The sequence below is a fragment of the Corynebacterium camporealensis genome (genome assembly GCF_000980815.1).
Lineage (GTDB): Bacteria > Actinomycetota > Actinomycetes > Mycobacteriales > Mycobacteriaceae > Corynebacterium > Corynebacterium camporealense.
Genome location: NZ_CP011311.1, coordinates 1 through 456363, shown reverse-complemented (window position 1 = coordinate 456363; position 456363 = coordinate 1). Strand labels below are relative to the sequence as shown.

Genomic DNA, 456363 nt, shown 5'->3' with positions numbered 1-456363 from the left:
TCCTCACCATCGACTTCGCCCTCCACCACGGGCCTGCCTCCCACTGGGCCACCCACACTCGTCCCGGCGACCAGATCCACGTCATCGCCCCCACGCTTAACGACGACTCCGGATCCGGCATCGAATTTAATCCCGGCAACGCGCATACCGCACACCTCTATGGCGATGACACTGCGCTTCCCGCCATCGCGCAGATACTCACTGAATGGCCCGCAGGCCTGCGCGGCACCGTGCATCTCGACCTGCCTGACCCCGCTGACCGCCAGGAGCTACTCCGCCCCGCAGGCGTCGACATCCACTGGCCGGACCGCACCGGCCCGGCGGGCACCGCGCTTATCGATGCACTCGCGACGCAACTGGGGCAGACCCCAACTGCGGCGGACACCACCGAGGATTCTGGCCCCGGTACGTTTTGGGAAACGCCGAACTACTCCTCCTTAGGGGAGGAATTGGACAGCCCGACCACCGCCGAGGGTGAGTATTGGTGGATTGCGGGGGAGGCGGGCATCGTTAAGCAGATGCGCCGAATGTTGGTCCGCGACGCTGGCATCCCGCGAGCGCAGGTGTCATTTATGGGGTATTGGAAACGCGGATTTGCTGAGGGAAGCTAGAAAAACCGGTAGCCTAGTAGGTTGAATCATTTTCTAGATTTAGGAGAACTATGTCGAAGATTATCTGGACTCGTACTGACGAAGCCCCACTGCTGGCCACCTACTCTTTCAAGCCGGTCGTGGAGGCTTTTGCTTCCACCGCAGGCATCGATGTCGAAACCAGCGACATCTCGGTTGCCGCACGTATCGCCGCTCAGTTCCCAGAGCGTCTGACCGCAGAGCAGAAGGTCGACGACCACCTCGCTGAGCTGGGCAAGCTGGCTAAGACTCCGGAAGCTAACATCATCAAGCTGCCGAACATCTCTGCATCCCTGGTGCAGCTGAAGAAGGCTATTGCCGAGCTGCAGGAAGCTGGCTACGACCTGCCGGATTACCCAGATAACCCGACCTCCGATGAGGAAAAGGACATCCAGGCTCGCTACGACGCCGTCAAGGGTTCTGCTGTGAACCCGGTTCTGCGTGAGGGCAACTCCGACCGTCGTGCACCGGAAGCGGTCAAGAACTTCGTGAAGAAGAACCCGCACACCATGGGCGAGTGGTCTTCTGATTCCAAGACCAACGTCGCCACCATGGCTGACAACGACTTCCGCCACAACGAGAAGTCCGTCATCATTCCGGAAGAAGACACCCTGAGCATCAAGCTGGTCACCGCCGATGGCGAGCAGACCCTGCTCGAGGAGCTGCCGGTTTTGAAGGACGAAGTTGTCGACGGCACCTTCATGTCCGCTAAGGCCCTGGATTCCTTCCTGCGTGATGCTGTTGCTCGCGCTAAGGAAGAAGGCGTGCTCTTCTCCGCTCACCTGAAGGCCACCATGATGAAGGTCTCCGACCCAATTCTCTTCGGCCACGTGGTGCGCGCTTACTTCGCTGACGTCTACGACAAGTACGGCGACGAGCTGCTCGAGGCTGGCCTGAACGGCGAGAACGGCCTGGGCGCAATTTACGACGGCCTGTCTTCCCTGTCCAATGGCGACGAGATCAAGGCTGCCTTCGACAAGGCTCTGGAAGAGGGCCCGGACCTGGCTATGGTTAATTCCCACAAGGGCATTACCAACTTGCACGTGCCTTCCGATGTCATCATCGACGCCTCCATGCCAGCCATGATCCGTACTTCTGGCCACATGTGGAACAAGAACGACGAGGAGCAGGACACCCTCGCCGTCATTCCGGATTCCTCCTACGCAGGCGTCTACCAGGCGGTTATCGAGGACTGCAAGGCCAACGGCGCCTACGACCCAACCACCATGGGTACCGTGCCGAACGTTGGTCTGATGGCACAGAAGGCTGAGGAGTACGGCTCCCACAACAAGACCTTCAAGATTCCGGCTGCAGGCACCGTTGAGGTCCGCAACTCCGCTGGCGAGGTTCTCATCTCCCACGAGGTTGAGGCTGGCGATATCTGGCGCGCATGCCAGACCAAGGACGCCCCGATCCAGGACTGGGTCAAGCTGGCGGTTACCCGTTCCCGCATTTCCGGCATGCCTGCTATTTTCTGGCTGGACCCGGAGCGCGCACACGACCGCAACCTGACCGAGCTGGTTAAGAAGTACCTCAAGGACCACGACACCGAGGGTCTGGACATCACCATTGCTTCCCCGGTTGAGGCAACCAAGACCTCCGTCGAGCGCATCCGCCGCGGCGAGGACACCATCTCCGTGACCGGTAACGTGCTGCGTGACTACAACACCGACCTGTTCCCGATTCTGGAGCTGGGCACTTCTGCAAAGATGCTGTCTGTTGTTCCGCTGATGGCAGGCGGCGGCCTGTTCGAGACCGGTGCGGGCGGTTCTGCTCCGAAGCACGTTCAGCAGGTGCAGGAAGAAAACCACCTGCGTTGGGACTCCCTGGGTGAGTTCCTGGCGCTGGCTGAGTCCTTCCGCCACGAGAACCAGTCCAACGGCAACGAGAAGGCCGGCGTGCTGGCTGCTGCTCTGGACCGTGCTACCGAGCGCCTGCTGGGCGAGGGCAAGTCCCCGTCCCGTAAGGTCGGCGAGATCGACAACCGTGGTTCCCACTTCTACCTCACCACCTTCTGGGCTGAGGAGCTGGCAAACCAGACCGACGATGCTGAGCTGGCTGAGCAGTTCAAGGAGATCTCCGCCGCTCTGAACGAGAACGCCGATGAGATTGCACAGGCACTTATCGACGTCCAGGGCTCCCCAGCCGACTTGGGCGGCTACTACTGGCCAAACGAGGAGAAGACTTCCTCGGTGATGCGCCCGGTCGCTAAGTACAACGAGATCCTGGAGAAGCTGCAGAAGTAATCTTGTAACTTCTCACTTCTGGCCCCGACCTTTGTGGTCGGGGCCATCTTGGTTTTCGAACTTGGTTAGGGTGGCGAGTATGGAGCTTATTAAGTTTGGACATTCGACCATCGCGATGCAGGCCCCAGAGGGCCGCATCCTCATCGACCCGGGCAGCGCCACCGACAGCGCGTGCTTGCAAGATGCCGATGCCGTCTTGCTCACCCACATCCACCCTGACCACTTTGACGTCGACGCCGTGAAGGCTAGCGGACTGCCGGTCTGGGGACCGCAGGACGTCGCCGACAAGCTTGGCGAGACGAAGGGTGACTGCACCGTCGTGGAAAGCGGCGACGAGTTTGAGGTGCTGGGCCTGCGCATTCGCGCCGTGGGCGGGCGCCACCACCCCATTCACCCGGAGGTGCCCCGTCCGGTGAATCTTGGCTATTTGGCCGAGGGCGTGCTGCACCCGGGCGATGAGTTCATCACCGAGCTGCCGGGTGAGGTGCGCACACTGTTGCTGCCGATTGCCGGTCCGTGGGCACGCAGCACCGAAGCTGCCGACTACGCCCGTGAGCTGTCGCCGGAGATGGTCGTACCGATTCACGATGCCGTCCTATCGGAGTTCGGGCAGAACTTCACCGACAACGTGCTGGGCAACAAGCTGGCGCTGCCGGGCTACTTCCGCCCGGAGCTGGGCCAGCCTTTCGAGGCCAAGTAAACAAAACTACCTGTAGGCACGCTGAAGGGGCGCGCGAGGCGCCTCAACTGCGTGCTTGGGGTGTCGATTTAACCGTCCGGCGGGTCCGTTGACTGGTTCCGCGAGACGTAGTCGTGCGGAACGGGTACGGGTGGGTCGCCGGTGGAGGAACGGCCGACGAAGATGGGGCGGCCGCCGCGGGGTGGTATCCAGGCGACTCGGCCGTTGATGCGGGTCATGCGGCCGCGGACCTGGGGGATGTCGACGTCGTCTTCGTTGGCACCGTTATGGTGCGGACACAGCGGGATGAGGTTGGAGATATTCGTCTCCCCTCCCCCGTCCCAGGATTTCAAGTGGTGGAACTGACACTGGGAGGCGGGTACGCGGCAGCCGGGCCAGGCGCAGTGCGGGAATTCGGCCATGAGCATCGCGCGTTGCTTTTCGTTGGCGAAGCGCTGGAAACGATAGAGGTCGACGGGGCCGTCCTCGCGGCCGATGAGCGTGACCAAGCCCTGGTCGAGGAAGGCGCGCTCGATGAGTTCGGTGCCGGTCATGGTGGCGCCGTTGGTCAGCTCCGCGCGGATGTCGGTGTTGTCGCCGCGCAGGAGGCGGCAGTAATCGGCAAGTCCGAGCACGGCCATGACAGACGGGGTGGTGCGGGCGGTGGGGTTGTCGCCGAAGTAGCTTTGGATGAAGCTCTCGGCGGGTTTCTGCTGGTCGATTTGCTGGAAGATATCGGTGAGATCGGCGGAGTTGCCGGTAACGCGGAAGGTGGCCAGGCCGTTGTCGTGCTGAGTGATATTCGCCTTCTCGGTGGGTTCGCGCTTGGGCCTGAGTTCGCGGAGGCGGCGGCGCGCGAGGGAGGCGCGGTTGGCATCGTCAGCTGTGCAGAGTTCGATGCGCAGGTTCCAGGCGTCGAGCTGGTTCTTGATGCGTCCGACGAAGCGTTCAATCTCGCGCAGCACGGTCAGCGCGAGACCGCGGGCGCGGGCCATGCGCACGGCGGTGTCCTGCTTGCGGGTGTATTTGGTGGGGCCGAAGTAGATGAAATAGAAGTCGAGGAGTTCGGCGGCATCGGCAGGCGTGCTGCCCATGGTGGTGAGGTCGTCGGCAGACATGCCTTCGCACTCGGCGACGAGGTCGATGCCTCGGCCGAGTTCTGCGAAGTAAGTCTGTAAGCACATGACTCACACGCTAAGAAACCGCGCAAGTACCGACAAGAGAAAATCTTCGAAATCAGCCAAATCTGTGGATAACTGACGCCATTGAGTCAAAACTGCGAGTTATCCACAGGCGAAAATCGGATTCTGTGGCGTGAAAAGGGCTAATCGTGTAGAAGGCCTTGGAGCCTTTTGAGGCGCTGGAGGCTGGGGCCGTCGAGGCCGGCGAGGTGAACTGTCTTGCCCTTGGCATCGAATTTGCGAGTGATGGAATCCAGGGTGGCAACAGTCGAGGCGTCCCAGATTTCGGCACCGCTTAAGTCGATGACAATCTCGTCAGCAGTATCGAGGTAGTCGAATTGGTAGACCAGGTCGTTGGACGAGGCCCAGAAGAGTTGGCCGCGCACAAAGTAGGTGCGCGGGGAATCCGAGTCGGACTTGGTGACGGTGACCAGGTGGGCGACGCGGCGGGCGAACATGAGCGAGGCGGTGACCACGCCGAGGACAACGCCGATGGCGAGGTTGCCCGTGCCCAGGGTGCCGACCATGGTGACAAACATGACGATGGTCTCCGACAGCGGCATCACACGCAGGGTGCGCGGGTTGAGCGAATGCCAGTCGATGGTGGCAAGAGATACCGCGATGAGCACGGCGGCGAGGGCTGCCATGGGGATGTGGCCGACGACATCGCTAAGCAGCAGCACGAGGATGAGGAGGAAGAGGCCGGATAGCAGCGTCGATAAGCGGGTGCGGGCGCGGGATTCGCGGACGTTGATCATGGTCTGGCCGATGACGGCGCAGCCACCCATGCCGCCGAAGAGACCGGCGACGATGTTGGCGATGCCTTGACCGTAGGCTTCGCGGGTTTTGTTGGAGTGGACGTCGGTGATGTCATCGACAAGCTTGGCGGTCATGAGTGATTCCATGAGGCCGACGACGGCGAAGGACAGGGCGTAGGGGGCGATGATTTCTAGGGTTTCGAGGGTGAGCGGGACATCGGGAAGCAGGAGCGCGGGAAGGGTCGAGGGCAGCTCGCCCATGTCGGCGACGGTGGGGACGCCGGCGTTGGTGAAGTAACTAACCACGGTGACCGCGATGACGGCGATGAGCGGGGCGGGGATGGCAGTGGTGAGCTTTGGCCATGCGAGCATGATGACGATGCCGAGCAAGGCTAGTGGGTAGACCGCCCAGGGGACGCCGATGAGGTGGGTGAGCTGGGCGAAAAAGACGAGTAGGGAGAGGGCGTTGATAAAGCCCAGCATGACCGAGCGGGGAATGAAGCGTTGCAGCTTTGCGATGCCCACCGCCCCCAGCAGCAGCTGCAGCGCCCCACCGAGCAGGACGGTGGCGATGAGGTACTCGACGCCGTGGTTGGCGACGACGGGTGCGACAACGAGCGCGATGGCGCCGGTGGCAGCGGAAATGAGGGCGGGGCGGCCGCCGCAGAAAGAGGTGACGACGGCGAGGATGACGGAGGTGTAGAGGCCGACGGCGGGGCTAACACCGGCGAGGATGGAAAAGGCGATGGCCTCCGGGATGAGGGCTAGGCCGACGACCAGGCCGGCGAGGACCTCCGTGCGCAGGCGCTGGAAAGAAGAAAAGGCGTGCGCTAGGGAGGCCCAGGTGCCGGTGGGCGCTGGCTGCTGTGTCATAGAGCCATATCTTAAGCCTTGGTGTTAGCCGGCGTTGCGCAGGGCGGTGGCCAGGCCGTTCATGGTGACCTGGATGGTCTTGGAGACCAAGAATTGGTCGTCGCCGCCGCGGTAACGGCGCAGCAGCTCAAGCTGGATGGCATTGAGCGGGAGCAGGTAGGGGTAGCGACGGCGCAGGGAGCGGGCCTGGCGCTGATTTTCGGAGACGAGGTCCTTATTGCCGGTAATGCGCAGGTAGACGTCGCGAGTGAGCTCGAATTCGCTGGCGATGAGGTTGTAGATGCGATCGGCAATCTCGGGGTCGTCGACGAGGTTGGCATACAGGCGGGCGAGGTTGATTTCGGCCTTGGCCATGACCTGAGCCATGTTGGAGAGCACGGAGCGGAAGAAGGGCCAGGAGGTGTAGAGATCCTGGAGTTCGGCCCAGCGGTCGTCGGGGTTGTCGGCGGCGTCGACCCAGCGGGAGACGGCGGATCCGACGCCGAACCAGCCGGGGATGTTGGTGCGCGACTGCGACCAGGACAGCACCCAAGGGATGGCGCGCAGGTCGGAAATGGCGGTGGTCTGCTTGCGGGCTGCGGGGCGGGAGCCGAGGTTGAGGTCGCCGATTTCGTGCAGCGGGGTGGACTGGGTGAAGTACTCGATAAAACCGGGGTCTTCGATGAGTTCGGCGTAGCGGCGGCCAGACTCGGCGGCGAGTTCGCGCATGATGGCATAGGCGCGGTCAGGGTCGGCGATGGGCTCGGTATCCAGCAGGGATGCCTCGAGTGCGCCGGAGACGAAGGCTTCGAGGTGGCGGCGGGCGGTTTCGGGGGCGCCGTACTTGGCGGAGATGACTTCGCCTTGTTCGGTGATGCGGACCGAGCCGCTGACGGCACCCTTAGGCTGGGCGAGGATGGCGTCGTAGGTGGGGCCGCCGCCGCGGCCGACGGCGCCGCCGCGACCGTGGGAGAGGCGCAGTTCGATGTTGTGGGTGGTGCAGAGATCGACGAGGGCGAGTTCGGCATCGTAAAGCGCCCAGTTTGCCTGGAGGTAGCCTCCGTCTTTATTGGAATCGGAGTAGCCGAGCATGACTTCCTGGATGTCGCCGCGGCGGCGCAGATGTTCGCGATACAGCGGCAGGGCCCAGAGCTTGTCCAGGATGCCAGCACCAGCCTGGAGATCGTCGATGGTCTCAAATAGCGGGACGATGTCCATGTCCTGCAGGCCGACTTCCTTGAGCAGAATCATCGGCTCGAGCAGGTCGGAGGCGGCACCGGTCATGGCGACGATGCAGTGCGAGATAGCGCGCGGGCCGAATTCTTGGACGGCGGCTGCGGCGGCACGGAAGATGCCGAGCTCCTTGGTGGTGATTTCGCTGAACTGCTCCTCAGCGCCTGGGAACAGCAGCGGGCGTGGGGTGGATAGTTCGCTGGTGAGCAGCTCAACTTTGGCGTCTTCGGACAGCTCGGCGTAGTTCTCGCTAAGCCCCGCGGCGCGGAAGATTTCGGTGAGAACGGTTTCGAAAGATTCGGAGTTCTGGCGCAGGTCGAGGGTGTAGAGGTGGAAGCCGAAGGTCGTCACAGCAGAACGGATGCGGGCCAGCCGGTCGTCGGCGATGATGTCGTCGTTGTTGCCGCGCAGGGAGCGGTCGATGACATCCAGGTCGCGGAGGAAATCCTCCGGAGCAGCATAGGGTTCAACGGATGCCTCGGAGCGCGGGTCCTCGACGCGAGCGAGGGTCGCGCGCATGCGGGCGCGGATACCGTAGATGGCGCGACGGTAGGGCTCGTCGACGCGGGATTCCCAGTCGTTGTGGGCGGCATCGGCAAGCGCGAGCAGCTCCGTGGAGCAGGAAGAATAGCGGTCGGAGAGCGATAGCTCGCGCTCTAATTCGCCGAGCTCGTCGACGTAGAAGCTCAGCACCGTAATGGCGGCCTGGCGGGTGGCATAGCCCAAGGTGTCAGCGTTGACATAAGGGTTGCCATCGTGGTCGCCGCCGATCCAGGAGCCGGGCCTGACGACGGGAGCATCGGGAAGCTGCAGGCCAAAGGTTTCACGCAGGCCGTGGCGGACGGCGCGGTTGAGGGCAGGAACCTGGTCGAGCAGGGACTTTTTGTAATAACGCAGGCCGACATCGACCTCGTCTTCGAGGGTCGGGCGGGCGATGCGAATGAGCGCGGTCTGCCACAGCAGGGTCATGCGCAGGTACATTTCGCGTTCGATGTCTTCGAGGTTGCCGCCGCGGTGGACTTCGACAAGCAGTTCCTTGATGCGGGTCTGGGTGTCGAAGACGGTGCGGCGGCGGGTCTCGGTGGGATGGGCGGTCAGCACCGGGGCGACATGGGCGCCGCGGACGACCTGGGCGGCATCGGCAGGCGAGACGCCCTCGTCGCGCAGCTTGGCAAAAGTCTTGCGCAGCGACACCGGGGCGTCAGTGGACTCATCATCGAGGTCCTCCGCCAAATTTGCCAACAATGCAAAGTAACTAAAAGAACGCGCAACGAGATTGGTCTTAGTGATGTCCAGATCGCGGAAAATCGCCATGAGATCTTCGGGCTGGGCGTCGCCGTGGGCTACATCGAAAGCCATCCGGCGGGTGGATTCGACCAGCTCAAAGACTTCTTCGCCTTCCTGCTGAGCGATGACCCGACCCAGCACGCGGCCGAGCAGGCGGATATCTTCACGAACTTGATCCGGAGCAGCTGACACGTCGATGCCCTTTCCATAGCGAGTTTTGCGGAATTAACTCACCAATGTATCCCATATCACTTTCCTGCGGATGGTTCTTAATACAATGGATACGCACTCTGAAAGGATTTTCTCTATGACCCCTCCCTCTCAAGGCCCTGGACGCGGCGGCGCACTGGCCGCGTTGATTATTTCCATCGTGTTGCTCGTTGCGGCCATCGGCGTCGCGTTGTGGGTGTTCCTCTCCCCCGGCGGCGGTGACGACATCGCCCAGCCGCTGACCCAAGACGAGGTCACCACAGAAAACGCAGCAGAAACCACTGAGGAAACGACCGAGGAGGCCACGGAGGAAGAAACCGAAGAACCAGAGCGCGTCACCGAAACTGTCACGGAAGAAGCCGAGCGTGACGACGACTTCAGCGCCCACCCGGGCCTAAGCGCTGCGGGCTGGGACTTTACCCCCGGCACCCGCTGTAGCGGATCCGAAACCTTGCTCTATGCCGGCACCGGTGGCGACGGCACCGTGACCGTCTGCCAGGATGGCTCGGGCAACATGACCTACCGCGGCCAGATGTTCGGCGGCGACTACTCCACTGGCGTTTCTGCCGGCGGTTCCAATCCTGCCGCGGGCCGCTACGTCGTCCCAGCGGATCCTGCGACCATCATCATCGATGGTGGAACCCTGCGCGTCACCCAGGGCGGATCGACGCTGAATCAGGCAAGCTTCTCCGACTACTACAACAGAGGTTAGCCAGCGCCTAACCTCCGGGGCCATAACGAAATCTATTGACCGCTCTGTCTAATTTTATTCACTCTCCACGCTGGGGTTTTGAGTGAAGTAGATCGAGTTACATACCGCTTGGTCTAGTGTTGCGGAGCATGACGACGAAATACGACAACTCCGCATCCGAAAACTGGTCCCTCGCTACTCGCACGCTGCACGCTGGTCAGAACCTCGACGGTTCGACCAACGCCCGCAACGTCCCGATTTACCAGACCACCTCCTACGTCTTCGATTCCGCTGAGCACGCCGCCGCGCGCTTCAACCTGTCGGACCCGGGCCCGATTTACACCCGCCTGACCAACCCGACCCAGGACGCACTCGAGGCACGTCTGGCATCCGTCGAAGGTGGCGTGGCCGCCGTGGCTTTCGCATCGGGCCAGGCTGCTGAGACCGCAGCGATTTTGAACCTCGCCGCAGCTGGCGACCACATTGTGACCTCCCCGCGCCTCTACGGCGGCACCACTACCCTGTTCACCGTCACCCTGCAGCGCCTGGGCATCGAGGTCTCCCTGGTGGAGAACCCGGATGACCCGCAGTCCTGGGCGGACGCGGTGCGCCCGAACACCAAGGCTTTCTACGGTGAGACCTTTGGCAACCCGGTCGCTGACGTGCTCGACATCCCGGCTATCGCGGAGGTCGCTCACACCAACCAGGTTCCGCTGATTGTGGATAACACCATCGCTACTGCTGCCCTGGCCCGTCCGCTGGAGCTGGGCGCAGACATCGTGGTTGTTTCCACCACCAAGTTCTACTCCGGCAACGGCTCGGCTGTGGGCGGCGCAATTATCGATGGCGGCACCTTCGACTGGACCGTCGAGCGCGACGGCAAGCCAGTCTTCCCGTACTTCACCACCCCGGATGCCGCCTACCACGGTCTGGTCTACGCCGACCTGGGCGCCCCAGCCTTCGCGCTGAAGGCTCGCGCGGGCCTGCTGCGTGACACCGGTGCTGCGATTGCCCCGTTTAACGCCTGGATTACCCTGTCGGGACTGGAGACGTTGACCCTGCGCATCGCAAAGCATAATGAAAATGCTCAGGCTGTCGCGGAATTCCTGGAAGGCCACGACAAGGTCGCCAAGGTCAACTACGCGGGGCTGGATTCTTCGCCCTACAAGGAGACCAAGGAGAAGCTCGGTTACGACTACACCGGCTCGGTGCTGTCTTTCGACATCAAGGGCGGCAAGGACGAGGCCTGGGCATTTATCGATGCCCTTAAGCTGCACTCCAACCTCGCCAACATCGGCGATACCCGCTCCCTGGTCGTGCACCCGGCAACCACCACTCACTCCCAGTCGGATGAGGAGGGCCTGCGTGTGGCCGGCATTAACCAGGCAACCATCCGCCTGTCGGTGGGTCTGGAAGATATCAACGACATCATCGCCGACCTCGAAACTGGCTTCGCAGCCGTCTAAATAACCCATGATTCCGGATTTGGTTGAGGCAGGCACGCTGGGCCGGGTGGGCATCGGCAGCTATAGCACCGAAGCAGGCGTCACCATTGACGATGCTGAGATTGCCTACCAGCGCTGGGGCAGTTTTGCTGGCGATGCCCACGGCAACAACAACATCCTGCTCATCGAACATGCCCTCACCGGTGATTCCAACGTCGCCGACTGGTGGGGCGACCTGGTCGGCCCGGGCAAGGCGCTCGATACCAACCACTGGTGCGTGATAGCCACGAATGCCCTGGGCGGCTGCGGTGGTTCGACAGGACCTTCTTCTCCTCATCCGGATGGCGGGCGCTGGGGTTCGCGTTTCCCGGCGCTCTCGATTCGCGACCTCGTCCACGCCGAGCACGCATTCCTGAACAAGCTGGGCATTTCCCGCGTCCATGCCGTTATCGGCGGTTCCATGGGCGGTGCGCGCACCTTGGAATGGACGCTGCTGTATCCGGATGCCCTCGACGCGGCGTGCGTGATCGCCGTATCCGCCCGTGCGTCTGGCTGGCAGATCGGAATTCAGACCGCGCAGATTTCTGCGATTGAACGCGATCCTTTCTGGCACGGCGGCAACTACTACGCCACGGACAAAGTGCCTGCCGACGGCCTTGCCGCCGCCCGCCGCATCGCGCACCTGACCTACCGCGGTGAGCTCGAAATCGACGAACGCTTTGGCACCCAACCCCAACGCGGCGAGAACCCACTGGGGCCTTACCGCGACGACAACCAGCGCTTCGCCGTGAATTCCTACCTGGATTATCAGGCCAGCAAACTCATTGAGCGTTTCGACGCCGGCTCCTACGTCGCCATGACCGAGGCTCTTAACCGCCACGACATCGGCCGCGACCGCGGCGGACTCAACAAGGCGCTTGCCAGCTCACAGGTCCCCACCATGGTCGTCGGCGTGGATACCGATATCCTCTACCCCTACCACCAGCAAGAACACCTCTCTCGCAATCTTGGCAACCTGCTGGCGATGGCCAAGGTCGTCTCCCCTGTCGGCCACGACGCCTTCCTCACCGAGTCCCGGCAAATGGATCGCGTCCTGCGTAACTTCCTGAGACTCTCCTCCCCCGACGGCCCCGCGCCGGAGCCGCTGGAAAGCGAGTACTACATCTAACTTCCCAGGGCGTCGACGGAGTAAGCCAGGAAGACCATCAGTCCGCCGAGGGCGGCGGTGTAGATGGCGTCGAAACTGCGGGAACGCACGGCAAGGATGCCGACGCGGCTGGAGTCACAGGTCAGGCGCACAACGGATAGCCATAGCAGCGACAGGCCTAAGACGAAGGCGGCACGGCGCCAGTGGTTGGTGATTGCGAAAAAGCCCGAGGCAGCTACGCCGATAACCACGAGTGCGATGGCCACCCACTGCACCGCTGGTGACAGCGGTGACGCCGGCAGATCAACGTCGTGCGGATTGGATAGCTGGGCGCGCATTTAAGCTTCGGCGGCCATCTTCTCGGCGGTTTCAACCACGTTGTAGACCAGGAAGGCGCGGGTCAGCGGGCCGACACCACCTGGGTTCGGGGAAACGTAGCCGGCTTTGTCCCAGACGTCTTCGGCGACATCGCCAGCCAGCTTGCCGTCCACGCGGGAAACGCCGACGTCGAGGATGGCAGCGCCTTCTTTGACCATGTCAGCGGTGAGCATGTGGGGCTTGCCAGCGGCGGCGATGATGACATCGGCCGCGCGGGTTTCGGCAGCCAGGTCCTTGGTGCCGGTGTGGCACAGCGTCACGGTGGAGTTTTCGCTGCGGCGGGTGAGCATCAGGCCAATCGGGCGACCGACGGTGACGCCGCGGCCGATGACGACAACCTTCGCGCCATCAAGTTCGACGTTGTAGCGGCGCAGCAACGAGATGCAGCCATTCGGGGTACACGGCAGCGGAGCTTCCTCATTGAGCACGAGCTTGCCCAGGTTCACCGGGTGCAGACCATCGGCGTCCTTGGCCGGGTCGATCTTTTCCAGAATGCGATTTTCATCCAGGTGCTTCGGCAGGGGCAGCTGCACGATGTAGCCGGTGCAGGCGTCGTCGTGGTTGAGCTCATCGATCACTGCTTCCAGCTCTTCCTGGCTGATATCCCCCGGCAGGTCCTTGCGGATGGAGTTGATGCCGAGCTGCTCACAATCGCGGTGCTTCATCTTCACATAGGAATGCGAACCCGGATCATCGCCCACCAGCACGGTTGCCAGGCCCGGAGTAATCCCTTGTTCTTTGAGCTTTTCTACGCGCTTGCTCAAATCCTCGAAAATTTCATCGCGGTACATCTTGCCATCTAGTTTGGTTGCGCTCATGGCCTCCATCCTAGACTTATGCACATGAGCAAGCTGCACATCGTCTTCGATAATCCTGTGATCCCCACCAACACCGGCAACGCGATTCGCACCGCCGCGGTGACGGGGGCGAGCCTGCACCTAATTGAGCCGCTGGGATTCAACTTCGACGACAAGCACTTAAAGCGCGCCGGCCTGGACTACCATGACTTGGCTGACCTGCAGATTCACTCTGATTTCGACGCCTGCATGAATGCGCTTCCCGATGCCCGCGTCTTCGCCTTTACCACCCAAGCCACCACCTGGTTCACCGACGTTGAATACCAGGAAGGCGATGTGCTCCTCTTTGGCACCGAACCGACCGGCCTGCCGGAAGAACACCGTAATCACCCGCGAGTCACGCAGGAAGTCCGCATCCCCATGGTCCCGGCGCGCCGCTCGATGAACCTGTCTAATTGCGCCTCCACCGCCGTGTACGAAGCATGGCGCCAGCTAGGGTTCGACGGTGCGGTCTAAATCACAAAATTTAGACTAGACAAACCCACCTTTGGTAAGCGTAACCTAAGCTTAAAATAGTTTCGCTGTTAAAGAAGGTGGTTGCTCGTGACCGTCACCAGCCAATCCGCCGCGACCCTCCCCATCGGGTGCACGGTTACCTTGGGCCCGCAGTGCCTCAACTGCGACGCCTCCCTCGCAGTTCGCCTTGGTGAGCTGGGCATTCGCCCCGGCGCGACCCTGACTTTCGGCCCGCGCGTGGCCGGTGGGGCACGCCTGGTGTCGGTGAGCGGGTGCAAGTACGCCATCGATAAGCACACGCTCAATTCCATCGCGGTGTAGACATGAGTGCACCATCCTGCCATGGCGATCCTGGGGGTTCGCTCGCGCCTGCCGATGCCCACATCGTCGCCCTCGTCGGCGCCCCCAACTCCGGCAAATCCACACTTTTTAACGCACTGACCGGCGCCCGCGCGCAGACCGGCAACTGGCCCGGTACCACCGTCGAGGTCAGCCGCGGTGCCCTGCGCACCGAGCATGCCACCTACGACCTCATCGATTTCCCGGGCACTTATTCTCTCGATCCGCTGAGTCCGGATGAAGAATTAACCCGCAACATGCTCATCGATTGCCCCGCATGTGAGCGCCCTGACGTGGTCATCGTCGTCATTGATGCCACGGCTGTTGCCCGCGGGCTCAACGTCGCCCTCCAGCTCGCCGAGCACCCTTATCGCCTGGCCATTGCCCTGACCAAGACTGATGTTGCGGCCAAGCAAGGGGTCACCGTGGATGCCGCAATGCTTGCCGATGCCACCAGCATCCCCACCTTCGTCATCAACGGCCGCCACCGCCAGGGCCTGGACGAACTGCGCGATTACCTCCAGCATGCCCTGTGTTCCGAGCCGGTCGTGTTGCGGGAAGACACCTCGCTCGAAACCCGCTTTGCTGACCTCGATGCCGCGGCGAAGGCGTGCGTGCACCAGGTGGAGTCCAAGCCGACGCTGAGCCAACGCCTTGACTCCGTAGCCCTGCATCCGGTTGCCGGTCCCCTGCTGTTTATGGCCGTGATGTGGGTGGTCTTCCAGATCACCACCACCGTCGCAGCACCCTTGCAGGACGGACTCGAAGCGCTTGTCAGCGGACCGCTAAGCGATGCCGCCCGCTCCGTGATCACCCAACCACTGCTGCAAGGGCTCATCGTCGACGGGCTCATCGGCGGTGTGGGCATGGTGCTCACCTTCGCCCCGCTGATGGCATTGATGTTTGCCTGCCTGGCCTTTTTGGAAGACTCCGGCTACATGGCCCGGGCCGCCGTCGTCACCGACCGCGTCATGCGCGCCATCGGATTACCGGGCAAGGCATTTATCCCGATTGTCGTGGGCTTTGGCTGCAACGTGCCTGCCATTTCCGCCACGCGCGTGCTGGGCAATCGCCACCACCGCATCATGACCGCGTTGCTCATCCCCTTCGCGTCCTGCTCGGCGCGCCTGGTGGTCTTCGTGATGCTGGCCTCGACTTTCTTCCCCGAGCACGCCGGCAGCGTCGTTTTCGCCATGTACGTCATCTCCATTGCCCTACTCGTGGGCGTCGGACTGATTCTGCGTAAAACGCTCTGGCGCGCCATCCCCCAAGAACCCCTGGTCATCGATCTTCCGACCTACCAACTGCCCACCGCGCGACTGACCGCCGCGGTCACCTGGACCCGCCTGAAAGGCTTCTTGCACACTGCCGGCGGCATCATTGTTGCCACCGTGGTCGCCGTGTGGTTGCTCATGGCGGTGCCGGCCGGGGCATCGTCAGGTATGAACCCGGAACCCGAGGACTCCGCCTTCGGTGCAATCTCGTCGACCATCGCGCCGGTCTTCGCCCCAGCAGGCTTCGACTCCTGGTCGCTAACCGGCCCGCTGCTGACCGGATTCGTCGCGAAGGAAGCACTGATTTCCACCTGGGCACAGACCTATGCCGTCGACGATGTCACCGACGCCGAACCCGACGAGCAAGCCTCCAGCCCGCTTAGCGAACACGTCCGCGCCGACTTCGAACAGGCCTCCGACGGCCACCCGCTCGCCGCGGTGTGGGCCTACATGCTGTTTCTGCTCGCCTACACCCCGTGCGTGGCCACCCTGGCTGCCCAAAGACGCGAAATCGGCTGGCGCTGGACGATGTTCGGCTTCAGCATCCAACTAGCCTCCGCCTGGGTGCTCGCCGTGGCCGCCTTCCAAATCCTGAAGGTGTTCCTCTAATGAATCCTCTCGCCGCGGTTCGCTCCGCCATCACCCAGGGCGCGACTTCCCGGGCACAGCTTGCCGATGCCACCGGCCTCGAACCCGGCACCATCACCCTCATCCTCGAGCATTTGCAGACCACGGGTGAGTTGGACGTCGAAAAGCTCGGCGGCTGCCCCAGCACCGGCTGCGGTTCTTGTGCACTCTCCTCGCACTGCGCTGGACCAACGCGTGGGCCGGTGCTGCTTAGTCTGCGACGGCGTTAAGTTCGGGCAGGTCACGCTGGCGGAGGTGCTGGAGGAGGTCGTCGGCGTCATCGGCAAGCAAATTTCTGCCCATCATGCCCACTGGACCCGTAACCAACTCAAAGCGGACTGATGCCAAGCCCAACAACTGGTCGATGGGGCCTTCCTTGTAGGTCAGCTCCTGAATGTGGCTGGTCTCGATGACGGCCACGCGGCGGCTCAAGCGACCATCGTGGGTAATGGCAATCTCCGGCAACAGCGTAACTGCCTGCTGCGCGCGGTCAATCGGGCTTGCCCACCACGCTTTGCGCGGGGAGGTGTACGTCGGCTGGGTATGGCCCTCCGGTTGGGCATAGGCCTCAATCTCTTCCGCAGTCAGCGGGCTGACCAGCTCGTAGACGCGCATCGCTTGTTCCCTATTACCGACCGGCAAAATACGCGTCGACCCCGACTGCTTGTCCGTCGCACTGCCATAACCTGCGACGTTGACGCGGACTTCGTACCATCCGGCCATACGCCACAACAACGGCTGAGTGACCTCCACGGCATGGATGCGCTCCAGGCGAATGCTTTGGCGACGCCTATCCGCCAGACCATAAGCAATATTGAGTACCCTATCGCCGCTGTCATTGGTATCGACGTTTGCGTTATAACGCCAAGAGGCATTCACACGTCCCCACACCGCGGGAACCGAACCGACTAAGAACGCAATCATCGCCGAAGCGCCCAGGGGGCTCCACCAGAAGAACGCGAACAATGCGATGACCAGGAATGTCGTAAAACGCAACGCCTCCGACGCCAGCGTCCGCGTGGTCGGAATCGGCGACACAACTTCCTGCGGCTGGCTCGCACGCGGTGCTTCTTCTACTGCTTCGACGCCGGTTTCCTGCTCGATGTCTTCTGCTGCATCCCCTTCTCCGCTTTGGTGCTCGACGTTGACGTCGAGCGGCGCGGTAGGTTCACCCGCCACGCGCTTGAGGATGTCGCGGCGAAGTTGTTCAGCGTCGTCTTTGCGCAGGTAGGCGACCTCAATGGAAGAGGAATTGCCGCCGGCGGTTTCGACGCGGACGGCGGCGAGGCCGAAGATGCGGGCGATAAGAGGCTCGACGACATCGACAGCTTGCGTGCGGTCATAACGAGCCGTGCGCAATTGCGTGGAGATGAGGCCGCGGCGCAGCGAGAGTTCTTCATCGCTCAGCATGTAACCCATGCGCCGCCACCACAGGCCAGAGACCCACCAGATGAGCAGGCACACCACGACGAAAATGCCCAGGCCAATGAGTGTTCCCCAGATGGCTTGGGAGTTGCCGCTGAAAAAGTGCGCGATATCCGACAGTGCCTGCAGGTTGAGATTAACCACCAGGACTGCGAGCAAGGCCAAGATGACTGACCAGAACTGCAGCAGCGGGGTGAGGCGATGAACGCGATGGTATTCGTTCACAGACCGCTCATCCTCTCCCGGGCCTGTTCTGCCAGGCGTTCGCGCAGCGCATCAGCCTCTTCGGCGGGCAAGCCGGGGACTGATGCATCCGTGCCTGCCGATGCCGTATGCAACTCCACCGTCTTCAACCCAAAAGACCGCTCAATCGGGCCGGCCTGCACATCGACGAACTGGATACGGCCATAAGGAATCACAGTAAAGCTATGCCACAGCTTGCCGCGGGTAATCAGCAGCTCATCGGAGGTTTCCAGCCAACCGGTATTGCGCACCTGCGCCGGAATGAGCCAGACCAGCCACAAGCTATACGCCACGAACACACCGGTGGCGATATACCACCAGTTACCCCACAAAAACACCGCGCCCAGACTCAGCGCGATGAGGATAACCATAAAGATCAGATTAGAGATATAGCGCGCGGGCACCAGCTTCGGCGAGACCGGGTTCATATCGGCAGCGGTTTTCATGCGCTTAGCCTAACATCCGTTCTTCCTTGCGCTCGACGTGTAGAAATCTACGCGAACGCGTTAAAATATAAACATGCTGCTGCAGAATCCTTTCGCCACACTCGCGCCGACGGGCGTGGATTCTGCTGTGCTCAGCGTGCTTGCTGGTGCCGATAATGTCTTCACTCCACGTGAGGTGCATTTCCTTGCACCTAGCGATGCATCCTTGAGTGCTATCCGCAATGCCTTAGTCCGCCTGCGAGATACCGGTATTGTCATTGAGCATTCCATCGGCCGCAGCCTGGGGTATTCACTCAATACCGAACACATCCTTGCACCCGTAGTCCGGGAGATTAGCCGTGCCCGCGAGGTTCTGCTGAACAACATCACCGCAGCCATCAATGCATGGCACCGGGAAGTTACCTGTATTCTGTTTGGTTCCGCAGCCCGCAATGACATGCACACCGATAGCGATATCGATCTGCTCTTCCTCGTACCTGAAGCTGATGATTCCTTCGAAGAGCAACTGAGCTCCTTATGCGAGGCCATCCACTCCTGGTGTGGAAACGAGGTCAATCCTTTAGTCTTGGACTACGACCACGTCGCTGACTCGCCAGTCCTGCACGAAATCTGGCGAGATGGCATAGCTTTGGTCGGGGATAAACAACTACTCAATGAGCTTTCCAGCGATTAGCGGAAGTCGCGGGAGCCGCGGGAGAGCCACTCGCCCATGACCAGGGGTTCGAGTTTGTCGGCGGTGACGGTCACGGCGCCGGAGGCATTGCTGACGATGCCGCGCACAATCAGCGCTTTCGCCGTGCGGGCAAGCACTTTCTGTCGTTCCCACAGCCCGGGGGAAATCATGATGTTGCTTAAGCCTGTTTCATCTTCCATGCCTAAAAAGATGACGCCGGCGGCAGTCTGCGGGCGCTGGCGGTGCGTGACGATGCCCGCCACCCGCACCCGGGTGCCATCTGCCACCTCGCGGAGGTTGGCGGAGGTGAGCACGTGGGCATCGGCAAGCTGTGCGCGCACGGTTTGGATGGGCTGCAGATCCGGGGTCACACCGGTGCTGGCGACATCGGCAGCCATGAGCTCAAACGCGGACATACCCGGCAGGGCGGGTGCGGAAATGGCAGAAAGTCCAGGTAGCATGTCTTCTTTTTCGGTTGCGGCCACACCGGCCTGCCAGAGAGCCTGACGCCTATCGATGCCAAAACAACTCAGCGCACCCGCACTCGCCAGAGCCTCAACGTGCTCGACGGATAGGTCAGCCCGGCGCGCGAGATCGGGAACGCCCTTGTAAGGCGCGTTCGCTTCGACGCGTTCGGCGGCTTTGTCCCCTAACCCTTTGATGAGGTTCAGCCCCATGCGGATGCGCTGAGAGTCGAGGCAGCGAGCTTCTTTGCCGGAGGCGTTGACATCGACAGGCAATATCTCGATGCCGTGGCGGCGGGCGTCCTGGATAAGCGACTGCGGGGAGTAAAAGCCCATCGGCTGCGCACGGAGCAGACCGACGCAGAATTGTGCCGGGTAGTGATATTTAAACCAGGCAGAAAAATACACCAACGAGGCAAAAGACTGCGCGTGGGATTCCGGGAAACCGTAAGCGGCGAAGGCGACGATTTTCTGCCATAGGCTATCGGCAACCGGGCCGGTGATGTTGTTGGTGCTGGCCAGCCCGTCGTAGAAGCGCTGTTTGAGCGCGGCCATACGTTGCGGGGAGCGTTTCGAGCCCATCGCGCGGCGCAGGTCGTCGGCTTCCGCGCCGGTGAACCCGGCAGCTTCCACGGCAACCTGCATGAGTTGTTCCTGAAACAGCGGGATGCCCAGCGTCTTGGCCAGGGGCTTTTCTAGCACCGGGTGGTCGTACGTAACGGCCTCTTCCCCATTGCGGCGGCGCAGGTACGGATGCACGGAACCGCCCTGGATGGGGCCGGGGCGAATAAGTGCCACTTCGACGACGAGGTCGAAGAAGCACTGCGGGCGCAGACGCGGCAGGGTGGCCAACTGCGCGCGGGATTCGACCTGGAAAACACCAACCGCATCGGCACGACAGAGCATGTCGTAGACCGGCTTTTCATGCAGGTCGAGCTCCCAAAGGTTGATCTTTTCGCCAGTGGTTTCTTCCACCAGATCTTGCATGTGATGGAGCGCTTCGAGCATGCCCAGACCGAGCAGGTCGAATTTCACCAGACCCGCCGCAGCGCAGTCGTCTTTGTCCCATTGCAGAACACTGCGGCTGTCCATCCGCGCCCACTCGATGGGCACGACATCAGCAATCGGACGGTCACACAACACCATGCCGCCGGAGTGAATGCCTAAGTGACGCGGCTGGCCGAGGAACTGTGTGGCAAGCTCGTCGACGTCCTCCGGCGGTGCATCCACACCCTTAGCCCAGGCATCGGCGGTGCCTTGGGGATAGCCGAGGGCGCGGGCGGCATCGCGAAGCGCACCTTTGCGCCGATACGTAATCACATTCGCGACCAAGGCAGCGCGCTGGCGGCCGTGGGTACGGTAGACGTACTGGATGACCTCCTCGCGGCGGCCGGATTCGATGTCGATGTCAATATCGGGCGGGCCTTCCCTATCGGGTGAGAGGAAGCGCTCGAACAGCAGGTTGGCGGAGACTGGTTCGGCATTCGTGATACCGAGGGCGAAACAGACCACGGAGTTCGCTGCCGAACCGCGACCTTGGCACAAGATGTTTTCGCGCTTACAGAAATCCACCAGGTCACAGACGATGAGGAAGTAGCCGGGAAAGCCGAGCTTTTCAATGACGTCGAGTTCGTGTCGGATTTGTGTTCGGGCTTTCTCCCACAGTTCGGCTGTTCGGCTGGCGTAGCGGTCTTTAGCGCGCTGCCAAGTCAGCTCGCGCAGAAAGCTCATTTCGGTATGGCCTTCGGGTACGGGAAACCCGGGCAGGTTGGGTGCTAATGCTTCCCAGGTAAAAGAGCATTCTTTGACGATGTTGACCGTCTCCGCGATGAGTTCGGGCCGGTTGGGCAGCAGTTTTTCCATCTGTTCGCCCGAGCGCAGCCAGCCAGCGCCCATGGGGTGGAGCCGCGGGGCGGCCTGGTCGAGGGATTGTCTCTCAGCCAGGGAGTGCTTGGCAGCAGCCAGTCGTGCGCCCTCTTTGGTGGCTGCGGCAGGCCGGGCGCTGACGATGGCGCGGAGGTTGTTGTATTTATCCAGCTCAGCGTGCCTGTCGGCATCCTGGGGTGTCATCGTGCAGTCGTATTCTAAAACCATGCTGTCTATTTTTATTCTTTCGAGCATGTTATCGATTTCGTCTAGCCACTCCCACCCGAGCACGAAAAGGCAATGGTCTTGCAGGTAGTCCAGAATCTCATCGAGCGGCGGGTAGAGAACCTCACCTTTTTCACCGGCATCCATGCGGGCTTTGGAGATAAGCCGCGAAAGGCGTCGGTAGCCTTCCGGGGTGCACGCAAGGACGGTCAGTGGGGCGTGCGGGAGGGTAAGTTCCGCGCCGAATACGGCGGGCATGCCAATCTTTGCGGCAGCTTCCGCGAACTTCATTAGCCCATAGAATCCATCGCGGTCTACCAGGGCTAATCCTTCCAATCCGAGCTCTGCGGCGCGGGCGACGAGGTCTTCTGGGTCCGAGGCGCCGTCGAGGAAGCTAAAAGAGGATACGGCGTGCAATTCCGCGAAGGGAACGCGGCCGCGTTGGTAGCTGGTCTGCTCCGGCGCGCTGGACTGGTGGTTAACCGGCACAGGTTCAGGCCCCGGCCGCGAGGATAAGATGCGCTCGAGCCTGGACCACGGGAGTGCCGCGCCGCCATGAAACCTCATGGAGACATCCTATGGTCGAATATCTGTTCTATTCAAATGGCGAAGTGCAATCGGGGCCACTAGACAAAGCTGTTCAATGGTTGTTAGATTGTTTGACAATATTCACCGACTTCGACCACACAGAAGGGACTGCCCATGCAGATCCGCCGCGTACTGGCTGCTTCCGCTGCTACCGCTCTTGCCGCTACTGGCCTGGTTGCTTGCTCCAACGACGAGGAAGCCACCACCGAGGGCGCCTCTGAGGACTCCACCATCGTTATCGGCACCACCGATGCCAACATGGAAGAGTGGTCCGTCTTCCAGGACCTGGCCGAAGAAAATGGCTACGACATTGAACTGGAGAACTTCTCCGACTACAACACCCCGAACCAGGCTCTGAACGAAGGCGAGCTGGACGCTAACAAGTTCCAGCACCTGAAGTTCCTGGCAGAGTTCAACCAGGGCAACGGCACCGACCTGGTTCCGCTGGCCTCCACTGAGATCTACCCGCTGGCTCTGTACTGGCAGGATCACGACTCCCTCGATGGCATTGAGGGCGAAGAGGTCGCCATCCCGAACGACTCCACCAACCAGGGCCGCGCTATCAACCTGCTGGTCCAGGAAGGCCTGGTCACTCTGACCGAAGAGGGCATGCTGACCCCGACCCCGGCTGACATCGATGAAGAGGCCTCCAAGGTTTCTGTCCGCCCAGTGGATGCTGCACAGACCCCGTCCGCATACGGCGAGGGCGCACCGGCAGTGATCAACAACTCCTTCCTGGAGCGCACCGGCATCGACCCGCAGTCCGCTGTGGCACAGGATGACCCGGACTCCGAAGAGGCAGAGCCGTACATCAACGTTTGGGCTGTGCGTGCCGACGACGTCGACAACGAGACCCTGAACGCTCTGGCTGACCTGTGGAAGGACCCGGCTGTTGAGGAAGCTGTCATGCGTTCCTCCGGTGACACCGCCGTCGCCGTCGACCGTCCGCGCGAGGAGCTGCAGGAGATTCTGGACCGCCTCGAAGAGGAACTGTCCTAAACTTCATCTAGGTTTACCCCGCACCCCGTCGAGGTACTCGGCGGGGTTTTGCCCTGTTTCAACATATTCAAAGGACTTCACGTGACCCAGCACATTGGCACACGGATTGAGTTCCGCAATATCTCCAAGGTCTTTAAAAACAACAAGACCGAAACCAAAGCGCTTGACGATGTCACCTTGACCGTCGAGCCCGGAGACATCATCGGCATTATTGGTTACTCTGGCGCCGGTAAGTCGACGCTGGTTCGCCTCATCAACGGCCTGGACACCCCGACCGAGGGCGAGCTGCTTCTCGATGGCACCAACATCGTCGGCATGTCCGAAAAGCAGCTGCGTGGCATTCGCCGCAACATCGGCATGATTTTCCAGCAGTTCAACCTGTTTAGCTCGCGCACCACTGCGGGCAACGTGGAGTACCCGCTGCGTCTGCAGGGCATGGGCAAGGCAGAACGCCAGAAGCGCGTGCAGGAACTGCTCGACTTCGTCGGCCTGGGCGATAAGGGCAAAAATTACCCGGAGCAACTTTCCGGTGGCCAGAAACAACGCGTGGGCATTGCCCGTGCGTTGGCCACGAATCCTTCGCTCTTGCTTGCCGACGAAGCCACCTCCGCCCTGGATCCAACCACCACCCAGGAAGTCCTCGACGTGCTGCGCCGCGTCAACCAAGAACTCGGCCTGACCATTGTGGTCATTACCCACGAGATGGAAGTTGTCCGCTCGATTGCCAACAAGGTCGCCGTCATGGAATCTGGCCGCGTGGTCGAGGCCGGTAGCGTCTACGAGGTCTTTTCCAACCCGCAGACCGCCGTGGCGCAGAAGTTCGTGGCGACTTCGCTGCGCAACACCCCAGACGTTGTAGAGGCCGACGATCTGCTCGCACACGAGGGCCGGTTGTTTACCGTCAACCTCACCGAGCACTCCGGATTCTTTGAAGCTGCCTCCAAGCTTTCCGATGCCGGCATCAACATCGCCGTCGTCCACGGCGGTATTACCACCTTGCAAAAGCACTCCTTTGGCAAGCTCACCGTGCGCCTCAACGGCCCGGATGAGTACATCGATGAGTTCTATCAGAGCCTTTCTCGCACCACTGACATTGAGGAGATCCGCCGATGAACGTCACCTATCAGGCACAAGCCGATTGGGATCGCCTAGGCGATACCCTGCTCGAAGCCGTTGCCGATACCCTCATCATGGTCTCTATCACCATGGTGATCGCCGGCCTACTCGGCCTCGCACTCGGCATTTTGCTCTACACCACCCGCCCCGGCGGCATCCTCCAGAACAAGCCGGTCTACCTGCTGATTAACGTCGCAGTGAACTTCGTCCGCCCGATTCCGTTCATCATCTTGCTGGCGTTTGCACAGCCACTGACCGTGGCCGTGATGGGCGGATCGATTGGCCGTAATCCGGCGACTTTCGTGATGTGTATTGCCGCCACCTTCGCCGTGGCCCGCATCGTGGAGCAAAACCTCGTTGCCATCGACCCCGGCGTTATCGAAGCCGCCCGCGCGATGGGCGCAAGCCCGTGGAAGATCATCACCACCGTCATCGTGCCGGAAGCTCTCGGCCCGCTGGTGCTCGGCTACACCTTCCTGTTTATCGGTGTCGTCGATATGTCCGCGATGGCCGGCTACGTCGGCGGCGGTGGCCTGGGTGACTTCGCCATCGTCTACGGCTACCGCGCCTTCGAGTGGGAAGTCACCGTCGTGGCCACGCTTATCATCATCGTGCTGGTCCAGGCCGCACAGTTCTTCGGCAACTGGCTCTCGGCAAAGATTATGCGCCGCTAGCCACCCACACCTGCGAGGTCTTCGGCTCATCTCCACACGACGAGACCACCCCGTCGACCTCGCGGCGCTGTAGGGCCACTTCCCAGGTACGCCCATCGGGATGCGCCACATGCACCGGCCCCTCGCCCGGGTCACTGACTTCAAGTTCGCCGTATCCCAACTTCTCGCCCGCTGTCAGCAGACGGCGGGCGATTTCTAATTCCGCCACCTGCTCCCGCGGTGTCAGCAGCCCGCTGCCGCGATTCGCCGGAAAGAACATCTTCCCCTCGCGCGCTTTTGTCACCAACTCGCGCGCGGCCTCCTGATTAAGCCGGCCAAAAGAGTATCCCCAGGGCAGCAACAACAACGCCGGTGCAAAGCGATGGCCTTTCATATGCGAAGTCTCCCACACCATCGACCCCGGAAACTGCTCATCCAAATAGGCTGCTAGCGGGCGCCCCTTCAGCGCGCAGCACGCATCGCGTTTGGCATGCGTGCAGACTAGGACCAAGGGGTCATCGATAAGCTTTGCCCCATTGCGCCCCGGCGCGGTTAGGTCTAAATCGAGGATGTCCTCGGGGGCATCGAGAAGCACTAGCTCTGTGACCTGCTCCTTGGCCCACACCAGATAACAGCGGTGCAGCTTGCCGATGCGCCGTCCCGCCCGACCCGGATGCCGAATCAACTGCAAACCAGCCACACCTTTAAGCTTTGTGCGCAGCTTGTCAGTGAGTTCTGCGCCGAAAGTATCGCCGTCGAGAATATCGCGGGACCAGCCACCAGCGGATTCAAACAGGACGTATACCGATTCCTGCTTCGCCGTTCCCGGCAGTGGTTCAACGGCAATATCTGAACAGCGAGTATCAGTCATGACTGTTACTTTAACAACGATATGTCACCAACCGGGTGCCCTCATTGGGGCTGGGCAGACAAACCTAATATTCTAGAAAATGATGCATGTTTCCGCTTTACGCTTTACCACAGCTGTGCTTGCCGCAGCTGTCCTTAGCGTAAGCTGCGCCAGCAGCGCGGATAATGCCGATCCGAAGCTGTCTACTTTAGATATCGAAGCCGAGAGCCCCGCCGTAACACCCGAATCCACCGCCGCGGGCATCATGCCTTTAGGTGCGGCGAATAAGGAAATGAAAACCCAGCGCCCACCTGCCCCGGCGCAGCTGGTCGTCACGGATGTCCGCGTGGGCAAGCATCCTGGTTTCGAGCGCGTCGTTTTCGAATTCGCCGGCAACGGCACCCCTGGCTGGTTCGTCGACTACACCGATACCCCATCCCAACTCGGCTCCGGCAACGCCATCGAGTTCGACGGCACCACCGCTTTGAATGTCAACATCGATGGCACGACCTATCCTTTCGAGCTCAACATCCCCGACCCACACATTGGCGTCACTGAGGGAACCGGCGACATGATCACCGAAGTCATCCCGACTGGCACGTTTGAAGGCCGCAGCCAATTCGTCGTCGGGCTGAACAGCCCGCACCCCTACTCCGTGCAGGTCCTACGCGGACCTTCCCGCCTAGTCATCGACGTCCTCGAGTCCTCCTAGGAATACTCCGCTTCGATGTGCCATTGGCCGTGTGTCCAGGCCAGTAGCCAGGCTTTCTGGTTCGCGCCGACTACTTGGAGGCGTGCCACACGGTTGTTGTGAGGTGTCCACCAGCCTTCATCGGCAGGCCAAGGTCCCGCCCACGCTTCCACCGCCTGCAGATCTTGGCGTACCTGCACCCACGCCGGGTCCGCGGACAACAAGGCCTCGGCCGTGACGAACACGGCGTGCCCGGTGGCGTCGTGGATATCGGCGGTGCCCTGCCCCAATAGCGCCGGCAGCGGTGCAGGAATCTGGCCTTCCCACGCCTGCCCGGCCTCCGCGGGCTCGCCGTAGGGCACCAACGCGATCCGTTCTGCCACACCGCGCCCGCCGCGCAGCCTGGGCTGCAGCACCTTATCGATACCCAACTGCGACTGCACGCGCTCAATCACCTGCTGTGCCGCATTATCCTCCCCGCCCCACAGGCCCGCGCCCTGCGGAGCGGCAACCTCCACTGGCTCCAAACGCAACCGGATGATGCAGGCTGCCTCGCGACGCTGCCGCAACCACCCATCGAGCTGCCAGCGCACCCGGTCCGCAGTCGCACGCTCCGTCAGCGCCTCCCGCGTGCGCCACACACGCTCGATCCACTCACCACTGCTGAGTTCTGCGGCCACGCGCAGACGCAAACACGACAATCCGGCCGCAGACAACCGCTGATGCAAGCGCGCGGCCAACTGCCGCGCACCAAAGGCTGCGGCATCCACGCGGTCGATTTCCTCTTCGACCTCCACCGCTAAATCCGGGCGCGCCAACTCCGGTGCCACGCGCCTATCCGGTTTCGCCCGCGCAATCTCGTGTGCGCGCAGACCGGGCTGGCCAAAACGCGTCGTCACCTGCCCCACCGACAAGTCCGCCACATCCCCTAGCGTTCGCACACCGAGCTGCTGGAGTTTGTCCACCACCGCCACATCGCAGCCCAAAGCGACCTCCGCGGACAACGCATTGACGGGCTGCGGTGCTAAAAACTCCCGCGACCCACCCCGCGGCACGACCGCACCCCACTCCTGCGCACGCGCAGCAATCAACGCGGTGGCAATCTCATCGGCCACGCCCAGTTGGGAGTTGAGGTTGCGGGTGGCGGTGGCATCGATAAGCATTTCTAGCGCTACGTCCTCGCTGCCGTGGAAGCGCCCGGCTGCCGCAGCATCGACGATGACCAACCCGGGACGTAAAACCTCCACTGCAGAAGCCACCGCATCCAGGCCGTCGGCAACTTCGCTAAAAAGGGCACCGTCGTGGTCGGGGTTGGCATCGATAAGCTGCAGCTGCGGACATAGTGCCTGGGCCTGACGCACGCGCATGCCCCGGCGTACGCCGACCTGACGGGCAGCGCTATTGCAGACTGCAATCTGGTGCTGACTGGCCACCGCCGCAGGGCCGTCCAGCTGCGCGGCTTGAATCGGCCAATCCGGGAACCACAATGCTGCGACCCTCATACCGCAGCCAGCCTTCGGCGCGCACCGCAGGTAATGGTGCCGCGGGCATCGCGATGCCCCTTCGACCGCACGCGCACCGCAATATCGAGACCCGTAATCCGGCCGGTGCCGCGCCCGATGCCGCGGTAGGTGTGCACGGCGGCATCGATAGCTGTGGGCGTTCCCGGCAGGCGCGGGCCCACGCTGAGCACGCAGGCCTGCCCGCCGCGCAGCTTGGCCAGGATGGGTCGAGCGCGCATCGGCGATAACTCGCCTGCCGGGCCATGCAGGACGACTAAGTCCAGCCCTTCAGCCAGCACGGTGGCTACCTGCCAGGGATCCGGGCCCGGATCGGGGACAGCAACGACCTTAGAGACATCCCCTGAATCGGCTATATGTGCGAATGAGAGCAGCGGCCAGCCAACCACGCCGACGTGTCCGCCGCGCGCGCTAAGATGAGCTATGAGTTCAGCAACAAACATCGGACAGGGTGCGCACTGGATAGCCTGGTGGCGCGGCAAACCCCCAGTTGGCAGCAGGTTATCGAGCGGGGTGAAGGTCTCCACGACCTCCTCTTCGGCCACCTCGGGAGCAGTTTCCATCGCCTGCATGCGCGCCCGCAACGTGGCCACGGTATCAGCCTTGGAACCACCCGCCACCGCCTGCAGTGTCCGAACATCTGTTTGAATCATGGGTTTTAGTATGGCCCTGTTTTCGCGCAAGCGCAACATGGTAGCGTTACCGGCATGAACAACCCTGTGGCCCATATGCGCGAACACCTCACCCCCATCCCCACTCCCCTCTGGGTCCGGCTGGGCACCTCCATTTTGTTCGGCGCGGCAGTTGCAGCATTAGCCAGCAGGCTGAGCTTGCCGATGGCCATCGGTTCCGCCCTGCTCTTCCTCACCGCTGGCTTCGTGCTGGTTTTTGCCGACCCCTACCGCCGGGAGATGCGCGAGTTTGCCGATCGCCACAACGTCACGATGCTGCCTACTATTGGCCAGTTGGTTCCGCTGATGTTGTTGTGGTTCGTCGTTATGTGCGCGCCGCTGTTTACCCTTCCCGCGTGGGGTGCGCTCATTGTGTGGGCGGTGGTCTTCGGCGTGAGCTTCTTTGTCTTCCCCCACGTGGATGGCAGCCGAAAATTGGCGTTTGCATAAGAGCTCTAGGGCCGAAATCTGTGGATAACTGCGGTAGAAATCGGCCGATCAATAGTTGGTGCGGACCAGAATTCCACAGATTTTAGGCTGTTCGTAGATTTTCTCTTGTGGGGGTTGCGCTTTTCTTTTTAGCGTGAAGGCATGAGCTTACAGACATACCTTCGCGAACTCGGCACCGGAATCTCCATGGTCGCCGAGTGCAAGGGCATGTCTGAGCACGATTTGGCTGAACTGGGCGCGGACCCGCAAACGGCTGAGGGCATGTTGCATCTGTACAAGGTGTATTTCGGCCAGACTGCCTATACCCGCAAACAGCGCACCGCCCGGACCGCGGCACGGGGTCATACTCTGGTGACGTTGCAGGTCATTGAAAAGTACGTCGGCCGCATCAAGCACCAGGTGGCGGCGTGGGACCTGCGTATCTTGTTGTGCAATACTGCCGCGGCGCGGATTCCGGCGGTAGCGCGGAAGAAGATTCGAGAAATTCAGCCGCCCAAGAGTCCCGATCCGGGCGTGCGCATTACCCGCCGCAAGGACGGCAACCACACGATGTCGATTACCGATAGCTCCATGGCCATTGCCGATATGGCCGGCCAGCTCAAGAACCACGACAAGGATCCGCTGCAAGCTATTCGCGATATCTTCCAAGGCACCGCGGCTGGTCCCGCCCCGCAGGTGCGCACCAATGTGGTGATTCGCCTCGACCAGCTCGACCGCATCATCAACGGCGATGGTGAAGAAATCCAGCTTGAGCTCACCAATGGTGCGACGATGTCCGGTGCGGAGCTGGTGCAGCGCACGCTTTCCGATATCGGGCTTATCACCCTCATCCACCCTTATGCCGGGCCAGTCAATCTCTATAACTGCGAGCGCTTTGCTTCCACCAAGCAGCGCGAGATGCTTTCTGCCGAGCACCCGACATGTGCATGGCCTGGCTGCCACGCCCCGGCGGAGAACTGCCAGTTCCACCACCTAGACCGCTACCAAGATGGCGGGCCGACGAACCCGGCCAACATGGTGCCGTTATGTGGCTATCACAACGCCGCCAACGACGATGACCCCACCAAACCAACGGGCAAGGGCAGAATGGCGCGCATCGATGGCCGCGTGGCCTGGCTTCCACCCTGGGCCGGACCGCCACGGTTTAGCCCCAGCCCGGCGTATCCGGACGACAAGCGCCCTGATACATCGAATAAGGAAAAGGCGCCGCCAGATGGCGACGCCTCAACCTAGGAGACTTACTCCCACTCAATGGTTCCCGGTGGCTTGGAGGTCACGTCCAATACGACGCGATTGACCTCTGCCACCTCATTGGTGATCCTTGTCGAAATCTTCTCCAGCACCTCATAAGGAATGCGGGTCCAGTCAGCCGTCATGGCGTCCTCGGAGGACACTGGGCGCAAGACGATCGGGTGACCGTAGGTACGGCCGTCGCCTTGAACACCGACGGAGCGGACATCGGCAAGCAGAACGACTGGGCACTGCCAGATCTCATCGTCCAGACCAGCCTTGGTCAGCTCGGTACGGGCGATAAGATCGGCTGCACGCAGAGTCTCCAGGCGATCTTCGGTAACTTCACCGATGATGCGGATGCCCAGGCCCGGGCCCGGGAAGGGCTGGCGGCCCACGATTTCTTCGGGCAAACCCAGCTCGCGGCCCACGGCGCGAACTTCGTCCTTGAACAGCAGGCGGAGTGGCTCGACGAGTTCGAATTCGACATCGTCAGGCAAGCCACCGACGTTATGGTGGCTCTTGATGTTGGCAGCGCCATCGCCACCACCGGATTCCACCACGTCTGGATACAAGGTGCCCTGGACCAGGAAGGCGGTGTCTTCGCCAGCGAGTGCGCGGTCGACGGCGCGCTCAAAGGAGCGGATGAACTCTGCACCGATAGCCTTGCGCTTGGCTTCTGGTTCGCTAATGCCTTCGAGCTTGGACAGGAAGGCTTCGCGCTCATCGGCAGTAATCAGCTTCGCACCGGTCGAGGCGACGAAGTCCTTTTCCACCTGCTCGCGCTCCCCGGCGCGCAGCAGGCCGTGGTCGACGAAGACACAGGTCAAGCGATCACCAATGGCGCGCTGGACCAGCGCTGCAGCAACCGCGGAGTCCACGCCACCGGACAGACCACAAATCGCGCGGCCTTCGTCACCGATCTGGGTTTGGATATCGGCGATAAGTTGCTCAGCGATGTTATCGGCAGTCCAGTTCTGCTCCAGACCAGCGATCTCGGTGAGGAAGCGAGTAAGCACTTCCTGGCCATGCGGGGAGTGCAATACCTCCGGGTGGTACTGCACGCCAGCCATCTTCTTAGCCGGGCACTCCATGGCGGCCACCGGAGCACCGGCCGTGGAGGCAGTGACCTCGAAGCCTTCTGGTGCAGCTGAAACAGCATCGCCATGCGACATCCACACTTTGTGGGTCTGCTCAAAGCCCTTGTGCAGCACGCCGCCTTCCACATTGAGGTCGGTGCGACCGTACTCTCGCTCACCGGTCGAGGACACGGTGCCGCCCAGGGCGTGGTTCATAGCCTGGAAGCCGTAGCAAATGCCAAAGACTGGAACACCGAGCTCGAGTAGTTCTGGCTGCAGCGCCGGAGCACCATCGGCGTAGACGGAGGAGGGACCACCAGACAGAATCAATGCGGCCGGATTTTTGGCCTTAATGTCCTCAATCGAGGCGGAGTTCGGGACAACTTCAGAGTAGATCTTTGCCTCGCGCACACGCCGCGCAATCAGCTGCGCGTACTGGGCGCCAAAGTCCACTACAAGTACGGGATTAGGCGTTGTCTTAATCTCGGTCTTAGTCACGTCCATTAGCTTATCGCACCGCCAATCCGACCTTTTGGAAGGTCTTTAAGTCGGTATAACCGCACTTGGCCATGGCACGACGCAGGCCACCGGCCAGGTTGGACTGGCCGAAAGGATCCGACGACGGTCCGTGCAGGAGCAGCTCTAGGTGCAGATCTTCTTCCGCGCCGTCGAACTGGGCGAAACCACGCGGGAAGCGTGGGTGGCCAGCAGTTGCTGGCCAGTACCAGCCCTTGCCACCTGCTTCGGCTGCGGCAGCCAACAGGGGGCCGAGCACGGCGGCATCGGCACCGCAGCCAATGACCTTGGCGATATCGCCGGAGTTGCGCAGTTCGCCATCGGCCAGGATGTGCACGTAGCGGCCACCGGTTTCGTCCAGGTAGTCGCGGCGGGCAGCGGCGGCATCGGCAATTGCGGTCGCCAGTGGCACATCGATGCCGACGGTCTCCGGATTGGTGTTCACGCCACCGCCAACGATGACACCTGCGGCACCGGTACGCATCAGGTGCAGCGCGGTGGTGTAATCGGCCACGCCACCCGCAATGACTGGGACCTCGAGGGAACCGATGAATTCCTTCAAGTTGAGCGGCTCGCCACCGGTGGCGACGTGCTCAGCAGAAATCAGGGTGCCCTGGATGAACAAGATTTCTGCACCTGCCTCGATGACCTTCGGGGCGACCTCGCGCGCATTTTGCGGCGAAACACGCACGCCGACGGTCACGCCGGAGTCGCGGACTTGGGCGATGCGTTCGGCGAGTAAGGCATCGTTAAGCGGTGCTGCATGCAGGCGCTGGATGACGGAATTGTCGCCGGCGGCTTCGCGGATTTCTGCCAAGGCGGCGTCGAGATCCTCATGGCGGCCCCACAGGCCCTCAGCGTTGATCACGCCCAGGCCGCCCTGCTTGCCCATCTCGATGACGAATTCTGGAGTGGCCAACGCGTCGGTCGGGTGGGAGACGAAAGGCAGGTCGAAGGTGTAGGCGTCGATATGCCAGGTGGTGTCCACGTCCTGGGAGGAGCGGGTACGGCGGGTCGGGACCAGGGAAATCTGGTCTAAGTCGAAGGTACGGCGCGCCTCGCGGCCGATACCAATTTCTACAAAGTCACGCATGACTGCTCCTTAGCGGTAGTTCGGCGCCTCGAGGGTCTGCTGCAGGTGGTGCGGGTGGGATTCCTTCAGGCCAGCAGCGGTAATGCGCACGAAGCGCTTGGTCTTGAGCTCCTCCAGGTTGGCCGAGCCGGTATACCCCATCGATGCGCGCAGGCCGCCGATGATCTGGTGGGTAATGGAATCGATTTCGCCGCGGTAAGGAACCTTGCCTTCCACGCCTTCTGGGACGAGCTTGTCTTCGCTCTTGACGTCTGCCTGGAAGTAACGGTCCTTGGAGTAGGAGCGCTTCTCGCCAGACAGGCCACGGCCCTGCATAGCGCCCATGGAACCCATGCCGCGGTAGCGCTTGTACTGCTTGCCGCCGACGACGACGATGTCGCCTGGAGCTTCCTTGGTGCCGGCGAACATGGAGCCGAGCATGACGGTGTCAGCACCTGCGGCCAGGGCCTTAGCGATGTCGCCGGAGTACTGCATGCCACCATCGCCGATGATTGGCACACCAGCAGGTCCTGCGACGGCGGCGGCTTCCATAATGGCGGTGATCTGCGGAGCGCCCACACCGGCAACGACGCGGGTAGTACAGATAGAACCTGGGCCGATACCGACCTTGATGGCGTCCGCACCAGCATCGATCATGGCCTTGGCAGCCTCGCGGGTAGCCAGGTTGCCGCCGATGACATCGACCTTGTCTCCGAAGTCGCGCTTAATGCGGGAGACCATGTCGAGCACGCGGTTGTTGTGTGCGTGGGCGGAGTCGACAACCAGGGCGTCCACGTCGGCATCGACAAGCAATGCTGCACGCTCATAGGATTCTTCGCCGGTGCCGATGCCTGCGGCAACCAGCAGGCGGCCGGAGGCATCCTTGGAGGCGTTCGGGAACTGCTCAGTCTTGACGAAGTCCTTGACGGTAATCAGGCCGACCAGCTTGTTGTCGTCATCAACAATGGGGAGCTTTTCTACCTTGTTGGCTGATAGCAGCGGCAGGGCTTCTTCCTTGGTCACGCCCTCCTTGGCCACTACCAGCGGCATCGGGGTCATGATCTCGGAGACCTTGCGGTCGAAATCCGGCTCAAAGCGCATATCGCGGTTGGTGCAAATACCAACCAGGGTGCCGTTGTTGTCCACGACCGGCAGGCCAGAAATACGGAAACGAGCGCACAGGGCATCAACTTCCGCGATGGTCATATCCGGCGACGCGGTAATCGGGTCGGTGACCATACCGGATTCGGAGCGCTTCACGATTTCCACCTGCTCCGCCTGCGCCTCCGCCGACAGATTGCGGTGCAGCACGCCGATACCACCCTGGCGCGCCATGGCCACTGCCATACGTGCCTCAGTGACAGTATCCATAGCTGCCGATGCCAGCGGAATACCGAGGCGAATATTACGGGTGAACTGCGCCGAGGTATCTACTTCCGAGGGAATGATGTTCGATTCCGCAGGCAGCAACAACACATCATCAAAGGTCAAACCATTTAGTAGGACCTTCTGTGGGTCATCTCCGCCAGTTGGGATGTGATTAGCACTCATGGGTTCTCCTTCAAGGACCAAAGGGGTCGCACTTATGCTCAAATCGTAGTGCCCCAATTACCCATTTTCCTAGCCAGCCCGCGTGTGGGGTGGGAAATTGCCATGAAGGTAGAGAGGCAATAGGCTCGCAGGCGTGAACTTTTTCGCCAATATGCCCCGCGATCCTTTCGCCGACGACCCCAACGACCCTGCGTCCTTCCTCGAAGAAGAAGAGCAGGCCGTCCCGCTGACCGCGGAGGAACGTCAGGCAGTCATGCAGGACCTGGCGCTCATCCAAGAGTTCGCCCGAGTACTAGGCCCGCGCGGTTTCGACGGCATCGTGTTTTTCTGCGAAGACTGCGAGGACAACCACTTCTACGAGTGGGACATCATGGTCGCCAACATGCACGCCACGTTGAATAACCAGCTCGCCCCCGTCCACGAGCCCGGCGCTGAGCCTGACCCGATGCGTTACGTCCCGTGGGAGTATGCCGCTGGTTTCTTGGATGGTTTGAACTCCCGCTAACAACTTACGGTAGTTGTTGCATAAAAATCGCCCGGCCTCCTGGTGGAAGCCTGGGCGATGATTTAGTTTTGCGGTTCTGGTGACGGTTCCGCCGTGGGCAATTCGGTGGGTTCCTCGTCCTCTCCCCAATCCGGCAGCGGGATAAGCGGCTCGCGGGTGGTTTCGGTGACCGTGACCGTTTCGCGCTCGGTGACGTGCACGGTGGTTGTCTCCGTCTCCGGGGCCGGGGTGTCGGTGACCGTGGCAGTTTCGGTTTCTGGAACCGGTGCTGGCGCTGGACGCTCAGAGGTTGGCTCCGGGGTGCGGGTCGGCTTGTCGCTAGAACGCGAGCCGTCCATGATGCGGCGGGCCTCGGCCAGCAGGGCACGCGTGCCGTCCATATCCCCTTCGGCGGCACGGGATTCCATCTCATCCAAGGTGGAAGCCAGCTCGACGTTGGCTTTGTCGTTGCCAAACATCTGCTGGTTGAGCCCGTACAGCGGCGAGCCTGGCTTGGCGTCCATGATGACCGCACCGGAACCGGCGATAAGCAAGGTGGCAGCAGCCGCACCAATGAGGCCATGCATGATCGGGCGCGGGCGACGGCGACGCCGTCCAGTAGGCAGCGCAATGACATTGTCCGCACCTTCGATGCGCGGAGCCGGGGGCATCTGCTTTTCGACGTCATCACGCAACTCCAGCAGCGCCCCTGCCAACGGGTCTTCACCGTGGCTGGGGTCGTTGCCCTGGGAAAGCTCGGTCAAAAAAGCATCATCGTCCAGCAGAGGCTGCAAAAACTCTTGAGCATCGCCGCTGGGGCGGGAATTCTTATCCTGTGCCATGGCCTACTCCTTTCCTCGAATCCGGTCTCTATTCAGGTTGCTGCGCAGCGAGTTTCTTACGCAGTTGCGCGAGTGCGCGGTGTTGGGCAACGCGAACAGCTCCCGGGGTGGAGGCGACTACCTCTGCGGTTTCTTCAGCGGTCAAGCCGACGAAAACGCGCAGGATAACGATGTCTCGTGCCTTATCACTTAACGTATCGAGCAAAGCCCTGACTCTGTTACTTCCATCCTGTTCAAGAGCTGAATCTTCCGGATTATCGTCACGGGCGACAGTCTCCGGCATGTCTTCGGTCGGGCTGGAGTGATCTCGACCCATGGCGCGGTGCGCATCGGTGACTTTGTTGAAAGCAATGCCGTAGACGTAGGCCATGAAGGGGCGACCCGTATCGCGGTAGGAGAAAATCGACGTCGAAAGCGCGAGACAAATCTCTTGGGCGACATCTTCCGCAGTAGGTTGGCGATACCCGCCGATACGCGCACGGCAATACCGCAGCACCTGCGGATATACCAGCTTGAGGATGTCTTGGAGTGCGCGCCTATCGCCGTCGACAGCTAGCGGAACCAGGTCCGCTAGTTCCTGTTCGGCATCGCTCACTGCAGTTTTCCTTCACTACATCGGGGTAGGGGTTTATGCACAGCTATTGTTACACACCGGTGCATACAACCCTATTTTCGGCGTTAAAGAGAAAGTTCATAAATAGTTCACTTTCTGAATTTTTCCAGGTAAACGCCGGCGCACACGGGGCCAGGCACGCTAGGGCACCGAAATGTCAACAGTTAGTAACTTAAAGTTTACCGAGGCGGCGCACACTACGAACGTTGTTATCGGATACTTGTTCCACCTAAGGAGTTACGTTCGTGTCTCTGCCGCATTTGCTTCCTGGCCCCAATGCTGATTTTTGGGAATGGCAGCTACAAGGTGCTTGCCGAGGAGAAAACTCAGACGTCTTCTACCACCCCGACGGAGAACGCGGCCGCGCCCGCATCCGCCGCGAAAACCGCGCGAAGGCCATCTGCAACCAGTGCCCCGTTCTCGAGCTGTGCCGCGAGCACGCCCTCGAATCCGCGGAGCCTTATGGCGTCTGGGGCGGCATGAGCGAATCCGAGCGTGTCGCTGCACTGCGCTCGCGTCGCAAGGCACGCGTAAAAGCGTAGAAACGTACAACGTTTCTACGGGGGGGTATGAGCGTCAACGCTCCTACAAGTCCCATCGGAATCTGCTGCTTTAGTTGGCAGACGCATACTTCGCTAGGTGGTGACCCGTGACTGACTCGGGGTGGGTAGTCAGTTCTTCCGGGGTACACGCTGCCACCAGCTGGCCGCCGTCGCTGCCCGCGCCTGGGTCTAAGTCGATGATGTGATCTGCATGGGCAATGACCGCCAGGTGGTGTTCGACGCAGATGACGGTCGTGCCTCCCTCGACCAGGGAGTCGAGCAAAGCCAGCAGCTTATCGATGTCCGCCAGGTGCAGCCCCGTTGTCGGCTCATCGAGTACCAGGATGTCGGCTGAGGGTTTCTTTTCTGCCATGTGCACAGCCAGCTTGAGGCGTTGACGCTCGCCACCAGACAGCGTGTTGAGTGCTTGGCCAAGTGGGAGATAGCCGAGTCCGACGGAGACGAGGATGTCGCAGATGCGCTTAGCGGGATTAATGCGGTTCTCGCGGCAGAAGGTGCCTGCCTGTTCGGCAGGCAGGTCCAACAGGTCGGCGATGTTGAGGTCACCGAGGGTGTAGGTGAGGACCTCCGCGGAAAAGCGGCGGCCTTCGCAGACCTCGCAGGTGACATCGACGCCAGACAGGGCGCCGAGGTCGACGTGGACGGATCCTGCGCCGTTGCAGTTGGGGCAGGCTCCTTCGGAGTTGGCCGAAAAGAGTGCGGGTTTGACGTCGTTGGCTTTGGCGAAGGCTTTGCGGATGGAGTCGAAGGCGCCGGTGTAGGTTGCGGGGTTGGATCGCCTCGAGCCGCGGATAGTGGATTGGTCGACGATGAGGACGCGATCGGCAATATCGTCGGGCAGGCAGGATAGCAGGGAGGATTTGCCGGAACCAGCCACGCCGGTAATGGCGCTAAGGACGCCTGAGGGGACGTCGACGTCGATGCCGCGGAGGTTGTTGGCGCGGGCATCACGAATCGGAAGTGTGCCGGTGGCGCTGCGCGAGGTCGTGTTCAGCGCGACGCGGTCGTGGAGGTGACGCGAGGTCAGCGTATCGGCGTCGGCGAAGTCGGAGGCGGGTCCGGCGAAGACGACCTCGCCGCCATGCGGGCCGGCGCCGGGTCCGATGTCGACGATGTAATCGGCAATCGCGATGGTCTGCGGTTTGTGTTCCACGACGAGTACGGTGTTGCCCTTGTCGCGCAGGCGCAGCAACAGGTCGTTCATCTTGTCGATGTCGTGTGGATGCAGGCCGGAGGTGGGCTCGTCGAAGACGTAGGTGACATCGGAAAGCGCGGAACCAAGGTGGCGGATCATGCGGGTGCGCTGGGCCTCACCGCCCGAAAGCGTGCCCGCGGGTCGGTTGAGGCTCAAATAGCCCAAGCCGACTTCGATGGCGTTGTTCACGGAGGCGGCGAGGTGGGCGGCTGCGGGATGGTTGATGCCGGATAGCCAGGTGGCGACATCGACAAGTTCCATATCGCACACGTCTGCAATAGAGGCACCGTTGAGGTAGGACTCGCGGGCGTGCTGGGCTAAGCGGGTGCCGCCGCAGTCGGGGCAGTCGATGAAGACGACAGCGCGTCCGACGAAGGCCTGCATGTGCTTTTGCAGACTCTCGATGGGGCGCGACAACACGTTGTTGCGCAGGCGCGCCACGAGCGCCCCTGGTAGGAAGCGTTAATACCGTTGACTTTGACCTTGACGTCATCGAGGTAGAGCAGGTCGTGGAGTTGGTCATCGGTGAAATCTTGGATGGGCACGTCCGCCGGGTACAGCCCGGATTCGGCGTAGGCTTTCCACATCCAGGAGTCGACTTTCATGCCGGGGTAGATGATGGCGCCATCGTTAAGCGAAAGCGAGTAGTCGAGCAGCTGGTGGGTATCAATATCGGAGACCTGGCCGGTGCCTTCACAGCGCGGGCACATACCGCCGGTGCGGCTAAAGCGGCGGACTTCCTTGGTGCCGTTGACCTCGATGGCACCTTGGCCCGAGGCGGAAGGCACGTTGAAGGAATAGGCCGCGGGACCGCCAGCAGAAGGCTCAGCCAAGCGGGAGAAGAGAATGCGCAACCCGCCGGTGATATCTGCGGCGGTGCCGAAGGTGGAACGGCTATTGGGCGCCAAAGGTTCTTGACCGACCACAATGGCAGCAGTCAGCCCGGAAAGCTGTTCAACATCCGGGCGCGGTGGGGATTGCATGAAACCCTGCACGAAACCGGGATAAGTCTCATTGACCAGCGAGGACTTGCCTGAACCAGACACGCCGGTAAAGACGGTGAGCTGGCGTTTGGGAATATCGACGGAAATACCGCGCAGGTTGTTCTCGTGCGCGCCGCGCACCTGGATGAACTCAGCAGTTGTCATCCATCTGATACTACTAATCCCTCCGCCACCAAGTTGGTGACGAAGGGATGTCGTAGCGGAAAAATTAGTGCTGGTGGCCAGCCGGCTCTTCGGTCTCGGCAGGCTTTTCCACCACGGAGGCTTCCGTGGTCAGCACCATGCGAGCCACAGAGGTGGCATTAACCACTGCGGAGTGGGTGACCTTCACCGGGTCAATGATGCCGTTGTCCAGCAGGTTGCCGTATTCCAAGGTGGAGGCGTTGAAGCCCTCACCGTTAGGCAGGTCAGCGATACGGGAGACGACAACGGAGCCATCCAGGCCAGCGTTGTGCGCAATCCAGTAGGCCGGGCGGGTCAGTGCGCGGGCCACAGACAGCACGCCGGTCTGGGCCTCGCCCGTAAACGACTCCGCGTACTTTTCCAGCTCGCGAGAAATCTGGACCAGCACGGAACCACCGCCAGCGATGACGCCTTCTTCGACCGCAGCGCGTGCGGCGTTGATGGCATCTTCGACGCGCAGCTTGCGCTCGTTGACCTCGGTCTCGGTAGCAGCGCCAACGCGGATAACCGCCACGCCACCAGAGAGCTTCGCCAGGCGCTCTTCGAGCTTTTCCTTATCCCAGGTGGAATCGGTGCGCTCGATTTCGCGGCGCAGCTGCTCGCGACGCTCCTCGACGGCCTCAGCAGTACCGGCACCATCAACGATGACGGTATCTTCCTTGGTCACAGTCACGCGACGTGCCGAACCCAGAACCTCCAGGCCGACCTCGTTGAGGTTGACGCCGACCTCCGGGTCCACGACGGCGGCACCGGTGACAACCGCCAGGTCATCCATAAAGCCCTTGCGGCGCTCACCGAAGTACGGTGCCTTGACCGCAGCAATCTTGAGCACCTTGCGGATGGAGTTGACCACGAGTGCCTGCAGCGGCTCGCCCTCGACGTCTTCAGCAATAATCAGCGTCGGACGGTTGGACTCAGCGATCTTCTCCAGCAAAGGCAGGAAGTCTGGCAGGGAGGAGATTTTGTTGCGTACCAGCAGGATGGCGGCATCGTCAAGCTCTGCGTGGTTGGTCTCTTCCTCGGTGGCAAAGTAAGGCGACAGGTAGCCCTTGTCGAAGGAAATACCCTCGGTGACATCGACAGCCGAGTCGATGGTCTGGGACTCCTCGACGGTGACCACACCGTCCTTGCCGACCTTCTCCATTGCGCCAGCGACCATCTCGCCGACCTCGGAATCGCGGGAAGACACGGTCGCCACCTGGGCAATCTCCGATGCGGAGTTCACCGGGGTCGCGCGCTTCTTCAGCTCCTCAACGACCTTTTCAGCAGCCGCTGCGATACCGCGGTTGAGCTCGACCGGGTTAGCACCGGCAGCAACGTTGCGCAGGCCTTCAAAAATCAGCGCCTGTGCCAGCAGGGTTGCAGTCGTGGTGCCGTCGCCAGCAATGTCGTTGGTCTTGACGGCTACGGACTTCACCAGCTGTGCGCCGAGGTTCTCGAAAGGCTCGTCAACATCGATATCGCGAGCAATGGTCACGCCATCGTTGGTCACGGTCGGGCCACCAAAGGCCTTCGACAGGACCACGTTGCGGCCGCGTGGGCCCAGGGTGACCTTGACGGCATCGGCAAGCGTGTCCACGCCGCGCTGGATGCCTTCGCGGGCCTCCTGATCAAATGCAATCAGCTTTGGCATAGGTTGGCCTACTTCTCGACGACTGCGAGCAGGTCACGAGCCGACAGCAGCAGGTACTCCTGTCCGTCGTACTTCAGCTCAGTACCGCCGTACTTGGAAAAGACCACGGTGTCGCCTTCGTTGACGCCCACCGGGATAACCTCGCCCTTGTCGTTGGTACGACCCGGGCCCACTGCAACGACGGTAGCTTCCTGCGGCTTTTCCTTAGCGGAATCCGGGATAACCAGGCCGGAAGCGGTAGTTGCTTCAGCCTCGATGATCTGCACGAGGACCTTGTCCTCCAGTGGCTTGATGTTTGCCATGATGTTTCCTCCGTCTAATTCATAGGGTGCATGCGTTTATCGCACGCGTGTGCCGGTTGCGGATGTCCAGCACAGCCGTCGTCGCGGGTGAACAACTGTGGGTCAAACAACCTGACTAGCACTCTACCCCCGAGACTGCTAACCCTTCAACAACGCGCCACGCACAGTCAGTACGCCCTCCGCGAACAGCGCAGTTCCACCCACAACTGCGCAATTAAAGAGGTGTTGGCTAGGCCTGCTTGTCGGAGTTGCGCACCGCGTTGTGCCAGAGTTCGTATTCTTCTGGGTAGTCCTCGCGGTAGTTGTTCAGCGCGCGAATGCCGTGCTCGACTGCGGCGATGACGGTCTCGATGTCGTCGTTACCTTCCGCGTCGACGAAAATGACCGGACCGGAAATCGCGCGAATCGGGTCCTGGAGGAAAGACGCATTGCCGGTATCAGCGGCGTTGCGGGCCAGTGAGGCCACCGGGTTCGGTTCTGCACCCTCAGCCTTGGCTTCCGGATTAAACAGTGCAGCATAAGTGCTGCCGTCTTCTTGGAAGACCACCGAGACACGGTCTTCTTTGTCCCCTCCAAGAAACTCCTGGGCGTGATCGAGTTCGAACTCAATCTGGCGGCGGGTCAGGTCAGGGTTTACGAGGAATCCAGCGGTCATGGCGCTCCTTGGACGAACCAACAATAGTCGTCCACACCATATAACCGCCCCCACTACCTCGCATCTGGAGAAAGGCGAATTCTAGGTAAACAGCGTCACGAAACTACGTGACGCTGTTTACCTAAGCGACACTGGTGACCAGAGGGGTTTCGACCTCGAGTTGGGTGTCCGTGCCGACGCTCAAGTCGGAGGGCTGGGCTCCTTCGTGGATGAGCTGGGCAGCCAGGGCGGCAATCATGACGCCGTTGTCGGTACAGAGCTTAAAACGTGGGACACGCAGTTCGACGCCGGCGGCTTCGCAACGCTGCGCGGCAAGCTCGCGCAGGCGGGCGTTCGCGGCCACACCACCGCCGAGCAGGAGGGTCTTGGCACCGGTGTCTTCGCAGGCGCGCAGGGCCTTGGCGGTAAGCACGTCGGCGACGGCTTCTTGGAAGGAGGCACAGACGTCCTCGACGGAGATGACGCGGCCTTCCTTCTCGGCACGTTCGACGTAACGAGCCACGGAGGTCTTCAGACCGGAGAACGAAAAGTCGTGGCGGTGTGGGCCGCGCAGGTCCTCCGCACGCGACATGCCGCGCGGGAAATCGATGGTGGGCTCACCGCGGGCAGCCAACTTATCGATGACCGGCCCACCCGGATAGCCAAGACCGAGCAGGCGGGAGACTTTGTCATAGGCTTCGCCGGCGGCATCGTCAAGCGTGGAACCCAACTCCCGCATCGGCTTGCCGACAGCCTGGACCTCGAGCAACTGGGTATGACCGCCGGAGACGAGCAGCGCGATGGAATGCGGCAGCTCCTCGCCCTCGAGATTCGCCACGGCAACGTGACCGCCGAGGTGATTGACGCCGTAGAAAGGAACGTCCCAGGCAGCGGCGTAAGCCTTGGCGGCGGAAGCACCAACCAGCAGCGCGCCGGCGAGACCCGGGCCCACAGTGGCAGCAACGGCATCAGGCTTGTCGATGCCCGCTTCCTTCAACGCAGCATCCATCACCTGCGGCATGGCTTCAAGGTGCGCACGCGAAGCGATCTCGGGAACGACGCCGCCGAAGCGGGCGTGCTCCTGCATGGAGGAGGCGACGGAGTCGGCGAGGATGCGGGTGGTGCCGTCATCGGAAAGCTCGACGATGCCAACGCCGGTCTCATCGCAGGAGGACTCGATACCGAGGATGATCATGAGTTGTTCCTTTCGCTGCTGCGCGGGCGGATCATGGCGTGAGCATCAGCGCCAGAAGGCTGATAGTAATTGCGACGGATGCCTTGCTTGCTAAAGCCGTAGGCCTCATACAGGGCAATGGCGGGTTCGTTGCCGACGCGGACTTCCAAATAGACCGGGGCCTTTTCTAAATCCGCGATGTGGATGATGTTGTCCATCATCATCCGGGCTACGCCACGACGTTGGGCTGCGGGGTCGACACCGATGGTATGAATTTCGTATTCCGGGTCATCAGCGGGGCCTAGCCTGCCGATGCCCGCATACCCCAGCAACGTACCAGCCTCGGCAACCTCGCCTTTATCATCTTCCACGCCCAAGTAGAAGTTAAAACGACCGGCCATTTCTTGGCAGAAGATTTTCTCCGACCACGGGGTTTCGCCGGGAAAGAGTACTTCTTCTAATTCGGCGCAGCGGGCAGCGTCGTCGAAGGTGAGCTCGCGTAGCTTCACAGCTCCACCTTCGGAATCGCCGGCGACTGCGGGCGGGCCTTTGGCTCCTTTGCGTCCGGGCGGCGCAGGTACAACGGCACGAGTGGTTCCGGGGTGGAATCCAAATCAGCGACGGCGACGAGCCCTGCTGGGCGCGGGTTCGCGGCCTGACGAGGAAGGTCGGCTAATTCGACAGGCAGTCGCGCTGCCAAGGCATCTGGAATGATGATGCGGTTGACCTCAGCGGATAGTTGCTCTGGGGCGATGACCTCAGGGCCGAAGGTGCGCTCCGCACCGTCGTAGACCGCAAAGTAGACCTCCTTGCGGCGGGCATCGCTGGTCACCAGTAGCTTTTCGCTGGGGAATTCTGCGGCAATAGCATGCGCAATCGCATCGTGTGAGCACACCCCGTGTACCGGGATGCCGAGTGCCTGGCCTAAGGCCTGCGCCGATGCCATGCCGACGCGCAAGCCGGTAAAAGGTCCCGGGCCACAGCCTACGACGATGGCGTCGAGGTTGTTGAAGTTTAAGGAGGCATCGGAAAGCAGTGCTTGCACCGTCGGCACAAGCTGTTCGTTGTGGGCGCGGGTATCAGCGATGATGCGCTCAGTGACCGCGCCGGTGTTGGTATCGACGATGCCGGTGACCAGGTCAGTGGTCGCGGTGTCGATGGCCAGCACGCGCATTTAGCCCACCAGCTTCCAGGTGTTGTGCTCACCGCGCTGGAAGGTCAGCGGCTGGTTACCCTGCAGCATCGGCACACCAGTGGTGTCCTGGCCCTGCTGCTCCATGAACTGCATCTGCAGGCCAATCATCTCGCAGACCTCAACCTCGTTCGGGTTCAGCTCCTCAACGTAGAGAGAACCAGTGGTCGGGCCAAACGCAATGGCATAAGAGTCACCTTCCGGAACCGCACCATTTTCCAAGGAGAACTCCTCCGGGTTCAGGGCGCTCGCGCTGAGATCCTCTTCGGTGGTGCCCGAGCAGACAAAGCCGATGGCCTGGTAATCAGGGCCGTAGACATCCATCGGGACCAGAATCATGTTGTCCAGATTGCCCGGCGCCGACTCCAGCGTATTGCTGAGGTTGCCCTCGAGGTTGTTGTCCTCGCGCATCATCGACGAGGCGACCAGCACCATCATCACCACCGCAAACGCAGCAATGACAAGAGCAACAAAATTACGCGCGGCCTTAGTCATGGTTCTCCTTATAGACAATTGCTCACAGGGATCTAACTTTCCCGATGCTACCCGCGTGTTGGGGGAACCCCCAACACGCGCAAAGAGAAGGAACGCTAGCCGACCCAGTTCCAGGTGATAACGCGCGCGTCCTCGGAGCTGGCGTCTTCGGCTTCGCGGTCGATTGTCACCGCAAGATAGGTATCGGAGAGTTCTTCGGCTAGGCCTCTTCCCCACTCAGCGACGACGACGGCCTTGTCGAGGTCGGTATCGAGATCGAGGGCGTCGAGTTCGCCGAGTGGGTCGCCGCTGCCGGATTCGTCGATGAGCCGGTAGGCATCCACATGCACCAGGGCGGGGCCGCCGCAGAGGGAGCGGTGTTCGCGGGCGATGACGAAGGTCGGCGAGGTTACTCGGCCTTTGACCTGCATGCCGCGGGCCAGGCCCTGGGTGAAGGTGGTCTTGCCGGCGCCCAAGGGTCCGTCGAGGATGACGACATCGCCAGGCTCGAGCGCAGCACCTAGCTGGGCGGCAAAGTCATGGGTGTCTGTGACGGTGGGCAGTTCGATGCGTCCGGAGCGGGCGAAACTATCCTGCAAGGTCGACGCCTCCTTCGTAGACGCAGCGGCTGCGACCGCCGGGCAGGCAGAGTACCTCGTAGTCGATGGTGCCAAGTGCATCGGCAAGTTCGGTAGCGCTCATTCCGCCTTCGCCGAATAGGATGGCTTCGTCGCCGGCGACGACGTTGTAGGGGTTCTCGCCCAGGTCAACCAGAATTTGGTCCATGCAGACGCGACCAACTTGCGGGTAAAGCTTGCCGCCGATACCGACCTGGAGTTTGTCCTGGGCACTGCGGGGGACACCGTCGGCGTAACCGGCGGCAATGACGGCGAGTTGGCCGTCGTGTTCTGCTTCCCAGGTCAAGCCGTAGCTGGCAGCTTCGCCGGCCTGGATGGGCTTGACGTTGCTAACCGTCGAAGCCCAGGTCATGGCCGGGCGCAGGTCCGCACCACTATTGACCGGGTCCAAGCCGTAGCAGGCAATGCCAACGCGGACCTGTTCAAAGTGGGAGGAAGGACGCGCCAAAGCACCCGGGGAATTGGCCAGATGGTTAATCGGGCAGTCCAGGCCACACTCGCGGGCGGTGTCGATGGCGCGGCGGAAGGTGCGCTCTTGGGCATCGTTAAGCGGATGCTCCGGCTCATCGGCGCAGGCAAAGTGCGACATTAAACCAAGCACGGTGATGTGTGGGGCATCGGCAAGCAAGTGGAAAGTCTCGCGCCACTGCTCTTCATCGACGCCGGAGCGGTGCATGCCAGTTTCGACCTTGACGTAGACGCGGACCGGGGACTCGGCGGCGACGAGGGCCTGGGCGTGCTCGAGGGAAGGAATGCCGATGTCGATGTTGGACGCCAACGCGTCAGTGAGATCCTGGTTGGGATCCCACATCCAGCCCAGAATGGGCAGGTCGATGCCGCTGCGTCGTAAAGCAACGGCTTCTTCTACGGTGGCCACGCCGAGGGCATCTGCCCCAGCTTTAGCCATGATCGGCGCAACTTTCAGCGCCCCGTGGCCATAAGCATCAGCTTTGACCACGCACATCAGGTTGACCTGCGGACCCACCATGTCCTTGAGGACTTTCACGTTGTGGGAAATCGCATCCAGGTCAATTCTTGTTCGCAACATGGGCACTATTGTGCCACTGGCGTCAACAAGTAAAGCCCTCGCCTCCTCAAAATGAGGCGACGAGGGCGAAAAATTTATTCGACCGTAACCGACTTGGCCAGGTTACGTGGCTGGTCGACGTCGTAACCCTTGGACTCGGCGACGTGGCAGGCGAAAATCTGCAGCGGAACCGTCGCGAGCAGCGGCTGCATCAGCGTCGGCGACTGCGGAACGCGAATGACGTGGTTGGCGTAATCCTCCACGGCGTCGTCGCCTTCCTCGGCAATGACGATGGTGATCGCACCGCGGGCGCGAATCTCCTGGATATTGGACACGACCTTGGAGTGCAGCACGTCGCGACCGCGCGGGGACGGCACGATAACGAAGACCGGCTGGCCTTCCTCAATCAGTGCAATCGGGCCGTGCTTGAGCTCACCTGCGGCAAAGCCCTCGGCGTGCAGGTAGGCGATTTCCTTCAGCTTCAGCGCGCCCTCGAGTGCGACCGGGAAGCCAACGTGGCGGCCCAGGAAGAGCACGGACTCGGCGTCCTGCATGTTCTTCGCCAGGGTGGCGACCTGGTCGGTGTTGTCGATGACCTGCTGAATCTTATCTGGCATGTTGCGCAGCTCAGCCAGGATGGCCTCGACCTCATCGGCGAACTTGTTGCCGCGCAGCTGTGCCAGGTACAGGCCCAGCAGGTAGGTCGCAGTGATCTGCGCCAGGAATGCCTTGGTGGAGGCCACAGCGATTTCCGGACCGGCGTGGGTGTAGAGCGCCGCATCGGATTCACGCGGAATGGACGAGCCCTGGGTGTTGCAAATAGCAATGACCTTCGCGCCCTGCTGGCGGGCGTGGCGCACGGCCATGAGCGTATCCATGGTCTCGCCGGACTGGGACAGTGCGACGACCAAGGTCTTTTCATTCACGATCGGGTCGCGGTAACGGAACTCGTGGGCGAGCTCGACCTCGGTCGGGATACGGCACCAGTGCTCGATGGCATAGCGCGCCACGTGACCGGCATAAGCCGCAGTACCGCAAGCGATGACGATGATCTTGTCAATCGACTTCAGCAGCGATTCTTCAATGCGCAGCTCATCGAGAGTCAGCTTGCCCTGCTCGTCGAAACGACCCATCAGGGTATCGCGCACAGCGGCTGGCTGGTCGTTGATTTCTTTTTCCATAAAGGAGTTGTAGCCGCCCTTTTCAGCAGCAGCTGCATCCCACTTGATCTCAAATGGCTTGCCCTCGGCCGGGTTGCCCTCGTAGTCGGTGATGGATACCTCATCAGCGGTGATGGTCACGACCTGGTCGTTTTCCATCTCCACGGCGGACTTGGTGTAGTCGATGAAGCCCGACACGTCCGAGCCGAGGAAGTTCTCGCCCTCGCCCAGGCCAATGACCAGTGGCGAGTCGCGGCGTGCAGCCACGATGCGGTCTGCCTGCTCGGCATGGATGGCCAGCAGGGTAAACGCACCTTCGAAACGCTGCGCGGTCAACTGCATCGCGCGGGTGAGGTCACCTTCTGCTTCGTTGTGGAAAACGTCGCCCAGCAGGGTCGCTGCAACCTCAGTATCGGTTTCAGAGATGAAGTTGTAGCCCTTGGACACCAGTTCCGATTTCAGCTCAGCGAAGTTTTCAATAATGCCGTTGTGCACCACGGCCAGCTTGCCGCTATCCACCACGTGCGGGTGAGCGTTCAGGTCGGTGGGTCCACCGTGGGTTGCCCAGCGGGTATGGCCGATACCCAGCACCGAATCCGGCAGGGGGCGCGCAGCGATTTCTGCATCCAGCGCAGAGACCTTACCTGCCTTTTTGCGCCATTCAATCTTGTCGTCGGCATACATAGCCACGCCAGCAGAATCATAGCCGCGGTACTCGAGGCGACGAAGGCCCTCTAAAACAACATCCAGAGCGTAGTAGTCACGGCCGCTTCCAGGCTGACCTACATATCCAACAATTCCACACATAGCGCATTAGTTTAACAGGCACGACGCCCTCTACATGTCCTGGCGGCTAGTGAGGTGGTCAAGCTCGCATTGCTTGCCGATGCCGACTTGCTCACCCCGTCTTCCCCGGAGCGCGGTTACTTTCAGATATTCTGGTAGTCGTGTCTGCGAATTTGAATAAGCATTTAGGAACGTTGTCCAAGCGCGGCCCGCACCGCGTACTTGTCGGTGACCTGGATTATGCCGGTGTTCATGGCAAGGTTTATACCCCTGCGGAGGGCGAAGGCCTACCCGCAGTGGCCTTTGGCCATGACTGGATTAAGAAGGTCAAGGATTACCACGCCACCCTGCGCCACCTGGCTAGCTGGGGCATTGTCGTGGTGGCTCCGGATACCGAAACCGGTTTCTTCCCGAACCACCGCAACTTAGCTGCCGATATGGAATCTGCCCTGCAGATCGCCGCGGGCGTCAAGCTCGGCGCGGGCAACATCACTGTCTCGGCTAAGCGCCTGGGCATGGTGGGCCACGGCATGGGCGGCGGCGCTGCCGTGCTGGCTTCCGTGGATAACTCCAAGGTCCGCGCAGTTGCCGCGCTTTACCCCGCCTCCACCGCACCGTCGGCGACGAAGGCTGCCCGCCACTTAGACGTTCCCGGCCTGGTCATTGGCTCTTCCCGCACCGATATCTTCGGCGCTGGCAACCCTGCCAAGCTGGCTTATAACTGGAAGGGCAAGGTCGCCTACCGCGAAGTCGACAAGGGCACCCAGCAGGGCTTTACCGAAGACACCTTGAAGAAGCTCGCCATTGGTGTCGGCGCTTTCCAGGGCGGCCCGACTGAAACCGCCCGCGGCCTGCTGACCGGCTTCCTGCTGCACCAGCTGACTAGCGAAAACAAGTACGACGACTTCTCCGCACCTGATGCTGAAGGCAAGAAGTTCGAAAGCTTAACCGGCGAAGACCTCGCCGAAGCCGCCGGCGTTACCCGCGACGACTAGTCACTTACTTCAACTTATTTTCGTCGCAGCACCGACTGCACCTGCCTCGACCCGCTTCTGCGGGCCGGGGCAGTATTCATATCCGCACCATTAATCCGCCGGCGATCCGTAGCACTCTCCCGCGACGCTGCATGCGGTGCCATGCCTGACGATGCCTGCCTCCCCGGCACCGCACCTTCCCGGCGCGCTTGTTCCGTTGCCTTTTCCGCGGACTTTTCTAGCTCGTCTTGGGCTTTAGCTAGTGCTTTTTCAAATTGCAGCAGCCGCTGCGCAGTACGCTCACGAAACCCGCGTGCGAAATCTTCAAATTCTGCAGCCACTACCACTGCCCTGCCTTCCGAGCTCGATTCTTATCCTCTTCCTGGTTTTCTTCTGGCGCCGGTTCAGCCGGCGGTTCTGGCGCTGGCGGCGGTGGTGCTGGTGCCTCAGCCGGTGCTACCGGAGCAGGCTCAGGCGCAGGAGCCTGCGCCTGCACCGCCTCCATCTTCTTCGGTGGCGGATCAGGTTCAGGCACCTTATCTAAGTCCACCGGCGGCCCCGGCTTCACCGGTTCCTCTGGCTCCGGAGCAGGTTCTGGTTCCGTCTTCGGTTCCGGCTTAGGCTCTGGCTCATCAGCTGGTTCTTCCGGTGGGCATGGCTCTGGCGGAATTGCGCCTTCCAGGCACTCCAGTGCTGCTACCGCAAGCGCACCCAAACCAATAAGTGCTACACCAGCACCCACAGCACCTAAGCAACCGCAACAAGACACCTCCGGCTCACACTCAGCCGGTGGCACCGGTTCCGGACACGGCTCCTCAGAAACCGGCTCGGGCTCTGGTTCTGGCCTCTCTGGTGGGCAAGGCTCTTCCACGACAGGAGGCACCGCTGGAGGTGGAGTCTGTTCCTCCGGTGGACAGGGGTCCGGCGCGTCCGCCGGAACAGTCGGAGGTGGCGTCGGTTTTGGTTTCTCCGGCGGGCAGGGGTCCGGCGTATCCGCCGGAACCGTAGGAGCTGGAGCCGGTACCGTGGGCGGAACCGTTGGAGGAGGTGAAACTGGTGGTGGCGTCGGCTTCGCTGGTGGAGCCGGGGTTGTCGGCGGAACCTCGGGTTTCGCCGGCGGGGGTGTTGGCTTTACTGGCTCAGGTGGGCAGTCGGCGGGTTGGGTTGGTGGTTCTGGCTTCTTACCGGTGGGAGCAGGTGGTTCTTCCTGGCAGTCGACGGGTTTGGGTGGTTCGGGGCAGGCTGCGGGTTTAGTGGGTGCGGGGCACTCGCCGTCGGCAGGTTCGGGTGCTTCAGGTGGAAGTTCGCGGTTGCAGACTTCCTCGCAGCGGCGCTCGAATTCGGCGTAGCAGGCGTCGAGAGCTTCGTCGCGCTCATGGCAGGTGTTCATGATGTGACTGTTGGCCTCATCGATGAGGCGGCCGCCGATCATGGAGATGATCGGTTTGATGAACATGCCCAGTGGGTGGCGCGATAGCACCATAGTCAGCACGCTAAGCAGCGGGGTGATTGCGTTGATGATTTCGCCGAGGGCGGATTCGGATACACCGACGACGTCGTCGATAGCGCAGGCGCATTCCTCGGCAGATTGGCTGAGGTGGTCCGCGTCGCGGCGATTTTGTTCGTGGTCTTCTTGGACGCGTGACAAGCGCTCTTCTAAGGCGCCATTGCCCACGAGCATGCTGGTGCCGGCAAGGACATCGCTAAGCCCGGGCCCGCCGCGGGAGGGACGACGTCGGCCCACGGCATTGTTGGTGTGATTGACCAGGTCGGCGGAGTTGATGCCGTCGGCGGCACCGATGAGCTGACCCAGGGTGTTCATGGGCATACTGGGGCCGGGATAGTGTCCGCCGCTGGAAAGCTGGAATTGGGCGACTGCCCGGGAGTAATCGTTGAACAGGCTGGAGGTTACCGGGCTCATTGGACCCCGCCTTCCTGCCACCGGGAAGAAAGGTTGCGGGAGTGGGCCGAATCGACGTCGTCAAGCGTGGTGACCTGCGCTAAGGCAGACTGGGCGGTGGATTGTAGGTTGCCGATGCGCCAGGCACCGCGCTCGTGCAGCTGCGCCAGCATGGACTGGATGCGTTGGCCGTGACCAGCGAAATCCCGGCCCGCCGAGGACACCGGGAAGGCAGGCAGCTGTGCGTTGTGTGCCTGTTGTTGCTCGCCCGCACCATCGATGGCGTTGCATAACAGCCGACGCGCGGCGGCTATATCGACAAATATTTCGGACACGTCGAATCCCCCTTTGAAGGAAAGAACCAAAAGTTGCTCACCCATATTGGACTGAGCAAATCACCAATCGGTTCCCGGAAACGTGAAAATTTTTCCGGACCTGCAAAGAGGGATTGACTAAAAAGTGAGTTTATACTGCGGCAACGATGGCAGCGAGCTTGCCTGCTACCTTGCGGGCTTGTTCCTCGCTGGCAGCTTCGACCATGACGCGGAAGAGCTCCTCGGTACCCGATGGGCGCAGCAGGACGCGGCCGGTATCGCCCAGCTCTGCTTCCGCTTCCTGAATTCCATTCTTGACCTCGTCGGAGTCCATGATGATGGACTTGTCGGAGACCGGCACGTTGATAAGTACCTGCGGCAGGACGGTCATGACGGAAGCCAGTTCCTTCAGGGACTTGCCGCTCTTGGCCATGCGTGCCATCAACGACAGGCCGGTGAGGGTGCCGTCGCCGGTGGTGCAGTCATCGGGAAGCACGATGTGCCCGGACTGCTCACCGCCGAGGGAGAAGTCGCCGCGGTTGAGCTCTTCGAGGACGTAACGGTCGCCCACGCCAGTGACGCGGACGTCGATGCCTTGTTCATCCATCGCGAGCTTCAGGCCCAGGTTGGACATGACGGTGGCCACCAGGGTGTTGAAGCGCAGGTCGGATTCTTCCTTCATCGCGACTGCGAGAATCGCCATGATTTGGTCGCCGTCGACGACGTTGCCTTCGGCATCGACAGCCAGGCAGCGATCGGCGTCGCCATCGTGGGCAAGGCCTAAGTCCGCGCCGTGCTCAACGACAGCTTCCTGCGTCTTTTCGATGTGGGTGGAACCGCAGTCTTCGTTGATGTTGAAGGCATTGGGCTTGTGGTGGATGGCGATGACCTCAGCGCCTGCTGCTTCGTAGGCGCCGGGAGCAACTTTTGACGCTGCACCGTTCGCGGCATCCACCACGACCTTAATTCCGGAAAGATCCGCAGTCACGGCCTCAGCGAGGTGCTTGAGGTAGCGCTCGCGGCCATCGGGAGCTTCAGAGATAATGCGGCCGAGCTTGGTGCCGGTCGGACCATCCTCGGTGAGTTCTTCCATGGCGGCCTGGATTTCGTCTTCCACGGTATCGGGCAGCTTGCGGCCGCCAGCGGAGAAGAACTTGATGCCATTGTCTGGCATCGGGTTGTGGGAGGCCGAAATCATCACGCCTAAGTCGGCGCCGTAGTCGTCGGTAAGAAATGCAATCGCCGGGGTCGGCAGCACGCCCACTCGCAGCACATCGACGCCGCGGGAGGAGAGGCCAGAGGCAATCGCAGCGTCCAACATCTCACCGGAAACGCGCGGGTCACGGCCGATAATCGCGAGGGGCCGACGCTCATAAGACTCACGCTGGGAGGTCAGCACCTGCGCGGCCGCTTGGCCCAAGCGCAGGGCGAGGATAGGAGTGAGTTTCTTGTTCGCGAGACCGCGAACGCCGTCAGTTCCAAATAGTCGGGTCATGGAAACATTATGCACTCTAGCCCCACTAGTGCGCACGTTTCTCAGCGGAAGTTGTCTGCCCCCCAAATACCAATAGGGCTATAGGTTTCCGGTAGGGTTAAAGGGTCCATTTGCTGAATTAACAATTCATCTCGTATCACAACCTAGTGAGGAAAACGACCGTGACCACTGATCACGCGCCTGATCCTGATCCGAGAAAGAGATCCCCGAAGCGCTCTTTCTCCAAAACTATTTCCCGGGCTCGCAATATTCACCCGGCTTTGATTCCCGGTATCACCGTGGAGGACACCAAGGCTAAATTCCCTACAAAACAAGGGTGTTTTGGTCGTTGCCCTCATCGTCACGCTGGCAGTGCTGGCCTGGGCCATTATTGCCCCAGACAACCTGGCGGAAACCGGTACCAACTTACAGTCCTGGGTGGTGGTCAACTTCGGTTGGCTGTTTACCTCCATCATGTTGGCCTGCCTGATCTTCTTGTTGGCAATTGCGATTTTGCCCACCGGCAAGATTCGCCTCGGCGCTGATGATTCCGCCCCAGATTTCTCCCGAGCATCCTGGATTTCCATGCTCTTTGCTGCGGGTCTGGGTATCGCGCTGGTTTTCTACGGCCCCATGGAGCCACTCACCCACTTCCTGACTCCACCGCCCTATGAAACCGTCGAGGCTGCAACACAGGACGCCGTCGTTCCAGCCATCGTGCAGGGCATGCTCCACCAGGCAACCCTGCCGTGGACCGTCTACGCCTTAGTGGGTGGCTCACTTGCCTATGCTGCTTATCGACGCGGCCGCCTCCCGCTCATCTCTTCCCTGTTTGAACCAGTGGTTACCAATGCCAATAACCGCATCGCTGGCAAGATCATCGATGTCTTCGCCGTGCTGGTGACCTTGTTTGGTACCGCGACCTCTCTGGGTATTGGTGCGCTGCAGATTCGTACCGGCACCTCGATCGTCACCGGCCGTCCGCTGGAGGGCAACGGCATCATCGTGGTCATCATCTCCGTGCTGACCGTGCTGTTCATCATCTCGGCGATGACGGGTATTCAAAAAGGCATCCGCATGATGTCGAACCTGAACCTCGGCCTGGTCATTGGCCTGGCAGGTTTCGTGCTGATTACCGGTCCGACGCTCTACCTGCTGGACCTGGTTCCAGCTTCCATCATGCAGTTCTTCGATCGCTTCATTGACATGATGTCGATTGCACCTTCCCAGGGCCCAGTTGAGGAAGAATTCGCCCTGGCCTGGACCATTTTGTTCTGGGCATGGTGGATTTCTTGGTCGCCGTTCGTCGGCATGTTCATCGCGAAGATTTCTCGCGGTCGCACCATCCGCGAGTACGTCGCCGTGATTCTGCTGGTTCCAACCTCGCTGACCACCGTGTGGTTCGTCATCTTTGGTGGCACCGCCGCTAAGTCTGAGCTGGATGGCAACCCCATTCCGATTGAGGGCTCTGGTGAAAACGTCATGTTCGACTTGCTGGGCTACCTGCCGCTGTCGGGCTTTACCAACATCGTGGTGCTCATCACGATTGTCATCTTCTTCAACACTGCCGCTGACTCCGCGACCAACGTGATGGGCTCGATGTCTCAGTCTGGTCGTCCGGTTCCGTCCACCCCGATGGTCATTATTTGGGGTTCTGCACTGGGCGCTATCTCGCTCTTCCTGCTGCTGGCTGGTGGCGAAGACACCTTGAGCGGCCTGCAGTCCATCATGGTTTCGGCTTCCCTGCCATTTACCATCATCCTGATCGGCATCATGTACTGCTGGGCCAAGGACCTCGCCCGCGACCCGGTCATCCTGCGCCAGAACTTTGCGACGGCCGCTATCGACCAAGGCGTGCGCCGCGGCCTGGACGAGCACAACGGCAACTTCATCTTCGGTGCCGACCCGGTGCCGCAATCCCAGGGTGCCGGTGCCGAGTTCGAAAAGGACGATCCGAACTTGTCCGAGTGGTACACCGAAGTTGCCTCTGAGGAATATCTCAGCGAGCAAGCCAAGGAACGCGACAAGCAAGAAAAGGAACGCGAGACTTTTAAAGAAAGCCTCGATGCCGACGGTCACGCGCAACCTGTCTCCGAGGCTGATGAGTCTGCACCACCAGAGCAGACCGACACCCCTGAGAAGAACTAGCTGTCACCACAGGGCATAGCAAAAGCCGCTGTCCTCCGGAAGGAGGTACAGCGGCTTTGATGCTTGATAAAGCGAAAGATTAACGCTTGGAGTACTGCGGGGCACGACGTGCCTTGTGCAGACCAGCCTTCTTACGCTCGACGGCACGGGCGTCACGGGTGAGCAGTCCAGCCTTCTTCAGGGCGGAGCGGTCAGCCGGGTTGTAGACGTTCAGTGCACGTGCGATAGCCAGACGCAGGGCGCCTGCCTGACCGGTCGGGCCACCACCGTTAACGGTGACCTTCAGGTCGAACTGGTTCTCGCGCTCCAGCAGGGTCAGCGGAGTGAGGATGTCCTGCTGGTGCAGCTTGTTCGGGAAGTACTCAGCCAGGGTGCGGCCGTTGACGATGATGTCGCCGGAGCCTGCAACCATGCGGACGCGAGCGACTGCGCGCTTACGACGACCGATGGTCTGGATCGGACCCTCGTGGACCGGTGCCTGAGCCTCTGCCTCAACCTCAGCGTCTGCGGACGGTGCCACGGAGTCGCCGATGGTGTTGGTGAATTCCTCGGTAGCGGCGGTTGCTGCAGCGATGTCGGCAGCGTCGGCTACGTTGTTGTCGATGTTCTGCTCGCTCATTACTGTGCCACCTGCTTAAACTCGAAGGTTTCCGGCTTCTGGCCGGCGTAAGGGTGCTCCTCGCCTGCGAAGACATGCAGCTTCTTAGCGGAGGAACGGGACAGCTTGTTGTGCGGCATCATGCCGGTGACTGCCTCTTCAACAACGCGGACCGGGTTGGCGTCCAGGGACTGACCCAGGGTCATGGACTTCAGGCCGCCCGGGTAACCGGAGTGGCGGTAGCGCATCTCGCGCTCACGCTTGTTGGAAGAAATGTGGATCTTGTCAGCGTTGATGATGATGACGTGGTCACCGCAATCAACGTTCGGTGCATACTGTGGCTTGTGCTTGCCGCGCAGCAGGTCTGCCACGGTGGAAGCAAGCTTGCCCAGCACCACGTCGGTAGCGTCGATGACGTACCACTTGCGGGTGATGTCACCGCTCTTTGGGTGGAAAGTAGACAAAATGACTCCTTGAAAGTCTGTCTCGGGACTGCCGGCCATCGCTAAGTATCCATTCCCTTGAAACCACAGCGGCCGGTGGAGACCTGTGGCAAGTTCTTCAGCCAGCGGATTTACTCCCGCTCAGCTGAGCGAACACATAGGCCACCTATCCTAGTGGCTTTTGCTACCAGCTCCAAAACGCCGAAATCGCCCGGGAGCGTCGCCCTGCCCTCCCGAGCACGGGTAGGACTGTAGGCCCCGAACGATTCCAACGATGATTTCCTTATGGCGTCGCTGAGTGCGCTTTAGCGCACTCAGCCCCAGGAGGCGGCAGCGCGGCGGTTGACGTCACTCATGGCGTCGTTGCCCTGGCTGACGGTATTGGAGATGGTGGCCAGGACGGTGTTGAGCTCTGCGGCGGCGTTGTCCCACTTAGCCTGGGCCTGTGCATACGCTGCGGCGGATTCGCCTTCCCAGGTAGACACCATCGGGTTGATGGTGGCCTTCAGGTCGCCGAGCAGGCCGTTGATGCGGCCGGAGGTGGAGTTGATGTCAGCGGCAGCTGCAGAGATGGCACCGAATTCATACTTGATTGCAGACATGATTCCTTGTCTTTCCTTATCGTGAGTCGGATTCGCTTTCCCGCGAATCTGGTGAGTGAGTTAGGGAATTGTGGTTTAGAGTGCGAGACCCGCGCCGCCGACGTTGGAGAAGGCTTGTGCGTTCTCAGCTTCGACGTGGTCGAAGTTGCGGGCGTTGCTGCGGATGTTGTCGGAGATGGAAGCCAGTGCCTCGCGCAGCTGCTGTGCGGAGGTGTTGTAGCGCTGCATCAGGTTGTCGAAGGAGACCTGTGCGTTGCCCTGCCAGTTACCGCGTACGGAATCGACCACGCCCTGCAGGCGGGTCAGCTCACCTTGAACTTCGTCATTGGTGGAGTCAACGCGGCCGGCGGTTGCGACCATTACATCGGCTTCGGTCTTGAAAAGCTGAGTCATAGAAATGCCCCTCCTTGGGCAGTAAGTAGAAAGAGTGTGTTTCCCCCGAAAAAGCACCGTTGTGCTTTCTCACCCTTATTGGACTGAAGTTTTCACCGATCGGTTCCCGAAAGTTCCAAACTTTTTCTAGTCTTTGTCTTCTTCTTTAGCTTCGCCCTGCTGAGAGACCCTTTCGAGGCTGTCAACAGCCATGCGGCAAGCAGCGTTTTGTGGAGTCGTTGGTTCCACGCGCGTATGGCAACCGACTGAAAGTTGCTCATCGTCATCAACCCACGTGGTCCAGGTGACCACGGATTCATCACCCTTCGGCTTTTCGCTGTAGCGCAGCTTCCCTGCTTCTTCTTCGGCACCGTGAAGTTCGTCGTCTTTGTCGACTTCTGATTTGATCTCGGCAAACAAGGCATCGGCAGGCACGTTGTAGAGCGGGTCCGCAGCTAACAGCACGCGCAAATTCGGATCCCCACCGGTTGCGGTAATCAGCCCATCGTCGATGCTCGTGCGAAACCCTGCGGGCAGAGTCACTCTGAGCCCTTCGACTTCGATGTCGGAAGTCTCCGCGGGTTTGTTTGGTGCTTGTTCAGGGTCTTGTTCTGATGATTCTGGGCGCTCCTCGCTGACGGCAGCCAAGGAGGAATCCGTGGCAGCCGCAGTATCGCCGTCGTTGCGCATGGCCCACCAGGACACGCCCACTACTGCCAGGATGACCGCAGCGATGATCACGTGGAAAGGATCAATCCAGGACACGCTGCGCAGCACACGTTGCTTGAGTGGTGGTTCGCGCAAGGCATGAGCGGGGCCAGGCTCGTGGGCATCGGAAAGCTCGGTGCTCGCGGCAGTGTGCAGTGGTGGGTTGTCGGCTGCGTCGACAACAGGAGTAACCGCTGTGGTGGGCGGCGTTTCGGTGTCGACGGCACTTGCTGTTGCCACTGGTTGTTGGGCAGTCACGCTGACGCCTGCGGCAGAAAGCTGGCGTTCCAGGATGGTGACGGCTTCGATGGAGGCTTCAGTGACGGAGGGGTCGGCGATGACTTCGGCGTCGACATCGGGCCAGTTCTCGCCGCAGATTTTCTCGGCCTGTTGGATGGTGTCTTCGAGCGCCCATCCTTCGACGATGCCGGTGCCGGGCAGGTCATAACGGTAGACGGTTTCGGGACCTTCGAAGACGGTCGCGGCATCGAGAACGGTAATGGTCACAGTGGTCATGGTTATGCGTCCTTGTCTTCTTCGTTGTCGGCGTTGTCTTCGTTTTCCACGTCGCTGTCATGGATTGCGACCTGCACCAGTCCTTGGGAGCTACCGCGCAGGCTGTAGTGCGCACGTCCCGGTGGTTGTGGTGTGGGTTTGATGCCGAAGATGGCGCCTTCTTCCCTATCGGCGTCATGCAGAAGGACGGCGGGTTGGCCGTCGCGCAGTGCCGAGAGGAATTGGCCGTAGAGGGCCCGACCGATGCCACCGGATTTACGGGCGGCGATAACATGCATGCCGATATCGCGTGCATGCGGCATCAATTCCACCAGCGGGGCTAGTGCCATGTCGTTGACCAGTTCCAGGTCGTCGATGACGATGTAGATTTCTGGGCCTTCCCACCAGCTGCGCGCTGCTAGTTCGGCAGCGGTGATATCGGGGCCAGGAAGACGGGAGCGCAGCGTGTGCGCGGTGTCGTTGAGTGCGGATTGCGTCGCTGACGATGTCGCCGCATAGGCCGCCACCATCTCTTCATCCAGAGTGCCCAGGTGGGCACGCCTTTCGTCGATGACCACCAAACGGGCTTCGTCGCGCGGAAGCGCGCTGATCCCAGCCATGATGGTGGCCAGGGTGTTGGACTTGCCCGAACCTTGGGAGCCCACGCAGACCACGTGCGGGTCAGTCGCGGGATTCCAGGCGACTGCATCCAAGTCCGGGCCGCCGATACCAAGGGCGATGCCTTCGTCGACCGCCGGGACGGTGTTGAGCACGGCCGGGATCATCTTCAGAGCCGGAACTGGCTCAGCATTCGCGTGCAAGGAACAGATGTGGGCTAAGTCCTGGTTGGATGTGTGCGCGATGGCAAGCACCTCAGCATCTTGGTTCAAACCGGCACCGGGGCGGGCGGGAAGTTTGAGTTGGGCTTTGCGGTCGATAAGCGAGTCCATTGCTTCGCCGAGGCGTAGTTCGAGGCGCTGGGAAATCAGGTCACGAATGGCAGGCCGCAGTGCCGTCCAACGTGGAGTGGTGATGATGACGTGGATTCCGGCAGAAGGACCATCGGCAACCAAATCGGCGATGGGTTCGGCCAAGTCTTCGAACTCAGCACTCGTAGTTCCGATATGGTGCCAGCCGTCAATGAGCAGGAAGGTCGCACGCGCTTCGGGGCGGCGGATAAATCCGGCGATTTCATCGACAATGCGGCGAATCTTTTCTGCTTCCCCGCGTCCGGCAACACCGGCCACGTGTGGGAGTCGTTCCAGCGTGGACAGCTGACCGCCGCCGAGATCGATGGCGTAGAAACGCACGTCATCGGGACTGCAGGTCGCGGCCAAGCTGGCGGTGAGGGTGCGCAGCGCACCGGACTTACCGGACTGCGGTCCGCCACAGATAGCCAGGTGACCACCCGAGGAATTCAGGTCGAGAATCAATGGGTCCTGGCGTTGCCGGTAGGGGCGGTCAATCAAGGCGATGGCGGCGTTGAGGCCGTGGAGTTTATCCATCACTGGTGCGACCACGGTCGGTAGTTCGACGACGTCAGGTAGTGGTGGCAACCAAATTTGGTGTGCAGATTGTTCACGCAGCTGGGCTGTGCTGGCTGCGGCGGCCACGACGGCATCGAGAAGCGTGGTGGAATGATCCAGCTCCACCGCGGGACCTTCTTCAGTGGTGCGGGTGGACCAGCTGTTGAAGATTTCCACGCGGCGGCTGCTGTGCCCGCTGGCAGTTGCGCCAACCCGGCGCGCGAGTGGTCCGGAGACGTAGCTAGCCTGCATGCGCACGAGTTCTTCGGCATCGGTTTTTAAGTAACCCGAGCCAGGTTTCGCGGGCAGATGATAGGCATCGGTCACGCCGAGAACCTGCCGGGATTCGCCCGCGGAGAAGGTCTTGAGACCAATGCGGTAGGACAAGTGCGAGTCCAATCCGCGCAGACGGCCTTCCTCCAGGCGTTGGGAGGCAAGCAGGAGATGGACGTGGAGAGAGCGACCCAGACGACCAACGGCCACGAAGAGTTCGGCGAAGTCGGGGTGCTGGCCAAGTAGTTCGGAGAACTCATCGACCACGATGACCAGCGCGGGTAAGGGGCCGAAGTCCGCCACGGCATCGGCATCAGCGTTGAAGTCACCGACGTTGGCGAAGTTGCCTGCCTTGCGCAGTAGTTCCTGGCGGCGGTTCATCTCACCAGAAATGGCATCGCACATGCGCTCCACGAGGGGAGCTTCGTCTTCGAGGTTCGTAATCACCGCGGCGGTATGCGGGAGCGATTCGCAGCCTAAGAAGGTCGCGCCACCTTTGAAGTCAACGAGTACGAGGTTGAGTTCATCCGGGCTGTGGGTGGCCACCAGGGAGGTCACCAAGCTCCTGAGTAGCTCAGACTTGCCTGAACCCGTTGCCCCGATGCACAAGCCGTGCGGGCCCATGCCGCCGTGGGCGGATTCCTTCAAATCCAACATGACGGGTTGGCCGGAAGGCTCAATGCCGATGGGCACCCGGAGGCGTTCTTCGGGGCTGCGGCCGGGCCACATGGTGGCATCGGAAAGCTCTGCAATATCGCGGTAACCAAGCAGGCCCAACAGGTCGGAGCCAACGCGGCTGCGGGTGGCCTGTTCTTCGGGGCGGCGGAAACTGGCCAGGGAACGCGCCAGCAACACCGCGGAAGCCTCATCTAGTTCGTCGACCGCGCCTAAGGATTCCTCTCCGGCCGCAGTGACCACATGCAGGCCTTCCTCCGCACGCAGGCACAATCCTTCCTGCTCAGCACGGATGCCCAGCGCTGAGTTGGGTTGGGAGCCGACATCGATAATCGTGGTCACCGTCGGGTCATCGAGGAACTCCTCCACGCCGGTGGTAGGCACGTTATCGACAATGATGATGCGAAAGCGCGCCTTGTCCGGTTCCCGGGCATGCGGCAACCATTTCAGCCACTCCCAGCTTTTACCGATGGCCTCCACCCCGACGGTTTCGGGGCCATGGGCGACGGTGAGCTGGGCGACCATGGCGCGGGCTAGTTCCCGGGCACCATCGCCAGTAATGCCCAGAAAGCGAAAGGCTTGCAACTGAATAATCACGGGCATATCCGGCAGCGTGCCCACGGCATTGATGACCTGACGCAAACTGACCGCACACACCGGGTCGAGGTCTTCTGCGGCACCGGAATCGGGCACCTGCACCGGGGTGCACAACGCCGCAGGCCCCGTACCGACGCGGACTTCCAAGGCATCCGGGTCCTCCCCGGCGCGCTCCCACATCCGCTCACTGCCCACCAAGGCGGCAACCTCCCCGGGCGGTGGATTGCGGTATTCCTCGTGTTCGCGCTGGCGCTGGCCATGTTCCAAAGCCTTGGCACGCAGGGCCTTTAAGTGCCGCACGTAGGTCCGCCGGGTTTCATCCGGGTCCTCGCTGCTGGATTGCGGGTTGAACATCATAAATACGCTGGCCAGCATCATCAGCGGAAACAGCAACATCATTGGGCTGATCTGCCGATCCGGGCCCGCACCCAGCACCAACAGTGCCACCATGCCAACCATGGCCACCACCATGACGATGGGCAGAACCAACCGAATCAACGGCACCGGCTGCGGACGCGCGGCTTCTGGTACCGGTTCTGCCTCCAAGCTTGCAGTCGGCAATGGCGGTGCTGGCACCCGCTGACTGTGCACGCGCGGGCTAACAACGCGTTGTGAATCTAGCCCCAGCATGGGCATACCTCCCCGAATCTTCCCCGCAGCGCCCCACCGGCCCCCTGCCGGAAGTTTCCCCGCGCCGCGGTGGACACGTAGCCACAAGTAAGCCACAATGAACCACATTGGGCAAGGGGGACAGCCCAACAACCAACACTATTTTCGGGGGAAAATTCACCATGACCGCGGCTTTTGCCACCCATAGCATCCGTTTAACATTTCGTTTCCACGTCGGTGATTACTACAAAGAAGCCGACCTGGCCTTACCTGCTACCTCCAGCATCGGTGAATTACTCGGCGAGGTCATGGACTTACTCTCGGTGCCCAGCCTGACCAAGACCTGGAAGGTCACCACGGTTGGCGGGCGAGCTATCGATATGACTACCCCGCTCCATCAAACTGGCCTGCAAGAAGCCAGCATCCTCATTCTGCGCCCGGAAGAACCCACCCCGGCACCGGTGATCCGCGATGCTGCTGAAGCATTAGCTCACGATGCCGCCGAAGCACACCTGGGCCAATTACCCACCTGGTGGTCCATTGCGGGCATGGCCGGGCTTATCGTGCTGGCCTGCGCTTTCTTGCCTCCCGTGGGTGCCGTGGCTGCAGCGACCTTTGCCTGCCTGTTACTGGCCCTGTGGCGTAGCCACGCCGCCTACACCTGCCTGTTCCTCTTGGGCTGCACGGTCTCGGGTTGGCTGGCAGTAGGGCCCACGCTTGACGATGTCCCCCTAGCCACCGCCGCTTCCATCAGCTGCCTAGTCACGGGCACGGTCGCACTCCATCTCACGCAGCGCTCCACACCCCGGATTACCGCCACCGCACTCACACTGGTCGCACTCACTATTCCCGCCGCCCTAGGTTTCTTCCTGCCCGGCCCTGGCACGCAAGACTCCCCCGGCATCGCCGCGGCCGCACTCACCCTTGCCACCCTGGTCATCCTGCTAGCCACTGCACCAGGTTTAAGCACTCGACTTGCCGGACTCAAAGTTCCGCAGCTTCCCACCGCCGGCCAGGACCTGGCAGTCTCCGATAGCACCCAACCCGACGTGGATGACCGCGCCCGGCGCGCCGGGTGCATCTACGACGGCATCTGCCTGGGCATGGCCGCTGTCGGTAGCGCCGCCGTATTCCTCCTGGCACTGACTGGTACCGCCGACCCGGGCTCCCCACTCGCCACTCTGGTGGGCACCGCCCATGCGGGAACCGGCTTTGCGTTTGCCCTTATCGTGGCCCTGACCGGCGCCGTCATCCTGCACGCCGGGCGCCAGGGACGTGCTTATGCCAGCATCGCGCTGATGTGCTTAGCGATGGCCTGCTGCCTCGCCCTATGCCTACTTGCCGCACTCACCTGGTCTAGCACTTCCGATCCCGGATTCGGTACCTGGGCCATGGCACTTATCGCCTTCGCCATCCTCGCCGCGATCATCAGCCTGCCCCTGTGGGCACGCTTTATCCCACAGTGGGAACCCACCACCATCGTCTGGTGCGAACGCCTCGAAGCACTCGCCATCGCCGCCTGTCTGCCACTAAGTGCCCACCTGGCAGGCATCTTCCTGCTGATTCGGGGGCTGGGCTAATGCGTCGACACCTCGCACTAGGTCTGACAACCACTGCTCTACTCGTCTGTACGCCCGTAATTTCACATGCCACCGAACCGGATACTGAGTGTGCCATCGGCAAGCGCAGCAGCACCGGACCACAACCGACCTCTGAGCAACGCGAATACCGCGAACGCTTGCACTCGCTTGCAACCGGTAAGGACGTCAAAGTCGCAGTCATTGATACCGGCGTTGCTCAGCATGAACAACTACGCAAGCTGGAAGGTGGTGCCGACTTTGTCACGCCTGACGATGCCGACCCACACTTCGATTGCGATGTCCACGGGACCGTGGTCGCCGGCATCATCGGCAGCAAAGACCTAGGTCTTGCACCTGATGCGCAGCTGCGCTCGATTCGCCAATCCAGCGCCCACTATCGGCAGCCAGACAACGAAGAGGAAGAAGCCATCGCTGGTGCCGGTTCTGTGGCGACCTTGGCCGATGCCATTCACGACGCCGTTGACCATGACGCTGACATCATTAACGTCTCGGTGGTCTCCTGTGTGCCGCAGGAACTTAACGATGCCGTCGACCTCTCCCCTCTCCATCACGCCGCAGGGCGTGCCGAAGATAAAGGGGCACTGATCGTTGCTGCCTCCGGCAATGCCGCCGAAGCTGGTTGCCAAGCCAGTGACATCGTCTACCCGGCCGCGCTCGACACGGTGCTCGCAGTGGGTGCGATGGCTAATGACTACGACCTAGCGGAGTATTCGATTTCCGCCGACGGCGTGGTTGCACCCGGACATGTTCCATTGGGATTAAGTCCCCAAGGCTGGGCCACTGCGAAATCTATGCCTCAAGGTGCTGGCCACGAAGACGCCGAATTCCATGGCACGTCTTTTGCCGCACCCATCGTCAGCGGAACCTCGGCAATACTTGCCGAGCGTCATCCCGATGCCAGCCCAGCCGAACTGCGCGAATTATTGTTATCCGCTGCCGAACCCGGCCACGGTGTCATCGATCCGCTGGCAACGCTTAGCCATCAACCAGCAGACTATGCCGTCGAAGAAGAGGCACTGCAACTGCGTCCCGCCGTTCAAGAATCCAACGTCGCTCGCCACCGGGCGGGAATTATCGCAGCAGGCTGCGCAGTGCTGTTGGGACTAGCGGCTATCTGGCGCGGCCTGCGCCGTCGCTAGGCGCGGTGCCGAAAGCACCGACTCTGCCGAGCAGCGAAGGTGCTTACCCGTCGCTGCTTGGCGCGGCTAGTGCGCGGGCTCGTGCGAGTTCGCTGCCTTCGGGAAGTAGTCGCACGATGGACCACGGTGCTTCGGCGCCGATGCCGGTGCCCAGCGCTTCAAGTACCAATGGATCGGGGACGCTATGACGCTGGCCGGTAGCGGAGACGACATGGTAGCCGTGACCAGTGTCCACTCCGACGCCGCCTTCGTCGAGGCCACCGAAACGATCGGCAACGCTGTCGCCGGACAGTTCGACAGTGCCGCCTTGGGGTGCAACCAGGGTGGGTCGGCCTTCGGAATCGCCGCAGAGCCAGCCTTCGTCTTCGCTCAGGAAATCCAGTGGCTGTTCTGGCAGGTGGAAGTTGGCGGTGGCATCGGAAAGCGCTGCTACTTCCTTCGGGTCAGCGGTGGTGGATTTGGCACCGTAGCCGCGCAGCATCTCAGTTTGGGATTCGGTGACTTCGACGACACCGTCGCTGCTGCGGGCCCAGAGGCCTTGACCGGTATCGATGATGTCGGGTGCTTCACCGGGGAAGCTGAACTGTGGGAGTTCCTCGATGGTGTTGAGAAGTTCGACCGGCAGTGGCCAGACGGGAGTGTCTTCTTCGACCCCGAGTCCGCGGCGCAGGACGCGGCCTTGGGTGCTGGTGGCCTCCGGAAGTAGAATGCGCCCTTCACCGCTGAGCAACCATTGCTTGTCGTCTGCCTCGACGACCGCGCCGCGGGTATCGCCCAGGAGGTCCTGGGGTGGGTCGGCAAGCACGATTACTTCACCTTCATCGATGACTTCGTCGCTAATACCGCTGGTGCTGTTGCCTTCGGGGTTGTCTTCGGTGCCAGCAAAGCAGGCTGCCCATTGGGTGTCGGGTTGGCCAGGTTCGGGTGCGAGGAAGCCGGGTGCATCTTCGATGCCGAGTGGGAATCCTAGTTGGGATTGCGCGAGGTGCTCATCACCGATTTCTGCAGCAGGTGCGGTATCCCCAGCGATGATGCGGGCGGAGCTGAGGTTGGACACGGGGTGGTAGGAGTCGTCGACAAGCACGAAGAGCTGGCCCTGGGCCGAGCGCACGATGGGTGCTTCGCCGGGACGTGGATTCGGCTGCAACCAGGCGAGCAGGCCGGCGCCCAGGCCCACGAGAACGACGGCAACGATGCCAATGAGCAGGGCCCGGCTGCGTTTGGCCAGTGGGTCATGAATCATGCGAATATCGCCGAAGACCAGACCATGTTCGACGCGGCGAACGAGAAACTTATGCCCGGTTACCTGTGCTTTTGTCGTTGGCAGCGCACGCGCCATGGATCCCCCTTGAAGTTGGTGTTTCCGTACCCCCTACGGAAACTGCTGCGCACAGACTATGACACGTCGTCAGGCTTCGCCACTGGAGAGCGCTTATCGCGGGTAACTTCCGCGCGGGCGGCTAAGTCTTTGTCATCCGGGTAGTCGACGGCAACAAGGCTCAGACCGTTAGCTGGAGCAACCGGGATTTGGGAAGAGCGCTGGGTTTCTTGCAGCATGGCAGCAGCGAAGTCGACGTCACGGCGACCTTCGCCCACGCGGGCGCAGCACCCGACCAGGGAGCGGACCATGGACCAGCAGAAGGCATCGGCGACGACGTGGGCTTCATACAGCTGTGGCTCGGTGGGAGTGGAGATGTCCCGCCACTCGAACTCCTCGAGGTCGCGCACGGTGGTGGCATTCGGCTTGGCTTTGCAGAAACCAGCGAAATCATGAAGGCCCACCAAAGTGGTGGCGGCTTCTTGTAATTTGTTGACATCCAGTGGCTTGGGCCAGTGCGCGGTATCGCGTACGCGGGTGGGCAGTGGTCCTGCCGGGTGGGTGCTGAGCCGGTAGATGTAGTGGCGTCGTAAAGCAGAAAAGCGGGCGTCGAAGCCTTCGGGGGCGTAGTCGACGTGGTGGACGCGGACATCGTCAGGCAGCATGCGTCCTAAGCGGCGGACCAAGCGGGTGGGATCGCCATCGATAGAGCGCTGATTGAGCCCTTCCGAATCAATGTCGAAGTGGGCGACCTGCCCGGCGGCATGCACGCCAGCATCCGTGCGGCCAGCAACAGTAAGTTCAATGGGCTGGCGCAGGATGAGGCTTAAGTTGTCCTCCAGGACCTGTTGAACCGTGCGCAGGTCACCTTTCTGGCGGGCCCAACCGTGAAAGTCAGTGCCGTCATAGGCCAAGTCGAGTCGCAGGCGCACGGTATCAGTCATGGGCGTTGATTTTACCTTTCGGTGTGGTGGTTATTGGTGTGGGTAAGGCGAAACCCCGCCCCTTCCACGTGGGAAGGAACGGGGTTTCGAAAAGTCGGGAGAGTTACTCCGGGGAAGTTTTTACTTCTCCTCGGTGGACTCTTCCTTGGACTCTTCTGCAGCGGTTTCCTCAGCCGGGGTCTCCTCGGCCTTTTCTTCCTCTGCAGCCTTGGAGGCAGCAGCGCGGGTTGCGCGGTTAGCCTCAGCGGTAACGGTCTCCTCGGTCACCAGGGAAATCTGGGACATCGGAGCGTTGTCGCCGGTACGGTTGTCCAGCTTGATGATGCGGGTGTAGCCACCATCGCGGTTAGCGAACTGCGGGCCCAGCTCCTCGAACAGGTGCGCAACAACATCCTTGTGCGGGATGAGCTTCAGCACTGCGCGACGGTCAGCCAGGGAGCCGGACTTCGCCTTGGTGATGATCTTCTCGGCGTAAGGACGAAGCATCTTCGCCTTAGCGTCGGTGGTCTTGATAGCGCCGTGCTCGAACAGGTTAACGGCCAGGTTGCTCAGCAGGTGACGCTGCTGAGCCGCGGAGCCGCCGAGACGGGCACCCTTCTTAGGGGTTGGCATTATGTACTCCTCGTGTACGGGTAAAAGGTGAGCGCGCGGGATGAATAAACATTCCCGCTATTCACAGGTGCTTAATTACTCAGAATCTTCTGCAGCCGGGTCCTTGAAGTCACCGGTTTCTGCGTCATAACCCTCGAGCTGGGTTGGGTCGAAGTCCTCAGGGGTGTCCTTGAGAGCCAGGCCCAGGTTAGCCAGCTTGATCTTTACCTCGTTGATCGACTTCTGGCCGAAGTTACGGATATCCAGCAGGTCGGATTCGGTGCACTCAGCAAGCTCACCGACGGTGTGGATTTCCTGACGCTTCAGGCAGTTGTAGGAACGAACGGAGAAGTTCAGGTCCTCGATCTGCATGCCGTAAGCAGCGATGTACTCGGTCTCCTGCGGAGACGGGCCAATCTCGATGCCCTCGGATGCAGTGTTCAGCTCACGCGCCAAGCCGAAGAGTTCGACCAGGGTGCCGCCGGCAGAAGCCAGGGCATCGCGAGCAGAAATCGAGTTCTTGGTCTCAACGTCGATGATCAGCTTGTCAAAGTCGGTGCGCTGCTCAACACGAGTTGCCTCGACCTTGTAAGAGACCTTGAGCACCGGGGAGTAGATCTGGTCGACCGGGATGCGGCCGATTTCCCCGGAGGTTGGTGCAGCCGGCACGTAGCCACGGCCGCGCTCAACGACGAGCTCCATATCCAGCTTTGCGGTGTCGTTCAAAGAGCAGATGTACAGATCCGGGTTGTGGATCTCTACGCCTGCTGGCGGCTGGATGTCACCAGCGGTAACAACACCCGGGCCTTCCTTGTTCAAGTACATAACCACCGGCTCGTCAGAGTCGGAGGAAAGAACCAGTCCCTTGATGTTGAGGATGATCTCGGAGACATCCTCCTTCACACCGTTGATGGTGGTGAACTCGTGGAGTACACCATCGATCTTGACGGAAGTCACTGCGGCGCCCGGGATGGACGACAGCAGGGTGCGACGCAGGGAGTTACCGAGGGTGTAACCGAAGCCCGGCTCGAGCGGTTCGATGACGAACTTCGAACGAGACGAGTCGATAAACTCCTCAGTAAGCTGAGGGCGCTGGGAAATGAGCATTGAAATTCTCCTTTTCGGCGACCGCTATATGACGCCGGTAGAGGGTTATAAGTGAAGTAGGAAATAAATCCAGGCTGTAGCACGCGACCGTAAGGCCGCATGCAAGGCCGGTTTACTTCGAGTAAAGCTCGACGATGAGCTGCTCCTGCAGCGGAACGTCGATCTGAGCGCGCTCGGGCAGCTGGTGCACGAGGATGCGCAGGGTGGACGGAACGACCTGCAGCCATGCCGGAACGTTGGCATCGACGAGGCGATCCTGTGCCTCTTCGAACCATTCCATCTTCTGGGAACGCTCACGGACATCGATGATGTCGTACTGGGTGACCTTGTAGGAAGGAACGTTGATCTTCTTGCCGTTCACGGTGAAGTGACCGTGGGACACCAGCTGGCGAGCCTGACGACGGGTGCGTGCCAGACCTGCGCGGTAGACCACGTTGTCGAGGCGGGACTCCAGCAGGACGACCAGGTTGTCACCGGTCTTGCCCGGCAGGCGGTTAGCCTCGGCGTAGTAACGACGGAACTGACGCTCCAGCACACCGTAGGTGTACTTTGCCTTCTGCTTCTCCTGGAGCTGCAGCAGGTACTCAGATTCCTTGATGCGGTTGCGGCCAGCCTGTCCCGGAGGGTACGGGCGGCGCTCAAATGCCATGTCGCCGCCGACCAGGTCAACGCGCAGACGGCGGGATACGCGGGTAGCGGGGCCAGTATAACGAGCCATTTTCTTACCTCTTTCTTTCCCTAGACCTTGCGGCGCTTGGTCGGACGGCAGCCGTTGTGCGGCTGAGGGGTGGCATCCGTAATCGAGGAAACCTCGAGGCCTGCAGCCTGCAGGGAACGGATGGCGGTCTCGCGGCCGGAGCCCGGACCCTTGACGAATACGTCAACCTTCTTCATGCCATGATCCATTGCCTTGCGAGCAGCGTTCTCAGCAGCCATCTGCGCAGCGAACGGAGTGGACTTGCGGGAACCCTTGAAGCCGACGTGGCCGGAGGATGCCCAGGAGATAACAGCACCGGACGGGTCGGTGATCGACACGATGGTGTTGTTGAAGGTGGACTTGATGTATGCGTGGCCCTGGGCCACATTCTTCTTTACGACGCGGCGTCCAGAACGACGCGCGCCGGAGCGAGTCTTTGGAGGCATAGGTTACTTCTTCTTTCCTGCGATCGTCTTCTTCGGACCCTTACGCGTACGAGCGTTGGTCTTGGTGCGCTGGCCACGGACTGGCAGGCCACGGCGGTGGCGCAGACCCTGGTAGCAGCCGATTTCAATCTTGCGGCGGATGTCAGCCTGAACCTGGCGGCGGAGGTCACCCTCGACCTTCCAGGTAGCTTCAATCACGTCACGCAGCGCCGACAGCTGGGAATCGTCCAGGTTGTCGGTGCGCAGGTCAGGAGAAATGCCAGTCTTTTCCAGCAGTTCCTTGGCACGGGTCGGCCCGATGCCATAGATGTAGGTGAGAGCGACCTCCATGCGCTTGTTGCGCGGGAGGTCAACACCAGCTAGACGTGCCATGTGGCGTGTCCTTTCGGGTTGTTACGGTGGTTTTCTCCCTATCCGTCCCGCGCCATGCAGCGCTTCGCCCGGACCGAGCCGGATCATTGGGCTACTTAGTAGCACGGGCTCAGGCCACCGTTGCCTGAGGTGGGAAGGGCACGCAGAGGTGCCCCTGGGTAAGGAGGCTTACAGTGTTTACTTGTAGCGGTAGACGATGCGTCCGCGGGTCAGGTCGTAAGGAGACAGCTCTACGACAACGCGGTCCTCTGGGAGGATGCGAATGTAGTGCTGACGCATCTTGCCCGAGATGTGAGCAAGTACCTTGTGTCCGTTGTCCAACTCGACACGGAACATTGCGTTTGGCAGGGGTTCGATAATACGACCCTCGACCTCGATTGCGCCTTCCTTAGCCATAACCTCTACTTTTCTGGTGACAGACAAGTTCTTGTCACCTGCATGTTGGGAGTCTACTGCGCGGTGATACAGCGTCTTTTGTCGACTCTATATACACCGCCGTCCAAGCATACGCTGCACAAGGCATTTTTCCAAACTGATCACGAAAAAATCCCCGTCCCACTCCGTGTTGCTCACGGGGTGGAAGCGGGGATGCGATAAGTGCGCCCTATCTGGGATTAGTAGATGTAGACCTTGTCGCCGATGTTCAGGTGAGCGAAGTAGCGCTCTGCAGCACCGCCTGGCAGGCGGACACAGCCGGCGGAATCATATGCCGGGTCACCCATGTGGAAAGCGTGACCGTTGTTGGTGAAGTACACCGCGTAAGGCATCGGAGCGTTGTTGAACTCGTAGGAGATTTCATCCTTGACCTTGCGGGTGACGGTGAAGGTACCGCGCGGGGTGCGCTCGGTCGGGTTGTTGCGGCCCGGTGCCATGGACGGGGAAACGTAGGTGACGGTGCCGCGGCCATCCTGCAGCCAGGTGCGACGGCCATCGATGTCCACGCACACCTTCGCATCAGCTGGGCAGGAGCCCGTGTCGAAGTTTCGTGCACGGCGGTCAGCCTCAGCACGCTGTGCAGCCTGCTGTGCGCGGGCGCGCTCAGCGTTAGCGCGCTCTGCGTTAGCGCGAGCAGCAGCGTCACGGGCAGCACGCTCTTCTGCCTTTTTCTCCTGAACCAGGCCAGGGAAGACAACGTTGAGCAGGTTGTCGATGTGCGGCTGAATGGTCTTCGCTGCAGCCGGATTCAGCTTCTGCAGCTCACGCAGCACGTCGTTGCGAGCGTTCCAAGCCTGGTCGCGGGTGTTACCGAAGAATTCTTCTACCTGAGCGCGAGCCTGGTTGACCCGAGAATCAACCTGGGACTGGATGTCAGACGACATGCGCTCGAAGTTCGGCATTTCTTGAGCAGATGCGGACTGGGACGAAGCCAGCGGGGCTGCAATCAGGGTAATCGCAGCCACCATTGCGATGAGAGCACGACGCATTTTCAGCGACGCGGAAGATAGGGTGAACTTAAGCATGCACAAAAGTATAGACCCTTGGCTCTTAAGTGCCTACTTAAGACGAAAACTTTTTCTCAGCTTAGTAACGCGGTGTGAGAATACGCGGGCCATCAGCGGTGGCTGCCACGGTGTGCTCCCAGTGCGAGGCCCAGGAACCATCGATGGTCACGACGGTCCAGTCATCCCCTAAGGTGCGGTTATCCTCAGTGCCCAGCGCCAGCATCGGCTCAATGGCTAATACAGAGCCTTCTTGAATCTTCGGGCCCTTGCCCGGCTTGCCTTCATTCGGCAGGAACGGATCCATGTGCATCTCGCGGCCAATGCCGTGGCCACCAAAGCCGTCGACGATAAACAGGTCAACACCGAACTTTTCTTCGGCCCGGTCAGTGGCTTCTTCGAGTGCCCAGGAGACATCGGTAAGTTTATTGCCCGGCACCATGGCCTTGAGGCCTTCCATGAGGACCCACTCGGCGGCATCGTTAAGCGATTGCACCTCCGGGGCCAACTGCCCCACGCCGAAGGACCACGCACTGTCCCCTACCCAGCCATCGAGCGTGGCACCACAGTCGATGGACACCAGATCGCCCTCTTTGAGGACGACCTTCTTGCTGGGGATGCCGTGGACGATAACGTCGTTAACCGAGGAGCAAATAGAGCCCGGGAAACCCTGGTATCCCTTGAACGTCGGGACGGCGCCGTTGGAACGGATGAATTCTTCAGCCACCGCGTCCAACTCCAGGGTAGATACGCCAGACGCCGCAGCAGCGCGGACTTCTTGCAAAGCCTTGCCGACGATTTCGCCAGCGGCCTGCATAGCGTCTAGTTCACCCGGAGTACGAGCAGGGATGCGCTTGCTGCGGCGTCGAAACACCATTGGGCCTACTTACCCATAGCTTCGAGGGCACGAGCGTTGATCTCTTCAACCTCGCCCTCAGCCTTCACGCTGATGATTTGGTCACCGTAGTGCTGGATGAGCGGGAAGGTCTCATCGCGGTACACGCCCAGGCGGGTACGGATGGTCTCTTCGTTGTCATCGGCACGGCCACGGGCCAGCATGCGCTCAACGACGACGTCTTCAGAGACCTCGAAGTTCAGCACGCCGTCCAGCTTGAGGCCCTTCTTCTCCAGCAGGTCGGTGAGAATCTCAGCCTGCTCGACGGTACGCGGGAAGCCATCCAGCAGGAAGCCTTCTGCGGCATCGTCTTCGTTCAGGCGGTCTTCGACCATGCGAGCGGTGACGTCGGTAGGAACCAGCTTGCCGGCATCGATGTAGGACTTAGCTTCCTTGCCGAGCGGGGTGCCTTCGCCAATGTTGGCGCGGAAGAGATCGCCGGTAGAGATGTGCGGGATGTTCAGCTTCTCGCTGAGGATTGCTGCCTGAGTGCCCTTGCCAGCACCGGGAGGGCCGAGGAGTACGTAACGCATTACTTGAGGAGTCCTTCGTAGTTGGATTGCAGAAGCTGGGACTCAATCTGTTTGACCGTAGTCAAGGCGACCGAGACCATAATCAGGATTGCGGTACCACCGAATGCAGCGGTACCACCCGCAGAGGAATTACCGACGCCAAGATCCAGCAGGATGTTCGGCAAAATGGCAATAGTTGCGAGGTAGATAGAGCCCACGAACAGCAGTCGGTTCATCACGAAGCCGAGGTACTGCGCGGTCGGGCGGCCCGGGCGGATGCCTGGGATAAATCCACCATACTTCTTCATGTTATCTGCCTGCTCGGCCGGGTCGTACTGAACCGATACATAGAAGTAGGAGAAGAAAATGGTGAGCAGGAAGTAAGCCAGGATGTACTGCCAGGACGATGGCGACTGCAGGTGTGCAATCACGTTGCGCTGCCACCAGTTATCGGGAGTTTCGAAGGTATTCGAGTTCACGATCTGGGTGATCAGCACCGGCATGTAAATCAGCGAGGAGGCGAAGATGACCGGGATAACGCCTGCCTGGTTGACCTTCAGCGGCAGGTAGGTCGAGGAGCCACCGTACTGGCGACGGCCGACCATACGCTTGGCGTACTGGACCGGGATGCGGCGCTGGCCCTGCTCGATGAAGGTAATACCGATAACCAGAGCAATCAGGCCGGCGACGACCATGGCGAAGACCAGACCGCCGTTGTTCTGGAGGATGTTCGCACCATCGGTTGGAATACGGGTCGCAATACCGGCGAAGATCATCAGGGACATGCCGTTGCCGACGCCCTTTTCCGTGATGAGCTCGCCCATCCACATCACCAGGATGGCACCGGAGGTCATGGTGACCACCAGGATGATAAGCGTGAAGATGTTGCGGTCCGGGTCAAGAACCTCGACGCCCTGGCCCAGCAGCTGCTGGCGGTCTGCCAGTGCCACGATGCCTGCGGACTGCAGCAGCGCCAGCGCGAGAGTCAGGTAGCGCGTGTACTGCGTCATCTTCGCCTGGCCGGACTGGCCTTCCTTCTTCAATTGCTCGAAGTGCGGAATGACCACGGTCAGCAGCTGCACGATAATCGATGCCGTAATGTACGGCATGATGCCGATGGCGAAGATAGACAACTGCAGCAGCGCACCACCTGAGAACAGGTTGATGACGGAGTACAGGTTGCCCGACTCTTCGGTCAAGGTGCGCAGACGCCCAGCGATCGACGCGTAATCGACGCCTGGCGACGGAATTTGCGCGCCGATACGGTACGCAATGATCATCAACAGCGTGAAGATGATCTTTTTGCGCAGATCGGCGTCCTTGAAAGCCTGAATAATGGCGGACACTATATATTCCTCCTGACCTACCTGCGAAAAAAGCGCGCAGAAAGGCCACAATCATTTACCCTCCAGCGGGCCCTAACAGAACCCGCCGAGGAAACGGAACAAGTTTGACCTCACTACCCTATCAGCACCGCACAAGATATAAACACTCGACGGCGTTTAGCGTTCATAATAGTTTCGCCATGAAGTGCACTACGTTACAACTAAGTTGCCAATAGCTGTCAGTAAGCTGTATGTACTAGCGGAATAATGCAATTTCCCTGTGAGGGCATAAGAAAACCCCCGTCCATTGAACGGGGGTTTGTCTCGTGAGGCTACCTAGTCATTACTTGGTAGCGGTGGTGGAACCACCGGCGGCCTCAATCTTCTCCACTGCAGACTTGGAGAACTTGTCGGCAGTGACGTTCAGCTTGACGCTGATCTCGCCATTGCCCAGCACCTTAACTGGCTGCTTTGCGCGAACCAGGCCAGCATTCACGATGTCAGCCACGGTGATGTCGCCGCCATCCGGGAATGCCTTGTTCAGGTCGGATACGTTGACGACCTGGTAGGTGATCTTGTTCGGGTTCTTGAAGCCGCGCAGCTTCGGCAGACGCATGTGAATTGGCATCTGGCCGCCCTCGAATGCAGCCGGGACCTGCTTACGAGCCCGGGTGCCCTTGGTACCGCGACCGGCGGTCTTACCCTTGGATGCCTCACCGCGACCAACGCGGGTCTTCGGCTTGTTGGCGCCTGCGCTTGGGCGCAGGTCGTGCAACTTGATGATGTCAGCCATGGTTTACTCCCCTGCCACTTCTTCGACGGTGACCAGGTGACGCACCTTCTGAACCATGCCGCGCACGATCGGGGTGTCCTGCTTGATAACGGACTGACCGATGCGCTTGAGGCCGAGAGCCTCAATGTTGGCGCGGTGGTTCGGCTTGGTGCCCACAAGGCCCTTTACCTGAGTAATCTTCAGAGCCATTGCTTATGCCTCCTGACCTGCGCGCTTGCGCAGCATACGGGCCGGGGTGACCTCTTCGAGAGACTTGCCGCGACGTGCAGCAACCTCTTCAGGGCGAACCAGCTGCTTGAGGCCGTCCACGGTTGCGCGGACGACGTTGAGTGCGTTGTCGGAGCCCAGCGACTTCGACAGGATGTCCTGCACACCAGCGCATTCGAGCACCGGACGAGCAGCGCCACCGGCGATAACACCGGTACCAGGTGCAGCCGGCTTCAGCATCACGATGCCAGCGGCGTCGCGACCCTCGACCGGGTGGGTGATGGTGCCGGCAATCATCGGGACGCGGAAGAAGTTCTTGCGAGCTTCCTCGGCACCCTTCTGGATGGCAGCCGGGACTTCCTTGGCCTTGCCGTAGCCGACGCCGACCATGCCCTGGCCGTCGCCGACGACGACGAGAGCGGTGAAGGACATGTTGCGGCCACCCTTGACGGTCTTGGAGACACGGTTAATGGTGACTACGCGCTCGATGTACTTGTCGCGCTCGTTGTCATGGTTGTTGCGGCGATCGTTACGACGATCGTTGCGGCGGTTACCGCCCTTGTTCTCGGCGGAGCGTCCGCCGTCACGCTGTTCACGGTCCGACATTAGGCGTTCCTTCCGTTGATGTTTCCGTTTGCGTTAATCATTAGAACTGCAGACCACCTTCGCGTGCGGCGTCTGCCAGAGCGGCAACGCGACCGTGGTACTTGTAGCCAGCGCGGTCGAAGACGACCTTTTCGATGCCAGCAGCCTTAGCGCGCTCGGCGATGAGCTCGCCGACCTTGGCAGCCTTGGCCTTCTTGTCGCCCTCTACTGCACGCACGTCAGCTTCCATGGAGGAAGCAGCGACCAGGGTGTGGCCGGCCAGGTCGTCGATGACCTGGACGTGCATGTGGCGAGAGGAGCGGTGCAGTACCAGGCGTGGTGCCTCTGGGGTGCCACGCAGGGTCTTACGGATACGGAAGTGACGGCGTGCGCGTGCTTCGCGACGACGGGACGAGATGTCCTTGCCGATTGGATTGCGCTTGGTGTTTTCAGTGTTTGCCATTGCTTACTTACCCGTCTTTCCGACCTTGCGACGGATCTGCTCGCCTTCGTAACGAATGCCCTTGCCCTTGTAAGGATCGTCCTTACGCAGACGGCGGATGTTAGCGGCGACCTGTCCGACGGCCTGCTTGTCAATACCAGTGATAGAAAGCTTGGTTGCGCCATCAACGGCGAAAGTGATGCCTTCCGGAGCCTTGATCAGGATCGGATGCGAGTAACCCAGGCTGAATTCCAGGTCCTGACCCTTCAGCTGCACACGGTAGCCCACACCGAAGATTTCCATCTTGATGGTGAAGCCCTCGGTCACGCCCTGAACTGCGTTGTTGAGCAGGGAGCGGGACAGACCGTGCAGTGCGCGGTGCTTGCGGTGGTCGTCCGGACGGGAAACCGTCAGAACGCCGTCTTCCACAGCAGCGGTGATCGGCTGCGGAACGTCAACGGTCTGGGAACCCTTCGGGCCCTTGACGTCGACGACCTGGCCGTTGATGTTGATTTCGACGCCGTTAGGTACGGCGATCGGTGCTAAACCGACTCGAGACATGTGTCAAACCTCCCTTTACCAGACGTAGGCGAGAACTTCTCCGCCTACGCCCTTCTCCTGAGCCTGACGATCGGTCAGCAGACCGTGGGACGTGGAGATGATAGCCACGCCCAGGCCGCCCAGAACCTTCGGCAGGTTGGTGGACTTTGCGTACACACGCAGACCCGGCTTAGACACGCGACGCAGACCGGACAGGGAGCGCTCACGGTTGTTGTACTTAAGCTCGAGAGACAGCTCGTGGCCCTCGACGGAGTAGTCAGCGATGTAGCCTTCCTGCTTCAGGATCTCAGCAATGTTTGCCTTGATCTTGGAGGTCGGCATCGACACGACGTCATGGTGCGCATGGTTTGCATTGCGCACGCGCGACAGCATGTCGGCAATAGGATCAGTCATGGTCATATGAAGTGACCGTTACCTTTCTCGTTGCGGTTCCCTCACAAACTCGAAGTTTGCCCACCAAAGCGTTTTCCGTGTGATTTCGGGCTACTGACGCTCCCTGCGGTCAGTACCGCAAGGCGCTCGCCACCCTTTGATGCATACGACGGTCCGCTATTTAAGGCGGGGGGCCTACAACAAAGTAGTTGTTCAATTCTTGCTCGGCTTGGCGCAAAGCTACAGGATAAAGGCAGTTTTAAGGCGCAAAAGCCCGCCACTGCGTCATTCCTGCGCAGCTTGCAATCAAGTCCGACGTTCCACATTACGTGCTTCACCCCCATTAACACAACCCGCGACCGGGACTTTTCTTTTCTCACCCGCATGCCGATTCGCGCCCTCACCACTGCGAAAGGTCTAATGCAGTGCTTGGCGACGATGCACATCCCTTTTCCCCTGCACAGGGGTTGTGGAATGGGCCACTTAGCCAGGTATTATGTCGTTATGACTACCCCTACAGATGTATCTCGGACCAACCCAAAGGCCAACGAGTTCGATAACCCCCAGGTAGGCCGCCGCGTCAAGTCTGCGGCGGGCCTGGGAGGCGTACTGCACGCTATGGAGCATGCAGCACCCAACCGCGCCATGCTGCCCCTGGTCAACCTCAACAAGGACAGCGGTGTGGACTGCCCAGGCTGTGCCTGGCCAGAACCGCCGGTCGGTGAGCAGGGCATCGTCGAGTTCTGCGAGAACGGCGCTAAGGCTATCGCCCAGGAGACTACTCCCAAGCGCGTCAGCCGCGAGTTCTTCGCCAACACCACCGTCGAACAGATGCGTGAGATGACCGACTACGAACTGGACCAGCTGGGACGTCTGCAGGAGCCGATGCTCTATGACCGCTCCACTGGCGATGGCAAGTATCACCCTATCTCCTGGGATGAGGCCTTCCGCATTATCTCTGAAGAGATTAAGGCAACCGAGCCCAACCGCAACGTGCTCTACACCTCCGGTACTGCCGTCAACGAGTCTGCATTCTCCTTCGGTGTGTTGGGCCGCCGCATCGGCACCAACAATCTGCCGGACTGCGCGAACCTGTGCCACGATTCCACCGGTGTCGCACTGGCAAAGGTCGTCGGCGTCGGTAAGGGCTCTGCCACCATGCAGGACCTCTACAACACCGACCTGGTGATCTCCGTGGGCCAGAACCCCGGCACCAACCACCCGCGCGCGCTCGGTGCTTTCGAGCGCATGAAGGACAACGGCGGCAAGCTGGTGGCCATCAACCCGCTGCCAGAAACCGGCCTGATGAAGTTCCGCGATCCGCAGGACCCGAAGGGCATGCTGGGTATCTCCAAGAAGCTGGCCGACCAGTACGTCCAGGTCCGCCTCGATGGCGACCGCGCGCTCTTCCAGCAGATCAACCGCGAGGTCATCCGCCGCGATCTGCTGGATCATTCCTTCCTGGAGCGCTTCTGCTCCAACGTGGATGAGACCATCGAGTACCTCAACTCCCTGGACCCGGCCCTGCTGGAACGTGGCTCCGGTATCCCGCAGTCCGAAGTCAACGCCATTGTCGACCGCGTGGAGAAGGCCGAAAACGTCATCCTAGCTTGGACTCTTGGTGTTACCCAGCACAAGAATGCAGTGCAGACCATCCAAGAGATGATGAACTTCCTGCTGCTGACTGGCAACATCGGCAAGCCTGGCGCCGGCTCCTTCCCGTTCCGTGGCCACTCCAACGTGCAGGGCGACCGCACCATGGGCATCTCCGAGAAGATGCCGGAGCCGTTTCTGGCCAAGATGGAGGAAGAATTTGGCTTCGACGTTCCACGTGAGCACGGCTACTCCTCCGTGGAAGCAGCTGCAGCACTACGCGACGGCGACGTGGACGTCTTCATCTCCCTAGGCGGTAACTTCATCCGAGCACTGAGTGATACCACCGCCTGTGAAGACGGCATGGCACGCACCAAGCTGTCGGCACACATGCTGACCAAGCTCAACAACACTTGCGCGTGGCCAGGCGAGCGCGGTCTGATTCTGCCGGTGCGTTCCCGTACGGACTATGACCCGCAGGCGTCCGGCCCACAGAAAGTCTCGGTTGAGGCATCGGATTCCACCGTGTCTTCTTCCAAGCCATCGCGAAAGGCCAACCAGGACTTGGACCTCAAGTCTGAGGTCGACATCATCTGCTCCATTGGTCGCGAGACCTTCGGAGATGACTTCTGGCAGCCGATGATTGACAACTACGACGTCATCCGCGACCACATTGAAGCTGTTATCCCAGGCTTTGAGAACTACAACGAGCGCCTGGAACGCCCACGCGGTTTCATGCTCCCGCACGCTGCTCGTGAGCGCATCTTCAACACCGATAACGGCAAGGCACAGCTGACCATCAACGACACCGCTGTCATTGAGCTGGACGACGACCAGCTGCTGCTGTCCTCGGTGCGCGCACACGACCAGTACAACACCATCTCCTACGGACTGAATGACCGCTACCGTGGTGTTCGTGGCGGCCGTCGTGTCCTGTTTATCTCCCCCGCTGACCTGAAGAAGCGTGGTCTGAAGGACGGCGACATCGTCGATGTTGTCTCCGTCTACGACAACGAAGAGCGTCGTGCTCCGAACTTCCGCTTGGTGGAGTACAACACCGCTCGCGATTGCGTCACCGGCTACTTCCCGGAGCTCAACGTGTTGGTTCCCCTGTCCCAGCATGCTGACGGCTCCCACACCCCGGTGTCTAAGTCCCTCGTAGTTCACTTGGAGCCGCAGGGCCGCAACGCCAACGACCTCTAAGCTGTCAGGTCGCTTTCGCCCCCACTCGGTGCCTGCGCACCGGGCGGGGGCGCTGGTGTATCTAGCAGCGCCCTTCCTGCGACTAGAGTGGGTGCACATGAGCGAAAATACTGAGAACCAAGACCCCATCCAGACTGCCCACGAGTGGCTCGTGGAAGCTGCGGAAATCCTGGGCCTGGATAAGAAGGAAGCCACGGCCCTTACCCGTGAGCTGCTCGATCTCACCAAGGACGTCGCCCATAACCGCTCCCGTCCTGCTGCCCCGCTGACCTCTTATCTGGTCGGTTTGGCTTCCCAGGATTGTGAGGAGGCCAAGGCGAACATCGCTAAGCTGCAGGAGCGCATCCAGTAGTGGCAGGACGCGCAACCTCTAACTTCCCGGTCACCCGGGTGCGCCTGGACGATGACGGCAACCTCACCCAGGTTGATACTCGCGCTGATTCTGTTGCAGGTGAAGAGCCTTTAGAAATCCGCGTGGGCGACCAAACAATTGCCACCACGATGCGCACCCCGGGCAACGATATCGAGCTTGCCCACGGCTTTTTATACTCCGAAGGCCACATCAGCTCCGCGGAAGACATCACGACCGCCCGCTACTGCGCCGGTGCCACCGTCGATGGGCTCAACACCTATAACCTGCTGGACATTCAGCTAGCCAAGAAAAACGTCATTGGGCTGCAGGACTTGCGCTTAAGCTTGACGACGTCCGCCTGTGGCGTCTGCGGCACCTCCTCCATTGAGGAGATGAAACTGCGCCTGCCACACTCATTGCCGGAAGTCCCCGTCGACCCACAGCTGGTCGCCACCTTGCCAGAAAAGCTCCGCAAGGAACAAAAGCTCTTCCGCAAGACTGGCGGCATTCACGCCGCAGGTGCTTTCCGTCGCGATGGCACATCCGTGGTGATCCGCGAGGACATCGGCAGGCATAACGCAGCCGACAAAGTCATCGGCCACCTCCTGCTGGAAGGCATGCTGCCTGCCCACGACCTCATCCTCGTAATGAGCTCTCGCGCCTCCTTTGAGCTCGTACAGAAAGCCGCCATGGCTGGCTTCCCCACGCTTATCGCTGTTTCCGCCGCGTCTTCCCTCGCCGTAGAAACCGCCCGCGCCACCGGCATGGGCTTGGTCGGCTTTGCCCGCGGCGATCGCTTCAACCTCTACTCCGGCGAACTACAACGCTGAGAAAACCCGGTTCCTCACCACGAAAGGTGAGGTAACCGGGTTTAGTCATTAAAAGTAAGATGCTTAGTCGCGGTAGACGTCCTGGCCCTTGTTGAGGTAGGCGTAGACGCCACCGATGAGGAAGCCGCCACCGACCAGGTTGCCCAACCAAACCAGGGTCCAGTTGAGGGCCACGTTGCCGACAGTCATCGCGGAGGTCAGCGGATCCGAGGCGAAGAAGGTCAGGGTGAACAAGCAGAAGTTCGCAATAACGTGCTCGAGCCCCATGCCAACGAAGGCTGCGATGATCGGCAGAATCACGAAGAACTTGGACACGACGTCCTTGGCAAAGACCGCACCGACGACGGCCATGTTGACCACAAAGTTAGCCAGGATGGCCTCGACGAACATGCCGCCTGGTTCCTTGGTCAGCTTGCCTTCCGACAGCGTGGAAATCAGGTGGGTGGGATCCATACCGCCGAGCTTGGCGGACATGCCCATCGCTGCAGCAAAGAGGATGCAGCCGACCAGGTTAAATACCGTGGTGACCAGCAGAAGCCACAAGCCCTTACCCCAGCCGACGTGCTTATTGATAGCGCCGTAGACGACGTACATCATGTTGCCGGTAGCCAGCTCCGCGCCGAGCAGAATGATGGCAAACAGACCCAAGCCGAAGAGCAGGGCGAAGACAACAGAGCCCAAGCCCGGGAAGAGTTCTTCCACCGCCTGACCAACCACGCCGGCGAATGCCGTGCCGATAGTCAGATACACACCGGCCAAGATCGAACGGGTAGCAAAGCGACCAAAGGATTGGTCGAGCAGAGCGACTTTCTTATTAATGGCGCCCGCAGCTGCTTCGTTCAGCGACATAGCATCATCCCTCCAGCTTAAGTTAAGAATTCCTCCATAACACTACTTCGCGCCCTAGTTCCTGAGCAACGAACAGGGGCACCCAAGCCAAATCAAAATGAAGAGCACCTGCCCACTCATTCCTGCGCCTTCGCCCATAGCACGCGACTATTAATAACCGTTTTACTTTTTCAGCGAATGTAATCTGGTTTACTTAACGCAACCTGTCATGACGAAGGTTGAGTACACAAGGACGACCATGCACACGAAGAATTTCCGGCTATATCTGTTTTCTGACGTGATAGCTCAGATCTGCGGAGTGGCGGCAGGAATAGCGGTGCCGATTGTGGCGTTCAGATTTTCCGGCAGCATAACGCTAGCTGGTGTGCTGGGAACCATTAGTGGTCTGGCGGCGCTACTCGGCGGAATCATTGGCGGTGCAGCCGCTGACAAATACAACCGCAAGCCCGTAATCATGGGCGCCAATGTGGTGGCGGCGCTATGCAATCTGGGCTTAGCCTTCGTAGTTGTTCAAGGTGAAGCTACATTTAGCGCGGGGGCTTTTGCCACATTGCTGGGCTTATCGATGTTCGCCCACTCCATCGGCCAAGCCAGCGCCAATCCCTCGCTGCCCCAATTGGTTGCCGCAGAAGACATAGCCACCGCGCAGGGCTTTATCCAGGCCCGCATGCAGTTCGCAGGGCTTATTGGCCGTTCATCGGTGGCGTGCTGTTGGATATCGCTGCCGCATTCCCCTTCGTCGTGCTTGCGGCAGGTAGTGCATTAACAGCCGCCTTCTACATCTTCATTGATGCAGAGCTCAATCCACCAACACGTTCCAGCACCACCATCATCCGCACGACGGCAGAGGGACTGAGTTTGGTAGCGCGTTCTCGGATGCTGCGGCGACTGATCGTGATGCAGATGGGTTCCAACTGTGCAATTAACGGCGCGCTGTTTCTCACAATCCTGTCACTGGAGGCAAGTGGATACGCGGGCTGGATCATCGGTCTGGCACGCACGGCCATCGGAGCCATCGGTATTGCCGGTGCACTCACCACACGCTTTTTCCAGAAGACTTTTTCTTTTGCCGCATTGCAGGTCGGTACGACTTTGTGGATTACGCTCTGCATTACGGTCGCAGCGCTGACTGAGGCCACACTCTGGATGGTGATCCCACTCGGCCTGTCTGTACTGACCGCACCCGCGGCCGGGGCAGTCATCTTTGCCACACTGCACGAACTCATCGCCGAAGAAGCTTTCGGCCGTGTCACCACTATTCAAAACACACTGGTTACGTCGATTTCGGCAATGTGGGATACTCCGCTGGGTGCCATTGGTCACCGCTGGACGTTAGCCCAGGGCCTATGGGCATGTGCTGGCATTGGCGCACTCAGTGTCATCCCTGCCTTGCTATTCGTCCGCGAAGTCAACAATCAACAAGGCCGTTAAAACACCAAAATCCCGACCTCAGTGAGGTCGGGATTAAAGCTTAAGTAGCTTTACTTGAACGGGAAACCCAGCTCGCGCAGGAGCTTGCGGCCCTCGTCGTCGTTGGTTGCGGTGGTCACCACGGTGATGTCCATACCACGCGGGCGATCCATCTTGTCGATGTCGATCTCGTAGAACATGGACTGCTCGGACAGACCGAAGGTGTAGTTGCCGTGGCCGTCGAATTGCTGGTCGGACAGGCCGCGGAAGTCACGAATACGCGGCAGTGCGATGGTCAGCAGGCGGTCCAGGAACTCCCACATGCGGTCGCCACGCAGGGTGACGCGGGCGCCGATCGGCATGCCCTCACGCAGCTTGAAGTTTGCGATGGACTTCTTAGCGCGACGCAGCTGCGGCTTCTGACCGGTGATAGCGGTCAGGTCAGCAACAGCGCCGTTGATCAGCTTGGAGTCACGTGCAGCTTCGCCAACACCCATGTTGACGACAACCTTGGTAACGCCCGGGATCTGCATGACGTTGTCGTAGTTGAACTCGTCAGCCAGGGTCTTCTTGATCTCTTCGCGGTAACGAGCCTTCAGGCGGGGGGTGTAATTCTCGCTCATTTTTAGATGTCCTTCCCGTTGCTACGCGCGATACGGACCTTCTTGCCGTTTTCGTCGAAACGGTAGCCCACGCGGGTCGGGTTGCCCTCGGAGTCAACAATCGCAACGTTGGACACGTGGATCGGAGCTTCCTGGGTTACGATGCCGCCGGACTCAGCGCCACGCTCCGGCGCGGAGTTAGCAACATGCTTCTTGATGCGGTTAACGCCCTCAACGAGGACCTTGTCGCGGGACGGGTATGCTTCGATGACCTTGCCCTTCGCGCCCTTATCCGGACCCGAAATGACGATCACCATATCTCCCTTATGAATCTTCATAAGACTAGATCACCTCCGGTGCGAGAGAAACGATCTTCATGAACTTCTTGTCACGAAGCTCGCGAGCAACCGGGCCGAAGATACGGGTACCACGCGGCTCGTTGTCGCCCTTGAGAATGACAGCTGCATTCTCGTCGAAGCGGATGTAAGAACCGTCTGGACGACGGGTTTCCTTCTTGGCGCGAACGATGACAGCCTTAACGACGTCGCCTTCCTTCACGTTGCCGCCTGGGACGGCTTCCTTCACGGTGGCGACGACAACGTCACCGATGCCAGCGAAGCGTCGGACGGAGCCGCCGAGAACGCGGATGACCAGGATTTCCCGGGCACCAGAGTTGTCGGCGACGCGCAGACGCGATTCTTGCTGAATCACTATGGGTCTCCTGACCTGGATTATGTGCGTCAAGATTTCCGGCCTTGACACACGCGGTCTACTTGCTTTGCAGCATAAGGTTCAGCAACGAACATGAGTCGAGGGGTCTCGGCGCGGGGTTCGGAAACGCACCACCGGCCGACCGGCCTTATGCAACCCAAGCATTCAACCACATTCTGGCCGCTAAAACCAAATTTCCCTCCAGTCACACAAACTTCCCGCCACTCGCACCCCGACATGCATGACACAATTCACAAAAATAGGTTCAGCGCAGGTAAGCCTTACCTAAATGAACGCGGACTGGCACCGCCACCTCTAAAGTAAGCCTAACCTCACTCAATTACTGCTACGGTTGCCGCCATGCCGAAACCATTAAACAAATCGCACTTAGTGGGCAGTGGTGAGACACCTGCCGATTTTCTGTCCGCAGTGCAGGAAGCAAGCACCTGTGCAGCACAGCACCTTTATGCTGATTCACCACCCTGCCAGGACTTTCAGGATGCCATTGCAGCGCTTCACGATGTCGACTTCCGCCAACCCTGCAGTTCGTTCTCCGACTGCTTAAGCGAACTGGAAGAGTTGTGGCTTAAACAAGCGGTGTTCTATCACCACCCGCGCTACATCTCGCATCTCAACTGCCAGGTTGCTATTCCAGCTGTTGCTGCTGAGGTCCTCGCGAGTTCACTCAACACTGCCGTGGAGTCCTGGGACCAAGCAGGGCCTGCCGCAGCCATCGAGCAAAAGCTCATTCGTTGGGCAGCAGACCTGGTCGGTTTCGGTCAGAGTGCACAAGGTGTCTTTACCACCGGTGGTACTCAATCAAACCTGCAAGCGCTTACCGTTGCCCGCAACCAGGCCCTGCAGGAGCTTCAAGCTCAGGGCTATTCCCACTTCGAAGCCTTAAGCAAACTTCGCATTCTGTGCACACCGAGTGCGCACTACTCCATCGCCCGTGGCGTCGAGCTACTGGGATTAAGCCCCGACAGCATCGTCGAGATTTCCGAGGACTTCCACGGACAGATGCGTCCGTTGTCGCTGGAAGCTTCCTTGCGAGAAGTATGCCGGGCGGGGAAATACCCCGCCGCGGTTATCTGTACCGCTGGAAGTACCGATCGCGGCAGCATCGATCCGCTAAGCGAAGTCATCGATATCGCACACCATCACGACGTGCCCGTCCACGTCGATGCCGCCTACGGCGGTGCCGGCCTGTTGGGCCCGGAATCCGCATCGTTGTTCTACGACATCGAAAAGGCGGACAGCGTCACCCTGGATTTCCATAAAGGCTTCTACCAGCCAGTGGCCTGTTCCTGCGTGCTCTTTGCCGAAGGCCAGCGACTTGAACACATCCGATGGAATGCCAGCTACCTCAACCCAGCTGAGTCTTCTCGGCCCAACCTCGCGGATATCTCACTGCAAACCACCCGCCGCTTTGACGCGCTCAAGCTCTGGGTCACGCTGCGCACCATAGGTCAAGAACGCATCGGTGCGTCCTTCGATACCTGCTGCGCGTTGGCCCGGCGCGCAGCTGCCCTTGTCGACGACTTCCCCAAACTTCAACTGTGGGAAACCCCGCAACTGAGCACTGTCTTGTTCGAACTCCAGGCAACAGAGTCCGCCGACTCCCCACATCCCGCTGAGTATTACCGCATCCGCGATGAGCTCTTTGACTCAGGTCAGGCCGCAGTGGCGGTGACTGAAATACACGGCACTCCACTGTTCAAGTTCACAATTCTCGACCCGACTCTTCGTGATGAAGACATCCAGGCCGTGCTCAATGCCATCGTTCGTGCTCACTCGGAGGCGTTGATTCGTACTCGCTAACTTGCGAATCCGCCCTCACCTCTTGCTGACGCACACCTCTTTAATCTCCAACGAAAGGACTTTTCCGTGTCTGATTCTTCTTCTTCTTCTGCTGCTGCATCACACTCATCGATGCCTACCTTCGACATCGTCGGAGTAGGTGTCGGCCCCTTCAACCTGGGGATGGCTGCGCTGTGTCAGCCCTTAGTAGAATCCGGGGAGCTTAGTGTGGCGTTCTTTGAGCAGCGCTCAGGGTTCATCTGGCATCCCGGGATGTTGCTTCCAGAAGCCACTATCCAGGTGCCCTTCATGGCCGACCTGGTCACCATGGCTGATCCAACCAGTCGCTATAGCTTCCTGAACTATCTCAAACAGTCGGGGCGAATTCACCAGTTCTACATCCGGGAGGACTTCTACCCGCTGCGTAGAGAGTATTCCGACTACTGCACCTGGGTGGCAGGGCAGTTAGACAGTGTGCATTTTGATTCCCGTGTGAAGGCAGTGCGCCCGAATCCGGAAGGCGATACGCCATGGCTTGTCGATGTCACCGGACACGGCACCATCGCTGCCCGCCACGTGGTCAGTGGTGTCGGCACAACGCCCTTCGTACCGGAGGAGCTGCATCCCGCACTCGATGCCGAGGGAGTTATCCACTCCGCAGACTATCTGCACAACAAAGAATGGTTGGCCAAGCAGGCATCGATAAGCATCGTTGGCTCCGGGCAGTCCGCCGCGGAAATCTATGCCGACCTACTTTGCACCACCGAAGCCCACGTGGATTGGTTTACTCGCTCCGAGCGCTTCTTCCCTATGGAATACACCAAGTTGACCTTGGAGATGACCTCGCCGGAGTACGCCTCTTACTTTCGTCGCTTGCCGGAGGCGAAGCGCGATGAGCTCAACCGCAACCAGCGCAACTTATATAAAGGCATCTCCGGTGAGACCATCAATGCCATCTATGACTTGCTCTACCGTTTGAGTTTGGATGGCACATCCCGCACCACTCTGCGAGCAGGAGTCAGTGCTGCCTGTGCACCCAACGAGCAGGCAACGGATAGCTCCACTGGTCGGCACCGGTTGCGCTTACATCACGCGGAGACCGACACCAGCGCAGTACATGCGACTGACGCGGTCATCCTGTGTACCGGTTATAAGGCGCCACAGATGCCGCAGTTTTTGGAGCCTTGCAGCGAGTTCATCGCAAAGGATGCCACCGGTCGGATGGACGTCGGTGAGCACTTCCAGGTAGATGCAGACAACACTCTCTTTGTGCTTAATGCTGATGAGCACGTCCACTCGCTCAACGCTCCGGACCTGGGCATGGGACCGTGGCGCAACTCGATCATCCTGCGCGAGATTTGTGGCCGGGAGGTTTACCCGGTGGAAAAGAACATCGCTTTCCAGACGTTTGGGGGTTTCTAAATGCACACGATTACTACTCACCGCGGTCAATTCCATCTGCGTCCGGTCCATCCGCTTGCCGATGCCGCACTGCTCACCAGCTGGCTGACCTCCGTGCACGCAAAGTTCTGGGACAGTCTCGATGCCACTGAGGAGTCCGTGGCGCAGGAGTACCAGCGCATCGCTAACAGCGCCGATGAGGATGCGTGGATCATCGAACGCGACAGCACTCCGCTGGCCCTAGTGGAAACCTACAACCCCGCACGTGTACTGCTGCGCGAGCACGTCCCGCACCAGGATGGCGACATTGGCATGCATGTCCTTCTTGCCCAACCTCCAGCGCACCCAGAGCACGGGCTTTCCGATGCCCTCTTCGCCACCGTCATCTCCTGGCTTGTCGATGTCCGCGGTTTCACGCGTATCCTCGTTGAACCCGATACAAGCAACGACAAGATTCTGGCGAAGAATGCCCGCGCTGGTTTCCGGGATTATCCAGGACTCGAGGCTGCGGACCTGGGTACCAAGACCGCACGCGTGCAGTACTGCACCCCAGACGCTTTCGCGTGCTCCGAACTAGGCGCGCTGGCAGTTCCCACCGCCACGTCATCAACTGCACCTGCAACTGCTGCAACCGATGGCCACCTGCAGGTCGCTTATCTGCAACGCGCGAATCGCGAAATCTTGGCGAAGATGCTGCGTGAATTCCACCACGAAAGGTTACTGCCAGCTACCAGATTGGGCCCGGCCCAGTACTTGATTGAGCTGGGTGGCTACGAATTTACGTTCTTAGCGCATACCCACTACCTCGAGCATCTGAGCATCGACGTCGATTCGCTCTGTGCCCGTGGGTATGCGGATTTGCCCGGAATCGGTGAAGTTATTGCTGCCGCCGCACCAGAACTTGGAATCCCCGCGCACTTCCTGCACGACTACTTAGAAGAAATCTCTGCCACAGTCACCGCGCGTGCGCGCGTTCTCGCGATGCCTCGTCTCAGCAGCTCCACTCTCGCTGAGACCTTGGCTACCGAAACTGATACACCACACCAGCAAGCCAACGCATTCCAGTTGTGCGAGTCCGCCATGTATGAAGGACATCCTGGCTTTGTCGCAAATGCTGGTCGCGGTGGTTTCAGCGAAGTCGATGCTCGTCGCTATGCACCAGAGATGGGGCGTTCTACCTGCCTGGAATGGGTCGCCGCCCGACGAGACAAACTCACCAGTGCTGCTGTAGAAGACTTGGATCTAGAAGAGTTCCTCAACCAGCAAGCACCGCAGGACTGGAAGGAGCGTCTTCGCGCACGCGATATTGATCCCGCGGATTACCTGCCGCTTCCCGTGCATCCTTGGCAGTGGCAGATGCGCGTTGCCACGAACTTCGCCGATAGCTTCCTCAACGGCGACCTTATTCACCTAGGCACCGATACTGCGGTTATGCATCCGCAGCAGTCACTGCGTACCTTCTTTAACCTCAGCGATCCCGCCGCACCCTATGTGAAGACCGCAGCATCGGTACGCAACATGGGATTCCTGCGTGGGTTGAGCCCAAAGTACATGTCCACTACCCCAGCGATTAATGAGTGGTTGCAGGACACTCTCGGAAACGACGCTGACTTCCACAACCACAACGTGCGTTTGCTCCCTGAGATTGCCGCGGTGGGTTTCCAAGGCGATATCTACCACTCGAGTTTGCACAGTGGAGCTTCCTCTGACGACCAGCACACGAAGATGCTTTCCGCGCTCTGGCGTTCTTCGCCATTAGAGAAACTAGAGCCAGGCAAAGCGGCGATGACCTTGGCTGCAGTCTTGCACGTCGATCCCGCTGGGAAACCTTTGGTAGGTGAGCTCATTGCGCGTTCGGGGCATAGTGCTGCCGACTGGCTGCGTGCACTGTTGGATGTGTACTTCCGCCCGGCAATCCGCGCTCTGGCCGGTTTCGACATTGTCTTTATGCCGCACTCAGAGAACGTGATTGTGGAACTCACCGAGTGCCTACCCACCGGCTCCTGGTTCAAGGACTTAGGTGAGGAAGTCGCCGTGGTCAACGCACAACGCGAGGTGCCGGAAGCCTTCGCCCGCATCCAAGCTGACGATGGCTCCTTCGACCTCGAACAGCGGGCGCTGTCCCTGCATACCGACATCATCGATGGCGTTTTGCGCCACCTGGCTGCGCTCATGGATGACCACGACATCCTGCCAGAAGAAGAATTCTGGTTGGCTACTCGCGCCTGCATTGAAGACTACGAGGCTGAGTATCCTTCCGGCCTTCCTCTCCTGGCCGAGGACTTCCAGCACTCTTGTCTGAATCGTCTACAGCTGCGCAATCCCCACGGGATGGTGGACCTAGGTGATCAGAACTCTTCGCTGATGATCGCCGGTCGCATCGCGAATCCACTAGTGCAAGTGTCACCACAGGCAGCTCAAACACCCGTCATGGCTGCCCAGAGGTAGACCTAGTGATGTAAATGACCAGGTAACCAGGAATCTGCTGCACACATCCTCGTTAGTATGGACATATGCAGATTCTTGTCTCCGGCGAAGGCCTCGTCGATCTCGTGCCCACCGCTTCTGGCGAACTTTCCGATCTGACTCCCTCTTTGGGTGGCGGTCCCTTCAATGTGGCTGTTGCCGCTGCACGTTTGGGTGCGCAGGTCGGTTTCCAGTCGCGACTGTCCACTGATGCCTTTGGTGATGCATTGGTCAAGCGCCTCGAGGACGAAGGTGTCGATACCTCCCTGGTACAGCGGGGTGACGAACCGACGACGTTGGCGGTTGCTTCGCTTGATGAGGGTGGCTCAGCAACCTACTCCTTCTATAACGAAGGCACCGCAGATCGCCTGGTGGAGCTAGTAGCTAACGATGCCCGCGTGGCCTACTTTGGCACCTTGTCCCTCGCCATGGAGCCAGGTGCCTCCCGCTACGCGGAGGTGCTGCACACCATGGCCAAGAATGGCTCGCTCATTGCAGTTGACCCGAACATCCGCCCGGATACTGATACCGCTGAGCACCGTGAGTTTCTGCAGGCATTGCTTGACGATGTCACCATCCTCAAAGTCTCGAACGCCGAAGCAGAGTTCCTCGGCGTGGAGTCCCTGAAGAAGGTGCCCGTCGTCGTGACCACCCACGGTGCGCACGGCCTCAGCGTCCGTGCGGGAACGACGGAACTCGACGTACCGCCGGTCAAGGTCGATATCGCGGACACCATCGGTGCCGGCGATGCCGTGATGGCAGCGCTTTTGACCAAGATTGCCGAGCGCAACTTTGACGCCGCAGACCTAGAACAGCTCAGCGCGTATGACTGGCACGAGATTCTCGAATTCGCGGCATCGACAGCCGCGCTGACTATTGCGCGTACTGGCGCTGATGCCCCGCGCCGCGCGGAGGTCGATGAACTGCTCTAACGCAGCCTTTGGGGACTACACTAAACCAAGTTCATCCCCAAAGCGTTAGGAGCCACCATGCAACCAGCCGCCTACCCCAACCGCTCTTTAGTGCTGCACGGCGTGCTGTTCGTTCTGGTGTTTTTGTCCTTCGTACTGCCCGTACTGGCAGGCACTTCCGCACTGTTGCCGGTATGGCTATCCGGCGGGCTGTGCATCATCTTGAGCATCCTCGCCATAGTGGATGCCTCCCGCGGCTTCTTCGCACCTAAGCAGCAACTCCAGCGCAGCCTGCGTGGCCTGTCTGGCATTGGCGCCATCGCGCAGATCATCGGCTGGGCGCTGTGGCTCTACATCTTCGGCAACGTCGAATCCGTCGGCACGGTCCCCTACCGTGTCGGTACCTTCTTCCTGTCCATGGCCACGGTGCTTTCCCTGTTTGTCACCATCATTTCGGCCATGGATGGCCGCCGCCGCTAGCGCGCATCGACAAGCGCGCATCGACAGTCGATGCGCGTTAAAAACGAGAAAGGCTCGTAACCACCCTGAGCGGGTAGGTTACGAGCCTTTCCTATCGGCTGTGGAGAGCCTTCAGCTCTCTCTTACTTGGCCTTCTCTACGATCTCAACGAGACGGTAGAACTTGTCCTTGGAAAGAGGACGGGTCTCAGCAATGCGAACGCGGTCGCCGATGCCGGCGGTCTCGTTCTCATCGTGCGCCTTAACCTTCTTGTTGGAGCGCATGATCTTGCCGTACAGGGCGTGCTGCTTGCGGTCTTCGAGCTCGACAACGATGGTCTTAGCCATCTTGTCGGAGACAACGTAGCCGATGCGAGTCTTGCGTGCGCCCTTGACCTTCTCCTTCTTAGGAGTTGGAGCCTTGCTTGCTTCTGCCATGATTAAGCCTCATCTCCTGGGTTGGTAGAAAGACCGAGCTCACGCTCGCGCAGCACGGTGTAGATGCGAGCAATGTCGCGCTTCACGGTGCCGATGCGGCGGTTGTTGGTCAGCTGACCGGTGGCCTTCTGGAAGCGCAGGTTGAAAAGTTCTTCCTTGGCGCTGCTCAGACGGTCTTCCAGTTCAGCCTTGTCGAGCTCGCGGAACTCGTGAGCGGGGGTACCGGTTGCCATTAGAACTGGTCCTCCTTCTTGATGATACGAACCTTGCAAGGAAGCTTCTGGCCAGCGCGGCGCAGAGCCTCAATTGCAGTGGCTTCGTTAGGGTAGCTCATCTCGAAAAGAACGCGGCCTGGCTTCACATTGGCCACCCACTTCTCGACCGGGCCCTTACCGGAACCCATACGCACGCCGAGCGGCTTCTGGGTCAGCGGACGGTCCGGGAAGATGTTGATCCACACCTTGCCACCGCGCTTGACGTGGCGGTTGATGGCAATACGTGCGGCCTCAATCTGACGGTTGGTGACGTAAGCCGGCTCGAGAGCCTGGATGGCGTAGTCACCGAAGTTGATGCGGTTACCGCCCTTGGAGACACCGCTACGGTTCGGGCGGTGCTGGCGACGGTACTTAACGCGCTTAGGAATCAGCATGGATTAGCCCTCCTGCTTCTGCTGTGCGCGCTGACGACGCTGGCCGCCACGACGCGGACGACCACCACGGTCGCCGCGGCCACGGCCCTGCGACGGAGCGTTCAGTTCGGACTCGCGTACGCCACCGACGACGTCACCCTTGTAGATCCACACCTTGACGCCAATGCGGCCGAAGGTGGTGTGGGCCTCTGCGGTGCCGTAGTCGATCTCTGCGCGCAGGGTGTGCAGCGGAACGCGACCCTCGTGGTAGCGCTCGTTGCGGGACATCTCGGCGCCGCCCAGACGACCGGACAGCAGGATCTTGATGCCTTTGACCTGCGGCTGACGCATTGCAGACTGGATAGCCTTGCGCATAGCGCGGCGGAAAGCAACGCGGTTGACCAGCTGCTCAGCTATGTTCTGAGCAACCAGGGTGGCGTTAGCGTCGACCTGCTTGACCTCGAGGATGTTGAGGGCGACCATCTTGCCGGTGAGCTTTTCCAGCGCACGGCGGATGCGGTCGGCCTCAGCACCGCGGCGGCCAATCACGATGCCCGGACGGGCGGTGTGAATGTCAACGCGGACGCGGTCACGGGTGCGCTCGATGACAACGTCGGCGATGCCGGCGCGCTCGAGACCCGTTTCCAGGTACTTACGAATCTTGATGTCTTCGGCTACGTAGTTCGCGTAGTCCTTATCGGCGAACCAGTGGGTCTTCCAGTCGGAAGTGATGCCCAAACGTAGGCCGTGAGGATGGATCTTCTGGCCCATTACTTGGCCCCTTCCTGCTGGCTCTCGACCACCACGGTGATGTGGCTGGTGCGCTTACGAATCATGAATGCACGGCCCTGTGCGCGCGGCTGGAAACGACGCATGGTCGGACCCTCGTTGGCGTATGCCTCGGAGATGACCAGGGTGCGCGGATCCAGGCCGAAGTTGTTCTCGGCGTTAGCAGCTGCGGAAGCAACTACCTTAGCGACTGGCTTAGCAGCGCCCTGCGGGGCGTACTTCAGGATGGCCAGGGCTTCGCTGACGGACTTACCGCGTACCAGGTCGATGACGCGGCGTGCCTTCATCGGGGTGACGCGAACGTAGCGGGCCGTGGCGGATGCGGAGGTGATGGTTTCACTCATCGCTTATCGACGTCCCTTCTTGTCGTCCTTGACGTGACCCTTAAAGGTCTTGGTTGGTGCAAACTCACCGAGCTTGTGGCCGACCATGGAGTCCTCGACAAAGACCGGTACATGCTTGCGACCGTCGTGGACGGCGAAGGTGTGACCGATGAAGTCGGGCAGAATGGTCGAACGGCGAGACCAGGTCTTGATGACCTGCTTGGTGCCTTTCTCGTTCTGAGCATCCACCTTGTTGAGGAGGTGCTCATCGACGAACGGGCCCTTCTTAAGGCTGCGTGGCATTGTTTACCTCCTCTTAGCGCTTCTTGTTCGGGCGACGACGGCGCACGATCATGTTGTTCGAGTAACGGTTCGGGTTGCGGGTACGACCCTCCTTGGTGCCCCATGGGGACACTGGGTGGCGGCCACCCGAGGTCTTACCCTCACCACCACCGTGCGGGTGGTCGACCGGGTTCATGACAACACCGCGGACGGTCGGGCGAACGCCCTTCCAGCGCATACGGCCTGCCTTGCCCCAACGGATGTTCATCTGGTCAGCATTGCCGACCTCACCGACGGTAGCGCGGCAACGGATATCAACGCGGCGGATTTCGGAGGACGGCATACGCAGGATGGCGTACTTGCCTTCCTTACCCAGCAGCTGGATGGAAGCACCAGCGGAGCGAGCCAGCTTAGCGCCAGCGCCCGGCTTGAGCTCCACAGCGTGGATGGTGGTACCGGTCGGGATGTTACGCAGCGGCAGGTTGTTGCCAACCTTGATATCTGCGTTAGCACCGGACTCGACCTCGGTACCCTGCTTCAGGCCCTTCGGAGCAATGATGTAGCGCTTCTCGCCGTCTGCGTAGTGCAGCAGTGCGATGTTTGCGGTGCGGTTCGGGTCGTACTCGATGTGAGCGACCTTTGCCGGGATGCCGTCCTTGTCGTTACGACGGAAGTCGATCAGACGGTAACGGCGCTTGTGGCCACCGCCGATGTGGCGGGTGGTGATGTGGCCGTGGTTGTTACGACCACCGGTCTTGCTCAGCGGGCGCAGCAGGGACTTCTCCGGAGTCGAGCGAGTGATTTCCTCGAACTCGGAAACGGAGGATGCGCGGCGACCCGGAGTTGTCGGCTTGTATTTACGAATAGCCATAATTCTTCCTTACTTCGTCTCCGTCTTAGGCCTGTGCGCCAAAGACGTCGATGGAGTCGCTGCCTTCACGGAGCGTCACGTAGGCGCGCTTGGTGGACTTACGCTGGCCGTAACCGGTGCGGGTGCGCTTACGCTTACCTGCACGGTTAACGGTGTTAACGGAGTCGACCTTCACGCCGAAGATCTGCTCTACGGCATCTTTGATCTGGGACTTGTTGGAGTCGGTGGAGACGTAGAACGTGTAGACGTTCTGCTCCATCAGACCGTAGGACTTCTCGGAAACGACCGGTGCGAGAACGATGTCGCGCGGGTTTGCGATCTTAGCCATTACTTCTCCTCCTTCGCCTCATCGTTAGCGCCCTGAGCGCGGGTGATGAAGCTGTGCAGTGCCTCCACAGAGAACACAACGTCGTCGGAGTACAGAACGTCGTAGGTGTTCAGCTGGCCGGCATCGAGCACGTGGACGTTCGGCAGGTTGTTGGCGCTGCGACGAGCATTGATGTCTTCGCGGCCGACAACGAGCAGGACGTTCTTGCGCTCGGTGATGTTCTCGATGAAGGACTTTGCAGCCTTCGTCGACGGGGTCTGGCCAGGAACCAGTTCCTCGATGACGTGGATGCGCTCGTTGCGAGCACGATCAGACAGTGCACCGAAGAGAGCAGCCTTGATCATCTTCTTAGGGGTGCGCTGTGCGTAGCTGCGCGGAACCGGACCGTGGACGGTGCCACCACCGGTGTAGTGCGGTGCGCGGATGGAGCCCTGGCGTGCGCGGCCGGTGCCCTTCTGACGGAAAGGCTTACGGCCACCGCCGCGGACTTCACCGCGGGTCTTGGTCTTGTGGGTGCCCTGGCGAGCGCCTGCGAGCTGAGCGTTAACAACCTGGTGCATCAGGGCTACCGATGCCTCGGTGTCAAAGATCTCAGCAGGCAGCTCGACGGAGCCGTTGGTCTTACCCTCAGCGGTAAGGACGTCTAGCTTGAGGTTGCTCATGCGTGTGCACCGCCCTTCACTGCGGTCTTGACGGTGACGAGTCCGCCGCGTGCACCTGGGATAGCACCCTTGATGAGCAGCAGGTTGGACTCGGCATCGATCTTCTGAATCTTCAGGTTCTGGGTGGTCACGCGGTCCTGGCCCATGCGGCCAGCCATGCGCTTACCCTTGAAGACGCGACCCGGGGTAGCAGCGCCGCCGATACCGCCGACGCGGCGGTGAGCAGCCTGGTTACCGTGGGCAGCGCCCTGGCCAGCGAAGCCGTGGCGCTTCATAGCACCAGCGTAGCCGTGGCCCTTGGAGGTACCGGTGACGTCAACGAAGGTGATGCCCTCGAAGATGTCGACCTTAACTTCCTGGCCGACCTCGTATGCGGAGGTGTCGTCCATGCGGATTTCGGCTACGTAGCGACGCGGGGTCACGCCGGCCTTCTTGAAGTGACCGGAAGCAGGCTTGTTTGCCTTGCGGGGGTCGATGTCGCCAAAGGCGATCTGGATGGCGTTGTAGCCATCGGTTTCTGCGGTGCGAATCTGGGTGACAACGCACGGCCCAGCTTCGACGACGGTAACCGGTACAACGCGGTTGTCCTCGTCGAAGACCTGGGTCATGCCGAGCTTCTTGCCCAGAATGCCCTTGATCTCGTTTTCACTCATTATTAGTTCTCCACCAAAGTTCTAATCGTCGATCACTGAATGTTCACGTCGACACTTGCCGGAAGATCGATGCGCATGAGAGCGTCAACGGTCTTCGGAGTCGGGTCGAGAATGTCGATGAGGCGCTTATGAGTGCGCATCTCGAAGTGCTCGCGAGAGTCCTTGTACTTGTGCGGAGAACGAATAACTGCGTACACGTTCTTCTCGGTTGGGAGCGGCACAGGACCAACTACACGGGCACCGGTACGGGTAACGGTTTCGACGATCTTCTTTGCGGAAGCGTCGATTGCCTCGTGGTCGTAGGCCTTCAGCCGAATGCGGATTTTTTGTCCCGCCACGCTTATCCTCTTCCTCGCTTCCCCACTTTCACATTCCCGGCGTATCCGGGGCGTGAAGCGGTGGGAATTGCTTCTCGATTTCTCTATAACGTTGTCCGGGCTTGAGGCCTGGCACAACGCCAGTTGTCTGACTGTCATGACGACCAAGAGATGCGACTGGCAAACCAGATGCAGTGCTCTCGACGGGGTACAAGACCCGTAAGTCAAAGTTTCGAAAGAGGACGGTGTTCACGCATTACACGTTTTGGAACACTCTTCGTACAAGCTTTGCTTTAGCAGAGCTTGTACGTCCTATTCGTACTGCCGCTGTTTATTTGCCATGCCCCTTCTCCGGTCTTCATCTCGGGATGTCTCTACTCAAACGCGGACCTAGCCCGATCAGAAGGCCTTCTCATCCAGCTTGCTTCCGTAAGGGAAGTTCGCGGACTGCGAAGGTGTCATGTTCGCTTTACCAGCAACAACGCGACTTCATCTGAGCCTTGCGACCCGGATGTCATCCCGTTGCTGTGTTAAAGCAACCCTTGTATTTAAGCACGTAACGAGCTGTTTTCCAAACTTCTGCTTTAACAGTGGGCAAAATCACAAGCGTCAATCCAGGTTACGTTTCGGAATCAATCTAGATCTGGCCCGGCAGAATCTGTGGAATAGGCCTAATCTCGTTGTTATGCCGCTCGTGCGGCAGCAACCGTTGCAAACATTTTGTGGAGAAAGGTGGCCGTTATGGCTAACAACAACGAGAAGAACAACACCCCGGCTGTCAACGAGGAGCAGGCTGTACCGGCGCGCGAGGTCAACGAGAACCTCGAGACCGAGTTCGGTACCACCACCATTGATGACGCTGTTGTCTCCAAGATCGCTGGCGTTGCTGCCCGCGAGGTTTCCGGTGTTGCTGCCCTGGGTGGCGGCGGCGCTCGCATGATTGGTTCCATCCGTGAGTCCTTCGGCGCTTCCGAGGACGTTCGCCAGGGCGTGTCCGTCACCGTTGCTGAGGGTGCTGCTTCCATCGAGATCGCCATCATCGCTGAGTACGGCGTTGCTATCCACGAGCTGGCTGAGGCTATCCGCCGCAACATCATGAACGCTGTTGAGCGCATGACCGGCCTGACCGTCACCCGCGTCGACGTTGTTGTTCACGACGTGAAACTGCCGCACGAAGACGCTGAGGAAGACTCCACCGACAACCAGGCTGCTCTGAACCAGGGCCAGAACTAAAACATGGCGAACTCCCGAGCCCGCTTCGAGCTCGCGCAGGATACGGCGCGCGCTATTGCCGCTGCGGCTACGGCCGTGCCGGGGGTAGCCCAGTTGAACGGTGGTCGCTACGGCGAGAATGCCCTTCTCTACGCCGGCCACCGAGTCGTTGGCCTCAAACGCCCCAACCCGCGCGATGACTCGCACCTGCAGGTGTTCTTCGACTTAGACCTCGACGCAGACGTTCCTGTGTTTGAGGCAGCCAAGAACGTTCAGAAGGCAGCCATGCGGGAGTGTGCAGAGCTCAAGCGTGTCGATGCCCACTGTGTCGACGCCGTCGTCAGCTCCGCTCCCGGAAGCAACTAAGGAAGCACAATGAAGAACTACACAACTTTGGGAATCATCGCCGGTTTGGTGCTGGCGTTCTTCCTCAGCCTGGGCTGGTGGCCGGTACTGCTGGCAGTGCTGTTTGCCGCTATCGGCGGTGTCATTGGCGCGCATTACGATGGCCGCATTGACCTGATGGCGGTGTGGAATGGTCTCATCGGCAAGGAGAAGGGGCGAGGCTAATGGCAGACTCGCCCAACTCCGGTGCCCCAGCGCCCAAACCTGATGCTGACGCCGTACGTGTTGTACCGGTCGCAGATCCGAAGGACAAGGGCCAAAACCGTTTCTCACTGCGGACTTTTGAGCACCTCGTCGGCGCTGCCATCAACACCGTTCCCGGCACTACTCCACTGGATGCGAAGCTCGCGGGCCTGGCAGGCCGTGGTTTCCCACGCCTGGTAGTCCAGACTGACCCGGACCGGCAGGTCGTTGCTGTCGATGCCACCATCGCCGTCATTTGGCCTTCCCCGGTCACCGGCGTTGCTGAAGCAACTCGCAGCGCTATCTCCGAAGCCATCCGGGAGCAGACCGGCTATACAACCACTCGCGTCAACGTCAACGTTGGTGCTGCCGTCCCCGGTGAGCGCGTCTCAGCTACTGCTGTCGATGCCCGCCCGGACATCACTGCCTGGACCCCGCCGAGCAAGGACTTCCGAGTTCGCGCACCGCAGACCAAACAGGGTGTTCGCGTGCGCAACATCGATAGCACTCCTTTCCCCCGTGAGGCGTGGACTCCGGATACTCCGCAACCGCAGCCTCTGCGTCAGATCGACCGTGGCAAGGAACCACACGTTCGCAGCATCGACTCTGAACCCCGGGAGATGCCCGAGGTACCGATTCGTACCGCACCGGAACAGCCACTGCGCAAAGTCCCGGACCCCGCACCCGAACAAGTTTGGGAACCACGTACTCCGGAACCAGCAATGCTGCGCCCGTGTGGTGACGTCATCCCCGCGGCACCACAGCGTCGCGTGAGCACCCCACCACCAGTGCCGGTGCGTTCCGTACGTGCACCACAGCCGCGACCACTTGCCGATTTCCAGGTCATTCCGGCAAATCCACATCCCACGCGCGTAACGATTCCGCGACCGGAGCCACTGCGCGCCATCACCATTCAGCCCTACTTAGGAGGTAGCCATGGATAAACCAACTGGTTTCGGGCAAACGCCCCAGGCTGCACCGGCCGTACGCGGCTGGAGCGTGTTTCTCGGAATACTGCTCATCGCACTCGGTGTTGTCGGTGCGCGTGAGACCTGGGTCGTAGCCTCTGATACGAACGCCGGCTCTTGGTTCCAGCCCTTCTTCGATGTCATGGCCAATGACAACGTGGAGACCTGGATGGTCTGGGCTGGTGTCGCTGCCATCATCGTTGGCCTGATTCTGCTCATCGCGGTGTTCAAGCCGCGCCGCAAGACCCACACCCAGATCGAATCCGACAAGGCATCGATGTGGACCCGCTCCGTCGACATCGCCCGTCGCTCCTCGGCAATTGCTCGCGATGTCCCCGGTGTTGCCGGTGCTAGCACCCAGGCAGTCGGCCCGAAGGTCACCGTGACCGTCGAAGGCGATGTGGACGATGCTGAACTCAAGCAGCGCGTGGAAGACTCCGTTAACCACGCACTATCTGAGGCCGCCAACAACCCGCAGGTCTCCGTGAAGGTTCAACCACAGCAGGAGGTGGGCACCGGTGTCTAGAGCACTTTCTGTCATCGACCGCATCATCTTGTTCCTACTGTCGGTCATCCTCATCGCACTAGGCCTGTGGCCAATCCTCATTCACTTTGAGGTGGGCTTCGCCCAGGACTTGGCTGAATGGGTCGACCACGACGTCTGGGCCGGGGTTCCGGAACAGTCCTGGTGGGTTTGGGCCTTAGGTATTGGCTCTGCAGTCTGCATCATCTTAGGTATGTGGTGGGTTGTCGCTAACTTGCGTCAGCGCCGCTTCAACAAGGTGCATTCTGAGGCTTCTAACGATGAAGGCGCCATCGATACCCAAATGGCTGCTGTCTCCAGCGCCATTGCCGAAAGCATCGAGAATCACTCCGGCGTGGAGAAGGTTCAGCGCCAAGTCGCCTACCAGCGCAAGCGCCCCACGATTACCTACACGATTACTGCAAGTCCCGACCTGCCGTACTCCCGGCTGGAAGAGCTTGCCGAAACCAACGAGGAAGACTTCCGCGCCGCCTTCCCGGATGCGGATGTCGATACCGTGTACAAGCTGCACTATTCCAAGGTGCGCGCCTCTAGCGTGTAGCCGGCGCCGCCTCGGCTACGAGGACTTCCTCAACTGCCGCAAAGGTGCGCTTCTCGCCGCCCTTGAGCGCGACCACCAGGTCCGCGCCAGGGCGGCATTGTTCTATCTGCTCCCATGCAAAGACCTCATGCACCAGCTCCCGCCGCAACTGACGGAAGTAGTGCAACCGGTGGTCTAGCAGGAACAATCCATCCGCCACACGAATGATCAGGGCCCTATCTCCTATCGCCTTCTTCTTTAGCCCCTCCGGCGATCCCGCATCAGCCAAACGCGTTAACGAACGAACAACGCCCAGCCGGTGTTCAAAGCCTTCAGCATCAGTAATCACCAACGTCCTTCCCGGACCAGTGGGGCGCAACGACAAGTACTCCCACACCACCGGTTGCCGCTGCCCATCAGGACCCGGGCGCCGCACGATAACGTGCGAGTCATCGATAGTGACGCGTTGCTTCTCCCCCGCGAGCAACCAGCGACCCACGACACGACCACTGTCGTCCATCGGCAGCAACGGCGGATGCGTATACGACATCGCCTCTAACGCAGCACGAGTTTGTTCATCAGGGCTTCCCCACCCAATGCCCTGATTAGCCAGCATCGCCACAATGGTGCCGAGCTCTAAGTCCGGCTGACCTTCCCAGGCGTCGCGCAGCGCGGCCAGAGTCTTATCGATACGAGTGGGATCCTGCATAGCCCCCAACACTAGTAGACGGCGTCGCCGAGGCTGCGCCTAGCCATAGCGCTCCCTTGGGTGTCCTTTTGCCCCGCGTACCTGGCTGCCGCCCGCGGAAATTGGGGGAAACGTGTTGGAAAAGGACAGGCTGCCCTCAACGGACGACCCCAAAACGAACTTAGGCACAGAAAAAGCCTCTTCCCAGTGGGAAGAGGCTGATTCTAATTAAGCTCTACTGAGCGTGTCACTTACTTGATGACCTTGGTAACACGGCCAGCGCCGACGGTGCGGGAGCCCTCGCGGATAGCGAAGCGCAGGCCCTCGTCCATAGCGACCGGCTGGATGAGCTCAACGGACATGTCGACGTTGTCGCCAGGCATGACCATCTCAACGCCGTCCGGCAGCTTCACGACACCGGTAACGTCGGTGGTGCGGAAGTAGAACTGCGGGCGGTAGTTGTCCATGAACGGGGTGTGGCGGCCGCCCTCTTCCTTCTTCAGGACGTAGACGGAACCCTCGAACTGGGTGTGCGGGGTGTAAGCGCCCGGCTTGATGCAAACCTGGCCACGCTCAACCTCTTCACGCTTGGTACCACGCAGAAGCAGACCACAGTTGTCGCCAGCCTCGGTGTAGTCCATCATCTTGCGGAACATCTCGATACCGGTAACGGTGGTGGACATGGACTTGTCCTTGATACCGATGATCTCAATGTCCTCGTTAACCTCGAGGCGACCACGCTCAACACGGCCGGTAACAACGGTACCGCGGCCGGTAATGGTGAAGATGTCCTCGATCGGCATCAGGAACGGCTTGTCGGTCTCGCGCTCCGGATCCGGGATGGAATCGTCGCAAGCCTGCATCAGGTCGACAACAGACTGTACCCACTTCTCGTCGCCCTCAAGAGCCTTCAGAGCGGAGATGTGAACGATCGGAGCTTCCTCGTCGAACTCCTGCTCAGCCAGCAGCTCGCGGATCTCCATCTCGACCAGCTCGATGATTTCCTCATCGTCAACCATGTCGCACTTGTTCAGTGCAACCAGGATGTAAGGAACGCCAACCTGGCGAGCCAGCAGAACGTGCTCACGGGTCTGCGGCATCGGGCCATCGGTTGCAGCAACAACCAGGATAGCGCCGTCCATCTGAGCAGCACCGGTAATCATGTTCTTGATGTAGTCGGCGTGGCCCGGAGCGTCAACGTGTGCGTAGTGGCGCTTCGGGGTGGAGTACTCCACGTGGGAGATGTTAATGGTAATACCGCGCTCCTTCTCCTCCGGAGCCTTGTCGATCATGTCGAACGCGAATGCGGTGTTCTCCTCAGGGTACTGGTCAGCCAGAACCTTGGTGATCGCTGCGGTGGTGGTGGTCTTGCCGTGGTCGACGTGTCCGATGGTGCCGATGTTCACATGCGGCTTCGAACGCTCGAACTTCTCCTTTGCCACTGTATGTCCTCCTGGACTATATGGTGGCTACGACCTTCGCAGCCACGTGGTTGACAGTTGTCATTGGCACCCGACCTCTTATTAGGGCCAAAGCGCTAATGACGCTTTCTTTACGTGCCAGTTACACGATCCTAGAGTTCCGCCGCAGTTTTTTCAAACTGCCTAAATGGGAGGTAACCCCCGCGAAAACTCGCGGTCGTTGCCCCTCTACAAGAAACTAAGAAAGGATCTAGGGAGGGTAACGGCCAGCTCAACACTTCGTAGTAACTAGCAGACGAAATGCTCAGCTAGACCGCTACCCAAAGCGTGTCCTGCGGTGCAGGTGCGCCCACTGGCGGGGACGCACCGACCTTACAGGATTAGCGTGTGGTGATAAGCGTTAGCTCTTAGCGCCGGTGCGCTCTTCGATGATCTCCTGAGCCACGGAGGACGGAACCTCAGCGTAGGAGTCGAAGACCATGGTGAAGTTTGCACGGCCGGCGGTGGCGGAACGCAGGTCACCAATGTAGCCGAACATCTCGGACAGCGGGACCTTAGCCTTGACGACCTTAGCGCCGGAGCGGTCTTCCATTGCGAAGACCTGGCCACGACGGGAGCTGATGTCACCGTTAACGGTGCCCATGTACTCCTCAGGGGTAACAACCTCAACGGCCATGACCGGCTCCAGCAGGACCGGCTTAGCCTTAGCAACAGCTTCCTTCAGCAGCTGGGAACCAGCCAGCTTGAAGGCCATCTCGGAGGAGTCGACGTCGTGGTAAGCGCCGTCCTCGAGGGTTGCCTTGATGTTGACCAGCGGGAAGCCAGCCAGGTAACCGTACTGCATTGCGTCCTGGATACCAGCGTCGACAGACGGGATGTACTCCTTCGGAACGCGGCCACCGGTGACCTCGTTCTCGAACTTGTAGGAAGCGGACTCGCCCTCTTCCAGGGTCTCCGGGTCCGGGTTGTACGGCTCGATGGTGCAAATGATCTTTGCGAACTGGCCGGAACCACCGGTCTGCTTCTTGTGGGTGTAGTCCAGGGACTCGACCTTCTTGCGGATGGTCTCGCGGTAAGCAACCTGCGGGTTACCGATGTTTGCCTCGACCTTGAACTCGCGCTTCATGCGGTCAACCAGCACGTCGAGGTGCAGCTCGCCCATGCCGCCGATAACGGTCTGGCCGGTCTCTTCGTCCAGCTCGACGGTGAAGGTCGGGTCCTCGGCAGCCAGCTTCTGAATAGCGGTACCCAGCTTCTCCTGGTCGGCCTTGGTCTTCGGCTCGATGGAGACCTTGATAACCGGATCCGGGAAGTCCATGGACTCGAGGATGATCGGGTTGTCCTTGTCACACAGGGTGTCACCGGTGGTGGATTCCTTCAGACCAATGACGGCGTAGATGTTGCCGGCGTCAGCCTGCTCAACCGGGTTCTCCTTGTTGGCGTGCATCTGGAACAGCTTGCCGATGCGCTCCTTCTTGCCCTTGGTCGAGTTGAGTACCTCGGTGCCCGGGGTGACCTGGCCGGAGTACACACGGACGAAGTTCAGCTGGCCGAAGAACGGGTGAGCTGCAATCTTGAAGGAGAGCGCGGAGAACGGGGACTCTACGGAAGGCTTACGGGTCAGCTGGGTGTCTTCCTCACCAACAGCGTGGCCGATAACCTCGCCGACGTCCAGCGGGGTCGGCAGGAAGTCAACGACAGCGTCCAGCAGCGGCTGGACACCCTTGTTGCGGTATGCGGTACCGCACAGAACTGGGTAAACCTCGGAGTTGATGGTCAGCTTACGGATGCCGGCCTTCAGCTCCTCGATGGTCAGCTCTTCGCCGCCGAAGTACTTTTCCATGAGCTCTTCGTCGGATTCAGCAACGGTCTCGACGAGCTGCTCACGGTACTGCTCTGCCTTCTCCTGCAGGTCAGCCGGGATCTCCTCGATGGTCGGCTCAGCGCCAACCTCAACCTTGCCGCGCCAGGTGATGGCCTGCATGTTCAGCAGGTCGACAACACCGTCGAAGTCATCCTCAGCGCCGATCGGCAGCTGCATAACCAACGGCTTAGCGCCCAGGCGGTCGATGATGGTCTGAACGGTGAAGTAGAAGTCAGCGCCCAGCTTGTCCATCTTGTTCACGAAGCAGATACGCGGAACGTCGTACTTTGCAGCCTGACGCCACACCTGCTCGGACTGCGGCTCCACGCCTTCCTTGCCGTCGAAGACAGCAACTGCGCCGTCGAGCACGCGCAGGGAGCGCTCCACCTCAACGGTGAAGTCAACGTGACCCGGGGTGTCGATGATGTTGATCTGGTTGTTGTTCCAGAAGCAGGTCACGGCAGCGGACGTAATGGTGATGCCGCGCTCCTTCTCCTGCTCCATCCAGTCAGTGGTCGAGCCACCGTCGTGGGTCTCGCCGACCTTGCGGTTGATACCGGTGTAGTACAGGATGCGCTCGGTCGTGGTGGTCTTACCAGCATCGATGTGGGCCATGATGCCGATGTTGCGGACCTTCTTCAGGTCCTTAAGCACTTGTTGTGCCACAGTATTACCCCAACTTAGTTAGTCGTCGACACTGCTCAGCTGTTGGGAGCAGATGCCTTTTATGGATATGTCTCGTACAATTTTGCCACTACTGGGCCGTTTTGGCAGCACCGCAGCCACGAAGTGGCACCGGGAGCTACTCTATAGCCGAATTTCTTCCCTTACAACCCTTTGCGCTGTGATTATGGCAGCTTAAAGGTCATAAAAATAGCCCGCACAACGCATCAGTTTGCCTCCTTGCGGCCCGTAACCGAGGTTACGAGCAGGAAGCAGACGTTCTATATGTCGTTGCACGGGCCATCGGCATAAGCCTGAACTACCAGCGGTAGTGGGCGAAGGCGCGGTTGGCCTCGGCCATCTTGTGGGTGTCTTCGCGACGCTTCACGGAAGCGCCGAGACCGTTGGAAGCATCCAGGATCTCGTTAGCGAGACGCTCAATCATGGTGTTCTCGCGGCGCTGGCGGGTAAAGGTAACCAGCCAACGCAGGGCGAGGGTGTTAGCGCGGCCCGGGCGAACCTCGACCGGGACCTGGTAGGTAGCGCCACCCACGCGGCGGGAACGAACCTCAAGATCCGGGCGGATGTTGCCCAGAGCCTTCTCGAGGGTGCCAACCGGATCGGTGCCGGTCTTCTCGCGGCACTGTTCCAGTGCGCCGTAGACGATACGCTCAGCGGTGGACTTCTTGCCGTCCAGCAGGACCTTGTTCACGAGCATGGTGACCTGCTCGGAACCGTAAACCGGGTCCTTAACTACTGGACGCTTTGGAGCAGCATTCTTACGCATTTTTGATTACTGTCCCTTCTTTGCGCCGTAACGGGAACGAGCCTGCTTGCGGTCCTTCACACCCTGGGTATCCAGAGCGCCACGGATGATCTTGTAACGAACACCCGGAAGGTCCTTCACACGGCCGCCGCGAACGAGCACCATGGAGTGCTCCTGCAGGTTGTGGCCCTCGCCTGGAATGTAGGCGGAAACCTCGATGCCGGAGGTCAGGCGCACACGGGCGACCTTACGGAGTGCAGAGTTCGGCTTCTTCGGAGTGGTGGTGTACACGCGGGTGCACACGCCGCGACGCTGAGGGGAACCCTTCAGCGCTGCGGTGGCGACCTTAGCGCGCTTCGAGTGGCGGCCCTTGCGGACCAGCTGCTGAATAGTTGGCATTACCAGTCTTTCTTTATGACTTCTTGAGAGTGGCTGGGGCTAAAGACGCTCAAACATGCAAAAATGGGGACTCTTTTCCGGGGTCCTGCCGCATGTCCAGAACGTCGAAACAACCAGCCGGTTCTTTCCGTTCAGACTTTTCGCTCAAGATAAGCGAAACCTCTAACACCCTAACACCACACACCACAGATTAAGAAATCGCGCGTGTCGCAAGCGACTAAAACCTGCTTTTACGTGCTACGCAGGCTTGTTCGCATCAGCAAAGCGGTAGTACTCACTGTTGCGCAATTTGCTTGCTGCAGCATCATCAACCACCACTGTTGCGTGCTGGTGGAGCTGCAGTACCGAACCCGGGCAAAACGCTGACAATGGCCCTTCGGCCAGCGCGGCCACGGCACCAGCTTTACCTTCGCCCGTTGCTAGCAACAGCAAGTGCCGGGCCCGCTGAATGGTTCCCAGCCCCTGGGTCAGCACGTGGCGCGGGACATCCTCTTCGCCACCAAAGAAGCGGGCATTATCTGTCACCGTCTGCGGGTGCAGCGTCTTAATGCGCGTGACAGAACTGAGCGAACTGCCCGGCTCATTAAAGCCAATATGGCCATTCGTACCAACACCCAGAATCTGCACGTCTACTCCACCGGCATTAGTAATCGCCTGCTCATAGTCCTCACCGGCAGCTCGGTAATCCGTATTCGTGCCATCCGGGCTGTGCACCTCGGCATCTGGAATATCAATATGGCTGGTCAGTTCGCGGCGAATTGTGGAGTAGTAGGACTGCTCGTGTTCACGCGGCAGGCCCCAGTATTCATCCAGCAAGAATGCTTTGCATTCCGCGAAAGAGAGCCCTGCCTCACGATGTCTGCGAATCAACTCCTGGTACGTCGGATTCGGCGTGGAACCTGTGGCCAGTCCCAGCGTCTTTCCTGCGCGCACATAATCTTCCAGAATGTCTGCTGCCTGCTGTGCCACCGCTGCCGCATCCGGGCGAATCAAAATCTCCATGTCAATCCTCTCTGCTTAATTCTCTTCCAGCACTAATCACTCTGCGCACCCGCAGTTGCTCATCCAGGCCCACTAAGTTCGCACGCTTTCCGATGCCCACCTCACCCAGCGTGGCTGCCTGATGCCACCCGGCATCGTAAAGCACGCGCGCTGCCGTAGTAGAGGTAAAGCGGACTGCTTCAGACAGACCGTGGCGCCTGGCAAAGCGAGCGAACTGCTCTGCCAGAGTGGACGTACCACCGGCAATCGAGCCGCTATCCACGCGCGCGACGCCATCGGTGACCTGCACGCGCAGGTGGCCAAGTTTGTACTCGCCGTCGCTTACGCCGGCTGCTTCCATCGCATCGGTAATCGCAAATGCGCGTCCGGAATACGCCATGTCGACGGTGCCGTCGGCTAGGTGCACGCCATCAGCAATCAATTCGATGTAGGCCTCCCCCGCCTTCGCCGCGTTGAGCAGCGCTGCGACCGCGCCTGGCTCGCGATGATGGACCGGGGGCATTGCATTAAACAGGTGCGTTGCCGTCACCGTCACCCCGCGCTCACGGGCCTGCGCGATCACCGACGCAGTCAGTTCATAATCAGCGGTCGTATGTCCGAGGCCGGCAATAATGTTGTGATGGGCGCACAAATCCAGAAGCTCTGGTACGGCTGCCGTTTCTGGTGCAAATGTGATCGCACGAAGGTGTCCACCTGCGACATCAATGACGGAGGCAAACAACTCCGGGTCGCCCTCCACGATGCGGGAGGGGTCCTGCGCCCCGCACTTGCCCGCATTCACAAACGGGCCTTCCATATGGATACCTGCAATGTCGCCGGACTCCGCTAGCTGCGCCAGAATTGCTGCTTGCTCGCACAGCTCAGCACGGTTTCCGGAGACCAACGATGCCAACAACGTCGTCGTTCCGTGGGCACGGTGGAAATCTGCCGCCTGTCGGCATTCCTCCAACGTCCCGGAGGGAAATGCACCTAAGTTTCCGCCATGGTTATGCAAGTCCACAAAGCCCGGCACCCAGGTGAGCTCCTCGTCAGTACCTGACGACGCCCCCGACTCAACCTCGGCAATGTACTCACCATCGATGCGTACCCGACCAGTGAACTCGCCATCTGGTCCCACAAAGCGTCCGCGCAGCTCACTGATTTGTTCTGCAGCAGCAACGTTCATGGCGACCATCCTTTTCTTGCCATCAAGGCTTTCATACCCACTATGCACTATCACTCATCATACGTCTATCGTTTAACACAAAAGACCTGTTTGCAGCGCACATATGATGTATTATCAGCCACATAATAGGTGTTCTACCTTCCCCTCAATACTGCCAGGAGATCGCATGCCTGCCACTCTTTCTTTCGATATAGGCGGAACCAAAATCGCTTATGGATGGGTGGATGATGCAGTACCCACTGAAGTCTTTGGCGAGGGGCGACTTCCCTCCCAACCGCCAGGTTCTACCGTCGCAGAACAACTGCATGTGGCATTAGAGCTTGCTCTTGCTGATGCTGATACTGCTCCAACTCGCATCGCTATTGGCGCACCGGGGATCGTCCTTGCGCCCCAAGGCGACATTGTGTCCGCTGGCCCCACGGTGCCTGGCTGGGCAGGAACGGACTTGCGTGCCATCGTCGCCAAGCACAGTGATGCCCCAGTGGCCTGCCACAACGATGTGCGCATGTGGGCCTGGGGCGAGCATCATCTTGGTGCCGGGCAGCAACTTTCTGGGCGCGTGCTGTATCTCGCATTAGGCACTGGCGTAGGCGGCGCAATTGTCGACGACGGAGAAATCATCGGTGGTCCCACTGGAAGTGCTGGCGAGTTTTCAGAACTGGTCACTGCAGACTTTCGCGGATACGCCGATCGTGCCGAAAACATCGCCGCAGGCCCATCGCTTGCCCGCTATTACGCCGTGTTGAGCAGAGAACCTGATTCCCACCAGATCCCGTGGACCTCGCCGGCCGCCTGTCCTGTCGATCTTCCGGAAGTCATTCACCGCTATCGCGATGGCGATGAACTCGCCCGCAACATCATCGACGGAAACCTCTACGGCTTAGGGCGTACGTTAGGTGGCCTCGTCAGCGCTTTTGATATTTCCGGGATCGTGCTGGGCGGCGGTGTCTGCGGTATTGGAACACTCATTACTGATCCCCTGCGCCGCGGCATTAAGGATGCCGCTCTTGCCCCTAATCGCGATATCCCTGTGTTGGACAGCGCACTGAGCGGTAACGCCCAGCTCATTGCTGGCGCGTCCTATGCACGTGAACACGCCCTTTAATAACTGGAAAGGAATTCCCCATGACTTTTGATTTTCACGCCACCACGCTGGAGGACAAGCGTGCGGAGCTCATCGAGATTATTCGTGGCCAGCTCATTGTTTCTTGCCAAGCCGCAGACGGTCATGCACTGCGTGATACTCACGCGCTGACCAAAATTGCTCGTGCCTGCGTCGACGGTGGTGCACCCGCGATTCGCTGTGGTGGCTACGGCGGTGTCGAAGATATCTCTTCTATTGCCCAGGAGTGTAACGTTCCGGTCTTTGGATTGACCAAAGAAGGCGATACCGGTGTCTACATCACGCCCACCAAAGAATCGGTCAAGGCCGTTATCGCAGCAGGAGCTGCTGTCGTGTGCGCTGATGCTACATCGCGCCCGCGTCCGGATGGGTCTACCTTCGCCGATTTGGTAGGAGTCGCCCACGCTGAAGGCTCTCTTATTATGGCCGATTGCGCCACCCCGGAAGATATCGCGAATGCGCATGAAGCTGGTGCAGATCTGCTGTCTACGACCTTGGCCGGATACACCCCTGACCGCGAGAAGACGACGGGCCCTGATTTTGATTGCCTGCGCGAGGGCCGCACGCTCGTCGGGGAGGACGCATTCTTGATCGGCGAAGGCCGATTCCATACCCCTGCTGATGTTGCTCACGGACGCCTGGCAGGTGCCGACGCAATTATTGCCGGAACCGCGATTACTGACCCAGGCTTTATTACTGCCCAGTTTGCGTCGCTGCTGCGTTAGGCTTCGTTGGCTTTGATAGCTCGGCGCAGCGGCTCGTAGTGCTGATCGACAAGGCGGCGGTACTCTTCGACGTCGCCGCGTCCCAATGCTTCGACGATGTCAGCGTGGGTATCGATGGTGGCTTCGATATCGCCGGGCATCGCCACTTTGAGCTGCGGGACGACCTCCATGTGGATCTCCCAGAACGCATCAGAGAACTCCCGCAGCAGCGGATTGGAGACATTCTCCAACAACGCCTGGTGGAAGCGCCGATCTTCTTCTAAGAAGGGCCTGCCCGCACGGCCGGCCGCGCGCATTTCACCAACGATGCCTTCGAGTTCTTGCGTATCTGCTTCGTTCCACTGCTGCGCTAATTCTTCGGCCACGCTGTAATCAATCGTGCTACGCACATCGACGACATGCTCCAGCATGGGCAGTGAATCAGCGGAGCTCAGCATGATGCGCAATACCATGCCGCGCACCAACGGCGACAGCGACATCTTCGAGACATAAGTGCCGTGGCCATGGCGGACTTCCACGATGTCAAGCGAGCTCAAAGTGCGCATTGCCTCGCGAATAGAGGTACGAGAGAACCCGAGCTCGTCACACAAAACAGCCTCGCTCGGCAGGATATCGCCTGCACTGAGGTGGTTGCTGCGGATATATTCGATAATCCCTTCTTGTGCCTGAGTAGCAGCGCTACTGGTCTGCGGCATCGCGTCCTCCTCCGTAGCGAACTGTAAAGACAACAGCCCGCAGAATGTTTCTAACAGATAACATCATACTTCAGACCAATACATGGCCTAATCGCTTTAGCCGATAACTAGATCGAGGAAGATCGTGTTTTACCTACACCCCGAATTGCATGCCAATGTCACTGCCCCGAAACAGACGACGTGGGATGTGGAATCCTTACGCGCAGAGGGCGAAGAAATTTTTGCTTCTGCAGCAGATGACAGTGACAACTCGTTGCTGAGCGTTGCTGAAGCACGCGGGATAACGCTGCGCATCTTCACGCCCCCTTCAGCCACCCCGACGACTCCGGTGATGATTGCTCCACACGGCGGCGGTTACGTGGCCGGCAAAGCTATCTACGACGACGCTCGTAATACTGAATTAGCGCAACGACATGAGGTCATCGTGGTCTCGCCCGACTACCGCTTAGCACCGGAACACCCCTTCCCCGCCGGCAAGGAGGACGTGGCCGCCGCCTTTGAATGGGCAGCTAAGCACTATCCGGATGCGCCGTTACTTGGTTACGGCGACTCCGCGGGTTCCGGTTTGTTGTACACCGCACTCGTGGACTTTCTTTCTGTGCCCGGACGGTCGATTGCCGGAGCGGTCTTCCTGGAACCCTGTCTGGATCCCACCCTGGATACGTCGTCCATGTACAGCTTCGCCGAAGGACCTATCTGGACGCGCCGAGCTGCTGAGCATGCCTGGCGCGCGTACTGCGGTAGCACCTCACCGGAGGAGGTGTACCCGCCCGCATCCGAAGCAGTAGCTCGCATCCATGCTGCCGCGAATTCATTGCCAGCGTGGTACGTGGTGGTCAATCCCGTCGATCCGCTGCGTGACGAGGGCATCGATTTCGCCTTGAATGCAGTCGATGCTGGAGTGAATTGCCAATTGCACATGTGGGAAGGCACGTTCCACGGTTCCCTGGATTACCCCATCGATAGCCAGCAAGAGCGACAGGCAAGCATCGGACGCTTCCTGCGCAACGCAGTTGCAGATCACTCTGCGAAGTAGCTGAGTGTCATTAACCCCAAGCGGGGGCAGGAACACTAAAACATGATTCCTCCCACACCCGAGGATTCATTCTCCCTGCGCAGAACGTTGACCGAAGATCTGACTCTTAGAGGCGCTACCTGCAGTTTCACCTGTAGGTAGCGCCTGTTTTCACATGCGTAACAACGACAAAAAGACACATCTCTACCCTTTTTGTTCATCGTTTCCTCCCCTCTAGTGGGGCTAAATTTCTCAAACGGGGTTCAGCATCAGACGTCATACCTATATCCTGAAGATGAATCACACGACTACCCCCAGTGTGATTCAGGCAATAACAGCATCGACGTTTCCCGGGAGGACCCCATGTTGCACTACTCAGTAAGCGGGTGCCCGGGTAAGCCTGTGCTCGTCTTCCTCCACGGCGTAAGCAACTCCAATCTGTGGTGGGCAACATTAACCCGCCAGTTGGAAGACGACTTCCATGTTTTTGCCCTTGACTCTCTCGGACACGGACAATCCCGCCGCTTTGAATCCACTGAACTCAGCGATCCCTTCGGCGCCTCTGTTGCTGCAGCAGCCGAGGCCGTGGACTACATCCACCACATCACCGATCAGTCCGCTGTATTGGTAGGTCATTCCATGGGCGGTGCAATCGCCACAGTGCTGGGTGCTAAGCATCCTGAGCTGGTACGCGGACTTCTGCTGGCAGATCCCGCCTGGCTCAGCGCCGCGCAACGTCGGGCTTATGCCGATGGCGTTACCGCTGCATTGGAGCGTACGGATCGCTGGGCTACTGACCCCGCCACCGCAATCGTGGATAACTCCACGCTGCGCTCGGAGTGGAGCAAGCAAGAACAGATTGGCTGGGTCTGGGGACAGGCCAATGTGGATCTCAACTTGATTGCCACGGGCATCGTTAGCTTTTCCGATGAATGGACTGACCTGGTTTCTCAGTTGCGAGTCCCAGCGCGCATCATCACCAGCGACGGGCCAGATTGTTTGGTGCGCCAAAGCGGCATCGACAAGCTTGTTGCGCTAGGCAACCCACTGCTGAGCGGACGTTTATTGCCGGGTGGAACACACTCCATCGTTCCCGAATTTCTCCCTGAATTCCTCTCAGAGCTAAAGGAGTTTGTTGCCAAAGCTCCTTTCAGCCTGGAGGCATAACTAGATAGCCCCTAATTGGTGCATCCGCGACGGCGGGCCGCACCGCACGACCCCTGTGAAAGAGGTACTGAAAATGAAGAACGCAAAGCGCGGGTTGACCGCCGTCGTTGCTGCGATGGCTTTGACCCTCACCGCCTGCTCCGGTGGTTCTGATTCCGGCGACGCCGCTTCCGGTGGCGAAGGCGGCGGCAAAGGCGAACTGCACCTGGGCGTGGCGTACGAAACCACTAACTACCACCCGTCTGAGACTTCTTCTGCTCTCGCACTGGGCACCAACTGGCATGTGATGGAAGGTCTGTACGAGTTCAACATGAACGACTACTCCACCTACCCGGCACTTGCTGCTGGTGAACCAACAGAGGTCTCCGACACCGAACTCGAAATCGCCCTGCGCGACGGTGCGAAGTTCTCCGATGGCACTGATGTCACCGTGGACGACGTGGTTTCTTCCTTCGACCGCGCTATGGAAGACGGCAACCTGTATGCCACCATGCTGGACTTTATCGACTCGGTGGAAGCTAAGGATGACAACACCATCACTATCAAGCTGGACCAGCCTTTCTCCTTGGTGGAAAACCGCTTGGCCGTGGTCAAGATTGTTCCGGAATCCGCAAGTGATGAGGACCTTACCCACCAGCCGATCGGCACTGGCCCTTACGCTTATGAGTCCATCACTGACTCCCAGATCACCGCGATTCCTAACGAGCACTACAACGGTGAGTACCCAGCTGGTGCTTCCAAGCTGGTCTGGGACGTCATCAAGGATGACACCGCACGTAACACCGCCGCTAGCGCCGACGAGATTGACGTGATGGAGGCTGTTCCGGCTGAGTCCGTTGACATGCTGGCTGCCGCCAACATGACCGTCGATGAAGTCGATGGCTTCAACCTGCCGTTCCTGCTGTTTAACACTCAGAAGGAACCGTTCAACGACCCGAAGGTTCGCCAGGCATTCTTCTACGCCATCGATACCGAGAAGTTGATTTCCAACAACATGGACGGCAAGGCCAAGCCTGCTAAGTCCTTCCTGCCGGAGTCGCACCCGAACTTCCACGAGGCGTCCACGGTCTACAACTACGACCCGGAGAAGGCTAAAGAACTGCTGGACGAAGCTGGCGTCGATGACCTGTCCATCACTCTGGTCAACACCGACCACCCGTGGATTGAGAGCCTGGCTCCGCAGATTCAAAACGATCTGAAGGAAGTTGGCATCGACACTGCTTTGCAGTCTGAGGCTTCGGCTTCGTTGTACTCCAACCATCTGGATGTAGACGACCCAACCTTCGACGTTGCTCTGGCACCGGGCGATCCTTCCGTCTTCGGTAACGACCCGGCCCTGCTAATCAACTGGTGGTACGGCGACAACGTCTGGACTCAAAAGCGCAGCTTCTGGCAGGAGTCTGACCCGGAGGCTTACCAAGAGCTCAACGACATCGTTCAGGAAGCAACCACCCTGGAAGGTGACGAGCAGCAGCAGAAGTGGAACGAAGCTCTAGACCTGCTGTCTGAAGAGGTCCCGATCTACCCGCTGTTCCACCGCACCATGATTACCGCTTACAACGCCGATAAGGTCTCCGACTTCAAGTCCATCGGAACCACCGGCCTGTGGGCTGTCCCGGCGCAAGTCAGCGAATAAGACTCAGCGCCCCCGCATTCTGCAAGCCACCGTCGCTGGCTTGCCCGCCGCGCCGGAGCCTGTCGCCACACAGCAGGTTCCGGCCCGGTACACCCCAAAGATTTCAGCTCTCGTTACGCCGCATACCGGCGCGACGCGCAGCCTTCATAACTAAATCAATTCTTGTTGTCCTCATACAGGAGCGCGTTCCCGATGAACAATCTAATCCGACTAATCGGCCGCAGGATTATCGCTCTTCCCATCATGGTCGTGGGTGTGACTTTCCTGGTCTTTGTGCTGATGTCATTGTCCCCCATCGATCCCGCGTATTCAGCTCTGGGTGACTCCGCTACTCCGGAACAGCTAGAAGCCTACCGCGTGGAAAACGGTCTTTATGACCCCTGGATCGTCCAGTTCGGTAGCTATCTGGCTGGCATGCTCCAAGGCGATTTGGGTACCTACGGTCAAAATGGCGCCTCCGTGGCAGAGAAGGTCTTTGCGGCCCTCCCGGTCACGTTGGAATTGACCTTCATGGGCCTGATTATCGCAGTCATCTTCGCTTTCCCACTCGGTGTGCTTGCTGCGTTGTACCGCGACAAGTGGGTCGACCAGCTGATTCGCGTTATCTCCGTTATCTGCATCGCGATGCCTTCTTTCTGGCTCGCTATCCTGCTGGTCCTGGTATTCCTGGGCAAGCTGCCCGTGGCAGGAGCACTGCCTTCCCCGACTGAAGATTTCGCCGGTTGGGCAGCTCGTATGTTCTTGCCTGCAGTTGCCTTGGCTGTTCCAGTTATTGGTCAGCTCACCCGCGTGGTACGTACGTCCATGGTGGAAGAACTCGACCGCGACTACGTCCGCACTGCACTTGGTGCGGGTATTCCAAAGACCACCGTGATTGCCCGCAATGTGTTGCGCAACGCGCTGATTACTCCAGTGACTGTGCTGGGTCTGCGCGTTGGTTACCTCATGGGTGGCGCGGTCGTTATTGAGATCATCTTCTCCCTGCCGGGTATGGGCCGTGTGCTTATCGACGGCATCTCCTTCAACTGGGTCACCGTGGTGCAGGGCGCAACTCTCGTGGTTGCCATCGCCTTCATCATTGTCAACATCATCGTTGATCTGCTCTACATCCTGATCAACCCACGCATTAGGGCGGTCTAGTCATGCGTAAAAATCTTGCTACCAAGCTTTCCGATCCCAACACCACCCATCGCTTTAAGGGGTGGAAGCAGATGCGCCTGGGTTCCAAGATCTCGCTCGTCGTGTTGGTCCTGGTTGCACTCAGCGCCATCTTCGCTCCCCTGCTTGCACCTCACGATCCAACGTTCATCGACATCAAGGGCCAGCCGCCCAGCGGTGAATATCTCTTCGGTACCGACAACCTGGGTCGCGACGTGTTGTCCCGACTGCTCTACGGCGGTCGTTACTCCCTGGCAGTCGGCATTCTTGCCACACTGACTGCACTCTTCTTCGGTGCTCTCTTTGGCTCCCTAGCCGCGGTATCGCGCAAGTCGGTCTCTGAGGTCATCATGCGCATCATGGACGTCGTCATGTCCGTGCCAGGCATCGCCCTGGTTGCGGTTGCAGTCGTCGTCTTCCGCGACCCGAACCGCCCGGGCTTCATGCTCGGCGTGATTATCTTCTCCATTGCCTTCGTCTACATCCCGCAGCTGACTCGTATCGTGCGCGCAAACGTGCTTTCTGAGTACGGCGAGGATTACGTCAACGCAGTGGTCGTCTCCGGTGCTCGTGCACCGTGGATTCTGGTCAAGCACGTTGCTCGCAACTGTGCAGCACCCGTCCTGGTGTTTGCTACCGTGCTGGTCGCCGACGCCATCATCCTCGAGGCATCCCTGACCTTTATTGGCGCAGGTCTGCAAGAGCCGGTTCCTACGTGGGGTAATATCCTGTCTTCCGCACAGCAAGGCGTGCTGCGCGGCGAATGGTGGCAGGCACTGTTCCCTGGCCTGATGATCATGATTACCGTGCTCTGCCTCAACATCTTGTCCGAGGGCATTACCGACGCCATGGTCGCTGCACCGAAGGGCCCCTCCTTCGACGACCACGATGTCGATGCTGCCCGTGAGGCCGACAAGCTGCTGGTTGACCCGGTTCGTGCATACGCCGTACAGCGTGAGTCCCTCGAAGAGAAACTCGCCGCGTTGCGGGAGGTTGAGGAGAAACGACAAGACCGCTTCTCCCCTGCCCCGAATACAACGCCACTGCTCGAGGTCAAAGACCTCTGCATCAAGTTCCCACGCCACGGTGACGTCAACGTCGTAGACCATGTGTCCTTCTCTGTCGCTGCCGGCGAGACCATGGGCCTGGTGGGTGAGTCTGGTTGTGGTAAGTCCATTACCTCGCTTGCTGTGATGGGCCTGCTGGATCCTTCCGCCGACATCAGCGGTGAGATTATCTACCAGGGCCAGGATCTGCTCAAGATGCGCGCTGAAGAGCGCCAGAAGCTGCTGGGCAATGAAATCTCGATGGTCTACCAGGACGCGCTGTCGGCGTTGAACCCATCGATGTTGATTCGCACCCAGATGAAGCAGCTAACCTCCCGCGGCGGTACCCGCAGCACTGAGGAACTGCTTGAGTTGGTCGGTCTGGACCCGAAGCGCACGCTCGAGTCCTACCCACACGAGCTCTCTGGTGGTCAGCGTCAGCGCGTGCTCATCGCTATGGCTCTAACCCGTGACCCACAGCTGGTCATCGCCGACGAGCCGACCACTGCACTGGATGTGACCGTGCAAAAGCAGGTCATCGAACTCATCAAGGAACTCCAGCAGAAGCTGGGCTTTGCGATGGTGTTCGTCTCCCACGACCTGGCACTGGTTGCTGAGGTCGCCTACTCCATCACCGTGATGTACGCCGGTCAGGTCATCGAGCAGGGTTCCACCAAGGAACTGCTCACCGACCCGCAGCACGAATACACCCGCGGTCTGCTGGGTGCAGTTCTCTCCATCGAATCCGGTCACGGCAAACTCCATCAGGTACCAGGTGCTGTGCCGTCGCCCGCGGACTTCCCCGACGGCGACCGCTTCGCACCTCGTTCCTCGCACCCGTCGGTGGGTCTGCAAACCCGCCCTGTGATGCGCGAAGTACCTGGCACCATGCACGTCTACGCAGACCTTCCCGACGAGTTGCACTACGCAGCCCGCAAGGAAGCTGCAGGCGAGCTCGACGGCCCACAGCTCAGCGACGCCGAGTACGCCGCAATGGGAAAGGAAAAGTAAATGAGCACTCCTTTGAAAGCTAGTTCCGAGCCCATCATTGAGCTCCGGGACGTCAAGGTACACTTCAAGTCCCGTACCGGCCCCATCTTCAAGCCGAATTGGGTCAAGGCAGTCAACGGCGTGAACCTCAAGCTCCACCAAGGCGAGACCATCGGTCTGGTGGGCGAGTCCGGTTGTGGCAAGTCCACCACCGCAAACGTGATGTGTGGTCTGCAGACACCCACCGATGGTCAGGTCTTCTTCAAAGGCGAAGAGGTCACCAAGCGCACCCCGGCTCACCGCCGCAAGATGGGCCGTGTGGTCTCCGTGGTCTTCCAGGACCCCTCGACCGCATTGAATGCCCGCATGGCCGTTCGCGAACAACTAATCGACCCACTCAACGTGCACAAGGTTGGTACTCCGCAGGAGCGTCAAGAACGCGTCATGGAGCTCATCGGCTTAGTCGGTCTTCCTACCTCCGCACTCGATGCCCTGCCGGGCCAGCTTTCTGGTGGCCAGCGCCAGCGCGTCGCTATCGCCCGTGCTCTCGCTCTCAAACCCGATGTCATCATCGCCGATGAGCCAACCTCGGCACTCGATGTCTCTGTGCGCGCGCAGATTCTGAATCTGCTGACCGAGCTCAAAGCGAAGCTGGGGCTGTCGATGGTCTTTATCTCCCACGACATCCAAACGGTGCGCTACATCTCCGACCGCATCACCGTGATGTACAAGGGCGAAGTCCGCGAAGATGGTCCAGCTGCTGAAGTCTTTGCCAACCCAAAGGACGACTACACCCGCAAGCTGTTGGGTGCTGCTCCATCCCTGTTGCACCCAAATCTTTAAAACTGTGAGCGTGTCAACGCTCGTCATCTGGAAAGGATGAGCATGTCTATCCCTACCCAGGGAGTTGTCCCACCCGTCGTCATTGCCCGTCACCCTGACGGCACTCTGGATTCAGAGTCATACGCCAAGAACCTGCAGCGGCTTATCGATGCCGGCGTGCACGGCCTTTTCATCCTCGGTTCCTCCGGCGAAGGTGCATTTGCCACCAATACCGAGCGCGAACAGATCATCTCCGAGACCATGGACGTCGTCGATGGTCGTCTACCCGTGCTGGTTGGTTGCATCGATACCCAGACGGCTCGCGTGATTGAGCAGGTCAAGGTTGCAGAACGCTACGGCGCTGATGGCGTCGTGGTTACCGCTCCCTTCTACGCATTAGGTGGAATGGCACAGGTCGAAAACCACTTCCGTGCCATCCACGAAGCCAGTGAACTACCCGTCTTCGCCTACGACATTCCCGTCTGCGTGCACACCAAGTTGCCAGTAGAGATGCTGGTGCGCTTGGGTAGCGAAGGCGTTCTCGCTGGTGTGAAGGACTCCTCGGGCGACGATGTGTCCTTCCGCAACCTCGTGCTGGCTAATCGCGCAGCCGGTCATCCGCTAGCGCTATTTACCGGCCATGAAGTTGTTGTCGATGGCGCCTACCTGGCAGGTGCCGATGGCTGCGTGCCAGGTCTCGGCAACGTCGACCCGCACGCTTACGTACGCCAATGGGCTGCCTTCCAGGCTGGCGACTGGGATACCGTCCGCGAGGAACAAGACCGACTGGCCGACCTCATGTTGGTCGCACGCCTGGCAACATCTGTCGCCGGCTTCGGTTGCGGCGTAGGCGGCTTCAAGACTGCCCTGCAGCTGCTCGGTGTCTTTGAGTCCAATACGATGCCAGCCCCAGTTACTGCGCTTAATGCACAAGAAACTGAGGCTGTACGACAGGTTCTTAAAGCCAATGAACTGCTCTAACTAGCTCAGTATTCATCAGCGACAGGACCCGAAGGCCCGGTCACATATTTACGTGGCTGGGTCTTCGTCCCATTTCCACACAAATTCTGCATCGACGGCGAGGGTGTCGAAGTATTCTTTCTCCTGCTCTTCCCAGGTCTCAAACCACTCGTCGTAGTCGGGGTCGCGCTTGATGGCGCGGGCGCGGCGTTCATCGCGCGGGCCGTCGATTTTTACGGTGATCACTGCGCCGCGTTCCTTGGCGGCTTCGATGTTGTCGTCGGTGACGGTGCCCACGCCCTCGACGACGAGGCTGTCACGCACATCGAGGCTGGCCCAGTCGCCAGGGGCACCAGCTTCCCAGTTCCACCGCCAGTAACCGGGGTTCATCCCGCGCAGCACTTGCTCGTGCACCATGCGGGAGCCTTCTTGCAAGCCATACCAGCCAGGATAAAACTCATCGAGGTGAACTACGCGCCACCCCGTTCTTTCAGCTAAAACACTGGCTGCGAGCGTCTTGCCCGCACCAGACGGTCCGTCAATTAATACGGTTACCGGTTGCATGGGCCGTTTTCGCGAAGCGACGGCCCTTTCAATGTCATTAAGTAGGCGGTCTAAATCACTATCTACAGTCATAATCCAAAGAATCTCCAGGAATCAGTAACCACCGAAACTACCACCGGCACGGCTGCGAGTCCCACCACTACCACCATAACTAGGTAGTCCTTGCGCACAAGTGTCGATGATCGAGCCCACGTTCGCTGGCGCGTCCCAACGCGCGCAAAGCCACGAGCTTCCATTGCGGTGGCTAGTTTTCCGCCGCGCCGTAGGGCGAGAACCAGGAGGGCAAAGGCCATCGTCGCTAAGCGTTTGATGCGTCCCTCATCCGCCAGGCCGCGTGCCCTACGGGCTAGCGAAAGCGTTTCCCAGTCGTTTTGGAGCATCGCAAACATGCGCACCGCTGCAACGGCACCCAGTACGAATCGCGGCGGTAAGCGCAGAATCTGGCACAGCGCATCGCCGATCTCCGTTGCCTCCATATCGCGTGCCAGCACAATCATCGGCAGCGCAACGGCGAGCACACGCAGGGTAATCGCAATGGCTAGCTCGACGGAGTTCTCACTAATCGTGATTGCCCACCAGGAGAAGTAGATTTCTCCACCCGGGTCTCCGTAGAGCAACATCGACACACCCGATAGCGCCGCCAGGACGAAGAGGAACCAACCCCGGCGCAACAAGTCCGCGGCACCCACCAGCGGCGCGAACACCGCCACAATGACCAAAGCGACCGCTGCTGACACCCAGTCGACCGATAGCAGCAGCGGTGTGGCAAAGACGGCCATCGCGAAAATGCGCGTTACCGGGTTTACGCCGGCTAAGAGGTTTACTCGCGTGTTAGCCATTGGACACCTCCACGCGGTAGTCCCCCAGTGCTGCGATAAATTGCGGGTCGTGGGTCACCGAGGCGATGGTGGTGCCAGAATCGGCAAGCTCGCGCAACAGACGCACCAACTCGGCAAAGGTTTCCGGGTCCTGGCCGTAGGTGGGTTCATCGAGAAGCAACACCTCCGGGGTGGCGACAAGTGCCGCGGCGACAGACAATCGGCGCTTCTCCCCACCCGACAAGGTAAAAGGATTAGCGTCAGCGACGTGTTCTAAGCGCATCGAAGCCAAAAGCCTATCGATGCCCGCGTGCTCCTCATCCACGCCCATCACCCGGGCACCAATCTCCATTTCCTCGCGCACGTTGCGCGCAATGAAACTGTGCTCCGGATTTTGAAAGACAAAGCCAATGCGGGTGGCCAAATCCTTCGACGACCATTGATGGGGCGCACCCTTGACCGACCCGCGAATATCAGCTGCTACCTGCACCTTTCCCTTGCGTGGTTTAAGCAAACCACCCATGGTCATCAACCATGTGGACTTGCCCACGCCATTCGGCCCAGTAATCACCGTCGAGGCACCGCGCGGCAACACATAGTTTCGTGGTGGTCCCCAACGGGTCAATAGGTCCTGAGACGCAAGAGCCGGAGTCTGGTGTCCGTTTCCAATGTCTTTTCGCGCCGACGGTAACTGCGGCACGGGACGGGTCGCGAGGACATCGGCGACGGGGCCTTCGCTGACGATGGTGCCCTGTTCCAGACAAAGGGCGCGGTCGAGGACGTGCTCCCAGGGCTGCGCGTTATGCTCGACGACGATGAGTGTCGCGCCGGTGTCAGCGACGATGCGGTCGACAGCGTCGATGACAGACGCAGCTCCCGCGGGGTCGAGGTTGGCGGTGGGTTCATCGAGAAGCAGCACGCCTGCGCCCATGGCGATAACACCGGCAAGTGCCAGGCGCTGTTTCTGGCCACCAGACAGCCGGTCCGTGGGGTGGTCCAGTCCTACCTCGAGGCCAACAAGGTCCACAGCGTGGTGGACGCGGCGCCAGATCTCGTCGCGTTCGATGCCGAGGTTCTCGCAACCAAAAGCAACGTCGTCGCCGACACGACCGTAGACAACCTGCGAGTCGGGGTCTTGGAGGACCAAGCCGACGGGGACGTCGCGGCCGGGTTGCTGGGTGTCGCCGTAGGCATCATAAAGCATGATGCTTCCGGACTGCTGGCCTTCATCGTCGCCGCCGAGAACTCCTGCAATAGCGGAGACCAGCGTCGATTTGCCAGAACCAGAATCGCCGCACAGCAGCACCCGTTCACCGGGCTGAATATCGAAATCAATGTCCTGCAGCGCAGCAGTGCTGCGGCTTGCGTGCTTCCAACCATAACCCCGGGCGCGAATGCCCGTGGCCGCCACTTAACGTGCCTCCCGGCCTACCGCGAAGCGATCCAGCACGCCGGTGCGTGCCAAAGCTTGGACCAGGAAGTAGCCTACGATGCCGGCGATGACGATACCCGAAATCGAGGTCGCGATGAGGTAGTAGATGTTGAACTCCAGGGAGCGTGCCAGGTTGCCGGAGGTAAACAGCTCGAGGATGAAGGCACCTACGCCCGCACCCAACCCGGCGAGTGCAGCAACACCAAGGTTGAAACGCTTGTAGAGGAAAATCGCGAAAATGATTTCCGCGCCTAGCCCCTGGGCCAGACCGGAGTAAAGCGTGCCGATGCCCCACTGCGAGCCGAGTGCTGCCGAGACAGATGCTGCAAGCGTTTCGACGTAGATGGCCGCACCCGGCTTGCGGATGACAAGGCCACCAATGACACCGGCAATGAGCCAGCCACCAGTAGCAATGCCACCAAAGCCAGGGGTGAGCGAATCCATGGCGAGGAACCATGCGTAGCCAACAGAATTCCAAACCAGGAACAGCAGGCCGCAGGCCACGCCCAACACGGAGGCCACCACGATGTCGATGACGCGCCACGACAGCGTGCGCTGCGGTTTAACAGAAGCGGTGGCAGGGGATGAAGATACAGAGGTACCCAAAATTTCTATCCTTCCTATCGCCGGTATTACCCGGATCAGGTTCGACGGTTCTACAGGCGGTCTCGTCTGTAGTCTCAGCCCCCAGCGCGGGAGCACCCGTTAGATTGCCGCTTCAGCATAGCAAAATCCCCGTTCTATACCCCTTAACAGGGCCAGAACGGGGATTTTCGCGTTTACCGCTTTAGAACGGGAAGTCCTCATCCAGCGGGACGGAGGCGCCGGTGAACTCGGCAAAGCCGTCATCGCCGTAGATGGAATCGCCGTAAGTCGGGATGGAGTACGCAGCGTTGCGTGCGGCCTCGGTCGGCTTGACGGAGATGTTGCGGTAACGAGAGATACCGGTACCAGCCGGGATCAACTTACCGATAATCACGTTCTCCTTCAGACCGATGAGCTTATCGGAGCGCTTGTTGATAGCCGCGTCGGTAAGCACACGCGTGGTCTCCTGGAAGGAGGCTGCGGACAGCCAGGACTCGGTAGCCAGGGAGGCCTTGGTAATACCCATGATCTCCGAGCGCAGCTGAGCCGGCTCGCCACCTTCGGCAACCTGTGCGGCGTTGATCTGCTTGGCCTCAGAAAGGTCAACCAGGGTACCCGGCAGGAACTCAGTGGAACCTGCATCGATGACGGTACCGCGACGCAGCATCTGGCGGATGATGATCTCGATGTGCTTGTCGTGGATGGCCACACCCTGGGTGCGGTACACGGCCTGCACTTCGTCGATCAGGTGCTTTTCGACGCCACGGCGGCCCAGCACCTCCAGCACATCGTGCGGGTCGGCAGCACCGCGCATGAGGCGCTCGCCGGTCTCCACGTGGTCACCATCGCGCAGGGAGCGCTCGATCATGGCCTCTGGGTTGGACTCCATCGGGCGGCGGACCTGAGCCAGGCCCTGACGCTTCGACAGCTTCTCGTAGACAACATCGTCGGAGCCGTCATCCGGGTGGATGGTCAGGGTCCAGAAGTTGCCCTCGTCGGACAGGGACACGGTGCCGTCGACAGAAGCGATCGGTGCGCGGTTCTTCGGGTTACGAGCCTCAAACAGCTCCTGAACACGCGGCAGACCACCAGTAATGTCGCCACCGACACCACCCTGGTGGAAGGTACGCATGGTCAGCTGGGTACCCGGCTCACCAATCGACTGTGCAGCGACGATGCCGACTGCCTCGCCGATGTCGACCAGCTGACCAGAAGCCATGGACTTGCCGTAGCACTTAGCGCAGACACCAGCCGGGGTCTGGCAAGTCAGTACGGAACGGACCTTCAGGTCGGTAACGCCAGCGTCCAGCAGCTTGTCGGTGAGTTCCTCGGTGAGGTCCTCGCCAGCAGCGGCGATGACGTTGCCCTCGTCGTCCTTGACGTCGGAAGCGATGACGCGGCCGGAAGCGGAGGTCTCCCACAGCTCGTGCAGGGTAGCCTTGCCGCCTTCGACAGCCGGAGCCTCGCCGATCGGGACGCGCACGCCCTGGCGGGTGCCACAGTCCTCTTCGCGGACGATGACGTCCTGGGCCACGTCCACCAGACGACGGGTGAGGTAACCCGAGTCGGCGGTACGCAGTGCGGTATCGGCCAGGCCCTTACGGGAACCGTGGGAGTTGTTGAAGTACTCCAGCACGGACAGGCCTTCACGGAAGGAGGTCTTAATCGGACGGGTGATGTAATCGCCGTGCGAGTTCACCACCATGCCCTTCATACCGGCCAGGGTCCAGATCTGACGCATGTTACCGGCAGCACCGGACTTCACGATCATCGGAATTGGGTTGTCGTCCGGGTACATATCCTCGACCGCGTTACCCACGGTGTCGGTTGCATCCTTCCACAGCTCAACCAGACGGTCGTAGCGCTCGCGCTCGGTCAGAGCACCCTGCTCCCAGTACTTGCGCTCGATGCGCTCTGCTTCCTTCTCGTAGGACTCGAGCACCTCGGTCTTGTTCGGCAGAACCAGCACGTCGGACATGGTAATCGTCACGCCGGAACGGGTTGCCCAGTAGAAGCCAGCGTCCTTCATCTTGTCCAGGACCTGAGCCACAGTGATCATCGGGTACTTGGCTGCAAGGTCGTTAATGACATCGCCCAGCAGTACCGAGTTAGCCACGCCGCCCTTACGGACCATGACGCCCTCGAGGTACGGGTAGTTCCACGGCAGCAGATCGTTGAACATGATGCGACCCAGGGTGGTCTCTGCCAGCCAGGCATCGCCCTTGTTCCAGCCATCCGGGAAGAGCTCGTTTTCGATCTCTGCCGGCGGGCGCAGGTGGGAGATGCGGACCTTGATCGGAGCCTGCAGGCCGAGCACACCGCGGTCGCGAGCCATGATGGCCTCGGCGTAGGAGGAGTACACACCCTGTGCCGGACCGTTCTCGTCGGCCTCGCGGTAGCGACCCTCGCCACCGATCTCGTCCTCGGACTTGTCCATGGTCAGGTAGTACAGACCGGTGACCATATCCAGACGCGGCATGGCCAGCGGCTTACCGGAAGCCGGGGACAGAATGTTGTTGGAAGCCAGCATCAGCACGCGGGCCTCAGCCTGAGCCTCAGCGGACAGCGGCAGGTGAACTGCCATCTGGTCGCCGTCGAAGTCAGCGTTGAACGCCTCACAAGCCAGCGGGTGCAGCTGAATAGCCTTACCCTCGACCAGCTTCGGCTCGAAGGCCTGGATACCCAGACGGTGCAGGGTAGGTGCACGGTTGAGCATCACTGGGTGCTCAGCAATGGCCTCTTCCAGAACGTCCCACACCTCGGAGCGCTGACGCTCCACCATGCGCTTCGCGGACTTGATGTTCTGTGCGTAGTCGTTTTCGACCAGGCGCTTCATGACGAACGGCTTAAACAGCTCGAGAGCCATCAGCTTCGGCAGACCACACTCATGCAGCTTCAGCTGCGGACCGACAATAATAACCGAACGGCCGGAGTAGTCCACACGCTTACCCAGCAGGTTCTGGCGGAAGCGGCCCTGCTTACCCTTCAGCAGGTCAGACAGGGACTTCAGCGGACGGTTGCCCGGACCGGTGACCGGGCGGCCGCGACGACCGTTGTCGAAGAGCGCGTCCACAGACTCCTGCAGCATGCGCTTCTCGTTGTTCACGATGATCTCTGGTGCACCCAGGTCGATCATGCGCTTCAGACGGTTGTTGCGGTTAATCACACGACGGTAAAGATCGTTCAGGTCGGAGGTAGCGAAGCGGCCACCGTCAAGCTGAACCATCGGGCGCAGCTCCGGCGGGATCACCGGGATTGCGTCCAGAACCATGCCTGCCGGGTCGTTGCCGGAGCGCAGGAAGGCTGCAACAACCTTCAGGCGCTTCAGCGCACGCATCTTCTTCTGGCCCTTGCCGTTGTTGATGACCTCGCGCAGGGACTCAGCCTCTGCCTCGAGATCGAAGTTACGGATCAGGGTCTGGATAGCCTCAGCACCCATGCCGCCGGTGAAGTAATCCTCGTAGCGGTCGACCAGCTCGTCGTAGATGGTCTCGTCGATGATCATCTGCTTCGGAGCCAGCTTGATGAAGGTATTCCAGATCTCATCCAGGCGTGCGACCTCGCGCTCGCCGCGCTCACGGATGTGCTGCATTTCCTTTTCAGCAGCGTTCTTGATCTTCTTACGAGCATCAGCCTTGGCGCCTTCAGCCTCCAGCTCAGCCAGATCTTCTTCCAGCTTGGCGGCACGCTCAGCAATTTCTGCCTCGGTGTCGTCTTCTACGTCCTTCTTCTCCAGCAGCATTTCTGCTTCCAGAGTGGACTGGTCCTGGTGGCGAGCCTCTTCATCCACAGAGGTGATGATGTTGGCTGCGAAGTAGATGATGCGCTCCAGATCCTTCGGAGCGAGATCCAGCAGGTAGCCCAGGCGGGACGGAACGCCCTTGAAGTACCAGATGTGGGTTACCGGAGCGGCCAGTTCAATGTGGCCCATGCGCTCACGGCGCACCTTGGACTTGGTCACCTCGACGCCACAGCGCTCACAGATGATGCCCTTGTAACGCACACGCTTGTACTTACCGCAGGAGCACTCCCAGTCGCGGGTAGGACCGAAGATGCGCTCGCAGAACAGGCCGTCCTTCTCCGGCTTGAGCGTGCGGTAGTTGATGGTCTCTGGCTTTTTGACTTCGCCCTTGGACCAACGACGAATGTCGTCGGCGGTGGCCAGACCGATGCGGAGCTCGTCGAAGAGGTTTACGTCGAACACGTAAATTCTCCCTTTCATCCTCGAATACGAGGAATTGATGGCTTTTAAGATTTATACGGTTAACGCCCGCCGCCAGCCGGTAGGGCCGGCGGGGACCGAAATGTCATTTCGCGGTACTAGGCGATGTCAGCCGAGGAACCCTCGTCGCGGGACAGGTTAATGCCCAGCGACGGGCTGTCCATGTCGTCCTCATCGGAACCGGACAGCTCCATCGGAGTGCCGTCGGTGGAGAGAACCTCCACGTTCAGGCACAGCGACTGCAGCTCCTTGAGCAACACCTTGAAGGACTCCGGAATGCCCGGATCCGGGATGTTGTCGCCCTTGACGATTGCCTCGTAGACCTTCACACGACCAACCACGTCATCGGACTTGATGGTCAGCAGCTCCTGCAGGGTGTAGGCAGCGCCGTAAGCCTGCATTGCCCACACCTCCATCTCGCCGAAGCGCTGGCCACCGAACTGGGCCTTACCACCCAGCGGCTGCTGGGTAATCATGGAGTAAGGGCCGGTGGAACGGGCGTGAATCTTCTCGTCGACCAGGTGGTGCAGCTTCAGCATGTACATGTAGCCAACCGAAACTGGGTACATGTACGGCTCGCCGGAGCGACCATCGAAAAGCTTTGCCTTGCCGTCGCCGTCGACCAGCACGTCGCCGTCGCGGTTCGGGCGGGAGGAAGCCAGCAGGCGGCCGACCTCTTCGTTGGAGGCACCGTCGAAGACCGGGGTGGCGGTCAGCGAGTCCGCTGGGACATCGTAAAGCTCTTCCGGCAGGGTCTTGAGCAGCTCTTCGTTAGCCGGATCGTCCACGTCGACCTTCCAGCCAGCGTGAGCCAGCCAGCCAAGGTGAACCTCGAGCACCTGGCCGATGTTCATACGACGCGGCACACCGTGGGTGTTCAAGATGATGTCGACCGGGGTGCCATCCTCCATGAACGGCATGTCCTCAGGCGGCAGGATCTTGCCGACAACACCCTTGTTGCCGTGGCGACCTGCCAGCTTGTCGCCGTCCTGGATCTTGCGTTTCTGGGCAACGTAGACACGAATCATCTCGTTGACACCAGGTGCCAGATCGTCGTCTTCCTCGCGGGAGAAGCGGGCAACGCCAATGACCTTGCCGACCTCACCGTGCGGAACCTTCATGGAGGTATCGCGGACCTCGCGAGCCTTCTCACCAAAGATGGCGCGCAGCAGGCGCTCTTCCGGAGTCAGCTCGGTCTCGCCCTTCGGGGTGACCTTACCGACCAGGATGTCGCCCGGGCGAACATCTGCACCGATGCGCACGATGCCGCGCTCATCCAGGTCAGACAGGACATCTTCGGAGACGTTCGGGATCTCGCGGGTGATCTCCTCCGGGCCCAGCTTGGTGTCACGAGCATCAATCTCGTGCTCCTCGATGTGGACAGAGGTCAGAATGTCCTCTTCCACAATGCGCTGGTTGAGGATGATGGCGTCCTCGTAGTTGTGGCCTTCCCACGGCATGAACGCAACCAGCAGGTTGCGGCCCAGCGACATTTCGCCGTTGTGGGTACCCGGGCCATCGGCAAGCACCTGGCCTGCTTCAACACGGTCACCAATGGACACCAGTGGGGTCTGGTTGTAGTTGGTGCCCTGGTTGGTGCGCTCGAACTTGCGCAGCATGTAGGTATCGCGCTGGCCCTCGTCGTCCATGATGGTGATGAGGTCAGCGGTGACGTTTTCCACGACACCAGCCTTCGGGGTGATGACCAGGTCGCCTGCGTCGTAAGCAGCGCGCTGCTCCATACCGGTGCCCACGAAAGGAGCCTCGGAGCGAACCAGCGGGACAGCCTGACGCTGCATGTTGGCACCCATCAGTGCACGGTTAGCATCGTCGTGCTCCAGGAACGGAATCATGGCGGTTGCCACAGAGACCATCTGGCGCGGGGAGACGTCGACGTAGTCCACGCCGGAAGCCTCGGTCACGCCGATGTCGCCGTCCTTCAGACGGACCTCGATGCGGTCGCCGATGATGTTGCCCTCAGCGTCCTGCTCGACCTCAGCCTGCGCAATTGCGAAGCGATCCTCTTCATCAGCGGTCAGGTACTCGACCTGGTCGGTGACCTTACCGTCGACAACCTTGCGGTACGGGGTCTCGATGAAGCCGAAGGAGTTCACGCGTGCGTAGGAGGCCAGGGAGCCGATCAGGCCAATGTTCGGACCCTCAGGGGTCTCAATCGGGCACATACGGCCGTAGTGGGAAGCGTGAACGTCGCGGACCTCAATGCCGGCGCGGTCACGGGTCAGACCACCCGGGCCCAGCGCGGACAGGCGGCGCTTGTGGGTCAGGCCCGACAGGGAGTTGTTGTGGTCCATAAACTGCGACAGCTGCGAGGTACCGAAGAACTCGCGGATGGCAGCAGAAACCGGGCGCACGTTAATCAGGGAGGTCGGGGTAATCGACTCAGCGTCCTGAGTGGTCATGCGCTCACGAACCACGCGCTCCATGCGGGACAGGCCGACGCGCACCTGGTTCTGGATCAGCTCGCCCACGGTGCGCAGACGACGGTTACCGAAGTGGTCGATGTCGTCGGTGTTGATGGAAATGGTCTCACCGTTCGGAGCCTGCATCTCGCGCTCACCGACGTGCAGACGCACCAGGTACTCGAGGGTGACGGCAATGTCTTCCTCGGTCAGGGTCATCAGACCATCGTGATCGCCGCCCAGGCCCAGCTTGCGGTTGACCTTGTAACGGCCGACCTTAGCCAGGTCGTAGCGCTTTGCGCGGAAGAAGGAGTTGTCCAGCAGGGACTGTGCGAGCTCGCGGGTCGGCTGCTCGCCTGGGCGCTGCTTGCGGTAAATCTCCAGCAGTGCCTCGTCGGTGTTCGACACACCGTCGGACTCCAGGGTGGACATCATCAGCTCGGAGAAGCCGAAACGCTCACGGATCTTCTCCTCGGACCAGCCCAGTGCCTTCAGCAGCACGGTCACTGGCTGACGACGCTTGCGGTCGATACGGACACCCACGGTGTCGCGCTTATCGACGTCAAACTCCAACCATGCACCACGCGACGGAATCACCTTCACGGAGTGCAGCGGGCGCTCCGTGGACTTGTCGATGGTCTGGTCGAAGTACACACCCGGGGAGCGCACCAGCTGGGACACGACGACACGCTCGGTGCCGTTCACGATGAACGTGCCCTTGTCCGTCATCAGCGGGAAATCGCCAATGAAGACGGTCTGGGACTTAATCTCCTTGGTGTCGTTGTTAATGAACTCCGCCGTCACGTACAACGGCGCGGAGTAGTTAATGTCCTTTTCCTTGCACTCGTCGACCGTGTTCTTGGTCGGCTCAAAGCGCGGCTCGGACAGGGACAATGACATGTTGCCCGAGTAGTCCTGAATCGGCGACAGCTCTTCGAGGATGTCCTCGAGGCCGCTGGTTACGCGCGCGTCTTCGCCGCGCTCGGCCTGCTGCTTTTCACGCCACTCCGGCGTGCCGACGAGCCACGAAAAAGAGTCAAGTTGTAGATCGAGGAGGCCCGGTAGAGCGATAGGCTCGCTAATCTTCGCGAACGAGTATCGCTTCGGGGCTCCAGGGATATTGGCCACTGACTTGGTCTGGCGGGAGACTGCCAAGATGGGTCCTTCCAGCACCTCACGCGGATTGCTTCCTCGCCCTGGCCGACGAGGCGCAAAACCGCTGGTAATTTTAGCATTCGGTCTGCTGTGGAATACCTGGGTTCAGAAAGCACAAAATCACCTTGTCAAGTGAGGTTTTGCCATCACCTACTCGAAAGGCTAAATGTGCACCGAAGATCCAGATTCCAGCGCAAAGAAACAGCCTATACTAAACCAGCTGGCATGTAAAGGTGCGCGCAACCCACCCCTGGTGTTGCAGCGCATTTCGGGGGAATCATCTACGTGGTTCCGCAAAGCGCTTCCCCAGCGCTTTGTTCCAAGGGCAGCCTACCATCATCCTCGCGATATTCCGCAAGTGGACGCGTGCCTATTTGCTCACAGGCACACTATTTCCCTTACGATGGGAGCCCTTAGGGCGCTTACCCTGGGACTTCTTGCCACCAAAAGCTCCAAATGCACCCAGCAAACCAATCAGAATCAGGATGGCGCCGACGATAATCGCGACCCAGCGTGCAATATTTGCCGCTACTGGATTGTGGAATTCATCGGCCTGCGCCAGCAGCTCCGCGCGCTCTTCCTCACTGGTGGCACCCTCAAAGACGAAAGCACGCTCCTTTCCGACGCCCGCCCGGTCACCGTAGTAATCATCAATCGCGACCTCTAGACCGACAATCATGCCGGTCTCCTGGTCCACGAAGTAGTCACGCGTGCCCGAGTGGTACAGATAGCCCTGCTCGGTCTCGCCTTCTTCTTCGCCTTCCAGCTGCGTCGTCGTACCCAGCGCGGAGTACAACGTCGCCACGTTCACCGGCTCAATTTCCTGGTGGTAGCGGTAGACCGTACGGCCCTCGATGTCCATTTCTTCCTGGAAGACCGCATCGCGCGCCTGGCGCAGCGTCGGGTCAAAGACCGGGTACGTGGTCTGCTCGGCATCGGCCGGGAACTTCATCCAGTAGCCCTCAATCGGGACTTCATCGCTCGGGCTGGCAATCGTGTGGCTCAAATTCGCCGGCGTGACCGCCTCACCGGTCAGACGATCCATGGAATAGGTCCACACCTTTGCCGAAGCCAAATCCTCCAGTCCCTCGCCCTGTCCGCGCATCGTCGACTCACCCACACGAATAGTCGCATTGTCCTCATCCGCCGGATTCTGGACATCCATGTGCAGCTGATAAGTCAGCGGGCCCTCATAAGGCTCCTCACCTTCCTCACTCAAAATGCGCGCGTGCCCCGACTCGTCGTGCAGCGTCCACGTCGACTTCTCCAAATCCAACGGCATACGCGCGTTGTAGTTCAGAAAAGCCGGCGCCACGATACCTGCAGCCACCAAGGCAACACCGAGGCCGAGCAGGAGCACAGAGAAAATACGGGACTTGGGCAACATGAGGCCTTATTCTACAGCCCGAATCCTTCCAAACCTGCAGCCACCGCCCCGCGCGTACTGCAGTGTTACGGCCGCAGCTCACACCCCTCCTGCACATCCCCACACCTGGAAACCCACACCACTCCGACCAGAAGACATCACTCTGACCAGCACTAACGCACCATGCTTATCGATGCCCACTCATACAACCCGACTACCCCACCGAATCGAAGCCAAAATTCGGCCGAATCAGCGCCAAAATGACTCCAGAACCCCACACCTAATCCCCGAGACCATTGGATGAATATGTCTGCTACATCAGACATGTACATTCGAACCCGAAAACGGGAAAATCCCGCTGCACCGAAACGGTGAGCGGGATTTGAAGTCCAAGTGAAATTACTTGAGCTCGACGGAAGCGCCAGCCTCTTCCAGCTTGGTCTTAGCAGCCTCAGCGTCATCCTTGGATGCGCCCTCGACGATAGCCTTAGGAGCGGACTCAACCAGTTCCTTAGCTTCCTTCAGACCCAGGCCGGAGACGATCTCGCGGACAGCCTTGATGACGCCGATCTTCTTAGCGCCAGCGTCGGTCAGAACGACGTCGAACTCGGTCTTCTCTTCCTCAGCAGCGCCGCCCTCAGCCGGAGCGCCAGCAGCAACGGCAGCAACCGGAGCAGCAGCCTCAACGTCGAAGACCTCTTCGAATTCCTTAACGAACTCAGAGAGCTCGATGAGGGTCATTTCCTTGAAAGCTTCAATGAGCTCGTCCTTGGTGAGCTTAGCCATGATGGCCATCCTTTCTGTGCGGAACCTTTGCGGTTCCAAGTTGTTGGTTTGTGTGTGGGCGCAACCCGTCTGGGTTTACGCGAAATTAAGCTTCTGCTTCCTTCTTGTCCTGCAGCGCAACAGCGGTGCGGACCATCTTGGTAGCAGGGGCGTTGAATACAGCCGCAGCCTTTGCCATAGAACCCTTCATGGCACCAGCCAGCTTCGCGAGAGTGGTCTCGCGGTTGTCCAGCTTGGCGATGGCTTCAACCTGTTCAGCGGTCAGTGCGCCGCCGTCCATGTAGCCACCCTTGACGACGAATGCGTCATTGTCATCAGCGAACTTCTTGATGACCTTTGCTGCATCCACTGCCTCGCCCTTGATGAACGCAATTGCGGTCGGGCCAGTCAGCTGCTCGTCAAGACCTTCGATGCCAGCTTCCGCGGCAGCGATCTTGAAGAGGGTGTTCTTGGCGACGGAGTAATCAACATCGAAACCCAGCTCGTTACGCAGTTCCTGCAGCTGAGCAACAGTCAGGCCACGGTACTCGGTCAGAACGACAGAGTTGGCGTCAGCCAGCTTTTCCTTCAGTGCTGCAAGGTCTGCAGTGTTCTTTGGGTTTGCCATGTGATTCTCGCCTCCTTCCAAAACATCTCTAAATGATTCCGCGGGGCTTGTCTTGGCATCCACGATGCGCAAACAACAAAAGCCCCGTGCAAGAGCACGAGGCGCACAAATCTTTTCAAAGATTAAGGTGCAACAAGCGTCTCCTGCGTGGGCCGCCCCATTACGGGGACCTTCGATTCAGGCGTTGACCTGAATGACCGACGGTCTTCGGTGAAACTTGAGCTCGGCCAGCCGGGCTGACCGTTCAAACTTCGCTAGTTACCCTACACTGCACTTCCACATACGCCAAAACGCTTGCCGAGCAACTTAGTTACTCCAAGCTTGTACGGCACCAGCATGGCCGGTGAGCACCGTAAATACGATGACCACCAGTGCGCCAATCACGCCGAGTACTCGCAAGATGATGCACAGTGCACGGTTATCGACGAACCTGCGCAGCAGCATGTCGCCAAAGAAAGCACCGAGCATGACCAGCTCGCCGCCGAGCATGAAGTTGGCATAGAGCAAGTGGTCGGCCAGCGGACCCGGGCTGGACTCACTGAGCCCTTGCATCGCCAACAGCTCCTCGCCACTACTGCGGGAGACAATGGTGGCAATGAAGCCGATGACGCCACTGACTGCGGTGAGGATCTGGAAGCCCCGGGAGGTGGAGCGCAGTGCCCACCAGATGATGAGAAGGGCAGCTACTGGAGCAAAGGCAACTGCGAAGTGGACGAACATGGGGTGGGCTGGAATGCCAGCAATCGTTGTGAACATTCTTGAAGTATGCGCCTCGCATTTGCGCTGTTAAACGAAGTACATCCTTGCCTAATCACCACCCGACCTGGTCTTTTTCCATCCTCACAGCAACCTAACGGCTAGTGTCCAAGAAACTAGTGATCCCCACCCAGCCAACCTGGGTTATTTGCCAGCTCATTGCGGGCATTTGTCCACCCCAAAATTGGCTTTTTCACGCAGGCCGGCACATAAATCGCTACTATTGGACTAATGACTACGCAGCGTATCTTCGACCGGGATAATCCACCCATCGGCAATACTCCGCTCATGCGTCTGGATGCGATTAATCCCCGCGATGACCTTTCCTTTTACGTCAAACTCGAGCAGTTCAACCTTGGCGGTTCTGCAAAAGACCGCACCGCCCGTGCCCTGTTAGAAGATGCCATCGCCAACGGTGACATCGAATCGGGATCGACTTTGATTGAGTCATCGTCAGGCAATTTGGGCATGGCACTTGCCCGACTGGCCCCGCTGCACGGCATGCACTTTCACTGCGTCGTTGACCCGCGCGTGAACGAGTCCACCGTCGCGACCATGCGTGCCTACGGTGCCGAGGTCGAAATGCTCGACCACCCGGATCCTGAGACCGGCGATTGGCTCACGGCTCGCCGCTCCCGCGTGCAAGAGCTTCTCGATGCCATCCCCAACTCCCACAACCTGGATCAGTACTCCAACCAGGCCGCATTCCAGGCCCATTCCGAGGGCACGATGACCGAGATTCTGGAGCAGCTCGGCTTCGCTCCCTCCCACCTGTTAGTTGCCATGAGTACGACCGGCACGCTGGGTGGATGCGTCCGCAAGCTGGACAGCGTCGACGCCCATACGAAAACCATCGGCGTGGATGCGGAAGGCTCCGTCCTCTTCGGCGGCACCCGCGGCACTCGCCTCCTGCCTGGTTATGGCGCTGGTGTGGTCACCGATCTGTCCACCCAATTCGAACCCGACGGCATCGAGCGCGTACCGGACCTCGACGCCGTCATCGCCGCCCGCCGCCTCGCCCGCACCGAGGGCCTATTGCCCGGTGCATCCGGTGGCGCCGTCATCGCTGCCTTCCAGCGCATGGCCCCTGAACTTCCCGAAGGTGCCCAGGTCGTCGCCGTGCTTCACGATGCCGGCCAGCCCTACCTCAACACCATCTACAACGACGACTGGGTCACCGAACACTTCCCTATTGACCAGGATGAGCTGCACGCCCGACTAGAAAATCCCTCTCATGACTAACACCCGCATAGCGATTATTGGCGGTGGTCCACGCGGCCTCTGGGCCGTCGAAGAACTCATCAATCGCGCCACTCGCCCGGTGGATATCACCGTCTTCGACCCCTACCCCGCCGGGGCGGGCGCAGTATATCGCCCTGACCAGCCGCACTGTTGGCGCCTCAACGTCGCCAGCAGCATCGTGAAGACTCACCTGGGCAGCTTCAACGACTGGCGGCGCGACCAGGGCATCGACAGCACCGATCCCTTCCCGCCGCGCGCACAGGTTGGCGAGTTCCTCATCGATAGCTGGCACGCCGCCATCCAGCGCGCCCCAGATAGCATCAGCGTGCGCCACCTGCCCCGCACCGTCGCTACAGTTACCCGCGAGAACGACGAATTCCTCGTCGATGACCAGCCCTTCGACCACGTCCTGCTGTGCACCGGTCACGACCATGACCACCCCGGCGCATTGCATCGCGAGCCCAGCGAAGTGCCCGTCACCGGTCTTTATTTCGGCGCGCACCTGCCGCGTAATCCCCGCCGCATCGGCGTGCGCGGCGCCTCGCTGACCTTCATCGATGTCTGCTTGCGCTACGGCGAAACCGCCGAGGTTATCTACCCCGTTACCCGCAGCGGCCGCTTCATGGAGGTCAAACCCGACCCCGCGCGACCTGGCCCGGAGTTCTCGGAGGAACTGCACGAGCGCGCCTACAACGCCGTCAACGATGCCGAGCTGCGAGCAGTGCTTATCGATGCCGCACTCACCCTCGGTGACTTCCACACCGACGACCTGAGCGCCGTCCTCGATGGCAGCGACTTCTCCGGCGATAGTGTCGGCGAACTACGGCATTCCCTCCAGATTGCCGAAGGCACTGCCCCACTCAATCCCGCCGCAGCCATCGGCGCGGCTTTCCGCGGGCTGTTCTCCAACTTCGTGCAACGCCACGTCGACCACGGCATCGTGCCAGGTTTCCGCGAGCTTTCCCGCACGCTGGAACGCGTCGCCTTCGGACCACCACCAGTCACGGCACGCAGGATGCTGGAATTTATCGACGCCGGCACCATCCAACTCGACTACTTCACCTCGCCTGAGACCATCGAAGCGTGGCAGAGCGGCGACAACAGCGCCCCGGAGATTGACCTGCTTATCGATGCCACCATCGCCCCGCAAGGCAAACCCGCACCATTTCAGGACGTGCCCGGTACCGTCGCTATTGGCCGCATGAACGAAATCGAACTGCCCGGGCATGACTCGCTCAGCAGAAAAGACCACGACCAAATCCCGCAGTGGGCGGAGAAAGTAGCCAACCCATGACCGACAAGATTTTGCCGATTCACGGAACCGTTCCTCTCGCCGCGCGCTGGGAGCCCTGGATGCAAGAGCTACTCAGCAATCCAGAGCAGGTCCGCGCGCTCACCCAGGAGTTCGGCTCCCCAGTTAACGTCCTGGATGCCTCACCGCTGCCGCGTAACGCCGCAGAGCTTATCGATGCCGGCACCTCCCGCGGCGTCAACACCAAAGTCTTCTTTGCTCGCAAAGCAAACAAGGCACTGACCTTCGTTGATGCTGCACGCACCGCAGGACATGGCATTGATGTCGCGAGCCGCGACGAGCTTCTCCAGGTCCTCGATGCCGGCGTGGAACCCGAGCGCATCATCGTCAGCGCTGCCATCAAAACCGACGAACTCCTTCGCATCGCATTGGACGCCGGCGTGGTGATTTCGTGTGATTCCCGCGCGGAGCTAGAACGCATTGGGCGCTTGAATTCCTCCTCCCTGCGCGACGGCATGCCGTCGCGCGCCCGCCTCGCGCCGCGACTAGCCCCCGATCCATCAAAGCTGCCGCCTACGCGTTTTGGTGAGCTGCTCGGTCAGTGGAAGGACGCGCAGTGGCCAGAAGGTGTTGAGGCTGTGGGCGTGCATGTGCATTTGCACGGTTATGCGGAAGCGGATCGTCGTCTAGCACTGGGCGAAGCAATTTCCTTGGTCGACCACCTGCGTGCGCAGGGCCAGCCGACGAAGTTCATTGATATCGGCGGTGGTGTGCCGATGAGTTACCTGGAAGATCCCGCGCAGTGGGAGCACTACCAAAAGCGCATCCAAGCACAGCGTGACGGCACCGGTGAACCGTTTACGTGGAAGTCTGACCCACTGAGCAATACCTATCCCTTCTGGCAGACTCCGACGCGCGGTGAGTGGTTGGGCCAGCTTCTCGATGGCGATACTCCCGAGCACGGCACCACCAAGGAAGCGCTCAGGCAGCGCGATATTGCGCTGCACCTGGAACCTGGGCGCAGCCTGCTCGATGGCTGCGGCATAATCCTGACCGAGGTGTCTTTCCTTAAGTCACGCTCCGACGGGCTGCCGTTGATTGGTGTGGCGATGAATCGCACGCAATGCCGCACTGCAGCGGATGACTTGCTGCTGGACCCTGCGCTCGTGCCGACCGCAGGTGATGTGGAACGTGAGCCGCGCACCGGTTTCATGGTCGGTGCCTACTGCATCGAAGATGAGGTCATTTTGCGTCGCAAGCTCGATTTCCCGGACGGCGTCGCGGTCGGCGATACGATTGCCATTCCGAATACCGCGGGCTACTTCATGCACATCCTGGAATCGGCCTCGCATCAGATTCCGTTGGCGAAGAATATCCGTCGGAATTCGGCGCAGGAATGGGTACTCGACGCCATCGATGTTCGTTAGTTAGAGCGGTTCGTGGTCTAGGGTGTACGCACCCAGGGACTGATACTCATCTTGGGGTTCGCACTCCTGCATCTCGGCATCTGGTCCGAAGAGGGAGAGGAATTCCTCGGCGATGTCTTCGGCTTCCTCGTGGTTCTGTGCGCTGTTACCGCTCACGTATCCGACGGCTTTGTCGCCTTCTAAGACTTCGCATTGAACGGTAAATGTACCGATATCATCCCGACCCTCGTCGTCGGCAGCAACGTCGCCAGTAGCGGCTGGCGACGGCGCTGGTGCGGCGGTCTCTTCCGCGTCTTCCCCGCAAGCTGCCAGACCGAAAGGCAGCGCTAGGGAGAGCAGTGCGCTAGCGAGCGTCTTGGTTGTCTTCATGTCGGCTCCTTGGACTTGATGGGAGCCAGTATAACTACGGGCGCATGCCTTCGAGATACTTTCTGGTGATGTGCAGCTGCACCCGGCGGGCTGCCCAGGGGGCTAGTTTTGCTGGCCACCAGGCGTGACGGGAGAAGGCGCAGCACTTACCCATGACGCGGCCGTCATCGTGAAGCTCAACGATGAAGGCCTCTTCCCCGCACTCAACGTGGCCGGGCAGGGTGCCGTAAACGAGCACCGCACGGTTGTTGGTGCGCTCGCGTTGCAGGATAAGACACGGCGAAAGCGTCGGACCAAAGCGCAGCATGACAGCATCCTCACGCTGTGGGTGCGGGCTGACCTCCACTCCAGCGCGGGCGTGGGCGCGGAAGCTGAAGAGGTTATCGGCTGCCGCCTCAAAAGTTGCCTTGCCATGTCCCAGGAGCAGGGATTCGTTGGTGTGCTGCCAGGTTTTCAAGGGGGCATCGGAAAGCTTCAGGCTCGCACCGCGCAGATGCGCAGGATAAGTAAGGCACATAGCCCAAAATTGTAGCGGGCATAAAACGCCGAAAACCCACCCCGCAGGATGGGTTAGCGCTGGATGTAATTAGTCCAGGTAGTTCTTCTGCACCGAACCGTCGACCGGGATGCCCGGGCCGGAGGTGGTGGAGATGGTAGCGCGCTTGATGTAAACGCCCTTTGCGGATGCCGGCTTCAGGCGCTGGATCTCGTCCATGAGTGCGCCGTAATTCTCAGCCAGCTTCTCAGCGTCGAAGGAAGCCTTGCCGATGATGGCGTGCAGGTTAGCAGCCTTGTCAACGCGGAAGGAGATCTTGCCGCCCTTGACCTCGCCGATAGCCTTAGCAACGTCAGCGGTGACGGTGCCGGTCTTCGGGTTCGGCATCAGACCACGCGGGCCCAGGACGCGAGCAACGCGGCCGACCTTAGCCATCTGGTCCGGGGTAGCGATAGCAACGTCGAAGTCGATGTTGCCAGCGTTGATAGCCTCGAGCAGCTCCTCGGTGCCAGCGATGTCTGCGCCAGCTTCCTTAGCAGCGGTAGCCTTCTCGCCCTCAGCGAAGACAGCAACGCGAACGTCCTTACCGGTGCCGTTCGGCAGGGAGACGGTGCCGCGAACCAGCTGGTCAGCCTTGCGCGGGTCAACGCCCAGGCGGAAGACGACGTCAACGGTGGCGTCGAAGTTCTTGGAGGAGGTCTCCTTGGCCAGCTTGACGGCCTCGATCGGGCGGTACTGGCGGGACTTGTCCACCAGCTCAGCAGCGGCCTTGTAAGCCTTAGACTTGGTGCTCATTATGCAATTCCTTTACTCGAATTGGTGTGGTCAATCGGGCCGAAGCGGGCCCTACCACGCGCCAGGGATTATCCCTGGAGCGATGTAATTTTACTTAGCCGGGATACCTTCAACGGTGATGCCCATGGAGCGAGCGGTACCAGCGATAGCGCGGGCGCCGTTGTCGATGTCACGAGCGTTGAGGTCCTCGAACTTGGTCTGTGCAATCTCCTTGCACTGATCCCAGGTCACGGAGCCGACCTTGTCGGTGTGCGGGACGCCGGAGCCCTTCTGGATACCAGCGGCCTTCAGCAGCAGCTTGGCAGCCGGCGGAGTCTTCAGCTTGAAATCGAAGGAGCGATCCTCGTAAACGGTGATCTCAACCGGCACGACGTTGCCGCGCTGGTTTTCGGTAGCGGCGTTGTAAGCCTTGCAGAATTCCATGATGTTGACGCCGTGGGCACCCAGTGCCGGGCCAACCGGAGGTGCCGGGTTAGCAGCGCCTGCCTCGATCTGCAGCTTGATGAAGCCAGTTACCTTCTTCTTCGGAGCCATCGAATTACCTCAATTCCTGTGGTACCGGGTCACTGCCACGATGAATAACAGTGCCCGTCCGGATGCCCTGTTGCAGGCCACCGGGGGATTTACGTTTGTACATGTGTGCACGAAAAAGGCGCACGGCGTTCCAGTCTAGAACACCGTGCGCCTTAGATCCAAATCCTCACGCCGCGGCAAATTCGCAGCGTGTGTTGGAAAAATGCCTTAGGAAATGCGCTCGATCTCGGTCGGGGACAGCTCCACCGGGGTCTCGCGGCCGAAGATGGACACCAGGCCCTGCATCTTGCCGGTTTCCGGGTCGATTTCGGAAATAGTAGCGGACACCGATGCCAGCGGGCCGGACAGGATGGTGACAGCCTCGCCGACCTCGTAGTCGTGTGCGTAAGCCTTCTTCAGCTCCTTCTCCGGCATGGAGACAACCTGCTCGCCTTCGTCCTTGTTGGCGGCAGCCTCGCCCTTGGAGGCAGCGGTGTCGTTCGGGAGCAGGAACTTGGCGACGTCGCGAATCTTCACCGGGGTTGCATTACCCTCGTTGCCCACGAACGAGGTCACGCCTGGGGTATCGCGGACGACGGACCATGCGGCATCGTTAAGCTCCATGCGCACCAGGACGTAGCCCGGCAGCAGCTTCTTCTTGACGAGCTTCTTCTTGCCGTCCTTGTTGGCCTCGAGAACCTGCTCAATCGGAACGACCACGTCGAAGATGGAGTCTTCCACCTCGAGGGTCTGGGCACGCATGTCCAGGTTGGTCTTCACCTTGTTCTCGTAACCGGAGTAGCACTGAATGATGTACCACTGGCCCGGCAGCTTCTTCAGCTCACGCACGTACTCGCGCAGACGCTTGCGGTACTCCGCATCCGGGTCAGTCTCTTCAGCAGCTGCCAGAGCCTCTTCCGGGTTTGCCGGGGCTTCTTCTGCGGCAGCCTCTGCCGGTACGTCCTCGGCATCCTCTGCTGCGGACTCATCCGCCGCGGTCTGGGCAGCATCGCCTTCGGCGTCGGCTACGGCTTCTGCGGCCTGGTCCTGGACGCTGCCGATCAGCTCGGCCTCCACCGAAGTCTCTACGGTTTCGACGTTCTTCTCGTCGCTCATGGTTTACTCCATCTTCTCGTGGGGCTCGTCGGGTGTTTACCCGCCAGCCTAAGGCAAAAAGTATCCCGCCGTTTCCTGTGCGGAAACCGGCGGGATGAAAGACTTATAGGTTTGTATCCTACTAAGGAGTGAGCACCTGCTCAACTCCCAGGCCGACCAGCGTGTCGACGCCCCATACCAGGGCGGTCATGATGATCAGGAATGCGAAGGTCACCAGGGTGTACTGCACCATCTCCTTCGGAGTTGGCCAGACCACCTTCTTCATCTCGGTGGCGACCTCACCCGGGAAGGCGCCTACGCCGCCGCCGGGGCTCTCCTCGGATTGTGCGCGGGTATCGCGCTTCGCCTCGTAGGCCTGCGACGTGGTGGTATCCGCAGCTCCCGAAAGCTGGCGCTTACCAGTAGGACGCGGTGCGCCTGCCTGTTCATCGCTCACGGCGGTTGTCCTCCTTGGAGACTGAACGCTGAAGGCCATATAAGCCTGCTTAACTTTGACAACTCTAGCAAAGGTCAAGACAAACAAAAAGCCGACCACACGAAGTGGCCGGCCTATTTTGCAGGGGCGACAGGACTCGAACCTGCAACCTACGGTTTTGGAGACCGTTGCGCTACCAATTGCGCCACGCCCCTCTACACCTGGAAACCCTACCAAAGCAGGATGTCCTTGTAGCGATGGCGAGAATTGAACTCGCGACACAGCGATTATGAGTCGCTTGCTCTACCACTGAGCTACACCGCCATATTCACTTCTCAGAAACAAATGTCCTGAGACATGAATGGAGCCCCCTGACAGAATCGAACTGTCGACCTTTTCCTTACCATGGAAACGCTCTGCCGACTGAGCTAAGGGGGCATATCCTCGCCGTAGAACTCAACAATATTTCGTTGTGCTCTCCGTTGCGGACTTCAAAAGAGTAACCCGACTTAAGCTACGAACACAAATCGCCAGCGTATCGCATATTTTCATACACCATGATTGCACGCTTAAACCTACCTTCTTTGTGCAGCTGCCACAGTCAGCACCTCGCCACTCCCCGAGTGTCCATTTGCTCCGCGTTTCACCCCAAAACCTCGCCCGGATCCCAGGAACGCGCGCGAATACGACAAGCTGCCCCGAAAGCAACCCGAGCCACTCTCCTAGGTGTCCATTTGCTCCGCGTTTCACCCCAAAACCTCGCTCGGACCCCAGGAACGCGCGCGAATACGACAAGCTGCCCGGAAAGCAACCCAGTGCCCCACCCCACACACAGGCCCGAACAACCCGTAGAAGACACCAACGCAGTGAAGAGTTAAAACCAAAAAGAACACCCCACGGATTTCCGTGGGGTGTTGGTGGTGCCAGGTAGAAGATTCGAACTTCTGAAGGCAATGCCGGCGGATTTACAGTCCGCTCCCTTTGGCCGCTCGGGCAACCTGGCATGCACTCTGTGGTGCGAGAAGTAACTCTACTACACGCGTCCCCTTCGGGGGCAAATCGGCAGGTTAACCGACTCTTTGCACGGTGTAGTCAGCAAGCTGGTGCAGCGCGCACGTCGCAGCATTCTGAGGCAGGGTGTGCAGTTCAGCATCCACTGCATCGAGGTACTGCTGTACGACTGCCATGGCCTTAGCACGGCCATTGGAAGCATGGAGAAGCTCCAGTGCGCGGCCGACATCGGCATCGGACGTCAGCGGGCCAGTCAACAGGGCGCGCAGCTCCTCACCTACTTCGTTGTCCTCTTCCAACGCATAGAGCACCGGCAGAGTGAAGACACCTTCACGCAGGTCAGTACCCGGGGTCTTACCGGAATCACCCGGGTCGGAGAAGATGTCGATAATGTCGTCAACAATCTGGAAAATCATGCCCACATAGGAACCAATGCGCTTCAAAGCCACAGCATGTTCCGGGCTAGCGCCAGCGTGATAAGCGCCCAAGTAGGACGACGACGCAATCAGCACCGCAGTCTTTTCCTTGATAACCGCCAGGTAATGCTCCACTGGGTTGGCCTCGCCGGCGCCTTCGGTCTCACGCATCTGTCCGGTGACCAGCTCTTCGAAGGTCTCCGCGAAGTGCGAAACGGTATGCGTATCGAGCTCACTCATCAACCTCGATGCGTGAGCCAGCAACGCATCGCCGGCCAAAATGGCGACGGAATTGTTCCAGCGGGAGTTCGCCGATTCCACGCCGCGACGGCGGTCAGCTTCGTCCATGACGTCGTCGTGATACAAGGTGGCAACGTGGACCATTTCCACGGAAGCAGCAGCCTTAATAACGTTGGCGTTGTAAGGGTCAGTGCCGTATTCCGAGGCCAACAGTGCCATCACGGGGCGGAATCGCTTGCCACCCGCGGCGACTAGGTGTTGAGCTTTGTCGTAGACAAATGCTTCACCGCGGTTAATTTCGGTTTGCAGCAATTCCTCAACCGCCGCCACGCCTTCGTGCACGCGAGCGTTGAGCTGCGAGTTGCCCAAGTCGACGGAGTTGTCGCCGTTGCTCATGAAAAGAAGGTCCTTGCTCCTAGTTACCTGATAATCCTTTACTAACCTAGTCCACTACCTAGGGGGAAACATAGTCGAGGCGGCTTAATCTGCAACAATGGTCGACATGCCCAAGCTTTTCGATGTCGCCGTCGTCGGCGCCGGGCCTTCCGGCTCAGCCGCTGCCATCCATGCCGCCCGCGCTGGCTGGGAGGTCGCACTTATCGATGCCGCCGAGTTCCCCCGCGACAAGACCTGCGGCGATGGCCTCACCCCACGCGCCATGCACCAGCTGGATCTGCTGGGCATCAAGGTCAATCCGACCTACCGCAACCAGGGCTTGAAACTGCACGGCTACGGCGGTTCTGTTACCGCACCGTGGCCTGATACTTACCCCAGCACCGAAGGCACCGCCCTGCCGCGCACGCTTTTCGATGCCCAACTCCGCCAAGCAGCCCTCGACCACGGCGTCACGGCCATCCACGGGTCCGCCGCCAAACCAGAGCTTGACGGCAATCGCCTCACCAGCTTCCAAGTCGGCGACGACACCATCCAGGCGAAGTGGACGATTGTCGCCGATGGTGTGCGCTCCACCTTCGGCAAGCAGCTCGGCCGCACGTGGCACCAAGGCGAGGTCTTTGGCATCGCCGCACGTAGCTACGCTGATTCCACCCACGCCAGCGAGCCGTGGATGCATTCGCACGTGGAGCTTAACGATGAATCCGGCACCGTCCAACCCGGCTACGGCTGGATATTCCCCCTCGGTGAGGAACTCGGTCAGGTCAACATCGGCCTCGGCGCCCTGTCGACATCGCAGCGCCCCGCCCGCATCAACACCAAAAAGCTTCTGCAACACTACGCCGCGCAACAGCGCGAGGCATGGGGCCTCGGCGAGATTGAAAAGGTCGCCTCTGCCCTACTCCCGATGGGCGGTGCGGTGTCCAACGTGGCGGGTGCGAACTGGATGCTCATTGGCGATGCCGCTGCGTGTGTCAACCCCCTCAACGGTGAAGGCATCGACTACGGCCTGGAAACCGCACAGCTAGCCGTGGAGATGCTCGACGAGCGCGACTTCACCCTGCTGTGGCCAGAAACCTTGCGGGCCCACTACGGCGAAGCTTTCCTGCTTGCGCGCACCGCGGCACGCCTGCTGACCTATCCACAGTTCCTGCCTTTCGCAGGTCCAGTCGCACTGCGCGGCCCAGTCGGCAAGGCACTCATGCCTGCTGCAGCTCGTCTGATGGGCAATCTGATTACTGACGACGACCGCGACCTCATTGCCCGTGCCTGGCGCCTCACCGGCCAAGGCGTGGCCAAGATACGCCGCGATACTCCCCTCTGGAGCCCGGTGAAAGCTGAATAAGCTTTCGTCCCTTTGACGAAGCCGGAGGTTTACTCCTCCGGTTTCGTCGCGGAATGCATGGCCACAATGCCGAAGGTGAGATTCTGCCAGCCTGCGCCGGTCCAGCCGTTGCGGTTAATGGCGGCGGCGAGTTCTTCTTGTTCAGGCCAGGCGCGGATGGATTCTGCCAAGTACACGTAGGCATCTGGGTTCGACGAGACCAGCTTGGCCACTGGTGGCAGCAGGCGGGTCAGATACTCCTTATAGAGGGTGCCGAAGATCGGCACGACTGGCTTGGAGAATTCTGCCACGGTGAGACGACCGCCCGGCTTGGTGACGCGGGACATTTCGCGCAGGCCGAGTTCGAAGTCGTGGATATTGCGCAGGCCATAAGATATGGTCACCGCGTCAAAGGTGTTGTCAGCGAAGGGTAGTTGCATGCCGTCGCCAGCAACTTTGGGGACGTCGCGGTCGCGGCCGGCGGCGAGCATGCCGCGGGAGAAATCGCAGGCTACACACCAGGCACCTGACTTGGCGAGCTCCACAGTGGACACCGCGGTACCCGCGGCGAGGTCGAGGACTTTCTCGCCGGGCTGCAGATTCAGGCGCTCGCGGGTGCGGCGACGCCAGCGGGCGTCTTGCCCGAAAGCGAGCACGGTATTGGTGATGTCGTACTTCTCGCCCACCGCGTCAAACATGCGCGCGACGTCGAGGGGCTGTTTATCCAGATCTGCCTTAGACACTTGGCCTAGTTTAGGCCACGCGGGCGCCAAGAGCACGCGCCGCCCAGCGCGGCAGCTCCGGGCGCTGTCCCAGAATCGTCAGCGGGACGCGACGAGTGTCTTCCAAGACTTCCTCGTAGTAGCCCAGTAGCTGCTCACAGAGTGCGGTCCAGGTCTTCGAGGAAATGGACTCGCGGGCGTTTGCGCGCAGCTCGTCGTGGATTTCTGGGTTGAGAAGTGCGTCGACGGCGTTGGGAAGGTCTTCGATGAAGGTCTCGACATCGAGAAGCAGGCCGTTGTAGCCCTCCTCGATGAGATCAACCGGGCCACCGGCACGCGGACCAATGGTCGGCACTCCGGAGGCTTGGGCTTCCTGAATGGCCTGGCAGAAGGTCTCGAATTCGCCAGCGTGGACGAAGAGGTCAAGGCTGGCATAGGCCTCAGCGAGTTCGGTGCCGTTGAGGGCGCCGACGAAGATGGCATCGGGAAGCTGTGCTTCCAGCAGCGGACGCTCCGGACCGTCACCGACGATGACCAGCTGGATATCCTCGCGGCCATTGAGTGCGGAGAGCCGGTGCACGCCCTTCTCAGCAGCCAGGCGGCCCACGAAGCCGACAGCCTTGCGCCCCTCGGTAATGCCCCAGGACTTACGGAGCTTCTCAGAACGGCGGCTGGGGTTGAAGCGCTCGGCATCGACGCCGCGGCCCCAGTGGCGGACGTTTTTGATGTTGTGTTTTTCCAGGTCCGCGATGGTCAGCGAAGACGGAGCGAGGGTCATCTGGCAGGCATTGTGGATGGTGCGCAGCCACTCCCACACGCCATAGGCCAGCGCGGAGGCGTGGTACTTGGTGGCGAATCCAGCGACGTCGGTCTGGTAGAGCGCAACCGCGGGGATGCGCTGTTGGCGAGCAGAGAAGGCACCCGCCGCACCCAAAACGAAGGGGCTAGCCAGGTGCACGATGTCCGGTTTGAACTCGCGCAGTGCAGCATCGACAGCGCGGGTGGGCACGCCCACCGGAAGGGAGTCGACGAGGGGGACTTTGACCGTCGGCACGCGCACGATTTTGAAACCGAGGTAGTCCGGGATTTCTTCTTGCTTTTCGCGGGCACCCGGCGCGATGACGATCGCGTCGTGCCCGGTGGCGTGCAGGTGCTCGAGCACGCGCAGGACGGAATTGGTGACACCGTTGACGTTGGGAAGGAAGGACTCAGCCACAATCGCAACTCGCATGGTCCCTATCATTCCCCATCTCTTGGTACTTCTCGATGAAGCCTATCCGAACTTTCGGTTAACTTTTCCTTATCGGCAGGTTTACCCTGCTGCTTTCGGCCTACTCGGCCCACCAGCCACCACGCGCCGACGGCAATCAGCGTGGCCACGGCAGCACTGGAGAGCGCCGGAATCACCGATAAGGTCCATTCGCGTCCCTCCACCTTAACTAAGTCCGGGTCATCGGCGGCATAGATCACCCACACCTGCTGGCCCTCGCCTAATCCGGTCGGATACAGCAGACCGGTTTGGGGTGAGTGGTACACCCCGTCGGCATCCTGGAAGTCGACGTTGGTGCGGCTCCAGCTGACATCGGTCACCGTCGCCAGGGCACGCGCGGGTTCGCGGTCGATGGCGCGGTCATTGAGGAAAGGACCTAACACCATGGCGACAGCCCCCAGCATGGCAGCGGCGTAGAGCACCAAAATCAATTGGTACAAACGCCGCCTTAAAATCGCTGGGGTAATTCGCCGCATTAGCTGCCTACCTTGGTCGCGATCTCTTGATGCAGCTCGCGCAGGCTCTTACGAGTGGTGTGTGCTTCCACCACGGTGATGCCGGTGGAATATTCCTTCAGTTCTGCCAAAACGTCGAGCAGTTCCTGCGGAGTGTCGGCGCTGCGGTAGTCCGCACCGTAGGCATCGGCAAGCTTTTCGATGTCCACCTCACACGGCGTGCCAAAAGCCTGCTCAAAGGATGCGCGCAAGGAAGGCTGACCCTGCTCGAGCAGCTCGAAAATACCGCCACCGTTGTCATTGGCGACCACGATGGTGAGATTTTCCGGTCGCCTCTGGTCCTGTGGGATGAGCAGGGAGGATGCATCGTGGTAGAAGGTGACATCGCCAAGCAATGCAATGGTGCGGGGCGCGCGCCAGTCTGCCGCGTGCAGGGACTGGTTGGCCAGGGCCACGCCAATGGCCTGCGCGATGGTGCCATCGATGCCGGCTGCACCGCGCGGGGCAAAGGTATCGACGCCATCAAAAGGCAGACCAATCAGGGAAGCATCGCGCACCGGGTTGGAGGCACCCAGCACTAACGTGTCGCCGACGGCCAAGGTATCGCCCACGGCGGCTGCGGCATGCAGGCCGGTAAAGCCGTGCTCGTCGTTGTCGAGGGTCTCGCGCACGGCCTCCGCAGCCATATCGGAAGCGCCCTGGCAAATCTTCATCCAGTCACTGGTGGGCTCACCGCTGGTTTTCACGGTGGTGCCCAAGGTGGCGTGCTCACCGCGCGGGTTGGTGAAGTCCGGGGTCTGGGACAGCACAATCAGGTCAATGTCCGGGTCATTAATGAGCGCCAACACCCCGCGGTGCAGGGTCGGATGACCCACGACGATGACCTGCTCGACCTTCGTGTTGACCACGTAGTCATTGGCGCTGACCTGCGCCTTGCGGAAGATGTGTGCCGCTGCCGGATGGACCGGGTAATAGGGTGCGGGCGCACTGGGTTCCGCGATGGTCGGCACGTCTTCAAGTCCTGGCACGGGCCACGCCTCATCACCGGCAATAACCAGGGTGTTCTTCTCCAGGTCTACGGCGACCTCACCGTGGTTGGAGGCTGCCGGCAGCTTCGCCTTGCGCTGAAAGCTTTCGGACGGGGTGCTGGGCAATTCGTCGTCGACCAGCGGGGTATCGAAAGCAACGTTGATGTGGATCTGGGAATCGGTGGCCAGGCGCTGCGCCATAGCCAAAATGTCATCGCCGCTAGTGACCTGGGTAGTCGGGGCGAAATCCCCGAAAATGCCCTGCTGGTCGATGGTCTGGGAGGCACCCGTGCCGACCATACGTTCTGGGCGATCCGCGCTAATGACCGCCAGCGGGGTATGCGAGTGCGCTGCTTCCACCATGGCCGGCAATGCGTTGGCCACGGCGGTACCAGAGGTCATCACCACGCCGACTGCGCGGCGCTGCACCCGGGCCATACCCAAAGCACAGAAGGCGGCGCTGCGCTCATCGATACGCGTATGCACCCGGATGTCCTCACGCGCCAGCAGCGCTAAGGACAGCGGCGCATTGCGGGATCCGGGGCAGATAATTACGTCGTTGAGGTGGCGGGCGAGCTGTGCGGCCACGGCCTCGGCCAGCTTCATCGATTCATTCATGCTGACCGATCTTACTAAGTGAAATTAGACGGCTGGACTCGGTTCGTTCTCACCTAAGAGATCGTTGAAGAAGCCCTCGACATCGAAGCCGCCACCTTCGCCCTGATCCGGCTGGTACTGCTCCGGAATCTCGGTCGGAATGTTATCCGGCAGCAGGTCGCGGACATCATTGGCCGACTCGGTGGTGGTCTCGGTTTCGGTGACCGTGGTCGGAACCTCAGTCGTCTCGGTCAGAGTCGTCGGCTCCTGCTCGGCCTCTTCCGCGTCATTCGCAGCAGAACGCCATAGGAAGAACAGCACACCAATAGCCAGCAACGCCAGGACCGCGAGTGCTGCCAGCACACCGGTCATGCCGTTCTTGCCCGAACCGCCACCCTGCGGTGCGGAGTAACTCGACGGCACCGGCTCGTACTGCTCGTCCTGCTGATATCCCTGGTTGTATCCGTTCTGCGGATACCCACCCTGCTGGTAACCGCCTTGCTGATAATTCTGGTTGTAACCGGGCTGGTTAAAGCCACCCTGCTGAGAACCACCTTCGCCGGGGAAGTACTGGCGCGGGCGGTCGTCACCTGCGCCGTTGCCCTCGACGCGCCCGATGTGCCGGGTCTGGTCAGCGTCGTAGTTGTTGTCGCCGCGACCCGGGCGGCCGTTGTTGCCGTAGTTATTGCTCATGCAACCAGAGATACCGCATTTTGCTGGAAGATTACAGCGAGCGCGCGTGAAGCGCCCTGCCAGTCGGGGTATCGGTGGTGGCCAATTCAGCTGGTGTGGCATCGGCAATAACCTTGCCGCCATTGGCACCGGCACCCGGCCCCATCTCAATCACCCGGTCCGCACCAGCGATGACAAAGGGGGCGTGCTCAACGACGATGACGGACTGGCCGGCATCGGCAAGCTTGTGCAATTCCGCAGTCAACAACTCCACGTCCGCCGGGTGCAGACCCGTCGTCGGCTCATCCAGCAAGTAGACCGTATGACCCCTGCGCGCGTTGCGGGAACGCTGCAGCTCCGTGGCGAGCTTAATGCGCTGGGCCTCGCCACCAGATAGCTCCGGTGCGCCCTGGCCCAAACGCAAATAGCCCAAACCGATGGCCTGCAGTGTTTCAATCGCGCGGTAAATCTTCGGCTCATCAGCAAAGACCTCTGCGGCCTCATCCACGGTGAGCTCCAAAATATCTGCCACCGTGTAGCCATTCCAGGTGACCTCTAAAGTCTCATCGTTGTAGCGACGCCCCTTACAATCCGGGCACTGTGTATACGAGCCCGGCAAAAAGACCAGCTCGACTTCGATCTGTCCCGCACCACCACAGGTCGGGCACTGACCTTGTTTGACGTTGTAAGAAAAGCGCGAGACCTTCCAGCCGCGTTCCTTCGCCTCAGCCGTACCCGCAAACAGCTTGCGCACACCATCAAACAACCCGGTATAGGTCGCCAACGTCGACCGCGGCGTACGACCAATCGGCTTCTGCGTAATCTGCACGACGCGCTTGACCGCATCCAGGCCATCCACGCTTCTCACCGTGTGGCCGGATTCCTCGGCCGCACCAGAAGTTTCGGAAGATTCCGAAGAGTCGTCTGCGTCGGTAACAGCAGTCGCCGACTCACGCAGCACATCTGCGAGCACCGTGGACACCAGCGTGGACTTACCGGAACCGGATACGCCTGCCACGGCGGTGAACTGGCCCAGGCCGAAGCTTACGTCGAGGTTCTGGAGGCTACGGATATTGATGTCGTGCAGGGTGAGCTCGCCGTGGGCTTCTCGGGCGGAATCATTAAGCTCCAGCTCGCGGCTCGCCAGGGCTGCACCGGTGGGGTTGTCAGTATCGGTGTACTTCCCCAACGGTCCTGAGTAGAGCACCTGACCGCCGCCCTCGCCGGCGCGGGGGCCGACATCGACAAGCCAATCTGCTTGGGCGACTAAGTCCATGTCGTGTTCGACCAAGAGCACGGAGTTGCCCTCATCGATAAAGCGGCGGCAGATATCGATGACCGCGGCACGCTCCTGCGGGTGCAGACCAGCAGAAGGCTCATCCAGAACGTAAGCGACACCAAACAAACCAGTGCGCAGCTGCGCAGCCAAGCGCACGCGCTGTAATTCACCCGCCGACAAGGTGCCGGCCGGACGATCCAGGCTCAAATGTCCTAAGCCCAACTCCAAAGCGGACGACAACGTCGGCACAATCTGTTTGAGCAACAACGCTTCCGCAGACGTCTCATCGTCCTGGGCGTTCTGCTGCTTGACCAGTACCGAATGGAGTTCGTCGAGGGGGAGTTTGCCGAGGGCATCGATAGGCAGCCCCGCGTAGGTTACCGCCAAAGCCTTGGTATTCAGGCGGCGGCCATCGCAGGTCTCACACGCACGGGATTCCATGTACTGCAGGGTGCGGCGGCGCAAGCTTTCCGATTCCGTCTCCCGCAACGTCTTATTCAAATAACTAGCAACTGAGCGCCACGTGCCCTCGTAATTTCGCTGAATCTGGTCCGCACCACGCAGCGGCTTCACCGTGACCACGGGACGCTCTTCCGTAAAGAGAATCCAGTCGCGGTCTTCCTGGGACAGCTCCTGCCAGGGCGAATCCAAGTCGTAGCCGAGAGTCTGCAAAATATCGTGGAAGTTCTTACCGGCCCACGCACCCGGCCAGGCGGCAATCGCGCCTTCTTCAATCGACAGCGTCGGGTCCGGCACCATAGAGGCTTCCGTCGGCTCATGGACCACACCAGTGCCCTGACAATCCGGGCACATGCCTTCCGGCGTATTGGGCGAGAAAGAATCCGAGTACAACCCGTCTGGATTATCCCCGGCGCGCGAATACAACAGGCGCACCGTATTCGACATCGACGACAGCGTGCCCACGGTGGAGCGCGCCCCACCCCCACTTGTCGATTGCTGCAACGCCACCGTCGGCGGCAAACCCGCAATCTCTTCTACCTGCGGGTCGACTGCCGAACCAATCAACCGTCGCGCAAAAGGTGCCACCGACTCCAAGTAGCGACGCTGGCCTTCACCATGAATGGTGCCAAAAGCCAACGAGGACTTACCCGAGCCGGACACACCCGTTACTGCCACCAACTGCCCACGCGGAATCGACACATCCACGTGCCGCAGATTGTGCAGGTGCGCATCACGAACGGTGATCATATCTGAAGTAGCCATACCCACCAGGGTAACTACTCCACGCGACCACCCTTATCCGCACGACGCTGTTCCTCCAACAACTGCCGCGTCTTACGCACATCCTTGGTCAGAGACACCAGCCACACGATGATGCCCACCACCACAGCCAGGAACAACAACACCAACATCAGCTCATAAGGGCCCATACTTCACTCCCGTCAGTCGTCTTACTTGGCCAAGCACACCACCTTCATATAAGGCAGTAATTACTTCTCTCACAAATATACAGGTTGCATTATGGTTACGCAGCTGCTTAACGATGCCGCCCCCGCCCAGGGGCCGCACACCCCTTAACTAAGCAGGGTCCCTAACCAGCCGACGAGCCAGCACCACCACGAAAGGCAACGGGAAAAGGGTGTTCACAAGCACTTTCAGCCAGGTCTCCACATCCTCTAACCCCAGCGCCGACTCCAACCCGATAGCCGGTGCGACAACTTCAGTAAACCCCCACACGATCGCCTGAGAGGCAAGCCACAGGCCCAGCAGGTACAAGATAAACCAACGCGACAACATAGGGTCAGCTTCCAACAGCAAGAAGATACTAATGTCTTCTTTTTATATTTATCCTAGGCGAATGACAATAGGTGTACGTGAAAACTCCTACCCCATCACTCAACTTAAATAGTGCCCACGGCCGGGTTGAGAGCAGGAAATTTAATCAGAAACGAGCTGGCCATTGCTGATAGACTTAGCGGTCTATTATCAACAATCTGCACAGTCTATGAAGCGAGGCAGAAATACATGACTCAGCACACCGCATCTATTGCTCTCGTGGGACTTGGCCCGCGTGGCGTATCGACGTTAGAACGGCTTATCGCTTACCTCAATAGTGCTACTGAACACCCAGATCAGTTAGAGCTGCACCTTATTGATGACGCTCAACACGGTGGCGGCAAGATTTGGGATATTAACCAGACCAAGGTGTTGTGCATGAACACTTTCGCCCACGGCATGACTTTGTTCTCTGAGCCCGGTGCGACAGTTAATGCCCCTGTGGTTGAAGGCCCCACTATTTACGAATGGGTTCAGTTGCTCCTGGACCGAACTGACAATATTGCGCAGCCGAAACTCGATTACGTCGCTGACCACCCATTAGATAAGGGTGTAGTGGACGAGTTCGGTCGTCACTACCTCGAATCGGTACGTCCGGAGTCTTATCCCCTGCGTGCTCTATACGGCCATTATCTACAGTGGTTTTTCCGGTCGATTCTGTCCGATGTTCCGGAGTGGGTCGAGGTCACAGAACACTTTGCCCGTGCCACCGAGCTTTCCGACGAAGGCGATCACGACGTCATCTCTCTAAACAACGGCAAGACGATTACCGCGGATGCGACGATTGCAGTCACCGGTTGGCAGAACCAGGGTTACACCGGGCAGGAAGACTGGATCCGCAAGACCATGAATTCACATCCGGATTTGCGTTGGATTCGTGCCGACAACCCTATCGACCAAGACATTGATGGAATTCGTGACAATGAAGAAGTACTCGTGCGTGGTCTCGGCATGGGCTTTTTCGACGTCGCAATTTTGTGCACACAAGGCCGTGGTGGACAGTTCGTAGAAGACGACTCCAAGCCCTGGGGACTGCGCTACGAGGGCACAGGTAAGGAACCAACCTTCTATGCCTCTTCCCGCCGTGGTTATCCCTTCATGCCACAGTCTGATGACCGTGGCCTGCCACAGCCTGCAGGCATTCCGCGACTGCGCGAGACAGTAGCGGAACTCTCTGATCGTGAAGCTATCAGCAGTATCAACTATGACACCGAGGTCTGGCCTTCCGTACTGCGAGATGCCTACCAGGCCTACCTGGAAACTCTTAATCGAGTTCAGCCGGAAGCCATCCGCACCAGCCTCGAAGAAGCAATTGCTGCACTTGACGATGCCGAGATCAACGCCGCCGCTGTCTTCAACGGAATTAAGGCAGTCGATGAGGTCATCAAGACCCACACCACCCAAGACTTCTCTTTGCTGAAGTGGATTCATCTACTACCAGCGCACTTTGATACCCCTGCGGAACTCAACGCTTACTTGGTTGAGCGCATGGTCGAAGATCTTCGCGATTCTGAGAAAGGCCCGGACAGCCCGGTACGAGCTGCGCTGTGGTCTATCGGTTTTTCCCGTAAACCCACTCAGGTTCTTGGTGCCGAGGGTCGCTACAACTTGGAGTCCCGACACCACATGTTCTCCAAGGCCGTGAACTTAGGCCAACTCTCGTGCTCCGGTCCCCCGATTTTCCGTACGCGCCAGCTGCTCGCACTTGTCGATGCCGGCATTGTTCACTTTGTCGGCGGTTACCCACTGCTGGATACCGACCGCAAGACCGGTGAGTGGACCATGAGCTCACCGTCGTCTGGTGGCTACCGTTTCCGCGGAACCACGTTGCTCGATGCATGGGTGCACAAACCGGATATTCGACGTCGACCGGCCGATGCGTTCTCAGCATCGCTATTAGATTCCGGGCGTATCCAGCCCTTTACCGAGCCTTCTGCCGAAGGCGCTGATATCCCGACTGGTTCCCCAGCACAGGATCCACAGTCACGCCGCACCATCAATGCTTCAGGAAAGGCTGATCCACGTCTTCACATCGTGGGTATCCCAGCGCACGCCGAGTATCCAGACACGACGATTTCCCCACCTCTTCCGGGTACGGACTCCTGGTTCCTCCAGGAGACCGATAAGGCCGCGGTCAGCGCCGCGCGCCTTGTATTAGGCCAGTAGGCCTAACAAATGCTCCCGCTCGTCACCCTTCGGGTTGGTCACATCGAGGTCTTCCACGATGGTTGCTTCCGGCCCGGGTGACATCACGAGCACTCGATCCGACAGCACAATCGCCTCATCAACGTCATGGGTCACCATGACGACGGTGCGGCGATTTGCTTCCCATACCTCCAGCAAAAGCTGCTGCAGCTGTCGACGCGTCAACGCATCCAGCGCACCAAATGGCTCATCCAACAGCAAAATATCCGAGCCCACCGCGAACGCACGGGCTAAGCCAACTCGCTGCTGCATGCCACCTGAAAGCCCGGCTGGACGACGTTCTCCGGCATGGCCCAAGCTCACTGCTTCCAAATAGCGTTCAGTAATGTCCTTGCGTTCTTGTTTTGACAGTTCAGGACGAGCCGAACGCAGACCAAAATCAATATTCCCGCGTGCTGTCATCCACGGCAGCAGCGCATGGTTTTGGAACACCACGCCGCGGTCTGGACCAGGCCCTGTAATTTTCTCACCGCGTGCGCGAACCTCACCTGTCGTCGGGAAAGCCAACCCTGCAAGCATGCTGAGAATCGTCGATTTACCAGAGCCCGATGGCCCCAATAGCGAAACGAATTGACCTTCCTCAATTGCGACGGATGTGTCACCAATAACCTGGGTTTCTACGAAGGTCTTAGTAATGTTCGAGATTTCAATATGAGACGTGCCGTTAGTCATAGCGAACAACTTTCTGCAGAGAAGCGACCAAGTAGTCAAGGATGAGGCCAATCAGGCCAATGAGAACAATGGCGACGACGATGGCGTCGATATCAAGTTGGTTCCACATGTTCCACACGAAGAAGCCCACACCCTGTCCGCCAACCAACATTTCTGCAGCAACGATGACCAACCAGGACGTCGACAATGACTGTCGCATACCTGTCACGATGCCCGGCAACGCCGCAGGTGCAGTAATAAAGACCAAACGCTGCCACCAATTCGTACCCAGCGTTGCGGCAAGATTCTTGTATGTCGGATGAATGCCTCGCACTGATTCAATGGTGTAGAGCAACGTCGGCCAGAGCGCAGACAAGACGATCACGAACACCGCGGTGTTTTCAGCATCGCGCAGCAACGCCAAACCTAAAGGCAACCAAGCTAGCGGCGAGACGGGACGCAAAATCTGTGCAAAAGGATCCACTGCTTTGTGGAACAGCGGCGATGAGCCCAGCCAAAATCCCAACGGAATAGCAATGACCATTGCAATCAAGAAACCCACGAGCACACGTAGCAATGACGCAAGCATGTGCCAAAAGATACCCACTGATGCAGGACCATCGCGATAGAAAGGATCAGAAAGGATCTCTACTGCACGTTCCCACGTTCGTGCTGGAGTCGGGGCAATATCAGAGAGCCACCCTGCCGATGCTGCTGCCTGCCAGATGGCAATAAACAGCACAAAGATACCGACACCGATGGCAGTCGCCTGCAAATTTCTTTTCATGGTTGTCCTTACTCTGTCGGTCGGGCCGGATCGAAACGACGACCGTTAATCGTCAAAGCTGCCGAGCTGGTATCTGCTTCTCGAGGAAGAACTGCTTGAGCGGCTTCCTTAATCACAGCGTCATCCCACGCCAATGGATTGGTTCCCAGCTTTTGTTTTGAAAGCTGCGCTGCCATCCACGTAATGGCGGTCTGCGAAGTCGCACCGCCAAAGTTGATCACGTTCGGATCCACATGGTGCTCACCGTGCCAGTCGGTGTAATCCCCCAACAGCGCCGGCTCAATGAGTTCCGGATTCTGGTTGAGGTACTTCTCTTGCCCCAGCAAAGGTGCGGCCTCTGCAGCATGCGCCGGATTATCAACGAACTGCGCGCCTTCATGCAGGGCAGCCACAATGCCATCGCGTACTTCTGTAGGAATGTCTTTAGCTACCGCTACAGAACAACAAGGGTGCTGGTCCCACATCTCTTTTGTCGGAACAAAAATCCGTCCCGCCCCGGTGGCCAGTGCACGCTGGTTGAAAGGCTCTGGACCGATAAATCCATCGATGGTGCCAACTGAAAGTTGCGCCACCATATCTGCGGGACGCAGCAATCGCAGTTCAAGATCGCGCACCGGATCTACTCCATTTGCGCTCAAGTAATCGCGCAACAGCAAAGAGTGCACTGAGTACTCAAAAGGGATACCAAGCACCATTCCCTTGAGATCCGCTGCTTCTTGGACATTCGGATTGTGCTCCGCCGCCAAAGCTAAAGCTTGGCCGTTTGTGTTTTGTGTAAAAGCCAATTCTGTCGGGCGCGCTGCGGATGCAAGCCCTGAGTCAATAGCAATCGGCATCGGGGAGAGCATATGAGCAACATCTAGCTCACCTGTTGCGTAGGCCGTCCACAAATCTGCCCAACCGGCGAACTTGCGCAGTTGAACGTTGATGTTGTGCTTAGCAAAAGCGCCTCGAGCATCTGCTGCCAAGAGTGGTGCCGAGCAAGCAATCGGCACAAATCCAATCGTGATGGTCTTTGCCGCTTCAGTGCTCTGAGAACAGGCACCAAGGGCTGCCGCAGACCCCAACGCGAGTGCTGCGCGGAAGAACTGCCGCCGGGAGTGAACCATATATTCTCCCCTTAGTAGACAAAGCGGTATGTGAGCGAATACCGACTCTATGCGGGCACTACGACACTGTCAATAAAGAGATTCAGCAGGCTGCTGAATTTTTATAGACGCCTTGGTCTACATAGAGCAGTACAAGAGGTGTAGTGTGGTCGCTACGCCAATGAAGTCTTTTAGCTAAAGGAGAATCACTGTGTCTGAGTTGACCCCCAACCATGAGGCCGGTCAGGCTATCGAGCCAATCGACAACGACAAGCTCAAGGAGCTTGCCCAGAAGAACATCGATAACCCAGCAGGCGGCGTGAAGCACATTCGCACCCACACTGAGGCTGACGGTTACTTCCGCAACAACTCTGAGGTACGCGGCCACATCATCAAGGTGGGCGAGCCACTTCCATTGCTGGGCGATGACTCCGCACCGAACCCCACCGAGGTCGCCCAGGCCGCTCTGGCTGCCTGCATTAACGTTGGCATCCAAGCAATCGCACAGCACCGCGGTGTCACCCTGACCAAGATTGATTTGGACATCGAAGGCACCATCGATATCTCACCAACCTGGGGCGTTGGCGATACCGGCGAAAACAAGCGTCCGGGTGTCTCTGACGTGCACGTCAAAGTGGACGTCGATGGTGATGCAGACAAGGAGACCCTGCAGAAGATCGTCGACGACGCTATCGAGTGGTCCCCGGTGGTCAACACTTACACCCGCCCAGCAAACCTCACCCACGAACTGGTTTAAGGCTTTGCGCCAGCTCACTAGCTGACAGCACAAAGTCCCGGCCGAACTCCTTCAGCGTCTACTGATTAGGGTTCGGACCGGGACTTTTTCCAGTTTTCGGAAGCTACAGCACGTCCCAGCATTCCTTCGCCCGCTTAAACCACCAATCCTTACGGTCTGCTGGTGCCGAGAGTTCGGTCAGACGATCCGACTCCGGTGCAAGGTGCTCGACGCGCAGATGTCCGTCCTCAATCTTGCGCGGTGCGGTGACATCTTCAATGAACAGTGAGCCGGTGGCTAGGCCTGCGGCGGCGGGGACGACGTCGACGTCTTCGTCATCCAGAATCTTCGGCAGGGCGGCGACGGTGGCCAGGCCCATGCTGATACCGACGGAGGTATCCAAAGCGGAGGCCACCGTGATATCCATGTGTCGTTCGCGCAGGTGCTTCGCAATTTCTAATACGCGGCGCACGCCCCCGAGTGGCGCGGGCTTTACGACAGCGACATCGGCAGCCTGCAATTCTGCGACGCGGTAAGGGTCGTCGACTTTGCGGATGGATTCATCGGCAGCAACACGCACGAACAGGCCGTTTCGCATGAGTTGCTTGCGTACTTCGACGAGTTCTTCCGCAGTCGCGCAGGGTTGCTCCATGTAGTCCAGGGGCATCAGCGCTTTGGCGGCGGCGACGGCTTCGTCGACGGACCAACCGCCGTTGGCATCCACACGGAGGACGGGTACTTCCCCACCGCGGGCGTTGACGACGTCGCGCACAGCATTCACGCGAGCAATGTCGTCGTCCAAGGTTTGGCCTGCTTCAGCGACCTTAATTTTGAAGGTGCGGCAGCCCGGGTAGCGGTCCATGACTTCTGGGACCTGTTCGGCAGGAACGGCCGGGATGGTGCCGTTGACTTCCACCCAGTCACGCTGGGGTTCCGGGAAGCCTTCGAAGGCTGCTTCTAATCCGGCGCGCAGCCACTGCGCGGACTCAGCAGGGCCGTACTCCAGGAAGGGGGCGAACTCGCCCCAGCCGGCGGGGCCATCGATAAGCAATGCCTCGCGGGTGGTGACCCCACGAAACTTCACGGCCAGCGGCAGGCTAACCACGTGGGCGCGTTCTAAAACCTCGTTGATGTCTGGTTTCTGCATTCTCCCAGACTAGCTAAACCCAGCTTGTCGTTTAACCGAGCGTAGAATCGCCAGCAACCACAACGAAGGAGGCCACCATGTTATTGGCGGAAGCTTTGGCTGAGCGCGCCGCCGCCCAGCAGCGCCTGCAGACCCTGCGCGAACGGCTGCTGAACACCCTGCGTATTCAGGAAGGCGATACTCCGGAGGAGGATCCGGAGGCAATGCTGCGGGAAGTGGAAAACATCGGTAAGCGCTTGGATTATCTGGTCCAGGCCATCAACCGCACCAACATGGCCACGCCTTTCGATGAAGGCACGCTTTCCGATGCCCTTGCGCTACGCGACGGCTACAAACGCAACCGCCGCTTGTGGGCCGAGTTCGCTGAGAAGGCTTCTGCTCGCCAGGAGCGCTGGACCCGCTCGGAGGTCAAATTCATCAGCACCTATTCGGTCAAGAAGCTGCGCAAGCATGCCGATGACTGCGCCCAGCAGTTCCGTGAGCTCGATACCCGCATCCAGCAGGCCAATTGGTCCACGGAACTTATTGAGAAGTGAGGTTAGAGGGCATCGCTAAGCGATGCCCGTTGGTAGCCCACAACAATCAGCGAGTGCGAACCCCGCCTGACGGGTTAAGGCAGGCACACTGGCGCCCATGGCGATACACGGGCCAAGGAGTTCTAATCTCCTTGCCGCATTGTTGACCTCGCCGCATTGCGCACACCAGCACACAGTGGTTACCGCCACTGGCATTGTGCACAGTTCACTACCGCCGCACTGGGATTGTTGTGGGTGAGGGTTGGGTCTGGGGACACTAACTTCACTTCTTTTCCCGCTGGTCTACGCTGGTAGCTTATGAGCACGGCTAAGCATAACTACAGCACCGCTAACCCCTTCCGCGCCGAGTTGTGGCAGGAGGTGGCCGGTTTCGAGGACCTTACCGACATCACCTATCACCGCCTGCGTGGCGATAAGCGCGCCGATGGCATCGTGCGCATCGCCTTCGACCGCCCGGAGGTACGCAATGCCTTCCGCCCACACACCGTGGATGAGCTTTACCGCGCACTCGATCACGCCCGCCGCACCCCGGATGTCGGCACGATTTTGCTCACTGGCAACGGCCCTTCCGAAAAGGACGGCGGCTGGGCCTTTTGTTCTGGCGGCGACCAGCGCATCCGCGGCCGTTCCGGTTACCGCTATGCCACTAAGCACGCGCATGACGATGCCACCGCCGACGAATCCACCGTCGATACCGCCCGCGAAAAGGTCGAGGGCGGCCGCCTGCACATCCTGGAAGTCCAGCGCCTGATTCGCACCATGCCGAAGGTCGTGATCGCTGTGGTCAACGGCTGGGCCGCCGGTGGCGGACACTCCCTGCATGTCGTCTGCGATATGACCATCGCTTCCCGCGAGGAAGCCCGCTTTAAGCAAACCGATGCCGATGTCGGCTCCTTCGATGCTGGCTATGGCTCTGCCTACCTGGCAAAAATGGTCGGCCAGAAATACGCCCGCGAAATCTTCTTCCTGGGACGCACCTACGATGCCCAGCGCATGTTTGAAATGGGTGCAGTCAACGAGGTCGTCGACCACGCCGATCTCGAAGATGCCGCCATCCAGATGGGCCGGGAAATCAACACCAAGTCCCCCACTGCCCAGCGCATGCTCAAATTCGCCTTCAACCTCACCGACGATGGGCTCATGGGCCAGCAAGTCTTCGCCGGCGAGGCCACCCGCCTGGCCTACATGACCGACGAAGCAGTCGAAGGCAAAGAGTCCTTCCTAGAAAAGCGTGAACCCAACTGGGATCAGTTCCCGTACTACTACTAAGGAGCAGCCATGGGAGTCATGATTTTCAGCGGCATCATCGCCCTGCTCGCCCTTGCCGCAGTCTTAGCCAGCCGCTTCTGGATGCTGCGCCGCATCCGCGACGCCGAAGAAAACGAAGAACGCCCCTTCGACTACGACGACGAGCTGAAGAACCCTTACGAGGAGTAAGCCGCTTAGACGGTAGTGGGGTCTTCCAACGTGGCGGCATGGTGCGAGACGCGCAGTACCAATCCGACGATGATGTAATTCGCCATCAGGGAAGAACCACCTGCTGACATAAACGGGGTGGTTAAACCCGTCATCGGGATAAGCCCGGAGATTCCTCCTGCGACGACAAATACTTGTAGCAGGAGGATAAGCGCGAACCCGGAAACCAACAGCTTTCCGAAGCTATCGCGATTCGACATCGCTGTAGTCAACATACGGATGACCAGCAGCGTAAACACCATCAGCACTGCGCTAAGCCCAATAAGCCCCAGTTCTTCACCGACTGCACCCAAAATGAAATCGGAGAACGCCAACGGAATAAGTTCCGGGTGACCGTGTCCAAGGCCCGAACCCGTAATGCCACCGGTCGAGAGACCAAACAAGGACTCGGATAGCTGATTGCCGGTGTTGTAATAGTCCGCCAAGGGGTCCCGCATGTTGGCGATACGCGTTTGAATCTTGGTCGACACCTTCGCCACTGCTAAGCCGCCGATGACCAGCGCGGCTATACCTAACAACAACCACGACGTCCTGCCCGTTGCGATGTACAACATCCCGAATACCGTCAGAAACAGCAACAATGCAGGGCCAAAATCATTAGTCGCGGCCATGACCAGCAACGCGATGAAGCACATCAGCCCAATCGGGGCAATATCGCGCAAGCGTGGAAAACCAGGCCCAGAAACCTCTTGCCCGCTACTGCAAAGAAAGCCCGCTTCTGGCTAATCAACATGGCAAAGAAGATAACCAGCAGTACCTTGGCGAACTCACCCAGCTGCACAGAAAACGAGCCAATCTTGATCCAGATCCGCGCATCCGACTCCACAGGTTGTGGCGATACCAGCGGTGCCGCTAGGAAAATTAAACCCGCCAACCCCAGCAAGTAGGAATAACGCTGCAGCACCCGGTGCTCCCGCACCACCACTAAGACAGCAACAAGCAGTCCTAGACCGACAATCGTCCACAACAGATGCCGCTTAGCCAAGCTAAAGTCCAACGCGACATCCAGCCGACGCAGCATCACCAACCCAATCCCGTTGAGCAAGAAAGCCGCCGGAAAAATCACTTGGTCAGCTTTCGGCGCCAGAAAGCACAGCGCTACATAGACCACCAGGCCCAGTCCACACAGAATCACCGGAACCCGAAAGGCCGGCCACCCTAGCTCCGAGTCATCGCGTGCCAGCTCAACGAGCAGGCTGCCCGCCACCACGATGAGAGCAACCAAACACAGCAGTCGCGCCTCCCGCGGGCGCGCCGGAGCAAGTTCGAGCACCACAAACCTTTAATCAAATAGCAAATTTCATATGAGAGTATCCCACGCACAAATCGTTTTCAATAAATTTATGTAGCTGCACAGCACAAACGGTTCACCCCGTCCCGAACAAACGCACCACCCACTGCAATCCCAAATTCTCTTTCGTGAATGCTACGACCTAAAATCTCTCGTCAACGCTCACCAACCAACCATCCATCCCAGTAAAGTTTTCAACCCTGGCAATTCAATAATTGTTGCCTGGCAGGCAGCCTCTCAGTTCGACATTGGCTTACTTCACCCCTAAAGTAACCGGCATGAAGATCGGAAATTCAGTCCTCATGCTCATTGCCCGCCTGATTGTCGGCGTGGTGCTCATCGCCCACGGCTGGCAGAAATTCAACGAGTGGACCATCTCCGGTACAGCTGAAAACTTCGCCGGTATGGGCGTTCCCCTGCCAGAGGTTTCCGCAGTCATTGCCGCTTCCGTCGAACTTGGCGGCGGCATCCTGCTCATCATTGGCCTGCTCACCCGCATCGTCGGTGTGCTCGTCGCCCTGGTGATGCTCGGTGCCGGTATCTTCGCTGAGCACTTCTCCGCAGGCGTCTTCGCCAGCGATGGTGGCTGGGAGCTCGTCGGCGTTATCGCCGCAGCCGGTCTCGCCTTCGCCGCTGCTGGTGCAGGAACCATCTCCGTCGACAAGGTTCTCCTCGGCCGCAAGTAGTCTTTCCTTTTCCGCCGCCCTTCTTTTTAGGAGGGCGGCTTTTGCTTTGCGATGTCCTTATGGCCCACGTTTCTGCAAAAAATTCGACGATCGCGCCGACTTTTTGCTCAAAAACGACATCACTGCGGACGGCTTGGAAATCCCCGCGACGCAGAATGCAGCTACTAGAATCTGGCGCGTGTCTCATATCCTGCGCCCATTGCCCGTAGACCCGCATGACCCGGCTGCCATCCTGCCGGATTTGGAATCGGCTATTGCTGGTCAGACTAGTCTGCTGCCGCTGCCGGGTGCGGATAGTTCGCGTTCGACGCTGCTGCGCAACACTCAACGCGTGGGCGAGCCTATCGATGACTCCATCGCTTTGGTCGTCTCCACCTCGGGGTCCACAGGTCAGCCAAAGGGCGCGCAGCTGACACCGCTGAATCTGGTGGCTAGTGCCGATGCCACACATAAGCGTCTGGGCGGGACGGGGCATTGGTTGCTCGCGATGCCCGCCCATCACATCGCAGGCATCCAAGTCTTGGTGCGCTCCCTAGTCGCGGGCGTGGATCCGTTGTGCCTGGATGTCTCACGTGGTTTCAACATCGATACTTTTGCGCGTGCTGCGGCGGAGCTTGACCGCACGGGTGAGCGCACCTATACCGCGCTCACCCCGATGCAGTTGGCTAAGTCCATGGACTCGCTCGCAGGCATCGATGCGCTGCGTACTTTCGATGCGATTCTGGTGGGCGGTGCAGCGATTAATCCGCAGCTGCGCGCTAGTGCAGAAAAGATGGATATCACCATTGTCGCCACCTACGGTTCCAGTGAAACCGCTGGTGGGTGCGTCTACGACGGGCGTCCGTTGGCGGGAACGCAGGTGCGCGTGCAGGATGGTCGGATTCATCTCGGCGGGCCGACTATTGCGCAGGGTTACCGCAATTTGCCCGACCATCCGGCCTTTAAGAATGAAGGCTGGTTCATTACCTCCGATGCCGGTGAAATCGCAGGTGACGTTCTGCGCGTGCAGGGGCGCCTGGACAACATCATTGACTCCGGCGGGCTGAAGCTTCACCCGGAGGTACTCGAAGAAGAACTACTCAAGGTGCCCGGTGTGGAAGAAGCCTGCGTCGTGGGTGTTCCCCATCCGCGTCTGGGTCAAGCCATCGTGGCGGCCTATACCGGTCCAGCACAGTGGAGCGATATCTTCGTCGCACTCGAAGAAGCAGAGGTTCCTCGCTGGCAGATTCCGAAGGACCTCAAGCAGGTTGATGCCCTACCCACGATTGGTCCGGGCAAGGTCGACCGCCAGGGAGTGGCAGCGCTTTTTAATACTGCTCAATAAAGGACAGGTGCTTATCGGTGTAGCGCTGGCCTTGGACGGGGTGTTCGGCAAGAACTTCATCGACGCGAGTGCATTCTTCGGCGCTCAATGGGGTGGCGGCGTTATTCTCCTTGATGCGCTCTAAATTCGTCGAACCTGCGACCGGGATGATGTCCTCGCCTTGGGCAAGCACCCAACCAAGGGCGAGGTTGGCGCGGGTGCGGCCGAGTTCGTCGGCAAGCTGACCTAAGGCATCGCTGAGTGCCTGGTTAGCTTGGAAGTTCTCCGGGTGCAGGCGTGGCGAAGAGGAATCGGCGTTGGGGGTGGCACTACCGGCAAAGAAGCCCTTGCCCAGTGGCGAATAGGCCATGAACTTCGCGCCAATCTCGCGGCAGACGTCGAGGACTTCCTCCTCCGGATCGCGGGTCCACAGTGAGTATTCGCTTTGCACGACAGAGACCGGGCAGACGGCGTGGGCGCGACGGATGGTCTCCGGGCTGGCTTCACACAGACCAAAGGCGGCCACGTCGCCGGCCTCGATCAGCTCGGCCACCGTTCCGGCGACGTCTTCGATGGGGACGTCCGGGTCCACGCGATGCTGCAGGTAGTAATCCAGGTGTTCGCGCTGCAGGCGCTGCAAGGATCCATGGGCGCTCGCGCGGATGACCTCCGGGCGGGAGTTCAAGCGGCCGGTGGGCGTGGTGCCGTCGATTTCCCAGCCGAATTTGGTGGCGATGGTGCCGTGGTTGCCGAGGGCATCGCCAAGCATCTGCTCCCCAGTAAAAGGTCCCTGGATTTCCGAGGTATCAAACAGTTCCACCCCGGCATCGAAGGCGCCGCGCAAGACGTTGACCATCTCCGGTCGGCGCGGGGAATCCGGGTAGGAGTGCGGGGTCATGGAGGTACAACCAAGGGCGATCATGGTGCCCAGGCTACCTACACGCGCACGGTGATGTCGCGTGCGGCGACTTCGGCGAGGGTGAAACGACCGCCGTCGACGAGGTCGATTTCCAGCAATCCCGCCGCGGCCGGAGCAGGGATAACCAGCTGAACGCCGGGGTAGACGCCGTGGCGATCGAGCAGGCGCAACAGGTCCGGGTCAGCGTCGTTGACCTGTTCCACAGTGACTGGGGTGTTTACGGGGGCATCGGCAAGCAGGAGCTCCGATAGGGCCTCCGCTGTACCGTCCGCGCCCGGAATCGGATCGCCGTGCGGGTCGCGGGTGGGATGGCCCAGCAGCGCATCGAGGCGCTCCACGAAGCGGTCCGAGCAAGCGTGCTCCAGGACATCAGCCTCCGCATGGACTTCATCCCAGGAATAGCCGAGCGTTTCCACCAAGAAGGTTTCCACCAGACGGTGCCGGCGCACCACGCCGACTGCCAAGTGGCGGCCCAACGGCGCCAAACGCACACCCGAGTAGCGCTCATGAATGACTAAATCCTGGGTGGCCAGGCGTTTGACGGCTTCTGAGGCCGTCGGCAGTTTCTGCTCTGCAGCCTTGGCCAGCTCCCCGAGTGCCATTGCGGACTCGCTACCGTGACGTTCCTCATGGTTCCAGAGAATCTTCAGGTAGTCCTGGGTGCGCTCGGGCAGCTGGCTTAATTGCATGCCCGTCATTGTATCGAGACCCTTGCGCACGCTCCGGGGAAAGGTGTAGATTCTCGAGTGTTCAATGGATTGAACTTTCTAATTCAACTCAATTAAGGATGTCTTTCATGCGTCACTTTGCGCGTTCTGTTGCCGCCTTTGCGTTGGCGGGAACCCTGACTGCCTGCGCTTCCGAAACCCCGGATGAGGCCGGGGCGCTGCATATCTTCGCCACCACGGGCTATCTCGCCGATGCCGCTGCCAACCTTGCACCTAATGCCGAGGTCACCACCATGGTTGGCCCCGGCGGCGACCCGCACACCTACCAGCCCAGCACCAAGGACATCGAGGCCATGCGCGATGCCGACGTGGTGCTGTGGAACGGCCTGCACCTCGAAGCGCAGATGATTGACCAGCTCGAAGCCATGGGTGAAAAGCAACTGGCAGTCGGTGAGCACGTCGACCAGGACGAGCTCCTCCCCTGGCCCGCCGAGGGCACCAATGGGGAGCAGCTCTTCGACCCCCACATCTGGAACAGCCCCACCCTGTGGACCCAGGCTGTCGATGCCATCGGTGACAAGCTCGCGGAAATCGACCCCACCCGGGCTGGCGAGTACGACGCCGCGGCGCAGGATTACTCCGCGCAGATTTCTACGGCCGCCCAGGACGCAGAAGCAATGCTTGACGATGCCTCCCCACGCATCCTCATCACCGGCCACGATGCCTTTAATTACTTTGGCCAGACGTTTAACTTCGAAGTCCATGCCACCGACTTCGTCACCACCGAGGCCGCCAAGTCCCCGACGGAGATTTCCCAGCTCGCCGATACGATTGCCGAGCACAAAGTACCCGTCATCTTCCAAGACAACCAGGCCAACCCGCAGGCAATTACCGCACTGCAGGAAGCCGTCAATTCCCGCGGCTGGCACGTCGAGATCTCCGACCAAGAGCTCTTCGCCGACACCCTCGGCCCCACCGCGCCGACTGATACCTACCTCGGCGCCTTCGAGCACAACGCCCGCGCTGTTGCGGAGGCACTGGACTGATGTTGGATATTGCTCACCTGACCGTCCGCTATGGCAAGAACACCGTCCTCGACGATCTCTCCGTGACGTTTCGCGACGGTGCCATCACCGGGCTTATCGGCGCGAATGGCGCGGGCAAGTCCACCCTGGTCAAAGCGGCAGTCGGCCTCATTGACGCCCCGGGCGCCACCATCGAGCACGCCGCCCCGCTGGGATACATGCCCCAGCACTCCGCAGTGGACTGGGATTTTCCCGCCACACTTTCCGATGTCGCCCTCATGGGACGCACCACCCACCTGCGGTGGTGGCAGTGGCCTGGCAAACACGACAAAGCCATTGCCCGGCGCGCCTTGAACCGCGTCGGCCTAGCCCACAAAGCCACCGACCCGATTAGTGCACTCTCCGGTGGACAACGCCAGCGCACCTTGCTCGCCCGGGCACTCGCCGTCGAACCGCGATTGCTCATCCTCGACGAACCCTTCGCCGGCGTTGACCGCCTCAGCCAAGACACCATCATCGAGGTCCTGCGCGAACTCAACGCTGCGGGCACGACCATCGTGTTGGTCCACCACAACCTCGCGGAAGTCGCCGCGCTCTGCGATGACGTCGTCTTGCTCGGGCCCGAAGGCATCATCGCCGCCGGCCCGACGGAGACCACGCTGTCCGATGACACCGTCGCCCAACTGTTTAGCCTGCCCACGCCATGAATCCACTGCTGTTATTCCAGGACTACACCTTCGCCCAGACACTTACCGGCACGCTCATCGTCGGCGTCTGCGCCGGGGCGCTCGGCCCGCTAGTTTATCTGCGCCGCCAATCCTTGCTTGCCGATGCCATCTCCCATTCCAGCCTGCCTGGCCTGCTGACCGCCTTCGTCGTGGCCACCTGGCTCGGATTCAACGGCCGGAATTCCTGGTTGCTGGTTACCGGCGCAGTGCTCAGCGGCCTTATCGCCGTTACGGCAATCAACTACCTGCCGCGCATCGCACCGATTCGCCAAGATGCCGCCATGGCCGCAGTGCTGACCACCTTCTTCTCCTTAGGCATGCTGGGGATGCAATACATCGCCCGCACCCCACTGCCCGGCAAGGGCGGCATCCAGGACTTCCTCCTCGGCAACGCCTCGACGCTGACCCGTTTAGATATTCTTTCCGCACTCGTCATGGGCGGTGTCGGTCTGCTGCTTCTTTCTTCGGTACACAATTGGCAGACCGCCGCCGTCTTTGACGTCTCCTTTGCCCGCGCGCAAGGGGTACAACTCCATATTCTGTCCGCACTGACCTTCCTCGTGCTCACCGTCGTCACCGTCAACGGCGTCAAAGTCGTTGGCGTGGTGCTCATGGTCGCCGTGGTCATCTCGCCTGCAGCCGCCGCCCGCCAGTGGGTCACCCGCCTGCCCGCCTTCATCGCAGTATCCGCCCTGCTTGGCGGCATCAGCGCCGCAGTCGGCTCCTACCTATCTATTCTGTATTCCCTGCCGACCGGGCCGGTCATCGTGGTGGTGCAGGCGGGCATCGTCAGCTTCGCCCTGGCCACGTCCCCACGCCGGAAGAAGGTGGCAGCATGAGCCTCGCCCTATCAGCCTGTCTGCTCGCCATCGCCACCGCCCTGGCCTGCGCTATCCCCGGTGTCTTCGTCGTGCTCAAGAACCAATCCATGGTCATCGACGGCATCGGCCACGCCGTCTTACCCGGCATCGCCGTCGGCTACCTCTTTACCTCCGACATCGATTCACCAGTCCTTTTAGCCACCGCAGCCACCGGCGGCCTGCTTGTCGCACTCGGCACCGAATGGCTCCAGCGCACCCGCCTGGTTGCCGGCGATGCCCCCTTAGGGCTCATCTTCCCCGCCCTCTTCGCCGCCGGTGTCCTGCTAATTAGCACCCGCATGAGCCACGTCCACCTCGACGTCCACGCCGTGCTCATCGGCGATCTCAACCTCGTCGCACTCACCCACCCGGGCTACGCCGGCATCCTCGCCACGCTCGCCGCCCTCAGCCTCACCTTTATCCTCATCTTCCTGCCACGCTTGACGACGTCCGCCTTCGACCCCAACTTCGCCCACACCTGCGGCATCCGCACCCGCGCACTTCATACCGCGTTCATGGCCATCGTTGCCTGCACTGCCACCGCTGCTTTTCATGCCGCCGGTGCCATGCTGGTCATCGCTCTGATGGTCCTGCCAGTTCTCTGCGCCCGACTGCTCTGCCACCGGGTGGGACAGCTGTTGTGGATAAGTTGTGTCATCGCCAGCTGCGGTGCCGTGCTGGGATTCTGGACGGCCTACTATGCCAACGTCGCAACCTCTGCTGCGATGGCGGTGACCTATGCCGGGATCTTCCTAGTGCTCTTGGCGCTTAAGCGGCCGTGGCACAATGTCTGATATGTCTGTTTCGAAGTATCCGGCTACCGCCCAGGATTGGTTGCAGGGTGCGCGCCCGCACACCTGGGCGAATGCTTTTGCCCCAGTGCTTGCCGGAACCGGCGCCGCCGCGGCTGCCGACTCCGCTCATCTCGGACGCGCCTTCTTAGCGCTGGTCGTGGCGTGGTCGCTGATTATCGGTGTCAATTACGCCAACGACTACTCCGATGGCGTGCGCGGTACTGACGATGACCGCTCCGGCCCCCAGCGCCTGACCGGCGGCGGCCTGGCCAAACCCGCCCACGTCAAGATGGCCGCCTTTGGCTGCTTCGCCGTGGCCGCAGTCTTTGGCATCGCACTGTCCCTGGCAGCTAATGCCGCATGGTTCATCCTCATCGGCGCGCTGTGCATTGCCGGCGCGTGGTTCTACACCGGCGGTTCCAAACCCTACGGTTACCGCGGTTTCGGCGAGATTGCCGTGTTCATCTTCTTCGGCCTTGTTGCCGTGCTCGGCACCGAGTTCACCCAGGCCGGCCGCATCACCTTAACCGGTCTCGCCCTGGCCGTCGGCATCGGCGCGATGAGTGCCGGCGTCAACCTGGCCAACAACATCCGCGATATTCCTTCCGATTCCGCCACCGGCAAAATCACCCTCGCCGTGCGCTTGGGCGATAAGAACTCCCGCAACCTGTTTACCGGCTTGCTGCTCATTCCGGTGCTGCTCACCGTGGCTATCGCGTTTGATTCCTGGCTAGCACTGATTGCCCTGGCCTACTTCCCGCTCGCCCTGCCTGCCGTGCGCACCGTCAACCGCGGTGCGCAGGGCCGCGACCTTATTCCTGTCCTCGGCATGACCGGCCGCGCGATGCTGGTCTGGTCCATCCTGTCCACGATTGCATTGGCGGTTGTTCACTAAATGCTCGGCGTTATCACCGGATTCGCGATCATCCTGGCCGTCATCTTCGTCGGTTGGATCCTCGCCCAGACCAAAGTCATCAGCACCGACCGTGAGCGCCTCGTGCTCAATCGCGTGGCCTTCTACGCCGCCACGCCCGCGCTGCTGTTCTCCTCGGTCGCCCGCTCGGAGACAGGCGTGCTGCTCTCCCCGGTCATCTTGGTGGTCATTGGCGCAACCGTGGTGATTGCTGCCATTTATGCTGTGTTCTTTTGGCGCCGCGGACTTGCCGATGTCGCCACCGGCGCCGCCGCAGCCTCCTACTTCAACTCCGTCAACATCGGCCTGCCAGTATCCACCTACGTGCTTGGCGATGCCACCTATGCCATCCCCGTCGTCTTCATCCAAATGGTGGTCTTCACACCACTGATTCTCGGCGCCCTCGGCGGCAACTCGCTGCTCAGCGGCATCAAAACCGGTCTGCTCTCCCCCATGGTCGTCGCCTCCGTGCTGGGCTTTATCGTCGCCTGGCAGGACTGGACCGTCCCCGATCCGGTTATGGAGCCCATCGCCCTCCTGGGCGGCGCCTCAATCCCGATGATTTTGGTCAGCTTCGGTGCTTCGCTGAAGACCTCGGGCATACTTTCCGATGCCGAGTCCCGCCCAGCCACCATCACCGCCACCGTGCTCAAACTGGTTGGCATGCCCGCCATCGCGTTTATCATCGCCCTAGTCGCCGGGCTTAGCGAAGACCACATGTACGCCGCGGTCATCCTCTGTGCGCTGCCCACAGCGCAGCAGGTCTACAACTACGCCGCGACCTTCCAGCGATCCACAGCAGTGGCCCGCGATACGGTCTTCCTCACGACCTTCGCATCACTCCCCGTGATGCTCCTGATTGCTTTCTTATTTGGGCGTTAGCGACCGGCAAGCTCCGACTTCACCCACGCCTTGTGTTCCTTGCGCTGCTGCGAGTACTGCGCCAGCGTCTGGGTGGCTTCAACGCGCAGCTTGCTAAACATCAGCATCGACAGCGGCAGGGCCAAGAACAGTGCCAGCAGTGCGGAAATCATCAGCGGCACGGGCAGGCCCAGCAGCATGACGATGCCTTGCAGAATCACCGTCAGCGCAATGAAAAGTCCTAAACGGGCGAAGCCGTACTTGATAAGGGCGACCCGCGAGCGCTTCTTCAGCTCCGGATCCGGCTCGGGTGGCCGGGTATTGGTCTGATTCTCAGTCATGGGTTACCACTTTCCGCATTGGGCCCAGCTACCTTGTAAAATGGCTCGCATGGGCCGGATTTTGTTGTTTATCCTCATTGTCGTTGCCGTCGTGCTGCTGTGGAAAGCCTTCGGCCCTTCCTCATGGAAGCGCAAAGAAGTCGACGAGGCTGCTCCACCGGCGATTAAGGGGCCGGATGATGATGAGGAGTTCCTCTGGAACATCGAAAAGCAGCGCTTTAAAGAACGCCGCGCCCGCGAAGCCGAAGAGGAAAAGAGGCGTCGCGAGCAAGGGGACGAGGAATAGAGCTTAACGCTCTTCTTTCGGCAAGAACTTCATCTCCAGCCCCAGCGCGGAGGCGACGGCGGTAATTTTTTCCCAGCGCACGCCGGTACCGCCGTGTTCAATGGTGTGCAGCGTCGAACGCGAAACTCCAGCCTGGTCGGCTAGGTCTTGTTGCAGCACGCCCATCTCTCGTCGACGCGCCGCGAATTCCGCGCCGATCTCAATCAGTTGCGGGTTATCACCCGCAGGCTTGCCTAGCTTGTGTCGCGGTCTATGCTGATCTACCACTTAATTCAACCCCGCATAAGAGTGCAGTCCGGATACAACCATGTTGATGAAGAACAAGTTGAAAATCATCAACGCCATGGCAGCTACGTTAATCCATGGGGCGGCCTTGCGCCATGAAGGCGTGGCACGGGCGTGCAAATATGCGGCATAAAGAATCCAAGTTGCGAAGGAAACGGTCTCCTTCGGGTCCCAACCCCAGAAGCGGCCCCAGGCGGATTCCGCCCAGATAGCGCCCAGCACAATGCCCAGACCCAGGGTTGGCAGGGTCACGACAGCCAGGCGGTATGCCAGCTGGTCGAGCTTGCGTGCGTTCGGCAACGGCTTTGCGATTTTACCTGCAAAACCGCGCTCCTTATTCTTCGGCTGCCATTCACGCAGCAGGTGCAGCAGCGACGCAATACCGGAGATAATACCGATGGAAGCGCCCAGGGAGACCACGGTGACGTGGATGGGCAGCCATGCGGACTGCAGCGCCGGGACCACCGGTGCGGACTCGGCGTACAGGCTGGTCGAGCCGTAGAACATCAGCGCCATGGTCGGAACCATGATCCATGGCCACAGGGTGCGCCATTCCTTATGCTGCATCGCGATAGCGGCAATGAGCATCACGCCGACGGTAACGACCAGAACGTATTCGTAGAGGTTGCCGAACGGGAAGCGCTGGGTGGCCAGACCACGCAGCACCACTGCGACCAGGTGGATAGCAATAGCGACCCAAATCAGTGCCTGGGTCATACCACCGAGCTTGTCGGCGCGGCGCTCGCGATGAGCCATCTCCTCGTCGGAGACGTAGTCCTCCTCAGCCTTGGAGCCACCCTTGGGTGGCTCCGCGACCGCGACGGAGCCCGAGGCGCTTGCAGCAACAGCTTCCTTGCTCTGCTTACGCGAGCGATGGCCGTCAATCACGCTCTGGATGCGGCCGTAGTACACCATGGACATCACCAGGGCCAGCGCGTACACCACAAACGACGTCTGAACCGCAATGTCCGAAAAATTGGACAAGTTCTGATCAACCAGCATGGATACAGAATAGCTGTAGAACGGCCGGAACCCAACTTTAGTTGGATAAATTACCCACTAATCGTCGTGTACATAAACCTTGTCTTCTTCCACCTCGTCCGGATCCGGCAGGTGCAGCAGCTGACGATGCAGCTTGTAGAACTCCTCGTTCCAACCCGCACGGTCGGTACGTGCCAGACCGGCCATCTCCACTCGGGTGGTGCCATCTTCCTGCGGGAAGAAGCGCACCCACACGCGACGACGCTTAATCAGCAGCGAGAACACCAGCGACACCAGCATCACCAGGGTGGAGACCAGGACCCACTTCTGGAAGGGGTCATAGGACACCTGGTAGTTCGCAAACTCGGATGCGCCCTCGAAGGTGATTTCCGTGCCATCATCCAGCGTCACGGACTCACCCTGCGAGAGGTTCACGCGGTCAATCTTTTGCAGCAGACCGCTGTGAATCAGACCCTGGTCCAAAGAGAAGATCGACTGCGCCGAACCGGTATCCAGACCGGCATCGCCGCGGTAGATGTCAATCGCCATCGCCGGATCATGCAGTGCCGGGAACGACGACGTCAACAGCTGACCGTTCTCGCCTTCCCACTCCGCGGTCGGGGCAAACAGGCCCTCGACGGCAATCTGGTTCTGACGACGCTCATACAGATCCGGGTACATACCCGCCGGCGGGTCGAAGCGCATGGCGCCCGACGACAAGAAGAAGGTCGGGTCATCCGGGCTAAACTGCCAGGTCTGAGTACGAGACTCGCCATTCGGCCACTCGACGGTAATGGTCGGTGCATAGCCGTGGCCCTGCAGGTAGACGCGGTTATCGCTGAGACGCAGCGGGTGGTTGACCTGCAATTTGTAGTCTTCCCATTCGCTTTCATCTTTGTAGATGTCCTCGCCCTCGGCATAAGAGACATTCGAGGTAAACATCTCTGCCTGGCCATTCGGCAGGTAGTCCGCGGTGAAGTCATGGGCGACCATGCAGAAGGGGTGGAGGCCGGTGCCATCGAAAAGCGGGCCTGCGCGGAAGGAGTCAAAGTTGGACGTCGAGGTATTGCAGAACTCAGTGGACTGATCAATCTGGATGCCCTCGCCCTGCGAACCGGACTCGGTCACCACGATGACCTGGCCTTCGTAGTTGACCATCCGGCCAGCAGCAATCGTGATTAGCATGGCTACCAAGGCGATGTGGAAAATCAGGTTTGCCAGCTCGCGGCCGTAACCGCGCTCTGCGGAGAAGGACACCGCACCGGCACGGTCCTCGGAAGGCTCGTACTCAGCCACGCGCCACTTGCTCAACATCTCGCGGGTGCGCCCCGAAAGCTCCTCGACACTTTCCGACGCATTGCTCTCCGCATGCACCGGCATACGGCCTAAGTACTTCGGCGCACGCGTCGGCTTCGTCTTCCACGCTTTGTAGTGATCCCAGGAGCGCGGCAGGATGCAGCCAATTAGCGAAATCGTCAGCAAGACGAAGATGGCTTGGAACCAGACGGAGGAAAAGACATCGAAAAGCTGCAGCTTGTCATAGATTTCCGCGACGCGGCCATTGCTTTCGATGAACTCGTTAACGTTCGACTCGTTCAGCTCGCGCTGCGGGAGCAGCGAACCTGGGATAGCAGCAATAGCCAGCAGGAACAGCAACGCCAAAGCGGTGCGCATGCTGGTGAGCCATCGCCAGGCTTTGCGAATGTACTTCACGTAAATCTCCTAAATCAGGGTCGCACCGTACTCGACGGTCCACTGACGAATGAAGTTAATAAAGTGGCCCCACGCACCAGACAGCAGCGCGATGCCCACCAGAATCATGGTGATGCCACCGATAATTTGAATGGTGCGGGAATGCTTACGCATCCATGAAATAGTACGCATAGCTCGCGCCGAGCCCAAAGCCACGAGCAAGAATGGCAGGCCCAGGCCCAGGCAGTAGCCCACAATCAAAATCGTGCCACGCACGGCAGTCATGCCCTCAGTGCCGGCGGAAATGGAAATAATTGCCGCAAGAGTTGGGCCCAAACATGGCGTCCACCCCAGCGCGAACACGCCACCGAGCAGCGGCGCGCCCACCCAGGTGGTCCAGCGCTTTGGCGCCATACGGGTATCACGCTGCAGAAACGGCACCGCGCCCATGAACACCAGGCCCATGAGAATCGTGATGACGCCACCAACGCGCATGAGCGTTTCAGAGTTAAGGGCTAATAATGAAATTGCACCAAAGACCGACACTGTCGCTAAAATAAAGACGATAGTAAAACCCAAGATAAATAGCCCTGCTGCGCCGACGACCGCCCACTGACGACGCTTACCGACCCCGACGCCAACGCCCTCATTGCTGTAAGTGACTTCACCTCCGACGACACTGGCAAGATACGAAATGTACCCAGGCACCAGAGGAATCACGCAAGGACTAGCAAAACTCACTAAGCCAGCTAAAGCGGCCAACAAGATAGCAGCGAGCAATGGCCCCTCAGCGATAGCTGAGTTGATCGTCTGACCAAGTTCATTGATTTCCATTTGCCCTCTGCAAAAAGCTGCGTTTCGGATTCATATTCTCGCCAAACTCCTACACCATTTGGACGAGCAACCCGTCTAAGGCTACTAAACCTTTCGATGGATCTGAAACCTGCACCCACCCTAAGCAAGCAGAGAATTTTAAACTATCCATCAACGTGCCCCAACATGACGTCTACCTACCAATAAAGGCCTCAGCCCAAGCACCAGGCCCCAACGCACAAATCCCCATTAGCCGAGGGCTGTTTTCGCCTCAACTAATGGGGAGAGCCCCAATAGGGGGGAGCAAATCGCGCTTACTTATTTAAGCAGTTGCATACTTATCGACAATCTGTGCGGACTTCACCCCGAACGGGCATCCGACCGAAGCAACCTGCCCGACCCTTACACTCTTGCTCTTACGAGACAACACCGGCTTGCAATTTGCTTTAACCTTATAGCCACCAATGCCCTGCGCACACTTTCCATATGCAGTCTTACCGCTGATCCACGTAGAACATTTCGAGGGAACATTTCCCGGGGCATATGCATTTGCCATTGGCATGGCCATAAACGGCATGGTCAGTGCGATGATAGCTGCTGCAACTCTCTTCATGAGTCCTCCTTCAAGTTTTGAATGCAGTACCCATTATATAAATTTCCATGTAATGCACAAGAATTGTTGATTTTTCTCACATGGATCGTGCAGATCGGCGGGTTGAATCAGAAAATCCTCAATCGACTGACCAGATTGTCCGGAAGTAGTTACGTCACTCCTCGGAAAGGCGATCGATTACGTCAAGCAATTCAGACGCCACGATCGGCCGAATGAAAACAGCAGCCTGACGATGATCTTCATCCAGAATCACCGTGCTGGGAATCACTGAAGGTGGAATTCCGCCCAACGAGGCCGCCGTTTTGAAAGGTGGATCGTAGATCGATGGGAACGTTACGCCGTTGTCTTCAATGAAGTCGCGTGCGATCTGCGGGTTATAGTCCCTTACGTTTATCCCAAGTAACGTTCCCAGATTCCTTGACTGCAGTTCCTCGTGAACTTGTTGTAGATCATCGATTTCAGCACGACACGGCGCGCACCACTGACCCCAGGCGTTCACAACAACGATTTGTCCAGCAAAGTCTGACAGCTGGAGCTGGTCCCCTTCCTCCATGAGAGATTCGCCGCCGAAGGACAAAGGTTCTTCTCGATCAGCAGGCTCGATGTAATGTTCGAGCTTGCCGTCAGGCGTATAGATGTCATTGCCAATCTCACCAGAGACCGCGTTTTGAGCATCTTCTTCGTTCATGCATGCCGCAAGTAGCCCTGCTCCACTAACAGCGGAAAGGGAAAGCAAGAATTGCCTTCTTGAGAAATTACCCATACTTTAAATCTCCTGCGCAGGCGCGGAATAGTAGATGTCGGTAATGCCCTGATCCTGGAAGACCAGGGAGGTCACAGAAGCCAGGTCGCACTCGCGGTTCCACGGTGCGTGCGGCAGGCGCAAGCCCATGACGGAGCGCTGGACCATAACGATGGGCAGCTGGTGGGAGACCAGAATTGCCTCATGGCCTTCCGCTTCCTGACGAGCACGCTCCACCGCATTCATCATGCGGTCCGCGATGTCCTCGAAAGGTTCGCCCCAGGACGGACGCAGCGGGTTGCGCAGCAGCGGCCAGCGCTGCGGGTGCCACAGTTGGGAGCGCCAGCCCTTCACGCGCAGGCCCTCAAAGCGGTTGCCGGACTCAATCAACGTCTTATCCACCGCTACGTCCAGGCCGGTGACCTTGGAGAAAGGCTGCGCGGTTTCCTGGGTGCGCTGCAACGGCGAGGCCGCCAGGTAGGTCACGTCGTGGCCGCGGAATTCCTCCGCGGTGCGTGCTGCCATGGAGTGTCCCCGCGAGGACAGGTGGTAGCCCGGGATGCGCCCATACAAAATCCGCTCGGGATTGTGGACCTCACCGTGGCGAACCAGATGCACGATGGTGGTAGACACAGCGTTTCTCCTTGGATTCTTATTCAGGGCGCTCAGCGGCAGCAGCGGCAGCGGCTGCAGCCGGCAAGGCGGCTTCGATTACAGAGAAATCTTCGTCGTTAAGCGCGTCAGAGACAAACCAAGTCTCAAATGCTGACGGCGGAACGTAGACGCCACCTTCCAACAGCGCGTGGAAGAAGGGCGCGAAACGCCAGGTATCGGCAGCCTGCATGTCAGCGAAGTTGTTGCCCTGGCCCTCCGCAAAGCGAATCGAGAACATCGACGACGCACGCTGCATATTGTGCGCCACGCCTTCTTTGGTCAGTGCCTCAGAAATCATGTCACTTAGACGATCGGCGTGCTCCTGCAGGCGCGGGTACACAGCCTCATTGGCCAGCTCCAGCGACTTCAGACCAGAAGCCATCGCCACCGGGTTACCCGACAGGGTGCCTGCCTGGTAGACCGGACCGGTCGGTGCGAGGTATTCCATGATCTCCTTGCGACCACCAAATGCCGCAGCCGGCAGACCACCGGAGACAACCTTGCCGAAAGTCACCAAGTCACCAGCGACCTTGTCCACGCCGTACCAACCCTTATGCGAGGTACGGAAGCCAGTCATGACCTCATCCAGGATGAGTAGGGCGCCGTCGTTGTGGGCGACATCGGCAAGCGCTGCGTTAAAGCCCTCGACCGGTGCCACGGTGCCCATGTTGCCTGCGGCAGCCTCAGCAATGACGCAGGCAATCTCGCCCGGGTGCTCGGCAAAAGCCTCACGCACGGCATCGATATCGTTGTACGGCACCACGATGGTATCCGCGGCCGACGCACCAGTAACGCCCGGGGAATCCGGCAGCGCAAACGTCGCCACGCCCGAGCCTGCCGATGCCAACAGCGCATCCACATGGCCGTGGTAGCAACCCTCAAACTTCAGCACCTTGGCACGGCCGGTGTAACCGCGCGCCAGACGCACCGCCGACATGGTGGCCTCAGTACCGGAATTGACCAGGCGCACCTGATCCACGGCGGTACGCTCCACGATGCGCTCAGCCAGCAACGCCTCGGCCGTGGTTGGGGTGCCGAAGCTTAGGCCATCGGCAGCTGCCTTCTGCACCGCCTCCACAATCTCGGGATGGGCGTTGCCATGCAGCATCGGACCATAAGAGCTCACCAAATCGACGTACTCATTGCCATCGACGTCCCACAGGCGCGAACCCTTACCGCGCGCAATCACGCGGGCTTGGCCACCGACCGAACCAAAAGCGCGGACGGGGGAATTCACACCTCCCGGGGTGACCTTGCTGGCGCGGTGGAACCACTGGGCGGACTCGTGCACGGGCTGCTGCGAATTAGACATGTCCATCATTGTATCGACTCCGTCGCCCTGCGCGAAGTGGCGGTCTGCGTTAGGGTAAATGTGAGATTTCGGGGGTAGATTTAATGAAAATTCGTGTTGTCCTGGCCACATTGGCCTCCATTTCCGCGCTTTCGGGGTGCATGCCGCCTGACGATGCCCCCGTCAACCCACCCACCACCTCATCCTGGGAGCCCACCGTGGCACCACAGCCGGTGGCACGCTTGACGATGTCGCCTTCGTCCTCTGCGTCATCCTCTTCCTCTGTGGCTCCAGCTGAACCTGTTGCTGAGGCTGAACCTATGCCTTCGCCTGAGCCCGCCCCAGCGCCACCACCGCGCACGCGGCAGGCTGCACCACCGCCGCCACCGCCACCTCCGGCGCGGCCTGCACCACCTCCCCAGCCGCAACCGGCCGCACCGCGCGGCCCGCAGATGCCGCAGCTACCGGAAATTGAGCCTTTGTATCCGCACGAGATTGAGGCGATGGTCAATGACCATTTGCCGTTCTAGCTAATTACTTTCAGCCCGACGATGCCGCCGATGATCATCGTGACGAAGACGAATTTGAGGATGCTCGCACTTTCCGCACCGATAGCGATGGAATAAAGCACCGCGGTGGTGGCGCCGATGCCCGCCCACACCGCGTAGGCAGTGCCGACGGGAATCTCGCGCATGGCCCAGGCCAGCCCGCCCATCGAAATCGCGCAGGCGACTAAGAACACCAGCGACGGGGTAAGGCGCGTAAAGCCTTCTGAGCGGTCCAGCGCTGCCGCCCACACGGCCTCGAAAAGTCCAGAACCGATAAGAATAATCCACGCCATGGCTACTAAACCTACTTTTTTGGCAGACTGGGCGCCATGAAGATTGCATTTTTGGGAACTGGACGCATGGGCACCGAGCTGGCCCGCCACTTGCTAGACGACCACGACGTGGTGGTCTGGAACCGCACCGCCGAGCGCGCCCAACCGCTTGTCGATGCCGGCGCCACCCTCGCCTCCTCCCCCTCCGAAGCCGTCGCTTCTGCCGACATCGTGGTGAGCTCACTGTTTGGCCCGGACAATGTCCGCGAAGTCATCGTCGAGCCTGGTCTGATTCCTGACGGTGTCACCTGGATTGATACCACCACCGTCTCCCCTGACGATGCCCGCTCCTTCGCCGAGGCCGTCGACTCTTATGTCCACGCGCCTGTCGTCGGCAGCTTGGGCCCGGCCCGCGACCGCCAGCTGGGTACCTACGTGGGCACGCCTGACGATGACCGACGCGAACAAGCCATGTCCCTCGTCGAAGCCTGGGCTGCCCCGGAAAAGCTCATCGGCGTCGAGACCGCCGCTACTGCTGCCACCGGCAAGCTGTTGGCCAACCTCGCACTCGCCGTTACCGCTGAGGGCCTTCTGGAAGCGCTCTACCTCGGCGAGTCCGAAGGCCTCGATTCCGAAGTCGTCTTGGAGATGCTCGACATCACCGGCCTGGCGTTTATGAAGAACATGAAGGGCCCATTCGTCACCGGCGAGCGCAATACCGACCCCGGCGATTTCACCGTCGATGCCCTGTGCAAGGACTCCAAGCTCATGGAGCGCACCTCCACCAAGCCACTGCCCGCGGTTGCCGCCGCCATCGAGCGCTTCGAAGAACAACAAGAAATGGGTCATGGCGATCAGGACTTCTCGTCCATTTTCGTCTTCCGCAACAAGGGCTAAAAGCAACTTTCGTTTTTAACTTGCGAACTGGGCTTTTGCCGACTTATCCACAGGCTAAAAATTTTCTCTATCAATGGGGTTGACACCCATTTACGCTAGGTGTCATGACCTCGTTACAAGGATTTATCGCCGCGCTAGGCCCGGGCATGCAGGTAGCTACCGATGCCCAGGGCCACAGCGCGCATGACCTTGTACGCATGGGCATGCCCGACAAAACGGCACGCTCTATCCACCAAATCGCCCAACACTTCTACGGGCCTACTAAGTTCACCAGCTACCAACGCGACTGCATCAAGCACGCCTTCGAGCGCAACCACTCCGTGCCCACCCTCGAAGTCATTGTCCGCTATTCCCTGCGCGCGCCCTCTCTCAAGCAGGTCTGGCAGCTGTGTAAGCAACTCTGCCGCATGCCCGCCGATACCCTGGCTATGGAAAAACTTGCCAAAGCCAAACTCAAAGAAATGCGCGATACCCCCACACGTCAGCGTGGGATTACCGTTTACCGGCGTAAAAACGACTTGTGGACCATGGCGATTACTGGCACCCAGGCTGAAATCGCTGACATCGAAGGCGCCCTGGATAAAAAGCGCCCGGTAGATTCTTTCAACGAGATTTTCTTCGGCCACGTCGGCGCTGAGCCCACCACTGCGATTACCAACGTTGTCATCAACTTGGATGAGTTGGCAGAAATCATCGAAGGCAACGGCGATGAGATTAAACTGCGCATGACCAATGGTGCTGTGATCACCGGTGCGGAATTCGTGCGTCGTAAGTTTGCCGAGTATGGCTTTGTCACCATCATCCACCCGGTTAAAGGCCCGGTAAACCTCTACCGGACCGAACGCTTCGCCAACGACAAGCAGCGCATTATGGCTGGTGCTGAGAATCCGACCTGTCCGGGGTATAAGTGCAACGCACCTGCCGATCAGTGCCAAATCCACCACATGCAGCCCTGGAAATATGGTGGTGAGACTAACGCGGAGAACTTAACGGTGGCGTGTAAGTTCCACAACGGTTGGAACGATGACGACGCTAACGCCCCGCCGAAGCACGGCCGTTTCGAAAGACGAAACGGCAAAGTCGTCTGGCTCCCGCCCTGGACAAAAAGAGCCGGCGACCCATAGAATCCAGGCCCCCTGGCTTCCGCCCCACAAGGAAATCCCACAACACACAAAAAGCCCGTGAGCAGGCATGCCCACGGGCCAGGAGGCGTTTTCCTATTCCCGACTACTCCACCAGAGCTGCAGCGGACTTGCGTGCAGCGGCGATGACGGCTGGGACGCCGACGCCGTCGGCCCAGGCGCCGGTGGCGTCGAGACCTTCGACATTCGCGAGTGCGTCGTGCACTCGCGCGACGGTGTCGAGGTGGGTTTCATCGTAACGCGGGATGCCGCCAAACCAGCGCTGGGTGTAGATTTCGCTCACACCGGTAGCGCGGGCATCGAAGCCGGTGATCTTTTTGAGGTCGTCGAGGGCGTAATCGACAAGATCGTCTTCTTCCGCGCGGGTGATCTCATCGTCGCCGAAGCGGCCGAAGGAGGCGCGGACGATAAAGCCCGGGCGTTCGCCAAGATGCGGCCACTTATTCGACGACAGCGTAAAGGCCTTCGCGTGCAGGCCGGGTTCGTCAGCGGCGACTAAAATACCCGTCGCTTCCGGAATGGAGTTGCCCTCCGGATCGGTGTTGGATTCGAAGTTGAAGCCCACGACAGCAGAGGAAGCCAGCTTGATCTTCTTCAGCTCCTCGGCAGCGGACGGGGCGACCTTAGTCAGCAAGCGGGCGCTCGTCGGGGCCGGCGTGGTGACCAGGACGCGGTCGAAAGTGCCCAGGTCCTTTGGTGCGCCCTGCACGTGGAAGGTATCGCCTTCCGCGGTGATGCCGGAGATGAAAGTATCCAGGTGAATCTGCGCGCCGGACTTTTCGGCCAGGGCTTCATACAGGCTGGCGTAGCCGCCGGCGAAGGTGGCGAAGACGGGGCCATCGGCAGGTCCGCTCTTGCGACCTGCGGCGACGGCCTCGACTGCGGCAGAGAGGGTGACCTCGCCATCAGCGGCCAGGGTGTCGAGCGCTGCGGCGAGCTGTGGGACGGTGGCGCGCAGGCCCAGGTCATCCGCGGAGCAGGAGTAAACACCGCCCAGAAGCGCGGACACGACGTGGTCGACGACGTCATCGCCGTACTGCTGGCGCACCAACTGGCCCACTGACACATCGCCGCCTATCTCCCAGGTGAAAGGCTTTTCGTTGGCAATCTTCTCATTCGTTGCTGCGGAGAAGAAGTCCTGCGGCTCACCTGGAATGCCCATCACGCCGCCCTGGGGCAGGAAGTGCAGCTCGCCACCGGTGTAGACGCGCGGGCGCAGACCAGATGGGGTGACCAGCTTGTCGCCCAGACCGAGCTCTTCGAAGAAAGCCACGGCGTCGCTGCGGCGGGCGACGAAGGCTTCGGCGCCCATGTCGGTGGGGCCGTCGTTAAAGGGCACGGTGTGCAGCTTGCCGCCGATGCGGCCGGCAGCTTCGAAGACATAAACCTCGTGATCGCGGAGCTCGTATGCGGCGGTCAGACCTGCAAGTCCAGCGCCGATAATCGCAATTTTCATTAACCCTCCTCGTGAATGATGGCGACGGCGCGGGTAATGGCGTCGGCGTCAGTCGTGGGCAATACTCCATGCCCCAGGTTCCAAATATGGCTATCGATGTCGCCAGCGTCCTTCGCGGCAGCCACCTCTTCGCGAATACGGCGCACAGCAGAACGCACGGCATCCTCGCCAGCAAAAAGCAGGGCGGGGTCGAGGTTGCCCTGCAGGACGCGGGCATCGACACGCTTGGCGGCATCGTCCATGCGCACGCGGTAGTCCACGCCCATGACCTCCGGGCCGGCCTCCGACATCGCGCGGAGCAGTTCACCAGTTCCGACGCCAAAGTGGATGCGCGGGATTTCGCCTTCCACGCTGGCGAGAATCTCCTGCGAGTACGGCAAGACGAATTCGCGGTAGTCGCGTTCGTTGAGGTAGCCAGCCCAGGAATCGAAAAGCTGCATGGCCTCGATACCGGCATCGACCTGGGTGCGCAGGAACTGCGTAATGGTCGGCACCAGGCGACGCATCAGTGCATGCCAGGTCTCCGGCTCGGCGTGCATGAGCGCCTTGGTGCGCTCGTGGTTCTTCGACGGGCCACCCTCGACCAGGTAGGAAGCAAGGGTGAAGGGGGCGCCGACGAAGCCGATGAGTGTTTGGGCATCGGAAAGCTCGTTGCGAATGAGCCCAATGCCTTCCTGTACCTCCGGCACATCCGTATCCAGGATGGGCAGCTTTCCGATGTCCTCCTTACTCCGCACCGGCGCATCCATCACCGGGCCGCGACCAGGCACGATATCGACGCCGACGCCAGCAGCCTTCAGCGGGACGACAATGTCGCTGAACAAGATGGCGCCATCGACGTCGTGGCGGCGGACGGGCTGGAGAGTGATTTCAGCAAGCAGTTCCGGCATGAAGCAGGAATCCAGCATGCTGATTCCCTCGCGGACTTGGCGGTACTCCGGCAGTGAGCGGCCGGCCTGGCGCATGAACCAGACCGGCGGGCGAGAGGGGCTGTTGCCGTGGGCGGCGGTGAGCAACGGGGCATCGGAAAGTGGTGACATGCCCTTTATTATGAATCAAAAGTTGGACTCGGGGCTAATTAGCCTTCCCTGAGAAAGGTGGTCGACTCCGGGCGGAAAAGCAGCAGCAGAGCGATAACCAGCAGGATCGGGGTGATAATCAGCGTGATGCCGCCGATGCCGAGCGCGAGGGCGGCGACGTTGGTAAACAGCGTCAGGGCGGCGACGATAACGCAGATGCGACGGGCCCACAGCGAACCCTGGGGTAGCTGAGCGGCGAAAATGGCCATGAGGATGGCACCGACGGTGTTGACCACACCGACGGTGATGCGGTTGGTGCGGAGGAATTCCGGGGCTTCCGGCACGGGGGCGCCAGTGCCGAGGAAGCTGACCATGCCCGTGGTGAGCATGATGATGGCCGCAGCGAGCAGGACCCAGTAGGCGGCGCGGAGGGCGCGGGGGCAGCCGTTATCGGGGCGCAGGGCGCGGCTGGCGCGGCTTAAGCGGTTGTAGTCGCTGGGGCCAGGGCGATTGTCGCGGTCGGGGCGGCCAGGGCCAGGGAACATGCTGGTCATTACTTAGCGTCTTCCTTGTCGCGCTCTTCCTGCTTTTTCTGGCGCTCTTTTTCTTCCTTGGCGCGCTGCTTTTCGCGGCGAGCTTCCTCGAGTTCTTTCTCCATCTGGCGCATCTGCTCCAGCTCGCCGGTGTAGTCGAGGGTTTCCTGGCGGGTGCAGAAGATAATGCCCATAATCGCAGCAACGCCGATGAGGATTTGGATAGCGCCGTCGATGAGGAAGAGCCAGTCCGGGGCGTCAGAGCCGGCGGGCGTGGCGATGAACACCAGCAGCAGGCGCATGGCGAAGTAAATCGAGAACACGAACCACAACCGGCGGGCGGTGGCGGCGCGCTTGGTGTTTTTCGCCAGCACCCGCAGCATCCAGGCCAAAATCGCGATGATGATGAGCGAAATCACCGTCGAGAGCACCAGCGATCCGTAGGCCGCCATCTCGATGGCCGCGTCGGGGAGGTTCTCCCCTGCCTCTTGCGCCGTGGTGCGGGCAGCACCCAGCAGGGCTTCGCGGTTAAAGAGCGTTAAGCCCACGCCGAGCAGCTGGTGGACGACCTCGAGGATGACCACAGCGAGCCACACCTGCAGCAGCAGCTGGACGGTCTCGGGGCGCTTGGCTTCGGATGCTTCGGGAGTAGGTGTGCTCAAAATCTTCCTTCGGGGTTGCTAGGGGCAAGGTTAGAGCAGGCGCGCGGCGTCGGTGGCGAAGTAGGTCAGAATCTGCGAGGCACCGGCACGCTTGAAGGCGGTCAGGGACTCGAGCATGACGGCTTCGCCATCAATCCACCCGTTCTGGGCGGCGGCCTGAATCATCGCGTATTCGCCAGAGACCTGGTAGACCGCGACCGGCAGGTTGGTGCGCTCGGACGCCGCGTGCAGGACATCCAGGTACGGCAGGCCGGGCTTGACCATGAGGATGTCAGCGCCTTCGGCTTCATCGAGGTCCATTTCCAGCAGCGACTCGTGGAAGTTGCGCGGGTCCTGCTGGTAGGTGCGGCGATCGCCTTGCAGGGAGGAACCAACGGCCTCGCGGAAGGGACCGAAGAAGGCGGAGGCGTACTTTGCGGAGTAGGCCATGATGCCGACGTCGGTAAAGCCTTCGCCATCAAGTGCTTCGCGGATGCGAGCGACCTGGCCGTCCATCATGCCGGACGGGCTGACCAGATGAGCGCCGGCGCGGGCTTGGGCGAGGGCCATTTCGTCGTAAAGATCCAAGGTGGCGTCGTTGTCCACGCGGCCTTCGGAATCCAGAACGCCGCAGTGGCCGTGGTCGGTGAACTCATCGAGGCAGGTATCGGCCATGATGATGAGGTCGTCGCCAAAGCGCTCGCGCAAAGAAGCCACGGCGCGGTTCAAGATGCCGTCTTCCTTCGCGGCCTGGGAACCGGTGGCGTCCTTGTCGGAAGGCTGCGGCACGCCGAACAGGTCGACGCAGCGCACGCCGGCCTCGAGCGCCTCTTCAGCGGCGCGGGCAAGCGAGTCGAAGGTGTGCTGGTAAACACCCGGCATGGAGGTGATTTCGCGCGGTTCGGACAGGCCGTCGGCGATGAACATCGGCAAGATGAGGTCTGCCGGGCGCACGGTGGTCTCAGCGACCATCTCCCTAAAGGCAGGCGATTGACGCAGACGACGCGGACGGCGAGTCGGCAAGGTGGCCATGAACTTGTACTCCTTCTAGCAGAGAGGTTTATTTCGCTACCTTGTCGACCTTAGTAGCCTTCTTTCGGGAGCGGCGCTTCTTCCGCGGAGCAGGCAAGTTGCCAGAGGCGCGGAGGGCGGCGACGTGGTCGGCGAGGGCATCGACAAGCGTGGGCACCGACGCAACTTCTGGGACCACGTCGACGCGCAGGCCCATCTCCTCCGCAGCGGCGCGGGTGGAGGGGCCGATGCAGGCGATGATGGTGCGCGAGTGCGGCTTGCCAGCGATGCCAACGAGGTTGCGCACCGTCGAACCAGAAGTAAAGGCGACGGCGTCGAAGCCACCGGTCTTAATCATGTCGCGGATTTCGGCCGCAGGTGGGGCGGCACGGACGGTGCGGTAGGCGACGACATCGTCAACCTGCCAGCCCAGCTCCTCCAGACCGGTCACCAGGGTCTCGCCCGCGATGTCGGCACGGGGCAGCAGGATGCGGCCGACGGCGTCGATATCCTCGACGTAGTTCGGGAAGACCTCCACCAGGCCCTCGGCGTTCTGCTTCGTTGCTGGCGGCAAGAGCTCCGGCACCATGCCCTTTTCGCGAATAGCGTCGGCGGTCTTCTGCCCCACGGCAGCCAGGTGCACGCCAGCAAAATCGCGGGCGTCCAGGCCGAGGTCATAAATCTTCTTCCACACAGCCTTCACGGCGTTGACGGAAGTGAAGATGACCCACTTGTAGCGGCCCTCGACGATGCCCTTGATGGCACGGTCCATCTGCGCAGGGTTGCGCGGCGGCTCGACGGAAATGGTCGGCACGGACTGCGGAATCGCGCCATAGGACGCCAGGCGGGCCGACATCGGGGCAGCCTGCTCCTTGGTGCGCGGGACCAGCACGCGCCAGCCGTACAGCGAGCGATTTTCCCACCAGGAGTACTTGGTGCGGTCATCGATGCTGCGGCCCAAGGTCACCACGAGGGAGCCGGGGAGCTGTTCGGCATCGAGCTTGCCCAAGGTGCCCAGGGTGGTCTCGTGTGTGCGCTGCAGGCGGGTGGTGCCGTGCACGGTGACAAACGCGACGGTGTCCGCACCCATGCCGTGTTCCTGCAGCTTTTCGGAAATCTGCTGCAGGTTCTCCGCGGTCGCCTGCAAGACGATGGGCTGGGTCGCGTGTGCGAGCGCCTCCCAGTCGGCGCCATCGGTGACATCGGCTTCGGTGTAGGTCGAACCGAGGGCCAGGCCGGCAAAAGACGGCACGGTGGATGGCAGGGACATGCCCGGCACGACCTGGAATTCCAGACCGGCCTCGCCAACGGCGTTGATTTCGGCTTTGATGGAATCGCGGTTCAGAGGGTTGCCGGTGACAAGACGGATGACGTCGTTGCCGTGGGCATCGGCAAGTGCGTCCTGCAATTGCTTCACGATGTCCCCTTCGCCCACCTCACGCACATCCGCCGGTGTGGGCGGTGCGGGACGAGGCGGCTTACGACGCGCACCTGCCTCCTTGGCAGCAGCACACATGCGCTCATATTCCTCTTCGGCGGCATCCAGCAATTCCTGCGGCACCGGCAGCGCGGAGGCGACAATATCGCGCACGCCCGGCATCACGGACGGGTCGGTGATGACGATGGCGTTGTGTGCGAGCACCTCGCGGGCGCGGATGGTCAGCAGGTCGGGGTTACCGGGGCCGGCGCCAACGAAGACGATTTTTCCCATCTCGGAGTGGGCGGCTGGCACGGCATTGCTCATAAGGTTCTTTTCTAAGTCTGGGCACTAAAAAGGACAAACTAGTCTTCTAACGACCAAATCCCAGGACTTCTAAACGCCCTGGGATGCCCTTAAGGGGGCCGTGTTATCGGCCGGGGAGGTCGTATGCTAAATACACCTTAAATTATTGCGGCTTAAAGCAAAAATTAGTTGCCCAGCAGATCGGCTGCGCCGTCGTCGAAAAGCTGGGAGGCAACGGCCTCACCGAGCGCGCGGGCATCAGATGCGGGGCCGGTGGCTTCGCGAATGAGCTGGCGGGAGCCGTCGAGAGCGAACACGCCGCCGCGGACGGTCAGCTCGCCGTCGCGCAGGTGTGAGGTGGCCGCAACGGGGGCAGTACAGCCTGCTTCGAGGCGGGCCAGCACGGCGCGCTCACCGGTGGCGGCGGCGGTGGCATCGGCGTCGACGAGGGCGTCCAAAGCTGCAGCGGCTTCGGTGTCGGCGGTGGCTTCGATGGCAAGCGCACCCTGGGCCGGGGCAGGCATGAAGGTATCCGGGTCGAAGACTTCGGTGGCGCGGTCGGCATAGTCGGCGCGCACGAGGCCGGCATAAGCCAGCACGACGGCATCCAGCTCGCCAGAGGTCACCTTGCCCATACGGGTATCGATGTTGCCGCGCAGCGGACGGATATCCAGGTCCGGGCGGACGGCGCGCAGCTGGGAAATACGGCGCGGGGCGGAGGTGCCGACGCGGGCGCCCTCAGGCAGGTCGGCCAGCTTCATACCGTCGCGCGCGATAAGCGCTTCGCGGGTGTCCTGGCGCTCGGGCACGACGAGGCGGAAGCGCTCATCGGCAGCAGTAGGCAGGTCCTTAAAGGAGTGCACGGCGATGTCGCACTCGCCGCTAAACAGCGCCTCGCGCAGGGCCTGGGTGAACACGCCGACGCCAATGCGCTCGACTGGGGCCATGTTCACATCGCCTGCGGTGGTGACGATGTGCAGCTCGGCGGGGAAGCCGGCATCGATAAGCCAGTCGCGGACGTGGCCCGCCTGGGTGGTGGCGAGCTTGGAGCCGCGGGTACCAATCTTGAACATCTAAGCGTCCTTCCTCTGGGTCATATTCGGCAGGTCGGTGGCATCAACGGCAACACCGCTGCCTTCCAGCTGCAGGCCAAACAGTTCCTGCAGCGCATTTTCGTGGCTGACACTGCCGGAGCGCTCAGCCAGTTTCTTCGCCCGCACAGTCGGTTCGTGCAAAAGCTTATCGACGACGCGCTTGAGCGCCCGATTCACATCCTCGAGCTGCTTTCCCTCGAGTTCCGGGTGGCGTTGCGTAAGGCGGCCGAGTTCGCACTCGACGAGGTCAGCGGCGCGCTGGTGGAGTGCCGAGACGGCCGGGACGACGTCGCGTACGCGCTGGGCGGAGGCGTAGGATTCCAGCTCCTCGTCCACGATGCGGCGGGCCTGGGCGTGTGGACTGGTGCCGGCGGCGAGTTCGGTATCGGCTGCGGTCAGCGACTTCGACAGGCGCTCGATGTTGACCAGGTCGACGTCCTCGTGGTCGGCGGCCTCGTCTTCAATGTCGCGTGGCAAGGACAGGTCGATGAGCATGAGTGGGCCGCGGGCATACTTATCGATGTCCGCAGCAGTAATGGTGAAGTTTTGGGCGCCGGTGGCGGAGATGGCCAGGTCGACATCGGAAAGCGCTGCGGCACGGTCGGAGAAATCGATGACCTCAGCATTCACGCCTGCCTCGTGGGAATGGCTAGCCAGGCGCTCGGCGCGCTCGCGGGTGCGGTTGGCGATGACCAGCGTGTCCGCGTTGAGGCGGCCGGCGTGGGTGGCGGCCAGCGAAGCCATGGCACCGGCACCAAGGATGAGCACGCGCTTGCCTGCCAGATCCTCGAGGTCGAGGCGCTGCAAGGCCTGGTCGAAGGCGAAAGAGACCATGGAGGACCCGGCCTCGTCGATGGCGGTTTCGGAGTGGACGCGCTTGCCGGTGCGCAGGGCGGACTGGGCGAGGGCGTGGATGCGCGGGCCGACGGTGCCCTGCTCGGCGGCAGACTGGTAGGCGGTGCGGACCTGGCCGATGATCTGCTGCTCACCGATGACCATGGAATCCATGCCGGAGGTCACCGTCATGAGGTGTTCAGCGGCGGCGTCGGCGTAGCGGACGTAGAGATAGCTGCGGAGGCGCTCTTCGTCGACGCCGGAGACATCGTGAAGCACGGTGATGACGTCCTGGACGCCGGTGTGGAAGGAATTGGTGACGGTGTAGACCTCCATGCGATTGCAGGTGGAGATAATCATCGCCTCCGATAGGGAACCCGCATTCACCAGCTGCGCGCAGGCGTCGTGCTGGACGGTGTCATCCATGCTGAGTTTTTCCAACAGGGATACGGGTGCCGACTGGTGGGACATTCCCACGACGAGCACACTCATGCAGATTCCTCCACGGTCCTATCAACCCTTTGATTGATCTAAATCAACCAAAAGACTAAAGCTTTTCTCAGGAAATGTCGAACTAGCCACGCTTAAGCTCAGCGGCTAACTCATCGTTGTCGACTTCCCAGCAGGCGAATTCTTCATCGTCAATCACCACAACAGGCACGCGGTCGCCGTATTCCATGGCCAATTCGGGGTCGGTGTCGACATCGCGAAGCTCGAGGTGCGCCCCCGCGGCCTCCACAACGGGGGTGATTTGGGCGTGGACACGTTTACAGGAACCGCAGCTGTCACGGACCATCAATTCCACTTCGCGCACCGGGGGCAACTCCTCATCAAGACGATGTCGGGCAAAAGCACTACTATGGACACGATAGTCGCAACCTCGATGGAAGCAGTTGATGTGTCGGACTTAGTCCCCGGTTTTCCCGAGTCACCGCGCGAGTTTTTGGCCAACTGGACCGCCTCGCGGGGCAACCTGCGTAATTTTCTGGAAAATCAAGCGCTCGCGCCTCTCGATGCCGAATCCCAGCGCGAAGCCGGCGCCGCCGCTGCCGAAGCCGCCTTGTCGGAGTTTGGCATTGACTTGGATGCGTTTAACTCCGGTGTGGATTCGGTCAGTGGTTCTTATACGGCCGCGGGTGCGCAGCGCATTACCAACCCCGACCCGGACGTGCCGCAGGACCCGGGCGCGGCGGCGTTTTTCGATGTGGACAACACACTGATTCAGGGCTCGTCGCTGGTGGAGTTTGCTTTTGGTTTAGCCCGCCGTCGCTATTTCCGCATCTCGGAAATAGCCCCGATTGCATGGAAGCAGTTGAAGTTCCGGCTGTCTGGCAAGGAAAATGCTGCCGATGTCGCCGCCGGGCGCACCCAAGCCTTGGAATTCATCAAAGGCCGCAGCGAGGCGGAGCTGATTGAGCTGTGCGAGGAAATCGTCGATGAGAAGATGTCGCGCAAGGCCTACTCGGGCACGACACAGTTGGCGGAGATGCACTTGGCGGCCGGCCAGCAAGTCTGGTTGGTGACCGCTACCCCGGTACAGCTCGCACAAGTGTTGGCCAGGCGCTTTGGCTTTACCGGCGCTTTGGGCACCGTCGCGGAAGTTGAAGACGGCAAATTCACCGGGCGCTTGCTTGGCGATATCCTCCACGGCCCCGGCAAAATGCACGCCGTTGCCGCCCTGGCCACGATTGAGGGCCTGGACTTGCAGCGCTGCACCGCGTATTCGGATTCCGCCAACGACGTGCCCATGCTGTCGATGGTCGGCACCGCCGTTGCCATTAACCCCGATGGCAAGCTGCGCCGCATCGCCCAGCGCCGCGGCTGGCTCATCCGCGACTACCGGTCTATCCGCAAAGCCGTGCGCACCTACGGCCTGCCCGCACTCGCCACCGCAGCATTCTCCTACGGCGGCTGGCGTCTGCGTCGCCCCAAGAATCGCCCTGCAACGCCTCCGCAGTAGGCAAGCCAGAAAACGAGAAAGTGCCCTGCCGAAAGACAGGGCACTTTGGGTAGCTGGGGTTTACTTGCCCAGCTTACGACGCTGCACGCGGGTGCGGCGCAGCATCTTGCGGTGCTTCTTCTTGGACATGCGCTTGCGGCGCTTCTTAATCACAGAACCCATATCGGTTTCCTCACTTTCGAAGTGGAAGTACGTACTTGAAACCTGCCGACACCAGCCTCAAAGCCCTCAAGGTGCACTCTTTAGGGCTTCCCGCTTCCTTCTGGAGTTTTCTTTAGAAGGCGTCAGAAGGAGCGGAGCGGGCCGTTAAAGTCGACACGAATGCGTTATATTCTACCCAGCTGGCGCACCAGCACCAAAAAGAGACAGCGCCCACCACCGCGGACCAAGCCGATTCGCAGTGGTGGGCGCTGGCTTTATGCCAGGCACCTTTAGGCTCCGTAAACGGAGGCCTCGAGGTATTCGTTAACAGCGTTCTCGTGAACACGGAAAGAGCGTCCCACGCGAACGGCTGGCATCTCGCCTGCATGAACCAATCGATAAACAGTCATCTTGGAGACACGCATAATCTCAGCGACCTCCGCGATGGTCAGAAAGGTTCCCTTGTCTTCATTTGCCATAAATATCTAACCCTTCAGCCCGTGGCGCGCTGTAGGCTTCCCCTCCCACAGGACTATCACGCACGTGCTCGTTCTAGCCTAGCGTGAACCCTGTGACCAATGCGACCCACGTGCCAACTTTTTTCCCATGAGTCTCTAACCTCCGCTGGGCACCTGGTATCACTTTCGCAACAATAGAAAAGACACCCCCAGTAGGGGGTGCCCTGTAACGGAACGCGAGGGCGCGCTCCGTTGCGGAACGGTAAGCCGTTAAGGCTTACCCCAGCTCTTTGGCGCGCTGCTCGCAGGCCTCAGCGGCACGGAAGAAGGCGCCGCGCAGGCCGGACTCCTCCAGTTCGCGGAGAGCGGCGACGGTGGTGCCGCCTGGGGAGCTCACGCCGGCACGCAGATCGACTGGGCCCTTGCCGGACTCGGCCAGCATGGTGCCTGCGCCATACGCGGTGGATGCGGCGAGCTTTTCGGCGGTGGCGCGGGGAAGGCCGAGTTGGACGCCGGCATCGACAAGCGCTTCGGTGACCAGGAAGTAATAGGCTGGGGCGGAGCCGGCCAGGGCGGTAGCGGCATCGATAAGCTTTTCTTCCAGGAAGACAACCTCACCGACAGCTTCCAGCAGCTCCCGGACCCCTGCCTGCTGGGTGTCAGTGACGTGCTGGCCCGGCGCGCAGGTGCACATGCCGCGGCGCACCAGCATCGGGGTGTTCGGCATGACGCGGACGACAGGCACGCCATCGCCAGCTGCCTGCTCGAGGGTCTCCAGCGTCAGGCCTGCAGCCATCGACACGACAACGGTGTCCTTGCTGAAGTCCAGGTTCTCCAGCAACTCCACGATGGCGTACGGCTTCACGCACGCGAAGACGTAGTCCGCATCCTTGGCGGCTTCTGCATTGTCATCGGTGGTGTTGACCCCGTAGGTCTGCGCAATCTCGTTGCGGCGCTCCTCGCGACGGTTGGTCACCGTAATATCCGCAGCGTTGTACTCTGCTGCCACGAGACCCGATACAAGGGCCTCACCGATTTGTCCTCCACCTAATACTGCAATTTTAGTCATGCATACCAGCGTGCCAGAAAGCACGAAACCCGGCCACCATGGACGGTGACCGGGAATGTGAAAGGTGTATTAGACCAGCAGCAGCGGGCCGAAGGTCAGGACGAGGCCAACGACGCCTGCCAGGCCCATCGACAGGCCATCGCGGTCAGTGCGCAGCGCATGGACGATACCAACCATCGCCGCAGTCACACCGATAGCCAGCAGGCCCACGATGCCAAGCGCGAAGCGGTCCCAGAGCACCTGGAAGCCCATGAAAATCACCGCGCCGAGCACAATGCCAATCAGCGCCAGCAAAATCACAGAAAATGGCTTAAGCTTTTCCTCTTCCTGTTCCTCTTGCTCAGAAGCCGCCGGCTTCTGCTCGTCACGCACGACGGGCAGCTCACCGGTGTCGCCAGCCTTGCTTGACGATGCCCCCGCTACCCCAGCACCTGCAGCACCCGCTGCGGCAGCCTTGGTCTTGGTGTCAGCCTGCTGCTTCTGCTTCGGCTCCTCAGTAACCTTCTGGATTTCCGTCGTGTCATCCGAGGAGGGCTGGTTCTCTGCAGTCGGCTTTTCTTCCGGCTTCGCTACCGGAGATGCGGTTCCCGCAGCTGCAGCCGCAGCCGCTGGCTTGCCCGCATCCTTGACCTCCGGCTTCTTCGGCTCCGGCTTCTTTTCGGCAGGCTTGTCTGCCTTCTTAGGCTCGGGCTTCTTTGGCTCAGGCTTCTTGGCAGCCTCCTTGGGCTCAGCCTTCGGTGCGGAATCCTTTGCCTGCGCAGAGTCCTCTTTCTGCGCGGACTCGCCCGGTTCCGGGCGATCTGGGGCGGGGATAACAGGCGCGGTCTCGTCGATGGGGACGTTGGAGTGCTTGGACTCCTCGGGGCGAGCCTTAACCTTGGACAGGTTTCCGGTCAGCTCGGATACGGAGATACCGCCGTCCTCGAGGCTGCGGCGGCGACGGCGGCGGCTCGGGGCAGACTTATCGCCGCGCTCTTTTTGTTGGCGCGCCAAAAGCTCCGCGACGGTTAACTGTTTCTCGTTAGCCATGGTGCCTTCCTATTCCAATCCCTTATCGGTCCGGCGCAGAATGACGCCTTCACGCAGTGCCCACGGGCAGATTTCTAGTTTATCGATTCCCAATGCACGCATGGAAGCCTCCGCGACTAAAGCGCCGGCGACGATCTGGTGCGAACGATCGGAGCTTACTCCTTCGAGGTCGGCGCGGTCGGCAGCGGTCATGCGAGAGATAAAGGAAATCAGCTGGCGCAGACCCGGTGCGGTGAGTGTGCGCTTAACAAAAGGGCCAGCAGACGACGGTGCGGCACCGGTCAGGCGCGCCAGAGTGCGGAAGGTCTTCGAGGTACCTACCGCGAGACCATAGTCGCCCATGGCCTTCATCTGGTCGGTGGCAGAGACTAGCTCGGCGTCGATGTAGTCGCGCAGCATGTTGACTTCTTTTTTGCCCGGTGGGTCGGTATCGAACCAGTTGTGGGTCAACCGGCCAGCGCCGAGGTCCAAGGAGAAGGCCAAGTCGGGGTGTTCGTCGGTACCGGTGGATAGCTCCAGTGAGCCGCCGCCAATATCGAGATTGGTGATGCGGCCGGCGGACCAACCGTACCAACGACGCACCGCCAGGAAGGTCAGCTGTGCTTCTTCAACACCGCTGAGGATTTCCAGGCGCACTCCGGTCTGCTTTTCTACTTCGTCGAGCACGTACTCCGAGTTCCCTGCAGAGCGCACTGCAGAAGTAGCAAAGGCCATGAACTCATCGCAGCCGAGCTTTTGGCCTAGCTCGTTGGCTTCTTCGACAGCTTTGACCAGTCGCTTTAAGCCTTTGTCGTGGATGTTTCCCTTCTTGTCTAGCTGTTCCACCAGACGCAGAGGGGTCTTCCAGTCACTCATTGGGGTCGGGCGACCACCGGTTGCGGCATCGACCGCAACCAGATGGACGGTATTGCTTCCGACGTCTAATACACCTAATCGCACACTCCCAGCGTAGTAGGTCTACCGTGGTGAAGTGTGAATCGCCCAAAATCTTCTGAGGTATATCTAGGTTTCCCTGCCAGCTCACCGGCTGCGGCATCGATTCGTGCAGGCCGCGAACTCGCCCCGGATTATCCCCGGGAGTGGTTCGAATTTACTGATCCGAATGACGAGCACCATGTCATTTCGGTGGACCTGACCTGGGTTGAGTCGCACTACGCGTGTCAGTTCGGTACGGCGTTGTGTCCGGGCATCGATAAGCAGCAGCCCGATGTGGGGTGCTGTGTCCACGGTGCGTTTATGGCAGATGAGCAAGACCGGGACCAGCTTTACGATGCCGTCGCCGAAATGCCCGCCAAGTACTGGCAACTGCGGCCCGAGGGCACCGATGAGTTCTTGGAGAACTCCACGACTGCCGATTTGGAGCCGTGGCTGGAGTGGGATGAACTCGACGGCGATGATGGCGAGCCGGAGCCGGCGCTGAAGACGCCGATTGTGGATGGCGCGTGCATTTTTGCCAACCGCGCAGGCTGGGAAACGGGCACGGGTTGTGCGCTGCACCAGTGGGCGGTGGCTGAGGGGAAGGATTTGACCATCGTGAAGCCGGAGGTGTGCTGGCAGTTGCCGCTGCGCCGCCATGAAGAATACGAAGAGCGCCCGGATGGCCAGGAGATTTTGCGCACCACGATTGGGGAGTACGACCGCCGCGGCTGGGGCGATGGTGGCGAGGACTTTGATTGGTACTGCACCACCGATGCGGCGTGCCACAATTCGCCGGAGCCGATGTGGAAGGCGCAGGAAAATGAGCTGGTCGGGCTGCTAGGCCGGGAGTGCTACGACATTCTGGCCGAGCACTGTGCAGCGCGCGCGGAGGCAGCCCGCCACGGGGTGGTCTGGACCAAGCACCCCGCCAGTGAAAAGGCTGGGCGTTATAGCTCGAACTTGTAGCCCAGGCCGCGCACGGTGACCAGGTGCTTCGGGCGCGAGGGCTGCAGTTCAATCTTGGAACGCAGGCGCTTGACGTGCACGTCGAGGGTCTTGGTGTCACCGACGTAATCGGCACCCCAGATGCGGTCGATGAGCTGGCCGCGGGTGAGCACGCGTCCGGCGTTGCGCAGCAGGTATTCCAGCAGGTCGAATTCCTTCAGTGGCATGGATACCGGTTCGCCGTCGACGGCGACTGTGTGGCGTTCGACGTCCATGCGCACGCGTCCGCCCTCCAGGATTTGGTCGGGCACGAGTTCTTCGACTGCTGGCTCGGCAGGAGCAGCATTGCTTGACGATGCCGCATCCGCCCCACGGCGCAGCACCGCCCTAATGCGCGCAATGAGCTCGCGGGAAGAATAGGGCTTGGTCACGTAATCGTCGGCGCCGAGTTCCAAGCCGACGACCTTATCGATTTCGGAGTCACGCGCGGTGACCATGATGACTGGGACGTTCGAGGTGGCCCGCAGTTGTTTGCAGACATCGGTGCCGGACATGCCCGGCAGCATAAGGTCGAGGAGAACAATGTCGATGTCGCGCTGGTCGAATTCTTCCAGTGCGGTGGGTCCGTCGTTTGCGACGATGGGTTCGAAGCCTTCCTTTTGAAGCAGGAACGCTAATGGATCCGCCAATGACTCTTCGTCTTCGACGATGAGAATGGTGGTCATTGTGTTTTGTCCTTTCGACGGGCTGCGACGCGAGCAACTGCACGCGGCAGGCCAGGGGCAGCGGCTGCTACTCCGGCCTCTTCTTCATTATTCTCTATCTTCTTGCCCACCGAGGGAAGTGGGTCTGAATAAATTGGAAGTTCAATGCTAAAAGTCGAACCCGTGCCCGGGCGCGACCACAACCGGATATCGCCGCCGTGGTTGGCTACCACGTGCTTTACAATTGCCAATCCTAAGCCAGTGCCCCCGGTCTGCCGTGACCGGGCCTTGTCAACGCGGAAAAAGCGCTCGAAGACGCGCTTTTGGTCCTCCGGGGCGATACCGATGCCGCGGTCAGTCACGCGAATCAGAATGGATCCCGAATCGGTGATCTTCTGGGTAATCGAGACCGGCATGGTTTCTGGCGAATAGCTCACCGCGTTGGAAATCAGGTTAGAAATAGCGGTAACGAGCAGGGATTTATCGCCTTGGACCTGGACGCCGGAAGGCTTGCCGCGGGCGATTTCGATGTTGTGGGCTTCGGCGTTCATGAGGTTGCGGGAGACGGCTTCATCGATAAGCGTATCGACCTCGAGTGGTTCCATCTCCGGAAGGGCCTCGGCCCCCTGCAGCTTGGACAACGAAATCAGCTCGTTGACCATATCGGCCATGCGCGCTGCTTCCTTTTGCACCTTGGAGCCGAAGTATTCGACGTGTTCGGGATCCTCGACGTCCTGCAGCAGCGCCTCGGCCAGCAGTGCGATACCGCCGACTGGAGTCTTAAGCTCATGGGAGACATTGGCCACAAAGTCGCGGCGGGCGGATTCCATGCGCACGTTCTCGGATTCGTCGGTGCCGTAGACGATGACGAAGCGGTCATCGTTAAGCGTCAGCGGCTTCACCACAGCCTTGACCTGGGTGACGCGGTTGCCGGTGCGCCGGCGAGGAATCTCCAGGTCGCAGGTGCGGTCTTCTTTGTCCTCGAAGACTTCCTGGGCGACTTTCCAAATACCCGGGTTCATAGCGCGGTCGTGGACTAAGGACATGTCGTGGGCGGCCGGGTTGGACAAGATGACATCGCGTTGCTTGTCCACCACCGCGATTCCCGTCGGTGAGCCCTGCACCGCCAAGTGCAGCACCTGGCTAACCGTGGTGACCTGGTTAGATTCTGACACGCTGGCCTTGCGGTAGCGCTCAATGCGCCCGCGCAGCCAATTAAGGATCGGCAGAAACAGTGCGGTGATTAAGACACCGGCGAAAAACGCAAGCGTGACGTTCACTGTTTCACCCCTAACGTGCCAGACCCCGGGGACCACTGGCTCCCCGGGGTAAGAGTTGGTTTAAAAGATAAGTTTACTTGCCACCCTGGGCAGCAACCGCAGCAGCACCTGCTTCGGCAGCTTCTGGGTCAAGGTAGGTACCACCAGCATTGACCACAGCGCCGTCGGCGTCAATCTCGTAGACCAGCGGGATGCCGGTGGGGATGTTCAGGCCCGCGATGTCGTCATCAGAGATGTTGTCCAGGTGCTTGACCAGCGCACGCAGGGAGTTACCGTGTGCGGCAATCAGGACGTTCTCGCCCTTCTTAGCTCGCGGGAGGATTTCTTCCTTGAAGTAAGGAATGAAACGCTCCACCACGTCCTTGAGGCACTCGGTGCGCGGCACGGTGTCCAGATCGGCGTAGCGCGGGTCCTCGGACTGGGAGTACTCGGAAGAATCATCCAGCTCCGGCGGCGGGGTGCCGTAGGAACGACGCCATGCCATGAACTGCTCTTCACCGTACTTATCCTTGGTCTCTGCCTTGTTCAGGCCCTGGAGTGCACCGTAGTGACGCTCGTTGAGACGCCAGTCGCGCACGACTGGAATCCAGTGACGGTCGGCGTGGTTCAAGGCGATGTTGGCGGTGCGGATCGCACGACGCAGGAGCGAGGAGTACAGAACATCCGGCAGGATGCCCTCTTCCTTCAGCAGCTCGCCGGCTCGCTTAGCTTCGCCCTCGCCCTTTTCGGTCAGGTCCACATCGACCCAACCGGTAAATTGGTTGGACTTGTTCCACTGGGACTGGCCATGGCGCAGAAGAATGAGCTTTCCGTTAGTCATACCTTCAGCATGCCACGAAATGACCCGCGGCGCTGAAGTTTTCTGCCTGCCTACGCCCTTAGTTGCCGCTGGCCCGGCGCGCGTGGCAGTCGGGTACGTCAATCTGGATGGCTTCGGCATAAATCTCGGCTAACTTGCTTGCCGATGCCGCCCAACTGAACTTCTCCGCATGCCCTACGGCTGCTTCGCCCATGCTGATGCGCAGGGGGTCATCGTCAAGCAAACGCTCCAGCGCATCTGCCCAATCCGTAGCTTCATGGGAGTGGACCAACAGGCCGGTCTGCTCGTCGGCAACCGCGATGGACAGCCCACCGACCGCGGCCGCAACCACCGGGGTGCCGGAAGCCTGCGCTTCCAGGGCAACGAGACCAAAGGATTCGTTATAGCTGGGCACGGCGACGATGTCGGCGGCGCGGTAGACATCGACAAGCTCTTCCGGCGGGCGGGCAGCCAGGAAGCGGATGTGCTTTGCGACGCCCAACTCCCGCGCCAAATTCCTATAGGTTTCCGGCGTGGAGTTCGCACCCGAGGGACCACCGCAAATGACCACGCGCAGGTTGCGGAAGGGCTCGCGCTGAAACAGCTCGGCCGTGGCGCGGATGAGGACTTCTGGGCCCTTGAACTTTTGCAGCCTGCCGACGAAAGCAATGACCTTCGTGTGCAGCGGAATGCCTAGGTCACGCCGGGAGCGCTCGGTGTTGCGGTCCGTGCCCGGGGTAAACAGCTCGACGTCTGCGCCGGGGGAGACGATGCGGATGCGGCCGGCGGGGGCATCGTAATGCTCGGCTAAATCCTTGGCCTCCTGCTCGGTGTTGACCACCAGGAGATCAGCGTTGTCGACCAGCTGCTGCTCGCAAATGCGGCGGGCTTCTGATTCCAAAGTGTCGTCTTCGGTGCGGTGGGCATTTTTCACCGCGGCCAGCGTGTGCGCAGTGTGCACCAGCGGAATGCGCCAGAGGTCGCGCAGCAGCCATCCCACCTGGCCGGATAGCCAATAGTGGGAGTGGATGGCGTCATATTTCAGGTCAAAGCAAGTGGCGAACTGCACCATACCGCCAGCGAACGCGGCCAGCTGGGTGGGCAGGTCTTCTTTTTCTAGACCTTCATAGGGCCCGGCGATGATGTTGATGACGCGCAGGTTCTCTTCGACCTCCACGACTTCGCCCTGGCTAGGACGAGTCGCGCGGGTATAGACGTCCACCTCGACGCCCTGACGTGCCAGCTGCTTCGCACTATTGAGCACGTAGACGTTCATCCCGCCGGCATCCCCCGAACCGGGTTGCTCCAACGGGGAGGTATGCAGAGAAACCATCGCTATTCGCATGACAGTTCATTGTAGCTAAACACTAAGTCGTTATACTGGCCACAGCGAACAACTTACGCCTCCGAAACCTGCGTATTGAAAGGTCTTTTTATGTCGGCTTTTGAAAGCAAAGCATGGCTCCAGTACTACCCGGAATGGACGCCACACCAGCTGGATTATGGCGAGACCACCTTGCTGGATATCTACGACAACAACCTCGCCATTAATGCCGACAAGCCCGCGACCTACTTCTTTGGTCGCACCCAAACCTTTGCTGACCTGGACCGCCAGGTCCGCCGTGCTGCTGCTGGCCTGCGTGCCTTCGGCGTGCGCCCCGGTGACAAGGTTGCCCTGGTGGCCCCGAACTGCCCGCAACAGGTCGCCGCGTTCTACGCGGTACTGAAACTCGGTGCCGTCGCTGTCTTGCACAACCCGCTGTACACCGCCCACGAGCTCGAAAGCCTCTTCCAGTCCCACGGCGCTCGCATCGCCATTGCCTGGGACAAGACAGCTGCCACCCTGGAAAAGCTGCGCGGTACCACCAACTTAGAAACGGTCATCTCTGTCAACATCATCGACGCGATGCCAACGCTGTACCGCACCGCGCTGAAACTGCCGCTGCCGCCGGCGAAGTCGCTGCGCTCCAAGCTGTCTGCCGATGCCCCTAACACCGTCCCGTGGGAATCCCTCATCGGTAACGCCATCGGTGGCGACGGCGCGGACCTGGAAAACCCGGAGATCACCAAGGACACCATCGCCCTGGTGCTCTACACCTCCGGCACCACCGGCGCCCCGAAGGGCGCACAGCTTTCCCACGGCAACCTATACTCCAACGTCCTGCAAGGCAAGTACTGGGTACCGAAGCTGGGTGACAAGCCAGAGCGCATGCTCGCCGCACTGCCGTTCTTCCACGCCTACGGCTTAACGATGAACCTCACCCTCTCCCAGCTCATCGGCGGCGAGTTGGTCCTGCTGCCGAAGCCGGAAATCCCGCTGCTGATGCGGATCATGAAAAAGCACACCCCAACCTGGGTGCCGGGCGTGCCCACGCTCTATGAGCGCATCATCGACAATGCGGAAAAGGAAGACATCGATCTCGACGGCATCCGTGCCGCCTTCTCTGGTGCTTCTACCCTGCCGGTAGCCACCGTGGAGAAGTGGGAAGACTACACCGGCGGCCGCCTGGTCGAAGGCTACGGCCTAACTGAGTGCTCCCCAATTATCGTCGGCAACCCAATGACCGACGACCGCCGCCCGGGCTATGTCGGCATTCCTTTCCCGGATACCGACGTTCGCATCGCCAACCCGGACAACCTGGACGAAACCCAGCCGGACGGCGTGGAAGGCGAAGTGCTGGCCCGCGGCCCGCAGATCTTCCACGGCTACTTGGATAACCCGGAAGCTACCGATGCCGCCTTCCACGACGGCTGGTTCCGCACCGGTGATATGGGCATCATGGAAGAAGACGGCTTTATCCGCCTGGTTTCCCGCATCAAGGAAATCATCATTACCGGAGGCTTCAACGTCTACCCGGGTGAAGTCGAAGAAGTCCTGCGCGCTCACCCGGACATCGACGAAGTTGCCGTCGTCGGCCGCCCGCGCGAAGATGGTTCCGAAGACGTCGTCGCGTGTATCGACTTGGCCGACGGCGCCGCCCTGGACCCAGAAGGCCTCAAGGAATACTGCCGCGAGCGCCTGACCCGCTACAAGGTCCCGCGCACCTTCTACCACTTCGAAGAACTGGCCAAGGACCAAATGGGCAAGATCCGCCGCCGCGAAGTTCAGCAGGATCTCATCGAGCGCATCGAGCAGGGCAACGCCTAGACCTTAAAGGAGAGTTCGTCCCTCGGAACGGCTTGCCGTTCCCTCAAGAGCAACACAGAAATTGCCGGGCACCCGCCCGGCGATTTCTTTATTCTGAACAGGAAAACCTGACACAACCCTCAACATTTTCTGTAATATACAACACAAGCAAAGTGCGAAACGATATACTGAGCCGACAGAAAATATTCCATTTGGAAAACGAAAGGCTCAGACCATGACGGCACCGAAGACCAAGGCCTGGCTTCAGCACTACAGCCCCTGGACCCCAGAGACTCTCGACTACGGTGAGACCACCCTGGTGGACCAATACCACGACACGGTCGCCGCGCACCCTAATCGCACCGCGACTTATTTCTTCGGCCGCACCACCACTTACAGCGAACTCGACGCCCAGGTCCGCGCCGCCGCAGCCGGCCTGAAGGCCTTCGGCATTCGCCCGGGCGACCGCGTTGCCATCGTGCTGCCAAACTGCCCGCAGCACATCGTGGCATTCTACGCAGTCCAGCTCCTGGGCGCGACCGTCGTTGAGCACAACCCGCTCTACACTGCACACGAGCTCGAGGGGCTCTTCCAGGACCACGGCGCCCGCGTTGCTATTTCTTGGGACAAGACCGCCCCTACTCTGGAGAAGCTGCGCAACACCACCGATCTGGAGACCATCATCGCGGTCAACATGATCGAAGCCATGCCGCGCACCCAGCAGCTGCTACTGAAGATTCCGCTGCCTCCAATCGCCTCCAAGCGTGAAATGCTCTCTGAGCCTGCCGAGAACACCGTGCCGTGGTCCACCCTGATGTCCACTGCCATCGGCGGCAACGGTCGCGACCTGAAGCTTCCCGATGTCCATCGCGACGACATCGCTCTTTTGCTTTACACCTCCGGCACCACCGGCGCCCCGAAGGGCGCCCTACTCTCCCACGGCAACCTGGTATCCAACTGCACCCAGGGCAAAGCCTGGGTGAAGGGCTTAGGCGATACCCCGGAGCGCTTCCTGGCAGCACTTCCAATGTTCCACACCTACGGCATGGTCATGGCCGGTGCCCTGGGCGTATCCATCGGTGCTGAGCTCATCTTGCTGCCCGCACCACGCATGCCACTGGTCATGGACGTAATGAAGAAGCACACCCCAACCTGGGTTCCGGGCGTGCCCACCCTCTACGAGAAGATCATGGAAGCTGCCGACGAAAAAGACGTCGACTTAAACGGCATCCGCAACTCCTTCTCTGGTGCTGCTACCCTGCCGGTTCCGACCGTTGAGGAATGGGAATCCCGCACCGGCGGCTTACTCGTCGAAGGCTACGGTCTGACTGAAACCTCCCCGGTGCTCTGCGGCAACCCGATGAACACCAATCGCCGCCCCGGCTACGTCGGCCTGCCTTTCCCGGATACCGAAATCCGCATCGCCAATCCGGAAAACCTCGACGAGGACATGCCCGAAGGCGAACCTGGTGAGGTCCTCGCCCGCGGACCGCAAGTCTTCCAGGGCTACCTCAACAACGAAGAAGCCACCAAGAACGCTTTCCACAACGACTGGTTCCGCACCGGCGACATGGGTGTCATGGAAGACGGCTTCCTGCGTCTGGTCTCCCGCATCAAGGAAATCATCATCACCGGCGGCTTCAACGTCTACCCCGGCGAAGTCGAAGAAACCATCCTCGACCACCCGGACGTCACCAACGCCGCCGTGGTTGGCCGCCCGCGCAAAGACGGCTCCGAAGACGTCGTCGCTTGCGTCATCCTCCGTGACGGCGCCGCCCTCGACCCCGAAGGCATGAAGGAATTCTGCCGCGAGCGACTCACCCGCTACAAGGTGCCCCGCACCTTCTACCACTTCGAGGAACTCGCCTCCGACCAACTGGGCAAGATCCGCCGCCGCGAAGTCCAGCAGGACCTGCTCAAGCTCATCGGCGAAGACACCAACTAAGCGCCCCACCCACGAACAAACAGTTCGCTAAGCAACAAAGGCGCCGCGCATCCTTTTAGGATGTCGCGGCGTCTTTCCTCTGCACGACAACCTCAACCTCAGCATGACTACGACCAGGAAAGACCGTGTCCAAATAATCACGCACCTGGGCCTATGGCTCAAAATGTGTTGGTGGATCCGCCTGTTTTCGATAGCTGAGCACTTCGTATAAGGAATTATTCCCTTACTTAGAGTGATTACGGCGTCTTCCTGCCGAAATACCCGCGCCATGACTTCAGTATGGTAAGGCGTCTTTGATTATTAGGGGATGAGTACAAATCATCCCTCATGCCCGATGTGCCACAGTCGGTGCAATAAACACGGCAGGACCAGCAGCAATCGTCAACGCTGGCGCTGTACACACTGTGGCTTTTCTTTCGTCCGCTCCAACGAGCAAGCTGAATACGCTAAGTGGTTCCGCATCTTCATTAGCTGGCTAACCACCGGCCGCTCTCTTGCTGATACCGCAGCAACACATAACACCAGCACATCAACGCTAAAACGGAAATTCACCACGTTCTGGCTAGTGCAACCACCTAGACCAGTTGATCCCCACCGCGTCTACACACAAATCTTCCTCGACGGCACCTACATCAACTCCTCGTGCCTGCTAGTGGCATCCGATATCAACCACGTCATCAACTGGTTTTGGTGCCACACCGAATCAGAATGGTCCTACGGCCGACTACTCGACACCATGGCCCCGGCAGATATCGCCACCGTCGACGGCCACAACGGCGCACTCAAAGCCATCACCACCCAATGGTCCGATACAAAAGTCCAACGCTGCCTGGTCCATGTTCAGCGCAACATCACCGAAGCAACCGGACGTAAACCTCAAAACCCCGATGGGTAAAGCACTACGACGACTAGGCCTTGACCTGCTGAAAGTACGCACCGAAAACAAGCAGCAGACTGGGTGCTCAAACTCCACAAATTCAACTACCTGTTTGGCAATAAGCTCAAAGAACGCACCTACGTCAAAGACGTTCCGTTTGAACAAATCCCAAAATCCAAACGCAAAAACAAAAAGTGGTGGTACACCCACTACCGACACCGCACGGCCTACAACCTGCTGGAAAAGCTGGTCAACAACGACAACCTCTTCCTGTTCATCACCGAATCACACCAGCAACCCCACCAGGACAACGAGACAGCCCTCAAACGCACCACCAACAGTTTGGAAGGCGGGATTAACTCGCCGTTGAAAAAGCTGTTGTACGACCACAGAGGCCTAAGCCAAGAACACCAACGCCTAGCCTGCGACTGGTGGCTGTACCTACATACACAGCTGCCTGACGATCCGGTAGAAATCGCCAGGCAGCAAAACTGGGGCAAAGACGCACTGACCAAAGCACAAGCCCTTGCCAACCAGGAAAAACGAGCCGCTAACGGCCATGACGACGGCCGTCCAGCAACCCTAGACACCGCCATAGACAGTGCCTACAACCACTCTATGGGAATCAGGAAAGGGCAGATGCGCTAAACCCCACCAACACATTTTGAGCTATACGACGACACGCCGTAAAACAACACATTTTGAGCTATAGCCCGTTGTTATTGCCCTAAAACGGGCGAATACGACGGGGGTCCGAACTTCCGGGGGAGGACCTCGGACACACACGCCGTCGCATTCGCAGTGACAGTATGACACGGGGTAGGCAACCTCGCATCTTTTAAATGAAATGTGTAGTTGAGCTGGGCTTTTGTGCGTGGTTTTGGCAAAAATTGTGCGGATATGGGGCGTAGTGGCTAGTATCAATCGCTAACGTGAGAAAAACCTCACATTTCGAGCGAGTTGCGCGGCTTTTTCGTGTTGCGTGGGTTACGGTGTCGTAACCCGGTTTGATTAGCGCGATCAAACTAACTGTGTGAATTTGTTGCCTACTGCAAAGAGGGACCATGTCTTTGACTCCGATTCTTTCCATGCCCCAGCCCGCCTTGTTGTTTGCCGGGCAGGCTTCTGCCTGGCAGGACACCCTGGCCCAGGCTGGACAAGACCCTGTTACCGCGCAGCGGGCACGGGAGCTTATTGAGGGCGTGCAAGAAGCCACTGGACCGGCAGCGCGTGTCATTGCGTCGACCTGCCCGGGTGCTGTGGAGCGTCTGCTGGAACTAGTCGAATCTGGTGTGGGCGAGTCGAGCTACTCCCCTGCCGCGATTGATGCGCTGCCTGCAGTGAGCATTCCGGGCATTGTGCTGGGCCAGATTTTGGCCGCTGAGCACCTGTCGTCGTTGGGTTTGGTGCCGGCATCGGCGCTGGGTCATTCGCAGGGCAGCCTGGGTGTGTTGGCGGCATCGGAGCCGGAAACGGCGCTGACGCTGGCAGTGCTGATGGGTACTGCGGCTACCGCGGAGTGGGGTACTGATACCCGCAGCCACATGCTGTCGGTGCGTGGACTCTCCCGTGAATTCGTGGAATCGGCGCTGACCGGAACGGCAGCGGTTGCGGTGATTAATGGTCCGCAGCACGTAGTGGTTTCTGGCCGTCCGGACGACCTCGCCAAGGTGGAAGCCGCGCTGGATGCTGCAGCTTCCACGGAAAATGAAGCACTCGATGCCGGTGTGCGCGGTGGTGACGTGCTGTCGCCGCGCTTTGATTACTTGCCTGTGGCACTGCCTTTCCACAACTCGGTACTGACCTCCGCAGCTGAGCGCACTGTTGAGCTCGCACGGCAGTGTGGTGTGGATGAGGAGGTTGCGGCATCGCAAGGCACTGCCATCTTGGTGGAGGTGCATGATTGGCCGCAGGCTATTGCCGATGCCGTGGAAGCCGGATGCACGGATTTCGTGAGCTTAGATGCCGCGTTGGGCAAGTTGACCGCGCCACTGGTGGCCGGCACTGGTGCACGCATGGTGGATGCTTCCAGCGTCGGTGCCCGCGATGCACTGGCAACACCTGGCGTGCAGCTGGCTGAGGCAACCGACTACAAGGATTTCGCACCGCGCCTGATTCGCCTGCCCGATGGTAAGACCTACACCCAGACTCGTTTTTCGGATCTCACTGGCCTGTCGCCCATCATGCTCGGTGGCATGACGCCGACTTCTGCCGATGGTGAGATTGTCGCCGCGGCTGCTAATGCTGGTCACTGGACTGAGATGGCCGGTGGCGGTATGTATTCCGAAGAGGTCTTTAGCCACCATCGTGAGGTACTGGAAAAGCACCTGCTGCCAGGCCGTACTGCGCAGTTCAACACGATGTTCTTCGACCGCTTCCTGTGGAACCTGCAGTTTGGCCAGACCCGCATTGTGCCCAAGGCTCGTGCGGCTGGTGCACCGTTTAATGGTGTGTGTATTTCCGCAGGTATCCCGGAGGTCGACGAAGCAGGTGAGCTCATTGAGCGTCTGCATGCCGATGGCTTCCCGTACCTGTCCTTCAAGCCCGGTACTGCCGAGCAGATTCGCAGCGTGCTCGCTATTGCGGCAGCGTATCCGAATGAGTCCATCATCATGCAGGTCGAAGACGGCCATGCCGGTGGTCACCACTCGTGGGTGAACCTCGATGACATGCTGCGCGCGACCTACGCTGAGATTCGCGCGCATGAGAATGTGATTTTGGCTGTCGGTGGCGGTATTTCCACCCCGGAGCGCGCCGCGTCGTACCTGACCGGTTCCTGGTCTGAGGGCTACGGCCTGCCAGCGATGCCGGTGGATTCGGTGTTCATTGGCACCGTAGCGATGGCCACCAAGGAAGCCAAGGCCACCGATTCGGTCAAGGAACTGCTGGTTAACACCCCGGGTGTCTCCCCGGACGATAACGGCGGTTGGGTCGGCCGCGGTACCGGTGCTGGTGGTGTGGCTTCCTCCCAGTCGCACTTGCTTGCCGATATCCACGACATCGACAACTCTTTCGCCGCCGCGTCCCGCCTGATTACTGCTACCCCGCCGAGTGAGTACGCAGCCCGCCGCGATGAAATCATCGAGGCACTCAACAAGACCTCGAAGCCTTACTTCGGCGATGTCGAAGAGATGACCTACGCACAGTGGGTTAAGCGCTTTGTGAAGCTCGCGCACCCATTCGTGGATCCGACCTGGGATGACCGTTTCTTCGATCTTCTGCACCGCATTGAGGCCCGTCTTAACGATGCCGACCACGGTGAAATTGAGACTCTCTTTGCCTCCATTGACGAGGTCGCCGATGCCCCGGCTGCTGCCGAGAAGCTCCTGGCTGCCTACCCGCAGGCCGAAGAAATCACCGTTTCCCCGCGCGATGCCGCGTGGTGGATTTCCCTGCACTATAAGCACGTCAAGCCAATGCCGTGGGTGCCGGCTATTGATGGTGACCTCAAATCCTGGTTCGGCAAGGACACCCTGTGGCAAGCTCAGGACGAGCGTTACGACGCCGACGAAGTCCGCATCATCCCTGGCCCTGTCGCCGTTGCGGGTATCACTAAGAAGAATGAGCCGGTCGCTGAACTTCTCGCTCGCTTCGAGTCCGCGGCGACGGAGTCACTGCAGTCCGCCGGTGTTGAAGAACTCGACGTCTTCTCCCGCCTGACCGCTGCCGAAGATGCCGCAGCGTTTATCCGTAAGGCTCCTACCCTGCTCTGGCACGGCCACCTGATGGCCAACCCGGCATACGCCATGGATGACGACGCTTACGAGCTGCGTCAGGACGACAACGGCGACTGGGAAATTGTCATCAACGCCGATTCCTACTGGGATCACCTCCCTGCTGAGCAGCGTCCTTTCTACGTCCGCGAAGTCACCATTCCGCTGGAACTTCCCTCCGATGTCGCCACCGGCGGCAGCCCGGTCGTCTCCGACGAGCGCCTCCCGGATGCAGTCTTTACCCTGCTGTCTGGCCTGGCCGGTGTCGGCTCTACTGCCGAACAAGGCGATGAAATCACCGAGATGCCCGTCATCGAGGAAGACTCCGTTTCTGAGGAGCCCCCATTCGGTCGCGCTCGCTACTCCTTCCACCTGCCGCCATCCCTGCTGCAAGCACACACCAACACCACTGGCGCAGCACTGCCTGCCAGCGACGATGCCGTTATCGGCACCCCAGACGTCCTGGTCGGACCATGCTGGCCGGCCATCTACACCGCACTGGGCTCTGGCCTGCTGGAAGACGGCTTCCCCGTCATCGAGGGCCTGCTCAACGCAGTCCACCTCGACCACGTCATCGACCTGCGCGTACCCCTGCACTCTCTGGCTACCGGCCAGCGCATCAACGTCGTCTCCCAGTGCAGCGCCATCGACGAGTCCGCCTCGGGCCGCATCGTCACCGTCGAACTCGAACTCACCGACACCGACGGCAACCTGGTCGCCACCCAAATGCAGCGGTTTGCCATCCGCGGCCGCCAGTCCGGCACCAACGCGCCGGCGCCTGCTCCCGAATGGGGCGGAGGACTAGAGTCCTCCGCCGGGGTGGAAACGACTCCGCGTTCCTTTGTCGACCGCGCTGTGGTGACCGCTCCTGCGGATATGACTCCGTTCGCGATTGTCTCGGGCGACTACAACCCGATTCATACCTCCACCAACGCAGCGCAGCTGGTCAACCTTGAGGCACCGTTGGTCCACGGTATGTGGCTGTCGGCTACTGCGCAGCACCTGGCTGCAAGGCACGGTGAGGTCACCGGTTGGACCTACTCCATGTACGGCATGGTGCAGCTCAATGACGATGTTGAGATCACCGTCGAGCGCACCGCTCGCGTGGGTATCCGTGCTGGTCTGGAAGTCACCTGCCGCATTGACGGTGAGGTTGTCTCCCGTGGTCAGGCATTGGTTGCACAGCCGCGTACCGCTTACATCTACCCAGGCCAGGGCATTCAGTCCGAGGGTATGGGTCAAGGCGACCGCAATTCCTCGGCAGCTGCTCGTGCAGTGTGGCGTCGCGCGGATGAGCACACCCGCAACAACCTGGGCTTTAGCATCCAGCGCGTCATCGACGACAACCCGACCACGCTCAACGTACGTGGTACTACCTTCCGCCACCCAGAAGGCGTACTGCACCTGACCCAGTTCACCCAGGTCGCACTCGCTGTGGTTGCCTACGCACAGACTGAACGTCTCCGCGAGGCGAACGCTCTGGGTGAGGGCGCCTTCTACGCTGGCCACTCCCTTGGCGAGTACACCGCCCTGGCATCCCTGGCGAATATCTTTGACCTCGAAGGCGTTATCGACATCGTCTTCTCCCGCGGTTCTGCCATGGGTGAGCTCGTCGAGCGCGATGCCGACGGCAACTCCAACTACGCCATGGCCGCCCTGCGCCCGAACATGATTGGTGTTTCCGGCGACGAGGTCGACGCCTACGTCGCTCAGGTTTCGGAGCGCACCGGTGAGTTCCTGGAGATCGTCAACTACAACATCCGCGGTCAGCAGTACTCTGTCGCTGGCACTAAGGCTGGCATCCGCGCACTTGTCGATGACGCCACCTCCACCACCCCACGCGCCGCCATCATGGTCCCGGGCATCGACGTGCCATTCCACTCCTCGGTGCTGCGCGATGGCGTTCCGGCCTTCGCAGACAAGCTCGACGAGCTTTTGCCGAACGAGCTGGACCTCGATGCTCTGGTGGGACGCTACATCCCGAACCTGGTTGCTCAGCCTTTCGAGCTGACCCAGGACTTCGTCGATACCGTCGCCCCTCTTGCCCCATCTGGAAAGCTCGACAACCTCGATGCTTCCTCCCTCGAGCCGCAGCAGCTCGCACGCCTGCTGCTCATTGAACTGCTCTCCTGGCAGTTCGCCTCCCCAGTCCGCTGGATCGAGACCCAGGAGCTGCTCTTCGACCGCGTTGATCAGCTCATCGAAGTTGGCCTCGCCTCTGCCCCAACCCTGACCAACCTCGCGACTCGCTCCCTCGACGTCGCAGGTGTCACCGGCATCGACGTCTACAACGTCGAGCGCGACCAAGACCAGGTCATGCTCAATGACGCCGTCCCAGCGCCTGCTGCGGAGGAACCCGAAGCAGCAGCTCCGACCGATGAAGCAGAAGCTGAAGCTTCGGCTGACTCGGCCCCGGCTGAAGCTTCCGCTCCTGCGGAATCCTCTGCTCCACAAGAGGCTGCACCAGCGCCTTCCGCACCGGCTGCTTCTGGCGGTGCCGCTCCGGAGCTTCCGTTCGGCGCGGACGACGCCATCATGGTGCTCTTTGCTTTCCACAACAAGCTGCGTGTGGACCAGATTCTCGACGGTGACACTGTTGAGGAGCTGACTAATGGTGTGTCTTCGCGTCGTAATCAGCTGCTGATGGATATGTCCTCTGAGATTGGGGTTCCGGCCATTGATGGTGCAGCTGATGCGGACGTCGCTACGCTGCGTGGACAGGTTGCTACTGCGGCGCCGGGTTACTCCCCGTTTGGTCCGGTGCTTTCCGAGGCGCTGACTGCGCGACTGCGCCAGCTCTTTGGTGCAGCTGGCTTGAAGCCAACTGCTGTTGGTGACCGTGTGACTGGCACCTGGGGTCTGCCGGCGTCCTGGACGCCGCATGTGGAGGCAGAGATTCTGCTGGGTACCCGTACTGAGGACTCGGCACGTGGTGGTGAGTTGAACTCGCTGCCGACATCGGCAAGCTCTGCGGCTGACGCCAATGGCATCATTGACGCGGCAGTTGAGGCTGTAGCTGCTGCCCAAGGTGTGTCCGTCTCCCGTGATGCGGGCTCCGGCGGTGGCGGCGGTGCCGTTGTGGATTCCGCGGCACTCGATGCCTTCGCTGAGACCGTGACCGGCGAAAATGGTGTACTGGCATCCACTGCGCGTGAGGTACTCGCCAAGCTGGGCCACGTGGACGTGCCGGAACCGGCGGATAACTCCGGTGCCGAGTACGCGGAGGTGCTGACCACCATCGAAGGTGAGCTCGGCAGCAACTGGCAGGACCTGGTGCGTCCGAACTTTGATGCCAAGCGCGCCGTACTTTTCGATGACCGCTGGGCCTCCGCACGCGAAGAACTCGCACGACTGGCACTCGGCTCCGATGAAGCACCAAAGCGCAATGGCACGACTGACCAGTGCGAGGATGTCTCCTCCCTGCTTAACCGTTTCCGCGGTACGGGTGAGACCGTCGCAAAGCAGGCGCGCTGGTGGGCACAGCAGACCGATAACCCACTGCTGGCAGAAATTGCTGCGGTGGCCGAAGAGGCACCGTCCGGTGACTGGGCTGACGAGGTTGCGCTGGTCACTGGTGCGGCGCCAGGCTCGATTGCCACGGCGATTGTCGAAGCGCTGCTGGCTGGTGGTGCCACGGTGATTATGACCGCGTCCCGTGTGGATCAGCGTCGTAAGGAATTTGCACGCAAGCTCTATGCCGAGCACGCCACTGCCGGTGCGGCGCTGTGGCTGGTGCCGACGAACCTGTCGAGCTACCGCGACATCGACAGCCTGCTGGACTGGATTGGCACGGAGCAGAAGACCTCTGTCGGTACTGAGGTGAAGGTGACCAAGCCGGCACTGACGCCGACGCTGGCCTTCCCGTTTGCCGCACCAGGTGTCAGTGGCTCGCTTGCCGATGCCGGCGCACCAGCCGAAAACCAAGCACGCCTGCTGCTGTGGTCACTGGAGCGCACGATTGCAGGACTGTCCGCACTGGCGCAGGAGTCGGCAAGTGCCACTCGCTGCCACGTGGTGGTGCCGGGCTCGCCGAACCGCGGCATGTTCGGTGGCGATGGTGCCTACGGTGAGGCGAAGGCTGCGTTGGATGCGGTCATCGCTAAGTGGGGCTCCGAAGCCGGCTGGCCTGCTGGTGTGACCTTGGCGCATCCGCGTATTGGTTGGGTTGCGGGTACGCACCTGATGGGTGGCAACGATGTGCTCGTGCCGGCTGCGGAGAAGGCTGGCATTCACGTCTGGACGCCGGAGGAGATTACTTCTGAGCTGCTGGACCTGGCTACTGCTGAGTCCCGCGAGAAGGCTTCTGCTGCTCCTTTGGATGCGGACCTGACTGGTGGTCTGGAAAATATTGACTTGCGCACTTTGGACCCGGAAGTTTCGACAGAAACTTCCGCGGAGGTCCCGGCCACCATTGCTGCGCTGCCGAACCCGGCGCGCGTGGTGCAGCCTTCCGAGGTGGAGGTCGGCAACATCAGCACTGACCTCGAGGACATGATTGTTATCGCCGGTCTCGGTGAGGTCTCCTCCTGGGGTTCGGGTCGTACCCGCTTTGAGGCGGAGTACGGCATGCAGCGCGATGGCCGTCCAGAGCTGAGTGCTGCGGGCGTGCTGGAACTGGCGTGGATGACCGGCCTGGTGCAGTGGAGTGAGGACCCGCGTCCGGGTTGGTACGACGCTGAGGGCACCGAGATTGCCGAGGAAGAGATTTACGATCGCTTCCGCGACGAAGTCATCGCCCGTGCCGGTATCCGTCAGCTGACTGACAAGTACCACCTGGTGGACCAGGGGTCGATTGACCTGACTGAGGTTTACCTGGACCGCGATGTGTCCTTCGCTGTGGATTCTGAGGCCACCGCCCGTGACATTCAGGCTGCGGATCCGGAGTTCACCCGCCTGTCTGAAGAAGATGGCGAGTGGCAGGTCACCCGCCTGCAGGGTGCTACCGCGCGCATCCCGCGTAAGGCAACCTTGAGCCGTACCGTGGCCGCCCAGATGCCGGACGACTTCGACGCTGCACGCTGGGGCATTCCGGAGCACATGCTGTCCTCCCTGGACCGCATGGCGGTATGGAACCTGGCCACTGCTGTCGATGCCTTCATCCAAGCCGGCTTCTCCCCTGCCGAGCTGCTGCAGGCTGTCCACCCGGGTCAGGTTGCCAGCACCCAAGGCACCGGTATTGGCGGTATGGAGTCCCTGCACAAGGTCTTCGTCTCCCGTTTGCTCGGTGAGGATCGCCCGTCCGACATCCTGCAGGAAGCACTGCCGAACGTCATTGCGGCGCACACCATGCAGTCGCTGGTCGGTGGTTATGGCTCCATGATTCACCCGATTGGTGCTTGTGCGACGGCGGCGGTGTCGATTGAGGAGGCCGTCGACAAGATTGCCCTGGGCAAGGCCGACGTCGTGGTTGCCGGTGGTATCGATGACGTGCAGGTCGAGTCCCTGACCGGCTTCGGTGACATGAACGCCACCGCGGAAACTGCCGCGATGACCGAGCAGGGTATCGATGACCGCTTCATCTCCCGTGCGAATGACCGTCGTCGTGGCGGCTTCCTGGAAGGTGAAGGCGGCGGTACCGCCATCCTGGTCCGCGGTTCCCTGGCTGCGGAGATGGGCCTGCCGGTCCTGGCTGTCGTTGCTCACGCTGCGTCCTATGCTGATGGCGCGCACACCTCCATCCCGGCTCCGGGCCTGGGCGCACTGGGTGCGGGCCGTGGTCGGGAGAACTCCCGCCTGGCACGTTCGCTGCGCGGACTGGGACTTACGCCTAACGATGTCACCGTCCTGTCCAAGCACGACACCTCCACCAACGCCAACGACCCGAACGAGTCGGAACTGCACTCCCTGCTGTGGCCTGCAGTCGGCCGCGATGAGGACAAGCCAATGTTTGTCATCTCGCAAAAGACCCTGACCGGGCACTCCAAGGCAGGTGCAGCGCTCTTCCAGACCGGCGGCATCATCGATGTCTTCCGCACTGGCAAGCTGCCTGCGAATGCCTCCCTGGACTGTGTGGATCCGCTCATCGAGCCGAAGGCAAAGAACCTGGTCTGGCTGCGTTCCCCGCTGGATATCGCAGCGCACGGCCACCAGGTGAAGGCCGCCGCGCTGACTTCCCTGGGCTTCGGCCACGTCAGTGCCCTGCTGGTTTACGCCCACCCGGGTGTCTTTGCCGCCGCGGTTGCCCAGCAGCGTGGTGCAAAGGCTGCCATGCAGTGGCAGGAGCAAGCTAACGCCCGACTTGCCGATGGCCACGCCCGCTTCGAAGCCGGCATGCTCGGCCGCGCACCACTATTCGAGACCATCGAATCCCGTCGTCTGCCAGCAGGTGACGATGCCAAGAAGGCCGAAATCGCCCTCCTCCTGGATGACGATGCCCGCCTCGGCGCCGATGGCACCTATCCGGCCTAAACTGGCTAGGTAAAAAGAAGGAGTAGCTTCGCGCTACTCCTTCTTTCGTTGTTTATCCTCTGCTCCCCACGCCCGGATGCAGCACAATGATGGGAGCACCATCTACTGAAGGACGTAACATGAGCGCTTATTTCGTCGGCCAACTCTTTATGGCGTTTGCAGCCTTTGATTCTCTCCTCCAGGCTTTCCGGGCCATTCGCTCTCAAGGACCCTGGGTGCTCTACACTCTCGCTGCGGTTATGTACGGCGGTGCAGCACTGCTGCTAGGAAATGATTCGATCGCTATTCCGCTTATTCTTGCGGTGCTTGCCATGCTCACATTCGTGGTTGCCCGACACCGAAGCAGCGAGGACTAAGGACGAAGCTTCACTGCTTGTCGGTGCTGGCTTCGTCCGAGTTGGCATCTGCGGATGCCACATCCTTGGCGTCGCGGCTCTCACGTGAGATGTCACGGCTATCGGACTCGAGATCCAGCTGCTTTTGGACTTGGGCCTCGGCAGCGGAATCGTCGCGCGGTGGGACCTGGATGTGGCGCTCGGATTCCAGGCCTACCTGAAGTTCCTTGACGCGCAGAACCTCTGCATCGATCTTGATGCCGATGATCAGGATGATATTCATGACCCACACCGCCAGCAGGACGGCCATGACGGTACTAACGGCGCCGTAGGCGCTGGCTCCGGCGTAGAGACGCAGGTACAGACCAAACAGGGACCACACGGCAACGCTCAGAGTCAGGGCGAAAATCGCGCCCGGGGTAATCCAGCGGAACCGAATCGGACGCACGTTCGGCGCGAAGTGGTAGAGCACTGCAATGAGCACCAGGACCAGCAGCACGGTCAACGGGAAGCGGACCCAGGCCCAGATAGGCAGGAAGATGCTGAGCAGGAAGTCCAGCAGGCCTTCTAATCCCAGAGGTTGAGCGAGGGGTTCGAGTACGCCGGTAATGACGGTATCGCGAAGCAAGTTCGCAAACAGCACCAAGACCAGGCCGAGCACCAGGAAGATGGTCAGGCCCCACATCGTGGCCCAGGTACGAATCAGCCCGCGGCCTTCAATGCGGCCGTAGACCAGATTGCCCGTACGCGAGAAAGCGCGGACATACGCAGAGGCAGAAAACAGCGAGACCAGCACTGAGATCACCAGTGCCCACGTGCCTTCTGCCGCGGAGCCAATAATGGAACTGACCAGGTCGAGTGCCTGCGGAACCAGGTCCGCTGGCACGTATTCCTCAATAAAGCCGGTGGTCAGGTCGAGGACCTCGTCTCGTCGTGAAGCAAACAGCAACGTGGCCAAGGAATACAGCGCCAGCACCGTCGGAGCAAAGGCCATGACGGTGAAGTACGTCATCGCCGCCGCGCGGTCGCCTAGTGCCTGGTAGAGAAAGTCCGTCCAGGTGCGGCGCAGCACCAGCTTCCAGCTGCTCCACGACAACCGGACTTTCTTCTTGCCGGTGTCGAAGGCATCGTCGTAGCCATCCACGTCGATGAATTCCGCAGAATTCGCCGGCGCGATCTTCGATGGTTCATCTCCTTCGGAGACGGGTGAGGCCGTTGAGTTCATGCCTTCAGAATAAATGCAGTATACGTCCAGGTCCTGCCAACACCCCGGCGCGGAACGATATACTCGCTTGGTATGGCTGACAAACTCAACGTAAAGTCCTTTGAACTCGACCACCGACTCGTCGATGCACCCTACGTACGCATCGCCGACCGCACTGATCTCGGCGGTGGCGTGGAGATCATCAAATACGATCTGCGCTTCTGCCAGCCCAACGAAGACCACCTGGATACCAAGGCGCTGCACTCCGTCGAGCACATGATGGCCAACTTCCTGCGCAACTACACCGACCGCCTCGTCGGTTTTGCCCCCATGGGCTGCCGCACCGGCTTCTACGCCATCACCAATGGCCTGAAGCAAGACGACTTCCTGCCTGCCCTGGAAGGCGCACTCAACGACATCCTCAATGCCACCGAGGTCCCTGCCGCCAACGAAAAGCAGTGCGGCTGGGGCGCACACCACGACCTCGAAGGTGCACAAGCTGCCGCCCGCGACTTCCTCGCGGCCAAGGACGAGTGGCTCACCGTAATGGCAGAGTAATTCTCCTGCTAGCCACGCCTTAAGGCATCAGTTATAGTGGCAGCAGAACCGCCTGTTACGACAGGAGAGGAAGAGGGCCCTGGGACCCCAGCCGGACGACTGGACCCAAGGCCTTCGCTATTCCTAATAGTTTTTGCGTGCAGACACTTCTGCAGGTGTCCTTTTGCTACGCGAGTTGGGCGGAAATTTGGCTCGCGGGCGAGAAAGTGGGGCGAAAACGACACCCCGCGGCCGTGAGGTTGGCCGCGGGAGTGGCCGTAGGGTGGGGATTTTAGAACTCGAGGTCGATCCAGACGGGTTCGGGGACGAGCTCGACGTTGAAGGCTTGTGCGACGCCGTCGCGGATGTCGCGGGCTAAGGCGACGATGTCGTTGGCGGTGGCGTTGCCGCGGTTTGTCAGGGCCAGGGTGTGCTTGGTCGATAAGGTTGCGGGACCTTTGCCGCGGTAGCCTTTGGCGAAGCCGGCGCGCTCGATAAGCCAGGCGGCAGAAAGCTTTTCGGTGGGTTCGCCATCCGGGTTCTTGATGTCGTCGTGGGCATGCACGGGGTGACGGGGCATGCGGTCGGCATCGGCGTCGCCGCGCTCGGAGCGTACTTTGTCTTGGATGGCATCGGCGATATCGCTGGTGACAATCGGGTTGGTGAAAAAAGAGCCGGCGGACCAGGTGTCGTGGTCTTCGGGGTCGAGCACCATGCCCTTGCCGCGGCGCAGAGCCAGGACTTCGTCGCGGACTTCGGCGACGGGGCGCTGTTCGCCAGGCGTCTGAGTGAGCTGGCCAAAGCGCAGTGGGGTGGATAGGCCGTCGGTGGTGAGTTTGAGTTCGACTTCTAAGACGACGGCGCGGCCGGTGAACTTCAAGTTGGAGTAGCGGTAAGCCAGGTCGAGGTCGGAGGCGTCTTCCCAGGAGACCACGCCGGTGTGGCGGTGGTAGAGGCGAACGCGCTGGAGGACGTCAGAGATTTCCGCGCCATAAGCACCGACGTTTTGGACCGGGACGGCGCCGACGGTGCCGGGGATGCCGGAGAGGCACTCAATGCCGCCAAGGTTCTTCTTCACGGACTGGGCGACCACGTCGTCCCAGTTGGCGCCGGCTTCGGCGCGCAGGATGCCGGAGTCCTCGTCGATGGAGACGTCGGCAAATTCCAGGACCACGGCGACGACGTCGACGTCGCCTTCGGCAACCACGAGGTTGGAGCCGCCACCGATGACCACCTGGCGTACTTGGGCCTCGTCGAGGATGCGGAGGGCGTCCACGGCGGCATCGGCAAGCGTGCAACGCACCGTAAGCGCAGGAGTGCCGCCCACGCGCAGGGTGGTGAGATCAGCAAAAGTTGTCTCGGTGTCGAGATCCACACCGTTAATTGCGGCCAGCTTCTGGGTCAGGAATTTATCAAGCACGCCTACCAAGGTAGTCTGTAAATCATGTCAACCCGTAGCGAAAACACCGTAACGATTAATCAGCCCCTCGAGAAGGTGCACGAGGCACTGCTCACCGAGGGTTACTGGGAGTACATCGTGGAGAACCTGTCGCCGGATCCGGGCCAGGTCCACGACTTCACCGACAACGTTGCCATCCTCTACGAAATCCTGCCGACCACCCTGCTGCCAGAGGCAGTGCGCGCGATGGTGTCCCAGGATCTTAAGGTCAAGCGCGTTGTGACCGTCGGCAAGCTGGACGGCAATGCCGCAGACGTCAACTACACCGCTGACGTGAAGGGCACCCCGGTCGACTTCAAGGGCGATATCTCCCTGACCGGCGAGGGCGATACCACCAAGCTGTCCTACATCAACGAAATCTCCGTCAACATCCCGATGATGGGCGCTGCCATCGAGCCGAAGGTCGGCGACGCCCTGGGTGAGCTGTTTACCAACGAGGGCAACCTCACCGAGCAGTGGATCGCTAACCACTCCTAAAAGGCTTCCGTAGCTTTAGCCATGGCCGATCACGCACATAATCTGCGCGCTAGCGCGAGTGCGGGTCGGCCTTTTGGCGTTATTACCCGCGGTACGACGAACCAGAATCGGCTGCGCCGTTGTGACCGTTGGGTGGCCGCGCACCCCGAGATTGGGCCGTTGTTGCGTGGGACGTCGCGGCCGCTGGCTCTCGATGTCGGCTACGGCGCCTCGCACACCACCACTGTGGAGTGGGCTAACTGGCTGCGGCGGATTAATCCTTCCGTGGAGGTTGTCGGGCTCGAGATTGATCCCTCCCGAGTGCTGCCGCCGCGGGACGGCGTGCGCTTTGAGCTCGGCGGCTTTGAGCTGGCCGGTTATCGTCCGCAGTTGGTCCGCGCGTTTAATGTGCTGCGCCAATACGATGTTTCCCAAGTCCAGGAAGCCTGGGATACCGTCTGCGCTGGGCTGGCCCCGGGCGGGTTCTTTATTGAAGGCACCTGCGATGAGCTTGGTCGGCGCAGTGCCTGGATTCTGCTGGATAAGGACGGCCCGCGCACGTTGACGTTGGCGTGGGATCCTTTCGACGTCGAGCGCCCCTCGGATTTGGCGGAGCGCCTGCCGAAGGTACTCATTCACCGCAATGTGCCAGGTGAGGCCATCTACGACCTGCTGCAGGCTGCCGACCGCGCTTGGGATCACAACGCCGGCTGGGCACCGCATGGTCCGCGGGTGCGCTGGCGCATGGCGCATCAATTGCTTGCCGATGCCGGCTATCCCCTCCGCCCCATCCGCCGCCGGTTGCGTGACAATTCGCTAACTATTGACTGGGCGGCTGTGTGTTAATTGGCTAGATTCCGTCCCATGCGTCACACTGTTAAGCATGGCTGCTAAGAAATCCGCCGGTTCGACGGCGTGGAAAATCATTGTTGGAATCCTGGTCGCACTGCTTGTCATCGTGCTGATCGCCGAGTTTGCCGTGCGCTGGTTTGTCAGCAGCCAGATTAACGATGACTTCCACGAAACCGCCCAGGCCGAGGGCGTCCAGGTCTCTGAAGACCCGGAGGTCTCCTTCGGTGGCACGCCACTGCTGTGGGGTATGGTCTCCGGCACGATTTCGCAGATGAACATGAAGACCCCATCCACCCTGGAGGTCAACGGCACCGAGATTAAGGGCCAGCCTGCTGCCGACGTAGAGGTCTCCGACCTGCACGTCCAAGACCAGGTCGCAGGCCAAATGCGTGCCACCACGACCGTGCCGGATGAGTTCTTGCTGGCTACCTTCCAAAAGAACATTGCGGACCAGTCTGGTAGCGAGAACCTCGGTAACATGGTCGTGACCGACATCCGCGCCGTTGGCGAGGACAACGTCCTAGAAATCGAGTTCGCCGGTGGCATTGCACGACTGTCGCTGAAGCCAGAAGCTGTCGATGGCCAACTGCGCCTCACCGCTGAGAACACCGCCCTGTTTGGATTCAACCTGCCAGACCAGGCCTCGGATGCTGTCTCTAATGCACTGCAAAACGGCATGGAAGAACAGGTCGTCGGCGACATGCGCGTCGAAGATGTCTTCGTCGATTCCGGCCAGCTGCGGCTAACCGTTGCCGGTGAGAACATCCCGCTCCAGGACGTCGGAACGCAGTTCACCGAAATGCAGCAGCAAGCGGGCTAAGCCGCTTGCTGCTGTGGGGGACGGGGCCTACGCGCCGTCCGCTTAAGCGCCGTCTGGGAACTCCACGGTGTGGAGTTCCGTTTCCGGGCTCTCCTCTCCCGGCTGAGTAATGATGACATCGAAGCCCGCTTGTTCGGCGGGCTTTAATGCTGCTTCGGTGTAGAGAAGGCCTAGCTTTGCCGGGTTGGGGCAGGCTTCGCGAATGGTGACCAGATCGGCGAGTAGATGGTTGGCGTCGTCGATGGTGTCATCGACGCTGACCCAGACTTCGTCGGCGCCCATCTGGACGGCGAGGCGGGCCTCAGAGGCCTTAATCAGGCTGTGGTGACGGCCGGTGGGATAACCGGCCACCGTGACGATGCGTGTGGCCCCAGCGGCCGCAGCGGCGCTGATATAGGTCGGTGCAACGAGCACCTCCGCACCGTTGGCACGCTGGGTGATGGTGGGGGCATCGGCAAGCAGCAGGTTTAACATGCTGGCTTAGTAGCTGTAGTCGCCGCGGATAATCGCGCGCAGCTGCGGGTGCACGTCGAACCAGTACACGCCGACGGCCACGGCACCCACCCAGGCCAGGATGGGGAAGCCGGTAAACAGCGCAAAGGATGAACCTGCCAGGATCGCAACCCAGGTCCACTTGGTTTGGCGATCGCCGGCGCGGAAAGCATCCTCGCGGGTGCTAGCGGCAACGGCTGCACCAATCACGCCCGCAATAGCCAAAATGCGGAACAGGTAAGTGTGCAGGTTTAAAACGATGATAAAAAGCGGGTCCATTAGTGGGTGAAGGTCCTAATTTTTAAGGCTGGTTCGGATTGTGCTCGCCGCCTTCGACGACTTCACCTTCGATGATGTCGTCAGCCGCGCGGTCATCCTTGATGTTATCGCCTGCACCTGCAGTTGCCGAATTCTTCTCGGCGCGGCGCTCCTTAGCCTTGTCGACAGCCTCGCCCACAGCGGTGCGGGACTCCTGGTAGGCAGCACCAATCTTGCCCTTGGCTTCAGAGAAAGTCTCGGACTCGCGGGTGCCGTCAGCAGCGCGCTTGATGGACTCGCCCCAGTCCTTAGCCACGCCGGTCGCGCGGTCGATGAAGGACTCCTTGCCGTCCTCAGCGTTCTTGGCAGCCTGGTCGGCAGCTTCCTGGGTGGCGGAGTCAGCGCCAGCGGCATCAGCCTTATTGGCGCGATCTTCCTTCAGGCGACCGCTGAAGTCCTTAGCGACCTCAAATGCGGAAGCGCCAGCATTCTTGATGCTGTCGAAGACCTTGTTGTTGTCGTTGTTGCCAGGGGTCTGCTCAGCCATGGGATTCTCCTTGTAGTTAGCGGGCAGTTGAGATATTTAGATTCCAAAAATCAAGTGATTGACCGTATAGATCACCAATCCTGCCATAGCACCGACGATCGTGCCGTTCAGACGGATAAATTGCAGATCTTTACCCACCATCAGCTCAATCTTGTCGCCGGCTTCTTCGGCATCCCAGCGCTCGATGGTCTCAGAAATGATGTTGGTGACCTCACCGGAATAATTCTCGGCAAAGAAGTGCACGGCGGAATTCAGACGCTTGTCCAGGTTGTCACGCAGCTCCGGGTCGGTTTGGATGTTGTTGCCCCACTCCAGGCACAGGTTGACCACCTTGGTACGCAGAATCGAGGTGTGATCCTCGGCCTGGTTAATCAGAGCTTCGGAGACGGTCTCCCACAGCGATGCAGCAGCACCCTGGACGGGGCCAGAGCCCATGACGTCCTGCTTTAAGGATTCGATGCGGGCCATCATGGTCGGGTCGTGCTGCAGGTCATCGGCAAGCTTTGCGATGCCCCTCCGCACCGCCTGGCGCGCCTCATGGTTGTCATCTTCTTCGACGTCTTCAATCCACAGCACCAGCTCGCGGTAGACCTTCTCGCCCACGAGGTTGCGGGCAAAGCGTGGTGCCCAGGTGGGCATGCGCTCATCGATAAGCTGCACGACCTCATCTTCCATGCCCAAGATCTTCTTGTGGCCCCAGCCGATGACCTCGTCGACAACAGGCTCGACCTTGCCATCGGCAATCAGGCCCTCGAGCACGCGGCCCAGCGGTGGCCCCCACTGCGGCTCGGCCAGCTTATCGATGAGCTGGCTTTGAATAATCGCCTCTGCCTCCTCCGGATCGAAGGCGCGCACGGCATTCGCGGTGAGGCGACCGACCTCGCGGGAGACCTTCTCCGCGTTGGGCTCTTGGGCGAGCCACTGCCCTGCCTTGACTGGCAGCTGGGCTTGAGAGACCTTCTCGGTAATGAGCTCGGCGTTGAGGAAGTTCTCGCCGACGAATTCGCTTAAGGCACCGCCGACCTGATCCTTCTTCTTTGGAATCAGCGCGGTGTGCGGAATCGGGATACCGAGGGGGTGGCGGAAGATAGCGGTGACTGCGAACCAGTCTGCCAGGCCGCCGACCATGCCCGCTTCCGCGGCCGCGCGCACGTAGCCGACCCACACTGGTGCCCCGCCAGGCTGATTCTGCCACCAGGAGCAGGCCAGGAAAATAATCGCGGCGATAACCAGCAGCGCGGTAACGAAGAACTTGTGGCGAAACAGCGTCTTCCGGCGCTGCGCTTCGACCTCCGGGGACGGGCCCGGAACGGCCCGGCGAGTGGGAGCGGTCATGCAATCTCCTCTTTAGGGGTTAGCTGGTCTTAAAAAGCTTATAAAAGCACTAGTCCCCGCCGCCCACGAGGGACGACGGGGAGGAAAGTGTTACACGCAGGAACTAGTTAATGCGACCGGTTTCCTTACGGTACTGCCTGTAGTAGCGGCGACCGAACTTCACCATCACGATGGAGGCAATGCCAATGACAACGGCGGCGATTGCGCCGATGAGGATGTAGGTCATCGCGTTGTGGGTACCGGAGGTACCGAAGGGGTAAATCTCGATGCCCAGGCCCCAAATCAGGATGCCCAGAGCCGGCAGCACGGAAAGAATCAGACCCATGCCAACCCAGGTGGAGGTGCGCAGCAAGGAGGAGTGCGGCGCGGTGTAGGACACCGGGTCATAGCCCTCGATGTAGGTGTCCTGAATCTTGCCGGAGAACTCAGGGTAAGTCTCGGCAGAGTGGTCAGCAACTGCGTGGTTGGTAGCGCTCATGACTGAAGCTTTCTCTCGTTCCTAGTATTCCTGGTATTGACTCTATCTTAGTCGTCCTTGCCGCGGAAAGCAGCTCGTGCGCGCTCACGAGTAACAGCACTCACAGCAGTCAGCGGGATGCCAGCCGGGCAGACATCTGCACACTCGCCGAACAGCGAGCAGTGGCCGAAGTTCTGCTCCAGGTCATCCACCATGGAACGAGCACGGCGACCGCGCTCTTCCTGGCCCAGTGGCATGAGCGACAGGTGAACCAGCTTCGCACCGGTGAACAGGTGGGCTGCACCGTTCGGGCAGGATGCCACACAAGCACCACAGCCGATACATGCGGCGTGGTCCAGGGAGTACTCAGCGGTCTCGTGGTTCAGGTGCAGGGTGTCAGCATCCGGTGCGGTACCGGCGTCCATGGAGACGTAGCCGCCCTGCTCCATGACGTGGTCCAGCTTGGCGCGGTCCACAACCATGTCCTTGATGATGGGGTATGCAGCGGAGCGGAATGGCTCCAGCTTCAGGGTGTCACCATCATTGAACTGGAACAGGCGCTGCTGGCAGGCCGGGGTGTTCTGGCCCGGGCCGTGCGGACGGCCGTTAACCAGCAGACCACAGGTACCACAGATGCCCTCACGGCAGTCAGATGCGAAGGCGAAGGGCTCCTTGCCTTCCTCGATCAGGCCGTCGTTGACGTGGTCCAGCAGCTCCAGGATGGACATCTGCTCTGCAGCGTCGTCTACCTGGATGGTTTCGAACTTGCCTTCTTGCGTCGGTCCGGCCTGACGCCAGATCTCAAGTGTCAGTTTCATTACTTGTAGTTCCTTGTCATCAGCGGGATCGAATCAAAGTACAGAGGCTCTGCGTGGCGAACGAACTCGCCTTCCTGAGCGCCTGGTCCCCAAGCGGAAACGAAGCACCAGTTTTCATCGTCACGCTCTGCCTCGCCGTCCTCGGAGAGGTGGTCGTCGCGGAAGTGCGCACCACAGGACTCGTCGCGGTCCAGGGCGTCGATGCACATGAGCTCACCCAGGTCGAGGTAGTCAGCAACGCGCAGACCGTACTCGAGAACCTGGTTCATGTCGTCAGCCTTGCCCGGGATGCGGACGTTAGCCCAGAAGTCAGAACGCAGGTCGCGAATCTTCTGGATGGCGGTCTTGAGGTCCTCGACGTTACGGGACACGCCGCAACCCCAGTACAGGATGTCGCCGAGCTGGCGGTGGTAGTACGCCGGGCCGTGTGCGGCCTCGCCCTGCACCGTCATCAGACGCTCAATGCGCTGCTGTGCGCGCTGTACTGCTTCCTGAGCCTCTGCGGAATCCTCGGCCAGCTTGGCCTCACCCAGGTGGTGAGCCAGGTAGTTCGGGATGGTGAACGGCAGGGTGAACCAGCCGTCAACAGATGCGGACAGCAGGGAGTTAGCGCCCAGGCGGTTAGCACCGTGGTAGGTCCAGGAGCACTCACCGGCGGCGAACAGGCCGTCGATGGCGGTCATCTCGTTGAAGTCGGTCCACAGGCCGCCCATGGTGAAGTGGCAGGTCGGTGCAATACGCATCGGGGTCTCGTAAGCGGACTCGCCGATGGCCTCTTCGTACATGGAAATGAGGTTGGAGTAACGCTCACGGATCTTGTCCTTGCCGAGGCGCTCGATGGCGTCACGGAAGTCCAGGTACACCGAGTTGTGCAGCGGTCCAACGCCCAGGCCCTTGTTGATCTGCTGGGAGATGGCACGAGATGCCACGTCACGCGGAACCAGGTTGCCGAAGGCCGGGTAGCGGCGCTCCAGGAAGTAGTCGCGCTCCTCTTCCGGAATATCCTTCGGGTCGCGGTCATCACCTTCGGTGACTGGGGACCAAATGCGGCCGTCGTTACGCAGCGACTCGGACATCAGAATGGTCTTGGACTGCCACTCGGAGTTGACCGGCAGGCCGGTCGGGTGGAACTGCACGAACGCCGGGGAAGCAATGTATGCGCCCTGCTCGTAAGCACGCATCATCGCACCAGCATTGGAGTTCTTTGCCAGGGTGGACATGTGGTAGACGTTGCCGTAACCACCGGTACCGAGGATGACTGCGTGGCCGGTGAAGGCCTTCAGCTCGCCGGTAATCAGGTTACGGGTAACGATGCCACCGGCACGCTTGGTGCCGTTGTCGTTGTAGGTGATGATGTCCTGCAGGTCGTGGTGCGCGAACAGCTCCACGTTGCCCAGGCCAATCTGGCGGTACAGCGCCGAAGTGGTGGACAGCTGCAGCTGCTGACCTGTTTGACCACGGGTGTAGTAAGTACGAGAGACCTGTACACCACCGAAGGAACGGGTGGCCAGGGTGCCGCCGTACTCACGGGCGAACGGTGCACCAATAGCGTTCATGTGGTCGATAACGCGCGGGGACTCGGACGCCAGGCGCCAGCAGTCGGACTCACGGCAACGGTAGTCGCCGCCCTTAACGGTGTCCTTGGTGTGGCGGTAAGCGGAGTCGTTGTCCACCTTCTTGGAACGGGAGGAGTTCACACCACCCTGTGCAGCAATCGAGTGCGCACGACGCGGGGAGTCGTGGTAGGTGAAGACCTTCACGTTGTAGCCCAGCTCGCCCAGGGAGGCAGCAGCTGCGCCAGCGGACAGGCCGGTACCAACAACCACGATGTCGAACTTACGACGGTTCAACGGAGAGACCAGCTCCATGTGGTCCTTGTGGTAGCCCCACATGTCCTTCATCGGAACACCGTGTGGCTCGTTGGACTCCAGGATGTTACCGACGCTCACGCCCGCAATAGTGGACTTCGGGTGCGTGAAGTCAGGGTGCTCACGCTTCAGTTCAGTGTTAGTCATGGGTGATAACTCCTTTAGCTAACCCAGCCCAGGGCGACGGACAAAGGCATAACGATGTTGCCGATGCAGACAACTGCCGGGATGATGTAAGCCAGCACCAGGAAGGTCTGGCGCCACTTTGCACCGGTGATGCCCAGGTCGGAAGCCGCGAGGCGGATGCCGTGGGTCAGGTGCAGGAACAGGCAGATCATTGCCAGCACGTAGATGATGGTGACCGGCCAGCGGCTGAAGGTCGCGATCATGTTGGCCTTGACAGAGCCGTGTACGAACTCCTCCGGAGCAACCGGGGTAACGCCCATGGTCAGGTCCAGCAGGTGGAAGACCACGAACAGCAGCAGGAAGACACCGGTGACCAGCATGGTCTTGGTGGCGAAGGAATCCATGCCGCCCATCAGGTTGGAGCGCTTGAACTTACCGCGTGCCTGCTTGGAGCGGGCGGTCAGTGCGAACGCACCGTAGATGTGGATGAGGACCGCAGCGATCAGAACGATACGGATGATCCACAGCAGGGTACCTGCCGGCAGCAGCGGCTCGCCCATGGTTCGCAGGAAGGAACCGTAGACGTCGAGGGCTTCCTCGCCGTCCTTGGCAGGCATGTACAGCTTCAGGTTGCCGGCCATGTGGCCGACGACGAAGAGAGCAAAGAACAGGCCAGTGATGGCCATACCCAGCTTCAGCGCCCAGGTGGGCACTCCTGGCTTCTGACGAATTGGTTCATTAGTGATGCGGCCGTGAGCGAGAGCCTCACGGTCAGGATTTTTAACAGTCATGACACCTCCATAGTCCCAATCACCATACGACGGCCTTAGCGCTGGCCACTACTTCTATTCGGAACAATTATGGAACGCTTGTCCTGTTCCCCTTAGCTGGGGAAATTAATTTAGGTAAGGATCGGCTAAGGTTTTTGTTCCTAAAACGCCACTACCTTTACTTGTGTTATTTACGCAATATGAGTGTTGCGTATTGTTCAGCAATATGTGAGCTTGATCACCCCCGTGTTACGGAAGTGACTGATTCACCCCTTAATGTGTCAAACTTTCGTGGGGTTTTAATCAGAAACCCCATACAACTCTCAGCTAGGCGAAGCTTCTTCACAAAAGGTTTGCAAAATTGCTGTTACAGCAGTCACACGCAGGTACTCTGTGGCGCATGAGCAAAACCTACGTTGGCTCCCGCCTGCGCCAATTGCGCCGCGAGCGTGATTTGAGCCAGGCTTCACTCGCCGCCACCCTCGGGCTGTCCGCCAGCTACGTCAATCAGATTGAGCACGACGTACGTCCCTTAACCGTGCCTGTGCTACTGCGCATCACCGAGGCATTCGGCGTGGATGCCACGTTCTTCTCGCGTGACGATGACTCCCGCCTCCTGGCCGAAATCCAGGACGTCATCCAGGACAAAGAGCTCTCCCCCTCCCCCGTGGAGCTCCAAGAGCTCTCTGAGCTGGTTTACAACCACCCCACCGTGGCGCGCACGCTTGTCGATGTCCACCGCCGCTACCGCAACGTCCGCGACAAACTCTCCCTGGCTACCGACGCCCGTCGCACCGCCACGGCTGCCCAAGCACTGTCAATGCCGCACGACGAAGTCCGCGACTTCTTCTACGCACGCCAGAACTACCTCGACGACCTCGACCACCACGCCGAGGAACTCGCCGGCGAGCTAGACGTCACCCGCTTCCAAATCCGCGATACCGAACGCGCCATCGCCGCTCGCCTGCGCGACAAGCACAACGTCGACATCATCACCACCGACCAAATGGACGGCACCCTGCACCGCTTCGACCGCGAGTCCGGCACCTTCCGTCTGGCCAGCCGCCTGACCGAAGGCCAGCGCGCCTTCCGCATGGCTGCCGAGCTCGGCTTCCTAGAGGCCGGCGAAACCATCAACGGCCTCGTTGCCAACGAACCTTTCACATCCCAGGCCTCTCTCGACCTGGCCCGCCGTGGCATCGCCAGCTACTTCGCCGCAGCCACCGTGCTGCCGTACTCCTCTATCCACCATGAGGCCGAGCACTCCGGCTACGACGTCGAATACCTCTGCCAAGTCTTTGGCGTCGGCTACGAAACCGTTGCCTCTCGCCTGTCGACCCTGCAACGCACCAACCAGCGCGGCATCCCCTTTACCTTCGTGCGCGTCGACCGCGCCGGTAACATGTCCAAGCGTCAATCGGCTACCGGCGTGCACTTTTCCAACTCCGGCGGCACCTGCCCGCTTTGGAACATCTACGAAACCTTCTCCCGCCCCGGCGTTATCTGCCGCCAGCTTGCCGAAATGCCGGATGGCCGCAACTACCTCTGGGTATCGCGCGCAGTTCGCCACCACCAGGGCCGCTACGGCGATAACAGCAAACTCTTCGCCATTGGATTAGGCTGCGAAGCCCGCCACGCCGACCGCACCGTCTATGCCGCCGGCCTTGATCTCACCGACATGTCCGCTGCCACCCCGATTGGCAACGGCTGCCGCACCTGCCCCCGCGTCAACTGCGCCCAACGCGCCTTCCCACCAATCAACGAAACACTCACCATCGACGCACACCGCTCCGCCGTGGCTCCTTACTAAACCACCGCGCACTCACGAGTGACAGCGTGCCCTCGGCGGCGCGTCATAAAACGCCGAAAGCGGCGCCCCGCAGGGCGCCGCTTTAAGCTTGTTGTCTCTGTTTAGAGGTTGATCATGTGGCCACCGATGCCCTCGGCAGCTTCCTTGATGGCCTCGGAGAGGGTCGGGTGGGTGTGAACGTTGCGTCCGATTTCCTCAGCGGTGAGGTCGAAGCGCTGTGCCAGGGTCAGCTCCGGCAGCAGCTCGGAGACGTTCGAGCCAACCATGTGGCCGCCCAGCAGCTCGCCGAACTCGCCGTCAGCAACCAGCTTCACAAAGCCAGCGGTCTCGTTCAGACCAGCAGCCTTACCGTTAGCGGAGAACGGGAAGGAAGCGACCTTGATCTCGCGGTCGGAGAACTTCTCGCGTGCCTGCTCCTCGGTGTAACCGAAGGAAGCAACCTGTGGGTTACAGAAGGTAGCGCGCGGCATCATCTGGTAATCGCCGAGCAGCTCAGTCTCTGCATCTGCGATGGTCTCAGCAGCAACCACGCCCTGTGCCTCAGCAACGTGAGCCAGCTGCAGCTTCATGGTGACATCGCCAATTGCGTAGATGCCATCAACGTTGGTGCGCATACGCTCATCGACATCAATGGCGCCGCGGTCAGTCAGCTCAACACCGGTGTTTTCCAGGCCAAAGCCCTTCACGCGCGGTGCGAAACCGATGGAGACCATGCAGCGGTCCACCGTCAGGGAATCGGTCTTCTTGCCATCCTTGGACTCGACCTCGACGGTCACGTCGTCGCCGTTGTCCTTGATGGAGGTGGTCTTGTAACCGGTCAGCAGCTTCACGCCGAGCTTCTTGTACTCGCGTGCGATTGCCTTGGAGACATCCTTGTCCTCGTTCGGCAGAACGCGGTCCATGAACTCCACGATGGTGACGTCCACACCGTAGTTAGCCAGAACGTAAGCAAACTCCATACCGATGGCGCCAGCGCCCACGATGACCATGGAGTCTGGAGCTTCCTCGTCCAGGATCTGCTCTTCGTAGGAGACAATGTTGCCGCCGATTTCAACGTCCGGCAGGGACTTAACCACAGAGCCGGTGGCGATGATGCAGTTGTCGAAGGTGATGGTCTTACCTTCGTCGTCGCCCTCGGTGATCTCGATGGTCTTGTCATCCTTGAAGGAGCCCAGGCCGTTGATCTCGGTGATCTTGTTCTTCTTCATCAGGTAGTGCACGCCCTTGACGATGCCCGCAGAAACCTTGCGGGAACGCTTGTGGGCAGCCTCGAAGGACATCTCAACATCACCGGAGATGCCGAAGTCCTTGGCCTGGTGGTTAAAGATGTGGGCAACCTCAGCGTTCTTCAGAAGCGCCTTGGAAGGGATACAGCCGACATTGAGGCACACGCCGCCCCAATACTGCTTCTCCACAACGGCAACCTTCTTGCCAAGCTGTGCTGCGCGGATGGCGGACACGTAGCCGCCAGGGCCCGCGCCGAGTACTACAACGTCAAAATGTTCTTTAGTCACGTCCTACAGGATACGTAACTTTATTACGTGTGTCTCCCATCGCCTCGAGTTTTCTTTGCTATTGCCCTCACACGTAGGCACGACAAAGCCCGCCGAGTCCTTTAAATAAGGAGGATCCTCAATGGATCCTCCCCTTAGGAAGCAGCGGGCTTTTCTGAAAATAGTGCCAGGCTTAGAACATGCCCAGGTTCAGTGCGGCAACGGAGGACATGGAAGAGCCCATGTGGATCCACTCGCCGAGGATTTCGTTGATCTGGACGATAAAGGTATCGATTGCGTTCATGCTGCACTCTTTTCTGCAAAGTTTGGGGTCGGCCGCCAAGACTGCGGCGCGGGCTTACACACATTGTTTAACGAAGTGCTGGGAAAAGACGTTACATCTGCTGCACTTGCCAGACTCCGACGCTGGAAATTATGACACAATAATCACTTGCGCACCACCATTTGCGCGTTATTCCTGATAGATTTAGTCCCCACACGGCTAATTCTGTGCAGTTCGCCCCTGCTTACCCCCGCGAATTATCTAGCTGTTGCTAACACGGAGCAAGCAGAGGACGATGTCTAAACAGAAAGCTAGCAAGATTTCTTAAGAAAAACACTGTCCTGACAGGAAGTTACTCTCATGCGACCTATCCGCTCTCTCTCCGCGACTGCGGCGGCTATTGCTATTGCAGCTGGCGCCGTGGTTAGCCCTGTCGCTCTGGCTTCTCCGGTAGCTGAGCCGGTGGCACCGGAAGCAGAGACCGAGGTCGTCGAGGAGGTCCGCGCAGCGGATACCACTGATCAGGATTCCCTGCCGACTGGGGAAGAGCAGCAGTAAGCCGCTTATCTCGAAATATTCATTTCCAACGTAGAAAGAGAAGCTATGAAGCACTTGAGCAGCATCATCGCCGCGGCCGCTGTGACCGCTGGCTTGGTCGTAGCCCCGATGGCGGGCGCAGCAACGGTTACCCCGCAGCAGGTTGCGGGCAAGACCCCGCTGTCGCAGATCTCCGAGCTGGAGGTCACCCCAGAGGTTGCTGAGACCAAGTGGTACCAGGAATACAAGGACGACCCGCGCGTGCTGAAGCTGCAAGCTTCCTCCCCAGCCATGGACGGCCGCCAGGTTCCGGTCGCAGTCATCAAGGCTGCAGAGCCGAACCGCCCGACCCTGTACCTACTCAACGGTGCAGGCTCGGCTGAGCAGGACTCTGACTGGCTCGCGCTTTCCGATGCCGTCGACTTCTACGCCGACAAGAACATCAACGTCGTCGTTCCGCAGGCTGGCGCTTTCTCTTACTACACCGACTGGAACCAGTCCCCGAACCAGGGCTACCTGAAGGGCCCGCAGAAGTGGGAGACCTTCCTGACCAAGGAGCTGCCGGGACCGCTCGAGCAGCACCTGCAGGCTAACAACAACCGCGCTATCGCTGGTATGTCGATGTCTGCAACCTCCTCCCTGCTGCTGGCTCAGCACAACCAGGGCTTCTACGACGCTGTCGGCTCCTTCGCCGGCTGTGCCGCAACCGCGTACCCGATTGAGTACGAGTTCATGCGCCTGACCGTCAACCGTGGCGGTGGCCAGCCAGAGCAGATGTGGGGCGAGATGGGCTCTGCCACCAACCGCTACAACGACGCCATGATGAACGCCGGCAAGCTGCGCGGTACTGAGCTCTACATCTCCTCTGCCTCCGGTCTGGCAGGCGAGACCGATATGCCGTCCTACTACACCGCACAGGGCATGCACCCGCTGGCTGCTCTCATGGGAACCACCACCCTGCGTGTGGAAGGTGGCGTCATTGAGGCCGCAGTCAACCACTGCACCCACAACCTCAAGGCCAAGCTGGATTCCGAGGGCGTTCCGGCAACCTATAACTTCCGTAACGTAGGTACCCACTCCTGGCCGGGCTGGCGCGAAGACATTCGCGAGTCCTGGCCGGTCTTCGAGCGCGCTTTGAATAAGTAGGCACGCTGACCTGAGGGCGGTAGAATCGCAGCATTATGAAGCTGCTTTCTACCGCCCTTTCGCATCTCCGCCACCCCCAGCGCGATAGCTACACCGGAGTCGAGTACAACCTCGGCTTTCGCATTAGCCATTACGACTTGGAGCTGACCTACCGCGTCGAGCCCAACCTGCTACAGGGTGAGGCGCGATTGCAGGTGCGGGTGGAAGAGAACATCGATAAGCTCACGCTCGATTTGGGCGGAGCCATGGTGGCCCGACGCGTAACTGCCGAAGACGCCCCGCGCGTGGCGAAGTTCCGCCAGTCCGGTGGCAAGCTGCGCCTGCGTTTTGGCGAAGAAATCCCTGCCGGCACCGACTTTGTCCTGGTCATTCGCTATGGCGGTAGCCCGCGACCGATTCGTACCGCGTGGGGTGAAATTGGTTGGGAGGAAACCGAATCCGGCGCGCTGGTCGCCAGCCAGCCCAATGGTGCGCCCAGCTGGTTCCCGTGTGATGATGCGCCGTCGGAGAAGGCCACCTACGACATTGCCATTACTGCCGATGACCCCTTCGTCGTCATCTCCAACGGCGAGCTGGTCTCCCGTAAGGCAGCCAGTGGTTCCACGACGCGCTGGCACTACCGCACCGAACACCCCATGGCGACTTACCTGGCCACCGTCCAGGTCGGCGAATTCAGCGAGTTCCGCTTAGGTCCCACCACCCGCGCCTGGGCGCCGCCGCAGCTCAAAGAACGCATCACGGAAGAGTTTGCCCGCCAGCAGGAGATGCTGGATCTCTACTCCGGGCTGTTTGGCGAGTACCCCTTTGCCGAATACCAGGTCGTGGTCACCGAAGACGAGCTGGAAATTCCGCTGGAGGCGCAGGGTTTGTCTATCTTCGGCGCCAACCACGTCGAGGGAAACCACCGCTTCGAGCGCCTCATTGCCCACGAGCTCTCTCACCAGTGGTTCGGCAATTCGGTCGGTGTGAGCCAGTGGAAAGATATTTGGCTCAACGAGGGCTTTGCCTGCTACTGCGAGTGGCTCTGGGAAGAGCACAAGGGCACTCAGACCGCTCATGAGTGCGCGCGCTCCCACTACGCGGTACTTAGCCGCAAGCCGCAGGACATCGTGCTTTCCGATCCGGGCACGCGCGATATGTTCGACGACCGCGTCTACAAGCGGGGGGCACTTACCGTTCATGCGCTGCGCCGCTTGCTTGGCGATGACCACTTCTTCCCCGCCATCCGCTCCTACCTGCAAGAAAACCAGCATGGTGTGGTGGATCCGGAAGAGCTCATCGTGAAGCTGAACCAGGTGGCAGGGGATGCCGGGGTGAGTGAAGGGGACATCGATAAGCTGCTGGCCCAGTGGCTGAACTCTCCTGCCCTGCCGAAGTTTCCGGCTTAACTGCGACTAGAATTACGCGCTATGACTTCGATGTTGGTTACTGGTGGTGCGGGTTTTATCGGCGCCAATTTTGTGCACCTGCTGCGAAAGAGCCGTCCTGAGGTCGACGTGACGGTGCTGGACAAGCTGACCTACGCAGGCAACCGGGCGAACCTGGCGGGCACGGACGCGGAATTGGTCGTCGGTGATATTGCCGATGCCGATACCGTCGACCCGCTGGTCAAGCGCGCTGATGTCGTGGTGCACTTCGCCGCGGAATCGCACAACGATAATTCCCTGCGCGACCCGTCGCCGTTTATTCAGACCAATCTGGTGGGCACGTTTACGCTGTTAGAGGCTTGTCGACGCCACGATGTGCGCTTCCACCACGTCTCCACCGACGAGGTCTTTGGCGATCTAGAAATTGGTGCCGATACCAAGTTCCGAGAGGACACTCCCTATGCGCCCTCCTCGCCCTATTCGGCTTCCAAAGCAGGCTCCGATCATCTGGTGCGCGCGTGGGCACGGTCTTTTGAATTGCCGGTGACCATTTCGAATTGCTCGAATAATTATGGTCCCTACCAGCACATTGAGAAGTTCATTCCACGGCAGATCACCAATATCCTGGATGGCCGCACACCGAAGCTGTATGGCACGGGTGAGCAGGTTCGCGACTGGATTCATGTCGATGACCACAACCAGGCCGTACTCGACATCCTGGATAAAGGCGTGCTGGGCGAGACCTACAACATCGGCGCTGACCAGCCGGATATCAACAACCGGGAGGTCATCGAAGTCATTTGTGAACTTATGGGGCATTGCGATGCCGACGGCGCACCGCTGTATGAGCACGTTGCCGACCGCCCGGGCCACGACCAGCGCTACGCCATGGATGCCACGAAGTTGAGCCACGATTTAGACTGGCAGCCAGGCTATACCGATCTGCATGCGGGGTTGGAGCAGACCATCGAGTGGTACCGCACGCACGAAGACTGGTGGCGTCCGGCGAAGGAAGCAATCGAAAACAACTACGCGAAGCAGGGACAATAAATGCACATCGAGTCCACGTCCATCGACGGCCTGTTGCTGATTCACCTCGACGTCCACGGCGATAACCGTGGCTGGTTCAAGGAGAACTGGCAGCGCGAGAAGATGCTGGCCGAAGGCCTGCCGGATTTCCGCCCGGTGCAAAACAACATCTCCTTTAACGCTGAGCGTGGCGTGACCCGTGGCCTGCACGCTGAGCCCTGGGACAAGCTGGTCAGCATCGCCCATGGTCGCATCTTTGGCGCCTGGTGCGACCTGCGCGAAGGCTCTGCCACCTACGGTGAAACCGTCACCGCTGAGGTCGGCCCGGATACGGCCGTCTTTGTCCCGCGTGGTGTGGCCAATGGCTTCCAAGCACTCGAAGACAACACTGCGTATTCCTACCTGGTCAACGACCACTGGTCCCCGGATGCCCAGTACACCGCGGTCAACCTCGACTGCATTGACTGGCCACTGGAGCCGACGGAAATCTCCGACAAGGACCGCGCACACCCACAGCTTTCCGATGTCACCGCCATGCCGCCTCGCCGCATCCTCGTCACCGGCGCTAATGGCCAACTCGGTCGCGCTCTGCGCCGTGTGTTAACCAATGCGGAGTTTTGCACCCGCGAAGACTTCGACATCACCAACCCGCCGACACGCCCCTGGCGGCAGTACTCCGCGATCATTAACTGCGCTGCCTACAACGACGTCAACGGTGCCGAAGAGGACCGCGCTGGCGCCTGGGCGGTCAACGCGGAAGCACCGGCGAAGCTCGCCCGCATTGCTGCCGAGCACAACCTGACTTTTGTGCATGTCTCCAGCGACTACATCTTCGACGGCAGCCAGGAAGTCCACACCGAAGAAGAACTTCCTTCCCCACTGTCGGCCTATGGTGCATCCAAGGCTGCGGGCGAAACTGCCGCGCGTACTGCCCCGCGCCACTACGTCATCCGCACCTCGTGGGTCTTTGGCGATGGTCCAAACTTCATGGCCACCATGCGCTCGCTTGCTGAGCGCGGCGTTGAGCCCAAAGTCATCCACGACCAGCGCGGTCGCCCCACCTTCGCCGAAGACCTGGCTAAGGGCATTGGCCATCTACTCAAGACGAATGCCGAGTACGGCATCTACAACATCTCTAATTCCGGCGATACCGTCGGCCGCGACGAACTCGCCATGGCTGTCTTCATCGGCATGGGCCACGACCCATCCGACGTCACGCCAGTGAGCACCGAGCAATACCGGGAGATTGCCGGACTGGAAGCACCCCGCCCGAAAGAGTCCACGCTGAGCCTGGACAAGATTGAAGCCACCGGCTTCCGACCCTCCAACTGGCGTGCCGCACTCGCCCTCTACTTGGACCTCTACCCCGCTTAACCTGGGGTTTCAAAGCATAACACCCAACATAACACTTTACTTCCCACGTGTTATGTTAAGTGTTATGTTGAGTGTTAAGTTGCCGGGAAGGCAGCTGCATTAAACTGGTTGGTCATGAAGGGCATCATTCTCGCAGGCGGTTCTGGCACTCGCCTCTACCCGATTACCAAGGGCATCTCGAAACAGCTCATGCCCATCTACGACAAACCGATGGTCTACTACCCACTGACCACGCTGATTCAAGCCGGCATCCGGGAAATTCTCATCATCACTACCCCGGAAGATGCCTCCTCGTTCCAACGCTTGCTTGGCGATGGCTCCCAGCTCGGCCTCATGCTCTCCTACGCCGTACAGCCCCGCCCGGAAGGTCTCGCCCAAGCCTTCCTTATTGGTGAAGACTTCATCGGTGATGACGACGTTGCACTCGTGCTCGGCGACAACATCTTCGACGGCCACGGCTTTTCTTCCGCACTGGCGACCTCCCGCCCGAGCAGTGGCGGCACTATCTTTGCCTACGAAGTCTCCGACCCACAGCGCTACGGCGTCGTCGAATTCGATTCCTCTGGCCAAGCACTGTCCATCGAGGAGAAGCCGGAGCGCCCTAAGTCCAACTTCGCCGTGGTGGGTCTGTACTTCTATGACAATGCGGTCGTGGACATCGCCAAGTCCATCACCCCTAGTGAACGCGGCGAACTAGAAATCACTGCCGTCAACGAGGAGTACCTCCGCCGCGGCCAGCTGCACGTCCAAACCATGCAACGCGGCGACGTCTGGCTGGATACCGGCACCATCGACTCCATGAGCGAAGCCGCATCCTACGTCGAAGTGCTCCAAAAGCGCACCGGCACCATTATCGGTTCACCAGAAGTAGCCGCCTACGAAGCAGGTTTCATCTCCCGCGAAGCACTCCTGGAACTGGCCGAGCCGCTGCGCAAGTCCGGCTACGGCACCTACCTCGCCGCAGCCGCCGAAAACTAGCCTCACCGACCAATAAGATTTGTCCCATATCTACGCAAAGTTGGTCAGAATCGCAGAAAACTGGCGAATTCGCGGAGCAAAACGACACGGTGAGGTTCTGCACTGCCACACCGCGCGCCGATCAAAGCCAAAGGATCACGAAAGCCCCAACCACAATGGGTTGAGGCTAAGCGCGTTAAGGCTTAGTAGCCGCGCTCGATGTATTCGTCGATGCGGGCGGCTTCGTCGCCGACGGTGGTCTCATCGCCGTGGCCGGGCTTGACTACGGTCTTGTCCGGCAGGTTGAACACCACGTTGCGCAGGGACTCGATGATGACATCGAAGTCCGAGTACTTGCGGCCGGTAGCACCCGGGCCGCCGCTAAACAGCGTGTCGCCGGAGAGCAGGGTGTTCTCGCTCGGGATATGGAAGACGACGCAGCCTGGCGAGTGACCCGGGGTGTGGAAGACGGTGATGTCTTCGCCGCCGAGCTGGAACTGTTGGTTGTCTTCCAGCTGGTGGTACGGGGTATCGCCATTGGCTTCGACCCACAGCATGTCATCGTCCGGGTGCATGTACACCGGAGCGTTGAAGCGCTCGGCAGCTTCCGGGGCGAGATCGCAGTGGTCGTTGTGGCCGTGGGAAAGAAGGATGCCGTCGACGGTGCGGTCGCCGACCTGGTCAGCGATGGCATCGAGGTCGTGGGATGGGTCCACGATGTAGAGGTGGGCATTGTCGCTGCTACCGGTGGCCAGGAAGTAGACGTTGTTGTCCACATCCCACTCGCCGCCGTCGAGGCGGAACTTGCCAGAGGTAACAATCTTTTCAATCTGCATGGGGAGACTCCTACTTGAACTCAACTACAGAACGCAGAACTTTGCCGGCCTTCATGGTCTCGAAGGCTTCCTCGATGTCATCGATGCCGATGCGCTCGGAGACGAACTTGTCCAGCGGGAAGTTACCTGCCTGGGACAGTGCGACATAAGCCGGGAAGTCACGCTCGGGCAGGCAGTCGCCGTACCAGGCGGGGCGGATGGAACCGCCGCGGCCGTAGAGGTCGATAGCGGGGACGTCGATGTGGTCAGTGAGGTTTGGCACGCCCACCATGACCATGCGGCCGGCGTGGTCGCGGGAGTAGAAAGCCTGGTGCCAAGTCGGCTGGATACCGACAGCGTCGATGGTGACGTCAGCACCGAAGGAGTCGGTGAGCTCACGGACCTTCTCAATAACTTCGTCTTCGTCCAGGTCCTTGGAGCAAACGATGTCGGTAGCGCCGAACTCACGGGCGGTCTCGAGCTTGGACTCGTCCAGGTCCACGGCAATAATCTTGGCGGCACCGGCCAGCTTCGCACCAGCGATAGCGGCAGTGCCCACGCCACCGCAGCCAAAGACTGCGACGGACTCGCCAAGCTGAATCTCACCGGTATTCACGGCAGCGCCCAGGCCTGCCATGACGCCACAACCCAGCAGGCCGGCAGCGGCCGGGTCGACGGAAGGATCAACCTTGGTGCACTGGCCCTCGTGGACCAGGGTCTTTTCAGCAAAGGAACCAATGCCCAGTGCCGGGGTCAGCTCAGTGCCGTCCTCTAAGGTCATGGCCTTGGAGGCGTTAAAGGTATCGAAGCAATACTTCGGCTCGCCCTTCTTGCAGGCGCGGCACTCGCCGCAGACTGCGCGCCAGTTCAAAACGACGAAATCGCCTTCCTCGACGTGGGTGACATCTTCACCCACGCTCTCTACGACACCTGCGGCCTCGTGGCCTAGCAGGAACGGGAAGGCGTCTTCAATGTCGCCGTCGCGGTAAGCCAGGTCGGTGTGGCAGACGCCGCACGCCTGAATCTTGACGACGACGTCGTTAGCACCGGGCTCCGGAACGACGATGTTAACGGTTTCGACTTCTGCGCCCTCGGAACGGGCGATGACTGCTTTCACTGTTTCACTCATGCGCCCGAGCGTACCAACATTTTCAAATCAGCCGCATTAGTGAAAATCGCTGCTCTTAGGAGCGAGCCAGCACGTTGGCCACATGCTCGTGGCCACGGGCGTTGATGTGAATCGGCAAATTGCCGTCACCAGCAGTGAAGTCGATGAGACCGGCCCACATGCGCTGGTTTGCCGGAGCACACATGCCGTTGTTACGGGTGTGCGGCTTCATGTCCACGAACTGGGTACCGGTGGCACCCGCCAGGTCGACCTGCATCCACTGTGCGCGGTTTTCAAAGTCACGCACCATCGGCAGGTGGGTGCGGTCCAGTGGCTGCGGACCAACGTGAATCAGGCAGTAAGAATTACCGGAGCCAATGGTCGGGTAGCCGACAATCTGGATGCGAGCATTCGGAGCAGCGCGCTTGATGCGCTCGATCTGCGGCTTGGTAGTGCGCACGAAGCGGTCGCGGATCTGCTGCATGCTCAGGTTCATGTTGTTGTAGGTGTCGTTGAAACCAGAGGTAAATACAACACGCTGGGTTGCAGGCGAGAGAGCACCAGAGTTAATAGCCTGGTCGACCTGCGAGAAAATTTGTGGTCCCGGGGACATGGATACTGCACCAGAGCAGGAGAAGTCACGAACCGGCAGGCCCAGCTTGGCGCCGGTGCGCTTGGCGTAGTTAAACGACGACGGGCAGTCATAACCAACCGGAGTGCCGGAGCTGCCCCGGGTCCAGCGATCCTGCAGGTAGACGCCTGCGTCTGGGTCGGCAAGCACGGAATCGCCGAATGCGACGAGGTTGCGTTCAGCAGCAACCGCGTTCGGAGCAACGGCTAAACCTGCGACGCCGAGAATGCTCGCGAGGACGGTAACGAGCGTCTTTTTAATTTTCACCCTTGCACTCCTTGTAGAGAGAAAAACTTCTGTAGAGGAAACAATAACACGCCACATGAGTTAACATCTGACACACTGACAACATATGATACGTCAGGTACCACTGCTGTCCACAAAAGGATTTATCGTCTCATGGCCATAAACGTTTCAGAGCTTGCCCTCCAGGCTAAGGCTCTCACACGCTTTGTTCCCGCTTTGGTGAACTCCGGCATCGTCAGCCCCCATGGCGGCCCCAGGGCGATGATCAACCTGCTGCCAGTGCTTGCTCGCTACCGCTTCACTACCGCCCGTGAGCTGGAGCAGGGTTACTTAACCTGCCCGGAGCGCCTCGCGCTTATCGATGACGACGGCACCCTGACCTACCGCCAACTGCGCAACCAAACGCGCACCTTTGCTCGCTATCTGCAGTCGCTTGACCTGCCTGAAATTAAATTGGGCATCATGGCCCGCAATGGCCGCGGCATCATCGAACCCCTCGGCGCCAAGGGCTATACGGGCGGTTCTGTCTACATGCTCAACATCGGCTCCTCCCCGGAGCAGCTCGCCGGCTGCATCAAGGAAACCGGCATCAACGTCCTGGTCATCGACGACGAATTCCTTCCTCGCCTCAACGACGAGTTCTACGATTCTCTCCACGTTGTCGTGGGCCACTACTCCGGTGCACCGCCGGAGGAGCTGCCGCGTCTGGAGGACATCGTTAAGCATCCGGAAGCAGTGGATAACGTAAAGCTTCCCACCTTCCCGAAGCACGGCTACATCGTGCTGATGTCTTCTGGCACCACCGGCATCCCGAAGGGAATTTTGCGCCCGGAGCCGACCCTGCCGGTTGTCGTCGCTTCCATCGTGGGTGCCATGCCGTGGCGTGCAGACCAGCATATTCAGCTCACCGCCTCGATTTTCCACACCTGGGGCTGGGCGTGCCTCAACATTGGTCTGGCTGCGCGCAACACGATTGTCACCCACCGCGTCTTTGATGCCGAGCAGGTTCTCGACGACATCGAGCGCTACAGCCTCGATGGCCTGATTTCTTCGCCGATCTTCTTCAAGCGCATGGTCGAAGCCGACCCGGACGGCAAGTACGACACGTCGTCGCTGCAGTTCATCGCTTCTGCTGGCCACGCCCTGACCCCGCAGATTGTCGCGGAAACCAACGAGCGTTTCGGCCCGATTCTCTGCAACGTCTACGGCTCGACTGAGCTCGCCCTGGCGACCACCGCAACCATGGAACAAGTGGCCAAGGATCCGACCATCGGCGGCAAGATTGCTTCCGGCACCAAGCTGGAAATCCTCGACGAGGATGGCAACCCCGTTCCCCGCGGCGAGGTCGGTGAGATTTACATGACCAACTCCACCGCACTGGTTGGCTACACCAAACCGGGCAAGGAAGTCCACCGCGTCCGCGGCCTGATTTCCATTGGTGACCTGGGATATATCGACGAGGACAACTGCCTGCACGTGGTCGGCCGTGCCGATGACATGATCATCGTCGGTGGCGAGAACGTCCACCCCCAGTCCGTCATTGAGGTCCTCGAGGCAATGCCAGGCATCCTGGAAGTCCACGCTGGTGGTGTCGAAGACGATGAAACCTTCCAGCGCATTGCCGTATGGGCCGTGCCTACCGATGACTCCGACGGCAAGGCTCTCAGCGCCGACGGCATCCGCGACTGGGTCAAGCGCTACCTCGCCGACCACTCCATCCCGCGCGATGTCCACTTCCTGGACAAACTGCCCCGCAACCCCACTGGCAAGGTCGTTCCGCGCCTGCTCAAGCACAACGATTAATGCTTAGAATGTGGGCATGAGAACTTTCACTCTTGCCGAAGCCTCGCAGACTGATCTTTCCGACCTGGTCTCTTACAGCGAGGCCGGTGAGGTGATCGCGCTAACCCGCAATGGCAGCACCGTGGCAGAAATTGTTCCTGCCGCCGAAATGGCTCAGCTACGCCGCACATGCAAGCTGCTTCACGATGCCACTCTCACCCTGGGCCGTATGGCGACAGATTCCGGTGCACGCACCGAGCTTGACGATGTCATCACATCCCTCGGCCTGAACCGCAACGAACTGGAAGCAGAACTTAACGACGAGCTCGCCGAGCGTTAAAAGAGCCGGTCCAGCACGTTTTCTGCCGAGATAAGGCACATCGGCACACCCACTCCGGGCTGCACGGTCGCGCCTGCGTAGAACAATCCCGCGACCTTCTTGGAGACATTCGAGCTACGGAAGAACGCTGATTGTGCCAGCGTGTGCGCTGGGCCGATGGAACCGCCTGACCAGGCGTGATAGTTGTCAGCAAAGTCGGCCGGTCCAATGGTGCGGCGCACAACGATACGCTCTGCCAAGTCCGGGATTTCAGCCCACTGGGCAATCTGCTCAATGGCTGCGTCGGCAGCGCGTTTTACCGCAGCGCTTTCCGATGCCCCATACGCATCACCATGGCCCACCACCTCTGCTGCTGGAACCGGGATGAGCACGAAGAGATTCTCGTAGCCTTCCGGTGCGACCGAATCATCGGTCTGCGAGGGCTTGCACACATAAATCGAGCGGGAGGACTGCTGCGCATGCGCTTGCACGTCATCGCCGTAGACGACCTCGAAGTCTTCTTCCCACTTTTCAGAGAAGAACAAGTTGTGGTGATCTAACTGTGGAAGGTTTCCTTCCACACCAAGCAACACCAGCGTGGTGCCCAATCCTGGGTCCCGGCGCGCGAAGTAGCGTTCGGGAAAGGTGCGTTCTTCTGGTTTGAGCAGCGCATTTTCGGTGTGGTGCAAATCCGCACACGAGACCACAATGTCCGCGGTCAGCGTTTCGTTCTGTCCCTCGTGACGCACGCGCACTCCCGTGGCACGACCATCCGACGTGGTGATTTCAACAGCTTCAGTGTCGTAGCGGAATTCCACGTCGCGTTCGCGGGCGAGGCGCTCCATCGCATCAATCAGGCTCGTAAACCCACCCTGCGGGTACTGCACGCCGAGTTCTAAGTCAGTGTGGCTCATCAAGTGGTACAGACTTGGTGCGGTCGCTGGCTGTGTGGACAGGAACACCGCTGGGTATTTCAGAATCTGTTGCAAGCGCACGTCACTGAACTGGCTATCCACATAAGAATCCAGTGACTGGAAGAGCATGCGCACAAAGCGCCCAGCCTGCGCGAGTACTTCCCGGTTCAGGAAAGGCGCGGGCGTCGTGTAATTCGTATACAGCAGGTGCTGGAGTGCGGTGTCATAAATCTTCTTCGCGCTATCGAGGTAGTTCTCCAAACGCGCACCAGCACCGGGTTCTACCGATTCGAAGAACTCTGCAACTGCTTCCCTGCCGTGCGGAACATCAAGTGGTGTCTTTCCTTCCGGGAACACGCGATAGCCCGGGTCCAGCAGCTGCAAATCCAATTCTTGGGCGGTAGACGTGCCCAGCAGATCAAAGTAGCGGTCGAAAGCTTCGGGCATCAGATACCAGGACGGGCCGGTCTCAAAGCGGAAGCCATCAACCTCTAACTCCCCGGCGCGCCCACCCGCACGCGGGCCGCGTTCAATGACGGTGACGGCGATGCCGTGTTCTGCCAGCAGTCCCGCTGTAGCAAGCCCGGCCACACCTGCACCAATCACGAGTGCGCTATCAACCTCTGCTGGTGGCTTCGGGGCCAGCCCGGGCAGTGTCATGATTTGTCCTTTCCGGAGGTAGTCCGCGGTGCTTGGGCGATCGCTTTGGCGATCAGGAAACGCTTACGGCCAGTAGGCACACTGACTCTTTCGCGCAGGAGCTGCTCGACTGGTGTACGGCGAATCCTTTCGTTGAGCTCGCCAAACAACGCCGCTGTAGCCATCACGCCGGTGCGTGCACCTAGTGGCAGATCCCCAAAAGACCCGCGTGCAATGTCTAGTTCCGCATCGACTTCGGCCACGATGCGCAGCTTGCCTGCCTCATCCAGGTGGATTTCCTCACCCGCTAAGTAGGTTCGCCCTAATTCGCCGTAGTCTTCGGCCAAGTCGCGCAGGAAATTCACCTTCTGAAAAGCCGAACCCAGGTTCCGCGCACCGCGTTCCAGCCGTGCCCATTTGGCGGCACTGACCTGGTGACGTTCCGGACCAAAGAAGCACGCCAAGCACAACAGGCCGATGACTTCAGCTGAGCCATAGATATACCGCTGCAGGTTCTCCGCGGAAAAACGGGTGCGATGCAGATCCTGCCGCATCGAATCGAAGAAGGCTGCCAGGTGGTCGTCCTCAAATTCGCAGCGCCTGGCGGTTTGGGCAAAGGCATGCAGAATCGGGTCAGTGTGGAAATACACCCCGGCGGCACCGCGCACGGCAGCTTCGTAGTCATCCAGCAGCTTGCCGATGACCGACACCTCATCCGTATCCAGCGCCTGCGCTGCAGCACCATCGACGATTTCATCGGCAATCCGGACTACCGCGTAGAGGTTGCGAATATCTCGGCGCACATCCGGTGCAAGCACTGCCGTGGAAAGGCCAAAGCTCGTCGAATAGCTTTTCACCACCTGCGCTGCCGCGCGATCAGCCATGGCGTTGTAGCGGCGCAAAAATACCCGGTCCAGGGTGTTTTCTTGCCTACTCACGAAACCTTTTCTCCCATCGCGCGGTGGTGCCAACAAAACTGCAGCGGCTTAAAGCCATAGACCTCAAGTTTAAGCCGTAGACGCAACCGCAGATCACTACACCCACCATCGCAGCGCTTAGAATGCAGTGTCACACAAGGCAAGGAGGGTAAGCATGCGCAAGGTACTGGTCATCGGCAGTCCCGGCAGTGGCAAAAGTACCTTCGCACGCGCACTCGCCGCAGCCACCGGCCTGCCCTTGGTGCACCTGGACAACCTGTTCTGGAATACCGACCACACCACCGTCGGACGCGAGGAATTCCGGCGCCGTCTACAAGAGGTTTTGGGCCAGAACGCCTGGATTATCGACGGCAACTACCCCTCCACGCTGGAGCTGCGCCTACAACACTGCGATACCGTGTTCTTCCTCGATTACCCCGTGGAGCACTGCCTGCGCGGGCTTGAACAACGCCTGGGCCAACCCCGCAGCGATATGCCCTGGGTCGAAGAGGAACTCGACCCCGAACTCGTGGCCACGGTGAAGGAATTTCCCACGGCGACGAGGCCGGACATCGTCAAGCTTCTGCAGGCCCACCCCAATGTGCAGGTGCATCGCTTAACGATGCCCACCGCACCAACAGATTTTGAGCCATAGCGTTTGTAAGACATAAATAAGACTTTTGGAGCGGGCATGGCTAAACCCCAGCGCAGAGACTATGTTCTACCTGGGGTTATGGAGCCGCTTGCGAGAATCGAACTCGCGACCTTCTCATTACGAGTGAGATGCTCTACCGACTGAGCTAAAGCGGCAGCGCGCATATGCGCACACCGGATTCTAGCGCAGGGTTGCTGACTTAAAGAAATCAGGACGCCGCGATGTCGCTAGCGCACGCCATAGGCTTGGCGCAGGCGGCCGACCAGGCCGTCGAAAGCGACTTGCGGGGTCACGTTGAAGGTCAGTTGCTCGCGGCAGGTGCTGATGGCGGATTGGCAGTTGAGCAGGGATTCTTCGGAAAGTTTCTCGGCTAGCTCGCCGGAGAGGCCGGAGAAATCGGGGTGGACGAGTTCGACGCCGGCGCCGACTTTCAGCATGAGTGCGTCGCGGTACAGGCTGGAGAGATCGACTAAAGCGAGGTCGAGGCCATCGAGAAGCCGGCGGCGTCCACGCTTTTTCTGCAGGTCTTCCAGTTCTTTGACCGCAGAGCGGACTTCGCGCTGCGCTTTGGCAGCACCTTTGCCTTTGGCACCGGCGCCGTAGGCTTGTTCGACCTTGGCGACTTCGGCGGCGTCTTTTTCTTTGTCGCCTTGTTTGGCGTCGTCATCGATAAGTTTGATGAGCGCGGTGACCGCCTGGAAGGCCTGGGAGCCATGCAGGATGTCCTCCGCCAGATTGATGGCCAGGGCGCGGCGCTTTTGCGCGTTGGTGTCACGCACCAAGCGACGGGCGCGGCCGACGTGGCGCTGGGCAGTAACCGCGGCCAGGCGAGCATCGTTATCGCTGGCGCCTTCGGACACGAGCTGCTTGACGATGCTTTCTACCCCCGGTGCGGGGATATACAAATGACGGCAGCGTGAGCGCAGGGTCTGGGAGAAGTCCTCCGGGTCATCGGAAGGCGCGCACATGATGATGACTGTGCGGGCCGGGGGCTCCTCCACCGTCTTGAGCAACGCATTGGCCGCTTGGGAGCTCAGCCGATCGGCGTTGTCGAAGATGACCACACGCCACGGGGCGACGGTAGGCATGGATGCCGCGCGCCCGATAACCTCACGCACGGTATCGACCGCGATGATGGATTCTTGCGGATGAATGAAGACTAAGTCTGTGTGCTGCTGGTTTTCTAACACGGCGCGGCAGTCGGGACACTGGCCGCAACCGACCTGCTCCGCACTCGGGTTGCTGCACATCAGTGCGGCGGCGAAGTTCAACGCTGCGATGGAACGGCCCGAACCGGGTGGGCCGCTAAAGAGCCACGAGTGGCTCATCGCGCGGGGATCGGCGCCCGGCAGACCACGGGCGGCAGCGGCGGCAGCAAGGATCGTCTCAGCCACCGCCGGGGTATCGGCTAATCTCTGCGCAACGCTTCCGGTATTCACTCGCCCTAGCCTACTGCTGTCACTAAAGTATTAAGGCATGAACAGACTACTGCGTGGCGCCCGCTGGCTCATGGGCACCCAATGGCCGATCTACGCCGCGCTAGTTCTTGGATCCAACATCGTTGGCGCCATCGCGATTATGACCTTCGTGGTGTTCTTCCTCCCCATGCCGGAGATTGAAGAATTTACCTCACAGACCGACAACCTCTTTCTGATCGGTGCGATCTACCTGATTTTCGCCGTCATCATCGGCATGGGTGTGACGTTGTTGCTGTTCCGGCCGGTTTTAGATTGGCAGCGGGCTCCGTCTGAACACGACCCGAATATGGTGCGCAACCTGGTGCTGCGCATCCCCATCTACCAAGCCGGTGTGGCCGCGATTGTCTGGGCGATTGGCATTATCATCGCGGTGATTATGACCTGGCCGGTCTCCCCGCGACTCAGTCTGGTCGTCGGCGTTGCTACGATTCTCGCTGGCCTCGTGGTCATCATCTTGACCTACTTGCAGGCCGAACGCCTCGTGCGCCCGGTTGCAGCACTGGCTGTCGCCCGCCGCTTCGAAGACTCCACGCTGGAGCCACCGATCAAATACCGCCTGACCTCCACGTGGCTGATTACCTCTGCTGTTCCGCTCTTCGGCATCATTTTGGTGTTGCTGGGTCAGCGTTCTGGCCTGTTTAGCGACAACGCCACCGACATCATCCCGGCGATCATCGCTCTGGCGCTTACCGCTCTGGGTACCGGCTGGATGGGCACGTCCTTCGCCGTAATGAGCGTGGTCGACCCGATTCTGGAACTCCAGGACGCCATCAACCGCGTGCGCCACGGTGAGCACGATGCCGAGGTGGATATCTACGACGGCTCCGAGCTGGGTGTGCTGCAGGCCGGCTTCAACGAAATGATGCGCGGCCTGCGTGAGCGCCAGCGCGTCCGCGATATCTTCGGCCGCTACGTCGGCACGGAAGTTGCCCAGCGTGCCCTGGAAGAGCGCCCCGAGCTCGGTGGTGAGGACCGCCAGGTCGCCGTCATCTTCGTCGACGTCATTGGCTCGACGACCTTCGCGGTCAACCACACCCCGGAGAAGGTCGTCGAAGAGCTCAACAAGTTCTTCGAGCACGTCGTCACCGTCGTGCACCGCAACAAGGGCATCATCAACAAGTTCCAAGGCGATGCCGCTTTGGCTGTCTTCGGTGCCCCACTGAACGTCTACGACTCGACTTCTCTGGCTCTACAAGCAGCCCGCGAACTGCGCCAGGAACTGCGCGGTCTGGAGCTGCAAGCAGGCATCGGCGTTGCCGCCGGCCACGTCGTCGCCGGCCACATCGGTGGTGCCGACCGCTTCGAGTACACCGTCATCGGCGACGCCGTCAACGAAGCCGCACGCCTTACCGAACTGGCCAAAGACACCCCCGGCCAAGTGCTCACCAACGCCGCCACGCTGAAGACCGCCAACGAAACCGAACAAGCCCGCTGGACCTATCTGAAATCCATCGAGTTGCGCGGCCGCCGCCGCATGACCCAACTAGCACGCCCCATCCGCGCCACCCTCGCCGAGCGCGCCCAGAGCTAAAACCAGATCGCCGAATCAACAATCACCACAGATGCGCTGCAAAAGTATCGTATTTTGATATTTTTGCAGCATGAAGATTGTTGAGGCGACCGAGATGGTCCTCAGTCTCGCCTCCCAGCAATGGGGAATGGTGACTACGGCTCAGGCAAAATCCGCAGGAGTTACTTCCCTCATGCTCGGCCGCTTGCAAGACAAAGCCATTCTGCACCGAGTTCGCTCGGGTGTGTACATCTCTACCGCCGTTGGCTGGTCGGCTGCTACTGAAATCCGTGCACAGTGGCTGGCCCTTGAGCCGAAGACGATGGCAGTAGACCGCCTCACAGAAATCCCCTCTGCTGTGGTGTCGCATGAATCAGCTGCCGAACTACACGGCATTGGTGATCTTGAGACTCCGCGTATTCGTTTCACCGTCCCCAACAGACGCCAAACGCGACAGCCTGACGTCGCATTCCGCACCGCTCAGCTCACTGCCGACGACTGGATGCTTATCGACAGCCTTCCTGTAACAACTCCGGTTCGCACGCTCATCGACCTCGCCCGCGCCGGCCACGAACCCGACCATCTCAGCGACGTAGTTCGCGATATTCTGCACCTGCGCTTGGCTACTCGCGCTGAGCTTTCCGATGTCATTACTGATTTTTAAGCCTGAGCGATCACACAGCACCTATTGCTCACGTAGGTTATTGTTCTACCCATGACCTCGACCCAACCGACCAAACGAATGATCGTGCCGGATGTGGCCCGTGGCCTGTCGCTGCTGGGTATTGCGCTGGCGAATATTACTTCTGCGTGGATTGTCACTAGCGACCGCACTGCGTCGTACTTTGGTGGCATTCTGCGTGATCATCTGATGGTCCCCAACATGTGGGACCAGGTCACCGTCATCATTGCCGCGCTGTTTTTCCACATGCGTGGCCTGCCAATGTTCTCCACGCTTCTAGGTTTCGGTGTGGGTCTGATTGCGATGTCGCTGTGGCGTCGCCGCTTTCCGGTCGGGGCGGCGAAAAGGGTCATCGTCAAGCGTTATGCCTTCCTCATGCTCTTTGGCGCGCTGCACTGTTTGTTCCTCTTCTACGGCGACATCATGCTCTTTTATGGCGCAGCCGGCATGATCATCGCCGCAATGCTGACCTTGAGTGACAAGGTAATCCTGCGCATCGCCTACATTCTGTTGGGCATCTCGCTGTTTTTCGGGCTCATCATGGGCATCGTCGGCTTCTTCATCCCGCAGCTGGCCGGAAACGTCACCATGACGCCGGAAGATATCGGTATGTACTCCGGCATTGATTCTTATGGCAGCCTGCTGCTTTTCCAGCTCTTCATGCTGGTAGTGCAGTTTTTCAACATCATCCCGTCGTTGTTCTTGCTCTTCCCAGTCATGCTCATAGGTTTCGTGTGGGCCCGCCGCGGCGTGCTTTCCGATGTCCGCGCCCACCAACGCGAGCTCAACATCTGGGTCTTCATTGGCATCGGCGTCATCTTGCTTATCGGTTTGCCGTGGGGCCTGGCCGAGATTGATTTCCTCCCGGCGCAGTGGTCTGCCGGCTTTATGATGCTCAATTCCTTCTTCGGCGTGCTCACCGGCCCGGCCTTCCTGGCGCTGCTGGCACTGATGCTGCAGGGCGTGCAGGAAAAGATCTGGAACGGCGTATCCACCCCGTGGTACCTGTGGGCATTCGCCGCACTGGGCAAGCGCTCCATGAGCGGTTACGTTGCCCAGTCCGTGCTGTTTTTGATGATTGTCTACCCCTTCACCCTCAACATCGGACCTGAATACGGTGCCTTCGGACAATCCGTCATAGCCTTCTTAGTCTGGCTCTTTACTCTGGTGCTGGCCTGCATGCTCGAAACCATGAACGTGCCTGGCCCGTTGGAGTGGGTCCACCGCCGCCTGGCCTACGGAAAGACCCGGCGAGCAGAACTGCCGAAGCGCTACGAGCAACAGCAACCACCCGCCGGGCCTACCGCCTAAACGAAGGCGACTACTTCCGTCGCGACCCTGCCTTCACGACGTTCTTCGTACCAGGTGAAGGCTTTTTCGTTGCCTTCTTGCCGGTCTTCTTGCTGGACTTCTTCGTCGGTTTCTTAGTCGACTTCTTCGATGCCTTCTTAGTGGCCTTCTTGCGGGTCGACTTCTTGGTCGACTTCTTCTTGCCACCGTCGGCAGCTTCCTTGGCGCGGCGCTCGGAGAGCAGTTCGTTGGCGCGGGCATCGGTAAGCTGCTCCGGGTCATCGCCCTTGCGCAGGGAGGCATTGGTGGTGCCGTCGGTGACGTAAGGACCAAAGCGGCCGTCCTTGACGGTCATCGGCTTGCCGGAGACATCGTTGTCGCCGAGCTGCTTCAGCGGTGGCTGGGCAGCGGCACGACCGCGACGCTTTGGTTCAGCGTAGATGCGGCGGGCCTCATCGAGGGTGATGGTGAAGATCTGCTCTTCGTTCGCCAGCGAGCGAGAGTCCGAACCCTTCTTCAGGTACGGGCCGTAGCGACCGTTCTGCGCGGTGATGACTTCGCCATCGTCGACACCGACCTCACGTGGCAGCGACAGCAGGCGCAGTGCTTCTTCGAGAGTGACGGTGGACGGTTCCATCGAGGAGAACAGCGAAGCCGTGGCAGGCTTGAGCTTTTCTTCGATGTAGGACGCGACGCGCTTTTCCTTCTGCTTGGCAGCAGTCTTGGTTTCCCAATTCTTCTTGCGCTTGCCTTCAGCAGCGCGCTGGGCGTCTTCTTCGGCGCGTTCCTTAGCGACGACCTCTTCGGCTTCAGCCTCGGCCTTCTCGCGTTCATCGTCACGCACCTGCTCGGTGACGTAAGGACCAAAGCGGCCTTCCTTGGCCAGAACCATGCGGCCGTTCTCGGGGTTCTCGCCGAGCTCGCGGCCACCCTGCGGGGTAGCGAACAGCTTCTCGGCGAGTTCCTCGTCCAGGCCGTCCGGGGTGACGGTCGCAGAGAGGTTGGCGCGCTGGTATTCCGGCGTGCCGTCCTCGTTGGTGCCGACGACGCGCTCGATATAAGGGCCGTAACGACCGACGCGGACGAAGACGTCGCGGCCTTCGGAGTCGGTGTAGAGCAGCAGGGAGTTGACCTTGCGGGCATCGATAGCTTCGAGGTTGATATCGATGAGCGACTTCAGACCACCGTGGCGCGCGATGGATGCGGCCTTCTGGTCGTTGGCCTGCTCGTTGCCGAAGTAGAAGCCGTTGAGCCAGTCCGTGCCGTTTTCGTTGCCGGCAGCAATCGAGTCGAGCTCATCCTCCATCGAGGAGGTGAAGTCGTAGTCGACCAACTCGGTGAAGTTGTTTTCCAGCAGGCCAATAACGGCGAAGGCGACCCAGCTTGGGACCAGGGCGTTGCCGCGGGAGACGACGTAGCCGCGGTCCTGGATGGTCTTGATAATCGACGCGTAGGTCGATGGGCGACCGATACCGAGGTCTTCCATCTTCTTGACCAGGCTGGCTTCGGTGTAGCGTGCCGGCGGGTTGGTACTGTGACCATCCGCGGTGACTTCCTGAGCCTTGAGCGCATCGCCTTCGTTGAGGTGCGGCAGACGGTTCTCATCCGTCTTGGCGTTGCTGCCATCTTCGTAGGCGCGCAGGAAGCCCGGGAAGGTAATGGTGCGGCCGGTCGCGGAGAACTCCACGGCGCGGTTGCCGTCATCGGTAGCTGCGTTGCCTGCCACGGTGACCTTCATGGAAGTGCCCTTGGCGTTTTCCATCTGGGAGGCAACGGTGCGCTTCCAGATGAGGTCGTAGAGCTTGAACTCCTCGGCATCGAGCTGGCCTGCCAGCTGACCCGGGGTGGCAAAGGACTCGCCAGCCGGGCGGATAGCCTCGTGGGCCTCCTGGGAGTTTTTCACCTTGCGGTCGTACACGCGTGGCGAGGAAGCCACGTACTCGGAGCCATAAATGGTGGTCGCAGCGTTGCGTGCGGCATCCAGGCCCTGCTTGGACAGGGAGGTGGAGTCGGTACGCATATAGGTAATGTGACCGTTTTCGTAGAGACGCTGCGCAATACGCATGGTGCGCTCTGAGGTGAAGTGCAGGCGGCGACCGGCCTCCTGCTGCAGCGTCGAAGTCATAAACGGCGGGTAAGGCTTGCGGGTATAAGGCTTGTGCTCAACCGCTGCGACCTGCATGTCCGCGCCCTTGAGACCAGCAGCCAAAGACTTGGCGACCTGCTCGTTGAGCACGACGACATCGTCAGTTTTGACCTCACCGCGGTCATCGAAGTCGCGGCCTTGGGCGACGCGCTTGGCATCGACCGTCGCCAAGCGTGCTTCAAAATCTTGCGGGTTATCGCCCTGCAGCTTCGCCGAGAGATCCCAGTACTCAGCGGAGATAAATGCCATGCGCTCGCGCTCGCGCTCGACGATGACGCGGGTGGCCACGGACTGCACACGACCTGCCGACAGACGCGGCATGACCTTCTTCCACAGCACCGGGGAGACCTCGTAACCGTAAAGACGGTCGAGGATACGGCGGGTTTCCTGGGCATCGATGAGGTTCTCGTCGAGCTCACGAGTATTCTCCGCTGCCTCCAGGATGGCGGACTTGGTGATCTCGTTGAACACCATGCGGCGGACCGGAACCTTCGGCTTCAGCACCTCAAGCAGGTGCCACGCGATGGCCTCACCCTCACGGTCGGGGTCTGTTGCCAGGAAAAGTTGGTCGCACTCTTTGAGCTTCTTCTTTAAGTCAGCGACCTTCTTCTTTTTATCCGGGCTGACCACGTACAACGGCGCGAAGTTGTCATCCGGGTTCACGCCGAGGCGTGCCCAGGATTCCTTCTTGAACTTCGCGGGGACATCGGCAGCACCGCGCGGGAGATCACGAATGTGGCCGACGGAGGCTTCCACGATGTAGTCATCGCCCAAATAAGGCTGGATCTTTTTCGCCTTCGTCGCCGACTCGACGATAACCAGGGTTTTTCCCTGACCGGCTGCTGGTGGCACTGCGACTTCATCCCTTTCGATGACGTGGAGAACAAGCTCGATTGGTGTAGTAGTTCCGTATCGAGTCAGCGGAACTGCGGCCAATTGCCCTTAGCGTACACAGTATCTGCTGCAACTTTATTAACACTGTACTTAATGGGGCTACCTCATCCCCCTAACCCAGGTAACCGCACAAGGCGTGTAATCTGCAATTTGGACGCCGCAAAACCTGGTTTCGCGGCATAAAGGTTCAAGGAAGGGAGACTACGTGGTCGACACAGTCGTCATGTGGATTGAAACCCTCATGGCTACCGACTGGGTCTATCCCATCATCGGCATCCTAATCTTCTTGGACTGTTTCTTTCCTGTTCTGCCCTCGGAAATTCCTTTGAATATGGTCGGCGCCTGGTCCGGCTCCCAAGGATTCCCGCACGTGCCGACGATGTTCTACGTCGCAGTCTTGGCAGCCATTGCCGGCGATAACTTGTGCTTCATGCTGGGCACACGCCTAATGCCACTGGTCAATCGCGTGCAAAAAGGCTCCAAGGCCTACTCCGGTCTAGCCTGGGTCAAACGCAACATGAAACGCAGCGGCGGTGCCGCGATTATCATCGCCCGCTTCATCCCGTCTGCGCGCCTATTCATGACTATCCTGCTGGGCTCCATGCGCTACCCGTGGCCACTGTTTTTCTTCTTCGACACCATCGGTGTCATCATCTGGGCATTCCAAGCCCTGGCCATCGGCTACGTCGGCGGCATGGCCTTCTCCGATAGCCCTGCCATCGCGATGGTCGTCAGTATCATCGCCGCCGTCATCCTCGGCCTCGCACTCCAAAAAGCACAGAACCGCATCCTCGAGTGGTGGGACACCCGCCGCGGCTTCGCCGCCACACCTTAGTACAGAGCTAAGCCCCATCCGACTCTGCCCACTGACCGATAGTGAAAGCGCTATTTCTGTTTTAGACTTATCTATAACAGTCAAAGAATGATTAGCGCTAAGGGCACCCAGAGAATGAAGACGTGGCAAACAGTGGCAGCCTCCCTCTTCTTTGGTGTGTTCCTCTACTTTGCAACCTTGGGAAACCTACTCGCTGCCCTCGTTCCACTCCTTTTCTTGTCGTACTCATTGCTTTATCTAGTGCTACTTTCAAGGCAGCCAACAAGCAGGACAAAGCTCCGATCGCCATGATCGTCATGCTGATTGTTCTCACCGTGCTGGCTTATCTCTTCCCCGAAGAGCGCGGGTATGCAGCATCGCTAACCATTGCTGGCGTTGTTCTGGTGCTCGCTTTTCTTGCGCTGCGCGGAAAGAGTGCGCAGACCGTTAACCAGGCGCATTAGCCGCAGGCCTTAAAACGCCAAATCCATCCTGCCAATAAAGGAGGACGGATAGTGGTCGAGCTTAGGAGCTCTTTAAAGTCTTAGATGACCTCAACGCCTTGGGCCTGTGGGCCCTTCGGGCCGTCGTTGACCTCGAAGGAGACGCGCTGGTTTTCTTCTAGGGTGCGAAAGCCCCTGCCCTGGATCTCGGAGTAGTGTACGAAGATATCGCCGGAGCCGTCCTCCAGCTCGATGAAGCCGAAGCCCTTCTCCGCGTTGAACCACTTAACGGTTCCCTGTGCCATGGTGTGTACCTCAATTGTCTTGCTTGTAAAATCGAACGACCGTAGCTGGCCATTCCAGGTAATGCATCCTTGAGCCAGTCACACTCTGCGCAAAGAAAATCATCGTCCACTAGTCAGTGTGACAGCTTTCTTCGCAAAGCGATAGCCTAAACCCAATATTCGGCAGAAAGGGGGTAGCCCATGGCAGATTCGTCTAACCCCATTGGCGCAGAACTCCTTGAGTTCTTACAGCGCCGCTACCCCGAATCCACGCTCACCTACTCTACGACCATCCCGGCGCGCCCCTCGCAGCATGCGCCGTGGCCTAAGTGGGTTCTGCCAGAGTTAAAGGATGTGTTGGCTGAAAGGGGCATCGATAAGCTTTATGCCCACCAGGCAGCAGTGGCTGAGCATGCCTGGAATGGCGAGGATGTCGTGGTGGCCACGGGTACCTCGTCGGGTAAGTCACTGGGTTATTTGCTGCCCATTTTGTCCCGCTTGGCCGAAGAACCGACGGCCTGCGCGCTGTATCTCACCCCGACTAAGGCGTTGGGGTCGGACCAGCTGCGCGCGACCGGCGAGCTGACCCAGGCTATTCCTGCGCTGAAGTCGGTTGCCCCTGCGCCTTACGATGGCGACACGCCCCACGAGGCCCGCTCCGGCATTCGGGATCAGTCCCGCTTCATTTTCGCCACCCCGGATATGCTGCACATGTCGGTGCTTGCCGTCCATCCGCGGTGGGCACGCATGCTGCGTCACCTGCGCTTTATTGTCATTGATGAGTGCCATTCCTACCGCGGTGTCTTCGGTGCGAACGTGGCGTTGGTGCTGCGTCGTTTGCTGCGATTGTGTGAGCATTACGGCTCCCACCCGGTGGTCATTTCGGCCTCGGCGACCATGCGCGATCCCGCCCGCCATGCACAGCGCCTGACTGGCCGGCCCACCGTGGCGGTCACCGAGGATGGCGCGCCCACCGGTGCCCGTACGGTAGCCCTCTGGGAGCCGGGGCTTATCGATGCCGAAGGGGTCAACGGCGCACCCGTCCGCCGCGCCGCCACCACTGAATCCGCAGGTCTTATGGCCAGTCTGGTCGCCGAGGGTGCCCGCACGTTGACCTTTGTGCGCTCCCGCAGTGCCGCCGAAGTTGTTGCCATGCGTACCGCTGAGGAGCTTTCTGGTGGTCTGGCCCGCCCGGATTTCGCACGCCGCATTGCTGCTTACCGCGCCGGCTACCTTGCCGAAGACCGCCGGGCATTAGAGCAGAAGCTTGACGATGGCTCCCTCCTCGGCGTCGCCACCACCTCTGCCTTGGAACTGGGCATCGATGTCGGCGGCTTGGATGCCGTCGTCATCGCTGGCTTCCCGGGCACCGTGGCTAGCTTTTGGCAACAAGCCGGCCGCGCCGGTCGCCGCGGTCAGGGCTCCCTGGTCGTGCTCGCGGGTCGCGATGAGCCCATGGATAACTACCTCATCCACCACCCCGAGGCCCTGCTGGATTCCCCACTAGAAAACAGCGTCTTCAACCCGGAAAACCCCTACATCCTCTACGGTCATATCTACTGCGCGGCCGTGGAACGTCCCTTGCAGGATGACGAAGTCACCGCCTTTGGTGCCGACGACGTCGTCAATAACCTCGCCGACGAAGGACTACTGCGCAAGCGTTCCCGCGGTTGGTTTGCCACCCCACTTCCTGCTGGTAGCAGCGAACTCACCCCAGAAACCGCGCATACCTCAGTGTCTTTGCGCGGTGGTTCGGGCGAAGAAGTCATGATTGTCGATAGCTCCGATGGTCGCCTGCTCGGCACCATCGACGCCGCCCGCGCTGCTGCCCAAGTCCACCCCGGCGCGGTCTACCTGCACCAGGGCGAATCCTTCATCATCGAAGACTTACTTTTTGATGACTACCTTGCCCTCGCTAAGCCCGCCGTCCAGGAGTACTCCACCGTGGCGCGCTCCACCACGGATATCCGCATCCTCGGTGAAGCCGAGAAACTCTGTAACTACTCCCCTGGCCTGTGGGTCGCGCAGGTCGATGTCGAGGTCACCCAACAAGTCACCGGCTACCAAGTCCGACTTCCCGATGGCACCGTCGGCGACGACGTAGCCCTGGACATGCCGCAACAACGCCTGGTCACCCAAGCAGTCGCCTACACCATCGATCCCCTCGCCCTTGCCGAGATGGGCATCGCCGCTGCCGAAATCCCCGGCACCCTGCACGCGGCCGAGCACGCCGCCATTGGACTATTACCCCTGCTGGCGACCTGCGATCGCTGGGACATCGGCGGCGTCTCGACCGCCGAACATGCCGATACACACCTGCCGACCATCTTTGTTTACGACGGCCATCCGGGTGGTGCTGGCTTTGCCGCCGAAGGGTATCGCCGCTTCCCCGAATGGATCGATGCCACCTACGAAGCAGTCAAGACCTGCCCTTGCGAAGCCGGCTGTCCTTCCTGCGTGCAATCACCGAAGTGCGGCAACGGCAACAACCCCCTGGACAAACAAGGTGCCATCCGCCTGCTTGGTGCGCTGGTCACGATGACAGCACAATGATGCGCAGCACCCTCGCACCACGCATCATCACGCTGGAAAGTTAGATCGGACCGGCCTTAGCGCTAGCCTCCTTTCCCCGCACCGAAGCCGTGACAATCACGTCACGATCCTCTTCGCGGCAGTTGTCTAATTGAGCATCGTTAGCTGCAGCAATCTCACCAGCAGCAGCACAGGCATCCTCACCAGTGGCATGTGCCCACGCCCCGGCAATGGCTGCCATATCCGCTGCCACCTGCGCTTCATGCCGCGCAATCACTTGGGCACCCACAGCCGCCACCACCAACAACAAGCTGGTCACAGCAGCAATGATGCCCACTGAGGTCACCGTCGCATAGCCGTTGTCGTTTCCCAACGACAACGTGCGAGAAGGAAAAGTGTTCGCCCTATTCACGACCGGCGACCTCCGCGGGGAAGACAGCGTGTGCGCTCATCTCCCCAAACACAGCGGGCACGGTGGCCTCCGCGGTCACCAATCCCCCGTTGTCAGAGACAGTGACCGTGGTGCCTTCCCGCGGCGGCTGATACTCGATGCCAATGGCATGCGAACGGGCAGCCGCCCCAGCGGTATCCACTGCCGATAAGTGTGCTGCCAGCGTGGCAATCGCGCCGATTATTCCAGCGGCCAAAATCACCAGTGAACTTAAAGCAAGGGCAGCTTCCACAGTCACCGAACCAGAGTCATCGCGTATCAGATTCATGATTTAGCTCGGCGTATTAGATAGCGCGTCAGTGATGATAGACTCCATGGCATCGGAGACACCACCGCCGTTAATTACCAGGTAGAGCACCGCTGCTAGCGCCGCTGCCGCCAAAGAACCCATGGCGTACTCAATTGTTGACATTCCCAAATCATTATGAATTAGGGTGCAAATTCGCTTGTGTGCTGCTTCCAGATTGAGAACGATGTGGTTGTACATGTTGATTCCTTTTCTTCTACGTTGCGTAGAGGTCAGTTGATTTCAGAGTGGTTAGTTAGAGGATCTGCATGCCCAGGCCAATGACCACGGGCACGAGTCCTAGGACGATGAATGCTGGCAGGAAACACACGGCCAGCGGGAGTGCGATAAAGACTCCGGCGCGCTCAGCTGCTGCGGTGGCATGAGCTGATGCTTCAGCGCGCAGGGCCCGGGTGTGACGCGAACAGCCAGCAGCAATTGCTGCACCGGACTGCCCTGACATCACGACGAGAGTGGCCAGCTCCGCGAGATGCGGATGTTCCCGCAGTGGTTCCCAAGCGCCCTGGTTGCTGGCACCAACGCCCAGTAGAGCGACGGTGCGTTGCCAATAATCGGCGGTGTCGGTACCTGCTACCTGTGCCACCGCACGGGCAGCGTGGTAGGTCGACAAACCAGAGCTCAGGCATGCTGCAAACAGTTCAATGTCTGCTGCAGCAGCTAGTGGATCCCCCGAAGGAGCGTGCTGGAAACGCTCGCGAATTTTCCCCCACCAGATGGCCACTGGACCATCCCGCGGGGTCTTTTGCGCCGCGGTGATATCAGCAATGCGCTGGGCGATCGGTGGTACAGGAGCAAGTGCAAGCAGTACTGCACCAATAACAACGAAGATCATGGTGCCGCCTTTCGGATAATCAGCCGTGACCAGGCGAACCCGCCGCAGGACAACGCGGTACCCACCACAAGCAGCACGCCGCCTAGTCCGCCGCCGAGCAGGAACCCGAGTGGATCCGCGCCCATGGCACTGCCCATGCCGATGCCTGCGAGTGGCAAGCAGGTCAACACCAAGGCGGTGGCCTGTGGCCCTTGCAGGCTGGCTGCGGTTTCCTGGGTATGGCGGCGAAGTGTGTCGAGCCGGTTCGCGGCTTGTTCCAGAAGGCCCGCAAGTGCTATGCCGTGTTGTTCGGACAGCCGGGCGAGTTTGCCCAGTGACTTCAGTTCCGGGTCGGCATCGGCAAGTGCGCTGTGGATACTCCCGCCGCGGCGGGCGAGCACACTAGCCGCAGCAAGTGGCTGCCGGATGTGCGGCGGTGCAGTATCGGGAAGCATCTCCACCCCGCGTGACCAAGCACCGGCCAAGGTGGCCCCGGCGCGTAGGTCGGCGGTAGTCACGGATAAGAATGCAGCAACAGCGCGCTGACCGCGACGCCTGCTGCGGGCAGCCAGCACATCCCGGATGTACCAGGTCGCGCACACGCCAACGATGATGATGGCCAGAGCCAGGGTGATGGATCCAAAGGAGAAGAACACCAAGCAACCAGCAAAGACGCCAACTAAGACCCAGAGTCCGTTGTGACTGCCGCGGGGGCGTTCGGCTTCCCGGCGCGAGGCTTTGGGCGGAACCGACAAGCACGCAGCGGCAAGGAGCAGGAAGGTTATTGCACTAGGCATGGCAGACCTCCTGGGCGAACTCGTCGAAGCCATCGAGTGCGCCATCGCGATAGGTCCACACCACACGTGCGGTGACGGGATTACCTTCCAACACACCGATTTGAGCCAGACGACGTACACCTTCGATGCGTTCCATCGTCAGGACCACCCGTACGGCAGCGGCGACCTGAGAATGCAAACCGACGCGATCCAATCCGCCGAGTGCCGCGAGTGCTTCCATACGAGCGGGAACCTCCCGCAGGGAATTGGCGTGCAAGGTTCCGGCACCGCCGTCGTGACCGGTATTGAGTGCGGCGAGTAGGTCGACGACTTCCCCACCACGAATCTCACCGACGACGATGCGGTCCGGGCGCATGCGCAATGCTTGGCGCAGGAGTTGGGACAAGGTGATTTCGCCGCTGCCCTCAGCATTCGCCCGGCGCGCCACCAGTGACACCGTGTGCGGATGAAAAGGTGCGAGTTCGGCGGTGTCTTCAATGATGAGGATGCGCTCGCGCTCGCTGACTTCGCCTAGCAGTGCAGAAAGCAAGGTGGTCTTGCCGCTGCCGGTGCCACCGATGACCAGGAAGGAGACATGCTTATCGATGATGCCGTGCATGACATCGGCAAGTTCTGCCGCGATGGTGCCGTTGTCGATAAGCGTGTCCAATGTCGTTTGGGCTTGGCGCAGCACGCGCAGGCTTAACGTGGTGCCGTCCACGGCAGGTGGACTGAGCAGGGCATGAATGCGCAGGCTGGTTCCATCGGGGCGCTGGATGCGTCCGTCGGCGAAGGGTTGGGCGTCATCCAAGCGAGTACCGCTCACCGAGGCCAAGCGGGTGGCCAGGCGACGGACTTCGCCGTCGTCGTTGAAACGCAGGTCGGATTTTTCTAGTCCTTCACCGCGGTCGAAGAAGACCTGGTCAGGACCGTTGACCACGACGTCGGTGACACCGGGCTGGTTCAGCAGGTGCTCGAGTTGGCCTAAGCCGGTGTTGTCCAGGCGCAGTCGACGCAGCAGGTCGAGAACGTCGACGTCGCTGATGACGCCGGCTTCCTCCCGGATGCGACGTGCGAGGTCACCAGGATTATCGGCCAGGTCGGGTTCGACGGCAACGATGTGGTGCAGTCTTTCCAGTAGGTCACTCATGCCCGCCACCCCGCTTCCGTGGCGACGGTCGCTGCCACCTTTTTGAGTGCACGCGGTAGTTGTTGCGGCAGGCCGCCGAGTTCGCATGCGCGGGTGAGCCCGCGGATATTAGGCAGCTGCGCAATGACGGGTGCGTGGACGATCTTTTCAACTTCTTCCACGCTTAGGCCCGACCACTGCCGATGGCGCAGAACGACGGAAGCAGGGATTTTGTGAGCCCGTAAGTCGGCAAGTAACTGTGTGGCGATGGCGGCGGAACGTACTTCGGCAGCGACAACGACCACGACGTGATCGCAGGCCGGCGGGATGGACTCGCGTGGGCAATCCACGATCCGCACGCCGGCGAAGGGGCGGACCGCATCAATAAAGGTATGCACGGTGGCCGGGTCGACCTCCGCGGTTCCGGTGACCGTGGAGCGGGCGGCAGATAAGACAGCAACGCCATCGGCGCTGCTCGGCAAAGCGGTGCGCAGGTCCGCCGGGTCGATGCTGCCATCGCCGACGTTGAGGTCCGGCCAGCGCGCACCGGGTTGGGCTTCTAATCCAAGTAGCAGGTCCAGGCCGCCGGAGTTGGGGACGGCATCGATAAGTAATGCTCCTGTGTGCCGTGCTAAGGCCGCGGCCAGGGTGGAAGCTCCCACGCCACCGCCGGCACCGGTCACCGCGATGTTGAGTCCGCCGTGCTGTTGGCCATCGCGACGGTGCAGGTCACCTAGGGCGGCGAGTAATTCTTTGGCTTCGGCCGGTAATAAGAAGGCCTCATCCGCATGGCAGCGCAAGGCGGCTTCGTAATCCAAGGGCCCGGGGTCCGCGCCGACGAAGAAGACGGTGGGGCGAACGGGAAGGGTGGCAACCAGGGAGGCCATGGCGGCATCGACAAGCACGGCCCGGGCACCCTGGACTAAACGAGCGACGTCGCGGGGGTCTTCGACCTGGATGACCTCGGCAGATGTGGCCGCAGCGGCATGCAAGGCTTCAGCGCGGACGAGTTCCTCCCCAACCGCGACGGCGATGTGAGCTACGTGTGGTGTGTTCATGCCTTTAAGCCTGGCGCGGGCATGTCAAGGATTACTAGGGGAAATTTTTCAGCCTGTGGATAACTCCCAAAATCTGGCAAAAATTGGCCCATTTTGTTGACGTAACAACAAAAATCTGTGGATAACCCCGTCACATCAGCACCCATAACGGTAGACTTTCCACCCCAGCACAGTTAACATCTTCCTCAATAGTCACAACCCCGCTGGGTGACGCTATCCCCAGCTTGAGGAACCAATGCATTCGCAACTTTCTTCGCCGCAGCAGCCTGCGGCCGGCAAGACGGTCGCGGCGTTTTTCGATCTGGACAAGACGATCATCGCCACGTCGTCAGCTTTTGCGTTTGGCAAAGAATTCCTGCACAACGGGTTGATTTCCCCAGCTACGGCACTGCAGATGTCGCTGACCAAGGCCAGTTTCATGCGCTCCGGCCACTCCGATGAGCAGCTCAATAACACCCGCGACCAGCTCACCTCCATGGTGGCGGGCTGGAACGTGGACAGGGTCCGCACCATTGCCAAGGACACCCTGCATTCGGTGCTTACCCCGGCTATTTATGCTGAGGCGCGCGAGCTTATCGATGCCCACCGCAACGCCGGCCACGAAGTCATCATCATCTCCGCATCGGCGACCGTGCTAGTGGAGCTCATCGCGGAAGAACTGGGCATTGACACCGTCATTGCCACCGAGCTGGAGGAAGAAGACGGCCACTTTACTGGTGAGGTGCTGTTTTTCTGCAAAGGCGATGCCAAAGCTGAGGCTTTAGAGGAGCTATCTAAAGAGCACAACATCGATTTAGATGCCAGCTACTCCTATTCTGATTCGATTACTGACCTGCCGATGCTCGCGCGCGTCGGCAATCCGGTGGCCGTCAACCCCGACCGGCATTTGAAGAAGCACGCGCTCGAAGAAAGCTGGGAGATCCGTACCTTTAAAGATCCCGAACCACTGTTTGTCATGCCTGGCGCGAAAGAAATCGGCATTGGCGCCTCCGTCGTCGCCGCCCTCGCTGTGGCCGCGGGAATCTGGATTGCCCAGCACCCGAATTCCAACAGTGCCTAAAATCCCTGCTTAGAGACTGCGCGCGATGCCGTCGGCCTCCTGCGCACCGTACTCCCAGGCCTCCAACAACACCACCAATAGTTCCGCTGGGTATTGGGCATACTTTGCGATGCCCTCTTCTAAACGCTGGGTATTCCTATTCAGATACAGCTCCGGGATGGCGAACCCGCGTGGGTCAAAGCCGGTGTGTACGGCAGCCACGCGTCCGGCCACGCACGCCACCAGCAGGCTGTTGTCGCCAAAGAACTGGTTGGCCATGATTTCTGCGGTGATCACTACGGGCAGGAGCCGGTCAAAGTCGACGCCTTCGCTACGACCGATGAGCCGGGCCAGGGCTTGTAGCTGAGCCGAGTTCTGCTGCGGTGCGCCAGTGCCGCCGGCGGCGACATCGATACGCGCGAGCACCTGCAGTGGTGAGCGGGCAAAGGTGCGCACGGTGGTGCTGGCTAGTTCGGGGGCGAGAACAGAATAAGCGCTAATTGCTTCGGCCAGCGGGCCTTCTTCCATATCCGCCGGTTGCGGGTTACGGACTAGACCTTTGCCTTGTACGCCGAGGCTTGCCCGCGCGCCGCGTAATAAAGATTCAGAAGAAATAACCTCTGGCTGACGCAGCCCGGAGGGGCGTCGATGTACCCGCGCGATGGCGGCACCGGCCTGTTCGGCTGCCTGCGCCACGCCTGGAAGGTCCACAAGCGGGGTTAGCGGGTCATTTCTTTGCATATCAATTAGGATAACGGGAGTGGCGCGACCGGTACCTAGGTGGGATCTTCGCGTAGTATGGCCTGTACGTAATTTTAATAAGCACTAGGAGTTTAAAACCGTGAGCAACGACGGACTTTTCACTGACGGGAACGACAACCTCGCACCGAAGGTTAACTCGATCCCGCTTAGCGATGTTGACACTTCCAGGTCCGGTGAAGCTTCCTATGGCCAGCTGGTCTCCAATGCTACTGAGCAGATGTCGCAGCTGGTGCGTTCGGAAGTCGAACTGGCCAAGACTGAAATCGCTGCTTCTGCCAAGAAGGCAGGCATCGGTGCAGGCATGTTTGGTGCTGCTGGCACCATCGCTTTGTACAGCTCTTTCTTCTTTTTCTTCTTCCTGGCAGAGCTGCTGGCCGTCTGGCTGGACCGCTGGGCAGCCTTCCTGATCGTCTTCCTCATCATGATCGTTCTGGCCGCCGTCGTCGGCTTCGTAGGCTTCAAGAACGTTAAGAAGGTCAAGGCCCCGGAAAAGACCATTGAGTCAACCAAGGAGCTTAAGCACCTGGTTCCGGGTAAGGCTAAGCAGTCCATCGACCGCTCCAACGCCAGCGGGATGTACACCTAAATAGCTGCCGTGTAGGCCTTCCCATACTTTCTCCGCCCGGGTTTTCCCGGGCGGTTTTTCATCGAAAGAACTTCTATGGCATCCACCACCTCGCCTTCTGTGATTGAACTCGACGGCCCCTTTGCCCACGAGTTCGTCCACACCCGCGGCGTGCGCTTGCACGTGGTCACCGCAGGTAGCAAGCAGGACCCTTTGGTGGTGTTAGTCCACGGTGGTTTCGGAGGCTGGTTTGATTTCCGCGAGGTCATCGCCCCGCTGGCTGACCAAGGCTTCCACGTCGCCGCGGTCGATCTGCGCGGCACCGGTATGTCCGATAAGCCCCCGGTGGAGCCCGGCCAGGACATCCGCACGCTGGTGGGCGATCTCACTGGCCTGGTCCAAGCCTTGGGCCATACTTCTGCCTTCTTTATTGGCGATGACACCGGCGGCGCCGTTGCCTGGGCCGTGGCCACCTCCCGTCCGGAGCGCACCCGCGGGCTGGTGTCCATTGCCGCAGCTCATCCCGTCGATATGCGCCGCTCCATTGCCGCGCGCCCCTGGGATTTCACCTGGATTTCCCTGCGCGCGCTGACCTGCCGCGTCTACCAGCCTTTCGGCCGCACGTCTTATCTGCTCAGCCCGGCCACCTATCGCAAGGCCCTGCAGCTCAACGTGGAGCCCACGCTTTCCGATGCCACCTTCAACCGCAGCCTCGAACTACGCACCCTAGCCTCCCAGATAGGCAATGCACATCGGGGAATCTTATGGAATCACCGCATGCTCACCGCCGTGGTTCCGTTCAAATGGGTTGATACAAAAGCCCACTGCCCGGTGCTGTTTTTACACGCCGATCAGCAGCTGTGGAAGCCGGTCATTCGCCGCGCTTCCCGACGCGTCCGCGGAGATTTTGTATCCCAAAACATTCCGGGCACGAAGAACCTCCCCCACTTAGAGGACCCGGAGCAATTCGTCCACGTCGTCAGCCAGTGGCTGCGAGCTACATAACTTGCAGAGTTCATAGTGTGCCACCCCACTAAGGGGTGGCCATTTTTTATGCCCACATCACCAAAGGTGCAGGTTAATGGAACGTTAACTAGTATGCGACAGAATTGTGAGAATACATACTATCCATTCGGTTGAATGTGCCTGACAGCACAAGGTAATTTATTCTTTAACCTGTTCACAGGCAACCCCCATTTCTAGCAACTATCTGGAGGTCACCCCTCATGACGATCAAGAAGACGATCGCCCTGTTTTCCACTGCTGCGCTTACCCTAACCCTCGCAGCCTGTGGCTCTGAGGGCGAAGATTCCGCCGACGGTGGCGCAGCCGGCGACGGAAACGGTGGCGGCGACAACTACGTGCTGGCTGACGGCACCGAGCCGCAGAACCCACTGATTCCGGCTAACACCAACGAGACTGGCGGCGGCAGGATCGTCGATAGCATTTATGCTGGCCTGGTCTACTACGACGCAGACGGTGAGACCCACAACGAAATCGCGGAGTCCATCGAGGCTAACGACGACAACACCGAGTACACCGTCACCCTGAAGGAGACCACCTTCGAGGATGGCTCCCCGCTGACCGCTCACAACTTCGTTGACACCTGGAACTACGCGGTTGCCAACGACCAGCTCAATGCTTACTTCTTCGAGTCCATCGAGGGCTTCGAGGAAGGTGCTGAGTCCATGTCTGGCCTCGAGGTCGTCGACGACTACACCTTCACCATTAAGCTGAGCCAGCCGGAGGCTGACTTCCCAGCACAGCTGGGCTACTCCGCCTTCTACCCGCTGCACGAGTCCGCACTGGATGACATGGACGGCTTCGGCCAGGACCCAATCGCCAACGGCCCGTACAAGCTGCTGGAGTGGAACCATAACCAGGACGCTATCGTCGTTCCGAACGAGGAGTACTCCGGCGACCGCGTTGCTCAGAACGATGGTGTGAAGTTCAACTTCTACGCCGACCAGGATGCAGCTTACGCTGACCTGCTGGCTGGCAACCTGGACGTTCTCGAGTCCATTCCGGACTCCGCATTCGACGTCTACGAAGCTGACCTGGGCGACCGCGCTGTCAACCAGCCTTTCGCTGGCTTCCAGTCCTTCACCATCCACGAAGAGCTCGAGCACTTCGAGGGCGAGGAAGGCAACCTGCGCCGCCAGGCACTCTCCCACGCAATTAACCGCGAGGAGATCACCGAGACCATCTTCAAGGGCACCCGCACCCCGGCCTCCGACTTCACCTCTCCGGTCCTGCCGGGCTTCTCCGGTGATATCGAGGGCAACGACGTTCTCGAGTACGACCCGGAGAAGGCGAAGGAACTGTGGGCTGAGGCCGACGAAATCAACGAGTGGTCCTCCCCGTCCTTCGAGATTGCCTACAACTCCGACGGTGGCCACAAGTCCTGGGTTGATGCAGTATCCAACTCCATCAAGAACACCCTGGAAATCGAAGCAGTGGGCGCTCCGTACCCGGACTTCAAGTCCCTGCGCGATGAGGTCACCAACCGCGAAATCGACACCGCGTTCCGTACCGGCTGGCAGGCTGACTACCCATCCATGGGTAACTTCCTGGCTCCGCTGTACCGCACCAACGCATCGTCTAACGATGGTGACTACTCCAACGAGGACTTCGACCGTCTCATCGACGAGGCCCTGACCGCTGACTCCCTGGAAGATGCTCAGGAGAAGTTCAACGAGGCTCAGGAAATCCTCTTCGAGGACCTGCCGGCTATCCCGCTGTGGTACCCGAACACCACCGGTGGCTACTCCGAGAACGTCGATAACGTGACCTTCTCCTGGAAGCAGCAGCCGCTCTACTTCGAGATCACCAAGGAGTAATCCTTAAAGCTAGGCCAAAGCACTAGCGTGATGCTCAAAGGCTAGCCCCACCGCGCCCCTTAATCCGGGTACGGATGGGGCTAACTTTCTGCCCACACTGTGTACTTCCTGTGCCCGCATACCCCATGTGCGCCACCCCCAACTGCACGTAATACACCGTTTTGCATAATTTGTTTTAGCTTCTTAAGCTGGCCTTAATCATTTCTTGCCTATCACTCGTTAGAAATGAATCTCGGGATTGTGAAGCATTACATAAAAAGTGGACATCTTGCGATGTCTCACAGACTAGGATGCACATTGTCTGTTAGGTTCCCGGCCTGTCAGATCCCACGTTCTCGTTCTCTCCAGGCTTGCTAAGCCATAACTAGAAAAGGACAACCCCTATGTTGCGCTATGTCGGGCGACGAGTGCTGCAGATGATCCCGGTGTTCTTCGGAGCCACCCTGCTCATCTACGCGCTGGTCTTCTTGATGCCGGGTGACCCTGTTGAGGCACTCGGCGGCGACCGCGGACTTTCCGATGCCGCGCGAGCCCGCATCGAGGCTGAGTACAACCTCGATCAGCCTTTCATCATGCAGTACTTGCTCTACATCAAGGGCATTTTCACACTGGACTTCGGCACTACCTTCTCTGGAGTCCCAGTTACTGAGGTGATGGCCAACGCCTTCCCGGTGACCATCAAGCTGGCCTTTATGGCAATCTGCTTTGAGATTATCTTCGGCATCACCTTCGGCGTGCTTGCCGGTATCCGCCGCGGCGGCATCTTCGACTCCACCGTCCTGGTTGCCTCCCTGCTGGTGATTGCTGTTCCTTCCTTCGTCATCGGCTTCGTCTTCCAGTTCTTGGTCGGCATTAAATGGGAGCTACTCCCCGTCACGGTCGGTTCCCAAGAAACCTTCAAATCGCTGCTCATGCCAGCACTGGTGCTCGGTGCGTTGTCGTTTGCGTACGTCATTCGCCTGACCCGCCAGTCCGTGGCAGAGAACCTGCGCGCTGACTACGTGCGCACCGCACGCGCGAAGGGCCTGTCCAACGGCACCGTCATGGTGCGCCACGTGCTGCGTAACTCCCTGATTCCGGTGGTCACCTTCATCGGCGCCGACCTCGGTGCCCTGATGACCGGCGCGATTGTTACCGAGGGAATCTTCGGCATCAACGGCGTCGGCGGCACCATGTACCAGGCCATCCTGCGCGGTGAGCCCACCACCGTCGTGTCGTTTACCACGGTCCTCGTGGTCATCTACATCGTTGCCAACCTCTTGGTTGACCTCCTCTACGCAGTTCTCGACCCAAGGATCCGCTATGCCTAACTTCGATAACACCGTTCTGCGTCCCGGCCAGGAACACTACATCGCCGAAACCGACGAGACCGGCCTGGGCGCCGTGGACGCCGTCAAGGACGAGTCCGCTCCTTCTTCCCAGTGGGGCGAGGCCTGGCGCTACCTGCGTCGCCGCCCGCTGTTCTGGGTTGCTGCCACCATGATCGTCATCGCCGTGCTCGTGGCACTCTTCCCTGGCCTATTCACCAGCGTCGACCCCCGCGCCTGCGAGCTGTCCCGCTCGCTTGCCGACCCAGAGCCTGGCCACCCCTTCGGCTTTAACCGCCAGGGCTGCGATATCTACTCCCGCGTTATCTACGGCGCACGCGCATCCGTGGCCGTCGGCGTGCTGGCTACCGCACTCGTCGTCGTGCTCGGCTCCATGATTGGCGCTATCGCCGGCTTCTTCGGCGGCTGGATTGACTCGGTGCTCTCCCGTATCACCGACATCTTCTTCGCTATCCCGCTGGTGCTGGCTGCCATCGTCGTTATGCAGATGTTCAAGGAGTACCGCACGATTATCACCGTTGTCTTGGTGCTCGGCCTCTTCGGCTGGGTCTCTATCGCCCGTATTACCCGCGGTACCGTGATGTCGATTAAGAACGAAGAGTACGTCCAGGCCGCCCGCTCTGTCGGCGCATCCAACGGACACATCCTGTTCAGCCACATCCTCCCGAACGCCGCCGCACCGATCATCTCCTATGCCACCGTGGCGTTGGGTACCTTCATCGTTGCAGAGGCCACCTTGTCCTTCCTGGGCATCGGCCTGCCTCCGACGTTCGTGTCCTGGGGCGGCGACATTTCCGACGCCCAGGCCTCCCTGCGCGTGGCCCCACAGGTCCTGTTCTACCCTGCCGGCGCGCTGGCACTGACCGTATTGAGCTTCATCATGATGGGCGACGTCGTCCGCGACGCCCTCGACCCGAAGGCGAGGAAGCGCTAATGAGCCACCCAATTTCCCAGAACGACAACACCGACAACTCGACTCCACTCCTGGAGATGAAGGACGTCAAGATCTCCTTTACCTCCTCCACCGGCGTCGTCGAGGCTGTCCGCGGTGTGAACCTGTCCATTTACCCCGGCCAGTCCGTGGCTATCGTGGGCGAGTCCGGTTCCGGTAAGTCCACCACCGCGATGGCCATCCTCGGCTTGCTGCCGGGCACTGGCAAGGTCACCGGTGGCCAGATCCTCTACGAGGGCCAGGACATCACCGACTACGACAACAAGAAGTTCACCGAGCTGCGCGGCAACCAGATTGGCTTGGTCCCGCAGGACCCGATGTCCAACCTCAACCCAGTCTGGCGCATCGGCACCCAGATTGAGGAGTCCCTGAAGGCCAACAACGTCGTCGAGGGCTCCAAGCGCCACGAGCGCGTCGTGGAGCTCCTCGAAGAAGCAGGGCTTCCCGATGCCGAGCGCCGGGCCAAGCAGTACCCGCACGAGTTCTCCGGCGGTATGCGCCAGCGTGCGCTCATCGGTATCGGCCTGGCAGCCCGTCCGAAGCTACTCATTGCCGACGAGCCCACCTCCGCACTTGATGTGACCGTCCAGAAGACCATCCTGGACCACCTCGAGCACCTCACCGAAGAACTCGGCAACGCCGTGCTCTTTATTACCCACGACCTGGGCCTGGCTGCCGAGCGCGCGGAGCACCTCATCGTGATGCACCGCGGCCGCATCGTGGAGTCCGGCCCGTCGCGCGAGATTCTCCGCGACCCACAGCACCCTTACACCCGCCGTCTGGTGACCGCTGCACCGTCGCTGGCCTCCTCCCGCATTCGTGCCGCCCGCGCTGCTGGCGTGGAGTCTTCCGAGCACGTCGCCTCTTCTGCCGATACTGATGCTGCAGCGCCTAGCGATGCCGTCATCAAAGTCCGCAACCTCAACAAAGAGTTCGACATCCGCGGCCAGCGGGGTGAGAAGAAGAAGCTCAAAGCAGTTGACGATGTCTCCTTCGATCTTCGCCGCGGCACCACCCTCGCCCTGGTCGGTGAGTCCGGTTCCGGTAAATCCACCGTGGCCAACATGGTGCTCAACCTGCTCGAGCCCACCTCCGGCACGATTGAGTACGAAGGCCGCGATACCTCGAAACTGTCGAAGAAGGAACTATTCAACCTGCGCCGCAATATGCAGGTTGTGTTCCAGAACCCCTACGGCTCGCTGGACCCGATGTACTCGATTTACAAGTGCATCGAGGAGCCTCTGGCCCTGCACAAGGTCGGTAACCGCAAGGAGCGCGAGGAGCGCGTGGCGAAGCTGCTCGACATGGTCGCCATGCCGCGTTCTGCCATGCGCCGCTACCCGAATGAGCTTTCTGGTGGTCAGCGCCAGCGCATCGCCATCGCCCGCGCCCTGGCTCTCAAGCCGGAGGTCCTCGTCCTCGACGAGGCCGTCTCCGCACTCGACGTGCTGGTTCAGAACCAGATCATCCAGCTGCTTGCCGAGCTGCAGCGCGATCTGCACCTGTCCTACCTGTTCATCACCCACGACCTCGCGGTAGTCCGCCAGACTGCCGACGACATCGCGGTGATGAAGAAGGGCGCCATCGTCGAGCAGGGCACTGCCGATCAGGTCTTCGACAACCCGCAAGAGGAATACACCCGCAACCTCATCAATTCGGTTCCGGGCCTCAACATTGAGCTCGGCACCGGCGACAACCTCGGCCTCACGGAGTAGGGCTTACGCCCCTACTCCAAGGAGCCGACATACTCCGGCCCTACGGCCTTATTCCGGGGTTGTGCCTCCAATATTCCTTTTCTCCGCACTAGATGATTGAGTCCAAGGGTGTGCTGGGGGTTTAGTGGTCATAGGCGATCAGTGATCGCAGGGCAGGTTGGCCGGTGGCGTGGTTATGCCAGATCGCTGCGGTTAATGCCAGCAGGCGTTTAACGACCTGGCAGACCAACCCACCGGCAGTGCGGCTGCCGTGTTGTTCAAGATGGAGCTGGCTTTTCATCGTGTTGAACACCGACTCGATAGTCTGCCGCAATGGTTTCAAGAATTGTTTTCCTGGCCTGGGTTTTTCCCCTTTCCGGGCCGGGCGAAGCAACTCAACGCCACCAGTTGTCAGCTCGTCTTCCAGCCAGGCACCGTTATAGCCCTTATCCGCCATGATGACCTGCCCGGTCGACACAATCACCGGAACAGTCTCCAGTATCGCCAGCAGTGTGGCGCGTTCATCGGCTTTGGCACCAGTGAGTGCGTAGCCAACCGGCAGCCCATGCAAAGTACTAATCAGGTGGAGTCGGCATCCCCAGAAAAACCGTGAGTGCGAGGCGCAATAGCCGTACTCGGCGTAGCCGGCCAGGTCGGAGCGTTTCACTGTTTCCCGGGACCGGCCGCATTCAACCGGGGTGGAGTCCACGACCCAGACATCATCATTGAGCAGGCCAGTCGAGGTGGCCAGGTGGGTCATCACGTGCTGCATCACGGTGGTGAGTTTCCGGAGTCGTTTGTTGTAACCGGATTGCTGTGGGATGTAGGGAAATGTGCTGGTGAAGCGTTTTCTGGCGTGGCGGATGAAGTGGCGTTGGGAGGTGTATCCCTGAAGGGATTCCATCACGGCCAGGGTGATGATTTCAGCATCGGTGATCTGTGGTTGGATCCCGATCTTCGGGCGTGGTGGGAGGAGTTCGGGATGGGCGTTGAGGTAGTCATCGCAGGTGGTATAGAGTGCTGTTGCGAGAGTGTCTATGTTGTTTTCCACAAATTCAATCATGGGCACTCTCGCCCTTTTTTAGCGGTAGCCACGCACTGGGGACCCTTGGACTCAATCATCTAGCGGCTTGCCGCTAGTGCGCTACGCACTCACCAGTATCGACCGGGCGCTGCAAAGCGTCGAGGTCTCCGATTTGGGATTTAATCTCGTCGGCGGTGAGTGCGTATCCCGTTTCAGTGTCATCCACGGATGCGCCGAAGATCATGCCGAGAACGTCGCCGTCGGTGTTGAGAATCGGGCCACCAGAGTTGCCCTGACGGATATCGCCGCGGATGGTGTAGGCATCGCGTTCGACGCGGCCGGTGGAGTAAATATCCGGGCCCGCAATCGTGATGCGGTCGCGGATACGTGCCATCTCGGCGTTGAAGGGTCCGCTTTCGGGGAAGCCTAAGACCATGGCGTCATCGCCAGTAACAGCCGGAGTATCGGCCCAGCGCAGCGGTTCCACGTCCACGTCCGGGGCGTGCAGCACAGCGATATCGACTTCCGGGTTGTAGTAGACCACAGTGGCTTCCTTAATACCCAGCGAGGTATCCAGGCGCACAGTTTCCGTACCAGCCACAACGTGCGCGTTGGTCAGCACGTAATTATCGTCGATGACAAAGCCGGAGCCCATGAGCCGGCGGGAGCAGACTTCGGCATCGCCAAGCACGTGAATAATGGACGGCCGCAGCGCCTCAACTAATTCCGGATCGGAGATGTTAATCTGCGGGGCTTCAACCTCCTGGTCCCCACCCGGTGTCTGCCAGGGCGAGACCAACGGCGGCAATCCGGAATCATTCAGCAGTGCCGCCACGCCATTGGGCAACGCGGCCAATTCAGCCGGGGCAATCGCGTTGAGCTGGCCCAAAATCCGCGACTCACGCAGCGACTGGCCAAAGTTACCGGCCAGATTCGACGCCAGCGGAATCGAAATCATCCAAATAACCAGCAGCGCTGCCATGGCCTGGAATAACGAGCCAAAGAAAGAATCCACCCGCTGCGTCTTCCTCGCGCGCATCTGATCGCGCAACCCCGACCCGATACTCGCGCCGATGACCTGCCCTAAGCCCACAAACAGCACCAGCACACCAATAGCCAGCAAAAAGCGCAGGCCCGCTTGGTCGGTCAGCCGCATCGCAAAAGGCACGATGGAAATACCCAAAATCAGGCCGGTGACCACGCCGACGAAGGACAACGCCGCGGAGATCACGCCTTGTCGCCAGCCAGAAGCCAAGGCGACGAGGACAGCCACGACGATCAGTCCATCGATGAGCAAAGGTGACATCAAAAGAAAGAATCCTTTAGGGAGGAAACAGGTTAACTAGCCCATCTTCTCATTATTTTTCGACGCAGCGAGCGCATCACGCAGATCGACTACCGAATTGTTATCCCAATTGCGCTCCCAGCCAGCATGCTCCAAGAGCGCGGACAGAATCCCGCCGGTAAACCCCCACACCAAATAATCATTCACCGTAAAAGCCGGCCCGGTCCAGTTCCCCCACGCGATCTGCAGGCGATTTTCCGGCGCGGCTAACTCCGCAATAGGAGTGGTGAACACGTCGTCGGTTTCTTCCAGGCTCGCCGGGTACACTTCCCCGGGCTGGTGCCAATACGCCAACACGGGACTCACGGGCGCACTCGACGAGCGCACGCGCAACTGTCCCCACTGCTCCAACGGGGTGACAGTCCCCCGCTGCAGTCCGGTTTCTTCCCACGCCTCCCGCAACGCGGTATCGACGACGTTGATGTCTTCTGGGTCGCGCCGCCCGCCCGGAAACGCAATCTGCCCGGAGTGCGAGCGCATCGTCGGTGAGCGGTGGGTGAGCAAGACTTCGGCATCGTCAGCTGCACTGCCCTTGAGCAGCACCAACACCGCGGCTTCGCGCTTGGTAGGAGCCGTGCTTTCCGATGCCCGCACCCCCATCCGGCGCCGCGTCTTCGCCACATCCAGCCCCATGGCGGGCCGAATCCAGTCCGGGGCTAAATCCGGGTGCAGCGTCGTCATGCCAGGGCCTCCTCCACGGCGTCGACGATTTCTTCAGTGGACTCAAAAGGCTGAATGTAGCGGCCTTTGATTTCACCGTCTTGGAGCACCAGCGTAATCGGAATCACGTTGGGAAGCTCCAGCGTGCCCGCAAACGTGTTATCAGTGTCCTGGTAGCTGGGCAAATGCACCCCAATGTCTTCCAAGAACGCCGCGCCGTTGCCGGGGTTTTCATCGGCATGCACGCCCACGACCTGCCACTCCGGATGGGTGCGCGCGACCTCTTCCAAGTGCGGCAACTCCGCACGGCAGGGCTCACACCACCAGGCCCACAGATTGACCACGGTGACCCCGATATCCGCCGGCGGCTCAGTCGCCTGCGAGCCTAAGCACTCCAGCTCCACGCCTGCGACCGGGCCAGTCGGGCAGTCCGGACGGGACGCAATCGGCGCAGCCTGCGTGGTTTCCTCGGCAGGTGCGGCCTGGTCAGCCTCGTCGCCGCCCAGCAAGACCGCGGCACCGCCGGCTGCCAACACCACGACGGCGGCCGCACCCACCACGGAACCGACTACGTACTTATTCATGCAGCCAGCTTAGGACACAACTTCGCAATTACGCATTCCTCACACAGCGGCTTGCGCGCCTTACACACCCGCCGCCCATGGAAAATCACCCGGTGGGAAAACTCTGTCCATTCTTCTTCGGGCACTTGCTTTGCGATGTCCCTTTCCACCGCCAACGGCGTCTTCGCCTGCGTGAGTCCCATCCTGCGCATCAATCGTCCAAAGTGCGTATCGACGGTGAGTCCTGGGAGGTCGAAGGCATTTCCGCGTACCACCAATGCCGTCTTGCGGCCCACCCCCGGCAGAGAGGTCAACTCGTCTATACCTGTTGGTACTTCACCGTTAAAATTCGCCATCAGCCCCTCCCCGATGCCGAGCAGATGGCCGGCCTTGGCGCGCTGGAATCCCAGCGGGCGCAGAATTTCTTCCAAGTCCGCGCGGTTGGCGGCGGCGTAGTCAGCGGGTGTGGGATAGCGCCGGAACAGCTCCGGGGTGACCTGGTTGACCCGGGCGTCAGTGCACTGTGCGGAGAGTACCGTGGCCACGAGCAGCTCGAGCGGGTTAGAAAAGTCCAGCTCGCAGCGGGCGTCTGAGTATTCTTGGGCCAATGCGTTGTTAATGGCAACGGCGCATTCGGCCTCGTCTATGCTGGGCGATGTCGAAGTCATGTCTACATCTTAGTAGGATATAAAACCATGGTCTTATTGGTAGTCTTGGTCCCATTGGGCATCGCCCTCTTCGCCATATTGATGGAGAAGCTGGAATCCGCTGTTCTGTCCAACTGAGCCCTTACCTGTGATTAAATTTCACATCCGTAACAAAAGTGACAAATTACACTGTAAGATGGGCTGCGTTACTTTTTAGTGGTACGCACCACCCTGCTTAATCTGCACATCGACTTCAAGGAGTAAAACGTGGAAGGCGTCCAGGATATTCTGTCTCGCGCCGGTATCTTCCAAGGCGTTGATCCCGTAGCTGTACAAAACCTTATCGAGCAGATGGAAACCGTGCGCTTCCCGCGCGGAACCACCATTTTCGAAGAGGGCGAACCAGGCGATCGTCTGTACATCATTACCTCGGGCAAGATTAAGCTGGCTCGCCACGCCCCGGACGGCCGCGAGAACCTGCTGACCGTGATGGGCCCGTCCGACATGTTCGGCGAGCTGTCCATCTTCGATCCGGGCCCGCGTACCTCGTCTGCAGTCTGTGTCACCGAAGTACACGCTGCGACCATGAACTCCGAGATGCTGCAGCGCTGGGTCGACGATCATCCATCGATTGCACAGCAGCTGCTGCGCGTGCTGGCACGTCGTCTGCGCCGCACCAACGCTAACCTCGCAGACCTCATCTTCACCGACGTCCCCGGCCGCGTGGCTAAGACTCTGCTGCAGCTGGCTAACCGCTTCGGTGTCCAGGAAGGTGGCGCCCTGCGCGTCAACCACGACCTGACGCAGGAAGAAATCGCCCAGCTGGTCGGCGCTTCCCGTGAGACCGTCAACAAGGCTCTGGCGACCTTCGCTCACCGCGGCTGGATTCGCCTCGAGGGCAAGTCCGTGCTCATCGTCGATACTGAGCACCTCGCCCGCCGCGCCCGCTAAACCGCGCGAAGCACAGCACCGCACCTGCCACCCCGGCCGGTGCGGTTTTGCTTTGTCTTTTGCACCACTCAACAAGAAAACCCCCAGCCCGCAGGCCAGGGGTTCGACGTAAAAAGCTAACTAGCCATTTGCGTCCAGATACTTCAGGGCAGTGCGCGTGGACTGCTCTGCTGCGTGACGCAGTACTGGGTCGACATCGTCGTACATTTCGTCGACCAGGGTCTTCAGATCGACGTCGTCGCCCAGACGGCTGCGGACTTCCTTGATCTGATCCAGTCGGTAGTAGCGACGGTCGATGTACTTGCGGGCGACCTGGGAGGTGTCCTCCAGGTCCGGACCATGGCCCGGGAAGAGTGCGACGTCCTTGCCGCGCTTTTCCAGCTTGTCCAGGGTCTCCAGGTACTCCTTGAGGTCACCGTCGGTCTCCGAGAGCAGCACCGTGTGGCGGCCGGCAATCGTATCGCCGGTCAAAATGCCCTCTAGGGTGGACTCGCCAGCTACACCGCTGTAGACGAAGAAGCAGGTCGAATCGGCGGTGTGACCCGGGGTGTGGACGACCTCGAGCTGTGGGGTGACGCCGTCTAGGGTGACGATTTCGCCATCGGAAAGCGCTTCTGCCCCATTGCAGTAGTTCGGGTCAAAGGCACGAATCGGTGCGCCGGTCAGCTGACGCAAGCGCTGTGCACCGGAGGCGTGGTCGTCGTGGCGGTGAGTCAGCAAAATCAGGCCGACCTCGCCCGCACGGGCGGTGACCACGTTGAGGTGACCCTCGTCCTCCGGACCCGGGTCGACAACGATGGCCTTGGCGTCTTCACTAGCGCGCACAATCCAGGTGTTAGTGCCTTCCAGTGCGGTGTAACTGGGGTTGTCACACAACACGACACCCACCGACTGGCTCACTGGGCGTAATTGGCTATATGCAGGATGCTCCATGATTCTTAGCCTATCGCATTACTGGGCAGTTTCTACGATGAGTTCGATCTCAACTGGCGCATTTTTTGGCAACACGGCCACGCCAACTGCAGATCGGGCGTGTTCGCCCGCCTCACCGAAGAGTTCACCAACAAAATCCGACGCGCCATTAATCACGGCGGGCTGCTCGTGGAAGTTCACATCGGAAGCCACAAAGCCCACGATCTTCAGCACGCGGGTGACATTGTCCAGCCCGACAACCGAATCCACGGCAGCCAAAGCGTTCAAAATACAGGTGCGGGCATAGTCCTGAGCATCCTCGACGGACACCTCGGCGCCGACTTTGCCGACGCCGGCCAACTGGCCATCGATAAGCGGCAGCTGCCCGGAAGTCCACACCTGATTGCCCACCTTGGTGGCAGGCACATAGGAAGCCAAAGGCGCAGCTACGTTAGGCAGCTCATAGCCCAGCTCCTGCAAGCGTGCGAGGTGGCTCATTACTCGACCTCACGCTTGAAGTAGGCGACCACGTTTTCCGGGTTCATGCCCGGGGTGATGGTCACGAGCTCCCAGCCGTCTTCACCCCAGGAATCGAGGATCTGCTTGGTCGCGTGAGTAAGTACAGGTGCGGTTGCGTATTCCCATTTAGTCATGGCTGCCATTCTATGCGATATCCGGCAGCCACAAGAACTAAATTCCGACGAGCTCTCCGCCCTCAGCAAGGTAGTGCGCCCAATTAGTAATGTGCGGGTTCTTACGCAGCAGGGCACGGCGCTGACGCTCGGTCAGGCCACCCCATACGCCGAACTCGACGCGGTTATCCAGGGCATCTGCGCGGCATTCGTTCAGCACCGGGCAGTGGCGGCAAATAACAGCCGCCTTGCGCTGCTCAGCACCGCGGACAAACAACGCATCCGGGTCCCCATTGCGGCACTTGGCTTGGGTGACCCACTCACCACGCTCAGAGTTGTGAATCTTGCGATTCGAGGCGGTGGACGCTTTTACTCCGACGGTCATGGCAGGAGGACTCCTTCCCAGGCGGCATAATATGTAACACACGTAAGTGTATTCACATGGTAATTAGGTTGTCGAACACGTCACACTTTAGGGGGGAGTGGAATGTTTCCTGCTGATAGGTTGACCAACTACTCTGTTGTGCGTGAGTACTACGAAATCGCTAGGCAAAATCGGACTGGCCACCGTGTTGGTGGGCGTGCTGACCGCGCTGACCATCGCCCCCTTCGCGGGGTTAACAGGCGTTGTGGTCGCCCGCGCAAACGACACGATGCAGTCCGATTTGCAGGATCTCACAGCTGGCGATGCCCCCGGGGTCACCACCATCCAAGACTCCACCGGCGAGGATCTGGCATACCTTTATAACCAGCGCCGCCACCCCGTGGAATTTGATGCGATTTCGCAGCACATGAAAGATGCCATCGTCGCCATTGAGGACAATCGTTTCTACGAACACGACGGCGTCGACCTGCAGGGCAACCTGCGCGCACTGTGGACCAATCTCGCTGCAGGCGGTATTTCCCAGGGTGCTTCGACGCTGAATCAGCAGTACGTGAAGAACTACCTGCTGTTGGTCTCCGCCGAAACCGACGAGGAGCGCGCCGCTGCCACCGAGCAGTCGATTCCCCGCAAGCTGCGCGAGATGAGCATGGCCGCGGAGATGGACCGGGATTTGAGTAAGGAAGAAATCCTGGCCAATTACTTGAACTTGGTGCCTTTCGGTAACCATGCCTACGGCGTGGAGGCCGCCGCGCGCACGTACTTCGGCCACTCCGCCGCGGACCTGACCGTCCCGCAATCGGCCCTGCTCGCGGGCATCGTTCAGTCCTCGGAGTACCTCAATCCTTACACCAACCCCGAGGGCGCCACCGAGCGCCGCAACCTGGTCCTGCAGGCTATGGCTGACAACGGCTACCTCGACCAAGCAGCTGCCGATGGCTTCAAGCAAGAGGGCCTCGGCGTGCTCGATTCCCCTGCATTGCTTCCCGATGGCTGCATCGGCGCCAACGACCGCGGCTTCTTCTGCGACTACGTTCTCGAATACCTCTCTGAGAAGGGCTTAGATGCCGAAGAGCTCTCCCGCGGTGGCTATACCATTCACACCACCTTGGACCCGCAGGTCCAGGACGCCTCCCTGCAGGCAGTCCAGTCCCGCACCTCCCCGGATGCGGCAGGTGTGGCTGAGGTGATGAGCGTCGTTAAGCCTTCGCGCACCGACCGCGACGTCCTGGCCATGGTCTCCTCTCGCGAATACGGACTAGACCTTGACGCCAACGAAACCCTGCTGCCGCAGCCTTATTCGCTGGTCGGCAACGGTGCCGGTTCGGTGTTTAAGGCCTTTACCGCCGCCGCTGCCCTCGACGCAGGCTATGGCGTGGAAAGCGAACTCGACGTTCCCGAGCGCTACGAAGCAGAAGGCCTCGGCTTCGGCGGTGCCGAGGACTGCCCGCCGAGTCGCTACTGCGTGGAAAACGCAGGCACCTACCCTGCCACCCTGACCTTGCAGGACGCGTTGGCGCAGTCGCCGAACACCACGTTTATCAAGCTCATCGAGCAAGTCGGTGTCGCGCCTGTGGTCGACATGTCCGTCAAACTGGGCTTGCGCTCCTACAACGACCCTGGCTCCTACGACGGCGACTCCTCGATTGCCGAGCACGCCAAGGACGCCAACATGGGTTCCTACACCCTGGGCCCAACCGCGGTGAACCCACTGGAGCTGTCCAACGTCGGCGCCACCATCGCCGCGGGCGGTCGCTGGTGCGAGCCTAACCCCGTCGAGTCGGTCACCGACCGCAACGGCAACGAGGTCTACCTGCCTGCCACCGAATGCGAGCAGGCCGTCGACCGCGAACTTGCCGATGCCCTCTCCAACGCCCTATCCAAAGACACCGACAACGGCACCGCCGCTAACTCCGCCCGCTCCGCAGGCTTTGGCGCACAGGTCGGTTCCAAGACTGGTACCACCGAGTCCAACCAATCCTCGGCCTACCTGGCGTTTAACAGCGAAATTGCCGCCGCGCCGTACATCTACAACGACGGCACCTCGACCACCCCGCTGTGTAGCGGCCCGGTCCGCCAGTGCGGCAGCGGCAACCTCTACGGTGGCCTAGAGCCTGCTCAGACCTTCTTCGGCCTGGCCAATTCCATCCCCCAGGTCAGCCGCGGTGGCCTGCCCGGCTACGACGACAAGTACAACGAGGGCACCTCCACCCCGCTTCTCGATGACCTACGCGGCAAATCCGAATCCGAAGCCCGCCGCATCCTCGAAGACGAAGGCTACACCGTCAAAACCGCCCGCGTCGTTGGCGGCAACGTGCCTTATGGTCGCGTCGTGCGCGCCGTGCCATTTAACGGACCTCTCCGCGATGGCTCCGAGGTCACGCTGCAGCTTTCCGATGGCTCCTCGGCCTCCAACACCCCCAGCTCCGGCACCGCGGACGCCAACTCCACCGGCAACACCGACGGCGGCGGCAACGACCCAGCCCCGCGCCGCAACAATAACGGCCCGAGGTCAAACAACCCCGGACCGTCATGGCCTTCGCAGGACGACATTGACTCCTTCGCCAATGATGTCCGCAACTTCTTCGGGCTCTAACGCACCGCGTTAGAGCGTGGCAATCGCCGCTAAAGCGCTGAGGGGTTAAGCCCCGCTGGAAGGCTCAGCTCAGCGGGCCCCACAGCTTTCTCTACTGAGAAAGCTGCTGCTTGACCGCCGCGGACAGGCGCTTGCCGTCGGCGCGGCCCTCGGCCTTGGCCTGGGCGACCTTCATGACCGAGCCCATCTGCTTCATGGTTGCGGCCTCACCGCTTTGCTTTTCAACCTCGGCAATGGAGGCGGTGACCAGGTCGGCGATGCCTTCATCGTCAAGCTGCTCTGGCTGGTACTCGGCGAAGTACGGGACTTCGGCGAGTTCGGCATCGGCAAGCTCAGGGCAGCCATTGTCTGCGTAGACATCCGCGGACTCGCGACGCTTTTTGATTTCACGGGCGATGACCTTAAGCACGTCATCGTCAGTTAGCTCGTGTCGCGAACCAGTGGTTTCTTCTGCCTGGATAGCCGCCAGCAGGGCACGAATCGCAGTCGTGCGCGGCTTGTCCTTTTCCTTCATCGAAGTCTTGAGATCTGCACGGATGGTTTCTTTCAAGTTGCTCATGCACCCCAATCTACGACAGGTAGGGTGGAATGGGTGAAGTTATTACCTGTTTTGGGCGGAATCGCCGCCGCTGGCCTTGGCACCTTAGCGTGGGGATATTCCGAGCTAACCAAGTTTGAGCTCAAGGAATACACCCTGCCCATCCTGCCGCCGGGCACCCTGCGTGGCGAGGACGAATTCCGCCTCCTGCACATCTCTGACCTGCACATGATCCCTGGCCAGGAAACCAAAATCGCGTGGGTCTCCGCGCTAGATTCCCTAGAGCCGGACCTGGTGGTCAACACCGGCGATAATCTTTCCGACCAGGCCGCCGTCCCCGACACCCTGCGCGCACTGGGCCCACTGCTCAGCCGCCCGGGATTGTTCGTCTTCGGCACCAACGATTACTGGGCTCCGCGCCCGGTTAATCCCTTCAAGTACTTGATGCGTTCGAAGCGCGAGCCTTCCTATATTGATCTGCCGTGGAAGGGCATGCGCGCTGCATTTATCGAGCGCGGCTGGCGCGATGCCAACCAAGCTCGCCACGAGTTCAAGGTCGGCAACGTACGCCTGGCGGTCGCTGGCGTCGATGACCCGCACCACGACTTGGACGATTACGCCGAAGTCGCCGGCCCGCCGAACGAGGACGCCGACCTGTCGCTGGCCCTGCTGCACTCACCGGAACCGCGCGTGCTGGAGAAATTCGAAGCCGACGGTTACCAGCTGTCCCTGTCGGGCCATACGCATGGCGGCCAGATTTGTCTGCCGGGTTCGAAGGCGATTGTGACCAATTGCGATATCGATAGAAAACGCGCCCAGGGACTGCATCGCTTTGGCGATATGTTCATGCATGTCTCTAATGGTTTGGGCACGTCGAAATTCGCGCCGGTGCGTATTTTCTGCCGTCCCTCGGCAACCCTGCTGCGTCTCACAGAAGCCTGCTAATTTTTCGGCTCAGGCTCGCTGACCTGCGATTTGGATATTGCGGGGGCTACGCGTTAAAGTATCCAGGTACCGCTTCAGCGGGTACCGGGATATGGCGCAGTTTGGTAGCGCGCTTCGTTCGGGACGAAGAGGTCGCAGGTTCAAATCCTGTTATCCCGACCATCACCCCATCTGGTTCGCCAGGTGGGGATTTTTACTGCCCAATTCTGCCTCTTGAATTCCAGGGCCCTGTGCAAAACGGGAAACGACGCGGCGCCCCTACAGCAGCCGCGTCGCCCCTATTCCCTATCACTCACTACAGATAAAAATCTGACCGCCTACCCCCTAAGTAGGCGACGTGAGCATCACCTACTCTAGCACTCGTGAAGGCCGTCGACGCAACGCAAAATTAAACTCACAGCCTTCTATTATTAAAGTGCTAAATTCTTATCGCCGGCTTAAGAAAGCTGCACCAGACCCCAGGACAGCCACGGCGCCGAGCACACCTAACGATGCCCACAGCATCCCACCTGCGCCATCATTACCCGCCACGGTCACTCCAGTAGTCATCCAGTGCAGCGGCAGCACGCTGGCGGCAATCTGCCAGAAGCTAGCGATGCCCGTAGTCGTCGCCGCCTTCCATACCCAGCCCACCACGGCGAGCTGAATCAGGTTGGCCACGGTAATCACCACAGCACCCCACTTCGGCCCGCACAGAGCCAGTGCGGCGCGGGTGAGCATCGCCGTGGCCAGCACACCCAGTCCCAGCACGCCGGCGGCCCAGCCGGTGGCTTCCCAGGTCCAGCCGGTCGCAAAGAGTGCGAGCAGGCCCACGCCGACGCCCGCGGCAAGAATGGTACCGAGCAGTACCAACCACCAGCGCTTGCGCACCACGCCCAGTGCGACACCGCCGGCAATGGTGAGCAGGCCAATAAGCAGGCCGGTAATGGGGCTTAACGCGCGAACGGGTTCGGCATCCTCCTGTGCGACGGGCAGTACGCGGAGAATGTCGAGGATATTTTCCTGGTTGGTAGAGGCCATGTCGTTGATGCGCTGGGCGCCATCATCCAACTGGCCGACACCGTCGAGTGCTTCGCCGACACCGCCGTCGAGTTCCCCAATACCGGCATTGAGCTGCTTGGCGCCCTCCACTGCCTGGTAGATGCCATCGTGGTAGGCATAGCCTGGAACAGAGAGCTGGTTGGCCAGCTCCCGCGAGCCGTCCTTCAAGCGGTTCAGGTCACCGCCTAAAGATTCATTGATATCGAAGGTCTCCACCTGACCGCGCAGGCCGCGCAGCTGGTCGCGAATCTCTTTGGCCTCCGGAGTTGCTACGCCGTGCAGGTCTTGGAGCGTGCCATCGATAGCTTCCAGAATTTGGCCCTGCACCGCACCTAAGCCCAGCACCTGGTCCACAGCACCGCCGACGTTGTCTGCAAGTTCGTTGGCGCCGCTGCCCAGTTGGCCGGTGCCGGCTTGGAGTTGGGTCAGGCCATCGACAAGCTGCTGGGAACCAGCAGAAAGCTCATCGATGCCCCCGCCGAGTTCTTCGGCACCGCCGCGGAGTTGCTCGGTGCCATCGGCAAGCTGCTGCGAGCCAGTGTCCAACAGGCTGGAATTGGCTTGGGCGACGCTGGCTTTGCTGCGGGCATCGGCAAGCGCTGCTTCAGGGCTCTCGCCTGCCGACGGCGCACCCGCCACCTCTTCCTTAGTCCAGGCCTCAGCCGGCTGCCAGCCCGTTGCCGCCATCAAGCCCGCGCCAATAAGCAAGGGCACAATAACGAGCAAACTCAACAGCCCGACCTTAAGACGAGAAGGGCGCGAGGCAGCAGAATCAAACACGGCGGTACTCATGCTTAAAATCTATCTTTTAGCAGCTCGCCAGCTTTTAAGGCGCGCGGAAAACAGCGAAAACCCTCGCCACCACACAGGGTGAAGCGAGGGTAATTCGACTAAAGCGCTAGAGCTTACTTCTTCTCAGCAAACAGCTCGCGAACGCGCTTGCCCAGATCCGGGTGAACGTTGGTCCAGTACTCGTAGACGCGCTCCTCGGTCTCCGGGGACACACCAGCCATAGCGTTGGTGATGTTGTCTGCCAGACGCTCCTTGGCACCATCGTCGTAGACGTTCTCGTAGAGGTCACGTGCCTGTACGAAGTCGTCGTCCTCCGGGTGCTTGACGTAAGCAGAAGCACGGACGAACTCGGAACCGTGAGAATCCGGGGTCACGTACAGATCCGGAGCGGTGACGGTCTCAGCCTCTGGGGTGTGGTCGGTGGTGTCACCGTCGAGCAGGCCGTTGCCCTTAGCGTGGCGGTTCGGGGAGTAGACCGGGTCCTGCGGGTCATTGAACAGGTAGGCCATTGGGCCCTCGTGCTCGTAGGTGTTGACCTGGTTCAGCGGCTGGTTAACCGGCAGCTGCTTGTAGTTCGGTCCGATGCGGTAGCGCTGCTGGTCAGCGTATGCGAACACGCGAGCCTGCAGCATCTTGTCCGGGGACAGACCGTGGCCCGGAACGATGTTGGACGGATCCAGAGCAACCTGCTCAATCTGTGCGAAGAAGTTGCGCGGGTTGCGGTTCAGGACGAAGTAGCCGACATCGTGCAACGGGTAGTCCTTCTTGGACCAGGTCTTGGTCAGATCGAACGGGTTGAAGCGGTAGTTCTCAGCCTCGTCGAAAGGCATGATCTGAACCTTGACGTCCCAGACCGGGTAGTTGCCCTCTTCAATAGCGTTGTAGAGGTCCTCGCGGTGCAGGTCCGGATCGGTACCGGCCTTCTCGGTGGCCTCAGCGTCGGTGAAGTTCTCCACGCCCTGGCGGGTCTTGAAGTGGTACTTAACCCAGAAGGCGTCGCCTTCCTCGTTGACCCACTGGTAGGTGTGGGAGCCGTAGCCGTTCTGGTGGCGGGTGGTCTTCGGGGTACCGCGGTCACCCATCAGGTAGGTCACCTGGTGAGCGGACTCCGGAGTACGGGTCCAGAAATCCCACTGCATATCAGCATCGCGCAGGCCGTTGGTGCCCAGGCGCTTCTGGGAGTGGATGAAGTCCGGGAACTTAATGCCGTCACGCAGGAAGAACACCGGGGTGTTGTTGCCAACGATGTCCAGGTTGCCGTCCTCGGTGTAGAAACGCAGCGCGAAGCCGTGAACGTCGCGCCAGGTATCCGGGGAGCCCTGCTCACCAGCAACGGTGGAGAAACGGCCCATCATCGGGGTAACGGTGCCCTTCTGGAAGACCTTTGCCTTGGTGTAAGCGGACACATCCTCGGTGACGTGCAACTCACCGAAGGCACCGTGGCCCTTAGCGTGCGGGGTACGCTCCGGCACGCGCTCGCGGTTGAAGTGCGCAAGCTTTTCGATGAGGTGAACATCATTCAGGGTTACCGGGCCCTGCTGGCCGTAAGTAATAGAAGTGTTCTCGGATGCAACAGGCTGGCCGGACGGGCGAGTGGAGTTCTCGCCACCGGCAGCGCGCTGACCCTTGTTGAGTACCTTGTCTGCAGGAAAATCAGTCATTTAGCTAGCCTCCTAGCTCGTGGGGAGTTGACTCGTCCCATCCTACGCGAATTTATAAGCTCCGACAACGTCACTCAGAAAACTAATAGGTTTTCCACTAAAGCCAGGCTCACCTTGCCACCTGGTAAATTCAGCAAGGTGCAACACCACTCCGAACACGACGATGCCCGGGTCACCGAGCTGGCACTGAAAGCCGGCCGCGGTGACCGCACGGCGTTAACGGAGTTCATCAAAGCCACCCAGGATGACGTGTGGCGCCTGCTCGCCCATCTAGGTGGGCCCGAGCTTGCCGACGATCTGACCCAAGAAACCTATCTCCGCGTCATCGGCGCCCTGCCCCGCTTCGCCGCCCGGTCCTCTGCGCGCACCTGGTTATTGTCATTAGCCCGCCGCGTGTGGGTCGACAACATCCGCCACGACATGGCCCGGCCCCGCAAGTCCGCGACCCAATATGAAGACGTGCCGCAGCAAACCACCGCGGCTGAAAACTGGAGTGAGTGGATTGACGCCCGTGCGCTTATCGATGCCCTGCCCGCCGACCGTCGCGAAGCACTTATCCTGACCCAGGTGTTGGGGTATACCTACGATGAGGCCGCCAAGATTGCCGGCGTGCGCGTGGGCACCATTCGCTCCCGCGTGGCCCGTGCGCGCAAGGACCTCATCGAGCGCGCTTCCGACTAGCCCGCGGGAAATGTGCCCCGTGCCGTTTCCTGAGAAATTGTTATATTCCAGTGACCGAGCTAAATCCCTAGCTTAACTAGGAAAAATTCACACCTGTAAGCCCGTACGCATGGAGTTTGCTGGAGTTTCAAGTTCCTATTTGTTGTGCATTCCCACTACTATGGAAGGTTGCACACACATGCACAATCGAACGTCGATCCGAGCCCGCATTCCTGCCCGAGCGGGCTCGGCTTGTGTGAGATAGAGAGTCTTTTCCCTCATGATTAAACGCGCTATAGCCATTTCGATGGCGTTTATCGGCGTCGTCGTTGGTGCTGGCTTCGCCTCTGGCCAGGAGGCAATGCAGTACTTCGTGGCCTTCGGCAACATGGGCCTTGTTGGCATGGCCCTGTCGGCAGCCTTGATGGTTATCGCAGGTATCGCCTTTTTGCAGCTGGGTTCTTACTTCCAGGCTGATGAGCACACCGCGGTCTACGACAAGGTCTCTGGCCCCATTATTTCCCGCATTCTGGACTACGGCACCCTGCTGACGCTGTTTTCCATTGGCTTCGTCATGTTCGCCGGTGGCGGCTCAAACATCACCCAGCAGTTCCCGTCGGTCCCGATTTGGGTGGGCGCCCTGTCGATGCTGATTCTGGTGCTGCTGGTCGGCCTTCTCGATGTCGATAAGGTCACCACGGTTTTGGGTGTCGTGACCCCATTTATCATTATCTTCGTCGGCTTTGCGACGATCTATGCCATCGTCACCACCCCCATCGACTTGGATGCCTTTGACGCGTACGCAGTCGAAAACGTCGATGCTGCTATTGGCAGCTGGTGGCTGTCCGCGCTGAACTACACCGGCCTGAACGCCATCTGTGCAGTATCCATGGCCATTGTTATTGGCGGTAACTTCCTCGATAACAAGACCGTGGGCCTGGGCGGTATCTTCGGCGGTATCGCGTTTGTGTTCCTGCTGGTTCTGCTGGTGACCTCCCTGTACTTCGTGGCACCGGACGTCAACGGCCAGGACCTGCCGATTCTGAAGCTGATTACCGACATCAACCCGATCCTCGGCTACATCATGACCTTTGTTATTTACGGCATGGTCTTTAACACCGCGGTCGGTATGTTCTACGCGATGGCTAAGCGCCTGACCCGCGACAACCCGCGTCGCTTCTACCCGGTCTACGCCGGTGCCTGCATCATCGGCTTTGCACTGTCCTTCGTGGGCTTCCAGGAGCTCGTTGGCTTTGTCTACCCGATCCTGGGCTACATCGGCCTGCTGATGATTGCCGTGATGACCATCGGCTGGTGGCGCAACCGCAACAATCTGTCTGCTGAGGCAGAGCGTCGTACCCGCGCCCGCGTCCTGGTTCAGCGCAAGCTGGATCCGCGCGAGCGTTTCACCAAGAAGAACCAGCGCGAGCTGCGCACCCTGGCTCGTACCTCTAACATGGCCACCCCGGCCTTCGTCAATGCTGTTGCTGAGGAAATTCATGAGGACCTCGAAGCTGACGATGAGCTCGAAGGCTACGACCGCAACTCTCTCGACCCATCTGTGGTCTACGTGCAGCACACCAAGCCGGAAGTTCCTTCCGATGACGCATCGCCTGCCGATGCCGCCAAGCAGGACGACAAGTCCATCAAGGAAGACTTGGACTTCGGCAAGTCCCGTCCCATCTCTAAGGACGACGCCGTCGAGTAATCCACGAGCGGATTCCTCGACGGGGGTAAAGCCCTAAAGAAAATCCGGGCCCTAGCAACTAGCTAGCAACCCGGATTTTTCGATCTGGCGCGGAACTTCCTCACCGGAGTTGTTGGCTAGACCAACAACTCCGCGATTTGGATGGTATTCAGCGCAGCGCCCTTGCGGAGGTTGTCGCCTGCGACGACGAGGACGAGGCCCTTGTCGTCGGCGATGGACTGGTCCTGGCGGATGCGGCCAACCAGGGAGTCATCGCGGCCGGCGGCCTGCAGCGGGGTGGGGACGTCGACGACGGTGACGCCGGGGGCATCGGAAAGCAGTTCGCGTGCCTTATCAGCAGTCAGTGGGTTGTCGAACTCTGCGTGGATGGTCATCGTGTGGCCGGTAAAGACCGGGATGCGCACACACGTACCGGCAACGAGCAGCTCCGGGATGTCGAGAATCTTGCGGGATTCGTTGCGCAGCTTCTGCTCTTCGTCGGTTTCGTTGGATCCGTCCTCGACGAGGTTGCCGGCAAAAGGCAGAGCGTTGTACGCGATCGGGGCGACATACGGACCGAAGTCCTCGTTATCCAGGCCAGAGCCGTCGTGGACGAGGTCGACGTTGTGCTCACCAATCTGGTAGACCTGCGCGGCCAGGGTCTCGACACCGGCGAGACCGGAGCCAGACACTGCCTGGTAGGAGGAGACGTGGAGGCGGTGAAGGCCGGCGGCATCGTGAAGCACCTTGAGCACTGGCATGGCAGCCATGGTGGTGCAGTTCGGGTTCGCGATGATGCCCTTCGGGGTGTTCTTCGCAGCCTCCGGGTTGACCTCAGAGACAACCAGTGGGACCTCGGGGTCCTTGCGGTAGGCCGAGGAATTATCGACGACGGTGGCACCTGCCGCAGCAAACACCGGAGCCCACTCACGCGAGGTCGAACCACCGGCGGAGAACAGAGCAATATCGACGTCTGCGACAGAATCCTCAGCGACCTGGGTCAGGTCCTCGACGACGATCTTGTCGCCGCGGAATTCCAATTCGCTGCCAGCAGAACGCGGGGAGGCGAAAAAGCGCACCTTGTCTGCTGGGAAGTTACGCTCTTCCAAAATCGAGCGCATCACGCGGCCAACCTGTCCGGTCGCGCCGACAACCGCAATAGTGGTCATTGTTACTCCTTAGAAGCTATCGACCGGTACCGGCGTAGACGACTGCTTCGTCATCGCCGCCCAGCTGGAACTTATCATGCAGCGCACGTGCTGCCTTGTCAACGTCTGCCTCGCGGGTCAGCACCGAAATGCGAATCTCGGAAGTGGAGATCAACTCCATGTTCACGTTCACATCGCGCAGAGCTTCGGTGAAGTCCGCGGTGACACCCGGGTGGGACTTCATGCCGGCGCCGACGAGAGAAATCTTGCCGACTTGGTCGTCGTAAAGCACGTTGTTCCAACCGCCCTCGCTTTGCAGCTTGGTAAGAATCTCCATCGCGCGCGGGCCATCGGAACGCGGGCAGGTAAAGGTGATGTCCGTGGTGCCATCCTCCAGCGAGGAGACATTCTGCAGCACCATGTCGATGTTGATTTCGGCCTCGGCAATTGCGCGGAAGACCTTAGCGGCCTCGCCCGGTTGGTCCGGAATACCCAACACGGTGACCTTAGCTTCGGACTTGTCAGTTGCTACGCCAGTAAGTACTGCTTCTTCCACAGGAATATCCTCCATCGAACCGGCAATCAGCGTGCCGGGGTCATTGCTATAAGACGAGCGAACTCGCAAGGGAACATTAAAGGCACGCGCGTATTCGACACTGCGCAGCACCAGGATCTTCGAGCCAACAGCGGCCATTTCGAGCATTTCCTCGAAAGACAGCTTTTCTAGCTTCTGCGCATCCGGCACGATGCGCGGGTCAGCGGTGTACACGCCATCAACATCCGAGTAAATCTCGCAGACATCGGCGCCGAGTGCCGCTGCCAGGGCCACCGCGGTTGTATCGGAACCGCCGCGACCCAAGGTGGTCACGTCGCGAGTTTCCTTATTCACGCCCTGGAAGCCAGCGACGATACAAATCTTGCCGTTGTCGAGTGCTTCAGTAATACGCCCCGGGGTGACATCCACGATGCGCGCATTACCGTGGCGCTCCGTGGTCAGCACGCCAGCCTGCGAACCGGTAAAGGACTGTGCCTCCGCACCGTAGGATTCCACGGCCATCGCAACGAGAGCGTTAGAAATACGCTCGCCTGCCGTGAGCAGCATGTCCATTTCGCGCTGCGGGGGAACAGGGTTGACCTGGGTTGCTAGATCCAGCAGGTCATCGGTGGTATCGCCCATAGCCGAGCAAACCACAACCACGTCGTGGCCGGCCTTCTTTGTGGCCACGACGCGCTCCGCTACCGCGCGGATGCGCTCTGCCGATTCTAGGGACGAGCCTCCGTATTTTTGAACGATGAGTGCCACGTTCGGGTTGCCACCTTTCTTCGCGGCATCGCCAGCGGCGAATACCTGTCATGTAGTAGTCAATTTCCCATGCTACAACCTGTATTGCGTCTGACCCCCATTGTGCCCCAATACTGCATTTTCAGCCCCGTTTTACTAGCGTGGTTGGGGTGTTAAATACCTTGATCGCCATTGCCTTCGCGCTGGCTTCGGCGATTACGGTGGCGTGGGGCACGGTGGTGCGCCATCGCATAGCTCGCGATGCCCCCGGCCACGTCATGGCGACTGCCATCCGCCGCCCCCTGTGGTGGGTTGGCACCTTTGCAGCCCTTGCCGCTTACGGCCTGCAGGTTATCGCACTCGGCTTTGGCACGTTGCTGGTCGTCCAGCCCATTTTGGTGCTCTCACTCATGTTCACCCTGCCTCTGGCTTCCTGGTACGCGCGCCGGCCGATGCCTTTCCACGAGGTCTTTTGGTCTTTAGCTTTGACCATCGCCGTCGGCGTGCTGGTGGTCTACGGCCGCCCCACTGCCGGCGACCCACTTCCTGCCTGGTCTCAATGGTGGCCTGCCCTCCTCTTCGGCGTGGTCCTCATGTCAGCCCTGGGAGCTGTTGCTTGGCGATGCCCCCAGCACCGCGCCTTAGCACTCGGTACTACCTGTGGCGTTTTATACGGTTATGTCGCACTGCTTTCTAAAGCGGTGATGGATACCTATCTGCATCTTGGTTTAGGCGAGTTGTTGAGCTCCTGGACGCTGTACACGCTGATCGGCTTGGCGGGGTTGGGCACGATTGTGCAGCAGTATTCTTTCCAGGCCGGCCCACTGTCGAGCTCGTTGCCGGCGATGACGATTTTCGAGCCGATTGTAGCTTTCGGCTTAGGTTATGTCGTGCTTGGTGAGCATTTCCAGGTCGAGACGGCCGCCGGCTGGGTGCTCATGGCCGGTGCGCTGGCGTTAATGGTGACCTCGACGATTGTGTTGTCGCGCATGCCGGTTAAATAGCCCATTCGAACACGGCGAGCATGTAGCCGGAGAACCAGGCGCCGAACAGCGCCCAGGCGGTGGTGAAGGTCCAGGCCCAGGGGGTGGGCAGGCGTCGGAAAGCAGCGATGACCACGGGGATGAGGATGATTGCTGCGGGAAGCAGGAGGCGCGGGCGGGAGTGCATGATGCCATCGGCAGCTAGGACGTTGATGCACAGTGCCAGGGCGAATACGGCAACCGGCAACGGTTGCCGACGCCAGGTCAGCGCCAAGGTGAGCGGTACCGCGAGGATGACCAGGGTGCTGAGCAGATAGCCGGCGTTGGTGGCAGTCGTCAGGGTCTCGCCGACCCAGCGGAGTGTCGCGAGTCCGAAGTCGAAGCCGGAGTCCCAATGCTCGGATTGGTTGGCGAAGTACCCGTCCACGCTGCCCAAGCGCCAGCTGGCCCACGCAATGAACGCCACGGGTGGGAGGCTGGCCAGAATCAGCGCTGCCCACGCGCGCCAGTTTTTCCGCGCCCAGAGTAGAACGCAGATGCCGAAGGCGACTAAGAGTGCGGCAGCGGTTAGTCGGACGGTGCCGGCTGCGCCGATGAGTACTGCCGTCAGCCACCAGCGCTTGTCTTGCAAGGCAATGAGTGCCCAGACGCTTAGGGCGCAGAAGAGCGCCTCAGTATAGGGCATGAGGAAGACTGTGGACATCGGTGCGCCGCAGACCACGACGGCCGCGGCGAGCTGAGTACGGGTGCCGCCGCCTTGTTTGTCGCACAACCACATCACGCCCATGGCGAGTGCAATTGTGGCGCCGAAGTTCAGGATGAGCGCTGCGATGGGGCTGCCCCCGAGCAGTGCCAGGAGTGCTGGAAAGCCGGGAAAGAACGCATAGGAACGCTCGCCGGTATAGCCCTCGGTGGCGATGTCGAGGTAGTAGTCGGCATCCCATTGGGTAAGCAGGTGGGTGAGGGAGGCATCGTTAAGCACTGCGAATGCAAGCAGGACAACGATGCGCAGAGCAGTTAGTCCTGCAACGACCCCGGCGGCCCTCCTCAACAGCATTCCTCCACCCTACCGCGTTCCAATATGTGAGATTTGTTGCCAGTGAGTGGGAAGCGCGGTATTGTGTTCTGCATGACAACGCGGCTGCACCTTCTCCTTATTCGCCGCGGCGGGATTTCGGTCTAGTTGTAAACGGCCAGCGCCCCGTCGCGGAGTTCGGTGACGCTACCGCCAGCTGGCCGTTTCCACCCAACGAAATTTTTTAAGGAACCCGCACCTATGTCTCCGCAAGATTCTTTCATTTCCGCACCTCGCGAAATCACCACCCCTACCGGCCCGCGCAATGAGAACCAGCCAGCCTGGAACAAGCAGCGCGGCTCGACGATGCCTTTTGAGCGCTACCTGCCTTTTGCCAAGGAAGTAGAAGACATCGTACTGCCGGACCGCACCTGGCCAGATAAGAAGATCACGACTGCCCCGCAGTGGTGTGCTGTCGACCTGCGCGACGGCAACCAGGCCCTGATTGACCCGATGAGCCCGGAGCGCAAGCACCGCATGTTCGACCTGCTGGTGCGCATGGGCTACAAGGAAATCGAGGTTGGTTTCCCCTCTGCGTCCCAGACTGACTTTGACTTCGTGCGCGAAATCATCGAGCAGAACAAGATTCCGGATGATGTGACCATCCAGGTCCTGGTCCAGGCCCGCGAGCACCTGATTCGCCGCACCTTCGAGGCCTGCCAGGGTGCCAAGAACGTGATTGTGCACTTCTACAACTCGACTTCGAAGTTGCAGCGTCGCGTGGTCTTCCGCAAGGACAAGCCAGCGATTAAGAAGCTGGCTACCGATGCCGCCGAGCTGATCAAGTCCATTGCCGCCGACTACCCGGAGACCAACTGGCGCTGGGAGTACTCCCCGGAGTCCTTTACCGGCACCGAGCTGGAGTTCGCCCGCGAGGTCTGCGATGCCGTGGTGGATATCATGGACGCAACGCCAGACAATCCGATGATCATCAACCTGCCGTCCACGGTGGAGATGATTTCGCCGAACGTGTACGCCGATTCCATCGAGTGGATGCACCGCAACCTGGCACGCCGCGATTCCATCATTATCTCCCTGCACCCGCACAATGACCGCGGCGAGGGCATTGCTGCAGCGGAGCAGGGCTACATGGCAGGTGCGGACCGCATCGAGGGCTGCCTGTTCGGCAACGGTGAGCGCACCGGCAACGTTGACCTGATCACGCTGGGTCTGAACATGATGACCCAGGGCGTGGACCCGCAGATTGATTTCGCAGACCTGCCGACGATTCGCGAAACCGTCGAGTACTGCAACCAGCTGCGCGTTCCGGAGCGCCACCCCTACGGCGGCGAACTGGTCTTTACCGCCTTTTCTGGTTCTCACCAGGACGCCATCAACAAGGGCCTGGACGCACTGGCTGATTCCGTGCGCCCGGGTGCGAACAACACCGAAGTTCCGTGGGAGGACCTGCGCGAGGCTATCTGGGAGGTTCCGTACCTGCCTATCGACCCGAAGGATGTCGGCCGCGACTACCAGGCTGTTATCCGCGTGAACTCCCAGTCCGGCAAGGGCGGCGTGGCTTACATCATGAAGACCGACCACGGCATCAACATGCCGCGCGCTATGCAGGCAGAGTTTTCCACCGTGGTCCAGGAAGTCACCGACTCCGAGGGCGGCGAGGTCAACTCCAAGGCGATGTGGGATATCTTCGCCACCGAGTTCTTGGATCGCGATACCCCGCTGGAGCAGGTCAGCTTCCAGGTCACCAACGCTGAGGCCGAGGATGAGCTGGCGCGTATTAGCGCGGAGGTCGTCTACAAGGAAGAGAAGAGGACGATTACCGGCTCGGGCAACGGTCCGATTGCGGCGTACGCGAATGCGCTGGAGGACCTGGGCATCGATTTCGAGGTCATCGATTACTCCCAGCAGGCCCGCTCTGCTGGCGATGACGCCGAGGCAGCCTGCTACATTGCTGCCGATGTCGACGGCAACAAAGTCTGGGGCGCCGGCATCGCCGGTTCCACCACGCGTGCGTCCATTGACGCGATTACCTCTGCGGTAAACCGCGCTCTGCATTAACGCGCGCCTGAACCCAAGGCCACGTGGGCAAGCTACTAGAGTATAGGCAATGAGTACTCCGGAGTTTCCCTACGTGGCCTTGACTGTGTTGACCACGGGAATTCACCCCGCTACCGGGCGCATCGTTGCTATCGATGCCGTCGCCTTCAACGACGCCGGCGAACTTGGCGATGACTTCCACGCAGTGCTCAACCCCGATAGCGATCCCGGCCCCCGCCACCAGCACGGCCTTACGCCGGAAGAGATTTCCGGCGGCCAGTCTTTTTCGCGCATTCTGAAACCGCTGGATCGTTTCTTGGATGGTCGCGAGCTTATCGTGCACGATACTCCGTATACCTGGGGATTTATCGTCTCCGAGGCCCGGCGCGCGATGATTGCCGCGGCACGCCAAAACCGTGCGCGCAACCGTAATCGCAATCGTGGTGGGAGGCGTCGTCGCCAAAAAGTCGGTCACGTTCCAACACCCTCGCGGATTATCGATACCTTGGCCACCACCTACCGCCAGGGCCTGCGTTCCAACGACATTCGCTTGGCTGCAGTCGCGCAGGCCAATGGCGTTAATGCCCCCAGCCCGAAGGCCAACCTCGAGCGCGCCCAGCGATCCGAACGCGAGACCTCCCGCGAGTCGACGGAGCTGCTTATTACCTTGGCCCGCGCGCAGAAAGCCGCGGGCGTCGTGAGCAGTTACGTACCGGATGACCTGCGCGCTGACCGCTTTGGGCTGCAGCGATCGCATGTGCGTGTCGATGCCGCCGAAGCTCCCCGCCAGCACCACAATCCCGGCGCGTATCGCCCGGGCAAGGAGCTGCGCCGCGGTATGGAAATCGTCGTCGCGCCCGAGATCGAAGCCGACCCGGATGAGATCATCGCGGCACTGACCAAGGCGGAGCTGAATTACAAAGAAAAGCTCTCTCGGGAAACCTCGCTGGTGGTGTGTAATGCGACGACAGATCTCGTCGGCAAGCCTATGCACGCCCAGCGCAAAGACATCCCGCTGATGGCAGACCAGGCTTTCCTCAATGCCTTAGAGCGCATCGAAGGCCCCATCGACCCACCGGCTGAGGACAAACCGAAGGGTCCGCCGCAGCGCGGGCAGTCCGGTAAGCCGCGGCCGAATCAGAAGAAGTCCGGCTCGGGCCGCAGGAGGCGGCGTCGGGGTGGCCGGGGTCGTCGGAAATCCGGCGGCGCGGGGAAGAAAAACACCGACTAGCATCTCGCCCCGACTACCCTAGGGGCATGAGTTTTAAACTACGAGGAGCGTTGCGCAACCTGCGCACAGGCGCTGCCACCACCGCCGCGAAACTGGCGACGACCGCCTCGCGGGCCACCGGCCGCGGTGCAGGCGGCATGATTGGCGGATTGGTAGCTGGGGCGATTGACCCGGGCATCATGAAGCATTTAGGTGGTGGGCGCCCCGCAGTGCTGGTCACCGGCACCAATGGCAAGTCCACCACGACCCGCATGCTGGCTGCCGCAGTTCGCACCGAGCACACCGTGGCCACCAACGACGGCGGCGACAACATGGACGCCGGTATTATCTCCGCACTCATGGCGGGCAAGGACGCCTCGCACCTGGTTCTCGAGGTCGACGAGCTCCACGTACCCCATGTGGCCGACAACCTCGAACCGAAAGCGTTGGTCCTGCTGAATTTGTCGCGCGACCAGCTCGACCGTGTTGGTGAAATTAACAAGATTGAGCGCGCCCTGCGCTCCGCTGTGGAGGCTCATCCGGACATGCTGGTTATCGCCAACTGCGATGACGTGCTGATGACCTCGGTGGCCTATGACGCGAAGAACGTCATCTGGGTATCCGCGGGCGCTGGCTGGCTCGGCGATTCCGTGACCTGCCCGCGCACCGGAGGCCATGTCGTGCGTACCGACGACGACTGGTACGCCGTAAAGAAGCTTCCCGATGGCCGCGAGTTCCGCCGCCCCACGCCTTCCTGGAGCGTCAACGACGACGGCATTCACTCCCCTGTCGAGGTATCCGAACTACACCTTGCCCTACCAGGGCAAGCTAACCGCGGTAATGCGGCGCAGGCGGTGGCTGCGGCGGTGGAGGGTTTTGGCGTCGATAAGCAGCGCGCGGTGAAGGCTACCGAATCGGTCGACGATGTGGCGGGCCGCTACTCCACTATCCGCTGGGGTGATAAGGAGATTCGCCTGCTGCTGGCGAAGAACCCGGCGGGTTGGCAAGAAGCACTCTCCATGGTCGACCGGAGTGCTGACGGATTGGTCATTGCCACCAACGGTCACGTCGCCGACGGTATCGATATGTCCTGGCTGTGGGATGTGAAATTCGAAGACTTCGAGTCCCTAGAGGTCAAAGCCGCCGGCGAGCGCGGCACCGACCTGGCCGTGCGCCTGGTGTATGCCGATATCTCACACGAGCTGATTGCAGACCCGCTCGATGCGATTCGCGCTTGTCCGGCAGGACGCGTGGAAGTCCTGGCCAATTACACAGCGTTCCGCGATTTGAAAAAGGCCCTAAACAAGGAGGTCGGCGATGAATAAGCTGCGTATCGGGCTGATTTTGCCAGACGTATTAGGCACCTACGGCGACGACGGCAACGCCCTGGTCCTGCGCCAGCGCGCCCGCATGCGCGGGATGGATGCAGAAATCATCCAGCTCAAGCTTGGCGATGCCGTCCCCGACGACCTCGATGTCTACACCGTCGGCGGCGGCGAGGACACCGCACAGGTCTTAGCCGCCGAACACCTCATCAACGACGGCGGGCTCACCCGCGCTGCTGCGGCCGGACGCCCCATTCTGGCCATTTGTGCGGGTCTGCAGGTCCTGGGCGAGTCCTTCCGGGCATCTGGGCGAGTCATCGATGGCGTGGGGCTTCTCGATGCCACCACCGCCACCATGGCCGAACGCGCCATCTCCGAAGTCTCCTCCGAGCCCACCGGCGCTGGCTTCACGGCTGAGCTCACCGAACCTTTGACGGGCTTCGAAAACCACATGGGTGCCACGATTTTGGGCCCTGCGGCTCAACCGCTGGGTCGTCTGATTCGCGGTACCGGCAATGCCGATACCGCCGCCACGGCCGACCTGCACGATGCCGCCAAGCAGCGCGCCGCCGAAGGAGCCGTCCAAGGCAGCGTCGTCGCTACTTACATGCACGGTCCCGTCCTCGCGCGTAACCCCCAGCTTGCCGACCTCCTACTCGCCAAAGCACAGGGAAAGAAGTTGGCGGATATGGAGCCGTTGGAGATTCCGGCCATCGAGAAGCTACGCGTCGAGCGCCTCAACGCCTCGGGCCCACCGCGTAGCCAAAGGTAGGCAGCACGAAAGAGCCATCGTGGATACCACGGTGGCTTCTTTTTGTAGTGGACTCGGCTCAGCAGGCGCGATTCACACGCGGATCAAGTCGTGGGCGCCTAATTTTCCAACCGGATGATTGTTTCTTCTAGTCGGCCCGCCCCAGGCTGGTTGGTAGGCCGGTCTGCCCTTTTCACGGGTTATCCAGCCATAAGGTGCATTGTCGGGAGGTCCGGTTCCGGCTTTGCCGTTGTGATAGGGACATAACATCGTTAAGTTCGCCGGTTCGGTATTCCCGCCGTACTTGTGGGCAAGGATGTGGTGGACTTCGCACCTATCGGCAGGCACGTTGCAGTCCTCCCAAGCACAGACGAGCTGTTCGCACATCGCCAGCAAGCGCTGCTTAAAATCCGCAAAGCGCGTCTGGTACAAATTCACCGGACCCGCCGTCGGGTGGAACAGCCCGGCGAAGATGTCTTTATCCATCTGGCCATTCATCAGCGCGTTGAGCCACTCGGCACCACGCATCTGCGTGCCATCCGAGCAGCCCAATATGACCTCATCGCCTTTCCCGTGGAGAATCTTCCACAAATCCGGCACGCCTACCGCAATCACGGTGCGGTATTTCTGCACCACCAACGAGTGGTTGTTATCGAGCATGGTCCAGAAGGCATCGACAAGCTTGCGCTCGCGTGTTTCAGGCCCTTCCGGCATCAGCGGCTCCAAGGTCTTGAGCAACCGCGAAATCTGCGTCGCCGAGCTGCGAATATGCAGCGTCCACGTATCCGCAGTGTTCTGACTCAAACGCACGCCAGGTTCTGGCTCCGCAGGCGGATCCTCGCGTTCCAAGTCTTCAAAAATCGCCTTACCAACCCGCTGGACGTTTTCAATCGAACCGCCCGCCTCCAACAGCTGCAGGCGAATCTTCCACTCCTGGCCCGCATCCTTGGCCTTCTTGGCAAAGCGCTCCACGATATCGAGTCGGTCAATCGAATAACCCTCCGCGGCCGCAACAACTTTCCGCTGCTGCTTCGTATAGCGCGTCTGCCCGTAATAAACCTGACCAATCTTCGCCCAGCGCTTCACCTCAGCCAAACGGATATCCAGCGCTGCCGCCACATCGCGTGGGGCGCGCATGCAGAACTGCAGCATCGATAGCCCGGTGTGCCGGGCGTCGTAAAGCTGTTCTGCGGTGTTCATGCCACCCAAACTAGCGGCACATAACCCCATTTGACCAGCAAATATGGGATTTCTCCCAATATTGCGGTCCCGGGGAACCGAAAGGCAGTTTTCTCAGTCTAATAGGGGTTAGGGTTTTTAAATCGACAACCGACCACTCAGCGCACGCGACAGGGTCAGCTCGTCGACAAACTCCAGGTCACCGCCCAAAGGCATACCCGATGCCAGGCGCGTAATCTTCAAATCCGGGAAATCGCGCAGCAAACGCACCAAATACGCCGCGGTCGCCTCGCCTTCCGTGTTCGGATCCGTAGCCAGGATGACTTCCTTAATTTCCGGGGAATCATCGTAAAGCGGATGCTCCGGCGTGGAATCTGCCAACTCGCGGTCAGGCAACACCCCGCCGATACGCTGCAGCAGCGGCGAGATATTCAAATCCTTCGGCCCAATATTCGACAGCGGATCCAACGCCCCGCCAAGCACGTGATAGCGCCCCTGGTACTCACCGGTGCGCTCAATGACCTGGATGTCCTTCGGCTCCTCGACCACACAAATCGTGGACGCATCGCGCTGGGAATTAATACAAATCCGGCACACGTCCTCACGCGAAATATTGCAGCAAATCCGGCAAAAAGTCACGCCATCGCGCACCGCGGCCAAAGCATTGCGCAGCCTATCGATGTCCGCCGGGTCCTCGTGCAGCACATGAAACGCAATCCGCTGGGCAGACTTCGGCCCAACCCCGGGCAGGCGGGAAAACTCATCGATGAGGTCCTGCAGTGGTCCTTCGAACACGACACGCTCCTTGTCTAAAAATCTCCCGCTAACTATACGCGGGCCCACACAGCACAAAAGCCGCACCCCGCATAGGGGCACGGCTAAAATTTCAGCGCGGATTTACTGCGGCATACCCTGCGACAGCGGGCCAATCTTGTCCTGGGCCAGCTTGCCGGCAGCCTCATGCGCGTCGTGGAATGCGCCGACGATGAGGTCCTGCAGGGTCTCCACGTCCTCTGGGTCCACAACAGACTTATCGATGCTCAAATCCTTCACCTCAGCACCACCAGTCATCGTCACCTTGACCAGACCATTGCCCGCGGTGCCCTCGACGGTGGTGGCCAGGATTTCTTCCTGTGCCTTCTGCAGCTCGGCCTGGACCTGTGCGGCCTGTGCGAGCAGTTCGTTCATATCTTGTGGCTGAGTCATGATTTAGCCCTTTCTTCGTGAATAATTTCGCACGCCAGTGTACCTGCCTACGCCCGGCGCGCTCCGAGCTCCCGCTCCAACAACTCCATCGCAACTTCCGTGGCGCTGCGGTGGTCGTGCTCGCCTGCGGTTTGGGCGGCTTCCATCATGTCGCGTTCCTCGTCATCCCGCGTGTACGGCTCCGGCGGGGCTTCTTCCGGTGGGGCTTCCACCGGAGGTGCCTCCTCTGGAGGCACCGGGACATCGTCAGGCGCGGGCTCGTCGGGCAAAGGCACGCCATTGCTAAACGATGGCGCCTTCGCATACTCCTCGTCCCTCTGCTTCGCCGATTCCGTCGCCTTCGCAATGCGGGAGCGCCAGCCAGCCTGTTTCGGCTCCGGCTTCTGCGGAGCCTGCTGACGTGGCGGCTCCTGACGCTGGGGCTGCGGGCGCTGCGGTTCTGGCTGGGGCTTAGGACTCTCCGACTCCTTGTCGTCGGCAGTTTCGCGCGCAGGCGGGTTCGGGTTCCAGGTCTTTTTCTCCTGCGGCTGCGGCGCTTCCTCAAACCCGGCGGTCTTCGGGTCGGTGCCAATCACGCAGTGAACCTTAAGCTCCTGGTTGAACTCGTCCTTGAGCACCTCAACGATGACGTCATTATTCGACGGCGCATTGATACGTTCTGCCAGCGCACCGGTCGTATGACCCAGAACGAGGGTTCCGTCGCGCAGGCCGAGGATGCGGGCTTCGGCAAGCATGATTTCTGCAACCTTGTTGCGCTTTCCGATGCCCGCTCGCACCCCCTCCCAGCGAGCCTTAATCTGGCCCAGCAGGTCCTCTTCATTCGCCGGCGCAGGGTCAGCCTGCGCGTCAGCCTGCGGTTCGGACTGTGGCTCGGGCTGTGGTTCCGGTTTCTGCTCTGGTTGCGCAGCCTGCTGCGCGCCCGTGGGTCGGGGTTGTCCCCAGGTGTCCTGCTTCGGTTCCTCGGCAGGCTGTTGCTCAGGCTGCTGCTGTGGCTCGGGCTTTTGTTCTGGAGCTGGTGTTTGCTCAGGCTTTTGCTCGGGGGCAGGTTTCTGCTGCTCCCGACGGTTGCGGCGGTTAGCGATGATCGCGGCAGCCGCTGCGGCTGGGTCCTGGGCATTGGCGACTGCGGAGGCGCCAGGTTGGGTTGGCACGGCGCCGGCGGCGGCGCTAGGGGCAGCGCCGGAGCTTGAGCCGGCGGTGGAGCCAGACGCCGGGGAGGCGCCGGGGGTGGCAGGCGAGGTCGCACCTGCGGCGTTGGCGCCGGCGGCGGACGGTGCCGGGGCGCCGGCGGGAGCGGCGTTGATGAGCAAGTGGGCGCAGAGGATTTCCAGCAGCAGGCGTGGGGAGGTTGCGCCGCGCAGGTTGGAGATTTGCTCGTTGACGGTGGTTGCCAGGTAGGTCAGTTGGGGGCCGGTGAAACGAGAAGCTTGTTCGGAAAGGACAGGCGCGCGGTCGGCAGGCGCGGTGACGAGGCCAGACGTGATCGCGTCGGGGACGGCTTGCAGGATCATAAGATCGCGGAGGCGATCAAGTAGATCGATGGCGAAGCGGCGGGGGTCGTGGCCGGCTTCGATGACGCGATCGACGAGTTGGAAAAGCCCGGCTTTGTTCTGATCGGCAAGGGCGGCGATGGTGTCATCGATAAGCGTGAGGTCGGTGACGCCAAGCAGGGGCCGGGCAAGGTCGTAGGTCAGGCCGTCGGGGCCAGCGCCGGCGAGTAGCTGGTCGAGGATGGACAGCGTATCGCGCGGGGAACCACCACCGGCCTGGATAACCATGGGGTAGACGGAATCTTCGACGGCAACGCCTTCGGAGGCGACGGTGCGCTCGAGTAGGCCCTTCATCGCCGGTGGGGTGAGCAGGCGGAAGGGATAGTGGTGGGTACGCGAGCGAATCGTGCCGATGATTTTCTCCGGCTCGGTGGTCGCGAAGATGAAGATGACGTGCTCTGGGGGTTCTTCGACGACCTTGAGCAGCGCGTTGGCACCGGCGCCGGAGATCATGTGCGCCTCGTCGATGATGAAGATGCGGTAGCGCGACTCGGCAGGTGCGTAGTAGGCGCGGTCGCGCAGCTCACGCATGTCTTCGACACCGTTATGCGAGGCGGCGTCGAGTTCGGTGACGTCCAGGTTTCCCGCGCCACCAGGAGCGAGAGAGACACAGGACTCGCAGACCCCGCACGGAGTCGAGGTCGGGCCCTGCTCGCAGTTAAGCGAGCGGGCCATAATGCGTGCCGAGGACGTTTTACCGCAACCGCGCGGGCCGGAAAACAGGTAGGCATGGTTGATGCGCCCTGCGTCGAGGGCGGCGGACAAAGGCGTGGTGACCTGCTCTTGGCCTACCACTTCCGCAAAGGATGCTGGACGATATTTCCGGTATAAAGCCACGGTTAGTCAGTCTACCGCTTAGCCCTCGCGCGCCCAGTCGAGCAGGTCAATTCCCTGCTCAGCTACCGCCTCCTGCAAAGCACCCAGGCCTTCTTCGACGGCGTAGGCGTATTCCGAATCAGTAAGCATGAGCAGCTGGCAGACCAAGGTGATACGCCCGTCTTCGGCCACCTGCGGGGTTTGCCCGCCCCACAGATACGGCGCAATCAACGCGCCGTGGTGAACGCTTAATTCATCCGCGGACAAAATACTGGGCAGCAGGACGCCGGGTTGGGCGGGGATGACGCCTTGGGCATCGCGCAGCGTGCGCGCGGCGCCAGTCACCGCGGCGGCGACACGGGAGACGGGCACGCGGCCAACCGTTAACAGCTCGCAACGCACGTCCTCGCCCTGCTCGGCAGGGTTCTCGGTGGCGCGGCTGAGCCCGGTGTCGACCTGGCTGAAGGTGGTGGTGACGGCGAGGGATTGGGCATCGTCAAGCGATGCGGTACCCAGGCCGGAGGAATACTCCAGCTCAACAGGAATGACCTGGCCGAGCCAGTATTCAGTCTCTGCTTGATTGATGGTTTAAGCCTCCAGCTTCTCCAACGCGGCGAGCAGAACACAGGTCGCAACGCCATCCATGGCGGTCTTGACCTCCTCCAACGGCGGCAGCGATGGCGCGAGACGGATGTTGTGGTCGCGCTCATCCTCACCGTGCGGGAACGCGGATCCGGCCTTGGTCAGCACGATACCAGCGTCCTTGGCCAGCTCCCACACGCGGGTCGCGGTGCCGTCGATGACGTTCAGGGAGATGAAGTAGCCGCCCTTCGGCTCAGTCCAGGTCGCAACATCGTACTTGCCCAGGCGATGCTCCAGGATGTCGATAACCGCCTGGAACTTCGGCGCAAGCAGCGCTGCATGACGACGCATCACCGCACGCACGCCTTCTGCCGAACCGAAGAACTCATAGTGCGCGAGCTGGTTGATCTTGTTCGGACCAATTCCGCGGATACCGGCGTGGCCCAAGTACCACTCGAGGTTCTCCGCCGAAGAGTTGAAGAAACCAACACCACCGCCGGCGAGAGTGATCTTGGAGGTCGAGGACATCGCCCAGAAACGATTCGGGTTACCGGCCTGCTCCGCCATGCGGACGATGGGGAGGACCTCGGGGAATTCGTCGGTAAGCGTGTGCACCGCGTACGCGTTATCCCACACGATGCGGAAGTCCGGTGCGGCAGTCTCCATCGCCGCGAGCGCCTCGGCCTTCTCCTTGGTGATGACCGAACCAGACGGATTAGCAAAGACCGGCACCAGCCACATGCCCTTGACCTGTGGATCCTTAACCAGTTCGCGGATGGCGTCGACATCGGGGCCATCGTCAAGCATAGGCACCGAAATCATCTCAAAGCCGAAGTGCTCAGAAATAGCGAAGTGGCGGTCATAGCCCGGGGTCGGGCAAATCCACTTCACAGTCTCCTCTTCCGACCACGGGCGCTCGGAGTCGTTATTACCGAAGACATAGGACCACGACACCAGGTCAAACATGATGTTCAGCGAGGAAGAATCGCCCGCCAGAACGTGGTCAGCATCAGTGTTGGTCAGCTTCGCCCACAGCTCGCGCAACTCCATGATGCCTTTGAGGTTGCCGTAGTTGCGCAGGTCATTGCCGGCGGCATCGGTGTAGTTGTTGGCCCCGGGCAGCTCCAACAGGTCAGCGGAAAGGTCCAGCTGCTCCGCCGAGGGCTTACCGCGAGTCAGGTCCAGCTTGAGGCCCTTGTTCTTCAAAGCCTCGTAGTTTTCTCGGACCTGTGCTGCCAGCTCAGCGCGTTCGGCCTGTTCAAGATTAAGAAGCGACATTAATGCGTCAACCTTCCGCAGATAAAAATAAGTTCGACGCCTCATTGTAGTGAGTTTCCCCTGTACTCACTAGCCCCCGTGCCGAGCATCACCAGGCATAAAAAAGGGGACCCCGCGCACCCGCCAGAGCCTCCTGACCCTTGCTGCATTCCTGCCCTGGGGGAGTTCAGAGGATGGACGCCACGCGGAATCCTGCCCTAAGCCTAACGCGTTCGCCCCGCCGCGCCAAATCTTTCTTATCCGGGGCTCATGCTTTGCGATGCCGTGCGGCACCAACAGCGCCGCACCAAGCCGATCATGCTTAAACACCCATAAAACCGCTAAAAATGCTTGCTGACCTGGCGATTGGTAATGCAATTGCCAAGGCTGCTAGAGTTTCTTCTCGGAGGATTCGACTAGCGGCCTATGTCACACGCCTGGAACGCGTGCGGGGTTCACGCCCCTCGTGGGTTCAAATCCCACATCCTCCGCCAAGGAGAAAGCCCTGGCTCTTCGGAGCCAGGGCTTCTTGCATATCTAGGTCACGTTGCAGGTTTAGGGGATTTCTGGGGGTTCGTAGCCGTCTTCGGCGAGCCACTCGAGCTGCGGGAGGGTGTTCATTGACCACTCGGTGCGGCAGTCGAGGAAGGCGTGTTTGATGTCGATGTCGTCGAAGCCGCCATCGCGAAGGTACTGGCGAAAGCCGTTGGGGCCAGGTTCTTTGACCCAGAGCCAGACGTAGTCTTCTAAGGTGTTGTCGCCCAGCACGTCTTCGAGGCCTTCGGGAACGAATTCCCGCCCGGCGCGCACGCGGTCGGCTAGGTCCTCGTCGAAGAAATCGTAGAGGTAGTCCAGCGAATCCGGGTCGTGGGCGTAGTCATAAGCCGGGTAAGAATCCATGTCTTCCCAGCCTAGTTATGAAGCAGACCAGTAGTAGGGCTCAGTCGACAGCTGCGAGGGGTCGAACTTCTCCAAAAGCTCGTTAGGGGTACTTGCGACATAACCCAGGGACGCGGCCATTTGGGTGATGACGTCCGCTGGGGTGCGGTCGCGGAGTAGTTCGCGCAGGGTGACGGCGCCGTCGCGCTTGGAGAGGCGCTTGCCGGCATCGTTAAGTACGAGTGGCACGTGGACGAACTCAGGCACGTCGAAGCCGAGTAGCTTAGCGAGGTAGGCCTGGCGAGGCGCCGAGGAAAGCAAGTCGTCACCGCGGACGATCTGGTCGACACCCTGGTAGGCATCATCGACGACGACAGCGAGGTTATACGCCCAGTCCTGGCCCTGGTTGGCGTTGCCGCCGCGGCGCAGGATGAAGTCATCCACATCGCCGGTATAGGTGCCGTGGAGTTGGTCGTGGATGGTGAAAGACGAGGCATCGGTACGCAGGCGCAGGGCGGGGACGCGACCTTGGGTTGCGAGTTCTTGGCGGCGTTGGGCGCGCTGGGCATCGGAAAGCTCGCGGCACGTGCCGGGGTACTGGCCAGGGATAGCGTGCGGGGCGCGGGCGGCTTCCTGGATGTCCTTGCGCGAGCAGTAGCACTCGTAGACCGGCAGGCGCTCCAGGGCGGCGGCGTAGGCATCGTCGCGCTGGTGCTGGTAGAGGACCTCACCGTCCCAGTCCAGGCCCAGCGTTGCCAGGTCCTCGAGCTGGCGCGTGGCGGATTCCAGGGAACTGCGCTGGGTATCGATGTCCTCAACGCGCACGATGAAACGGCGGCCGGAGTGGCGGGCGAACAGCCAGGCCAGGAGTGCTGTGCGCAGGTTGCCAAAGTGCAAATCGCCGCTGGGGCTGGGCGCATAACGGCCAGCAGGAGTCTCAGTCATGCATTCCAGGATACGGTTCAAATTGGCTGGGTCTGAACGGCGTGGAAAGATATGCGTTTATGGCAAATCAATCGGCAACCGCAACCACCAATTCCGGTGGCGAGAGCATCCGATTCATCCCGGTACAGTCCACCCTGTACCCGTGGCTGGTTACGGTGTTCGTCGTCGCTTTCATCATCTCGAACATCACCGCCAGCAAGGGCGTCCAGCTAGGACCGCTCATCACGGACGGTGCGTTCTTTTTGTTCCCGCTGTCCTACATCATCGGCGATGTGCTGTCCGAGTGCTATGGGTTCAAGTCGACCCGGCGCGCCATTTACATTGGCTTTGCGATGGCCCTTCTCACCGCCATCTGCTTCTACATCGCCATTTGGCTACCCCCGGCGGACTTCTACGACGGTCAAGAGGCCTTTGCCGCCACGCTGGGGCTGCTGCCGCAGATTCTCCTGGCGTCGCTGGCTGGCTACGTGGTGGGCCAGCTACTCAACGCCTGGACGCTGACGAAGATGAAAAAGCGCCAGGGCGAAAAGGGTCTGGTCTCGCGTCTGATCGCCTCGACTGTCGTGGGTGAGTTCGGCGATACACTGCTGTTTTGCGCTATCGCCGCACCGATTATTGGTGTGAGCACCATCGGTGAGTTCGTCAACTACGTCCTCGTGGGCTTTGTATGGAAGACCCTGATTGAGGTCGTCCTGTTGCCAGTGACCACACGCGTGATTGCGTGGGTCAAAAAGCGCGAGGACTACTTACCGGCGTAGTAGCGACCCAGGAATTCGTCGCGGTAGGCCTCGTAGTAGCCGCCCTCAATGGAGGCGCGGATGTTATCGACGAGGCGGATCATGAACTCCACGTTGTGCATCGTGCACAGCGTGCCTGCCAGGAATTCCTTCGCCTTGAGCAGGTGATGGATGTAGGCACGGGAGTAGTTCTCGGAGACGTAGCCGCCGAATTCTTCGTCAACACCTGAAAAGTCCCGCTTGAAGCGCGCGTTGACCAGGTTGAGACGCCCATCGAGGGTATACACGCCACCGCGGCGGGCCAAGCGGGTCGGTGCGACGCAGTCGAAGGTATCGGCACCGGCTTCGACGGCCGTAAACAAATCGTCGGGTTCGGAAATACCCAGCAGGTGGCGCGGCTTATCTTCGGGCAGCTCATCGCAGACCCAACCGACAATGGTGCCCAAGTTTTCCTTTTCCAAAGCGCCACCGATGCCAAAGCCGCCGAAGGGGCGCTTGCCTTGGTCGCTGGCGGCATCGGAAAGCTGCATCAGGCCCCGGGCTGCCTGACGACGTAAATCTTCATACTGCGCGCCTTGCACCACACCCCACAGCGACTGCTTGGGGCGGTGGGCACGCTCGCGGGTAAGCCGATCGTGCTCGTCGAGGCAGCGCTGCGCCCAGCGATGCGTACGGGCAACGGATTCTTCCTGGTACTGGCGGGTATCGACCAGCGTGGTCAGCTCGTCGAAAGCAAACATGATGTCCGCGCCCAGGCCATGCTGAATCTGCATGGAAAACTCCGGGGTAAAGCGGTGCTTGGAGCCATCGATGAAAGAGCGGAAGTCCACGCCGTCTTCATCGACTTGCGCCATGCGTTCTTTCTTCGCGGCGCGAATATCTTGCTCGGTGAGGTTCGCGACATCCATGGCCAGAACCTTTTTAAACCCCACACCCAGCGACATCACCTGGAATCCACCGGAGTCGGTATAGGTCGGGCCCTGCCAGTTCTCAAAGGCAGCCACTCCCCCGGCCTCATCGACGATGTCGTGGCCAGGCTGCAGGTAGAGGTGATAGGCATTGGACAAAATAGCCTGCGCACCGGTGCTGCGAATCTGCTCCGGGGTCAGCGTCTTCACGGTTGCCTTGGTGGCCACCGGAATAAACGCCGGGGTCTGAATATCACCATGCGGGGTGTGAATAACCCCCGTGCGGCCATGCTTTCCGGGCCCCGACTGCTCGAGCCGGGTACCAACCTGAAAGCTTAAGTCCTGAGTAAGGTCGGTGGATTTTTCCATGGACTCAAGTCTATGTGGCCCGCTCTCCCCCACGCGAACCCCGCGCAGACAAGCCCCAACAAAGCACAGAAAACCGCAGACACACTAAAGGCCCAAGCCCCACTAGGAGACTTGGACCTTCTGGCTACTTAAGCAACCCTACGGCGTGCAACGCCTGCACCAGCGCCAACTAGCACCATGCCGAGCAACAGCACCCAGGTAACGCCCGAACCGCCGGTATTCGGCAGCTCGCCCTGGCGATAGTTAGCTACTGCCAAGAAGATGGTGTCTTCGCCCTCAGGACGTGACGCATCCTCACCCGGTTCTACGAAACCGAAGCCGTCTTGAACCACGACTACATAGTCAACGGAGGTGAAATCAGCTTCACCTGGTCCCGACTCGAGACTGTCGCTCTTTACAATCTGGAACTGCACCTGCTTCGGCAACAGCATGTAGCCCTGCGGGGACTGCACCTCTACCAACCAGTAATCCTTACCAATTTCCAGGTTCTCTGCACGGAACGAATAATTACCGTTCTCACGAGTCATCTCAGCCTGGTAAATAGGCTCAACGCCTTCACCCGGCGCCTGATCGTAGAGCGCAAAGGTTGTACCAGCAAGCTGCTCATCCGGGATGGCCTGCTGAGCACCGTCTGTACCAATATTGCCGTACTTATCAAGCACCAAAGACACACGCTCGTCCTCTGGCGGAACAATCGGGATACAACCAGTGGAATCCGTAGTACCCATGCGAGCCGAGTTCACAGCATCACCAGCAGCACAAGTTTCAGGATCAACGTCTTCACCAATAGGGAATTCCTCGCGATATGCTTCCCAATTCATCTCGTACGTCACCGAAACGCGGTACACATGCGCAAAGTCGCTTCCCTGTCCCGGCCTGATCGTACGCAAAGCCTGAGTAGGCTGATGGTTTTCACGCACGTTGCCATCTACCGCAGCACAGTCAGTCACATAGAAAGGCTGACTGAGATCATCACGCTGTGGAGTTCGCGAAACCTCACACAGTGGCGCACGACTGAACTGCTGCTGACTATTACCAGTCTTAGCCACGTTTTGGTCAGCGTAATCAACACGAATCTTGGTAATCGTTGCAGCATCCGGAAGCTGCGGCGTATCAACTACCTCTGGGTAGACATAAGGGTTCAGAAGGTCAGCACTATTAATCGTGATGTCATAAGCAGCCGTGTACGTCGTATCCGAATCAGATTCGTTGTCGACGATGTCCTCCGCGGTAATCTCACCGTCATCGTTCATGTCGACAGGCTGCTTCTCCATCATTCATCCATCTGCAGAGAAATCATTCCCAGGATTCGCATCATCATCTTTATTGAAGACACGAAGTGTGTTCGGTACACACGATTCGCCTGCTTTTAGATAAGCCCACAGATAGAACGTTAATGATGTCCCAGCTGGCATGTCGGCTACAGTCGCGCCGAATACATAGCGTTTAGTTACCGGATCTTGGAAGCCCTCCGGAAACTCAACAAGAGTTGGAGCTATCCCATCGCGTTCATAGAACCCAGCAAATCCTGGATTTTCATATTCGCGAGGAAGGTAGTCTCGCCAAACAAAACCGCTAGAATTACCTGGACCTTTATTCTTGATGGTTAACTGCCACAACCGCATATTCGGATTAGCCTCACGAGGCAATCTAGGAAGGTAATCTCGGTCGCCTTCAGGCAGATCTTGCCTACGCTCAAGTTCCTCCTGAGACAGCATTGTCTTTGACGCAACTAGATCAGAAGGAACAAGATCCTGGTTACCCGCACTGCTTGCAGCGTCAGTGTTGTAAGAATGTGGCAGGTTGTCATAAACAGCGAACAAACGAACCCTGGGGTTGTCCCCAGCAGGATCATCTACTGCAAACTCGACGCCTGCTTTGCTGCCTTGCAGACCACCTTCACCGAAACCCAAGTGTCCGTTGCCATATGCCCATGCCTTTCCCCACGTGTTGACGTTTCCACGGCCAGAACCTGTGATTCCCGGGAACCTACCACCAGCTTCCGTTACGAACTCCGATCGGCGTACCGGAATATAGGTAACTTCTCCGGTATCGATGTTTACCCGCTCAAAGACTTCGAAGTCAGCTTTTGGTACGCCAGCACGGTTCCATGGGAAGTTAGTTGACCGACTGGCCAATCCCCAGGCAAATTGGGGATAGTCAGGGATTACCGCGTAGTCTTCACTAAAGAATCGCTGAACTCGATAAGTTTGACCATCCCTGACAATCGTGTCGCGGAAGCTTCCAGTACCCGAAACAATCTCTGATACTCGAGAAGACAGATTCACACGATAAAGCACCTTATTACCATTAGATGACGTGTTAGCAACGTAAAGCGACTCATTCGACCGGATATCAATGAAACCAACGTTAAGCAAGTGGGAGTCATTGTCAACATTTGGGTCTTCAACAGCGCTCAGAAATCCTTGCCCCCGTTAGGACCAACGATGGGGCCGAGGTTGTAAACATTGCCATTACTTGGGTCAATCTGCAGCAAATGTCCCATTGGATAACAGTAGTGGTATGCGTTAGCCCCACCCTTGGCATCGGCAATCTGAGAAACCGCATAGAGCCAGTTGTCTTCGGTGTTATAAGCTAATGCATTATAAACCCACTTCGATGGCTGGCCAATAGGCTTATAGTTTTCTCTACCGTCCCACTGACGGTGAAGCTGAGTCTTATCGTTATTTCTCACGTCACCACCGGGTGTAGCACTGACGTATACCGCCGCACCGGATTCCCGCTCTTCGGGAGTCAGTTGTCGCGGCCCATTCCTATCGACAATCGCCGTCGATGAGTCATGTGCAAAACATGCAGGATCTGACGGAGACGGCGATTCGCCGCCTTCACCAGGATCTTCCCCGCCTCCAGAAGAAGGATCGACAACAGTCACGTCACTACTGAAGGCTGCAGCGCCTGCGGAAGAATAAAAAGCGAACCTAACAAAGTCGCCGTCTTGCACTGTTAGGCCGGGTACATTGCGCACGTCGAATACCGCAGTACCGCCCGGGTTTCTGCCGTTGGGAGTCTGCACGACATACTCGTCCAAGACAGGCGAGCTTGCGACTGGGGTATCGCCACGGAAAATCTGGACCCTGTACGGGCCGCTGATTGCGTGGTTAGCGTTCGTGCTTCTCGTTGAGATGGTGAAAGTATCCAGTTGACGGCTTTGGCTGCCACCACCACTAACGCGGTACTGGAGCGCACGGATAGCACTTCTATTCGTAGGGTTCTTATAAAGCTCTGAGTCAGCACGAGAACCAGTATCCGCACTGCCCATTTGCTGGAACGTAGGCGGTTGAGTTTGGGCCTGCGCGGTGGGCGCGGGCTGTGCGATGGCGATAATGCCGACTAATAACGCTACGACCCCGAAGAGTGCGAATACACTTCGCCAAGAGATCCTACGTGCCACGGGTGTTCTCCCATTGTCTTTGCGCCCACGGCAGTGCCGCTAACTAATCTTAGGTTTAATCACCATAAGTTTAGTTATTTTTAAGGTTTTTGGCGAATGGCACGCAGTAATCCTTACAACCTGCTGTTTTCCAGGCACCCCAAGGGGGTAACTTAGCTTTTGTTAAGTTCTAGCTCGCTTTGAGCTTCGCGGTGCTTCTGCTTTTCCTCCCACTCCTTCTCCAGGGCGGTGCCCTCGATGTCGAGTTGTGGGAGGATGCGGTCGAGCCAGTGCGGCATCCACCAGGTGGCCCGGCCCATGAGGAACATGGTGGCAGGGACGAGGGCCATGCGGATGAAGAAGGCATCGAAAAGAATGCCTGCGGCGAGCGCGAAGCCGAAGATCTGGATGAACGGCAGTGGCTGGTTAATAAAGGCCACGAAGACCGAGATCATAATGATGGCGGCGGCGGTGACCACGCGGGCGCCCTGGGTAAAGCCGGTGATGGTGGCTTCTTCCACGGCATTGTACTTCAGGCCGGTGCCCTCGGGGTGCTGGGATATGTGCTCGCGCATTCTGGTGACCAGGAAGACCTGATAGTCCATTGCGAGGCCGAAGGTCACGCCGATGAGGAAGATCGGCATAAACGAAATCAGCGGACCAGGGGCTGGGACGAGGCCCCAGAGGCCTTCCTGCCAGACCAGGACGGTCAGGCCGAAGGCGGCGCCCACGGACAGCAGGAAGCCGAGGCCGGCGACCAGCGGGACCAGGAGCGATCGGAAGACCAACAGCAGCAGGACAATCGCGAGGCCGACCACGATGGCCAGGTACGGGCCCATGGCGGATTGGAGGCGCTCGGTGATATCGACCTGGACGGCGGTGAGGCCAGTGAGGCCGACCTCGGTGCCGGTGACTTCTTCGATTTCGGAGGTAGCAGCACGCAGGGCGTGGGCGACCTGAACGGTGGCGGCCTCGGTTGGGGAGGTCTCCGGGGTGACCATGATCTGGGCGGCGCGGCCGTCGTCGCTTAGTCCGACGATCTGGGCGTGCTTGACGCCGCCGACTTCCTTGAGCTGGTCAGCGGTGTACATGTAGGAGGCCAGTGCGGCCTGATCCGTCGGGTTGCCGTCGCCCTGGGCCTGTACTAGTGGGGACAGGGCTTGGGAGTCGGCGTTGACGTCGGCAGCATCGACAACTGCGAGGAAAGGACCATTGACGCCCGGGCCGAAGCCCTCGGCGAGCAGGTCGGCGGCCTTGCGCTGGGTGGTATCCGGGTTGGAAGTGGTATCGGCAGGCAGGGCGAGCTCCATGTTGAGCACCGGTGCGGACATGGTGCCCAAGGAGAGCACGACGATGGCCATGACCAGGCCCGGGACCTTCTGGACGAAGCGGACCCAGCGGCTGCCCATGGTCTCGGAACGGCGGACCTTGCCCTTGCGGTTGGGGTTGCCGGCAACGCCGGGGACGCGGCCCTTGAAGGCGCGATCGCCAAGCAGGCCGAGCATCGCCGGGATGAGGGTGAGCGCCACGAGGACGGCCACGGCGACGGTGCCGGCGGCGGCGAGACCCATGGCGGTCAGGAAGCCAATGCGGGCGATGATCAGCGCGAAGAGCGCGATGAAGACTGTGGCACCGGCGAATACGACTGAGGAGCCTGCGGTACCGACAGCCATGCCGGCGGCTTCAGGTGCGGACATGCGTTGGCGCTCGGAACGGTAGCGCGAGAGGATAAACAGCGCGTAGTCGATGCCCACGGCCAGGCCAATCATGACGGCCAGGACCGGGGTCATGTTGTTCAGCTCGACCCAGTGGGTGGCCATGAACATGCACAGCACACCGAGGCCCACGCCGACGACGGCGGAAATCAGCGGCATGCCGGCAGAAACCAGGGAACCGAAGGTGAAGATGAGCACCAGGAAGGCCACGGCCAGGCCGATGATCTCCGAGGTGGTGTTCACGGTAATCGCTTCGCCGAAGCCGGCGCCGCCTGCTTCGACGGTAATGCCCTGCTCGCGGCCCAGCTCCATAGCTGCGGTGACGACGTCCTTTTCTTCCTGGTCAACCAGGAAGGGGTTTTCGGCGTCGAAGTTAAAGGAGGTATAGGCGATGGTCTCATCATCGTTGACCATCTTGAGGTTATCGGCGTCCTCGCGGGCGGACTCCTCCGGCAGGCCCATGCTGGTGAACTGGTCAATCACGCCCTGCTCGATCTGGGGAGAGACCTCAAGGGGGTTGCCGAAGCGGAGGTCATCGCCAAGCGTGAGGTTGTCCTCGATGTACGCGATGACGTCATCGATAGCAGCGGAGTTTTCCGGATCAGATAGTGTCTCGCCCTCCGGGGCCTGGAAAACCAGGTTGACCGTGGCGGCATTCGCTGGGTTGCCGCCCTCGGGGAAAAGTTCCATCGTGCGGTAGGTCGCGTCGATGGAGGGGGTGCCCTCGATGGCGAACTCGTCGGTCATGGGCTTCATCAACGAGATCGCTGCGCCACCTGCTGCTGCCAACAGCAGAATCCAGGTCACGATGACCTTCCACTTGTTCAGAAAGGACCAACGTCCAAGCCGGTAGAGGAGTTTAGCCACAGAAAATACCTTCGGTTGTGGTTGAAACAGGAGGGGCGAGAGAGAAGAACCGAATCTATTCTAGTGATCCTGGCTGAAAACCAAAGAATAGCTCCAGCCTGTCATCCAGACTGGAGCTATTTCACAGAGCGGTGGCGGCGGGATTTGAACCCGCGGTTGGGGGTTACCCAACAATCGCTTTCGAGGCGATCACCTTCGGCCGCTCGGACACGCCACCGCCAACCAGCTTAAAACAGCGGCGGCGGTGAACAAAATTAGTCGTTCTTCAAGTTACCGATAACCTCGTTGACCTTGTCCTTAGCGCCCTCTACGGCGTCAGAGACCTTCTCCTTGGCGTCAGCAGTAGCCTGCTCGCCCTTGCCCTCGTTGGACAGCTGGTCGTTATCGGTAGCGTCGCCTGCGGCTTCCTTTGCCTTGCCGACCAGGTCGTCCTTCTTGTTCTCGAAATCTCCCATGATTTCCTCCTCAAATCGTATTTGGATTGTTCTGCGATCCACCCTACGCGGATTCAGCGCAACGTGTTGAAAAAATTTCTCAACAACGCCTGGCAATCTCCTTCGAGTATTCCGGCGCGAACTTCGGGGATATACAATGCGCCAGGGGCGCGGAGGACATCGACAAGCGAGCCGCACGCACCGGTCTTGGGCTCGAAAGCGCCAAAGACAACGCTGCCGATGCGGGCTGCCTGCAGGGCCCCGGCACACATGGCGCAGGGCTCGAGCGTGACGACGAGCTCACACCCAGTCAGGCGCCATCCATCGCCGTGGACCTGGACGGCGGCGCGGATTGCCTCAATTTCTGCATGGGCGGTGGGGTCTTGGAGTTCTTCGCGCCGGTTGACGCCGCTGGCCAGTTCGGTGCCGTGGGCATCGTAAAGCACTGCTCCTACTGGCACATCCCCTGCCGGAGTGGTCGCAGCGACTTCCAAGGCCCGGCGCATGCGGTCTTCGGCGCGGGTTTGGCCCTCACTGATCAATGACGTCCTCGAGTTCGTCGCCAAAGCCCAGCTCGCCGGCGATGCGCAGAAGCATATCCGACGGCCAATCCTCGTCGTTGTCGATGATGTAGCCCAGCTGATCTTCGCTCAAGCCCAGGTCAGCGAAGATATCGAAGTCACCGTCGCCGTAGGGCTCTGGATCCTCGTCGTCATCGTCGTCGGGGAAATCCAGGTCGGCGGTATCGAGGATGTCTTCAGCGAAATCGTCGTCAAGCGCGTACGTGGCATCCGAAATCAGCAACCGCACCCCGTCGGGCACCGGGCGCACGGCAACGAAATATTCATCCTCCACGCACAGCAGCGCAAAGGCTGCACCCTCCGAACGCAGCGACCGCACCGCAGCAATCGCGGTATCGATTGTTTCGAAGTCATCGTTGTATTCACGAACCTGCCATTGCCCCTCATTACGGGCAACAGTCACCGCAAAAGAGTACGTGTTTTCGCTCATACTTCGAGAGAGTAGTCGGGTTGTGCCAGAATTGTCACTGTGAGTTCTCGAGATGTCCAACGCCCCATTTGTATTATCGGCCTCGGCTTGATTGGCGGCTCCCTGCTGCGCGACCTAGCTGCCCAAAAGCACGATGTGTATGGCTATAACCACTCCACATCGGGTGCCCGAACAGCGATTAAGCAGGGCTACGACGTCAGCGACAATCTCCCGGAACTGCTTGCCCGCGCTGAAGAAGAAGGCGCGATGCTGGTTCTCGCCGTGCCGATGAAAGCTGTGGGTGAGGTCCTCGATTCCATTCAGGAACACGCCCCTACCTGCGGCATTACCGACGTTGTCTCGGTGAAGACTGAAGTCCGCGACCAGGTGCGCGAGCGCGGGATGGAAGACCGCTATGTTGGCGGTCACCCGATGGCCGGTACGGCGAATTCCGGTTGGGACCACTCTCAGACCGGCCTTTTTAAGCGTGCTGCCTGGGCAATTACCTACGACTACGCCACCGAATGTGAAGCGGCGGGTAAGAAGATTGACCAGTTCTGGGTCGATCTCTTCGCCGATGTCACCCGCATGACGCAGATGGTCGGCGCGGAAGCCATTCCGGTGCGCGTGATTAACCACGACGCTGCCGTCGCGCGCATTTCTCACCTGCCGCACGTACTCGCGGAAACCCTCGCCGTCGTCGGCGATAACGGCGGCATCCTCGCCCAGTCCCTCGCTGCCGGCTCCTTCAAGGACGGCACACGCGTGGCTGGCACTGCCCCGGCACTAGTCCGTCAGATGTGTGAGACCAATTCTGTTGCGCTGGTAGAAGCTCTCGATGAGGCCCTGGAACTCCTCCAGGAAGCCCGCGACTCCTTAGCCGCTGAGAAGCCTTCCATTGCTGAGCTTGCCGATGCCGGCTACCGCGCCCGCACCCGCATCGAAGCACGCTCCGGCGCACGTAAAGAATCCGTCTCCCCGCTGAAGATTTCTTCACGGCCAGTCCTACGCCTCCACCCCGGCGCGCCCTCCTGGATCGCCCAGTTACGCCAATCTGAGTCCCTCGGTGGACGGATAGAGATTTTCTAGTCGCGGAAGTTTTGATCCCGGCGCTTGCGCGGACGCGCCGGATCATTGGATTCGCGCAGCACCGGCAGCGCAATCAAACCGCAGACAATCCCGACCGGCAGCAGCCACAGCATGCCGGAAATCAGCCACATCGCCAAGCCCAAAATCAGCCCAGCCATAAACGCCGCCGTCACCTTCTGCTTAGTCATTGCGGGCCTTCCTTTCGCGCGTGTGAAGTCCCTTCAGGCTAGCAAGGGGGTGAAATCAGGCAACACGAACCCCACGCAAACTACGCTGCAACCCTCGCATCGTGACATTTTGACCCCCAGAAAGTGTGCATGCAGCACTTTCCATCATGCGCAACCACCAATTTCTGTCACCGCTGGTTAACAACAGTTTTTCAATCCAAACCCGCACTTTTCGGGATTTCTAACCCGCACATTTCGAAAGTTTCAACCCGCACTTTTCCGAAAGCAAAGTTCACCGCTCCCCTACGCACAGCTCATCTTCACGTCGCACACGAGACTGCCCGACCGCCAACAAGATGAACATGTTCAAGAAAACGTTGGCCAGAGACAAAATATCGATAAGACCACCAGCTAGCCCTAAAGGTGTAGATAAGGCCAAAAGCGCGGCTAAGCAAGTGCTCACAATCGCTGCTACAAAGACCCACCTGGAAGTAGTTTTCCTATAGCGGTACAAAGCGCCCCAAACGATCACAACGATTCCAATTTGAGCGATGAACGAGCTACTACCCATATCCATGTTCTAGAAAGTTCTTCTTTTAATTAACACCGTCTAACGTAGGGAATACAGTGCTTGGGGCACCTTCGCAAATGAGTTTAGCCCGCCTCAATCCATCCGACAATCGCTATAAGGTCTCCATTTCGGGTGAACTATCGTCGACGCATTCCCTTGGAATCGGCTTTCCGGCGTTGTGTGGCCTTGTGGCGACTTCCGCGGTCCACGGTGGCGTGGGCCTTGCGCTCCTTTCCCAAGCGCACCAGAACCACCCAGGAAGAAAGACCCCTGTCGTTTTCCAACCGTTTCCTGGAGATTTTTTCGATCTCAGAAGGGTTTTGCGGAGCATTAGGACATCGCTAGCTTCTCTTCCTTTATCGGAGGGCTTCATATCGGGTTTGTTCGCAGAAGGCGAGGACAAGGTCCCTCGTCATGAGTTGGAAGGGTCTACAGGACGGAAGGCGCCTGTAGGCCCTCTCCTGTATCTGCACCACGTTGTCCGTGCTGCGCTCTAATAAATGGCGGCTATTCGCTGACTTGGGGCGCGAACAGCAAAAATCCCAGATAGAATTTCGCTTCTACCTGGGAGTATTGTGCGCCCGGAGGGATTCGAACCCCCAACCTTCTGATCCGTAGTCAGATGCTCTATCCGTTGAGCTACGGGCGCTAACCGTCGCGTGCTTGCCGTGCGGCTTGCTGTGCAACGAGAAGTAACTATACCCAGCGTCTAAGAATCTGCCAAATCCGCTGGTTAACGTGGATTTTAGCGGGTGTTCATGAAGTGGTTAGAAAGCGCCTGGAAAGGCCGAAACCCCGCGTGGTGGGAACCAGGCGGGGTTTGAGGCGAGTGTGGTGCAGCGTTAGGGGCGCGTGTACCGAGTTAGGCGTTAGACCACCAGGCCGAAGACTGGGATAGCCAGCAGGTAAACGGTCAGGGTAATCAGGACGGTTGAGATGATGTTGAGCCAGATACCCCCCTTGATCATCTCGCCAATCTTGACGTGGCCGGAGCCGTAGGCAATAGCGTTCGGCGGGGTTGCGACCGGCAGCATGAACGCACAGGTTGCAGACAGTGCGACCGGGATGGTCAGCAGCAGGACGTTCATTTCGGAAGCCTCGGTCAGGCCGATACCAACGGCGACACCGCCCATGATTGGCAGGAAGGTCGCAGCGGTTGCGGTGTTCGAGGTGATCTCGGTCAGGAAGAGCACCAGCAGGGCAACTGCGGCAATCAGCAGGATCATCGGCAGGGCGGCCAGGCCCTTGGCCTGCTCACCAATCCACAGGGACAGACCAGAAGCGTTGAACATTGCGGACAGCGAGAGGCCGCCGCCGAAGAGCAGGAGCACGTCCCATGGCATTTCGTTTGCGGTCTTCCAGTCGAGCAGGCGGGTGCCGTGCTTCGGGTCAGCTGGAATCAGGAACAGCAGGATGCCGGCAGCGATACCGACGATAGCGTCGTCGTAGTTGGACTGGTCGCTGACGAAGAACGGGATGGCAACCCAGGAAACAGCAGCGCCGACGAAGATGATGCCGGTGATGATCTGCGGACCGGTCCATGGGCCCATGGCCTTGATTTCGTCGTTGATGAGCTCACGACCACCTGGGATTTCGGTCATCTCTGGCTTGAAGACGGTAATCAGCAGGAACCAGGCGATGAACAGGAAGATGATAGCCAGCGGCATTGCCACGATCATCCAGGTACCGAAGCCCAGGACGATGTCGTGGGAGGTCTCCATGTAGCCCTTTAGCAGGGCGTTTGGCGGGGTACCAATCAGGGTACCCAGGGAGCCGATGGACGCAGAGTACGCGATACCCAGTATCAGGGCGGTCGCGAACTTCTTCTGGTTCTTCATGCCGCCGACGGTTTCTGCGGTCAGGGCCAGCACGGAGGTACCAATCGGGAGCATCACGACGGCGGTTGCGGTGTTCGACACCCACATCGACAGGAAGCCGGTGGCCAGCATAAAGCCCAAGATGATGCGCTTGGGCGAGGTGCCAACGAGCTTAACGACGGCCAAAGCCATTCGGCGGTGCAAATTCCATCGCTGCAGTGCCAGGGCGATAAGGAAGCCGCCCATAAACAGGAAGATGGTTGCAGATGCGTACGGCGAACCAACTTCGGAGATAGTGCCGACGCCAGCCAGTGGGAAGACCACCAGCGGCAACAGTGCGGTCGCGGCCAGCGGAATGGCCTCGGTCATCCACCAAACACCCATGAGGATGGTCATGGCGGCAACCGCACGCAGGGCGTCGTAAGAGTACTCAACCTCCGGGTCAGCACCGGTGGACTGCAAAACGGTTTCTACTGCATTAGTCGGAAAAATGAAGAACACCAGAGCGGCAAGAGCCAGGCCGACAAAGATGCCAATTGCTTGACGACGCCATTCCAGCGTCTGTGGGCCGAGGTCGTCTTCACCTTCGGTGTGGGAAGTCGACTTATGAGTGTGCGGGACAGTCATAGTCACGCGCTCCTTCACAAATGTAGGGGTTTCACACTGCCCTCACACAGCGCTATAGCGCGCATCAAGTGGTGGTTTGAAAGTTATTCAGATCACCGCAGGGCATGCATGAACCATACAAAACAACATTCACAGAAACCACACGTTTCGGACAGGACTACCCCCGACATCCCCCTGGAGAAAAGTACGTTTCCCCCAGGAAACTACGGCATATGGTGTGTAAAGCTCCACCCCACGCTATGCAGAATCCCACACTTTCCTACAAGCCAAGCACCGTTTTTGCGATCAGGAAATAGATGATGAGACCCGTGGCGTCGCAGAAGGTAGAGATAAAGGGGTTGGAAAAGACGGCCGGGTCTGCGCCGATGGTCTTGGCCAGAATTGGCATCATGCCGCCGACGGTGGCGGACATGGCACACACCAAGAAGAGGGTGGCACCGATGACGATGCCGATGTCGCTGCCGTAGACCAGCGTCGCTAAGCCCAGGCCAAGCAGGCCGAGGACGGCGCCAAGCAGCATGCCGACGCGCAGTTCGCGCCAGATGACTTGGAGTATGTCTTTGCCGCGGACATCGCCAAGCGCGAGTGCACGGGTGACCGTCGTGGCAGCCTGGTTGCCGGTGTTGCCGCCGGTGCCGGTCAGCAGTGGAATAAAGAGAGATAGCACCACGGCGGCGGCCAGGGTTTCTTCGAAGGCGTCGAGGACCTGCACCGTCAGCAGTGCGGAAATGGCGAGCACGAGCAGCCACACGATGCGCTTGCGCACCAGGGTCAGCAGCGGCGTCGACATGTACGGCTGCTGAAGCGCCTCAGTACCACCAGCACGCGCGCTGTCCTCGGTGTCTTCTTCCTCAATAATGTCGGCGGCGTCGTCCCAGGTAAGCAGGCCGACCAGGCGGCGGGAGTCGTCGACGATGGGCAAGGCGAGTTCGTCGAGGGGCAGGAACCAGCGAGCGGTTTCCTCGGCATCGTCATGCGAGTAGGCGAAGATCGGCTCGTGCATGATGTCTTCGACCTTGGCTTCAGCATCGGCCCTAAGCAGCTGCCGCAAGCTGACGATGCCCACCAGTCGCCTATCGCCACGCGTAACGGGCAGCAGATAAATGGTCTCGACATTGTCGGCCTTGGTGTGTAAGTACTGGAAGGCCTCTTCGACGCTCATGCTGGCGACGATTTCGGGAACCTCCGGCGACATGCGACGACCGACCGAGCCTTTGGGGTAGCCCAGCACGACGCCGGTGACGTCGCGCTCGAAGTCGTTCAGGGAGCTCAGCAGGCGATCGGCGATTTCGGCGGGCAGCTCATCGAGCAAGGATACGCGGTCATCGGGTTCGAGGCCGTCGAAGAATTCAAAGACTTCGGCATTGCCCAGCTCGTCGATGATGTCGGCCTGCTGGCGCGAGTCAAGCGCATCGAAGACCTGAATGGACTTGGTGCGCGTCAACAGGCGCAACGCCACCGCGGAACGAATGGCATTTTGACGCTCGACAACATCAATGAGGTCCTTGAGCGGCACCTGGCGCAGGAGGTTCTGCAGCTCGGGAGCCTGATCTGGATCGATGGACTCATCTTGTTTAAGCCAGCGCTCGAGTCGCTCGATGGTCTCATCGATCGTGTACGCCGTTCCCAATGGTTGCGTGTTCTCAGCCATGGCTTGCCTTTCTGCCTCGCGCTAGCCCACTTAGTCTAAAGGTATAACCCAAGGACAATCCCGATCGCCAACACGGAGGTTAACCCCGCCAGCACGGCCAGTACTCCCCCGCCGGGTAAGGGACGGGTGTGGGCGAGGGAGGCATCGATAAGTACTGCTCGACGACGTACTGCCCACACCAGCCAGCAGGCTACGATGACGAGCAGGATGCCGATGGCAGTGAGCGAAAAGCCGACGATGCGCGCCGCGGTGACCATAATCAGGATGAATGCGAGTGCGGTGCGCTGCCAGGACAGCCGGGTGCGTTCGGGCTGGAGGCCGGGGTCGAAGAGCTGACTAGGCAACCCAGCCGCCAATCAACAAGGCGATAGCAACCACGGTGAGCAGCCCCACGAGCAGCGGCAATGCACGATTGAAGGGCAAAGGCTGACGTGTGCGCATGGCTTTCTCGGAAGCTTTCCAGTGGGCCCAAGCGACCAAGGGCAGGCAGGCGGCGGCAATAAGGAGCAGCGAGGAGACAATCACCCGCAGGGTTGCAGGCAGCGGCAGGTCGAAGGCTTCGAGTGCCACACCGCCGGCAATCAGCGCCAGCGAGGTGCGAATCCAAGCGAGGAAGGTGCGCTCATTGGCCAGGCTAAAGCGCGCGTCGGGTTCTTCGCCCTGGCCATAGACCGACTGCGGGAAACGAGCCACCGGTGCCTCCTTATAAATAAATATGCACCGCCACTGTACAACGCGAAAGGTTGTGTGGCGGTGCGAGCAAAAGGTATTAGCCGCGGACTTGTGCGAGGTAGCGATAAATCGTGGGCTCGGAAACACCTAGGCGATGCGCTGCGGCGGAGATTCCACCTTTGAGCAGGAAGAAGCCATTGGCTTCTAGGTCGGCAACAACTTCGATGCGCTCATTCGACCGCATGCGATCAGTCGGGATATCGCAGGTGCTCAATGCGGAATCCAGCATGTTGTCGAGCAACTCGTTGACGCTGGAGCCTAAGACTTCGACGGCGTCAGCATCGGCAGGGGCTGCTTCGACCTCCGGGCGCGGGGTGGGCTGCGGATTGCGCGGGAGCTTGAAGGCGTCCATCTTATCCGGCATCGAGGACATGTCCTCGCCGAGGAAGTGGCCGACGGCTTCTTGGATATTGACGATGTCAGTCATATCGACGTTGATGCACAGCATGCCGCGCAGGGCACCGTGCTCATCGCGAATGAAGTAGCTCGACGAACGGCAGGTGCGCCCCTGATTATTGACGGATTTATAACCAGTCAGGGAGGGCACGCGGGTTTGTTCGGCCTGGCGCATAAACCACAGCGCGAAGTTAGTCACCGGCCCGCCGACGACGCGGCCGCTGATGTGTCCGTTGGCAATAGCGACGATGGACTGCTCTGGATTATCCAAATCATGCAGCACAAGTTCGCAGTTAGGGCCGACAGCCGCGCCGAGGAACTCCACTAGTGGAATGTAGCTTTCCACCACGGGGTTGGAGGACGATGCCGCCGTAGCTCGTTCATTCTCCATACTCTTTAGCATGGCACATTCTCCTCCTTTGGAGAAATTTCTGTCTAATAGTAGATACCCCGGGGTTGATGTCATCTCAACTCCCCGGGGCATCTGTGTGAGGTGTCAACTAGTGGCAGGGCAACGCGGTCTTTTGGCCCACGCGCGGCTTCACGATGAGCGCAAGACCACCCAGGGAGGTCTCACGGTAGCGCTCACGCATATCGCGACCGGTGCAGTACATAGTCTGTACAACCTGGTCGAAGTTGACCGACGGTTCGGAGTCGCGCTGGAGTGCCATGTTGGCGGCACTGACGGAGTCCACAGCACCCACGGCGTTGCGCTCGATGCACGGAATCTGCACCTGGCCACCGACCGGGTCGCAGGTCAGGCCGAGCTTGTGCTCCATAGCAATCTCTGCTGCGGAGAAGACCTGCGCTGGGGTGCCACCGAAGAGTTGTGCGAGGCCGCCGGCGGCCATGGAGCAGGCCACGCCGACCTCGCCCTGACAACCTACTTCGGCTCCGGAGATGGAGGCGTTCTTCTTGTACAAAGAGCCGATAGCAGAGCATGCCAGGAAGTAATCAAGCATCGTGTCTTCGGGCTGACCCTTCGGGATGCGATGGAAGCGCTCGTAGTAAGCAAGCACTGCCGGGAGGATGCCGCAAGCACCATTGGTCGGGGAGGTCACCACGCGACCACCTGCTGCGTTTTCCTCGTTAACAGCCAGGGCGTACATGTTCAGCCAGCTCATCACGGGCAGGTCGAACGTGCCGTCTTTTTCTTCCAACTGCTGACGCAGGGTCGCTGCGCGGCGGCGCAGCTGCATCGGACCAGGCAGCACACCTTCGGTATGCGAGCCACGCTCGATGCCTTCACTCATCACGTCCCACACCTTCTTCAGGTGCGCACGGGTTTCCGCTTCTGGGCGCAGGGCCTTTTCGTTTTCCCAGATAACCTCCAGGATACTCATGTGCTCGCGTTCGCAAATCTCCATGAGCTCTTCTGCGGTCTCGAAGTCGAAGGGGACCTCGATGACTTCGTCGGAGTCTTTGCCGAAGTGCTCTTCATCAGTGATGAAGCCACCACCAATGGAGTAGTAGGTCTTGCTCAGAATGTAGCGCTGACCTTTGTAGGCGGTAATGGTCATGCCATTTTCGTGCAGTGGCAGCGAATCCCGGTTGAACAAAATCGCTTCGTCTTCGGGGAAGTTCACCGTGTGCTTGCCATTGGCGATAGGCAGGCGGCCAGTCTCATTGACCTTGGCCAAGAACAGCGGATACATATCAATATCCACGGTTTCTGGCTGGAATCCCGCCAGACCCAGCGTGACTGCCTGGTCGGTGGCATGGCCCTTACCCGTTAAGGACAACGAGCCATAGAGCTTGACGCGAATATCAGTGACTTCGCTCATGCGGCCTAAAGCTTCGAGCTCATCAATGAATGCCAGTCCAGCCTTCATCGGGCCAAGTGTGTGTGAGGAGGAGGGGCCGATACCAATCTTGAACATGTCGGTAACGCTGACGTACATCGTCTTTTTCCTTTTCTACTGAAAGTTCGAACTTCTTTGAACGTTGTTTGTCTTAGACAAACAACTGGATGATGTTGTAGAAGATGGTGCCGAAGGCGATGATGCCGATGCCCAGGGTGAAGTAATTGGACAGGTGGCCGCGGTACTTCTTCAGTGCCGGGACCTTCATGATGGCGACCATTGGCATGATGAACAAGATGATGGCGATGGTCGGACCACACATGGTCTCAATCATGCCCAGGATGGATGGGTCAGCCCAGGCGACCAGCCAAGCAGAAATCAGCATGAAGGCCAGGGTGCCGAGTGCGAGAGCCTTGTTGCGGTCGAGCTTGCCCTTAGAGGACTTCACGACGATGCCTTCGAAGCCTTCAGCAGCGCCCAGGTAGTGGCCGAGGAAGGACTTGGCGACAGCGATGATGGCGACAATCGGTGCTACCCACTGAATCAGCGGGGAGTCGAAGTGGTTGGCCAGGTAGGACAGGATGGTGATGTTTTGTTCCTTGGCGGCGGCCAGGTCGGCCGGGCTCAGCGACAGTGCAGTCGAGAGGATGAAGAACATCACGACGATGACCATGAGCGACTCAGCAACCAGGAGAATCTGGCCGGTCTTCTTGTCAGCCCAAGCACCATACTTCTGACGGCTGTCCACTGCGAAGGAGGAAATGATTGGCGAGTGGTTGAAGGAGAAGACCACAACCGGGATGAGCAGCAGCAGGGTCAGTGCAATCGACTGGCCGGAAGCTTCAGCGGCAACCTCAGGGTCGAAAGTGGTGAACAGTGCGGTGTTCCAGCGCGGAATCAGTACCAGGGACAGGCCCACCAGAACGGCGATGAACGGGAAGACCAGGACACTCATGACGTTGACGACGACTTGCTGACCCAAGCTGACCACGGCAATCAGACCGCCGACGAGCAGCAGGGACATCAGCCAGCGCGGCCACGGTTCAACACCGAGCTGGTTCTCCAGGAAGGAGTTAACGGTGTTGGTGATGGTCACTGAATAGACCAGCAGAATCGGATAGACGGACAGGAAGTACAGCACCGTCATCACGGCACCGGCCTTTGGGCCGAAGTGCTCCTCGACGACAACAGTCAGGTCGCCTTCCGGGTCAGAACCGGACAGAACGAAGCGGGCAAGGCCGCGGTGTGCCCAGTAGGCCATTGGCAGTGCGATGACTGCCATGACCAGGATCGGGATGATGCCGCCGATACCGGCGTTGATGGGGAGGAAGAGAACGCCGGCACCGATGGCGGTTCCAAAGAGGCTCAGGGCCCAAACCATGTCGGACTTGTTCCACTTTGGAAAGTTTTCAGGGTGATCAGAAGCAGTATGTTGCGAAGTTTGTGCGAGCCGGGATTGTGAGGCGGCTGGCTCAATGGTGTGTGACATGCGAATCGTCTTTCTTAGCCCTTAGTGGCTATTACCCGTTTCAGCGTTTCGCTGGGGTGCGCTCCGCTGAAAAATCCTTGACTCTCAACCTCTCGGTTGTGAGATAACTTTTTATCGCGATAATTAAACTTTAGCGTTTTGCTTCATAATTGTTCAACAATAATGACACATGTCACTTTGCCCTAACCCCGCTAAACCTGCAGGTAGACCCCAGAAATACTAATAGGACGTTCGGTACGCAACCCTCCACAGGCCCGTATGGTGCGCGTACTTGATAATAGCTTTTTATCACCAAACGAAAAACGGGCCCGATCCCACACCCCGACACCACTTCCCCACTACCCCCGCTGCGACCGCGTCGCAGCCTAATAATCACCCCACTGCCGCGATTTGCAACGGCTCTCATGACGGGTTCACACCCCAGCGACAAAGCCAGGAACCCGAGGTTTGACCTAACTTTGACCAATCCACCTTGAGTCAAGGGCGCTTAAGTAAAGAAAGTGTGTCTGCCCCACCCGAACAGCCTCCACGAGAAGTACTGCACCACAACCCTTGAAATGGGAAAACATGAAGAAACCTCAGGCAGTTTATTACCTGAGGTTTCTGTGCGGCGGAGACGAGAGGATTTGAACCTCCGGACCTGCGCAAGCAAGTCAACTCCTTAGCAGGGAGCCCCATTCGGCCGCTCTGGCACGTCTCCAGCGTCCTATGAAAGGACGTAAAAGACTCTACCTGACGCACTCCAGCAGACAAAAATTTCGGGCTCCAGTTAAGGCCGGACTGCCGAGCAGAGTAAAGAGCGCGCCAAGTCACCACGCGCGATGGGCACAAGCCCTAAGGTAGAAGCATGATTCGCTCCGATCTTCAGGCTATTCCTTCTTATAAACCCGGCGCGCGTAATCCAGACGCCGTCAAGCTGTCTTCGAATGAGTCCACGCACCCGCCCCTCCCGGCGGCCGTGGAGGCCATGCAGCAAGCAGCACAGGGTGCCAACCGCTATCCGGATATGGCAGCGGTGGATTTGAAGGATGCGCTGGCAAAGCACTTGCAGCTGGGCAGCGAGCAGATTGCTGTGGGTACTGGTTCCTCAGCACTGTGCCAGCAGTTAGTGCTGGCTACTGCGAAGCCTGGTGAGGAAGTTATCTTCCCGTGGCGTTCCTTTGAGGCCTACCCCATCTTCGTGCAGGTTGTCGGTGCGACCCCGGTGCAGATTCCGCTGACTGGTGAGCACGGTGTGGACCTGAAGGCGATGGCAGATGCCGTTACGGACAAGACTCGTCTCATCTTCGTGTGCAATCCGAATAACCCGACTGGTTCGACGGTGACCCGTGCGGAGTTCGAAGAGTTCCTCGATGCTGTGCCGCAGGATGTCGTCATTGCATTGGATGAGGCTTACTACGAGTACAACAACGCAGCGGATACTCCGGTAGCTACGGATTACCTGGATCGTCCGAACATTGTTGGTCTGCGCACGTTCTCCAAGGCTTATGGTCTTGCGGGTGCGCGCATGGGTTACGCATTCGGTAACCCGCTGCTCATTGAGGCTATCGACAAGGTATCGATTCCGTTCTCCGCCAGCGCGCTTGCCCAGTCCGCAGCGATTGCCAGCCTGCAGGACCAAAACGAACTGCAGAAGCGCGTCGAAGAAACCCAAGAACAGCGCGACGTTCTGGAGAAGGAACTTGCCGCTTACGGTGTTCCGCACTCCGAGGCGAATCTCATTTGGGTTCCGGCAGAAAACATCGCTGACCAGGGCACTCCGCAAGAAATTGCAGAGCGCCTGACTGAGAATGGCGTCGTGGTACGTGCCTTCAGCGAAGGCATTCGCATCACGGCCACCACGGAAGAAGAAACCCAGACCTTCCTTAAGGCCTGGCGCAAAGTTGTGGCTTAACCACCTGCGAAAGGCGGCAGGACATCAACACGGCTAATGCCTTCCAAGGAGGCATCCAAGTCGTCGGTGCCCTGCCCGTCCAGCAGGAAGGAACAGCGCTCCAATACGTCCGCTAAGGGCATGCCCGCGGCAGTAGTACCGGCATGGGCATCGCCTAATTCAGCAACCAGGTCGCGAAGTGTCGCCGGGGCAAAAACCTGCTCAGCAGCGGTGCCTGCGGCCTGGCGGGCGGCGGCAAAGTAGTGGACGTCAAGCATGTTCCCCACTATGCCAGTGTGATCCTTAAAATGGCAGTTACTCGCTGTCTAAAGGAGCATCCATGCGCACCTACGAAGCACACCTCGCTGCCGTCGAAGCGGCTTTCCCCACCCCACGGGTGGTAACGCTCCCGCTTACCCAGGCTGTCGGCCTAGCCATCGCAGATACTCTCACTGCCCAATGGGATATGCCGCGTTTTCCTAACTCACAGATGGACGGCTACGCCCTCCCCCACGCTCAGGGTGGCACTTTCACGGTCGGCAAAACCATTGCCGCAGGAGTCGATGCCCCAGCACTCACCGACAACGTCGCCGTTCCCATCATGACCGGCGCCCGCGTACCAGAGAACACCGCAGCCATCGTTCCGGTAGAACACTCCCAGCCCGAGCATTTCGCCAACGAAGGCGAAGAGGTCCAAGTACCTGCCTGCTCGAAAGGCCAGTTCATTCGCGAACAAGGCTCCGACATCAAGCAAGGAACCGTACTCATTGAAAAAGGCGCGCGTCTGAACCCAGCGGCGATTGGCACGCTCGCAGCACAGGGCCTGAAAGAAGTAGAAATCCAAGCCCCGGCGCGCATTCTGATTCTTACCGGCGGCTCGGAGATTGGCGGCGACGGTCCTGCACAAATCCCAGATTCCAACGGTCCGCTGCTGGCGGCACTCTGCAAGGACTACGGCATCGAGGTCGCAGGATTCCTGCGTACCAACGACGATCCGGAAGTTTTACGCCGGGATGTCGAGCAAGCCATCGCCGAACACCGCCCCGACGCCATTGTCTCCGCCGGCGGCATTAGCCACGGCAAGTTTGAGGTCGTTCGCCAGGTCTTTAACGAACACGGCTGGTTCGGCCACGTTGCCCAGCAGCCCGGTGGACCGCAGGGGTTGTCCTCTTACTTGGGCGTGCCAGTCATCGCACTCCCGGGTAATCCGGTCTCCACGCTGGTTAGCTTCCGCCTGTACGTGGCACCGATTCTCGGCACAGTGCCTAAGCCCTACCTCTCGCACGTCACCGCGGCAGTCGAAGGCCTCGAAGGCAAGGAACAATTCCGCCGGGCAGTGCTCTACCACGATTCCGCAGGCATCCCCCGCGCCCAGCTCGTCGGCGGTGCCGGCTCGCACCTACTCGCCCAGGCCATCGAAGCCAACGGCCTCGTCCGCATTCCTGCCGATAGCCGCCTCAACGCCGGCGACGACGTCGAAGTCCACCCCTTCTAAGGAACCTCTATGACCCAACCACACCGCCGCGCCATCGTCATCGTGGCGTCTACCCGCGCTGCCGCAGGTGAATACGACGACCGCTCCGGCCCTATCCTCGTGGATTTCCTGCGCGAACAAGGCTTCGAGACCAACGATCCCCGCGTCGTACCCGATGCCGACATCGACGCCGCCGTTGACCAAGCCTTCGCCGAGCGCCCCTCTGTCATTCTCACCTCGGGTGGCACAGGGGTTAGCCCGGACGATAGGACGGTAGAGTCAGTCATAGAACATATTCCCCGGCAGCTTCCCGGAATAGTCCAGGCCTTCTATCAACAGGGGGCAGGGCTACCCACCGCGATGCTCTCGCGTAGCATCGCCGGGGTCAATGACCATACCTTTGCCATGGCGCTTCCCGGTTCCACGGGCGCTGCCAAGGACGGCTGCACGGTACTTGCACCAGTACTGCAGCACCTGATTGCAACGTTGGAAGGACGCAATGAGCACTAACCCTGCCGACCCGAGCTACGTCGCCCAAGACACCGGCGTCCTGCTCGGTGCAGAGATCAGCAACCAGCCCCTCCAGGCTCCAGATATCTCCACCCCAACCATGGGTGCAGTAGTGCGTTTCGATGGCATCGTGCGCAACCACGACGGCGGCCACGGTGGCGTGGAACTGCTCACCTACACCTGCCACCCCAGCGCCCCGCAGCGCATCCAGGAAGTCGCTGAAGAAGTCCTCAAAGACCACCCGGATGTACGCCTGTGGTGCGCACACCGCATCGGTGATCTGCAGGTTGGCGATGCCGCCTTCATCGTCCTGGCTGCCTCCGCCCACCGCCAGGCTGCTTTCGATGCCGCCTCCACCCTTGCCGATCGCGTCAAAGCCGAAGTACCTATCTGGAAAGAGCAGCAATTCAATGACGGCAACGCCACCTGGGTGGGTCTGGAATGAGCACTCGTTACGCCCGCCAGGAAGCCCTCTGGGGCGACGAAGGCCAGCAGAAGCTTTCCGATGCCACCGTCGCCGTCATCGGTGCCGGCGGCCTAGGCTCCCCTGCGTTGGCCTATCTTGCTGCCGCCGGTGTCGGACGCATCCTGCTTTTCGATGACGACCGCGTCTCCCTGTCCAATCTGCAACGCCAGGTCATCCACAGCACCGACACCATCGGACAATTAAAGACCGACTCTGCGCAGGCCACCCTGCGCGCACTCAACCCCGAAGTTGAGGTCATTACCCACGCTCGCCTGGAGTCCGCCACTGCGCTGAAGCAACTCGAGGGCGCCCAGGTCATCCTCGATGGTGCCGATAACTTCCCTACCCGCTACCTTTCTTCCTGGGCTGCCCACGAACTCGGCATCCCACACGTCTGGGGTTCCATCCTGGGATTCGAAGCACAGCTGTCAGTCTTTTGGTCTGGTCACGGACCGGTTTACGAGGACGTCTTCCCCACCATGCCCGCTCCTGGTGCTGTACCCTCGTGTGCCCAATCCGGCGTACTCGGCCCCGTGGTCGGCACCGTGGGTTCTGCGATGGCACTGGAAGCACTCAAAATCATCACCGGTACCGGCACTCCACTGGTAGGCAAGCTCGGCTACTTCGATGCCCTCAGCGGCACCTGGGAGTACATCCCACTGCGCGCTGGCGGCCACGTTCCCCAGCAACCGGACGATGCTCCCGAAGTGCGTTCTCTTCCTGCTAACACCCCTATCATCGACGTCCGCACCGCCGAAGAACGCGAACAAGCAACCATCCCCGACGATGAGCACCTCCCCCTCGATGAGCTCTTAGCCGGTAAGAACCCGGAGCATCTCAACCAAGATGAGCAAGCAGTCATCTACTGTGCCTCCGGTATTCGCTCCGCGCAAGCCGTCGCCGTACTTCGCGAGCGCGGCTACAAGCACGTAGTATCCTTGCGTGGCGGAATTCAAGCCTGGCAAGAAGAAAGCGCCGCCCTACAGGACGACGCTTAAAAGGTCTGCTTAGGATTCTGGTTCTTCGCGACGGCGTCGCAACAGGAATCCACCGAAAAGTACGAGTGCCAAACCAGCAATCGCGATAGCGATGACGCTGGCACCGGTTTCTGCCAATCGCGGTAGACCAGGTTCGCGCGGGGGATCTCCAGGCTCACCCGGAGTGCCTGGTGGTGTTCCTGGTTCGCCAGGTTCACCCGGCTCTGGTGGTTCAGTCGTGCTTGGCGGTTCCGAAGGATCGCCTGGTGGTGGATCATCGGGATCTCCAGGCTCACCTGGCTCATCCGGTGTCGTTGGCGGTGGCCCATCTGGATCATCCGGCTCGCCCGGCTTACCAGTCAAGTCCGACTTAGCGATCATCTCTGCTTCGTAGTCCCAGCCGTCGCTGTAGACATCACCAAGTGGAAGGGTAATGAAGAACGGCGAACCGTAACGCCAGGTGAAACCTGGAATATCCGGTGGGGTTTCGGTCACGTAGTACAGACCAATCGGCAAACCTTCGAAGAATGCTGCACCACGTTCATTGGTTACTGCGGTGTAGGTCGGGCCGACAGTTTCCGGCTTACCGTCAGAAGCCTTAAAGCTTTCGACCATATCCCAACCAGCCTGCGTGGTGAGGTCTACGCCAGCAACACGTTCCAGACTGAACGTGAATCCAGCCAATCCACCATCTGGTAGTTGACCCGGTGGAACATCGTCATAAGGGTTCTTCTCGGACTTGTAGATAACCAAATCTACAGTTCGAGAGCCATCGATATCTGATACGGACAGCTGAGTGATGTTGCCAGTGACAGTCCGATTATCCGCTGATGCGACTGGCGGCACCATGAGTGCTACGGCTAATGCTGCCGCGACAAGCTTAGTTTTCTTCATCGATTTCTGCCCCAGCTTCAGCCTCTGCAGCTTCGTCATTGGCTTCAGCTGCGTCTTCTTCAGACTTATTCTTCTTTGCCTGACGGCGGATCCACCAGATCAGCAGCAACAGCACGAGTGCCGCAGCAGCAACAACCAGCCACATCCACCACTGCATCTTGAAGCCAGAGGCATCTTCCAAAGCCTGCAGGTCTTCTTCATCCATTGGTACGCGTTCTGCGTGCACCAGCAGACGGTGGGTATTAATGCCATACGGGGTACAAGTAATAAGGGTGAGCAGGTCGCGGCCTTCTTGGTCACCCAGCGAATCTGTTTCCTCCGGCAAGACGACATCGATGTCATAGACCTCGTACTTCATCTTTTCGCCGAAGGTGCTGACGTAAATCGCATCGCCTTCTTTAACGTCGATGAGATTGTCCCACAACGTGGCATTCGTCAGGCCGGTATGACCGGTAATCACGGTGTGGTTACCTTCGCCACCGACAGGCAAGGCACTACCAAACAGATGGCCTAAGCCCTTTTGGAGAGTCTCTTCATCCGTACCGTGATAGACCGGCAACTTAGAGTCAATTGACGGAATGGTTACCTGGCTCATCGCCGAAGCCCCCTTCAAGTGGTCAAGATACTCCTGGTAAGCTTCGTTGTCTTTGCTCACGCGTGCCAGCCAAGGGTCCAGAATCGGACCGCCCTTGTTCGCGGCGTTGTATTCACGCGCTTCTTCAACTGCACGAATCAATGCTTCAGGATCATTTTCCTGCTGTTCACGCATCGACTCGTCATAGCGGTCAGCAATTTGCCGCTGTACATGGTTGTTCCACTGCGTAGCTACAACCGGGTACAACATGACTGATAGACCGACGAGGATCAGCAATACCGGAAGGAAGACACGTCGGAACAGCGACATCTCTTCTTTCTTGGCATGCCTCGCCTTGACTGCCGTGGCCCCCGAACCGGAGCGCCGGTTTGGCTCGCCACCAGGCATAGTCATGGTCATGTGTACTCCTCAAATGAGTAATGAAATTATGTAATTCAAAAAGTGCCGGGGCACCTCCCCGGGGAGGGGCTAAGCCCAACTAGGGGCTCAGCCAAATATGTAATGCGGAAGCTGCACTACGAGCAAGGCTTAGGCCTTAGCAGAGTTGCGACGTGCAGCGTATGCACCGCCACCGATAATCAGCGCGCCCAGAGCGATGAGCAGGCCAACACCCATGCCACCGGTGTTCGGCAAGCGGTTCTCGTCGGTGAAGTTTTCGATGGTTGCGGTGTACTGGATCTGTGCGGTTGGTGCGCCGGTCTCAGGGTCAACGTCGCCGCGGTTCAGCTCGAAGTGAACCAGAGCATCGTTGCCGACGTAGCCGTCTGGAGCATCGGTCTCCAGCAGGCAGTAATCAACGGTGGTGTCGTCAGCGTTGTTAGCGTAATCAGTGACGTGGATACCGGAGATGGTCACCGCACCGTCCGCATCGGTGGTCCACTCGGTCTGACCGTTAACGTTCAGCGGCTCGGTGCCGTCAACCTGCACCCAACCATCGCCCTCTGCCTGGCACTGCAGCAGCTGGAAGACTGCGCCTTCCAGAGGAGCCTCGGAGTCACCGTCGATCTTGTTGATGTTCAGGTTGCCCCAGTAGGTGTGAACGTCGTCAGAGGTGGTCTCGGTGTCGCCGGAGCCGTTGTTGACGATCAGGGTCGCGTCGTTCGGAATGTGCTGAACAGCCTCGGTCGTACGAGTCGTGATGGTGGTCTCCACCAGATCGCCAGCCTCGATGGCGTCGAAGCCTGCCTGGGTAAATTCAACCAGGATGTTCTGGCCGGTAATCGAGACGTTGTAGTGGGTGCCCGCGGTCAGTGTTGCACCATCCTGGATCGCAACCGTGATCTCAGCACCAGCTGCATCGAGAGCCTCATGCAGCTCATCCTGAACGTTGTACTTGGTCAAAGTGCCGGATGGCACGCCGGTGGTGATGGTTTAGTTGTAGTCCTGGCCGGCCTGAGCGTTGATATCTTCAACGGTCTTCTCGATGGTGACCTCGGAGTTCTTCGGGTAGGCGTGGACATCGTAGATCCAGCCATTGTTATCCGGGTTGGTCATTGGCAGGTAGACCAGGAACGGCTGGCCTGGGACCAGGCCAGAGTTTTCAGGAACTGCGGTCTCAGAGACCTTGTACAGGCCCTTTGGCAGGTTAGTGAAATTCGCAAGACCTGCGTCGTTGGTCACGGCAGTCCGGGCAGGGATCGCACCTTCGCCTTCCCAAGCAGTTGCCTCGCTAGCATTGGTAATGCCTGCGGCAGCTTGCCAGTCAGCAGCGGTGTTCAGTGGGCGAACCAGTTCGAGCGTGTACTCGACGCCCTCAACAGCGGTGCCTGGAACGTTTTCCATGACTTCACCGGTCGCCTGCTGATCGGTCTCAGCACCAATTCGCTTGTGCAGGTTCAGGTTCAGCTGCTGAGTGTCGTCGATGGTGGAGACGCTCTGGGCGGCGGCCTGTGGAGCTTCGTTGATGGCCATACCGAAGGCGCCGGTGGACAGGGCTACAGCGAATGCTGCGGAGACAGCTGCGGTCTTCTTGGAGTAAGTCTTAGTGCGTTGCATGGTGCTTCCTTTCAGCTAAGTGCAACAAAGAAGTTGAGTGGAGATGAGCAGAAGCGCCACTGTGACTGCAATCGCTCGGGAACATTAGGGGGAATCGGCAGTCGTAGATCCAGTGGCCCATCGCGCTGCCTAGGTCGGTTGAACATCGTGCTATTCCCCGTTCTGGCCTTGGTCAGCAGGCAAACTGTGGCCAGAAAATACCTGAGAGTTGTTTAGATACTGAGCCTCAAGCTTTGGGGAGCCAACGAGGGCAATCTCCTTAACAAGATGACGGATCCGTGGGGAAGCGCTTGCCCCCCTTAGGGCAGCGCTTCGTATTGAACTGCAACATGGCAGTGGTATAGCCACTTCTGATTGGCTGATACCTAGCTATCGTCACCTCACCCCGGGTGACTACGCACAGCGCACACCTAGGACTGCGTAATAAATTTTCCTTATGTCTAGGATGCGCTTAATTCTAATTCCAACCCAACATTCCTTAAGGATTCTTTAAGTTTCATCCACCTGGAAAAACGCTGATACGGCATACATCACCCCCTACCCCCGCAAGAAGTCATACTTTTGTTGTTGATAGATCGACTACTTTTACGATTCAGTCCTGGTGAGAAAATTAAAACATTAAAGCTAATCCAGAAATGGGCCCTGCAACCTTTCAGGGCCTAATCTTGAAATTCCTCAGCTTAATTATTTATGCACGTGTCAGCGGAATTAAATTATCACCGATTTGTTCAACATTTCCACTGGAAAATGATAATTATTTCGCAGTTAGGTGACGTCTCACATATTTCTAGGCCAAATTAGATTTGGGAGCCTATTCAGAAATCGATTTCATCTAGCTCCCTCGCCTCCCGGGCATTAATCACTGCCATTTCGGTTCACCTGACCGCGCTCAATCCCCGAAAACTAAGAAACCGACGAGCACCTCACTGATTTCTCAGCGTTCTGCTCGCCGGTGGAGTCGGTTGGTACCGATTTGGTTGGCGGAGATGGCGGGATTTGAACCCGCGGAGGTGTAACCCTCGCTGGTTTTCAAGACCAGTGCATTCGGCCGCTCTGCCACATCTCCTGGTGCGCTGGGACTGCATCTGCAGGTAGCGCAACGCCTGACAGCTTACCCGAGTGCCCTTCCAAGCTAGAAAACGGTAGGTACGGTGGAAGGGCATGAGAGCTATTCAACAAATTGACACTGACGATCCCCGTTCCCTCGAGCTTGGTGACGTAGACAAGCCGGAGCTTTCTTCTGGTGAGGTACTCATCAAAATTCATGCTGCTGGTGTGAACCGCGCAGACCTTCTGCAGGCACGCGGTGCGTATCCGCCGCCACCAGGTGCTTCCGAGATCATTGGTCTGGAGTGCACCGGCACCATCGAGGATGCTGGCGATACTGACTACCAGGTTGGCGACAAGGTTGGCGCGCTGCTATCCGGTGGTGCTTATGCCGAGTACGTTGCTGTGCCGGCAGGCCAGCTTCTGCCCATCCCGGAGGGCTACTCCCTGACTGAGGCAGCATCCGTTATTGAGGTTGCCTGCACTGTCTGGTCCAACCTGGTCATGGAGGCTGGTCTCCACGAGGGACAGACCGTACTGATTCACGGTGGTGCTGGTGGTATCGGCACGTTTGCTATTCAGGTCGCTAAGGCGCTCGGCGCCAAGGTGGCGGTTACTGCTGGCTCCGAAGAGAAGTTGGAGACCTGCCGTAAGTACGGTGCGGATATCCTCATCAACTACCGCGAGCAAGACTTCGCAGAAGAGTTGAAGAACAGCTGCGATGTGCTTCTCGACATCATTGGTGCGAAGTACCTCAAGCAGAACCTCAAGGCGCTGGCGAAGGATGGCCACATGGTCATCATCGGTATGCAAGGCGGTACCAAGGCTGAGATTAACCTCGGTGTGCTGACCTCCAAGCGTCTGACCGTGCAGGGTACGACGCTGCGTTCACGTAGCCCGGAGGCCAAGGCAGAAATCGTCGCCGATACCGTCAAGCACGTGTGGCCATGGCTGGAGGACGGGACCGTCAAGCACCACCTGCACGGCACGTACCCACTGGCAGAAGCTGCCAAGGCACACGAAGCACTGGATTCCGGTGAAGTCACCGGCACTTTGGTGTTAACTGTCGCTGAGGAGTCTTAAGCCAGCGATGCCACGACGCGAACCAAGTGTTCAATGTCGTGGTAGGTGTTAAACGGTCCTAAGGCAACGGTGACGGCGCCGCCGATTTCGTCGACGCCCATCTCGGTAAGCAGTGGGGTCGACGGAGCCAGGGTGGTCACCAAGCCATTGTCAAAGAGACGCTGGTGCACAGTGGCTGCTGGTACACCGTTGACGGCGAAGGTCAGGCGTGGGATGCGATCCTCGGATGCGCCTGCGGCTGCTTCGCCGGTCACGCCGATGATGTGTACCGCAGTCAGCGTGTCCAAGTAGAAGTACAGGTCGCGTGCTAGCTCATCCATGTAGGTCTGCGTGGACTCCATGGAGCGGTGCAGACGGACACGCCGAGAGCCGCGGTCACCGCCAGCTAAGGAAGCAAGGTGGTCGGCTAGTGGGCCCACGCCGCCGGCCAAACCACAGGAGACGGGAGTCTCAATCTTTTGTGCGGTGTGTTCAGAATTAACCGGGCTTAAGGCATCGAGGCGACGGAACATCGCGGTATCGCGGAAGACCAAGGCTGCCATCTGCGGCCCGCCGAGTTGGCTGAGATCCAGGCCTAAGATGTCGGCGCCGAGGTCGCCGAACTCGATAGGCCGGTACGGCGCGAGCGCGGTGACGTCCAGCAGGGTCCAGGCGCGGGAGCGGCTGCGAACTTTCTCGATGATCTCCTTCGTCGGGGTGACGGTGCCCAAAAGTTCATGGGCGGCGGAGAAAGAGACGAGGCGGGTGGAGCCATCGACAAGCTCTGCGTACTGGAACGCAGGCAGCTCACCGGTGCCCAAATCAGGTTGAGCCCAGCGGACCTCAGCATCAACCTCAGTAAAGGCCGAGTAGAGCGCTGGAGGATCCAGCTTGGACAGCACCACCGAAGAATTACGGCGCACCAGCGGGCCCAAGGCGCGGGCCAGCGACTGGTAGAGCACCGGCAGGGAGGGGCCCAAGACCACGGTGTCAGCCTTAGCGCCGCAGATATCGGCCACAGCCCGGCGCGCGGACTCGAAGGCCAAATCGCCTTCCAGCAGGCCCGGACGCAACTGTGCGGAGTGCGCGCCGGCGGAAGCCTCCTGGACTGCCACGGCGGTCGACATGCGGAAGGAACGTGCAACACCGGCACTCACGCGCTCAGCAACTTGCGGTGCCGCGTGCGCATTCAGGTAGGTCCACCCGCCTTCAGTCAGCCCCGTGTAGAGGCCACGTACGGCAGCTACGTCATACGCAGCAGGCAACCCTTGCGGCATGCTTTTTCGTCCTTCCCAACCTGAAGTTCTCTAGCCAAATAGCCAATCGCTTTCCTACTCTATACGTGTTCATACACTGATACCCAAATCTTAATTTTCCCTGGATAATCGCACTTTATCCCTATAGTTTTCTCTCAGAGTGAGCAGCGGCGCACAGGGGGCGGCGGCGTGCCTTTCAGGGATTTCTGGCTTGCGCGCTAAGGTGTTGTGCGTGCAAGAGAACAACTCACTGCAGGCAGATATCGCCCGCATGACCTCCGCGCCTGAGGAGGGCGAGACCCCGGCATCGAAGTCGATGACCATCGGGGCAGCGTTCCGTGACCTCATCCAGGGCGCAAAGCAGCGCGAGCTGTGGTTCATGCTGGGCCTTCAAGACATCAAGCAACGCTATCGTCGTTCGGTGCTCGGTCCGCTGTGGATCACCATTGCTACCGGTGTCATGGCGCTGGCCCTGGGCTTGTTGTACTCGATGCTGTTCCAGATCCCCGTCGCGGAGTTCTTGCCGCACGTCACGGTGGGTCTGATTATGTGGAACTTCATCTCTGGTGCAATTAAGGATGGCTCGACCATCTTCATCGAGAATGAAGGCCTAATTAAGCAGCTACCTGCAGCTTTGTCAGTACACGTGTATCGCCTGGTGTGGCGGCAGACTCTGTTTTTGGCCCACAACATGGTCATCTGGGTGCTGCTGATTCTCATCTTCCCGCGCAACCTGGGCTGGGAGTTCTTCCTGTTCATCCCAGGATTGTTCTTGCTGATTATTAACGGTGTGTGGGTCACGATGTTCTTTGGCATCGTCGCTACCCGCTTCCGCGATGTTGCTCCGCTGCTAGAAGCACTGACTCAGCTGCTGTTCTACGTCACCCCGATTGTGTGGATGACCAAGACTCTGCACGAGCAGGGCGGCGCTGTCTCTGAGCGAGCTCGCCTGGCAGAGATCAATCCGCTCTACCACTATCTGGAAGTTGTCCGCGCGCCCATGATTGGTGAGCCGGTAGCAACCTACCACTGGTGGATCGTGATTGCTTGTACCGTCGTCGGCGTTCTCATCACCCTGCTGGCTATGCGCAAGTGGCGCTTCCGTGTGAGCTACTGGGTCTAAGGGGGATTACTCATGGTTTCTATCGATACGTATAACGCCTGTGTGGACTTCCCTATCTTCGATGCGAAGTCGCGTTCGCTGAAGAAGGCTGTGCTGTCGTCGGCTGGCGGTGCCATTGGCAAGACGGACAACAACACCGTCGTGGTGGAAGCACTCAAAGACATCAACCTGCACTTGCGCGAAGGCGACCGTGTGGGCCTAGTCGGCCACAACGGTGCTGGTAAGTCGACGCTGCTGCGCCTGCTGTCCGGTATTTATGAGCCCACTCGTGGTTCCTCGGAAGTACACGGTCGTGTGGCACCGGTCTTCGACCTCGGCGTGGGCATGGACCCGGAGGTCTCCGGCTACGACAACATCATCATCCGCGGTCTCTTCTTGGGCCAGACCATCAAGCAGATGAAAAACAAGATGGATGAGATCGCTGAGTTTTCCGAACTCGGTGACTACCTGGCCATGCCGCTGCGTACCTATTCGACTGGTATGCGCGTGCGTCTCGCCCTTGGCGTTGTGACCTCTATTGAGCCGGAAATTCTGCTACTCGACGAAGGCATTGGCGCCGTGGACGCCGCGTTTATGGCTAAGGCCCGCGTGCGCCTGCAAGAACTGGTGAAGCGCTCCGGCATCCTGGTCTTCGCTTCCCACTCCAATGACTTCCTGGCCCAGCTGTGTAACACCGCGCTGTGGATTGACCACGGCCAGATTCGCTCCGTCGGCGAAGTCGCTGACGTCGTCGGTGAATACGAAGGCCCTGAGGTGGGCCATCACGTGCGCGAGCTGCGCAAGCACTTCGAAGCCGAAGACAACACTGGCAGCTCTGAGCCGGAGGCTTAAATTTCGTCGGCGCCCAGGAGGGCGCGCAGTTCGGGCGTGCAGCCGGTGACCGTGGTTGTGATTCTGGACTTGTAATTCTCTTTGCGCAGCACTGCTTCTTTAAGCGGTCCTTCGACACCATTCGGCCCAAAGGCCGCGGTGTTGGTGCTGTCTATGGTCTGGTAGCCGAGTTTCTCCGACACCCGTGCTGAGGCGGCGTTCTCGGGGTGCCAGGCGCTATGCAGTGTCGTGGTGTGTAGGTGGTCGAAGCAGAAATCAGCGATAGCTTCCCGCATGAGCGTGCCGTAGCCGCAGCCTTGGTAGTCGTAGTAAATCCATGAGCCGGTGCTGACCTGACGAGTGGTGGCGAAGTTGCTGGCGCGGCAATCGACCACACCGATGATGGTCTCTTGTTCTTCTTTGGCCTCTTGTTCTTGGTGCTTGATGGCCACGACGAAGTCTAAGGACCACTCTTGAGGACTGGCGTCGATGCGGTGCTGCCAGCGGAAGCGGGCGGAGTTGAGCGGGTCGGCATCGTAAAGCCAGGGGAACGCATAGGGCGGAATGCCAGGGCCGTAGATGTCGTGCGGGGTGGCACCGTTGAGGGCGGCGATGTCGTCGTCACGCATGATTCTTAGACGAAGTTCTTGATATTGGTCGTTGTCATGGTGATTGTTGTCGCGATATGCGACAACCTCCAGGCCGAATGGGGGCCACAGCTGGCTTAGGGTGGGGTGCTCTGTGTGGAAGTCCATGTCCAAAGCCTAATCCGGATGGGTGAATGGCAGAATAGTCACCATGACTGTCACCCCTCTGCAAAGCAGCGGAACTACTGCCGCGGTAATCGTTACCCACCAGCGCGTGGAGTTGCTGCGTGCCTCATTAGAGCAGGTTGTGAACCAAACTCATCCCGTCCAATGGGTGATTGTGGTCGATAACGGCGCCGAAGATGCCGTGCGTGAGCTAGTGGAAGAACTCGCCGGTGAGCGTGCCGTGTATGTCCCGTCCCGGACGAACCTGGGTGGTGCAGGTGGCTTTGCACTCGGCTTTTTGTACGCGCTGTCTTTGGGCGCGGATGCCATTTGGTGTGCTGATGATGATGGTCGTCCGGCTGATTCCGCGGTGCTGGCAGAGCTCTACCGGGTAGCCGAGAAGCACGGTCTGGATGAGGTCTCACCTGCGGTGTGCAACATCGATGAGCCAGCGCGCTTGGCGTTTCCGCTACGCCAGGGATTGGTGTGGCGTCGCTACATGAGTGAGCTGGAAGGTGACTTCCTGCCCGGTATTGCTTCGTTATTTAATGGTGCGCTGATTTCGGCCACCGCGATGGAAGTAATCGGTGTGCCCGATTATCGCCTGTTCATCCGTGGTGACGAGGTGGAATACCACCGTCGTATTGTCAATGCTGGTCTGAACTTCGGCACGGCACTGACCACGAGCTATCTGCACCCGGATGGCTCGGATGAGTTCAAGCCAATTCTGGGCGGCAAGATGCATACCCAGTACCCGGATGGCGAATTCAAGCGCTTCTTTACCTACCGCAATCGCGGCTACCTGCTGTGGCAGCGCGGCATGCGCAAGCTGCTACCGCAGGAGTTTGCGCGCTTTGGCTGGTTCTTCATCGTCCAGCAGCACGACCCGAAAGGGTTCTTGGAGTGGCTGCGCCTGCACAACCGAGGCCGGAAGGAAGATTTCCGTAGGCCGAATTAGTTCTTGAGGGTTTAGCCCTTAGGCGGGCTCGCCTTGGTCGATGATTTTTGTCTTCTTCTTGCCCTTTTTGCGGAAGATGATCCAGCGTTGCACCAGGAAGTTAGCCACGGTGGCAGTGCCTTGGGCGATGATGAAGGCCAGCACCAGTGAGATGTTGGAATCCCAGCCCCAACGGTCGTCGAAGAAGTCGAAGAGCCGGTTGTACATCAGCATGTTCACCGCGAAGGTGACGCCATAAATTAGGGCAACGGCGGCGAAGCGTCGTTTGGATGCTTGGGCGTGGAAGGTCCAGCGGCGGTTGAGCAAGTACGCCACGGTGGTGCCGACGATGAAGCCGGCGGCGCGGGCACCGTTTTTGTCCAGGATGCCCAGTCCCAGCTGCATGATCCAGGTGATAGAGACATCCACGATCGCCGAGATGACACCAGTAATGGCGAATTTGGTGCTTTGAGCGCGTAAGGAATCAGAACGCGACAGGCGTCCGGCGGCGTCGTTGAACTTAGGGCTCATAGATTCCTTTGTGGATGTGCTGGCTGGTTTGAGTTCTTACTTGGCTTTGAAGATGAACAGGCGCTGGATGACGAAGTTAGTGATGGTGGCAACGCCTTGGGCGATGACGAAGGCGACGGTGTCTTTCCAGCCGCCTTCCAGGCCTAAGGCGATCAGGGGGTTGTTGAGCAGCCAGTACAAGACGTTCTGCACAAAGAAGGTCGTGGCATAGAGTATGCCGACGGTGACGGCGGTACGGCCGTCGACTTTGGCGCCGAAGGTCCAGCGCGCGTTGGCCAGGTAGGCCGCGATGGTGCCGAAGACCCAGCCGACAGCCTTGGCCGCAGAGCGGTGGAGGCCGAAGTAGGTCAGCAGCATGGTGATGCTGTAATCCAGTGCTGCGGTGAATACGCCCACGGCAATAAACCGTGACATCTGCGTTTTCAGCGAGGAGGAGCGCACCTCAACATCGTTATGGGTATTAGTCACGGCTCAATAGACTACCCGCGTAACAGCGCGCGGTAAATGTCGAGGCGATCGACAGGTGCCAAAGGCGAGGTGCCATAGGCGCCGATCTCCTCTAAAACGGCAAGAGAATCCTTGCAGAGTGTGCGGATGCCATCGCCGGTCAGGTCCTTGCCGTCATCGTCGACCCAGCCGAGTGCGGACATGGTGGTTTTAATAACCGAGTCGGTCATTTCCGCACCGCCCATGCACGCTAAGCCTAAGGCCATGGACCAGAAGGCGTCTTCGCCTTCGGCGGTGGTTTCTTTAGGAAGGGTCTTGAGCTTCTGTACTACGTCGGGTGCGAGCCGGACGACGCGTTGGAAGTCCATTGCTTGCAGCAGCGGCACGAAGTCGAAGAGTTGGGAGCGCTCAATCAGCCGACGTGCGGGGCGGGTGACTTGGGATAAGACTTCGTCGATGGTGTCTTGGCCGGTCAGTTCGGCGTTGACGGCGGTGATGTCGAAGTGCTCAAAGAGGCGTCCGGCGCCGCCGACGCACAGGGCACGCGGGGTGCCGGCGTCGCGGGGATAGATTTCTTCGACAACGAGTTGGAAGTCCCACAGGCCCCAGACGAAGTCGATCTGGTCGCCTTCTTTCCACAGGAACTCCGAGACCTGGTGTTTCGGGTCGATGCGGGCGCCGCGGGCGGCGCGATGTTCATAGAAGTGCCAGGGGGAATCTTCGTCCGGGAAGCCAAAGCAGGTGGCAATGACGTTGTGGAGCTCATCGAAGGTCAGTGCATCGGAGAAACCGATCTGACGCAGGACCTCCGCATCGGAGCGCACGTTGGCCACCTGGCAGATGATGGTGAGTGGTTCCCTCGTCAAGGTGATCGGGGCATTCTCACGGCGGGCTCGCGCCCTGCCTATGTCTGTCACCCCTGCGTTCATGGGTTCCACCCTACGCATGTTTGACCAACTAGGCCGTGGCGTGGCGGCGGGCCTCAGCTTCGGAGAGCCAGAAAATAAGGGTTGCGCCGAGCGCGCCGAGTAAGGTCCACGGCTTCGGGAAACCTTCCTTGCGCATGCGTTCTGCCAGCTTGGCAGCGAGCCTTCTACCGACCAGCAGGCCCAGGATGACAGCAAGCACGGTGCCGATGGCCACGGCCCACTGCTGTGGTTCGTTCTCAGCGGTTTGCTCGATGACGGCTTCGTCGTCAACTTCGTCCTCGTCTTGGGCATTGGTGATAGCGACCAGGGCACCGAAAGCGGCGAAAGAAAGACCATAGGTCACGCGCAGGGTCGTCGGACTTTTGATCCAGTCCGGGTAGGACAACATCACGCCCAGGGCGGCAGCTTGAGTGATGCGGCCTTCGAGCGTGTCGTCCAAGGCGTAGTTATCTTGCTTGTTTGTCATAGATCCCACTCTAAGCGGCGCTAAGATCTCCTGCATGTACTCCTCTAAGAACGAGCACCTCACCCCGGCCCAGCAGGCAGCCCAAGATGACCGCAGCGACGATGACCTGCGCACCGGCCACTTCATGGCCACCGAGCACACCTCTGCCCCACTGGATGGGTTCATGACCCGCCTAATGGCCCAGGAGCTGCCGATTCTGGATTCTGCTTCGCGCAATAGGGTTTATGAGATTTTGCGCGAGTACGACGGCCCGGAAATCACCAGCCAGGAAGAGCTGCCAGACGAAATCCGCGACATTATGGATTTGTATTAGTCCCGGCGTACCTGCAGCAACTGCTGAGGAATCAGCGCTGCGTTGGCTGTGGGCGGAGTTGTCGGCGGTGCTGGAGTCTGAGTAGTTCCTGGGTGTTGACAAACTCACGGTCGTGCTTGCGCGGGTACAGCCGTGGCGGCGGTAGGCTGAAGGATCGAACTATCCGTCGAGCAAAGAAATCTGAGATGGAATTACACACCACTGAAAAATCCCTGCACGGCTGGGGCCGTACTGCCCCCTCGACTGCGCACGTGCTGGCCACCGAGGACGTTGAGGTCATCAAGAAGGCCGTCAGCCAGGTGGCTGAAGACAACGCGGATAAGCCCTCGCACCTGCGCCGCGGCGTGATTGCCCGCGGCATGGGCCGTTCCTACGGTGACCCGGCACAAAATGGTGGCGGTTTGGTCATCGATATGCAGCCGCTAAACAAGATCCACTCCATTGACCCAGAATCCGCTGTGGTCGATGTGGATGGCGGTGTCACCCTGGACCAGCTGATGAAGGCGGCACTCCCCTATGGTCTGTGGGTTCCGGTGCTGCCGGGTACTCGCCAGGTCACCATTGGTGGTGCCATTGGTCCGGATATTCACGGCAAGAATCACCACTCCGCAGGCTCTTTCGGTGACCATGTGGTCTCCATGGAGCTGCTGGTTGCCGATGGCCGCGTGCTCCACCTCGAGCCAGAAGGCTCTGACGATGACCCATCCGGCGACCTGTTCTGGGCCACCGTGGGCGGCATGGGTCTAACCGGCATCATCCTGCGTGCCAAGATCCGCATGACCAAGACGGAGACCGCCTACTTCATTGCGGATACCGATCGCACGGACAACCTGGACGAGACCATTGCATTCCACTCCGATGGCTCGGAGCACAACTACACCTACTCTTCTGCCTGGTTCGATGTGATTTCCCCGGAGCCGAAGCTGGGCCGCTCGACGATTTCCCGCGGTAGCTTGGCCACCCTGGACCAGCTCGAGGAACTGGCACCGAAGCTGGCGAAGGACCCGTTGAAGTTCAACGCCCCGCAGCTGATGACCGTGCCGGATATCTTCCCGTCCTGGACCATGAACAAGCTGACCTTATCCGCTATCGGTGAGGCCTACTACATGATGGGCGCCCCGGCGCGTAACCAGGTCAAGAACTTGACGCAGTTCTACCAGCCGCTCGACCTGATTGGTGAGTGGAACCGCGGCTATGGCTCCAAGGGCTTTTTGCAGTATCAGTTCGTGGTTCCGACTGAAGCGGTTGAGCCTTTCAAGCAGATCATCCGCGATATGCAGGCTTCCGGTCACTACTCCGCGCTGAACGTGTTCAAGCTCTTCGGTGAGGGCAACCGTGCACCGCTGTCCTATCCGATGCCGGGTTGGAATGTCTGCGTGGACTTCCCGATCCGCCCGGGTCTGGGCGCTTTCCTGGATGACCTGGACCGCCGCGTGATGGAATTCGGTGGCCGCCTGTACCTGGCTAAGGAATCGCGTACTTCTGCAGAAAACTTCCACCAGATGTACCCGGGCCTGGAAGGCTGGCTGCAGACCCGCAATGAGATCGACCCCACCGGCGTCTTTGCTTCCGATATGTCGCGTCGCCTGGAGCTGCGCTAATAGCGCAGTCGAATTTTTCAACTTTTTAGAAAGGTAGAACATGCTTAATGCAGTAGGCCAGGCACAGCACATCTTGCTCCTGGGCGGTACCTCAGAAATTGGTCTAGGCATCGTAGAAGAGTTCTTGCATCGCGGTCCGGCCAAGGTCACCTTGGCATCGCGTGCATCCTCGCCGCGTATCGATGCCGCACGTGAGAAGCTCGCGGCTGCGGGCGCCGACGTTGAGGTACTGGACTTTGATGCTTTTGAGTTCGATAAGCACCCAGAGCTCATCGACAAGGTCTGGGAGCGCGGCGATGTCGACATTGCCGTCGTTGCCTTTGGCACCTTAGGTGACCAGGAAGAACTCTGGCAGGACCAGGCCAAGGCTGTAGCTTCGGCACAGACCAACTACACCGCACCGGTCTCCGTTGGTGTGCTGCTGGGTCAGCGTTTCCGCCAGCAAGGCCACGGCACCATCGTCGCGCTGTCCTCTGTCGCGGGTATGCGCGTGCGCCGTTCCAACTTCGTTTACGGCGCGTCCAAGGCCGGTGTCGATGGTTTCTTCGTCAACCTGAACGAAGCCCTGCGCGATTCTGGTGCCCACGTGCTCGTCGTACGCCCGGGCCAGGTCCGCACCAAGATGTCTGCCGATGCCGGCGAGGCACCGCTGACCGTGGACGTCAAGGATGTCGCTGAGGCAACCGTTTCCGCTGTGCTGGAAGGCAAGGACAATATCTTTGTTCATCCGCTCTTCCGTTATGTGTCGCTGGCCTTTAAGTTCATTCCGCAGGCCATCTTCCGCAAGCTGCCCTTCTAGGCGCGCCTGTTATCAACGGCGCGTGCAGTTATGCGAAACTAAAGGGCATGACTAGCACCGCATATCAGTCGCCGATCCGCGCAGACCTCACCACCGAATACAAGGTGGACCGGCTTCCGCGCACACAAGCTCTGCTCGGTATCGGCGCAGCCGCCCTCGGGGGCGGCTTTATTACTGTGCTGGGCTGGTTGGTCTTCCGCAGCGTCGACCTGCCTGCCTTTAGTACCTCCCTGGTCACCCGTGCCCTCGCCACCTTGGGCATCGTGCTGACCATGCTGGTCGTCGGCGTGCTGGCTATTTTCTGGCTGCGCGATTCTTATCCCGATGCTAAACCGCGCCCGAAGTGGCGTACCTGGCTGACCTACGCCTTTACCTATATGTCCCCGGCGCTGTTGGTGCTGGCCTCGGTGGGCATTCCACTGTCAGCTACGCGTTTGTGGCTCGATGGCATCCAGGTCGACCAGACCTTCCGCACGCAATTTCTCACTCGCACGACGGAGTCGGCGAGCTATGCGGATATGAACTACGAGGGCATGCCGACCTTCTACCCGCTGGGCTGGTTCTGGCTAGGCGGTCGCATGGCCAACCTGCTGGGTGTTCCCGGCTGGGAGGGCTATCAGCCCTGGGCGCTGGTATCCATCGCGGTGGCCGGCTGTATTCTCGTGCCCCTGTGGCAGCACCTGACTGGTTCCCTGCCGGTGGCCACGGCCATTGCGCTGACCACCACCGCGGTCACGCTCACCCTGGCTGCCGAAGAGCCCTACTCCGCCGTCATCGCCATGGGCGTGCCTGCCATTGCGGTGCTGTGTGCCCATGCCTTTACGGGCTCCCGCTTTGCGATGCTGGGCATCACGCTCTACCTCGGCATTTCCGCCACCTTCTACACGCTGTTTACTGGCGCGGTATCGCTGCTGGTGGTCAGCCTCATCGCGATTGTGATGGCCCTTTTCGATCGCGACTGGCGCCCGGTGTTGCGCCTGGTCATCGTCGGTGTGGGCTCGCTGGCCATTGCCGCGATTGCGTGGGCCCCTTACCTCATTGAAGCAATCCGCCACCACGCGCCGCTACAGTCAGTGGCCCAGCACTTCCTGCCGAAGGAAGGCACCCAGCTGCCCGTACCTTTCTTGTCAGTGTCGGTTATCGGCCTGCTGTGCCTAATTGGCCTGATTTACCTGGTGCTGCGCTGGCAGGACGGCGAAGTCCGCGCGCTGGGCTTTTCGGTCTTCGGCATCTACATCTGGATTGTCACCTCCATGGCGATGACCCTGGCCGGTACTACCCTGCTGGGCTTCCGCTTGGAGGTCATCGTGGTGCTCCAGCTGGCCACCGCAGGTATTTTGGCGCTGGCTGAGCTGCGCCTAGTGGGCATCGAAAAGCTCTACCCAGACCGCTTCAGCAACCGATTGAACAAGCAGATCACCGTCGTGTTGGTCATGGTGCTCTCTCTGGGCGGTATCTACTACGCGCAGCAGATTCCGGCAGCCAATGAAGAGGCCATCGACCACGCTTATATGGATACCGATGGCTACGGCGAGCGCGGCGACCGCTACACCAGCGATTCCTCCCGCGATTACCTGGACATCCGCGCAGCTATCGATGCCGCCGGTTACGAGCCGACCGAGACCACCGTGCTCACCGATGAGCACCTATTCATGGCGTACAACCCTTACTGGGGCTTTAACGCGTTTACCTCGCACTACGCCAACCCGCTGGGTGAGTTCACCACCCGCAACGAACAGATTCGCACCTGGGCTGCCGATTCGTGGGAGCAAACCCCAGAAGAGTTCAGCGAGGCACTTGATTCCACCCAGTGGAATGGCCCGGACGTTCTGCTCTTCCGCGGCGATGTGGAAGACCCGGGCGATGGCTTCAAGCTTCACCTCGCCGAGGACATCTACCCGAATCACCCGAACGTGCGCTACACCGCCGTGTTCTTCAACCCGGAGGTCTTCGAGGAAGGCTTCACCCTGGAGCAAGTTGGGCCATTCGTGCTTGCTATTCGCGATAAATAACACTTTCGACTCCCGCCCGGCCGGTGAGTGCCGGGAATGCGGGCAGGTACCGTAAACTATTCGCGTGTCAATTAGCGTTCCTGTCCGAAATCGAGAGTCCCAGCCCCGCATAGCCACCAGTCCGAAGTGGCTGCGCCTAGCGGCCATCATCACTGGTCTGTTGGGCTTTGTGTGTTTTGTGGCGACCCCGCTGCTGCCGGTTAATCAGACCCAGTCGTCGTTTAGCTGGCCGCAGGATGACTCACTGCAATCCATTAATGCCCCGCTGATTTCCGTCGCGCCGGAGAAACTGGACGTCAACATCCCGGTCTCGGCTGTCGACGATCTGCGCGAGGGCCAGGACCTGCTCTACGGCTCCATTCCACCTGAGTCCAAGGAAGCCTCCAACCGCGGCATGTTCGTCCGCGCCGGTGAGGACGGGCTGTCCGTATCCTCCCTGGATGAGGTGCTGCTGAGCTTAAGCCCGGAAGAGGTCGACGAGCTCGAGCCCGACGATGTCCTGCGCTTCCACTCCGACGGCGACGAAACCACCGTCGAGGTCGGCAGCTTTAGCGAAGAATCCGACGACGATCTCCGCCCGCAGGTCACCGGTGTTTACACCGAGCTCGACGAGGGCGCAGATGCCCAAGCGCTTGTCGATGCCGGCCTCAGCGTCGACGTCGAAGTCAACTCCCGCTTTACCTCGGAACCGACCGTGCTGAAGTCCATGGTGATGATTCTCGGTCTCATCATGATGCTGGCCAGCTTGTTCTGCCTGTGGCGCATGGACCGCCTCGACGGACAAAAGCCCGGCTTTATGCCAGCCACCTGGAAGCAGATTCGCCCGCTGGATGGCGTGGTCGCTGCCGTGCTGGGCTTTTGGTACATCTTCGGTGCGAACACCTCCGATGACGGCTTCATTTTCACCATGGGTCGGGTCTCTGAAAACGCGACCTACATGGCGAACTACTACCGCTGGTACGGCGTACCAGAGGCACCTTTCGGTTCGCCTTTCTACGACATCATTGCTTTCCTGGCCCAGATTTCGGCCTCCTCGGCCTTCGTGCGCCTGCCGTCGCTGATTGCAGGCATTCTCATCTGGTTCATCCTCTCGCGCGAGATTCTCCCGCGCTTTGGTGCCATCATCGATGAGCGCCGCGTGGCCCACTGGACTGCCGCGATGATGTTCCTGGCCTTCTGGCTGCCGTACAACAACGGCACCCGCCCAGAGCCCATCGTCGCGTTCGGCGTCATCTTTACCTGGGCCTCCTTTGAACGCTCCATCGCCACGCGCCGCTTGCTGCCTGCGGCCATCGGCACGCTGGCAGCCACGATCACCCTGGGCGCCGGCCCGACGGGCCTCTTCGCCGTCGGTGTCTTCCTGGTCTGCCTGCCGCGCCTGTTTGGTTTCTTCAACGAGCGCGTACCCGCCATGGGCGGCGGTGCCACCGGCTGGCTGACCATGGTCGCGCCTTTCCTGGCCGTCGGTACGGCCATTCTCACCTTGGCCTTTGGTGATCAGACCTTCGCCTCAGTCATGGAATCCACCCGCGTGCGCTCCACCGTGGGCCCATCGATGCCGTGGTATGAGGAATACGCTCGCTACTCCACCCTCTTCCAGGAGTCCGTGGATGGCTCGCTGACGCGTCGCTTTGCGATGTTCACCATGCTCTTCTGCCTGGTGCTCATCATCTACGCCTACCTGCGCGATCGCCGCATGCTGGGCACCAACCACGGCCCGACTCAGCGCATGCTGCTGTTCGTAGCCCTGTCGATGTTCTTCCTGCTGTTCACCCCGACCAAGTGGACCCACCACTTTGGTATCTACGCCGGTGTCGCAGGTGTCATCGCCGCACTCGGTGCGGTCGTGCTCTCGCAGTTGGCGCTGCGCTCCCCGCGTGCCCGCACCTTTGCCATTGCCTCCGTCGTCCTGCTCATGGCCTTCTCCCTGGCTGGCTGGAACGCTTGGTGGTACGTCTCCTCCTTCGGTATTCCGTGGTGGGATCGCACCGTCCAGTACAAGGGCATCGAAGCAGCCACCGTGGTTCTGGCCATTGGCCTGGTCCTGGTCGCCATCGGCGTCGTGCAGTCGCTGGTGCACAACTACCGCGCCCGCCGCGCTGCTGAGACCGACCACGCGGAAGACTTCCAGGAAGAAGAAGCCGCCCGCGTCTCCCGCTGGGCCGGCGTGGTTTCGGCACCGATTGCGGTGTCCTGTGCGCTCATCGTGGCGTTCTCGTGCGCGTCCTTCGCCAAGGGCTTTATCGAGCAGTCTGATTCCTACTCCGTCGGTAAGGGCAACTTGGCCACCCTGGCGGGTAACCGCTGCTCGCTTGCCGATGCCACCCTCATCGAAACCAACACCAACGACTCCTTCCTCGAGCCCGTCGAGGGCGAGCTGGGCGAATCTCTGATTAACCCAGAGGAGAACTTCAACGGCTTCGACCCGAACTTCATCCCGGAATCCATTGAGCCGGAGAACATGAACTCTGCATCGGTAGGCGCCATTGCGAATACCACTGGTGGTGGAGGCGGCAACGAAACCGCTGCTAGCCGCACCACCAACGACGGTGTGGAAAGCAACGAGCCTGCCCCGGATGCCGCTGCCGAGCAGACCGAGAACACCTCGGCCGGCGGTGTGCGTGAGACCCTCGGCGTCAACGGTTCCAACCGTCAGCTGCCTTTCAACCTGGACTACACCAAGGTCCCGGTCTTGGGCTCTGACTTCGAAGGCCAGCGCGGTACTTCCGAGGTCACCACGCAGTGGTACCACCTGCCGGAAGAGCGCGAGAACACCCCGGTGCTTGCCGTCTCTGCCGCCGGCGATATCTACCACCACGACGTCAATGGCGTCGAGCAGGATGGCCTGGAGCTGACCCTGGAGTACGGCACCCTCGGCGAGGACGGCGAGGTTTCCAACACCGGTGAAGCAGAGCTTTCCGATGTCGGCGCCACCCCACAGTGGCGCAACCTGCGCTACCCGCTCGATGAGCTACCAGACGACGCCAACGTCGTACGCCTCGTGGCCGTCGATGACTCCACCTTCGAAGACGACTGGCTGGCCTTTACCCCACCGCGTGTTCCGGAGCTGGATACCATCAACAACCAGTTCGATTCCGAAACCCCGGCTCTCCTGGACTGGTCTGTGGCACTACAGTTCCCGTGCCAGCGCACCTTCGACCACTTCGCTGGTGTGACCGAAATTCCGGAGTACCGCGTCCTGCCGGATGCCTCCGCGGAGTCCATGCTGACCACCTTCCAGTCCTTCGACGGTGGCGGTGCGATGTCCACGGCAGAAGCAGTGAACTACTCCTACGAGATCCCGAGCTACCTCAACAACGATTGGGCGCGCGACTGGGGCTCTATTGAAAAGTATGAGCTGCGCACCAACTCCCAGGGCGATGCCCCGGTTCCTGCCGACATCAACCACGAGGAAATCACCCGCAGCGGTTGGTGGAAGGAATCCGAGATGAAGATCCGCCCTGAGGACTGGCGCGAAAACCGCTAAACGCTGCGGAGATACTCCGCAGTAGCGCGAATGCGCTGGCGCGCCACCGCCGGGGTGGAAATCCGGTGGCGTGCCACATACTCCTCATAAGTCGCGGAGTCCGTCAACGTCACGGGCTCCGCGATTTCGTCTTCCGTAGCCGTCTGCACCAATGCATTCGAAAGCTCCCCCGGCACCTCATACCCCGCGCGCAATTCATCGGGAAGATTGGCCAACGCACCGAAGTCTGGGAAGGTGAGCACGTAGGCATCGGCAGGAACGAGCGCTGCCAGCGCCGCACCGGAGGAATAGCCCCACAGCGTCACCGACTTCGCGCCCTGGGCCTTGGCATAATCAACTGCCTGCTGCACCGCAGCGACCATATCCGCAACGGTGTGCTCCGGGGCGAGCGGATAATCCACATCGATAATCGTGGTTCCCGACAGTTGCGCTGCCGCGGCGACCTCCGGACGCCACTGCATCTCCAGCGCCTGCCCCGAACCGCGCCACCAGCCACCGGAGTGCAACGACACCGCCCACTTGCCAGTAGGCTCCGGCGGCACAAACACCTGGCCCGCCTCGGTATCGCGCACCTCAATCTGGTCGGTGTAGACCACTCCCGGAAGCGAATGATCCACCCCGCTACCAAGAACCAACATCGCGGCGTGCGTGATGCGATCGGGCAGCTTCGCACAGTAATTATCAGCCTCCGGCGACCCACCCCCTACCCACGGCGGCTGGAAATCCGGCAGCTCATAGTGCGCATCAATATAAGAGCCCAGCTGTTCCAGCTGCTCTTTCTCACTCATCTGCCGGTCGTGGCCACCGATGTACCACTCCTGGCCCTCCTCTAGCGGACGGGCATTATCCTCTACCGATTTGTTCTCATTAGACATGCCCTGAGAATACCCGCGTCATCTCTGCCGCTGCGGGCTCGCGCAGATACGCAACGGTCATGCACCCACCGCCCTGCTTCTTCCTGCGCTAGTCAGGCCAGCTCAGCCAACTTCGTCATGGACCCGCAGCTGTGCCATGTCTAAACCGACCTAGCTACGGAGTCAACTACTCAACATAAGCAATTGAGCTAAACCATAAAAGACTCCTTGTGTCACACTAGTGGACGTAGTCTTTCAGCGCACAACATGTCAGATTGAAGACCGGAACTCTATCCAGCCCCCTTATACGGAACAAACTTCAGACACTTCATTCTTTGCTAATTCAAGATTTATCCAAGACCACTGCAGGTTCAGAGAAAACGCTAGGCCTAAAGGCTCCTTGACTCCTATGTAGTGGACATATTTACTTCGCCAGAGAGGAAACACGTAAAATAGGCGCCGTCACAACACCAGCATTCGCAATCACTCCCTTATGGGTACTCATGCACCCCTATGGAGAAGCCCTTGGCGTATGGTGGTGGCCGTGCCGCAGAAGTCTCAGTCTGGGCAGCCGCGAACATTACTCAGAGTAAATATATCGCCCTAAAGGTTGGTGCGACAGAGGCGTCAATCCGCTTTCCGTGGGAGTCTCTCCTGCGCACTACACCAATGGGTGTGCGTGATCTAAGGAGGACGGAAATGCTTACAAAGAGGGAGAGGCATCTCAATCTATTTTGGCTTGCCCTGCTGGCCACGCCCAGCGCCGCCAACGTCTACTCATGCATCTCAACAAGTGAGAACGTTTTTCTACATCTTTAGGTTACTTGTCTTTACTAATCCTGTTCGTAGCTCTTGCGTACTTTCTCAAGGTGCGGTCAGGATGCAAGCCCGTAACCTTTATGAATAAATCGTTCCTCCCCCTTCTACTGAGTTATATCCCCAGCATTATCGGAAATTGGAACAACGGTCTTTCTTTAACAATTCTGGTCATCCCATTCATCGCCTATATATTTTTCCTGCCAATGAGCGAATTCAAAAATGGGCAAGCTTGACTCCAGACAAAGCAGAGCACCCTTAAACGGTTCGATTACTACTGCCCTCATTGGTAGTTGAAGATGTCACGCCATCAACAACTTCAGCCTGACATTTGGACATCGCCCGCTCACCACAACTTCGCATATGAGGTCAGCAATCGTCGACCTTCATCGCTTTCAAACGGGCTAACGCTATCCAAGAATTCAGGGATCTTCAACTTGCGCACCAACTTCACTAGCGTGCCCACGGAGACTCCCGACTCACCACGCTCCAGCCGGGCAATAGTCGACTCGGATACCCCAGACTTCCGAGACAGCTGCGCACGCGTCAATCTCCGCAGCTTGCGCCACTGCTTAAGGTCTTCACCCAGATTCCCCAAAGCCTCATTCTGGCGGCGCTGCTCTAAAGACACGAACTTCTTCTTTTCAGCAATGACCTTCCCTCCCACGCAGGTTCTCTATCCATAATACGACTAAACAGAAGCTATTTTTAGTCAGATATGACATATTTAATCCAGGCTATTTCGTTTGTTTCGTTTACTGGGTAGCCCGGAAGCATGACTCAAACACAGAAGAATCAACCAACCGCTGACCACACCGCTCAAGAAGCTCTGGAGCGACTCGATGCTGCTTTGGCCGCTAAACCAAAGCAGGACAAAGTTCCCGTTACCGTGGAAGAGCGCTTAGAGGCCATCCTCATTCCGCGCACGGTAGCCACTAATTTGAGGAAGCTCCTCGCGAATGCGGCTAAGGGAGTCGACGTCGACATCATCCCTGCTCAAGGAGAAATGACCACCCAGCAGGCCGCCGATATCCTTAACGTTTCGCGCCCTTACGTAGTCAAACTCATCGATGAAGGTGTCCTCCCCGCCCACAAGGTCGGCACGCACCGACGCATCGCCACAGAGGATCTTTACGAGTACAAGCGAGTCCAAGACATCAAGGTCCGTGCTGCATTAGATGAGCTCACCAGACTCGATGAAGAGATGGGGCTATACGAGTGAAACGGCTAACCGTACTCCATGCCGAAAACATTATTTACCCGACTTAACTCACGGTATACTCACTCCACATGCTCCTCTCTCACCACACGACAGCTCATAGTTAATGAAACTCCGCATTACGGTTTCAGTTCTCCTAATAACGGCAGTGATAGTCGGATCACTCTTAATCTGGAAGAGCACTGAAAATTCCGAAACTAGTGAAACGAGAAAGTCCCAAACAGCCACCTTTGTCGGGGTTTCAACTGAAACAGCTGGAAATCTAACCTCTAACGACAGAAACAATATATTTTGGACCTCTGAGGCCGACGACGAAGGGGCTGTGGCCTTCACAACGGCACCTGTTTACTTTCCGTCGTTGCTTAGAATAGAAACAGGATTTGCAATCCCCGATAGCGATTCAATCTTACTGCTACATCAAAATCTTCGCGATAAAGATGTCTATCCGATCCCTGGCCTAAACACAAGGACGCAAAGCTCTTCAGCCAGTTCCAGCAATAGGAAGCACGGAGTCTACCTATTCAACATTGGCAACTCCACAGCGCCTAACGCCAGAAAGTTAATCTCTTTTAATTCTGATCGTTTTCGAATTGTGGACCGCGAAAAATACGTCAGCGCCCTAACAGCGTGTGATGATGGCACCGTAAAATGGATGATGGCACCGTAAAATGGCTAGAATTCACACCCGACAATACTACCGCCGCTCAAGGCCCTGGGACAGCACAAATTGTAACTTGGCGCGCAGATGACACTCTTGAATTTTCTAAAATTTCATGGGAATTTTCCCGCGAACCAGGACACGAGAATCAGCTATCCTGCACTTCATCCTTAAGTAGAATCATCAGCGAAGATGATAGTGGAAACCCGCTGGTGCTGTTGTTAGAAGACCGGGGAAAAGTCACACATGTCAAGGATGAAATCAAGATTTCTAACCCCTCTCTACCAGCAATGGCTAGATTTTCAACCGTGTTTCAAGAAACGTTCTATTCGTTCGATGAGCAGAACAATTTAACTGCTATAGACCTTGCAACCGGGCGTCTTATCTACAAGAAACAAATAGACGTTAAGGGACCTTCCCCCGTCTCTATTACTTTCGATAACGATTATGCGTTTCTCGTTATTCGCCCGGATCGCTTCGATAACAAACAAGCAGTTCTGCCGATAGATTTGAAGAATCCACAGTGCACTGGGGCCGTTACTCCGCTCCTAGGATACGAGGACACTTCCCAAATCTCTAAAATCAAACGGCTTGGAGATTCTTTTATGGTCGCTACCTCGGTCCTTCCTAAGGACTCTGACTTTACTATTAACTGTGAAGGACCCTAACCAGCAATTAGGGTCCGGAACGAAAACAGCAAGCAGGCGACACTATACGTATCGCCTGCTTGTGTGTGTTTTGCGTTTTACCAGATGGTGACGCGCTTATCTGGTGCGAGGTACATCGGGCTGTCTTCGGGGACGTCGAAGGCTTCGTAGTACTCCGCGACGTTGGCGGCAATCAGGTTGCAGCGGAACTCGGCTGGCGAGTGTGGGTCGATGGCCAGGTACTGCTGTGCCATCTCCGGACGAATAGCCGTGCGCCATACGCGTGCCCAGGCCAAGAAGAGGCGCTGCAGGCCGGACCAGGTCTGCTCGGCAAGTTCTGGTTCGGCACCCTCGGCGGTGAATTCTTGCTTTTCACCGTGTGGGTCCAGGCCGTTTTCCTTGCAGTAGTTCTTGTAGGCCACCACTGCGATACCCAGTCCACCCAGGTCACCGATGTTTTCACCTAAGGTGAATTCGCCGTTGACGCCGGTGGACTCGATGCCCTTTTCCTTCAAAATGGTGGGCACCTGACCGTCAAACTGGCTGACTAGTTCCTTGGTCAGCTTCTCAAAAGCAGCGCGGTCCTCATCGGTCCACCAGGAGTTTAAGTTGCCCTTGCCGTCGTATTGCGAGCCCTGGTCATCGAAGCCGTGGCCGATCTCATGGCCGATGACGGCACCGATAGCACCGAAGTTCTCCGCAGCATCCGCGTCCGGGGAGTAGAACGGCGGGCGCAGGATGGCAGCCGGGAAGGTGATGTCGTTGACCGTCGGGTTGTAGAACGCGTTGACGGTCTGTGGCGAGGAATGCCACTCGTCGCGATCGGCAGGCTTGCCAATCTTGCCCAGCTCATAGTCATGACCGAAGGCAGCACCCACGCGGGAGTTCTGCACCAGGTCCTTACCCTCGGCAGAGAACTCCAGGCCACTGAAGTCGCGCCAGGAATCCGGGTAACCAATCTTGGACTTAAACAGCGAGAGCTTTTCCAAGGCACGCTCGCGGGTCTCCGGGGTCATCCACGGCAGGGACTCGATGCGCTCGCGATACGCAGAGGTCAGGTAGTCGACCAGCTGGTTCATCTCCTGCTTGGAAGAATCCGGGAAGTGCTTCGCGACGTACTTCTTGCCCACTTCTTCGCCAACGAAGCTTTCGACCAGGCCGAGGGCGCGCTTCCAGCGATCACGCTGAGTGGTCGCACCAGACAAGCGGGTGCCGTAGAACTCAAAGTTCTTCGCGCTGACTTCTTCGGTCAGCACGGCAGCGCGCGAAAGCAGGATGTGCCAGGTAGCCCAGAGCTGCCAGTCGGCCATATTGTCGGAGCTAAACATCTCTGCGAAGTGCTCCAGATAAGACGGCATCATGTTGATGACGCGGTGCTCAGGCATACCGCCACCGCGCAGCATGACCTGCACTATTTCTGGAAGATCAGCAAAATTAGTCGGGTTATAGGTCTTGAGCGCATCGCGAGTCGAAACCACATCCCAGTGGCCGGCAGCCAGCTCCTTTTCCAGCGCCACGATACGGGTTGCGGCAGCCTCCGCACCCAAACCGAACAGGCGGGCTGGTTCTAAGAACTCCAGCATCTGCGCAACGTGCTTCTCATAAGCTTCCAGCGTCTCGGCATGCGCAGGGTCGCGGTAATAAGCCTCATCTGGCAGACCCAGACCTGACTGAATGACATAAGGCAGTGCTTCTTCGGAGCCAGAATCCTTCGAGACCCAGAAGGTCACCGGGGCACCAACGCCCTCGCGTTCTAAAACACCAATGGTGCTGGCCAGCTCCTCCATATCAGCGGAGGTCAGGCGGTCCAGGTCGGCATCGATAGGCTCGAGCCCTGCCGCGTTCAGCGACTCAGTATCCATGAAGGATTGGTAAAGCGTACCGGGACGGCCGTCATCTTCCTTAACGATGTCATGCACCATCTCCTCGGCTTCATCCCGAAGCCCATGGAAGGTGCCATCTACTGCGCGATCGGCTGGAATCTCGTGGGATTCCAACCACGGTCCGTTGACAAACTGGTACAAATCTCTCATGCCAGCCACTCTATGCGAACACAGGTTAAGGTGTGGGCATGCCCCAGTACAGATTTTCTCCCCAACGGCCCCAGCGTATGTTCTGGGCAGTCACCGGGTTCCTGGTTATCTTGCTGGGCACCCCTGCTCTCTTGGCCGTCGCGTTGCCCACTGACACTCAAACTAAACCGGAAGAAGTGGTCATTTCTGGCCCCATGTCGGAGTGGAAAACCTCAGTTCCGGGCCTCGAATGCGAGCCTGACCCGATGGCTATCACCATGAACGGTTGGTACTGCGACGATCTCTACATCCAAGGCGCGCAGACCATCGACGTCGACGATGATGCACTCGCCCTCCAGCGCGGCGTTCGCGCCTACCAGATGGCTGAGATGCCCGAGGGCGAGGTCTACGAGGACAACGGCACCTTTGCGCTTTACGATGCCCCCTCCCGCACCCTCGCCTTTTCCTTTCCGCATCAGCAAGACAACATCGACCAGCAGGTCTTTCTCACCGGAAGTCCGGAAAACATCCTGCCTGTTGCCGAAGACATCTGGGACACCTTCACCGACGACCAGCTGCCTGAGGCAGTAGTCAAGGAGCTGCCATGAATACCTTCCTACGCGTCTTCCTCTACATCTTTCTGGCCATCGGTGGCGTCATCACAGCAAGCAGTCTGCTCTCCCCATTGATGATTTTGTCGGTGCCCCTTACCCTGCTCTGCCTGGCTATTGGCACCATCTACGTCGCCGTCGTCCTCGTTCTGCTCAAGCTCTCCCCATTGTGGGCAAAGCCCGCACCGCTGTGGGTAACCGCTTCGCTGCTGTGGGGCGGTGGCATGAGCATGCTGCTCGTCATGCCTTCCTCGCTGGGCGTTAGCGAGCTAGCCAGCGCCTATGGCCCCGACGCACTGGTGATGTCCTGGGCCGGCGGCTACCCGGAAGAAATCGCCAAGGCCTTCGGCATCTTCTTCATTTTGTTGTGCTTCCGCCAGTTCAACCGCCCCTGGCACGGTCTCCTCGTCGGCATCGTGGTGGGCTTGGGCTTCGAAATTAACGAAAACATCTTGTACGCCACCATGGGCGGTCCGACCCATCCCACCAGCGACTTGCTGGGTATGCTCACCACCTGGGGCGCACGCCTGCTTGCCGGACCACTTCTGCACGCCATCTTCTCTGGACTGGCTGGCTGGGGCATCGGTTGGGCACTCTATGCCGCCAACTGGTCAGCGGCCAAGCGCATCGCTGCTGCGGCCGGCTGGACCTTCGTGGCATTCCTGCTCCACTTCGCATGGAACTTCATGCCGACTTCCGATGTCGCCTACCTCATCCAGATCGCCGTGCTCTCGCTGACTATCTACCCACTGTTTATCTGGGTGATGTACAGAGCTTGGACCATGGCCAACAACGACCGCAGCTACAGCTACAGTCCCGGAGCAGTCAGCGTACTTAGCAGACCGTAGAAGAACCAGCCTGAGTCAGCGCCTGGTTCACGGCAGCACAGGCCTGGCGTTCTGCCTGGGCTGCGGCATTGGTCGCATCATCTACCTGACGATGGAACTGCGGCGGCACTACCTGCTTAATCTGGTTACCAACCTGCTGGCTCGACGTGCCTGGAACCTGAGGAGCGGACGGTGCACCAGGGCGGACTGCGCCGCGGACATCGGCAGTGTGCGCACCCGCTGGACCATAGGTATTCGCAGCAATGCTGAAGCCCGGACCACGCGAGACGGTGGCGTGCACGCGACGGTTATCCGCCCAGCCAAACTTGGTGCCGGTGACACCAGGGACGTGTGCGGTTCCGAAGTCCTGGCGGTAGCCATCGGCAGCAACAGGTGCTGCGTTGTTCATGCCACGGAAGAGCGGTGCGGCAGCCGGATCGCCATAGACGGCGTTGATGAACTTGGTGACGTCCTGGGTGGAGGTCGTCGAGTTACCCCAGAAACCATTGCGGTGAGTATTCGGCAGACCGTACTGACGAGCCACCGAGTCGATGGCCTGCGGATAACGACGATCCAGGTCAGTCGCAATGTTGTCATCGCTGTAGCGGATCATTTGTTCCACGCGTGCTTTATCGCCCGGGGCGCCGTGCTGCATGACCCACATGCCCAAATACAGCTTGGACAGCGACAATGCCGGGCGGGACTCGTGGCCATTCGCGGTGGAAATGGTGTGGCCATTATCCAGGCGCAGAGTCATCTGGGTGCGCGGTGGCACCTTGTTGGGATCAAAGTTAGGGGCGGCGTGAGCGACCGGGGCTGCGAGAACAGACAGGCTTAATGCCAGGGCAGCGCCCTTAAATGCACGAGAGAACATGGATAAATCATAAGACTTTGTTCTCCCTTGGTCTAGCTAATCCTCAATTTTCGTTGCTCGTGCGAAGCACCTGCCGCAGGTCGGCAGCATCTAATCCGTGCTTGCTGAGTATTGCACGATCCCTTGTGTAGCTAATACCTTCGGCGTCCCAATAGGGTTTCGCTCGAGCAAAATCATGGGACTGCCCATCCGCGCGCAGTACCCGCCACCAGGGAAGATCGCTGCCATGCCTACGCATAAAGCTGCCGATGTAGCGGGCACCCGTACCGGCAACCTTGGCGATCTCCCCGTACGTAGTCACGTTGCCGGGCGGGATGGCGGCAACGATGCGATGAATCTCGTGGAGGTTAGGGCTCAAGATTCAAAATGTCGTCGGATTCTTGTGGTTCTTCCTCCGGTGCGTCCTCGACTTCGCAGATGGTGATGGTGGCACCGGTCGAATCGGACAGCACACACAGCTTGCCGAAGGGCGATTCCATCGGCTCGCGAATCACCTCACCACCTAGCTCCACGGCCTTCTTCGCGGCTGCCTCGACGTCGCGAACGCCGAGGTAGGTCTGCCAGAAGCTCGGCACCTGTGGTGGGAAGTTGCCTTCAGCATTCCAGAAGCCTGCAAAGGCTGCGCCCTCTTCTTCTGCCGTGGCGTATTCCAAGTTTCCTTCAGAGCCAGCACCGCGGATTTCCCAATTGAACAGCTCCCCGTAGAAATCCAGCGCCTTGGTGAACTGCGTGGTCGCGGTGAGCTCATGCCAGACCGGAGTACCAGGCTCACCGGCAGCGATAAAGTGTTCTGCCGCAGCTGGCTGGATAAGGCCAAAAAGACCTCCTGCGGTGTCGACAAGCAGAGCCATGTAGCCCAGGTGGACTGGTTGGGCATCGACAAGCATACGCCCGCCCAGTTCCTGCGCACGTGCGCAATCGCCCTCAATGTCCTTGGACAGGAAGTAAGTCACCCAGGTATCGGGCATGGTGGCTTCTTCTGGCTGCGGAATCATGCCGCCAATGGGCAGGCCCTGCAGGCGGGCCATGCGGTAGCCGGTGTCATCGTCAGCAGTGACCTCCCAGCCCAGCACCTCTTCGTAGAAGTAGGCGGACTTGCGGGGATCCGACGAGGTCAAGTCAATCCAGTAGGGCATTCCTACTTCGGCTTCAAAAGCTGGCATGTTTACAGGTTCCTCCACTTTTCCGGGTCGAAATCGTCGTCAGCGGTGGCCTCGTCAAAGTAATCGTCGTCGTCCTCGCCCGGCGCGGCCACGCGTGCGCAGGCATCTTCAATGCAGACCTCATCGCCTGGGTGCAGGGCTGCACCACGTCGGGTTACTACCTCCCCATTGACGGTGACGGCACCAGCGTTAATGAGCTCTTTGGCTTCACCACCAGTGGCCACGAGGCTGGCAAGTTTAATGAACTGTCCGAGCTTAATGCTCTCGCCGGAAATAGGTACCTCTAGCATGCCGACCAGCTTACTTAGGTGGTCCGGCGCAGTCGCACGGCGGTACCCGTGGCGGTGACCAGCAGGATGTTGTTGTAGGAATCCATGGCCTCGTTGTACTGGTCGATGACCGAGTAATTAAAGGAAATGCCAATCACGCCATCTGCGCCCAACTCCTGCCCACGGTGCCAGAGCTCATTGAGCGCGGATTCGCGGACCTGGCCCGACTCTTGCTCATAGGGTGGCAAGCGCTTGGCAGTCTGGAATGCAGCGCCCAGGCTATTTTGGCTGCTCAAATAGGTGGCGGTCTCACCTGCAATGACGCGGATGTAGTCGGTGACCTCGTGCCCATCGACACTGTCGGAGGTAGTAAAAATCATGCCGCCATTCTAAAACACCGTGATAGCGCCTTCGTAGACCATGAAGGCACCAAAGCCGACAAAGATAATGCCGGCCAGCACGTCGAGGTGTGCCGAGTACTTCGCGAACCACCGCGCCGCCGCGCGCACCACCAACGCAAGCGTAGAGAACCACAGCAGCGACATCAGCGACAAAATCACTGCCACCGCGACTGTCCACGCAATGGACATCTCCGGGCGAATGAACTGGGCAAATACGGCACCAAAGAAGACCAGCGCTTTGGGGTTCGACAGGTTAGTCAGCAAGCCCAGGCGAAACGCCCGCCCGTTGGTCATGCCCTCGATGTCGCCAGCGTCAGTAACTTCGTCGGTGTAGTCCTCCACACGCTGGGCTTCGTGGCGGTTGCGCAACACCTGCACACCACCGCGCAGCGATTGTGTACCCATCCAAAAGAGGAAAGCACCACCGATGATCTGCAATGCGCCAAGCAACCCTGGTCGCACCGCAATCAGCGCCGACAGGCCCGCCAAGGACGCACACAACCAGAACACGATGCCGACAACGATGCCCACTGCACAGAGCAGACCCGCGGCCTTACCGCGTGGGGAGACGCGAATAATCTGCACCACGTCAGGGCCCGGCGTGACGATGACCGCAGCCCACACGCCCATCAGCGTGAATAGTGCGGCTAGCGTCATGCCTGGTCCTTACTTTTGTGTCTGGCTTGGTGTCTGTGGAATTGGTCTGGTTTATTGTGCGGGACGTGGGTGGATATAGCAAAGCGAGCAGCACTGGGATGATGCTGCTCGCTGTGTGGCCTTGGATTTCCTTATGGCCTTTGGATTACTAAATCTGTGATTTAGTAATCCGCGCCCTTGATGGCGTGCTTGTGGTCGCGGACGGTTTCGCCTTCTGCGTAGAGAGGCATGTCCTCGCCGGCCTTGTACCAGGAGGTGTACTCCGGCTCGAGTGGGGACTTGCCTGCGATGAGGTCAGCGGCTTTCTCACCGACCATCATGACTGGGGCGTAGATGTTGCCGTTGGGCACGGAGGGGAAGACGCCAGCATCGGCGATGTAGAGGCCTTCGATACCCCAGACCTGCATGGTCTCTGGGTCGACGACGGCCATCGGGTCATCCTTGGTGCCCATCTTGGTGGTACACGACGGGTGCAGGGCAGTTTCGCCGTCGTTGCGGACCCATTCCAGGATTTCCTCGTCGGTCTGGACGTCGGAGCCCGGGCTGAACTCACGGGCGCCTACTTCTTCCATGGCCTCGGTATCGAGCAGGGAGCGAGCCACGCGGATGGCCTCCACCCACTCGCGGCGATCCTGGTCGGTGCGCAGGTAGTTGAACAGGATCTCCGGCTTGTCGTGGATGTCCGCGCTCTTGATGCGAACATGGCCCTTGGTATCGGAGAACATCGGGCCCACGTGCCACTGGAAACCGTGCTTGACGTCGGCCTTGTTGCCGTCGTAACGCACTGCCATCGGCAGGAAGTGGAACATCAGGTTCGGGTAGGCCTCGTTCTCGTTGGAGCGCACGAAGCCGCCACCTTCGAAGTGAGAGGTAGCCACCGGACCGCGGTGGGTCAGCAGCCACTGCAGACCCATGAACGGCCAGCGCCACTTTTCCAGGTAAGGCTGGGAGGAATCGGTGGACTTGGTGGTCTCGTACTGGATGTAGACCTCCAGGTGGTCCTGCAGGTTCTCACCCACGCCCGGCAGATGCTTGACGACGTCAATACCGTGCTTGCGCAGCAACTCCTCATCACCGATACCGGAGACCTGCAGCAACTGCGGGGTGTTGATTGCACCAGCGGACAGCACGATCTTGTCGGCGAAGACGCGACGGGTCTCGCCTTCCCACTCGTACTCGACGCCGATGGCCTTCTGGCCATCGAAAAGCACCTTGGTGGTCAGCGCACGAGTGCGGATGTCCAGGTTCTTGCGGTCCAGGTTCGGGTGCAGGTAGGCACGCGCAGCGGACCAACGACGGCCGTGCTTGATGTTGCGGTCGAAAGGCGCGAAGCCTTCCTGGCGGTAGCCGTTGACGTCATTGGTCAGGTTGTAGCCGGCCTCCTGGACGGACTTAAACAGTGCCTGGAACAGCGGCGAGATTGCCGGACCGCGGGACAGGTACAGCGGACCGTCGTGACCGCGGCGCGGATCAGACTCATCCGAACCAGCAGCGGTTTCCATCTTCTTGAAGTACGGAAGGCAGTGGGCGAAGTCCCAGTGCTCCATACCCGGGTTGTCGCCCCACTTCTCGTAGTCCATCGGGTTGCCACGCTGGAAGATCATGCCGTTGACGGAAGAAGAACCGCCCAGCAGCTTGCCACGTGCGTGGTAGACGCGACGGCCGTTCATCTCTGGTTCCGGCTCGGATTCGTACATCCAGTCGTAGTTCTTCGCCCCGATCGGGAAGGAGAATGCCGATGGCATGTGGATGAACAGATCCCAGATGGAATCCGGGCGTCCAGCCTCCAGGACCAGCACGCGGGTATCCGGGTTCTCAGTCAGGCGCGCGGCAACGACAGAACCTGCGGAACCGCCACCTACCACTACGACATCGCTGACTTCGTCGGTGACGTTTTTATGCTGCTTCTTACCCGAGGTAAGCTTTTCGACTTTTTGCGCCACTGCGTCAAATACGCCCATATTCATCCCCTTTTGTGACGTGATACATGTTTATTTCCCCAATTGTCATATAAAACACAACGCGGTTTCATATGCTGGGGATTGCCAATTTTTTCAATTGGACACCCCCTAAATAGTACCTAAACCAGATTTAAAATTCACAGTGGGGTATTCTTTTACCTGCCCGAACGTTCGCCCATGCCAAAAATTGGCCGGAAGGGGCTTGAAATATCTCTCTTGTGTGTTCCCGGTCACCAGCTTTTTGTGGTGGGTTTCATAAAGCGTTCGTTTGCCCTATACATCCCACAATTTCTAGGAATTACATATGGATAACTCTGGGTCCTCTGAGGCCGCAACGACTAGGAAGTCGCGGCGTTCTCAGTATCAACCTCGCGCTATCGTTGGCTCCTACCGTGCCGAGACCGGATCGGACGTCGGCGCGGATCAAGTCGAGACTCCCAAGGCCAATTGGCCCGTACTGATCACCTCCGCCGTACTCATTTTGGCCGTGGCACTGTATGCCATCATCGGCCGCGACCACGCGGAAGAAACCCTGGGCAACGTCACTGCCTGGATTGGTACCAACCTCGGTTGGTTCTACGTTGTCACCGCCACCATCGTGGTCGTCTTCGTGCTGTTCATCGCCTTTTCCAAGGCCGGCAACATTCGCTTAGGACCAGACCACTCCCGCCCGAAGTTCAGCACCTTTAGCTGGGTGTCCATGCTCTTTGCCGCAGGTATTGGCGTCGACCTGATCTTCTTCGCCGTGGCAGAGCCGGTCACCATGTACATGATGCCGCCGCAGGCAGAGGCCGAGTCCGTCCAGGCCGCCAAGGAAGCTGTCGTCTACGCGATGTTCCACTACGGCATCACCGGCTGGGCCTTCTATGCCCTGATGGGTATGGCCTTCGGTTACTTTGCCTACCGTTTGAACATGCCGCTGGCTATTCGCTCGGCGCTGTACCCGCTCATCGGCAAGCGCATCCATGGCCCGGCTGGCGATGCCGTCGACGTCGCCGCCATGCTCGGCACCGTCTTCGGCGTGACCACCTCGCTGGGTATTGGCGTGGTCCAGCTGTCCTACGGCTTCCACCTCATCTTTGGTTGGGAGCAGGGCTTTGGCCTGCAAGCCGGCCTGGTCATCGTCGCCGTGGCAATTGCCACCATGTCTGCTGTCTCGGGCGTGGATAAGGGCATCCGCTTCCTTTCCGAGCTCAACGTCTGGCTGGCTATTGCCCTGATGGTTTACGTCGTGGTCTTCGGTAAGACCGCCTACCTCTTCAGTGCTATCACCACGAACATTGGCGATTACATCGCTAAGTTCCCGAGCTGGACCATGGAAACCTTGGCCTTTAACACTGACCAGGCTGCCGCCGGTGAGTGGATGCAGGCCTGGACCCTGTTTTTCTGGGCCTGGTGGATTGCCTGGGCAACCTTCGTCGGTCTGTTCCTGGCTCGTATTTCCCGCGGCCGTACCCTGCGCCAGTTCATCTTCGGCACCCTGACCTTCCCGTTCCTGTTCATCCTGCTGTGGATGTCCTTCTTCGGTAACACCGCACTGGATATGGTGCGCTCCGGCGACTACCCGGGCTTTGCCGAAAAGACTATTGAGCTGCCAGAACAAGGCTTCTACGACATGCTGGGCCAGTTCCCGGCCTCTACTGTGGTCATTTTGCTGACCACCTTTATTGGCCTGCTGCTCTACATCACCTCGGCGGACTCCGGTGCGCTGGTGATGTCGAACTTCACCTCCAAGATCACCGATAGCCGCCAGGACGGCCCTGCGTGGCTGCGTATCTTCTGGTCGGTCACCGTCGGTATCTTGACCCTGGCGCTGCTGCAGATCGACGGCATCACCACCGTCCAAAACGCCACCCTGGTGATGGGCCTGCCCTTCTCCTTCGTGGTCTATCTGATTATGTTCTCGCTGTGGAAGTCCCTGCGCCTGGAGGGCATCCAGATGGAAGCTCGCCAGACCGCACTGCACGGCGCAGTGGCAGGACGCACCAGCCCACCGGGCGAAAACACCGACCTGTGGAAGCACCGCCTGGATCGCGTGAACTCCTTCCCAGACAAGGCAGAGATGAAGTCCTACCTCGAGGACACCGCCATCTTTGCCCTGGAAAAGGTTGCCGTCCAGATGCGCGAGCGCGGCTACGATGCCATCCTGCTCACCAGCGAGCTTCCCGATGTCGCCCTGCCCCAGCTCGACCTACAGGTCACCCTGGAGCACGAGCGCAAGTTCCGCTACCAGCTCTTCCCCGTTGCCTGCGAGCGTCCGGACTTTAGCCACGGCGAAGACCCCGAGTACTACCGCCTGGAGGTCTACGACCTCACCGGTTCTTTGGGCTACGACGTCTACGGCTACTCCGAAAACCAGATCATCAACAACGTTCTGGACCTCTACGAGCGCCACCTGGCGTTCTTGCACATCCAGCAAAACCACTCCGGCGATTCTGACCTCTCCGATGGTGCAGAACCAGAGATGACCTGGCGCGAAGACAGCTAGGTCCACTCCGGACTAGGCTGGCGACCAACACCCATATTGCTAAGAAAGGTTGCTTTTTGAGCACTCAGAACACTTTGTTCGACCCGACGCAGACGGAGTACCTCCGCGCTGTGCATTCCGGTGATTCCCCGAAGTCGCTGTTTATCAACGGCCAGTGGGAAGCCGCCGAGGCGGGCAACACCCGCGAAATCATCTGCCCGGCTGACGGTACTTCCGTCGGCTTTGTCTCCGAGGCATCGGAAGACGACACCATCCGCGCCATCAAGGCAGCCCGTGCTTCCTTCGAGGCCGGCGAGTGGGTCAACACCCCAGCCATCGAGCGCGGCAAGCTGCTGGTTCGCGTCGCTGACTTCATCCGCGAGCACAAGGATCTTTTCGCCAAGGCCGAGTCCGCCGATACCGGCAAGCGCTTCGAAGAATCCCAGGCCGACATGGATGACATCGCCGGTGCTTTCGATTACTTCGGCACCCTGGCCTCCCACCAGGCTGGCCGCGTGGTCGACCCAGCCGATCCGAATCTGCGCTCGCGTATCGATGCCGAACCCATCGGCGTCTGCGGCCTGATTACCCCGTGGAACTACCCGCTGCTGCAGGTGTCCTGGAAGGTCGCCCCGGCCCTGGCTGCCGGTAACTCCTTCGTGCTCAAGCAGGCCGAGCTCACCCCGCACACTGCGATGCTGCTGATGTCTGCACTGCAGGAAGCAGGGCTTCCCGATGGCGTCGCCAACCTCATCACCGGCGCCGGCGCCGAATGCGGCAACCCACTGTCCCAGCACCCAGAGGTCGACATGGTGTCGTTTACCGGCGGCCTGGCTACCGGCAAAATCATTGCCCGCAACGCAGCCGAGACCATCAAGCGCACCGCACTCGAGCTGGGCGGCAAGAACCCGAACGTCATTTTTTCCGACGCTGACTTCGACATCGCTGTCGATAACGCTCTGAACGGCGCATTCTTCCACTCCGGTCAGGTTTGCTCTGCTGGTTCGCGCATCATCGTCGAAGAGTCCCTGCACGACAAGTTCGTCGATGCCCTGGTCGAGCGCACCAAGCGCATCAAGCTCGGCGGCCCGACCGATCCGCAGGCTGAAACCGGCCCGCTGATTTCTGCCGAGCACCGCGACAAGGTCGCCGCCTACGTCGACACTGCACGCGAGCAGGGCGCACAGATTCTTACCGGCGGCCGCGCTGCCACCAGCGAAGACAGCACCGGCGAGACCGATCTGGGCAAGGGTATCTACTACCTGCCGACCATCATCGACGGCGCTACCCGCGACATGAATTGCGTCCACGATGAGGCCTTCGGCCCCGTTGTCACCATCGAGACCTTCACCACCGAGGATGAAGCCATCGAGATCGCCAACGACACCGAGTACGGCCTAGCCGGTGCAGTCTGGACTTCCGATGCCGGCCGCGCCGAGCGCATGGCCCGCGCGATGCGGCATGGCACCATCTGGATCAACGACTTCCACCCGTACCTGCCGCAGGCGGAGTGGGGCGGATACAAGCAGTCCGGCAACGGCCGCGAGCTTGGTCCAACCGGTTTGGCCGAGTACCAGGAGCACAAGCACGTTTACCAGAACCTGCAGCCTGCAGCCTGGGACCAGTTCGGACTGAACTAGCTCCTAGCTCTGGGTGCGCGGCTTGATAGTCATCGTGTCAATGTTCATGTGACCAGGCAGGCTAGCCACCCAGCGCACTGCCTCGGCGATGTCTTCGGCGACCAGGTTGACCTGGCCGTCGTAGACCGCCGCGGCGCGCTCGCTGTCGCCGCCAAAGCGAATCAGCGAGAACTCCTCGGTTGCCACACGACCTGGGTCAATCTCGGTGACGCGCACGTCATGATTTTCTAGACGCAGCGCACGCGAAATCACGCGCACACCGTGCTTGGCGGCGTTGTATCCCGACCCGCCTGCATACACATCCCAGCCGGCGACCGAACCCATATTGATAATCAGGCCCTCTTCCGACGCTTCCAGGCGCGGGAGCAGGGCCTGAATCATGCGAACAGTGCCCAGCACGTTGGTCTCGTACATCCACTGCCAATCCTCGATGGCAGTCTCAATCAGCGGCTCCATGCCCTTGGCACCACCAGCGTTGTTGACCAGCAGGTCCACCCGATCCAACTGGCCCACAAACTTCTCGACCGACTCATCCGAGGTGACATCCAACGGCAACGCCGTGGCACCAATCTCGTTGGCCAGTGCTTCCAGCTTTTCTTGACGACGGGCACCAATGACGACGTTCCAGCCATCGGCAGCTAATGCTCGCGCACTTGCCGCACCAATACCTGACGATGCCCCAGTTACTACAGCTACTTTCCTATCGCTCATACCGCGATAGTAACTGCCTGCTCCAACTCAGAAAGCATTTTTTCCAACTGTTCTTCCTGCTCGGCACCACACATCTCATCCGCACCCAGGTCAATGTTCACATCGGTACCCAGCAGCGGCATCTTAAAGTTCTGCACCACGGGCTTCCACGCCTCAATCGCGTACTTGCCCCCGGAGTAGCTATAACCGACGAAACCGACCGGCTTGTTCTTCCACTCCGCACCTAATGAGTCCACCGCATTCTTAAACGGCCCCGGCACTGAGTGGTTGTACTCCGGGGTCACAAAGATAAAGCCCTCGTACTGGTCAATCGCATCCGACCACTCCTGCACGCGGGCATCCTCATAAGACTTATCTGCCGCCATCGGAACGGTCTCCGCACTCAAGATGGGAACGTCGAACTTCTCCAGATCCACCAGCTCATAATCGGCATCGCGACCTGCTACCTGCTCAGCCACCCACTGCGCGACCTCTTCCCCGGCGCGCCCTTTACGAGTCGAACCGAGAACAATTCCAAACTTAGGCATAAGCATCCTTCACTTTAGGGTTAAAACTTCAACCCTTAATTTTACTGCTTGGCGCCTACTTGCCTAATCGTGATGTTGATTCGCCCTTCGCGCAGGCCACAGCATTCCGGCAACGTCTCATCGTTCACGCGCACAATCCCGTGGTACGCAAAGCGCTTCGGCCCACCAAAGACCACTAAGTCGCCCGAACACAGCGTCACATCATCCCAAGGCTTGTTGCGATTGTCGGTATTACCCATCCGAAACAGCGCCTCATCCCCAATCGACACCGAAATCACTGGCGCTGCGGATTCCTCGAACTCATCGACATGCATACCCATCGCCGAACCCGGCGGATAGTAATTAATCAGCGCCATCTCCGGCACAAAATTATCCACCCACGGCTCCAACTCCGGCGCGACCTCCGCCGCCGCCCGCAACGCAGGATGCGCCAACTCCTGCAACGACTCCGGCATCGGCGGCACCCGCGTACCCTCAATATTGTCTACATAACGATAGCTCTGATAATGCCAATACCTGCCCACATGCAGCTGATGCACACTCATCTGCCCCGACTTCAGCTGCGGACGCACCATCGCCATCGGCGTGCCCGCATAGGCCCGCGCAATCTCGCGAAATTCTTCCACCAAAGCACACTGCTTATCGATGCCCAACCACCCCGGCAAGTGCCCCACCCCCGGCGCCACCTTCACATTGGGCCGCGACAAAGAATCAAACAACATGCCCCGAGCCTAACCAAACCCGAGACCTCAACGCCTCAAATAAGTTTCACTGCAACGTTGCAAAAAATGACGTTGCCCCTTATCCCCAGCTCAGCCCCTAAAAACAGTCTACACTACAAACGATCATCACTCAGTTCATGGTTGAAGCTTTTTGTGCCTTCGCACTCATCCGCAGTCTCGTAATCCGACTTCATATAAGTTTTGTCGCAACGTCGGAAAAAATGACGATCCGATCTGAGAAGTAGGCATACTGGAAGAATCTGCAATTGAGAAAGGATCTTTCCGACGTATGAACGAACTTCGCGAGCAGATGCGTAACTCGCAATGGCACATGCCTGCTTCTGGTCCAGAAAATGAGCGCACCTTCCGCTTGGTCAAGGAATTCAATGACTTGGGCAACTGCGACATGAAGCGAGGAAAAGAGAACCTCACAGAGCTGTTCTGCAATAGTCCGGCAGCTCCCCAAGGACACGCACCACTGAACTTGGAGTTCGGAGACAACGTCGAATTTGGCGAGGGCTGCTTCTTCAACTTCGGCACGACCATTCTCGCGCAGGCGAAAGTCAGCTTTGGTGCAAGAACGATGATCGGTCCGCACTGCAGCTTCATTACCGTGGGCCATCCCGTCGAAGACCACGCCATGCGCGCTGAGGGATGGGAAATCGCGCACCCCATTACCATCGGAAAGAATTGCTGGTTCGGCACCAACATCACGGTGCTTCCCGGTGTGACCATTAGCGACAATTGCGTGATCGGCGCGGGCACGCTGGTAACCAAGGACGTGCCGTATAACTCGCTGGTTCTGGGCTCGCCCGGAAAGGTCGTGCGCACCCTCGATGTTTAATCTCGCGCGCATTGGGGAAGGTCTTCCGGTAGCTAAGACCATCGACAGTTTGCCCAGTGAAGGCAACGTCGTCGTCCAGGCCCCACCTGGTACCGGTAAGACCACGCTCATTCCGCCAGCACTCTCCAACCAAGTGGAGGGTAAAGTCCTGGTGACAGCACCGCGTCGTGTGGCAGTACGTGCTGCAGCCGCCCGGCTTCGTCACCTATCTGGCACCCCGAAAGCCGTCGGTCATGCCGTACGCGGCGACTCCCAACCCGGCACCCACGTCGAATTTGTGACCCCAGGTGTTCTGCTGCGCCGTCTCATTCGCGACCCCGAGCTCGAGGGCGTTTCCGCCGTTGCTATCGACGAGGTCCACGAACGCCAACTCGACAGCGACCTCGTCCTTGGCATGTGCCTGGAACTCGCTGAACTCCGTGAGGACTTCCGCGTGGTTGCGATGTCTGCAACTGTCGATGCCCAGCGCTTCTCCCAGCTCATGGACGCACCCGTCCATGTCACCGAGGCCGTCACGCATCCCCTCGACATCTCCTATGCACCTGCGCCGGGCAGGGCTGCCGGCACGCGGGAGTTTTATGCGCATGTGGCGAGCCAGGCGGCATCGCAAAGCAGCTCTACCTTGGTGTTTGTCCCCGGCGTACGGGAGGTCAACCTGGTCTGCGACTTACTCAATGGGCACAACGTGTTTCCCCTGCATGGCCGGCAGACCACCGCGGAACAAGACGCCGCACTCTACACCGACGAGACCCGCATCGTCGTGGCCACCTCGATTGCAGAATCCTCGCTGACGGTGCCCGGAGTGCGTGCAGTTATCGATGCCGGCTTATCCCGCGTCCCCCGGCGCGACGCCCAACGCGGCATGTCGGGCCTCGTCACGGTGTCAACGTCGAAGTCCAGCGCGGACCAACGCGCCGGTCGTGCCGGCCGCGAGGCACCTGGCACCGTCGTGCGCTGCTACTCCCAGGACGACTACCAGCACTTCGCCCCGCACATCCAGCCGGAAATCAAAAGCGCCGACCTCACTCAGGCTGCGTTGTTCCTGCGCTGCTGGGGTGCGGGCCCGGACTTCCCGCTTCTCGATACCCCACCCACCTCCGCACTACAAAAAGCCAACACCACCCTCGACCGCATTGGTGCCACCGAAGAATTAGCCCTCCTTCCCACCGAGCCCCGCCTCGGTGCAACCCTGCTGAAATATGGCGCGCGGGCGGCAGGGACCATCGCCAAGCTCAGCGATAATCCCAAACATGAACAGAAACGCCTAGCCAAGCTGGTGCCCGACAAAGGCCCAGCCGACCCCGGCGCGGTAATTGCGACCGCCTTCCCCGAACAGGTGGCCAAACGTGTAGGCGACGACTACCTCCTGGCCAGCGGCACCCGTGCACGACTCCTCGATAAATCTGGTCTTAAGGGCAGCCCGTGGCTCGCCGTTGCGGAGGTCTCGCTGTCCAATGCCAACAACGCCATCATTCGCGCAGCTGAGCGCATCAGCGAAGAGGATGCACTCGATATTGTTGGCGTCACGGAGGAGGTCACTGCACAACTTGTCGATGGCAAAATCCGCGGCCGCAAGCTTCGTCGCGCCGGGGCCATCGAGCTGAGTTCAACTCCCATCAAGGTCACGGGCCAAGCAGCTGCCGATGCCCTTGCGACCGGCATCCGCACCCAAGGCCTCGACCTGTTCCGCTGGTCAGAGAAGGCAACGAACCTCAAACAGCGGCTGGACCATCTGCACGCGCACTATGGTCAGCCCTGGCCGAACGTATCCGAAGCAGACCCTGCCGAGTGGCTGGGCCCGGAGCTGCGCCAGATCGCCGATGGCACTCCCATCAAATCGATTGACCTCCACCCTGCCCTGCAACGACTACTGCCCTGGCCGGAAGCGACGCATCTCGATGAGCTCGCTCCAGAATGCCTGCCGGTGCCGTCTGGTCGCACGGTTGCCCTGGACTGGTCTGGCGATCGTCCCGTGGCCAGCGTGAAGCTGCAAGAGTGCTTTGGTCTGGCCGAATCACCGGAATTCTGTGGGCAGCGCGTGCAATTTCATCTACTCTCCCCTGCGGGACGACCCCTCGCGGTCACCGACGACCTGGCTAGCTTCTGGGCCGGTCCCTATGCGGGCGTTCGCGCGGATATGCGCGGGCGCTATCCCAAACATCCCTGGCCGGAAGACCCGTGGAATGCGCCGGCGACGGCTAAAACCACTGCTGCCATGCGAGGTACACGCTCATAACGACCACCAGCGTGAGGAGTGCGTAGCGAATCAGCTTGGTGCCGCCACTTAAGACGGTACGGGCACCGAGCTGGGCACCAATAACGTTCGCGACGGCCAACACGATGCCGAGTGTCCACCAGACATGGCCGCCAACAATAAAGACGACGAGCGCACCAAGGTTCGTTGCCGTATTGACGACCTTCGCCATCGCAGCCGATTTGAGGAAGTTCTGCGAAAAGATGAAGGTAAACGCCATGATGAGGAACATGCCGGTGCCGGGGCCAAAGATACCGTCGTAAAAAGCGACGATCGCTGCAGCAACGAGCGCGGCAATGGTGCGCCAGCCGCCACGCATGCCTTCGGATTCACTCGCACCGAAACTCGGCTTGCAGGCAACAAAGATGCCAACGGCCACCATCAACACGATGATGAGCGGGCGCATGATGTTCTCATTCAATGCGGCGGCGACAGTGGCGCCCAGCCCCGAACAGACGGCGGCAATCGCGGCGAGACCAACGAGTTCGCGCCCCGGGGGACGCACTTTTCGCACGAGCGTGAATGCTGCCGATGCAGTACCTGAGACTGCGGCAACCTTGTTGGTCGCCAGTGCAGTGGCAGGAGCCAGTTGGGGCGCCACGGCAAGAATGAGCGGAATCAGGACGAGTCCACCACCGCCGATGAGGGCGTCGACCCAGCCGGCAACGAGAGCACCGCCGACGAGAATCGCCCAGCCGCCTGCAGCTAATTCCATTGACTACACTCTTTTCTATGTCTGTCATCACACGTTGGGCCATAGTTGCCCCGGCCTCTCTCGGGCTGGGATGGCTATTTAGTTATCTCAACGTGCCTGCTGCATGGATTCTAGCGGCCATTCTGGCATCGGGAGGCATGGCACTAACCACCGGCAGAGAACTCCCGGTCAACGACAACTTCTATGCCCTATGCCGTGGCTTTATCGGCATCATGGCGGCAGTGCCACTGACGATGGTTCCTGCAAAGCAGCTCCTGCCGTATCTGCCCGCTGGCATCATTATTGGCCTCATTACCGTGCTTGTTGGTGTTGCCGGTGGTGTTGCCCTGCATCGAAGTCAGCCGAAAGACATCAGTTGGGAAACCGGCATCCTCTCGATGCTGCCTGGTGGCGCATCGATGATGCCTGCCCTGGCAACCGAGCTGGGCGCAGACTATCGCTACGTCACGCTCACGCAGTTCCTGCGCTTGCTGGTCGTATCAGTCACGTTGCCGCTAGTCGTGGCGTTCCTGGACACTCCAGGCGCAGCCAACGGTATCTGGGGAACCGCAGAGGGCAATCCCTGGTGGATTGTGGTGCTGATTTTTGTGGTGGCGCTGCTGGGTGAGCGCATCGGCAAGCTTTTGCACCTGCCTGCCGCGGCCGTGCTGGGACCGCTGCTGCTGACCGTGGCAGTGTCATTCGTCCTGCCAAACCAATATTCCATGGAGCCATTGCCGGTCCTGCAGATTATGGCCTTTTTGTCCATTGGCTGGGTCTGCGGCGGCGGACTATCGGTGCCCACGCTGAAGGCTTTTGCCAAGCAGCTACCGATTACGTTTGGTTCTATCGCAGCGGTGATTCTGGCGTGTGCTGCAACGGCCGTCCCCCTGATGATGGTGCTGAATATCAGCTACTTTGAGTCCTACCTGGCGACATCGCCAGGCGCACTCGAGACCGTCCTTGCCCTCTCCGCCGAGGGAGGGGCAGGACCGGCCGTCGTCGCGCTGCAGCTTATCCGACTGATCCTGGTGCTAATCATTGCCGGATACTTGCCGCAGCTGCTGCGACTATTCCGTCGGCGTTAGTCCAGGATGGATTCGCGCAGAACCGACATAGGGACAGAACCCAGTGCCAGCGCGGAGGAGTGGAAGTCGCGGACGTCCATGCCCTGCTCGACGGCGGCATCGCGAGTCTGCTGCCACAGACGCTCGCCAAGCGCGTACGACGGAGCCTGACCCGGCCAGCCCAAGTAACGGTTGACCTCGAAGTTCAGGTTCGCGTCATCCATGGCGGTGTTTTCGCGCATGAAGGTCTTGACGTGGGACTTATCCCACTTCGCAGAATTCGAGCCATCCGGGATCTTTTTGCCCAGGTGCAGTCCGATATCCACGATGACGCGTGCTGCACGCAGGCGCTGGGAATCCAGCAGGCCCATGCGGAAGCCCGGGTCATCCATGTAACCCAGTTCAGCCATGAGCTGCTCAGCGTAGAGCGCCCAGCCCTCGCCGTGACCGGAGTTCCAGGTCACCGCACGACGCCACAGGTTCAGGTCATCCTGCACCAGCGCGGTACCAATCTGCAGGTGGTGGCCCGGTACGCCCTCGTGGTGCACCGTCGTCAGCTCCTGCCAGGTGTGGAAGCGATCCTGACCTTCCGGCACGGACCACCACATGCGGCCTGGGCGCGAAAAATCATCGGCAGGCGGGGTGTAGAAAATTCCGCCGGTACCAGCCGGGTCGATGCAGCACTCGATGTCGAGTACGTCTTCAGGGATGTCGAAGTACTTGCCATTGAGCTCGGTGATGACGCCATCGGCAGTCTTTTGCATCCACTCAACCAGCTCGTCGGTGCCGTTAAGCGTGTAGCGCTCCTCGTGGTTGAGCTTGCGCATCGCAGAGCGCACGCCACAGTCCGAACCATAGAGCTGGTGAGCGATTTTCTCCTGCTCAGCGCGGATTTCCTGCAGGCGCTCCCAAGCCCACTTGTAGGCCTCATCCAGGTCGACGGTATCGCCCACGAACAGCTTGGAGAAGCGCTCGTAGCGGTCACGACCCACCGCGTCCTTGTTCGAGGACTGCGGTTGCAGATCATTGGACAGCCAATCAGAGAAGGTGCCAAAGGCTTCCTTGGCCTCTTCCACCTCGGGGCCTTCGACGCCAAGATTTTCCAGCATGGAGTCGGCATCGGCAAGCTTTTCGCACTGCACGATGACCTCGGAAATCTGGCGGTGCGGAGGTGCCATACCCTGCGAAGATGCCTCCTGCAGGGACTGCTTGTGGCCCTCCAGCGCGCCCTTCACCTTGGACAGGCGGGAACGAATAGCCTCGCGCTCCTCGTCAGTGTCGTGCGGCATCAGCAGCAAAGTATCGCGAATGGTCTGCACCGGGGACGCGATGTTGTTCAGCTGGCGGATGTCCTCACCGTGGTGGTGCAGGTCGAGCTCCAAACAGAGTCGATCTCGCAGCACGGCAGCGGTGACGTAGTCGACGTCATCAAAGTCGTCCTCGTCATCGGACTGGTCGGTGGTGTCATCCAATGCGTCCAGGTCAGCGACCATTTCCCGGGTACGGTCAGCAACAGCCTCGTAGTACTCCGGGGAGAAGTCTTCCAATTCACCCTCGTAGCCCGGAATGCCCCACTCGGTAGCTGCCGATGGGGTTAGTTCTGCCAGGTCGTGGGCGAAATTATCACACGAAGCGTCCAGCAAAGATGGCTCACGCTTAGCGTTTAGCTCTGCACTCATGTGAGGGAAGTCTATCCACTTCTTGCAGGGAGGGCCAACCAATTGCCGGGATGTTGCCAGCTTGTTAACTAAAAGTTGTCCCACTTTCGACCTGGATAAGTCCATTGTGCGAATTTATCCAGCACAGAGGCACAATCAGAATCCAGGATGAGACAGTCAATATATCGCTGCTGAACAAACCCTGCCTGGGCCATCGTGGCAAACATGTCATAAAACGGCTGCCAGAATCCCGCCACATTCAGCAACGCGACCGGTCCTGTGTGGTTGCCTAGCTGCTGCAAAGTCAGTGCTTCGGTCAGTTCCTCCAGCGTGCCAATGCCTCCGGGCAGACAAATAAAGCCCTCGGCCAGGTCTTCCATGCGCGCTTTACGCGTGGCCATCGTTTCCACTACTTCTAGGTGCGTCAGGCCCGGATGCGATAGCTCCAGGTTCACCAGCTGCTTCGGCATGACCCCAATAACCCTGCCGCCACCAGCAAGGCAGCTATCTGCCACTTCCTTCATCAGTCCGACGTTGCCGCCGCCATAGACCAGCTCGATGCCCCGGCGCGCCAGCTCCGCACCTAACTCACGCGCAGCATCCACATATGCCGCATCGTTTCCGGTCGAGGATCCGCAATACACCGCAATGGACTTCATAGTTTCCACCTTAGAACTAACCTGGAGGTTATGACTGACTCACTCGGCTTAGCCCAGCGCATACTTAACGATGCCCAGCGCATCCACATCTTCAGCGGCGCCGGCATGTCCGCCGAGTCCGGACTCGACACCTATCGTGACGCCCAGACCGGCGTGTGGTCCCACGTCGACCCGCAGGCCATGGCCTCCATCGACGCCTGGGCCCGCGACCCGGATCCCATGTGGCGCTGGTACAAACACCGCGCCAAGATTGCAGCAGCAGCCACCCCAAATGCAGGCCACCTTGCCATTGCGAACTGCTCCCGCACGTCGGTGACCACGCAAAACATCGATAACCTGCACGAAAAGGCCGGCTCGGAAGACGTCATTCACCTGCACGGCTCGCTGTTTGAATACCGCTGTTCTATGTGTGCGCGCCCTTATAAAGGAGACACCGACGTTCCTACCCCACCTGCCTGTCCTCTCTGCGGCAACCTCGTGCGCCCCGGTGTGGTCTGGTTCGGCGAACCCCTGCCACAAAAGGAGTGGGCCGCCGCGGAAGAAGCAATGACGCTTGCCGATGCCGTCATCATCGTCGGCACCTCCGGCGTCGTCTATCCCGCCGCGGGCCTTCCCATGCTGGCTTCTGCACCCATTATCGAAGTCTCCCCCGCCCGCACGGACCTCACCCATCTAACAACGGCATATATCCAGGGCACAGCGGGTACAATACTTCCAGAAATCCTTCCTGACTAGACAATGCTGTCTCATTTGCGCAATACCTGTTAGACAATGCAGTCTGTGCGCCATATACTAATTTCATGATCAAGCCCGGCCCTGCCTTCACCCGCCCGCGTATCCCGGCGGCGAAGTGTCTGCAACTGGTTCGACTGAACCCCATCATCACCCGCAGCGAACTCGTCGAATCCACCGGGCTGTCCCAGCCGACAATCACGCGCGCCACCACTGCGCTGCTCAACATTGGCCTCATCCAGGAGCGCCACGACCTCACCCGTTCCCAGGGCCGCGGTCGCCCCACCGTGCCGCTGGAGTCCGCCGAGGCACCGTGGATTCTCGCAGGTATTGCGGTCGGCACCGAGGCCACCTACATCGCCCTCTACGACACCATGGGGCGCTTGCTTCGCGATGACGTCGTCAACACCCACGTCGCCAGCCTCAGCCAAGCAGACTTCATCGAATACATCATCGCCGGAGTCAACAAACTGCTCGTTGACCAGCGCCATCGATTGGTCTCTGTTGGCGTCACCACCTCCGGTCAGCTCGACGACCGCGACCGCGTCACCGCACCCAACCTGGGCTGGCAAGGCTTCGACATCCGCTCCCGCCTGGAGTTCCAATTCCAGGTACCGGTCACCGTTTCCGCGGCCGTTCCTGCAATCCTTGGTTCTGAAACCCAAGGCACGCCCACCAACGTCGATGAGACCGTCCTGGTGCTCTTTGCCGACGACTCGCTGGGCGCAGCACTCTCCGATTCCGAGGGCGTGAAGCAAATTCGTCCGCTTCCCCAGGTCCGCTCCTCGCTGTTGGGCAACGGTCGTGCCGAAGAAGTCCTGACCACAGCACACATCGAGAAGGTCATCAAGGACTCTTCTGCCGATGAGCGCAGCATCCTCAACGAGCGTGCACATCAGTTAGGCACGCTGACAGCTCAGCTCATCGATAAGTATGCTCCAAACACCGTGGTCATCGCCGGCTCTGCCTTTGCCGATGACTCCGAAGCACCCCGCCGCTTCGCTTCCGTGGTTCGCAAGCACGCACAGTCCGTGCAGCTGCGCATGATTCCCACCCACCGCGAAATCGTGCGTGCCGTCTCCCGCGCAGTCGCACTCGACCCGCTGCTGCGCGATCCGATCGAACTAGGAAAGGTCGCGCAGGCACTCGAGGACCGTCTCGCGGTCTCGAAATAAGAAGGCGTTGAGCCCCGCCTCGCGCGCACCTTCGACATAAGCTTCGTTGTCGTCGAAGAAATAGGTCTCCTGCGGAGTACCGCCGAGGGCATCGACAGCTACGCGATAAGCCTCCGGCCGCGGCTTTGCCACCCCAATATCGCAGCTCAAGGCCACTGCTGCACAGTGATCGAGCCACTCATGGCGCTCGCGCACGAGCACCGACAGTGAGGTCGGCATATTCGACAAGATGCCGACCGTGTGCCCGTCGTCAATGAGATCATCGAGAAGCTGCACCATCTCTGGGACTTCCTCGAGTAGGCGCGAGTTCTCAAACTCAGCAATCGCTTTCGGGTCTTCGTCCTGCGCACCACATTGTTTGAGCACGTCACCCCAATAGTGCTCCACGCTGGCAATACCCGCATCGTAGTCTGGGCGCAGGGCATAGTACGCGGCCCAAAAGTCCTCACTGGAAGCTGGCGCTACGCGTTCTTCCAGCGCAATCAGGTCCTCAGGTGACGGCGCACGCATGAGCACGCCGTACATATCGAAAAGCAGCTTGTTAGACATAACGAGCCTGAGCCGCAAGGGCTGCACTACCGACGAACAGGCCGCTGATAAACATCGCAATCATGACCTGCGGGCTACCCAGGGGCACCAGCATGATCGATAGCACCGCACTCAGTACCAACAGTCCCCCAACTGCATACAGCGCCCGCGAGAGGCGACTCTTAGCCAGCACGCGCGCACATCCCAGCAGTGCCACGCCCACGAAAGGCCCTAACATCAGCGCCGAAGAAAACAGGAACGTGCCCAGCGCTACATGCGTAGACGCCAAGGACACCCCGGCGGTAAAGCCCACGGCCAACACGGCGAGCAGGACTAGTCCGCCACTAACGATGTACTTCGGCTGCACAGACATAAAGACAATCCTCCCACTTCGAAGGCTCGAAGGGGAGGAAAGCTTAAATTCTTAACCAGGTCGTTATGCGCGCTCAGCGCCCAGCTTGGCGTCGATGCGCAACAGGCCGGAGCCATCGTTGCCCACCAGCTTGATCTGGTCGATAATCTCGGAGACGGTTGCCTCTTCCTCAATCTGCTCGTCGAGGAACCAGTTAATCAGGGTGCGAGAATCCAGGTCCTCGACCTCATCAGCGGTACGAGCGATGTTGCGGATCTGCTCGGAAACCTTCTGCTCGTGAGCCAGGGAAGCCTCGAAAGCGTCCAGCGGAGTAGCAGCCTTCACGGTGCCGACCGGGATGTCGGTCAGCTCGACGCGGTAACCGCGGTCCAGCAGGTGCTCAGCGAACTTCTGTGCGTGCTCGCGCTCTTCCTCAGCCTGAGCGTAGAACCAATCGCGCATACCTGGCAGGGACTGGTCGTCCATCTCATAAGCCAGCTGGGTGTAGATGAGAGCAGCGCCGTGCTCGTTAATAACCTGTTCGTTCAGTAGAGTCTGCAGCTTCTCGTTCATGTTCTAGCTACCTTCCTTCGTGAGTCTTAGTCTGACAACGTGTGAGACCCAGAATACACACAAAAAATTTTTGCGCTAGGAAGGCGATCTTTACCAAACATGCACGTCACACACTATTTTAGTGTGCTTTACCTAAGTTAAGTGACCCTAATTTTTCGGACTAATTACTGGTAAGACCGACCATGCGAAGTTGATCCACAGGTCCGTTTTCTTCCACGAGAAGTCCGGTTCGAAGATGGTCGTTGGCTTTGTATAAATCACCATCGACTTCACTTCTTCGGCGGTTTCCTCCAACAAGTTCACCACCAGATCCAGTGTCTTGCCGGAGTCGGCAACATCGTCGACAACTAATACACGCTTGCCCCGAAGCGACTCCGTATCCAACTGCGGATTAAGAATCATCGGCTCGGGAAGCGTCTGCCCAATGTCGGTGTAGAACTCGACGTTGATGGCACCCATCGCCTTAATGCCCACCGCATATCCGACAGCACCCGCTGGAATCAGACCACCGCGCGCGACGCCAACGATGAGGTCTGGCTTCCAGCCTGAATCCACCAGCTGCTGTGAGAGCTCGCGGCTAGCGGTACCGAAAAGTTCCCAGGTCAGGTCTTCGCGTTCTGCAGTCACGAGCAGTTCTCCTTGAGGGTTGGGGAAATAATTTCCGCTAATTTTACCCTCTAACGGAAAGGCACCTCACCGATGGTCCTACGCAGCTTACGAGTGTGCAGACGCTGCGGATTGCTAGCCAACTGTTCCACTGCGCGCACCGCACACATCACGTGCGCTTCTTTCGAGTTCGAATAAAAAGCTTGCGCCTGCGCCGGCAACTTCGGAACGGCATGCAGCGGCAGATCCGACACCGACAGCAACGTGCCATAAGGCACCCGATAGCGATAACCATTCGCCGCCAGCGTGCAAGACTCCATGTCCACCGCCACTGCCGTCGAATGGCTCAGCCATTCCCACAGGTCGCGGGAGGTGCGCCATTCCCAGTTGCGGTCATCGGTAGACAGCACCGTGCCCGTGCGCATCAGCGAGTTCTCTTCGCCATAGACTTCCTTCACGGACGCCTCCAGCATGCGCTGGACCTCCGGAATCGCAGGAATCGGATTCTGCGAACCAATCTTGTCGTCCAAGATGTGGTCGTCGCGCTGGTACGCGTTACCCAGAATCAGGTCGCCAATGCGCATGCGGCCATCCAGACCCGCGCAGTGACCAATCATGATCCAGGCCTCCGGGCGCAGCACCGACAGACAGTCAGTGATGGTCTTCGCATTCGAGGGGCCAACACCAATATTGATCATCGTGATGCCGTCGCCACCTGCGGTAATCAGGTCGAAGCGCGGCATCTGGAAGCGCGAAGTCAGCGTCAGCTCATCCACATCCAGCGTGACCGCATCATTGGAATGAATCGTCTCGCCGTTGGGCAGCACCAACGCCGTATAACGCGAATCCTCCCGGGTGAGCTCCCGTAGGCCAAACTTCACGAACTCCGTCGTGTGCATCGCATAGTTGGTAAACAGAATGTATTTCTGCACCGTATCGACATCAATGCCGGTGTAGTGCTCGATGCGCGCACACGCAATATCGAAACGCTGGGCACCAAAGTGGAACAGCGGCATTTCCTCGCCGTGGAAAGCCCACCACTCGCCATCGATAATCGCGTCATTGACTTCATCGAGCGTCGGGCGTGCAACATCGCCCCTGTCCTGCGGAACCTCGCCGACGTTGCGAATGTATTCCGGTGGAATTTGAACGTCAGAATTTCCGACGTAAATATCGCAAGGATAATTCTCCGTCAGACGACTCAACTGCTCGTGCAGGTAGCCCCGCAACAACCGCGGCTTCGACAACGTCGCACTATAAGGACCTGCCTTATCGACGTATCCATAAGGCTGCGAACGATCAATCGGCCGCCATTCGCGCACCTCCACCGTAATTTTCGGATAAACAACGTGCCGATAGTCATCCAAGTCGCCAGAGTCCAGCGCCTTTCGCGCCAACTGGCAAGAATTGTCATAAAGCTCAATGAGGCGCTCAATCGCCTCATCTACAGTGGAAACGTGTTGCAAGTGCGACATATGCGCGAGTCTAAGCGATACCCCTGTCCAGCGCACGGACGATGCCGTCCTGGAAGGCGAGGGCGCGCTCGGCTTCATTGATAAGCGCTGCACTTTGCTGTTCATTCAAGCCCAGCTTATCGATGCCCACCCCACCCAACACATGCTGATGCGCCAACACCTCCACCGCATGCTCCGGGCAGGAAATCTCTTCCAGCCGACCTACATACGCTGCAGTTTCGGGAAGAATGCGCACCTTATCCTTCCAATCCCCACCGATCGCAGCAGCCAGGTCAGCCTCAATGCGCAGGCGATGCTCATTGACCGAACCGACCGCCCGCTCGAGGGCGTCATAGATAAACCACAGCTGTCCTTGCAGCTGTCCGACCGCAGCAACCATGGCTTCTCCTTCTCTACGTTTTACGAAAGCCCGTCGACAGTTGCCGACGGGCCCTCTCCCCATGACTAATCTTCGGTGCCCGCCAGGAAGTGGAGCGCATCCTAACAAGCAACCGCCCGTGATTAGGCAAGCCTTAGTTTATAAAGGGTAGGCAATGCTCGTCAAGAGTCGCAGCCAAAAAAGTTTTTTCAGTAAACTTGGACGCTATGGCCCGGGAACCTTTGGCAGAACTACGCAGCACGATTGCTGATCAACTCGAGCGCTTTTGGCCCCAAGAAACCGACACCCCGCGCTTCGGCATCATCGCCCCTGCCGCGCCCAACGCCCTCAAAGACGACGTCGCCGACGAAATCGCACACCGCCTGCATCGCGACGGCAAAGACACTCCGGACTGCGCCGAACCCAGCACCCTGCCCCTTGGCGCACGCATCAAACCCCGCGGCGTCTTCGAAGACGACTGGCGCGCCCGCCCCACCAAACGACACCCCTGGCCAGTGATTTTGGTCCACGGCACCTGCGATACCAAGGGCATCTGGTATCGTCTCGGCGCCCAATTACGTGCCGATGGCTGGTGCGTCTTCGCCCCCGATTACGGCAACCGCGCCACCGGATCCATCCCCGAATCTGCACAGCAACTCGGCGCCTACATCGACACCGTGCTTGCCACCACCGGCGCTGAACAGGCCATCGTCGTCGGTCACTCCCAGGGCGGACTCATCACCCGCTACTGGATGCGCACCCACGGCACCGCCGACCGCATCCACCACCTCGTCTGCCTCGGGTCCCCCAACCACGGCACCACCCAAGGCGGCATCGCCAGCCCTCTGGTTCGCACCCTGCGCCGCGAATCCATCATGCGCTCCGTCATCGACGGCTGGTTCGGCCCCGCTGGCATGCAACAAGTCGTCGGCAGCGAACTACTCGAAGAAACCAACCACGACGGCGACCTCGAACCCGGAGTCACGTACACCTGCATCGCCACGCATAGCGATGCCATCGTCGTCCCACCCGAAACCTGCTTCCTCGACGACAGCGGCGTCCCCGATGGCACCGTCCGCAACATCTACGTCCAAGATTTCGACCGCTTTGCGATCGTGATGCATGAAGACCTGCCCATCGATAAGCGTGTCGTCGCCATCATCCGCACCGTGCTGGAACAGATCAAATAACCCTAAAGCTCCAGCTCATCGAGCACTGCATCAAAGGCCGGACCGACCTGGGTGCGCCACAGCGTATCCACGCGAGCATCGCCACGCCCTGGCCCACCATTGATGACCGCAACCCTCTTGCCTGCCTTGAGTGCATCCAACACGAAACGGTACCCACTCATCACCGCAAGCGAGGAGCCTGCCACCAGGACCGAGGCGGAATCGTCAAGTAATGCGTACGCCGCCTCCTTCCGCGCGACCGGCACCGGCTCACCAAAATAAACCACATCCGGCTTCAACAAACGCGACCCACAGCGCGTGCAGCCGACCATCTGAAATGCCGCAACGTCCTCATCGTTCAGCGCCACGTCACCGTCCGGATTGACGTCATCAGCAGACACAATGAGCCGCTCCAAGTAACCCGGATTGGCCTTAGCCAAGCGCACATCGAAAGCCCCGCGCTCCTCCTGCTGGCCACACTCCAAACAATTCACCGACTCCATATCGCCATGAATCGTCACCAAGCGCTGCGTGCCGGCCTCTTTGTGCAGGCCATCCACATTCTGAGTCAGCACACCACTGACCAACCCGGCGCGCTCCAACTCCACCAGCGCATAGTGCGTCCGATTCGGCACGGCAGCATCCATCACGCGCCAACCCACAAACGACCGCGCCCAATAGCGATGCGACGCCGCCTGGTCATAGCGAAACTCCTGGTAAGTCATCGGACGATGCCGCGACAACGACCCCTGCGGCCCGCGATAATCCGGCACACCCGAATCCGTCGACACGCCCGCCCCAGTCAGCACCATCACCTTCCCGGCGCGCAACTGTTCAGTGACCTCCTGCAAGGCCCGCGTCGGCTCAGTGGGCTCCGTCGTTTCCTCCACCACCCGCGCAATCGAACGCAACGCAGACTGGTGGGCAAGTTCCGCTGCAGAATCCATATCTCCCAATCTAGGCATATTTAGTTAACCTATGGAGCATGACGCTTTACGATGACACCCTCGCCCTCCTCCAAGAACTCATCCAAAACGCGTGCGTCAACGACCTCACCGCCGATTCTGGCCAAGAGGTCCGCAACGCCAACACCCTAGAAGAGTTCTTCGCCGGCGAGAACGTCGAGATTGAGCGCTACGAGTCCCACCCCGGTCGCGTCTCCATCGTTGTGACCGTGCCTGGCGATCCGAACAAGGAGCCGCTGACCCTGCTGGGACACACCGACGTCGTACCTGTCGATGAACCCAAGTGGACCAAACCGCCATTCACCGCCCACATCGAAGACGGCATCCTCTATGGTCGCGGCAGCGTCGACATGCTCTTTATTACCGCCTCCATGGCAGCCGTAACGCGTGAGATTGCCCGCCGCGGCAACCCGGGCGGCACCTTGGCCTTTGCCGGTATGGCTGACGAGGAAGCCCGCGGTGGCCTGGGCATTCGCTATATTTCCGAAAACCACCCCGAGGCCTTTTCCTGGCGCAACTGCCTGTCGGAGACCGGTGGCTCCCATCTGCCGGGCGCCGTTGCCTTTAACGTCGGCGAAAAGGGCGCTGGCCAGCGACGACTCCACGTACACGGCGATGCCGGTCACGGGTCGACGCCGTATGGGAAGGACTTTGCCATCGTCAAGATTGGCGAGGTCGCCCGCCGCATCGCTGCTGCCGAGCCACCCACAGCCTCCAATGAGATTTGGGAAGGCTTCGTCCGCACCTTCCGCTTCGATCCCGACACGGAAGCCGCGCTTATCGATGGCACCGGCGACTACTCCCAGTTCGGCAACCTCGCCGCCTACGCCCATGCCTTTAGCCACACCACCATCTCGCAGACCGTCCTGCGTGCCGGTGGCGCCATCAACGTGCTTCCCTCCCACGCCTACCTCGAGATGGACGTGCGCCCCTTCCCTGGTCAGACCCAAGAGGACCTGGACGACTTCCTGCGAACCGCACTAGGCGACCTCGCCGACGAAGTCGAAATCGAACACCTCATCACCGAAGATGCCACCGAATCGGCAACGGACACGCTGTTGTGGGGCGACATCGTCAAGACTGCTCAGGAGTTCTTCCCGGACAAAGATGTCGTGCCCGTCCATGCCACCGGCGGTTCTGACCTGCGCTTTGCCCGCCGCCGCGGGGGCAATGCATATGGCTTTGCGATGCACGCCGAAGCCCGCGACATGGCCAGCGCCAACTCACAGCTCCACAGCCACGACGAGCACCTCTACCTCGAAGACCTGGAACTGACCGTTTCTGCCTACGAAAAGCTAGTGACGCGATTCTTAAGCCACTAAACTATGAGGGCATGAATCTAACTCACCCAACTGCCCCAGCACCCTTCCCTGGCATCACCCTGATCGAAGACTTGATCGAACAGCTTTCCGAGCTAATTCAGAACCTTTCGTCGCTGAGCTTTTAGCTCTGGCGAACAGGGAAAACGCTGCTCACACTGCAGATGTCCGGGAGATAGTCTAAGCTAGTTTTCGAAAGTTCGTTCTAACGATACTTAGGTTATCTCTCATGTCAGAGCCTTATTACTCACACCTTAGCCCGACCGATCCAACCGCATTAGCAGCCCAAAGACTCCGACAACAAGAAATCGATTTCTGGGAATCCCATGTTCCAGATCTCGAAACTGATTTCGAATTAGCCACCCAACGTCTCTACTCCCAAACCGGAACCGGCCAAAACCGCATCTCTAAGATCTTTTGTGCCTTCCACCGCTTAACCGAACTACCCAAGCTCGAATCCCTGCAGCGCGCACAGTGCGTGCTGGACCTCGATCGGCTCATTGCTATCGACACCTCGCTCAACAAGTTGGGCCAGCCGCTTCCCGATGTCCTCGAGCGCATCGACGAGCTCCTCGTCAGCTATTTAACCCCAAAGCGTGCCAACCAGGCCCCACCGACCAAGGCGAACCTGAAGCGTCGCCTCAACGACATCGTTAACGCAGTCGATGACACCATCACGCTGGAAAATCCCCAGCGCAAGCCGCGCTACGAGGTCACTCCGCTCGGTGATCGCACCTCCATGTTGACGCTGGAGGGAGATACGTTGTTGATTGCGAGCATCGATAAGCAGGTGCGCCTGGTTGCCGAGCGGGAGGAAGTCACGCAAGCCGAGGCGCTCATCATGCTGATTACCGGCAAGGCCAAGCCAGACCCAAACGTGGTCATCAATGTCTACAAGAACGAAGACATCCCGAATGCGCCAGCGTTTGTGCCAGGCCACGGCTGGATGACCGGCGAGTCCCTGCCGGAAGGTACCCGCCGCGTGATGGACCCGTTCATGGAAAGCCCGCGCTATATCACCCCAGAGCAGATTCGCCGTTTCGTCGAAGGTCGCGACGGTACTTGCCGCTACCCGGGCTGCAATCGCCGCGCGGAGTTCTGCCAGACTGACCATCGCGTCAATTTTTCCGACGGTGGCCCGACCGCGCCGCACAACCTCGCGTGCCTGTGCCAGCATCACCACAACATCAAGACCGATGGCACGGCGAACTACATCATGGACCCGTGGACTGGCGATATCGTCTGGCTTTTCGACGATGGCACCTGGAAGACCACCGAACCCACCGGTCCCCTAGCACCGCGACAGAAGAATTGGGCGCAGACGTTTGCCCAGGCCGTCGCCAGTCGCCGGCGGTTTGCCTACGACGCAGCACATCCCGAACAGGAGCCAGATCCAGAACCGACCGTCGAAAAAGATGACGTTCCCCCGCCGCCCTTCTGATCGGGGGTGTCCAAAAGTACCCAAGTTAGCCGACCCTAATTCCATATGCTGGGAAAAGGGCTATCTACTTTCGTACACTCCTGGTGTGTCCTTTGGTGTACCGGTTTTCAGGCCTAAAAAGCCTGCTTAAGCTATGAATCGCCTCCTCAGAAACGAGGAAGTTTCCAATCACATCCACTCAAGGAGTACACCATGATCACTGACATCGTCGAAGCAATCTTCAGCATCATCAAGGAAATCCCGGAAATGATCGACGCCTTCTCCGGCATGGAGCTGTCCTCTTCCTCCGAGGCTGCTACCGAGGGCGCTGAAGCTGCAACCGCTGCCTAACTAAGAGGGTCTAACCTTTCCAGGAATTCCGTCGGCAAGCATTGCTTGTCGACGGCTTTCTGCTGCCCAAATCCCGAACCTGCAAAACAAAAATGAGGTCGAAACCAAACGGTTTCGACCTTGTGGTGTGATGTTCACGATGGCAGCTCAGCATGGCTTTTCAAAAAGCGTATCCCGTACTGCGGATATGAATTCTCCCGAGAATTAACTACACCCACACCCCACCCTTGTTGGCACAAATACAGCCTTAAAATCACCGTCTCACCGGTCGGCGACAGCGTATAACACAAAGAGGTGACATGAAAAATGCCCACCTAGAAAAGTCCAGGTGAGCATTAGAACATACGTTTAAGATTATTTCCCAGACAATTAAGTCCGGGGCGGCACCTTGGCCAGGTCTCGGCCAGTGTCCTCACGGACCATGCGGAGTCGTCGTGTCATCGAGTCCTGACCTGCGGTTTTCCGCTCAAATTGCTCTTGAATTGCCAGGTTCGTCGAGGCCACCCACAGCGCGAGCGTGATGTAGAGCATCGGCTCACGCCGAACACCACGCTTGAACGATTCCATGCCAGTAACGTGCGGGGATTTCATAATTGAAAAACGTTGCTCGGTAATAGCACGGGCTGCCTCATAATAGGTTGCGTGCTCCCAGGATCCAGGAACCAGACCCCACTGGGCACGTTTCCACTGTTCAGAGGTAAACGTGTGGGTAATGCTGGATTTTGAGCAGCATTTATAGTGATCTGCACTCCAGCTAGGTGAAATCTCCGGGGCATCCTCGGATGCGAGCGTCATCGACGCCGGTTTAAGCGGACATCGCACTCGCCCCTGCACGGCAGGGCAGACCAAATCGATTTTCACCGGCTTCTCTGAATTGTCTTCCTGCTTACGAGGGCGGCCACGGCCTTGACGCGCCCGATAAGGCCTCGAATTAGTCCCCATGATCAGCGGGAATAGAGCTTCGAGTCGAGCATCGTGGCGCTCAAAACCATCGTCCTCTCCAAGCAGCTCCATCGTGCGTCGAACTATTTTGCCGTCACCTGCGATCCCACGCGCAGCAGGACAATAAAACTCACCAGCGATTTGCAGTGGCCCACTAGCAGGTTCTTCACCTGCAGTGCTGTCAGATGCGAAAACGGTCCGCCAGGATTTGGGATAGCGAACCACCGGAGCATAGCCTGCGGCCAGCAATTCATCGTTGAAATTCTGCTTAACGTTATACCCCATATCGACGGTCAGCAATGGCAAACGGCCACGCTTAATGCTCTGATCAAACCCATTTTCTTGATGAAAACGAATAGCACGCGTCAAACCCTGCACCGAACCTGAGCTTGGTTTATCAATCGAAATCCCCGTAATCACCGGCGCAACCGAGTAGACCGCTTTTGGTGGTCCGACGCGGCACACCGCAGTGATGCCAACGGCCACACCTCCTTTGGTACTACGCCGGGTACCCAGCTCGGAATGCAAGGAATGATCCTCGCGATCGCGGATATAATAGGCACCCGAGTACGCGGCACCGCGACGTTTCGTATCGCGGCTGCCTAGCCCCATAGACTGGCCTGCCAGGTCGATGATGGTCTCGTCAGCGATGATATCGCCGCGATATCCCTTGGTTGCTTGCTCGTGAATTGAGCCTGCCACCAAGGCGTTGACAACTTGGTGGAGCCTTTCAGATGCAACCTCAGAGGCTTGTTCTTGCTCCGGAGAGCGCGCGGCCATCATTCGACGATGATCCCCATTTTTCACACGACGCGCAGGAGCGTCCGGCAGTGAATCAAGTGGCTCAATTCGTCGCGTCAGCCACATGGCAAAAGCGCGATACGAGCCCTCGCAGCAAGAAAGATCTAGATCAAGCCGGGCCTGCTGAACAGGGTCCAGGGTCCATAGAGTGCGCCAGATCTCCGCCATCGAGGGCACACGCCGAATCCCAATCAAAGCCAAACCCACAGTAAGCACACCCAGCATCGAATACTGTGGCCCGGTGGATTTGCGTCCGCCCACGCCACGGTCCTGGTGAAAATAGAAATCAATCATTTGGTGAGCACCGGATTTTTCAATCACAGCCGCGCAGCTGTCCACATAGTCCGGCGAGATCATCACCCTCTGCTCCTGCATCGCAACGGTCATCAGCCGTCCACCTCCTCACAGTGCAGCAAGGCTTTTGCCTCGTCTTCCGGCGAAAACTTGGGCAGATCCGCTTCCAGATCATGCAAACCCGCAGGTCAGCAATGCCTGCCATTTTCATCAGCATTGCAGCCGGGACCCCCGGATCAGAGGCCAGTTTTACCACCCAACGGTTTCGCAGCGCCGCCGCATTAAATCCAGGAAACCCCTGCTCAACGAGCTCTTCCGCCACATGACAGATCGCATTTCGAGGCATGGTTTCCCCCACGATAGGAAACACGTAACCCTGGCCGACCTCGCGTGCCCGAGTCAAAAGACGATGCCCTCGAACCGGACACACCACCGGCACCACGCGGGAGATAACTCCCTTTTTCCTCACAGCGATCTGCACCACCGTGCGTTCTGCCAGCTCAAGAGGGGAAATGTCGCTGCCCCGCAGTTGGCGGATCTCCTGAGACGACAAGCCCGCCCCGGTAGTGAGATCCAAGATCGTCAGCAGTTGCGCGCGCAGCGTCGGTCGGAGGTTCGGAGCAATCGCATACAGCTCGGTCTCCAGTGACAGGCGCGCGGCCGGGACCGCTTTGCGGCGCGGTCCTCGTTGACGATGTGGTTCAGGAAATTCGTGAGGGTACAGCGTCCGGCCTGCCGCATAGAGGATCGTCCGGTATGTGCGCTGTGACCTGCGAGAAAAGACGTCATCCCGGAAAAGCCATTTATCCACTGCAGGGCGCGTCAGCGCTCGTTCTTCGTCAACCGAGCCGAAAACAATCGCCTCATCGTAGAGGTATCGCGCCACCACGCGGGTCGCCTTGGCATCAGCGACCTCGTCTATAGCTCGGGTGTGCGCTTGGACAAGCGCTGCACGGTCAATGGCGTCACTCCGCAGTGGTCCCGCTGGACGCTGGATTCCGAGCTCCTTTAGTCTCAGATAGCGATCCGTATCAGGCAGCGTGCGTCGAGTAAGTCGCCGCACCCTCGACGGCGACGCTTGACCGATCGCCGCAACAGCTGGAGTATTCCGGTGCTTTGATTTCTCGACGACTGCGGGTGCTGCTGCAAGTGCAGTAAATCTACCCACGCGGGCTCACCACCCTCAGGCTTGAGGCGTTGGATCGAGTGGCACTGTTGCTAAATATTTTGAGGCATGACAAGATAGACGCATCTCCATTCATGTAACTTGCAGTGAATTGATTGGATTCTTTCGCTCAACGTTTTGCAGAACGTCGGCGACCACAGGGCGCGATCTTGCAGGATCGGGCCCTGATTGTGTTTCGGATTTGTCCGATAATTGCTATTTAGGTCGGCATGCCCCCTTTTGCCTCTTGCGAAACTCTAGTTTCGCCATCGAGCACATCAAGCTCTCGCAGCCAACGCGCCATTATTCGCGACATTGAGCAGCCGATCTCTGCCGACTCAGAAGCCAGGCGTTGAACAATAGGTGCAGGAAGCATCAGCTCAACACGAACAAATTCGTTCGCGGAGACTACGCGTGTTTTTCTCCGGCCAAAATGCGGGGGCGGGATTTCCATGAAACGAGCTCCTTCTACACCATCTGAATAACGATCCAAAGATCATTTTCCGGTTTCCCGGCAACGGCAAACGTTTGCCGCACGTTCACGATGGTTTCTCCCGTTTTGGGGTGGTTAGTCCCAGGGTCGCTTCACGTAATAGCCAGTAAGCACAAGGACCCCAAGCTGACTACACCTTGAAGGTCATTATGCACACTACCGGATGGAACCGGCACTCGCACTAGAAATCAGGAAAAGAAATCACAATGAGGTGTTTTCCCAGGTAGTGCAATAATAGATCCACAGAGTTGCGGTGCAATATGCACCAAAATTCTTGAAACAGCAGCTTCAATGGTGCTGTTGCAAAGTTGGGGCAGTAGGAAGAGCGACGTGAAATAATCACAGCCATGGGCATCTTCTCCGGTCGTCATTTCCCCCGTGAAATCATCCTGTGGGCGGTCCGGTGGTACTGTCGCTACGGGCTCAGCTACCGCGATCTGGAAGAAATGATGACCGAACGCGGCGTACCGGTCGATCACAGCACCATCTACCGCTGGGACCAGAAATATGCTCCTGAGCTGGACAAGCAAACACAGTGGTACCGACAAGTCCCGGATTGGCAGGCCCGGTCCTGGCGGGTGGACGAGACCTATATCCGGGTCGGCGGCAGGTGGTGCTATCTCTATCGGGCCATCACCGCGGGCGGGCATACCCTGGATTTTTACCTGTCCCCAAAGCGTAACGTCGCCGCAGCGAAGCGTTTCCTGGCCAAGACCCTGAGGTCGAACACGATAACCGGGTTCCCGCGGGTGATCAACACCGATAAAGCACCCTCCCTGGCCAGGCCAATCGCCGAGTTGAAGTCAGAGGGAATCTGCCCGCAGACCGTGGAACACCGGCAGGTGAAATACCTCAATAACGTCATTGAAGGAGATCATGGGCGGCTGAAACGGATCCTCGGACCAAAGGGGGCGTTCAAAAACCGGACCTCGGCGTACCGGACGTTGAAAGGGATGGAAGCGATGCACACATTACGGAAAGGCCAGGGCGCGATGTTTGCCTACGGGCACCCGAACCCGGACGCGGTGATCGTCAGCCGGGTGTTCGAGGCTGCCTGAGAACGCCGACCCGCAGCGAGCATCAGAGGATGAAAACTGGGTCGTCACGGCTCTCCGCCTGAAGTTTGCAACAGCACCATACTCGGCAACCTTCCATCTCTTCAGCCGTCGGTAAGCATGTGCGGTGACCTCTGATATCGGCTTGTCGATCATGCCGGTGGCATGTAATGGCAACCGGGCCAGGCTTTTCGGGGCCCGGGTCGGTGGGGTTTTCATCGCCTTGTAGTGGTCCCAGGAGCGTGGCAGGATACAGCCGACCAGGGAAATGGTCAGCAGTATGAAAATGGAATTGAACCAGGTGGATTCGAAGACGTCGAACAGCTGCAGTTGGTCGTAGATTTCCGCTAGGCGGCCGTTGTTGGCGATGTAGTCGGCGACGTTGCCTTGATTGAGGCTGCGCTGGGGCAATATGGTGCCAGGGATCGCTGCGATGGCGAGGACGAACAGCAGGACTAGCGCGGTGCGCATGCTGGTCAGGCCAGTGCCAGGCCTTCTTCAGATACGTCCATAGGGTGCGCATCAGGGTGGTCATGAGTGTTCCTCTTCCAGACCCCAGCCGGCACCGGGCGGTAACGGCTGCAGGGATGGGGATTAAGTCGGTGTGACCGGTGGGGTGACCGGTCAGGTGTTAGATCAAGGTAGCGCCATATTCGACGGTCCACTGGCGTACCCAGTTGATGAAGTACACCCACGCCCCGCTGGCCAGGGCAATGCCGACGGCGACCATGAGCACCCCGCCGAACATCTGGATCTTGCGTGAGTGGCGGCGCAGCCAACCGACGGTGCGCATTGCGCGCGCCGAGCCGAAGGCCATGAGCAAAAACGGCAGTCCCAGGCCCAGGCAGTAGCCGAGGATGAGGATGACCCCACGCACGGCGGTCATACCCTCGGTGCCAGCCGAGACAGAGATGATCGCCGCGAGCGTGGGCCCCAGACACGGGGTCCATCCCAGAGCGAAGACCCCGCCTAACAGTGGGGCTCCCAGCCAGGTGGACCACTTCTTCGGAGCCATGCGGGTATCACGCTGCAGGGCAGGGACCATGCCCATGAACGTCAGCCCCATGAGGATGGTGATCACCCCACCGATGCGCATCAGGGCCTCGGCATTGAGCGTGAGCATGCTGATCGCCCCGAAGACAGTGACCGTGGCCAACACGAAGACGACCGTGAAGCCAAGTATGAACAACCCGGCGGCACCGGTCACGGCCCACTGGCGTTTTTTGGTCACCACGGAGCCGTGCTCGGAGTCATAGCTGATCTCGCCGCCGACCACACTGGCCAGATACGACATATAACCAGGGACCAACGGGACCACACACGGGGAGGCAAACGAGACGAGGCCAGCGGCAGCAGCAGCGAGGATGCCGATCAGCAGCGGCCCGGTGGCCGCAACGTCAGCGAACTGCTGGCCGATCACCAGCTGCGCCATCACATCAACGGTCATGGTGCTGGTGCCTCCTTAGCCAGTGGGAGGGCGACGTCGAGGACGTCCTCGGCGTCGACCTCCCGGAGGAACACCGCTGCGGGGCGGTGCTGCTTGTCCAGGATGATCGTGGTCGGGATGACCGAGGTCGGTACCCCTCCCAGGGCCGCGGCGGTACGAAACGGCGGGTCGTAGATCGACGGGTAGGTCACACCGTTGTCGAGTTTGAAGTCCTGGGCGATGGTCTGGTTGTAGTCGCGGACATTGATGCCCAGCACGGTGCCGCCGAGGGGTTCGAGCGTCTCCTGGACAAGCTGCAGGTCATCGACCTCCGCGCGGCAGGGCGCACACCACTGCCCCCAAGCGTTGAGGACGACGACCTCGCCTTCAAAATCAGACAGGCTGATCTCCTCACCCTCCTCCATCAGCGACGGGCCGGAGAAGTCCGGCAGCGGGGCACGTTCCTCCTCTGCGTAGATAATCTCGGTTTGGCCTCCTGGTGAGTGGAACTGGAAGGTGCCCCCGACGGCGACGGCGTTTCGGGCGCCGTCGCCTGAGGAACAGGCCACCAGGGTCACGGCGGTGCGCACCGCGGCAACCGCTGTGGCGGCTCTGCGGGGTGTGCTCGGCATGGATTAGATCTCCTTATTCCGGGGCGGTGGGGAAGAAGACGGTGTTCTGGTTGTCTCGGAAGACCACAACACCGAGGAAGGTCATCGTGCTGCCCGGTAGGTGGTCTGCAGCGACTCTGCCCACCTCGGCACTCAACCCTGCTGTGGGGGTTACTCGTAGCGAAGCGAGCTGACCATCCCGGTTTCCATGTGATAGGCGTTATGGCAGTGAAATGCCCACTCCCCGGGGTTGTCAGCGATCAAGTCGGCGATCATGGTTTCACCGTGGCGGAGAAGGACGGTGTCCTTGCGTAGTCCGCCGCTGCCGGGCAGCGCCCACGTGTGGCCGTGGATGTGCATGGGATGGGGCATCATGGTCCTGTTGCGCATGACCATCCGCAGGCGCTGGCCCTCCTGCACGGTCGCGGAGGAGGATTGGCCGTCGGTGAGAATGCGCCATTCATACGGCATCATCTGCCCGCCCAGGTCGATGCTGACTTCTCGGTCTGGTGTGCCCTCGGGCAGGAGTGCACGGTCTGCTGGCTTCAGGGAGGACAGAAGCAGTCCGGTGGACGACAACTCGGGGAAGTCGACATCGGGGTGGGGGGCCTGGCCGCCGGCGGTGCGGATGACGGCGAAGGCGCGGTCGTCCTTACCCACCGCCAAAGCCGTGAGCGGGAAGATGCCGTCGCCGAGGATGACCTCGACGTCGACACGCTCGCCCATCGACAGGTAGATCGATTCGGTCTCCCAGGGCTGGACAGGGAAGCCGTCGGTGTGGGTGACGGTCATGCGGTGACCACCGAGGGCCACCTTGAAGATGGTGTCACCGCCGGAGTTGATAAACCGCAGGCGGGCCTTGTCGCCTGGGCGAGCCTCGAAGGTCCGGTGAGCACGGGGGATACGTCCGTTGATGAGGTAGTGCGGATACATCACATCGCCGGCATCCCCGCCCAGCACCCGGTCCGGGGTGCCGTGCATCATCTGGCCGTGACCTCCCATTCCCATCCTCCCGTTATGGTCGCCCGAACCCATTCCGGTGAGCTTGTCGAGCTCATCGTCGGGAGTGCCCTGAATACCATCGACCCAGTCGTCGAGCACGATGGTCCACTCGACGTCCTGGTCCTCAGCGTCTTGCGGGTCGCGGACGATCAGTGGGGCGTGCAGGCCACGATCAAGCTGCAGGCCGGTGTGGGAATGGTAGAAGTAGGTGCCACCGTGGGGGACTTCAAAAACATAGGAGAAAGACTCGCCAGGTTCAATGGGGTCCTGGGTCATGCCGGGCACACCGTCGGCTGCGTTGTGGAGTGCGATGCCATGCCAGTGGATGGAGGTGCTTTCAGGCAGTTCATTGGTGATATCGACCTGGAGGACGTCGCCGGCGGTGGCCTCAATGGCCGCATCCCCGGTGTCAGAGACGTATCCCCACGTCTTGGCTTCGATGCCGCCGATATCAAGAGAGAGGGGCCGGGCGGTTAGTGTCCGGCGTACCGTCGGCTCACCGAGCGCAGTAGGGGTGGGAGTGGGGCGAAGGGAGGAACCTGGTGCCGAGGCAGCGGGTCCAGGGTCGCTGGTGCAGGCGGCCACGGCCCCGGTGCCGGCGAGGACGAGCCCGCCGAGCAGAAACTGTCGTCGGGAAAATCCGTTTATCATGATTTAACCTTTCTTGGTGTTAGATTTCAGTGATACGGGAGACACGCGCAGGTGAGGACCCTGCTGAGCCATCACGTCAGGTGCAGGTCTGTGACACAGGTGGCACCGTCGTCGGCGGTGGAAAACTCCGTGGTGCCGGTACGCCCCTGGTAGCTGATCTCAATCAGGCCGGTGACATCATCGGGAAGCCAGAAGCCAATAAACCCGTTGTCGTAGGTGGTTGTCTCCTCGTCCACCAGCACCTCACCGGTCGCCTCATCGGTGATCGTGACCTGGATGTCCTCATTGTCGAGTTCCCCCCGGCAGGTCGTGAGGCTGTGGTAGAAGCAGTCGTGGGTGGAGGTGAGATAGGGTGCGATCGAGACATACGTCTGATTGTCGGGAAGATCGACCACGACTTCCTGGCCATCGCTCGAGAGCAGCAGTTCATCGGCACGCACGGAGGCGATCAGATCCGTGGGACGCTCAGTGACCTTCTGCCGGTCGAGGTGATCAATGATCTCCACCGCGTCCATGGCGGCCAGGCCATGGGTAGTCAGGAATGTATCCTGGGACACCGTCCCTTCGGCGGTGAGTTCCGGGTCGGTGGCCGAACACCCCGTGAGGGCGAGGGCAAGGGCGGCGGCTGCGATCGCTGCTCGTTTCACGTCAATCTCCTTGGATCGTGGTAAGACGGTGAGAAGACACCGCCTCAAGGTCGATGCCATACCTTTATCTAGCACGGGTGCCTGACGGCCCAGAAATTAAAAACCCTGCTCACAGCCTTATAACAGGGCGAAAAGGGGGTGAATTCGGTGGGCTGGGTCACCACCGGGACACCACCCCACAGCCGTGGGCGATGTCCTTCTACCCGCCCCGGGTATGCGGTGCAGGCAGTGAAATCCCTGGTGGCGCCTGCTGAGCTGACCAGGGGAGGCGATGCCGCCGACCCGGGGTGGGGCACAGGGGTGACGGCGGTCGAAGGGTGATGTTTGAAGATTTGATGAAGATTTCCCGCCGGGCACTGAGCGAGGGTGGTATTCCCCCCTGGCCGGAACGATACTAGGGCCTATGGCTGACCGCACACCGACCACCGCCACGCCCCCGGGGCGGGTGCTGGTCGTCGATGATGAACAACCCCTAGCTCAGATGGTGGCTTCTTACCTCATCCGGGCCGGCTTCGATACCCGCCAGGCGCACACCGGCACCCAGGCCGTGGACGAGGCCCGTCGCTTTTCCCCCGATGTTGTGGTGCTGGATCTGGGGCTGCCCGAACTCGACGGCCTGGAGGTGTGCCGACGGATCCGCACCTTCTCGGACTGCTACATCCTCATGCTCACCGCGCGTGGCAGCGAGGACGACAAGATCAGCGGTTTGACCTTGGGGGCGGATGACTACATCACCAAACCTTTTAGCATCCGGGAACTGGTGACCCGGGTGTATGCGGTGCTGCGCCGCCCGCGCACCAGCACCACCCCACCGCAGGTGACCACTCCCCTGATCGTTGGTGACCTCATTCTTGACCCCGTCGCCCATCAGGTGCGGGTGGGGGAGACGACCGTGGAGCTCACCCGCACGGAGTTCGAGCTGCTGGTTGCCCTGGCCCTGCGCCCCGGCCAGGTGCTGACCCGCCACGACCTGGTCTCCGAGGTCTGGGACACCACCTGGGTCGGTGATGAACGCATCGTCGATGTCCACATCGGCAACTTGCGTCGCAAGCTCGGCACCGACACCCGGGGCCGGGGGTTTATCGACACCGTGCGTGGCGTGGGCTACCGGGTGGGGCAGCCATGAATCACGGACCCGGCCTGACCTTCCGCTTCCTGGCCGCCCAGGTGTTGGTGGTGGTGATTAGCCTGCTGGTGGCCGCGGCCGTGGCCACGATGGTGGGTCCGATCCTGTTCCATGATCATATGTTGATGACCGGCCGGGAGGACCCCTCGCTGGAGCTGTTCCATGCCGAGCAGGCCTACCGGGGCGCCAACCTGATCACCTTGGCCGTCGCCCTGCCCACTGCCTTGATCAGCGCCCTGCTGGCCAGCCTGTGGTTATCGCGTCGTCTGCGCACCCCCCTGCAGGATCTCACCCGCGCCGCTACCAGCCTGACGGCCGGCAACTACCGTATCCGCGTGCCCGCCGGAGAAGCAGGCCCCGAGGTCACCACCCTGGCGCATGCCTTCAACACCATGGCCGACCGGCTGGAACACACCGAACAAGTCCGCCGCCAGATGCTCTCTGATCTGGCCCACGAAATGGGTACCCCCTTATCGGTGCTCACGGTCTACCTCGATGGCCTCCAGGACGGGGTCGTGGACTGGAATAATGCCACCCACACGATCATGGCTGACCAGCTCACCCGCCTGACCCGGTTGATGGAAGACATCGACGATGTTTCCCGGGCCCAGGAACACCGGATCGATTTGGACCTGACGGAGGAAGGGCTCGGGGATCTGCTCCATACCGCCGCTGCTGCCGCGGGGGAAGCTTATGCTGACAAAGGCGTCGATTTACAGGTCGAGACCATTACGGACACTATCCGGGTGCTCGTGGACCGGCAACGCTTCGGCCAGGTGATGAGCAATCTCCTGTCGAACGCGCTACGGCACACCCCGGCCGGCGGGCAGGTCCGGATCAGCGTCCATCGACAGGGGGCGTCGACCGCGCTCATCCACGTCGCCGATGACGGCGAGGGCATCCCACCTGACCAGCTCGGACACATCTTCGAACGCTTCTACCGGGGGGATGCCGCCCGCAGCCGGGACGACGGCGGGGCCGGTATCGGTCTGACCATCTCCAAGGCATTGATCGAGGCCCACGGCGGCACTCTTACCGCCACCTCCCTCGGACCCGGTCGCGGAGCGGTGTTTGCCCTCCGCCTCCCGCTGTCCCCTCCCGACAGTGAGGAGGCTGCTCAGTGACCACACCCTGCCCCGCGTGAGGGCCGTGCCCTCCACCCATTGAAAATATACCCCTGGGGGGTATACGCTAGAGAGTAGCATCACCGCATCCCACCGACCCGTAGGAGCTTTCCCATGATCACCTCCCCGCCCCGCCTCTTGCCGATGGTCTCCCACGGCTGCAGCTGTTGCGGACCTGCCTCACGTGCCGACAGCGCCTCCATCCCTGCCGCTAGCGACTCGTCAGCAGGAGGGTCCTCCCCTAGCTACCAGGTCACCGGCCTGACCTGCGGGCACTGCGCGAAAAGCGTGACCCTGGCTCTTCAGGCCCTCCCCCAGGTCGACGACGTCCAGATTGATCTCGCTGCTGGTGGTGTTTCCACCGTCACGGTCACCGGTGTCGTACCTCCGGAGATGGTTCGCCGGGCCATTGAGGAGGCCGGCTACGCCGTCTTATCCTGATCAGTTTTACCCATCATCTCGACCCCGACCGGGTTGAGCGAAAGGAACGTCATGAGCACTCCCAATCATTCGGGCGCTCACCATGGTGATTACCCCGCTCCGGAAACAGACCACACCCACCACCCGGATCATGCCAGCCATGAACACCACGCAGATGCCGACACCCACGGCCAGGCGATGCCCCACGATCACCCGCACTCCGCCCTGGACGAAGACCACCACGTTCATGGTCACGGCGAACACGCCGGACACAGCACCGCAATGTTTCGGGGCCGCTTCTGGTGGTCGCTGATTCTGTCCATTCCCGTCGTTATTTTCAGCCCCATGGTCGCCCACCTGCTCGGCTACCACCTCCCGGCATTCCCTGGTTCCACCTGGATCCCCCCGGTGCTGGGCACGATCATCTTCGTCTACGGCGGAATGCCTTTCCTCAAGGGCGGATGGAAAGAACTGAAATCCCGCCAACCCGGGATGATGCTCCTGATCGCCATGGCCATCACCGTGGCGTTTGTGGCCTCCTGGGTCACCACTCTGGGGCTGGGCGGTTTTGAGCTGGACTTCTGGTGGGAGCTGGCCCTGCTGGTGACCATCATGCTACTGGGGCACTGGCTGGAGATGCGCGCTCTCGGGGCCGCGTCCTCCGCGCTTGACGCGCTGGCTGCCCTGCTGCCGGATGAGGCCGAGAAAGTCATCGACGGAACTACCCGCACCGTGGCCATCTCCGAGCTGGTCGTCGACGACGTCGTGCTGGTGAGGGCCGGTGCCCGAGTGCCGGCCGACGGAACCATCCTCGACGGAGCCGCCGAATTCGATGAGGCGATGATCACTGGCGAATCCCGTCCCGTCTTCCGCGACACCGGTGACAAGGTGGTCGCCGGTACCGTGGCCACCGACAACACCGTCCGCATCCGGGTGGAGGCTACCGGCGGGGACACCGCCCTGGCCGGGATCCAACGCATGGTTGCCGACGCCCAGGAGTCCTCCTCCCGGGCCCAGGCCCTGGCGGATCGGGCGGCAGCGTTGTTGTTCTGGTTCGCGCTGATCTCCGCTCTGATCACCGCGGTGGTGTGGACCACCATCGGCAGCCCAGACGATGCCGTGGTGCGCACGGTTACGGTGCTAGTCATCGCCTGTCCGCACGCCCTGGGCCTGGCGATTCCTCTGGTCATTGCGATCTCCAGCGAGCGGGCCGCGAAATCCGGGGTGCTCATCAAGGACCGGATGGCGCTCGAGCGGATGCGCACCATCGACGTGGTGCTCTTCGACAAAACCGGCACCCTGACCGAGGGTGCGCACGCGGTCACCGGTGTCGCCCCGGTGCCCGGTACTTCGGAAGGGCACCTGCTGGCCCTGGCCGCCGCCGCCGAGGCCGATAGTGAACACCCCGTGGCCCGCGCCATCGTGGCTGCCGCGGCCGCACACCCGGAGGCCTCACGCCGCCCACTGCGCGCAACCGGTTTCACCGCCGCCTCCGGCCGCGGGGTCCGGGCCACTGTCGATGGCGCTGAGATCCTCGTGGGTGGGCCGAACATGCTGCGCGAGTTCAACCTCACCACCCCGGCCGAGCTCACCGACACCACCAACGCCTGGACCGGGCGTGGGGCCGGCGTGCTCCATATTGTCCGCGACGGTCAGATCATCGGTGCCGTGGCCGTCGAGGACAAGATCCGCCCCGAATCCCGCGCCGCCGTCAAAGCCCTGCAGGACCGCGGGGTGAAGGTCGCGATGATCACCGGTGACGCGCAGCAGGTGGCCCAGGCAGTGAGCAAGGACCTGGGGATCGATGAGGTCTTCGCCGAGGTCCTGCCCCAGGACAAGGACACCAAGGTCACCCAGTTACAGGAGCGTGGCCTGAGCGTGGCCATGGTCGGTGACGGTGTCAATGACGCCCCCGCTCTGACCCGCGCGGAGGTCGGTATCGCCATCGGTGCCGGCACGGATGTGGCCATGGAATCTGCCGGGGTGGTCCTAGCCAGTGATGACCCGCGGGCAGTGCTGTCGATGATTGAGCTGTCCCAGGCCAGCTACCGCAAGATGATCCAGAACCTGATCTGGGCCTCTGGCTACAACATCCTCGCCGTGCCGCTGGCCGCCGGAGTGCTCGCCTCGATCGGGTTCGTGCTGTCCCCGGCCGTGGGCGCGATCTTGATGTCTGCCTCGACCATCGTGGTGGCCCTGAACGCCCAGCTGTTGCGCCGCATTGATCTGGAGCCGGCTCACCTGGCTCCGACCGACGGGAAGGAGGAACACAGTGAGTCGATATCCCCCGTAACCGTTACTGACTGACCTTGTCCCTCGACTCCTAACTCACACCACCTTTGAAAGGAACACTCATGAAACGCAGCATTACCCTCGCCGCCTTGGTACTGACCTCCACCCTGGCGCTGACCGCCTGCAGCGACGCCGCCGACAACTCCGACGATGCCGACACCACCAGCACCACGACGGCAACCGCAGAGACCCACGAGACCCACCAGGAAGACTCCACCACTGCCGACGAAGAGCACGGCGGGCACGACCACCCTGCCGACGGCGGGGCACCGCCGGCAGGCATTGAAGAGGCCGAGGATCCCACGTACCCGGTGGGCACCGAGGTCATCCTCACCGCTGACCACATGCCCGGCATGGACGGCGCCACCGCCACCATTTCCGGGGCGTTTGATACCACGACCTATTCGGTCAGCTACACCCCCACCGAGGGTGGGGCCCCGGTTACCGACCACCGCTGGGTCGTCCATGAGGAGCTCGTCGATCCGGGTCAGGCCCCCCTGCCCGACGGGGCGAGCGTTGTCCTGGATGCCGAGCACATGTCCGGCATGAAGGGTGCTGAGGCCACCATCGATTACTCCACCGAGGAGACGGTCTACATGGTTGATATCACCGTCGACGGGATGACGATGACCAACCACAAGTGGGTCACCGAGAGCGAGATCCAACCCGCCGAATAGTCCACCCACCCTGAACCGCGAGACCAGACAAGGCACCCGCTCCAAGGTCGGTCATCAATCGCTGCCGACCATGCCACAGCACACCAGCCACACACGGAACCTGCACGCCCACAGGGCCCACGCTGAGGTAGGCCTTCTGTGTCACTGCTTCTCTTAGTCAGGGGAAATATGCCCTGGAATGACCCTGGTGACAGGAGTTCATTCCAGGGCTTTGTCTCTGCCCACAGGCCAGTTCCTGGCGGGTGGATGAAACCTATATCCGGGTCGGCGGCAGGTGGTGCTACCTCTATCGGGCGATCACCGCCGGTGGCCAGACCCTGGACTTTTTACCTCTCTCCGAAGCGGAACGTGGCCGCAGCGAAGCGTTTCCTGGCCAAGGCCCTCAGATCCAATGCGCCAGCCGGGTATCCCAGAGTGATCAACACAGATAAAGCACCCTCCCTAGCCAGGGCAATCGCCGAGTGGAAGTCCGAGGGAATCGGCCCGCCAACAGTGGAACAACGGCAGGTGAAATACCTCAACAACATCCTGGAAGGCGACCATGGTCGGCTGAAGCGGACCCTCGGGCCGAAAGGCGCGTTTAAGAACCGGACATCTGCACATCGGACGTTGAAAGGGATGGAAGCGATGCACTCATTACGGAAAGGGCAAGGCACGATGTTTGCCCTCACGGGCAACCGAACCCGGAGGCGGTGATCGTCAATCGAGTCTTCGAGACGGCCTAACAACGCCCACACGCAGCGGTCATCAGGGGATGAGAAACTGAGTCTTCGCTGCTCTCCGCCCAACTTTGCAACAGCACCCTCCAAGAACGATTCAAGGGCCTGGCCCCGATGCAGTATCGGAACCAGGCCCCCGCAAAGACCCTAACCATTTAGAATTAACCCAGTCCAGAAAATGGGGGTCAGTTCACTCGGGATGGGCTTATTAGAGGCCGAAGGCGCCGCCGCTGACGAGGATGAAGATGCCCAGGCCGATCAGGACGATCGGGAACAGCACGTGCTCCCAGCGCTCAAGGACTTCTGCGATGGGCGGGCGGGTGGCCACGAACTTTGCCAGCAGGACCAGGCCTGCCACCAGGACGAGGAAAACGATGCAGTAGATGATGACGTCGGCAGTGTCCACGTTGAGGAAGACCGGAACGTAGACGCCGATATTGTCGCCACCGTTGGCAAACGTCACACCGGCGACGGTCATCACACCCACCTTTTTCCCGGCGATCTTCGCATCATCATCGTCGTCATCATCGCTTCGCCAAGCCTGCCAGGCCGCCCATAGTCCCAGGGCCAGGGGAATTAGTCCGAAGTACGGGATCGCCTCAGCAGGTAGGAATGCTCCTGCCCCCAGCATGACCAGGACTGCGGCCGCGAGGATGCCCATGAAGCCGAGGTACTGCCCAGCCAGAATCCGAAGCGTGGTCCCTTTTTGCCCCGCCCCGCGGGCAAAAAACAGCGAGAGCACAATGATGTCGTCGATATTGGTGGCGATAAACAGACCAATCGCCGACAGTAGACCGGTTACCACTACGCACTCTCCTGTCCAGTGACACACCCAGGTACGGCGCATCCGGCGTCGATGCATTCGACGTTGTCATCGACGGCCAGGGTGGTATCCAGCAACGCGTTCAACGCCTGCGCCAGATGAGCATCAACGATCTCGTAGCGGGTCTGTCGCCCCTGCGGTTCGGCGACAACAATTCCGCAGTCCCTCAGGCAAGCGAGATGGTTCGACACGTTCGAGCGCGTCAGTTCCAGATCCTGGGCGAGAGCGGCCGGGTAGGCCGGTCCCTCCAGCAGCGCCAGGAGAATGCGGGAACGAGTCGGATCCGCCATGGCCCGACCCAACCGGTTCATCACGTCTAGTCGAGAAGCAATAGTCAGCATGTGCTGAACTATACAGTTGTTGCTGAACTAACTTCAACATGGGATGGCGTTGTTGCTAGAGGTCGTCTGCACTTTCAGGCTGAGGCCTTCACTGCGCAGGAAGGAAGCGGCCGCCTAGTTGGCGGTGTTCCCGACGTGATTTAAAGGTGAGGGCTATTGCCGGCAGCTTCCGGCCCAGGCCAGTGGCGGCCCACGTACCGATCAGGGTGTCCCACTTCCAAGGAAGTGAGACACCCTTAATGAAACCAATTGAAAATACACAGCCCCAGGAGAGGACTGTTCCACAAGCTATTCCAACGAATTGACTCGCGAAACCTGCTGCAGAATAGACTTCCGGCACGCTGTGGGTCATGGATATTGGTAACGCCCGGGTTTCCACCGCAAAACAAGACCTCGACCGTCAGATCGACGCGCTCCGTAAAGAAGATGTTGCGGATAAATACATCTACGTCGACAAGAAATCCGGATCCACCACGAATCGGCCCGGACTCCAGCAAGCCCGCGCGGGAGATGTCATTGTCGTCCACACCCTCGACCGGCTGGGCCGCACCGTCCGTGACACTCTCAACCTGATCCATGACCTTCAGGAGCGTGGGGTAGGGGTGCGCACCTTGACTGATCCCATCAAGGTCAATTCCTCGAATCGGTGCTGTTGCAAAGTTGGGGCAGTAGGAAGAGCGACGTGAAATAATCACAGCCATGGGCATCTTCTCCGGTCGTCATTTCCCCCGTGACATCATTCTGTGAGCAGTGCGGTGGTACTGCCGCTACGGGCTCAGCTACCGCGATCTGGAGGAAATAATGACTTCAGCGGGGCGTGCCAGTCGATCACAGCACCATCTACCGCTGGGACCAGAAATATGCTCCTGAGCTGGACAAGCAAACACAGTGGTACCGACAAGTCCCGGATTGGCAGGCCCGGTCCTGGCGGGTGGACGAGACCTATATCCGGGTCGGCGGCAGGTGGTGCTATCTCTATCGGGCCATCACCGCGGGCGGGCATACCCTGGATTTTTACCTGTCCCCAAAGCGTAACGTCGCCGCAGCGAAACGTTTCCTGGCCAAGGCCGTCAGACCAAGACAACAAGCGAGATGACTTATTGACACCATCGAAAACAAGAGTTCGACAGGCGAGAGCGGGAGTTAGGATGTAAATCCCCACACTTGCAATCCTCGACCGCTAAAGTTCAGAAAAAGAAAGAAACCGGAGGTCACAAACCCTTTCGAGTTTGTGACCTCCGGTGTAGCAGTTTGTTGAACTGCTCGTGGTGCCCGGGGCGGGACTTGAACCCGCACGTCCTATAAGGACACTGGCACCTGAAGCCAGCGCGTCTGCCAATTCCGCCACCCGGGCAGGGTATTGATGTCTTGGCGACTTGATTAAGATAGCACGACCCCTACAGACTTATACAAATCCGCAGGCCAAAGCGTAAAAATTCCGCAAAAACTGGGGGGATCTTGGGAACTTAATGCGCTGCGTCTACGTTTCTTTAGGGGTTAGCCCTATAATAGACAAACCAATTGGACTACAGAGTATGGAAAAGGAGGCCTGCCTATGGCATTGCTTGCCAAGCTGGCCAAGTGGGACTCCGCCATGCAACGCGGCCTGGATAATGGCATGGCCTTCGTCTTTGGTGGGAAGGTCGTTCCCGCAGAGATTGAGGAATTGCTGAAACAGGAAGTCCAGGACAACCTGGCCCGCGGCGATGATGATCGCCTCTATAGTCCAAACGTCATGTTGGTTGGCGTGTCCTCGAAGGACTTGGAGAACTTGTCCCAAAACCGAGAGCTGCCAGCCAACATCGAAGACCAGCTCACTCGCTTCATTCGCAACAACGGGTGGTCGCTTGCGGCCCCGGTGGTGGTGCGGATTGCGGAGGAGTCGGCGCTGCGTACTGGACAGCTCCGAGTGTCGTCTTTCATCGACCATGAGCCGAGCGAAGAGACCGGTTTCGACGCTATTTTCCATGAAGATCACGATCAGGAGGACTCGATGACCCAGCCCGATGAGGCCGCAACCACTGCGTTTATCGCCCAGAAGCCCGAAGAAAAGCCGGAACCGCAGGGCCCCGCGGTCAATTTGATGCTGCAGGACGGTTCCTCTCGCGTGTACCACGTGCATGAGGGTTCGAACATTATTGGTCGTTCCAATGATGCACACCTGCGTCTGCCGGATACCGGTGTGTCCCGCCAGCATGCGGAGATTACCTGGAACGGCCAGGATGCTGTGCTCGTGGACCTGCAGTCCACCAATGGCACCACCGTGAATGACACGCCTATCGAAAACTGGCTGCTTGCCGATGGCGACGTCATCACCCTGGGCCACTCCCACATTGAGGTCCGCATCACGGGCCTCGACGCGTAATAAATTTAAAAGATAAATTTAGAAGCAAGTAGAGTTTTAAGAAAGGGAGGTCACCATGGATTCCGTCGTGTTGCTGGCCTTGCGCATCGGTTTGCTGGTGCTGCTCTGGCTGTTCATCCTGGTGGCCCTCAATGCCATGCGTCGCGATGCCAACAAGGCAGCGGGCGTGTACCAGGCCTCGTCTGCGCCGCGTCGTTCGGACGCGCGCAAGGAAACCCCACGGCAGATTTCTATCGTGGATGGCCCCCTGCGTGGCAGCCACATGGAACTCGGCCGCCTGGAGGATTGCACCTTGGGCCGTGCGCAGGACTGCGACTTTGTAACCGGGGATGATTACTCCTCGGGCCATCATGCACGTCTGTTCCGTCGCGGCAGCGAGTGGTTCGTCGAGGACCTGGAGTCGCGCAACGGCACTTTTGTCAGTGGCGTGCGTATTGATCAGCCGGAGCGAGTTGGTGTGGACACGGACATCAAGCTCGGCCGCACCACCGTGAGGTTGATGGCATGAGTTTGAGTTTGCGTTTTACAGCGGCCTCCGACCGGGGTTTGGTCCGCGACAACAATGAGGATTCGGCCTACGCAGGTCCGCATTTGCTGGTGCTTGCCGATGGCATGGGTGGCCACGCCGCAGGCGAAGTCGCCTCCCAGCTGATGGTCACCCACCTCGAGCACTTGGATAAGGACCCAGGCGACAACGATATGTTGGCGCTTCTGGGGATGGCTGCCAATGATGCGAATGGGGCCATCGCAAAGCATGTGCGTGAGCACGCCGAAACCGAAGGCATGGGCACGACACTTTCGGCCGCGCTGTTTAATGGCCGCGAGTTTGGCGTGTGCCACGTCGGCGATTCGCGCGGTTACCTGCTGCGCGACGGCAAGCTGAAGCAGATCACCAAAGACGATACGTATGTGCAATCGCTTGTCGATGAAGGCAAGCTCAACCCCGAAGATGTCTCTTCCCACCCACAGAAGTCGCTGATTTTGAAGGCGTATACGGGTCGCGATGTGGATCCGACGCTGTTCATGCTGGATGCCAAGCCGGGCGACCGCATTCTGCTGTGCTCGGATGGTCTGTCGGATCCGGTGACTGCCTCCACGATTGAGGTGGCGCTGGGTCAGGGCACCATCGAAGAGGCTGCGTCGAAGCTGATTGAGCTCGCGCTGCGTTCGGGTGGTCCGGACAACGTGACCATGGTGATTGCAGAGGTCCAGGAGGGACCTTCCGATGCCAAGCCGGTGACTGCCGGTGCACTGGCGGGTGAGGTTCCAGAACCGACGCATCCGGATTCGGCTGCTAGTCGGGCTGCGGCATTGAATCGTCCGCCGGCTGCCCCTGCCTCTGTCGCGCGAGTGCCAGAAGAGGTGGAGGCAGAGCCTGCCGAGCCTCCCGAAAAGAAGAAGCGCGGCGGCTGGAAAATACTCGCTGCGCTGGTGATTGTGATTGCGCTAGTAGCTGGTGGTGGCCTGTGGGCCAAAAGCTATCTAGACAACAATTACTATCTTGCGGTCGACGATCAAGAGCGCCTCAGTATCCAGCAAGGCGCCGATTTTGAGGTTTTTGGCCGTAGTTTGCACCACACTGACCAGCACGCCTGTCTGACTGAGGACGGTGCGCTGCGCTTGTCGGGTGAGGAATGCTCCGGCGATGATGCGCCTTTCAAGGTCACCGATCTTCCCGAAACTGAGCGCGCTGCCGTCGGTAACGTGCCTTCCGGTTCGCGCGATGAAATTCAGACCCACCTGTCGCGGCTATCGGACAAGGTGCTCGAGCCGTGTATTCAGGCTGCAAACGATAAAGAATCCACTCAGAAACCGGGAGTGAACTGCCGGGAGGTGAAGTAATGAAGACATTTTCTAGCCGTGGTACTGAACTCGGCCTGCTCATTCTCGCCGCCGTAGTTTTTGCCATCACGCTGGTCAGCCTGGAGTTATCCCAGGACAACATTCTGACCCTCGACGTGCTCTACCTCATCGGTGGTTTCATCGGTGCGTTTACGATTGCACACCTGGCGCTGTGTTTCTTAGCCCCGCATGCTGACCAAATCATGCTGCCCATCGTGGCTGTGTTGAACGGCATTGGTCTCATCATGCTGGCCCGCCTGGACCTGACTAACGATGGTGGTCTGGCCGTTCGCCAGGTCATCTGGACCCTGGTCGGCTTGGTGCTCTTTGTCGCCGTAATAGTGGTGTTGCGCGATCACAGATCGCTGACGCGCTATTCCTACATTCTGGGCGCACTGGGCCTGATTCTGCTGGCCCTGCCGCTGGTCTGGCCACAGCCGGATGGCGTGGAGGCCCGCATTTGGCTACGCCTCGGCCCCATCTCTATTCAGCCTGGTGAGTTCTCCAAGATCCTGCTGATCTTGTTCTTCGCCATGCTGCTGATGCAGAAGCGCTCGCTGTTTACTGTTGCGGGTTATCGCTTCCTGGGGCTGTCGCTGCCGCGTCTGCGCGACCTCGCACCGATCCTCGTGGTGTGGGCCATCGCGATTCTGATCATGGGCATCTCGAATGACTTCGGTCCGGCACTGCTGCTGTTCTCGACGGTGCTGGGCATGCTCTACATGGCCACCGGGCGTACCTCCTGGCTGGTCATTGGCGTGCTGCTGGTGGGCGTCGGTGCCTTTGGTATTTACCAGGTCTCCGATAAGATTCAGCAGCGTTTCTCTAACTTCCTCGACCCTCTGGCCAACTACGACGGCACGGGCTACCAGCTCTCCCAGTCACTGTTTGGCATGTCCTCTGGCGGCATTTCCGGTTCTGGTCTGGGCCAGGGCCATCCGGAGCTGGTTCCGGTGGCTCACTCAGACTTCATCCTTGCTGGTATCGGCGAGGAGTTCGGTCTGATTGGTCTGGCTGGCGTGCTGATTCTGTTTGCCATGCTGGTCGCCCGCGGCTTCAACACCGCGCTGACCTGCCGTGACACTTACGGCAAGCTGGTGGCTGCTGGTCTGGCTCTTACTCTTGCAGTCCAGGTCTTCGTGGTGACAGGCGGTATTTCCGCACTGCTGCCGATGACCGGTCTGACCACCCCGTTCATGTCGGCTGGTGGCTCCTCTCTCATGGCAAACTACATTCTGCTTGCCATTCTGCTGCGCATCTCTAACTCTGCTCGTCGTCCGGTGGAAGACTCTTCCACCTCGAATGCGGCGGGTGACACTTCGATGTTCCCGGCAGTTCAGGAGGCTCGTCGATGAACAAGTCCATTCGCATCACGGCCATCTTCGCCCTGGTGATGACCACGATTCTGTTGGTCAACCTGACGGTCATTCAGGCATTTTCCGATGACAAGTACGCGCACAACCCAAAGAACATGCGCGGCTTTCTGGAAATGCAGACCACCCCGCGCGGGCAGATCTTTGCCGATGACACCGTGCTGGCGCAGTCCACGATGAACGAGGACGAAACCTACTCGCGCTCCTATCCGACCGGTTCGCCGGCCTTTGCCCCGATCACGGGCTACTTGTCGACACAATTTGGTGCCGCCCAGTTGGAAAACTCCCAGAACGACATCCTCAACGGCACCGATGATTCGCTACTGGCACGCAACTGGATTGACGCGCTCACTGGTGAGCAGCAAGCCGGTGCCAACGTTGAGGTCTCAGTAAATCCGCAGCTGCAGGAATTTGCGTACCACCAGCTCGCGGACCAGGGTTTCCAGGGTTCGGCGGTGGCTATTCAGCCATCGACAGGCAAGATTTTGGCCATGGCGTCCAGCCCCAGCTACAACTCGCAAGACCTGATTGGCCCGGATGCTGAGACCGCATGGGCCAACCTGCAGGAACAGCCAGGCAATCCGCTGCTCAACCATGCTGCGCAAGAGACTCTGCCTCCAGGTTCGATTTTCAAGATCATCACCACCGCGGCTGGTCTGAACAATGGCTATGACCCGAGCTCCTCGCTGACCGGCGCGAACTCCATCGTGCTGCCGGATACTGTCACCGAGCTGACCAACTACAACAACCAAACCTGTGGTGGTTCGGAGACGGTCACCCTACAGACCGCATTCGCACTGTCTTGCAATACTGCATTCGTGCAGATGTCGGAGCAGATTGGTGCCGACGAACTGCGCAAATACGCAGAGGGCTTCGGCGTGGGCGAGAACTACACTGACCTCGGCGTCGGTGTGTCCCCGGGCAATTTGGGCGAGCTTTCCGATGCCGCCGCCACCGCCCAGTCCTCCATCGGCCAGCGCGACGTCACCATGTCCGCGCTGCAGGCTGCCATTATGGCTGGCACCGTGGCTAACGACGGCAAGCGCATGCGTCCCTACCTGGTGGAGCGCATCACTGACCCGCAGATGAATGAGATTCGCTCGACTCGTCCGCGCAAGGCTGCCGATGCTGTCGACGAAGAAACCGCAGCTACGATTCGCGACCTGATGTTCGCCTCCGAGCGTCAGACCGCCGGCTACGACGGCAACGCTTTCGCCTCCAAGACCGGTACTGCAGAGCACGGCGACGGTATGCCGCCGCACGCTTGGTACGTGGCTTTTGATCCGGAACAGGATATTGCGGTGGGTGTCGTCGTGAAGGATGGCGGCAACATCGGCCAGTCCGCGACCGGCGGTCAGCTCTCGGCTCCTATTGGGCGTGCGATGATTCGCGCTTACGAAGGAGGTGAGCAGTAGTGCCAGCAGCCGATAACAAGGACCATCTTCAGGAACTCATCGGCGCTGACTACCAGCTGCAATGGGTGATTGGGCATGGCGGCATGTCCACCGTCTGGCTTGCCGACGACGTCCGCAACGACCGCGAAGTCGCCATCAAGGTACTCCGCCCGGAGTTCTCCGACAACGTCGAGTTCTTAAGTCGTTTTCGCAACGAGGCCGAAGCCGCAGAGTCCATCGACTCTGAGAACGTCGTGGCCACCTACGACTATCGCGAGCTAGAAGACAACGGCCGCAAGTTCTGCTTCATGGCGCTGGAATACGTACGCGGTGAGTCGTTGGCAGACCTGCTTGCCCGCGAGGGTGCCCTGGATGAGGCGATGGCTCTCGATGTTCTTGAGCAAGCCGCCCATGGCCTGTCGATCATTCACCGCATGAACTTGGTGCACCGCGACATCAAGCCGGGCAACCTCATGATCACCCAGAACGGGCAGGTCAAGATCACTGACTTTGGTATCGCGAAGGCCGCGGCTGCGGTTCCCCTGACTCGTACCGGCATGGTGGTCGGTACTGCACAATATGTTTCGCCAGAACAGGCCCAGGGCCTCGAAGTCGAGGCAGCTTCCGATGTCTATTCGCTGGGCGTGGTGGGCTACGAGATGCTCGCCGGCAAGCGTCCTTTCAGTGGTGACTCGTCGGTATCTGTTGCTCTTGCACACATTAATCAGGCACCGGAGGCGCTGTCGACATCGATTAGCGCCCCGGCGCGCGAACTGATTGGCATTACTCTTCGCAAGGATCCGACCACCCGCTACGTCGATGGCAACGAGATGGCACTGGCCGTTTCTGCAGTTCGCCTGGGCAAGCGCCCACCGCAACCGCAGTCGGCGGCTCTTGCTGGCGTGGCACCTGAGCCATCGCCGACCGCATCGACGGAAATGCTCGCCAACGTCGCGAACCCGACGACGATGCAGCCTGCTGCGCCAGTTGCAGACACCAAACGAACCACTAAGAAGAACTTTGGTGGAAAGAACTTTGGCGTCGGTCTGCTGATCGCTCTTGGTGCTGCGGCGCTGCTGGGCGGCGGTTATTTCCTTGCCAGCCTGGTTGCAGGCGAAGACGACGGTGATGGTGCGGAGACGTCGTCGCCAGATCCGGTCACGGTCACTGAGTACTCGGATCCGGTAACGACTGAGGTAGTTACTCCCGAGCAGGAGCCACAGGAAGAGGAACCGACCCGCGAGCGCGAGACGACGAATCGCCAGGACGATGAGCCAGAGCGCAATACTCCAACTCGTCGTGAGCCAACGCAGGAGCCGACTTTCGTTCCGCGCCCAACGCAGCAGACTCAGCCCCGGCCGACCACGGTTGAGGAAGAACCAACGGAGCAGCCGGAAGAGTCAAACCCGCTAGACTCCTTAGAAGACGCTATTAATAATGCTGCGCCAACCGCACTTACCGAGGAAGGCAACTAAATGACCTTGGTCAATGACCGATACCAGCTGCGCCAAATCATTGGCACCGGCGGCATGTCTGAGGTCTATTCTGCCGAAGATGTTGTGCTGGGCCGTGAGGTCGCGGTGAAGATGCTGCGCCCGGAGATGGCGCGGGATGTGAATTTCCGTGAGCGTTTTCGTCGCGAAGCGCAGAACTCGGGCAAGCTGAACCACCCGAACATTGTTGCCGTTTTTGATACCGGCGAGCTTGACGATGATGGCCTGGCCATTCCCTATATCGTCATGGAGCGCATCCATGGCCGTACCCTGCGTGACATCATTCGCGAGGACGGTGCGCTGCCTGCATCTGAAGCTGCAGAGATTTTGAAGCCCGTTGCCGATGCCCTCCAGGCCTCCCATGAGGCAGGCATCATTCACCGCGATGTGAAACCGGCGAACATCATGTTGACCAACACCGGCCAGGTGAAGGTCATGGACTTCGGTATTGCCCGTGCACTGGATGATTCGACGTCGGCGATGACGCAGACATCGGCAGTTATTGGCACCGCGCAGTACCTCTCCCCGGAGCAGGCACGAGGCAAGCCTGCCGATGCCCGCTCGGACGTCTACGCCCTTGGCTGCGTCATGTACGAAGCCATTACGGCCCGCACGCCTTTCGAAGGCGAGACCCCGTTTGCGGTGGCTTACCAGCACGTTCAGGAAGAACCGACGCCGCCAAGTGAGCTTATCGATGACCCATCGCTCACCCCGACCCAGCGCGTCAACATGGACGCTGTGGCCCTGACTGCCATGGCCAAGCACCCGGCGGACCGCTACCAGTCGGCGTGGGAAATGGGTGATGACCTGGACTTGCTTGCTGCCAACAAGGTCACCAATGCCGCACGCGCGCACATTGGCGATGCCGAAGAGCAACCTACCCAGCAGGCTCCGGTGGCATCGACCCGTCCGGTGGAAGAGCCAGCCGAAGAGGATGAGGGCAGCGCTACCTGGATGAAGTGGCTCGCCGCCATCTTGGGCGCCGTGCTGGTTGCACTCATGGCCTTCTTTGCCTGGGATTTCTTCCAGTCCGATGGCAGCGATGACACCGAGCAGACCCAGGATGCCAACACAGTCATCGTGCCGGAGGTCGAGAATCGTCCCCGTGCGGAAGTCGTTGCTGAGCTGGAAGAAATGGGCCTGCTGGTCACCGTGAATGAGGAGGCCAACCCCGATATCGAGCGCGGCAATGCCATTCGCATCAACCCGGCTGCGGGTTCGGAGCTTCAGAAGAACTCCTCGGTCACCCTGACTGTGTCCTCGGGTCGCGAGATCACTGATGTGCCGGACGTAACGGGCATGAGCGTGGATGAAGCACGCCAAGCGCTTTCCGATGCCGGCCTCGAGCTCAACCCCGACATCGAAGAATCCAACGACGACAATGTTCCTGCAGGTCAGGTCATCAGCCAGAATCCTTCTGGTGGTTCGCAGATTTCCAAGGGCAGCGAGGTGCGCCTGACGGTTTCGCTGGGCCAGGAACAGGTCCGCGTGCCGGACGTGACGGGTCTGAATCGTAGCCAGGCAGTGAGCATGCTGGAGTCCATGGACTTCGACGTCGAGGTCAATGCCGTGGATTCGCTCGAGCCAGAAGACCAGGTGCTGAGTGCTTCCGATGAAGGCAACGAGATCGGTCGTGGCAGCACGGTTACCCTGGAAGTATCCAATGGCATGCTGATTAAGGCTCCGGACCTGGTGCGCCTCAACGAGGAGCAAGCAGTGCGTGAGCTGCGCGAGGCCGGCTGGACTGGTTCGCGTTCTGACTTGATTGTTCGCGAACCAATTCCGACGGGCGCTGCTGTTGACTCCGGCAAGATTGGCTGGACCAACATCAACCCTGGTCAGAACATCCGCAAGGATGAAGATGTTGAAATTGGTCTGTGGCGCTTCGAAGTCGATGCGTTGCTGCCCTAGCCTTAGCTGCTGCTAAGGTGTTGTCCGTACAGTTTCTGCTGCAGATAGTGAAGGTATTGTCATGCCGAAAGCAAAAATCACTCAGAATTCCGGTGTTCCGCAGTCATCTAACACTGCCACCAACCGCACCCCGGTCAAGATCAACACTTCGGGTACTCCGAAGTGGTACATCGTGATTATGCTCGGGCTGATGATCATCGGCCTGGGCTGGCTGGTCGTCAACTACTTGGCTGGCGAGCAAATCAGCTTCATGCAAGCACTTGGCCCATGGAACTACGCCATTGGCTTTGGTCTGGCCATCATCGGCTTGTTGATGACCATGGGTTGGCGCTAGAGCCACACCCATGCGTAACAGGTGGCACCTTTGGCTTACTGGCCTGGGAATCCTGCTGTTACTAGTTTTAAATCTAGTTTCAGATGATGCCTTCTTAGACCCTGGGTCGGTACTCATTGCCACCCTCGGTGTCGCCCTCACCCCACTAGCGATGCGCCGCCCGATGGTGGCCGCAGCGCTGTATTGTGCGCTTTTTCTGCTGACCATGTGGCAGACAGATTGGCGCTCTTTTTTAAACCTTGCCTGGGGCGCAGTCATCGTAGGCTGCATTTCTTTCCAGCGCCCCTGGTACTTCGCCCTCGTGCCGACGGCACTGATGTTCCTGGTGTCTTCCATCGATACCGATAACGGCGATGATTTCGATTTCTTCTCCGCGATTATCTTTGCCCTTCTCTACGGCATTGGTATAGCTATTGGTTCTATCGCCCGTCGCATACAGCAGAAACACAATGCGGAGCGAGAAGCCTATCGCAATCGCATGCGTGACCAGCGCGATGCACTAATGACGACACTGCACGACTCGGTGTCGAAGAGTCTGACCTCTGTGGTCATGCGTTCGGAAGGGCTGGCACTGCAGCTTCCCGAAGGACACAAAGCTGCAGATACTGCAGTGGACATTGCTAACGATGCCCGCCAGGCCATGAGCGAGGTCCGCGACCTCCTGCGAGTGATGAAATTGGAGTCCCCACGTGCGGATTCCCATAAGCCACGGTCACTGAAGTTCGAGTTAGAAGAGACGGCGGAGTTTATCCGCAGTCATGACTTTGGTGTGGATTTGTTGATGGATGTGGGAAGGGGCATCGGCAAGCTTAAGCTCCCGCACGAGTTGCACTTGGTGCTGGTGGAGTTGAGTGCAAACATCATCAAATATTCACAGGTGAACTCGACGGTGCTTATTGAGGTCCAACAAAAACGTCGTGGGGTGTATATTGAATTACGTTCCCAAAATGCGCTGCGCCAGTCGGATAAGACGCTGACCACGGGATTAGGGTTGGAAGAGATGGCACATCGCGTAGAGGAACTCCATGGCTGGATGGAAGGCGGACCGGAAGGACAGCAGTGGGTGACAAAATTATGGCTCCCAACTAGCAGCCTTTTGGATTTATAGTAGAATTCGTTTAGCGCGAAACATCTCTATACAAGGAGTCCCAATGCTGAAGAAACTGCCTTATGCATTGGCTGGTGCTTTGATGGTGCCGGCCCTGTTCTCTGCCCCGCTGGCCGGCGCTGCAGAAGTAGAAGAAACTGTTGAAACCACTGTTCCGGCACAGACTGGTGGATTTACGTTCTACCGCTCTTACCAGTCGATGCTGGGCGATGCGATCCGTTGCTCGACCAGCCCACAGCGCTGGTGGTGCCCCTAAACTGCCATGACAATTCGCGTCTTTGTCGTTGATGACGACAATCTAGTTCGTTCCTCGCTGCGGCTGTATTTTGAGACCACCGATGACATCAAGGTGGTTGCGGAAGCATCGAATGGTTCCGAGTGCCTCAACATGCTGGGCAAGGTGGACGCGGATATCATCGTGGCCGATATTCACATGCCCACGATGGACGGCATCGCGTTGCTGCGCGAAGTCCAAAAGCTGGAGAACCCTCCAGCTTTTCTTGCTGTGACCTCCTTCGACACCGACGACACGATGCTGGAGATCCTCACAAACGGCGGCGCGGGCTACATCCTCAAGAATCAACGTCCGCAGTCGATCATTGATGCAGTTCGCGAGGCCGTCGAGGGCGGTACCGTCGTCGCTCCTGCCGCGATGCATCGTCTGGTTGGCTACATTGGGCCGAATAATCGCCAGGCAGGCGAAAACCCGGTCGCACACGCAATTGCCTCCCGCAACTTAAAGCCGGGGGAGGCAAACGTGTTGAAGTTACTGCTACAGGGCAACTCGAATTCTGAGATTGCCGAGGCCCTGGAGTACTCCGAGTCGACGGTGAAGAAATACGTCTCTCACCTGATTGACGAGTTCGGCGCAACAACGCGCCTGAACCTCGTCACTCGGATTTTGGGTGGGACGGGCAGCTAGCCGAAGTCCGGCGCGTCATCGACACGCAGCTCCGAATAGCGAGAGTACGGTGCACTGATGCTGTACTCATCACTGGTCGGGGTCCATTGCTGATCCTCGCTGCAGGTGACATCCTGGCCGGTGGCATCGAGCATCATAAATCCCCACACCAGCTTGCCCTGTTGGTTTGCAGCAAGTTCATAGGGGCCAACTGTCTGGCCTAGCTTCCAGTGGATTTCGTGCACGAAGTTGAAACCGAAAGCATTGGACAAGTACTTCTCTAGTTCGCCGGTGGCCTTGGCCTTGACGGAGACTTCGGTGGTCTGGGTGCGGACCTCGGTGACCTTGTGGGTGACTGGAATGGAGTGGTCGTTGCGATTAGCTACAGATGCCGCGTCACTCTGCTTGAACCACATGCGCTCAGCGGTGACGTAGGTTCCCTTCGCGCCCGGCGCGCCACAGCGGGTGCCCGGCTTGTAGTCGTCGTTCCAGCGCTGCGGGAGCTTGAACTGAGCAGAGTCGTCAACTGTGGCGGCGGTTGCTGAGGGAGGAAACAGACTGCCAAGTACTGCAACTGCTGCTACGAGTGCACTTTTACGCACTGTGCTTCTCCTTTAGTCGAACTTGATGTTGTCGCGGGTGGAGATTTCCACGTGGCGCTCGGCAGGCAGGGTGGCAGAGAACGTCTTTCCAGTACCCTGCCAGGTGCCGTTTTGGCCGCAGACGGTCTTTTCGCCGGTGAAGTCGGAGACAACCCAGCCTGCGCGCTTGACAGCGGTCTTACCTGGGGCGATGTTGTATGGTCCGATGGTCTCGCCGACCTCGTAGGACTGGGTGTCGGTGTAGCTGGTGGAGAAGGTGATGTGTACCAGCTTCAGCAGGTCGAAGTCGACCCTGGCGGACACGTTCCAGGTCTTGGTCTTGGTTTCGGTGATGTTGCGGGTAACCGGAAGTGGCTCGTTGTTGTAGTTCGCGATGGTCCAGGAACCAGCAGAGCCGTCAAAGTAGGTGCGGTCGATCTCGATGGTCTGACCGGTATCACCTGGGTTGGAGCACTTTGCGCCAATGGTGGTTGGGTTGGCGGTGCCGAAGTCCTTCTGCGGGAGTGCGGAGGCCGGCTGGGCGACAAGGCCAGCGCTGAGTGCAAGGGTGCAGGCAGCGAGTACGGAACGAGCAATGGTGCGGGTCTTGCCGTTGGCATCGGTGATGGTTGCCTCCGCCCAAAACCCCGCGGGGGCGCTGGCCTTCGGGAAGTCAACGATGCGGCTGTACTTTCCGTCGTTGCCGCAGTTGATTTCGGTGTGGTTTACGCGCAGCATCGTCGTGCCGTACTCGATGCGGACACGCTCACCTGGCTTCAGATCAATCGGTTCCAAGGCAGTGCCCACCGGCATGTAGGCGCGATGGACCGCACCGATAGACCCAAGCCAGCCTTCCGGCAGACGGTCGTGGTTGCCGTGCCAGTTGGTGTGGCCGTTCCACTCGGCACCCACCAGGTGGTCGGTCACGCCGCGGTACGTGTAGTCAGAGTCGGTCCAGTTCAGGAAGTCCTGGGAGTAACCCGGCTTACGGAAGGTCGGTGCAACGCCTTCGATGCCGTTCGGGTACCAGCGGCGATCGCCGTCTTTGCAGGTCTCGCCTTCTTGTGGCCAGCGATCGCGATCCAGATCGGTCTTTGGCTTAACCGGGCGATCCTTCTTCGGGTCAGCAATCTTCTCGAGGCTAGGACCGGAAATAGTGCTGTAGCCGCCATCGACGACCTTGCTGTTAGCACCCGGCGCGCGGGATGGAATCTCGAGTGCCTGGTCATCGACCGAACCATCGGCGCGAATGATGTAGGCCCAGGCGTAGCGCTCAGCAGGTGCAGTACCGCGAATCACGTCAGCGCCCCGGGCGTTCGAGTAAAAGCCATCCTCGCAGCCCACGAACATGGAGATGAAGTCCTTTTCCACAGTGCCGTACTCAACGCGGAAGGACTCGCCTGGTTTGAGGTCGATGGGTCCAATTGTTTCGCCCTCAATCCAGCCATTGGACAAGGTCAGACCGATTTCGCTCTTAGCAGTGCTATCCCATTTGACGGCCACTTTGCAGCGGAGTTGGCTTCGATTTCGTGGTTAGTACCGGACTCAATTTCCGCGGTATAAGGCACGGTCTGGTTGGTGGTGTTGGTGAATTGGATGGTGCCATCGGAAAGATAGCGACGAGCAGTTTCACCAAAGTGCCAGTCCGGATAACCAGCAGCGGACGCTTCTGCCGGAGTACAGGACTTGTAAAGATTATCGATGGGGTACCCCTGTGGCATGGAGGGGACATCGGCAAGCGCTGCGTTGACCGGCAACAACATGGCTGCCGCAGCGATAATCGCCGTCTTGAGGGGCCGAGAGAACATTGAGGTTTCCTTAGTATTTACTTGAAAGTTCTGGCGCCTACCTAACTCTGATTCGCAGCAATTCGCATCCGTCGACCTACTTTCGGATAATTGGCCATTTTCCATCTGTGTACTGGGATAACTGGACAGATTTCCAAATTTTGTCCACTGAAAAAGGTACTTTCGTGCACACCCATTCCCTCCCCCCGCAGCCTGACTTTTCCATTACTGTTTGGATGGAGCTAAAGAAAGGTCGCCGTTGTGAATTCACCCCAGTCTTCGCCGAAATCGTGGAACAAAATCGCGTTAATCGTGGCGGGCATTGCGATTGTGTTGGCGATCGGACTGGTTATTGCCATGGTGAACCGCCCTTTAGACGACGAACCACCAGCAGAAGAAGAAAACACTACGGAGGAGGCTCCTGCACCGTCACCGTCAGAGGCTGAATCTGAGCACGTGCCTGACGATGTCCAAGCGCTCCTGGATCGTGCCGTCGCTAATGCTGGTGGTCCGGCAGCGATTGCAGTGGTGGGTGCAGTAGCTGGCGATGACTCCGCCTACCCCACCTGGTCCACCATCAAGGTGCCGATTGCTATTGCGGCATTGCGTAATGATCCTGGTCAGGCACACAATGCCTCGGCGGCAATTACGGTGTCGGATAATGCTGCAGCAGAAGCGATGTTTACTTCGCTTCCCGATGGCGCTGCCGATGCCGTCATGAATGAGGCTGGCGTTCCGGTTCCGGTCAATAAGGAGAAGATTCGTGCAGCGTTTTCTACCTTCGGTCAAACGCTGTTGAGTACGAGCCAGGAGGCAACGCTGGCATCGAATCTGCGTTGTGTGGAAGGTTCTGAGCAGGTCATAGAGCTGATGGGACAGATTGCACCGGATCAGTCCTACGGTTTGGGCCAACTGCCCGGCGCGCGCTTTAAGGGCGGTTGGGGTCCGGATACTGCTGGTGCGTACCAGGTTCGCCAGTTTGGGTTAGTCTCTGCTCCCCAGGGTGATGTGGCGATTGCGATGACCGCACTTCCGCCATCGGGAACCTATGGGGAAGGCCAGACCATGCTTAACACTATGGCCAGCGAAATTTCCTCTCAACTGGAGCTTTTGCCGACGTCAGCTTGCTAAAATAAGTGAGTTCCACCTCCTCTAAAACTGCAAGGAAGTCCTGCCATGGCTGACAACCAGGGCCCGCAGCGGCCGAACAATCCCTTCGATCCGCCCACCCAGGACTTCCCGCCACAAAATGCGGATAACCAGTGGCAACAGCAACAGAATCAGTGGCAGCAACAGCCGCAGTACCAGCAACAGAAATATCCGCAACAACCACCGCAAAAGAACAGTGATAGTGGCAAGACTGCGCTGATCATTGCGGTCATTGCGCTACTGCTCGTGATTGCCGTGGGTGCTATTGGCATCATGAATGGCTGGTTCGGTGGTTCCAGCGATGACGATGACAACCAGGAAGAGTTCGTCACCGAGACCGTCATCGAGACGGAAGAGCCGAAGGCTGATTCCAATGACTCGAATTCGAATCGTGAGGAACGAGATGAACCGGAAAGCACGGGTGGCGATCCGAATCGCTACCGCAGCTACGACGCGGGTACATCGGTGACCTCAGATACCTTTGCCAGCAATGTCCACAGTGCTTTCCGTGACCGCTACTTGAGCACTGGTGATGAGAACATGAGCATTAACGTCTACTCCCCTGTCACCGGTCAGACCTACACGATGAACTGTGGTCGCCAGGGCAGCTCCGTTGCCTGCCGCGGCGGTAACAACGCGGTGGTCTACATTTACTAAGTTTTTCTTAAGTAGTACTGCGTGTCGCTACACTCAATTTTTCGGATTGGGTGTAGCACTTTTTGTTGTCCACGGACAGTTCACAGGGTGGGTGAAAAGTTATCCACAGGGTGGGGATAACTCTGTGAAATGTGTTAATCACAGCCTTCTCCACAGCCTGTGGATAAGTGTTTTCACCACGTCCACAACTCTGTTTTCCCTGCATAGGATCGCTTTTAGCTGCAGAGATGGAAAAGCTTTCGAGTAAGTGTTCGTAAATTACAAGAATGTAGTTATCCACAATGTGGATAAGTGTTGTGGAAAGTTTTCGTACATATGTGCGCGTGAATAACTCTGTGGTTTTAGCGCAGGAAGAGCAGGCCTACAACGACAGCGCCGATGGCGAGGGTGCCAAACCAGCGGACATCGTTACGCGGGGAGAACAAAAATGGCATGAGTGCTAGGCCTGTGAATAGCCCGCCCAAGTGCCCCCAGAGGGATACCCCGGTAGATAAGAAGGTGTAGACGACGTTCACGAGAACAAAGATGATGGGGGCACGCAGGTCGGCGCCGCGTTGACGGTGGACGCCGATAAGCAATGCCATGAGAGCAAAGATGGCACCAGAGGCACCGACGGTGGGTGTGGTGAAATCCAGCCACAAGATGGTGGCAGAGGCACCCAAGGCGGAGATGACGTAGGCCAGGGCGTAGAGCCCGGAGCCGAGATAGGTTTCGACTTCGCGTCCAATGAACAGCAACATAATCATGTTGACCAGCACGTGGCCGGCACCAACGTGCATGAAGGCAGAAGTGAGCGCCAGCCAAGGCTCATGTTGAAAGTCGGGTCCCCACAGTGCCCAGCTATGGGCGAGTTCGGAGCCTACGTAGCTGTACTCAATGGAGCGGGCCTGGAGTGCGGTGATAATCCACAGCACTAGGTTGACGGAGATGAGCAGGAGGGTAATAGGGGCTTGGCGGCCGTAGCGTTGCAACATAGTCAGCCTTTAAAACTAAAAAGGAGCCCGCACCACGCTGTGTGATGCGGGCTCGCCGAAAAGAGCTTCTTTTTAGGCGATCTCGATGGACTCGATGACAACGTCCTCGTGCGGACGATCCATGCGGTCGGTGGAGACCTTAGCGATCTTGGCGACGACATCCTGGGATGCAGCGTCGGTGACCTCACCGAAGATGGTGTGGTGGTTGTTCAGGTGCGGGGTCGGGGCAACGGTGATGAAGAACTGGGAGCCGTTGGTGCCCGGGCCGGCATTTGCCATGGCCAACAGGAACGGACGATCGAACTGGAGCTCCGGGTGGAACTCGTCCTGGAACTGGTAGCCAGGGCCGCCACGACCGGTGCCGGTCGGGTCGCCACCCTGAATCATGAAGTTGTCGATGATGCGGTGGAAGATTGCGCCATCGTAGAACGGGCCGGACTGCTCGCCCTTGGCGTTCTGGGTGGAGTAGTCCTTCTCGCCCTTTGCCAGGCCGATGAAGTTCTCCACAGTCACGGGAGCATGGTTACCGTACAGGTCGATAACAATGTCACCGTGGTTGGTATGCATCGTTGCAGTTGCGGTCTTCTGAGTCATGGCTGCCATTGTATGCAACAAACGCCCGGATCGCCGTACTCGACATCACGCCGACAGCGATCACGGGCGTTTGCGCCATGGTTTTAGGCTTTCTTAGAGGCTATTGAGCACCTCGTCGCGGGCCAGGACCAGGTTGCGCAGGGAGGATTCGGTCTCTGCGTAGCCGCGGGTCTTCAGGCCGCAGTCCGGGTTGACCCACAGGCGCTCGACCGGGACGTTCTTCAGTGCAGCGCGGATGAGCTCGGCTATCTCTGCCACGGAAGGCACGCGCGGGGAATGAATGTCGTAGATACCCGGGCCGATTTCGGAGTGGAACTTCTCGTCGATGTCTTCGAGCAGCTCCATGCGTGAGCGTGCGGCCTCGATGGAGGTGACGTCGGCATCCAGGCCAGCCACGGCGTCGATGATTTGGCCGAACTCCGAGTAGCAGAGGTGGGTGTGGATCTGGGTAGACGGCTTGGCCTGCAGGGAAACCAGGCGGAAGGCGCGGACTGCCCAATCCAGGTAGGCCTGGCGGTCTTCGCTGCGCAGTGGCAGCAGTTCGCGCAGAGCAGGCTCGTCGATCTGGATGATGTCGATGCCGGCTTCTTCGAGGTCGGAGACTTCGTCGGCAAGCGCGACGCCGAGCTGGTCTGCGGAGACGGACTGTGGGACATCATCACGCACGAAGGACCAGGCCAGGATGGTCACCGGGCCGGTGAGCATGCCCTTGACGTGCTTCTCAGACAGCGACTGAGCGTACTTGGACCACTCGACGGTCATGGCCTTCGGACGGGAGATGTCGCCGACCACGATTGGCGGACGGGTGCAGCGGGAGCCATAGGACTGGACCCAGCCGTTTTCGGTGGTCACGAAGCCATCGAGAAGCTCTGCGAAGTACTGGACCATGTCGTTGCGCTCTGGCTCGCCGTGGACCAGGACGTCCAGGCCAAGGCGTTCCTGCAGGTCAATGACAGACTTGATCTCGTTGCGCAGGGCCTCAACGTATTGCTCGTCGTTGAGCTCGCCCTTGCGGTGAGCGGCCCGTGCGTTGCGGATGTCCTGGGTCTGCGGGAAGGAACCGATGGTGGTCGTCGGCAGCTTCGGCAGGCCAAGTTCTTCCTGAGCTTTGTTGCGCTCGGCAAAGGCTGGCTCGCGCTGGACTTGGCCTTCCGGCAGGGCGGCGGTGCGTTCCTGTACTGCCTGGTCATGGGTGCGAGAGGACTCGGCACGGGTACGCACGGCACGGTCGGCCTGAGCATAAGCGTTGGAAGCCTCGAGCGGGCCAGCGGCCAGGGCGACGACCTCGGCGACCTTCTCGTCGGCGAAGGAGAACCAGGCGGCGACATCGACAGGTAGCTTGGTCTCAGCCTGCACGGTGTGCGGCACATGCTGCAGGGAGACCGAGGTGCTCACTGACAGGTTCGGCTGAGACTTCTGCAGGGTCTCGAACTTCTCGCGCAGGTCACGCAGGTTGGCAGCCCAGACGTTGCGGCCATCGATCAGGCCCGCCACCAGGTGCTTGACCTTGAGGTTGGCCACAGTGTCCAGGTAGTCGGACTCCAGACCCAGGGTGCCGACAGACAGGTCGACCTGCAGGGCGTCGACGTTCTGCAGTGCCTTCAGGCCAGCTCGGGCTGCGCCATAAGGGGTGGTCACGTACAGCTGCGGACGCTTATCAATGCCGCCGAGAACCTCGTAGGCATGCTGCGCGGCATCGGCAAGCTCGGCGTCGGTGGCCACGGTGAGATCTGCAACCAGAGCCGGTTCTGCCAACTGGACCCACTCAACACCTGCGGCGTGCAACTCGGACAGGACCTGTTCGTAGGCCTTCAGTACATCGTCGAGGCGCTCCAGTGGGGCCTTGGTCGCACCTTCGGCCTGCTTGGATAGTGCCAGCAAGGTGACCGGGCCGACCAGGTAAGGACGGACCTTAAAGCCGGCCTTGTTGGCTTCTTCGACCAACTTCAGCACGCGCTGCGGGTGAGCCGTGAAGGACGTATCGTCTGCAATTTCCGGCACAATGTAGTGGTAGTTGGTGTCGAACCATTTGGTCATCTCCAGCGGAGCATGCTCGGAGTCGCCGCGGGCGAGGCGGAATTCATCGTCCAGAGTTTCGCCTTCGACAGCGCCCACGGTCAGTGCGGTTTCCAGGACCTGGTCGTAGTAGGCGACATCGGCAGGAATAGCGTAATCCTCATCCAAGCCCAGGTCACGCAGACGGTTGTAGGTCTCCAGACGCAGAGCGTGCGCGGAGGATTCGAAGGTTTCAGCATCAATGCGGCCTGCCCAGTAGGACTCGAGCGCGCGCTTGAGCTCACGGTTAGCGCCCACGCGCGGGTAGCCCTCGATGGTGGCCTTAGGGAAGTTAGTCATGTGTAATTCCAATCCGGTCTAAAAGTTCTACTGTGATGTCGGGGTTGTTGTGCGTATATATATGGAGGCTTCCCGCCCCACCCGCCAGGATGGTCCGGGCCAGTTGAGCAGTCAGTTCCATACCTATGTCGTGCTCTTCCTCCGGGGAGTTTGCTGCCGCAAGCTTGTCGATGACCCGTTGGGGCACCTCCAGCCCGGACAGCTCACCCATTCGCCGGAGTCGAGCCAGACTGGTCATGGGCATAATTCCCGGAATCAGCGGGATATGAACCCCGGCCAGACGCGCCTTCTGGAGGAAGCGCAGGTAATCCTCGGGGTCAAAGAAGAGCTGCGTGATGGCCAGATCCGCGCCACTGCGCTGCTTGGCCAGCAGGACATCCAAGTCCTCGTCGTAGTTGGCGGATTCTGCGTGGCCGTTGGGGTAACAGGCCACACCGACTGCCAGGCGACCAGCAGCAAAACGCGCTGCCTGCTGGTGCTCGAGCTGGCGGATAAGACGAACGAGCTCATCGGCATGCTGTAAGTAATGGGCGGGCAGGCCTTCTGGGGGAAGGTCACCGCGCAGAGCAAGCAGGCCGCGGACGCCAGCATCCATGAGGCGATTAATCCAGCTAATCAGCTGCTGGCGGTCGCCTGCCGTGCAGGCCAGGTGTGCCAGCGGGCGCATGCGGGTTTGCGCAGAAATCCTTTCGATAAACTGCGCGGTTCCCTCCAACCAGCCGGATCGCTGGGAGCTCGTCACCGCGATGTAGTCCGGGTTGTAGGCATCTAAGGTTGCCAGGAGCCGGTCAATCTTGGCGGCATCGGCATCGTGACGCGGCGGGATTACCTCGAAAGACAAAGCGGTACGGGTCGGCATCTCAAAATCGTCATAACTGATTTGGTCTAGTGGTGCGGATGCAGATAAACGCGGCGACATGGTCACCTCCCTTCCTGGTAAAGCGGTTGTGCTTGCAGAAAAACGTACCAAGCTGTTCATTTTGAAAGGAAGGATCTTTGGAAAGGTAGCACCATTAAAAGTTGTTTAGCTGGGATGTTGTAGAGATCACTGTGTGAATAAAAAGATCCCAAACTGGACTAAGCGGTCTATTTTTAATGTTTGTTAGCGCTCGGAATGCGTCATTGAGTACGCTAAGCTTCGACTATCTGTCTCCTAAGCAATCCGCATAAGGGAACTCTCCATGCTGAAAAAGATTCTCTCCGTTGTTGCAGCAAGCGCTGCAGTCGTGACGATGAACTCTGCCGTTGCACACGCCGCTCCTGCAGATACCGTCCTCTTCGGCGACTCCTTCTTTGCCAACCCCAGCTACAACCAGGTTGACCCACGCCGCGTGCAGCTGTCGAGCAACGTCGACATCGGACAAGGCTCCGGTGCCCCGAGCCCGCAGGGCTGCCCACAGGGTGAGCGCACCGTCGGCCGCGAGCTGCAGCGCATCTCCGGCCAGCGCGTGATCAACTACGCCTGCTCCGCTGCTGCCGCTTCCGCGGACTCCCCGCGCCAGGACTTCGATGACCAGGTGGGTCACGCCATCCGCACCGGCGCACTGCACCCGGGTACCAAGAACGTGCTGCTGCAGTTCGGCTTCAACGACGTTGCACAGACCACCTTGCTGGCCGATCCGAACCGCACCGCTTACCGCAACGCCGCGCGTGCGCAAGTCAACCGCATCAAGCACGCTGCCCCGAACGCGAAAATCACCTTCGTTTCCTACCCAGCAATTAGTGCCCCGAATGGTGCGGTCTGCCCGATTCGCACCGACGGCAGCAGCCGCCAGGGCTTCAACGTCGACCTCGGCGGCGTTGTTCGCGGTGTGGAAAACAACATCAACCACACGATGTACCAGGCCTCCCGCGATACCGGCACACACTTTTATGACCTGCGCAAGGCCACCCTGGCGCACAACATGTGTGCCTCGGATAGCCAGCGCTGGATCTCCGGTGCCATGGAGTACTCCGTACCGCACAACCTCTACAATCACCTGACCCACTCAGGGATCACTGGTGTGGCGAACCTGCTCAACGCCAACGTCATTCGCTACTAAAAAGGTCTGGTGCTGGGGTTGTTCCCAAAATGTTGTGGCGGCTGCCCGGCGGGGTCGCTACGCTGGTTAAAAGCAGGTATAAACCAGATTTAAGGAGTTCCCCATGATGAACCCCAGCACTATTGCCGCTGTATATAAGACTGGCAATTCTCTTTGGTCCAAGTACAAGGACCAGCGCGATAAGCGCTCGCTAGCAGATTTCGACGAGCTCGAGCTGGCTGCAGCGCGCGCCTCTGAGGGTGCGCCGAAGTCTGCGCTGCCGGAGGCTCGTCGTGAAGCAGGCGCTATCACCCAGGCTGCACACAACCGCCTGGAGCGCGCACTGGAGGACTTCAACAAGCGCCGCAACGAGTTTGCCGACGAAGCCTCGGACCGCTTCGAGGACGTAAAGAAGGACGCTGCCAAGCGCACCAAGAAGCTGCGCAAGCAGGCAAGCAAGCGTGCCGATGAGCTGTCCAAGAAGGGCAAGAAGGCCCAGAAGCAGGCTGAAAAGCGCGCTAACAAGGCCAAGAAGGAAGCCACCAAGCGCGCCAAGAAGGCGGAGCGCAAGGCAAAGCGTAAGCAGGGCGGTAACAAGTTCTGGCCGATCGCTATCACCCTGACTGTGCTGTCTGCGATTGCTGGCGCTGTCTACTACTTCTTCCGCAACGACGAAAAGCCTTCTTCTACCCCACCGCGCGTGGAGGAGTTCTCCCGCCCGGACACCAAGAAGGGCGAAGAGTCCAAGCTCGTCTACACCTCTTCCAGCGAGGACGACAAGAAGGACACCGCTGCCGAGCAGGCTGGCGATGACCACACCGTCATCGAGGAAACCGAGCCAACCAAGCCGGAATCCGACATGGTCGAAGAAGGTGTTGTCGAGCGCGATGAGGAGCTGCTGAACTCCATCGATGAGCAACTGGAGGCTCTGCGCGGCGAAGATGTCGACATTGCTCCGAGCGACGATTCCACTCGCGTGACCGACGATCATGCCAATGAAGGCAAGCACCGTCTGCACAGCGACGATAAGGAATAACTTTCGGATACCCCGCGATGGGGGATTAGCAATGTTGAATGGCTAACATTGCTTTGCCTTCGGGGGTGGTTGCTGCTTTACTCGCTGGAGTAATCAACTTCGCTGACAGCTCAACCACAGGAGACTACGATGAGCTTTGAAACTTTGATCGTGAAGCTCAAGGAAGGCTCTACCTTCTATTTCCCCGCTGGCTCTGTCAGCGAGGACCCCTCCAATCGCGTGGATAATCTCCGCTTTGCCATCGACAATGGCACGGACTTCAACTCCGTTGACGAATCTGGAGTAGAGCGTTCCTTCAACGGCTACGACGTAGCCAACTATCACTTGGCTTAAACACACTGCGCGGTGGGATTCCCACCGCGCAGTAGTCGTTTTACAGAGTTCGGTTACAACGTGGGACGCAACAGCAGCATCGCAATACCGATAACCAGCAGTACCGATGCCTCGTGCACGAGCATGCCAATCGCCATGGTCACTCCACCCAACAAGACGCCAGCGAGCAATACCAGCACCGTCAGTAGTGCGATGGCGATGTTGACCCGCATCGTGCGTACGGTTCGCCGCGCCACGTTGAGTGCATAAGGCAAGCGCGGCAGCCTATCGGCTAATAATGCGAGGTCAGCAGTCTCAATTGCGGCTGGTGTTCCCGCTGCGCCCATGGCAACACCAATATCGGCGGTAGCTAGTGCTGGGGTGTCGTTGACGCCATCGCCAAGCATTGCCACCGTATGGCCTTCCGCTCGATACTTGGCAACCAACTCGAGTTTGTCCTCTGGCAGAAGCCGCGCATGGACAGTGTGGAGGTTGAGCTTCGCAGCCACTGCCTTAGCAACTAAGGGCGCATCACCGGTTGCCATGATGACCTGGATGCCTGCATCGTGCAGCGCGTTGATGGCACTGGCTGCATCGTCGAGCACGGTATCGGCAACGGCAATCACTCCCACGGGTGCACCATTGACCACGACATACATGGCGGTTTTGCCGGCCTGGTTAAAAGAGGCCAGATGATCGATGGTGGGTTCTTCGTCGAGAAGGTCTGCCGTGCCAACAGCGACAGTTCGATCGTCGATTTTTGTGACGATCCCTGTGCCGGTGACGTTGTGGGCATCGCTAGCTACTGCAAACTGCAGGTCACGGGCTTGTGCGCCGCGAATGATGGCATCGGCAAGCGGATGCTCCGATGCAGTTTCTGCCTCCGCGGCCAACGTGAGCACTTCGTCTGCGGAATACAGTGGGTCCAGTACCTCCACGTCAGTAAGCTCCGGGCGGCCAGTGGTGAGCGTGCCAGTCTTGTCGACGATGACCGTATCCACTTTGGCCGCTGCCTCCAGGAATTCTCCGCCCTTGATGAGGACTCCATCCTTTGCCGCACGACCAATGCCAGCAACGATGGACACCGGGATGGAAATAACGAGTGCTCCCGGGCAACCAATGACCAGAAGGGTCAACGCCAATTCCAGATCTTGGCTCAGGATTCCAGCCAGCAGCGCACCGACGATGACGGCCGGGGTATACCAGCGAGAGAATTTCTCCAAGAAGGTCTGGGTACGCGCCTTATCGTCTTGGGCATCCTCGACGCGGTGGATAATTGTTGCCAGCAAGGACTCACTACCGACAGCCACTGCCTCCACATAGAGTGCACCACTGCGTAACCATGTACCGGCAAAGACTTCTTGACCTTCGGTTTTAGAGGCAAGTAGTGATTCACCCGTGATTGTGGCTTCATCGACTCCGCCGCTGCCCGATATCATTCGGCCATCCACTGGGATGGGTTCACCGTTTTTCACCAGCACTACATCGCCCGGTTCCACCTCCCAAAGATCCACGATCTCGGCCTGTCCATCTTTGAGCACCGTTGCGGTCTCTGGTGCGGCATCGACTAGCTCATTGAGCGCTCGCCGGGTCCGGTTCATCGTTGCCTGTTCCAGGGCCTTACCCAGCGCAAACAGGAAAGTCACTGCTGCTGACTCCCAATAATTGTGGATGAACAGCGCACCGACAGCCGCGACGATGACGAGTAGGTCAATGGAGATGATTCGGATGCGCAGCGAACTCCACGCGGACAGCGCTACTCGGTAACCGGCGATGACGGCGGAGGTGATCATGAGGGCATCGGCTAGTTGGCCTGCCGGTGCAACCAACGAGGCAACGATCAGGAGCCCGGATAACACCACCGGCGTCCAAATTTTCGACGTTGTCATAGCTGTCGCCGCCCTAAATCACCGAGGGGCGGGCCTGATAACCCACCTCAGCAACAGCGTTAACCAGCTGCTTTACTCTCACCGAGGGCGAATGCTTAACGATGATCCTCCCCGACGAGAACTTCACTTCCGCCTCGTGCACCCCGTCGAGGGTCAGCAGCTTGGTTTCAATCTTGGATACGCAACTCGGGCAGCTAAAGCCTTCTGCGCGCAAGGTGGTCGTCTTAATGTTTGAGGAGGTCATTGTTCCTCTCCTTCCAGTGTCGATGACCTGTTGTCACCTTTGACATTAAGAAGGAGAAGAGATTGCTTCCTTGATCCAGATCAAAGAGCAGAAAGTTCTTCTAAAGCGCCTCTGTCCTGCACGGATATCCACTGTCGTCCGGAATCAATCAGCCCGGCGCGCTTGAATCGACCCAGCACTCGGGAAGCAGATTCCAGTGTCGTTCCCGCCATTCCGGCGATGTCGTCTCGGTTGAGACGAGCCTGCAGCAGCAGACTTCCGTCAGGTCTGGTCTCCCCTAGCTTGTCAGCGAGGTACTGCAAGACCTCAGCCACCCTCTGTTCCACCGTGGCGTCCATGCGGACTGAATCCTGGACGAATCCGCGATCCAGGCGTTGTTGTTGGAAACGCATGATTGCCAGAGCAAGTGAAGGATAGTTGTCGACCACCTGAGCAAGGTCAGCTGCTGGCAAATAAAGAGCACAAGTAGTCTCCATTGCCCAGCAGGACGTCGTTGCTTCCACCGGACTAGTACTCACCGGCCCTAAGATGTCGCCGGGTACTGCGATATCAAGGGTCGCTTCCCTACCTTCTGCAGTCGGCCTGGTAATTCGCGCTCTTCCTGCTGCGACCAGATACGTGCCGTCAATGACATCGCCTGCGAACATGATCGCTTCACCTACACCCCAGGACCACGCCGAAATGTATTCATCGAGTTCCCGGTGCTGCTCGGGTGCAAGGTCTCGCGTTAAAGGCGACCTCGCCAATACCGAAAGACGCACCTCACGTGAACAATGGTGTGGCTGTGCGCAGGCATCACGGACCGGGTTTCTCGACATATCTGCAGCTTAGTGGCATTTCCGATCCAGCTACAATGCTCTGGTAATTCATCGTTAGGATAAGCAGCATGGATACTTCTATCGAACTGCGTGCCACCCAAGAATCTGACCGCACCTATATTGCTCGCCTGAACTTCCTGACTGAGACCTTCGGCGACGAGCACGGTGAGGTCAGCGAGGAGTTCGAACCAGAGTACGGCTTCTACGTCGAATCCTGGGAACCTAACCAGGGCGGCTTTATCGCTTGGGATGGCTGCATCCCGGCCGGCGGGGTCTGGCTGAATTGGGGCAACGAGTACGCCCGCGGCTACGGCCACATCGAAGAAGGCATCCCGGAACTCGCCCTCGCAGTCGAGGGACGCTACAAAGGCCAAGGCATCGGCACCGCGCTCATTAACGCCGCCACCGAACTCGCCCGCACCCTGCGCGCCCCCGGCATCTCACTTTCCGTCGATCCCGCCAATGAACGCGCACACCGCCTCTACAAGCACCTCGGTTTCGAGCAAGAAGACGTCTATAAAGAGCACCCAGTGCTCGTGAAGCGTTTCTCCTAACCCAAGAAATCCCTGGTAGGAGATGTAGAAAGACCGACCGTCATTTTTTCGACGGTCGGTCTTTTACTTGTGGAGCATAGGAGAATCGAACTCCTGACCTCCTGCTTGCAAAGCAGGTGCTCTACCAATTGAGCTAATGCCCCGTGCGGCCTTTAGTGTAGACCCGTTTGCCGCAACTACCAAAAATCCAGATGACTACCCTGGGGGCAATGATTGATTTTGCAGCGCCTGCCGATGTCGTCGCGCCCCAACTTCTAGGCTGCATCCTCACCTTCCATGGGGTCAGTGTGCGCCTGACTGAGGTGGAAGCCTATCTCGGCGCGGAGGACCCAGCTTCGCATACTCACAAGGGCCCAACGCCGCGCAATGCTGCGATGTTTGGTCCACCAGGGCACCTGTATGTCTATGCGTCTTATGGCATTCACCGCAACGGCAATATCGTGTGTGCACCAGAAGGAACCGGCCAAGGTTGTCTGCTGCGCGGTGGTGAGGTCATCGATGGTGTGGAGCTCGCCCAGGAGCGTCGCGGCGCGACGGATTTCCACAATCTGGCCCGAGGACCGGGAAACCTCGGCAAAGCGTTGGGACTAACTCTCGAAGACAATCACACGCCTGTGCGCCTGCAGGAGCGCTCAGCAGAACCCGAATGGGTCTCTGGACCGCGGATTGGAATTAGCCGCAATAAGGACGCGCCATTACGCTTTTGGATTCCCTTCGAAAAGACCGTCTCCGGACGGCGCGGGTATCCGAAGAAGAATTAGTAGCGGCCGCCGAAACGCTCGTCGGTTTCAATGGCTTTGATGATCTCGTTGTCGATCTCGGTGAGTTGACGAACTTGCTCGCGGCTTAGGTTGTCCATCACCGTGCGACGGGCCTGTGCTGCGTGGCCGGGGGCGGTTTCGACGACTTTGTCCCAGCCGGCATCGGTAAGCTGTGCCAGCGTCGTACGGCCATCGGTGGGGTCCGGGGTGCGGGTGACCCAGCCGTGCTTTTCCAGGCGCGAGACCACCTGACTGAGTCGCGACAGCGAACCATTCGAGGTGACCGCCAAATCACGCATGCGCATGCGCCAATCTTCCGCCTCAGACAGACGGGAGAGCACCGTGTACTCGAAAAAGCTCAAACCGGAATCCTCGCGCAGCTGCGCATCCAAGATGTTCGTGAGACGAATCGTCACACTCATCAAGGACATAAAAGACTCAAGCTCTTCTGGATCGAGCCATACTTGCTTCTCGCTCATGAATATTTATCCTAGCAAGCTGCACAAATCAGTTTGAGCCGGTGCTCCCCTACCTGCAGACATTAAAGATTTGAGATATAAACAGAAGTACTCAACGCAAGGAAGGAAACCATGTCGCAGTTAAACACGTACCGACTGTTATCTGGAGGCTCAATCCTGGCACTACTTGCCTTGTTTATTGTCCACAAGAACTACCAGCTCCCCGAACCTTGGGTCAGCATCCTGGCTCTCGTCATCGTGGTCGTTGCTATCGCTGCGACAACAGCAATGGGCATCGCAGAGTACAAAAGGACTCGCCGTGGCTGATCAAGCAGAACGACGCCGACATGTCCGCGAAGCTATCCACAACATTGAAATGGAAGGCCTCACCGTACCTGCTGCCTCTAAGGAAGATGCTGAACTCTACGTTGCGGGAGCCATTGAGTCGGACGAACTCATAGAACGGGTACGCGTCCGTTACGGGCTGCAGGACTAGAGACCTAAAGTTCAAGAAACCACTGGTAGGAGATGCAGAAAGACCGACCGTCATTTTTTTCGACGGTCGGCCTTTTACTTGTGGAGCATAGGAGAATCGAACTCCTGACCTCCTGCTTGCAAAGCAGGTGCTCTACCAATTGAGCTAATGCCCCATTGTTCCGTGGTGGGCCTAGCTGGAATCGAACCAGCGACCTCATCGTTATCAGCGATGCGCTCTAACCGACTGAGCTATAGGCCCTTGTGCGGAACGAGTTGTAACTTTACATACCGTCCCGCAGTTTTGACAAATCGCCAGGTTAAGGGCGGTTTTACTCGGCCTCTTCGAGGTGGATAATCAACCCACCAAACACGTCGACGATCGAGTTATAAATGACCGCCAACAAAGGCGCGAGCAAGGTCTGCAACACAGCCACGATCGCACCGATCAAGGCGCTGACGGACAGCACTACGCCGAAGGACAACTCGAAGGCACCGCCCACGCCTGAGACGAGCGAGTTAAGTGACTCCCAGATGCCCACCTGAGCCAGACCGAAGTACAACAGGCACACGGCGAGGATCCAGGCGACGAGTCCGACGAGGGACATCGCTAGGCCTAAGCGGAAAGCGGACAGCGGCGAGATGCGCGCTAGTTGTTGCTCGCGTCGTGCCATGGCTTACTCCTCATCCTTGGCGCCGTCGGTGGCCTTGAGTTGCTCCTGCTTGACGTCATCCAAGGTCTTTTCACCCTTGGCGACTGCCTGAGCTTCCTCTTCGCCGTCATCTTCGACGTTGCGGTCGATGGCCAGCAGCTCCACGTCATCGGAGAGGTTGACCAGGCGCACGCCCATGGTGGCGCGGGAGGACGGACGGATCTGGCCGACCTCGGTGCGGATAACACCGCCGGCGGAGGTGATGGCGAAGATTTCGTCGGTTTCGTCGACAGCAATCGCACCGATGAGCTTGCCGCGCTTCGGGGTGTACTTGAAGGTCATGACACCCAGGCCACCGCGGCCCTGCGGGGAGTACTCCTCGATGGCGGTGCGCTTGCCGTAGCCGCCCGAGGTAGCCACGAGCAAGAACTCACCGTCGTGGACCACGGACATCGACAGCAGCTGGTCGTCGTCGCGGAAGCGCATGCCCTTCACACCGGCGGTGGCACGGCCCATCGGGCGCAGCTGGTCATCGTCAGCAGTAAAGCGGATGGCTTGGCCCTGCTCAGAGGTGAGAAGGATGTCGTCGCCTTCGTCGACCAGGCAGGCACCGATGAGCGAATCGCCCTCGTTGAGGTTTATAGCAATTAGGCCGGCAGAACGAGCGGACTCGTAGTCGGTCAGGCGGGACTTCTTCACGCGACCATTGCGGGTGGCCAGGACCAGATATGGCGCGTCCTCGTAGGACTGAATCTGGATGACCTGAGCAATCTTTTCTTCCGGCTGGAACTCCAGCAGGTTAGCCACGTGCTGGCCACGGGCGGCGCGACCTGCCTCAGGCAATTCAAAGGCCTTAAGGCGGTAGACGCGACCGAAGTTGGTGAAGAACAAAATCCAGTCGTGAGTGGAGCAGATAAAGAAGTTCTTGACTATGTCATCTTGCTTCAACTCCGCGCCACGCACGCCCTTGCCGCCGCGCTTCTGGGCCTTGTAGGCATCGACCTTGGTGCGCTTGGCGTAGCCGGTGGCGGTGATGGTGACCACGACGTTTTCGCGGGCAATGAGGTCTTCGTCGCTGACGTCGCCAGAAGCGGCAACAATCTGGGTGCGGCGCTCGTCGCCATACTTGTCGACGATCTCAGCCAACTCATCGTGCACAATCTGACGCTGGCGCTCCGGGCGGGCCAGGATGTCCTTCAGGTCAGCGATTTCGCGCTCGATTTCTTCCAACTCGTCGACGATCTTCTGGCGCTCCAGGGCTGCCAGACGGCGCAGCTGCATAGCCAGGATGGCATCTGCCTGGTCGTTGTCGACATCCAGCAGGTCCTTCAGGCCTTCGCGGGCCTCGTCGACCGTTGGGGAACGACGGATCAGCGCGATGACCTCGTCGAGCATATCCAGAGCCTTGACCAGGCCGCGCAGGATGTGTGCGCGCTTCTCGGCCTCATCCAGGCGGTACTGGGTACGGCGGACGATGACCTCGATCTGGTGCGCCACGTAGTAGCGCAGCATCTGGTCCAGACGCAGAGTGCGCGGCACACCATCGACAATGGAGAGCATGTTCGCACCAAAGGAAGTCTGCAGCTGGGAGTGCTTGTAGAGGTTGTTGAGCACCACGCGAGCAACCGCGTCGCGCTTCAAAGTGACCACGATGCGCATGCCGACGCGGTCAGAGGACTCATCCTCAATCTTGGAAATACCAGCGATCTTGCCGTTGGCCACGGACTCCGCGATGTTGGAGATCATGTTGTCCGGGTTGACCTGGTACGGCAGCTCCGTAATAACGATGGTCTGACGGGAGCCGGACTCCTCAATGGAGGTCACACCGCGCATGCGGATGGAACCACGGCCAGTGGTGTAGGCATCCTTGATGCCCTGGTCACCGACGATAAGGCCGGCAGTCGGGAAATCCGGGCCCTTCACGCGTTCCATGCAAGCTTCGAGTGCTTCTTCATCGGAAGCCTCAGTATTATCCAGCAGCCAGTAAATGGCCTCTGCCAGCTCATTCAAGTTGTGCGGTGGGATGTTGGTGGCCATACCAACGGCAATACCGCCGGAACCATTCATCAACAGGTTCGGCACACGCGACGGCAGAATATCCGGCTCTTGGGTCTTACCGTCGTAGTTCGGGGAGAAGTCCACCGTGTTTTCACGGATGTCACGGACCATCTCCATGGCCAGTGGCGTCATGCGGCACTCGGTATAACGCATTGCTGCGGGGCCGTCGTTGCCGCGGGAGCCGAAGTTACCTTGGCCATCGACAAGCGGGTAGCGCATGTTCCAGGACTGAGCCAAGCGCACCAGGGTGTCATAAATAGCGGAGTCGCCGTGCGGGTGGAACTGACCCATGGTGTCCGAGACCGGACGCGCGGACTTCACATAACCGCGCTCCGGACGGTACCCAGAGTCAAACATCGCATAGAGAATGCGACGGTGAACGGGCTTTAGGCCATCGCGCACATCCGGCAGCGCGCGGCCCACAATGACGGACATGGCGTAGTCGATGTAGCTCGACTCCATCTCCTCATTGATATCAATGGGAAAAATCCGATCGACTTGATCGTCGTTGTGGTCACTCATAACTGCCCATCTTACGCTAGAAACCCCTTAAAAAGGCGCTCAGCGCGCGTTGAAGCACATTCAGTAGCAGGTCTGATACCAAGCTGATACCATTTCGTTCATGGCAATGACTCTAAGACTTAGCCCGGAACAGGACCATGCGTTGACGTTGTTGGCGTCGGCGACGGGGACGTCGAAGCATGAGGCGGCGGTGCGGGCGATTGTGGCGGCGGCGTCGCGCACGCTTTCCGATGCCGCCGTGGCCCAGCTAGCCCGGGACCTTCTACCTGGTCGGCAGCAGTTGGAAGATGAGATTCGGCGGGCGCGCTCGTGACGCCGGAGCAGCTTTTGGTGGTCGCGCGGGAGTTTTGTCCGCGTTATCGGGTATCCATTACTGACTTCGCGGCATTGTCGGCAGCGAGTGCGGCAGCGCATGCGCGTATCGATGGCATCGAGGTCCACGATGGACCCCAGAGTGCAGCCGCAGCACTAGAAAAGGTACTGCGCGCAGTTCCCGCACTGAGCGGACATAATGCGGAGTTTGCACGGTTATGTAAACGTATATATTTACAATCCGCGGAACTCCGGTAAGTTAAACCAGGTAACCCCTGTGAAAGGAAGAGATATGTCCGCAAAGAAGATCCTTGCTTCCGTCATTACGGCCGCTACCCTATCAGCGACTGTTGTTCCTGCTGCTTAAGCACAGTCCAGCTCCAGCTCTGCACCGTCTGGCCCGGCTGGGTGGACCGTCGAGCAGGCTGAGGAGAACGGCTTCCAGATGGGCGAAGCCGGCAACACCTCTTCGGGATCTTCTGTGCTAGACGTCTCCCTCGTCGCTGCTGGCATCACTGCCGCCGTCGCAGCAGTCGGCGCCGGCATTGCCGTGCTGAGCCCGGCTGTCGATGTCGAGCAGATCCTGCGCGATATGGGCCAGCCACAGCTTGCCGATCAGGTTCGTGACCTGCGCGCCAGCCTGGGCATCCAGTAAAGACATCGGCAGTTAAAACTATGTCTAACCTGTCCCAACTGCTGGAATCCGGTACCCGCCCCCAGGTCGTTGAAGACCTGACCAACTTCGCGGAAAAGAGCATCGCTGAGCAATCCGGCATCGCCGGCATGGCGCTTAAAGGTGCCGTTGCCACCGCCAAGAAGGTGAAGTCGGATGTCGTCGCCAAGGCAGTCAACGCCCTGCTTCCGGACGTCCTCAACGAGATGGAACCGCACTGGCAAGAATTTGATTCTTCCCGCTCCGACGACTTCGGCGCGTTCCTATCCACCCGTTCCAAGGACGTCACCGATTCCATTCTCAACGTCGCAGATCGCAAGGCTGACGAGGTCAACAACAATACTTTGACCAAGACGTATAAGTCTCTGCGTAGCAAAGCCGCGAAGATTCTAGAACCGAAAATTCCGGAGCTCGCGAACATCTTGCAGCGACATATGTAGACCCGGCGTAGGGTGGCCGCATGTCTTCTAATACCTATTCCGAATTCATCCGCAGCCGCTTTTCCCCTCGCGCTTTCCTGCCGGATCCGGTTCCGGCAGAAGTCATCAAGCAAGTGCTTATCGATGCCCAATCGGCACCGTCGAACTCCAACACCCAGCCGTGGATTGTGCACTTGTTTGGCGGGGATGAAGTCACCAAGCTCAGCGAGGCCCTTCTGAAGCAATTCGACAGCAAGGGCCCTACCCCGGATTTCACCACCGATTACGGCGACGGTGTCCACAAGAAGCGCTCGCAGGAACTGGGCGCCAAGATGTACGGCATGCTTGGTGTTGAGCGCGACGACAAGGAAGGTCGCATCGAATTCATTCGCGAGAACCTGCGCTTCTTCGGCGCTCCTAACGCCGCCATGCTCTTTATCCCTGCACTCGGTGACCGCATGCGCGCCGCCTTTGACCAGGGCACTTTTGTCGAAAACTTCCTTCTTTCCCTGCGTGCACATGGCTACGATGGCATCCCGCAGGGTATGCCTTCCCTGGTCGCCCCGGCAGTGCGTGAGCACTTAGGGCTTAGCGATGACTACCAGATGGTCACCGGCATCGCCTTCGGCAAGGCCGACAAGGATGACCACATGTACAAGGTCGGACCAGGCCGTGCACCGCTTTCTGAGATGGTCACTGTCCACGGCATCGACGACCTCGATCTCGACTAGCCTCGCACGCTCGTAATTTGGGAGCCGTGGAAGACCAGCGGTAGACCCGCAATGAATTCCTCGGCTTCCTTTACTTCCAACAGCGCCAAGATGTGGTCGCCGGTATCGATTTCATCAATAAGCTGCGTGGTCAGGTGCGCCGCGGAATCTTCCAGCAGCACCGCTTCCCCATTCTTGCGCCAACCAATATTGGCAAAGCGCTTATCCTTCGGACCAGCCAGCTGCCGCACCACCGGCGCGTGATTCTCCGTCAGCACCGAAATACCAATCTGATTCGCAGTGCGCAGCAGCGACCAGGTTGACGAGGTCTTTTGGATGCTCACGCCCACCAGCGGCGGCTCCAAGCTTAAGCCCACGAAGGAACCGACTGCCATGCCAACTGGCTGATCATCGACAACCGCAGACACCGCCGTCGACGGAGTCGGCGCATGCGCCAAAATCGAGCGCAACTGCAACGTATCGAGAGTCTTCGTCTGAGTAGGCATCAGGTTTCCTCCTGGTATCGACTAAAGCCTTGTCCTTGTGTGACACCAAGTAGACCAGGCAGTCTGTGATCTACGCCAGGAATTGATACAGACTGAATTTTAGCGTCCAATTGGCCCGTAAAATTGCCTGCAATTTTGCCTTTTTATGCACGTTTCTCACTATCGTGAGAAGTAGAATTTTTACACCTTGAACAGGGTATTTAAGGCCCTAATCGATGTTCCAGACTGTCGACTTGTGCATGGCACACGACGCTATAGACTTCTCGGTCTACTATTTGGGCATGACCACCGTCACACAGCACCACACCACCACGACCCCGTTGCGTTTTAGCCTGCCTGCAACGCCATTGACAAGGGTGTTGCACCAGATTCGTACTGGTGCGCCGATTAGTCGAGGTGGCATTCGTAAGTCGTTGGGCTACTCGCAGCCGAGTGTGACCCGGCAGGTCAATGCGCTTATCGATGCCGACTGGGTCGAACAACTCCCTGCCCCGGTGCGCGATAGTGTCAGCGCTGGTCGTCCCAGCAAGGACTTAGAACTCAATGCTCGCCACGTCGTGGTGTGGGGCGTGCATATTGGCGCGCGCAATTCGGTGCTGGTCATTTGTGATGGTGCTGGTCGTATCCTGCGCGAGGAGAGCCTCGACGTCGCGGTGCATCGCTCCACACCGCAAGACTTTCTCGATTACATCGCAGGTCGTATGCAGGCCCTTAGCCAGGGTCTGCCCACACCTCACAGCGTTGGCGTGGCTTTCTCCGAGCCCATTGGGGATGATGGTCTGCTCAGCTCTGACGTATACCGCTGGCAGGAAGTTCCGGCAGCGCACTTGCTTAGCGATGCCCTCGGCCACCCCGTATCCTTCTCCACCGGTGTAGCTGCCATGGCAGCTACTGAAATGCTCTCGCATCCACTAAATACTGAAACTGCAGGTCCTGCCCTGGATTCCACGATGAACATCTATGGCCGCGAAGTAGTCACACATGCGTGGATGTTCAATGGTGCTGTTCATCGCCCGCACAGCGGTAAGCCGGATTTCGACTTCGCCGGTTTGCTGGATTCAGACTCCAAGCTTCTGGCAGCAGCATCCGAACACGACCATGCCCATGCGCTGAGCAATTCGACGGTGCTTTATGCCGCAAAGCAGCTAGGTATTGAGGCAGAAAGCTTCCGTGAGCTCATCGCTCGCAGTGGAAGCGAGCCGCAGGTTCGCGATCTTCTGTCTGAAAGGGCCTCTGCCCTTTCTGCCGCTATTCGTTTGGCCGTTGACCTCGTTGATCCAGTCTCCGTGGTCTTTGCTGGTGAAGCGTTCACCGATGACCCAGCCTCCATCAAAGAGATCGTCGGTCAGCTGCGCTCGCATAGCTCGCATCCGAAGCTGCGCATTCAGCGTGCCGGTAATCGGGTACTCCACAACGCTGCACGCATGAGCGCACTGTATCCATTGTGGAATAACCCGTTGGCTTAAGACACTGCGTACTAGAACTTGGTGCTCAATTGAGGTGGCTGACCAGTCACGACCGCTCGACCGACAGCGGCAAGCTTGTCCCGGCGGCGCTCGTGGAGAGTATGCGTGCGCAGGTTCTTCCAGTAGCGAACGAAGGGATCGCTGCCGGTTGCAACAACAGTCCCGAGTAGTTCGTAAGCGCGGCTGGCGATGTCCACACTCGCACTGCTGACCACCGTTTTTGCTGCAGCAACCGCGAGGGCAGCGTCTTCGTTGGAGGCTTCATCGTTCCACGCTGCCTCAACTGCTGCGGCGGCTTTCTCTAACGACGCATTGGCTGCAAAGCGCTGGGCTTGCAGCTCCCCGGCGAGGTGATAAGTCAGGGTGTCGCTGGGATTGTCGTGACCGGGTTGGGGCCAGGTGCGGGAGTTGAGGTGGCTGAAGGCATCGTTAAGCGCTGCATCGAGAATTCCGACGTCGATGCCTAAGTGCAGAAGCTGCGCGAAGGAACCATAGGTGGGCAGTTGGAGTGCGGCATCGAAGGTGTAGATGTCCGAGTTGGTGCACTCGACATCGTTGAGGCGCACCGTGCCGGAACCGCTCAGTTTCTGGCCGAGGCCATCCCAGTCGTCGATGATCTCGATACCGGGCGAATCTACTGGCAGAAAGATGCCCAAGGTTTGGTTGTCGTCGCCTGGTTTTCTTGCAGTGATTGCCAGGTAGTCGGCATGAATCGACCCAGTACAGAAGCGCTTTTCGCCTTTGAGAAGAAAGTGTTCACCGTCTTTGTGGAGAATGGTGGGCTCGCCGAGTTCGGCTTGTGCGTTGGCAATCAGCGCACCACCTATAAGGCGTTGTGCCCACTTGTCCTCTTCGTCGGGTTTCTCGCCGCTAAAAAGCCAGCGGCTGAACACGAAGTGGCTCTGGGGAATCTGCGCGAAGGAACCATCGGCGGTGCCGAGCAGGCGGAAAATCTCTGCAATGTCGGTGGGCTGGGTCTCGGGACCGCCGAGTCGTTGCAGCACTACGGCAGCGAGAATGCCGGATTTTTTAAGCTTTTCTACTTCCTCAGTGAGGTGGTGACCAGCACTATCTTTAACAACGGCAGTTTTTTCGACGGTGTTAGCTAGCTGCTGCGCGATGTGGACGAGGTTGCTCATCGGCTTGCCACGAAGGGAGTGGTGCCCGTAGAGCTCTTCTTTGTCTCTTCGTGGTTTTTCACCTCGATTCCGAGCTTCTGTAGTTGTGGAACGACGCCTTCGCCGACTTCGAAGGCCTCCTCGAGGTGTGGGTATCCGGACAGGATGAAGTGCTTAAATCCAGCCTCGCGGTAGTCGGTGATGCGTTGGGCGACTTCTTCATAAGAGCCAACGAGTGCGGTACCGGCACCACCGCGGACGAGGCCGACGCCGGCCCACAGGTTGGGTGCGATTTCGAATTCGTGGGCGTCGACGCCCTTGCTGAAACCGGCACCCTGATTGTGGAGATCGGTCATGCGACGCTGACCTTCAGATTGGGAACGAGCCAGGCCTTCTTGGATACTGCGGACGGTGTTGGGGTCGAGGGCATCGATAAGCCTTTGTGCTTCTGCCCAGGCCAGCTCCGGGGTCTCGCGGGCGATGACGTGGAGGCGGATGCCGTACTCGAGTTCGCGGCCTTCCTTCTCGGCGGCTGCTTTAACCTTCTCAATCTTTTCCTTGGCTGGTTCAACGGGTTCGCCCCAGGTCAGGTAGACATCGCTGCGGCGGGAGGCGACCTCAATGCCGACGGGTGAAGAACCGCCGAAGTAGACGGATGGGACGACCTCGGGCTGGCCGCGTAAGGCAGCGCCTTCAACATTGATGTGATCGCCGGCGAAATCGATGGGTTCAGGGTTGCGCAACAGGTGGTCAACGACCTGCAGAACCTCATCGGAGCGACGGTAGCGTTCTTCTTTGGTGGTGTGGTCACCGTAGGAGCGCTGTTCGTGATCCTCACCGCCGACCACCACGTTGACGGCCAGGCGTCCGCCGGAAAGATCCTGGAAGGTCTTAATCAGCTGGGCAATGATGGTCGGACTAATCAGGCCTGGTCGCAGGGCGACGAGGAACTTCAGGCGGGAAGTTGCACCGATGAGCGCAGCGGTGGACAGCCAGGCGTCCTCGCACCACTGGCCGGTTGGGGTAAGGACGGATTCGAAGCCATTGTGTTCAGCGGCTTTGGCGAGTTGGACGAGGTAATCGAAGGTGACTTCGCGCTCGCCCCGGTGCTGGCCGGAACCGTGACCGCCCGACATAATGCCACGGGAATCACCATAGGTGGGCAGGAACCAATGCAGGACGACGTTGTTGTCTTTGATGCTGTTCATAATGTGTTTCTTTCGTTGTCGTGGGGTTTAGTGCTGTCGGAAAGAGGCGCCGATATGAGTATCGGGCAGGCGATCGCCATGGCCGTGAAGCTTGTGGCGTAGGGAGCCGTCGGTGTAGCTGGTCTTGTAGCGGCCACGCTTTTGTAGTTCGGGAACGACGTAGTCGACGATGTCCTCAAAGGTGCCGGGTGTAATCGCGTAGGCAAGATTGAAGCCGTCGACGTCGCCTTCGTCTTGGAAGCGGATGAGTTCGTCGGCGACTTCTTCACCGGAGCCGACAACGACTGGACCGAATCCACCAATGCCGGTGGCGTGGCCAAGGGTTTCCACAGTCCAGGCTCCTTCAGCAGTGCCTTTGCTGATCATGGCGGCAGTGGATTGGATGGCGTTGGACTCGATGTTGGTGATCGGTTCGTCCAGGCCGTAGACGGATAGGTCAGTACCGGTCCAGCCAGACATGAGAGTCAGGCCACCGACCGGGTCGATGTAGCGGGAGAATTCCGCGAATTTCTCTTCGGCTTCCTTGTGAGTCTTGCCGGTGATAATCGTCTGCATCGTGAAGATCTTGATGGCATCGCGCGGACGTCCGGCGGCTTCGGCAGCCTCACGGATGCGGCTGACGGTGTCTTTGACGCCGTCGAGGTTGTCGGCCTTGATGAAGACTGCTTCGGCATGCTGACCAGCGAACTTAGTACCACGCGGGGAGGCACCGGCTTGGTAGATAACCGGGGTGCGCTGGGTGCTAGGTTCGGTAATCGCGATGCCGGGCACGTCGAAGTAGGTGCCGTGATGGTTGATGGGATGGACTTTGTCCGGGTCGACGAAGGTGCCGGATTCGGCATCGTTAAGCACTGCATCGTCTTCCCAGGAGCCTTCGAGTAGCTTGTAGACGACTTCGAGGTATTCATCGGCGCGGTCGTAGCGCTCATCGTGTGGGAGCTGGTCCTTGTTGCCCATGTTCTGTGCGGCAGAAGGCAGGTAACCAGTCACGACGTTCCAGCCCACACGCCCGTTGGTCAGGTGGTCGAGCGTTGCTAGACGACGCGCAAAGGGATACGGATGTTCATACGCAGTTCCAGCGGTGACACCGAATCCAAGGTGCTTGGTCGCGTGTGCCATGGCCGGCACGATGAGCGAAGGATCGTTGACGGGGACCTGGGCACCAGCACGCAAGGCGGCTTCATTGGATGAGCCGTAGATGTCATAGGTTCCAAGTACATCGGCGATGAAGAGGCCATCGAAAAGCCCCCGCTCCAGCAACTGCGCCAAGTCCACCCAGTAATCCAAGGTGTTGTACTCGCGTGCTCGATCGGCCGGGTGGCGCCACAAACCCGGTGATTGGTGAACCACGCAGTTCATGTCGAAGGCATTAAAACGGATTTCGCGCTGCGATTGAGGCACGACAATCTCCTTAAATGTAGAACGCTTTGTCTGTTGTATAGCTACACGTTAAGGAGGGTTTTAGAACTTTGCGAGCGTAGAATTCATCCCGAATGAAATATCCGGGCGTGATTTATAGACCGATTAGTCTATGCGCGCAAAAACGGCCGCCCACCAGCAATGATGGAACGGCCGCAGGGACGAAACTGGATTAGATATCCAGGAAGCGCACGTCCTTGGCGCGACGGGTAATAAACGAGCGGCGGGCCGCAACGTCATCGCCCATAAGGATGGAGAAGAGCTCGTCAGCGCGCTGAGCATCTTCCAGGTCGACGCGACGCAGAACGCGGGTTTCCGGATCCAGGGTGGTCTCCCAGAGCTCGGAGGCGTTCATCTCGCCCAGACCCTTGTAGCGCTGAACACCGTCGTCCTTGTTGATCTTGCGGTTGGCTTCCAGGCCCTCGGCAAGCAGCTTGTCGCGCTCGGCATCGGAGAAGGCGTAGCCTGGCTCGCCCTTGCTCCACTTCAGCTTGTAGAGCGGCGGATTTGCCAGGTAGACGTGGCCTTCCTCGACCAGCTGCGGCATGAAGCGGAAGAGCAGGGTCAACAGCAGCGTGGCGATGTGCTGACCGTCGACGTCGGCGTCGGCCATGAGCACGATCTTGTCGTAGCGCAGCTTTTCGATGTCGAATTCTTCGTGGATACCAGTACCCAGAGCGGTGATGATGGCCTGGACCTCGTTGTTCTTGAGCACCTTGTCCATGCGGGCCTTTTCGACGTTCAGGATCTTGCCGCGCAGCGGCAGGATGGCCTGGAACATCGAGTCACGACCAGCCTTGGCGGAACCACCTGCGGAGTCACCCTCCACGATGTAAAGCTCAGACTTGCTCGGGTCCTTGGAACGGCAATCGGCGAGCTTACCGGGCAGACCGCCCAGGTCAGTCGCGGACTTACGACGGACCATCTCGCGAGCCTTGCGCGCTGCCATGCGAGCGTGGGCGGAAGAGACTGCCTTGTTGATGATCGCCTTGGCCTCAGCCGGATTGGCGTCGAACCAGTCATTGACGTGCTCGTTGACGGCACGCTGGACGAAGCCCTTAATTTCAGAGTTGCCCAGCTTGGTCTTGGTCTGACCCTCGAACTGCGGATCGCCGACCTTGACGGAGATAACCGCGGCGAGGCCCTCACGGCAGTCATCACCGGAAAGGTTGCCGTCCTTTTCCTTGATGAGGCGATGCTCCTTGGCATAGCGATTCATCAGGGTGGTCAGTGCGGCACGGAAGCCCTCTTCGTGGGTACCGCCCTCGTAAGTATTAATGGTGTTCGCAAAAGTGTGAACGGACTGCTTGTAGCCCTGGTTCCACTGCAGTGCGATTTCGACCTCGTGGTCTTCACCCTTGGCCTCGAAGGAGACAATGGTTGGGTGAATGGCGGTCTTGGTCTTGTTCAGGTGCTTGACGTAGTCGACCAGGCCTTCTGGGTAGTAGAAGGTGATCTTCTTCTGCAGCTTCTTTTCGGACTTGCCGTCCTCGTCGCCAGCCTCGTCCTGCTCAGAATCAGCTGCATCCTCGGACTCATCCTTGTCATCGAAGGATGCATCCATCTGGGTCTCGCCGGACTCAGCGTCAGCAATTTCTTCGAGCTCCAGCTGCTCCTTGGTCACGCGCTCATCGATAAGTTCGATGGTCAGGCCCTTGTTCAGGAAGGCCATCTCCTGCAGACGACGCGCGATGGTCTGGTAGTCATACGTGGTGGTCTCGAAGATTTCCGGGTCAGCCCAGAAACGCACCTTGGTACCGGTGCCACGGGCATTGTCACCCTCGATGAGTTCTTCCGGAATAGCGTTGGTGAAGTTCTGGTACCAGTGCTTACCGGAACGCTTGATCTCAGCTTCCACGCGGGTAGACAGCGCGTTCACGACGGAGATACCCACACCGTGCAGACCACCGGATACCGCGTAAGAATCGGAGTCGAACTTACCGCCGGCGTGCAGCTGGGTCATAACGACCTGAACGGTCGGTGCGCCCGAGGCGTGCATTTCTACTGGGATGCCGCGGCCGTCATCGGTGACTTCCACGCCGCCATCGGCAAGCAGCTTCACCGTCACCTTGGAGGCGTAACCGGCCATGGCCTCATCGACGGAGTTGTCGACGACCTCCCAAATCAGGTGGTGCAGGCCGCGCGAACCGGTAGAACCGATGTACATACCGGGACGCTTACGAACAGCTTCGAGGCCTTCGAGGATCGTAATTGACCCCGCATCATATGCGTGTTGTTCAGCCACGGATTCGTGTACTCCTTTTGGCTAGAGCTAAATTTAAGACTCTAGCCATTCTACACCGTGGCCCCCTACTGGATCGCACCCTACACGCGCGAGAGGGCGCAGGGCGGGGCTTTTTAAGCTTTAAGGCAAGACCAATTATCCGTAGGTGTCTTGAGAACCTTGGGGTTTAACCCACTGTCGGCCAGTGTAGTTACGGTGCTGCTTGGGTCCATTGATCTGCAGCTTGACGATGACATCAGGCCCCAACCGATCAGCAATCTTCTTTAAAATCTGCCTTTGCAGATAGCGCAGCTGCGTCGCCCAGTTGGAGTTTGCGCAGGACACATACACCACCTGGTCTTTGATCTTTTCCGGCTTGGTATGCGCCGCAATGGCCTCACCAACCAGGTTGTCCCAGTTGCCCATGATCCAGCCGTGCGCGAGCTCATGCTCCCAGCCACGCTGCCCAATCTCTTTGCGAATCTGCTGGCCCAAGCTGGGAATATCAATACTGCGCCGCTGCTTGCGCCCATCCGGCCCCGTGGGCTTTCCACCTCGTGGACCAGTGAGATAACTCAGGACGGCAGCATCATCGTTGACGCTGTCGGCTTCTTGTTCTTTGTTCTCTTCTGCAGGCTCGACTGGTTTCGGCGCCATGCTGAAGCGACGTGGTTTACCCACCAGCTTTGGTGGGTTTGGGGAAAGCTCTCGCGCACGCTCGAAGACCTGGCTGACGAGGTCACTCATCGTCATCACCGGTGGGGCTTACCTGCATAATTTCAGAAATGCGGCCTTCTTCGTCGTCGCGGACGGTAACTTCGAAGCGGACGCTGGGCTCGAGGTTGTCGGGCAGGTCGCCATCGACAGCTGCGGTGATGAGAACCTGTTCAGCTTGGGTAGCTAGGGCAACGAGCTTGGTGCGACGCTTGGCGTCGAGTTCAGCGAAGACGTCGTCGAGAATCAAAATCGGATCGGAGCCGTCCTGACGCAGGATTTGAAATTCCGCGAAGCGCAGCGAGATGGCATAAGACCAGGTCTCACCGTGGCTGGCGAAGCCTTTGGCCGGTTGAGGGCCCAGATTGAGGATCAGGTCGTCGCGGTGTGGACCGACCAAAGAGATGCCGCGTTCAATTTCGCGGTTGCGCTTGGCCGCCAGTTCGGTGAGCAGCATCGCTTCGATGACGGATCGATCAGTGACATCCACGGTGGACTTGTACTCCACGTGCGCAGGACGCGATTCCGGTGCGAGGCTGGCATAGGACTCGGCAATGAGTGGGCCGAGTTCATCGAGAAGCTCCAGGCGCCCCTGGATGACCTGTGCACCGAGGTTGGCGAGCTGCTGATCCCAGACATCAAGGGTGGCCAGGGCGGATTGGCCATCGGAGTCGCCGTAGCCGCGTCGCAAAGCTGCCGATGCAGACTTCAGCAGTGCGTTGCGCTGGCGCAGCACCTTGTCGTAATCGGCCTTCACACCGGCCAAGCGCGGGGTGCGCGAGGCAATGATGTGGTCGAGGTAAGCACGCCGCTCAGCTGGTTCGCCGCGCACGAGGGCTAGGTCTTCAGGGGAGAACAACACGGTCTTGACCACGCCGAGGATCTCACGGGTGGACTTCAAGCGTGTGCGGTTGATCTGTGCCTGGTTGGCACCGTGCGGTTTGATGAGCAGGTGCGCGGTCAGTTCCCGGCCCTGGTTGACCGCGGTTAGGGAGATGCGTGCGTTTTTAGCACCTTGGCGCACCAATGGGGCGTCTTGATTGACGCGGTGGGAAGACAGGTGTGCGGCATAGCCGACGGCTTCGACGATGTTGGTTTTGCCGTAACCGTTCCGTCCGACGAAAAGGCTGATTCCGGGAGCAAGCTCGATGTGCAGGTTAGACCACGAGCGATAATCCCGGATATCCAGATCGCGAACGTACATAGGAAATGCCAGCTTAGCCCGGCAGGCGAACCGGCATCAACAGGTAGGTGAAGTCGGTATCCGGGGTTGGGAAGTTGCCTTCCTCGTCTGCCTCGGGCAGTTCTTCTGGTTCCGGAATCATAATTGCTGGACGGGATGGCTCGGTGAAGCCGAAGACGACGCGGTCGGTGTGTACGACGCCGAGGCCGTCCTTGAGGTAGCCCGGGTTGAAGGCGATGAGGAACTCGTCGCGGCCGCTGAAAGCACAAGGAATGGTCTCGTGTGCGTTACCGGATTCCGCACCAGCAGCCAGGACGACCTGGCCTTCACTGAAGTGCATGCGGATCTGGGCGTTGCGCTCAGTCAGCAGGGACACACGACGGATGGCTTCCTGCAGTGGTGCAACTTCGATAGACGCCATGGCGGTGTGGCTCTTCGGCAGCAGCGGTGCCACGTTCGGGAATTCCGCATCGAGCATGCGCGTGGTGGTCTCGCGGCTTTCAGCGTGTAGGCCGAAGAGGCCATCAGCGCCGATGTTCTCGCCAGCACCCACTGCGATTTCGACTGGGGTGTTGAGGTGAGAATCCAAAGAACGACCTGCATCCTGCAGGGTCTTTGCCGGGACGAGGAGCTTAGCCTGAACATCGTCAGATGCTGGCTCCCATTCCAGGGTGCGACGTGCCAAACGGAAGCGGTCGGTGGCGGTCATCTCGACGTTCTTGCCATCGATGCTCAGGTGCACACCGGTCAGCATCGGCAAGGTGTCATCCTTGCCTGCGGCAGCGGCGACCTGGGAGATGGATTCGCTAAACAGCTGTGGGTTAATGGTGCCGGTGACCTCGGGGAGTACTGGCAGCTGCGGGTAATCGTCGAGAGGAATCAACGGCAGCTCAAAGCGAGAGGTGCTGCAGACAATCTTGATTTTGGAAGCATCGTTCATGGTGACTTCGACTTCCTTGTTCGGAAGAGTAGCCACGATGTCTGCCAGCAGCTTGCCGGCTACGGCGATCTGACCTGGTTCATCGACCATGGCCGGGATGCGTACGCGGGTTGATACTTCGTAGTCGAAGCCTGCGAATTCCAAACCATTGTCATCGGCAGTAATGAGCATGGCCTTCAGCACCGGCTGCGTCACCTTGGAAGGAAGGCTACGGGCTACCCAAGAAACGGCGCCTGCGAGGTCTTCCTTGGCAACGCGAAATGCAACAGATTGATCCATGGTGCTTGATGCTCCTTGCCGAACGACAAATCTTTTGTGCTTAACCGTTACCAACTTACCGCATCGCTGCGACAGCAACACCTCACTCCATCTGCTCTAAGTCTTGTCATTTAGAAGCCGCGCGAGAGCGGTGCAGAGAATTACACACATTCTTTTTCTTCTTAGAGATCAAAAGAGATTATCTAGTGGTAGTAATAAGCGCTGTGGAACCTGTGAGTAACCAGGTAAATCCCAAGCTCGTGACGCGTGGCGGCGCTGTGGGATCACATGTGGGGTGGATGTGAGTAAATGACAATTTTTGTGAGCAACCAACAAGGTCATCGTTTTATCCACAATCTATCCACAGAACACCGCTGATCCGATCACAGCAGATCCCACAGGGTTTTGAGCAGCAGAAATGATCTGTGGAATTCCATTTTGTGATCAAGATCTACAAATTACAACAGTGAAATTACACAGCTGTGAAATTCTTTGTGGATAAGTGTGGAGTGGGTGTTGTGCCTGTTAAAGATACGAAAACGACTACTGGGGCAGCCTTCTTAGTGAAGGACTGCCCCAGTAGTGGAGTGTGAGTAAGCGCTTAGTTACGCGTGTGGTTCTTGACCCGTTGGGTAAGCGCTTGAATCTCGTCGTAAGTCGTGCGGTTTTCTGTCATTTCCTTGCGGATCTTGCGATCGGCATAGATGACCGTGGTGTGGTCCTTGCCGCCGAACTCCGCACCAATCTTTGGTAGGGAGAGTTCGGTCAGTTCGCGGCAGAGGTACATCGCCAGCTGGCGGGCATGAGCAACCGCGCGTTTCTTGCCGGCACCGCGCAGGGTGGCGACGTCGATGTCGAAGTAGTCAGCGGTGACATCCATGATGGCTGCTGCGGTGATCTGCTTATCGGCACTATCCGGGGCGAGATCACGCAATGCGATTTCTGCCATTTCCAGGTTGATCGGTTCGTTGACCAAAGAAGAATAGGCCGAGACACGGATCAGTGCGCCTTCGAGCTCACGAATGGAGGACTCAAAGCGCGAAGCAATCAGTTCCAGCACCGCGCGGTCGACCACGGTGTTATCCGCAGAGGCCTTCTTCATCAAAATGGCGATGCGGGTTTCTAGGTCTGGCGGCTGAATATCAGTAATCAGACCACCTTCGAAGCGGGTACGCAGGCGATCTTCCAGCGTGGTGAGCTGCTTCGGAGGACGGTCCGAGGACAAAATGATCTGCTTATTGGCCTGGTGCAGTGCATTGAAGGTGTGGAAGAACTCTTCCTGCGTGGACTCTTTGCCCTCCAAGAACTGGATGTCGTCAACCATAAGAATGTCGAGGTTGCGGTAGCGACGCTTGAAGGATTCCTGGCGGTCATCGCGAAGCGAATTGATGTAGTCGTTGGTGAACTCTTCCGAGGACACATACTTCACGCGCAGACCCGGGTGCAGGACCTGGGCGTAGTTGCCTGCGGCATGCAAAAGGTGCGTTTTGCCCAGGCCAGATCCACCCCAAATAAACAGAGGGTTGTAGGCACGAGCAGGACTCTCGGCCACAGCAACAGCAGCACCGTTGGCGAAGCGGTTGGAAGAACCAATGACGAAGCTGTCGAAGGTGTGCTTCGGGTTCAGCGACTTTTCCAAATTCGGATCGTGTGCTGGTTCCTCGCGCGGGATGCGCTGGCCATAGGAAGACTGCGACTGGGATTGCTGGCGGTTGTAGTGATCCGCGAGCCCATCCAGGCTGGCCGGGGCATGCGAGCGGGTCCAGCCATCAGACGTTGCAGCCTGATCTTGTTGGGGAGGCTGTTGTGGTGCAGCGTTCTGTGACATCGAGTAGGCATCGACCTGTTGCGGGCGCTGGTGCTGTGCCGGCGATTGCTGAGCAGGTGCCTGTTGTTCAGTTGGAGTCGGGTTGGACGCAGGCGTGGGATCGGTAGCCGTGGGTTGTTCCGGGGTGGCCAAGGTGACCGCCAGCGAGCAAGGGCGACCCATGTATTCGGTCAGCGCTTTGGAAATGTGTGGTCCGAGTTCTTCTTCCACTACCCGCTTGGCGCCCTCGTCGGGTGCGGCCAGCAATGCATAGCCATCCATCAACATGATGGGGCGGACTAATTGCAGGTACAGACGCTGGGTATGGGTGAAGCTGGGTACGTCGGAATCACGCTGCTCAGATTTGTTGAGCAGGTTCGAGACGATGGCGCGCCAGTTCTCGTTGATCTGATCTTGCTGTTCGGTCAC

The 456363-nt window shown here is 59.8% G+C and carries 442 protein-coding genes, 15 tRNA genes, 1 other RNA gene, 8 pseudogenes and 1 riboswitch (1 of these 467 only partly in view); of the genes and pseudogenes, 182 read left to right on the top strand and 284 right to left on the bottom strand.

Annotation, left to right across the window (positions count from 1 at the left end; translation table 11 throughout):
* The 3 genes from UL81_RS02270 to UL81_RS02260 form a co-directional block, all read left to right on the top strand.
* Nucleotides 1-611, top strand: partial view of a siderophore-interacting protein gene (locus UL81_RS02270; protein WP_035106669.1) — the 3' portion only. 256 nt of this gene lie to the left of the window's left edge; 611 of the gene's 867 nt are visible here — the last part of the coding sequence; its start codon lies off the left edge, out of view; its stop codon occupies nt 609-611.
* 50 nt (nt 612-661) lie between these two features.
* Nucleotides 662-2875 (top strand): NADP-dependent isocitrate dehydrogenase, encoded by a 2214-nt coding sequence (locus tag UL81_RS02265; RefSeq protein WP_046453211.1) that lies wholly within the window; start codon nt 662-664, stop codon nt 2873-2875.
* 79 nt (nt 2876-2954) lie between these two features.
* Nucleotides 2955-3575 carry an MBL fold metallo-hydrolase gene (locus tag UL81_RS02260; protein WP_035106667.1) on the top strand — a complete coding sequence of 207 codons (621 nt, stop codon included), beginning with the start codon at nt 2955-2957 and terminating at the stop codon, nt 3573-3575.
* A 68-nt stretch (nt 3576-3643) separates the two neighbouring features.
* Here the strand turns inward: UL81_RS02260 and UL81_RS02255 are convergent, their stop codons facing one another.
* From UL81_RS02255 to ppc, 3 genes are all read right to left on the bottom strand, one after another.
* Nucleotides 3644-4738, bottom strand: coding sequence for an HNH endonuclease signature motif containing protein (locus UL81_RS02255; RefSeq protein WP_144407158.1), 1095 nt, complete (start codon nt 4736-4738; stop codon nt 3644-3646).
* Nucleotides 4739-4878: 140 nt separating this feature from the next.
* Nucleotides 4879-6366 (bottom strand): SulP family inorganic anion transporter, encoded by a 1488-nt coding sequence (locus UL81_RS02250; RefSeq protein WP_046453210.1) that lies wholly within the window; start codon nt 6364-6366, stop codon nt 4879-4881.
* Between the two features lie 24 nt (nt 6367-6390).
* Nucleotides 6391-9057 carry a phosphoenolpyruvate carboxylase gene (gene ppc / locus UL81_RS02245; RefSeq protein WP_035106665.1) on the bottom strand — a complete coding sequence of 889 codons (2667 nt, stop codon included), beginning with the start codon at nt 9055-9057 and terminating at the stop codon, nt 6391-6393.
* 115 nt (nt 9058-9172) lie between these two features.
* Between ppc and UL81_RS02240 the strand changes: the two genes are divergently transcribed.
* From UL81_RS02240 to metX, 3 genes are all read left to right on the top strand, one after another.
* Nucleotides 9173-9787: a hypothetical protein gene (locus UL81_RS02240; RefSeq protein ID WP_035106664.1), complete on the top strand. Its 615-nt coding sequence runs from the start codon at nt 9173-9175 to the stop codon at nt 9785-9787.
* Between the two features lie 128 nt (nt 9788-9915).
* Entirely contained in the window at nt 9916-11232 is a 1317-nt protein-coding gene (locus tag UL81_RS02235) for an O-acetylhomoserine/O-acetylserine sulfhydrylase (RefSeq protein ID WP_035106662.1), read from the top strand.
* Between the two features lie 7 nt (nt 11233-11239).
* The gene (gene metX, locus UL81_RS02230) at nt 11240-12379 is read left to right on the top strand and encodes a homoserine O-acetyltransferase MetX (RefSeq protein WP_046453209.1); all 1140 of its coding nucleotides are present in this window, start codon (nt 11240-11242) and stop codon (nt 12377-12379) included.
* Here metX and UL81_RS02225 read toward each other — a convergent pair.
* Together UL81_RS02225 and UL81_RS02220 are read right to left on the bottom strand one after the other, a co-directional pair.
* Nucleotides 12376-12696, bottom strand: coding sequence for a DUF3017 domain-containing protein (locus tag UL81_RS02225; protein WP_035106660.1), 321 nt, complete (start codon nt 12694-12696; stop codon nt 12376-12378). The genes metX and UL81_RS02225 overlap by 4 nt on opposite strands.
* Nucleotides 12697-13554 carry a bifunctional methylenetetrahydrofolate dehydrogenase/methenyltetrahydrofolate cyclohydrolase gene (locus UL81_RS02220; protein WP_035106658.1) on the bottom strand — a complete coding sequence of 286 codons (858 nt, stop codon included), beginning with the start codon at nt 13552-13554 and terminating at the stop codon, nt 12697-12699.
* Between the two features lie 24 nt (nt 13555-13578).
* Between UL81_RS02220 and UL81_RS02215 the strand changes: the two genes are divergently transcribed.
* The 4 genes from UL81_RS02215 (at nt 13579) to UL81_RS02200 (ending at nt 16519) form a co-directional block, all read left to right on the top strand.
* Nucleotides 13579-14049, top strand: coding sequence for a tRNA (cytidine(34)-2'-O)-methyltransferase (locus tag UL81_RS02215; RefSeq protein WP_035107012.1), 471 nt, complete (start codon nt 13579-13581; stop codon nt 14047-14049).
* Between the two features lie 87 nt (nt 14050-14136).
* A complete protein-coding gene (locus UL81_RS02210) occupies nt 14137-14370 on the top strand; it encodes a FeoA domain-containing protein (RefSeq protein ID WP_236684492.1) in 234 nt (77 codons plus the stop codon).
* A 2-nt stretch (nt 14371-14372) separates the two neighbouring features.
* Nucleotides 14373-16271 (top strand): ferrous iron transport protein B, encoded by a 1899-nt coding sequence (feoB, locus tag UL81_RS02205; protein ID WP_035106655.1) that lies wholly within the window; start codon nt 14373-14375, stop codon nt 16269-16271.
* A complete protein-coding gene (locus UL81_RS02200; RefSeq protein WP_035106652.1) occupies nt 16271-16519 on the top strand; it encodes a FeoC-like transcriptional regulator in 249 nt (82 codons plus the stop codon). Before feoB ends, UL81_RS02200 begins: the two co-directional genes overlap by 1 nt.
* Here UL81_RS02200 and UL81_RS02195 read toward each other — a convergent pair.
* Together UL81_RS02195 and UL81_RS02190 are read right to left on the bottom strand one after the other, a co-directional pair.
* Nucleotides 16500-17939, bottom strand: coding sequence for a PH domain-containing protein (locus tag UL81_RS02195; protein ID WP_046453208.1), 1440 nt, complete (start codon nt 17937-17939; stop codon nt 16500-16502). The genes UL81_RS02200 and UL81_RS02195 overlap by 20 nt on opposite strands.
* Nucleotides 17936-18403, bottom strand: a complete 468-nt coding sequence (locus tag UL81_RS02190) for a PH domain-containing protein (RefSeq protein ID WP_236684491.1) — start codon at nt 18401-18403, stop codon at nt 17936-17938. The genes UL81_RS02195 and UL81_RS02190 overlap by 4 nt, the downstream gene beginning before the upstream one ends.
* Before the next feature lie 73 nt (nt 18404-18476).
* Here UL81_RS02190 and UL81_RS02185 point away from each other — a divergent pair, with 73 nt between their 5' ends.
* Nucleotides 18477-19076, top strand: coding sequence for a nucleotidyltransferase domain-containing protein (locus UL81_RS02185; protein WP_035106649.1), 600 nt, complete (start codon nt 18477-18479; stop codon nt 19074-19076).
* Here the strand turns inward: UL81_RS02185 and UL81_RS02180 are convergent.
* Nucleotides 19073-22198: an error-prone DNA polymerase gene (locus tag UL81_RS02180; RefSeq protein WP_046453207.1), complete on the bottom strand. Its 3126-nt coding sequence runs from the start codon at nt 22196-22198 to the stop codon at nt 19073-19075. The two genes, UL81_RS02185 and UL81_RS02180, sit on opposite strands and share 4 nt — an antisense overlap.
* Before the next feature lie 135 nt (nt 22199-22333).
* On the opposite strand from UL81_RS02180, the gene UL81_RS02175 reads away from it, so the two are divergent.
* The 3 genes from UL81_RS02175 to UL81_RS02165 all read left to right on the top strand — a co-directional run bounded on the left by UL81_RS02175 (nt 22334) and on the right by UL81_RS02165 (nt 25008).
* Nucleotides 22334-23218, top strand: a complete 885-nt coding sequence (locus tag UL81_RS02175; protein ID WP_035106647.1) for a MetQ/NlpA family ABC transporter substrate-binding protein — start codon at nt 22334-22336, stop codon at nt 23216-23218.
* A gap of 81 nt (nt 23219-23299) precedes the next feature.
* Nucleotides 23300-24331 (top strand): methionine ABC transporter ATP-binding protein, encoded by a 1032-nt coding sequence (locus UL81_RS02170; RefSeq protein ID WP_035106644.1) that lies wholly within the window; start codon nt 23300-23302, stop codon nt 24329-24331.
* Nucleotides 24328-25008, top strand: coding sequence for a methionine ABC transporter permease (locus UL81_RS02165; protein ID WP_035106642.1), 681 nt, complete (start codon nt 24328-24330; stop codon nt 25006-25008). The genes UL81_RS02170 and UL81_RS02165 overlap by 4 nt, the downstream gene beginning before the upstream one ends.
* Here the strand turns inward: UL81_RS02165 and UL81_RS02160 are convergent.
* Nucleotides 24995-25858, bottom strand: a complete 864-nt coding sequence (locus tag UL81_RS02160; RefSeq protein ID WP_035106640.1) for a sucrase ferredoxin — start codon at nt 25856-25858, stop codon at nt 24995-24997. The genes UL81_RS02165 and UL81_RS02160 overlap by 14 nt on opposite strands.
* 79 nt (nt 25859-25937) lie before the next feature.
* Here UL81_RS02160 and UL81_RS02155 point away from each other — a divergent pair, with 79 nt between their 5' ends.
* On the top strand, nt 25938-26549 hold the full coding sequence (locus tag UL81_RS02155) for an AMIN-like domain-containing (lipo)protein (RefSeq protein WP_035106638.1): 612 nt from the start codon (nt 25938-25940) through the stop codon (nt 26547-26549).
* On the opposite strand, the gene UL81_RS02150 is transcribed toward UL81_RS02155, so the two are convergent.
* Nucleotides 26546-28030, bottom strand: a complete 1485-nt coding sequence (locus UL81_RS02150) for a DNA polymerase Y family protein (RefSeq protein WP_046453206.1) — start codon at nt 28028-28030, stop codon at nt 26546-26548. The two genes, UL81_RS02155 and UL81_RS02150, sit on opposite strands and share 4 nt — an antisense overlap.
* On the bottom strand, nt 28027-28701 hold the full coding sequence (locus UL81_RS02145) for a hypothetical protein (protein ID WP_035106635.1): 675 nt from the start codon (nt 28699-28701) through the stop codon (nt 28027-28029). The genes UL81_RS02150 and UL81_RS02145 overlap by 4 nt, the downstream gene beginning before the upstream one ends.
* A gap of 54 nt (nt 28702-28755) precedes the next feature.
* Here UL81_RS02145 and UL81_RS02140 point away from each other — a divergent pair, with 54 nt between their 5' ends.
* Both UL81_RS02140 and UL81_RS02135 read left to right on the top strand, forming a co-directional pair.
* Nucleotides 28756-29169 carry a hypothetical protein gene (locus UL81_RS02140; RefSeq protein ID WP_035106632.1) on the top strand — a complete coding sequence of 138 codons (414 nt, stop codon included), beginning with the start codon at nt 28756-28758 and terminating at the stop codon, nt 29167-29169.
* Between the two features lie 141 nt (nt 29170-29310).
* Nucleotides 29311-30402: an HNH endonuclease signature motif containing protein gene (locus tag UL81_RS02135; RefSeq protein ID WP_046453205.1), complete on the top strand. Its 1092-nt coding sequence runs from the start codon at nt 29311-29313 to the stop codon at nt 30400-30402.
* Nucleotides 30403-30407: 5 nt separating this feature from the next.
* Here the strand turns inward: UL81_RS02135 and guaA are convergent, their stop codons facing one another.
* The 3 genes from guaA to guaB are packed head-to-tail and all read right to left on the bottom strand — an operon-like array spanning nt 30408 to nt 34617.
* Entirely contained in the window at nt 30408-31976 is a 1569-nt protein-coding gene (gene guaA / locus UL81_RS02130; protein WP_407921716.1) for a glutamine-hydrolyzing GMP synthase, read from the bottom strand.
* Between the two features lie 10 nt (nt 31977-31986).
* Nucleotides 31987-33087: a GuaB3 family IMP dehydrogenase-related protein gene (locus UL81_RS02125; RefSeq protein ID WP_035106628.1), complete on the bottom strand. Its 1101-nt coding sequence runs from the start codon at nt 33085-33087 to the stop codon at nt 31987-31989.
* Nucleotides 33088-33096: 9 nt separating this feature from the next.
* Nucleotides 33097-34617, bottom strand: coding sequence for an IMP dehydrogenase (guaB, locus tag UL81_RS02120; RefSeq protein WP_035106626.1), 1521 nt, complete (start codon nt 34615-34617; stop codon nt 33097-33099).
* A 133-nt stretch (nt 34618-34750) separates the two neighbouring features.
* On the opposite strand from guaB, the gene UL81_RS02115 reads away from it, so the two are divergent.
* On the top strand, nt 34751-35122 hold the full coding sequence (locus UL81_RS02115) for a DUF5319 domain-containing protein (RefSeq protein WP_035106624.1): 372 nt from the start codon (nt 34751-34753) through the stop codon (nt 35120-35122).
* 62 nt (nt 35123-35184) lie between these two features.
* Here UL81_RS02115 and UL81_RS02110 read toward each other — a convergent pair whose 3' ends face one another.
* The gene (locus UL81_RS02110) at nt 35185-35943 is read right to left on the bottom strand and encodes a hypothetical protein (RefSeq protein ID WP_046453203.1); all 759 of its coding nucleotides are present in this window, start codon (nt 35941-35943) and stop codon (nt 35185-35187) included.
* A gap of 28 nt (nt 35944-35971) precedes the next feature.
* Nucleotides 35972-36538: a sigma-70 family RNA polymerase sigma factor gene (locus tag UL81_RS02105; RefSeq protein ID WP_035106622.1), complete on the bottom strand. Its 567-nt coding sequence runs from the start codon at nt 36536-36538 to the stop codon at nt 35972-35974.
* A 263-nt stretch (nt 36539-36801) separates the two neighbouring features.
* Between UL81_RS02105 and UL81_RS02100 the strand changes: the two genes are divergently transcribed.
* Entirely contained in the window at nt 36802-37098 is a 297-nt protein-coding gene (locus UL81_RS02100) for a WhiB family transcriptional regulator (protein WP_035106621.1), read from the top strand.
* Nucleotides 37099-37168: 70 nt separating this feature from the next.
* On the opposite strand, the pseudogene UL81_RS02095 reads toward UL81_RS02100, so the two are convergent.
* The 11 genes and pseudogenes from UL81_RS02095 to glmS all read right to left on the bottom strand — a co-directional run bounded on the left by UL81_RS02095 (nt 37169) and on the right by glmS (nt 48542).
* A pseudogene (locus UL81_RS02095) lies at nt 37169-39462 on the bottom strand (excinuclease ABC subunit UvrA).
* A gap of 64 nt (nt 39463-39526) precedes the next feature.
* Nucleotides 39527-41134, bottom strand: a complete 1608-nt coding sequence (groL, locus tag UL81_RS02090; protein ID WP_035106619.1) for a chaperonin GroEL — start codon at nt 41132-41134, stop codon at nt 39527-39529.
* Nucleotides 41135-41142: 8 nt separating this feature from the next.
* Nucleotides 41143-41436 (bottom strand): co-chaperone GroES, encoded by a 294-nt coding sequence (groES, locus tag UL81_RS02085; protein ID WP_035106617.1) that lies wholly within the window; start codon nt 41434-41436, stop codon nt 41143-41145.
* A 229-nt stretch (nt 41437-41665) separates the two neighbouring features.
* Nucleotides 41666-42091: a hypothetical protein gene (locus tag UL81_RS02080; protein WP_035106614.1), complete on the bottom strand. Its 426-nt coding sequence runs from the start codon at nt 42089-42091 to the stop codon at nt 41666-41668.
* Nucleotides 42092-42212: 121 nt separating this feature from the next.
* Entirely contained in the window at nt 42213-43265 is a 1053-nt protein-coding gene (tsaD, locus tag UL81_RS02075) for a tRNA (adenosine(37)-N6)-threonylcarbamoyltransferase complex transferase subunit TsaD (RefSeq protein ID WP_046453202.1), read from the bottom strand.
* The gene (rimI, locus tag UL81_RS02070) at nt 43262-43753 is read right to left on the bottom strand and encodes a ribosomal protein S18-alanine N-acetyltransferase (protein ID WP_046453201.1); all 492 of its coding nucleotides are present in this window, start codon (nt 43751-43753) and stop codon (nt 43262-43264) included. Before rimI ends, tsaD begins: the two co-directional genes overlap by 4 nt.
* Entirely contained in the window at nt 43750-44418 is a 669-nt protein-coding gene (gene tsaB, locus UL81_RS02065; RefSeq protein WP_035106613.1) for a tRNA (adenosine(37)-N6)-threonylcarbamoyltransferase complex dimerization subunit type 1 TsaB, read from the bottom strand. The genes rimI and tsaB overlap by 4 nt, the downstream gene beginning before the upstream one ends.
* Nucleotides 44419-44931 carry a hypothetical protein gene (locus tag UL81_RS02060; RefSeq protein WP_035106611.1) on the bottom strand — a complete coding sequence of 171 codons (513 nt, stop codon included), beginning with the start codon at nt 44929-44931 and terminating at the stop codon, nt 44419-44421.
* Nucleotides 44932-45026: 95 nt separating this feature from the next.
* On the bottom strand, nt 45027-45509 hold the full coding sequence (gene tsaE / locus UL81_RS02055; protein ID WP_035106609.1) for a tRNA (adenosine(37)-N6)-threonylcarbamoyltransferase complex ATPase subunit type 1 TsaE: 483 nt from the start codon (nt 45507-45509) through the stop codon (nt 45027-45029).
* A complete protein-coding gene (gene alr / locus UL81_RS02050; protein ID WP_179944106.1) occupies nt 45499-46596 on the bottom strand; it encodes an alanine racemase in 1098 nt (365 codons plus the stop codon). Before alr ends, tsaE begins: the two co-directional genes overlap by 11 nt.
* Nucleotides 46597-46670: 74 nt before the next feature.
* Entirely contained in the window at nt 46671-48542 is a 1872-nt protein-coding gene (glmS, locus tag UL81_RS02045; RefSeq protein ID WP_046453200.1) for a glutamine--fructose-6-phosphate transaminase (isomerizing), read from the bottom strand.
* Between the two features lie 140 nt (nt 48543-48682).
* Between glmS and UL81_RS02040 the strand changes: the two genes are divergently transcribed.
* Complete coding sequence (locus UL81_RS02040; RefSeq protein ID WP_046453199.1) at nt 48683-49516, top strand: poly(ethylene terephthalate) hydrolase family protein; 834 nt, start codon at nt 48683-48685, stop codon at nt 49514-49516.
* Nucleotides 49517-49530: 14 nt separating this feature from the next.
* Here UL81_RS02040 and UL81_RS02035 read toward each other — a convergent pair whose 3' ends face one another.
* The 4 genes from UL81_RS02035 to glmM all read right to left on the bottom strand — a co-directional run bounded on the left by UL81_RS02035 (nt 49531) and on the right by glmM (nt 53204).
* Nucleotides 49531-49836 carry a hypothetical protein gene (locus UL81_RS02035; RefSeq protein WP_035107007.1) on the bottom strand — a complete coding sequence of 102 codons (306 nt, stop codon included), beginning with the start codon at nt 49834-49836 and terminating at the stop codon, nt 49531-49533.
* Nucleotides 49836-51416, bottom strand: coding sequence for an SPOR domain-containing protein (locus UL81_RS02030; RefSeq protein WP_046453198.1), 1581 nt, complete (start codon nt 51414-51416; stop codon nt 49836-49838). Before UL81_RS02030 ends, UL81_RS02035 begins: the two co-directional genes overlap by 1 nt.
* Complete coding sequence (locus UL81_RS02025; protein ID WP_035106606.1) at nt 51413-51730, bottom strand: hypothetical protein; 318 nt, start codon at nt 51728-51730, stop codon at nt 51413-51415. Before UL81_RS02025 ends, UL81_RS02030 begins: the two co-directional genes overlap by 4 nt.
* 130 nt (nt 51731-51860) lie before the next feature.
* Complete coding sequence (gene glmM, locus UL81_RS02020) at nt 51861-53204, bottom strand: phosphoglucosamine mutase (protein ID WP_035106605.1); 1344 nt, start codon at nt 53202-53204, stop codon at nt 51861-51863.
* A gap of 321 nt (nt 53205-53525) precedes the next feature.
* Between glmM and UL81_RS02015 the strand changes: the two genes are divergently transcribed.
* Complete coding sequence (locus UL81_RS02015) at nt 53526-55331, top strand: BCCT family transporter (protein WP_236684490.1); 1806 nt, start codon at nt 53526-53528, stop codon at nt 55329-55331.
* A 79-nt stretch (nt 55332-55410) separates the two neighbouring features.
* On the opposite strand, the gene rpsI is transcribed toward UL81_RS02015, so the two are convergent.
* The 6 genes from rpsI to UL81_RS01985 all read right to left on the bottom strand — a co-directional run bounded on the left by rpsI (nt 55411) and on the right by UL81_RS01985 (nt 62250).
* Entirely contained in the window at nt 55411-55950 is a 540-nt protein-coding gene (rpsI, locus tag UL81_RS02010; protein WP_035106603.1) for a 30S ribosomal protein S9, read from the bottom strand.
* Nucleotides 55950-56393, bottom strand: coding sequence for a 50S ribosomal protein L13 (gene rplM, locus UL81_RS02005; RefSeq protein ID WP_035106601.1), 444 nt, complete (start codon nt 56391-56393; stop codon nt 55950-55952). The genes rpsI and rplM overlap by 1 nt, the downstream gene beginning before the upstream one ends.
* A gap of 293 nt (nt 56394-56686) precedes the next feature.
* The gene (locus UL81_RS02000; protein ID WP_035106600.1) at nt 56687-56974 is read right to left on the bottom strand and encodes a WXG100 family type VII secretion target; all 288 of its coding nucleotides are present in this window, start codon (nt 56972-56974) and stop codon (nt 56687-56689) included.
* A gap of 75 nt (nt 56975-57049) precedes the next feature.
* Entirely contained in the window at nt 57050-57367 is a 318-nt protein-coding gene (locus tag UL81_RS01995; RefSeq protein WP_035106598.1) for a WXG100 family type VII secretion target, read from the bottom strand.
* A gap of 126 nt (nt 57368-57493) precedes the next feature.
* A complete protein-coding gene (locus UL81_RS01990; protein WP_052737436.1) occupies nt 57494-58570 on the bottom strand; it encodes a type VII secretion-associated protein in 1077 nt (358 codons plus the stop codon).
* A 2-nt stretch (nt 58571-58572) separates the two neighbouring features.
* Nucleotides 58573-62250, bottom strand: a complete 3678-nt coding sequence (locus UL81_RS01985) for a type VII secretion protein EccC (RefSeq protein ID WP_046453196.1) — start codon at nt 62248-62250, stop codon at nt 58573-58575.
* A gap of 161 nt (nt 62251-62411) precedes the next feature.
* Between UL81_RS01985 and eccD the strand changes: the two genes are divergently transcribed.
* Together eccD and UL81_RS01975 are read left to right on the top strand one after the other, a co-directional pair.
* Entirely contained in the window at nt 62412-63809 is a 1398-nt protein-coding gene (gene eccD, locus UL81_RS01980; RefSeq protein WP_035106596.1) for a type VII secretion integral membrane protein EccD, read from the top strand.
* Entirely contained in the window at nt 63809-64969 is a 1161-nt protein-coding gene (locus UL81_RS01975) for a S8 family serine peptidase (protein WP_081961538.1), read from the top strand. The genes eccD and UL81_RS01975 overlap by 1 nt, the downstream gene beginning before the upstream one ends.
* 43 nt (nt 64970-65012) lie before the next feature.
* Here UL81_RS01975 and eccB read toward each other — a convergent pair whose 3' ends face one another.
* The 18 genes from eccB to rpsH all read right to left on the bottom strand — a co-directional run bounded on the left by eccB (nt 65013) and on the right by rpsH (nt 77602).
* Complete coding sequence (gene eccB, locus UL81_RS01970; RefSeq protein ID WP_035106594.1) at nt 65013-66308, bottom strand: type VII secretion protein EccB; 1296 nt, start codon at nt 66306-66308, stop codon at nt 65013-65015.
* A 56-nt stretch (nt 66309-66364) separates the two neighbouring features.
* The gene (gene truA, locus UL81_RS01965; protein WP_035106593.1) at nt 66365-67231 is read right to left on the bottom strand and encodes a tRNA pseudouridine(38-40) synthase TruA; all 867 of its coding nucleotides are present in this window, start codon (nt 67229-67231) and stop codon (nt 66365-66367) included.
* Between the two features lie 120 nt (nt 67232-67351).
* A complete protein-coding gene (gene rplQ, locus UL81_RS01960) occupies nt 67352-67843 on the bottom strand; it encodes a 50S ribosomal protein L17 (protein ID WP_035106591.1) in 492 nt (163 codons plus the stop codon).
* Between the two features lie 75 nt (nt 67844-67918).
* Nucleotides 67919-68929: a DNA-directed RNA polymerase subunit alpha gene (locus UL81_RS01955; RefSeq protein ID WP_035106589.1), complete on the bottom strand. Its 1011-nt coding sequence runs from the start codon at nt 68927-68929 to the stop codon at nt 67919-67921.
* Between the two features lie 112 nt (nt 68930-69041).
* Entirely contained in the window at nt 69042-69647 is a 606-nt protein-coding gene (gene rpsD, locus UL81_RS01950) for a 30S ribosomal protein S4 (protein ID WP_046453195.1), read from the bottom strand.
* Between the two features lie 20 nt (nt 69648-69667).
* Complete coding sequence (rpsK, locus tag UL81_RS01945; RefSeq protein WP_046453194.1) at nt 69668-70072, bottom strand: 30S ribosomal protein S11; 405 nt, start codon at nt 70070-70072, stop codon at nt 69668-69670.
* A gap of 3 nt (nt 70073-70075) precedes the next feature.
* Nucleotides 70076-70444, bottom strand: a complete 369-nt coding sequence (rpsM, locus tag UL81_RS01940) for a 30S ribosomal protein S13 (protein WP_035106586.1) — start codon at nt 70442-70444, stop codon at nt 70076-70078.
* 177 nt (nt 70445-70621) lie between these two features.
* The gene (gene infA, locus UL81_RS01935; RefSeq protein WP_004566852.1) at nt 70622-70840 is read right to left on the bottom strand and encodes a translation initiation factor IF-1; all 219 of its coding nucleotides are present in this window, start codon (nt 70838-70840) and stop codon (nt 70622-70624) included.
* A 218-nt stretch (nt 70841-71058) separates the two neighbouring features.
* Nucleotides 71059-71904 (bottom strand): L,D-transpeptidase, encoded by an 846-nt coding sequence (locus tag UL81_RS01930; protein WP_046453193.1) that lies wholly within the window; start codon nt 71902-71904, stop codon nt 71059-71061.
* 61 nt (nt 71905-71965) lie between these two features.
* Complete coding sequence (gene map / locus UL81_RS01925) at nt 71966-72760, bottom strand: type I methionyl aminopeptidase (protein WP_035106584.1); 795 nt, start codon at nt 72758-72760, stop codon at nt 71966-71968.
* A 5-nt stretch (nt 72761-72765) separates the two neighbouring features.
* Nucleotides 72766-73311 carry an adenylate kinase gene (locus tag UL81_RS01920; protein WP_035106582.1) on the bottom strand — a complete coding sequence of 182 codons (546 nt, stop codon included), beginning with the start codon at nt 73309-73311 and terminating at the stop codon, nt 72766-72768.
* The gene (gene secY / locus UL81_RS01915) at nt 73311-74636 is read right to left on the bottom strand and encodes a preprotein translocase subunit SecY (protein WP_035106580.1); all 1326 of its coding nucleotides are present in this window, start codon (nt 74634-74636) and stop codon (nt 73311-73313) included. The genes UL81_RS01920 and secY overlap by 1 nt, the downstream gene beginning before the upstream one ends.
* Before the next feature lie 322 nt (nt 74637-74958).
* Nucleotides 74959-75408, bottom strand: coding sequence for a 50S ribosomal protein L15 (rplO, locus tag UL81_RS01910; RefSeq protein ID WP_035106578.1), 450 nt, complete (start codon nt 75406-75408; stop codon nt 74959-74961).
* A 3-nt stretch (nt 75409-75411) separates the two neighbouring features.
* Nucleotides 75412-75597 carry a 50S ribosomal protein L30 gene (gene rpmD / locus UL81_RS01905; RefSeq protein WP_035106576.1) on the bottom strand — a complete coding sequence of 62 codons (186 nt, stop codon included), beginning with the start codon at nt 75595-75597 and terminating at the stop codon, nt 75412-75414.
* Nucleotides 75598-75600: 3 nt separating this feature from the next.
* On the bottom strand, nt 75601-76221 hold the full coding sequence (gene rpsE / locus UL81_RS01900) for a 30S ribosomal protein S5 (RefSeq protein ID WP_046453192.1): 621 nt from the start codon (nt 76219-76221) through the stop codon (nt 75601-75603).
* Nucleotides 76222-76261: 40 nt separating this feature from the next.
* The gene (gene rplR / locus UL81_RS01895) at nt 76262-76663 is read right to left on the bottom strand and encodes a 50S ribosomal protein L18 (protein ID WP_035106572.1); all 402 of its coding nucleotides are present in this window, start codon (nt 76661-76663) and stop codon (nt 76262-76264) included.
* A 3-nt stretch (nt 76664-76666) separates the two neighbouring features.
* Nucleotides 76667-77203 (bottom strand): 50S ribosomal protein L6, encoded by a 537-nt coding sequence (rplF, locus tag UL81_RS01890; RefSeq protein WP_046453191.1) that lies wholly within the window; start codon nt 77201-77203, stop codon nt 76667-76669.
* A gap of 15 nt (nt 77204-77218) precedes the next feature.
* Nucleotides 77219-77602 carry a 30S ribosomal protein S8 gene (gene rpsH / locus UL81_RS01885; protein ID WP_046453190.1) on the bottom strand — a complete coding sequence of 128 codons (384 nt, stop codon included), beginning with the start codon at nt 77600-77602 and terminating at the stop codon, nt 77219-77221.
* A gap of 477 nt (nt 77603-78079) precedes the next feature.
* Between rpsH and UL81_RS01880 the strand changes: the two genes are divergently transcribed.
* The 3 genes from UL81_RS01880 (at nt 78080) to fdhD (ending at nt 81553) form a co-directional block, all read left to right on the top strand.
* Nucleotides 78080-80371 carry an FdhF/YdeP family oxidoreductase gene (locus tag UL81_RS01880; RefSeq protein WP_035106565.1) on the top strand — a complete coding sequence of 764 codons (2292 nt, stop codon included), beginning with the start codon at nt 78080-78082 and terminating at the stop codon, nt 80369-80371.
* A gap of 97 nt (nt 80372-80468) precedes the next feature.
* Nucleotides 80469-80723 carry a DUF6457 domain-containing protein gene (locus tag UL81_RS01875; protein WP_035106563.1) on the top strand — a complete coding sequence of 85 codons (255 nt, stop codon included), beginning with the start codon at nt 80469-80471 and terminating at the stop codon, nt 80721-80723.
* Complete coding sequence (fdhD, locus tag UL81_RS01870; RefSeq protein WP_035106561.1) at nt 80723-81553, top strand: formate dehydrogenase accessory sulfurtransferase FdhD; 831 nt, start codon at nt 80723-80725, stop codon at nt 81551-81553. Before UL81_RS01875 ends, fdhD begins: the two co-directional genes overlap by 1 nt.
* A gap of 63 nt (nt 81554-81616) precedes the next feature.
* On the opposite strand, the gene UL81_RS01865 is transcribed toward fdhD, so the two are convergent.
* Nucleotides 81617-82402: a formate/nitrite transporter family protein gene (locus tag UL81_RS01865; RefSeq protein WP_035106559.1), complete on the bottom strand. Its 786-nt coding sequence runs from the start codon at nt 82400-82402 to the stop codon at nt 81617-81619.
* 238 nt (nt 82403-82640) lie between these two features.
* Here UL81_RS01865 and UL81_RS01860 point away from each other — a divergent pair, with 238 nt between their 5' ends.
* Together UL81_RS01860 and UL81_RS01855 are read left to right on the top strand one after the other, a co-directional pair.
* Entirely contained in the window at nt 82641-83168 is a 528-nt protein-coding gene (locus UL81_RS01860) for an MFS transporter (RefSeq protein WP_046453189.1), read from the top strand.
* The gene (locus UL81_RS01855) at nt 83108-83833 is read left to right on the top strand and encodes a hypothetical protein (protein ID WP_144407157.1); all 726 of its coding nucleotides are present in this window, start codon (nt 83108-83110) and stop codon (nt 83831-83833) included. The genes UL81_RS01860 and UL81_RS01855 overlap by 61 nt, the downstream gene beginning before the upstream one ends.
* 50 nt (nt 83834-83883) lie before the next feature.
* Here the strand turns inward: UL81_RS01855 and rplE are convergent, their stop codons facing one another.
* The 3 genes from rplE to rplN are packed head-to-tail and all read right to left on the bottom strand — an operon-like array spanning nt 83884 to nt 85125.
* On the bottom strand, nt 83884-84435 hold the full coding sequence (gene rplE / locus UL81_RS01850) for a 50S ribosomal protein L5 (protein WP_035106550.1): 552 nt from the start codon (nt 84433-84435) through the stop codon (nt 83884-83886).
* 2 nt (nt 84436-84437) lie between these two features.
* Nucleotides 84438-84752, bottom strand: coding sequence for a 50S ribosomal protein L24 (gene rplX / locus UL81_RS01845; protein ID WP_035106548.1), 315 nt, complete (start codon nt 84750-84752; stop codon nt 84438-84440).
* A gap of 4 nt (nt 84753-84756) precedes the next feature.
* Entirely contained in the window at nt 84757-85125 is a 369-nt protein-coding gene (rplN, locus tag UL81_RS01840) for a 50S ribosomal protein L14 (RefSeq protein ID WP_035106546.1), read from the bottom strand.
* A 360-nt stretch (nt 85126-85485) separates the two neighbouring features.
* Between rplN and UL81_RS01835 the strand changes: the two genes are divergently transcribed.
* The 5 genes from UL81_RS01835 (at nt 85486) to UL81_RS01815 (ending at nt 92183) form a co-directional block, all read left to right on the top strand.
* Nucleotides 85486-86946, top strand: a complete 1461-nt coding sequence (locus UL81_RS01835) for a pyridoxal phosphate-dependent decarboxylase family protein (protein WP_035106545.1) — start codon at nt 85486-85488, stop codon at nt 86944-86946.
* A gap of 66 nt (nt 86947-87012) precedes the next feature.
* Nucleotides 87013-88347 (top strand): lysine N(6)-hydroxylase/L-ornithine N(5)-oxygenase family protein, encoded by a 1335-nt coding sequence (locus UL81_RS01830; RefSeq protein ID WP_236684489.1) that lies wholly within the window; start codon nt 87013-87015, stop codon nt 88345-88347.
* The gene (locus tag UL81_RS01825) at nt 88348-90774 is read left to right on the top strand and encodes a GNAT family N-acetyltransferase (RefSeq protein ID WP_046453188.1); all 2427 of its coding nucleotides are present in this window, start codon (nt 88348-88350) and stop codon (nt 90772-90774) included.
* A gap of 65 nt (nt 90775-90839) precedes the next feature.
* Entirely contained in the window at nt 90840-91724 is an 885-nt protein-coding gene (locus UL81_RS01820; RefSeq protein WP_035106543.1) for a carbohydrate kinase family protein, read from the top strand.
* Nucleotides 91725-91781: 57 nt separating this feature from the next.
* Nucleotides 91782-92183 (top strand): hypothetical protein, encoded by a 402-nt coding sequence (locus tag UL81_RS01815; protein WP_035106542.1) that lies wholly within the window; start codon nt 91782-91784, stop codon nt 92181-92183.
* A gap of 122 nt (nt 92184-92305) precedes the next feature.
* Here the strand turns inward: UL81_RS01815 and rpsQ are convergent, their stop codons facing one another.
* Genes rpsQ through rpsJ form a run of 11 tightly spaced genes read right to left on the bottom strand, consistent with a single transcriptional unit; the run spans nt 92306 to nt 97473 of the window.
* Nucleotides 92306-92599: a 30S ribosomal protein S17 gene (rpsQ, locus tag UL81_RS01810; protein ID WP_035106541.1), complete on the bottom strand. Its 294-nt coding sequence runs from the start codon at nt 92597-92599 to the stop codon at nt 92306-92308.
* 2 nt (nt 92600-92601) lie between these two features.
* Complete coding sequence (gene rpmC, locus UL81_RS01805) at nt 92602-92832, bottom strand: 50S ribosomal protein L29 (protein ID WP_035106540.1); 231 nt, start codon at nt 92830-92832, stop codon at nt 92602-92604.
* Nucleotides 92832-93248, bottom strand: a complete 417-nt coding sequence (gene rplP / locus UL81_RS01800) for a 50S ribosomal protein L16 (RefSeq protein ID WP_035106539.1) — start codon at nt 93246-93248, stop codon at nt 92832-92834. Before rplP ends, rpmC begins: the two co-directional genes overlap by 1 nt.
* Before the next feature lie 3 nt (nt 93249-93251).
* Nucleotides 93252-93998 carry a 30S ribosomal protein S3 gene (gene rpsC / locus UL81_RS01795; RefSeq protein WP_035106538.1) on the bottom strand — a complete coding sequence of 249 codons (747 nt, stop codon included), beginning with the start codon at nt 93996-93998 and terminating at the stop codon, nt 93252-93254.
* Nucleotides 93998-94360: a 50S ribosomal protein L22 gene (gene rplV, locus UL81_RS01790; RefSeq protein WP_035106537.1), complete on the bottom strand. Its 363-nt coding sequence runs from the start codon at nt 94358-94360 to the stop codon at nt 93998-94000. The genes rpsC and rplV overlap by 1 nt, the downstream gene beginning before the upstream one ends.
* A gap of 3 nt (nt 94361-94363) precedes the next feature.
* A complete protein-coding gene (gene rpsS, locus UL81_RS01785) occupies nt 94364-94642 on the bottom strand; it encodes a 30S ribosomal protein S19 (RefSeq protein ID WP_035106535.1) in 279 nt (92 codons plus the stop codon).
* Between the two features lie 13 nt (nt 94643-94655).
* On the bottom strand, nt 94656-95492 hold the full coding sequence (gene rplB / locus UL81_RS01780) for a 50S ribosomal protein L2 (RefSeq protein ID WP_035106533.1): 837 nt from the start codon (nt 95490-95492) through the stop codon (nt 94656-94658).
* 25 nt (nt 95493-95517) lie between these two features.
* A complete protein-coding gene (rplW, locus tag UL81_RS01775; protein WP_035106532.1) occupies nt 95518-95820 on the bottom strand; it encodes a 50S ribosomal protein L23 in 303 nt (100 codons plus the stop codon).
* Nucleotides 95820-96482, bottom strand: a complete 663-nt coding sequence (gene rplD / locus UL81_RS01770) for a 50S ribosomal protein L4 (protein WP_035106530.1) — start codon at nt 96480-96482, stop codon at nt 95820-95822. Before rplD ends, rplW begins: the two co-directional genes overlap by 1 nt.
* On the bottom strand, nt 96479-97135 hold the full coding sequence (gene rplC / locus UL81_RS01765) for a 50S ribosomal protein L3 (RefSeq protein WP_035106529.1): 657 nt from the start codon (nt 97133-97135) through the stop codon (nt 96479-96481). The genes rplD and rplC overlap by 4 nt, the downstream gene beginning before the upstream one ends.
* Before the next feature lie 32 nt (nt 97136-97167).
* Nucleotides 97168-97473: a 30S ribosomal protein S10 gene (gene rpsJ / locus UL81_RS01760; RefSeq protein WP_003848085.1), complete on the bottom strand. Its 306-nt coding sequence runs from the start codon at nt 97471-97473 to the stop codon at nt 97168-97170.
* A gap of 720 nt (nt 97474-98193) precedes the next feature.
* On the opposite strand from rpsJ, the gene UL81_RS01755 reads away from it, so the two are divergent.
* From UL81_RS01755 to UL81_RS01730, 6 genes are read left to right on the top strand one after another with little or no spacing between them, the layout of a single operon-like run.
* Entirely contained in the window at nt 98194-98685 is a 492-nt protein-coding gene (locus UL81_RS01755; RefSeq protein ID WP_035106528.1) for an Asp23/Gls24 family envelope stress response protein, read from the top strand.
* A 3-nt stretch (nt 98686-98688) separates the two neighbouring features.
* Nucleotides 98689-99030 carry a hypothetical protein gene (locus UL81_RS01750; RefSeq protein ID WP_035106527.1) on the top strand — a complete coding sequence of 114 codons (342 nt, stop codon included), beginning with the start codon at nt 98689-98691 and terminating at the stop codon, nt 99028-99030.
* A 9-nt stretch (nt 99031-99039) separates the two neighbouring features.
* Nucleotides 99040-99234 (top strand): DUF2273 domain-containing protein, encoded by a 195-nt coding sequence (locus tag UL81_RS01745; protein ID WP_035106526.1) that lies wholly within the window; start codon nt 99040-99042, stop codon nt 99232-99234.
* Complete coding sequence (locus UL81_RS01740) at nt 99234-100196, top strand: Asp23/Gls24 family envelope stress response protein (protein ID WP_052097777.1); 963 nt, start codon at nt 99234-99236, stop codon at nt 100194-100196. Before UL81_RS01745 ends, UL81_RS01740 begins: the two co-directional genes overlap by 1 nt.
* On the top strand, nt 100189-100746 hold the full coding sequence (locus tag UL81_RS01735) for a DUF6286 domain-containing protein (protein ID WP_046453187.1): 558 nt from the start codon (nt 100189-100191) through the stop codon (nt 100744-100746). Before UL81_RS01740 ends, UL81_RS01735 begins: the two co-directional genes overlap by 8 nt.
* Nucleotides 100739-101305, top strand: coding sequence for an Asp23/Gls24 family envelope stress response protein (locus UL81_RS01730; RefSeq protein WP_035106525.1), 567 nt, complete (start codon nt 100739-100741; stop codon nt 101303-101305). Before UL81_RS01735 ends, UL81_RS01730 begins: the two co-directional genes overlap by 8 nt.
* Here UL81_RS01730 and UL81_RS01725 read toward each other — a convergent pair.
* The 7 genes from UL81_RS01725 to UL81_RS01695 form a co-directional block, all read right to left on the bottom strand.
* Nucleotides 101295-101993: a hypothetical protein gene (locus UL81_RS01725; RefSeq protein ID WP_035107001.1), complete on the bottom strand. Its 699-nt coding sequence runs from the start codon at nt 101991-101993 to the stop codon at nt 101295-101297. The two genes, UL81_RS01730 and UL81_RS01725, sit on opposite strands and share 11 nt — an antisense overlap.
* 230 nt (nt 101994-102223) lie before the next feature.
* Nucleotides 102224-103414 (bottom strand): elongation factor Tu, encoded by a 1191-nt coding sequence (tuf, locus tag UL81_RS01720; RefSeq protein ID WP_035106523.1) that lies wholly within the window; start codon nt 103412-103414, stop codon nt 102224-102226.
* Nucleotides 103415-103793: 379 nt separating this feature from the next.
* Nucleotides 103794-105923: an elongation factor G gene (fusA, locus tag UL81_RS01715; RefSeq protein ID WP_046453186.1), complete on the bottom strand. Its 2130-nt coding sequence runs from the start codon at nt 105921-105923 to the stop codon at nt 103794-103796.
* Nucleotides 105924-106239: 316 nt separating this feature from the next.
* The gene (gene rpsG, locus UL81_RS01710; RefSeq protein ID WP_046453185.1) at nt 106240-106707 is read right to left on the bottom strand and encodes a 30S ribosomal protein S7; all 468 of its coding nucleotides are present in this window, start codon (nt 106705-106707) and stop codon (nt 106240-106242) included.
* 6 nt (nt 106708-106713) lie between these two features.
* Complete coding sequence (gene rpsL, locus UL81_RS01705; RefSeq protein ID WP_035106521.1) at nt 106714-107085, bottom strand: 30S ribosomal protein S12; 372 nt, start codon at nt 107083-107085, stop codon at nt 106714-106716.
* A gap of 237 nt (nt 107086-107322) precedes the next feature.
* The gene (gene nagB, locus UL81_RS01700) at nt 107323-108087 is read right to left on the bottom strand and encodes a glucosamine-6-phosphate deaminase (protein WP_035106520.1); all 765 of its coding nucleotides are present in this window, start codon (nt 108085-108087) and stop codon (nt 107323-107325) included.
* 1 nt (nt 108088) lies between these two features.
* The gene (locus UL81_RS01695) at nt 108089-109252 is read right to left on the bottom strand and encodes an N-acetylglucosamine-6-phosphate deacetylase (protein ID WP_081961531.1); all 1164 of its coding nucleotides are present in this window, start codon (nt 109250-109252) and stop codon (nt 108089-108091) included.
* Nucleotides 109253-109418: 166 nt separating this feature from the next.
* Here UL81_RS01695 and UL81_RS01690 point away from each other — a divergent pair, with 166 nt between their 5' ends.
* Both UL81_RS01690 and UL81_RS01685 read left to right on the top strand, forming a co-directional pair.
* The gene (locus UL81_RS01690) at nt 109419-110357 is read left to right on the top strand and encodes an ROK family protein (protein WP_035106519.1); all 939 of its coding nucleotides are present in this window, start codon (nt 109419-109421) and stop codon (nt 110355-110357) included.
* Between the two features lie 20 nt (nt 110358-110377).
* Nucleotides 110378-111100: an N-acetylmannosamine-6-phosphate 2-epimerase gene (locus tag UL81_RS01685; RefSeq protein ID WP_046453184.1), complete on the top strand. Its 723-nt coding sequence runs from the start codon at nt 110378-110380 to the stop codon at nt 111098-111100.
* Here the strand turns inward: UL81_RS01685 and UL81_RS01680 are convergent.
* Nucleotides 111097-111795 (bottom strand): FadR/GntR family transcriptional regulator, encoded by a 699-nt coding sequence (locus tag UL81_RS01680; RefSeq protein ID WP_035106518.1) that lies wholly within the window; start codon nt 111793-111795, stop codon nt 111097-111099. The two genes, UL81_RS01685 and UL81_RS01680, sit on opposite strands and share 4 nt — an antisense overlap.
* Before the next feature lie 124 nt (nt 111796-111919).
* Between UL81_RS01680 and UL81_RS01675 the strand changes: the two genes are divergently transcribed.
* From UL81_RS01675 to UL81_RS01645, 7 genes are all read left to right on the top strand, one after another.
* Nucleotides 111920-112831, top strand: coding sequence for an alpha/beta hydrolase fold domain-containing protein (locus UL81_RS01675; protein ID WP_052737435.1), 912 nt, complete (start codon nt 111920-111922; stop codon nt 112829-112831).
* A gap of 342 nt (nt 112832-113173) precedes the next feature.
* Complete coding sequence (locus tag UL81_RS01670; protein WP_081961530.1) at nt 113174-113977, top strand: alpha/beta fold hydrolase; 804 nt, start codon at nt 113174-113176, stop codon at nt 113975-113977.
* A 73-nt stretch (nt 113978-114050) separates the two neighbouring features.
* Nucleotides 114051-115613: an ABC transporter substrate-binding protein gene (locus UL81_RS01665; protein ID WP_035106515.1), complete on the top strand. Its 1563-nt coding sequence runs from the start codon at nt 114051-114053 to the stop codon at nt 115611-115613.
* Between the two features lie 192 nt (nt 115614-115805).
* Nucleotides 115806-116753 carry an ABC transporter permease gene (locus tag UL81_RS01660; protein ID WP_035106513.1) on the top strand — a complete coding sequence of 316 codons (948 nt, stop codon included), beginning with the start codon at nt 115806-115808 and terminating at the stop codon, nt 116751-116753.
* Nucleotides 116754-116755: 2 nt separating this feature from the next.
* Entirely contained in the window at nt 116756-118828 is a 2073-nt protein-coding gene (locus UL81_RS01655) for a dipeptide/oligopeptide/nickel ABC transporter permease/ATP-binding protein (RefSeq protein WP_046453182.1), read from the top strand.
* Nucleotides 118829-119650 (top strand): ABC transporter ATP-binding protein, encoded by an 822-nt coding sequence (locus UL81_RS01650; protein ID WP_035106511.1) that lies wholly within the window; start codon nt 118829-118831, stop codon nt 119648-119650.
* Between the two features lie 42 nt (nt 119651-119692).
* Nucleotides 119693-120610 carry a dihydrodipicolinate synthase family protein gene (locus UL81_RS01645; protein WP_035106509.1) on the top strand — a complete coding sequence of 306 codons (918 nt, stop codon included), beginning with the start codon at nt 119693-119695 and terminating at the stop codon, nt 120608-120610.
* Between the two features lie 48 nt (nt 120611-120658).
* On the opposite strand, the gene UL81_RS01640 is transcribed toward UL81_RS01645, so the two are convergent.
* The 10 genes from UL81_RS01640 to UL81_RS01595 all read right to left on the bottom strand — a co-directional run bounded on the left by UL81_RS01640 (nt 120659) and on the right by UL81_RS01595 (nt 135300).
* Nucleotides 120659-121225, bottom strand: a complete 567-nt coding sequence (locus UL81_RS01640; RefSeq protein ID WP_035106507.1) for a nucleoside/nucleotide kinase family protein — start codon at nt 121223-121225, stop codon at nt 120659-120661.
* On the bottom strand, nt 121222-121992 hold the full coding sequence (locus tag UL81_RS01635) for an energy-coupling factor transporter transmembrane component T family protein (protein ID WP_035106505.1): 771 nt from the start codon (nt 121990-121992) through the stop codon (nt 121222-121224). The genes UL81_RS01640 and UL81_RS01635 overlap by 4 nt, the downstream gene beginning before the upstream one ends.
* The gene (locus UL81_RS01630) at nt 121985-123382 is read right to left on the bottom strand and encodes an ABC transporter ATP-binding protein (protein ID WP_035106504.1); all 1398 of its coding nucleotides are present in this window, start codon (nt 123380-123382) and stop codon (nt 121985-121987) included. Before UL81_RS01630 ends, UL81_RS01635 begins: the two co-directional genes overlap by 8 nt.
* Nucleotides 123383-124009 (bottom strand): ECF transporter S component, encoded by a 627-nt coding sequence (locus UL81_RS01625; protein WP_035106503.1) that lies wholly within the window; start codon nt 124007-124009, stop codon nt 123383-123385. It abuts the gene before it with no gap.
* A riboswitch (TPP riboswitch) is annotated at nt 124003-124117 on the bottom strand. It overlaps the preceding gene by 7 nt.
* 73 nt (nt 124118-124190) lie before the next feature.
* Complete coding sequence (locus tag UL81_RS01620) at nt 124191-128192, bottom strand: DNA-directed RNA polymerase subunit beta' (RefSeq protein WP_046453181.1); 4002 nt, start codon at nt 128190-128192, stop codon at nt 124191-124193.
* A gap of 116 nt (nt 128193-128308) precedes the next feature.
* Nucleotides 128309-131803 carry a DNA-directed RNA polymerase subunit beta gene (rpoB, locus tag UL81_RS01615; protein ID WP_046453180.1) on the bottom strand — a complete coding sequence of 1165 codons (3495 nt, stop codon included), beginning with the start codon at nt 131801-131803 and terminating at the stop codon, nt 128309-128311.
* Nucleotides 131804-132155: 352 nt separating this feature from the next.
* Nucleotides 132156-133172, bottom strand: a complete 1017-nt coding sequence (locus UL81_RS01610; RefSeq protein WP_046453179.1) for a DUF3068 domain-containing protein — start codon at nt 133170-133172, stop codon at nt 132156-132158.
* A gap of 378 nt (nt 133173-133550) precedes the next feature.
* Nucleotides 133551-133937 (bottom strand): 50S ribosomal protein L7/L12, encoded by a 387-nt coding sequence (rplL, locus tag UL81_RS01605; protein WP_035106998.1) that lies wholly within the window; start codon nt 133935-133937, stop codon nt 133551-133553.
* A gap of 85 nt (nt 133938-134022) precedes the next feature.
* Complete coding sequence (rplJ, locus tag UL81_RS01600; protein ID WP_035106502.1) at nt 134023-134544, bottom strand: 50S ribosomal protein L10; 522 nt, start codon at nt 134542-134544, stop codon at nt 134023-134025.
* 306 nt (nt 134545-134850) lie between these two features.
* Entirely contained in the window at nt 134851-135300 is a 450-nt protein-coding gene (locus UL81_RS01595) for a DUF2231 domain-containing protein (RefSeq protein WP_035106501.1), read from the bottom strand.
* Between the two features lie 231 nt (nt 135301-135531).
* Here UL81_RS01595 and UL81_RS01590 point away from each other — a divergent pair, with 231 nt between their 5' ends.
* Genes UL81_RS01590 through UL81_RS01580 form a run of 3 tightly spaced genes read left to right on the top strand, consistent with a single transcriptional unit; the run spans nt 135532 to nt 139221 of the window.
* A complete protein-coding gene (locus UL81_RS01590; protein ID WP_046453178.1) occupies nt 135532-136542 on the top strand; it encodes a pyridoxal-phosphate dependent enzyme in 1011 nt (336 codons plus the stop codon).
* Nucleotides 136535-137836: an FAD/NAD(P)-binding protein gene (locus tag UL81_RS01585; protein WP_035106499.1), complete on the top strand. Its 1302-nt coding sequence runs from the start codon at nt 136535-136537 to the stop codon at nt 137834-137836. The genes UL81_RS01590 and UL81_RS01585 overlap by 8 nt, the downstream gene beginning before the upstream one ends.
* Nucleotides 137833-139221, top strand: coding sequence for a type III PLP-dependent enzyme domain-containing protein (locus UL81_RS01580; RefSeq protein WP_035106498.1), 1389 nt, complete (start codon nt 137833-137835; stop codon nt 139219-139221). Before UL81_RS01585 ends, UL81_RS01580 begins: the two co-directional genes overlap by 4 nt.
* Here UL81_RS01580 and UL81_RS11440 read toward each other — a convergent pair whose 3' ends face one another.
* From UL81_RS11440 to UL81_RS01525, 11 genes are all read right to left on the bottom strand, one after another.
* Nucleotides 139222-139590, bottom strand: coding sequence for a hypothetical protein (locus UL81_RS11440; RefSeq protein ID WP_052097775.1), 369 nt, complete (start codon nt 139588-139590; stop codon nt 139222-139224).
* Nucleotides 139591-139624: 34 nt separating this feature from the next.
* Entirely contained in the window at nt 139625-140107 is a 483-nt protein-coding gene (locus UL81_RS01570) for a DUF1990 domain-containing protein (RefSeq protein ID WP_035106497.1), read from the bottom strand.
* Nucleotides 140108-140176: 69 nt separating this feature from the next.
* On the bottom strand, nt 140177-140881 hold the full coding sequence (rplA, locus tag UL81_RS01565; protein ID WP_035106496.1) for a 50S ribosomal protein L1: 705 nt from the start codon (nt 140879-140881) through the stop codon (nt 140177-140179).
* 90 nt (nt 140882-140971) lie between these two features.
* Nucleotides 140972-141415, bottom strand: coding sequence for a 50S ribosomal protein L11 (gene rplK / locus UL81_RS01560; protein WP_035106494.1), 444 nt, complete (start codon nt 141413-141415; stop codon nt 140972-140974).
* Between the two features lie 207 nt (nt 141416-141622).
* A complete protein-coding gene (gene nusG, locus UL81_RS01555) occupies nt 141623-142510 on the bottom strand; it encodes a transcription termination/antitermination protein NusG (RefSeq protein WP_035106492.1) in 888 nt (295 codons plus the stop codon).
* A gap of 121 nt (nt 142511-142631) precedes the next feature.
* Entirely contained in the window at nt 142632-142946 is a 315-nt protein-coding gene (secE, locus tag UL81_RS01550) for a preprotein translocase subunit SecE (protein ID WP_035106491.1), read from the bottom strand.
* Nucleotides 142947-143067: 121 nt separating this feature from the next.
* Nucleotides 143068-143140, bottom strand: a tRNA-Trp gene (locus UL81_RS01545).
* A 37-nt stretch (nt 143141-143177) separates the two neighbouring features.
* Nucleotides 143178-143249: transfer RNA gene (locus tag UL81_RS01540), tRNA-Met, on the bottom strand.
* A 38-nt stretch (nt 143250-143287) separates the two neighbouring features.
* Nucleotides 143288-143363, bottom strand: a tRNA-Thr gene (locus tag UL81_RS01535).
* A 480-nt stretch (nt 143364-143843) separates the two neighbouring features.
* Nucleotides 143844-143928: transfer RNA gene (locus UL81_RS01530), tRNA-Tyr, on the bottom strand.
* Between the two features lie 64 nt (nt 143929-143992).
* Nucleotides 143993-144988: a polyprenyl synthetase family protein gene (locus UL81_RS01525; RefSeq protein ID WP_035106490.1), complete on the bottom strand. Its 996-nt coding sequence runs from the start codon at nt 144986-144988 to the stop codon at nt 143993-143995.
* Nucleotides 144989-145094: 106 nt separating this feature from the next.
* Here UL81_RS01525 and UL81_RS01520 point away from each other — a divergent pair, with 106 nt between their 5' ends.
* A complete protein-coding gene (locus UL81_RS01520) occupies nt 145095-146330 on the top strand; it encodes a geranylgeranyl reductase family protein (protein WP_082099237.1) in 1236 nt (411 codons plus the stop codon).
* A gap of 29 nt (nt 146331-146359) precedes the next feature.
* Here the strand turns inward: UL81_RS01520 and UL81_RS01515 are convergent, their stop codons facing one another.
* From UL81_RS01515 to UL81_RS01485, 8 genes are all read right to left on the bottom strand, one after another.
* Complete coding sequence (locus UL81_RS01515; protein ID WP_035106489.1) at nt 146360-147052, bottom strand: demethylmenaquinone methyltransferase; 693 nt, start codon at nt 147050-147052, stop codon at nt 146360-146362.
* A gap of 10 nt (nt 147053-147062) precedes the next feature.
* On the bottom strand, nt 147063-148262 hold the full coding sequence (locus UL81_RS01510; RefSeq protein ID WP_035106488.1) for a glycosyltransferase family 4 protein: 1200 nt from the start codon (nt 148260-148262) through the stop codon (nt 147063-147065).
* Nucleotides 148263-148270: 8 nt separating this feature from the next.
* Nucleotides 148271-148777, bottom strand: a complete 507-nt coding sequence (locus UL81_RS01505; protein WP_046453176.1) for a DUF3592 domain-containing protein — start codon at nt 148775-148777, stop codon at nt 148271-148273.
* A complete protein-coding gene (gene menD, locus UL81_RS01500) occupies nt 148777-150402 on the bottom strand; it encodes a 2-succinyl-5-enolpyruvyl-6-hydroxy-3-cyclohexene-1-carboxylic-acid synthase (RefSeq protein WP_035106487.1) in 1626 nt (541 codons plus the stop codon). The genes UL81_RS01505 and menD overlap by 1 nt, the downstream gene beginning before the upstream one ends.
* A gap of 24 nt (nt 150403-150426) precedes the next feature.
* Nucleotides 150427-151074, bottom strand: a complete 648-nt coding sequence (locus tag UL81_RS01495) for a hypothetical protein (RefSeq protein WP_046453175.1) — start codon at nt 151072-151074, stop codon at nt 150427-150429.
* 31 nt (nt 151075-151105) lie between these two features.
* Nucleotides 151106-153556: an excinuclease ABC subunit UvrA gene (locus tag UL81_RS01490; protein WP_236684487.1), complete on the bottom strand. Its 2451-nt coding sequence runs from the start codon at nt 153554-153556 to the stop codon at nt 151106-151108.
* Between the two features lie 14 nt (nt 153557-153570).
* On the bottom strand, nt 153571-153723 hold the full coding sequence (locus UL81_RS11890; protein ID WP_158407901.1) for a hypothetical protein: 153 nt from the start codon (nt 153721-153723) through the stop codon (nt 153571-153573).
* Between the two features lie 148 nt (nt 153724-153871).
* Nucleotides 153872-154111 carry a hypothetical protein gene (locus tag UL81_RS01485; protein WP_144407155.1) on the bottom strand — a complete coding sequence of 80 codons (240 nt, stop codon included), beginning with the start codon at nt 154109-154111 and terminating at the stop codon, nt 153872-153874.
* A 207-nt stretch (nt 154112-154318) separates the two neighbouring features.
* On the opposite strand from UL81_RS01485, the gene UL81_RS01480 reads away from it, so the two are divergent.
* Nucleotides 154319-156295 (top strand): FAD/NAD(P)-binding protein, encoded by a 1977-nt coding sequence (locus tag UL81_RS01480; RefSeq protein WP_035106484.1) that lies wholly within the window; start codon nt 154319-154321, stop codon nt 156293-156295.
* Here the strand turns inward: UL81_RS01480 and UL81_RS01475 are convergent.
* From UL81_RS01475 to UL81_RS01465, 3 genes are read right to left on the bottom strand one after another with little or no spacing between them, the layout of a single operon-like run.
* A complete protein-coding gene (locus UL81_RS01475) occupies nt 156284-157006 on the bottom strand; it encodes an ABC transporter ATP-binding protein (protein ID WP_035106483.1) in 723 nt (240 codons plus the stop codon). The genes UL81_RS01480 and UL81_RS01475 overlap by 12 nt on opposite strands.
* Nucleotides 156999-157772: an ABC transporter permease gene (locus UL81_RS01470; protein ID WP_035106482.1), complete on the bottom strand. Its 774-nt coding sequence runs from the start codon at nt 157770-157772 to the stop codon at nt 156999-157001. The genes UL81_RS01475 and UL81_RS01470 overlap by 8 nt, the downstream gene beginning before the upstream one ends.
* 8 nt (nt 157773-157780) lie before the next feature.
* Nucleotides 157781-158881, bottom strand: a complete 1101-nt coding sequence (locus UL81_RS01465; protein WP_035106480.1) for an ABC transporter substrate-binding protein — start codon at nt 158879-158881, stop codon at nt 157781-157783.
* Between the two features lie 190 nt (nt 158882-159071).
* Here UL81_RS01465 and UL81_RS01460 point away from each other — a divergent pair, with 190 nt between their 5' ends.
* Nucleotides 159072-159617, top strand: a complete 546-nt coding sequence (locus UL81_RS01460) for an OsmC family protein (protein WP_035106479.1) — start codon at nt 159072-159074, stop codon at nt 159615-159617.
* 103 nt (nt 159618-159720) lie between these two features.
* Here UL81_RS01460 and UL81_RS01455 read toward each other — a convergent pair whose 3' ends face one another.
* Complete coding sequence (locus UL81_RS01455) at nt 159721-160743, bottom strand: o-succinylbenzoate synthase (protein ID WP_035106478.1); 1023 nt, start codon at nt 160741-160743, stop codon at nt 159721-159723.
* Between the two features lie 77 nt (nt 160744-160820).
* Here UL81_RS01455 and UL81_RS01450 point away from each other — a divergent pair, with 77 nt between their 5' ends.
* From UL81_RS01450 to UL81_RS11940, 3 genes are all read left to right on the top strand, one after another.
* Nucleotides 160821-161279: a DIP1984 family protein gene (locus UL81_RS01450; protein ID WP_035106477.1), complete on the top strand. Its 459-nt coding sequence runs from the start codon at nt 160821-160823 to the stop codon at nt 161277-161279.
* A gap of 297 nt (nt 161280-161576) precedes the next feature.
* Nucleotides 161577-162548 (top strand): 1,4-dihydroxy-2-naphthoyl-CoA synthase, encoded by a 972-nt coding sequence (locus UL81_RS01445; RefSeq protein WP_035106476.1) that lies wholly within the window; start codon nt 161577-161579, stop codon nt 162546-162548.
* 9 nt (nt 162549-162557) lie between these two features.
* Nucleotides 162558-162716: a hypothetical protein gene (locus UL81_RS11940; RefSeq protein ID WP_169746054.1), complete on the top strand. Its 159-nt coding sequence runs from the start codon at nt 162558-162560 to the stop codon at nt 162714-162716.
* A 5-nt stretch (nt 162717-162721) separates the two neighbouring features.
* On the opposite strand, the gene UL81_RS11605 is transcribed toward UL81_RS11940, so the two are convergent.
* The gene (locus UL81_RS11605) at nt 162722-163417 is read right to left on the bottom strand and encodes an FtsW/RodA/SpoVE family cell cycle protein (protein ID WP_052097774.1); all 696 of its coding nucleotides are present in this window, start codon (nt 163415-163417) and stop codon (nt 162722-162724) included.
* Complete coding sequence (locus tag UL81_RS12110) at nt 163390-164031, bottom strand: FtsW/RodA/SpoVE family cell cycle protein (RefSeq protein ID WP_269078724.1); 642 nt, start codon at nt 164029-164031, stop codon at nt 163390-163392. The genes UL81_RS11605 and UL81_RS12110 overlap by 28 nt, the downstream gene beginning before the upstream one ends.
* Nucleotides 164032-164324: 293 nt before the next feature.
* On the opposite strand from UL81_RS12110, the gene UL81_RS01435 reads away from it, so the two are divergent.
* Together UL81_RS01435 and menE are read left to right on the top strand one after the other, a co-directional pair.
* Nucleotides 164325-164732 carry a DoxX family protein gene (locus tag UL81_RS01435; RefSeq protein WP_046453173.1) on the top strand — a complete coding sequence of 136 codons (408 nt, stop codon included), beginning with the start codon at nt 164325-164327 and terminating at the stop codon, nt 164730-164732.
* Between the two features lie 178 nt (nt 164733-164910).
* On the top strand, nt 164911-166056 hold the full coding sequence (gene menE, locus UL81_RS01430) for an o-succinylbenzoate--CoA ligase (RefSeq protein ID WP_046453628.1): 1146 nt from the start codon (nt 164911-164913) through the stop codon (nt 166054-166056).
* Here menE and UL81_RS01425 read toward each other — a convergent pair.
* Both UL81_RS01425 and UL81_RS01420 read right to left on the bottom strand, forming a co-directional pair.
* Entirely contained in the window at nt 166040-166957 is a 918-nt protein-coding gene (locus tag UL81_RS01425) for an aldo/keto reductase (protein ID WP_046453172.1), read from the bottom strand. The genes menE and UL81_RS01425 overlap by 17 nt on opposite strands.
* A gap of 14 nt (nt 166958-166971) precedes the next feature.
* A complete protein-coding gene (locus UL81_RS01420; RefSeq protein WP_035106992.1) occupies nt 166972-167643 on the bottom strand; it encodes a metal-dependent transcriptional regulator in 672 nt (223 codons plus the stop codon).
* Between the two features lie 107 nt (nt 167644-167750).
* Between UL81_RS01420 and UL81_RS01415 the strand changes: the two genes are divergently transcribed.
* The 6 genes from UL81_RS01415 to UL81_RS01390 are packed head-to-tail and all read left to right on the top strand — an operon-like array spanning nt 167751 to nt 172824.
* Entirely contained in the window at nt 167751-168668 is a 918-nt protein-coding gene (locus UL81_RS01415) for a metal ABC transporter substrate-binding protein (protein ID WP_081961528.1), read from the top strand.
* Nucleotides 168668-169354, top strand: coding sequence for a metal ABC transporter ATP-binding protein (locus UL81_RS01410; protein ID WP_035106469.1), 687 nt, complete (start codon nt 168668-168670; stop codon nt 169352-169354). The genes UL81_RS01415 and UL81_RS01410 overlap by 1 nt, the downstream gene beginning before the upstream one ends.
* Complete coding sequence (locus UL81_RS01405; RefSeq protein WP_035106468.1) at nt 169351-170214, top strand: metal ABC transporter permease; 864 nt, start codon at nt 169351-169353, stop codon at nt 170212-170214. The genes UL81_RS01410 and UL81_RS01405 overlap by 4 nt, the downstream gene beginning before the upstream one ends.
* On the top strand, nt 170211-171029 hold the full coding sequence (locus tag UL81_RS01400; protein ID WP_046453171.1) for a metal ABC transporter permease: 819 nt from the start codon (nt 170211-170213) through the stop codon (nt 171027-171029). The genes UL81_RS01405 and UL81_RS01400 overlap by 4 nt, the downstream gene beginning before the upstream one ends.
* 1 nt (nt 171030) lies before the next feature.
* Nucleotides 171031-171924: a 1,4-dihydroxy-2-naphthoate polyprenyltransferase gene (locus tag UL81_RS01395; protein ID WP_035106990.1), complete on the top strand. Its 894-nt coding sequence runs from the start codon at nt 171031-171033 to the stop codon at nt 171922-171924.
* Complete coding sequence (locus UL81_RS01390) at nt 171925-172824, top strand: AEC family transporter (protein ID WP_035106467.1); 900 nt, start codon at nt 171925-171927, stop codon at nt 172822-172824.
* On the opposite strand, the gene UL81_RS01385 is transcribed toward UL81_RS01390, so the two are convergent.
* Nucleotides 172821-173144 carry a DUF4229 domain-containing protein gene (locus UL81_RS01385; RefSeq protein ID WP_035106466.1) on the bottom strand — a complete coding sequence of 108 codons (324 nt, stop codon included), beginning with the start codon at nt 173142-173144 and terminating at the stop codon, nt 172821-172823. The two genes, UL81_RS01390 and UL81_RS01385, sit on opposite strands and share 4 nt — an antisense overlap.
* Before the next feature lie 49 nt (nt 173145-173193).
* On the opposite strand from UL81_RS01385, the gene UL81_RS01380 reads away from it, so the two are divergent.
* Nucleotides 173194-173430 (top strand): hypothetical protein, encoded by a 237-nt coding sequence (locus UL81_RS01380; protein WP_035106989.1) that lies wholly within the window; start codon nt 173194-173196, stop codon nt 173428-173430.
* A gap of 3 nt (nt 173431-173433) precedes the next feature.
* Here the strand turns inward: UL81_RS01380 and UL81_RS01375 are convergent, their stop codons facing one another.
* The 8 genes from UL81_RS01375 to hemL all read right to left on the bottom strand — a co-directional run bounded on the left by UL81_RS01375 (nt 173434) and on the right by hemL (nt 180531).
* Entirely contained in the window at nt 173434-173697 is a 264-nt protein-coding gene (locus UL81_RS01375; RefSeq protein ID WP_035106464.1) for a helix-turn-helix domain-containing protein, read from the bottom strand.
* Nucleotides 173698-174717, bottom strand: a complete 1020-nt coding sequence (gene ccsB, locus UL81_RS01370; protein WP_035106463.1) for a c-type cytochrome biogenesis protein CcsB — start codon at nt 174715-174717, stop codon at nt 173698-173700. It abuts the gene before it with no gap.
* Between the two features lie 57 nt (nt 174718-174774).
* Complete coding sequence (locus UL81_RS01365; RefSeq protein WP_035106462.1) at nt 174775-176409, bottom strand: cytochrome c biogenesis protein ResB; 1635 nt, start codon at nt 176407-176409, stop codon at nt 174775-174777.
* Nucleotides 176410-176418: 9 nt separating this feature from the next.
* A complete protein-coding gene (locus UL81_RS01360; protein ID WP_046453170.1) occupies nt 176419-177222 on the bottom strand; it encodes a cytochrome c biogenesis CcdA family protein in 804 nt (267 codons plus the stop codon).
* Between the two features lie 301 nt (nt 177223-177523).
* On the bottom strand, nt 177524-177814 hold the full coding sequence (locus tag UL81_RS01355) for a hypothetical protein (RefSeq protein WP_035106461.1): 291 nt from the start codon (nt 177812-177814) through the stop codon (nt 177524-177526).
* Nucleotides 177815-177968: 154 nt separating this feature from the next.
* On the bottom strand, nt 177969-178502 hold the full coding sequence (locus tag UL81_RS01350; RefSeq protein WP_105360466.1) for a TlpA disulfide reductase family protein: 534 nt from the start codon (nt 178500-178502) through the stop codon (nt 177969-177971).
* Nucleotides 178503-178580: 78 nt separating this feature from the next.
* Entirely contained in the window at nt 178581-179189 is a 609-nt protein-coding gene (locus UL81_RS01345; protein WP_035106460.1) for a histidine phosphatase family protein, read from the bottom strand.
* A 19-nt stretch (nt 179190-179208) separates the two neighbouring features.
* Nucleotides 179209-180531, bottom strand: a complete 1323-nt coding sequence (gene hemL / locus UL81_RS01340; RefSeq protein ID WP_046453168.1) for a glutamate-1-semialdehyde 2,1-aminomutase — start codon at nt 180529-180531, stop codon at nt 179209-179211.
* Between the two features lie 74 nt (nt 180532-180605).
* On the opposite strand from hemL, the gene UL81_RS11780 reads away from it, so the two are divergent.
* Entirely contained in the window at nt 180606-181031 is a 426-nt protein-coding gene (locus tag UL81_RS11780; RefSeq protein WP_144407153.1) for a hypothetical protein, read from the top strand.
* Here the strand turns inward: UL81_RS11780 and UL81_RS01335 are convergent.
* A complete protein-coding gene (locus tag UL81_RS01335; protein ID WP_035106453.1) occupies nt 181028-181342 on the bottom strand; it encodes a DMT family transporter in 315 nt (104 codons plus the stop codon). The two genes, UL81_RS11780 and UL81_RS01335, sit on opposite strands and share 4 nt — an antisense overlap.
* Before the next feature lie 36 nt (nt 181343-181378).
* Here UL81_RS01335 and UL81_RS01330 point away from each other — a divergent pair, with 36 nt between their 5' ends.
* Both UL81_RS01330 and UL81_RS01325 read left to right on the top strand, forming a co-directional pair.
* Nucleotides 181379-182218: an NAD(P)-dependent oxidoreductase gene (locus UL81_RS01330; RefSeq protein WP_046453167.1), complete on the top strand. Its 840-nt coding sequence runs from the start codon at nt 181379-181381 to the stop codon at nt 182216-182218.
* 104 nt (nt 182219-182322) lie between these two features.
* The gene (locus tag UL81_RS01325; RefSeq protein WP_035106451.1) at nt 182323-183342 is read left to right on the top strand and encodes an HNH endonuclease signature motif containing protein; all 1020 of its coding nucleotides are present in this window, start codon (nt 182323-182325) and stop codon (nt 183340-183342) included.
* Between the two features lie 103 nt (nt 183343-183445).
* On the opposite strand, the gene UL81_RS01320 is transcribed toward UL81_RS01325, so the two are convergent.
* The 9 genes from UL81_RS01320 to UL81_RS01280 all read right to left on the bottom strand — a co-directional run bounded on the left by UL81_RS01320 (nt 183446) and on the right by UL81_RS01280 (nt 192467).
* Complete coding sequence (locus UL81_RS01320) at nt 183446-184816, bottom strand: protoporphyrinogen oxidase (protein ID WP_035106449.1); 1371 nt, start codon at nt 184814-184816, stop codon at nt 183446-183448.
* Nucleotides 184816-185856: a uroporphyrinogen decarboxylase gene (hemE, locus tag UL81_RS01315; RefSeq protein WP_035106446.1), complete on the bottom strand. Its 1041-nt coding sequence runs from the start codon at nt 185854-185856 to the stop codon at nt 184816-184818. Before hemE ends, UL81_RS01320 begins: the two co-directional genes overlap by 1 nt.
* Nucleotides 185857-185894: 38 nt before the next feature.
* A complete protein-coding gene (locus tag UL81_RS01310; protein ID WP_035106439.1) occupies nt 185895-186389 on the bottom strand; it encodes a hypothetical protein in 495 nt (164 codons plus the stop codon).
* On the bottom strand, nt 186389-187030 hold the full coding sequence (locus tag UL81_RS01305) for a hypothetical protein (protein WP_236684486.1): 642 nt from the start codon (nt 187028-187030) through the stop codon (nt 186389-186391). The genes UL81_RS01310 and UL81_RS01305 overlap by 1 nt, the downstream gene beginning before the upstream one ends.
* Nucleotides 187031-187060: 30 nt before the next feature.
* Nucleotides 187061-188041, bottom strand: coding sequence for a porphobilinogen synthase (gene hemB, locus UL81_RS01300; RefSeq protein WP_035106437.1), 981 nt, complete (start codon nt 188039-188041; stop codon nt 187061-187063).
* A 28-nt stretch (nt 188042-188069) separates the two neighbouring features.
* Nucleotides 188070-189764: a bifunctional uroporphyrinogen-III C-methyltransferase/uroporphyrinogen-III synthase gene (locus UL81_RS01295; protein WP_035106435.1), complete on the bottom strand. Its 1695-nt coding sequence runs from the start codon at nt 189762-189764 to the stop codon at nt 188070-188072.
* Nucleotides 189765-189928: 164 nt separating this feature from the next.
* The gene (gene hemC, locus UL81_RS01290) at nt 189929-190816 is read right to left on the bottom strand and encodes a hydroxymethylbilane synthase (RefSeq protein ID WP_035106434.1); all 888 of its coding nucleotides are present in this window, start codon (nt 190814-190816) and stop codon (nt 189929-189931) included.
* Complete coding sequence (locus tag UL81_RS01285; RefSeq protein ID WP_035106432.1) at nt 190817-192163, bottom strand: glutamyl-tRNA reductase; 1347 nt, start codon at nt 192161-192163, stop codon at nt 190817-190819.
* An 82-nt stretch (nt 192164-192245) separates the two neighbouring features.
* On the bottom strand, nt 192246-192467 hold the full coding sequence (locus UL81_RS01280; protein WP_035106985.1) for a glutaredoxin family protein: 222 nt from the start codon (nt 192465-192467) through the stop codon (nt 192246-192248).
* An 87-nt stretch (nt 192468-192554) separates the two neighbouring features.
* Between UL81_RS01280 and UL81_RS01275 the strand changes: the two genes are divergently transcribed.
* Complete coding sequence (locus UL81_RS01275; RefSeq protein ID WP_179944115.1) at nt 192555-193631, top strand: HAD family hydrolase; 1077 nt, start codon at nt 192555-192557, stop codon at nt 193629-193631.
* A 60-nt stretch (nt 193632-193691) separates the two neighbouring features.
* Here the strand turns inward: UL81_RS01275 and UL81_RS11600 are convergent, their stop codons facing one another.
* The 5 genes from UL81_RS11600 to UL81_RS01255 form a co-directional block, all read right to left on the bottom strand.
* Nucleotides 193692-193793 carry a 30S ribosomal protein bS22 gene (locus tag UL81_RS11600; RefSeq protein ID WP_003855542.1) on the bottom strand — a complete coding sequence of 34 codons (102 nt, stop codon included), beginning with the start codon at nt 193791-193793 and terminating at the stop codon, nt 193692-193694.
* 269 nt (nt 193794-194062) lie between these two features.
* Nucleotides 194063-194251, bottom strand: a complete 189-nt coding sequence (locus tag UL81_RS01270) for a helix-turn-helix domain-containing protein (protein WP_035106430.1) — start codon at nt 194249-194251, stop codon at nt 194063-194065.
* Between the two features lie 256 nt (nt 194252-194507).
* Complete coding sequence (gene proC, locus UL81_RS01265; protein WP_035106428.1) at nt 194508-195299, bottom strand: pyrroline-5-carboxylate reductase; 792 nt, start codon at nt 195297-195299, stop codon at nt 194508-194510.
* Nucleotides 195300-195368: 69 nt separating this feature from the next.
* Nucleotides 195369-196328 carry a Yip1 family protein gene (locus UL81_RS01260; protein WP_046453165.1) on the bottom strand — a complete coding sequence of 320 codons (960 nt, stop codon included), beginning with the start codon at nt 196326-196328 and terminating at the stop codon, nt 195369-195371.
* 9 nt (nt 196329-196337) lie between these two features.
* Nucleotides 196338-197267 (bottom strand): Ppx/GppA phosphatase family protein, encoded by a 930-nt coding sequence (locus UL81_RS01255; protein WP_081961526.1) that lies wholly within the window; start codon nt 197265-197267, stop codon nt 196338-196340.
* A gap of 33 nt (nt 197268-197300) precedes the next feature.
* Here UL81_RS01255 and UL81_RS01250 point away from each other — a divergent pair, with 33 nt between their 5' ends.
* A complete protein-coding gene (locus tag UL81_RS01250) occupies nt 197301-198212 on the top strand; it encodes a hypothetical protein (RefSeq protein WP_035106423.1) in 912 nt (303 codons plus the stop codon).
* On the opposite strand, the gene UL81_RS01245 is transcribed toward UL81_RS01250, so the two are convergent.
* The 4 genes from UL81_RS01245 to mshA form a co-directional block, all read right to left on the bottom strand.
* Nucleotides 198194-198916, bottom strand: a complete 723-nt coding sequence (locus UL81_RS01245) for a response regulator transcription factor (RefSeq protein WP_035106420.1) — start codon at nt 198914-198916, stop codon at nt 198194-198196. The genes UL81_RS01250 and UL81_RS01245 overlap by 19 nt on opposite strands.
* Entirely contained in the window at nt 198913-200175 is a 1263-nt protein-coding gene (locus tag UL81_RS01240) for a sensor histidine kinase (RefSeq protein ID WP_035106417.1), read from the bottom strand. Before UL81_RS01240 ends, UL81_RS01245 begins: the two co-directional genes overlap by 4 nt.
* Nucleotides 200176-200248: 73 nt before the next feature.
* A complete protein-coding gene (locus UL81_RS01235; protein ID WP_035106414.1) occupies nt 200249-200995 on the bottom strand; it encodes a phosphoglyceromutase in 747 nt (248 codons plus the stop codon).
* A gap of 58 nt (nt 200996-201053) precedes the next feature.
* Nucleotides 201054-202319, bottom strand: coding sequence for a D-inositol-3-phosphate glycosyltransferase (gene mshA / locus UL81_RS01230; protein ID WP_046453164.1), 1266 nt, complete (start codon nt 202317-202319; stop codon nt 201054-201056).
* Nucleotides 202320-202409: 90 nt separating this feature from the next.
* On the opposite strand from mshA, the gene UL81_RS01225 reads away from it, so the two are divergent.
* From UL81_RS01225 to UL81_RS01205, 7 genes and pseudogenes are all read left to right on the top strand, one after another.
* Nucleotides 202410-204122 carry a long-chain-fatty-acid--CoA ligase gene (locus UL81_RS01225; protein ID WP_035106413.1) on the top strand — a complete coding sequence of 571 codons (1713 nt, stop codon included), beginning with the start codon at nt 202410-202412 and terminating at the stop codon, nt 204120-204122.
* A gap of 214 nt (nt 204123-204336) precedes the next feature.
* Entirely contained in the window at nt 204337-206046 is a 1710-nt protein-coding gene (locus UL81_RS01220) for a long-chain-fatty-acid--CoA ligase (RefSeq protein WP_035106411.1), read from the top strand.
* A 307-nt stretch (nt 206047-206353) separates the two neighbouring features.
* Nucleotides 206354-206458: pseudogene (locus UL81_RS12215) on the top strand (IS1/IS1595 family N-terminal zinc-binding domain-containing protein); the annotation flags it as partial.
* 153 nt (nt 206459-206611) lie between these two features.
* Complete coding sequence (locus UL81_RS11885) at nt 206612-206941, top strand: IS256 family transposase (RefSeq protein WP_052097770.1); 330 nt, start codon at nt 206612-206614, stop codon at nt 206939-206941.
* Between the two features lie 63 nt (nt 206942-207004).
* On the top strand, nt 207005-207571 hold the full coding sequence (locus UL81_RS11770; protein ID WP_105360275.1) for a hypothetical protein: 567 nt from the start codon (nt 207005-207007) through the stop codon (nt 207569-207571).
* 416 nt (nt 207572-207987) lie between these two features.
* Complete coding sequence (locus UL81_RS01210) at nt 207988-217044, top strand: type I polyketide synthase (RefSeq protein WP_035107239.1); 9057 nt, start codon at nt 207988-207990, stop codon at nt 217042-217044.
* A gap of 119 nt (nt 217045-217163) precedes the next feature.
* On the top strand, nt 217164-217400 hold the full coding sequence (locus tag UL81_RS01205; protein ID WP_035107241.1) for a hypothetical protein: 237 nt from the start codon (nt 217164-217166) through the stop codon (nt 217398-217400).
* Nucleotides 217401-217410: 10 nt separating this feature from the next.
* Here the strand turns inward: UL81_RS01205 and UL81_RS01200 are convergent, their stop codons facing one another.
* Nucleotides 217411-218604, bottom strand: a complete 1194-nt coding sequence (locus tag UL81_RS01200) for a YihY/virulence factor BrkB family protein (RefSeq protein ID WP_046453163.1) — start codon at nt 218602-218604, stop codon at nt 217411-217413.
* Nucleotides 218605-218676: 72 nt separating this feature from the next.
* On the opposite strand from UL81_RS01200, the gene UL81_RS01195 reads away from it, so the two are divergent.
* Nucleotides 218677-219141, top strand: coding sequence for an S-ribosylhomocysteine lyase (locus UL81_RS01195; protein ID WP_035107243.1), 465 nt, complete (start codon nt 218677-218679; stop codon nt 219139-219141).
* A gap of 271 nt (nt 219142-219412) precedes the next feature.
* On the opposite strand, the gene UL81_RS01190 is transcribed toward UL81_RS01195, so the two are convergent.
* Nucleotides 219413-220540: a UDP-N-acetylmuramate dehydrogenase gene (locus UL81_RS01190; RefSeq protein WP_046453162.1), complete on the bottom strand. Its 1128-nt coding sequence runs from the start codon at nt 220538-220540 to the stop codon at nt 219413-219415.
* 24 nt (nt 220541-220564) lie between these two features.
* Here UL81_RS01190 and UL81_RS01185 point away from each other — a divergent pair, with 24 nt between their 5' ends.
* The 3 genes from UL81_RS01185 to UL81_RS01175 are packed head-to-tail and all read left to right on the top strand — an operon-like array spanning nt 220565 to nt 222707.
* A complete protein-coding gene (locus UL81_RS01185; RefSeq protein ID WP_035107245.1) occupies nt 220565-221056 on the top strand; it encodes a DUF2505 domain-containing protein in 492 nt (163 codons plus the stop codon).
* 21 nt (nt 221057-221077) lie between these two features.
* A complete protein-coding gene (locus tag UL81_RS01180) occupies nt 221078-221881 on the top strand; it encodes a hypothetical protein (protein WP_035107248.1) in 804 nt (267 codons plus the stop codon).
* A 37-nt stretch (nt 221882-221918) separates the two neighbouring features.
* Nucleotides 221919-222707, top strand: coding sequence for an LmeA family phospholipid-binding protein (locus tag UL81_RS01175; protein WP_035107251.1), 789 nt, complete (start codon nt 221919-221921; stop codon nt 222705-222707).
* A gap of 42 nt (nt 222708-222749) precedes the next feature.
* On the opposite strand, the gene UL81_RS01170 is transcribed toward UL81_RS01175, so the two are convergent.
* The 8 genes from UL81_RS01170 to UL81_RS01135 all read right to left on the bottom strand — a co-directional run bounded on the left by UL81_RS01170 (nt 222750) and on the right by UL81_RS01135 (nt 229399).
* On the bottom strand, nt 222750-223181 hold the full coding sequence (locus UL81_RS01170) for a deoxyribose-phosphate aldolase (protein ID WP_035107253.1): 432 nt from the start codon (nt 223179-223181) through the stop codon (nt 222750-222752).
* Between the two features lie 6 nt (nt 223182-223187).
* Nucleotides 223188-223478 (bottom strand): DUF2516 family protein, encoded by a 291-nt coding sequence (locus UL81_RS01165; protein ID WP_035107255.1) that lies wholly within the window; start codon nt 223476-223478, stop codon nt 223188-223190.
* Nucleotides 223479-223500: 22 nt separating this feature from the next.
* Entirely contained in the window at nt 223501-224004 is a 504-nt protein-coding gene (locus tag UL81_RS01160) for a CGLAU_01105 family protein (RefSeq protein WP_046453161.1), read from the bottom strand.
* A gap of 36 nt (nt 224005-224040) precedes the next feature.
* Nucleotides 224041-225339: a DUF445 domain-containing protein gene (locus UL81_RS01155; RefSeq protein ID WP_035107257.1), complete on the bottom strand. Its 1299-nt coding sequence runs from the start codon at nt 225337-225339 to the stop codon at nt 224041-224043.
* A gap of 103 nt (nt 225340-225442) precedes the next feature.
* Nucleotides 225443-225817: a hypothetical protein gene (locus UL81_RS01150; protein ID WP_046453160.1), complete on the bottom strand. Its 375-nt coding sequence runs from the start codon at nt 225815-225817 to the stop codon at nt 225443-225445.
* Between the two features lie 47 nt (nt 225818-225864).
* Entirely contained in the window at nt 225865-226614 is a 750-nt protein-coding gene (locus UL81_RS01145) for a succinate dehydrogenase/fumarate reductase iron-sulfur subunit (protein ID WP_035107258.1), read from the bottom strand.
* Nucleotides 226614-228629 (bottom strand): fumarate reductase/succinate dehydrogenase flavoprotein subunit, encoded by a 2016-nt coding sequence (locus tag UL81_RS01140; RefSeq protein ID WP_035107261.1) that lies wholly within the window; start codon nt 228627-228629, stop codon nt 226614-226616. Before UL81_RS01140 ends, UL81_RS01145 begins: the two co-directional genes overlap by 1 nt.
* Nucleotides 228630-228643: 14 nt before the next feature.
* Nucleotides 228644-229399, bottom strand: coding sequence for a succinate dehydrogenase cytochrome b subunit (locus UL81_RS01135; RefSeq protein ID WP_035107264.1), 756 nt, complete (start codon nt 229397-229399; stop codon nt 228644-228646).
* 379 nt (nt 229400-229778) lie between these two features.
* Here UL81_RS01135 and ramB point away from each other — a divergent pair, with 379 nt between their 5' ends.
* Complete coding sequence (ramB, locus tag UL81_RS01130) at nt 229779-231188, top strand: acetate metabolism transcriptional regulator RamB (protein WP_046453159.1); 1410 nt, start codon at nt 229779-229781, stop codon at nt 231186-231188.
* 101 nt (nt 231189-231289) lie between these two features.
* On the opposite strand, the gene lpdA is transcribed toward ramB, so the two are convergent.
* A complete protein-coding gene (gene lpdA, locus UL81_RS01125; RefSeq protein WP_035107265.1) occupies nt 231290-232702 on the bottom strand; it encodes a dihydrolipoyl dehydrogenase in 1413 nt (470 codons plus the stop codon).
* A gap of 622 nt (nt 232703-233324) precedes the next feature.
* Between lpdA and UL81_RS01120 the strand changes: the two genes are divergently transcribed.
* The 6 genes from UL81_RS01120 (at nt 233325) to rfbA (ending at nt 239395) form a co-directional block, all read left to right on the top strand.
* Nucleotides 233325-233522 (top strand): hypothetical protein, encoded by a 198-nt coding sequence (locus UL81_RS01120; protein ID WP_035107266.1) that lies wholly within the window; start codon nt 233325-233327, stop codon nt 233520-233522.
* A gap of 45 nt (nt 233523-233567) precedes the next feature.
* Nucleotides 233568-234647, top strand: coding sequence for an alpha/beta hydrolase (locus UL81_RS01115; protein WP_046453158.1), 1080 nt, complete (start codon nt 233568-233570; stop codon nt 234645-234647).
* Nucleotides 234648-234682: 35 nt separating this feature from the next.
* Nucleotides 234683-236035, top strand: a complete 1353-nt coding sequence (locus tag UL81_RS01110; protein ID WP_046453157.1) for a M1 family metallopeptidase — start codon at nt 234683-234685, stop codon at nt 236033-236035.
* A 21-nt stretch (nt 236036-236056) separates the two neighbouring features.
* Entirely contained in the window at nt 236057-237064 is a 1008-nt protein-coding gene (gene rfbB, locus UL81_RS01105) for a dTDP-glucose 4,6-dehydratase (RefSeq protein WP_035107267.1), read from the top strand.
* Nucleotides 237065-238417 carry a dTDP-4-dehydrorhamnose reductase gene (gene rfbD, locus UL81_RS01100; RefSeq protein ID WP_035107268.1) on the top strand — a complete coding sequence of 451 codons (1353 nt, stop codon included), beginning with the start codon at nt 237065-237067 and terminating at the stop codon, nt 238415-238417.
* Between the two features lie 114 nt (nt 238418-238531).
* Nucleotides 238532-239395, top strand: coding sequence for a glucose-1-phosphate thymidylyltransferase RfbA (rfbA, locus tag UL81_RS01095; protein WP_035107269.1), 864 nt, complete (start codon nt 238532-238534; stop codon nt 239393-239395).
* A 182-nt stretch (nt 239396-239577) separates the two neighbouring features.
* Here rfbA and UL81_RS01090 read toward each other — a convergent pair whose 3' ends face one another.
* From UL81_RS01090 to UL81_RS01080, 3 genes are read right to left on the bottom strand one after another with little or no spacing between them, the layout of a single operon-like run.
* Nucleotides 239578-240210 carry an MBL fold metallo-hydrolase gene (locus UL81_RS01090; protein WP_035107272.1) on the bottom strand — a complete coding sequence of 211 codons (633 nt, stop codon included), beginning with the start codon at nt 240208-240210 and terminating at the stop codon, nt 239578-239580.
* 10 nt (nt 240211-240220) lie between these two features.
* Complete coding sequence (locus UL81_RS01085; RefSeq protein WP_035107274.1) at nt 240221-241318, bottom strand: S-(hydroxymethyl)mycothiol dehydrogenase; 1098 nt, start codon at nt 241316-241318, stop codon at nt 240221-240223.
* 55 nt (nt 241319-241373) lie between these two features.
* Nucleotides 241374-242195, bottom strand: coding sequence for a GDSL-type esterase/lipase family protein (locus tag UL81_RS01080; RefSeq protein WP_035107276.1), 822 nt, complete (start codon nt 242193-242195; stop codon nt 241374-241376).
* A gap of 132 nt (nt 242196-242327) precedes the next feature.
* On the opposite strand from UL81_RS01080, the gene UL81_RS01075 reads away from it, so the two are divergent.
* Together UL81_RS01075 and UL81_RS01070 are read left to right on the top strand one after the other, a co-directional pair.
* The gene (locus tag UL81_RS01075) at nt 242328-243977 is read left to right on the top strand and encodes an AMP-binding protein (RefSeq protein WP_081961605.1); all 1650 of its coding nucleotides are present in this window, start codon (nt 242328-242330) and stop codon (nt 243975-243977) included.
* Nucleotides 243978-243993: 16 nt separating this feature from the next.
* Nucleotides 243994-244296, top strand: coding sequence for a type II toxin-antitoxin system Phd/YefM family antitoxin (locus tag UL81_RS01070; RefSeq protein WP_035107278.1), 303 nt, complete (start codon nt 243994-243996; stop codon nt 244294-244296).
* On the opposite strand, the gene crtI is transcribed toward UL81_RS01070, so the two are convergent.
* Nucleotides 244293-245849 carry a phytoene desaturase family protein gene (gene crtI / locus UL81_RS01065; protein ID WP_046453156.1) on the bottom strand — a complete coding sequence of 519 codons (1557 nt, stop codon included), beginning with the start codon at nt 245847-245849 and terminating at the stop codon, nt 244293-244295. The genes UL81_RS01070 and crtI overlap by 4 nt on opposite strands.
* Nucleotides 245846-246766, bottom strand: a complete 921-nt coding sequence (locus tag UL81_RS01060) for a phytoene/squalene synthase family protein (protein ID WP_046453155.1) — start codon at nt 246764-246766, stop codon at nt 245846-245848. The genes crtI and UL81_RS01060 overlap by 4 nt, the downstream gene beginning before the upstream one ends.
* Before the next feature lie 154 nt (nt 246767-246920).
* On the opposite strand from UL81_RS01060, the gene UL81_RS01055 reads away from it, so the two are divergent.
* Nucleotides 246921-247400, top strand: coding sequence for an AAA family ATPase (locus tag UL81_RS01055; protein ID WP_046453154.1), 480 nt, complete (start codon nt 246921-246923; stop codon nt 247398-247400).
* 79 nt (nt 247401-247479) lie between these two features.
* On the opposite strand, the gene UL81_RS01050 is transcribed toward UL81_RS01055, so the two are convergent.
* Both UL81_RS01050 and UL81_RS01045 read right to left on the bottom strand, forming a co-directional pair.
* Nucleotides 247480-247555: transfer RNA gene (locus UL81_RS01050), tRNA-Thr, on the bottom strand.
* A 72-nt stretch (nt 247556-247627) separates the two neighbouring features.
* The gene (locus tag UL81_RS01045; RefSeq protein ID WP_081961607.1) at nt 247628-248839 is read right to left on the bottom strand and encodes a DNA polymerase III subunit delta'; all 1212 of its coding nucleotides are present in this window, start codon (nt 248837-248839) and stop codon (nt 247628-247630) included.
* Between the two features lie 37 nt (nt 248840-248876).
* On the opposite strand from UL81_RS01045, the gene UL81_RS01040 reads away from it, so the two are divergent.
* From UL81_RS01040 to UL81_RS01030, 3 genes are all read left to right on the top strand, one after another.
* A complete protein-coding gene (locus tag UL81_RS01040) occupies nt 248877-250409 on the top strand; it encodes an adenylate/guanylate cyclase domain-containing protein (protein ID WP_046453153.1) in 1533 nt (510 codons plus the stop codon).
* Nucleotides 250410-250479: 70 nt separating this feature from the next.
* Entirely contained in the window at nt 250480-251052 is a 573-nt protein-coding gene (locus UL81_RS01035; RefSeq protein ID WP_081961610.1) for a type IV toxin-antitoxin system AbiEi family antitoxin domain-containing protein, read from the top strand.
* A gap of 51 nt (nt 251053-251103) precedes the next feature.
* Nucleotides 251104-252381, top strand: coding sequence for a DUF418 domain-containing protein (locus UL81_RS01030; protein WP_035107279.1), 1278 nt, complete (start codon nt 251104-251106; stop codon nt 252379-252381).
* A gap of 10 nt (nt 252382-252391) precedes the next feature.
* On the opposite strand, the gene topA is transcribed toward UL81_RS01030, so the two are convergent.
* On the bottom strand, nt 252392-255358 hold the full coding sequence (topA, locus tag UL81_RS01025; RefSeq protein ID WP_035107281.1) for a type I DNA topoisomerase: 2967 nt from the start codon (nt 255356-255358) through the stop codon (nt 252392-252394).
* Nucleotides 255359-255605: 247 nt separating this feature from the next.
* Here topA and UL81_RS01020 point away from each other — a divergent pair, with 247 nt between their 5' ends.
* The gene (locus tag UL81_RS01020) at nt 255606-256235 is read left to right on the top strand and encodes a DedA family protein (protein ID WP_035107282.1); all 630 of its coding nucleotides are present in this window, start codon (nt 255606-255608) and stop codon (nt 256233-256235) included.
* 122 nt (nt 256236-256357) lie between these two features.
* Nucleotides 256358-256678: a hypothetical protein gene (locus UL81_RS11765; protein ID WP_144407151.1), complete on the top strand. Its 321-nt coding sequence runs from the start codon at nt 256358-256360 to the stop codon at nt 256676-256678.
* An 80-nt stretch (nt 256679-256758) separates the two neighbouring features.
* Here UL81_RS11765 and UL81_RS01015 read toward each other — a convergent pair whose 3' ends face one another.
* Nucleotides 256759-256962, bottom strand: a complete 204-nt coding sequence (locus UL81_RS01015; protein ID WP_035107284.1) for a cold-shock protein — start codon at nt 256960-256962, stop codon at nt 256759-256761.
* A gap of 180 nt (nt 256963-257142) precedes the next feature.
* Here UL81_RS01015 and UL81_RS01010 point away from each other — a divergent pair, with 180 nt between their 5' ends.
* Nucleotides 257143-259494: a DEAD/DEAH box helicase gene (locus tag UL81_RS01010; protein ID WP_046453152.1), complete on the top strand. Its 2352-nt coding sequence runs from the start codon at nt 257143-257145 to the stop codon at nt 259492-259494.
* 40 nt (nt 259495-259534) lie between these two features.
* Here UL81_RS01010 and UL81_RS01005 read toward each other — a convergent pair whose 3' ends face one another.
* Genes UL81_RS01005 through ssd form a run of 7 tightly spaced genes read right to left on the bottom strand, consistent with a single transcriptional unit; the run spans nt 259535 to nt 264005 of the window.
* Nucleotides 259535-259885 carry an Rv3654c family TadE-like protein gene (locus tag UL81_RS01005; RefSeq protein ID WP_236684485.1) on the bottom strand — a complete coding sequence of 117 codons (351 nt, stop codon included), beginning with the start codon at nt 259883-259885 and terminating at the stop codon, nt 259535-259537.
* Complete coding sequence (locus UL81_RS01000) at nt 259878-260192, bottom strand: hypothetical protein (RefSeq protein WP_035107287.1); 315 nt, start codon at nt 260190-260192, stop codon at nt 259878-259880. The genes UL81_RS01005 and UL81_RS01000 overlap by 8 nt, the downstream gene beginning before the upstream one ends.
* A 3-nt stretch (nt 260193-260195) precedes the next feature.
* Nucleotides 260196-260411 (bottom strand): DUF4244 domain-containing protein, encoded by a 216-nt coding sequence (locus tag UL81_RS00995; RefSeq protein WP_046453151.1) that lies wholly within the window; start codon nt 260409-260411, stop codon nt 260196-260198.
* 55 nt (nt 260412-260466) lie between these two features.
* Nucleotides 260467-261063 carry a type II secretion system F family protein gene (locus UL81_RS00990; RefSeq protein WP_035107289.1) on the bottom strand — a complete coding sequence of 199 codons (597 nt, stop codon included), beginning with the start codon at nt 261061-261063 and terminating at the stop codon, nt 260467-260469.
* Complete coding sequence (locus UL81_RS00985) at nt 261060-261839, bottom strand: type II secretion system F family protein (RefSeq protein ID WP_035107291.1); 780 nt, start codon at nt 261837-261839, stop codon at nt 261060-261062. Before UL81_RS00985 ends, UL81_RS00990 begins: the two co-directional genes overlap by 4 nt.
* A complete protein-coding gene (locus tag UL81_RS00980) occupies nt 261832-262968 on the bottom strand; it encodes a TadA family conjugal transfer-associated ATPase (protein WP_035107425.1) in 1137 nt (378 codons plus the stop codon). The genes UL81_RS00985 and UL81_RS00980 overlap by 8 nt, the downstream gene beginning before the upstream one ends.
* Entirely contained in the window at nt 262965-264005 is a 1041-nt protein-coding gene (gene ssd, locus UL81_RS00975; protein ID WP_035107294.1) for a septum site-determining protein Ssd, read from the bottom strand. The genes UL81_RS00980 and ssd overlap by 4 nt, the downstream gene beginning before the upstream one ends.
* A 235-nt stretch (nt 264006-264240) precedes the next feature.
* Between ssd and UL81_RS00970 the strand changes: the two genes are divergently transcribed.
* Complete coding sequence (locus UL81_RS00970; protein WP_035107296.1) at nt 264241-265065, top strand: HAD family hydrolase; 825 nt, start codon at nt 264241-264243, stop codon at nt 265063-265065.
* 9 nt (nt 265066-265074) lie between these two features.
* Here UL81_RS00970 and UL81_RS00965 read toward each other — a convergent pair whose 3' ends face one another.
* Nucleotides 265075-265785, bottom strand: coding sequence for an oxidoreductase (locus UL81_RS00965; protein ID WP_330217033.1), 711 nt, complete (start codon nt 265783-265785; stop codon nt 265075-265077).
* 100 nt (nt 265786-265885) lie between these two features.
* Between UL81_RS00965 and UL81_RS00960 the strand changes: the two genes are divergently transcribed.
* The 6 genes from UL81_RS00960 to UL81_RS00935 all read left to right on the top strand — a co-directional run bounded on the left by UL81_RS00960 (nt 265886) and on the right by UL81_RS00935 (nt 273206).
* Complete coding sequence (locus tag UL81_RS00960; RefSeq protein ID WP_035107300.1) at nt 265886-266392, top strand: phage holin family protein; 507 nt, start codon at nt 265886-265888, stop codon at nt 266390-266392.
* Between the two features lie 75 nt (nt 266393-266467).
* Nucleotides 266468-267376 carry an alpha/beta fold hydrolase gene (locus UL81_RS00955; RefSeq protein WP_035107302.1) on the top strand — a complete coding sequence of 303 codons (909 nt, stop codon included), beginning with the start codon at nt 266468-266470 and terminating at the stop codon, nt 267374-267376.
* A 221-nt stretch (nt 267377-267597) separates the two neighbouring features.
* Nucleotides 267598-269211 (top strand): peptide ABC transporter substrate-binding protein, encoded by a 1614-nt coding sequence (locus tag UL81_RS00950; RefSeq protein ID WP_035107305.1) that lies wholly within the window; start codon nt 267598-267600, stop codon nt 269209-269211.
* Between the two features lie 383 nt (nt 269212-269594).
* Nucleotides 269595-270521: an ABC transporter permease gene (locus tag UL81_RS00945; protein ID WP_046453149.1), complete on the top strand. Its 927-nt coding sequence runs from the start codon at nt 269595-269597 to the stop codon at nt 270519-270521.
* Complete coding sequence (locus tag UL81_RS00940; RefSeq protein ID WP_035107307.1) at nt 270514-271473, top strand: ABC transporter permease; 960 nt, start codon at nt 270514-270516, stop codon at nt 271471-271473. The genes UL81_RS00945 and UL81_RS00940 overlap by 8 nt, the downstream gene beginning before the upstream one ends.
* Complete coding sequence (locus UL81_RS00935; RefSeq protein ID WP_046453148.1) at nt 271473-273206, top strand: ABC transporter ATP-binding protein; 1734 nt, start codon at nt 271473-271475, stop codon at nt 273204-273206. Before UL81_RS00940 ends, UL81_RS00935 begins: the two co-directional genes overlap by 1 nt.
* Before the next feature lie 121 nt (nt 273207-273327).
* On the opposite strand, the gene UL81_RS00930 is transcribed toward UL81_RS00935, so the two are convergent.
* The 5 genes from UL81_RS00930 to nth form a co-directional block, all read right to left on the bottom strand.
* Nucleotides 273328-274236 (bottom strand): IS982 family transposase, encoded by a 909-nt coding sequence (locus tag UL81_RS00930; RefSeq protein ID WP_035105500.1) that lies wholly within the window; start codon nt 274234-274236, stop codon nt 273328-273330.
* A gap of 85 nt (nt 274237-274321) precedes the next feature.
* Nucleotides 274322-275515: a MarP family serine protease gene (locus UL81_RS00925; RefSeq protein WP_035105965.1), complete on the bottom strand. Its 1194-nt coding sequence runs from the start codon at nt 275513-275515 to the stop codon at nt 274322-274324.
* 36 nt (nt 275516-275551) lie between these two features.
* On the bottom strand, nt 275552-276235 hold the full coding sequence (locus tag UL81_RS00920) for an NUDIX hydrolase (protein ID WP_046453147.1): 684 nt from the start codon (nt 276233-276235) through the stop codon (nt 275552-275554).
* Nucleotides 276232-276798: a TlpA family protein disulfide reductase gene (locus UL81_RS00915; protein ID WP_046453146.1), complete on the bottom strand. Its 567-nt coding sequence runs from the start codon at nt 276796-276798 to the stop codon at nt 276232-276234. The genes UL81_RS00920 and UL81_RS00915 overlap by 4 nt, the downstream gene beginning before the upstream one ends.
* Nucleotides 276795-277445, bottom strand: coding sequence for an endonuclease III (gene nth / locus UL81_RS00910; protein ID WP_046453145.1), 651 nt, complete (start codon nt 277443-277445; stop codon nt 276795-276797). The genes UL81_RS00915 and nth overlap by 4 nt, the downstream gene beginning before the upstream one ends.
* A gap of 246 nt (nt 277446-277691) precedes the next feature.
* Here nth and glxR point away from each other — a divergent pair, with 246 nt between their 5' ends.
* Nucleotides 277692-278375, top strand: coding sequence for a CRP-like cAMP-activated global transcriptional regulator GlxR (gene glxR, locus UL81_RS00905; RefSeq protein ID WP_035105966.1), 684 nt, complete (start codon nt 277692-277694; stop codon nt 278373-278375).
* A gap of 120 nt (nt 278376-278495) precedes the next feature.
* Here glxR and UL81_RS00900 read toward each other — a convergent pair whose 3' ends face one another.
* Genes UL81_RS00900 through UL81_RS00890 form a run of 4 tightly spaced genes read right to left on the bottom strand, consistent with a single transcriptional unit; the run spans nt 278496 to nt 280304 of the window.
* Nucleotides 278496-279308 carry an MBL fold metallo-hydrolase gene (locus tag UL81_RS00900; protein WP_035105968.1) on the bottom strand — a complete coding sequence of 271 codons (813 nt, stop codon included), beginning with the start codon at nt 279306-279308 and terminating at the stop codon, nt 278496-278498.
* A gap of 18 nt (nt 279309-279326) precedes the next feature.
* Nucleotides 279327-279785, bottom strand: a complete 459-nt coding sequence (locus tag UL81_RS00895; protein WP_035105970.1) for a RidA family protein — start codon at nt 279783-279785, stop codon at nt 279327-279329.
* A complete protein-coding gene (locus tag UL81_RS11760) occupies nt 279785-279940 on the bottom strand; it encodes a DUF4177 domain-containing protein (protein WP_162487888.1) in 156 nt (51 codons plus the stop codon). Before UL81_RS11760 ends, UL81_RS00895 begins: the two co-directional genes overlap by 1 nt.
* Before the next feature lie 37 nt (nt 279941-279977).
* Nucleotides 279978-280304, bottom strand: coding sequence for a WhiB family transcriptional regulator (locus UL81_RS00890; protein WP_035105971.1), 327 nt, complete (start codon nt 280302-280304; stop codon nt 279978-279980).
* A 142-nt stretch (nt 280305-280446) separates the two neighbouring features.
* On the opposite strand from UL81_RS00890, the gene UL81_RS00885 reads away from it, so the two are divergent.
* Nucleotides 280447-282897, top strand: coding sequence for a transglycosylase domain-containing protein (locus UL81_RS00885; RefSeq protein WP_035105972.1), 2451 nt, complete (start codon nt 280447-280449; stop codon nt 282895-282897).
* A 91-nt stretch (nt 282898-282988) separates the two neighbouring features.
* Here the strand turns inward: UL81_RS00885 and UL81_RS00880 are convergent, their stop codons facing one another.
* Entirely contained in the window at nt 282989-283456 is a 468-nt protein-coding gene (locus tag UL81_RS00880; protein ID WP_035105974.1) for a GatB/YqeY domain-containing protein, read from the bottom strand.
* 33 nt (nt 283457-283489) lie between these two features.
* On the opposite strand from UL81_RS00880, the gene UL81_RS00875 reads away from it, so the two are divergent.
* Complete coding sequence (locus tag UL81_RS00875; protein WP_035105975.1) at nt 283490-284380, top strand: metallophosphoesterase; 891 nt, start codon at nt 283490-283492, stop codon at nt 284378-284380.
* Between the two features lie 85 nt (nt 284381-284465).
* Nucleotides 284466-284542 (top strand) — tRNA-Pro (locus tag UL81_RS00870).
* 264 nt (nt 284543-284806) lie between these two features.
* Here the strand turns inward: UL81_RS00870 and UL81_RS00865 are convergent.
* Together UL81_RS00865 and UL81_RS00860 are read right to left on the bottom strand one after the other, a co-directional pair.
* Nucleotides 284807-286213 carry a hypothetical protein gene (locus UL81_RS00865; protein ID WP_046453144.1) on the bottom strand — a complete coding sequence of 469 codons (1407 nt, stop codon included), beginning with the start codon at nt 286211-286213 and terminating at the stop codon, nt 284807-284809.
* Nucleotides 286214-286326: 113 nt separating this feature from the next.
* Nucleotides 286327-287874, bottom strand: coding sequence for a catalase (locus UL81_RS00860; protein ID WP_046453143.1), 1548 nt, complete (start codon nt 287872-287874; stop codon nt 286327-286329).
* A gap of 138 nt (nt 287875-288012) precedes the next feature.
* Between UL81_RS00860 and UL81_RS00855 the strand changes: the two genes are divergently transcribed.
* Together UL81_RS00855 and UL81_RS00850 are read left to right on the top strand one after the other, a co-directional pair.
* A complete protein-coding gene (locus UL81_RS00855) occupies nt 288013-288555 on the top strand; it encodes an RNA polymerase sigma factor (RefSeq protein ID WP_035105976.1) in 543 nt (180 codons plus the stop codon).
* Nucleotides 288556-288814: 259 nt separating this feature from the next.
* Nucleotides 288815-290242 carry a YkvI family membrane protein gene (locus UL81_RS00850; protein ID WP_046453142.1) on the top strand — a complete coding sequence of 476 codons (1428 nt, stop codon included), beginning with the start codon at nt 288815-288817 and terminating at the stop codon, nt 290240-290242.
* Nucleotides 290243-290358: 116 nt separating this feature from the next.
* Here UL81_RS00850 and UL81_RS00845 read toward each other — a convergent pair whose 3' ends face one another.
* Together UL81_RS00845 and UL81_RS00840 are read right to left on the bottom strand one after the other, a co-directional pair.
* Nucleotides 290359-291390 carry an aspartate-semialdehyde dehydrogenase gene (locus tag UL81_RS00845; RefSeq protein WP_046453141.1) on the bottom strand — a complete coding sequence of 344 codons (1032 nt, stop codon included), beginning with the start codon at nt 291388-291390 and terminating at the stop codon, nt 290359-290361.
* Between the two features lie 16 nt (nt 291391-291406).
* On the bottom strand, nt 291407-292672 hold the full coding sequence (locus tag UL81_RS00840) for an aspartate kinase (protein WP_035105977.1): 1266 nt from the start codon (nt 292670-292672) through the stop codon (nt 291407-291409).
* Between the two features lie 149 nt (nt 292673-292821).
* Here UL81_RS00840 and UL81_RS00835 point away from each other — a divergent pair, with 149 nt between their 5' ends.
* Nucleotides 292822-293655: a DMT family transporter gene (locus UL81_RS00835; RefSeq protein ID WP_035105978.1), complete on the top strand. Its 834-nt coding sequence runs from the start codon at nt 292822-292824 to the stop codon at nt 293653-293655.
* Here UL81_RS00835 and UL81_RS00830 read toward each other — a convergent pair.
* The gene (locus tag UL81_RS00830) at nt 293648-294691 is read right to left on the bottom strand and encodes a mannosyltransferase family protein (protein ID WP_035105979.1); all 1044 of its coding nucleotides are present in this window, start codon (nt 294689-294691) and stop codon (nt 293648-293650) included. The genes UL81_RS00835 and UL81_RS00830 overlap by 8 nt on opposite strands.
* A 219-nt stretch (nt 294692-294910) precedes the next feature.
* On the opposite strand from UL81_RS00830, the gene leuA reads away from it, so the two are divergent.
* Genes leuA through UL81_RS00810 form a run of 4 tightly spaced genes read left to right on the top strand, consistent with a single transcriptional unit; the run spans nt 294911 to nt 300014 of the window.
* Nucleotides 294911-296728 (top strand): 2-isopropylmalate synthase, encoded by a 1818-nt coding sequence (leuA, locus tag UL81_RS00825; protein ID WP_035105980.1) that lies wholly within the window; start codon nt 294911-294913, stop codon nt 296726-296728.
* Between the two features lie 49 nt (nt 296729-296777).
* Nucleotides 296778-297938, top strand: a complete 1161-nt coding sequence (locus tag UL81_RS00820; protein WP_046453140.1) for a DNA polymerase III subunit epsilon — start codon at nt 296778-296780, stop codon at nt 297936-297938.
* 26 nt (nt 297939-297964) lie between these two features.
* Complete coding sequence (locus tag UL81_RS00815) at nt 297965-299242, top strand: Mur ligase family protein (RefSeq protein WP_035105982.1); 1278 nt, start codon at nt 297965-297967, stop codon at nt 299240-299242.
* The gene (locus tag UL81_RS00810) at nt 299235-300014 is read left to right on the top strand and encodes a type 1 glutamine amidotransferase (protein WP_035105984.1); all 780 of its coding nucleotides are present in this window, start codon (nt 299235-299237) and stop codon (nt 300012-300014) included. Before UL81_RS00815 ends, UL81_RS00810 begins: the two co-directional genes overlap by 8 nt.
* Nucleotides 300015-300086: 72 nt before the next feature.
* On the opposite strand, the gene UL81_RS00805 is transcribed toward UL81_RS00810, so the two are convergent.
* From UL81_RS00805 to ffs, 7 genes are all read right to left on the bottom strand, one after another.
* Complete coding sequence (locus UL81_RS00805) at nt 300087-301193, bottom strand: HNH endonuclease signature motif containing protein (RefSeq protein WP_046453139.1); 1107 nt, start codon at nt 301191-301193, stop codon at nt 300087-300089.
* Between the two features lie 117 nt (nt 301194-301310).
* Entirely contained in the window at nt 301311-301967 is a 657-nt protein-coding gene (gene recR / locus UL81_RS00800; protein WP_035105985.1) for a recombination mediator RecR, read from the bottom strand.
* Between the two features lie 102 nt (nt 301968-302069).
* A complete protein-coding gene (locus UL81_RS00795) occupies nt 302070-302378 on the bottom strand; it encodes a YbaB/EbfC family nucleoid-associated protein (RefSeq protein ID WP_035105986.1) in 309 nt (102 codons plus the stop codon).
* Nucleotides 302379-302425: 47 nt separating this feature from the next.
* Nucleotides 302426-304765: a DNA polymerase III subunit gamma and tau gene (locus UL81_RS00790; RefSeq protein ID WP_035105987.1), complete on the bottom strand. Its 2340-nt coding sequence runs from the start codon at nt 304763-304765 to the stop codon at nt 302426-302428.
* Between the two features lie 18 nt (nt 304766-304783).
* Entirely contained in the window at nt 304784-305146 is a 363-nt protein-coding gene (locus tag UL81_RS00785) for a suppressor of fused domain protein (protein ID WP_236684484.1), read from the bottom strand.
* 186 nt (nt 305147-305332) lie between these two features.
* Entirely contained in the window at nt 305333-306604 is a 1272-nt protein-coding gene (locus UL81_RS00780) for an aminotransferase class I/II-fold pyridoxal phosphate-dependent enzyme (protein WP_035105989.1), read from the bottom strand.
* Between the two features lie 98 nt (nt 306605-306702).
* Nucleotides 306703-306801: signal recognition particle sRNA small type (ffs, locus tag UL81_RS11590), an RNA gene on the bottom strand.
* A 187-nt stretch (nt 306802-306988) separates the two neighbouring features.
* On the opposite strand from ffs, the gene UL81_RS00775 reads away from it, so the two are divergent.
* Nucleotides 306989-307077: transfer RNA gene (locus UL81_RS00775), tRNA-Ser, on the top strand.
* Nucleotides 307078-307138: 61 nt separating this feature from the next.
* Here UL81_RS00775 and UL81_RS00770 read toward each other — a convergent pair.
* Together UL81_RS00770 and gluQRS are read right to left on the bottom strand one after the other, a co-directional pair.
* Nucleotides 307139-307483 (bottom strand): hypothetical protein, encoded by a 345-nt coding sequence (locus UL81_RS00770; protein ID WP_035105990.1) that lies wholly within the window; start codon nt 307481-307483, stop codon nt 307139-307141.
* A gap of 15 nt (nt 307484-307498) precedes the next feature.
* Entirely contained in the window at nt 307499-308407 is a 909-nt protein-coding gene (gene gluQRS / locus UL81_RS00765) for a tRNA glutamyl-Q(34) synthetase GluQRS (protein WP_035105991.1), read from the bottom strand.
* A 59-nt stretch (nt 308408-308466) separates the two neighbouring features.
* On the opposite strand from gluQRS, the gene UL81_RS00760 reads away from it, so the two are divergent.
* The gene (locus UL81_RS00760; RefSeq protein ID WP_052097750.1) at nt 308467-309165 is read left to right on the top strand and encodes a queuosine precursor transporter; all 699 of its coding nucleotides are present in this window, start codon (nt 308467-308469) and stop codon (nt 309163-309165) included.
* Here the strand turns inward: UL81_RS00760 and tgt are convergent.
* The 9 genes from tgt to UL81_RS00720 form a co-directional block, all read right to left on the bottom strand.
* Nucleotides 309150-310421: a tRNA guanosine(34) transglycosylase Tgt gene (gene tgt, locus UL81_RS00755; protein ID WP_035105992.1), complete on the bottom strand. Its 1272-nt coding sequence runs from the start codon at nt 310419-310421 to the stop codon at nt 309150-309152. The two genes, UL81_RS00760 and tgt, sit on opposite strands and share 16 nt — an antisense overlap.
* A 128-nt stretch (nt 310422-310549) precedes the next feature.
* Complete coding sequence (locus UL81_RS00750) at nt 310550-311698, bottom strand: SpaA isopeptide-forming pilin-related protein (protein WP_082099140.1); 1149 nt, start codon at nt 311696-311698, stop codon at nt 310550-310552.
* Nucleotides 311699-312799: a DUF6923 family protein gene (locus tag UL81_RS11755; RefSeq protein WP_144407150.1), complete on the bottom strand. Its 1101-nt coding sequence runs from the start codon at nt 312797-312799 to the stop codon at nt 311699-311701. It abuts the gene before it with no gap.
* A 38-nt stretch (nt 312800-312837) separates the two neighbouring features.
* Nucleotides 312838-313470, bottom strand: a complete 633-nt coding sequence (locus tag UL81_RS11750; RefSeq protein WP_144407149.1) for a DUF6923 family protein — start codon at nt 313468-313470, stop codon at nt 312838-312840.
* Between the two features lie 515 nt (nt 313471-313985).
* Complete coding sequence (locus UL81_RS00740) at nt 313986-316394, bottom strand: MMPL family transporter (protein WP_046453137.1); 2409 nt, start codon at nt 316392-316394, stop codon at nt 313986-313988.
* Nucleotides 316395-316523: 129 nt separating this feature from the next.
* Nucleotides 316524-316611: transfer RNA gene (locus UL81_RS00735), tRNA-Ser, on the bottom strand.
* A 37-nt stretch (nt 316612-316648) separates the two neighbouring features.
* Nucleotides 316649-316849, bottom strand: coding sequence for a CsbD family protein (locus UL81_RS00730; protein WP_035105996.1), 201 nt, complete (start codon nt 316847-316849; stop codon nt 316649-316651).
* Between the two features lie 53 nt (nt 316850-316902).
* Entirely contained in the window at nt 316903-317334 is a 432-nt protein-coding gene (locus tag UL81_RS00725; RefSeq protein ID WP_035106195.1) for a nucleoside deaminase, read from the bottom strand.
* Between the two features lie 25 nt (nt 317335-317359).
* On the bottom strand, nt 317360-317839 hold the full coding sequence (locus tag UL81_RS00720; protein WP_035105997.1) for a tRNA adenosine deaminase-associated protein: 480 nt from the start codon (nt 317837-317839) through the stop codon (nt 317360-317362).
* 39 nt (nt 317840-317878) lie between these two features.
* Here UL81_RS00720 and UL81_RS00715 point away from each other — a divergent pair, with 39 nt between their 5' ends.
* Entirely contained in the window at nt 317879-318907 is a 1029-nt protein-coding gene (locus tag UL81_RS00715) for a prephenate dehydrogenase (protein ID WP_046453136.1), read from the top strand.
* On the opposite strand, the gene UL81_RS00710 is transcribed toward UL81_RS00715, so the two are convergent.
* The 10 genes from UL81_RS00710 to UL81_RS00660 form a co-directional block, all read right to left on the bottom strand.
* A complete protein-coding gene (locus UL81_RS00710) occupies nt 318904-319095 on the bottom strand; it encodes a hypothetical protein (RefSeq protein ID WP_035105998.1) in 192 nt (63 codons plus the stop codon). The two genes, UL81_RS00715 and UL81_RS00710, sit on opposite strands and share 4 nt — an antisense overlap.
* A 1126-nt stretch (nt 319096-320221) precedes the next feature.
* Nucleotides 320222-320294: transfer RNA gene (locus UL81_RS00700), tRNA-Arg, on the bottom strand.
* A gap of 220 nt (nt 320295-320514) precedes the next feature.
* Nucleotides 320515-322089 carry an SLC13 family permease gene (locus UL81_RS00695; protein ID WP_046453135.1) on the bottom strand — a complete coding sequence of 525 codons (1575 nt, stop codon included), beginning with the start codon at nt 322087-322089 and terminating at the stop codon, nt 320515-320517.
* A 259-nt stretch (nt 322090-322348) separates the two neighbouring features.
* Nucleotides 322349-323740: a magnesium transporter gene (gene mgtE, locus UL81_RS00690; RefSeq protein ID WP_035106001.1), complete on the bottom strand. Its 1392-nt coding sequence runs from the start codon at nt 323738-323740 to the stop codon at nt 322349-322351.
* A gap of 35 nt (nt 323741-323775) precedes the next feature.
* Nucleotides 323776-324084, bottom strand: a complete 309-nt coding sequence (locus tag UL81_RS00685) for a DUF202 domain-containing protein (protein ID WP_035106003.1) — start codon at nt 324082-324084, stop codon at nt 323776-323778.
* Entirely contained in the window at nt 324077-324433 is a 357-nt protein-coding gene (locus tag UL81_RS00680) for a YidH family protein (protein ID WP_035106005.1), read from the bottom strand. The genes UL81_RS00685 and UL81_RS00680 overlap by 8 nt, the downstream gene beginning before the upstream one ends.
* A 76-nt stretch (nt 324434-324509) precedes the next feature.
* Nucleotides 324510-325271 (bottom strand): helix-turn-helix transcriptional regulator, encoded by a 762-nt coding sequence (locus UL81_RS00675; protein ID WP_035106007.1) that lies wholly within the window; start codon nt 325269-325271, stop codon nt 324510-324512.
* A 97-nt stretch (nt 325272-325368) separates the two neighbouring features.
* Nucleotides 325369-326769, bottom strand: a complete 1401-nt coding sequence (locus UL81_RS00670; RefSeq protein ID WP_035106009.1) for an L-serine ammonia-lyase — start codon at nt 326767-326769, stop codon at nt 325369-325371.
* A 52-nt stretch (nt 326770-326821) separates the two neighbouring features.
* Nucleotides 326822-328159, bottom strand: coding sequence for an SLC5/6 family protein (locus UL81_RS00665; protein WP_035106011.1), 1338 nt, complete (start codon nt 328157-328159; stop codon nt 326822-326824).
* Between the two features lie 611 nt (nt 328160-328770).
* A tRNA-Ser gene (locus UL81_RS00660) sits at nt 328771-328859 on the bottom strand.
* Nucleotides 328860-329006: 147 nt separating this feature from the next.
* Here UL81_RS00660 and hisC point away from each other — a divergent pair.
* A complete protein-coding gene (gene hisC, locus UL81_RS00655; protein ID WP_035106013.1) occupies nt 329007-330053 on the top strand; it encodes a histidinol-phosphate transaminase in 1047 nt (348 codons plus the stop codon).
* On the opposite strand, the gene UL81_RS00650 is transcribed toward hisC, so the two are convergent.
* Nucleotides 330050-330310, bottom strand: coding sequence for a MoaD/ThiS family protein (locus UL81_RS00650; RefSeq protein WP_035106015.1), 261 nt, complete (start codon nt 330308-330310; stop codon nt 330050-330052). The two genes, hisC and UL81_RS00650, sit on opposite strands and share 4 nt — an antisense overlap.
* A gap of 62 nt (nt 330311-330372) precedes the next feature.
* Here UL81_RS00650 and UL81_RS00645 point away from each other — a divergent pair, with 62 nt between their 5' ends.
* The 4 genes from UL81_RS00645 to UL81_RS00630 are packed head-to-tail and all read left to right on the top strand — an operon-like array spanning nt 330373 to nt 333480.
* Nucleotides 330373-331527, top strand: coding sequence for a molybdopterin molybdotransferase MoeA (locus UL81_RS00645; protein WP_035106017.1), 1155 nt, complete (start codon nt 330373-330375; stop codon nt 331525-331527).
* Between the two features lie 9 nt (nt 331528-331536).
* Complete coding sequence (locus tag UL81_RS00640; RefSeq protein ID WP_046453134.1) at nt 331537-332016, top strand: MogA/MoaB family molybdenum cofactor biosynthesis protein; 480 nt, start codon at nt 331537-331539, stop codon at nt 332014-332016.
* The gene (locus UL81_RS00635) at nt 332006-332461 is read left to right on the top strand and encodes a molybdenum cofactor biosynthesis protein MoaE (RefSeq protein WP_035106019.1); all 456 of its coding nucleotides are present in this window, start codon (nt 332006-332008) and stop codon (nt 332459-332461) included. The genes UL81_RS00640 and UL81_RS00635 overlap by 11 nt, the downstream gene beginning before the upstream one ends.
* Nucleotides 332458-333480 (top strand): ThiF family adenylyltransferase, encoded by a 1023-nt coding sequence (locus tag UL81_RS00630; RefSeq protein ID WP_035106021.1) that lies wholly within the window; start codon nt 332458-332460, stop codon nt 333478-333480. Before UL81_RS00635 ends, UL81_RS00630 begins: the two co-directional genes overlap by 4 nt.
* 9 nt (nt 333481-333489) lie before the next feature.
* On the opposite strand, the gene UL81_RS11415 is transcribed toward UL81_RS00630, so the two are convergent.
* From UL81_RS11415 to UL81_RS00610, 4 genes and pseudogenes are all read right to left on the bottom strand, one after another.
* Entirely contained in the window at nt 333490-334353 is an 864-nt protein-coding gene (locus UL81_RS11415; protein ID WP_052097752.1) for an LPXTG cell wall anchor domain-containing protein, read from the bottom strand.
* A complete protein-coding gene (locus UL81_RS00620) occupies nt 334340-335347 on the bottom strand; it encodes a class C sortase (RefSeq protein ID WP_407921715.1) in 1008 nt (335 codons plus the stop codon). The genes UL81_RS11415 and UL81_RS00620 overlap by 14 nt, the downstream gene beginning before the upstream one ends.
* 129 nt (nt 335348-335476) lie before the next feature.
* Nucleotides 335477-336943, bottom strand: a pseudogene (locus UL81_RS00615) (SpaH/EbpB family LPXTG-anchored major pilin).
* A 978-nt stretch (nt 336944-337921) separates the two neighbouring features.
* A tRNA-Ser gene (locus UL81_RS00610) sits at nt 337922-338009 on the bottom strand.
* Nucleotides 338010-338104: 95 nt separating this feature from the next.
* Between UL81_RS00610 and UL81_RS00605 the strand changes: the two genes are divergently transcribed.
* Nucleotides 338105-339073, top strand: a complete 969-nt coding sequence (locus UL81_RS00605; protein WP_035106023.1) for an NAD(P)H-quinone oxidoreductase — start codon at nt 338105-338107, stop codon at nt 339071-339073.
* Here UL81_RS00605 and UL81_RS00600 read toward each other — a convergent pair.
* On the bottom strand, nt 339070-340329 hold the full coding sequence (locus UL81_RS00600; protein ID WP_035106025.1) for an aminotransferase class V-fold PLP-dependent enzyme: 1260 nt from the start codon (nt 340327-340329) through the stop codon (nt 339070-339072). The genes UL81_RS00605 and UL81_RS00600 overlap by 4 nt on opposite strands.
* A gap of 250 nt (nt 340330-340579) precedes the next feature.
* Here UL81_RS00600 and wzm point away from each other — a divergent pair, with 250 nt between their 5' ends.
* Together wzm and wzt are read left to right on the top strand one after the other, a co-directional pair.
* Complete coding sequence (wzm, locus tag UL81_RS00595; RefSeq protein WP_081961498.1) at nt 340580-341431, top strand: galactan export ABC transporter permease subunit Wzm/RfbD; 852 nt, start codon at nt 340580-340582, stop codon at nt 341429-341431.
* A 12-nt stretch (nt 341432-341443) separates the two neighbouring features.
* The gene (wzt, locus tag UL81_RS00590) at nt 341444-342262 is read left to right on the top strand and encodes a galactan export ABC transporter ATP-binding subunit Wzt/RfbE (protein WP_046453133.1); all 819 of its coding nucleotides are present in this window, start codon (nt 341444-341446) and stop codon (nt 342260-342262) included.
* Here wzt and UL81_RS00585 read toward each other — a convergent pair.
* Nucleotides 342259-342996 (bottom strand): GNAT family N-acetyltransferase, encoded by a 738-nt coding sequence (locus tag UL81_RS00585; RefSeq protein ID WP_046453132.1) that lies wholly within the window; start codon nt 342994-342996, stop codon nt 342259-342261. The two genes, wzt and UL81_RS00585, sit on opposite strands and share 4 nt — an antisense overlap.
* Nucleotides 342997-343039: 43 nt before the next feature.
* Here UL81_RS00585 and glfT1 point away from each other — a divergent pair, with 43 nt between their 5' ends.
* Nucleotides 343040-343951, top strand: a complete 912-nt coding sequence (gene glfT1, locus UL81_RS00580; RefSeq protein WP_035106027.1) for a galactofuranosyltransferase GlfT1 — start codon at nt 343040-343042, stop codon at nt 343949-343951.
* An 18-nt stretch (nt 343952-343969) separates the two neighbouring features.
* Here glfT1 and UL81_RS00575 read toward each other — a convergent pair whose 3' ends face one another.
* From UL81_RS00575 to UL81_RS00560, 4 genes are read right to left on the bottom strand one after another with little or no spacing between them, the layout of a single operon-like run.
* Nucleotides 343970-344461, bottom strand: a complete 492-nt coding sequence (locus UL81_RS00575) for a GtrA family protein (protein WP_035106028.1) — start codon at nt 344459-344461, stop codon at nt 343970-343972.
* A 36-nt stretch (nt 344462-344497) separates the two neighbouring features.
* Nucleotides 344498-344929 carry a GtrA family protein gene (locus tag UL81_RS00570; RefSeq protein WP_236684483.1) on the bottom strand — a complete coding sequence of 144 codons (432 nt, stop codon included), beginning with the start codon at nt 344927-344929 and terminating at the stop codon, nt 344498-344500.
* Between the two features lie 11 nt (nt 344930-344940).
* Entirely contained in the window at nt 344941-345837 is an 897-nt protein-coding gene (locus tag UL81_RS00565) for a hypothetical protein (protein WP_035106029.1), read from the bottom strand.
* A 28-nt stretch (nt 345838-345865) separates the two neighbouring features.
* The gene (locus UL81_RS00560) at nt 345866-346303 is read right to left on the bottom strand and encodes a hypothetical protein (RefSeq protein ID WP_035106030.1); all 438 of its coding nucleotides are present in this window, start codon (nt 346301-346303) and stop codon (nt 345866-345868) included.
* Nucleotides 346304-346337: 34 nt separating this feature from the next.
* Here UL81_RS00560 and UL81_RS00555 point away from each other — a divergent pair, with 34 nt between their 5' ends.
* From UL81_RS00555 to UL81_RS00535, 5 genes are all read left to right on the top strand, one after another.
* Nucleotides 346338-346616: a hypothetical protein gene (locus UL81_RS00555; protein WP_035106031.1), complete on the top strand. Its 279-nt coding sequence runs from the start codon at nt 346338-346340 to the stop codon at nt 346614-346616.
* A gap of 185 nt (nt 346617-346801) precedes the next feature.
* Nucleotides 346802-348217 carry an FAD-binding oxidoreductase gene (locus UL81_RS00550; protein ID WP_035106032.1) on the top strand — a complete coding sequence of 472 codons (1416 nt, stop codon included), beginning with the start codon at nt 346802-346804 and terminating at the stop codon, nt 348215-348217.
* Between the two features lie 40 nt (nt 348218-348257).
* Entirely contained in the window at nt 348258-349016 is a 759-nt protein-coding gene (locus UL81_RS00545; RefSeq protein ID WP_035106033.1) for a decaprenylphospho-beta-D-erythro-pentofuranosid-2-ulose 2-reductase, read from the top strand.
* A 47-nt stretch (nt 349017-349063) separates the two neighbouring features.
* Nucleotides 349064-351028 carry a galactan 5-O-arabinofuranosyltransferase gene (locus tag UL81_RS00540; protein WP_046453131.1) on the top strand — a complete coding sequence of 655 codons (1965 nt, stop codon included), beginning with the start codon at nt 349064-349066 and terminating at the stop codon, nt 351026-351028.
* Nucleotides 351029-351098: 70 nt separating this feature from the next.
* Entirely contained in the window at nt 351099-354515 is a 3417-nt protein-coding gene (locus UL81_RS00535; RefSeq protein WP_082099234.1) for an arabinosyltransferase domain-containing protein, read from the top strand.
* On the opposite strand, the gene UL81_RS00530 is transcribed toward UL81_RS00535, so the two are convergent.
* Both UL81_RS00530 and UL81_RS00520 read right to left on the bottom strand, forming a co-directional pair.
* Entirely contained in the window at nt 354512-355390 is an 879-nt protein-coding gene (locus tag UL81_RS00530; protein WP_035106034.1) for an alpha/beta hydrolase, read from the bottom strand. The genes UL81_RS00535 and UL81_RS00530 overlap by 4 nt on opposite strands.
* A gap of 1141 nt (nt 355391-356531) precedes the next feature.
* A complete protein-coding gene (locus UL81_RS00520; protein ID WP_052097754.1) occupies nt 356532-356852 on the bottom strand; it encodes a helix-turn-helix domain-containing protein in 321 nt (106 codons plus the stop codon).
* A 108-nt stretch (nt 356853-356960) separates the two neighbouring features.
* Here UL81_RS00520 and UL81_RS00515 point away from each other — a divergent pair, with 108 nt between their 5' ends.
* Nucleotides 356961-357407, top strand: coding sequence for a helix-turn-helix domain-containing protein (locus tag UL81_RS00515; protein ID WP_035106036.1), 447 nt, complete (start codon nt 356961-356963; stop codon nt 357405-357407).
* A 645-nt stretch (nt 357408-358052) separates the two neighbouring features.
* Complete coding sequence (locus UL81_RS11745; RefSeq protein WP_144407148.1) at nt 358053-358730, top strand: hypothetical protein; 678 nt, start codon at nt 358053-358055, stop codon at nt 358728-358730.
* Nucleotides 358731-358807: 77 nt separating this feature from the next.
* On the opposite strand, the gene UL81_RS00505 is transcribed toward UL81_RS11745, so the two are convergent.
* Nucleotides 358808-360742: a M13 family metallopeptidase gene (locus tag UL81_RS00505; protein WP_035106038.1), complete on the bottom strand. Its 1935-nt coding sequence runs from the start codon at nt 360740-360742 to the stop codon at nt 358808-358810.
* A gap of 38 nt (nt 360743-360780) precedes the next feature.
* Here UL81_RS00505 and UL81_RS00500 point away from each other — a divergent pair, with 38 nt between their 5' ends.
* Nucleotides 360781-361329 (top strand): hypothetical protein, encoded by a 549-nt coding sequence (locus tag UL81_RS00500; protein ID WP_144407147.1) that lies wholly within the window; start codon nt 360781-360783, stop codon nt 361327-361329.
* Nucleotides 361326-362180 carry a PrsW family intramembrane metalloprotease gene (locus tag UL81_RS00495; protein ID WP_035106040.1) on the top strand — a complete coding sequence of 285 codons (855 nt, stop codon included), beginning with the start codon at nt 361326-361328 and terminating at the stop codon, nt 362178-362180. The genes UL81_RS00500 and UL81_RS00495 overlap by 4 nt, the downstream gene beginning before the upstream one ends.
* On the opposite strand, the gene UL81_RS00490 is transcribed toward UL81_RS00495, so the two are convergent.
* From UL81_RS00490 to betA, 7 genes are all read right to left on the bottom strand, one after another.
* On the bottom strand, nt 362167-363033 hold the full coding sequence (locus UL81_RS00490; RefSeq protein WP_179944103.1) for a serine hydrolase family protein: 867 nt from the start codon (nt 363031-363033) through the stop codon (nt 362167-362169). The genes UL81_RS00495 and UL81_RS00490 overlap by 14 nt on opposite strands.
* 43 nt (nt 363034-363076) lie before the next feature.
* Entirely contained in the window at nt 363077-363391 is a 315-nt protein-coding gene (locus tag UL81_RS00485; protein ID WP_179944102.1) for an MGMT family protein, read from the bottom strand.
* Nucleotides 363381-364196 (bottom strand): VOC family protein, encoded by an 816-nt coding sequence (locus UL81_RS00480; protein WP_046453129.1) that lies wholly within the window; start codon nt 364194-364196, stop codon nt 363381-363383. The genes UL81_RS00485 and UL81_RS00480 overlap by 11 nt, the downstream gene beginning before the upstream one ends.
* A gap of 2 nt (nt 364197-364198) precedes the next feature.
* Nucleotides 364199-364486 (bottom strand): RNA-binding S4 domain-containing protein, encoded by a 288-nt coding sequence (locus UL81_RS00475; RefSeq protein ID WP_035106042.1) that lies wholly within the window; start codon nt 364484-364486, stop codon nt 364199-364201.
* Nucleotides 364487-364500: 14 nt separating this feature from the next.
* Nucleotides 364501-364845, bottom strand: coding sequence for a YbjQ family protein (locus UL81_RS00470; RefSeq protein WP_035106043.1), 345 nt, complete (start codon nt 364843-364845; stop codon nt 364501-364503).
* A 9-nt stretch (nt 364846-364854) separates the two neighbouring features.
* Nucleotides 364855-365523 carry a LysE family translocator gene (locus UL81_RS00465; RefSeq protein ID WP_035106044.1) on the bottom strand — a complete coding sequence of 223 codons (669 nt, stop codon included), beginning with the start codon at nt 365521-365523 and terminating at the stop codon, nt 364855-364857.
* Nucleotides 365524-365684: 161 nt separating this feature from the next.
* Entirely contained in the window at nt 365685-367484 is a 1800-nt protein-coding gene (gene betA, locus UL81_RS00460) for a choline dehydrogenase (protein WP_046453128.1), read from the bottom strand.
* A gap of 304 nt (nt 367485-367788) precedes the next feature.
* Here betA and betT point away from each other — a divergent pair, with 304 nt between their 5' ends.
* Nucleotides 367789-369972, top strand: a complete 2184-nt coding sequence (gene betT, locus UL81_RS00455; protein WP_035106045.1) for a choline BCCT transporter BetT — start codon at nt 367789-367791, stop codon at nt 369970-369972.
* Between the two features lie 56 nt (nt 369973-370028).
* Nucleotides 370029-371591: an aldehyde dehydrogenase family protein gene (locus UL81_RS00450; RefSeq protein WP_035106046.1), complete on the top strand. Its 1563-nt coding sequence runs from the start codon at nt 370029-370031 to the stop codon at nt 371589-371591.
* A 3-nt stretch (nt 371592-371594) separates the two neighbouring features.
* Here UL81_RS00450 and UL81_RS00445 read toward each other — a convergent pair whose 3' ends face one another.
* Genes UL81_RS00445 through UL81_RS00435 form a run of 3 tightly spaced genes read right to left on the bottom strand, consistent with a single transcriptional unit; the run spans nt 371595 to nt 373551 of the window.
* A complete protein-coding gene (locus UL81_RS00445; RefSeq protein WP_035106048.1) occupies nt 371595-372302 on the bottom strand; it encodes an SDR family NAD(P)-dependent oxidoreductase in 708 nt (235 codons plus the stop codon).
* Nucleotides 372299-372829 carry an NADPH-dependent FMN reductase gene (locus tag UL81_RS00440; RefSeq protein ID WP_035106049.1) on the bottom strand — a complete coding sequence of 177 codons (531 nt, stop codon included), beginning with the start codon at nt 372827-372829 and terminating at the stop codon, nt 372299-372301. Before UL81_RS00440 ends, UL81_RS00445 begins: the two co-directional genes overlap by 4 nt.
* A 41-nt stretch (nt 372830-372870) precedes the next feature.
* Nucleotides 372871-373551, bottom strand: a complete 681-nt coding sequence (locus tag UL81_RS00435) for an alpha-ketoglutarate-dependent dioxygenase AlkB family protein (RefSeq protein ID WP_035106050.1) — start codon at nt 373549-373551, stop codon at nt 372871-372873.
* 289 nt (nt 373552-373840) lie between these two features.
* Between UL81_RS00435 and UL81_RS00430 the strand changes: the two genes are divergently transcribed.
* Both UL81_RS00430 and UL81_RS00425 read left to right on the top strand, forming a co-directional pair.
* On the top strand, nt 373841-374395 hold the full coding sequence (locus UL81_RS00430) for a sugar O-acetyltransferase (protein ID WP_236684482.1): 555 nt from the start codon (nt 373841-373843) through the stop codon (nt 374393-374395).
* Nucleotides 374388-376631, top strand: a complete 2244-nt coding sequence (locus UL81_RS00425) for an ATP-dependent RNA helicase (protein WP_046453126.1) — start codon at nt 374388-374390, stop codon at nt 376629-376631. The genes UL81_RS00430 and UL81_RS00425 overlap by 8 nt, the downstream gene beginning before the upstream one ends.
* On the opposite strand, the gene UL81_RS00420 is transcribed toward UL81_RS00425, so the two are convergent.
* Nucleotides 376594-377364, bottom strand: coding sequence for a TSUP family transporter (locus UL81_RS00420; protein WP_046453125.1), 771 nt, complete (start codon nt 377362-377364; stop codon nt 376594-376596). The two genes, UL81_RS00425 and UL81_RS00420, sit on opposite strands and share 38 nt — an antisense overlap.
* Before the next feature lie 17 nt (nt 377365-377381).
* Here UL81_RS00420 and UL81_RS00415 point away from each other — a divergent pair, with 17 nt between their 5' ends.
* Nucleotides 377382-378431 carry an AbrB family transcriptional regulator gene (locus UL81_RS00415; RefSeq protein ID WP_035106051.1) on the top strand — a complete coding sequence of 350 codons (1050 nt, stop codon included), beginning with the start codon at nt 377382-377384 and terminating at the stop codon, nt 378429-378431.
* Here UL81_RS00415 and UL81_RS00410 read toward each other — a convergent pair.
* Nucleotides 378428-380089, bottom strand: coding sequence for a DUF885 domain-containing protein (locus tag UL81_RS00410; RefSeq protein ID WP_035106052.1), 1662 nt, complete (start codon nt 380087-380089; stop codon nt 378428-378430). The genes UL81_RS00415 and UL81_RS00410 overlap by 4 nt on opposite strands.
* A gap of 68 nt (nt 380090-380157) precedes the next feature.
* A complete protein-coding gene (locus UL81_RS00405; protein WP_035106053.1) occupies nt 380158-380727 on the bottom strand; it encodes an LOG family protein in 570 nt (189 codons plus the stop codon).
* A 30-nt stretch (nt 380728-380757) separates the two neighbouring features.
* Between UL81_RS00405 and UL81_RS00400 the strand changes: the two genes are divergently transcribed.
* Both UL81_RS00400 and UL81_RS00395 read left to right on the top strand, forming a co-directional pair.
* A complete protein-coding gene (locus UL81_RS00400) occupies nt 380758-381462 on the top strand; it encodes an NAD-dependent deacylase (protein ID WP_035106054.1) in 705 nt (234 codons plus the stop codon).
* A 65-nt stretch (nt 381463-381527) separates the two neighbouring features.
* Entirely contained in the window at nt 381528-382634 is a 1107-nt protein-coding gene (locus tag UL81_RS00395) for an ROK family transcriptional regulator (protein WP_035106055.1), read from the top strand.
* Here the strand turns inward: UL81_RS00395 and UL81_RS00390 are convergent.
* From UL81_RS00390 to UL81_RS00365, 6 genes are all read right to left on the bottom strand, one after another.
* Nucleotides 382584-383183 carry an HAD family hydrolase gene (locus UL81_RS00390; protein ID WP_035106056.1) on the bottom strand — a complete coding sequence of 200 codons (600 nt, stop codon included), beginning with the start codon at nt 383181-383183 and terminating at the stop codon, nt 382584-382586. The two genes, UL81_RS00395 and UL81_RS00390, sit on opposite strands and share 51 nt — an antisense overlap.
* Nucleotides 383176-383535, bottom strand: coding sequence for a hypothetical protein (locus tag UL81_RS00385; RefSeq protein ID WP_035106057.1), 360 nt, complete (start codon nt 383533-383535; stop codon nt 383176-383178). The genes UL81_RS00390 and UL81_RS00385 overlap by 8 nt, the downstream gene beginning before the upstream one ends.
* Nucleotides 383536-383598: 63 nt before the next feature.
* On the bottom strand, nt 383599-384087 hold the full coding sequence (locus tag UL81_RS00380) for a ferritin (RefSeq protein ID WP_035106059.1): 489 nt from the start codon (nt 384085-384087) through the stop codon (nt 383599-383601).
* A 147-nt stretch (nt 384088-384234) separates the two neighbouring features.
* The gene (locus tag UL81_RS00375; protein WP_035106060.1) at nt 384235-384714 is read right to left on the bottom strand and encodes a phosphoribosyltransferase; all 480 of its coding nucleotides are present in this window, start codon (nt 384712-384714) and stop codon (nt 384235-384237) included.
* Between the two features lie 50 nt (nt 384715-384764).
* Nucleotides 384765-386168: an AMP nucleosidase gene (gene amn, locus UL81_RS00370; protein ID WP_035106061.1), complete on the bottom strand. Its 1404-nt coding sequence runs from the start codon at nt 386166-386168 to the stop codon at nt 384765-384767.
* Nucleotides 386169-386178: 10 nt separating this feature from the next.
* Entirely contained in the window at nt 386179-386547 is a 369-nt protein-coding gene (locus UL81_RS00365; protein ID WP_052737433.1) for a biliverdin-producing heme oxygenase, read from the bottom strand.
* Nucleotides 386548-386753: 206 nt separating this feature from the next.
* On the opposite strand from UL81_RS00365, the gene UL81_RS00360 reads away from it, so the two are divergent.
* Nucleotides 386754-387716: a lipase family alpha/beta hydrolase gene (locus UL81_RS00360; RefSeq protein ID WP_082099132.1), complete on the top strand. Its 963-nt coding sequence runs from the start codon at nt 386754-386756 to the stop codon at nt 387714-387716.
* 2 nt (nt 387717-387718) lie between these two features.
* On the opposite strand, the gene UL81_RS00355 is transcribed toward UL81_RS00360, so the two are convergent.
* Nucleotides 387719-388642 (bottom strand): Sir2 family NAD-dependent protein deacetylase, encoded by a 924-nt coding sequence (locus tag UL81_RS00355; protein WP_035106203.1) that lies wholly within the window; start codon nt 388640-388642, stop codon nt 387719-387721.
* A gap of 38 nt (nt 388643-388680) precedes the next feature.
* On the opposite strand from UL81_RS00355, the gene UL81_RS00350 reads away from it, so the two are divergent.
* The 3 genes from UL81_RS00350 to UL81_RS11880 all read left to right on the top strand — a co-directional run bounded on the left by UL81_RS00350 (nt 388681) and on the right by UL81_RS11880 (nt 391750).
* Complete coding sequence (locus UL81_RS00350; protein ID WP_035106062.1) at nt 388681-389982, top strand: M20/M25/M40 family metallo-hydrolase; 1302 nt, start codon at nt 388681-388683, stop codon at nt 389980-389982.
* Nucleotides 389983-390208: 226 nt separating this feature from the next.
* Entirely contained in the window at nt 390209-391420 is a 1212-nt protein-coding gene (locus tag UL81_RS00345; protein WP_035106063.1) for an HNH endonuclease signature motif containing protein, read from the top strand.
* A gap of 192 nt (nt 391421-391612) precedes the next feature.
* Entirely contained in the window at nt 391613-391750 is a 138-nt protein-coding gene (locus UL81_RS11880; protein ID WP_158407900.1) for a hypothetical protein, read from the top strand.
* A gap of 369 nt (nt 391751-392119) precedes the next feature.
* Here UL81_RS11880 and UL81_RS00340 read toward each other — a convergent pair whose 3' ends face one another.
* The 3 genes from UL81_RS00340 to UL81_RS00330 all read right to left on the bottom strand — a co-directional run bounded on the left by UL81_RS00340 (nt 392120) and on the right by UL81_RS00330 (nt 395406).
* A complete protein-coding gene (locus UL81_RS00340; protein WP_236684481.1) occupies nt 392120-393880 on the bottom strand; it encodes a hypothetical protein in 1761 nt (586 codons plus the stop codon).
* Nucleotides 393807-394676 carry a hypothetical protein gene (locus UL81_RS00335; RefSeq protein ID WP_236684480.1) on the bottom strand — a complete coding sequence of 290 codons (870 nt, stop codon included), beginning with the start codon at nt 394674-394676 and terminating at the stop codon, nt 393807-393809. The genes UL81_RS00340 and UL81_RS00335 overlap by 74 nt, the downstream gene beginning before the upstream one ends.
* 496 nt (nt 394677-395172) lie before the next feature.
* Nucleotides 395173-395406 carry a hypothetical protein gene (locus UL81_RS00330; RefSeq protein WP_035106064.1) on the bottom strand — a complete coding sequence of 78 codons (234 nt, stop codon included), beginning with the start codon at nt 395404-395406 and terminating at the stop codon, nt 395173-395175.
* A gap of 386 nt (nt 395407-395792) precedes the next feature.
* On the opposite strand from UL81_RS00330, the gene UL81_RS00325 reads away from it, so the two are divergent.
* Nucleotides 395793-396503, top strand: coding sequence for an IS6 family transposase (locus tag UL81_RS00325; RefSeq protein WP_035106065.1), 711 nt, complete (start codon nt 395793-395795; stop codon nt 396501-396503).
* 78 nt (nt 396504-396581) lie between these two features.
* Here UL81_RS00325 and UL81_RS00320 read toward each other — a convergent pair.
* The 5 genes and pseudogenes from UL81_RS00320 to UL81_RS00300 form a co-directional block, all read right to left on the bottom strand.
* Nucleotides 396582-397035 (bottom strand): annotated as a pseudogene (locus UL81_RS00320) (cytochrome c biogenesis protein ResB); the annotation flags it as partial.
* 96 nt (nt 397036-397131) lie between these two features.
* Nucleotides 397132-397947: a cytochrome c biogenesis CcdA family protein gene (locus UL81_RS00315; protein ID WP_035106066.1), complete on the bottom strand. Its 816-nt coding sequence runs from the start codon at nt 397945-397947 to the stop codon at nt 397132-397134.
* Entirely contained in the window at nt 397944-398558 is a 615-nt protein-coding gene (locus UL81_RS00310) for a TlpA family protein disulfide reductase (protein WP_035106067.1), read from the bottom strand. The genes UL81_RS00315 and UL81_RS00310 overlap by 4 nt, the downstream gene beginning before the upstream one ends.
* 150 nt (nt 398559-398708) lie before the next feature.
* Nucleotides 398709-400190, bottom strand: a complete 1482-nt coding sequence (locus UL81_RS00305; protein ID WP_046453123.1) for a multicopper oxidase family protein — start codon at nt 400188-400190, stop codon at nt 398709-398711.
* Between the two features lie 71 nt (nt 400191-400261).
* Nucleotides 400262-400837, bottom strand: coding sequence for a CueP family metal-binding protein (locus UL81_RS00300; RefSeq protein ID WP_035106068.1), 576 nt, complete (start codon nt 400835-400837; stop codon nt 400262-400264).
* A gap of 403 nt (nt 400838-401240) precedes the next feature.
* Here UL81_RS00300 and UL81_RS00295 point away from each other — a divergent pair, with 403 nt between their 5' ends.
* The 6 genes and pseudogenes from UL81_RS00295 to UL81_RS00270 all read left to right on the top strand — a co-directional run.
* On the top strand, nt 401241-401963 hold the full coding sequence (locus tag UL81_RS00295; protein ID WP_086890425.1) for a response regulator transcription factor: 723 nt from the start codon (nt 401241-401243) through the stop codon (nt 401961-401963).
* Nucleotides 401960-403087 (top strand): sensor histidine kinase, encoded by a 1128-nt coding sequence (locus UL81_RS00290; protein ID WP_035106070.1) that lies wholly within the window; start codon nt 401960-401962, stop codon nt 403085-403087. Before UL81_RS00295 ends, UL81_RS00290 begins: the two co-directional genes overlap by 4 nt.
* A gap of 114 nt (nt 403088-403201) precedes the next feature.
* A complete protein-coding gene (locus UL81_RS00285; protein ID WP_035106071.1) occupies nt 403202-403528 on the top strand; it encodes a heavy-metal-associated domain-containing protein in 327 nt (108 codons plus the stop codon).
* A 51-nt stretch (nt 403529-403579) separates the two neighbouring features.
* Nucleotides 403580-405814 carry a copper-translocating P-type ATPase gene (locus UL81_RS00280; protein ID WP_035106072.1) on the top strand — a complete coding sequence of 745 codons (2235 nt, stop codon included), beginning with the start codon at nt 403580-403582 and terminating at the stop codon, nt 405812-405814.
* A 47-nt stretch (nt 405815-405861) separates the two neighbouring features.
* Nucleotides 405862-406476: a YdhK family protein gene (locus tag UL81_RS00275; RefSeq protein ID WP_046453122.1), complete on the top strand. Its 615-nt coding sequence runs from the start codon at nt 405862-405864 to the stop codon at nt 406474-406476.
* 224 nt (nt 406477-406700) lie between these two features.
* A pseudogene (locus UL81_RS00270) lies at nt 406701-407201 on the top strand (IS6 family transposase); the annotation flags it as partial.
* Nucleotides 407202-407403: 202 nt separating this feature from the next.
* Here the strand turns inward: UL81_RS00270 and UL81_RS00265 are convergent.
* Together UL81_RS00265 and cmtR are read right to left on the bottom strand one after the other, a co-directional pair.
* A complete protein-coding gene (locus tag UL81_RS00265) occupies nt 407404-408042 on the bottom strand; it encodes a cadmium resistance transporter (RefSeq protein ID WP_201774404.1) in 639 nt (212 codons plus the stop codon).
* Nucleotides 408000-408359 carry a Cd(II)/Pb(II)-sensing metalloregulatory transcriptional regulator CmtR gene (gene cmtR, locus UL81_RS00260; RefSeq protein ID WP_035106074.1) on the bottom strand — a complete coding sequence of 120 codons (360 nt, stop codon included), beginning with the start codon at nt 408357-408359 and terminating at the stop codon, nt 408000-408002. The genes UL81_RS00265 and cmtR overlap by 43 nt, the downstream gene beginning before the upstream one ends.
* Nucleotides 408360-408709: 350 nt before the next feature.
* Between cmtR and UL81_RS11580 the strand changes: the two are divergent.
* Nucleotides 408710-409003 (top strand): annotated as a pseudogene (locus UL81_RS11580) (recombinase family protein); the annotation flags it as partial.
* A gap of 106 nt (nt 409004-409109) precedes the next feature.
* Nucleotides 409110-409434: pseudogene (locus tag UL81_RS00250) on the top strand (IS6 family transposase); the annotation flags it as partial.
* Between the two features lie 191 nt (nt 409435-409625).
* On the opposite strand, the gene UL81_RS00245 reads toward UL81_RS00250, so the two are convergent.
* Nucleotides 409626-409713: transfer RNA gene (locus UL81_RS00245), tRNA-Leu, on the bottom strand.
* A 201-nt stretch (nt 409714-409914) separates the two neighbouring features.
* Between UL81_RS00245 and UL81_RS00240 the strand changes: the two genes are divergently transcribed.
* From UL81_RS00240 to UL81_RS00190, 11 genes are all read left to right on the top strand, one after another.
* Nucleotides 409915-410724, top strand: coding sequence for a DUF3662 and FHA domain-containing protein (locus tag UL81_RS00240; protein WP_035106076.1), 810 nt, complete (start codon nt 409915-409917; stop codon nt 410722-410724).
* A 55-nt stretch (nt 410725-410779) separates the two neighbouring features.
* Complete coding sequence (locus tag UL81_RS00235) at nt 410780-411232, top strand: FHA domain-containing protein FhaB/FipA (protein ID WP_035106077.1); 453 nt, start codon at nt 410780-410782, stop codon at nt 411230-411232.
* Entirely contained in the window at nt 411229-412566 is a 1338-nt protein-coding gene (locus UL81_RS00230; RefSeq protein ID WP_035106078.1) for a PP2C family protein-serine/threonine phosphatase, read from the top strand. The genes UL81_RS00235 and UL81_RS00230 overlap by 4 nt, the downstream gene beginning before the upstream one ends.
* Nucleotides 412566-413921: an FtsW/RodA/SpoVE family cell cycle protein gene (locus UL81_RS00225; RefSeq protein WP_035106079.1), complete on the top strand. Its 1356-nt coding sequence runs from the start codon at nt 412566-412568 to the stop codon at nt 413919-413921. Before UL81_RS00230 ends, UL81_RS00225 begins: the two co-directional genes overlap by 1 nt.
* On the top strand, nt 413918-415354 hold the full coding sequence (locus UL81_RS00220) for a penicillin-binding transpeptidase domain-containing protein (RefSeq protein WP_046453121.1): 1437 nt from the start codon (nt 413918-413920) through the stop codon (nt 415352-415354). The genes UL81_RS00225 and UL81_RS00220 overlap by 4 nt, the downstream gene beginning before the upstream one ends.
* Nucleotides 415354-416808, top strand: coding sequence for a serine/threonine-protein kinase (locus tag UL81_RS00215; protein WP_035106081.1), 1455 nt, complete (start codon nt 415354-415356; stop codon nt 416806-416808). The genes UL81_RS00220 and UL81_RS00215 overlap by 1 nt, the downstream gene beginning before the upstream one ends.
* On the top strand, nt 416809-418737 hold the full coding sequence (gene pknB / locus UL81_RS00210) for a Stk1 family PASTA domain-containing Ser/Thr kinase (RefSeq protein WP_035106083.1): 1929 nt from the start codon (nt 416809-416811) through the stop codon (nt 418735-418737).
* A gap of 61 nt (nt 418738-418798) precedes the next feature.
* On the top strand, nt 418799-419071 hold the full coding sequence (gene crgA / locus UL81_RS00205) for a cell division protein CrgA (RefSeq protein WP_035106086.1): 273 nt from the start codon (nt 418799-418801) through the stop codon (nt 419069-419071).
* Nucleotides 419072-419081: 10 nt separating this feature from the next.
* Nucleotides 419082-420179, top strand: a complete 1098-nt coding sequence (locus tag UL81_RS00200; protein WP_035106088.1) for a sensor histidine kinase — start codon at nt 419082-419084, stop codon at nt 420177-420179.
* 43 nt (nt 420180-420222) lie between these two features.
* Nucleotides 420223-420435, top strand: a complete 213-nt coding sequence (locus UL81_RS00195; RefSeq protein ID WP_035106091.1) for a hypothetical protein — start codon at nt 420223-420225, stop codon at nt 420433-420435.
* Between the two features lie 6 nt (nt 420436-420441).
* Nucleotides 420442-421101 carry a response regulator gene (locus UL81_RS00190; RefSeq protein ID WP_035106093.1) on the top strand — a complete coding sequence of 220 codons (660 nt, stop codon included), beginning with the start codon at nt 420442-420444 and terminating at the stop codon, nt 421099-421101.
* On the opposite strand, the gene UL81_RS00185 is transcribed toward UL81_RS00190, so the two are convergent.
* The 3 genes and pseudogenes from UL81_RS00185 to UL81_RS00180 form a co-directional block, all read right to left on the bottom strand.
* Nucleotides 421098-421682: a hypothetical protein gene (locus UL81_RS00185; protein ID WP_035106095.1), complete on the bottom strand. Its 585-nt coding sequence runs from the start codon at nt 421680-421682 to the stop codon at nt 421098-421100. The genes UL81_RS00190 and UL81_RS00185 overlap by 4 nt on opposite strands.
* A 12-nt stretch (nt 421683-421694) precedes the next feature.
* Nucleotides 421695-422258: a hypothetical protein gene (locus UL81_RS11575; protein WP_081961501.1), complete on the bottom strand. Its 564-nt coding sequence runs from the start codon at nt 422256-422258 to the stop codon at nt 421695-421697.
* Nucleotides 422259-423469 (bottom strand): annotated as a pseudogene (locus tag UL81_RS00180) (hypothetical protein); the annotation flags it as partial.
* A gap of 240 nt (nt 423470-423709) precedes the next feature.
* On the opposite strand from UL81_RS00180, the gene UL81_RS00175 reads away from it, so the two are divergent.
* Together UL81_RS00175 and UL81_RS00170 are read left to right on the top strand one after the other, a co-directional pair.
* Nucleotides 423710-424579 (top strand): serine hydrolase, encoded by an 870-nt coding sequence (locus UL81_RS00175; RefSeq protein WP_144407146.1) that lies wholly within the window; start codon nt 423710-423712, stop codon nt 424577-424579.
* Nucleotides 424580-424624: 45 nt separating this feature from the next.
* Nucleotides 424625-425254, top strand: coding sequence for a hypothetical protein (locus UL81_RS00170; RefSeq protein WP_035106096.1), 630 nt, complete (start codon nt 424625-424627; stop codon nt 425252-425254).
* Between the two features lie 341 nt (nt 425255-425595).
* Here the strand turns inward: UL81_RS00170 and UL81_RS00165 are convergent, their stop codons facing one another.
* The 4 genes from UL81_RS00165 to UL81_RS00150 form a co-directional block, all read right to left on the bottom strand.
* Nucleotides 425596-426228 carry a rhomboid family intramembrane serine protease gene (locus tag UL81_RS00165; protein ID WP_035106098.1) on the bottom strand — a complete coding sequence of 211 codons (633 nt, stop codon included), beginning with the start codon at nt 426226-426228 and terminating at the stop codon, nt 425596-425598.
* A gap of 72 nt (nt 426229-426300) precedes the next feature.
* On the bottom strand, nt 426301-426831 hold the full coding sequence (locus tag UL81_RS00160; protein ID WP_035106099.1) for a peptidylprolyl isomerase: 531 nt from the start codon (nt 426829-426831) through the stop codon (nt 426301-426303).
* Nucleotides 426832-426915: 84 nt separating this feature from the next.
* Nucleotides 426916-429177: a 5-methyltetrahydropteroyltriglutamate--homocysteine S-methyltransferase gene (gene metE, locus UL81_RS00155; RefSeq protein ID WP_035106100.1), complete on the bottom strand. Its 2262-nt coding sequence runs from the start codon at nt 429175-429177 to the stop codon at nt 426916-426918.
* A complete protein-coding gene (locus UL81_RS00150) occupies nt 429170-430096 on the bottom strand; it encodes a methylenetetrahydrofolate reductase (RefSeq protein ID WP_035106208.1) in 927 nt (308 codons plus the stop codon). Before UL81_RS00150 ends, metE begins: the two co-directional genes overlap by 8 nt.
* A gap of 262 nt (nt 430097-430358) precedes the next feature.
* Here UL81_RS00150 and UL81_RS00145 point away from each other — a divergent pair, with 262 nt between their 5' ends.
* From UL81_RS00145 to UL81_RS00135, 3 genes are all read left to right on the top strand, one after another.
* Nucleotides 430359-431219, top strand: coding sequence for a GDSL-type esterase/lipase family protein (locus UL81_RS00145; RefSeq protein ID WP_046453120.1), 861 nt, complete (start codon nt 430359-430361; stop codon nt 431217-431219).
* A gap of 103 nt (nt 431220-431322) precedes the next feature.
* A complete protein-coding gene (locus UL81_RS00140) occupies nt 431323-432234 on the top strand; it encodes a hypothetical protein (protein WP_052097756.1) in 912 nt (303 codons plus the stop codon).
* A 129-nt stretch (nt 432235-432363) separates the two neighbouring features.
* The gene (locus tag UL81_RS00135; RefSeq protein WP_035106101.1) at nt 432364-432567 is read left to right on the top strand and encodes a hypothetical protein; all 204 of its coding nucleotides are present in this window, start codon (nt 432364-432366) and stop codon (nt 432565-432567) included.
* 53 nt (nt 432568-432620) lie between these two features.
* Here the strand turns inward: UL81_RS00135 and UL81_RS00130 are convergent, their stop codons facing one another.
* The 3 genes from UL81_RS00130 to UL81_RS00120 form a co-directional block, all read right to left on the bottom strand.
* The gene (locus tag UL81_RS00130) at nt 432621-434435 is read right to left on the bottom strand and encodes a heavy metal translocating P-type ATPase (RefSeq protein WP_046453119.1); all 1815 of its coding nucleotides are present in this window, start codon (nt 434433-434435) and stop codon (nt 432621-432623) included.
* Between the two features lie 13 nt (nt 434436-434448).
* Entirely contained in the window at nt 434449-434679 is a 231-nt protein-coding gene (locus UL81_RS00125; protein WP_035106102.1) for a heavy-metal-associated domain-containing protein, read from the bottom strand.
* An 80-nt stretch (nt 434680-434759) separates the two neighbouring features.
* Nucleotides 434760-435326, bottom strand: coding sequence for a Crp/Fnr family transcriptional regulator (locus UL81_RS00120; protein WP_321114035.1), 567 nt, complete (start codon nt 435324-435326; stop codon nt 434760-434762).
* A gap of 239 nt (nt 435327-435565) precedes the next feature.
* Here UL81_RS00120 and UL81_RS00115 point away from each other — a divergent pair, with 239 nt between their 5' ends.
* Nucleotides 435566-436051 carry a GNAT family N-acetyltransferase gene (locus UL81_RS00115; RefSeq protein WP_035106104.1) on the top strand — a complete coding sequence of 162 codons (486 nt, stop codon included), beginning with the start codon at nt 435566-435568 and terminating at the stop codon, nt 436049-436051.
* A gap of 70 nt (nt 436052-436121) precedes the next feature.
* Here UL81_RS00115 and UL81_RS00110 read toward each other — a convergent pair.
* A tRNA-Ala gene (locus UL81_RS00110) sits at nt 436122-436194 on the bottom strand.
* Between the two features lie 66 nt (nt 436195-436260).
* Between UL81_RS00110 and UL81_RS00105 the strand changes: the two genes are divergently transcribed.
* The gene (locus UL81_RS00105) at nt 436261-436812 is read left to right on the top strand and encodes a DNA-3-methyladenine glycosylase (RefSeq protein WP_035106105.1); all 552 of its coding nucleotides are present in this window, start codon (nt 436261-436263) and stop codon (nt 436810-436812) included.
* Here UL81_RS00105 and UL81_RS00100 read toward each other — a convergent pair.
* Entirely contained in the window at nt 436809-437291 is a 483-nt protein-coding gene (locus tag UL81_RS00100; protein WP_035106106.1) for a MarR family winged helix-turn-helix transcriptional regulator, read from the bottom strand. The genes UL81_RS00105 and UL81_RS00100 overlap by 4 nt on opposite strands.
* A 111-nt stretch (nt 437292-437402) precedes the next feature.
* Here UL81_RS00100 and UL81_RS00095 point away from each other — a divergent pair, with 111 nt between their 5' ends.
* A complete protein-coding gene (locus UL81_RS00095; protein ID WP_035106107.1) occupies nt 437403-437597 on the top strand; it encodes a hypothetical protein in 195 nt (64 codons plus the stop codon).
* Nucleotides 437590-437766, top strand: a complete 177-nt coding sequence (locus tag UL81_RS11875) for an antitoxin VbhA family protein (protein ID WP_201774403.1) — start codon at nt 437590-437592, stop codon at nt 437764-437766. The genes UL81_RS00095 and UL81_RS11875 overlap by 8 nt, the downstream gene beginning before the upstream one ends.
* A gap of 81 nt (nt 437767-437847) precedes the next feature.
* Here UL81_RS11875 and UL81_RS00090 read toward each other — a convergent pair.
* The 4 genes from UL81_RS00090 to gyrA all read right to left on the bottom strand — a co-directional run bounded on the left by UL81_RS00090 (nt 437848) and on the right by gyrA (nt 440977).
* Nucleotides 437848-437920 (bottom strand) — tRNA-Ala (locus UL81_RS00090).
* A 9-nt stretch (nt 437921-437929) separates the two neighbouring features.
* A tRNA-Ile gene (locus UL81_RS00085) sits at nt 437930-438006 on the bottom strand.
* 70 nt (nt 438007-438076) lie between these two features.
* Nucleotides 438077-438418 (bottom strand): DUF3566 domain-containing protein, encoded by a 342-nt coding sequence (locus UL81_RS00080; RefSeq protein ID WP_035106108.1) that lies wholly within the window; start codon nt 438416-438418, stop codon nt 438077-438079.
* Nucleotides 438419-438421: 3 nt separating this feature from the next.
* A complete protein-coding gene (gyrA, locus tag UL81_RS00075) occupies nt 438422-440977 on the bottom strand; it encodes a DNA gyrase subunit A (protein ID WP_035106109.1) in 2556 nt (851 codons plus the stop codon).
* Nucleotides 440978-441077: 100 nt separating this feature from the next.
* On the opposite strand from gyrA, the gene UL81_RS00070 reads away from it, so the two are divergent.
* The 4 genes from UL81_RS00070 (at nt 441078) to UL81_RS00055 (ending at nt 443112) form a co-directional block, all read left to right on the top strand.
* Nucleotides 441078-441290, top strand: coding sequence for a hypothetical protein (locus UL81_RS00070; protein ID WP_035106110.1), 213 nt, complete (start codon nt 441078-441080; stop codon nt 441288-441290).
* A gap of 444 nt (nt 441291-441734) precedes the next feature.
* On the top strand, nt 441735-441944 hold the full coding sequence (locus UL81_RS00065; RefSeq protein ID WP_035106111.1) for a hypothetical protein: 210 nt from the start codon (nt 441735-441737) through the stop codon (nt 441942-441944).
* A 20-nt stretch (nt 441945-441964) separates the two neighbouring features.
* Nucleotides 441965-442402 carry a DUF6918 family protein gene (locus UL81_RS00060; protein WP_035106112.1) on the top strand — a complete coding sequence of 146 codons (438 nt, stop codon included), beginning with the start codon at nt 441965-441967 and terminating at the stop codon, nt 442400-442402.
* Nucleotides 442403-442422: 20 nt separating this feature from the next.
* Nucleotides 442423-443112, top strand: a complete 690-nt coding sequence (locus UL81_RS00055; protein ID WP_082099122.1) for a nitroreductase — start codon at nt 442423-442425, stop codon at nt 443110-443112.
* Here the strand turns inward: UL81_RS00055 and UL81_RS00050 are convergent.
* On the bottom strand, nt 443109-443597 hold the full coding sequence (locus UL81_RS00050) for a flavin reductase family protein (protein ID WP_046453118.1): 489 nt from the start codon (nt 443595-443597) through the stop codon (nt 443109-443111). The two genes, UL81_RS00055 and UL81_RS00050, sit on opposite strands and share 4 nt — an antisense overlap.
* Before the next feature lie 281 nt (nt 443598-443878).
* Between UL81_RS00050 and UL81_RS00045 the strand changes: the two genes are divergently transcribed.
* On the top strand, nt 443879-445063 hold the full coding sequence (locus UL81_RS00045) for an ROK family transcriptional regulator (RefSeq protein WP_046453618.1): 1185 nt from the start codon (nt 443879-443881) through the stop codon (nt 445061-445063).
* Nucleotides 445064-445074: 11 nt separating this feature from the next.
* Here UL81_RS00045 and UL81_RS00040 read toward each other — a convergent pair whose 3' ends face one another.
* The 8 genes from UL81_RS00040 to dnaA all read right to left on the bottom strand — a co-directional run bounded on the left by UL81_RS00040 (nt 445075) and on the right by dnaA (nt 456363).
* A complete protein-coding gene (locus UL81_RS00040) occupies nt 445075-446202 on the bottom strand; it encodes an acyl-CoA dehydrogenase family protein (RefSeq protein WP_046453117.1) in 1128 nt (375 codons plus the stop codon).
* The gene (locus UL81_RS00035; RefSeq protein ID WP_035106113.1) at nt 446199-447389 is read right to left on the bottom strand and encodes an LLM class flavin-dependent oxidoreductase; all 1191 of its coding nucleotides are present in this window, start codon (nt 447387-447389) and stop codon (nt 446199-446201) included. Before UL81_RS00035 ends, UL81_RS00040 begins: the two co-directional genes overlap by 4 nt.
* Before the next feature lie 27 nt (nt 447390-447416).
* Complete coding sequence (locus UL81_RS00030; protein ID WP_269078723.1) at nt 447417-448790, bottom strand: LLM class flavin-dependent oxidoreductase; 1374 nt, start codon at nt 448788-448790, stop codon at nt 447417-447419.
* Nucleotides 448791-448980: 190 nt separating this feature from the next.
* Complete coding sequence (gene gyrB / locus UL81_RS00025) at nt 448981-451053, bottom strand: DNA topoisomerase (ATP-hydrolyzing) subunit B (RefSeq protein ID WP_046453115.1); 2073 nt, start codon at nt 451051-451053, stop codon at nt 448981-448983.
* 135 nt (nt 451054-451188) lie between these two features.
* On the bottom strand, nt 451189-451785 hold the full coding sequence (locus UL81_RS00020) for a DciA family protein (protein ID WP_035106115.1): 597 nt from the start codon (nt 451783-451785) through the stop codon (nt 451189-451191).
* Entirely contained in the window at nt 451772-452950 is a 1179-nt protein-coding gene (recF, locus tag UL81_RS00015; RefSeq protein ID WP_046453114.1) for a DNA replication/repair protein RecF, read from the bottom strand. The genes UL81_RS00020 and recF overlap by 14 nt, the downstream gene beginning before the upstream one ends.
* Nucleotides 452951-452963: 13 nt before the next feature.
* On the bottom strand, nt 452964-454148 hold the full coding sequence (gene dnaN / locus UL81_RS00010; RefSeq protein WP_035106116.1) for a DNA polymerase III subunit beta: 1185 nt from the start codon (nt 454146-454148) through the stop codon (nt 452964-452966).
* A gap of 580 nt (nt 454149-454728) precedes the next feature.
* Nucleotides 454729-456363, bottom strand: coding sequence for a chromosomal replication initiator protein DnaA (gene dnaA / locus UL81_RS00005; RefSeq protein ID WP_035106117.1), 1635 nt, complete (start codon nt 456361-456363; stop codon nt 454729-454731).

Coding starts and splice junctions, on each gene's coding strand:
- UL81_RS02265 (WP_046453211.1), top strand. CDS start 662: ATGTCGAAGATTATCTGGACTCGTACTGACGAAGCCCCACTGCTGGCC.
- UL81_RS02260 (WP_035106667.1), top strand. CDS start 2,955: ATGGAGCTTATTAAGTTTGGACATTCGACCATCGCGATGCAGGCCCCA.
- UL81_RS02255 (WP_144407158.1), bottom strand. CDS start 4,738: ATGTGCTTACAGACTTACTTCGCAGAACTCGGCCGAGGCATCGACCTC.
- UL81_RS02250 (WP_046453210.1), bottom strand. CDS start 6,366: ATGACACAGCAGCCAGCGCCCACCGGCACCTGGGCCTCCCTAGCGCAC.
- UL81_RS02240 (WP_035106664.1), top strand. CDS start 9,173: ATGACCCCTCCCTCTCAAGGCCCTGGACGCGGCGGCGCACTGGCCGCG.
- UL81_RS02235 (WP_035106662.1), top strand. CDS start 9,916: ATGACGACGAAATACGACAACTCCGCATCCGAAAACTGGTCCCTCGCT.
- metX (WP_046453209.1), top strand. CDS start 11,240: ATGATTCCGGATTTGGTTGAGGCAGGCACGCTGGGCCGGGTGGGCATC.
- UL81_RS02225 (WP_035106660.1), bottom strand. CDS start 12,696: ATGCGCGCCCAGCTATCCAATCCGCACGACGTTGATCTGCCGGCGTCA.
- UL81_RS02220 (WP_035106658.1), bottom strand. CDS start 13,554: ATGAGCGCAACCAAACTAGATGGCAAGATGTACCGCGATGAAATTTTC.
- UL81_RS02215 (WP_035107012.1), top strand. CDS start 13,579: ATGAGCAAGCTGCACATCGTCTTCGATAATCCTGTGATCCCCACCAAC.
- feoB (WP_035106655.1), top strand. CDS start 14,373: ATGAGTGCACCATCCTGCCATGGCGATCCTGGGGGTTCGCTCGCGCCT.
- UL81_RS02200 (WP_035106652.1), top strand. CDS start 16,271: ATGAATCCTCTCGCCGCGGTTCGCTCCGCCATCACCCAGGGCGCGACT.
- UL81_RS02190 (WP_236684491.1), bottom strand. CDS start 18,403: ATGAAAACCGCTGCCGATATGAACCCGGTCTCGCCGAAGCTGGTGCCC.
- UL81_RS02185 (WP_035106649.1), top strand. CDS start 18,477: ATGCTGCTGCAGAATCCTTTCGCCACACTCGCGCCGACGGGCGTGGAT.
- UL81_RS02180 (WP_046453207.1), bottom strand. CDS start 22,198: ATGAGGTTTCATGGCGGCGCGGCACTCCCGTGGTCCAGGCTCGAGCGC.
- UL81_RS02175 (WP_035106647.1), top strand. CDS start 22,334: ATGCAGATCCGCCGCGTACTGGCTGCTTCCGCTGCTACCGCTCTTGCC.
- UL81_RS02165 (WP_035106642.1), top strand. CDS start 24,328: ATGAACGTCACCTATCAGGCACAAGCCGATTGGGATCGCCTAGGCGAT.
- UL81_RS02160 (WP_035106640.1), bottom strand. CDS start 25,858: ATGACTGATACTCGCTGTTCAGATATTGCCGTTGAACCACTGCCGGGA.
- UL81_RS02155 (WP_035106638.1), top strand. CDS start 25,938: ATGATGCATGTTTCCGCTTTACGCTTTACCACAGCTGTGCTTGCCGCA.
- UL81_RS02150 (WP_046453206.1), bottom strand. CDS start 28,030: ATGAGGGTCGCAGCATTGTGGTTCCCGGATTGGCCGATTCAAGCCGCG.
- UL81_RS02145 (WP_035106635.1), bottom strand. CDS start 28,701: ATGATTCAAACAGATGTTCGGACACTGCAGGCGGTGGCGGGTGGTTCC.
- UL81_RS02140 (WP_035106632.1), top strand. CDS start 28,756: ATGAACAACCCTGTGGCCCATATGCGCGAACACCTCACCCCCATCCCC.
- UL81_RS02135 (WP_046453205.1), top strand. CDS start 29,311: ATGAGCTTACAGACATACCTTCGCGAACTCGGCACCGGAATCTCCATG.
- UL81_RS02125 (WP_035106628.1), bottom strand. CDS start 33,087: ATGCGTGACTTTGTAGAAATTGGTATCGGCCGCGAGGCGCGCCGTACC.
- guaB (WP_035106626.1), bottom strand. CDS start 34,617: ATGAGTGCTAATCACATCCCAACTGGCGGAGATGACCCACAGAAGGTC.
- UL81_RS02110 (WP_046453203.1), bottom strand. CDS start 35,943: ATGGCACAGGATAAGAATTCCCGCCCCAGCGGCGATGCTCAAGAGTTT.
- groL (WP_035106619.1), bottom strand. CDS start 41,134: ATGCCAAAGCTGATTGCATTTGATCAGGAGGCCCGCGAAGGCATCCAG.
- groES (WP_035106617.1), bottom strand. CDS start 41,436: ATGGCAAACATCAAGCCACTGGAGGACAAGGTCCTCGTGCAGATCATC.
- UL81_RS02080 (WP_035106614.1), bottom strand. CDS start 42,091: ATGACCGCTGGATTCCTCGTAAACCCTGACCTGACCCGCCGCCAGATT.
- tsaD (WP_046453202.1), bottom strand. CDS start 43,265: ATGATCATCCTCGGTATCGAGTCCTCCTGCGATGAGACCGGCGTTGGC.
- tsaB (WP_035106613.1), bottom strand. CDS start 44,418: ATGCGCGTGCTGGCCATCGACACCGCGACCACTGACCTGGTCACCGGC.
- UL81_RS02060 (WP_035106611.1), bottom strand. CDS start 44,931: ATGACTAAGGCCGCGCGTAATTTTGTTGCTCTTGTCATTGCTGCGTTT.
- alr (WP_179944106.1), bottom strand. CDS start 46,596: ATGTTGCGAACAAGAATTGACCTGGATGCGATTTCCCACAACGTGAAA.
- glmS (WP_046453200.1), bottom strand. CDS start 48,542: ATGTGTGGAATTGTTGGATATGTAGGTCAGCCTGGAAGCGGCCGTGAC.
- UL81_RS02030 (WP_046453198.1), bottom strand. CDS start 51,416: ATGAGCCCGGTAACCTCCAGCCTGTTCAACGATTACTCCCGGGCAGTC.
- glmM (WP_035106605.1), bottom strand. CDS start 53,204: ATGACCCGACTATTTGGAACTGACGGCGTTCGCGGTCTCGCGAACAAG.
- rpsI (WP_035106603.1), bottom strand. CDS start 55,950: ATGAGCGAGCAGAACATCGACAACAACGTAGCCGACGCTGCCGACATC.
- UL81_RS02000 (WP_035106600.1), bottom strand. CDS start 56,974: ATGTCTGCAATCAAGTATGAATTCGGTGCCATCTCTGCAGCTGCCGCT.
- UL81_RS01995 (WP_035106598.1), bottom strand. CDS start 57,367: ATGACTCAGCTTTTCAAGACCGAAGCCGATGTAATGGTCGCAACCGCC.
- UL81_RS01990 (WP_052737436.1), bottom strand. CDS start 58,570: ATGACCACTGTGACCATTACCGTTCTCGATGCCGCGACCGTCTTCGAA.
- UL81_RS01985 (WP_046453196.1), bottom strand. CDS start 62,250: ATGCTGGGGCTAGATTCACAACGCGTTGTTAGCCCGCGCGTGCACAGT.
- eccD (WP_035106596.1), top strand. CDS start 62,412: ATGACCGCGGCTTTTGCCACCCATAGCATCCGTTTAACATTTCGTTTC.
- UL81_RS01975 (WP_081961538.1), top strand. CDS start 63,809: ATGCGTCGACACCTCGCACTAGGTCTGACAACCACTGCTCTACTCGTC.
- eccB (WP_035106594.1), bottom strand. CDS start 66,308: ATGGCGCGTGCGCTGCCAACGACAAAAGCACAGGTAACCGGGCATAAG.
- truA (WP_035106593.1), bottom strand. CDS start 67,231: ATGACTGATACCGTGCGCCTGCGACTCGACTTGGCCTATGACGGCACT.
- rplQ (WP_035106591.1), bottom strand. CDS start 67,843: ATGCCAACCCCTAAGAAGGGTGCCCGTCTCGGCGGCTCCGCGGCTCAG.
- UL81_RS01955 (WP_035106589.1), bottom strand. CDS start 68,929: ATGCTCATTTCCCAGCGCCCTCAGCTTACTGAGGAGTTTATCGACTCG.
- rpsD (WP_046453195.1), bottom strand. CDS start 69,647: ATGGCTCGTTATACTGGCCCCGCTACCCGCGTATCCCGCCGTCTGCGC.
- rpsK (WP_046453194.1), bottom strand. CDS start 70,072: ATGCCTCCAAAGACTCGCTCCGGCGCGCGTCGTTCTGGACGCCGCGTC.
- rpsM (WP_035106586.1), bottom strand. CDS start 70,444: ATGGCACGTCTAGCTGGTGTTGACCTCCCGCGCAACAAGCGCATGGAG.
- infA (WP_004566852.1), bottom strand. CDS start 70,840: ATGGCTAAGGAAGGCGCAATCGAGGTCGAGGGTCGTATTATCGAACCC.
- UL81_RS01930 (WP_046453193.1), bottom strand. CDS start 71,904: ATGCTTAAGTTCACCCTATCTTCCGCGTCGCTGAAAATGCGTCGTGCT.
- map (WP_035106584.1), bottom strand. CDS start 72,760: ATGGTGTTTCGACGCCGCAGCAAGCGCATCCCTGCTCGTACTCCGGGT.
- UL81_RS01920 (WP_035106582.1), bottom strand. CDS start 73,311: ATGCGTTACGTACTCCTCGGCCCTCCCGGTGCTGGCAAGGGCACTCAG.
- rplO (WP_035106578.1), bottom strand. CDS start 75,408: ATGGCTGACATCATCAAGTTGCACGACCTGCGCCCAAGCGCAGGCGCC.
- rpmD (WP_035106576.1), bottom strand. CDS start 75,597: ATGGCTCTGAAGATTACTCAGGTAAAGGGCCTTGTGGGCACCAAGCCG.
- rpsE (WP_046453192.1), bottom strand. CDS start 76,221: ATGTCGGACCGTGAACAGCGTGACGGCGGACGCTCCGCCGAGAACAAG.
- rplR (WP_035106572.1), bottom strand. CDS start 76,663: ATGGCAAACACTGAAAACACCAAGCGCAATCCAATCGGCAAGGACATC.
- rplF (WP_046453191.1), bottom strand. CDS start 77,203: ATGTCTCGAGTCGGTTTAGCACCGATCGCCGTACCTAACGGCGTCGAA.
- rpsH (WP_046453190.1), bottom strand. CDS start 77,602: ATGACCATGACTGATCCTATTGCCGACATGCTGTCGCGCGTGCGCAAT.
- UL81_RS01880 (WP_035106565.1), top strand. CDS start 78,080: ATGACTACCCCTACAGATGTATCTCGGACCAACCCAAAGGCCAACGAG.
- UL81_RS01875 (WP_035106563.1), top strand. CDS start 80,469: ATGAGCGAAAATACTGAGAACCAAGACCCCATCCAGACTGCCCACGAG.
- UL81_RS01865 (WP_035106559.1), bottom strand. CDS start 82,402: ATGTCGCTGAACGAAGCAGCTGCGGGCGCCATTAATAAGAAAGTCGCT.
- UL81_RS01860 (WP_046453189.1), top strand. CDS start 82,641: ATGCACACGAAGAATTTCCGGCTATATCTGTTTTCTGACGTGATAGCT.
- rplE (WP_035106550.1), bottom strand. CDS start 84,435: ATGAGCGAGAATTACACCCCCCGCCTGAAGGCTCGTTACCGCGAAGAG.
- rplX (WP_035106548.1), bottom strand. CDS start 84,752: ATGAAGATTCATAAGGGAGATATGGTGATCGTCATTTCGGGTCCGGAT.
- UL81_RS01835 (WP_035106545.1), top strand. CDS start 85,486: ATGCCGAAACCATTAAACAAATCGCACTTAGTGGGCAGTGGTGAGACA.
- UL81_RS01825 (WP_046453188.1), top strand. CDS start 88,348: ATGCACACGATTACTACTCACCGCGGTCAATTCCATCTGCGTCCGGTC.
- UL81_RS01820 (WP_035106543.1), top strand. CDS start 90,840: ATGCAGATTCTTGTCTCCGGCGAAGGCCTCGTCGATCTCGTGCCCACC.
- UL81_RS01815 (WP_035106542.1), top strand. CDS start 91,782: ATGCAACCAGCCGCCTACCCCAACCGCTCTTTAGTGCTGCACGGCGTG.
- rpsQ (WP_035106541.1), bottom strand. CDS start 92,599: ATGGCAGAAGCAAGCAAGGCTCCAACTCCTAAGAAGGAGAAGGTCAAG.
- rpmC (WP_035106540.1), bottom strand. CDS start 92,832: ATGGCAACCGGTACCCCCGCTCACGAGTTCCGCGAGCTCGACAAGGCT.
- rplP (WP_035106539.1), bottom strand. CDS start 93,248: ATGCTGATTCCTAAGCGCGTTAAGTACCGTCGCCAGCACCGCCCGAAC.
- rpsC (WP_035106538.1), bottom strand. CDS start 93,998: ATGGGCCAGAAGATCCATCCTCACGGCCTACGTTTGGGCATCACTTCC.
- rplV (WP_035106537.1), bottom strand. CDS start 94,360: ATGAGTGAAACCATCACCTCCGCATCCGCCACGGCCCGCTACGTTCGC.
- rpsS (WP_035106535.1), bottom strand. CDS start 94,642: ATGCCACGCAGCCTTAAGAAGGGCCCGTTCGTCGATGAGCACCTCCTC.
- rplB (WP_035106533.1), bottom strand. CDS start 95,492: ATGGCTATTCGTAAATACAAGCCGACAACTCCGGGTCGCCGCGCATCC.
- rplW (WP_035106532.1), bottom strand. CDS start 95,820: ATGGCTAAGATCGCAAACCCGCGCGACATCGTTCTCGCACCGGTCGTT.
- rplD (WP_035106530.1), bottom strand. CDS start 96,482: ATGAGCAACCTCAAGCTAGACGTCCTTACCGCTGAGGGTAAGACCAAC.
- rplC (WP_035106529.1), bottom strand. CDS start 97,135: ATGAGTGAAAACGAGATCAAGGGCATTCTGGGCAAGAAGCTCGGCATG.
- UL81_RS01755 (WP_035106528.1), top strand. CDS start 98,194: ATGGCTAACAACAACGAGAAGAACAACACCCCGGCTGTCAACGAGGAG.
- UL81_RS01750 (WP_035106527.1), top strand. CDS start 98,689: ATGGCGAACTCCCGAGCCCGCTTCGAGCTCGCGCAGGATACGGCGCGC.
- UL81_RS01745 (WP_035106526.1), top strand. CDS start 99,040: ATGAAGAACTACACAACTTTGGGAATCATCGCCGGTTTGGTGCTGGCG.
- UL81_RS01740 (WP_052097777.1), top strand. CDS start 99,234: ATGGCAGACTCGCCCAACTCCGGTGCCCCAGCGCCCAAACCTGATGCT.
- UL81_RS01735 (WP_046453187.1), top strand. CDS start 100,189: ATGGATAAACCAACTGGTTTCGGGCAAACGCCCCAGGCTGCACCGGCC.
- UL81_RS01725 (WP_035107001.1), bottom strand. CDS start 101,993: ATGCAGGATCCCACTCGTATCGATAAGACTCTGGCCGCGCTGCGCGAC.
- rpsG (WP_046453185.1), bottom strand. CDS start 106,707: ATGCGTAAGAATGCTGCTCCAAAGCGTCCAGTAGTTAAGGACCCGGTT.
- rpsL (WP_035106521.1), bottom strand. CDS start 107,085: ATGCCAACTATTCAGCAGCTGGTCCGCAAGGGCCGCCACTCGAAGCGC.
- nagB (WP_035106520.1), bottom strand. CDS start 108,087: ATGGAGATTTTGATTCGCCCGGATGCGGCAGCGGTGGCACAGCAGGCA.
- UL81_RS01695 (WP_081961531.1), bottom strand. CDS start 109,252: ATGAACGTTGCTGCTGCAGAACAAATCAGTGAGCTGCGCGGACGCTTT.
- UL81_RS01690 (WP_035106519.1), top strand. CDS start 109,419: ATGCCTGCCACTCTTTCTTTCGATATAGGCGGAACCAAAATCGCTTAT.
- UL81_RS01685 (WP_046453184.1), top strand. CDS start 110,378: ATGACTTTTGATTTTCACGCCACCACGCTGGAGGACAAGCGTGCGGAG.
- UL81_RS01680 (WP_035106518.1), bottom strand. CDS start 111,795: ATGCCGCAGACCAGTAGCGCTGCTACTCAGGCACAAGAAGGGATTATC.
- UL81_RS01670 (WP_081961530.1), top strand. CDS start 113,174: ATGTTGCACTACTCAGTAAGCGGGTGCCCGGGTAAGCCTGTGCTCGTC.
- UL81_RS01665 (WP_035106515.1), top strand. CDS start 114,051: ATGAAGAACGCAAAGCGCGGGTTGACCGCCGTCGTTGCTGCGATGGCT.
- UL81_RS01660 (WP_035106513.1), top strand. CDS start 115,806: ATGAACAATCTAATCCGACTAATCGGCCGCAGGATTATCGCTCTTCCC.
- UL81_RS01655 (WP_046453182.1), top strand. CDS start 116,756: ATGCGTAAAAATCTTGCTACCAAGCTTTCCGATCCCAACACCACCCAT.
- UL81_RS01650 (WP_035106511.1), top strand. CDS start 118,829: ATGAGCACTCCTTTGAAAGCTAGTTCCGAGCCCATCATTGAGCTCCGG.
- UL81_RS01645 (WP_035106509.1), top strand. CDS start 119,693: ATGTCTATCCCTACCCAGGGAGTTGTCCCACCCGTCGTCATTGCCCGT.
- UL81_RS01640 (WP_035106507.1), bottom strand. CDS start 121,225: ATGACTGTAGATAGTGATTTAGACCGCCTACTTAATGACATTGAAAGG.
- UL81_RS01635 (WP_035106505.1), bottom strand. CDS start 121,992: ATGGCTAACACGCGAGTAAACCTCTTAGCCGGCGTAAACCCGGTAACG.
- UL81_RS01610 (WP_046453179.1), bottom strand. CDS start 133,172: ATGTTGCCCAAGTCCCGTATTTTCTCTGTGCTCCTGCTCGGCCTCGGT.
- rplL (WP_035106998.1), bottom strand. CDS start 133,937: ATGGCTAAGCTCACCAAGGACGAGCTCATTGAAGCTTTCAAGGAAATG.
- rplJ (WP_035106502.1), bottom strand. CDS start 134,544: ATGGCAAACCCAAAGAACACTGCAGACCTTGCAGCACTGAAGGAAAAG.
- UL81_RS01595 (WP_035106501.1), bottom strand. CDS start 135,300: ATGTTCACAACGATTGCTGGCATTCCAGCCCACCCCATGTTCGTCCAC.
- UL81_RS01590 (WP_046453178.1), top strand. CDS start 135,532: ATGACTACGCAGCGTATCTTCGACCGGGATAATCCACCCATCGGCAAT.
- UL81_RS01585 (WP_035106499.1), top strand. CDS start 136,535: ATGACTAACACCCGCATAGCGATTATTGGCGGTGGTCCACGCGGCCTC.
- UL81_RS01580 (WP_035106498.1), top strand. CDS start 137,833: ATGACCGACAAGATTTTGCCGATTCACGGAACCGTTCCTCTCGCCGCG.
- UL81_RS11440 (WP_052097775.1), bottom strand. CDS start 139,590: ATGAAGACAACCAAGACGCTCGCTAGCGCACTGCTCTCCCTAGCGCTG.
- UL81_RS01570 (WP_035106497.1), bottom strand. CDS start 140,107: ATGTGCCTTACTTATCCTGCGCATCTGCGCGGTGCGAGCCTGAAGCTT.
- rplA (WP_035106496.1), bottom strand. CDS start 140,881: ATGAGCACCAAGTCTAAGGCTTACAAGGCCGCTGCTGAGCTGGTGGAC.
- rplK (WP_035106494.1), bottom strand. CDS start 141,415: ATGGCTCCGAAGAAGAAGGTAACTGGCTTCATCAAGCTGCAGATCGAG.
- nusG (WP_035106492.1), bottom strand. CDS start 142,510: ATGAGCGACGAGAAGAACGTCGAAACCGTAGAGACTTCGGTGGAGGCC.
- UL81_RS01525 (WP_035106490.1), bottom strand. CDS start 144,988: ATGAGCAACGGCGACAACTCCGTCGACTTGGGCAACTCGCAGCTCAAC.
- UL81_RS01520 (WP_082099237.1), top strand. CDS start 145,095: ATGCCCAAGCTTTTCGATGTCGCCGTCGTCGGCGCCGGGCCTTCCGGC.
- UL81_RS01510 (WP_035106488.1), bottom strand. CDS start 148,262: ATGCGAGTTGCGATTGTGGCTGAGTCCTTCCTTCCCAACGTCAACGGT.
- UL81_RS01505 (WP_046453176.1), bottom strand. CDS start 148,777: ATGCGGCGAATTACCCCAGCGATTTTAAGGCGGCGTTTGTACCAATTG.
- menD (WP_035106487.1), bottom strand. CDS start 150,402: ATGAATGAATCGATGAAGCTGGCCGAGGCCGTGGCCGCACAGCTCGCC.
- UL81_RS01495 (WP_046453175.1), bottom strand. CDS start 151,074: ATGAGCAATAACTACGGCAACAACGGCCGCCCGGGTCGCGGCGACAAC.
- UL81_RS01490 (WP_236684487.1), bottom strand. CDS start 153,556: ATGGCTACTTCAGATATGATCACCGTTCGTGATGCGCACCTGCACAAT.
- UL81_RS11890 (WP_158407901.1), bottom strand. CDS start 153,723: ATGGGCCCTTATGAGCTGATGTTGGTGTTGTTGTTCCTGGCTGTGGTG.
- UL81_RS01480 (WP_035106484.1), top strand. CDS start 154,319: ATGACTCAGCACACCGCATCTATTGCTCTCGTGGGACTTGGCCCGCGT.
- UL81_RS01475 (WP_035106483.1), bottom strand. CDS start 157,006: ATGACTAACGGCACGTCTCATATTGAAATCTCGAACATTACTAAGACC.
- UL81_RS01470 (WP_035106482.1), bottom strand. CDS start 157,772: ATGAAAAGAAATTTGCAGGCGACTGCCATCGGTGTCGGTATCTTTGTG.
- UL81_RS01465 (WP_035106480.1), bottom strand. CDS start 158,881: ATGGTTCACTCCCGGCGGCAGTTCTTCCGCGCAGCACTCGCGTTGGGG.
- UL81_RS01455 (WP_035106478.1), bottom strand. CDS start 160,743: ATGCAGAAACCAGACATCAACGAGGTTTTAGAACGCGCCCACGTGGTT.
- UL81_RS01450 (WP_035106477.1), top strand. CDS start 160,821: ATGTTATTGGCGGAAGCTTTGGCTGAGCGCGCCGCCGCCCAGCAGCGC.
- UL81_RS01445 (WP_035106476.1), top strand. CDS start 161,577: ATGAGCACGGCTAAGCATAACTACAGCACCGCTAACCCCTTCCGCGCC.
- UL81_RS11940 (WP_169746054.1), top strand. CDS start 162,558: ATGGGAGTCATGATTTTCAGCGGCATCATCGCCCTGCTCGCCCTTGCC.
- UL81_RS01435 (WP_046453173.1), top strand. CDS start 164,325: ATGAAGATCGGAAATTCAGTCCTCATGCTCATTGCCCGCCTGATTGTC.
- UL81_RS01425 (WP_046453172.1), bottom strand. CDS start 166,957: ATGATCGCCCTTGGTTGTACCTCCATGACCCCGCACTCCTACCCGGAT.
- UL81_RS01420 (WP_035106992.1), bottom strand. CDS start 167,643: ATGCAATTAAGCCAGCTGCCCGAGCGCACCCAGGACTACCTGAAGATT.
- UL81_RS01415 (WP_081961528.1), top strand. CDS start 167,751: ATGCGTCACTTTGCGCGTTCTGTTGCCGCCTTTGCGTTGGCGGGAACC.
- UL81_RS01410 (WP_035106469.1), top strand. CDS start 168,668: ATGTTGGATATTGCTCACCTGACCGTCCGCTATGGCAAGAACACCGTC.
- UL81_RS01405 (WP_035106468.1), top strand. CDS start 169,351: ATGAATCCACTGCTGTTATTCCAGGACTACACCTTCGCCCAGACACTT.
- UL81_RS01400 (WP_046453171.1), top strand. CDS start 170,211: ATGAGCCTCGCCCTATCAGCCTGTCTGCTCGCCATCGCCACCGCCCTG.
- UL81_RS01395 (WP_035106990.1), top strand. CDS start 171,031: ATGTCTGTTTCGAAGTATCCGGCTACCGCCCAGGATTGGTTGCAGGGT.
- UL81_RS01390 (WP_035106467.1), top strand. CDS start 171,925: ATGCTCGGCGTTATCACCGGATTCGCGATCATCCTGGCCGTCATCTTC.
- UL81_RS01385 (WP_035106466.1), bottom strand. CDS start 173,144: ATGACTGAGAATCAGACCAATACCCGGCCACCCGAGCCGGATCCGGAG.
- UL81_RS01380 (WP_035106989.1), top strand. CDS start 173,194: ATGGGCCGGATTTTGTTGTTTATCCTCATTGTCGTTGCCGTCGTGCTG.
- ccsB (WP_035106463.1), bottom strand. CDS start 174,717: ATGCTGGTTGATCAGAACTTGTCCAATTTTTCGGACATTGCGGTTCAG.
- UL81_RS01360 (WP_046453170.1), bottom strand. CDS start 177,222: ATGGAAATCAATGAACTTGGTCAGACGATCAACTCAGCTATCGCTGAG.
- UL81_RS01355 (WP_035106461.1), bottom strand. CDS start 177,814: ATGAAGAGAGTTGCAGCAGCTATCATCGCACTGACCATGCCGTTTATG.
- UL81_RS01350 (WP_105360466.1), bottom strand. CDS start 178,502: ATGAACGAAGAAGATGCTCAAAACGCGGTCTCTGGTGAGATTGGCAAT.
- hemL (WP_046453168.1), bottom strand. CDS start 180,531: ATGATGGACATGTCTAATTCGCAGCAGCCCGTGCACGAGTCCGCCCAG.
- UL81_RS11780 (WP_144407153.1), top strand. CDS start 180,606: ATGAAAATTCGTGTTGTCCTGGCCACATTGGCCTCCATTTCCGCGCTT.
- UL81_RS01335 (WP_035106453.1), bottom strand. CDS start 181,342: ATGGCGTGGATTATTCTTATCGGTTCTGGACTTTTCGAGGCCGTGTGG.
- UL81_RS01330 (WP_046453167.1), top strand. CDS start 181,379: ATGAAGATTGCATTTTTGGGAACTGGACGCATGGGCACCGAGCTGGCC.
- UL81_RS01325 (WP_035106451.1), top strand. CDS start 182,323: ATGACCTCGTTACAAGGATTTATCGCCGCGCTAGGCCCGGGCATGCAG.
- UL81_RS01320 (WP_035106449.1), bottom strand. CDS start 184,816: ATGAAAATTGCGATTATCGGCGCTGGACTTGCAGGTCTGACCGCCGCA.
- hemE (WP_035106446.1), bottom strand. CDS start 185,856: ATGTCACCACTTTCCGATGCCCCGTTGCTCACCGCCGCCCACGGCAAC.
- UL81_RS01310 (WP_035106439.1), bottom strand. CDS start 186,389: ATGACCAGCATGTTCCCTGGCCCTGGCCGCCCCGACCGCGACAATCGC.
- hemB (WP_035106437.1), bottom strand. CDS start 188,041: ATGGCCACCTTGCCGACTCGCCGTCCGCGTCGTCTGCGTCAATCGCCT.
- UL81_RS01295 (WP_035106435.1), bottom strand. CDS start 189,764: ATGAGCAATGCCGTGCCAGCCGCCCACTCCGAGATGGGAAAAATCGTC.
- hemC (WP_035106434.1), bottom strand. CDS start 190,816: ATGTTCAAGATTGGTACCCGCGGCTCCAAGCTCGCCACCACCCAGGCG.
- UL81_RS01285 (WP_035106432.1), bottom strand. CDS start 192,163: ATGAGTGTGCTCGTCGTGGGAATGTCCCACCAGTCGGCACCCGTATCC.
- UL81_RS01280 (WP_035106985.1), bottom strand. CDS start 192,467: ATGGTCCGTGACAGCTGCGGTTCCTGTAAACGTGTCCACGCCCAAATC.
- UL81_RS01275 (WP_179944115.1), top strand. CDS start 192,555: ATGGAAGCAGTTGATGTGTCGGACTTAGTCCCCGGTTTTCCCGAGTCA.
- UL81_RS11600 (WP_003855542.1), bottom strand. CDS start 193,793: ATGGGTTCTGTGATTAAGAAGCGCCGCAAGCGCATGTCCAAGAAGAAG.
- UL81_RS01270 (WP_035106430.1), bottom strand. CDS start 194,251: ATGGCAAATGAAGACAAGGGAACCTTTCTGACCATCGCGGAGGTCGCT.
- proC (WP_035106428.1), bottom strand. CDS start 195,299: ATGACTAAAATTGCAGTATTAGGTGGAGGACAAATCGGTGAGGCCCTT.
- UL81_RS01260 (WP_046453165.1), bottom strand. CDS start 196,328: ATGGCTAACGAGAAACAGTTAACCGTCGCGGAGCTTTTGGCGCGCCAA.
- UL81_RS01245 (WP_035106420.1), bottom strand. CDS start 198,916: ATGACCACCATTCTCATCGTCGAAGACGAAGAGTCATTGGCGGATCCA.
- UL81_RS01235 (WP_035106414.1), bottom strand. CDS start 200,995: ATGACTAACGGAAAGCTCATTCTTCTGCGCCATGGCCAGTCCCAGTGG.
- mshA (WP_046453164.1), bottom strand. CDS start 202,319: ATGCGAATAGCGATGGTTTCTCTGCATACCTCCCCGTTGGAGCAACCC.
- UL81_RS01225 (WP_035106413.1), top strand. CDS start 202,410: ATGTCGGCTTTTGAAAGCAAAGCATGGCTCCAGTACTACCCGGAATGG.
- UL81_RS01220 (WP_035106411.1), top strand. CDS start 204,337: ATGACGGCACCGAAGACCAAGGCCTGGCTTCAGCACTACAGCCCCTGG.
- UL81_RS01210 (WP_035107239.1), top strand. CDS start 207,988: ATGTCTTTGACTCCGATTCTTTCCATGCCCCAGCCCGCCTTGTTGTTT.
- UL81_RS01205 (WP_035107241.1), top strand. CDS start 217,164: ATGAGCGCTTATTTCGTCGGCCAACTCTTTATGGCGTTTGCAGCCTTT.
- UL81_RS01200 (WP_046453163.1), bottom strand. CDS start 218,604: ATGAACTCAACGGCCTCACCCGTCTCCGAAGGAGATGAACCATCGAAG.
- UL81_RS01195 (WP_035107243.1), top strand. CDS start 218,677: ATGGCTGACAAACTCAACGTAAAGTCCTTTGAACTCGACCACCGACTC.
- UL81_RS01185 (WP_035107245.1), top strand. CDS start 220,565: ATGTCAACCCGTAGCGAAAACACCGTAACGATTAATCAGCCCCTCGAG.
- UL81_RS01180 (WP_035107248.1), top strand. CDS start 221,078: ATGGCCGATCACGCACATAATCTGCGCGCTAGCGCGAGTGCGGGTCGG.
- UL81_RS01175 (WP_035107251.1), top strand. CDS start 221,919: ATGGCTGCTAAGAAATCCGCCGGTTCGACGGCGTGGAAAATCATTGTT.
- UL81_RS01170 (WP_035107253.1), bottom strand. CDS start 223,181: ATGTTAAACCTGCTGCTTGCCGATGCCCCCACCATCACCCAGCGTGCC.
- UL81_RS01165 (WP_035107255.1), bottom strand. CDS start 223,478: ATGGACCCGCTTTTTATCATCGTTTTAAACCTGCACACTTACCTGTTC.
- UL81_RS01160 (WP_046453161.1), bottom strand. CDS start 224,004: ATGGCTGAGCAGACCCCTGGCAACAACGACAACAACAAGGTCTTCGAC.
- UL81_RS01155 (WP_035107257.1), bottom strand. CDS start 225,339: ATGACCGCTCCCACTCGCCGGGCCGTTCCGGGCCCGTCCCCGGAGGTC.
- UL81_RS01150 (WP_046453160.1), bottom strand. CDS start 225,817: ATGAGCGCTACCAACCACGCAGTTGCTGACCACTCTGCCGAGACTTAC.
- UL81_RS01145 (WP_035107258.1), bottom strand. CDS start 226,614: ATGAAACTGACACTTGAGATCTGGCGTCAGGCCGGACCGACGCAAGAA.
- UL81_RS01140 (WP_035107261.1), bottom strand. CDS start 228,629: ATGACTAACACTGAACTGAAGCGTGAGCACCCTGACTTCACGCACCCG.
- UL81_RS01135 (WP_035107264.1), bottom strand. CDS start 229,399: ATGACTGTTAAAAATCCTGACCGTGAGGCTCTCGCTCACGGCCGCATC.
- ramB (WP_046453159.1), top strand. CDS start 229,779: ATGAGCAAAACCTACGTTGGCTCCCGCCTGCGCCAATTGCGCCGCGAG.
- UL81_RS01120 (WP_035107266.1), top strand. CDS start 233,325: ATGCGACCTATCCGCTCTCTCTCCGCGACTGCGGCGGCTATTGCTATT.
- UL81_RS01115 (WP_046453158.1), top strand. CDS start 233,568: ATGAAGCACTTGAGCAGCATCATCGCCGCGGCCGCTGTGACCGCTGGC.
- UL81_RS01110 (WP_046453157.1), top strand. CDS start 234,683: ATGAAGCTGCTTTCTACCGCCCTTTCGCATCTCCGCCACCCCCAGCGC.
- rfbB (WP_035107267.1), top strand. CDS start 236,057: ATGACTTCGATGTTGGTTACTGGTGGTGCGGGTTTTATCGGCGCCAAT.
- rfbD (WP_035107268.1), top strand. CDS start 237,065: ATGCACATCGAGTCCACGTCCATCGACGGCCTGTTGCTGATTCACCTC.
- rfbA (WP_035107269.1), top strand. CDS start 238,532: ATGAAGGGCATCATTCTCGCAGGCGGTTCTGGCACTCGCCTCTACCCG.
- UL81_RS01090 (WP_035107272.1), bottom strand. CDS start 240,210: ATGCAGATTGAAAAGATTGTTACCTCTGGCAAGTTCCGCCTCGACGGC.
- UL81_RS01085 (WP_035107274.1), bottom strand. CDS start 241,318: ATGAGTGAAACAGTGAAAGCAGTCATCGCCCGTTCCGAGGGCGCAGAA.
- UL81_RS01075 (WP_081961605.1), top strand. CDS start 242,328: ATGGCCATAAACGTTTCAGAGCTTGCCCTCCAGGCTAAGGCTCTCACA.
- UL81_RS01070 (WP_035107278.1), top strand. CDS start 243,994: ATGAGAACTTTCACTCTTGCCGAAGCCTCGCAGACTGATCTTTCCGAC.
- crtI (WP_046453156.1), bottom strand. CDS start 245,849: ATGACACTGCCCGGGCTGGCCCCGAAGCCACCAGCAGAGGTTGATAGC.
- UL81_RS01055 (WP_046453154.1), top strand. CDS start 246,921: ATGCGCAAGGTACTGGTCATCGGCAGTCCCGGCAGTGGCAAAAGTACC.
- UL81_RS01040 (WP_046453153.1), top strand. CDS start 248,877: ATGAACAGACTACTGCGTGGCGCCCGCTGGCTCATGGGCACCCAATGG.
- UL81_RS01035 (WP_081961610.1), top strand. CDS start 250,480: ATGAAGATTGTTGAGGCGACCGAGATGGTCCTCAGTCTCGCCTCCCAG.
- UL81_RS01030 (WP_035107279.1), top strand. CDS start 251,104: ATGACCTCGACCCAACCGACCAAACGAATGATCGTGCCGGATGTGGCC.
- UL81_RS01015 (WP_035107284.1), bottom strand. CDS start 256,962: ATGGCACAGGGAACCGTTAAGTGGTTCAACGCGGAGAAGGGCTTCGGC.
- UL81_RS01010 (WP_046453152.1), top strand. CDS start 257,143: ATGGCAGATTCGTCTAACCCCATTGGCGCAGAACTCCTTGAGTTCTTA.
- UL81_RS01000 (WP_035107287.1), bottom strand. CDS start 260,192: ATGAATCTGATACGCGATGACTCTGGTTCGGTGACTGTGGAAGCTGCC.
- UL81_RS00995 (WP_046453151.1), bottom strand. CDS start 260,411: ATGTACAACCACATCGTTCTCAATCTGGAAGCAGCACACAAGCGAATT.
- UL81_RS00990 (WP_035107289.1), bottom strand. CDS start 261,063: ATGATCTTCGTTGTTATTGGTGCAGTACTGCTTGCACTTGCTCCTGTA.
- UL81_RS00985 (WP_035107291.1), bottom strand. CDS start 261,839: ATGCCTAGTGCAATAACCTTCCTGCTCCTTGCCGCTGCGTGCTTGTCG.
- UL81_RS00980 (WP_035107425.1), bottom strand. CDS start 262,968: ATGAGTGACCTACTGGAAAGACTGCACCACATCGTTGCCGTCGAACCC.
- ssd (WP_035107294.1), bottom strand. CDS start 264,005: ATGAACACACCACACGTAGCTCACATCGCCGTCGCGGTTGGGGAGGAA.
- UL81_RS00970 (WP_035107296.1), top strand. CDS start 264,241: ATGCATTCGCAACTTTCTTCGCCGCAGCAGCCTGCGGCCGGCAAGACG.
- UL81_RS00965 (WP_330217033.1), bottom strand. CDS start 265,785: ATGCAAAGAAATGACCCGCTAACCCCGCTTGTGGACCTTCCAGGCGTG.
- UL81_RS00955 (WP_035107302.1), top strand. CDS start 266,468: ATGGCATCCACCACCTCGCCTTCTGTGATTGAACTCGACGGCCCCTTT.
- UL81_RS00950 (WP_035107305.1), top strand. CDS start 267,598: ATGACGATCAAGAAGACGATCGCCCTGTTTTCCACTGCTGCGCTTACC.
- UL81_RS00945 (WP_046453149.1), top strand. CDS start 269,595: ATGTTGCGCTATGTCGGGCGACGAGTGCTGCAGATGATCCCGGTGTTC.
- UL81_RS00940 (WP_035107307.1), top strand. CDS start 270,514: ATGCCTAACTTCGATAACACCGTTCTGCGTCCCGGCCAGGAACACTAC.
- UL81_RS00935 (WP_046453148.1), top strand. CDS start 271,473: ATGAGCCACCCAATTTCCCAGAACGACAACACCGACAACTCGACTCCA.
- UL81_RS00925 (WP_035105965.1), bottom strand. CDS start 275,515: ATGTCACCTTTGCTCATCGATGGACTGATCGTCGTGGCTGTCCTCGTC.
- UL81_RS00920 (WP_046453147.1), bottom strand. CDS start 276,235: ATGACGACGCTGCACCCGGATTTAGCCCCGGACTGGATTCGGCCCGCC.
- UL81_RS00915 (WP_046453146.1), bottom strand. CDS start 276,798: ATGAATAAGTACGTAGTCGGTTCCGTGGTGGGTGCGGCCGCCGTCGTG.
- nth (WP_046453145.1), bottom strand. CDS start 277,445: ATGACTTCGACATCGCCCAGCATAGACGAGGCCGAATGCGCCGTTGCC.
- UL81_RS00900 (WP_035105968.1), bottom strand. CDS start 279,308: ATGGAGCATCCTGCATATAGCCAATTACGCCCAGTGAGCCAGTCGGTG.
- UL81_RS00895 (WP_035105970.1), bottom strand. CDS start 279,785: ATGAGCCACCTCGCACGCTTGCAGGAGCTGGGCTATGAGCTGCCTAAC.
- UL81_RS11760 (WP_162487888.1), bottom strand. CDS start 279,940: ATGACTAAATGGGAATACGCAACCGCACCTGTACTTACTCACGCGACC.
- UL81_RS00890 (WP_035105971.1), bottom strand. CDS start 280,304: ATGACCGTCGGAGTAAAAGCGTCCACCGCCTCGAATCGCAAGATTCAC.
- UL81_RS00880 (WP_035105974.1), bottom strand. CDS start 283,456: ATGAGCAACTTGAAAGAAACCATCCGTGCAGATCTCAAGACTTCGATG.
- UL81_RS00865 (WP_046453144.1), bottom strand. CDS start 286,213: ATGAGTACCGCCGTGTTTGATTCTGCTGCCTCGCGCCCTTCTCGTCTT.
- UL81_RS00860 (WP_046453143.1), bottom strand. CDS start 287,874: ATGACTGATTTTCCTGCAGACAAGGTACTCAACAAGGGTCAGCGCGCT.
- UL81_RS00850 (WP_046453142.1), top strand. CDS start 288,815: ATGATTAAACGCGCTATAGCCATTTCGATGGCGTTTATCGGCGTCGTC.
- UL81_RS00845 (WP_046453141.1), bottom strand. CDS start 291,390: ATGACCACTATTGCGGTTGTCGGCGCGACCGGACAGGTTGGCCGCGTG.
- UL81_RS00830 (WP_035105979.1), bottom strand. CDS start 294,691: ATGCTGTTGAGGAGGGCCGCCGGGGTCGTTGCAGGACTAACTGCTCTG.
- leuA (WP_035105980.1), top strand. CDS start 294,911: ATGTCTCCGCAAGATTCTTTCATTTCCGCACCTCGCGAAATCACCACC.
- UL81_RS00820 (WP_046453140.1), top strand. CDS start 296,778: ATGAGTACTCCGGAGTTTCCCTACGTGGCCTTGACTGTGTTGACCACG.
- UL81_RS00815 (WP_035105982.1), top strand. CDS start 297,965: ATGAGTTTTAAACTACGAGGAGCGTTGCGCAACCTGCGCACAGGCGCT.
- UL81_RS00810 (WP_035105984.1), top strand. CDS start 299,235: ATGAATAAGCTGCGTATCGGGCTGATTTTGCCAGACGTATTAGGCACC.
- UL81_RS00805 (WP_046453139.1), bottom strand. CDS start 301,193: ATGAACACCGCAGAACAGCTTTACGACGCCCGGCACACCGGGCTATCG.
- UL81_RS00795 (WP_035105986.1), bottom strand. CDS start 302,378: ATGACTCAGCCACAAGATATGAACGAACTGCTCGCACAGGCCGCACAG.
- UL81_RS00780 (WP_035105989.1), bottom strand. CDS start 306,604: ATGTCGCTTCTTAATCTTGAACAGGCCGAACGCGCTGAGCTGGCAGCA.
- UL81_RS00770 (WP_035105990.1), bottom strand. CDS start 307,483: ATGGATTCTTACCCGGCTTATGACTACGCCCACGACCCGGATTCGCTG.
- gluQRS (WP_035105991.1), bottom strand. CDS start 308,407: ATGACTGAGACTCCTGCTGGCCGTTATGCGCCCAGCCCCAGCGGCGAT.
- UL81_RS00760 (WP_052097750.1), top strand. CDS start 308,467: ATGGCAAATCAATCGGCAACCGCAACCACCAATTCCGGTGGCGAGAGC.
- tgt (WP_035105992.1), bottom strand. CDS start 310,421: ATGGAAAAATCCACCGACCTTACTCAGGACTTAAGCTTTCAGGTTGGT.
- UL81_RS00750 (WP_082099140.1), bottom strand. CDS start 311,698: ATGATGGAGAAGCAGCCTGTCGACATGAACGATGACGGTGAGATTACC.
- UL81_RS00730 (WP_035105996.1), bottom strand. CDS start 316,849: ATGGGAGATTTCGAGAACAAGAAGGACGACCTGGTCGGCAAGGCAAAG.
- UL81_RS00725 (WP_035106195.1), bottom strand. CDS start 317,334: ATGCGCCGGGCCTTGGAAGTCGCTGCGACCACTCCGGCAGGGGATGTG.
- UL81_RS00720 (WP_035105997.1), bottom strand. CDS start 317,839: ATGAGCGAAAACACGTACTCTTTTGCGGTGACTGTTGCCCGTAATGAG.
- UL81_RS00710 (WP_035105998.1), bottom strand. CDS start 319,095: ATGACTAAGCAGAAGGTGACGGCGGCGTTTATGGCTGGGCTGATTTTG.
- UL81_RS00695 (WP_046453135.1), bottom strand. CDS start 322,089: ATGACTGTCCCGCACACTCATAAGTCGACTTCCCACACCGAAGGTGAA.
- mgtE (WP_035106001.1), bottom strand. CDS start 323,740: ATGGCTGAGAACACGCAACCATTGGGAACGGCGTACACGATCGATGAG.
- UL81_RS00675 (WP_035106007.1), bottom strand. CDS start 325,271: ATGCTAAAGAGTATGGAGAATGAACGAGCTACGGCGGCATCGTCCTCC.
- UL81_RS00670 (WP_035106009.1), bottom strand. CDS start 326,769: ATGTACGTCAGCGTTACCGACATGTTCAAGATTGGTATCGGCCCCTCC.
- UL81_RS00665 (WP_035106011.1), bottom strand. CDS start 328,159: ATGTCACACACCATTGAGCCAGCCGCCTCACAATCCCGGCTCGCACAA.
- hisC (WP_035106013.1), top strand. CDS start 329,007: ATGATTCGCTCCGATCTTCAGGCTATTCCTTCTTATAAACCCGGCGCG.
- UL81_RS00650 (WP_035106015.1), bottom strand. CDS start 330,310: ATGCTTGACGTCCACTACTTTGCCGCCGCCCGCCAGGCCGCAGGCACC.
- UL81_RS00645 (WP_035106017.1), top strand. CDS start 330,373: ATGCGCACCTACGAAGCACACCTCGCTGCCGTCGAAGCGGCTTTCCCC.
- UL81_RS00640 (WP_046453134.1), top strand. CDS start 331,537: ATGACCCAACCACACCGCCGCGCCATCGTCATCGTGGCGTCTACCCGC.
- UL81_RS00635 (WP_035106019.1), top strand. CDS start 332,006: ATGAGCACTAACCCTGCCGACCCGAGCTACGTCGCCCAAGACACCGGC.
- UL81_RS00630 (WP_035106021.1), top strand. CDS start 332,458: ATGAGCACTCGTTACGCCCGCCAGGAAGCCCTCTGGGGCGACGAAGGC.
- UL81_RS11415 (WP_052097752.1), bottom strand. CDS start 334,353: ATGAAGAAAACTAAGCTTGTCGCGGCAGCATTAGCCGTAGCACTCATG.
- UL81_RS00620 (WP_407921715.1), bottom strand. CDS start 335,347: ATGACCATGACTATGCCTGGTGGCGAGCCAAACCGGCGCTCCGGTTCG.
- UL81_RS00605 (WP_035106023.1), top strand. CDS start 338,105: ATGAGAGCTATTCAACAAATTGACACTGACGATCCCCGTTCCCTCGAG.
- UL81_RS00600 (WP_035106025.1), bottom strand. CDS start 340,329: ATGCCGCAAGGGTTGCCTGCTGCGTATGACGTAGCTGCCGTACGTGGC.
- wzm (WP_081961498.1), top strand. CDS start 340,580: ATGACCTCCGCGCCTGAGGAGGGCGAGACCCCGGCATCGAAGTCGATG.
- wzt (WP_046453133.1), top strand. CDS start 341,444: ATGGTTTCTATCGATACGTATAACGCCTGTGTGGACTTCCCTATCTTC.
- UL81_RS00585 (WP_046453132.1), bottom strand. CDS start 342,996: ATGGACTTCCACACAGAGCACCCCACCCTAAGCCAGCTGTGGCCCCCA.
- glfT1 (WP_035106027.1), top strand. CDS start 343,040: ATGACTGTCACCCCTCTGCAAAGCAGCGGAACTACTGCCGCGGTAATC.
- UL81_RS00575 (WP_035106028.1), bottom strand. CDS start 344,461: ATGAGCCCTAAGTTCAACGACGCCGCCGGACGCCTGTCGCGTTCTGAT.
- UL81_RS00565 (WP_035106029.1), bottom strand. CDS start 345,837: ATGAACGCAGGGGTGACAGACATAGGCAGGGCGCGAGCCCGCCGTGAG.
- UL81_RS00560 (WP_035106030.1), bottom strand. CDS start 346,303: ATGACAAACAAGCAAGATAACTACGCCTTGGACGACACGCTCGAAGGC.
- UL81_RS00555 (WP_035106031.1), top strand. CDS start 346,338: ATGTACTCCTCTAAGAACGAGCACCTCACCCCGGCCCAGCAGGCAGCC.
- UL81_RS00550 (WP_035106032.1), top strand. CDS start 346,802: ATGGAATTACACACCACTGAAAAATCCCTGCACGGCTGGGGCCGTACT.
- UL81_RS00545 (WP_035106033.1), top strand. CDS start 348,258: ATGCTTAATGCAGTAGGCCAGGCACAGCACATCTTGCTCCTGGGCGGT.
- UL81_RS00540 (WP_046453131.1), top strand. CDS start 349,064: ATGACTAGCACCGCATATCAGTCGCCGATCCGCGCAGACCTCACCACC.
- UL81_RS00530 (WP_035106034.1), bottom strand. CDS start 355,390: ATGTCTAATGAGAACAAATCGGTAGAGGATAATGCCCGTCCGCTAGAG.
- UL81_RS00515 (WP_035106036.1), top strand. CDS start 356,961: ATGACTCAAACACAGAAGAATCAACCAACCGCTGACCACACCGCTCAA.
- UL81_RS11745 (WP_144407148.1), top strand. CDS start 358,053: ATGGATGATGGCACCGTAAAATGGCTAGAATTCACACCCGACAATACT.
- UL81_RS00505 (WP_035106038.1), bottom strand. CDS start 360,742: ATGAGAGATTTGTACCAGTTTGTCAACGGACCGTGGTTGGAATCCCAC.
- UL81_RS00500 (WP_144407147.1), top strand. CDS start 360,781: ATGCCCCAGTACAGATTTTCTCCCCAACGGCCCCAGCGTATGTTCTGG.
- UL81_RS00495 (WP_035106040.1), top strand. CDS start 361,326: ATGAATACCTTCCTACGCGTCTTCCTCTACATCTTTCTGGCCATCGGT.
- UL81_RS00490 (WP_179944103.1), bottom strand. CDS start 363,033: ATGTTCTCTCGTGCATTTAAGGGCGCTGCCCTGGCATTAAGCCTGTCT.
- UL81_RS00480 (WP_046453129.1), bottom strand. CDS start 364,196: ATGCCAGCTTTTGAAGCCGAAGTAGGAATGCCCTACTGGATTGACTTG.
- UL81_RS00475 (WP_035106042.1), bottom strand. CDS start 364,486: ATGCTAGAGGTACCTATTTCCGGCGAGAGCATTAAGCTCGGACAGTTC.
- UL81_RS00470 (WP_035106043.1), bottom strand. CDS start 364,845: ATGATTTTTACTACCTCCGACAGTGTCGATGGGCACGAGGTCACCGAC.
- UL81_RS00465 (WP_035106044.1), bottom strand. CDS start 365,523: ATGACGCTAGCCGCACTATTCACGCTGATGGGCGTGTGGGCTGCGGTC.
- betA (WP_046453128.1), bottom strand. CDS start 367,484: ATGGGCGTATTTGACGCAGTGGCGCAAAAAGTCGAAAAGCTTACCTCG.
- betT (WP_035106045.1), top strand. CDS start 367,789: ATGGATAACTCTGGGTCCTCTGAGGCCGCAACGACTAGGAAGTCGCGG.
- UL81_RS00445 (WP_035106048.1), bottom strand. CDS start 372,302: ATGAGCGATAGGAAAGTAGCTGTAGTAACTGGGGCATCGTCAGGTATT.
- UL81_RS00440 (WP_035106049.1), bottom strand. CDS start 372,829: ATGCCTAAGTTTGGAATTGTTCTCGGTTCGACTCGTAAAGGGCGCGCC.
- UL81_RS00435 (WP_035106050.1), bottom strand. CDS start 373,551: ATGTTGTTTGATTCTTTGTCGCGGCCCAATGTGAAGGTGGCGCCGGGG.
- UL81_RS00430 (WP_236684482.1), top strand. CDS start 373,841: ATGAACGAACTTCGCGAGCAGATGCGTAACTCGCAATGGCACATGCCT.
- UL81_RS00425 (WP_046453126.1), top strand. CDS start 374,388: ATGTTTAATCTCGCGCGCATTGGGGAAGGTCTTCCGGTAGCTAAGACC.
- UL81_RS00420 (WP_046453125.1), bottom strand. CDS start 377,364: ATGGAATTAGCTGCAGGCGGCTGGGCGATTCTCGTCGGCGGTGCTCTC.
- UL81_RS00415 (WP_035106051.1), top strand. CDS start 377,382: ATGTCTGTCATCACACGTTGGGCCATAGTTGCCCCGGCCTCTCTCGGG.
- UL81_RS00410 (WP_035106052.1), bottom strand. CDS start 380,089: ATGAGTGCAGAGCTAAACGCTAAGCGTGAGCCATCTTTGCTGGACGCT.
- UL81_RS00405 (WP_035106053.1), bottom strand. CDS start 380,727: ATGAAGTCCATTGCGGTGTATTGCGGATCCTCGACCGGAAACGATGCG.
- UL81_RS00400 (WP_035106054.1), top strand. CDS start 380,758: ATGACTGACTCACTCGGCTTAGCCCAGCGCATACTTAACGATGCCCAG.
- UL81_RS00395 (WP_035106055.1), top strand. CDS start 381,528: ATGATCAAGCCCGGCCCTGCCTTCACCCGCCCGCGTATCCCGGCGGCG.
- UL81_RS00390 (WP_035106056.1), bottom strand. CDS start 383,183: ATGTCTAACAAGCTGCTTTTCGATATGTACGGCGTGCTCATGCGTGCG.
- UL81_RS00385 (WP_035106057.1), bottom strand. CDS start 383,535: ATGTCTGTGCAGCCGAAGTACATCGTTAGTGGCGGACTAGTCCTGCTC.
- UL81_RS00380 (WP_035106059.1), bottom strand. CDS start 384,087: ATGAACGAGAAGCTGCAGACTCTACTGAACGAACAGGTTATTAACGAG.
- amn (WP_035106061.1), bottom strand. CDS start 386,168: ATGTCGCACTTGCAACACGTTTCCACTGTAGATGAGGCGATTGAGCGC.
- UL81_RS00365 (WP_052737433.1), bottom strand. CDS start 386,547: ATGGTTGCTGCGGTCGGACAGCTGCAAGGACAGCTGTGGTTTATCTAT.
- UL81_RS00360 (WP_082099132.1), top strand. CDS start 386,754: ATGGCCCGGGAACCTTTGGCAGAACTACGCAGCACGATTGCTGATCAA.
- UL81_RS00355 (WP_035106203.1), bottom strand. CDS start 388,642: ATGGATTCTGCAGCGGAACTTGCCCACCAGTCTGCGTTGCGTTCGATT.
- UL81_RS00350 (WP_035106062.1), top strand. CDS start 388,681: ATGACGCTTTACGATGACACCCTCGCCCTCCTCCAAGAACTCATCCAA.
- UL81_RS00345 (WP_035106063.1), top strand. CDS start 390,209: ATGTCAGAGCCTTATTACTCACACCTTAGCCCGACCGATCCAACCGCA.
- UL81_RS11880 (WP_158407900.1), top strand. CDS start 391,613: ATGATCACTGACATCGTCGAAGCAATCTTCAGCATCATCAAGGAAATC.
- UL81_RS00340 (WP_236684481.1), bottom strand. CDS start 393,880: ATGACCGTTGCGATGCAGGAGCAGAGGGTGATGATCTCGCCGGACTAT.
- UL81_RS00330 (WP_035106064.1), bottom strand. CDS start 395,406: ATGGAAATCCCGCCCCCGCATTTTGGCCGGAGAAAAACACGCGTAGTC.
- UL81_RS00325 (WP_035106065.1), top strand. CDS start 395,793: ATGGGCATCTTCTCCGGTCGTCATTTCCCCCGTGAAATCATCCTGTGG.
- UL81_RS00315 (WP_035106066.1), bottom strand. CDS start 397,947: ATGACCGTTGATGTGATGGCGCAGCTGGTGATCGGCCAGCAGTTCGCT.
- UL81_RS00310 (WP_035106067.1), bottom strand. CDS start 398,558: ATGCCGAGCACACCCCGCAGAGCCGCCACAGCGGTTGCCGCGGTGCGC.
- UL81_RS00305 (WP_046453123.1), bottom strand. CDS start 400,190: ATGATAAACGGATTTTCCCGACGACAGTTTCTGCTCGGCGGGCTCGTC.
- UL81_RS00295 (WP_086890425.1), top strand. CDS start 401,241: ATGGCTGACCGCACACCGACCACCGCCACGCCCCCGGGGCGGGTGCTG.
- UL81_RS00290 (WP_035106070.1), top strand. CDS start 401,960: ATGAATCACGGACCCGGCCTGACCTTCCGCTTCCTGGCCGCCCAGGTG.
- UL81_RS00285 (WP_035106071.1), top strand. CDS start 403,202: ATGATCACCTCCCCGCCCCGCCTCTTGCCGATGGTCTCCCACGGCTGC.
- UL81_RS00280 (WP_035106072.1), top strand. CDS start 403,580: ATGAGCACTCCCAATCATTCGGGCGCTCACCATGGTGATTACCCCGCT.
- UL81_RS00275 (WP_046453122.1), top strand. CDS start 405,862: ATGAAACGCAGCATTACCCTCGCCGCCTTGGTACTGACCTCCACCCTG.
- UL81_RS00265 (WP_201774404.1), bottom strand. CDS start 408,042: ATGCGCCGTACCTGGGTGTGTCACTGGACAGGAGAGTGCGTAGTGGTA.
- cmtR (WP_035106074.1), bottom strand. CDS start 408,359: ATGCTGACTATTGCTTCTCGACTAGACGTGATGAACCGGTTGGGTCGG.
- UL81_RS00240 (WP_035106076.1), top strand. CDS start 409,915: ATGGCATTGCTTGCCAAGCTGGCCAAGTGGGACTCCGCCATGCAACGC.
- UL81_RS00235 (WP_035106077.1), top strand. CDS start 410,780: ATGGATTCCGTCGTGTTGCTGGCCTTGCGCATCGGTTTGCTGGTGCTG.
- UL81_RS00230 (WP_035106078.1), top strand. CDS start 411,229: ATGAGTTTGAGTTTGCGTTTTACAGCGGCCTCCGACCGGGGTTTGGTC.
- UL81_RS00225 (WP_035106079.1), top strand. CDS start 412,566: ATGAAGACATTTTCTAGCCGTGGTACTGAACTCGGCCTGCTCATTCTC.
- UL81_RS00220 (WP_046453121.1), top strand. CDS start 413,918: ATGAACAAGTCCATTCGCATCACGGCCATCTTCGCCCTGGTGATGACC.
- pknB (WP_035106083.1), top strand. CDS start 416,809: ATGACCTTGGTCAATGACCGATACCAGCTGCGCCAAATCATTGGCACC.
- crgA (WP_035106086.1), top strand. CDS start 418,799: ATGCCGAAAGCAAAAATCACTCAGAATTCCGGTGTTCCGCAGTCATCT.
- UL81_RS00200 (WP_035106088.1), top strand. CDS start 419,082: ATGCGTAACAGGTGGCACCTTTGGCTTACTGGCCTGGGAATCCTGCTG.
- UL81_RS00195 (WP_035106091.1), top strand. CDS start 420,223: ATGCTGAAGAAACTGCCTTATGCATTGGCTGGTGCTTTGATGGTGCCG.
- UL81_RS00190 (WP_035106093.1), top strand. CDS start 420,442: ATGACAATTCGCGTCTTTGTCGTTGATGACGACAATCTAGTTCGTTCC.
- UL81_RS00170 (WP_035106096.1), top strand. CDS start 424,625: ATGGCTGACAACCAGGGCCCGCAGCGGCCGAACAATCCCTTCGATCCG.
- UL81_RS00165 (WP_035106098.1), bottom strand. CDS start 426,228: ATGTTGCAACGCTACGGCCGCCAAGCCCCTATTACCCTCCTGCTCATC.
- UL81_RS00160 (WP_035106099.1), bottom strand. CDS start 426,831: ATGGCAGCCATGACTCAGAAGACCGCAACTGCAACGATGCATACCAAC.
- metE (WP_035106100.1), bottom strand. CDS start 429,177: ATGACTAACTTCCCTAAGGCCACCATCGAGGGCTACCCGCGCGTGGGC.
- UL81_RS00150 (WP_035106208.1), bottom strand. CDS start 430,096: ATGTCGCCGCGTTTATCTGCATCCGCACCACTAGACCAAATCAGTTAT.
- UL81_RS00145 (WP_046453120.1), top strand. CDS start 430,359: ATGCTGAAAAAGATTCTCTCCGTTGTTGCAGCAAGCGCTGCAGTCGTG.
- UL81_RS00140 (WP_052097756.1), top strand. CDS start 431,323: ATGATGAACCCCAGCACTATTGCCGCTGTATATAAGACTGGCAATTCT.
- UL81_RS00135 (WP_035106101.1), top strand. CDS start 432,364: ATGAGCTTTGAAACTTTGATCGTGAAGCTCAAGGAAGGCTCTACCTTC.
- UL81_RS00130 (WP_046453119.1), bottom strand. CDS start 434,435: ATGACAACGTCGAAAATTTGGACGCCGGTGGTGTTATCCGGGCTCCTG.
- UL81_RS00125 (WP_035106102.1), bottom strand. CDS start 434,679: ATGACCTCCTCAAACATTAAGACGACCACCTTGCGCGCAGAAGGCTTT.
- UL81_RS00120 (WP_321114035.1), bottom strand. CDS start 435,326: ATGTTCGCAGGCGATGTCATTGACGGCACGTATCTGGTCGCAGCAGGA.
- UL81_RS00115 (WP_035106104.1), top strand. CDS start 435,566: ATGGATACTTCTATCGAACTGCGTGCCACCCAAGAATCTGACCGCACC.
- UL81_RS00105 (WP_035106105.1), top strand. CDS start 436,261: ATGATTGATTTTGCAGCGCCTGCCGATGTCGTCGCGCCCCAACTTCTA.
- UL81_RS00100 (WP_035106106.1), bottom strand. CDS start 437,291: ATGAGCGAGAAGCAAGTATGGCTCGATCCAGAAGAGCTTGAGTCTTTT.
- UL81_RS00095 (WP_035106107.1), top strand. CDS start 437,403: ATGTCGCAGTTAAACACGTACCGACTGTTATCTGGAGGCTCAATCCTG.
- UL81_RS00080 (WP_035106108.1), bottom strand. CDS start 438,418: ATGGCACGACGCGAGCAACAACTAGCGCGCATCTCGCCGCTGTCCGCT.
- gyrA (WP_035106109.1), bottom strand. CDS start 440,977: ATGAGTGACCACAACGACGATCAAGTCGATCGGATTTTTCCCATTGAT.
- UL81_RS00070 (WP_035106110.1), top strand. CDS start 441,078: ATGGCAATGACTCTAAGACTTAGCCCGGAACAGGACCATGCGTTGACG.
- UL81_RS00065 (WP_035106111.1), top strand. CDS start 441,735: ATGGGCGAAGCCGGCAACACCTCTTCGGGATCTTCTGTGCTAGACGTC.
- UL81_RS00060 (WP_035106112.1), top strand. CDS start 441,965: ATGTCTAACCTGTCCCAACTGCTGGAATCCGGTACCCGCCCCCAGGTC.
- UL81_RS00055 (WP_082099122.1), top strand. CDS start 442,423: ATGTCTTCTAATACCTATTCCGAATTCATCCGCAGCCGCTTTTCCCCT.
- UL81_RS00050 (WP_046453118.1), bottom strand. CDS start 443,597: ATGCCTACTCAGACGAAGACTCTCGATACGTTGCAGTTGCGCTCGATT.
- UL81_RS00045 (WP_046453618.1), top strand. CDS start 443,879: ATGACCACCGTCACACAGCACCACACCACCACGACCCCGTTGCGTTTT.
- UL81_RS00040 (WP_046453117.1), bottom strand. CDS start 446,202: ATGAGCAACCTCGTCCACATCGCGCAGCAGCTAGCTAACACCGTCGAA.
- UL81_RS00035 (WP_035106113.1), bottom strand. CDS start 447,389: ATGAACAGCATCAAAGACAACAACGTCGTCCTGCATTGGTTCCTGCCC.
- UL81_RS00020 (WP_035106115.1), bottom strand. CDS start 451,785: ATGACGATGAGTGACCTCGTCAGCCAGGTCTTCGAGCGTGCGCGAGAG.
- recF (WP_046453114.1), bottom strand. CDS start 452,950: ATGTACGTTCGCGATCTGGATATCCGGGATTATCGCTCGTGGTCTAAC.
- dnaN (WP_035106116.1), bottom strand. CDS start 454,148: ATGGATCAATCTGTTGCATTTCGCGTTGCCAAGGAAGACCTCGCAGGC.